Origin of the sequence: Pseudomonas helmanticensis, from assembly GCF_900182985.1 — a bacterium.
In the GTDB taxonomy this organism is placed as follows: domain Bacteria; phylum Pseudomonadota; class Gammaproteobacteria; order Pseudomonadales; family Pseudomonadaceae; genus Aquipseudomonas; species Aquipseudomonas helmanticensis.
In genome coordinates, this window is the sequence record NZ_FXUY01000001.1 from 914,100 (window position 1) to 1,375,472 (window position 461,373).

Sequence of the window (461,373 nt, forward strand, 5' to 3'; positions counted from 1 at the left end):
CGACCCGGAAAACCGCTACAACCAGATCTTCAAGATCCAGGTCGAGTTGCCGGCCGACATTTCCGACAAGGATCGCCAAGGCATCCTTCGCTCGATCGACCGCTGCACGGTGAAGAAGGTCGTGCAGACCGGCCCGGAATTCATCATCGAAGAAGTCGACAACCTCGACGCCGATGCGCAGGCTTTGTTGATGCCGGCCTCCGGCTCCGATGCGGGCACTTATATTGCCGGCAAGGACCTGCCGCTAGAGCAGACCATCGCCAACATGTCGGGGATTCTCGCCGACCTGGGCATGAAGATTGAAATCGCCTCGTGGCGCAACATCGTACCCAACGTCTGGTCGCTGCACATTCGCGACGCGCATTCGCCGATGTGTTTCACCAACGGCAAGGGCGCGACCAAAGAGGGCGCACTGGCCTCGGCACTGGGCGAATTCATCGAGCGCCTGAACTGCAACTTCTTCTACAACGACCAGTTCTGGGGCGAAGAGATCGCCAACGCCGAGTTCGTCCATTACCCGGACGAACAATGGTTCAAGCCTGGCCCGAAAGACGAGTTGCCGACTGAAATTCTCGACGAGTACACACTGAAGATTTACAACCGCGACGGCGAGCTGCGCGGCTCGAACCTGTTCGACACCAACTCCGGCAACACTCAGCGCGGCATCTGCTCGCTGCCGTTTGTGCGCCAGTCGGACAATGAAGTGGTGTACTTCCCGTCCAACCTCATCGAAAACCTCTACCTGAGCAACGGCATGAGCGCCGGCAATACCTTGGCCGAAGCGCAGGTGCAGTGCCTGTCGGAAATCTTCGAACGCGCGGTCAAACGCGAAATCCTCGAAGGCGAAATGGCCTTGCCGGATGTGCCGCAAGCAGTGCTGGAGAAATACCCGAGCATCCTCGCCGGCATCAAAGGCCTGGAAGAGCAGGGCTTCCCGGTGCTGGTCAAGGACGCGTCGCTGGGCGGCGAATTCCCGGTAATGTGCGTGACCCTGATGAACCCGCGCACCGGCGGCGTGTTCGCCTCGTTCGGCGCGCACCCGAGCCTGGAAGTGGCGCTGGAACGCAGCCTCACCGAATTGCTTCAGGGCCGCAGTTTCGAAGGCCTCAACGACTTGCCGCAGCCGACCTTCTCCGGTCAGGCCGTCACCGAGCCGAACAACTTTGTCGAGCACTTCATCGACTCCAGCGGTGTGGTGTCGTGGCGTTTCTTCAGCGACAAGGCGGATTTCGAATTCGTCGAGTGGGACTTCTCAGGCGAGGGCGAAAACTCCAACGCCGAAGAGGCCGCGACCCTGTTTGGCATCCTTGAAGACATGGGCAAGGAAGTCTACATGGCGGTCTACGAGCACATCGGTGCCAAGGCCTGCCGGATTCTGGTGCCGGACTACTCGGAGATCTACCCGGTCGAAGACCTGATCTGGGACAACACCAACAAAGCCCTGCAATTTCGTGCCGACATCCTCAATCTGCACACCCTGAGCAAGGTCGGCCTGCGCAACCTCGCCCAAGGCCTGGAAAACAGCGAGCAGGACGACTACACCGAAATCACCACGCTGATCGGCATCGAGTTCGACGACAACACGCCGTGGGGCAAGCTGACCATTCTCGAACTGCGCCTGCTGATCTGTCTGGCCCTGCAAAAGTACGAGCAGGCCAAGGATCTGGTCGAAGCCTTCCTGCAATACAACGACAACACCGTCGAGCGCGGCTTGTTCTATCAAGCGGTCAACGTGGTGCTGGAGATGGAGCTGGACGAGGATCTGCAGCTGGAAGACTACGAAGCCAACTTCCGCCGCATGTTCGGCAACGAGCGCATGGACGCGGCGATTGGCTCGGTGAACGGCAGCGTACGCTTCTACGGCCTGACGCCGACCAGCCTGAAGCTGGAAGGTCTGGACCGGCATCTGCGCCTGATCGAGAGCTACAAGAAGCTGCACACGGCGCGGGCCGGTTTTACCGCCCGATAAAATCAAAACCCGTGGTGAAGAATGTCTTCATCACGGGTTTTGCGTTTACTGCAACGGCACGTAGATATCCGTTTGCCATTGCTCTTGCGGCGTCTCGGGATAGACGCTCAGGTAATGGAAAAACAGTGGCTGATCCCTGAGTTCCTCGCCACTGGCGGGTAACCAGTCACGGTAGATCGGATAGATCGATTCGCCGATGTGATCCGGTGAACCAGTGTGTCGCACCACCACGTAACGTCCTGCGGCGATGACGCGTTCGTGTACACCGAATTCGTTGGGCGCTACCGCCTCGTCAATTTCGCCGCACACGGCAAAACGGAAATCCTGCGCAGGCGTGGTGTCCGGGTTGCCATAGGGAATCCCGAACGTCCGGCTCGTCGCCACCGGTGATTGGCCGCTGTGCATTCGCCACTCGATGAATGTGCGCACGCTTTCGTTGACCAGTCCTGGTGGGCCGTGGTGTTCCAGCGCGGCGACTCTGACGCTGGCGAAGTCGACGATTCTTGTTTGCATGATGACGCTCCTGGAAAAATGAGGAATAGCGAACACCGCATTCCAGTGCTGCCAGTTGGCGGCCTTCCTGAACGTACTCGGCGCCATGCCAAAGTCGCGCTTGAACGCTCGGCTGAAAGACTCCGGGCTGTCGAAACCGGCGTCGGCTGCGGCATCCAGTATCGAATATGGCCCCCTCGCACTCAGCCGGTGCGCCGCCCGGCGCAAGCGCATCAACTGCACGTAACGCGAAACCGGTACGCCGACAAAGGCACTGAACTGCCGATGGAAGTGAAACGCCGAAAAGTTCGCCACCTGACTCAATGCGTGGATCGACAAGTCACCTTCCAGATGGGCCTCGATATAGGCAAGTACCGCGTTGAATCGCTGGGTGTAGGCGACTGGGGTCGGCAGTTCGGACACTGGCTGATGTCTCCTTGGAATGCGGTCTGCAAAGCATCGGCGAAAGCGCCGGGATGGCGCCTAGCCGGGTTTGCTCAAATGTGGCATAAGTCCCGGCCAGCGCACATCAGCGTGCACCGCGTTTGCATGGAATAACCATTACGTCATGGAGATACCCGGATGGCGGAAAAAATCGTCAAGTCCAAACTGGTCAACTTTCTGGTGGCCGACGTTGAAGTCAATTACGAAGAGGTCGGCAATTTCTACGACAGCGTCGGCGCCGGCAATGTGAACGTGCTGGCTGGAGTGATGGAAGCGTTCCAGCAAGCCTACGGCGGCCTGTGGGTCGGCGGCAGCATGCAATTGACCAAAACCGCGTTGCACCTCAACGCCAATGCCATGAACCGCTTGGTGCAGGACGGCACGCTGGACATCGAGATTCCGCTCGGCATGATCAAAAGCGTGTGCATCGACGGCGGTTTCATCACCCGGATCATCCGCCTGGATACCGATGCCGGGTGCGTGATGTTTCGTTGTTTTGGCGCTAAGGAAGTGGTCGCCCTGATCGAGAAGATGATCGTGCCGCGTGTTTCGTTGGCGGTGCTCAAGCGGGTTTTGTAAGTTTGATTTGACGCGGTTCATGGCGCTCGAATCGCGTTTCAGGGTAGGTGATCGAATGGCAGGCGAAGGACTCGAAGACATCCTCGCAGAGAATCTCGCAGTGGTTTTCTGCGGGATCAACCCGGGGCTGCTGGCGGCGGCTCAGGGGCATCACTTTGTCGGGCGTGGTAATCGCTTCTGGCGCACTTTGCATCTGGCCGGGTTTACCCCGCATGAAGTGGCGGCGAAGCAGGATCGTTCGATCCTGCAATACGGTTGTGGCCTGACGGCGGTGGTCGACCGGCCAACCGCGCGCGCGGATCAGTTGTCGCTGGCGGAATTCAGCGCGGCGGCGGAAGCTTTCGAGGACAAGATCCGCCAGCATGGGCCACGCTACGTGGCGTTTCTCGGCAAGGTGGCGTATGCCGCGCTGTCGGGCCAGAAGCACGTCGCGTGGGGGTTGCAGACGCACACCTTCGGTAACGCGGCGGTTTGGGTGCTGCCCAACCCGAGCGGGCGCAATCTTGCGTTTACGCAGGAGCAATTGGTGGCGGCGTACCGGCAACTGCGGCTGGCCAGTTCCGCTGTGCAGTGACCTGGCCCTGGGCGCGGCAATTTTTTCTCACCAGCCAGAATTGATGCAGTCGACGCTGCGCCGCAGGTCGCTACCATCCAGGCAGCGGTGGCGCTCAATACAGCGCAATGAGTGGCTGATTTCGCCACCATCGAGCCGACAAAATGGCCCCGGGAACGGCTTTACGTTCCCGAAAAATAATAACTGGCTGTTTTAAAACAAATTTTTTTTCATTCAGGGCTTCACAGATGGAAGGAATGTTGGTAAATTGCCGCGCATTCGCACACAGACAGATACACAGTGTGAGATACAGGGGCGTCGCCAAGCGGTAAGGCAGCAGGTTTTGATCCTGCCATGCGTTGGTTCAAATCCAGCCGCCCCTGCCATATTCAAGAAAACGCCAGTTCGCGAGAACTGGCGTTTTTTTATGCCTGCGATTTGTACGATGCTGAATCTACCGTCGTGATCGCGAGCACGGCTCACTCCTGCATGAGGACGCGTTCCAACTGCAGGAGTGAGCCTGCTCGCGATAGCTCCAGCCCATTCACCGTCGATTCAACCCACCAACTCGACTTCCTGCCCCCGCGCCCAATCCGCCACCAGCCGCGCCGGTGTCCCGCACACCTCGCGCTTGTAGACGAAGTGGTGGCATTTCTCGGCAAACCCGCTGCGGTTGTAGAGCATGTCTTCCTGCATCTCTTGCAGCTCACTGTCGCGGCACTGCTGAATCAGCACTTGATCAGTCCGCGACTTGCGCTCGCGCACGGCGGCGTAGGTCGGATCGCTAAGCACGGCGTTGGCGCGTTGCAGCAGCCACAGGGCAAACTCATCCGGGCAGCGCGGGCCGATTTCCTGAACCATGCCCAATTGCAGTGCCTGGTGGGCGCTGACCGGCAGGCACGCCTGGGTCAATTGCTCGGCCATTGCCGGGCCAACTGCGCGGGGCAGGCTGTACGTCCAGTATTCCGAGCCATACAAACCCATGCTCTTGTAGTGCGGGTTGAGCACGATGTCGGCCCGGGCGAAGACAATATCGGCGGCCAACGCCAGCATCACACCGCCAGCGCCGGCACTGCCGGTTACGCCGCTGACCACCAGTTGCCGCGCACTCAACAGCTCTGCACAGACATCGTCGATCGCCTGAATATTCGCCCAGGCCTCGGCGCCGGGATCTTGAGCTGCCTGAATCACATTCAGATGCACGCCGTTGGAAAAACTGCCGCGTCCGCCCCTGATCAGCAGTACCCGCGTGTCGCGCGACTTGGCCCAACGCAACGCTTCGACCATGCGCTGGCACTGCTCGGTGCTCATCGCGCCGTTGTAGAACTCGAAGGTCAGCTCGCCGACATGCCCCGACTCACGATAGCGCAGCGGTTGATACGCCTCGTCGCTGAACGGCTGGCTGGCGATCGACCAGTCCAGTGTCGGCACATTGGCCAATTGCCCGGCGAGCACATGCCGCGCCGGTTGCTTGAAGGTTTCTTCGCCTGGTTGCGGTTTGCGCCGTAGCGAACCGAGCCACACGCTCTGATCACCCGCTGCGACCAGCACCGCATCATCGTGCACGGCGAGAATCTCACCGGGCAGACCGCTGCGCGAATCCACATGCGCGTCGTAAACGTAGTACTGGCCGCCGGCGAGGCTCGCCAACACACCCGGTTGGCCATCGGCGGCATCGATGCAACGTTTGATGAAACGCGCGCAGTCGTGCCAGCTGAAGCTGCGATCCACCTGTTTCATGTTCGGTTGCAGGCGGCCGCGGACGGTCGGATTGGCGTAATCCAGCGGTATCGGCACAAAGCCGTCGACGAATTTCTCCACCACCTCGCGAATGCAACGAATCGCCGCATCGCTGACCCGACCGTTGTACAGCTCGGATTTGCGCAGCCCCGACGGCAGATTGAATTCGCACGTCGCCCAGACCGGGCCAGCGTCCATTTCCTCCACGGCTTGCAGGGCGGTGACGCCCCAGCGCGACAGTTCGTTGCTGATCGCCCAGTCCAGCGCGCTGGCCCCACGATCGCCGACGATGCCTGGATGAATGATCACCACCGGACGTTGCGTGTTGCTCCATAACGCTTGCGGTACGCGGTCCTTGAGGAATGGGCAGATCACCAGATCCGCGCCGCTGTGTTCAATCTGTTCGCACACCGAAGTTTCGTCGGTGAACAGCACGACGCTGGGCGAGTGCCCGGCCTGACGCAATTCCAGCCAGGCGCGTTGCGTCAGGCCGTTGAACGCCGACGACAGCAGGATGATGTTGAGTGGTCGCATGAATGTTCTTCCTTGAATGGGATCAGCCGCGGGCTCCCGGTGAGCCGTCCCTGGCCTTCGATGGAGCCGGAAGATTAATCAGTGTCCAGGCGTGCACTCGTGACCAGGGTCAACGTTGTGTTGGCCAATGTTTCTGCGGCGATGAAGGGTCTTATGCAAAATTGTTTGTTTATGATTATTTTTTATTCCTTCAAATGTTTTCGACGCTATTGCACAGTCGCGCCTGATCAGAGCCGGACGATCCCGGCAGAACGATGGTTTTTCGCAGCGGGTGGACCCCGTTTCAGGGAGCAAGGCATGGGTGGGCATAACCCGCATTACCAGATCATTGGGCAAATGTTCCAAAAGGACTATCGCTGGCTGTGCGCTGCCGTCGGCCGCACGCTGGGTTGCCCGCACGGCGCGCAGGACATCGCATCGGAAACGTTTCTGCGGGTTCTGGCGCTGCCGGATCCAACGGCCATCCGTGAGCCGCGCGCACTGTTGACCACCATTGCCCGGCGCTTGGTCTATGAAGGCTGGCGTCGTCAGGATCTCGAACGTGCCTATCTGGAAAGCCTGGCGCTGGTGCCGCAACCGGTGCATCCATCGCCAGAAGAGCGCGCGCTGGTGATCGAGGCGTTGCTGGCGGTGGATCGCCTGCTTAACGGTCTGTCGGCCAAAGCCAAAGCGGCGTTTCTCTATCACCAGCTCGACGGTTTGACTTACAGCGAGATCGGCCAGCGCCTCGGCGTGTCGACCAGTCGCGTGCAGCAATACATGGTTGAAGCGTTCAAGCGTTGCTACCAGGCGATGCAGGCATGAGGCCCGACGAAACGCTGGTCGATGAGGCGGCGCAATGGATGGCGTTGTTGCAGTCGGGCGACGTCAGCCTCGGCGAGCGGGCGGCGTTCGATGCCTGGCGCGCGGCCGATCCACGGCATCAGCAGATCATCGAGCAAATGGGCGGCGGTTTGAATCTGCTGCGCAATCCGAGCCTGAGTGGATTGCCACGCAACAGCCTGCTGCACAGCCTGAATGCGCCGTCGAGTCGTCGGCGTTTTATCAGCGGCAGTTTGAGCGTGCTCGCTGTTGCCGTGTTGGCCGGTTTGCTCGGGCGGCGTTATGGCTGGCTGCCCGAAGCGGGTGAACTGTCGACCGGCACCGGAGAACGACGCGATTTCACTCTGCAGGATGGCAGCGCGTTGACCCTCAATGCGCGCAGCCGGGTGGTGCCTTTGTTCGACAGCACTCAGCGCTTGCTGGCACTGCGCAGTGGTGAGTTGCTGGTCGACGTCGCCAAGGATCCGTCGCGACCGTTTGTGGTCGAGACCGAACACGGTCGCATGCGCGCGTTGGGGACGAAGTTTCTGGTGCAGCAGGGCGACGATTCCACGCGTTTGGTGATGCTCCATTCGCAGGTCGAAGTGCTCACGGCGGGTGGCGCGCGGCAGGTGGTCGGGGCGGGTGAGAGTCTGACTTTCAACGCCGCTGGCGTGCTGTCCATGGAGCGCAGCAGAGGCCACGAAGGCGCCTGGACGCAAGGACGGCTGGAGGTACGCGACCGTCCGCTGAGTGAAGTCATCGACAGCCTGCGTCGCTATCGGCGGGGCATTTTGCATGTCAGTCCGGAGGTCGCCGATCTGCGCCTGAGCGGTCTCTATCCGCTGGATGACAGTGACCGCACGCTGCAATTGCTCGAGCGTTCGCTGCCGATCCGCGTGACTTGGCACAACCCCTATTGGGTCTCCATCGCCCCCCGCACCAACCCCCTGTAGGAGCCGCCGAAGGCTGCGATCTTTTGATGTTGTTTTTTAAGATCAAAAGATCGCAGCCTGCGGCAGCTTCTACGGGAAGCAAGGATCGAGATTTGCGGCAGCGCGGTGCGTTCTATTCGGTTATAGGGATATGACTTCTTGGCCTAAATGCCGGCCTATAAAAAGCGCCGGCCCGCTGCTCATTCCCTGCAGATGCCTTCAACAGGGAAGCCCCTCGATGTTCTCATTCAAACAACAATTACCTCGACTGACCCTCGCCGCTGCGCTGGCCATGGGCATTGCGCCGTTGCCAGCGCTGGCGCAGGAAGCCGCTGCGGCGGTATTCACGTTCGACATTGCCAGCGGCCCGCTCGACGAAGTGCTGCTGGATATCTCGCGGCAGGCCGGCGTGCCGATTTCCTTCAGTCAGGACCTCGTGCAAGGCAAGCGCAGCGCGGCCGTGCGAGGTGCTTTGGGCGGCCGGCAAGCGGTAGAAAAGGCCTTGCTCGGCAGCGGCCTGCAAGTCGAGCAAAGCAATCAGGGTTTGAGCATTCGTGAAGCTGACGCTGCCGCACCAGTGCCAGCCAAAGTCACTGTGGTGGCGCCCGTCACCAATGCCGATTACCGCATGGAAAAAGTCACCGTCACCGGCTCGCGCATCGCCCGTGCACAGAGCGACGGCGCGACGCCGGTCAACGTCATCACCCATGAAGAAATGGAAGCGCGCGGCTACAAGAACGTCTACGACGCCTTGGCCACCCAGACGCAAAACACCGGCATGACCCAAGGCGAAGACTACGGCAACACCTGGCAACCGGCCGCCAGCGCGCTGAACCTGCGCGGCCTCGGCCCCAACCATACGCTGGTGCTGATCAACGGCCGGCGTGTGGCGGATTACCCCACGCCGTACGACGGCAAGGTCAATTTCACCAACCTGGCGAACATTCCTTCAGCGGTGATCGAACGCATCGAAATTCTCAGCAGCGGCGCCTCGGCGATCTACGGTTCGGATGCCATCGCCGGGGTGGTCAACATCATCCTCAAAGACAAGATCAACGGTGTCGACGTCAACCTCAAGGGCGGCACCAGCGAGCGCGGTGGCGGCGATAACCAGCGCTTGCAGATCAGCGGCGGCGGCAGTTGGGGGGATTTCGACGGCTTGTTCGGACTCGAACTGACCAACCGTGACCCGATCTGGGCCGATGACCGTGGCTTCATGCAAAGCGGCCCGTTGGCGGATGTCGGCTACCGCCGCGATCTGAGCAACAGTCGCTATCTCGGCCCGGGTTGCGGCGCCTATCAGGGCACCTTCGACAACAAGCTGTTCAACAGTGGCGGGCGTTGCCGCACCGATCAGATGTACAACGATTACTGGACCGTGCAGACCCAGAAGGAAAACTACGACGGCTACACCCGGGGCACCTGGCATTTCAGCGACAGCGGCCAGGTCTTCGCCGACTTGATGTACGGCCTCGACCACATCCAGAACAACACCCGTGGCCCGACCTTCACCTCGCCGGATTTCATCAACCAGAACAGCGGCAACCTGGAGCGCTGGTATCGTCGATTCGGTGAAGAAGAAATTGGCGGGCGCACCAGCAATAACAGCAAGTGGCGCGACACGTCGTGGACCGGCACCCTCGGTCTCTCCGACAAGATCGCCGACACCGGCTGGAGTTACGACCTGGCGGCCAATCGCTCGGAATATCGCAGCGTCAGAACCACCCGTTACACGCCGCTTTCATCAATCCAGGATTTTTACCTCGGCCCCCAGTTGGGCGTGAGCGGCGGTTATCCGGTGTTCGCCCCGGATGCATCGCGTCTTGATCGGCCACTGACGCCGCAGGAATGGCAGCAGTTTCGCGGCAACCTGACCCAGAGCAGCAAGTCGGTGTCGACCAGCTACAACGCCTCGGTCAATGGCGATCTGTTTGATCTGCCGGCCGGCCCGGTAGGGTTCGCCGGTGTGATCGAGGCGGGCAAGCAGGAATACCGCGTCGACCCGGATGACGGCCTCAACGACGGCAGTTTCTACGGCGTCAGCCCGGCGCAAAGCTCCGGTGGCTCGCGCAAGCGTTATGCCGCGGGCGGCGAGTTCAGCATTCCGGTCACCGACACCGTGCTGGCCACGGCGGCGGGGCGTTGGGATCAGTACAAGTTCAGCGGTCGCACCGAGCAACAGAAAACCTACAACCTCGGTCTGGAGTGGCGTCCGGTGACCAGCCTGTTGCTGCGCGGCAGTTACGGCACCAGTTTCCGCGCGCCGGACCTCAACTACATCTATCAATCCGACAGCAACGGTTACTACCCGGCGCAGATCGACTACTACGGTTGCAGCCAGGGCGTGGAGGGCGCCTGTGATCGCGGGCGGGTCGATTACACCCAGAGCGGCACTGCGAATCTGGAGTCTGAACGGGGTAAATCCTGGACGTACGGGTTTGTCTGGTCGCCGTCGCGCAACTTCGATTTTTCTACTGATTTCTGGCGTGTCGAGATCGACGACTTGCTGACCACCGTCGACGAAAACCGTTTGTTGCAAGAAGAAAACGAATGTCGCAATGGCACCCAGGACATCAACTCGGCCAATTGCCAATCGACCTTGGCACGCATCGATCGCAACGCCGGCAATGCGGCCATCGATCCTAACCAGTTACAGCGCGTGCGAGTGAACGCCATCAATGCCGCCAGCGAACGTGTCAGTGGCCTGGACTTCAAGAGCAACATCCGCTGGGGCGCCGGGCAATACGGCGCCTTCAGTTCGGCGCTGGGTTACACACTGGTGCTGTCGCATTACTACAAGGAGTCGGACGAAGCGCCGACCCAGGATTGGCGTACCTCGCGCACCAACTACGACTGGCGCAGCAAGGTCAACGCCAGCCTGACCTGGGATTATCAGAAAGCCACGGCGACGCTGATGGGCATTCGCTACGGTTCGGTCACCAATGGCGCGGGGGACGGGCGTTTGTCGCCCTGGACGGTGTTCAACGCCAGCGCACGTTACAAACTCAATGATCGGGCGAGTGTCGGGCTGACCGTGAACAACCTGCTCAATCAGGTTAAACACGATGATTCGGCAGGCTGGCCGTACTACCCGACCGGCAACTATGACCCGTACGGGCGGCAGTGGTGGCTGGATGTGAGCTATCACTTCGGCGGCTGATTGCGCGATTTTTTCTCGATGGCGTCCTACGAAAAACGGCGTTTTTTGCGGCAAGCAGGGAATTTTTCCGACGACTTTTTCAGGTTGGTCGTCGGACGCGGGATCTATAGCATCGGTCGTGACATTGAAGTCGCTGAGCGGTTTGAGCGCTCAGAGCCCAGACAAAGGATGGATTATGCGTACCCAACACATCGAGCATGAAACGCCTGCTTATTCCCCTCGCCATCTTTGGCGCGACGATCGCGCCAGATGCCCCATTGAGGATGCCGTGATGCCCGTAACGAAAGCGCCCAGGCTTACGGGGCTGAAGAAGGTCGAGGGCAAACCTGTCGAGCTGCTCGTGCATGGCCAGAACATGGGTGACGATGCGATGCTGATCGTTCAGCTGACGAACGATGGTTTTGAGCTGAGTGACGTCGTCAACATGCTTTCAACCTCGCAAATGTACCTGCAAGGTGACATGGTCAAACGGATCACCGGCAAGTCTGTCAGAACCGTGCGCCGGCTTATGAAGCAAGGTGATCCGGTTCGGCTTGATCCCCGGCAGAGCGTCATCGCCTATCAATATGCGTTGGTACTTGAGCTGGCCATTCGTGCATTTGCGGGACTGTCCCGGGCCGAGGAGTGGATGCAGAAGCCGAGCCCTTATCTGAACGGTCACGTGCCATTGGAATTGACCCTTCATCCACTGGGTTTTCAGATGGTCGAGCAATACCTGAATCAGATCTTGTATGGCGGCTACCCATGAATCCTTTGCCTTGGGACGAGCAATGGTACGCCTGGCGGCTGGACCGGGAGGCATACGGAGGTACGTGGGACAGCGGGGTTGGTTCAAAGCTGAAGGGTGGTCGATGGAATGCGCCCGGTCGGCGAGTCGTTTACGCGTCGGTCGATCCGTCTTCGGCCATTCTCGAGGTGGCAGCCAATCGCAGTTTTGATGCGCTGGACAGCGAGCCGCATGTACTCACGTGCTTTGAGGTCATCAGTGATGCAAGGGTCAGAATCGTACAGCCAGAAGAAGTGCCGAATCCTTACTGGTTGAACCCCTCACGACCGTCACCCAATCAACAGCTGTTTGTCGACGCATTATTGGCCGAGCATCCATTTGTGCTGATCCCCTCGGTGGCAACCCGTCATTCGTGGAATCTGCTGGTGAGCTGCGAACTGGCAGAGGGGCAGTTCAAGATGGTCTCTCAGGAGCGATTTGGCCTGGATACCCGGCTGTTGAAGGAGATGGCATCGACCTGATGTGTGAGCATTGTTTTTTTGCATAACCTCATCACCCAACGGTCTAACCCGCGCTCTATAAATCCCTCTGCGTCGTCGCACATCCCTGCATAAACCAAAACGCAGGGATGGCTGTTCATGATTCAGTTTTCACCCGTTAAATCGCCTTTGAGCCTGGCCTTGCTGCTGGCTATCAACACGTTGCCGGCGATCGCCGCTGATAGCTCGGCAAATGAACCCGTTACCCAACTGCAACGGGTGGAAGTCACCGGCACGGCAATCCGCCGCGTCGATGCCGAAACCGCAGTGCCGGTGACCATCCTGCGTGTCGAAGAACTGCGTGAGCAGGGCGTTTCCACCACTGAAGAGCTGGTCAGTCGTATTTCCGCCAACCAGTCCTCAGTCGGCTCGGGCCGTTCGGTGGGCTCGAGCAGCGGCGGGGCGTCTTATGCGGACTTGCGCGGGATTGGCCCGAACAAGACGCTGGTGCTGCTCAATGGGCGTCGCCTGAGCAACAACGCCACCAACGCAATCAATGGCTCCGGGGTAGACCTCAACACAATTCCGTTCGCTGCCATCGACCGGGTTGAAGTATTGCGCGATGGTGCTTCGGCGCTGTACGGCACCGATGCCATCGGCGGCGTGATCAACTTCATCACCAAGACCAGCCTCACCGAAGGGCAGATCAGCAGCAACTACGACACGCCAACGCATTCCGGCGGTGGTGAAAGCCGCAATTTCAGCGGCAGCTGGGGTTTTGGTGATTTGCAGAATGACCGCTTCAACGTTTTCGGCGTGGTCAGCTACGACAAACAACAACGCCTGGCGGCGGATGATCGTGGCTACACCTACAACTATCAGCCCGGTCGTGGTCTTGATTACACCTCGGGTACAGCCTCGCCGGCGAACTGGAGTCAGGGGCGCAACGCGACGAATCCGCTGGCGGGGTCTGGCTGCAACGCCCCGGGCTTGCTCTCGCGCAACGGCATCTGCCGCCAGAGCCTGTGGAATTATCTCGATCTGGTGCCGGAAACCGAAAAGACCTCGGCCTTCGCCAAAGCCACCGGCAAGCTTTCGGATGACCACAACGTCAGTCTCGAGTATTTCTGGGCGCGCAACGAGAACCGCACACAGATCGGCCCCGGCACGTTGATGGGCAATCAGGTCAATCCGGGCTCCGCGTTCTACCCGGGCAACGGCATTACTCCTGGCCCGAGTGGCGTTGCGCTTGACCCGACGCAGCCAGTGGATGTGAACTGGCGTGAAAGCGCTGTCGGCGCACGGCAGCATGAGGACGACAACACCGGTCAGCGCTTACTCCTGAGCTTCGACGGCACGCTCGTCGGCTGGGACTACAACCTCGGTGCCTCGTACAACCAGAACAAAGTGATCAATAGTATTGAAGCCGGCTACGTCAACGACCATGCGGTCAGCGCCGGCATTGCCAACGGTGTGATCAACCCTTTTGGCCCGCAGACAGCAGCAGGTTCGGCGCTGTTGGCAGCCAACGCGGTGGACGGCGATTACGCCACGGCGGTAGGGCGGGTGAAGGCCATCGACGGGCGTATCAGTCGCGAGATCGGTGACTGGTTCGGTGCCGGGCCTTCGGCATTGGCGTTGGGCGGCGAATACCGCAAGGAAGACTTCCATCAGGACTTCGCGCAGTTTGCCGGGGATGTGCAAAGCCTTGGCGTCGACCCCAACGGTAGCGTTGCCGGGGATCGCAGCGTCTCGGCCGAATACGCCGAGGTCAACGTGCCGGTACTCGATAGCCTCGAACTGTCTGCGGCGGTGCGTCACGACAAATACAGCGATTTTGGCAGCACCACCAACCCGAAATATTCGTTCCGCTTTCAGCCGTTCAAGGAACTGGTGGTGCGTGGCGCTTACAGCGAAGGTTTCCGCGCGCCGTCGCTGTATGAACTGTACAACCCGAATTTCACCAGTTTCACCAATGCCAACTACAACGACCCGCGTCTGTGCCCCGGCGGCAATCCGAGCAACGGCGGCATCGCCAACCGTGACTGTGCGCAACAGTTCAACCGCAGCACCGGGGGCAACACCGAGCTGAGCCCGGAAACGGCGCGCAACGTCACCGTCGGGTTTGTCTATCAGCCGTTCGACCGCCTGACCACCAGTCTGGATTTCTGGTGGATCGACATTGCCAACCAGATCGCCGAGTTCCCCGAGTCGGCGGTTTTCGAGAACCCGGAGCTATACCCGGATCGCTTGATCCGCAAGCCTGACGGTTCCATTGATCATGTCGTCACCGGTCTGGCCAACCTCGGCAAGATCAAGACCAACGGGGTCGATGTCAGCTTCGACTATCGCTTGCCGAGCACGCCGTACGGCAATTTCGGCATCGGTCTGCAAGGCACTTACGTCACGCGTTATGACTACCAGCAACAGCTCAAGGGCGACTATATCGACAAGCTCGGCGACTTCCGTGGCGGCGACTTCGCTTCGGCGGGCGCAGTGGCGCGCTGGCGTCACAGCCTGACGGGTAGCTGGAACTACGGCCCGTTCGGCGCAAGCCTGACCAACCGCTACACCAGCGGTTATCACGACTCGGATCGCGAGGCGCACGACTACGTCGGTTCCTACAACGTCTGGGACCTGGCCGGCACCTACACCTGGCGCAAGACCCTCAGCGTGACCCTCGGCGCGAAAAACCTGTTCGACCGTGAGCCGCCATTCAGCAACCAGACCTACACGTTCCAGAGCGGTTACGACCCGAAATACGGCGATCCGTTCGGGCGGACGCTGTACACCCGGGTCGCCTACAAATTCTGAATGCCCCCCTGTAGGAGCTGCCGCAGGCTGCGATCTTTTGCTTTTTCAAGAGCAACAGATCGCAGCCTGCGGCAGCTCCTGCAGGGGCACGGTTGGCCTGCTGAAAAATTTCTGGTGACTGATCGGACGCCTTCGCGGGCCAGTAACAGCACCACGTAAAAAGGATCTGCCAAATGTTCGCCAGACACCCCATTCTGAGCCTTTGCCTGCTGTTCAGCCCAATGGCATGGGCGGCGCCGCAACCGTTCCTGACGGTTTACGGCGAAAGCCCAAAATACGCCGCTGACTTCCAGCACCTCGCCTATGCCAACCCCGACGCACCCAAGGGCGGCAGCCTGCGCCGCTCCTCACTGGAAAGCGGCCCCTTCGATCACCTGATTCCCTACACCGACAAAGGCACCGGCGTTGCCGACATTGACGGTTGGCTTTACGCGCCGTTGGCCTATCGCAGCAAGGACGAGCCTTACAGCGTCTACGGTCTGGTCGCGCAGCAGATGGAGCTTGATCCCGATCGCCGCTGGTTGCGTTTCTACCTGAACCCCAACGCACGTTTCGACGACGGCACGCCGATCACCGCTGAAGACGTGCGTTACACCTTCGAATTGTTCACCAGCCAAGGCAGCCTCAAGTACCGCCAGCAATTTCGCGATGTCGCAGAAGTAGTCGTCGAGTCGCCGACGCAAGTGCGCTTCAACTTCAAGAACAATGACAGCCGTACCTTGCCCCTGGACCTGGCGACATTACCGGTGCTGCCCGAACATTGGTGGCGCAGCCGCAACTTCGCGGAGGGTGCAGGTTTCGAGATTCCGCCAGGCAGCGGCCCCTATCGAGTCAGCGCCGTGGATACCGGGCGCAGCGTCAAATTTCAACGGGTACAGGACTGGTGGGCCAAGGATCTGCCGATCACTCGTGGGCTGTACAATTTCGAACAGTTGAGTGTGGAGTTTTTCGCCGATACCGACGTTTCGCGTCAGGTGCTGAAGGCTGGCGGCTTCGATTACAACCGCGAATTCTCGGCCACCAGTTACACCATCGGCTATGCCGGCGCGGCGCTGGAACAAGGCAAACTGCTGCGTGAACATCTGGCGCCGGGGGCGGCGCAAGGTGCACAGGGTTTCGTCTTCAATTTGCAGAAAGCGCAATTTCAGGATCGCCGCGTGCGCCAGGCGATCGCCATGCTCTGGGATTTCGAATGGAGCAACCGGCAGATGATGCGCAGCATGTACCTGCGCCAGCGCAGCTACTTCTCTCACAGCGCCTTGTCGGCCACCGAGTTGCCCGACGCCGAGGAGCTGAAAATCCTTGAACCGTTGCGCGGACAAATACCGGACGAGGTGTTCACGCAAGTGTTTCAGGCGCCGAAAACCGACGGCAGCGGCAACGTTCGCGCCGAACAATTACAGGCGCTGAAGTTACTGGAAGCGGCGGGTTGGACGCCGCGCGGCGATCAATTGGTCAATGCTGCCGGTGAACCGCTGCACTTCACCTTCCTCAACGGCCAGAAGGGTTTCGAACGGCTGCTGTTGCCGTTCAAGCGCAACCTTGCGCAGATCGGCATCGGCTTCGATATCCGCCAGGTCGACACCGCGCAATACACCAACCGCGTACGTAACCGCGACTACGACATGATCGTCGCCGGTTACCCGGTGAGTCAGGCGCCGGGGCGCGAGATGTTCAATTATTTCGGTGCTGACGGCGCCGCTGATCCCGGTTCGAACAACTACATGGTCTTGCGGGATCCGGCGGTCGACGCGCTGCTCGAAGGACTGGCGCAAGCCGACAGTCGCGAGAGCCTGCTGCGTCACGCGCGTGCTCTGGATCGGGTGTTGCAGTGGGGTTATTACTGGGTTCCCAACTATTACCCGCCAGGTATTTCCACGGTCTGGTGGAACCGGTTCGGCCGCCCGCAAACTGCGCCGCTGTATGACGCCGGTCTCGACACCTGGTGGGAAATCAGCCCCAGCGCATTGACCCACGCGCAGATGCAGCAACAGCCAAAGGAGTACGCCCATGTGGGGTTATAGCCTGCGGCGTCTGCTGCTGATCGTGCCAACCCTGCTCGCCATTTTGCTGGTCAACTTCGTCATCGTCCAGGCTGCACCCGGAGGCCCGGTGGAGCAGGCCATCGCGCGTTTGCAGGGCATCGGCGTCGGTGCGGCAGTGGGCGCCAGCCATGTCGAAACGATGGGTGGCGAATCCCGAGCGACGCGCGGGCTGGACCCGAAACTGGTGGCGGACATCGAGCGTCAGTACGGCTTCGACAAACCTGCCAGCGAACGCCTGTGGCTGATGCTCAAGAGCTATGCGCAACTGGATTTCGGCCAGAGTTTCTTTCGCGGCGCCAGCGTCACCGAACTGATCTGGCAAAAACTCCCGGTGACCTTGTCGCTGGGATTGTGGGCGACGCTGATCACTTATCTGGTGTCGATTCCGCTGGGCATTCGTAAAGCCTTGCACAACGGCTCGGCGTTCGATGTCTGGAGCAGCGCGGCAATCATCATCGGCTATGCGATGCCGGGCTTTCTGTTCGCGCTGTTGCTGATTGTGGTGTTTGCCGGCGGCACTGCGCTGGACTGGTTTCCGGTGCGCGGGCTGATCTCGGAAAACTTCGCCGAACTGTCGCTGTGGGGCAAGGTCGCCGACTATTTCTGGCACCTGGTGCTACCGGTGACGGCGTTGGTGATCGGCGGTTTCGCCACGCTGACGATCCTCACCAAGAACAGTTTTCTCAATGAGATTTCACGGCTGTACGTGGTGACAGCGCGCGCCAAAGGCCTGAGCGAAAGGCAGGTGCTGTACGGCCATGTGTTTCGCAACGCCATGTTGCTGGTGGTCGCCGGGTTACCGCAGGCGTTGGTGACAGTGTTTTTTGGCGGCTCGCTGCTGATCGAAGTGATCTTCTCCCTCGATGGCCTCGGTCGCCTCAGCTATGAAGCGGCGGTGTCACGCGATTACCCGGTGGTATTCGGCTCACTGTTCATCTTCACCTTGTTCGGCCTCTTGATAAAACTGCTCGGCGACCTCTGTTACACGCTGGTCGACCCGCGTATCGACTTCACCGTGAGGGCTGCCTGATGCTGACGTTATCTCCAATCGGCCAGCGCCGTTGGGCGCGTTTCATAGACCATCGGCGTGGCTGGTGGTCGCTGTGGCTGTTCCTCGCACTGTTCGGCCTGAGCCTCGGCGGCGAGTTGATCGCCAATGACAAACCGTTGCTGGTCACGTATCAGGGCGAATGGTTCTTCCCGGCATTCAAGCGTTACACCGAAGAGGATTTCGGCGGAGAACTGCCGTTCCAGCCGGATTACCGCAGTGCACAAGTACGCGATCTGATCGAGAGGCGGGGCGGGCGCTTGTGGTTTGCGCCGATCCCGTTCGCGTTCGATACGGTGAATTACGACCTGACGGAACCGGCGCCGAGTCCACCGACCGGCGAAAACTGGCTGGGCACCGATGATCAGGCGCGGGATGTCCTGGCGCGGGTGATTTTCGGCGCGCGGGTGTCGCTGCTGTTCGCGTTGGCGCTGACTGCGGTGAGCGCGTTGATCGGTATTGCTGCCGGGGCTTTGCAAGGCTATTACGGCGGCTGGATCGACCTGCTCGGTCAGCGTTTGCTGGAGGTCTGGTCGGGGCTGCCGGTTCTGTATCTGCTGATCATTTTGTCCGGGTTCGTCGAACCGAACTTCTGGTGGCTGCTGGGGATCATGGCGTTGTTTTCCTGGCTGAGTCTGGTCGACGTGGTGCGTGCCGAGTTTTTGCGCAGTCGTGGCCTGGAGTACGTGAAAGCTGCGCGCGCCCTGGGCGTTGGCGATGCACAGGTGATCGTCCGGCACATTCTGCCCAACGCCATGAGTGCGACCCTGACGTATCTGCCGTTCATTCTGACCGGCGCAATTGCGACCCTGTCGGCGCTGGATTTTCTCGGTTTCGGCATGCCCGCCGGCAGTGCTTCGCTGGGCGAGCTGATCGGCCAGGGCAAGAACAATCTGCAAGCACCCTGGTTGGGGCTGACCGCGTTTTTCGTCTTGGCAGTGATCCTTTCCCTGCTGGTATTCATCGGCGAAGCCTGCCGCGATGCGTTTGATCCGAGGACTTGATATGCATGAACATCTGATCGAAATACGCGACTTGCGGGTAGCGTTCAATGGCCAGCCCGTGGTGCGCGGCATCGACCTCGACATTCGCCCCGGTGAGTGCCTCGCGCTGGTGGGTGAGTCGGGCTCCGGCAAGTCGGTGACCGCGCACAGCATCTTGCAGTTGCTCGACCCGAACATCAGCCAAATCGACGGGAGCATCCGTTATGCCGGCGAAGAACTGCTTGGCGTGCACCCGCGCTATCTGCGGCAACTGCGCGGCAACCGCATTGCGATGATTTTTCAGGAGCCGATGAGCTCTCTGAATCCCTTGCACACGATCGAGCGGCAACTGGGCGAAAGCCTTGTTTTGCACAAAGGGCTGGCGGGTGCGGCGGCGCGCAAACGCATTGTCGAACTACTGGAGCTGGTCGGTATTCAACGCCCGCGTGAGCGGCTCAAGGCCTATCCGCACCAACTTTCAGGTGGCCAGCGTCAACGGGTGATGATTGCCATGGCGCTGGCCTGCGAGCCGCAATTGTTGATCGCTGACGAACCGACCACGGCGCTGGACGTCACCGTACAACGCAAGATTCTGCTGCTGCTCAAGGAACTACAGGAGCGCCTGGGCATGGCGTTGCTGATCATCAGCCATGACCTGAATCTGGTGCGCAACATCGCCCAGCGCGTGGCCGTGATGCGCGCCGGGTTGATCGTTGAACAGGCGTCCTGCGAGCAATTGTTCAGTGCGCCGCAACATCCTTACAGCATCGAACTGCTCAATGCCGAACCGGGTGGGGAGGCGTTGTGTCGCGATGCTGCGGAGGATTTGCTTGAGGTGCGCGACCTCAAGGTTCACTTTCGTCTGAGCGGTGGCTGGTTGCGAGCCAAGTCGTATCTGAAAGCCGTCAACGGCATTGATCTGAACCTGCAGCGCGGCAAGACCCTCGGCATCGTCGGTGAGTCCGGCTCCGGCAAGTCCACGCTGGGGCAGGCGATCCTGCGTTTGATCGATGCCGAGGGCAGCATTCGCTTTCAGGGCGAGGCACTTGAGCAACTCAGCGGCAGGCAGCTACGACCTTTGCGCAAACGCCTGCAAGTGGTGTTTCAAGATCCGTTCGGCAGCCTCAGCCCGCGCCTGTGCGTGGAGCAGATCATCGCCGAGGGCTTGCAGGTGCACAGCGATCTCAATGCTCGCGAGCGCGAGCAGGCAGTGATCGATGTGTTGCGCGAAGTGGGCCTCGACCCGGCAACGCGGCATCGCTATCCACATGAATTTTCCGGTGGCCAGCGCCAACGTATCGCGATTGCCCGGGCGCTGATCCTAAAGCCGGATCTGATCTTGCTGGATGAGCCGACGTCGGCGCTGGATCGCACGGTGCAGAAACAGATTGTCACGCTGCTGCGGCGCTTGCAGGCGGAGCATGGCCTCACGTATCTGTTCATCAGCCATGATCTGGCGGTCGTGCGCGCGCTGGCGCATGACTTGATTGTGATGAAAGATGGCGAAGTGCTGGAGCGTGGGGAAACTTCGCAGTTGTTCCATTCGGCGCAACATCCGTATACCCGCGAATTGCTCGCAGCGTCCTTCAGCGGTTGATCCTGTAGATACTCTGTTCACGCTGCAATCTTTTGCTCCTGATATTTGCAAACAGGATCAAAAGATCGCAGCGTGCCGCAGCTCCTACATGGGCTGAAACGCAAAAATCCCGCCACAGGGGCGGGATTTTTTGTGTCACTGAACAGCGCTATTACGCTGGGAACAGCTCGGACAGTTTCATCGACAACATCATGTCGCCTTCAACGCGCAGCTTGCCGCCCATGAAAGCCTGCATGCCGTCGGTTTCGCCGCTGACGATACCTTTCAGGGTTTCGCTGTCCAGCACCAGCGTGCAGTTGGCGTCCGGGTTTTCACCTTCCTGGATGTCGCAAGTGCCGTCTTTGACGATCAGCGAGTACTGCTTGTCTTCGTCGGTGATGTTGAAACCGAAGACCAGATCCAGACCGGCAGCAGCGGCTGGGTTGAACTTGGCTTGCATTGCTTTTACGGCATCAGCTACGGAGGTCATGGTTCGATCCTTTCTTGGGTAATAGGAGCTGAGTGATTACAGCAAGGGTCACAGTTATCCGGACTCAGCGAAAAGTGATGAGTTCCGGAGCCTTCAGCAGCTGCAGGTGTGCATGACTGTTGAAGGAAGCCAGAGCCACCTCGCGACCGCGAAACTTCAGCTGGTTGAGCGAGGTGTTGACGATTTGCCAATTCAATTCAAAAGCCTGTTTGGCAGGCATTTGGGTAATCAGGTGGAGCAGGGCGGTGATAGTGCCGCCGGAAGTAAACACGGCGATTTTCTGTTTATCGCCGGCCTGTTCAAGAATTCGCTGCAGCCCGGCCTGGACGCGTTCGACGAAGCCCAGCCAGCTTTCAAGGCCCGGCGTGTCGTAGGTGCCGGCCAGCCAGCGCTCGATGATCAGGGCAAAAATGCGCTGGAACTCGGCACGGTTTTGCGCGGCATTGCGCAGAACATCGAGGGCTTCCGGTTCGTCTTCCAGCATGGCCGGGAGCAAGGCGCGGATCACCGCGTCGGCGTCGAATTCGTTGAATGCGCAATCGGTTTCGAGAATTGGAACCGGCAGGCCCTTGGCAGTGAATTGCTCCAGTGCGCTGGTAGCGGTGTGTTGCTGGCGACGCAGGTCACCTGCAAGGCAGCGATCGAAGCGGATGCCCAGTTCAGCGAGGTGCTGACCGAGTACTTCTGCCTGGCGCACACCAGTCGGCGACAGGACGTCATAGTCGTCTGCACCAAAGGAGGCCTGGCCATGTCGAATCAAATAGATGCTGCCCACGTCCGCGTCATCCCGGTACGTTGAAGGTTTGGCGAGGTTATGAGGATGCCGCCGAGCTGTCAATGAAAAAACATACGCTTGTTTGAAATGCCCGTTACAGGGGTGTTGCCAGAGGTTTCACGGCTGGCCGACGAGCCGGCGCATGGGTATGCTGGACTTATCCCGAGCGTGTGTTTTGCACTCGCGCATTGTTTTAAGGAGTCGCTGTGGAGTTTTTCACCGAGTACGCCAGTTTTCTGGCCAAGACCGTCACCCTGGTGATCGCCATTCTGGTGGTGCTCGCCAGTTTTGCCGCATTGCGCAGCAAAGGCCGGCGCAAGTCGGCGGGGCAGTTGCAGGTCAGCAAGCTCAATGATTTCTACAAAGGCCTGCGTGAGCGGCTGGAGCAGACCTTGCTCGACAAGGACCAGCTCAAGGCTTTGCGCAAAGGCCAGGCGAAAACCGAAAAGAGCGAGAAAAAGCAGAAGAACAAACCCGAGGTCAAATCGCGGGTGTTTGTGCTGGATTTCGACGGTGACATCAAGGCCTCGGCTACCGAGAGCCTGCGTCACGAAATCACTGCACTGCTGACCCTCGCCACCCCGAAAGACGAAGTCGTGCTGCGTCTCGAAAGCGGCGGCGGTATGGTCCACAGCTATGGCCTGGCGTCATCGCAATTGGCGCGGATCCGTGAAGCCGGCGTGCCGTTGACGGTCTGCATCGACAAGGTCGCGGCCAGTGGCGGCTACATGATGGCCTGCATCGGTGAGAAGATCATCAGTGCGCCGTTTGCGATTCTCGGCTCGATCGGTGTCGTTGCGCAGTTGCCCAACGTCAACCGCCTGCTGAAAAAACACGACATCGATTTTGAGGTGCTGACCGCCGGTGAATACAAGCGCACCCTGACCGTATTTGGCGAAAACACCGAGAAAGGTCGCGAGAAGTTCCAGGAAGACCTGGACATCACCCATCAACTGTTCAAGAACTTCGTGGCGCGTTACCGGCCACAACTGGCGATCGATGACGTCGCTACCGGTGAAGTCTGGCTCGGCGTCGCGGCGCTCGACAAGCAACTGGTGGACGAGCTCAAGACCAGTGACGAGTACCTCGCAGACCGGGCGAAGAAGGCCGAGGTCTATCACTTGCACTATGCCGAGCGCAAAAGCCTGCAGGAGCGCATCGGCATGGCCGCCAGCGGTTCTGTCGACCGCGTGCTGTTGAGCTGGTGGAGCCGTTTGACCCAGCAACGTTTCTGGTAAACCGCAGGCATAAAAAAACGCCGGTCAAATGACCGGCGTTTTTTTGTATCGCGTAAACCTGCGGGCTTAGCGGCGACGGAACAGCGGCAGCGGTTCGTCAGTGGCAGCCTGATAGGTCACCGAGAAATCCTTCAGACCTTCCAGGGCTTCGTACGGGTCTTTATCCGGGCGCACGGCAAAGGCATCAAAACCGCAGCGATGCATGTAGAACAGCTGATCGCGCAGCACATCGCCAATCGCCCGCAGCTCGCCTTTGAAACCATAACGGTCGCGCAGCAGGCGAGCATTGGAGTAGTTGCGGCCGTCGGTGAACGCCGGGAAATTCAGCGCGATCACCTGAAACTCAGCCACGTCTTCACCGATTTCTTCGGCTTCTTCGTCGGCGTCCAGCCAGATACCCAGGCCACCGTCGCGAGCCTTGAGCATGCGGCTGTGTTCGCGCCACAACTGCAGTGGAACGATCAAGTCGTCACAGTTGCTGATCTCGTCGATGTTGAAATCCTTTGGCAGCAAGTGCCAGGTTTCGTCGACAACCGCGTTGTTCTTAATGATTCGCTGCATAGACGCGTTCCTTGAAGAGGTCGATGCCAATACGCTGATAAGTGTCGATGAAGCGCTCGTCTTCGGTACGTTGTTCAACGTACACGTCGATCAGCTTCGAGATCACGTCAGGCATGACTTCCTGGGCGAAGGACGGGCCGAGGATCTTGCCCAGGCTGGCGTCACGGCTGGCACTGCCGCCGAGGGAAACCTGGTAGAACTCTTCGCCTTTCTTGTCCACCCCGAGGATGCCGATGTGGCCGACGTGGTGGTGGCCGCAAGCGTTCATGCAACCGGAGATGTTCAGGTCGAGTTCGCCGATGTCGAACAGGTAGTCGAGATCGTCGAAACGGCGCTGGATCGATTCGGCGATCGGAATCGACTTGGCGTTGGCCAGCGAGCAGAAATCTCCGCCAGGGCAGCAGATGATGTCGGTCAGCAGGCCGATGTTCGGCGTGGCGAAACCACCTTCACGCAACTCGCCCCACAAGGTGAACAGTTGGCTTTGCTCGACGTCGGCCAGAATGATGTTCTGCTCGTGGGATGTGCGCAGTTGACCGAAGCTGTAGCGGTCGGCCAGATCGGCAACGGCATCCAGTTGCTTGTCGGTGATATCGCCCGGAGCAACGCCGGTCGGTTTCAGCGACAGGGTCACGGCAACATACCCCGGCTTCTTGTGTGCCAGGGTGTTGCGGGTGCGCCAGCGAGCGAAACCCGGGTGCTCTTTGTCCAGATCGGCCAGTTGCACGGTCTGGTTGTCCAGCGCCTTGTAGTCCGGATCGACGAAATGCTTGGCCACACGCTGCAGTTCGGCCTCGGTCAGTGTGGTCTGGCCACCGCGCAGGTGCTCCATTTCCGCATCGACTTTCTGCGCAAACACTTCTGGCGTGAGTGCCTTGACGAGGATCTTGATCCGCGCCTTGTATTTGTTGTCGCGACGACCGTAGCGGTTGTAGACCCGCAGGATGGCGTCGAGGTAGCTCAACAGGTCCTGCCATGGCAGGAACTCATTGATGAACGCACCCACCACCGGCGTACGACCGAGACCGCCGCCGACCAGCACGCGGAAACCCAGTTCGCCAGCGGCGTTGTGCACCGGCTCGAGGCCGATGTCGTGGACTTCGATAGCGGCACGGTCAGCGGTCGAACCGTTGACGGCGATCTTGAATTTGCGCGGCAGGTAGGCGAATTCCGGGTGGAACGTCGTCCACTGACGGACGATTTCGCACCATGGGCGCGGATCGATCACTTCGTCGGCGGCAACACCGGCGAACTGGTCAGTGGTGACGTTGCGCAGGCAGTTGCCGCTGGTCTGGATCGCGTGCATCTGCACGGTCGCCAATTCAGCCAGAATGTCCGGGATGTCTTCCACCGCCGGCCAGTTGAACTGCACGTTCTGCCGCGTACTGATGTGGGCGTAGCCCTTGTCGTAGTCGCGGGCAATCTTGGCCATCATGCGCATCTGACGCGAAGTCAGCTGGCCGTAAGGCACCGCCACACGCAACATCGGCGCAAAGCGCTGGATGTAGAGGCCATTTTGCAGGCGCAGGGGGCGGAATTCTTCTTCGCTCAGCTCACCTGCCAGATAGCGTCGGGTCTGATCACGGAACTGCTTGACGCGGTCCTCGATGATCCGCTGATCGTACTCGTCATATACGTACATATAAGTCCTGTTCTCAGGCTTGGGCCATTCGGATTAGCACTGCGTTTTCGCTTGCCGGAGTCCGATTGTGCCTCTGCAATTCTGCGCGCACGGCCGCGCACTCCCTAGAGGAGCCGGGGCAATATACCCGTTTGCAGTTATGCGCAAAAGTGATGTTTGAGTATATGTAAAGAACCAAATCGCCTAACGAGAATGGCTGTCAACTAACCCACATTTGTCGTGCGGACAATCATCGTCTTAACTGTGGTCGAGTCTTTCTGCAATCACCGATAAAACCGATAAGAGGCGATGCAATGAGCAATCCGACCAAGGCAAGAAAAAGCGATAGCAGTGTCGATGCATGGGCCATTTTGTTCCTGATCATTCTGGTTGTGGGAACAGCGGTATTCTGGGTCAGTCATCAGTAAACGACCCATCCGGGCCCGGGTCCGACGATTGTCGGACAAAAAACGGGATCAAGCGTCAATAGCCGGTTGATCGATGGCTATAATGCGCGGCCATATTTCCTTGGGCCCGGATGCTTCATGTTCAAGTTTCTCCATATCGGACTTCTCGTGTTCGGCGCAGCCTTCGGCATCAGCGCGCGGGCGGAATCGGTGCTGTTCCTCAATCCGGGCTCGACCGAAGAAGCGTTCTGGATCAGTTATTCGCAGTTCATGCAGTCGGCCGCGCGTAATCTGGGCATTGATCTGCAGATCCTCTATTCCCAGCGCCAACCTGAACTCACCCTGGCCCAGGCCAGAATTGCCTTGCAGGGCCCCAGTCGCCCCGATTACCTGGTGTTCGTCAACGAGCAGTACATCGCGCCGCAGATTCTGCGACTGGCGCAGGGCAGCGGCGTGAAGCTGTTCATGGTCAACGCGGCATTGACGCCCAACCAGCAAGCGCTGTTGGGTGAGCGAGCGGACCGCATCGGCAGTCTGGTGCCGAATGACGAGGAGGGCGGCTATATGATGATGAAGGAGCTGATTCGTCTGCACCCTCCCGTAGCCAGCGACCGGCAGATCGAAGTGCTGGCGTTTTCCGGTCTGAAAATTACACCGTCGGCGCAGTTGCGCGAGCACGGCATGCAGCGTGCCTTGGCCGAACATCCGCAGGTGCGCTTGCGACAACTGGTTTACAGCGGCTGGACTCAGCAACGCGCCTATGAGCAGGCCAGACAACTGGTCAAGCGTTATCCCGAGGTTTCGCTGGTGTGGTCGGCCAACGATGAAATGGCCTTCGGTGCCATGCGCGCTTTTGTCGAGACCGGCAAAACCCCCGGCAAAGATGTGCTGTTCAGCGCAGTCAACACCTCACCCGCCGCGTTGCAGGCTGTCGTCGATGGGCGATTGAGTGCGCTGGTGGGTGGCCATTTCACCTTGGGAGGCTGGGCGTTGGTCGAGCTGCATGACCATGAACTTGGTGTCGACCTCGATCAGTACGGCGGTCGTGACCGGCAGATTCCATTACTGCAATTGGTCGACAAGGCCCACGCCCGACAAATGCTCGCCATGGGTAAAGCGCCGAACTACGACGTGAATTTCCGCCAACTTTCGGCGAAGGGCCGTCCGGCCTCGTATCGCTATCCGTTCGATCTGCAAACCCTGATGCACTGAAGGGCTTCAGACCCCGGCGAAATGCAGTACGACTTTGACGATGACCAACAGCGTCAAGGCAAATACCGCCGTGAACAGAATGCCCAGAATCACGAAATGGCTGGGTTTGCCATGGGTGAAATCCCTGGCCCGGTTTTTCCCGCTCTGCACCCCGAACGCCGCGGCCATGACGCTGTGCAGCATCTGCCAGAAGCTGGGTGGCTTGTTGTCGACTGGATCGTCCATAAATCCCCCGTCTGTGTGTGTCCCAGACAGCATAGTCAATTCACCGAAGAGTGCCCTTGCCGTGGGCTGCTCAGCTGAAGCGATTGGTAACAACTCATCGCCGATGCGATAACTATGTACCGCAGTTCGCCCCGGCAGGAATGGTGTCCTGTCGTTCCACTTTTCAGGAGCGACAGAATGACCATTCATCCCCCGACGCTGCCCGCAGCTGCGCAGTCTTCCAACCCTCCGTTGAGCCTCGATAAGCAGACGCTGGCCAGCGCCAGTCTTCACGGCAAGCGTATCGAGCAGATGGTCCCCGATTGGTTGATCGACGCCAGCCCCGAGCGCCGCGCTCATATTAAAAACGCCGGCACGCAATTACCCGACTGGTATCAGCAGCTGTCCGTCGAGCAACGGCGCAACTTGCAAGCGCATACCACCGAAGGCTTTCTTGCCCAGTCACGACTGGACAAGAGCATGGCCGCGCTTGAAAGCATCGAGGTTTTTGCCGAGGCTCAACTGAAAAAGGCGCTTAAAAGCCAATTCAACATTGAACTCGACGTCAATAAAACCCTGCTATGCCTCAGGCGCCCTCTGCAAGTCAGCGTGCTGGAAATCGAAGTGTCGACCTTCGAAGTGCTGAAGCTGCCCATGCTGCAAGCGGCTCTGCATAACTTCGAAGCGGCGGAATGTGAGGAAGGGGCCTTTCATCGCGAATCCGGATTTTTCGTCGCTGCTTCGACCGCCGATACGTTCCAGGCGGTGACACTCGATATCACCGTCAGAGAGTTTCTCTCGCTGTGTCGAACACTGGATATTGGCGCGCTCTATCAGACGCGTGTGAAAGCGTTTTTCCAGTCGAGCGGAACATTGCGTGAGCAATTCATCAGCAGTCAGAAAACCGCGATGCGCGCAGCCGCCGAACTGGCGTTGCTGAAGAAGGACATCGAGCCAGACGACTACCGAATGCTCCTGTCGGTCGTCGATGGCGAAGTCCATCCGCGCCTGGGCAAGAAATCCGTCTGGTTTCGCGACCTCAGCCTGATGAAACACCGGATGACCGGCTGCGTAGTGTTCAGCATCAGCGAACAGTATCGCTACACCAACGATTTCATCGTCTACATCCCCCATGACCCGGAACATCCGCTCAAACGCTACACCTCAGCGCAGATGCGCGAAGTCTTCAAACGCAAGTTCACTGCACGGGACGCTTCGCCGTCGAGTGAGCCGGCAACGGCCTACCAGCGTTTTTTCAGTCAGTTCTTCACCTATGCCGACCGTCCTTATTACTTCAGTCAATTCACCCGGCCTGCGGCAGATGCACCGACAGACCCGTTGCGTTCGATCTGGGTAAAAGTCGTCCAGATGATCCCGCCGGTCTCGGTTTTCACGCAGATCAAGGAACTGCCGCCCGAGCACCAGGGCAAGCGTGAACCAGAGGAGGATCCTTACCTCGATCCGTTCGGTATCGTGCGCAACGGCGTGGCAGGCATTTGGGCGGCCAATACCGATCTGTGGCAGTACCTCTTTGAACAGCATTGCGACAAATTCATCGCCGATGCGCGTGCCCGCGCCGTACCGACGGCGGATGTCGACGCGAACGTGCGGGCGAAACGGCTCAATCACTTGCTGGAATTCGGCATGCTCGCGTTGAACATGGTGTCGATGTTCGTACCGGTGCTGGGCGAGATCATGATGACGGTAATGGCCGGTCAATTGCTGTATGAGTCGTTCGAGGGCGCTATCGAATGGACTGAGGGTGATCGCCAGGCGGCCAAGGGACACTTGGTCGATGTTGCAGAAAACCTCGCGCTGATCGGAGTAATGGCAGGTGCAGGCAAGGGCCTGGGCAGATTGAGTGCGGCCAAATCGGTGCCGGTGATCGAGAAGGCCGAGCCCATTGAACGCCTCGACGGCAAACCACGTTTGTGGGCACCTGATCTTGCGCCTTATGAAAGCACTGACGGTCCGTTCGCCGCGTCTGTCCCTGATGCGCAAGGCCTGCATCGACTGAATGGCAAGACCTACATTCGTCAGCAGGGCAAGGTGTATCAAACGGCTTTTGATGAACAACTGAAACAATGGCGCATTCTCCATCCGACCGATGCGTCAGCCTATCGGCCCATCCTCGAACACAACCGGCTGGGCGCCTGGCGACATACCTTCGAGCGACCGCTGACCTGGGATCGATTGACTCTGCTGCGGCGCATCGGCCATTGCACCGAAGCCTTTTCCGATGAGCAATTGCTCAACATCGCGGATCTCAGCGGGGTCAGTGATGACGCTCTGCGCCAGATGCATCTGGACCATTCGCCTGCGCCACTGGCGTTGGCCGATACATTGCGCCTGTTCGAGGCTGACCAGGCCGTGAGCCGGATCATCGAGAACATTGAGGACGGTTCCACCGTTGAGGAACCTTTCCTGCTGGCAATGTCATTGCTGCCGCAAATGCCTCGATGGCCCACCGGACGCGTGCTTGAGGTTTTCGACGGCCCGGGTTTGTCAGGCGCGAGTGTCAAGCATGGTGACGCGTCACTTTTTCCAGGTGGCGCTCTCAAGGCACCGATTCAGATCGCCCGCGCCGATGTGCTGACTGCCGAAATGCCCGCCATCCTTCTTGAGGCGCTGGACGAGCAGGAAATAGTCCGCCTGCTGGGATCTGAAGCGGCCCGCGTCAGCGCAAACCGGCCCGTCGAGTTCAGAGCGCAGTTGGTGGACTTCCTCAAAACCCGTCAACCGACAATGTTCGAGCAGCTCTATGCCGAACCGGCATTGCAGGCCCCGTGGATCAGCCGGCTACAAAAGGCCACGCCCGGGCTCGGCAGTTCTGCAGCGATCAGGGTATGCATGCAGGCCAATGCCGAAGAACTCGCGCGATTGGAAACAGGCGGGCGGTTGCCGTTGCGGTTGCTTGAAGAATCGCGCAGGTACGCTCAAGGCAGGCGCTTCGATCATGCGGTCGTCGGGTTACACATGGATAACCTGGCCGCATCCGGGAGTCAGTGGCTCGCTTTGCGCGTACTCGAAAGACTGCCTGGCTGGTCAGACGATGTGCGTCTCGAAGTGCGCGAGGGCAGCACTCACGGACCGTTGATTGATAGTGTCGGCAGCGAATCTTCGCGGCAACTGAAATACCTGGTCAAGCAGGGGCCCTCCTATCAGGCCTTCAACGAACATGCAGAGGCACTCAATGGCATTCCTCGGCAAGGCGATAATTTTTTTGCCTCGGTCATGCATGCCTTGCCCGACAAATCCCGTCAGGCCTTGGGGCTTGCTGACGTCAATCAGAGTCCGTCCCTGCGTCGTCTGGTGATTGATCACGTGCATCATTATCGCGCTGAACTGGCCCGCTTGGCCGGCACGCGTCATGGCACCGGCAAGCGCTTCAAACCGGCGCTGCGCGTGCCGGGTCATGGCCTCGGTTACTACGCCAGTGGACGCGGGCAGGGCGTCAATCCACTGCTGGTGACACGGGTGCAGAATGTTTATCCGGGCCTCACCGATCAACAAGCGGGCGGCTTCATTCTTCAGCAGTTGGCGTCGGGAAAGACTGACATGCAGATCTACGAGCTTCTGCAAAGGCGCACGCGTGAATGGCGAGAGCTCGACTCGACACTCGCCGAATGGGAGGGCGAGTCGACGCCGGAACTCTCGCTGCAATCGTTGATCGGTGGCAGAGCGAGCGTCGTGCGCAATATCAAACAGAGTTGGCGCGAGTCACCGCTGGCGCAGGACCATCCGCGTTATGCACAGCTGGAATTGATCTGTGATGAGCCGTTGCCAGCCTTGACTGCGGACTTTTCGCACGTGCGAGAGTTGAGCGTACGCGGCCGCTGCATCACGGATGCGAATGCCGACTCACTGTTGGCTGTTTTCCCGAACCTGGAAAAGTTGCGCATCAATGCGACGAGCGAACTGTTCAGCAATGTGCCGCAAATCTTGCAGGGGATGCCGGCGTTGAAAAGACTGACGCTTTACAGCGCCGTCCCGTTTGCCGCTGACATGCCCGCACGGTTGGGCATGCTGGTGCGGATTGAAGAACTGACCGTGTGTTCTGCAAGCTATCAGCCGATCACATTCGACGTCAGCCACCTGCAAAAGCTGCGCAAGCTGGAGATCGTCGCCTACTCCTTGCTGGAATGGCCGACCGGCGTGCTTGAACTCCCGGAGCTCCAACGACTGAGCCTCAAGGATACCGGGATCAGTAACTTGCCTGAGGGGTTGCTTAAGGGGCACGAAAAGTTATGGTCCGGTTTGTCACTGGACTGGTCGAGATTTTCCCGCGAAAACTTCAAGGTCGCCTACGAGTACGCCAGGACACTCCCCGTGCACCTGATAGACCGCGAAGCGATGATCCGCGATTACTGCAAAGGCGAGTTGCAGCGTTTGGACGAAGGCCTGAGCCAGGCGCCGCAAAGTATCTTCGAGCGGTTTTTCCAGCAATGGCCTGATGAACAACAGCGCTACGCCGCAATCGAAGCCCTGAGCGAGCAGTTTGCAACGCTCGACAAACAGCTTGTCGAGTGGCTGCAAAAGGCCATGGCCTCTCAGGAAACGCTCAGGGAAATAATCGGGCGATCCAACGCCATCCATGCCATCAGGACCAATTGGCGCAAAGGGCTTTTCAAGCGATACGGTTCGACGGTTTCCGCTTCGACCCTTGATTTATCGGGATTGATGCTGAGCGAGCTGCCGAAATTGCCTGCCGATGCGTTTTCTCACGTGCGTACCTTGCTTCTGTTGGGCCAGCGCGTCGATGCCTTGCAACTGCGCGATTTCGTCAGCGCCTTTCAAGAAGTGCAAACGCTCAACCTGAGTGACAACGCTCTGCACGCGTTGCCGATCGAACCGGGCAGCCTGGCAAGGCTGAACCGGCTGGACCTTTCCGACAATCTGTTGGTGAACACTCAGCAGTTGCAGTCAAGCCTGGAGGCGTTCCCGGCGCTTGAACAGCTGGACCTGCATAACAACCCGTTAACTGGGTTGAACGTCGGTGGCCTGTCGCGCTTGAAAGCGCTCAATCTGCGAAATGCCGATCTGCAAGCGTGGCCTGCGGGAGCTGAAGATCTGGCTCAACTGACCTGGATGGATGTGCGCAATAACAACATCGCCACGCTGCCACAGACCCTGCTGGACAGCCATGCGCTGATCAACAGCAATCTGTCCGGTAATCCTTTGACGCCAGCAACGACGGTTGCGCTGCGAGCTGCGCAACAGCGTATCGAGTTTGAAATCGGACTGCCCCAAGGAGCGCTGCAAGCATTTGCCGAAGAACCGGTCCCGCTGACCTTTCCACCAGCAGAGAGCGGAATCTCCATCGCCAGGCAATTGCTGCCACTTCCCCAGGCGGCAGTTGGCGAAGGTGAAACGCTGATGATCAATATTTTTCAGCGTATGCAACCGGCCTTTACTGCCGAACAGGCGTCGCAGTTGATTGGCCAGATGCGCAGTAGCGGAGCGACGGAAATCGAAACAGGTGCTCGTATCGACGCTTGGAACCAGACTTTCGAAACGCTGGTGCGGCAACTCAATGGCTGGCTCTACACCCGCGAAATTCGCGGTGCGGACTGGGTTATCTCTTCGCAAACCCGCAGTCTGGCGGCCTGGAGAATTCTCACCTGTTGGCGGGCAAGGTTGCCCAACATGGAAGGGGTGACGCAAGCGGTGCTGAACCTGAACGGTTTGCAACTGGGAGACATACCGGCACTACCGGAAGATTTTGCGCATGTCCGCACGCTCAACCTGACGGGCACAAGGGTGACTGTCGATGGCGCCAACGGTTTTCTCGGTGCCTTTACCGAGCTACGGACTCTGGAGCTTGGCGGCAATGAACTGGAAGCGTTGCCGCAGTCGATCCGGAACATGTCTGCGCTGGAGCGTCTGGAACTGTCGAGCAACCGTCTCTACGATCCCGAACTCTTGTACGAGTCGCTTTCCGGGCTTGAACACCTGACCTGGCTGGATGTGAGCTACAACAACCTCGAGTCGTTCGATGTCAACTATTTCGGGCGGCTGGAAGCCCTCGATTTGCGCAACAACAATCTGTACGCATGGCCGGAAGGTGCGCTGGAGTCGGAGCACCTGCGCATGCTCAATCTGAGCCGTAACGACATCACCACGCTGCCCGTGGACGCACTTGACGGTAGTCACGAGCAATTGATGAACGGTACGGACTTGACCGACAACTACAACTTGTCCGAAGAAAGCCTCGAGCGGCTCAGGGCCTATCAGGCGGAAGGTGAGCGCCATCGGGTGTTGGGTTTTTCACGCACGGATCTCGAAGAGATGGTTGACGACGCCGCCGGCGGCTTGACCGAAACGACCGACAGCATTGAATCCGACGAAACCCTACCTATCGATCCGTCGCAGGCGCAATACAAAGCCCCATGGCTTGCCAATCTGCCTCCTGAACAACTGGCGGCTCGGGATACGCTCTGGGAGCAACTGGCTGCTGAACCGGACAGCGCGGCGTTCTTTCATCTGCTTGAGCGATTGCAGGACAGCCGAGAGTTCAGGGTCGCCAACGCGGATCTGACGCGACGGGTATGGACCGTCATGGAAGCGGCCGCAGCTGACACCGAACTCAGGGAAGTGATTTTCGCCGGCGCTACCACCCACGGGACCTGCGTCGATGGACGCATCCTTACCTTCAGCGGGCTGGAAACCAAGGTGTTTACCCATAACGCGTTGCGGGATTTACCGTCAGGTCGATCAGACGCAAAAGGTGGGGTGTTGTTGAGTCTGTCGCGACGACTGTTTCGCCTGGACAAAGTCGACGAATTGGCAAAGGCGGCGGCAGCACGCAGTGGTTTCGATGAGGCCGAGGTGCGCCTGGGTTATCGAATCGGTTTGACCGACGGCTGGGAGGATGGCCTGGAGTTGCCGGGGCAGCCGAAAAACATGACCTATGCTTCGGGCGTCAGCCCGCAACAACTGGTGGAGGCGCGAACCGAAGTCAGCAATGCCGAGCGGTCCGATAAATTTATCGAAGATCTGATTCAGCGCGATTACTGGGTGGAATACCTTCAGGAGAAGTTCCCCGAGGACTTCAGGAAACTGGAAGAGCTGGACTTGCTTGGTGACGCCGAAGATGACGTTCTGAGCGCTGACGATCCAGAGTACTTGAGCCGGTTGTTCGACCGTACGGCCAAACGCAACGTGAAGATGATCGAGCTTTCGCAGCAGGAGATCGATGCAATCAATGCTGCAAAAACGCCTGTTGCCGGCTCTTCAAGTCATCTGGCCAACGCATAGAACAGCAAGCGCAGTTGCCGACGCCGGTAAATCCGGCGTCGGCAATAACCCCTGTAATCAGTTGTCGTAGCCGAGGTTCGGTGCCAGCCAGCGCTCGGTTACGCTCAGATCCTGGCCTTTGCGCGAGGTGTAGCTTTGTACTTGATCCTTGTCGACCTTGCCCACGGCGAAGTACTGCGCTTGCGGGTGGGCGAAGTACCAGCCACTGACCGCAGCTGCCGGGAACATCGCGTAGTGTTCGGTGAGGAACACGCCGCTGCGTCCGGCGCGCATTTCTTCAGCTTCCGGGTCGAGCAGCGCAAACAACGCAGCTTTCTCGGTGTGATCCGGGCAGGCCGGATATCCCGGAGCAGGGCGGATGCCGCTGTACTGCTCTTTGATCAGCGCTTCGTTGTCGAGGGTTTCGTCCTTGGCATAACCCCAGTGCTCTTTACGCACTTGCTGGTGCAGCCATTCGGCGCAAGCCTCGGCCAGACGGTCGGCGAGGGCTTTGACCATGATCGAGTTGTAATCGTCGCCAGCGTCCTGATAAGCCTTGGCCACCTCTTCGGCGCCGATGCCGGCGGTGGTGATGAAACCACCGACGTAGTCGGTCACTTCGCTGTCCTTCGGCGCCACAAAGTCGGCAAGGGAGAAGTTCGGCTTGCCGTCGGTCTTGATGATCTGCTGGCGCAGATGATGCAGTTTGGCCAATGGCTGGCCGTCATCGCCGTACAGCTCGATATCGTCGTCATGCACCTGGTTGGCCGGCCAGAAGCCAAATACCGCACGGGCGCTGATCAGCTTCTCGTCGATCAGCTTGGCGAGCATCTCTTGCGCGTCTTTGTACAGCGATGTAGCGGCCTCACCGACCACTTCGTCTTCGAGGATGCGCGGGAACTTGCCGGCCAGGTCCCAGGAGATGAAGAACGGTGTCCAGTCGATGTATTCGGCCAGGACTTTGAGGTCGATGTTGTCGAGCACCTTGCTGCCGGTGAAGGTCGGCTTGACCGGCTGGTAAGTCGCCCAGTCGAACTGCGGCTTCTTGGCGATGGCGGCGGCATAGCTCAGGCGTTCGGTGCGGGCACTGCGGTTGGCGGTACGTTCGCGCACCTCAACGTATTCGGCGCGGGTTCTTTCGACGAAACCGGCCTTCAGTTCCTTGGACAGCAACTGCGTCGCCACGCCGACCGCACGCGAGGCATCGGTCACGTAAACCACCGCATCGTTGCTGTACTTCGGCTCGATTTTCACCGCCGTGTGCGCTTTGGAGGTGGTCGCGCCACCGATCATCAGCGGCAGATGGAAATCCTGGCGCTGCATTTCGCGAGCAACGTGAACCATTTCATCCAGCGAAGGCGTGATCAGACCGGACAAACCGATGATGTCGCACTTCTGCTCTTTGGCCACCTGCAGGATCTTCTCTGCCGGCACCATCACGCCGAGGTCGACGATGTCGTAGCCATTGCAACCGAGGACCACGCCAACAATGTTCTTGCCGATGTCGTGCACGTCACCTTTAACGGTGGCCATGAGGATCTTGCCCTTGGCTTCCGGTTTGTCGCCTTTTTCCAGCTCGATGAACGGGATCAGGTGCGCCACGGCCTGCTTCATCACACGGGCGGATTTCACCACCTGTGGCAGGAACATTTTGCCGGCGCCGAACAGGTCGCCGACGATGTTCATGCCGGACATCAGCGGACCTTCGATCACTTCGATCGGGCGCGCGAACGACTGGCGCGACTCTTCGGTGTCTTCAACGATGTGCGTGGTGATGCCTTTGACCAGAGCGTGCTCGAGGCGCTTGTTGACCTCCCAGCTGCGCCACTCTTCGGTCTCGGCTTCCTTGACGCTGCCGTCGCCCTTGTATTTGTCGGCAATGGCGAGGAGGGCGTCAGTGCCGTTTGGCGTGCGGTTGAGCACCACGTCTTCAACGGCGTCGCGCAACTCGACCGGGATCTGGTCGTAGATCTCCAGTTGACCGGCGTTAACGATGCCCATGGTCAGGCCGTTGCGGATCGCGTACAGCAGGAACACCGAGTGAATGGCTTCACGCACCGGGTTGTTGCCACGGAACGAGAACGACACGTTGGACACGCCGCCCGACGTCAGCGCATACGGCAGCTCATCGCGAATGTAGGCACAGGCGTTGATGAAGTCCACAGCGTAGTTGTTGTGTTCTTCGATACCGGTGGCAACCGCGAAGATATTCGGGTCGAAGATGATGTCTTCCGGCGGGAAGCCGACTTCGTTGACCAGAATGTCGTAGGAGCGTTTGCAGATTTCTTTCTTGCGCGCTTCGGTGTCGGCCTGACCGGCTTCGTCGAACGCCATTACCACCACGGCGGCGCCATAGCGCTTGCACAGTTTGGCGTGATGGATGAACTGCTCGACGCCTTCTTTCATGCTGATCGAGTTGACGATGCCCTTGCCCTGAATGCACTTCAGCCCGGCTTCGATGACTTCCCATTTCGACGAGTCGATCATGATCGGCACGCGGGAGATGTCCGGCTCACCGGCGATCAGATTGAGGAAGGTCACCATGGCCTTCTTCGAATCGAGCATCCCTTCGTCCATGTTGATGTCAATCACCTGGGCGCCGGCCTCGACCTGCTGCAGGGCGACTTCCAGCGCTTCGGTGTAATTGTCTTCACGGATCAGCCGGGCGAATTTCGCCGAGCCGGTGATGTTGGTGCGCTCGCCAACGTTAACGAACAGCGAGCTGCGATCGATGGTGAACGGCTCCAGACCCGAGAGGCGGCAAGCCTTGGGAATGTCCGGAATCTGCCGCGGTGCGTATCCGGCGACGGCTTTGGCGATGGCTTCGATGTGGCCCGGCGTGGTACCGCAGCAACCGCCGACGATGTTGAGGAAGCCGCTCTGGGCAAATTCTTCGATGACCTTGGCGGTTTCCGACGGCAGTTCGTCGTACTCGCCGAACTCGTTCGGCAGGCCGGCGTTCGGGTGCGCGGAAACGTGGGTGCTGGCCTTGTTCGACAGCTCTTCCAGGTACGGACGCAATTCGCTGGCACCAAGCGCGCAGTTGAGGCCGACCGAGATCGGTTTGGCGTGCGCGACGGAGTTCCAGAATGCCTCAGTGGTCTGGCCCGACAGGGTGCGGCCGGAGGCATCGGTGATGGTGCCGGAAATCATGATCGGCAGTTCGATGTGCAACGCTTCGAACACACCTTGCACGGCGAAGATCGCCGCTTTGGCGTTGAGGGTGTCGAAAATGGTTTCGATCAGGATCAGGTCGGCGCCGCCCTCGATCAGGCCTTTGGTGGCTTCGGTGTAGTTTTCCACCAGCTCGTCAAAGGTCACGTTGCGGTAGCCCGGGTTGTTGACGTCCGGCGACAGCGAGCAGGTTCGGCTGGTCGGGCCGAGTACGCCAGCGACGAAGCGCGGTTTTTCCGGGTTTTCAGCGGTCTTGGCGTCGGCAATCTTGCGCGCCAGTCGTGCGCCTTCTACGTTTAACTCGTAGGCCAGTTCTTCCATGCCGTAGTCGGCCATGGAAATGCGCGTGGCGTTGAAGGTGTTGGTTTCCAGAATGTCGGCGCCGGCATCCAGATAGGCTTTCTCGATGCCACCGATCACATCGGGGCGGGTGATCACCAACAGGTCGTTGTTGCCCTTGACGTCACTTGGCCAGTCAGCGAAGCGTTTGCCGCGATAATCCTGCTCTTCGAGCTTGTAGCTCTGGATCATCGTGCCCATACCGCCGTCGAGTATCAGGATGCGCTCTTTGAGAGCTTGCTTGAGAGCTTGAAGGCGGACGCTGCGATCGGACATTTGGACTACTCGGAAAGACCATTACGAAGGAGCGGGATCATAACAAACCTGTGCGCTTTTAGAGCATGTGGCGCTTTTGCATGAATATCGCTCATGTTGGTGCGAGCGTCATACTGTAGAATCGCGGCGTTTTTTACAGGATCGGGATCACCGGCATGTCGTACCGCGTCGTCAGCATTGTCTTGCTGTTTTTAAGCTGGGGCGCCGTTGCGCAAGAGCCCGTGATCTCTCCTGCCATTTCGTATAGCCGTGATATCCAGCCGATTTTTACCGAGAAATGCGTGGCCTGCCATGCGTGCTATGACTCCGCCTGCCAGCTCAACCTGGGCAGTGGCGAGGGCGCGGCCCGGGGCGCCAGCAAGATGCCGGTGTATGACGGCGAGCGCACGCAGGCGGCGCCGACCACCCGGCTGTTCTACGACGCCTTCGGCAAACGTGCCTGGCAGCAAAAAGATTTCTATTCCGTACTCGACGCGCAGGGCAGTCAGGCGGCGCTGATGGCGCGCATGCTCGAACTCGGGCACAAGACGCCTTTGACGCCGAACGCCAAGTTGCCGGAAGACATCGTGCTGGGTCTGAACCGCGAAAACATGTGCGCGCTGCCGGCCGAGTTTGAAGGCTATGCCGGTGCCCATCCGAAAGAAGGCATGCCGCTGGCGGTGACCGGGCTGACCGATCAGCAATATCAGACTTTGCAACGCTGGCTTGCCTCCGGCGCGCCGATTGACGAGCAAGGCCTGGCGCCAAATGCGCAAGAAGCACTGCAAATCGCCCAGTGGGAAAACCTGCTCAACATGCCCGGCGCTCGTGGCACTCTGGTCGGGCGCTGGCTTTACGAACACTGGTTCCTCGCGCACATCTATTTCAAGGACGGCGAGCCGGGGCATTTCTTCCAGTGGGTGCGGTCGCGTACACCAAGCGGCCAGCCGATCGACCTGATCGCCACCCGCCGTCCGAATGACGATCCGGGCACGCAGGTGTATTACCGCTTGTGGCCGGTGCAAGGGGTGATCGTACATAAAACCCACATCACCTATCCGCTGAGCGCGGCGAAGATGGCGCGGGTCAAAAGTCTGTTTTACAGCGGTAATTGGCAGGTCAACGCCTTGCCGGGTTATGGCCCGAATAGCCGCGCCAACCCGTTCGCCACCTTCGAGGCGATCCCGGCGCAGGCGCGGTATCAGTTCATGCTCGATAACGCCGAGTACTTCGTCCGCACCTTTATTCGCGGGCCAGTATGCCGTGGGCAGATCGCGACTGACGTAATCCGCGACAACTTCTGGGCGCTGTTCCAGGCGCCGGAACACGACCTGTACATCACCGACCCGAACTATCGCGGCCAGGCCACGCCGTTGCTGGCGATGCCGGGGCAGAACGACGATGTCGGCAGCGTGCTGACCCTGTGGCACAACTACCGCGACAAACGTAATGAATACGAAGCGCTGCGTCGCGACAGTTACGCCGATCAACCGGCGCCGAGTTGGTCGACGCTGTGGGCCGGCAATGACAACGCGCTGCTGAGCATTTTCCGCCACTTCGACAGCGCTTCGGTGACCAAGGGTTTGATCGGCGAAGTGCCGCAGACGATGTGGCTGTTCGACTATCCGTTGCTTGAGCGGACGTATTATCAGTTGGCGGTCAACTTCGATGTATTCGGCAACGTTTCCCACCAGGCGCAGACCCGCCTGTACTTCGACCTGATCCGCAACGGTGCCGAGCAGAACTTCCTGCGCCTGATGCCCGCCGATTCGCGTGAGGATTACCTCGACGATTGGTACCAGAGCAGCGGCCAGTTCAAGATGTGGCTCGATTACGAATCCATCGACGACGACAAGCCGAGCGCGCTGAAGCTTGACGAGAAAGACCCGAAATACGACTTCGCCATGCAACTGTTGTCGCGCTATGGCGACCTCAATGCGCGACCGGATCCGATCAACCGCTGCGCTGGCGCCTATTGCTCGCGGCCGAATATCGCCCCGGCGCTGCAAAACGCCGAGCAGGCGCTGAGCCGACTGACTTCGCGCCCGGCGGCGGGGCTGAAAGTGATCGATCAACTGCCGGAAGCGACCATGCTGCGCATCGAGACCGCCGATGGCAAACGCGAGGTGTACAGCCTGTTGCGCAACCGCGCGCACAGCAACGTCGCGTTTCTTACCGGCGAATCGCTGCGTTATCAGCCAGGGCTGGACACGTTGACCATTTACCCGGGCGTGCTCAGCAGTTACCCGAATTTCATGTTCAACATTCCGGCCGATCAGGTGCCTGCGTTCGTCGATGCACTGGAAAACGCCAAGGACGCCAACCGTTTCGAGAAAATCGTCGAGCGTTGGGGGATTCGTCGCAGCCATCCGCAGTTCTGGTTCTATTTCCATGACCTGAGCCAGTACCTGCACGAAACCGACCCGGTGGAAGAGGGCGTGCTGGACATGAACCGCTACGAGAATCTTTGATCTTTTGCCACCCACCCGCTGTCCCATTTATCAGCACCAACACAAATCCCCCGTGTAGGAGCTGTCGAGTGAAACGAGGCTGCGATCTTTTGATCTTGAAAACCAACAATCAAAAGATCGCAGCGTGCCGCAGCTCCTATAGGGGTTAGTCGAGACCGGGAGAGCGGGCGATGTTGATTTCAGTGCAGGCCCTGCGTGCGCTTGCGGCGTGGACGGTGGTCTGCCACCACTTCATGCAGATTTTCTTCGACTTCCAGGCACGTGGGCCGATTGGCCAGCTGTTTATCGACAAAGGTGCGGTGGGCGTCGATATTTTCTTCGTCATCAGCGGCCTGGTGATTTTCCTTTCCACCGAGAACAAGCCGCTGCCACCGGCGCGGTTTCTGCTCTACCGATTGTTTCGCATCGTTCCGGCGTACTGGCTGTACACGCTGTTGATGGCGCTGCTGGTGGTGTTTGCCCAGCCGTTGCTGCCGGACCAGACTGTGGACTGGGCGCATCTGCTGCTGTCATTGCTGTTCATTCCCACCGAGAATCCCGGCGGATACGGGTTCTACCCGACACTGAATGTCGGCTGGACACTCAATTACGAAATGCTCTTCTACGTGCTGTTTGCCTGGGCGCTGCTGTTTCGCTTGCAGGTGCGGCTGTTGGTGGTTGCGGCGTTGCTGTTTGCCGTTTCGCAAGCCTGGACCGGGTTTGGCTGGATCAGCGAGTTCTATCGATCGGACATTGTTTACGAGTTCTTGCTGGGGATCGGCATCGGCATGCTTTATCGCCGGGGCTGGATCGGCGCCGGCCTGTGGTTGCCGCTGCTGGCGATTGGCGCGGCACTGCTGACGATCTACCACTTGGCACCGGCACCAAGGCTGTTCAACTGGGGCGTGCCGAGCGCCGTGCTGGTAATGGCGTGCATTTCACTTGAGCGTTATGTCGAGCGCAGCCGGGTGCTGAAACTACTCGGTGAATGCTCCTATTCGGTGTATCTGATGCACGTTCTGGTGCTGTCAGCGGGTGGGTTCATTGCGCAGCGCTACGCCATCAACCCGTATCTGATGTTTGTTGTGTGTGCGCTGGCGATTGGCGTTGGCTCGTGGCTGAGCTACGAATGGGTGGAAAAGCGCAGTTATCGCTGGCTCAAGGCGCGGGTCGATGGCACGCCCGACGAGAATCTTTCCCGACAAAAATACTAGGACTTTGTCCGGCGCAACGATTGGCGTAAACTGCGCCCAAGCCTGCGAGGAGTTTCCATGACCGCTATTACCATTACCGACGCCGCCCACGATTACCTGGCTGATCTGCTCTCCAAGCAGAACACCCCGGGCATCGGCATCCGCGTCTTCATCACCCAGCCTGGCACCCAGTACGCCGAAACCTGCATTGCCTACTGCAAGCCGGGCGAAGAAAAACCTGAAGACACCGCGCTGGGGCTGAAAAGCTTCACCGCCTATATCGATCACTTCAGCGAAGCGTTTCTCGACGATGCCGTTGTCGATTACGCCACTGACCGCATGGGCGGCCAACTGACCATCAAGGCGCCAAACGCCAAAGTACCGATGGTCAACGCCGACAGCCCGGTCAACGAGCGCATCAACTACTACCTGCAAACCGAAATCAACCCGGGGCTCGCTAGCCACGGCGGTCAGGTCAGCCTGATCGATGTGGTTGAAGACGGCATCGCCGTTCTGCAGTTCGGTGGCGGTTGCCAGGGCTGCGGCCAGGCGGACGTCACGCTGAAGGAAGGCATCGAGCGCACGTTGCTTGAGCGCATCCCGGAGTTGAAGGGCGTTCGCGACGTGACCGACCACACGCAGAAAGAAAACGCCTACTACTGAGTAAGGTGTTCACTGCGGACATGAAAAACGGCGCCCCGTGAGCGCCGTTTTTTTATGGGTGAAATGTACCGACGCCTTCGCGAGCAGGCTCGCTCCCACCTTTGGTATGCAATTTTGATCGTTCCCACGCTCTGCGTGGGAATGCAGCCCGGGACGCTCCGTGTTTCAATTCAGGGCCTGTAAAGGTGCGCATGCCCGGCGCGATACAACGATGACTCGCTGAACACTTCACTGCCCAGCACGCGCCCAACCAGAATTAACGCCGTACGCCGAAACCCTTTGGCTTCAACCTTCCCGGCAATATCCGCCAGTGTCCCCACCACCCAATCCTGATCCGGCCATGTCGCCCGGTGAATCACCGCAATCGGGCAATCCGCGCCGTAATGCGGCAACAGCTCTACCAGAATCTTCTGCAGGTGGTTCACGCCCAAATGAATCGCCATGGTCGCGCCGTGCTGCGCCAGGCTGGCGAGTTCTTCGCCGGCCGGCATCGCGGTTTTATCCGCATAGCGGGTCAGGATCACGCTTTGCGAAACATCCGGGAGGGTCAGTTCGGCACCCAGTAACGCCGCACACGCCGCCGTCGCGGTTACCCCGGGAATGATTTCGAACGGGATGCTCAGCTCGCGCAAATAGCGAATCTGCTCGCCAATCGCGCCATACAGACTCGGATCGCCGGAATGCACCCGGGCCACGTCCTGGCCTTTTTCATGGGCAGACTTGATCAGGTCGATGATCTGTTCCAGATGCAGTTCGGCGCTATTGACCAGCGTTTCCGCCTGATGACCGTCCAGCACCGCTGCTGGCACCAGCGAGCCTGCATAGATGATCACCGGGCAGCTGCGGATCAAACGCTGGCCTTTGACGGTGATCAATTCCGGGTCGCCGGGGCCGGCGCCGATGAAGTAGACGGTCATGAAGAAATCCTGTGAAAAACGGGGCAGGGCAATGCTTCAGATGAAGATTGCTCATGATCAAACGGCGAGATTATCGGGATTTTACGCTGCACCGGCCAATGCCAACGTGGCCTGAGCGTATTTTTGCCGGGAAATCAGCAGTTTTGCCGGCGCCTGGATCAGCTGTTCAGCGAGTGCCAACGCCGCGCTTTCTGCCACACCGTAACAACCGGTGCGCTCGTAGGCGATTTGCGAATGGTGGCTGAGTTGCTGCTGATAACTGGCCAGTTCTGCACTGCTGAAGTACAGCAGCGGCAGCGCCAGTTGTGCGGCGAGTTCCTGCAAACCCGGCTCATCGCGTTTCAAGTCGATACTGGCCAGGGCTTTGACCGCTTGCAGTTCAATGCGATGGGCTTGCAACGCCTGGTCAAGCAACGCGCGCAGCGTGCTGGCGGGGCAGCCGCGCTGGCAGCCCAGGCCGACCACCAGGGTCGGCGCTGTGCTGGCAGTCGTCATGCGTGGTATTGACCATCGCTTTTGCGGCGGAACAACCAGGCACTGATCAGGCCCAAGGCCAGCCAGAACGCCACGTTGGTCAACTGCGAAGCGATTTTGAACTGTGCTTCCAATACTTCGGGAGCGAGCATCGAATGGACTTCCGGCTGCGGAGCGCCGATCACGTGCGGCACGGCCAGAATGGCCACGCCGAGGATTTTCATCAGCCAGTGACGACTGAACACGATCAGCGACAGGCCGACAGCCGTAGACGCGGCAGTGCCGATCCACCACATCTGGCGCGATGCCAGATCAGCGGCAGCGGTGCCCGGCAATTCAGGCGGCAGGCCCAGGGTTGGCGCGAGGACGAAGGTGGCATAACCGGCCAGACCCCAGAGCAGGCCTTGCGAGGTTTTGGTCGGCGCGCGCAGGGTGTAGAGGCCCGCGAGCATCAGGGCGAAACCCACCGCAACCACCAGATTGCCGCCTGTGGTCGAAACCACGCGCTGCCAGCCGTCTTCCGGCTCCCAGGCTTCGGCATCGTGGGTGTGCGCAGCTACGCCAGCGGCGTGTTCGTGAACCGCCACCGGCTCGGACTTCTCAAAGGTTTCCGCCTGCAGAATCAGCGGCGAAACCCAAAAGCTTTGCAGCAGGGTGAGGAGCAGGGCGGCCAGCAGGCCGGTGAAACCTGCGGTTTGCGCAATACGCTTGATCATGTCGGCAGGTCTCAGTGGCACGGGAACGCGGCGCTGTGGCGGGTATCGTGGGCGGCGTTGTGTACCGCTTCGATGTGCGAGAAACCGGCGAAGTAGACCAGGCTGGCGCCGAGAATCGACGCGAAGATCGCGGCGGTGAGGCGTTGGCTCAGGGTGGTGGTGCTGGCGATTTTGTCCGTGTTGCTGCCGGTGCTGCTGATGATCGACATGGCGCTTCCCTCTGGAGTGTCAGCGGGTGAATAGAGCGCATGAAAACCCCTGCGGGTCAGGCTCGCAGAGGTTCGAACAGCGCCCGCCCACCGCGGGTTTGTTATGTTCAGCACCGCACAAATGCGGGCTGTGTGTTGCGGGCCGGTCTCCGGGCTCACGAGGGGTTGGCGTCAGGCCGACCTGCAAGCGTCACCTTCCCATGCCGTATCGGCACAGTGGATCTGACGCTTCGCTCGCTTACCGTTGCGGGGGCAGCACCGGACTGACATGGCTTTGAGTAAAGCACATGATTCACCGGTTTCCCGTTTCACCCTGTGAAGGGCACCCGTAACAAGTTGTGTAGGAGAGCATGAGGGGGGATTTGAGTCAATTGGATGGGGGGCATATCCGTTGCTGCGGTAACGGCGGCTTAGGGTTTCGCCCTTACGGCGAGTCACCTTTTCCAAACGCCGAAAAGGTAACCGAAAAGGCTTTGCCCTGACGTTCGGCCCTCGCTAAGGCTCGGGTTCCTTCGCTCCGGGATTGATCCGGGGTTCATCGCCTACGGTTTGCTTCGCTGCACCTCCTCTCGCTGTGTTTGGCTGCGCCAAACGGTCGCTGCGCTCCCACCCCGGATCAATCCCTCCGCTCAGCCTGCCGACGGGCTCCGAGATCAAGATCAAGAGCAGGCGAGCTGACACTCGGCCTATCGAGTGGTGAGGAGCGCGGGTGTTCGGCTTTTGATTTGCGTTGTTGCTGCCCCTCACCCCAGCCCTCTCCCGAGGGAGAGGGAGCCGATTTGTGGGCTTTTCAGAATCTGAGCTCAACGCGGTATCGCACGTCGGCGTATCTCTCGCAATCACCTCGGTCAGTCCCCTCTCCCTCCGGGAGAGGGCTAGGGTGAGGGGCTCTTGATCTGGCTTTTGATCTGGCTTTTTTGCCCCTTCGGCAGGCCGAGCGGAGGTGTTCATCCGGGGGGATAGGCGCGCAGCGCCGTTCGACGAAGTCGAACACATCGAGAGGAGGTGCAGCGAAGCAAACCGTAGGCGATGCCCCCGGATGGACACCGTAGCGAGGGAACACTGAGCCTCAGCGAAGTGCCGTACGCCGGGGCAAAGCCTTTTGGGTTACCTTTTCGGCGTTTGGAAAAGGTGACTCGCTGTAAGAGCGAAACCGCCAGCGGCCGCACCCGCAGCAACGGATATGCTCCCAATCCAAAAAAACCCAAACATTGACCCATAAGCAAGCCATGCGTAGCCTTGCGCTTTCGAGGTTCTTCGGCCGTTGCCGAAGCTAAGAAGGGAACGCGGTCAATGCCGCGGCTGCCCCCGCAACTGTGAACGGCGATGTTCGCTGCCACGCCACTGCCAGCTCAATTGATGAGCCCGCGGGAAGGCGCAGCAAACGCCAGGCCCTGCGCCTGAACGCCGTCAGCCAGGAGACCTGCCTCGTCACAGATTCTCAATTCAACCGGGCGGGGTGATCCGGTGGCGAACTCTCCGGGCACGCATGCGCGTTGCCGGTTCTCGTCCCGTATGCCCGCCGCTTGCCAAAGGGCATACCGATGAAAACACTGGCCAAACTCCCCGTCACTATCGTTACCGGCTTCCTCGGCTCGGGCAAAACCACGCTGCTGCGGCACATGCTCGACAACGCTCAGGGGCGTCGCATCGCGGTGATCGTCAACGAGTTTGGCGAGTTGGGCATCGACGGTGAAATCCTCAAGCAATGCACCATCGGCTGCAGCGAAGAAGAAGCGGTTGGCCGCGTTTATGAACTGGCCAACGGCTGCCTGTGCTGCACCGTTCAGGAAGAATTCTTCCCGGTGATGCGCGAATTGGTCGCGCGTCGCGGCGACCTCGACCACATCCTTATCGAAACCTCGGGCCTGGCCCTGCCAAAACCTTTGGTACAAGCCTTCCAGTGGCCGGAAATTCGCAGCGCCTGCACCGTTGATGCAGTGATTACCGTGGTCGACAGCCCGGCCGTGGCCGCTGGTACCTTCGCCGCGTTCCCGGATCAGGTCGATGCCCAGCGCAAACTTGACCCGAACCTCGATCACGAGTCGCCGCTGCACGAACTGTTCGCCGACCAACTGGCCAGCGCCGACCTGGTGATCCTCAACAAGGCCGACCAGACCAGCCCGGAAGACCTCGCTCGCGTGCGCGCAGAAGTCGCCGAAGAGCTGCCGCCAGCGGTGAAAATCATCGAAGCCAGCAACGGTCGTGTGCCACTCGACGTACTGATCGGTCTCGGCGCCAGTTCCGAAGAACACATCGACAGCCGCCACAGCCATCACGATCACCACCATGGTGAAGGCGATGACGACCACGATGACCACGATCACGACGCCTTCGATTCGATCTCCATCGAACTGCCGCAAGCCGACGAAAGCCTGCTGCTCGACGCGCTGACGCAACTGGTGGTCAAGCACGGCATCCTGCGCGTGAAGGGCTTCGCAGCCATTCCGAACAAGCCAATGCGCCTGCTGATCCAGGGCGTCGGCACACGTTTCGACAAGCATTTTGATCGTCAGTGGGGCGCCGATGAAGCGCGCGTCACGCGTCTGGTGTTGATCGGTCAGCAACTCGACGCGGTGCAACTCGAAGCGCAACTGCGCGCCGCGCTCAGCGTTTAAGCCATGCACCTGCTCAGGACCCAGCCCGGCGGATTCGTCTCGGATGACAACATTGCCGACCTTGGACAAACCCCCGCCGAGCTGGTGATCCTGTGCAGTGGCGATTCCAGCCTGGCGCTGCTCGCCGAAGCCGCGCAGCAATTGCCCGAGGATTACCCGAGCCTGCGTCTGGCCAATCCGATGCAGGTGCAGAATCACGCGTCGGTCGACTTGTACGTCGACGAAGTGCTACGCCACGCCAAGGTGATTTTGATTTCGCTGCACGGCGGCATTGCTTATTGGCGTTACGGCGTCGAGCGTCTGGTCGAGTTGGCCGAGCGCGGCGTGCAGGTGATTCTGGTGCCGGGCGATGACCGTCCCGATCCGGAGCTCAGCGACTTGAGCACCGTCAACGCTGAGGATCGCGACCGGCTCTGGCAGTTTTTGCGTCAGGGCGGCATGACCAACGCGCTGGATTTTTTCCGCTGTCTGGCCAGCCGTTGGCTCGCGCGTGATTACCCGTGGGACGAGCCGCAAACCCTGCCACGCACCGCGATTTATCACCCGAACAAAACCTCCGCTGCACTGAGTGACTGGCAAGCCGAATGGCTGCCCGAAAATCCGCTCGCGGCGGTGCTGTTTTACCGCTCGCACCTGCAAGCGGCGAACACCGCATTCATCGATGTTTTCTGCCAGCGCTTGCAGGCGGCGGGGCTTAACCCGTTGCCAATCGCCGTGGCCAGCCTGAAAGAACCCGGCTGCCTGGCGGTGGTCGAGGACTGGCTGGACGAAGTCGAGGCCGGGGTCATTCTCAACACCACCGGTTTCGCCCAATCCAGCCCGGAAGCACCCCATCTGCGGCCGTTTCGCCGCAATATCCCGGTGATTCAGGCGATTTGCGCGCAGGACAACGAACCCGGCTGGCGCGCCAGCGAACAGGGCCTCGGTCCACGCGATCTGGCGATGCACATTGCCTTGCCGGAACTTGACGGGCGCATCATCAGCCGGCCGATCAGCTTCAAGGATCTGGCCTGGCGCAGCGAGCGCAGTCAGTCCGATGTGGTCTGCTATCGCGCGCAACCCGAGCGTATGGATTTCGTCGCCGAACTCGCGCGGCGCTGGATCGAACTGGCACGTGTGCCCAACGCTGAAAAGCGTATCGCGCTGATCCTCGCCAACTACCCGACCCGCGACGGACGTATCGGCAACGGCGTCGGCCTCGATACGCCGGCGGCGGCGTTGAATATCCTGCGGGCCTTGCAGCAACAGGGTTATCCGTTACCGGCCGAACTGCCGGACAGCGGCACCGCGTTGATCGAGCAATTACTCGGTGGCGTCAGCAATGACCTCGACACGATTGACCTGCGCCCGTGCCAGCAAAGCCTGGCAATGGACGATTACCTGACGATGTTCAATGCACTGCCGCCAGCCAATCGTGACGCCGTGTTCGAGCGTTGGGGCGCGCCGCAAAACGACCCGATGTATCGCGACGGGCGAATGATGATCGCCGGGCTGCGATTCGGTCTGACTTTCGTCGGGATTCAGCCTGCGCGCGGTTATCAGGTGGATCCGAGCGCGGTCTATCACGACCCGGATCTGGTGCCGCCGCACGCTTATCTGGCGTTTTATTTCTGGTTGCGCAACACCTACGGCGCCCACGGCGTGATCCATGTCGGCAAGCACGGCAACCTCGAGTGGCTGCCGGGTAAAGGCGTCGGACTGTCGGAGAATTGCTGGCCGGACGCGCTGCTCGGGCCGCTGCCGAACATCTATCCGTTTATCGTCAACGACCCGGGCGAGGGCGCTCAAGCCAAGCGACGTACGCAAGCGGTGATCATCGATCACTTGATGCCGCCGCTGACCCGCGCCGAGACCTACGGCCCGCTGCGTAATCTGGAATTGCTCGCCGACGAATATTACGAAGCGCAACTGCTCGATCCGCGTCGTGCCCGCGAGTTACAGCGCGATATTCTGCAATTGGTGCGAGACACGCAGATCGACCGTGAACTGCAACTCGATGCCGGCCTGGACAGTGACGCCGATGCGGCGATCTGGCTGCCGCGTCTGGATACGTATCTGTGTGATCTGAAGGAATCGCAGATTCGCGATGGTTTGCACATTTTCGGTGAATCGCCAACCGGGCGCTTGCGCATTGATACCTTGCTGGCGCTGCTACGCATTCCGCGTGGTGATGGCAAAGGCGCGCAATCGAGTGTGCTGCGAGCCTTGGCCAAAGCGTTCGCACTCGGCTTCGATCCGCTTGACTGCGTGCTGGCCGAACCCTGGACTGGCCCGCGCCCGGTTGCACTGCAATCGCAAAGCGAGGAAGCCTGGCGCACCGCCGGCGACACCCGCGAACGCCTCGAACTGTTCGCCACCGAACTGATCTCCCAGTCATTGCAATCCCCTTGTAGGAGTGAGCCTGCTCGCGATAGCGGAAAGTCAGCCAACATTGATTTAACTGACACACTGCCATCGCGAGCAGGCTCACTCCTACAAGGACCGCAGTGGGCGGAGGTCAATGCGATCATCGACAATCTGCGCGACGTCGTCGCTCCACGCCTGGACGCCTGCGGCCCAGCGGAAATGCGCGGTTTGCTCGATGCCCTCAGCGGCCGTTTCGTCCCCGCCGGCCCCAGTGGCGCACCCAGTCGCGGCCGCCTCGACGTGCTGCCGACCGGGCGCAATTTCTACTCGGTGGACGTGCGCAATCTGCCGACCACCACCGCCTGGCGCATCGGTTTCCAGTCGGCGACGCTGATTCTTGAGCGGCACTTGCAGGATCACGGCGATCACCTGCGCCAGCTCGGGCTGTCCGTCTGGGGCACGGCGACCATGCGCACCGGCGGCGACGATATTGCGCAGGCCATGGCCCTGATGGGCGTGCGCCCGGTGTGGGCGACGGGCAGTCAGCGTGTCGATGATTTCGAGATTCTGCCGCTGAGTCTGCTCGACCGTCCGCGCGTCGATGTCACGCTGCGAGTCTCGGGATTCTTCCGCGATGCCTTCGCCAACCTGATTCGCCTGTTCGATGCCGCCGTGCAAGCGGTCGCCGCGCTGGACGAGCCGGACGATCTCAATCCGCTCGCCGCGAAAGTGCGCGCCGAGCGAGAGGCGCTGCTGCAATCGGGCCTCGACGAAGACACTGCGCGGCGTCAGGCCGGCTGGCGGATCTTCGGCGCCAAACCCGGTGCTTACGGCGCGGGCGTGCAGGGCGCGATTGATGGACGTCTATGGCAAACCCGCGAAGACCTCGCCGAGGTGTATCTGAACTGGGGCGCCTACGCCTATGGCGGTGCCGACGAGGGCACCGCCGCCCGCGAGCAATTCGTCCAGCGCCTGAGTCAGGTGCAGGCCGTTCTGCAGAATCAGGACAATCGCGAACACGACTTGCTCGATTCCAACGACTATTACCAATTCCAGGGCGGCATGCTCGCCGCCGTGGAAAGCCTGCGTGGAGAGGCCGCCGCCAGTTATCACGGCGATCACAGCCAGCCTGATCTGCCAAGGATTCGCACGCTCAAAGAAGAACTGAATCGGGTGATCCGCTCGCGGGCGGCGAATCCGAAATGGATCGACGGGGTCAAACGCCACGGCTATAAAGGCGCATTCGAGTTGGCGGCGACGGTCGATAACCTGTTCGCATTCGATGCGACCACGCAGTTGATCGACGATCATCAATACGCGCTGCTTGCCGATGCGTATCTGCTCGACCCGGCGACGCGCGAGTTTGTCCGCGAACATAACCCGCATGCCTTGCGCGACATGACCGAGCGCATGCTTGAAGCGCAGCAACGCGGCATGTGGCAGGAACCGGGTGCCTATAAAGAGGCACTGGAAAATCTCCTGCTGGACATAGAAGAAGACAGCTGACACAACCCGCTTCCACCGTTTGAAAATATTTCACCGACCATGATTGAGTATCGCAAATGACCGACACCCCGCATTTCCCGCTTTCCGCCGTGGTCGGCGCCGATGACCTTAAACTCGCCCTGTGCCTGACCGCCATCGACCCGAAAATTGGCGGCGTGCTGATCGAAGGCCCGCGCGGTATGGCCAAATCCACGCTGGCCCGAGGTTTGGCGGATCTGCTCGCCAGCGGCCAATTCGTCACGTTGCCATTGGGCGCGACCGAAGAACGTCTGGTCGGCACCCTCGACCTCGATGCGGCGCTGAGCGAGGGACGTGCGCAGTTCTCGCCTGGGGTGTTGGCCAAGGCCGACGGCGGCGTGCTCTACGTCGACGAGGTCAATTTGCTGCCCGATCACCTGGTGGATCTGCTGCTCGATGTCGCCGCCAGCGGCACCAACCTGATCGAGCGCGACGGCATTTCCCATCGCCATTCGGCGAAGTTCGTCCTGATCGGCACGATGAACCCGGAAGAGGGCGAATTGCGTCCGCAGTTGCTCGACCGATTTGGTTTGAACGTCGCCCTCAGCGGCAACACTGCACCCACCGAGCGCGGGCAGATCATCCGTCGTCGACTGGATTTCGACAGCGATCCGCAAGCTTTCTGTGCGCAATGGGACACGCAGCAGCACGCCCTGCGCGAACGCTGTGAGAGTGCGCGCATTGCCTTGGCCAGTATTCCGCTGGACGATGCCGCGCTGGCGCAAATCACTGAGCGCTGCTTTGCTGCCGGGGTCGACGGTTTGCGTGCCGATCTGGTCTGGTTGCGTGCGGCTCGCGCGCATGCCGCCTGGCGCGGCGCCGAGGTGATTGGCGCGGAAGACATCGACGCGGTGGCCGAATTTGCCCTGCGGCATCGGCGCCGCGAGCAGCCGGCCGGCAGTCCTCAGCCGCCTGCGCAAGCGCCGGCCAACGCTCAGGGCAACCCGAGCGAAGGGCAGGGCCAATGGGGCGACATGCCGGCGCCGGCACTCACCAGCGGCGTCCGCCGCGAAGTGCCGGTCTGGCCAAAAAAGCCCTAGGCATTCGCCCCCGATCCGACGCGGGGGCGAATGCCAGACCCCGCGCCGGAAAACTCGATCATGGCCGCCAAGGCAAGCGTCATGCTGCCCGCAACGGCGCGCTGAACTGGGCGGGTACTTTGCTCAACGGTCGCCCTCGGACCCGCGCCGACCTGTTGTTCCAGCAACGCACACGTTCGCCGCATGAACTGTGGCTGGTGATCGTCGATGCCTCGGCGTCGACTCGCCGGCATCAAGCCCTCAGCGATGCCAAAGGCCTGCTCGCGCAATTGTTCGATGACGCCTATCGACAGCGTGCACGTCTGGCATTGTTGACCGCCAGCGGGACGACGCCGCAATGGCAGGTGCAAGGTTTGAAAGCGTCCAGCGGTTTGCGCGTCTGGCTCGATGCGTTAGGAGCGGGCGGCGGCACGCCGTTGCTCGCGGCGCTAGAGCAGGCGCAGCAATGGCTGGCGTTGCGGCGTAAACGTTTTCCGGCCGAGCAGCAGCGCATGCTGCTGGTGACGGATGGGCGTTTGAAGGATTTGTCTGGATCGCCGTGGCTGGAATGCCCAGGGCTGTTGATCGACATCGAACGCGGGCCGATTCGGCTGGGGCGGGCGCGGGAGTTGGCCAGCGCGCTGGATCTGCAGTATCGGCACATCGATGATGTCGCTGTGGTCTGATCGGACCTCATCGCGGGCTAGCCTTCTCCTGCACCCGCAAACCTGCGGAAGCGTCGCTTGCCCGCGATGGCATCGACTCGGTGCGGATACCGCACAAGATAATCCGCAGCACTGCACTATGCTGTTGCGCAGCCCAATCACAAGGAGTGAGCGATGCGCATCCTGGTCAAAAACCCTCAAGACGATTTCCGCGTCAAGGCCTACGCCGGCACCAACGGCGTGCTGCTCGCCATCGATCTTGCCGCATCGCGGCGCAAAGGCCTGCTCGGGTTTGCCATCGAAAAGCAGCAGGGCGACAAACCCTGGCTGTTCCTCTTCAACAGCCTGACCTTTCCCGGCAAAGCTCACACCTTCGCGCAATTCCACGCCACGCCGAGCGATAAGGCGCCGCTGCAGAAATTCCGTTGGGCCGATTACGCGGTCAATCCGGGGATGACCCTTCAATACCGTGTTCATTTGGCCTACGGCACCGCCGACGCGCCGGAGTTGGGCGAATCACTGCAACTGACCATCACCTCTGACGACGGGCGTCCGTCTGATCAAAGCGTGATTTTCAATCGCGCCGTGGCCGCCAGTCAGGCCTTTCAGCGCAAGTTTCCCGACCTCGACGCGCAGATCAGCGCCAACAAGAACATGCCCATCGAGGCCTGGCCCGATGCTGCACGGCAATGGCTGGAAAACGGTCTGCTCGGGCGATTGCTGGGGTTTATCGAGCGTGCGGTCGACGGCCAGTGGGCGCTGGATATCGCGATCTACGAGTATCAGTTGCAGGCGATTGTCGATGCGGTCAACGCGGCGTTCGAACGCGGGGTCAAGGTTCGGGTGCTGTATCACGCGCGAGCGGATGACGAAGACACCGCCATCAATCAGGCGAGCCTGGCCAAACTGCCGACCGCCAGCAAGTGCGGGCGTGTTACCCACAACATTTTTCACAACAAGTTTATTGTTCTCAGCCGCCTCGATACGGCTGGCCAGCGTCAGCCGCTAGCAGTGTTGTGTGGCAGTACCAACTTCACTGCCAACGGTGTTTACCGGCAGGCCAACGTCGTGCACGTTCTCGATGATGGCGCGGTCAGCAGCCGCTATCTGCAAACCTTTGAAGAAATCTGGGCGACGCCGGCCGACGTCGGCGCAACTCGCGCCTGGATCAGCGAACACAACCCGATGGATCCGACCCAAACACTGTTCGCCGGCTTCTCGCCACGCAGCGGCGGCGCGGATTTGCGCGAGTTCGTCGAGATCATCGAGGCTGCTAAAAAAGACGTGTTGTTTGTCACCGCATTCAGCCTGCCCGACGCCATTCTCAACGCGCTGCTCGGCCAGCCGCACGACGACATCCTGCGTTTCGGCCTGCAAAACACTGCCAGCCGCATCACCGGATACCACGCCGATCGCAGCGCCGAATTTGCCGCCACCGCGCTGCTCAACACCGGTCTGGAAGGCTGGCTGCGCGAGAACATGAAAGGCCAGAAAGGCAATCTGCTGGTGCACACCAAAGCGGTGGTCACCGACTTCACCACCGACGCGCCGACCATCATCAGCGGCAGCCACAACCTCAGCACCTCGGCCAGCAACGGCAACGACGAGAACTACCTGATCATTCGCGGTGATACCGATCTGGCCGACCGCTATGGCTTGGAGTTGCTGCGCTTCTACGAGCACTACCGCTTTCGCTATTTCGCGAAGAAGCTGGCGTTGAAGCAGGTGCAGCCGTTGGCCGTGGATGACAGTTGGACTCACGATTATTACGTTGACGGGGATTTGCGACAGTTGTCTCGTTTGCGTTTTGCCGGACGTTAAACACCCATCGCCTGGCGATACTGCCGCGCTCGTCGACCTAGATATAACTGGTCCCGTATCAACGCCCAAAGCGCCGACACTCTTGGCTGCGGCTGGCGACCGCGGCTGAGACGATCGATCTGAAAACGCACCACCGCCATGTTCGCCAAAGACGCCAGCGCTTTGCGTTTCCAGCGAATCGGCGGCAGTTGTGGATTGCGTTCCAGGCCTTCGCGCCAGTGTTTGACCAGATGCGGTTCAAGGGTCAGCGCGGTGGCGATCCCGGCCATGGCGATGCCGCTGTCGAGCACTTGTTCGACCACGGCGAGACGACGAATGCCGCCAGTGACCATTACCGGCATGCGCGCGACACTGGCCAGTTCGCCGGCCATATCCAGAAAGTACGCTTCACGCGCCAGCGTCCGCCCGTCGCGGGCCTCGCCCTGCATCGCCGGTGCCTCATAGCTGCCGCCGGAGAGTTCGAGCAGGTCGATCGGGTATTGGTTGAGCCATTCGATCACCTGGCGCGCATCGTCGGTGTCGAAACCGCCGCGCTGGAAGTCCGCCGAATTGAGCTTCACCGCCACGCAAAACTGCGGCGAAACCGCCTGGCGCACCGCCTCGATCACCGACAGCAGCAGGCGCGCACGGTTTTCCAGCGAGCCGCCCCAGCGGTCGGTACGCCGATTGGTCAACGGAGACAAAAACTGACTGAGCAGATAGCCATGCGCAGCGTGAATCTGCACCCCGGTAAAACCGGCTTTCTCGGCGAGCGCCGCACTGTTGGCAAAGCGCTGAATGACTTCTTCGATGTCGCTTTCGCTCATCGGTTTGGGCTCGGCAAACATCTTCGAGAACTTGCCCAGGTCCAGCGCAACCGCCGACGGTGCCAACGCTTGCTGTCCAAGGTTGGCCATGGTCTGCCGCCCCGGGTGGTTGAGCTGCACCCAAAAGTGCGCGCCGCCACTGCGACCGATGCTGGCCCACTGGCGGAATTGCTGCAGGTGGCGTTCGTCTTCGAGCACTACGCCACCGGGGCCGGTCATGGCGCGTCGATCAATCATCACGTTGCCGGTCAGCAACAGCCCGGCGCCGCCTTCAGCCCAGGCTTGATACAAGCGGAATAGTTCGCCAGAAGGCGCCTGTTCGCGGTCGGCAAGGTTTTCTTCCATGGCCGCTTTGGCGATACGGTTATCGAGCGACTGACCGTTGGGCAGATTGAGTATTTGAAAGGGCGACATGCTTGACTCCTCATCAGTAATGGAGCGAGGCTAAGCTTAAAGTTAACTTTAATGTCAAGCGGGCAAACGGGGTTGCAATGAAAATTGGTGAATTGGCGCAGATGAGTGGGCTGAGCGCTTCGCGCATTCGCTTTTATGAAGCGCAGGGCCTGATCCCCAAGGTCGAGCGGCAGGGCAACGGTTATCGGCGCTATCCGCCGCAAGTGCTGCAAACCCTGAACATCATTCAGCGTGCACAACAGGCGGGTTTCAGTCTCGATGAGCTTAAATTGCTGCTGCCAGACCCGCTGACCGGGGAGTTCAATGAAGACGACCTGGTGTCGAGCCTGAGCCGCAAAGTCGAGCAGATCGAGGCGATGCAGTTGCATCTGGCACAAAGCAGAGAGCAACTATTGGCGGTGATCGACGACATTCGCAGCCGACCGGACGGTATGGGCTGTAACGCCAATGCGGAAAGGGTATTGAAGTCTTTCAAGCACTGACTTCGGGTTGTAGTACAGATTTTGAAATGATTTGTTGCTGTAGGAAAAGTGGCCTGAGCCTGTAGGCTTCAAGGCCATTTTTCATTCAGGAATTACATGAACACCCTCTCGGAGCCTCCCCCGTCTCTGCCACAGAGAACCTCCTTTTCGCGCCATGGCGCGGTCTTGACGCACTCGCAGCATCCAGTTTTCCGACACCCGACTATCGTTGATAACGCGGCTCCTGAGCCTTCGCGTTGCGCTTTGCCGTGTCCGGCAGCCTGAATTCACTGAAGAGAGATCGAGACGTTTTATGGAATGGTTAGCGGATCCCACGGCCTGGTTAGGCTTGTTGACTCTGATCGTGCTGGAACTGGTGCTGGGCATCGACAACCTGGTGTTCATCGCAATCCTCGCCGACAAACTGCCGCCGCATCAACGTGATCGCGCGCGCATCATCGGCCTGTCTTTGGCGCTGATCATGCGCCTGGGCCTGTTGGCGAGTATTTCCTGGCTGGTCACCCTCACGCAGCCGTTGTTCGAAATCTTCGACAAGAGCTTCTCCGGCCGTGACCTGATCATGCTGTTCGGTGGCGTGTTCCTGTTGTTCAAAGCGACCATGGAGCTGCATGAGCGCCTTGAAGGGCATGTCGGCGAGCGCTCGAGCAATACCGCTTATGCGTTGTTCTGGCCGATTGTCGCGCAGATCGTCGTGCTCGACGCGGTGTTCTCGCTGGACGCAGTGATTACCGCTGTGGGCATGGTTGATGAGCTCGCGGTGATGATGATCGCGGTGATCATTTCCATCGGCCTGATGATCGTCGCCAGCAAGCCGTTGACGCGCTTCGTCAATGCGCACCCGACGGTGATCATGCTGTGCCTGGGCTTTTTGATGATGATCGGTTTTGCCCTGACGGCTGAAGGTCTGGGGTTCCACATTCCGAAAGGCTACTTGTACGCGGCGATCGGTTTCTCGATCCTGATCGAGGTGTTCAACCAGATCGCCCGCGCCCGTCGCAAGCGTTCGATGCAAGGCCTGCGTCCGATGCGTGAACGCACGGCACACGCGGTAATGCGTCTGCTCGGTGGTCGCAAACTGGCGGTGGAAGAGGTCGGTGAGGAAATTTCCGATCTGCTCGACAACGGTGAAGCGCCGAATGCGGAGCTGTTCGACCGCCGCGAGCGGGTGATGATCAGCGGTGTACTGCAACTGGCCGAACGACCGATTCGCAACCTGATGACAGTACGCGCCGATGTCGACTGGATTGATCTGGCCGACGACGCTGAGACAATTCGTACGAAGCTGATGCATTCGTCGTACTCGCGTCTGCCGTTGATTCGTGACGGTGCGGTGGATGAGCCGTTGGGTTTCGTGCACAAGAAGGAGTTGCTCAAGGAGTATCTGGCCGGCACCGAGCCGAACCTGGAACATCTGGCGCGCAAGACCATCAACCTGCTCGACAGCTATTCGATCCTCAACGCGCTGGAACAGATGCGCGCGGCCTCGACGCACATTGCCTTTGTGGTCAACGAGTTTGGCGATTTTGTCGGTGTATTGACCATGACCGACATTCTCGAATCGATCGCCGGCGAGTTGCCTGATGCCAGCGAAATCGAAGGCCCGGATGTCGTCGAGGAGCAGGGCGGGTTTCTGGTCAGCGGCGCGTTGAACCTGGCGCGGGTTCGTCAGCGCACCGGGTTTGGCGCCGAGCCGACCGAGGATTATCAAACCATGGCCGGGCTGGTCATGAGCCTGCTGGATCGTTTGCCGGTGATTGGCGATCGACTGGTGCACGAAGGCTGGCGGATGACTGTGAAAGCGGTTGAAGAGCGACGCGTGACGCGGGTGTTGTTGGAGCGTGATACCGCATAAAGATCACGGCGCCTGTTCCGGCCCTATCGCGGGCAAGCCAGCTCCCACAGGTTTATCGGGTGCTCATCGATTTTGGGTACACCATCAATCTTGTGGGAGCAGCTCCCACATGTTCCGGGTGAGATCATTGAAAGTGTGTACGCCTGAATACGCTGTGGCAGCTGGCTTGCCAGCGATGGCAATCCATCTGCCGATACACAGTTTACTTGTGAAAAGTGTAGCGATCCTTGCCCGTATGCTTTGACTCATACAACGCCGCATCTGCCTTGACCAGCGCCTGCGTCAGCGAATCGTCGTCTTCCACCCGGGTCACGCCGATACTGATCGTCACCGGATACCGGGTCGGTTGCTCCCGCACCACGCGGCACAATTCGCCCGCCAGCGCTGCAACCTCCTCGCGCTGCACTCCCGCCAGATAAATTGCAAACTCCTCGCCACCCAGGCGTGCGTAATCGAACTGCTGCATGACCTTTTTGATATCGGCAGCGATGCGTTTCAGCACCTCATCGCCGATGTCGTGGCCATAGGTATCGTTGACCTTCTTGAAGTTGTCGATGTCGATCATCAACAGGTAGTGGTCATGCACGCGAGGCTCTGCCCGCAGGTGTTTTTCCGCGAGGGTCATGAACGATCGACGATTGGGGATTTCCGTCAGCGTGTCGTTGTAGGCCTGATCCAGCAGCAGCCTGGACATGATGTAGTTGTACAGTTTGGCTTCGCGCAGCTTGAGGAACGTGTAAATCGTCAACGCACAGAGAAACACGCTGTAGCAGGCGGTCAGTACGCCCCTGAGTTCAAGCAGGCTGGTGGTGGTGTTGATAAACGGGTTGAGCAGCAGCCAGATCAGGAACTGCACGATAAAGAATGCCCGGCGACTCAGCGGCAGTACCGAGAAACTGTAGAGCATGGCGGCCGCAGCGAGCACCAGCCAGGAGCTGTGTACGGCCGGGGGCAAGCCGCTGACGATCAATCGAATACCCACGGTCAGGCCCACTACCAGCAACACCGCCAGAACATCGAAATGTCGGGCCTGGCGGGTAAACCACAACACCATGGTCAGCACAGAGAAAAACGCCACGAATAGCATTGATCGCCAGGTGAATCCCTGACCGCCAAGGAGACTGACGATCAAGTCGAAGATCAGCCACATGGCGATGCTGACGATAAAGATCAACAGGCTGAAGGAATGCAGGCGCTCGAATTCGTGCTGGACAAACTCGGCCCGCAATTCAGCGGGCGCGGTTTTTTTCAGGACCTCGTCTTCAATGATTTTGTACATTGCCGGCCTTGCGCTGGTTGTCGAGAATCACCCGGCCCCACGGGCGATAGCGCAGAGAAAACACCGCGCTGGCGTGACAACCGCTCGACGTCACATCCGGGGCGGCAGGCTCGGCGTGGAACGGCTGGCCGTCACCACTGACCTGGCGGAACGCTTCTCGCACGATACCGACGGAGCAGGGCAGTTCGCTGGCATAGCTGCTGCGCACCACGGGCGACAAGCGGCCGGTACCGGCGCCATCCTGCCACCAGACCTGAACGCCCGCAGCGCTCAACTCGCCCAGCCATTGCGCGTTGATGTTCGGCGCGAGCTTGCCGGCGCTGAATGCACTGACGTGCAGCGGTGCGTCGAGTTTGCCGGCGAGGCCTTTGAGCTGACGTTGCAGCGTTGCCCGGCGATCCGCCGCGAGGAAGTGCAAGTCATCCAGCTCCAGCGGCAGATACCAGCCACTCACCGGCAGCTTCCAGTCCTCGCGCAGCTTCTGCTGCTGCGCCAGCGATTGGCCCAGTTGCGCTTGCCAGTATTTAGCGAGACCGGCGCTGTCCAGTTCGTCGATACGCTGGTAATAGGCCGGATCCATCTTCAACCCGAGTACCAGTTGCAGTCCTTGTTGTTGTGCCAGTTGCAGACTGTTGGCGAGCCAGCCGCTAGCGCCGCCGAAGTCTGAGTCGCCGTAAGCGGTCCACTGTACGATCAGCGTACGCGTGCCTTGTTTCGCCGTGTCTTGCCATATCCGTAGCCACTGCGCCTGAGTGAGACCCGCATCGACATTCAACGGTTGATAGAACACGCGCTCATCGCCTCGCGCGACCACAGTGCCCAGCAGCAGGCAGACAAACAGCATCCATCGAGCCATCAGAAATTCCACTCCACGCCCAGCAGCACACCATTGCCACCTTCATACAGATTGCCGCCCAGCGCCTGTTGATACTCGGTTCGCACTGTCAGCTTCGAGCGGTAGGCGTTATAGCGGTCATCGTCGTACCACCATTGCCAGCGCAAACCGACCCCGGTGCGCAGATCCTGCCGCCAGTCGTTGCTTGGATCCTGGCTGGCAAACTCAAGAAAGCCATACGGCATGATCGTCTGCGCACCGTTGAACGGCAGCTTCCATGTATGCCCTTGCTGGAACCGCGACAGCCACTGATGATCGCCGGCCTTGGTCCACCATGCGGCATCGAGGTAGAGGAAGCGTTCATCCCAGTCGCTTTCGTCGACGCGCCAGTCGTTGCGGTATTTGCCCTGATCGAGAAACGATGCGGTGGCGCGCAACAGGTAGTCGGTGGTGGTGTGTCCGTCCTGACGATGATCGTCGAGTTGATCCGAGAGCTTGTCCGGATTGATCAACTGGCCAAGGCTGAGGCCATGATTGTCCTGGTCATCGAACTGGCTCTGTTTGTAGATCTCGCCATAGAAGTTGATGTTCTGCGTGCCCCACGGCTTGTAGCGCAGACCGACGCCCGCCGCGACGGATTCGGCGTAACTGGAGCGGCTCTGACCACCCAGCAGCACACGGCCGTAGACCGACAACGAACTGCCGGCGCGACTCGGTTCTTCACCGAGGGCGTGATCCCACATCGCAACCTGGACGTTTTGCGAGTTCGGGCTGCGATTCGAGCCTTGGCTTTTGTCATTGCGCAGGAAGTCGTTGGTCGATACGCCGGCCGGTGACCAGGTGCTGGCGATGGTGAAGTTGTCCCGGCGAGACAAGGCTTCATGGGCGCGCCGCTGACGATAACGCCGGGCTTCCATGCTGCCATCTTCATCGTCGGCAGCCACCGGGTTCTGTTCGAGATCGATGACGCGGCGCAGTTCTTTGCGCGCCGAAGCGCTGTCCTCTACCTCGTCATAACGCCAGGCGAGGGTTTCGCCGAGGTGATAATCCTCGGGGAAGTCGCGGGTAGCCTGCTGCAGATAAGGGATGGCTGTGGCGCGTTGTTCACGGGTGGCGGCGCCCGCAAGGCGCATGCCGTAATCGGCGCGATAACGCGGATTGCCCGGCTCACGCCGCACGGCTTCGGCCAGCCATGCATTGCTTTGCGCAAGATCGCCGGCTTTCTGTGCCGTGACCGAGGCCGCGTAGAAATGCCCGGCATCCGGGGCTGTTTGCAGGGCCTGACGTTGTCGTTGCAACGCTTGTGCATGGTCGCCGCGAGCATCGGCGACTGCCGCACCCAATGCCCATTCATTGGCGCCGCGTGTGCTGCTTTGCTGCCAGAACCGTTCGGCAGCTTGATTGTCGCCCGCGTTCAGCGCGCTGCGACTCGCGGTCAGGCGGGCGTTGTCGCTGAGTTGCGCCGCGGGAATGCTGCGCCAGATGGCCAATGCAGCGGTGGAATCGCCAGCGGCTTCCAGCGCGTAGGCCAACGGCAAACGACTGCTGCGGTCACCGAGCTTTTCTGCCTGCTGGTAATAAACCACGGCTTCGCCCGGACGATCGGGCATCGCACAGCGGCCAAGGGCGCGATAGTCGCCGATGGCTTGCGGGTGGTCGCCGACGGCTTGTTGCACGACATCGCACTGGCCTTTTTCCGCGAGCTGCGCGAGCAGTTGACCGCGAGTGGCGCCGTCGACATGCCCGAGCAGCGACGTCATACGCCGTTGTTGCTGTGCCGTGATATCGCTGGATGAAGCATACAGACCGGCCAGCCGTTGCAGCGCGGCGCCGGGCAGACGTCCGTCATGGCGGTCATAAGCGGTTTCCAGCAGTTGCTGTGCGTGTTGGCGGTCGCCGCTATTGAGTGCGAGGAAACTCGCCTGATTCAGCGACGCCAGGTTGCCGGTCTGACGGTAATGGTATTCCCACAGGGTTTGCTCTTCGGTGCGCCGGCCCATGGTCTGCGCCAGTTCGGCGCGGCGTTTGACCACGGCGGGCGTTTGCGTCTGGCCGGCCAGCCAGACCATGACTTTGCTGCTGTCGCCCTGTTCCTGCCAGACATCCACCAACTGCGCCTGACGACGGCTGTCCCACGGCTCCGGCAAACGAGTGTTTTGCAACAGATCGGTGGCTTGCAGGCGCTGGGCAAGCACCAGCCATTTTTGTGGATCATCCGTTGGCTGGCAGCCGCGCAATTGCGTCAGCGCGGCTTCCGGGTCGTGACGCGACAGCCAATCGGCAGTTTCCAGGCAAGGTCGCTGCAAATCGTTGCTCAGGCGTTGCACGGTGGGTACATCATCGGTCTGCCGTGCCAGTTCCCAAAGACGCTGGCGTTGCGCCGGATCGGCCAGATCGGAGGCGGGCAACGATTGCAACCAGCGTTGTGCCTGCTGATCGTGACCCATGGCGATGGCGCGATCGACCATCGCCAGACGCGCTTGGCGCGCGGCTTCCGGTGTCGGCGCCTGTTGCAGCAATTGTTGCAAGGGTTTTTCGTCGAGGCGTTGAACATAAGCGTTGGCCAGGCGTTGCCAGCCTTCGGCATCCAGTTGTTTTTTCGCCGCCAGCGGCGCCAATTGTTCGATGGTGCCCGTCCAGTCGCGCAGTTGCTCTGACCAATTGGCACGCGCCAGGCGCAGGATGTTGTCGTCCCCTCGGGGCGCCAGTTGGGCGAGCCAGTCGTGCGCCTTGGCCGCGCCGCCGAACTTGGCCAGACTCAAGCTATAGGCCTGCCACAGACGTATGCGGTCATTCAGGTCGCTGGTGGCCATCCATTGTTCGACCTGGGTGCTGCTCGGCGGATCCTGTTCGATCCAGGTCAGGCGCAAATCGAGCACGGCTGCGCTGTCATTGTTCGGCAGCGCCTGGACGGCGTCGCCATAGCGCCGTTGTCTGGCCAGCGATTCCACCAGCAGGGCGCGTGCCTCGTCATTTTTCGGGACTTTTTCCAGCAAGTGCCGCATCAGTCGTTCGACTTCTTTCCAGTTGCCCTTTTTTGCTTCGCGGTAGCTGCGATCCATGTAGGGGTAACTGCGGAACTGTTCGAAATCGCTCAGCGGCGCGGCGTGCAGCGGATACGCCGTACTCATGCCGAGCAGCAGGCTACCTATCAACAGGGTGTGACGGTGCACAGGCTTCATGCAGCCTCCCGAACGATGCGGTAGGCGGCTTGTTGTTCGCTGGCCTGATCTGCAAGGGCCTGATCGAGTACTTCCTGGGTGATCATGCCGCGGGAAATCAGATGTTCGCCGAGTGACATGTTTTCGGCGTCGAAATCGATCAATGCCTGATTGAACAGGGTGGGTGGCACCATCCCGCGTACCTGCAGCAAATTGCCCAGCAACACCTGATGGCGGCTGACGCGTTCCAGCAAGGCTTCATCGTCCTGATGACGCTCAAGCACTTCAAGCATATGACGCACTTCCTCATTCTGTCGGTGACTGGCGTACCAGTGACGAATCCCCAAAGTCACACGGCCCTGCGGTGCCAGTCGGCAGCGTACTGGGCGTTTCAATTGACGGCTGATCGCACCGAGCGATACCTGACTGACCGGACCTTCCGACGCCAGCACCAGGGTTTCACCATCTTCAGCCACCGGCAGCACGCCATAATGCGATGCCACACGGCGCGGCACGGCGTCGATCAGGCGTTTGTCGAGTTTGAATGGGTTGAGCGGCGCCCACTCCAGATCAAGTTGTTCGGCCAGTGCCTGCACCAGTTGCGTGCTGTCGATGTATTCGCGCAACAACAATTCACGTCCCAGACGTCGACGTACCGGACTGGTGATCGCCGCTTCCAGTTGTTCCTCGGTCAGCAGGCCTTTTTCCACCAGACGATGGCCCAGCGGTGTGCGTTGGGCTTTGGTCAGGGCGGGGAATTCATGGGTGGTCTTGTCCCACGCCACGCGCCGGGAGTCGCCCATCTCCATGACTTGTTTCAGCGCGCGCAGATTGGCGAAGAAGTTGACGAAGTTGCTCCACATCATTCGTGGTGCCGACAGCAGGCCCTCGCCCAGTCCGTAATAACGGGTGACGAACCAGCCGCGCTGAAACAGCCGGTTGAGCAGCATGAAGCCGTTCAGCCAAAGCAATATCGGCAGCAGAGAGCTGTCGGAAAGAATTGACGGATAGCGCCACGACTCGGGAGAAATCACCGTCACCAGCCACATCACCATCAAGACCACGAACAGCAGGTTGACGAGGAAGCTCAGCATGTAGGCGATCAGGCCGCGCCGGTCGCGCCAGAGGAAATAGTTGAGCAGACCCTTGCGGCTCCAGCCGAGGTTCTTGGTGCCCTGAAACACGATGCCGACAATCCAACGCGATTTCTGCCGGATCGCATGCTGCAAATCCCGAGGGAAATGCTCACGGACACAGATCACTTGGGAGAACTCGCGGTTCATGCCGAACACCCACGGTTGCTCCAGCGCCAGTTTCGGATCGCTGACCGAGTAGCGGGCGAAAATGCACTTCATGCCTTTTTGCTTGAGACGGAAACCGATGTCGTAGTCCTCGGTGAGACTCTGCACATCGAAAGCGATACCGTCGCCGTCTTCGAGCAGGGCGCTGATGGCCTTGCGGCTGAAGCAGGTGCCGACGCCAGCGCTGGGCACCTGACCGGTCAAGGCCTCGCGGACGATGACGTCCTTGCCGTGGTTCTCGGCGAACTCATCGACATAGTGGCCGGCAGTGAAGCCTTTCCACTCCGGCGCGTATGGGTAGACCGGGATCTGGATCAGGTCCTTGTTCGGCAGCAGATAGTTGAACAGGCGCAATTCCATCGGTGAAATCACGTCTTCGGCGTCGTGCAGGATGAACCCGGCGAACTGGATTTTCGCCTCGCTTTCAAAGCGCAGGATCGCGTCGATGATGTTGTTCAGGCAGTCGGCCTTGCTGGTCGGGCCGGGGCGCGCGCAGACCACTTTGTGCACGTTGGGGTAGTGCTGGCAGACCGCATCGACGTCCGCTTGAGTTTCGGCGTCGTTGGGATAGGTGCCGACAAAAATCTGGTAGTTCTCATAGTCGATGGTCGAGGCGGCCAGGCGCGCCATTTCGCCGACCACACCGACTTCATTCCATGCCGGCACCATGATCGCCAGTGGTTTTTCCGGGATCGCGTACAGGCGCTCTTCATCGGCGCGGTCGAATTTTTCGTAGATCCGCCAGCGCCGGATCAGCTTGCGGGACCAGTACACGAGGTCGATGAACAGATCATCGAGACCGAGGACGAACATCAGCAGGGCGAGGGCAATCGCCACATATTTGAGACCGAACAGCACATACGCAAAAAAGTCGACCCAACCCAGACTCATACCCCTTCACCCGCCGCCGAGCGAGTGCTCAGCCAGGCGTGGAGGCGGGTGGCAATCAATTCGCTGGCGTGGCCATCGCCATAAGGGAAATGCACACGGCTCATGCGCGTATAGGTCTCTTCGTCGTCGAGCAGTTGTGCGGCTTCCTTGACGATGCGGGTCTTGTCGGTGCCGACCAGCAGCATGGTGCCGCTTTCCAGCACCGATGGCCGTTCAGTGACATCGCGCAGCACCAGCAGGGGTTTGCCGATCGCCGGCGCTTCTTCCTGTACACCGCCGGAATCGGTGAGGATGAAGTGCGCACGGCCCATCAGCCAGACGAAATTCGGGTAGTCCTGCGGCGCAACCAGATAGATGTTCGGTTTATTGGCAAGCATGCCGTACACCACTTCCTGCACCAGCGGATTGAGGTGTACCGGATAAACGAATTGCACCTGCGGATAGCGCTCGGCCAGTTCGGCCAGCGCCTCACAGATGTTGCGGAAACCGTCGCCGAGGTTTTCCCGTCGATGGCTGGTGATGAGAATCATCTTGCGCTGATCATCGAGTACGGCCAACGGCGAATCCGCTGCCGGGTGCCAACCGGTTTGCTGCTGTTGCGCGCGCATCCACAGCAAGGCATCAATGACGGTGTTACCGGTGATTTCAATGTTGTCCTCAGGCACGCCTTCGCGCAGCAGGTTGGCGGCGGATTTCGAGGTCGGCGGAAAGTGCAGGTCAGCGATGACGCCGGTCAGGCGCCGATTGGCTTCCTCCGGCCAGGGCGCGCGCAGATTGCCGGTACGCAGGCCTGCTTCAACGTGACCGATGGGCAGTTGCCGATTGAAGGCGGCGAGGGCGGCAATGAAGCTGGTGGTGGTGTCGCCGTGGACAAGCACGATGTCGGGCTTGACCCGTGCATAGGCTTGATCCAGTTGCGCCAGCAGATTTTGCGAAAGACCGTTGAGGGTCTGGCCCTGAGTCATCACTTGCAGGTCTTCGTCGACCGAAAGTTCGAAGGCATCGAGCACTTGCGTGAGCATCTCGCGATGCTGGCCGGTAGAACAGATGTTCAGTTGGATGTCCGGCCACTGACGCAGAACCCGAGCGAGCGGGGCCATTTTGATGGCCTCCGGACGAGTACCGAAAACCATCATGACTTTGAAAGACATTGACCCCTCCTGGGACATGGCAACGCCAGGGCAAAAGCGCCTTTGACGTGTGTTCTCTTGCTGAGAAATAAAGGAAAGCAGCCGGATGGGAGCTTGTCCAATCCGGCCTCAGGCTAGTTTGTTACCGATGATTTGGAACGAAAGTGCCATCGGTTGATGGCTCTTAGGTGGCACTTTCAGGAAAAGTTCCATCGATGTGCACGCGGGACGGTGCACAGGGAACGAAAAGTGCGGCGCAACCAGCTCAGATCATGCTTTGGTTTGCGCGGGGAGGTCGGTGCTTTGGTTTTGCCGATGTGCAGGGCGAAATCCCGCGCGAGAGTATCTTCGGTGCCGATGCCTTTGAGCTTTTTCAGCAGCTTGCCGTTTTTGTAGAACAGCACCGTGGGAGTGCCGGTGACCAGCGGGTGGCGCGGCGATTGGCTGGTGTCGAGCATGTAGATATTGGCGCGATGCCGATAGGGCTCAGCTGTTTGGCGAAATACCGGCCCCGCCCATTCGCACGCCGGGCAGTGCTCATTGGCGAAATACAGGATCACCGGGCGCCAGGTTTTCAGGGCCTTGCGATAGACCGGAGCCAGATCTTCACTCGGAATGACGACGCTCATTGAACTCTCCTTTTCAACAACCTCGGGGGTTGGATGACGCTAAAGGAGGACGCGGGGTGGGTCTACTGTCAGAAATTACAGGTGTCGTTGGCAGGTGCGGGTTTTTTCCTACCAAAATGCGCGAGCGGGCTGACAGGTAATGCAGAACTGCTGATGGATATCGCGTGATACCTTCAATCGATTGAAGCCGTGAGCTTCTTGAGATGCTATTTTTAGCGCTACTTAAAGCACTTTAAAGAGCACTCTTATGGTCCATATCGTTCTTTCTGATGTAGTCGCGAGTATTTCTGAATTGAAAAAAAATCCAATGGGGACGGTGGCTGCCGGTGGCGGGAGGTCGGTAGCGATTCTTAATCGAAATGAACCCGCGTTTTATTGCGTACCTGCAAAGGAATACGAGGCAATGATGGCGCGCATTGAAGATCTGGAGCTGATTGCGCTTTGCAAGGAGCGAGAAAACGACCCGACCATAAGGGTGTCATTAGATGACCTATGAGCTGGAGTTTTCAGAAAAGGCTTGGAAAGAATGGGCTAAGTTGGGCTCAGGTCTGAAGGAGCAGTTCAAAAAAAAGCTCTCGGAGCGGCTGCTCAATCCCCATGTCTCTGCGGATCGCCTCAAAGGCTTGGGCAATGCATACAAAATCAAGCTTCGGAGTGCCGGTTATCGAATGGTTTACCGGGTAAAGGATGAAGTGTTGATTGTCACAGTGATAGCCATCGGTAAGAGAGAGGGAGGCGATATTTATGAAAACGCAGCAAGCGTTGAACAATCAGTCCTTAACCTAGGTCGCACCAAATCGACGCGCAATGACCCAATTGGGAACCTGCTACCCGCGTTCTGTTGCCAACGGTAGCGCCTGGCAGCGGCCACGCCCGGTGATACCTCGCCGCCTATCTTACGTATCTCGTTGATTCAAAAATCATTTCATTGCAGTGCAGATTCCTCGCGAATCCTGTGGCACACTTTCTGCTGTCTATTCCGTAGTAACAAACCGTGTTCCGGTATAGCGGAATAAAACAACCCTGGAGTGCTTGCCATGCATCGCCGACCTTCCTTGTTCAAAGCGTGTGTTTTTGTTCTCGCGGCTTCTTCCGCTGTCATGGGCATGTCCGCCCAGGCGGCTGACAGCAAGCTCGACAGTGTGCTGGCCCGGGGCAAATTGATTGTCGGCACCGGCAGCACCAATGCGCCGTGGCACTTCCAGGGCGCGGATGGCAAGTTGCAGGGTTTTGATATCGACATCGCGCGGATCGTCGCCAAAGGTCTGTTCAACGACCCGAGCAAGGTCGAGTTCGTAGTGCAGTCGTCCGATGCGCGAATTCCCAACCTGCTCACCGACAAGGTCGACATGAGCTGCCAGTTCATCACCGTGACCGCCAGCCGTGCGCAGCAAGTCGCGTTCACGCTGCCGTACTACCGCGAAGGCGTTGGCCTGTTGTTGCCGAACAACAGCAAGTACAAGGAAATCGAAGACCTGCAAGCCGCTGGCGACGGCGTGACCGTGGCGGTGCTGCAAAACGTGTATGCCGAAGAACTGGTGCATCAGGCACTACCCAAGGCCAAGGTCGATCAGTACGACAGCGTTGACCTGATGTATCAGGCAGTGAACTCCGGCCGCGCCGATGCCGCCGCCACCGATCAGTCTTCGGTGAAATACCTGATGGTGCAGAACCCTGGCCGCTACCGCAGCCCGACCTATGCGTGGAGCCCGCAAACCTACGCATGTGCGGTGAAACGCGGCGATCAGGACTGGCTGAACTTCGTCAACACCGCGCTGCATGAAGCCATGACTGGCGTCGAGTTCCCGACCTACGCCGCCTCCTTCAAGCAATGGTTCGGTGTAGATCTGCCTTCCCCAGCCATCGGTTTCCCAGTCGAATTCAAATGATCCCGTGAGAGTGGGGCGATTGTCGTCGCCCCGCTCAAGGTACTGCTGACCATGAACTATCAGTTGAATTTTGCCGCCGTGTGGCGCGATTTCGACACCTTGCTGGCGGGGCTCGGTCTGGGCCTCGAATTGGCACTGGTGTCGATCGCCATCGGCTGCGTGATCGGCCTGCTGATGGCGTTTGCCTTGCTCTCAAAGCATCGCGCCTTGCGGGTGCTGGCCTCGGTGTACGTCACGGTGGTGCGTAACACGCCGATTCTGGTGTTGATTCTGTTGATCTACTTTGCACTGCCGAGCCTGGGGATCCGTCTGGACAAGATCCCCTCGTTCATCATTACGTTGTCGCTGTATGCCGGCGCGTACCTGACCGAAGTGTTCCGTGGCGGTTTGCTGAGCATTCCCAAAGGTCAGCGCGAAGCCGGGCTGGCGATCGGTCTCGGCGAATGGCAGGTCAAGGCCTACGTCACTGTGCCGGTGATGCTGCGCAACGTGCTGCCGGCGCTGTCGAACAACTTCATTTCACTGTTCAAGGACACTTCGCTGGCCGCTGCGATTGCGGTGCCGGAGCTGACCTATTACGCGCGCAAGATCAACGTCGAGAGCTACCGGGTGATCGAAACCTGGCTAGTGACCACGGCGCTGTATGTCGCGGCTTGTTACCTCATCGCCTTGCTGCTGCGTTACCTCGAGCAGCGTCTGGCAATTCGCCGATAGGAGCCTGCGATGTACGAATCTCCCAGTTGGTTACATGAATTGTGGGTCGCGCGCGAGCCGCTGTGGCAGGGTTTCCTGACCAGCGTGCAAGTGTCGGCCCTGGCGATTCTGCTCGGCACGATGGTTGGCGTGGTCGCCGGTCTGGTGCTGACTTACGGCAAGTTCTGGATGCGCGCGCCGTTCCGCTTTTACGTTGATCTGATTCGCGGCACTCCGGTGTTTGTGCTGGTGCTGGCCTGCTTCTATATGGCCCCGGCGCTGGGTTGGCAGATCAGTGCGTTTCAGGCGGGCGCCTTGGGGCTGACACTGTTCTGCGGCTCGCACGTCGCGGAAATTGTCCGTGGTGCGTTGCAAGCGCTGCCGCGCGGGCAGATGGAAGCGGGCAAAGCCATCGGCCTGACGTTTTATCAATCCCTCGGCTACGTGCTGTTGCCTCAGGCGCTGCGGCAGATCCTGCCGACCTGGGTCAACTCGTCCACCGAAATCGTTAAGGCCTCGACTTTGCTTTCGGTGATCGGCGTCGCCGAATTGCTGCTCAGCACTCAACAGATCATCGCCCGGAACTTCATGACCCTGCAGTTCTACCTGTTCGCCGGTTTTCTGTTCTTCGTCATCAACTACGGCATCGAATTACTCGGCCGGCACATTGAAAAACGGGTGGCCTTGCCATGACTGAAGCTCAAGTTTCCAACGTTGAAAACGTCCAGCCCCTGCTGGATATCCGTGGCCTGCACAAACAGTACGGCGCGGTCGAAGTACTCAAAGGTGTCGACCTGAGCATGCAGCGCGGCAACGTGGTGACGCTGATCGGTTCCAGCGGTTCGGGCAAGACCACGCTGCTGCGTTGCGTGAACATGCTCGAAGAGTTCCAGGGCGGGCAGATTCTGCTCGACGGCGAATCCATCGGCTATGACGAGACCAACGGCAAGCGTGTGCGTCATGCGGAAAAAGTCATCGCTCGGCATCGCGCGATGACGGGCATGGCTTTCCAGCAATTCAATCTGTTTCCGCATCTGACCGCGTTGCAGAACGTCACCCTCGGCTTGCTCAAGGTGAAGAAGATGCACAAGGACGAAGCCGTAGTGCTCGCCGAGAAATGGCTGGAGCGCGTCGGCCTGCTGGAGCGGCGCAATCACTTTCCCGGCCAGTTGTCCGGTGGTCAGCAACAGCGCGTGGCGATTGCCCGGGCGATCGCGATGAATCCGAGCCTGATGCTTTTCGATGAGGTCACTTCGGCGCTCGACCCGGAGCTGGTCGGCGAAGTGCTCAACGTGATCAAGGGTCTGGCCGAAGACGGCATGACCATGTTGCTGGTCACCCACGAGATGCGGTTCGCCTTCGAGGTTTCCGACAAGATCGTTTTCATGAATCAGGGGCGGATCGAAGAGCAGGGGCCTCCCAAGGACTTGTTCGAACGCCCGCAATCGCCGCGTCTGGCTGAGTTTCTGAAAAGCACGCGGTTCTGACTTTTCACTTTTGTAATCAGGAGAAATACCCATGAGCATTACTCGTTACGGCACCGGCAGCACCGCCGCTGGCGGCCAGCCACGTCCCTTCGCGCGCGCTGTTGAAGCGGATGGCTGGCTGCACGTTTCCGGGCAGGTGCCGGCGGTTGATGGCGAGATTATCGTTGGCGGCATCGTCGAGCAGACCCACCAGACCATGAAGAACCTGATCGCGATTCTCGAAGAGGCCGGTTATGGCCTGGAAGATGTCGTGCGTGCCGGCGTGTGGCTGGACGATCCACGGGATTTCAGCAGTTTCAACAAAGTGTTTGGTGAGTACTTCAAACCGGAACACGCACCGGCGCGGGCCTGTGTGCAGGCGAGCATGATGGTCGACTGCAAGGTCGAGATCGACTGCATCGCGTACAAGAAAAAGGCTTGAAAATTGCTGCGTAGCTTAGGCCGCAGCCCCTCACCCTAACCCTCTCCCAAGGGAGAGGGGACTGATCTGCATCGATGCAGGTTTTGGCGGCTGATCACAACATGTGCATCGATACAGTCAGGCTCCCTCTCCCTCTGGGAGAGGGCGGGGGGTGAGGGCAGCAATCCAACTGACACAACCTCACGGGCCAGTTACCATCCGGCGACTTTGAATGGGAACCAATGAAATGACCGAAGACACCATCAAGCGCCGGGCACGCGGTCTGGACCGGGCGTTCGATATTCTCGATTTCCTCAAGGAGATCGGCCAGCCGTTGCGTCCGAACGATATCGCCAACGGCATCGGCAGCCCGAAATCCACGGTCTACGAACTGGTTGCCTCGTTGCTGGAACGACGGATTCTCGAGCCGGTGGGCAAGGACGGTCATGTCTATCTGGGGCGCCAGTTGTACTTCCTCGGTCAGGCGCATTTGCGTCATTTCGACCTCAGTCGCGAGGCCGATCACGCCTTGCAGGAAATCGTCAGCCAGACCCATGAAACCGCGCAAATGTGCCTGCTCAACGGGCGCAAATACACGGTGGCGTTGATGAAGGAGGGCGAGCGGCATTTCCGCATTTCCTCTGATATCGGTGAAAACGCGCCGATTCCGTGGACCGCTTCCGGGCGCTTGCTGCTGGCGCACTTGAGCGATCAACAGATCATCGACCTGATCGACGAAGGCGATTACATCCTGCCCGACGGCGAACGCCTGCCGCTGGAGCGCTTCCTGGCGGAAATCCGTCAGGCCGGCATCGACGGATTTTTCTCCTTCGACAGCGTCGCCGACACCTTTACCCATTGCTTCGCCGCCCCGGTCAAAGACCGTAACGGCGTGGCCATTTGCACCCTGTGCATCGTCGCTCCACGGGCCGATGCGAAGAACAATTACAACGACTATCGCCGGGTGCTGATCGAGAGCGCCAATAGCCTCGCCCGGCGCATCAACGAATAACCGCGGCTGCCTGCGGCCGCGAAAGTGAGGAGTTCGACCATGACGACTGCCATCAATACTGCCGGGGAAAAAGGCGAAGCTGCCATCGGCGCGCACCTGGCGCGCGACGTCAGCCTGCCGGCGCTGGTGCTGCATCGCGAAGCGCTGGAGCACAACATCCGCTGGATGCAGAAGTTTGTCAGTGACAGCGGCGCACAACTTGCGCCTCACGGCAAAACCAGCATGACCCCGGCGCTGTTCAAGCGTCAGCTCGACGCCGGCGCGTGGGGCATCACTCTGGCCAGCGCCACGCAGACCCGGGCGGCCTATGCCCACGGCGTGCGTCGGGTGCTGATGGCCAATCAACTGGTCGGCACGCCGAACATGGCGTTGATTGCCGATCTGCTGGCTGATCCGTCTTTCGATTTCTATTGCATGGTCGATCACCCGGACAACGTCGCCGATCTCGGGGCGTTCTTCGCTTCACGTGGGGTGAAGCTGAACGTGATGATCGAGTACGGCGTGGTCGGTGGCCGTTGCGGTTGCCGCAGCGAGGAGGAAGTCATCGAATTGGCCAAGGCGATCAACGCACAGCCGGCGCTGGCCCTGACCGGTATCGAAGGTTACGAAGGGGTGATTCACGGCGATCACGCGGTCAGCGGGATTCGGCAGTTTGCTGCGTCGCTGGTGCGTCTGGCGGTGCAGTTGCAGGACAGCGGCGCGTTTGCCATCGGCAAGCCGATCATTACCGCGTCGGGCTCGGCGTGGTACGACCTGATTGCCGAATCGTTCGAAGCGCAGAACGCCGGCGGGCGGTTCCTCAGCGTGTTGCGTCCGGGCAGTTATGTGGCGCACGACCACGGCATCTATAAAGAAGCGCAGTGCTGCGTGCTCGACCGCCGCAGTGATCTGCACGAAGGTTTACGCCCGGCGCTGGAAATCTGGGCGCATGTGCAGTCGCTGCCGGAAGCGGGCTTTGCGGTGATTGCACTGGGTAAGCGTGATGTCGCTTACGACGCTGGCTTGCCGGTGCCGTTGTTGCGCTACAAGGCGGGTGTGGTGCCGGCGGTGGGCGACGATGTCGGTGCCTGCAAGGTGACGGCGGTGATGGATCAGCATGCGTTCATGAGCGTGGCGCCGGGCGTTGAATTGCGGGTTGGCGACATCATTTCCTTTGGGACTTCGCACCCGTGCCTGACGTTTGACAAGTGGCGAGTGGGCTTGCTGGTGGATGAGCAGTTGTCGGTGATCGAAAGCATGGAAACCTGTTTCTAAGCCTTCAGACCGCATCGCGGCTAATCGCTGGCTTGCCAGCGATGAGGCCTGATCAGACACCTGCGAATCAACAGAGACACCACAAGATGAACACCCTCAGCCCCTTGGGCCCGAACACCCCGCGCATCGCCCTGATCGGCGAATGCATGATCGAACTCCAGCAGCGCGCCGACGGCAGCCTGCAACAGAGCTTCGGCGGCGACACGCTCAACACGGCGGTTTACCTGTCGCGCGCCATGGGCGACAAGGCGCAGGTCGATTACGTCACCGCGTTGGGCGATGACAGTTTCAGCGATGCCATGTGCGCGATCTGGACCAGCGAAGGCATCGGCCTCGAACGGGTGCAGCGCCTGCCCGGACGCTTGCCCGGCCTGTATTGCATTCAGACCGACGCCAATGGCGAGCGGCGTTTCCTTTACTGGCGCAACGAAGCGGCGGTGCGCGATTGCTTCACCACACCGGCCGCCGAGCCGATTCTGGCGGCATTGCCCGACTATGACGTGCTGTATTTCAGCGGCATCACCCTCGCGGTGCTGGGTGCGTTCGGTCGCGAGAAATTGATCCAGACGCTGATCGAAGCCCGGCAACGTGACGCCCGCATCGTCTTCGACAACAACTACCGGCCACGTCTGTGGGCCTCACGGGAAGACGCGCAGGCGGCTTATCGCAGTGTCTTGCCGTATGTCGATCTGGCGTTGCTGACGGTCGATGACGAGCAGGCATTGTTCGGTTATGTCGATGACGCTGCCGTGTTCGAGGCGTATGCGCAGATCGGCACGCCGGAAGTGGTCCTCAAGCGTGGCGCCGAGGCGTGTCTGATTCGTTGTGATGGACAGACGTTTGAGGTGCCGGCGCAGAAGGTTGCGAAGGTTGTCGACACAACGGCGGCGGGGGATTCGTTCAGTGCCGCGTATCTGGCCAGTCGTTTACTCGGCGGCAGCCCGGTCGAAGCTGCCGAGGCCGGGCATCAATTGGCCAGCCAAGTGATCCAGGTCCCCGGCGCCCTGATCCCCAAACAAGCGAAGCAATAACCCATGTAGGAGCTGCCGAAGGCTCGGGCCGCGATCGGACGATCTGTTGATGTTGATCCTGATTTTTAACAACAGGATCAACAGATCGTCCGATCGCGGCCCGAGCCTGCGGCAGCTCCTACATGGAGTTGTCAGTCGCGGTAGAACACTTGCACCAGGTGGTAACCGAACTTGCTCTTGATCGGCCCATGCACGGTGCGCAGCGGTTTTTTGAAAATCACCGCATCAATCGCGCCGACCATCTGCCCCGGCCGCACTTCACCCAGATCGCCGCCGCGTTTGCCGGACGGGCAGGTCGAAAATTTCTTGGCGAGGACATCGAACGCTTCACCCTTGGCGATGCGCTGTTTGAGCTGTTCGGCCTCTTCGGCGGTTTTCACCAGAATGTGGCGGGCTTGGGCTTTCATCTTGCGGTACCTGATAACGGGGTGACGGCGGGGCGCGGATTATGCCTCAAGTCACGGCTTTTGACTGATCATCGTGCGGATCTTGTTCGCCAGCAGCTCAATCGCAAACGGTTTGGCGACCATGTCCATGCCGTCTTCGAGAAAGCCCTGACGTTCGGCAGCCTTCTGCGCGTAACCGGTCATGAACAATATTTTCAGGCCTGGGCGATGCTGGCGGGCGATCTCCGCCAGTTGCCGGCCATTCATGCCCGGCAGACCGACATCCGTGACCAGCAGGTCGACGCGCAGATCCGACTCCAATAGCGGCAAAGCGCTTTTTGCGTCTACGGCTTCAAAGGCCTGATATCCCAATTCCCGGAGCAGGTCGAGCACCAGCATGCGCACCGCCGGATCGTCCTCGACCACCATCACGGTTTCACCGGTCGCCGACGGCACTGGCTGCCGGACCGGAGCAACGGCCGGTTGCTCCCGCTCCAGGCTATGCAGGCGCGGCAAGTACAGGCGCACGCAAGTGCCTTGCCCCGGCAGACTGTCGAGGCTCACATGCCCACCCGATTGCTGGGCAAATCCGTAAATCATCGACAAGCCAAGGCCGGTGCCCTGACCGATCGGTTTGGTGGTGAAGAACGGATCGAAGGCCTTGGCCCTGACCGACGGCGTCATGCCCGTGCCGTTATCGCTGACCGCGAGCATCAGGTAATCACCAGCCTTGACCGGCTCCAGCGTGGTGATGTCGCTGCCATCAAGGTAGACGTTGGCGGTTTCGATCAACAGCTCACCGCCCTCAGGCATCGCGTCACGCGCATTGATCACCAGGTTGAGCAGGGCGTTTTCCAACTGGCTGACGTCGGTGCTGACCGGCCAGAGGTCAGCGGCCAGACGCAACTTCAGTTCGATCGGATCGCCCTTGGTCCGGCGGATCAGATCTTCCAGGGAATGAATCAGTTCATTGACGTTGAGCTGCTTGCGATCCAGCGACTGGCGTCGTGAAAACGCCAGCAGACGGTGGGTCAGGGCCGCGGCACGATTGGCCGAGGACACCGCCGCTTCGGTAAAGCGGCCGATCTCGTCGGCGCGGCCATCGGCAATGTAGCGCTGCATCAAATCGAGGCTGCCGATGATTCCGGTGAGCATGTTGTTGAAGTCATGGGCGATGCCGCCGGTAAGTTGGCCGACCGCTTCCATTTTTTGCGCATGGCGCAAGGCATCCTCGGCGCGTTCGCGTTCGAACATTTCGTTCTGCAAACGCTGATTGGCCTGCGCCAGTTGCTCGGTGCGGGCGCTGACCCGTTCTTCGAGGGTTTCATTGAGGTTGCGCAGGGCTTCTTCGGTTTTCTTGCGCTCGGTTTCATCGATCACGAAGATGTAGAAACCATTGACCGCGCCGTCCGCGCCGTGGCGCGGCAAGTAGTTCATCAAGGCGTGACGATTGCTGCCGTCGCGGTGCGTGGTGTACAGGCTGAACGAACAGGATCTGCCGGCCAGCGCTTCGGCAATGTACGGCGCGCGCAGGAAGTAGGCTTCCTCGCCGATGACGTCGCGAATGGTTCGACCATAGAGTTCTTGCGGGGTCAGGCCGTACCAGTCCAGATAGGCTGCGTTGTTCAGCCGGAAGCGTTCTTCGCGGTCGACATAGCTGATCAGGATCGGCATCGCGTTGATGATCAGCTGCAATTCCGTCTGGCTCTGGCGCAACGCCTGCTCGGTGTGTTTGCGCTCGGTCAGGTCCAGCGCGGCGCCAAGAAAGCGCACTGGCCGGCCATGATGATCCTTGTAGCAGCGGCCTCGGGCAAATACCCAGCGCAACTCACCATCGGGCCTCAGCAGGCGATACTCCTCGGCGTACTCGGTGCCGTGGGTGATGCAGTGTTTGATGCTGCGCGCGATCATCGCGCGGTCTTCAGGGTGCACGCCTTGCAGATAGTCGCTGATTGGCAACTGATCGGCGAGTGCCGGATCGACACCGTGCAACTGCGCGAAGTGCGCATCAGCGATGAAACGGTCTTCGCCGATGTCCCAATCCCAAGTGCCGACTGCGTCAGTGGCGGCCAGCGCCAATTGCAGGCGTTCCTCGGATTCGCGCTGGGCCTTGAGGCTGTCTTCCGAACGTTGTTTCAGTTCGAGGGCGATCCGTCGCCGTTCATTGGTTTCGATGGCGGTGACCAGAATGCCGGCCACTTGCGCGGTTTCATCGCGGATCGGGCTGTAGGTCAAGTCCAGCCAGAAGTCGGATTCTTGCCCTTCACGTTGCAGGGTAAAGCGTCGCTCGCTGTAGGTGCGCACCTGACCTTGTAGGACGGCGCTGTATATCGGGTCGGTAAAGTCTCGAAGTTCAGGCCATACAAGGTGTGCCGGTTGTCCGAAAGCGTGCGGATGCTTGTTGCCGGCGAGCATGGCGAAGCCGTTGTTGTAGATCTGCGTGAGCTGCGGGCCCCAGAGCAACAGCATCGGCATTGGCGAGTGCAGCACGATGTCCACCGCGGTGCGCAGGCTTTGTGGCCAGGCACTGGCATCGCCCAGCGGGCTACGGCTCCAATCGGTGCGGGCGATCAGCGCCTGCGCATCGTCGTGGGTGGGTACGGCATTCATCACGTCTGTCCTGCGTGTCGTTCGTTAAGCGGCGTCTACTATCCTTCAGGACGGTAGACGCTCAATGTACTGCTGCGTCACGGCAGCAGGGCATGTCTGAATTCAGGAAGCTTCGCGGGTGCTTGTGGCCATGGAAATCGATGCACTGTTAACACGTTTTGCCGGGCAGCACGGCTCGGACCTGTTCTTGTCCACGGGAGCGCCGCCCAGTGCGCGTTTCCAGGGAGTACTGACGCCGCTGAGTGAGCAGCCGTTCAAACCCGGTGAGGTCGCGATCATCGCCAATTCACTGATGGACGCCGAGCAGCGCCAGGAGTTCGACCGCGATCTGGAAATGAACCTGGCGATCTCGCGCGCCGGCATCGGACGTTTTCGGGTCAACCTGTTCAAACAGCGCAATGACGTGTCGATTGTAATCCGCAATGTCAAACTCGACATTCCTCGTTTTGAGGAACTCAAGCTGCCGCCGGTGCTGCTCGATGCGGTGATGCTCAAGCAGGGGCTGATCCTGTTCGTCGGCGCCACCGATTCCGGCAAGTCGACGTCGCTGGCGGCGCTGATCGATCATCGCAATCGTCACAGCAGCGGGCATATCGTGACCATTGAAGACCCGATCGAGTACATCCACCGGCACCAGCGGTCGATCATCAACCAGCGTGAAGTCGGTGTCGACACGCGCAGTTTTCATGCAGCACTTAAAAACACCCTGCGTCAGGCGCCGGACGTGGTGCTGATCGGTGAAATCCGTGACCGCGACACCATGGAGCATGCACTGGCATTTGCCGAAACCGGTCATCTGGTGCTGTCGACCCTGCACGCGAACAACGCCAATCAGGCGCTCGAGCGAATCATCAACCTGTTTGCCGAGGAGCGCCGGCCGCAGTTGTTGCACGCCTTGGGCAACAACCTCAAAGCCTTTGTCTCCCAACGCCTGGTGCGCACGCTGGATGGCCAGCGGCGGGCTGCCGTCGAGGTGATGCTGGGCACACCGACCATCGGCGACCTGATCCGGCGCAATGAGTTGGGCGAACTCAAGGGCATCATGGAAAAATCCACCGAGCTCGGCATGCAGACGTTCGACGGCGCGCTGCACGCGTTGGTGCTGGAGGGCGCGATCAGCGAAGACGAGGCGCTCAAGCATGCCGACTCGGTGAACAACCTGCGCCTGCGCTTGAAATTGCAGGCCGATGCCGCCCCGGCGCCACCCACCTCGGGTGAGTGGGGCCTGATGGATTGAGTGGACTCAGTCGTTGAGTTCGGCACGCTGGCGAAACTGTTCCAGCGCCTCGGGATTGGCCAGCGCGTCGGTGTTCTTGACCTTCTCGCCGTGCACCACATTACGTACCGCCAGTTCGACGACTTTGCCGCTGATCGTGCGCGGAATGTCGCTGACCGCGACAATCTTCGCCGGCACATGCCGGGGCGTGGTGTTGGCGCGGATGACCTGACGAATCTGCTGTTGCAAGGCTTCGTCGAGGGTTACGCCGTCTGCCAGGCGCACGAACAACACCACGCGCACGTCATCCTGCCATTGCTGACCGATGGCCACGCTGTCCAGCACTTGCGGGACTTTGTCGACCTGACGATAGATCTCTGCGGTGCCGATGCGCACGCCGCCGGGGTTGAGCACGGCATCCGAGCGGCCGTGGATCATCATGCTGCCGTGATGCAATTGTTCGGCGTAATCGCCCTGCGCCCAGACCCCGGGAAACAGGCTGAAATAGGATTGCTGCAGTTTGCTGCCATCGGGGTCATTCCACAGACCGATCGGCATCGCCGGGAAATGCCGGGTGCAGACCAGTTCACCTTTCTCGCCAATCACCGGTTGGCCGGCGTCGTTCCAGACTTCAACGGCCATGCCCAGGCTTTTGCCCATGATTTCGCCACGACGCACCGCTGACAGCGGATTGCCATTGACGAAACACGAGACGATATCGGTGCCACCGGACATCGACGCCAGGCACACGTCGGCTTTGACGTCGCGGTAGACGAAGTCATAACTTTGCGGCGACAGCGCCGAACCGGTGCACAGCAGGGTTTTCAGGCTGCGCAGATCATGGCTGTCGCGCGGTTTGCTGCCGTGGCTTTCCAGGGTTGCGAGATACTTCGGACTGGTGCCGAACACGCTGATGCGTTCATCGTCGATCAGATCGAGCAGGCGTTGGTGATCCGGGTAGAACGGCGAGCCGTCGTACAGCACGATCGCGCTGCCGACCGCGAGGGCCGACACCAGCCAGTTCCACATCATCCAGCCACACGTGGTGTAGTAGAACAACCGCTCGCCGGGGCCAAGATCGCAATGCAGGCCGTGCTCCTTGACGTGTTGCAACAGCACGCCGCCGGTGCTGTGAACGATGCATTTCGGCACGCCGGTGGTACCACTCGAATACAGCACGTAAAGCGGATGATTGAACGCCACCGGGACGAAATCCGGATCGCCGCCGGGTTGATAAAAGTCATCCCACAGCGTCACTTCGGCGCGCGTCCGGTAATCCGCGATGTGCGCCTGCGGGCGGGCGTAAGGCACGACGATCAACTGCTGCAGCGTTGGCAGGCGTTGGAGAATTTCATTGAGCTTGCTGGTCTGGTCGATCTCCTTGCCGGCATAGCGATAGCCGGCGCAGGTGATCAGCACCTTCGGCTCGATCTGACCGAAACGGTCGATGACGCCATGCGTGCCAAAATCCGGCGAAGAACACGACCAGATCGCGCCGAGGCTGGTGGTCGCCAGCATGGCCACCAGTGTCTGCCAGGTATTCGGCATGCACGCGGCCACTCGATCGCCGAGGCTGACGCCGCAAGCCTGCAAACTGGCTTGGAAGCCGGCGACGTGTTCGGCCAACTCGGCCCAGCTCAGTTGTTCGCGCTGACCGTTTTCTGCCACAGAAATGACTGCCACGGCATCGTCACGCCGGCGCAGCAGGTGTTCAGCGAAGTTCAAGGTGGCGCCGGGAAACCATTCGGCGCTGGGCATTTGTGCGCCTTCACGCAATACCGCATCAGGTTGAGTGTGAAAGCGGATGTCGAAGAAATCGACGATGTCCTGCCAGAATTGCGCACGCTGCTCGATGCTCCATTGGTGCAGGGCAGGGTAGTCGTCGAGCTTCAGCGCATGACGCTGATTGACCGCGCGCCGGAACGTGTCCATGCGCGAGTGGGCGATGCGGTTGGCGTCGGGTTGCCAGAGGATGTCGGACATTGTGTGCCTCTTGTTTTAGCTTCAGATCCAGACACGGGCAGCCACACTCCACAGGTTGTCAGCAGGTCTTGATATCACCCTGTACCTGTGGGTGCGTGGCTTGCCCGCGATGAACGATAACGCGGTCTCTCAATGGACTACTGCGCCAACCACCCACCGTCAATGTTCCACGCCGCGCCCCGTACCTGGCTACCCGCCTCACTGCACAGAAACAACACCAACTCGCCCAAATGCTGCGGCGTGACGAACTCCAGCGACGGCTGCTTCTCAGCCAGCAGGTCATGCTGCGCCTGCTGCGGATCGATACCCTTGGCGGCGCGATCATCGATCTGCTTCTGCACCAGCGGCGTCAACACCCAGCCCGGGCAGATCGCGTTGCACGTGACATTGCTGGTCGCGGTTTCCAGGCCGACCACTTTGGTCAAACCGATCACCCCGTGTTTGGCCGCGACATACGCAGCCTTGCCGGTCGAACCGACCTGACCGTGCACGGAGGCAATGTTGATGATCCGCCCCCAACCTTTTGCGCGCATACCCGGCAGGCTCAAGCGCGTGCTGTGAAACACCGACGACAGGTTGATCGCAATGATCGAATCCCAGCGCTCGACCGGAAACTCTTCGACGGCGGCGACATGCTGAATGCCGGCGTTATTGACCAGAATATCGACGCCGCCGAACTCGCGCTCCGCGTAGGCGATCATCTCGGCAATCTGCGCCGGGTCGCTGACATCGGCCGGATGATGGCCGACCTTGCCGCCGAACTGGCCGACTTCGGCGATGACGCTCGACGCGTCGCCAAAACCGTTGAGGATCAGGTTGGCACCAGCCTTGGCCAGACTCAATGCGATACCCAGGCCGATGCCGCTGGTGGAGCCGGTAACCAGTGCGGTCTTGCCGGAAAGAGTGGTCATGAATACCTCACACAATGCCAGTGGCGTAGAAAGTGCCGATCACTACGAAAACCGCGAGGGTCTTGATCAGCGTAATACAGAAAATGTCTTTATAGGCTTCGCGGTGGGTCAGGCCGGTGACCGCGAGCAGAGTAATAACCGCGCCGTTATGCGGCAGGGTATCCATGCCGCCACTGGCCATCGCCGCGACACGGTGCAGCACTTCCAATGGAATGTTCGCGGCGTGCGCGGCGCTGATGAACTGCTCGGACATCGCCGCCAGCGCAATGCTCATGCCGCCCGATGCCGAACCGGTGATGCCGGCCAGCAGCGTCACGGTGATCGCTTCGTTGACCAGTGGATTGGGGATTTGCTTGAGCCAGTCAGCCAGTACCAGAAAGCCCGGCAGCGAAGCGATGACCGCCCCGAAACCATATTCCGAGGCCGTGTTCATTGCCGCCAGCAACGCACCGCTGACCGCACTTTTGCTGCCTTCGGCCAATTTGCTGCGAATCGCCTTGAAGCCAAACACCAGCACCATGAGGATGCCGATCAACAGCGCTGCCTGCACCGCCCAGATCGCTGTGAGTTTGGCGATTTCGGTGGTGACCGGCGTGGCCATGCCCGGCAACGCGAGGCTGTGGGTCTTGCCGTACCACTGCGCAATCCACTGGGTGAACAGCAGGTTCATGATGCCCACCGCCAGCAACGGCGAAAGGGCGATCCACGGGTTCGGCAGCTTGAGATCTTCAGCGGTTTCCGGCTCGTTGCGCAGTTCGGTTCCGTAGCCTTCGCCAGCACGCTGCGCCTTGTTGCGCTGGCGTTGCAGGAACAGCATGCCAGTGCAGAAGACGAAAATCGTGCCGATCACACCCAGCCACGGCGCCGCCCAGGCGGTGGTGTTGAAGAATGTGCTGGGGATGATGTTCTGGATCTGCGGAGTGCCGGGCAGGGCATCCATGGTGAACGAAAACGCACCGAGGGCGATGGTCGCCGGGATCAGGCGCTTGGGAATATTGCTCTGGCAGAACATCTCGGCGGCAAACGGATACACCGCAAACACCACGACAAACAGCGACACGCCACCGTAGGTGAGCAGGGCGCAAACCAGCACGATTACCAGCATCGCCTGTTTGGTGCCGAGCAGACGAATGGCCGCCGCAACAATCGAGCGCGAGAACCCCGACAGCTCAATGAGCTTGCCGAACACCGCACCGAGCAGGAATACCGGGAAATACAATTTGATGAAGCCGACCATTTTCTCCATGAACACCCCGGTGAAGGCGGGGGCGACGGCAGAAGGATCGGTCAGCAGCACGGCGCCGAGGGCGGCGATCGGAGCAAAGAGAATAACGCTGTAGCCACGGTAGGCCGCCAGCATCAGCAGCGCGAGGGCTGCCAAGGCAATGATCACACTCATGGTGTGTCTCTCCAGAGTTGTTATTTTTGTGGTTGAAACGGGTGTGGGGGAGGCTATAGCGAGATTTGTGCCAGAAGCTTAACGTGCTGATTTATATGAGTTTAGATAGATTTTTGTGAAGGTTGTTTTGATGATCTGTCTCCGTTTTGAGACTGTGGCTTCAGATCAAAAGATCGCAGCCTTCGGCAGCTCCTACATTGGGGTGTGTGAAGCCCTGTAGGAGCTGCCGAAGGCTGCGATCTTTTGATCCTGAAATGCTCAATCTCAAATCAGAGATCAGGTCTCGTTATTGAGACTCAGCAATCCCCAACGCAACCATTTTCTTATACAGCGTCGACCGCCCAAGCCCCAACCTCACCGCCGCTTCCGGCACTTTCCCCGCGCACTGCGCCAGCGTCGACTGGATCAACTGCCGATCAAAGCGCTCTCGCGCCTGTGCATAGGTTTCCACTGGCGCCGCTGCAATCACCGGCGTAGAGGTCCGCTCAACCTGAGTCAATGTGCCGATCGCCGCGCGAAGATCGCTCTCGGTCAGCATCAGGTCATCGCTGAGCAATGCCGCCCGTTCCAGTACATTGCGCAACTCGCGGATGTTCCCCGGCCAGGCATGCTGGCCGAGCAATGCCAGCGCGTCGCGGTGCAACTCGTGCTGGCTGCGCAGTTCTTCGAGGATCGCTTCGCTGAGCGCCGGCAGATCGTCGAGGCGCTCGCGCAACGGCGGCACCTGGATCGGTAGCACGTTGAGGCGGTAATACAGGTCAGCGCGGAATTCGCCGCGTTTAATCGCGGCTTGCAGATCAGTCGACGTCGCAGCAATCACGCGTACATCGCTCTGGATCACTTCGTTGGAGCCGACCGGTTCGAACTCTTTTTCCTGCAGTACGCGCAACAGTTTGCTTTGCAGCGGCAGCGGCATGTCGCCGATCTCGTCGAGAAACAACGTACCGCCCTGAGCAATCTGCAGTTTGCCGGTGCGGCCCTTGCGGTCGGCGCCGGTAAACGCGCCCGGTGCGGTGCCGAAGAACTCCGCTTCCAGCAATGCCTCGGGAATCGCCGCGCTGTTGATGCTGACGAAGGCTTTGTGCGCCCGTGGCGAAGCGCTGTGGATCGCTTGCGCGAGCAACTCCTTGCCAGTGCCGGTTTCTCCGAGCAGCAAAACCGGCGAATCGGCGCTGGCACTGCGCCGCGCCCGCCGTTTGACTTCGAGGCTGGCCGCACTGGTGCCGATGAAGTGCGCGAAGTTGTATTTGGTCTGGCGGGCGCGCAGCAGTGAACGGGTCGAGGCCAGTTCTTCCTGCATGCTCAGGTAGCGCTTGAGCATCGGCGACAGGGTGCGCAATTCATCGAACAGAGCAAAACCAATCGCGCCGATGACGCTGCCGGCATCGTCGTGGATCGGCAGGCGCATCACCACCAGCGGCTCTTTCGGCGTGTCCTGCATGTCCAGCAGAATCGGCCGTCCGGTGCGCACCACGTCACGCAGCAGGCTGCCGGGGATCACGCTTTCGCAGGGTTTGCCGATCGCCCCGGCAGCGGACTCGAGACCGAAGCGCCGGGCATAACGCTCGTTCATCCAGACGATATTGGCGTCACGATCGACAATCACCGTGCCTTCGCTCGATTGCTCGATGATCTCGAACAGCGAGCGGATCGCCAGGGTACGCACCCGTTGGTAGTCCTTGAGGCTTTCGGTGGTGTTCATGTGCAGGCAGGTCCGGAATTCGGGTTGTTTATGGGGGGCTCATCGCGGGCTTGCTCGCGAAGGCCGCGACTCGGTTCCAGGTCGAACAGCGATTATGCCTACCGCTGATGCGCCGCCGCCAACAGCTCTTGGGTATATGGATGCTGTGGCGCCTCGAACACCTCGTGACTGGCGCCGCGCTCGACCACTTTGCCGTCCTTGATCACGATCATGTCGTGGGCGAGGGCGCGTACCACCGCCAGGTCGTGGCTGATGAACAGATACGTCAGGCCATGCTTTTCCTGAAGATCACGAAGCAGGGCGACCACTTGTTTCTGCACGGTGCGATCGAGCGCCGAAGTCGGTTCGTCGAGCAGGATCAGCGCCGGTTTCAGCACCAGGGCGCGGGCGATTGCAATGCGTTGGCGCTGGCCGCCGGAAAATTCGTGCGGGTAGCGATGGCGGCTTTCCGGGTCGAGGCCGACTTCCTTGAGGACGCGGATCACTTGCGCATCACACTCATCGGCCGTCGATTCGCAATGCACTTCGAGGCCTTCGCTGATGATCTGCGCCACCGACATGCGCGGGCTGAGGCTGCCGAACGGGTCCTGAAACACCACCTGCATCTGTCGCCGCCAGGGCCGCAGTTGTTTCTGGTTCAAACCGTCGAGTGCGCTGCCCTGGAAACGGATACTGCCCTCGGAATCGAGCAGGCGCAGGATCGCCTGACCCAATGTCGATTTGCCCGAACCGGATTCACCGACGATGCCCAAGGTCTTGCCGCGCTGGATGCTCAGGCTGATGCCATCGACCGCACGCAGGTATTGCTTGCGCTGAAACAGCCCGCCACCGATGACAAACTCGACCTTAAGGTCATCGACTTGCAGGACATTCTCACGCTCATCGCGGGGCAACGCTTCACCCTCGGGCTCGGCATTGAGCAGCACGCAGCTGTAAGGGTGTTTCGGCTCGGTAAACAGCGTTTCGCACGGCGCCTGCTCGACAATCTGCCCGGCCTTCATCACGCACACCCGCTGAGCAATGCTGCGCACCAGATTGAGGTCGTGACTGATCAACAGCAGGGACATGCCTAAACGTTGTTGCAAGGATTTGAGCAGCAGCAGGATCTTGCGCTGCACCGTCACATCGAGTGCGGTGGTCGGCTCGTCGGCAATCAGCAGTTCCGGCTCGCAGGCCAACGCCATCGCGATCATCACGCGTTGCCGTTGCCCGCCGGACAGTTGATGCGGATACGCCTTGAGCCGCTCCTCGGGTTTCTGGATGCCGACCAGTCCGAGCAATTCAAGGATGCGCAGCTGCGCTGCTTTACCGCCGAGGCCACGGTGCAGCAGCAAGGTTTCGCCGATCTGTTTCTCGATGGTGTGCAGCGGGTTGAGTGAAGTCATCGGCTCTTGGAAGATCATCGCGATGCGGTTACCACGCAATTCACGCAACACTTTCGGATCGGCGCCGACCAGTTCCTGGCCGCGATAACGAATGCTGCCCGTGGTTTGCGCGTCGCTTTCGGGCAGCAATTGCAGGATCGAATGCGCAGTCACCGATTTGCCCGAACCTGATTCGCCGACCAGCGCGAGGCACTCGCCGGGGCGAATATCCAGGCACAGGTCGCGCACTACGTTCTGGCCATGGAAAGCGACATTGAGGTTACGAATTTCAATCAGGTTTTCAGTCATGGTCACGCTTCAGGATCGTGGGTCGAACGCGTCACGCAACGCTTCGCCGATGAACACCAGTAAGGAAAGGATCAGCGCCAGGGTGAAAAACGCGGTCAAGCCAAGCCAGGGTGCCTGCAGGTTCTGCTTGCCCTGACCGATCAGCTCGCCCAGCGAAGCGCTGCCGGCGGGCATGCCGAAACCAAGGAAATCCAGTGCCGTCAGGGTCGAGATCGCCCCCGTGAGGATGAACGGCAGATAACTCAGCGTTGCGTTCATGGCATTCGGCAGGATGTGCCGGACAATCACTTTGCGGTCAGTCAGGCCCAACGCGCGCGCGGCTTTGACGTATTCCAGGTTGCGCCCACGGAGGAATTCGGCACGCACCACATCGACCAGCGCCAACCAGGAAAACAGCGCCATGATCCCCAGCAGCCACCAGAAATTCGGCTCGACGAAGCCCGAGAGGATGATCAGCAGGTAGAGCACCGGCAAGCCTGACCAGACCTCGAGCAAACGTTGCCCGAGCAGGTCGACCCAGCCGCCGTAATAGCCCTGCAAAGCGCCGGCCGCAATGCCGATCAGCGCACTGACAAACGTCAGCATCAACGCGAACAGAATCGATACCCGCGCACCGAAAATCACCCGCGCCAACACGTCGCGCGCCTGATCGTCAGTGCCCAGCCAGTTGACGCCTGTGGGCGGGCTTGGCGCCGGCTTGTTGAGGTCGTAGTTCGGCGTGTCGTCACTGAACGGGATCGGCGGAAACAACAGCCAGCCGCCGTCCTTGCGAATCAGGTTCTGCACATAGTCGCTGCGGTAATCGGCCTGGAACGGCAGTTGCCCGCCGAATTCCTGTTCGGTGTGGCGCTTGAACACCGGGAAATACCACTGGCCCTGATAACTGACCATCAGCGGCTTGTCGTTGGCGATCAATTCGCCGCCCAGCGTCAGCAAGAACAAACCGATAAACAGCCACAACGACCACCAGCCTCTGCGGTTTTTCTTGAAGCGTTCAAAACGCCTGCGGCCCAACGGCGAGAGCTTGAACATCAGGCATTCCTCGCGGCGAAGTCGATACGCGGGTCGACGAAGGTGTAGCAGAGGTCGCCGATCAGTTTTATCAGCAGCCCGAACAGAGTGAAGATGAATAGCGAACCGAACACCACCGGGTAATCCCGCGATACCGCCGCCTCGTAACTCATGCGTCCGAGGCCGTCGAGCGAGAAGATCACTTCGATCAGCAACGAGCCGGCAAAGAACACGCTGATGAACGCCTGCGGAATGCCCGAGACCACCAGCAACATCGCGTTGCGAAACACATGGCCGTAGAGCACGCGGCGCTCGCTCAAGCCTTTGGCGCGCGCCGTGACCACATACTGGCGGGTGATTTCATTGAGGAACGAGTTTTTGGTGAGGATTGTCAGTGTCGCGAAACCGCCGATGACCAGCGCGGTCACCGGCAGCACCAGGTGCCAGAAGTAGTCGGCGATCTTGCCCAGGGTCGACAGCGAATCAAAGTTGTCCGAGACCAGTCCGCGCACCGGGAACCAGTTCAACGACGTACCGCCGGCAAACACCACGATAAGGAACATCGCAAACAGGAACGCCGGCATCGCGTAGCCGATGATGATCGCCGTACTGCTCCAGATGTCGAAATGGCTGCCGTGGTGCACGGCTTTGCGGATGCCCAGCGGGATCGACACCAGATACGTGATCAGCGTCGCCCAGAGCCCGAGGGAAATGGTCACCGGCATTTTTTCGAGGATCAGGTCGGTGACCGTGGCGCCTCTGAAGAAGCTTTTGCCGAAATCGAGTTGCGCGTAGTTTTTCAGCATCAGCCACAAGCGTTCGTGGGCCGGCTTGTCGAAACCGTACTGTTTTTCGATGTCCTTGATCAGTTGCGGATCGAGGCCACGGCTGGCGCGCGAAGTGCTGCTCATGGTTTCGCTTGACCCGCCGCCAACATTGCCACCGCCGATCCCTTGCAAGTGCGCAATCGCCTGTTCCACCGGGCCACCCGGCGCGGCCTGGATGATGACGAAATTGACCAGCAGGATAATCACCAGCGTCGGAACGATCAGCAGCAGGCGCCGCAGTATGTAACCCCACATCAGCGCGGCCCTCCGGGTCTGCTTCGACTGATTTTTTCAGCGGTCATCTGTTGATTGGTCAGCGCCGTGGGGCTGATTTCCCACCAGCTGTCGATGGCCTCGTCGTTGCTGGCTTGAACCGTCGGTATGCCGAACCGGTTCCACCAGACGGTCGACGTGCCCGGCGGGTAGTAATTGGGAATCCAGTAGTAATTCCATTGCAGCACCCGGTCGAGGGCATGCGCGTAATGCAGCATGTCCGATTGGGTCGAGGCGCGAATCAGACCATTGATCAACGTATCGACTGCCGGATTTTTCAGCACCATGTAGTTGTTGGCGCCCGGGTCGTTGGCGGACGCGGAGCCGAAATAGTTGAGCAACTCACCGCCCGGAGAGGTGGTGACCGGATAACCGGTGACGATCATGTCGTAGTCGCGGCTCATCATGCGGTTGACGTACTGCGAAGAATCGATCCGGCGGATGTTGAGGTCGATGCCGATCTGTTTCAGCGTGCGCTTGTACGGCAGCAGCAGGCGATCCATGCCGTTCTGGCTGACCAGAAACGTGAAACTCAGCGGTTCACCTTCGGCATTCACCAGTCGATCGCCATCCGGTTTCCAGCCGGCCTGCTCAAGCAATTCCAGGGCTTGCAGTTGCTTGTCACGGATAATGCCGCTGCCATCGGTTTTCGGCGCTTCGAAGACTTTCGTGAAGACTTCGTCGGGGATCTGCCCACGCAGCGGTTCAAGGATTTTCAACTCGGCGGCATCGGGTAACTCCCGCGCCGCAAGGTCGGTGTTGGAAAAGTAGCTTTGCTGGCGGATGTACAGGTTGCGCATCATCTGCCGGTTGCTCCACTCGAAATCCCAGAGCATGGCCAGCGCCTGACGCACACGACGGTCCTGGAACATCGGTTTCTGCAGATTGAATACAAAACCCTGGGCCGATTGCGGCGCTTCGGTGGCCAGGTGGGCTTTTTGCAAGCGCCCGTCACTCAACGCCGGGCTGTCGTAGCCGATCGAGTAACCGGTGGCGGAGAACTCGCGGTTGTAGTCATAGGCGCCGCCGCGCAGCACTTGGCGGGCGACGTCGGTGTCGCCGAAGTACTCGATGCTGAAGTGATCGAAGTTGTACAGGCCACGACTGACCGGCAGGTCCTTGCCCCACCAGTCGGCATTGCGTTCGAAGGTGATGCTGCGTCCGGAGTCGACCTTGCCGACGCGGTACGGTCCACTGCCCAGCGGCGGTTCATAACCACCCCCGCCGGCGAAGTCGCGACTCTTCCACCAGTGTTCGGGGAATACCGGCAGGGTCGCGATATCCAGCGGCAGGGTACGGTTTTCATTGTTCTTGAAGTCGAAACGCACGGTCAGCGGCGCTTCCACTTCGACGCCTTTGACGTCGGCAAACTGGGTGCGATAGCGCAGGCTGCCCTGTGTCATCAACAGATCGTAGGTGTAACGCACGTCTTCGGCGGTGATCGGTTTGCCGTCGGCGAAGCGTGCCTTGGGATTGATGAAGAAGCGCAGCGACAGTCCGTCGTCCGAACGCTCGATTTTCTGCGCCACCAGACCATAGACGGTGTAGGGCTCGTCCATCGAACGCTGGGCCAGCGGCGAGTACAGCAGGCCGTCGATCTGCGTGACGCCGATGCCTTTGTCGATATACGGCAGCAAATGGTCGAAGTGACCGATTTCAATCGCCGAACGGCGCATCGTCCCGCCTTTCGGCGCTTGCGGGTTGGTGTAGTCGAAATGGCTGAAACCGGCAGGGTATTTGGCGGGCTCGCCATATACGGTCAGCGCGTGTTGCGGTGCCGCGTTTACAACGCCGGCGCCCGACAACAGGGCGAGGGCGGTGAGCATCAATGTGGGGAAAACCAGTCGCATTGTCAGCCTTGGAACCGGGTAATCGATAAGCGCAAGTTGTACGCGAGAGGCGCGCCAGTCGCCAGCCGTATGTGTAACTGAAACACAACGGCCCACCAAAAGGCGGGCCGTTGCAGAGCAGTCGGACGACGAATCAGTCCTGACGGCTGGTGACTTCCAGCAGGTGATAACCGAACTGGGTCTTCACCGGGCCTTGCACGACGTTGATCGGTGCGCTGAAGACCACGGTGTCGAATTCCTTGACCATCTGGCCAGGACCGAACGAACCCAGGTCGCCGCCTTGACGGCTGGATGGGCAGGTGGAATTGGCCTTGGCGACTTCGGCGAAATCAGCGCCGCCTTCGATCTGGGTTTTGAGTTCGTTGCACTTGTCTTCGCTGGCAACCAGGATGTGGCGGGCAGTGGCTTTAGCCATGGGGAAAATCTCCGATCTATTTCAGTAAAGTGTGGAGCCTACCGGATTCAGTAGGTGAATTCTCGGCAAAGTTCCATTCAGTGGGTTCGCCTCGGTTCACAGGTGCACGGCCTGCAGACGCATGGCGTGCTCTATATAAAGGTCGACTGGATCAGGCGTGAGTGATCGCAATACCTTGGGCCTGCGCAGACTGTCGAGGTGATCGAAAGGATAGTCCGAGCGGATCACGCTGCCCAGATGCGAGCTGTAGCGGCCGACGAAACCGTCGTTTTGCCAGGCTTCGGTGGCAAAGTTTCCGGAGAGTGCACGGCACACCGCATGTAAAGCGTCGAACGGCCGAGGATTGGCCAGTGGGTCTTCCGGCAGCGTGCCGCTCCACGAGTAGTACCGAACGCCATCGACCTCTTCGGCACCCTGACCGCCCCACGTCGAAGGCAGACCTTGTGGGTATTTCCGATTGAAACGCGCAACACCTTCCGTGGTCAACGCGTTGAGTGCCGCAATGGCGTTCTGCGGCAAAGCGAACTGCCCGCTGAGCAAAGACAGGAAATTCGCGAACTGCGTGGCGATTTCTTCGGCCAGACGCTCCGGTATCTGCCCCGGAACCAGAGCCTTGCGCAATAGATCGGCCAGTTCCGAACCATGATTGGGGCCGCTGACCGAGGTGACAGACGCAACGCTGCACGGGGCCAGCGCCGCAGCGTAACGACACGCCAGGGCGCCCTGGCTGTGCCCGATCAAATTGACCTTGTCTGCTCCTGTGCCTTTCAACACCCGCGTGACCTGCATCAATAATTGCTGGCCACGTTCTTCGTTGTCATGGGTGGCCGATAGCTGCGGCACAAACACTCGGTTGCCTGCATCTTGCAATGCCTGCTTGACATCATGGAACAGCTCGAAACGGCCTATCCGCTCAAAGCCGAACAGACCGTGGACCAACAGGATGGGATGGCGAGTTGTTGCATTCCGTTGCATGTTTCTACCTCTTTTGCAGACGTTCATAGGTGATTCCAGCGGGTCACTGTAAATCACGTCGTCATGCAGCCGGTGTCTGAAAACACCGCAGTATTGAGGTGAAAAAGGACTAAAAGCTGTACGACTTTTCAGCCCTGTTTGCGGGCATGGTCGGAACATTCAGCAATCTTTTGCGCTGATTTGGCGAGTTCATTACCTAGGGCCTACGCAGTCAGGCGCATTTGCCTCCGCTATGCAGTTGCTATGGCTGACATCGGCTACTCAAACATTGCTATTCAATGGCTTTCATTCGACGTCGTTGTGATCAGCGACGTTTTATCCAGGGAATGGAGCCACGAATGACCATATATGACGCTAATATCGACACTTGTACGACGCTCGCAACGGACACATCGTTGCTGCCGGCCAATCCAGGCGCACACGCAAAGCTGAGTTTCCGGGTGCAAGGCGAGACACTTGAGTTCAGCTATCGACCCTGGCCTGTCTCGGAACCCGGGTCTTTAAAACATTTATCTGCGCCGGCACTCGAGGTTCTGGAGGGCGGGATGGTCGATCCCTCACTGAACAAAGCCTTTGTCCGGGTTGCGCCGTACCCGCAGATGAAATGTGGCGACAAGCTGGTCTTGAGTTGGTGCGGTCTCGATGCTGACGGGCTGTCCTACGACTATGTAACTTCGCGTTTTGTCAGTGCCGCGCAAGTGGGACAGGAGGTCGTGTTCGTCATCAAGGGCGTGCACATCGCCATGCTCGAGCGCGGCTCGGTGCAAATTCATTGGACGCTGTTCAGCGTCGATCTACCTGAGCCGCTTTCATCTGATTGCTTGCAGTTGAACGTAGGTGATCCCGAACCCCATCTGCTGGCACCGTTTATCGAAGAGACTGTGGGTGGGACACTGGACCCGGCGCGTGTCGAGAAAGGTACCAACGTGATTGTGCGACCGTATGCGCGGATGGCCGTCGGGGACCGGATCTCGCTTGGTTGGCAAGGTGCAAACAGTGAAGAGACGTTCAGTGACGAACTGACGGTTGAAGCTTTTGCCGTGCGCGAAGAGCTTTCCTTCTGGATTGCCCATGAACACATCGCCTCACACACCGGGCAAACGGTGAATCTCAGTTATCAGGTCAAATCAGCGGAGGGTGAATCGAGGCAGTCGGCGATTTCGAGAATCCTGATCGCACCACTGGTTCGCGGCGAACTGGCGGCACCGCAGGTCCTGGACGCGGAGGGTGGCGAGCTCGATGTCGCCGATTCGATTGATGGTGTGACGGTGGTCATCGTCGATGCCCAGGCAGAGGAGGGCGAGTTGGTGTACCTGCGCTGTGATGGTGAGTATTTCAATCATCGGGACGATCGCGACATTACCCGGGAGACCGCCGGGCAGCCGCTGGTATTCATCGTGCCGCACCGTTTCTGGCGAGAACACCGCGAAACGGTAGTACAGGTGTCGTATACGGTGGAGCGACTGGATGATGTCAGTCAGGCCTCCAGTGCTACCCGCGTACGTGTTCGTGCGTAATTTCCGTGCGGTGGACTGATTAGCCGTTCAGCCTTTGCGGGCGAGGTGTCCGCAAAGGCTGTTGACGAGGTCAGGCCTGAGGTTTCGCGCGAAGGCGTTCCGCGGCGTTCAGCAGCAACTGTTCCGTTGCGGCGAAACCCAGGCAACCGTCGGTAACCGATACACCGTAGCGCAAAGAGGCACTGAGAGGCTGACAACCTTCGAACAGGTGAGATTCGATCATCATGCCGATCAGCGAGCGGTCGCCCTGAAGCCGCTGCTCCAGCACTTCGTTGAATACTTCAGGCTGGCGCAGTGGGTCTTTACCGCTATTGGCGTGACTGCAATCGACCATGATTCGACTCGGAATTTTCAAACGGGTCAGATCGGCGTGTATCCGGGCGACGCTTGCACGGTCGAAGTTCGGCCCTTGATGGCCGCCACGCAGCACCAGGTGGGTATCAGGATTGCCGGTGGTCTGGATAACGGCCGGATGGCCCTGGCTATCAACGCCGAAGTGTCGGTGCGGATGGGAGGCGGAGCGCATCGCGTCGACCGCGACGGTGACGCCGCCATCGGTGCCGTTCTTGAAGCCGACCGGCATGCTCAGGCCGCTGGCCATCTCGCGGTGGATCTGCGACTCAGTCGTGCGCGCACCGATCGCGACCCAGCTGAGCAAATCGTCGAAGTACCCGGCCGCCATGGGTTGCAGTATTTCCGTGGCGATTGGCAGCCCGCGGCGGATCATTTCGATCATCAGCTCGCGGGACAGTGTCAGGCCTGCGGCCATGTCATCACTGCCATCCAGATGCGGATCGTAGGCGAGGCCTTTCCAGCCAACGGTGGTGCGCGGCTTTTCGACGTAGGCGCGCATGACCAGCAACATCTCATCGCTGACGTCGTCAGCGAGGCGTGCGAGTTTGTCCGCGTATTCAATGGCGGATTGCGGGTCGTGGATCGAACAAGGTCCGACGATCACCAGCAAGCGCTGGTCGTCGCCATCAAGAATGGCCTGCACCGCTTGGCGGTGGGCGGCAACCTGCTGACTCAGGGCGTTGGTCAGAGGCAATTGCTGTTTGAGTTGCAACGAGCTGGGCAGACGCAGGGTCAGTGCTTCGTTGGCAGAATCAAGAGTGGACAGTGGCAAAGCAGAAACGGACGAGTTCATGTTCAGTCTTCCTGGGCAGGCGGCGGGTGCTTCCCGCTCGCACGGCCCTATTGGGGTGTTCGACAGTTGGCCGTATTGGCTACGTGTGTGTGCTTGCCACCTGTAGGTGACCGATCGGAGGCGGCAGGCTGTCCCGAGCGGAGGCTGGTAAATCGCCAGGCGGAAAAACTGTCGTGACGGTAATAAGTGGCGTAGTTCATGTCTTAAATCCTCAAAGTGTCTGGTGTGTTGCTGGAAAATTTGTGCCTGAAAAAACAAAACCCCCGGTCGGGAGGCCGACCGGGGGTTGAGATTTCTCAGGTGGCGACCCGTTTTCATGGGCGCCGTGTAGGGTATCAGGCGCGCTAGTGGCTAAACCAATACCCAAAATAAAAGCTTGCAGGAGCGCAGGCGTCATTCACCCGGGCAGCCGCAACCGAGCGCGAGGCGCTTGCGGTACGTAGCTGAGTTGGGGTGTTGAACATGGTCTGTCTCCGATGAATGCGCCGAGCTTACTAGAGGCCGATACGCATCAGCAATCAGAAAATGCTATCGCGTGCAGATCAGAATGCCTATCGCTTGAGCGCTGCAACAGTTGTGACACACTCAGCGCTTTGCCTGAAACCAAGGATGAAACATGTCAACTCTGACCATCGCTGCTGCTCAATCGGTCTCCATTGCTGGTGACCTCGCCGCGAACATCGCCCGGCACATGGATTTCATCGAATTGGCGGCGCTACACGGTGTCGAGTTACTGGTGTTTCCCGAGTTGTCGCTGACCGGCTATGAGGGCGAAGTGGCGGCGGCATTGGCCATCGATCCGCAAGACGCCGTGCTTCAACCGTTAAGAAGGCTGGCGCACAAGCGCGGCATCACGGCTGTCGTCGGCATGCCGATTCGTCAGGAGGGCAGTTCGGCAGTATTGATTGGTGCTTTGGTGTTGGGCGCCGACGGTACGCTTGATGTGTACAGCAAACAGCACCTGCATGCAGGTGAAGAGCTTATTTATGCGGTCGGGAAGGGTGGTGCGACACTGCAAATCGGCGTGGACACAGTGGCCCTGGCAGTCTGTGCAGATTTTTCGCACGCCAGCCATGCTGCCGCTGCTGCCGAGTTGGGCGCTGGTGTGTACGCGGCGGGCGTATTGATCGGCGAGAGCGGTTATGAGCCTGACACCGCGTTGCTGCAGGGTTATGCCCGGCAACACGCGATGGTGGTGTTGATGGCCAACCATGGCGGTCTCACCGGTGGCTGGCAATCGGCCGGGCGCAGCGCGGTGTGGTCTGAAGAGGGTGCGTTGATCATTGCCGCCCCCGGTGCTGGCGATGAGTTGGTGATCGCTCGTCGTGATGCCGGCGCGTGGCAGGGGCAGGTCGTCAGCCTCGCGGGGGATAAATGACCTTTCAAATGCGCCGGGCCACACAGGATGACCTGGCATTTGTGCGAACTTTGACCTGCCAGAACATGCTGAGCTATTACATTCATTACGAGTTGTTGTGGCAGGATGAGGCGTTCGACGTTGCCTGGGCCGGACGTGAGAACTGGTTGATGATCGGTGATGAGGCGGCGTTGGGGTTTTTCAGCCTCAGTCGCGATGCGCGGGCGCTGTATATCCGCGAATTGCAGGTGGCGCAGGCGTTTCAGGGGCAGGGCGCGGGTTCCTGGGCGATTGATCAGGTTATTGCCATGGCTCGCTGCGACGGCAACCCTGCAGTGCGTCTAACGGTATTCAAAAATAATCTGGCGAAAAACTTGTATCTGAGAAAAGGCTTCGTCGTGCAGGGCGAGGACGAGTGTTTCCTGAGGATGCAGCTCGATATCAGTACATCTGTGCTCTGAAACCCACGGCCTGCAAGCCCTCAATGATGAATTGAAACTTTTTAAATGCTGCTTGCCGCTAGGTCTGTCTGGCAGTTTTTGCTAAGGTGTCCGGCATCCCAATAAGACCATATCGCGAGGTGTCTGCTTGATTAGGGGGCTAGTGGTCGATGACCATGATCTCGTTCGTACAGGCATTACACGGATGCTGGCCGATATCGATGGCTTGCAGGTGGTGGGGCAGGCCGAGTCAGGTGAAGAGTCCCTGATCAAGGCGCGAGAATTGAAACCGGACGTGGTCCTGATGGACGTCAAGATGCCCGGCATCGGCGGCCTGGAAGCCACGCGCAAAATGTTGCGCAGTCACCCGGACATCAAGGTGGTTGCCGTTACCGTGTGTGAAGAAGATCCTTTCCCTACACGGTTGTTGCAGGCTGGCGCCGCAGGTTACCTGACCAAGGGCGCAGGATTGCCGGAAATGGTTCAGGCCATTCGCCTGGTATTCGCCGGCCAGCGCTATATCAGCCCGCAGATCGCTCAGCAGTTGGCGATCAAATCCTTCCAGCCGACCAACGATTCGCCGTTCGATGCCTTGTCCGAACGGGAGATCCAGATTGCCTTGATGATTGTTGGCTGTCAGAAGGTACAGATCATTTCCGACAAGTTGTGTCTGTCGCCGAAGACCGTCAACACCTACCGTTATCGCATATTCGAGAAGCTCTCGATCAGCAGCGACGTCGAGTTGACGCTTCTGGCGGTGCGTCACGGCATGGTTGATGCCAGCGCCTGATCATGACTGAAGTATTCGATTCCGGCGCCTTTCTGTCGACCGTCAGCGGGCGCCCCGGCGTCTATCGTATGTTCGATAGCGACGCGCGCCTGCTGTATGTCGGCAAAGCCAAGAATCTCAAGAAGCGTCTCGCCAGCTATTTTCGCAAGACCGGGCTGGCGCCGAAGACCGCGGCACTCGTCGGGCGTATCGCTCAGGTCGAAACGACCATCACCGCCAACGAAACCGAAGCGCTGTTGCTTGAGCAGACGCTGATCAAGGAATGGCGACCGCCGTACAACATTCTGTTGCGCGACGATAAATCCTACCCTTACGTGTTTCTGTCCGACGGCCAATTCCCGCGTCTGAGTATCCATCGCGGCGCCAAGAAGGCCAAAGGCAAATACTTCGGCCCGTATCCGAGCGCTGGTGCCATTCGTGAAAGCCTGAGTCTGCTGCAAAAAACCTTTTTTGTCCGGCAGTGTGAAGACAGCTATTACAAGAACCGCACCCGCCCATGCCTGCAATATCAGATCAAGCGCTGCAAGGCCCCTTGTGTCGGGCTGGTCGAGCCTGAGGTGTATGCCGAGGATGTGCGTCACTCGGTGATGTTCCTTGAAGGGCGCAGTCATGCACTGACCAACGAGCTTTCAACGGCAATGGAAGAGGCGGCGATCAACCTTGAGTTCGAGCGCGCCGCTGAATTGCGTGACCAGATCGCACTGCTGCGCCGGGTGCAGGATCAACAGAGCATGGAAGGCGGCACCGGCGATATCGACGTCATCGCGGCGTTCGTTAACCCGGGCGGCGCCTGCGTTCATTTGATCAGCGTGCGCGGCGGACGCGTGCTGGGCAGCAAGAACTTCTTCCCGCAAGTGGGTATAGAAGAGGACGTCTCGGAAGTCATGGCGGCGTTTCTCGGCCAATACTTCATCAGCAGTCCGGAGCGCGACCTGCCAAGCGAGTTGATCGTCAACGTTGTCCACGAAGATTTCCCGACGCTGATCGAAGCGATTCACGGGTTGCGTGGCCGCGAGCTGGCGATCAGTCACCGGGTTCGCGGTACACGAGCGCGCTGGCAACAATTGGCTGTGACCAACGCCGAACAGGCACTGGGTGCGCGGCTGGCCAACCGTCAGCACACTGCGGCACGTTTCGAGGCTTTGGCAGAAGTGCTGAACCTGGATGAACCGCCACAGCGCCTTGAATGCTACGACATCAGTCACTCCAGCGGCGAAGCGACTGTCGCGTCCTGCGTGGTGTTCGGCCCGGAAGGGGCGATCAAGTCGGATTACCGTCGCTATAACATCGAAGGTGTAACAGCGGGCGACGATTACGCTGCCATGCATCAGGCCTTGACCCGGCGCTTCAGCAAACTGAAGGACGGCGAGGGCAAGTTGCCGGACATTCTGCTGGTGGACGGCGGCAAGGGCCAGTTGTCGATGGCCCGCGACGTGCTCAACGAACTGGCCGTGCCGGATCTGATCCTGCTCGGCGTGGCAAAGGGGGCGACGCGCAAGGCTGGCTTCGAAACTCTGTATCTGAATGATGCAGCGCACGAGTTCACCTTACGCGGCGACTCGCCGGCACTGCACCTGATTCAGCAGATCCGCGATGAAGCTCACCGTTTTGCAATTACCGGACACCGCGCGCGTCGTGGCAAAACCCGCCGTACGTCAACGCTGGAAGGCGTTGCGGGAGTAGGGCCGACCCGCCGACGCGATTTGTTGAAACATTTTGGTGGATTGCAGGAGCTGACTCGTGCAAGCATCGAAGAGATCGCCAAAGCCCCGGGGATCAGTAAAAAGCTCGCAGAGTCGATTTATGCAAACCTGCATAGCGAGTAGAATGCCCCTTCACCTCGTAGCCAGTTGTGCCGATGAATATCCCTAATCTGATTACCGTTCTACGCGTCCTGCTCATTCCGATCTTCATTTTGCTGTTCTATCTGCCTTACCAATGGAGTTACATGGCCTCCGCCTCGGTGTTTGCCTTCGCGGCAGCAACGGACTGGCTGGATGGTTATCTGGCTCGCCGACTGGAGCAAAGCACGCCGTTCGGAGCGTTTCTCGATCCGGTCGCCGACAAGCTGATGGTCGCCGTCGCACTGGTTCTGCTGGTGCAGGAACACGGCAATCTTTGGCTGACACTGCCAGCCGCTGTCATCATTGGTCGCGAGATCGTCGTTTCGGCCTTGCGTGAATGGATGGCCGAACTCGGCGCCCGTGCACATGTTGCCGTGTCGAACCTGGGCAAATGGAAAACCGCCGCGCAAATGCTCGCGCTGGTGATTCTGCTGGCCAATCCACGCGACTTCAGTTTCTGGGTTGTTCTCGGTTATGCCTTGCTGATGGTCTCCGCCGGCTTGACGCTTTGGTCGATGGTTCAGTACCTGCGCGCCGCCTGGCCGCATCTGAAGACCGATGTTGAAAAGAAATAAAACTTTTTTGAATCAAGGGGTTGACGGAGCTTCTTAATTCTATAGAATGCGCATCACCAAGCGGGAATAGCTCAGTTGGTAGAGCACGACCTTGCCAAGGTCGGGGTCGCGAGTTCGAGTCTCGTTTCCCGCTCCAAGTTAAAACGCGTTTGTTGTTGTGCTACTGATAACAGACGTTTTGAGGCCGAGTAGCAAAATGGTTATGCAGTGGATTGCAAATCCACCTACGCCGGTTCGATTCCGACCTCGGCCTCCACTATAAATAAGCTCCGTAGATCCATGATTTACGGAGCTTTTTTATTTTCAATGCGCTGCAAAATTTAGTCTTGAATTCAGCCATTGCGAACTTGCTTCACCGGGACGTGATGTATATATTTCCCGCTCGGCTGTTCAAGCCTGCATCCTCCCAGGATCGCGACTCAACAGCTGGAAAGTGCAACACCGCGCTACCGCCCGAATGGCGAAACTGGTAGACGCATGGGACTTAAAATCCCCCGCTCGTAAGGGCGTGCCGGTTCGATTCCGGCTTCGGGCACCATCTTAAATCAAGGGTTTGCGAGCGAAAGCTGATGCAAACCCTTGTTTGTTTCTGGTCCGCAATTTTGATGTTGGTCCGCAATTCACTTGGCGGGAGTAACCTTCTTGCCCATGCGATTGCAGATGTACCTCTCGTTCATCTGGATCGAAATTTTGCGCCGTTGAAGCAGGCGCAAATGTGAAGTTTTGAGCCGCTGGCATTTAAATCGGCAGACATTTTTCATGCCTGTCGGTGTGGCTCACTGAGGTCTGGAAGTTACCACTGTAAATGGATTGCCGAATGGGTCCTTTCCTTCGAGCACGATTCGTTGCCGTTCCTGGGTCACGATTTCGTACTCATCTGAACTGCCAGGAACATACTGTTTATTCAGGTCGGGCAGTGAGTAACCGCTCAGTTTCTCCAGAAGTGGAATCGGCATCTCTAGCTCGCCGCTTTTGAAACTCGTGGGTTCAGTGTGTAAGCCTGTCAGTGTAAAGGTCAGGAATTTATTGTCAGCCGTCCAGGTTCCTGACCCCTTTGTAAGCACTACAGCAGAAAACGGCTTGTCGGCAGCGCCACCCGAGAATTTCAGGGTTCCGTTCACGTTGTAGCGCCCGTTACGGAAGTATTCGGTAATACCGTTGAAGGCAACAGACCCGCCCGGGACAGGATGTTGGTAGTTGCTTTCCCAGCGCCCGAGAAAAGCTGGATTGTGTTCTGGGCCTGAGTCATGGAACGCAGCGTAAATTGTCGCGATGCCTGCGATAAGCGTGATTATCCCCCCGGCTCTGACGTAACCCTTACGAGTAAATTGTTTGATCGTTTCTAGCTTCATGTTGTGAGAACTACTCCATTAGTCGTTTTTGGCAGATCGGCATCATTCTACCTAGATCAGTACGCCGCGATTGAGGGTGTCGGCGAAGTAATTCGTATTGTTCACTCACATTCGGAAGCTTCTCGTAGCAACCCCTCAAACCTCAACGCCGCGCCATATGCTGCTGCGGCGCCAAAAACGCATCGTGAAAATAATTCCGAAACGCCTGCATCGCCGGGCTGAACTCCCGCTCCCGATGCCACGCCAAACCCACACTCATCGGCGTCACCTTGTCGGTGATCGTCAGCGTTTCAATACGTTTGCCTTCCAGCGACCACGGGCGATGCACGAGGTCTGACAGGATGGCCACGCCGCTGCCATTGGCGACCATGCTGCGCACCGCTTCCACGGAACTGGTGCGGACCCTCACGTTTGGCTGCTGGCGGGCGTTTTCCCAGTAGCGCATGGCGCTTTGTTCGGCCTCGTCGACGGTCAGCAGGATGAAGGGTTCTTTCGCCACGTCGGCAAGGCTGATGGCCGAGCGTTCGCACAGTGGATGGTGGCTGGGCAGCCATAGCCGGCGTTCGGAGTTGAACAGTGTTTCCGAGACGATGTCCGCATGGGTGAGATTGGCGGTGAGGACCACCGCCATGTCGAATCGACCTTCCAGCAGGCCTTGTTCGATGGCATGGCGTTCCTGTTCGTGGACTTCGATGGTGACGTCGGGGTGCCAGTGTTCCAGGCGCTGCAAATGGTGGGGCAGGAAATATCCGATCACCGTGTAGCTCGCCGCCAGGCGCAGCACGCCACTGGCGCGGATGTCCGGCAACGGACTGTTCAGCGCGTCATCGACGCTGCGCAAAATCACGTAGGCGCGATTGAGAAAGTGCCGGCCGGCATCGGTCAGGCTCATGCCTTGGGCCGAGCGCTGGAACAACAGCGTGCCGAGTATGCCTTCCAGTTCCTTGATCGCCGTGGTCACGGCCGATTGCGAAATATTCAAATGAATCGCCGCTTGGGAAATTTGCCCGATCTCCGCCGTGGCAACGAAATAACGGATTTGGCGCAAGGTCAGGGACATGCAGACTCCGGGCATTGAAGTATCTGTTTTTCAGAAGATAGCCCCTCTGATAATAGATCTTCCCAAGGGGATGGCAGGAATCTAACGTGGCCTGCATGAAGTCACAAGCGTCAGGAGCAAGCGTCATGCAAGCAGTAGATTTCAACTCGGACATGGGTGAAGGCTTCGGCCCATGGACCATCGGCGACGGTGTCGACAACGAGCTGATGGGCTTCATCAGTTCCGCCAACATCGCCACCGGTTTTCACGCCGGCGACCCCGGCTCCATGCGCCGTACCGTAGAGCACGCCAAGCGGCTGGGCGTGGCCATCGGCGCGCATCCAGGGTTTCGTGATCTGGTCGGTTTCGGTCGTCGCCACATCAACGCACCGGCGCAGGAACTGGTCGACGACATGCTTTACCAGTTGGGCGCGTTGCGTGAACTCGCCCGGGTTCAAGGTGTAGCCCTGCAACACATAAAACCCCACGGTGCGCTGTACATGCACCTGGCCCGAGACGAAGAGGCCGCCCGTTTGCTGGTGGAAAACCTGCAGCGTCTGGAACCGGAACTGTTGCTCTATTGCATGCCCGATTCGGTGATCTGGCGCGTTGCAACGGAACTCGGTCAACCGGTGATTCGCGAGTTCTACGCCGACCGCGAATACGACCTCAGCGGCTCCATCGTCTTCACCCGCAATGTGCGCGCCTACGACCCGGCGCAGGTCGCCGCGCGTGTACTGCGCGCCTGTCAGCAAGGCGTTGTGCGTACGGTTGAAGGTGAGGATTTGCCGATCGAGTTCGATTCGATTTGCCTGCACAGCGACACACCGGGCGCACTCGCGCTGGTCGAAGCCACGCGAAAAGCCCTCGATTACGCGGGGATCAACGTCCGCGCACCACGCCCATAACGCTTGGCGCACAGACGCCAGGGTTGTACCCACGATGGATTTTTTGCCTGCCTTTCTACAAATATTCCAAAAAGGAACAGACATGGCCGAACACACTGTAATCACCCCGTTGCCAGGGACCTTCTACCGCAAAGCCACACCGGAATCGGCGAATTACGTCGAGGTGGGCGCGCAAGTCAGCGCCGACACGGTGATCGGCCTGATCGAGGTCATGAAGCAGTTTTCCGAACTGACCGCCGGGATGGCCGGTCGTCTCAGTGCATTCCTGGTAGAAGACGGTGATCCGGTGGAGCCGGGTCAAGTCATCGCAACACTCGACGACGAGTGAGGGCGTGATCATGACTCAAGGCATTCATAAACTGTTGATCGCCAACCGTGGCGAGATCGCGGTGCGGATTATCCGTGCCGCCAAAGCGCTGGGGATTCCCACCGTTGCCGCGTGCAGCGAGGCGGACGTCGACTCGCAAGCGGCGCGCATGGCCGACGAGGTGCATGTTCTCGGCCCGGCTCGTGCTGATAAAAGTTACCTGAACGTCGAGGCGTTGCTCGGCGCCCTGAAATCCACGGGCGCCAACGCGGTGCATCCCGGTTACGGCTTTCTTTCGGAGAACGCTGATTTTGCCGAAGCGGTAGTTGCCGCCGGGGCGATTTTTGTCGGCCCGAGCGCAGAGACGATCCGGCGTATGGGCGATAAAGCCGAAGCCCGCCGCACCGCGCAGGCGGCCGGCGTGCCAGTGGTGCCGGGGTCGCCGGGTGAATTGTTTGACGTTGAATCGGCACTTAAGGCAGCTGAAACCGTTGGCTTCCCGCTATTGATCAAGGCCTCGGCGGGTGGTGGTGGACGCGGTATTCGCCTGGCAGAAAACGCGCAGCAATTAGCAGAAGAATTTCCTCGCTCGCAGCGTGAAGCCCAAGCCGCGTTCGGCAATGGCGCAGTCTATCTGGAGCGGTTTATCAGCCGGGCGCGGCACATTGAAGTGCAGGTTTTGGGTGACGGTGAGCACGCGGTGCATCTGTTTGAGCGCGAGTGTTCACTGCAGCGTCGCCGACAGAAAATCTTCGAAGAGGCGCCGTCGCCGGTCCTCAGCCAACAACAGCGGGAAACCCTCTGCGCCAGTGCCGTGCGCCTGACCGAGTCGTTGGGCTACAAGGGCGCCGGTACTCTCGAATATCTGTATGACGACGCCACCGGCGAGTTCTTCTTTATCGAGATGAACACGCGGATTCAGGTCGAGCACCCGGTCAGCGAGCTGATCACCGGCATCGATCTGGTGCAGGCGATGTTGCGCATCGCCGGCGGCGCGCCGCTGGGTCTCCAGCAGAGTGACATTCGCCTGAATGGCGCGGCCGTGCAAATGCGCCTGAACGCCGAAGACCCGCAGCGCGACTTCTTCCCAAGTCCAGGGCTGGTCGAGGAACTGATCTGGCCGCAAGGCGAGGGCATTCGCGTCGACACTCACCTGTATCAAGGCTACCGCGTGCCGCCTTACTATGACTCGCTGCTGGCCAAGCTGATCGTGCACGGTGCCGATCGGGCCGAAGCGTTGGCCCGGGCGCGGCTCGCGGTCGAGCAAACCACGCTGGGCGGCATGGCCAGCACCTTGGCGCTGCACGGAGAATTGCTCGCGCAACCTTGGCTGCACAGCGCCGATTTTCATACCGGCACCCTGGAAACCTGGCTGGCCGCGCGCCGTAGCGGAGGTGCCGCATGAGTACGCCGATCCGTTACAGCTTTGGTGCCGACGAGCATTTGTTTGCCGAAGTCAGCGACAGCATGTCCCTCGATGCGTTTTTCAAAGGCCTGGCCGTCACGCGCGCGGTGGAACGGCTGGCGCTGGATGGCGTGCTCGATGTGTGCCTGGCCAACGCTTCGTTCCAGATTCGTTTCGACCCGGATCGCATCGCCCCGCACACCTTGCTCGAAGCCGTGAAAGGTGCCGAGGCGCAAGCGGTAGCCGAGCGCACGTTGCACACGCGGATCATCGAGATTCCGGTGCTCTACAACGATCCGTGGACCCATGAAACCCTGATGCGTTTTCGCGACCGGCATCAAGATCCCAGCGCCACGGATCTGGAGTACGCCGCGCGGATCAACGGTCTGGCGGACGTCGACGCCTTCATTGCCGCACACAGCGGAGCACCGTGGTTTGTCTCGATGGTCGGCTTCGTCGCCGGGCTGCCCTTCATGTTCCAGATGGTCGAGCGCGAGCGTCAGTTGCAGGTGCCGAAATACCTGCGGCCACGCACCGATACGCCGAAGCTGACCCTCGGTCATGGCGGTTGCTTTGGCTGCATTTACTCGGTGCGCGGTGCCGGTGGTTATCAGATGTTCGGCGTCACGCCGGCGCCCATTTATGACCCGCAACAGAACCTCGCTTACCTGAAAGAACACATGGTGTTTTTCCGTCCGGGCGACATCGTGCAGTTCAAGCCGATGGACCGTGAAGCCTACGATCACGCCGTGGCTGAAGTGGAGGCAGGGCGCTTTGATCTACGGATTCGCCCGGTGGAGTTTTCGCTGGATGCGTTCCTCGCCGATCCGATCGGATATCCCAAGTCGCTGCAGGAGGTGCTGGCATGATCAAGGTACTCAAACCCGGTCTCGCCACCTCAGTACAGGATCTGGGTCGCGAAGGTTATTACCACTTGGGCATTCCACCTTCCGGGGCGCTTGATCAGTACGCGTTGAGTGCAGCCAATCAACTGGTTGGCAATCCCGCAGGGTTTGCCGCGCTGGAATGCACGCTGCTCGGGCCGGAGCTGGAATTTCAGCAGGACGCGCTGGTGGCGGTGTGCGGCGCGCACATGACGCCGCGGGTCGATGGCGTGGAAATGCACCACGACACGGCCTTCATGGTGAAGGCCGGGCAGGTGCTGCGTTTTGATTTCCCCAAGGCTGGCGCGCGGACTTATCTGGCGGTGGCGGGAGGAGTTGATGTGCCGCTGGTGCTCGGCAGTCGTTCAACCTACGCGCTGGGTGCACTCGGCGGTTTTCAAGGCCGGCGGCTGGTGGCGGGCGATGAATTGCCGATCGGCACGGCCACTGGCAAAGGTCGCGTTGGCGCCAGTTTGCCGATGGCGCTGCGGCAATCGCTGGGCGGTGAAATTACCCTGCGGGTGGTACCGGGCCTGTATTACGAGCGCCTGAGCGAAGCGGCGGCAAAAAGCTTTTTCGCCGAGCCGTGGACGGTCGGTTCGGAAGCCGACCGCATCGGCTATCGCTTCAAGGGCGGCAGCGCACTGACTTTTCAGCCGCGCGAACAGCCTTTCGGTGCCGGTTCCGATCCCTCGAACATCGTCGACAGTTGCTACCCGATCGGTTCGATCCAGGTGCCGGCCGGGCTCGAACCCATCGTCCTGCACCGCGATGCGGTGTCCGGTGGTGGCTACGCGATGATCGGCACAGTGATCAGCGCCGACCTCGATTTGATCGGCCAGATGCAACCCAACCAGAAGGCCCGCTTTGTCGCGGTGACCCTCGAAGAGGCGCTGGAAGCGCGACGTTCCTACAAGAAAAAACTCAGCTGCCTGAGCAAGCTGTTCCCTTCCTGATTCTGCCCGCCGCATCGCGCGGGCCATGCCAAACGGCGAGCCAACGCCGCACTTCGGTGCGGTGACGGCTGCCCGCGCTTCAACCTCTGACTGGTTCTGGAGTTCACGCATATGGCCGCTTTATCGCAATCGAGTCAAACCGGACAAGACCCGGCGCAGCATCCCGTACCCGCGCAAGCACGCATGGGCCGACTGTCGCTGACCATGGCCTGGTGGGCGGTGTGCAGTGCGATGTTCTACATCGTTGTCGGCGCTTCGCTGGCGTTGTCGTTCGGTGCGCGCAATGCGCTGATCGGCATGGTTCTGTCGGTGATCAGCTACGGCCTGGTCAACAGTGTGCTCAGTCGTTTCGCGATCCGCAGCGGCTTGTCGGTAGCGTTGTTTTCGCGACTGTTGTTTGGCCGCACGGGTGCGTGTCTGGCGACGTTGATCTTCTTTTCCACGGCGATCTATTACGCCGTGTTCGAAGGTTCGGTGATCGCCGTGGCGCTGCATCATCTGTATCCGCGGTTGGTCTATCCATTGGCCGCACTGGCGGTGGTGTTGTACAGCGTGCCGATGATCCTCGGCAGCGTGCAGCACTGGCTGGACAAGCTCAACGGCGTGTTGCTGCCGGTCTACCTCGGCGGTTTGCTGGTGGCGGTGGGGCTGTCGGTCAGTCGTTATGGCTACCAGCCGCAGTGGCTGGATTTCGGCCCGCAAACGCCTGACGCATTCGGCTGGTGGCATTGCTTTGTCGCCTATATGGGCGTCTGGGTGCTGATGCTGTTCACCTTCGATTACGCCCGTTTCGGCAAGGCTGAAGACGCTGAGTATCACGGCCGCTGGAACTTCGGCATGCCGTTCTACGCGGTGACGTTTCTGCTCAACGGCGCGGCGGGCATCTATCTGGTCAGCAGCATTCCCCACGAAGGTGCGTTGAACGAGGTGTCGGTGGTGATGGCGATCCTGCAGTTGATGGGCTTGTGGGGACTGCTGTTTGTCTGGGCGACACAAACCCGGATCAACACCGCCAATTACTACCTGGCGACGTTGAACATGCAGGCGTTCTTCGGGCGTTTTGGTGTGCGCGGTTCGTACTTGCTCTGGGCGCTGGTAGTCGGGGTAATCGTGTACGGCTTGATGCTTGCGGACGTGTTCGCCTACTTGCTCAAGGCGCTGGCCTATCAGGGGATTTTCGTCGTCGCCTGGGTCGGTGTGGCGCTGGCGCAGATTCTCTACGGACGCAACGACGTTACAACGCTCGATGAGGTGACGGCATTCAATCCGGCAGGTTTGAGCGCATGGTTTGGCGCTACGGCGCTGGGGCTTGCGTTGATGTTTGCCGGGGCCGGGCTGAGCAGTTTTTCTGCGCCGTCGACGGTGTTGGTCGCGTTTGCGTTACAAGCTGGGCTGTCCCGCCGCGGTCTGGCGCCAAGGATTGCGGTGTAAGCGGCTAATATTGCGCACCGACGGTACGCGGGTTGTTGGCGAATAAAAAAGGGTCGAAAAAAGCGACCCTTTTTTGTACGTTAAACGAAGCGTTGTTGAGCAAAGCCACGCGGTAAACGCTGGCGGCCGCCCATCGCAGAGAGGCGTTCCTGCCACTCGGTGCGCCAGTTCACCAGGCTATGGTTGGTTTTGGGCTGGCGCGACGCTCGGCGTGCGGCGTTGCGTTGATCCTTGCGGGCTTGTTTATACGCATCGGTATTGCGGCAGCTGCGGCACTTGACGCGGTTCAGTTCGCGGCTCGCCGTGAGATGTTGGCCCTTGTGACCACAGGCCAGATGTCCTTCAACACTGAAATGAATAACCATCAGACGCCTCCTTCGTGACGTGTATCTTTTTCGACCACGCACGACAGCAGGCGTTCAGCAAAATGAACCACCGGTAGAACACCCGCAAGCGACTCTGGTGCGTACAGCGCTTACCTGAACCGTGGCAGCGGCCGGTCGGCAGGCCTGAGCGTCGACAGCGTGTTGCGGATCAATGGCGCGTCTTTCTCGATGTCGTTCAGACGATCACGGATGCGCAGGGCGGTCGGGTGCCCGCCTTGGTGATCGACCCAGTCGGCGATCTCTTTGCAAGCGGCCGCGAGGCGCGCCTGCCGGGCGTCGAGCAGGGTGAGGAGGGTGGTGATGGACTCTTTTTCGGACATGGAACACCTCCGTTTTTCATGAAACCTGAGCTGCAGCAAAAAGCCCGCGAGTCGCGAGCCTTGTGCCGTTGGGGTGCTGCTCCGTCAGCTGGTTTCAGTATAGACCCGCTTTTGCACGGCATCAGCCGGAGGACTGGCGGGCCGGTAGTGGCGAACTGGCTGCGTTGAGGCGTTGGCATTCGCGCCGGGCATCCTCTTGCGCGTCATAGCCGTCGCCGATGAAACCGCCGGTACGCGTATCGCAGATGCGGAACCAGCTGTGGGCTTCGGCAGGATCATGCTGGCTTTCTCCGGCGCGTCGACCGTGAATGATGATCTTGTTGCAACGCTTCACGACGAAAATGTCTTCCATGGCGTCACCGCAGCTGATTCGTGTCACATCAACTATAGAAGGCCGCGGCAATCGTGCAAAAAATACCCGGCTCAGCTCGTCGGTTGCCACTGCCAGCCAGTCGGGTGCCAGCTCAGGACATGGCTGGGATTCAACGCCTTGAGAAATACCCTGTCGTGGGAAACCGCGACAATTGCTCCGGGAAAAGTCTGCAAGGCGTGTTCGAAAGCTTCCACCGATTTCAGGTCAAGGTGATTGCTCGGCTCATCGAGCAAGAGCAATTGCGCCGGTACCTGGCGCCACAACGCCAGGGCGAGCGCGGCTTTCAAGCGTTCGCCGCCACTCAGTGACGAGCAGGGCAGGGTCACCCGCCGGGCATCCAGTTGCAGATGGGCCAGGTAGCTGCGCAAGGTGCCTTCGTCCAACGGTGATCGCTGCGCCTGCAACTGTTCGACAATTGCAGTTCGTTCATCGAGCAGGCGCAATTGCTGATCGAGAAAAGCCAAAGGCACGTGGGTGGCGCATTCACCGCTCGCCGGGCGCAGTTCTCCAGCGAGCATCCGCAACAGGGTCGATTTGCCGCAACCGTTTGGCCCGCTGACGGCAATGCGCATCGGCCCATGAATGGCAAGATTCAGGCGGGATGTCGGCGCATCGCCAGGCAACCATGGCAGACAGGCATCGATCAACGTGCAGACCTGGCGGGTACTCGGCACCACGCTTCCCGGCAGGTTGATCAGCACGCCATCCTCAGGCAGTACTTTCGCGTAGGCCTCACGGACGCGCGCGTCCAGATCAGATTTGCGCGCCTGATGGCCGACTTTCACCTGCCCCATGATTTCTTTCGCGGCGGCTTTCAGCGCCGCTCGTTCGAAGCCGGAGACGTTTGCAGTTTCGGCGTTACGGCGACTGCCGGCAGCGTGGCGCTGGATCGTGTCGTGCTCGCGTTGCAGCCGTGCTCGCTCGCGCTGGCGCTCGTTGCGCGCCTGGTCGAGATGAGCCTGCGCCGCCGCTTGGTGGATTCGACGCTGCTCGACGAATTGCGCATAACTGCCGCTGAAAACGTTCGCGCCCAACGGCGTGAGTTCGACGATGCGCTGCATCTGTTCAAGCAACTGTCGATCATGGCTGACGACAATCAAGCCGCCGCGCCAGTGTTCAAGGCTGCGCATCAGCCATTCGCGACCGCTGCTGTCGAGGTGATTGCTCGGCTCATCCAGCACCAGCAATTGCGCGTCGCTCAACAACGCAGCGATCAGGGCGATTTTCGCCTGTTGACCGCCGCTTAGATGCTCGGCCAGATCGTTGGCGGCAATCTCGCGGAGGCCGGCGTCGTCGAGGCTTTGGCGCAAGCGATCCGGCAGATCCCAGCGCTCGCCGACAAGGTCAAAATCCTCGGCCGAGGCGCTGCCCTGATTGAGCCTGTGCAGCGCCGCCAGCACTGTGGCGGTGCCAGTCGCCTCGGCAACGGTTTGCCCGGCCGTGGCGATGAATGATTGCGCGACGTAATGCACGGTTGCACAGCGGGTGATCGTGCCGGTGGTAGGCTGCAAATGTCCGGCAATCAGGCGCGCGAGCACGCTTTTGCCGACACCGGTGCGGCCGACGATAGCGGTCGGCAAATGATCGAACTTTAGATTCAGGGCGTCGAAAATCGTCTCGCCATTGGCGAAATGAAAGCTCGATTGATTCAGGGAGACGAGTGCGGGCGTACGCGAGACGTGAGTCATCGGCACCTCCAGAAAAATGTCGTGAAAACCGACAAGCGCCAGAAACGGCGTGTCGCGAAGGCATTTTTAGAAGGCCGGGTTGTTCACTTCTGCGGTCGTCCTGAGAGGAGAAAGGTGGCTAGCCTAGTTCACGCTGAAACGATGATCAAGGTGCGTCGGTCATTTCGCTCATCTGTTCGAGGAACATCGCCAGCGCCACTTCCTCGGCACGCAGCCCTTTGCGCACGCGGGGTCGCGGCAGTTCGGCGAGGGCACCGAGCATGAATTTTTCCACCACGGCAGGGTGGATATAGCACTTGCGGCACACTGCCGGCGTGTTGCCCAACTGCTTGGCCACGCCTTTGACCGTCTCGACGACATGGCGCTTGGCTTCGGTTTCGGTTTCGTGGGTCAGTTGGCGCAGCACCGCCAAGGCCAGCGCGCTGCCGGCCCAGGTGCGGTAGTCCTTGGCGGTAAAGTCGGCGCCGGTCAGGGTTTGCAGGTAGGTGTTGACGTCGGAAGAGCTGACCGTGTGCCGCTCACCGTTTTCATCCAGGTACTGGAACAGGTTCTGCCCGGGAATTTCCAGGCAACGCTTGATGATGCGCGCCAGGCGTCGATCTTTGATGGTGATCTGGTGTTCGATGCCGCTCTTGCCCCGAAACTGGAACAGAATCGCGCTGCCGTTGATCTCGACATGGCGGCTGCGCAACGTGGTCAGGCCGTAGGAGCGATTGTCGCGGGCGTACTGCGTGTTACCGACCCGGATCAACGTCGCGTCGAGCAACGTGATCACCGTGGCCATGACCTTGTCCCGGCTGAAACCGGGTGCGGCCAAGAGTGCTTCCAGCTGTTTGCGCAGTTTCGGCAACGCCAGGCCAAATTCACGCAGGCGCGAATACTTGTCGGCATCGCGTACTTCGCGCCAGCGCGAGTGATAGCGATATTGCTTGCGACCGCGGGCGTCGCGGCCGGTGGCTTGCAGGTGACCGCGCGGGTCGGGGCAGATCCACACGTCGGTGTAGGCCGGCGGCACGGCGAGGGCGTTGATGCGTTTGATTTCATCGGGATCGCTGATGCGCTGGCCCGACGGCTCGAAATAGCTGAACTTGCCGCGCAGCTTCTTGCGGGTAATCCCCGGCTGGGTGTCGTCGACGTAATGCAGGTCGGATGGCAGTGCGTCAGTCAGCGCAGTGTCGGGCATGGCGGCTTCCTTCGGTGGCGCGGCGGTCTGTAAAACGATTGACCGCACGCCGTTGCCGTCGTGCCGAATGATTCAGGCGAGGACCGCGACTGCCTTGATCTGCGCCCAAAGCCGCTGCCCTGGATGCACGCCCAACTGATCCCGCGAGAACCGCGTGATCCGCGCCAGCAACGGTGTGCCGGCAGCGTCGAGACGGATCAGCACATGCGCAGCGTTGTCCGCTGCCTGCTCGCTGACCACCGTCACCGGCAGTCGATTGAGGATGCTGCTGAACTCATTGTTTTGCAGGGTCAGGCTGATGTCGCGTGCGTGCACCTTGCAGCGCAAGGCCTGACCCACCGCCATCGGTGCGTGCGTCACACGAATGGCAATTTCGGTGGCCGGCAGTTGCAGGCTGAGCAATTGATACTCGGTATCGTAGTCGCTGACCTGACCTTCAATGATCACCCCGGCGTCGTCGCCCAGCGCCATTGGCAAGTCGAGGCGCGCCAGGGTTTCGCCGATCGGTCCGCTGGCCAAGGCTTTGCCGTCGCTAAGCAGCACCAGGTGATCGGCAAGCCGTGCGACTTCGTCTTGCGCATGGCTGACGTACAACACCGGAATATCCAGTTCGTCATGCAGGCGTTGCAGGTATGGCAGGATTTCGTTTTTACGCTGGCTGTCGAGCGCGGCCAGCGGTTCATCCATCAGCAGCAGTTTCGGGCTGGTCAACAAGGCGCGGGCGATGCCGACCCGTTGGCGTTCACCACCGGAAAGGTGTTGCGGATGACGCTCCAGCAAATGGCCGATACCAAGCAGTTCGGTGGCTTGCGCCATGTCGACGCGGCGTTGCGACTTGGCGATACGCTTCAGACCGAATTGCAGATTGGCCAGCACTGACAGGTGCGGAAACAGGCTGGCTTCCTGAAACACGTAACCGAGCGCGCGTTTGTGCGGCGGGACAAAAATGCCGTTGTCGCTGTCCTGCCAGATTTCATCGTTGATCTGCACGAAGCCTTGTTCGGCACGTTCCAGCCCGGCGATGCAGCGCAGGCAAGTGGTTTTGCCCGAGCCGGAATGGCCGAACAACGCGCTGACTCCGCGACCCGGCAGATGTAGATCGATGTCGAGGCTGAAGCCTGAATAGGCGAGTTGCAAACGTGCATCAATCATCGATCAGCTCCAGCCTGCGCGGGTTTTGCGGCTGGAGTACAACGCCAGCAATACGAGGAACGAGAACACTAGCATCGCCCCGGCCAGCCAATGGGCCTGGGCGTATTCCATCGCTTCGACGTGGTCATAGATCTGCACCGAGACCACGCGGGTCTTGTCGGGAATGTTGCCGCCGATCATCAGTACCACGCCGAATTCACCGACGGTATGCGCGAATCCGAGGATCGCCGCGGTGACAAAACCGGGGCGCGCCAAAGGCAGAATCACGCTGAAAAAAGTGTCCCAGGGATTGGCGCGCAATGTTGCGGCCACTTCCAGTGGGCGGGTGCCGATTGCCGAGAACGCGTTTTGCAACGGTTGCACCACGAACGGCATGGAATAGATCACCGAACCGATCACCAGGCCGGTGAAACTGAAAGTCAGAGTGCCCAGCCCCAGCCATTGGGTGAATTGGCCGAGAAAACCGTGCGGGCCCATCATCAGCAACAGATAGAAACCAATGACGGTGGGAGGCAGCACGAGGGGCAGGGCGACGATCGCCCCGATCGGGCCGCGCAACCACGAACGGCTGCGCGACAACCACAGGGCAATCGGAGTGCCGACAACCAGCAGGATTGCGGTGGTCAGGGACGCCAGTTTCAGGGTCAGCCAGATCGCCGCGAAATCGGCACTCGTCAGCGACATTTAGAGCTGGTAGCCGTAGGACTTGATCACCGCAGCGGCTTTCGGGCCTTTGAGGTATTCAACCAGCGCTTTGGCGGCGGCGTTGTCCTTGCCTTTGTTGAGAATCACGGCGTCCTGTTTGATCGGGTCGTGCATGCTGGCAGGCACGATCCACGCCGAACCGCTGGTGACTTTGCCGTCCTTGTAAATCTGCGACAGCGCTACGAAGCCGAGTTCGGCGTTGCCGGTGGAAACGAACTGGTAGGCCTGAGTGATGTTCTGGCCTTCAACGATCTTGGCTTTGGTCGCTTCGGTCAGTTTGAGTTTTTCCAGCACCTGGGTGGCGGCCAGGCCATATGGCGCGGCTTTCGGGTTGGCGATGGACAGATGCTGGTATTCGTTCTTTTTCAGAACCTCGCCCTTGGCGTCGACATAACCTTCTTTTGCCGACCACAGTGCCAGGGTGCCGATGGCGTAGGTGAAGCGCGAGCCCTTAACGGTGTCGCCTTCTTTTTCGAGTTTTTCCGGGGTCGTGTCGTCAGCCGAGAGGAACACTTCGAACGGTGCGCCGTTCTTGATTTGGGTATAGAACTGACCAGTAGCGCCATAGGCTGCAACCAGTTTGTGCCCGGTGTCTTTTTCGAAATCGGCAGCGATCGCCTGGATCGGTGCAGTGAAGTTGGCGGCTACCGCTACCTGGACTTCATCTGCCTGGGCAGCGCCAATGGCGAAGGTCGCCAGCAAAGCGGCCAGGCAGGTAGGGGCAAAACGTGAGGCACGAATGGTCATGTAACAGCTCCGTTGTTGGCGTGTGCACTGGGCAGTTATTGTTGGAGGTGGACTGCGCCGATGCGAGGGGTGAATTCGCTATATAGCGAAATATATAGCGAAATGCCGCCAAACGGGAAGTACTGGTTCAAACAGGGGTGAGCGCCGCTGGACAGCGGCGCCGACTCAAGCCCGTCGCTACTTGAGTTTCGCCAAAGCCCCATCCGCCAATTGCCGGGTCAATTCAGCGCTGCCGAGCTCTTTGCCTAGCGTGAATGCCTGCCCGGCCCAGAGGTTGGCAAACTCTGCCTCACGCTTGGCTCGCAGCGGCATTAACGCACCACCGGCCAACGGAAATGCCGGGGCTTTCGACGACATCGGCCCCAGCTCACGCATAGCGCGGTTGAGAATACCCCGTGCCGGGCGTCCGGTGAAAATATTGGTGATCGCGGTTTCACTTTCCTTGGCGGTGCGCAATGCCTGGTGATGTGCGGCGCTGACTTTCGCCTCCGGTGTAAACAAGTAGGCGGTGCCGACCTGTACCGCCGCCGCGCCAAGCATCAACGCTGCGGCAACCCCCCGCGAATCGCCAATTGCGCCGGCAGCAATCACCGGCACGCTCACCGCATCGACAATCTGGGGCACCAGCGCAAACGTTCCGACCTGGCTGCTCAAGTCTTCGCTGAGAAACATCCCGCGATGGCCACCCGCTTCATAACCCATGGCGATGATCGCGTCGCAGCCGTTGTTTTCCAGCCAGATGGCTTCATCGACCGTGGTCGCAGACGAGAGGATCTTTGCCCCGGTGGCCTTGACCCGATTGAGCAGGGACTTTTCCGGTAGACCAAAATGGAAGCTCACCACCTCAGGACGAAACTCTTCCAGCACTTCACACGCAGCCGCATCGAACGGCGCCCGATTGGACACTGGTGTCGGTGCATCGAAATCGGCGCCCAGTTCGCGGTAATACGGCTCCAGCAAATTTTTCCACGCCTGTGCGCGTTGCTCATCGGCGGCCGGAGGCTGGTGGCAGAAGAAATTGACGTTGAACGGTTTGTCGGTGTGCTGACGAATGGTTTTCAGCTCTTCGCGCAATTGCTCGATGCTCAGCATGGCGGCCGGCATCGAACCGAGGCCCCCGGCATTGCACACGGCTATCACCATGGACGAGTTCGTCGCCCCGGCCATCGGGCCCTGGATGATCGGCAATTGAATGCCAAGCAGATCAAGAATGCGGGTGTCTGGCCATTGGCTCATTACAGCGGTTCTCCGAACAACGAAACGGAGGCAGTTTTTTAACAGCAAAACCGTCTCCGCAGCCAGTCTGAAATTCAGAACAGCCTGTGCAGTTTTTCAGCGTCGATGGAATCCACCACCGCCGCCCCCGAACGAATGGTTCATGAATTGCGACGAGTTATGAAAGTTGTTGGTGCGCTGATTGCCAACGTTGCGCGCGGCGGATTCGCGATTGAGGTTTTGCAGTTGTGCGTTGTTGTTGATCGGCGCCGTGCGCGTAGCGTTGCCGCCGACCATTGATTGCCAGCCACTGTCGGTGCGTTTGTAGACGTTGCCATCGTGGCCGGCGTAGACGTTGTCGCCAACGTGCGCGGCGCCACCGTTGCGCCCGTGAATGCCGCCGAACTGCGTGGTATTGCCGGTGTTGGGGTTATACACGGCGCCGCGATTGGCCGTGACCTGGCTGCCATTGCGGGTATTGCCGGCAGTGACCCGCCCGCCGGCAATGGCGCCACCGTTGGGGCCGACCACTTCGCCACTGCGCCCGGCGGCGTAGTTGCCGTTGTAGACATTGTGTACAGCGCCGCGTTGGCCGGCGGCGGCAACGCCGGTGCGAGAGTTATAGGACGAACCGACCTGGCCGGCCCAGCGATTGCCGGTCCAGGCGTTGTACCCGGCGCCAGAGCGGCTGACGGTCGCCCGATCGCCCCATTGATGATAGATATTGCCGGTCGTCCCGGCCCAGCCGCCGGGCCCCCACGCCACTGCGCCGCCGTGATAACCGTACGCGGCGCCGCCCCAGGCCAGTGGCGCCGGATACAAGTGCGGCCCCCAGGCGTAGCCCCAGCCGTAATTGCCCCACCACGGGTACGCGCCCCAGCCCCAGCCCATCGCGACAGTGCTGCCGCCCCAGCTCCAGCCGAAGCCGAAACCGAAGGTCCAGCCGGTCCAGGGTGTGTAACGGATGGCGACACCAAAACCGTAGGTGACTGGCGGGCCGTACCAGACACTGCCGACCCACGGCGTATACGGATAACCGGTGCCGTAGACCACGACGCCGGTCGCCGGATCGAGGTTCGAGCCCTGATAACCCGGGGTGTAACCGACAACCACGGTATCGCCGCTGGACTCATAGACTTTGACGTAAGTGAGGTAATGCATGGGCGAGCTCGGCGGAATCGAATAGATCACCGCCGGTACCGAGCTGGCCACGGCCCAAGGGCCATTCACTGTTGTCGCGCTGAACCAGATACCGTTCTCTACCGCCCACCAACTGTTGTTGTCGACCCGGATTATCGGCGTAGCGCTGTTGACCACATACTGCAGCGGCGTGCTGTCGATCGCCTTGAGTTGCGGTTCGCCGTCGAACTGCGGCGCGGTCATTTTGACCGCGCTTTTCTTGATCGCCGAGGTCTGCGGAATGCTCGCGGCAATCGCCGCTTCCTTGGCTTGCGGGGTGCCTGCCACGGACGCCTTGACGTTCTCTTTCGGGCTGTCATCGGGGATGTTGGCAAAATCTGCCGGCAATTTGTCCGCCGGGGTAAACGTCCACGGGCCGCTCATGTCGCTGGCGCGAAACCATCGACCGGAAATCAGCACATAGCTGTTCTGGTCGCCAATTTCCTTGAAGATGTGCCCGGTGGTATTGCTCACGTACAACAGGCCCGTGCCTTGAATCGGCGACCACTGCGGCGCGCCATCGGTGACCAACAACTCGGTGGGCGTGGTGGCGACAACGATCTTTGGTTGTGGCGGCTTGGCGAGGCTGGGGATCTTGTCTTTCGGATCACTCTGCCCGGTCAGCAGATCCACTTGCCGGCTCTTGATCGCGGCCTGTTTGGCCTTCTCCAGATCGGCCGGTGGCGAAGCCAGGCGCGTGTAATCGCCGTTCAACTGGTCAGCGACCATCCAGCCATCGAAGACGTGCAGGTAGTGCTTACCGTGTTCATCCTTCAGCAACAACGGGCGAGTATTGATCACGCGTTGCAGCGTGGTGCCGTCGACGGGGCGGTATGCGGCGTCGCCATCGATATAGACGAGCAGTGCCGGAATCTCGGAACTGAAGATCGTCGGCGGCGTGTTTTCGAGTGGCGCGCTGTCGGCTTTCTGTTCGGCCGAGAGTACGCCGACAGCGGCTTCCAGCTGATCGAGCGAAATGGTTTTCTTGCGGCTTTCGGCATCTTTTTGCAGCGCTGCGAGCCAGGCGTTGGCCTGACTGGCATCGGCGGGGAAATCCGCTTTGATGATCTTGTATTGATCGAGCGCAACCCAGCGTGTGGCTTTGTCGACCAGGGTGTGGGCGCTGAACTGGACGATGCCGTAAGTGGACTTGCCATCGGCACCGGTGGCTTCAACGGCCGCGCGGGCATTGAGGGTGTATCCATCCCAGCTGTCGAGTTGTGGTTGATACACCGTCAATTTGGCCTTGCCGCTGGTGATGACTTGCGGCCACGACGGCGCCGCCGGGGCCGTTTGCGCTGGCGTAGCGTCGGCGGCTGCGCACACCTTGCCAAACGCCAGCAGACACAGGATCAACATCACAAACAACGAACGCGGGTAAGACATCGTCAGCTCCATCGACAGGCCGATTTCAAAAGGAATAACGGCGAAAGTACGACCGTCGAAAAAGCATAGCCGCCCGCCATGGAAATACCCGGCGGATTGCTGGATTGGCGGAAAGTCGAGTGTGGCAACGTGTTGCGATGTGGTATTTCAAGGGACGAAATCTTCAAACCAGCCAAGTGAGGCCGTCATGTTCAACGCCATATTGATCGACAAAGACGACAGCGGTTACCGCGCCAGCCTGCAGCAGATCAACGAAGACCAATTGCCCGCAGGCGATGTCACCGTGCGGGTTGCCTACAGCACGCTGAACTTCAAGGATGGCCTGGCAATTACCGGCAGCAGCCCGGTGGTGCGCAAGTTTCCGATGGTGCCGGGGATCGATCTGGCGGGCACTGTCGAGGTCAGCTCGCACCCGGACTACAAGGTCGGTGATCAGGTGTTGCTCAATGGTTGGGGCGTGGGTGAAAACCATTGGGGGGGGCTGGCGCAAAAGGCTCGGCTCAACGGCGACTGGCTGATTCCATTGCCCAAAGTCTTTACGGCGGCGCAAGCCATGGCGATCGGTACGGCGGGCTACACGGCAATGCTGTGCATCCTCGCGCTGGAGCGCAACGGGGTGACGCCGGATCAGGGCGAAGTGCTGGTGACAGGCGCCAACGGCGGTGTCGGCAGTTTTGCCATCGCCTTGCTGAGCAAGCTTGGTTATCGCGTGGTCGCGTCCACGGGGCGGGTCTCCGAGCATGAATATCTGCAACAGTTGGGCGCTGTCGAAATCATCGATCGCGCGACGTTGTCCGAGCCGGGCAAGCCTCTGGCCAAAGAACGTTGGGCAGCGGTCGTCGATTCGGTCGGCAGTCACACGCTGGCGAATGCCTGCGCCAGCACCCGCTCGGAAGGCACGGTCGCAGCCTGTGGCCTGGCTCAGGGCATGGACTTTCCCGCGTCGGTGGCGCCGTTCATTTTGCGCGGTGTGACGCTGGCCGGGATCAACAGCGTGACCCAGCCCAAGGCGCGCCGTTTAGAGGCCTGGGATCGTCTGGCCAAGGATCTGGACTTCTCGTTACTGGCATTGATCAGTGACGAAATCGGCTTGAGCGAAGCCATCGAGGCGGCGCCAAAACTACTCGCCGGGAAGCTGCGGGGCAGGGTTGTGGTCGACGTCAATCGCTGACAGAGTAGGCGCCATTGCGGCGCTTACCCGCTGCACTTCAATTGACAGGGAGTGGCATTTTCGATGGATTTGAAACGACAGCAGATCGACTCGTTCACGGTTTCAGGCTTGCGTGTCCGCACCGGCAATGCTGCAGAGCATGTGGCCGAGACAGCAAAAATCGGTCCGATGTGGGGCGAGTTTTTCGCTCGCGGACTGGCTGACGACATGCCCGCCAAGCAAGTGAACTCTCCGGTCTACGGCGTGTACTCAGCTTACGAATCGGATGCTTCGGGTCAGTTCGACGTGACCGCCGGCGTTGCTGTCACTCAGCCTGCTGAAGGTTTCGATGCTGTGGTGGTTGAAGCTGGCGATTATCTGGTGTTCGAAGCACAGGGACCGTTGCCCGACGCGGTGATTGCGACCTGGGGGAAAATCTGGACGTTCTTCGAAGCCAATCCGCAGATTGAACGGCGTTACGCGACTGACTTCGAAGCCTATACCGGCCCCGAATCAGTCGCGGTCTACATCGGCATTCGTTAAGGCTGCATTTCGCGCTCGAGCAACTGCCGCTTGCGTTCGACGCCCCAGTGATAACCCGAGAGATTGCCATCGCTGCGAACCACGCGATGGCAAGGGATCGCCACGGCCAGCCGGTTGGCGCCGCAAGCCTGGGCCACCGCGCGCATCGAGGTGGGGGCGCCAATGCGTTGGGCGATGTCGGCGTAACTGGCCGTGCTACCCGCCGGGATTTCGCGCAGCGCTTGCCAGACGCGTTCCTGAAATGCCGTGCCTCTGACGTCCAGGGGCAGATCCAGGCCAATCGCCGGCGCTTCTATAAATCCCACAACCTTGGCGATCAATTGCTCAAAGCCGCTATCGGCACCGATCAGGTTGGCTTTGCGAAATTGATCCTGCAGATCACAGACCAGTTGGTGCGGGTCGTCACCCAACAGAATCGCGCACACCCCGCGTTGACTTTGCGCTACCAGAATCGCCCCGAGCGAGCACTGGCCAACGGCAAAACGAATATCGTTGTTCTGCCCGGCCGCGCGAAAATCACCGGGCTTCATGCCCAGCACCTGATCGGCTGATTCGTAGAAACGGCTATTGGAGTTGAAACCGGCATCGTATAGCGCGTCGGTGACCGAACCGCCATCTACCAGGCGCTCACGCACGCGACGTGAACGATGGGCGGCGGCATAGCCTTTTGGTGTCAGGCCGGTAGCGGCTTTGAAAACCCGATGAAAATGAAAAGGGCTCAAACCGGCGGTTTCGGCGAGTTCATTCAGCGCCGGTGGCGTGTCAGCGGCTTCAATCTGCCGACAGGCTGTTGCCACTGTGGCGGCGTGTTGCGCGCTGACCTCGGTTTGATCCTTGCTGGCGCGTTTGCTCGGCCGATAGCCGGCCGCTTCAGCCTGTTCGGCAGTCTCGAAAAACTCGACATTCTGCGGTTTCGGCAACCGCGCAAGGCTGCTTGGGCGGCAATAGATGCCTGTGGTTTTCACCGCATAGACAAACTGCCCGTCAGCTTGTGGGTCACGCGCAACCACGGCAGCCCAGCGTGGATCGTTTTCGATGTTGAGAGGCGCAAGCGTTTTCATGTGGATTCTTCCGTTGACCTGTTTGATTCAGGTTAACCAGAGTCAGCAAGCGCAACACTCCGGGCCTTGCGGTCAAACTTTTGGTATTTCGCCGGCGACGCGAAAAGTCAGGTTGATCCGTTGTTCGCCCAGACGTGGGTGTCGACCGTGCTTGATCGGCAAGACGCCGTGAAAGCGCAACCGATCAACGCCGCCCCAGACCACCATGTCGCCATGCAACAGCGCAATCCGCTGGCTTTTGTCACTGCGATTGAACCCACCGAAAAGAAACATCGCCGGCAACCCGAGCGACAGCGAAACAATCGGTGCAGCGTAGGAGTTTTCGTCTTTGTCCTGATGCAATGACATCTTCGCACCGGGGATATATTGGTTGATCAGGCAGGAATCTGCCGCGAAATGTGTAAACCCCGCTCGCGCTGCCGCCGAATGTGCCAGATCGGCAAACACCGCTGGCATCGCCGGCCACGGCAAGCCGCTGAGCGGATCGGCGCTTGCATAGCGATAACCGCTGCGATCGGTGATCCAACCCAGTTTTCCGCAGTTGCTGGTGCCCACCGACATGCTGAAGCCGCCGGGCGTCATCATATGGCGCAACGGTGCTGCGAGCAGAATCCTGTCCAGTTCCGGCAAAAGTTGATCGACCACCGGCAGGGCAAAACCGCGCAGCAGCCATGACTGTTCGCCAATCTGCTCGGCACGGGGTTGTTGTTCGGGTTCGTGGTCGGCGAACAAGTCGAAATTGCTCGGTTGCATGAGAGTCATGACGCGTCGTGAAAGATGATGCCTAGGGTATGCCGTTTTCCACTGTGCAGGCGACTGACGCCATGACGCATGGTCACCCGATAGTCGCCGCGCGTGCCTTTTACCGGGCGCTGGTTCACGGCAAAGATCAGCGCGTCACCTTTTTTCAGGTCCAGCACTTGCGGGCGTGTTTGCATGCGCGGGCGTTGCTCGGTCAAGACGAATTCACCGCCGGTAAAGTCCAGCCCCGGTTCTGACAGAAGGATCGCCACTTGCAGTGGAAACACTGATTCGCCGTACAGATCCTGATGCAGGCAATTGTAGTCCTGCGGGCCGTACTGCAATAACAGCGGAGTAGGGCGTAACTGGCCAGCCGCATGGCAGCGCTGCAAGAATTCGGCGTGCGTGGGCGGAAACTCGATGGGTAGATTCATTCGTTGGTACCAGCGATTCGCCAGTGGCGCCAGGCGCGGATACAGGGCGGTGCGCAGGCGCTCGACCGTTGCGGGCAGCGGATAGCGGAAGTACTTGTACTCGCCACGACCGAAACCGTGGCGGGCCATGATCACCTGCGCGCGAAACGGTTCGGTCTGCGGATACAGCGCACTCAAGCGATCACAGCTTTCACTCGACAGCAGCGCGCGAATGACCGCGCAACCGTGTTCATCCAGCTGTTGTTCCAGGTCTGCCCAATCGAGGGTGTCCAGCCGGGAAGGTGACATCGACATACTGACTCCTTGACGCAAGGTCGAGTCGATCAGTCTGAGCGAGGACAGGCGGCAGAACACTCCGCCGCTTGCGGTCAAATTGCTGTCGGTGTCTTACAGCGCTTTGCTGACAGCGATTTCGCTGATCAGGTCTTCCTTCCCGTGGATTTTGTCGAGCTCGGCCCGAGCTTCCGCTTCGGTGCCGTTTACCAGTTGCGCGAACTCGAAGCGGCGCTCACCGTTGAGTTTGTACTTGATGACGTATTTGGTCGTTTGGGCCACGGTCATGCATTCCTTTTGAATGGGCAGAGCGTCTCAGCTGAGTTTGGTGCTGGAGCGGCGGATGATCTTGATCGAATGGGTCAGGGTCGGCTTGCGCGTCACGCTGATTGGCCGACGGTTGACGGTGTCGATGGTGATGTTCCAGAAACCGGTGCTCGGCGCCGTGATACGTGCCGGGAAGGTGTCGAAAGCGCCGCCGTGATAGGTGTGACGACCGCCGTTCTTGAAGCTGCGGAAGTTGGCGTCGTTCATCAGACGGATGTTGCACATTTGCGAGCATTGGATGACGACGATGTCGTCTTCGTTGAGGTGTTCGCGCTGGTGAATGAATTTCATGGGCGCCTCCAGAAGGGCTTTTTCTACAAAATCAAAACGATAGCTTGTCGATTGGGCGCAGTTTATCAGCCCGCACGGGTTATTATCTGGCCGTCGGGCGTTGGTTTGACAATTTTGAACAGATATTCGCAATCGGATGCGGGTTAAATGCAGAAGGCCCCGGAGAAAAACGGCATTTGTGCTGTCGGACGGTCTTTAACGGAGGTTTTGTATGAAGTGGGGTGTGGTGTGTGTGCCGTTGGTTTTGGCTATGGCTGGTTGTGCGAATGTTTCCGAAATCAATGAAACATTGCCGACCATGAGCGTGATCTCCGGCAAGAAGCCCCATGAATATGCTCAATGCCTGGCCGAAAAACTCGCGGACAGCCGTGGTGCATTGCAGATGCAGCCGCACAAGGACGGCGTTCGTGTGATCGTTCCGGGGAAGTTTTCCTCAGGCCCGGCCGCCGTATTTGATATTGAAGATCGCTCCGGCGGCAGCAGCATCAAGCTGCATGAGCGCATGTCCAATGTGCCGGTACGTCCACGAGATGTGCGTAACGCGGCCAACGCGTGTATTTCCGGCTGATAGACTGTTCAGTCATCAGTATCGATGCCGTCACAGTGATGCTGTGGCGGCATTTTCATTTCTGGAGTCGCGATGAAGCGAGAGCAAGTACGGGAACGCCACGCAGAGGGCCTGATCTCTGCCACCCATGTAATCCAGAACCCGGCGAACCCGGGGGAGTGGATCGTGTTTTTCAAGAAAAGCGCCGGGCGCAGTTATTTCCTGGTGGATGACAACGATGAGGTCGAATCTTTCGGCCGGCTCGACGATTTGATCGAAGTGGTGCGCGGCCTCGGGATCAAGTTCGCCGAAATTCACATGTAAGGTTTACTTGCAGACCACCACCACGCTGCGATTTTTATAGTTGCCGACGTCGACGCCCAGGGTCTTGTCGCTCTCCTTGGGCTGTGGCGTGCCGTCGGTACCGACGATGCGATAACCGGTGCCTGCGCACGAAGCATCGGCTTTTTCATAGCAGGTGGCCCAGGAATTGGCTTCGCCGGAGCAATCGATGCTCAACCCCTGCTCGCCGTTGTTCAGGTACGTGGTTTCGGACGTGGCGCAGCCGCTCAGCGCCAATACCGCGAGAAGGGGCAGTAATCTGTTCATGTTCATGGTTATGTTCGTCTTCAGCGAGGGGGACTAGACGCTCTGACAGCGCCGGTATGAAAAGGTTATAGCGATTGGCCACGTGTTTTTGCGCAGCCACAAAAAAAGCCCTGCACACTGGCAGGGCTCTTTGTATCTCGGGACTGATCAGTCCTGAGTTTTGCCGCGTCGCTTTGGCGCGGGAGGGGTGTAATCGAGCACCGACGCTACTTCAATTGCCATCGCTTCGCTGGGTAGCGGCCCGGAGACATCTTCGCCATTGCTGGCGGTGATGTGCCACTGGCCATCTTTGCCTTTGTCGACCGTGTACCCGTTGATGATTTTTGCTTCGGCCATCTATCTGTCTCGTTCGCTGGTTCAAAGCCGTCATGATACCGGCAAATGCTCCCATTGGGGTGTGATGAGCGTATGGTTGTGCAGTTTGCCGGCGCCTTTGAGCTACGCTGTTCTGACTCTGCGCAGAAGCCGAGGGAACTATCGGCGAGAATATTTCTCTATGATGGCATCGGTTAGCCAGTGCGGGGCATTGTAAGGTGCACGCCGCCTGATTAGACTGCGCCGAAACTCGTACACACAGCCCTTTCAAGGACTTATATGATCAAGAAATGCTTGTTCCCAGCAGCCGGTTACGGTACTCGCTTCCTGCCAGCGACTAAAGCCATGCCTAAAGAAATGCTGCCGGTGGTAAACAAGCCACTGATCCAGTACGGCGTCGAAGAAGCACTGGACGCTGGCCTGACGCAAATCTCCATCGTTACCGGTCGTGGCAAGCGCGCTCTGGAAGACCACTTCGACATCAGCTACGAGCTGGAAAACCAGATCAAGGGTACCGACAAAGAGAAATACCTGGTCGGCATCCGCAAGCTGCTCGACGAGTGTTCGTTCTCTTACACCCGTCAGACCGAAATGAAAGGTCTGGGCCACGCGATCCTCACCGGCCGCCCGCTGATCGGTGACGAACCGTTCGCCGTGGTACTGGCGGATGACCTGTGCGTCAACCTCGAAGGCGACGGCGTACTGACCCAGATGGTCAAGCTGTACAAGCAGTTCCGCTGCTCGATCATCGCCATCCAGGAAGTCGATCCGCAGGAAACCAGCAAGTACGGCGTTATCGCTGGCGAAATGATCCGCGACGACATCTATCGCGTGCACAGCATGGTCGAGAAGCCAAAACCGGAAGACGCGCCGTCGAACCTGGCGATCATCGGTCGTTACATCCTGACCCCGGACATTTTCGACCTGATCGAACAAACCGAGCCAGGCAAGGGCGGCGAAATCCAGATCACCGACGCCCTGATGAAACAAGCCCAGAACGGCTGCGTGATGGCCTACAAATTCAAAGGCAAGCGTTTCGACTGCGGTGGTGCTGAAGGCTACATCGAAGCGACCAACTTCTGCTTCGAGAACTTCTACAAGACTGGCAAGGCTTACTAAGAGCGCTTGATTGGTCTGCATGAACAAGCCACCTTCGGGTGGCTTTTTCATTTTCCGCCCCTATATGGATAGCAGCGCTTGCCCAAAGGATGACTCCGGGTATGCTGATCCCCTGCCGAGGAGATAGAAATGGCCTACGATTTTGACCTTTATGTGATTGGTGCCGGTTCCGGCGGTGTACGGGCTGCGCGTTTTGCGGCCGGTTTCGGCGCGAAAGTGGCGGTGGCCGAGAGCCGTTATCTGGGCGGGACCTGTGTCAACGTCGGCTGTGTGCCGAAAAAACTGTTGGTGTACGGCGCGCATTTCGCTGAAGACTTCGAGCAGGCGTCCGGTTTCGGCTGGAACCTGGGCGAAGCGAATTTCGATTGGGCGACGCTGATCGCCAACAAGGATCGCGAGATCAATCGCCTCAACGGCATCTATCGCAATCTGCTGGTCAACAGCGGCGTGACCTTGCATGAAGCACACGCGAAAATCGTCGGCCCGCATGAAGTTGAGGTGAATGGCGAGCGCTTTACCGCGAAAAACATTCTGATCGCCACTGGCGGTTGGCCGCAGATTCCGGAGATTCCGGGGCGCGAGCACGCGATTGGTTCCAATGAAGCGTTCTTCCTCAAAGAGCTGCCAAAGCGTGTGCTGGTGGTGGGTGGCGGTTATATCGCGGTCGAGTTCGCCGGGATCTTCCACGGCCTCGGCGCGAACACCACGCTGCTGTATCGCGGTGATCTGTTCCTGCGCGGTTTCGACGGTTCGGTACGCAAGCACTTGCAGGAAGAACTGACCAAGCGTGGCCTGGATCTGCAATTCAATGCCGACATCGCGCGTATCGACAAGCAGGCCGACGGCAGTCTGAAAGCCACCCTCAAGGATGGTCGTGAGCTGGAGGCGGATTGCATTTTCTACGCCACCGGCCGCCGCCCGATGCTCGACAATCTCGGGCTGGAAAGCACCGATGTGCAGCTCACCGACAAAGGCTTCATCAAGGTCGACGAGCAATACCAGACCAGCGAGCCATCGATTCTGGCGTTGGGCGACGTCATCGGTCGTGTGCAATTGACGCCGGTAGCGCTGGCGGAAGGCATGGCAGTGGCACGACGCTTGTTCAAGCCGGAGCAATATCGTCCGGTAGATTACAAGATGATCCCGACCGCGGTGTTCAGCCTGCCAAACATCGGCACGGTGGGTTTGACCGAAGAAGAGGCGCGCGAAGCGGGTCACGATGTGGTGATTTTCGAAAGCCGCTTCCGCCCGATGAAGCTGACCTTGACCGAGTGTCAGGAGAAAACCCTGATGAAACTGGTGGTCGACGGCAAGACCGACAAAGTCCTCGGCTGTCACATGGTTGGCCCAGACGCCGGTGAAATCGTCCAGGGCCTGGCGATTGCCTTGAAGGCTGGTGCGACCAAGCGTGACTTCGACGACACGATCGGGGTGCACCCGACGGCCGCCGAAGAGTTTGTCACCATGCGTACGCCGGTCGGCGCTTAAGCGTCTTTCGATTTGGCCGAGTCTGGCGCTGCCGCTACGGTAGCTGCCAGACGCTGGCTTTCTTCCAGGCTCGCCTGAGCGTTGCTCAGTTCCTTTTTCAATGACTGATTCAGCAGCGTTTGCTCATCGACGCTCTGTTTGAGTGCCTGGCTTTCCAATCCTGCTACACGTAAACGTTCCTGGAGAAGGGTGCGTTCGCTATCGACACGGGCCGCTTGTTCAAGCAATTGATCCTGACGCTGATTGCTCTGCTTGAGCTGATCCTGCATTAGATTCAGTTCGCGCAGGGTGCCACGGTTTTCCGTGAGCAGGCGTTCGTTGTCACGGTGCAGTTGGGTGATTTCGTCCTGGCGAACCAGTGCACTTTGCTGTGCCTGACGCAGTTCGGCCTGAATTTGCTGCACCTGGCCTTCGTGACGGCTCTGTTCCTGCTCGCGCTGTTCTTTGCTGGCGTTGCGGTAATGTTCCAGCGCGTCGCGGGCGTGCAGGTGTTTTTCTTCCAGCGAGCGAATCTGCTCGTCCTTGTCCTGCAGGCGCAACTCAAAGTCGGCCAGTGCCTGATTCAAACCGGCATTACGGGTTTGCTCGGTCTGCAGCATTGAGCGCGTGCTATTCAGGGCTTCGGACTCGCGCTCCAGCGCTGCGCCTTGAATGTCGTGCGCCTGTTCAAGCTTTTCCAGCGCCTGGCGGATCTGCTTCAGCTCCGATTCCAGCGCCTCGCGCTGCTCCTCAAACTGCTCGCGAGCTTGCTCGATGGGCTCTTGCGCCTGCTCTTTGAGGCGCTGCGCGAGGCGTGAAACCAGAGCGGTCAGCTCATCGTCGATCGGTTCAGCCGAGGCTTCTACCGGTTGCGCGCCGTCATCCAGCTCTTTCAGATACCGATGGATCGTGGTCTTCGAGCCGGTGTTGCCCATTTCGATGCGTACTGCATCGATGCTTGGGTGTTCGCCGCGAGCAAGAATCGCCGTGCGCGCGATCTGCACCAGTGCTTTGGTAATGCCGCCACGGGCCATGTGAACTCCTACGATTACGTACTGTGGTACATGCCACTAAAGTACGCAGTGTACCATGCTGAAAATAAAGGTAAATGATTGCAGGACGAGAGGCGGGATATACTAGTATTACCCAGTGTCAGACGGCAAAATGCACATCTGCGCCGCCGCAGTAGTACGCCAACGAGAAAACAGCCCATGAGCGATCTGGATCGCTATCTGCAAGCCGCCACCCGTGACAACACGCGCCGAAGCTATCGCGCGGCCATCGAGCATTTCGAAGTGAAGTGGGGCGGGTTCCTGCCGGCCACGGCCGACAGCGTCGCGCGGTATCTGGTGGCACATGCCGGCGAGCTGTCGGTCAACACGCTGAAGCTGCGTCTGTCGGCGCTGGCGCAATGGCACAACAGCCAGGGCTTTGCCGATCCGACCAAGGCGCCGGTAGTGCGCAAGGTGTTCAAAGGCATTCGTGCTCTGCACCCGGCGCAGGAGAAGCAAGCCGAGCCATTGCAATTGCAGGATCTGCAGCGCGTCATCGATTGGCTGGAGCAAGAGGCGCAAACTGCGAGGGAGCAGCAGGATCGACCGTTACTGCTCAAGGCTTACCGTGATCGCGCACTGATTCTTCTAGGTTTCTGGCGTGGGTTCCGTAGCGACGAGTTGTGCCGCATGCAGATCGAACACGTGCAAGCGCACGCCGGCAAAGGCATCACCTTGTATTTGCCGCGCAGTAAAGGGGACCGGGAGAACCTCGGGCAGACCTATCAAGCCCCGGCACTGCTCAAGCTGTGCCCGGTGCAGGCCTACATCGACTGGATCAGCGAAGCGGCGCTGGTGCGTGGCCCGGTATTTCGCAGCATTGATCGCTGGGGCAATCTGAACGAGGAGGGCTTGCACGCCAACAGCATCATCCCGTTACTGCGTCAGGCGCTGGAGCGCGCCGGAATTGCCGCCGAAAACTACACCAGCCACTCGTTGCGACGCGGCTTCGCCACTTGGGCGCATCAGAGTGGCTGGGATCTGAAATCGCTGATGAGTTATGTCGGCTGGAAGGATATGAAGTCGGCGATGCGCTATGTTGAAGCCAGCCCATTTCAAGGGATGGCTCGGATTACGGATAACCCGGCTTCGTCGTAGATATCGTTTTCTTCTATTAATACAGTCCGCTAATAGCGAAAACAAATCAGCAGCATCAGGTTTGCCAATGAGCCATCCGTCGAACGAGTGGGTAGGATTCACCCATCGAATTCACAACCCTGACGGAGAGTCATCAATGCCTATCATCAACAGCCAAGTAAAACCGTTCAAAGCTACCGCGTTCAAAAACGGCGACTTCGTTCAAGTCTCGGACGCTGACCTGAAAGGCAAGTGGTCGGTCGTGTTCTTCTACCCAGCCGACTTCACCTTCGTTTGCCCAACCGAGCTGGAAGACCTGGCTGACAACTACGCTGCTTTCCAGAAACTCGGCGTAGAGATCTACAGCGTTTCCACCGATACCCACTTTGCCCACGCTGCCTGGCACAACACTTCGCCAGCCATCGGCAAAATCGAATACACCATGATCGGCGACCCGACCCACGCCATCTCCCGCAACTTCGACGTGCTGATTGAAGAAGTTGGTCTGGCTGACCGTGGCACCTTCGTGATCAACCCTGAAGGCCAGATCAAAATCGTTGAACTGAATGATGGCGGCGTTGGCCGTGACGCTTCCGAGCTGCTGCGCAAGATCAAAGCCGCTCAGTACGTTGCTGCTCACCCAGGCGAAGTTTGCCCGGCCAAGTGGAAAGAAGGCGAAGCCACTCTGGCTCCGTCCCTGGACCTGGTCGGCAAGATCTAAGTCTGTGACACGCAACTCAGGGCGGTACGCCGCACCTTCTTAAGTACGCTGCACCGCCCAAAAAAATGCCCGGGCGAGATTCGTTCGGGCTTTTTTTCGCCTCAAATAAAGGAAATCGCCCGTATGTTGGACGCCAATCTTAAAGCCCAGTTGAAATCGTACCTGGAACGGGTCACCCAGCCGATCGAGATCGTTGCTTCCCTCGACGACGGTGCGAAATCCCGTGAAATGCTGGAACTGCTGAAAGACGTTGCCAGTCTTTCGAGCCAGATTACTCTGATCGACAGCGGTGACGATGCCCGCAAGCCATCGTTCTCGATCAACCGCCCGGGCGCTGACATCAGTCTGCGTTTCGCCGGGATCCCGATGGGCCACGAATTCACTTCGCTGGTATTGGCCTTGCTGCAAGTCGGCGGCCACCCGTCGAAAGCCAGCGTTGAAGTGATCGAGCAAATTCGCTCGCTCAAAGGCGAGTTCAGCTTCGAGACTTACTTCTCGCTGTCCTGCCAGAACTGCCCGGACGTGGTCCAGGCGCTGAACCTGATGGCCGTGCTCAACCCGAACATCCGCCACGTCGCCATCGACGGCGCGCTGTTCCAGGACGAAGTCAACGATCGCAAGATCATGGCCGTGCCGAGCATCTACCTCAACGGTGAAAACTTCGGTCAGGGCCGCATGGGTCTGGAAGAAATTCTCGCCAAACTCGACACCGGCGCCATCGAGCGTCAGGCTGAAAAGATCAGCGCCAAACAAGCTTTTGACGTGCTGGTGGTCGGCGGTGGCCCGGCCGGTGCTTCGGCAGCGATTTACGCCGCACGCAAAGGCATTCGCACCGGCGTCGCCGCTGAACGTTTCGGCGGTCAGGTGCTCGATACCATGGCCATCGAGAACTTCATTTCCGTGCAGGAAACCGAAGGGCCGAAACTGGCCACGGCGCTGGAAGAACACGTCAAACAGTACGACGTCGACATCATGAACCTGCAACGTGCCGACAAGCTGATCCCGGGCAAGAACGGCGCGCTGCATGAGGTGCGCTTCGCCAGCGGCGCGACCCTCAAAGCCAAGAGCGTGATTCTGGCGACCGGTGCGCGCTGGCGTGAAATGAACGTGCCGGGTGAGCAGGATTACCGCAACAAAGGCGTGGCGTACTGCCCGCACTGCGATGGTCCACTGTTCAAGGGCAAGCGTGTCGCGGTGATTGGCGGCGGTAACTCCGGCGTTGAAGCGGCGATCGACCTGGCTGGCATCGTGTCGCACGTAACGCTGCTGGAGTTCGATGTGCAACTGCGGGCTGACGCTGTGCTGCAACGTAAACTGCACAGCCTCAAGAACGTTACTGTGATCACCAGTGCGCAAACCACTGAAGTGACTGGGGATGGGCAGAAGGTCAACGGTCTGCGCTACAAGGATCGCAATACTGACGAGCTGCGCACGGTCGAGCTGGAAGGGATTTTCGTGCAGATCGGTTTGCTGCCGAATACCGACTGGCTCAAAGGCACCATCGAGCTGTCACCGCGTGGCGAGATCATTGTCGATAACCGCGGCGAGACCTCGATCCCGGGGATCTTCGCGGCTGGCGACGTCACTACGGTGCCGTACAAGCAGATCGTGATTGCAGTGGGTGAGGGCGCCAAGGCTTCGTTGAGCGCGTTTGATCACTTGATTCGCACGTCCGCTCCGGCTTAAACGTCCTGGCAGAAATGAAAAAACCCGTGAGCGATCACGGGTTTTTTATGCCTGACGTAAAAGATCGCAGCCTGCGCCAGCTCCTACAGAGATTGTGTAGGAGCTGGCGAAGCCTGCGATCTTTTTACAGCGGCGCTGGCTGGATGATCTCGACCCAGTAACCGTCCGGATCCTTGATAAACGCCAGGCTCTTCATGCGGCCATCGCTCAGGCGCTTCTGGAAATCACAGCCCAGCTCTTCAAAACGTGCGCAGGCAGCGACGATGTCCGGCACCGAAATGCAGATGTGGCCAAAGCCACGCGGATCGGTATTACCGTTGTGATAGGCGAATTCCGCGTCGTTCTCGGTGCCGTGGTTGTGCGTCAGTTCGAGAATGCCCGGGATCGACTTCATCCACTGGGTGCGCGCAGCAGCGTCGGCCGGGATCTGCGCCTTGTCGACCAGTGCGAGGAAGTACAGGCTGAACTCGGCTTCGGCGAAATCACGTTTCTCGACCAGCGAGAAACCCAGCACGCGGGTGTAGAAGTCCAGGGACTTGGTGATGTCCTTCACACGCAACATGGTGTGGTTGAAGACAAATTGCTGGGTTGCGCTGTCTGGCGTGGCGGTGACGCCGGGGAAAGTGTTCAGTTCGTGCAGGCTCATGGGCCCTCCAATAACTATGGGCGAGTGAATGGGCGCAATGATACGCATGCCTGCCGGCATCGCCAAATGAAAGGCGGGCTTGCCCTGCGCGTGGGCGAGGCTCAGACTTTACGGCTCAATCCGCGAGTGCGCCCGGCAATGATCCGACTGTTCAAATCCCTGTTTGTTTTATCCGCTTTATCGCTTGCCGCAACTTGCGCGCTGGCGGACGCACCGGGCGTGACCTGGCCTGCTGGCTGGGAGGTTGAAGCGTTGCCGCAAACGTCACCGCAGGTATCCCGGCAACGAGCGGTAAAAAACGATACCGAGGGCAATCAGGTGATGGTGATGGAGTTGACCATGACGCAGGTCGAGACCGGCCATCAGGTCAACTTGCAGGGGGTGTTGCTGGAGATGCGCAAGTCCATTCAGAAGGATTTCTTCCAGGGTGGCTACCAGAGTGTCTGTAACAAAATTCATCCGGCAACGCTGGGTTCTTTGTCCGCGCTGGAGACCACTTGCACGATCACTGAAAACGGTCGACACGTGTTGTCGCAAACCCTGGTTGCTGCGGTCGAGGCGGACAAGGCTTATGTTCTTTCCTATGCAGGGCAGGCCGAGGTTTATAAGGCGAGTGCCGACGAAATAGTGGCGGTAAGAAACAGTCTGAAACTTTAGCCGTCTGTTCTATGCATGACGTGACTAGATACCCGAACGGATTAAGCACAAAGTTAAACGTTGATCGCGAATGGCAACATCCCGCAGCGAAATGTTTAGCAATCCGCTCACGAACGTTACAGACTATTCCTAACTTGTTCGATGAAATTCATTTCATTTGTTAGATATTGTCAATAAAAAAGCCCTGCATCGAGCAGGGCTTTTTTGTTGGCGTGAGATTAACCGCGCAACCAGGAATCAACGGTCGCAGCACCGTATTGTTCCTTCCAGGCTTTAAGGCCGCGGTGGTTGCCGCCCTTGGTCTCGATCAGTTCACCGGTGTGCGGGTTGTGATAAACCTTGACCACGCGTGCGCGGCGGGTTTTCGGTGCTGCCGAGGTTTGCAGAGCGGATTTTGCCGGATTCGGATCGAGAATGGAGATGATGTCTTTCAGGCCTTTGCCGTAGGTTTTCATCAGCCCCTGGAGCTTTTCTTCGAATTCGATTTCTTTCTTCAGCCCGGCATCGTTCTTCAGCGACTCCAGCTGCTTGAGCTGTTCCTGAAGGGCCTTTTCAGCTGCACGAAATTCAGCGAGTCTGGACAATATCTTTACTCCAATAGTGTGTTTGGCTGATACCAACCGCAAACAAAGCTATAAGCCAAGAGCCTTGAAGCGACTCGGTGATAAATGGCTCACCTGCGAATTTTTGCTCAGGTTGAAAAAATTGTAGTAGTTAATGCGCCAAGAGTAAATCCTGATCTTGTCTTCATGTAACAACAGCGGTGTTTTGTATCAGTTTGGTGCGCTTGGTCGGCGTTTCAAGCTTAACCCCGGCAAGTTAATGGTGACTTAATGCGCTGATGAAGTCCGCAGCCGGCATTGGTTTGCCGAAAAGATAGCCTTGCAGAAAGTTGACGTGATACGCGGTCAGATAATCGGCCTGTGCTTGAGTTTCGACACCTTCGGCAACAATCCCCAGATCAAGCTTGGCCGAGAGTTCGATAATCGTGTCGAGAATATGCCGCGACAGCGCGTCGATGCCGATCATGGCCACGAAACTCTGGTCGATCTTGAGGAAATCGACGTTGAACTTGCGCAAGTAACCGAGGCTTGAGTGGCCGGTACCGAAGTCGTCGATGGCAATCTTCACGCCCAGGGTGTGCAACTGCTCGAACAGTTGATGCGTGATGTCGGTGGGTTCAATCAATTCGCGCTCGGTCAGCTCGAGGATCAGGCTGACGCTGCCAGGGACGAATGCCGCGAGAAACTTGCGGCAGTCTTCAACCAGCTCCAGATCGCGACAATGACTCGCCGTGATGTTGATGCCGAGGTGAAAGGGCGTGGCGAAGGTTGATGACAGCGGCCCCAGTACGGCAGCGGTCTGCTGCATCAACGAACGGGTCATCGGCACGATCAATCCGGAGTGCTCGGCAAACGGAATGAACAGGTCCGGGCGCACCAGGCCTTCTTTCGGATGGTTCCAGCGCATCAGCACCTCGGCCCCTGACCATTTCTTGCTGTCGCCGTGCACGACTGGCTGGAAGTAGGGGATGAACTCGCCGGCTTCCAGCGCACGGAGCATTTCATGGCTGGGAGACGTCGAGCGTTTTTGCAGGACGTGACCGATCGCACCGGAGACCACGCCAAAGAACATCAACAGGCTGAACAGTGGCGGATATTCCTTCGCCATATAGCGCCATGTTTCGCCTTGCGGGTAACCGGCGGCGACACTGAAAGCATAGCGCGACGACTGCAGCATGCTTTGTGCAACTGGCGGCGCGGGCAGGGCGTCCTGATGCACTTTGCCGTCGGCGGACAACCAGTTGTCGCCGACCTGCAGCAACAACAAAGTTTGTCGGCCAATCAAGCGCAGAATGTTGCTCAAGTGATAACCGTCAAGCGTGGTCAGCGCACCGCCGCGACCGTCACTCAAACGGTACACCAGCAGCGCGGTGTCGGGCGTCACCGGGTTGCCGTTCATGAGCCACAACTTACCCTCGTGGTAATCGCCGGAATTGACCGCTTCCTTGTAGTCGCCGAACAGCGAACTGCAATAGAGATTGTTGTCCCAGACCAGATTGGTCGAGCGCACGAACGGCCGGCGGGTGACTTGCTCGCGCAACGCCAGTTTGACGTCTTCGCAGGTTTTTCCGGCCAGCGGCAGCAATTCCCTGGCCGCCTGCGCGGTGTTGTCGAGCATCAACTCGAACTGGCGCAACGCCTCGGTGGCAGTCTGCCCGGTGTTTTGCTGCAAAGTGCGCTCGGCCTGCATATAGAGAATCACACTCCCGAGCGCCACTGGCAGCAACCCGCTGAGCAAGGTCACTGCGATGCGCGTGCTGCGTTTGCGGCGAGGTCTGACGGTTAACGGCATGGGCGCATCCTGTCGCGATGAAGTGGGGCTGCGCAATGCAGGCCGGATAACGGCGCGCCGCTGAAAAACACTTGAGCCAGAGGGGAGGATAGATGGCAGATGCCGCTTGCGCCGCTCATGAATGATTCATCTGCGTGGCCAACTCGATAAAGGCCAGTGTGGCGGGTGAGGCCTGGCGCTGATCGAGGACTGCGAGGCCGACCTGACGCTTGACCTGTGGCGACAGCGCGACTTTCACATACTGCGGATTTTGCGCATGCGGCAGTGAGCTTTCGGCGACGACGGTGATCGCATCGCCACGACTGACCGTGTCGAGGGTGCTGAGCAGTTGCGAGCAGCGAAATCGAATGTTCGGTTGCAGCCGAGCCGCGCTGAACAGTCGCGACACCAGCTCGGAAGATCCCGCTTCGGTGAGCACGAACGGGTCGTTGCACAAATCCTTGAGGCTCAACGCCGAGCGTGTCGCCAAGGAATGGTTGATCGGCAGCAGGGCAAGCATCTGATCTTCAATCAAGGCAAAGGTGTCGAAGCGCTCTTCGGGAAGGACCACGAAACCGATATCGATCCGCCGCTCTTCCAGCCACTGGATCACCTGTCGATCCGGTCCTTCATCTATATGCACTTCGATGCCCGGATGCGCCTCGCGATAGCGCTGCAAAATCCCTGGCAACAGTTTGATCGATGAAGTCGGGCCGAACGAGCCGATGCGCAATGTGCCGCGCTTCATGCCACGGGCATCGGCAGCCTCCTGACGCAACGTATTGGCCAGACCGAGCATGGCCCGAGCGCGCAGCAATAGTTGTTCGCCGATATCGCTGAGTTCAACGGATGACTGATGTCGACGCAGCAGTTCGACGCCCAGTTCCTGCTCCAGCGATTTCAGCGCGTGAGACACCGCAGACTGGGAAATGCCCAAGCGATGGGCGGCGAGGGTGAATCCACGCAGCTCGGCCACCAGCGAGAAGATTTCCAGCTGTGTAAGGGTCATGAGTAATTGCTCATTTTACGATGATCAGGAATGAGGTGAATGATAAGCCATCCTCCAGTCATCCGGTCTCATGCCTTATGCATAATCTCGAGCAAACCCACACGACAGCCGCCGAGATGCCGGTCTATCTGACATTGGCGGCAGTCACCATGGTGTGGGGCGGAACCTTCGTCGCCGGGCGTTTTCTCGCCGGCAGCCTGAGCCCGATGTTCGCTGCCAGTCTACGATTCCTGCTCGCCAGTGCCGCGTTGCTCGGGTTCCTGTGGCTGGCGCGAATTCCCTTGGCACGGCCGACGCCACGGCAATGGCTGCAACTGGCAATGCTGGGGTTCTTCGGGATTTTCTTCTACAACCTGTGCTTCTTTTATGGCCTGCAATACATCAACGCCTCGCGCGCTTCATTGATTGTTGCGTTGAATCCGGCGGTGATCGGCCTCGCGTCGTGGTTGCTGTTCAAAGAACGTCTCGGCCGGGTGAAAGTCGCTGGCATCGCGGTGTGCATCGTCGGTGCAGGTGTGGTGATCGTCAGCCGCAATCCACAACTGTTGGCAGCAACGCCCGACGCCTGGTTCGGTGACGTGCTGATCCTCGGTTGCGTGCTGGGCTGGGGTGTTTATTCATTATTTTCCCGTGGCCTCAATCAGGCACTCGGCCCGGTGCAGACCGTGACGTATTCGATCCTGATCGGCACGCTGATGCTGTGGACGTTGGCGGCGGTGCGTGGCGAGCTGAGCTGGGCGGCATTGCTCAACCTCGGCACGCCACAGTGGTTGAGCCTTGTCTATTTAGGCGTACTCGGTTCGGCGCTGGCATACATCGGTTATTACGATGGCATTCGCAAAATCGGCGCGACGCGCTCAGGGGTATTTATCGCCTTGAACCCTTTGACGGCGGTGCTGCTGGGCGCGCTGCTGCTCGGTGAACAGCTGACGCTGACCATGGGCTTGGGCGGTGCATTGATCCTGACGGGCATTTATCTGTGCAACAAACCCCTTGCGCCGTCGGCAAAAAAGCGGATTTTATAGAGAGGGCAGACAAGCCTATTTACGCTGTGTAGAATCGGGTTACGCATACAATAATAATCGTCTTCTGGCAGCAGAAGCCTCGCCCGCAAGAGCCTTGGGTCGACAATGAAGATATTCGGGTTTCAACTGATCTACGGTGACTTCCTCGCCCGCAGTGTGCGTGGCATCTCCTGTGCGCCACCCACCGACCTCGCAGACTGACAAATAACCCTGGTTAATTTGATAAGAATGATGAGGCGTCACCATGACCGATCTATACGAAAACCCAATGGGCCTGATGGGCTTTGAATTCATCGAACTCGCGTCGCCGGTGCCTGGCACCCTGGAGCCGATCTTCGAGATCATGGGCTTCACCAAAGTCGCGACCCACCGCTCGAAGAACGTGCACCTGTACCGTCAGGGCGCGATCAACCTGATTCTCAACAACGAACCCAACAGCGTCGCTTCGTACTTCGCGGCCGAACACGGCCCGTCCGTTTGCGGCATGGCGTTCCGCGTCAAGGATTCGCAAAAGGCCTACAACCGCGCACTGGAACTCGGCGCGCAGCCGATCCACATCGAAACCGGTCCGATGGAGCTGAACCTGCCGGCGATCAAAGGCATTGGCGGCGCGCCGCTGTACCTGATCGACCGTTTCGGTGAAGGCAGTTCGATCTATGACATCGACTTCGTATTCATCGAAGGCGTCGATCGCAACCCGGTCGGTGCCGGCCTGAAAATCATCGACCACCTGACCCACAACGTCTATCGCGGTCGTATGGCTTACTGGGCAAACTTCTACGAGAAGCTGTTCAACTTCCGTGAAATCCGCTACTTCGACATCAAGGGCGAATACACCGGCCTGACCTCGAAAGCGATGACCGCACCGGACGGCATGATCCGTATCCCGCTGAACGAAGAATCGTCCAAGGGTGCCGGGCAGATCGAAGAGTTCCTGATGCAGTTCAACGGCGAGGGCATCCAGCACGTTGCGTTCCTCACCGACGACCTGATCAAGACCTGGGATCAGTTGAAGAAGATCGGCATGCGCTTCATGACCGCGCCACCGGAAACCTACTACGAAATGCTCGAAGGCCGCCTGCCGAACCACGGCGAGCCAGTTGATCAATTGCAATCGCGCGGCATTCTGCTCGACGGCGCATCGGATCAGGGCGACAAGCGTCTGCTGCTGCAGATTTTCTCGGAAACCCTGATGGGGCCGGTGTTCTTCGAATTCATCCAGCGCAAAGGCGATGATGGTTTCGGCGAGGGCAACTTCAAGGCGCTGTTCGAGTCGATCGAGCGCGATCAGGTGCGTCGTGGTGTACTTGCCACCGAGTAATCTGTTGCTGAAATGAAAAATCCCGGCCTGCAGTGATGCAGTGTCGGGATTTTTTTCAGGATCAAAAGATCGCAGCCTGCGGCAGCTCCTACAGGGGAATGCATTCCACGCTGCGATCTTTTGCGTTTATGGCCGGCGCTGGCGCATCAGGTGTTTGAAGCCTTCGAAGACCAGCACAATAACCGCCATCCAGATCGGAATATAAGTCAGCCATTCGCCGGACTTGATGCTCTCACCGAGCAGCAACGCGACCCCGAGCAACAACACCGGCTCAACGTAACTCAACAGCCCAAACAGACTGAACGGCAGCAAGCGGCTGGCAATGATGTACACCACCAACGCCGATGCACTGATCAGCCCGAGCAGCGGAATCAGCCACATCAGTCCCGGGTATTGATCGAACACGCCCAAGCCTTGCTCGCCACCGTGCACAAACCAGTAGGCGATCGGCAGCATCAGGGTCATGTCGACCCACAGCCCACCGAGGTGATCGGTTTTCAGGTATTTGCGCAGGACGAAGTACAGCGGGTAACCGATGACCACCACCAGTGTCGCCCAGGAAAAACCACCGACCTGATACAACTCGTTCAACACGCCGAGGCTGGCGAAGAACACCGCGACTTTTTGCAGGTACGACAGGCTCTCGCCGTAGGCAATGCGTCCGGTCAGCACCATCGCCAGCGGCAGCAGGAAATAGCCCAACGACACATCGAGGCTGTAGCCGTTGAGCGGCGCCCACATGAACAGCCACAACTGCACACCGAGCAATCCGGCCGAGACGATCAAGCCGGCGATCAGTTTTGGCTTTGCCGCCATCAGCCGAACCAGCTCCAGCACGCGTCGCCATTCGCCGGACACCAGCATGAACACGGTCATGCACGGTACCGTCAGCAGCATCCGCCAGCCGAAAATTTCCACGCCGCTCAAGGGTGTGAGCAGCGAGGTGTAGTAATACATGACGGCAAACAGCACCGAGGCTGAAACCGATAAAGCGATACCTTTAGACAAACTGTCCTCGCGGGTGGGTGATCAAACGGGGCGCGAAGGATACGTGGTTTTTGTGCTGAATATTGGCCGGATGCTCATTATTTCCCACACGTAGATACGCATAATTGTAGGAGCTGCCGCAGGCTGCGATCTTTTGATTTTAAAAAAACAGATCAAAAGATCGCAGCCTGCGGCAACTCCTACACGAGGGCGTCAGGCTGAGTGGGTTTTGCGGCCGGACACAAAATGACTGACATCGTTGAAGCCCGGTGTCGATGCATGCCCCGGTGTCACCAGCGAATCGATGAACGCTTCATCTTCAGCGGTGATCTTCACCGCCTGCGCCTTGGTGTAGGCATCCCACTGCGCTTCGGTACGCGGCCCGACAATTGCCGAGGTCACCGCGCTGTTGTTCAACACCCAGGCAATCGCGAACTCGACGATGCCGACGCCACGTTGCTCGGTGTACTGCTGAATCTGCTGGGCAATGCGCAGCGATTCCACGCGCCATTCGGTTTCCAGAATGCGCTTGTCCTGACGCCCGGCGCGGCTGTTGGCGTCCGGTGTCACGTCCGGCGCGTACTTGCCACTGAGCACGCCACGGGCCAATGGGCTGTAAGGCACCACGCCGAGGCCGTAGGTTTGCGCGGCGGTAATCTGCTCGGTCTCGGCCTGACGGTTGACGATGTTGTACAACGGCTGGCTGATCACCGGCCGATCGACACCGAGTTTATCGGCGATACGAATCACCTCGGCAATCCGCCAGCCGCGATAGTTCGACAAACCCCAATAACGGATCTTGCCCTGACGAATCAGATCGCCAATCGCTGAAATCGTGACGTCCAGTGGCGTGTTGTGGTCTTCGCGGTGCAGGTAATAGATGTCGAGGTAGTCGGTGCCCAACCGGGTCAGGCTGGCGTCCAGACCATTGAAGATATGCTTGCGGCTGAGGCCGCTGCGGTTTGGCACACCGTCCACCGGGCCGAAACCGACCTTGGTCGCCAGCACCCACTCATGCCGATTGCCGGCAATCGCTTCACCGACGATCTCTTCCGAACGACCGTTGGTGTAGACGTCGGCGGTGTCGATGAAGTTGATGCCCTGATCCCAGGCCTTGTCGATGATGCGCAACGACTCTTCGGTGCTGGTCTGCTCGCCGAACATCATTGTGCCGAGGGTGAGGGTAGACACTTGCAACCCCGATTGCCCCAGTGTGCGATAGCTCATGCCGAAATCCTTTTGTCGGTGGGAAACCCCAACAAATACCAGATGCGTAACGGGGCGCAAAGTGAATTATTGTGGCGTTTAAACGCAAAAAGATCGCAGCCTGCGGCAGCTCCTACAAGGAACACATTCCAAGGTAGGAGCTGCCGAAGGCTGCGATCTTTGCTATTAAGCGCGCAACGTCCGCGTCATCCGCAACGCCAACAGACTCCCGCCAACGATCACACCCGCCAGCAGATACAACGCCGCATCCGTCGAGCCAGTACTGTCCTTGACCCAACCAACCAGGTACGGACTAAGGAAACCCGCCATCTGCCCCATCGAGTTGATCAATGCCAGGCCACCGGCCGCAGCGCCTGCACTCAGCATCGCCGTTGGCACTGGCCAGAACATTGGCAGACCGGTCAGCGCACCCATGGTCGCAATGGTCAGGCCGAGAATCGCGATCGCCGGGTTGGCGGCGAAATTCACTGCGATCACCAGACCGATCGCGCCCATCAACATCGGTACCACCAGATGCCAGCGACGTTCCTTGCGCAAATCCGCCGAACGACCCACCAGCAGCATGAACACCGCTGCCAGCAGATAAGGGATCGCGCTCAACCAGCCAATCACCAGGTTGTCGCTGAAGCCGAGGTTCTTGATGATCGACGGCAGCCAGAAGTTGATCGCGTACACGCCACTCTGGATGCAGAAGTAGATCAGGCCGAACGCCCAGATTGCCGGGTTCTTGAATACCGCCAGCAGCGAGTCGGAAGTGGTTTTCGGTTTGTTCGCCAGGTCCTGTGCCTGATCGGCCTCAAGCACCGCGCGCTCGTGCGGCGTCAGCCACTTGGCGTTGGCGAAGCTGTCGCTCAGGAGGAAATAGGCGAGGGCGCCGAGGATCACCGTCGGAATGCCCTGCAGCAGGAACATCCACTGCCAGCCGGCCAGACCGCCCTGGCCTGCGGCGAAGTGATTGAGGATCCAGCCAGAGAACGGGCTGCCGAGCAGACCGGATACCGGGATCGCCGACATGAACAGCGCCATGATCCGGCCACGACGGAAGGTCGGGAACCACTGCGAGAGATACAGCACGACGCCCGGGAAGAACCCGGCTTCGGCCGCACCGGTAAACAGCCGCAGGGTATAGAACTCAGTCGGTGTGGTGACGAACAACAGGCAGGTCGACAGCGTGCCCCAGGTGATCATCATCACCGCAATCCAGCGCCGTGGACCGAACTTGGTCAACGCCAGGTTGCTTGGTACGCCGCACAGCACGTAGCCGATGAAGAAGATCCCGGCACCGAGGCCGTACACGGTTTCGCTGAACTTCAGTGCGTCGAGCATCTGCAGTTTGGCGAATCCAACGTTGACCCGGTCGAGGTAGTTGAACAAGTAGCAGATGAAGATGAAGGGGATCAAACGCAGGGTGATGCGTTTGTAAACGGCATTTTTATCGTCTTCGATGGTCTGGGTAGCTGCGGCGCTCTGCGACATAGCGGCTCTCTCTTTATTATGATTTTTTGCGATCCACAGGTTAACGTTGATCGTCCCGAGAGTCTCGGCCACCTTTGGCCGGATTGTCTTTGTGCCTGAGCACAGGGTTTGCCGCCAGACCCTGTGCGGGTGAACAACCGTCCGCGCGTGTTTTCAAGGATTTTGCCCTCTATGTTTGAACTCGATCACGACCTCGCCCAGGACATCGTCGACCGCGCCATGGCCATTTTGCCCTACAACGTCAACGTCATGGACAGCCAGGGATTGATCCTCGGCAGCGGCGAACCGGAGCGCATCAACACCCGCCACGAAGGCGCGCAACTGGTGCTGGCCAACGGTCGGGTGGTGGAAATCGACGCACAGACGGCGGTGCATCTGAAAGGCGTGCAGCCGGGAATCAACCTGCCGCTACTGCTCGATCAGCGCCTGATCGGTGTGCTCGGCATCACCGGCGAGCCTGAGCAATTGCGCACTTACGCCGAACTGGTGCGCATGACCGCCGAAATGCTCGTCGGCCAGCGCAATCAGCAGGCCGAGCAGCAATGGCGGCGTCAGCGTTGTGATGATCTGCTGGCCTTGCTGTTGAGCGAGGCCGGGGATTCCCCACGTCTGGTCGACGAGGCGCAGCAGCTTGGACTTAAACCGCAATTGACGCGGGTGCCGTATCTGTTCGAACTGGGCCTTGAACATGCGCCAGGGCAAACCGTCGAGGCACTGAGCGCCTGGCTGACGTCGCGCTACCCCGATAGCTGGTGCGTGAGTTCGGCGAAGTCGTCGCTGCTCTGGTGTCGGCCGGCGAGTCAGAACGTCGAGCATGATCGCCTGTTGGAGAAACTCGATGGCTTGGGTTGGAAGATCCTGCGCATTGCCGTCGGCGGTCAGGCGGACGGGCTGATCGGGTTGCGCCGTTGTTATCGACGGGTCGGCGATCTGCTCGCCTATGGCCGTGAGGTGTTGCCGCACTCGCGACTGCTGACGCTCAACCGATATCGCCTGCCGGTGATGTTGTGGCGCCATCGCAACGATGACGCGCTGGATGAATTGCTCAAGCCGTTGCGCAAAGTGATCGCCAAGGACGGCAACGGTCAGTTGCTGGCGACGTTGCGCAGTTGGTGCGAACACGACGGGCAGAGTCAGGCGTGCGCGGATGCGTTGGGGATCCATCGCAACAGCCTGCGTTATCGGATGGAGCGGATTGCCGAGCTGAGCGGGGTTGATCCGCTGCGGCTCGATGGGATGCTGGCGCTGTATCTTGGCGTGCAACTCCTGCCGCAAACCGAGCCCTGACCTCATCGCCCCTGTAGGAGCTGCCGAGTGCAACGAGGCTGCGATCTTTTGATTTTGTTTTTCAAGATCAAGAGATCGCAGCCTCGTTGCACTCGGCAGCTCCTACAGATGGAGTGTGGAGTAGTAAGTGTGTTGTTGGTGCAATCGATTTTGTGGAAATGAACAATAAACGCCTGCGCCGCTTGTGCAACGGACCGGCGTCAATGCGCATGCCGACTGGCAGCATGAGGAGCATTGGAACTGGAGAATTCGCATGAAAATCGTCATCGCCCCCGATTCGTTCAAGGACAGCCTGAGTGCCCAAGGCGTTGCCGAAGCCATTGCCCTGGGCCTGGCGCAAGTCTGGCCGCAGGCCGCTCTGGTCAAATGCCCGATGGCCGATGGTGGCGAAGGCACGGTCGAGTCGATTCTTGCAGCCTGTGAAGGAGAGCTGCGCCGCACCCGAGTGCGTGGCCCATTGGGCGCGCCGGTCGACGCCGCCTGGGGCTGGTTACCGCACAACCACACCGCGATCATCGAAATGGCCGAGGCCAGCGGCTTGCAACTGGTGCAGCCGGCGCAACGCGACGCCTGTATCAGCAGCACGTTCGGCACTGGCGAATTGATCCGCGCCGCGCTCGATGCTGGCGCACAACGGGTGATTCTGGCGATTGGCGGCAGCGCGACCAACGACGGCGGCGCCGGCGCGATGCAGGCCTTGGGGTTGAAGTTGCTCGATGCGCAGAGTCAGCCGTTAGTGCCGGGTGGCCTGGCTTTGGCGCAACTCGCGCGTCTGGACTTGAGCGAACTCGACCCGCGTCTGGCGCAGGTGCGTTTTGACATTGCCGCCGATGTGAACAATCCGTTGTGTGGCCCGCACGGTGCTTCGGCGATTTTCGGCCCGCAGAAAGGCGCGTCGCCAACCCAGGTTCAGCAGCTGGATCAAGCCTTGGGGCATTTCGCCGAACGGTGCGCGCAGGCATTGCACAAAGACGTTCGCGACGAGCCGGGCAGTGGCGCGGCCGGTGGCTTGGGTTTCGCTGCGAAGGCGTTTCTCGCTGCACAGTTTCAGGCCGGGGTTGAAGTGGTCGCCGAACTGGTCGGGCTCGCCGAAGCAGTCAAAGGCGCGGATCTGGTGATTACCGGCGAAGGGCGCTTCGATGCCCAGACCTTGCGTGGCAAAACCCCGTTTGGCGTGGCGCGGATTGCCAAGCAACATGGCGTGCCGGTGATCGTCATTGCCGGGACGCTGGGTGAGGGTTATCAGGCACTCTACGAGCATGGCATCGATGCCGCATTCGCCGTGACCAGCGGCCCGATGTCGCTGGAGCAGGCCTGCGCCGAAGCACCACGGCTGCTGCGCGAGCGTGCGACCGACATCGCCCGCGTCTGGCAACTCGCCGCCAGAGCATGACCCACCCCTGTAGGAGCTGCCGCAGGCTGCGATCTTTTGATCCTGTTTTTGTAAAGCAAGATCAAATGATCGCAGCCTTCGGCAGCTCCTACATGTGGGGTGAACACTGTTTCATTGTTGTAACAACTTGAAAAATAATTGCACTTGACCCGCAATCTTCCTAAAGCCTGGCCGATACAGCTAACAGGCGCGCACAAAACCTTCGCAAAACAGTGACGCCGGACTGAAGCCCAGCCCATGGGCCAGTGATCACGGCATGGACGCTCGTAGTTCTTATCATCCGAGAGTCCAACTATGTCCTTGCGTAACCTCAATATCGCGCCGCGTGCTTTCCTCGGTTTTGCCTTTATCGCCTTGCTGGTGATCGTGCTCGGCGTGTTCGCCGTCAATCGCATGTCGATCATTCGTCAGGCCTCCGTCGACATGGATTCGACGCAACTGCCCAGCGTGACCCAACTCAGCGTGGTGACGGAAAACGTCTTGCGTTTGCGCATCCTCTCGTTCCGCGTGCTGGTCAACCGTGAGCCGTCCGGTTTGCAGGAAGCGCAGACCCGCATCGCCGCCCTGGTCGACAAGGTCCGCAGCGCCCAGGCCAGTTATGCCGCATTGCCGGCCGGCGCTGAAGAGCGTGCTTTGTACCAGAGCTTCGCCACTACGCTGGACAACTACCTGCAAGCGCAGAACCAGATGATGGAGCTGTCGCGTCAGGACAAGCTCGATGACATGCGCACCCTGATCAACACGCGGATCAAGGACGGTACCGACCAGATGGGCGAACAGCTCAACAAACTGATCGCGATCAACGCCGCCGATGCCAAAGCTGCGTCGATTCAGGCTGGTGAACACTACGACAGCGCTATCACCGGCATCATCATTGTCGCCGTCATTGCCGCACTGGCCACCGTGCTGCTGGCCTGGTTGCTGACCCGCAGCATCGTCACGCCGCTCAACCGTGCAGTGGCCGCCGCGCGGACCATTGCCGATGGCAACCTGAGCAAAGTCATCGAAGTCGACGGCAACGACGAGCCGGCCCGTCTGCTCGAAGCCTTGGTCGCGATGCAGACCAACCTGCGCAAAACCATTGAACAGATCGCCGGTTCCGCCACGCAACTCGGCGCCGCTGCCGAAGAGCTCAGCGCCGTGACCGAAGAGGCTTCCCGTGGCCTGCAGCAGCAAAACAACGAGATTGAACAAGCCGCGACGGCAGTCAACGAAATGACCGCCGCTGTCGAGGAAGTCGCGCGCAATGCCGTGTCCACTTCCGAAGCGTCGAACCAGTCGACCCAGGCCGCGCGTTTAGGTCGCGATCAAGTGGTGAAAACCGTCGACGCGATCCAGACCATGACCCACGACGTGCAGAACACTGCGCAAATGATCGAAGGCCTGGCCGCGCAGGGGCGTGACATCGGCAAGGTGCTCGACGTGATCCGCGCCATCGCCGAACAGACCAACCTGCTCGCACTCAACGCCGCCATCGAAGCTGCGCGTGCCGGTGAGGCCGGTCGTGGTTTTGCCGTGGTCGCCGACGAAGTTCGCGCGCTGGCTCATCGCACCGCGCAGTCGACCCAGGAAATCGAAAAAATGGTCGCTGGCATTCAAAACGGCACCGGTGAAGCCGTTTCGTCGATGCAGCAGAGCAACCAGCGCACCCAGTCCACCCTGGAACTGGCCCGTGCGGCCGGCGTTGCGCTGGAGCAGATTACCCAGTCGATCCATCAGATCAACGAGCGCAATCTGGTCATCGCCAGTGCTTCCGAAGAGCAGGCGCAAGTGTCGCGTGAGGTTGACCGCAACCTGGTCAATATTCGCGATCTGGCCACGCAATCGGCTGCCGGGGCCAACCAGACCAGCGCCGCCACCCATGAACTGTCGCGTCTGGCGGTAGATTTGAATGCCATGGTGGCGCGTTTTGTGATTTGAGATAGGGTGAAGGCTGGAGACCGCGCAATCAGGAGACGTGCATGCGCTATTCAGCCTTGACCCAACGAATCGCCGGGGACGGAGCCGCAGCCTGGCAGATTCATGACCGAGCGCTGGAGTTGCGCGCTGAGGGTGTCGATATCCTGCTGCTGAGCGTTGGCGATCCGGATTTCGATACGCCGCTGCCGATTGTTCATGGCGCCATCGACAGCCTGTTGGCTGGCGATACGCATTACTCCGAAGTGCGCGGTCGCGCGGCGCTGCGCAAGCTGATTGCCGAACGGCATCGGCGCCACAGTGGCCATGCGGTCGATGCCGAGCATGTGATCGTTATGCCCGGCGCGCAATGCGCGGTGTATTCGGTGGCGCAATGCCTGCTCGATCCGGGCGATGAAGTGATCGTCGCCGAGCCGATGTATGTCACCTACGAAGGCGTGTTTGGCGCTTGCGGCGCGACGGTGGTGCCAGTGCCGGTGCGGCCGGAAAACGGTTTTCGCGTCGATCCCGCCGACGTCGCCGCGCGGATCACTGCGAAGACCCGCGCCATGCTCCTCAACAGTCCGAACAATCCTTGTGGCGCCAGCCTGTCGTTGTTGATCTGGCAGGAACTGGCGGCGCTGTGCGTGCGGCATGATCTGTGGCTGATCAGCGACGAGGTCTACAGCGAACTCCTCTATGAAGGCCAGCACATCAGCCCGGCGAGTCTGCCGGGCATGGCCGAGCGCACGGCGACGATCAACAGTCTGTCGAAATCCCACGCCATGACCGGCTGGCGCATCGGCTGGATGATCGGCCCCAAGCCGTTGGCGGAACACTTGGTCAATCTGTCGTTGAGCATGCTGTTTGGTCTGCCGGACTTCGTGCAGAAAGCCGCCGAGGTCGCGCTGGCCTCGGATCTGCCGGAAGTCACGCAGATGCGCGAGGAATACCGTTTGCGTCGGGATCTGGTGTGCGAACGTTTGCGTGGCTGCCCGGGGCTGTACCCGATCCGCCCGGATGGCGGCATGTTTGTCATGGTCGACGTGCGCGAGACCGGGTTGGGTGCGCAGGCGTTTGCCGAGCAGTTGCTGGAAGGTTACGGGGTTTCGGTGTTGGCCGGCGAGGCCTTCGGGCCGAGTGCGGCGGGGCATATTCGCATCGGCCTGGTGGTGGACCGGGTGAAACTGGCGGACGCTTGCGCGCGGATTGCGCTGTGTGCGGCGCAGCTGTTGCAGGCGCGTAGTGCCTGATAGATGTGTGTTGTTTTCACCGGCCTCTTCGCGAGCAAGCCCGCTCCCACATTTGAAATGCATTCCCATGTGGGAGCGGGCTTGCTCGCGAAGGCGGCCTTAAAAACGCTACAAAACCTCAGCCCTGCCAAGCCGACGGATTCACCGGATGTTGCAGGTGCGCAGTGCCTGATAGATGTGTGTTGTTTAATTCGGCCTCTTCGCGAGCAAGCCCGCTCCCACATTTGAAATGCATTCCCATGTGGGAGCGGGCTTGCTCGCGAAGGCGGCCTTAAAAACGCTACAAAACCTCAGCCCTGCCAAGCCGACGGATTCACCAGATTCGCCGGCTTCTGCCCAGCCAACGCCGCGAGCAGATTCTCCACCGCACAGCGCGCCATCGCCTCACGCGTTTCATACGTTGCCGAACCCATATGCGGCGTCGCCACAACATTATCGAGCTGCAACAACAACGAGTCATGATTCAGCGGTTCACGCTCGAACACATCCAGCCCGGCCGCGCGAATCCGTTTGTTGCGCAACGCATCGATCATCGCCGCCTCATCGACCACCTTGCCCCGCGAGATATTGATGAAGATGCTTTCCGGGCGCATCAATGCAAACTGCTCGGCACCGATCAAGCCTTCGGTCTGCACCGTCAGCGGCAAGGTCAGGCAGATGAAGTCGGCCTGCGAGAGCAAGTCCTCAAGACTGCGATATTGCGCAGCGAATCGCGCCTCGACCGCGGGTTTGCGCGACTGGCTGTGATAGAGCACCGGCATGCCGAAACCGAAATGCCCACGCTGCGCCAGTGCTTCACCGATCCGGCCCATGCCGATGATCCCCAGGGTCTTGCCGTGCACATCGGTGCCGAAATGTGCCGGGCCGATGTTGCGGCTCCATTGACCGCTACGCACCATGTTCGCCAGTTCCACGACACGGCGCGCAGTCGCGAGAATCAGCGCGAAACCGGTGTCGGCAGTGGTCTCGGTGAGCACGTCCGGGGTGTTGGTGAGGACGATTTGGCGCCGGCTCAGATAGTCGATGTCGTAGTTGTCGACGCCTACCGACACACTGGCAATCGCCTGCAGTTGCGGTGCGAGATCCAGCAACGCGGCATCGAGTTTCAGACTGGCGCCGAGCAAACCGTGGGCGCGGGGCAGGGCGTCACGCAATTGCATCAGGCCGTCGGCGTTTAGGCGTTCGATCAGCGTCACTTCGCACTGGTCTTGCAGACGCGCCATCAACGCTGGCGAGAGTTTCTTGTACAACACGACGTGTTTTTTCATGGCAAAAGTCTCTTCAGGAGTGCGCCGGCACGACACGCGTGGCAGCGGCTTTGGCCACGACACGATCACTGGCGCCGGGCTTGAGGAAAATCGTCAGCACCACCGAGAGCAGCAGTGCGCCGCTCATCAGCAGATACGAAGCGCCGGGCGAACCGGTGGAGCTGTTCAGGTAGCCGACCAGATACGAGCCGCCAAACGAACCGAGCGCGCCCATGCTGTTGATCAACGCCATGGCGCCGCCGGCGACGTTGGCCGGGAGGATCTCCGGGACGATCGCGAAGAACGGCCCGTAAGGTGCGTACATGCAGGCGCCGGCAATCACCAGCAACGTGTATGACCACCAGAAGTGTTCTGCACCCAAGGCGTAAGAGCCGTAGAACGCAATGGAGGCGATCAGCAGCGGCGGCCAGACGAAGCGTTTGCGTTTTTGCAGTTTGTCCGAGCCCCACGACACGCCGAGCATGCCGATCACCGCCGCCAGATACGGCAGCGCCGACAGCCAGCCAGCCTCGATCATGTCCATTTGCGCGCCGGCCTTGAGAATCGATGGCAGCCACAAGACAAAGCCATAGACGCCGATGCTCCAGCAGAAAAACTGCAGCGCAAGAATGATCACCTTCGGCGACCGGAATGCCTCGGCATAGTTCTTCACGGCTTTGATCCCGACCTGCTCGGCAGCCAGGGCACTTTCCAGATCGTGCTTTTCCTCATCGCTCAGCCACTTCGCCTGAGCTGGACGATCATCGGCCAGACGCCACCAGATAAACGCCCAGATCACCGCCGGCAAACCTTCGATGATGAACATCCAGCGCCAGCTGAAATGCTGCACCAGATACCCCGAAACCACCGACATCCACAGCATCGTTACCGGGTTGCCGAGGATCAGGAAGGTATTGGCCCGCGAGCGTTCGGCACGGGTAAACCAGTGGCACAGATACACCAGCATCGCTGGCATCACCGCCGCTTCGACCACGCCGAGCATGAAGCGAATGACGATCAGCCAATAGGCGTTGGAGACCACGCCGGTTAACGTCGCGAGCCCGCCCCAGAGGATCAGACTGACGAAAATCAGCTTTTTCACGCTGTGCTTTTGCGCGTAGATCGCACCGGGTACCTGGAAGAAAAAGTAACCGAGGAAGAACAGCGCACCGAGCAGGGACGACAGCCCCGGTGTGATCATCAGGTCGGCAGCCATGCCCGATGCGGCGGCGAAGCCGTAGTTGGCGCGATCGAGATACGCCAGGCTGTAGGTGATGAACACGATCGGCATGATGTACCACCAGCGACGGCTGGCGAGGGTTGCGGTTTTCATGGTTTTGCTCCTGAGCTTGTTGTTTTTGTCGCAGCAGGTTCAATTATTTGCGGTGCCTAGGCGGAGCTCTTCGCGAACAAACCCGATCCCACATTGAAATGCGATTCAACAGTGGGAGCGGGCTTGCTCGCGAAGGCGGCCTCAAATTCAACAGATAATTCCAGGCGAGTCGGCAAACCCTCCATATCCCCGCGACTCTGCACCGCGCGACTGCCAATCCAGTTCGCGCGCTGCACCGCCTCGGCAAAACTCCGATGTTCCAGCAGGGCACTGATCATCCCCACCGCAAAGCCGTCACCGGCACCAACCGTATCGACAACGCTGGCCACCGGCACGCCAGCGACAAAACCTTGATCGAGTTGTGTGCGGTAGTAAGCGCCTTGCGGCCCAAGCTTGATCGCCACCGCTTCGGCGCCTTGGTCGAGATAAAACGCGGCGATGTCTGCCGGGTCGTCGAAACCGGTCAGCAGACGGCCTTCGCTCAAACCCGGCAGCACCCAATGGGCGAGGCCGGCGAGACGGTTGATTTCAGTGATCATCTCGCGCTCGCTGGCCCACAGGCTCGGGCGCAAGTTGGGATCGAACGACACGCTGCGCCCGGCTTCGCGCATGCGCGTCATCAGCTCGAACGACATCTCCCGCGCCGAGGCCGAGAGTGCCGGTGGAATACCCGTGGCGTGCAGATGGCGAGCGCTCAGCAGGCTGGCGCTGATTGATTGCGGCGACAGATGACTGGCCGCCGAACCGCGCCGGAAATATTCGACCTGCGGATCGCTGCCATCGTCATTGCGGGATTTGAACTGGAACCCGGTCGGATGTTGTTTATCAACATCGACATGGCGGCAATCCAGACCTTCTTTGAGCAACGTCTCGACCACAAAGCGACCCAGCGAATCGTTGCCGACCCGGCTCAACCACGCGACGTTGAAACCCAGACGCGAAAGGCCGATCGCGACATTGCTGTCCGCCCCGGCAATACGTTTGTGAAATTGCTCGACGCTGGCCAGGTCACCGGTCTGCTCGGCCACCAGCATCGCCATGGTTTCGCCGAACGAGAGAATATCGATCTCAGACATGAGCAGGCTCCAGACGCGATTGACCCAGGCGGGCGAGGGCGGCGACGTGTTCGCGCGTCAGTTGCAGCAGGTCATCGCCCTGCAACGGATATTCCGCCGCGCGCATAACGCCTTGGGCCATGTGCCGCAACAGTTGTTCCCACAGATGCAGGTCACTCACCGCTGGCGGCACCGCGACCAGTTTGCCGTCCTCGCGGCGCGCCACGGCTTTGCAATGCACGTAGCCAACATGTCGACCGAGCAGGCGTGCGGCGCTGGCGGCGGACTGGTCCTGCCACTGCCAGTTGCCAATGTCGAAGGTCATTTTGATCGGCAGGTTGTGCTGCTCGACTGCCGCGAAAAAGCGCTGAAACGGTTCGATGCGTCCGCCGTGCACGGTCTGGTCGTTTTCTACCAGCAACTGCACCGGGCTGAGCTTCAAGCGTTCGGCCAAGGCCTGTAAATCATTGTTGTCGGTAAAGTACCCGAGAGAGACCTTCAGCCATTTCGAACCAAATGCCTCGGCCTGTTGCAGGGCAGTGATCAACTCGGGATTGGGCCGCGCCTGACCGGCGAGCCACAGTTCGGTCGGTGACGAATAGATACTTTGCAAGCCGTGGGATTGGCTGGCCTCAGCCAGTTGGGCGGGGTCTTCGCGCGTCAGCAGTTCTTCGCGCCATTCGATGCGATTCGCCCCGGCGCTCGCCAGGATTTCGATGAAAGAGCCTTGGCCGCGCTGGCGCACCAGGTCGGCGCCGTAGCTGGAAAGGCTGATGGAAACGGCGGGTTTATTCATTGTTATTGACCTCTGAAACCGGTTTCATTTTTGTTCAAAAAAATATTCGATGTTTCTGCGATGTTCTTGCCGGCCCTTTCGCGAGCAGGCTCGCTCCCACAATGGAATGCGATCACCCTGTGGGAGCGAGCCTGCTCGCGAAGGCGTCAGTTCAACCACCGACCCCAAGGGTCGACCCACGCTCAATCAGCACCGGCGCGAAATCCACCACCTGCGCCACCTCATTATTCCCACGCAAACGCCTGAGCAAACACTCAAACGCCCGCGCGCCAATCTCTTGCGTCGGCTGCGCCAGCGCGGTAATCCCGCTGCCCACCAACGGATACCAATCCAGATCATCCAGCGCGATCAGCCCGACATCCTCGAACAGCCGGCAGCCAATCTCGCGCAGCGCCAGAGTGCAGGCCAGCGCTGCCACGCCATTGGCGCAGAACAAGGCTTTCGAGCCCGAATCAGGTGTGTTCAAAAAGGTTTGAAGATCGTTCGCCAGGTTCGAACCGGTCTCCAGCACCGCCCCACGTATGTCTTCGCGCTGGCCAACCTGCCGCTGAAAACTGCTGACCCGCTCGATCCGCGAACTGGTGCCGTCATACGGCTCAGTCACCAACAGCACATCGCGATAGCCGCGTTGTTCAAGGTGCGTCAACGCCATCTCAACGGCTTGCGGGTTGTTCAGCCCGACCATGTCGCTGTCCAGCCCGTCGACCTTGCGATCCACCAGCACCAGCGGCATTTCCCGCTTCAGCTCATCCAACTCATCCCGGTGATGGCCCAGGGTGTTCACGATCAGCCCTTCGATGTTGTACGAGCGCAGCAGCGCCAGGTGCTGGCGCTCCTGCTCGTCATCGCGGTCGGTGTTGCACACCACCAGGCTGTAACCGTGCGCACGGCAGGCGGTTTCCACTCCGTGCATCACGGCAATCGAATAAGGGTTGCGGATATCGGCCACCAGCATGCCGATCAAGCGCGTGCGGCCGCGCTTCAGGCCGCGGGCCATCTGATTGGGACGGTAGCCAAGTTCGGCAATCGCCTGCTCGATGCGCCGGGCAATGGCATCGGAAAGCAGGGAGCGGTCATCGCCGATGAAGCGCGAGACGCTGGCCTTGGACACGCCGGCGTGTTCAGCGACGTCGAGCATGGTCACGCGGCTGCGCTGGGCGGCGGAAAAATCGTTCACGGTTGGGTCTTCTTATTGTCTGAAACCGGTTTCAGGAAACAGGATAATGACCACTCCCGTCAAGTTGAAAAACTTCTGGACAATGAGTAAATCCGACCGACGGTAGCGATACCTGTCAGATCTGACAGTGGGCGATATTCCTGTATGAGCGCTTAATAAACTTCTCGTTAAGTTGTATTTCCGTTGTAGAGGCGGCCCTCAATGTCCGAAAAAAAACCACCGGGTGATGGAAAAACTGTCGTCAGTCCTGCCCCAGCGGACCCCATCTCGACACTGGACTATGCACCTCCCGGTGTCGTGGAAGTTGATGCGAACTGGGTCATCCTCGATGTTGCCCATCAAAATGGATTGACTGTAATTGTTCCACGATGGGATTCACCTTCCCCGGACGAGTTGCCGAATGAACTATATCTGTATTTGAATGGCACGGAGGTTTTTCACGATACTTATATCAGTCCTCTGACTCAGCTAGAGTTCCGTCCGATCATTGATTCAAAGTACTTCTCGATCGATGGAACGTATCGACTAACGTATGAAACTGTTACCACCGGTAATCACGCCTATTCCGATCCGCGGGATCTTACTGTCAGGCGTTTGCCCGTGGTCTTGCTGCCTGAGCCCGTTTATCCGGCCGCTACACTGTGGGGGTATCTGAACTGTTTTACCCAGCCCCCAATTTGGGTGGTCGTGATCGTGCGCGTTCCGTTACCTACAAAAACAACCTGGCAGGTAGATGATGAACTGCATCTTTTTTGGGCAGGATATGAAACGCTGAATGGATCCGGTACTGCGCTTTTCTCGCATACGGTGATTAAAACACTGACAGCGCAGGATGTGATTGGTGATTATGAGTTTCGAATAACTGATTTCAAGAACTTTATAGAGCCGCTGGAAAAGGACGCCTCAGTCCGCGCGGTATATTCGATTTACCGCAAAGGTGTACTTGTTGCTGAGTCCAGTGCGGGACTAGTGAAGATTGATCGTGCCATCCCCGGGGAAAGTCATTTCTGTGGACCATGATCAATGGTGTGTGTGTTCGATGTTGGTTAATGAAATATGTTAGTGCGGGTATCACTACTTGACGAAAGGAACTGTCACATGACAATCGATATGAAATTGAATGCGGTTCAACAGGCTGCCGAAAACTCCCGAGTAGCACTCAGGCAAAAAAGTCTGAGTGCAGGCGGAGTACTGGCGGATTCACCGAAGCCCGTGATCGTCGGTGTGCCGAATGGGGGCACGGTTCCGGTCGCGTTGTTAAAAAGTACCGCAGCGCAAGCGGGAACCACGACAGCCGCTCGTCAGCCGGATCTGCCTGTAACATTGAGGGTTTCCGGCTGGGAGTTTCCGAATGACCGGGATATGGTGGTGATCGAGGGCTATCCATTTAAGCAAGGTGTGGATGATCCCGACAAGCCGGAGGATTGGGTTTGGGAAGTACTCCATACTGAACCGGCGCCTCCCGTTGCGGGCCGCCCGACCGAGTGGAACGTCACGATACCTGCAGGCAAATTGACGGACCTTCCAGCGACGGGATCAGTTTCGCCCACGCACTGGAAAATCCAGAGCTCCGGAGCCTTGGATGGCAACCCGCAATACTCTGAAATCGCGGATTATTTCGTCGATATTTTTGCTCCCTTTCACAACAAGGGCGATGTACGACTCGCCCCTCCAACTCGTCTCGACTTTCCGTTACCCCTCGGCGCCAAAATTGATACCGCTTATCTGGGAACCATCGCAACCACCGGGATGGAATTCACGCTCCCGGTCACTGACGCCAAGTGGGTCTACAAGGCGACGGATAAGGCCTTCATTTATCTGAGTTCGAACTTGCGGCCGTCACGCCAGCTTGTACCCACGCTGATTGTTGACCCGGTGCCTGCGGACGGAAAAGTCTCAATACCTGCTTCAGAGATCGGCAAACTGCAAAACGGAACCTGTTGGCTGATCATGGCCTATGAGGATGAAACCGGTAACCGCAGCCTCGATATGCTCGCCAACAGCCGAATCGTCGAGTTTGTGCCCCTGCCTGTGCCGGCGCCTCCTGTGGTTGATGCCGCTAGCCAGGCCGGAGATAACACGATCGATATCAAGGATGCCGAGGATGCCGAGCCAACCGGTATCACCGTCAGGGTCTTTCGACCGCTCAATACTCAAGATACGGATCAGGCTACGGTCTTCGTAGAAGGCTATGAAACTCTTGAGCTTGTTCCGCCGGTGGACGCATTTGGAACCAACAATGAGTTGGTGTTCAGAATGAAGTACACAGATCTCAAATTGATCTATGCCACTGAAACGGGCGGAGACCCGGATGCCCGGGAAATTCCTCTGAGTTTCAAATGGACCTGGGTACGAGGTATCCAGACCAAAGACTCCCCGCCCGCTACGCCGGATCTGGATTTGTCCTATCCAGGTGAGAATCCGGATGAACCCAGCTTGATCAACCGCAATTTCGCCAAGGTACAACTGCGTGGTGTCGACAATCTACTCAATATCCTTGGGCCTGGTGACCTGGTTACAGATCCGAAGGTCATCATCCCCATGCCGACCGGCAGCGCCAAATTACCTGCCAACGTTGTTTGTACCTGGTATTACAACGGGAAGCCGATCGCCGAATTTTCACCTGATGGATTGACTCAATTTGAAGGTGAGCTACCAGCTGCAGAGGTCGTCATCGGTGGTCCGGGGGAAAAGCTTACTTACTGGAGTTGTTCGTTTATCGGTGGCATCAATCCGCAACGCTCACTCGATGAAACGGTGACCGTGACAACGGTCAGGAAAACCGTACCCATTCCTGCGATTGATAGATTGTATCTCACCACAACGATCAACTGCCCGACCGTTGGATTTGTCAGGGGAAACAAACCTCCACTCCCTTCTCTCACATTCACGACAGCAGCAGACCCGGTTCTGGCAGGCTTGAGAAGCATCACTGCGCATTGGGTCGGAACAACTAACGCTGACGGGACGGGGCCCATCTCCGGCACGGACGAGGATGTTGACATTCCAGTGACGGGTAATGAAACCACGACGGGGATCGTTGGGTCGATTGCGGAGTATCTGACTAAAATCGTGCCTATCCAGACACGGCCGGAGCCTTTCCCTGCGCCCCCTCCACCCATTACTTATGCATCACTCAAGTATTCGGTGGAATGGACAGACGGTACTAAAGCCACTTCGGACGCCACCGTGAAAATGGTTTCAATTGTTAACGGCAATCGTGAGTTCTGTCACGAGGTGAGGTGACGCGTACGGAGTTCCATGAATGACAAGGAGGCATGAAAGTGCCTCCTTGCGTTATCTGTTACCGGATAGATCCGGACTTACCCTCCATGACTTGAGGATTAATCCTACATAAATGTAGGCGACTGGTCTGTAGTCTGGCGTGCGCTTTCGGGTCGGACTGCTCTGATGAGTGAGTCATCCTGGTCAACATTATGATACCTCCGAGTGGTTATTCTTATGGCTTCGCACATTGGTTCGACAGACGTACCTGTTTCTTGCAAAGATAAGTTGTGCCTTGTTGCATTTTCCCTTCTGGTTACATCTTTTGCCGAGGCTCGCCCCATTATTGTTGACGAGACTATCAACAACGGAGCGCTTGTTGAGGATTTCATTGTTGGTCAAGGTGCGACGTTAACGGTTAATGACGCCACCACTCTTAATATTTCTACGAATGCGGCAAAGTTGGTGGTCAATACTGGCACGTTGCAGGATATCAGAGCTAATAACGGTTCCACTGTCACGCTTGACAAAGCGACCGTCATTGCTCGAGCAAATCAGCCAGGGGTCACAATCACCAACTCGATGGCAACGATCAACAACAGCACCATCACAAGTGATGGTACTGGGCTACAAGTTGCTCGCGTGCCCAGTTCTCCGCTTACGACGGTGGTCTCGTTGTCCGGTAGCACTGTAATGGGGGGGGCAAGTGGAGCCGTGGTCAGCGCACAAACTACACTCAATATGAGTAACTCAGACCTGCTGTCTCAGAGCTCTACGGGCTACGGATTGCGTCTCGCGAGTGGAGATGTCTTCGCTAGAGGGGGGCGAATGGAAGGCGGGCTTAACGGCATACTTCTGAGTGGCGATAACTTTATCAGTCGGGCCAATACACTTGTACTGGATGGCACTAAGGTAATAGGGGGAAGTGGCGCGGCTATCTCCGTGGACCCCAGCGGACGCCCAATTGCGACCAATATCCATATACTCAATGGCGCGAGTTTGACCGGCGGTAATGGCAATTTTCTGGAAGTCGGTAACAGAGGAACAGTAAATCTTATTGCTGACAATGCCGTTCTGAAAGGCGATGTGGTCGTGACAGGCGGAGCAACTACCAATATTTCTTTGCAAAACGCAAGTTCGTTGACCGGCAATCTGAATAACGTAGCAGTGATCAGCTTGAATAATCAAAGCTCTCTCAAAGGGAATGTGGGCGGCGGCGTGGCCGGCGGTTCCTCAGTGCTGATCGATAATGGCTCTACAATAGACGGGAATATTGTTGATTCTTCGCGTGTAGATATCAGCAATGGCTCTCGGTGGACCATGGCAGATAATAACCAGCTCAATAGGTTGCACCTCAATGGCGGTAATGTTGTTCTGGGGAGTGGTGGCGATTTCAAAAAACTGGATATTGTCAACCTGTCTGGTAATGGTCTGTTTGATATAAGAGCCAATTTTGCTGCTGACAAGAGCGACGTCTTCAATGTGACCGGTACGGCGACAGGTAATCATCAACTGCGGGTAGCCGCGAGCGGAACTGAATTTGCAACAGGCAACGCGATAAAAGTCGGTAGCGTTAACACGGGAGACGCCGCATTCAGCCTGTATAACGGGCGACCGGTAGATGCAGGCGCTTTCACCTACAAACTATTGAGCGAAAATGGCGGGGTGTACCTGGCGCCAGACAAGGAAGTCGTCAGTACCGGTACCAATGCAGCTCTGGCGATTGCCGGCACCGCGCCGACTATCCTGTACTCGGAAATGACCACGTTGAATAGTCGTCTTGGTGACCGACGGTTGAGTGGTAGCGAGCCCAATACCTTGACGCGGGCCACTGGCGAATCCCCCTCCGGTGTATGGATCCGCAGCTATGAGAACCAGTACAACGTGGCTAACGCCTATGGTGACGGTTTCTCACAAAAACAGCGTGGGATATCAGTGGGAGCCGACACGCCATTTCCGTTTGGTGACGGACAGTGGCTTATAGGTGGATTCGGCGGCTACAGCAAGACTGATATGGATCTGAAGTGGGGGAGCACTGCTGCAATCGACAGTTACTATGCTGGTGGTTATTTGACTTGGTACGATCGTCAAAGTGGTTATTACGTCGACACGGTGAGCAAGATCAACCAGTTTGATAACAGTGCCAAAATCACCCTGAGCGACGGAACTCGCACCCAGGGACACTATAAAAACCTTGCTGTAAGCGGCTCTGTTGAAGTGGGTAAATATGTTGCGTTTGATAACGGAATTTTTATCGAACCTTTTACCCAGATTGCCGCTGCCGTTGCGCAGGGCAAGGACTACACGCTCGATAATGGCATGCGAGTTAGCACTGACCACGCACGCTCACTCGTAGGTAAGGTAGGGACATCGGTCGGGAGTCAAATTCGTCTGGATCGCGGCGGAGAACTGCAGCCTCGGCTAAAGGTAGCACTGGCGCATGAGTTTATAAAAAATAACGAGGTCAGTGTAAATGGCGCCGACTTTACTAATGATCTTTCGTCCACCAGCGTGGAGTTGGGCGCGGGCATTAACTGGGTGCCAGCGCGGAAAAGCTGGCAGGTATACTCCGAAGTCAGTACCAGCAAGGGGAAGACGGTCAACCAGGAATGGGGCGCAGGTGTAGGGTTGAGTTACAATTTCTAGAATAAAAAAAGGAAGCGATTGCTTCCTTTTTTGTTTTCAATGAAACGGGTCAAATGACTGATGTACTGTAAGCCAGATCCCCGGAGATCATGAATGACTGTCCATTCGTATCACTTACTGTGACGTCCAACTTGCCTGTTATGGTGCTCAGTTCATCTCTTTTATAGCCGAGCGTCAATATCACCGTGCCTTTCGTCGCGGTATGAATATACGGCTCTGGGTCGGAGGTGTCGGTATAGTCCATGTACAGTCCCTTCGGCTCGTCCGGAATAAAAAACTGGCCCGATTTTGATTCTTCTGGAAGGGCAAGGGTAATGGTTTTCTTGTCGACTCGATTCTCATCTACTTTTACGGTGTATTCGGCAGAAAACACCCAATAGTTTCCGCCCAGGTCCGGTAGATCTTTAAGCTCAAGAGTGAAATATTTCGCGTTGAAATCTTCCGTGTCTCCATTGCGAAGTACTTTTGCAGTGAATGAGTTGACGAGTCTGATTTGTGGTTTGACTAGCGCATTCATGAATGTTTCTCCAGAGTTAAGGGGGAGCTAATCCATAAGCCGGATCCAGCTTAAAGCATGGATGAACTATATAAGCGCGAGTGCTTTACTTTGTATACTGTCAGAGTTGACAGGTAGGCAGATGCAGGAAAGTGTGGATTGGTTTTTATACGTTCCCGCTATATCAAAAAGTAATTTTTGTGGCAGATTGGATGTGCGCCATCGACTGTGGAAGACAACTTTCATCAGCCGAACAAGCCAGCAGCAATATTAATTGAGAACCCCAGAATCGCCGTATTGAAAACAAACCCGATCAACGACTGCGCCAGCACGATCTTGCGCATCTCCCGCGTTGCCACGCCAACATCCGCCGTCTGCACCGCCACGCCGATGGTGAACGAGAAGTACAGAAAGTCCCAGTAATTGGGCGTTGTCAGGCCTTCGGCAAAGCGCAGCGCCGGTTCCTTGCCGTCCCAGGTGTAAAACAGCCTGGCGTAGTGGACGCAGAAAATCACCCCGATCAGCAGCCATGAGCCGATGACCGTCAGTGCGGTGAAGCCGTAGTGCATGAGTTTGCGGCTGGTCTCCAGATCCTTGCTGCCGGCCAGTTCCAGGGTGATGGTGGCCAGACTGGCCAGTGCGGCGATGCACACCACAAACAGCACCAGCCCGGCATTTTCATCTTCGACTTCGGCGATGCGTTTGACGTCTGGAGCCTTGGCGCGCACGGTCAGCCAGAACATCAGGACCAAATAAGTCCAGACGCCGGCGTTCCAGCCGATGAGGATTTTGCTGACGATCGAGTCAGCGGGAGCGAGCAGCCCGGTGGCGAGACCGACCAGCGCGGCGGCGGAGAGGCGAGGGTGGGTACGGGCGAGAAAGCGCATGGGGACTCACTTGGTGAACTGTCCCAGCACCATAGCTCACACACCCTTGCTTTTGTAGGAGCTGCCGCAGGCTGCGATCTTTTGATTTGTTTTGAAGATCAAAAGATCGCAGCCTGCGGCAGCTCCTACTTTTGCATCAGTGCCTGGTGAATCGTTGTACGAGCTTCATGACGACGACGAAGAAGACCGGGACGAAGATCACCGCCAGCGTCGCGGTGATCATTCCGCCGATCACGCCGGTGCCGATGGCTTGTTGGCTCGCGGAACTGGCGCCAGTGGCGATGGCCAGTGGCACTACGCCGAGAATGAACGCCAGTGACGTCATCACGATCGGACGCAGACGCAGACGCGCGGCCTGCAACGTCGCATCGATCAGGTCATGCCCTTCGTCATACAAGCTCTTGGCGAACTCGATGATCAGGATCGCGTTCTTCGCCGACAGACCAATGATGGTGATCAGGCCAACCTTGAAGAACACATCATTGGGCATCCCGCGCAGTGTCACCGCGAGTACCGCGCCGAGCACGCCCAATGGCACCACCAGCAACACCGAAGTTGGGATCGACCAACTCTCATACAGTGCCGCCAGGCAGAGAAATACGATCAGCAGCGACAACCCGAGCAGGATCGGCGCCTGACTGCCGGACAGGCGTTCCTGCAACGACAACCCGGTCCATTCCTGGCCCAGGCCTTTCGGGCCTTGGGCAACCAGACGTTCAATCTCGGCCATGGCTTCGCCCGTGCTGTGCCCCGGTGCCGGCTCGCCGGAAATGGCAATCGCCGGATAACCGTTGTAACGGGTCAACTGTGCCGGGCCCTGAATCCATTTGGCCTGCACAAATGCCGACAGCGGTACCATTTTTCCGTTGTTGTTGCGTACGTGCATCTTCAGCAGGTCATCGACCTGACTGCGCTGGCTGCCTTCGGCCTGTACGACCACGCGCTGCATCCGTCCCTGATTGGGGAAGTCATTGATGTAGCTCGAGCCGACGGCGGTGGACAGCACGCTGCCGATATCGGCAAACGACACGCCCAACGCATTGGCCTGTTTGCGGTCCACTTCGAGTTGCACTTGCGGTGCTTCGGCCAGTGCGCTTTCACGCACGTTCATCAGCACCGGGCTTTTCTCGGCGGCGGCTAGCAGTTCGGTGCGCGCCTGCATCAATGTTGCGTGGCCGAGGCCGCCGCGATCCTGCAAACGGAACTCGAAACCACTCGATGTGCCCAGGCCATCGACCGGCGGTGGCAGCACGGCGAAGGCCATGGCGTCCTTGATCTGGCTCAGGGCGATATTCGCGCGATCAGCAATCGAGCTTGCCGAGTCGTCGCTGCCGCGCTGCGACCAGTCCTTCAGTGTGCTGAACGCCAAGGCTGCGTTCTGCCCGCTGCCGGAGAAGCTGAAACCGAGAATCACCACGCTGTCGCTGATCCCCGGTTCGCCAGCGTTATGCGCCTCGAACTGTTCGGCCACCTGCACCGTACGGTTCTTGGTCGCGCCGGGTGGCAGCTGAATATCGGTGATGGTGTAACCCTGGTCTTCGACCGGCAGGAACGAGGAGGGCAGGCGCGCAAAAAGCAGACCCAGGCCGACCAGCAACACGCCGTAGATCAGCAGATAGCGACCGGTACGTTTCAGCGCATAACCGACCCAGCCCTGATAACGATCGGTCAGTTGCTCGAAGCGGCGGTTGAACCAGCCGAAGAACCCGCGTTTTTCGTGGTGTTCGCCTTTGGCGATCGGTTTGAGCAGCGTTGCGCACAGCGCCGGGGTCAAGGTCAGGGCGAGAAACGCCGAGAACAGAATCGAGGTGGCCATCGACAGCGAGAACTGCTGGTAGATCACCCCGACCGAGCCTTGCATGAACGCCATCGGAATGAACACCGCCACCAGCACCAGCGTGATGCCGATGATAGCGCCAGTGATCTGCGTCATCGCCTTGCGTGTGGCTTCCTTGGGCGACAAACCCTCGGTGGCCATGATCCGCTCGACGTTCTCGACCACGACAATCGCGTCGTCCACCAGAATGCCAATGGCCAGAACCATGCCGAACATGGTCAGCACGTTGATCGAGAAACCCAGCGCCAGCATGGTCGCGAACGTGCCCATCAATGCCACAGGCACCACCAGTGTCGGGATCAGCGTGTAACGCACGTTCTGCAGAAACAGGAACATCACCGCAAACACCAGCAACATCGCTTCGCCCAAGGTGTAGACCACTTTGGTAATCGAGACTTTGACGAACGGTGAAGTGTCGTACGGGATCTTGTATTCCACGCCCGCCGGGAAATAGCGCGCCAGCTCATCCATCTTCGCCCGCACCAGCGTCGCGGTGTTCAGCGCGTTGGCACCCGGCGACAGCTGCACGCCGACGGCGGTCGACGGTTTGCCGTTGAGGCGTGTACCGAACTGATATTCCTGACTGCCAACCTCGACCCGGGCGACGTCACCGATGCGCACGGTCGAACCGTCGGGATTGGCCTTGAGCACGATGTCGGCAAATTCTTCCGGCGTCGACAACTGGCCCTTGACCAGAATCGTCGCGGTGATTTCCTGGCTGGACGGGTTGGGCAAATCGCCAATGCTACCGGCGGAAACCTGGGCGTTCTGCGCGACGATGGCGGCGTTGACGTCAGCCGGCGTCAGGTTGAAACCGATGAGTTTCTGCGGATCGATCCAGATGCGCATCGCTCGCTCGGCGCCATACAGCTGCGCCTTGCCGACGCCATCCAGACGCTTGATCTCGTTCATCACGTTGCGCGCCAGATAATCGCTGAGCGCGACGTCATCGAGCTTGCCGTCACTGGACGTCAGGGTGATCAACAAAAGGAAACCGGAAGAGACCTTCTCCACCTGCAAGCCTTGCTGATTGACCGCTTGCGGCAGGCGTGACTCGACCACTTTCAGACGGTTTTGCACGTCAACCTGCGCCAGTTCCGGATTGGTGCCGGGCTGGAAGGTCGCTTTGATGGTCGCGCTGCCAAGGCTGCTCTGCGATTCGAAGTACAACAGGTGATCGGCGCCGTTGAGCTCTTCCTCGATCAGGCTGACCACGCTTTCATCGACGGTCTGCGCCGAGGCGCCCGGGTACACGGCATAGATTTCGATCTGCGGCGGCGCGACGTCGGGGTATTGCGCCACCGGCAATTGCGGGATGGCCAGCGCACCGGCCAACAGGATGAACAGCGCGACGACCCAGGCAAACACCGGGCGGTCGATAAAGAACTGCGGCATAGAAAAGCGTCCTGCTTACTGACCAGAAGTCTGGGCAAGTGGAAGAGGGGTGTCGTCGATCTGCACTTTTTCGCCGGCACGGGCGTGCTGCAGGCCTTCAATGACAATGCGGTCGCCGGGCTTGAGTCCGCCGGTGACGATCCAGCGATCGTTTTGCACCGCGCCCAGTTGCACCGGTTGCTGCGCCACACGCATTTGCGCGTCGACGGTCAGTACTTGCGCGATGCCGGCGCTGTCACGTTGAACGGCGCGTTGCGGCACGGTAATACCGTTCTGGATTTTCGCCTGTTCGATGCGCACACGGATGAAACTGCCCGGCAGCAGGTCGAGATCGGGGTTTGGAAATTCGCTGCGCAGGATGATCTGGCCGGTGCCCGGATCAACCGTGATATCGCTGAACAGCAGTTTGCCGGGCAACGCATAGAGACTGCCGTCATCCTGAATCAGCGTGACCTTGACCTGATCCTGACCGACCTCCTGCAACTGCCCGGAGCGGAACGCGCGACGCAGTTCGTTGAGCTCGCGGGTCGATTGCGTGACGTCGGCGTGAATCGGGTTCAGCTGTTGAATCAACGCCAGCGGCGTGGTTTCGTTCTGCCCGACCAGCGCGCCTTCGGTGACCAGTGCGCGACCGACACGCCCGGAAATCGGCGCGACGACGGTGGCGTAGCCGAGATTGAGTTTCGCCCGTTCGACGGCGGCTTTGTTCGCCGCGACATCGGCGGCGGTTTGCCGGGCATTGGCGCGCGCGTTGTCGTAGTCCTGAGCACTGATGGCTTTGTCGTCGATCAATTGCGCGTAGCGTTGTTCCTGCAATTTCGCCTGGAAGGCATTGGCTTCGGCTTTGCGCAGCGCGGCTTCGGCGCTGTCGAGGTCAGCCTTGAATGGCGCCGGATCGATGCGAAACAACACGTCGCCCTTTTTCACGTCGCTGCCTTCGCGAAAGGTCCGTTGCAGCACCACGCCGGCAACCCGTGCGCGCACTTCGGCAATGCGCGGCGCCGCGACGCGGCCGCTGAGTTCGCTGCTGATCGACAGGGGATGGGCCTCGATGGTTTCGATGCGCACGGTGGCCGGTGGCGCCTGTTCCTCGGCTTTCGAGGACGAGTCACAGGCACTCAGCGTCAGCGCCATTGCGATCAGGCCGAGCCCGGCCAACAGTTTGTTCGACATTTACCACCCCCAATATTGATGCGCGCATCCTACGGCCAGTCGCGCAGAGTAGCGGTGAAGCTTTGTAGGCGCTGTGTGAAATTGTGTAAGGGTTTTACTCAGGGACGGGTGAGGGCGTATATCCTTTAGCCCTTGAAATTTATTGCGACAGTTGCATCGCCATCGCGGGCAAGCCCGCTCCCACAGGGATCGGTTGTGGACACAAATCATGTGAACACCCGAAAACACTGTGGGAGCGGGCTTGCCCGCGATGAGGCCTTCAATGTCGCCACCGCACTTTCTGGAACACCTCCATGCCCAACATCCTCCTGGTCGAAGACGACACCGCGCTCGCCGAACTGATTTCCAGCTATCTGGAGCGCAATGGCTATTCCGTCAGCGTCATCGGCCGTGGCGATCACGTACGGGAGCGGGCGCGAGTCAATCCGCCGGATCTGGTGATTCTCGACCTGATGCTGCCGGGCCTCGACGGCTTGCAGGTGTGCCGCTTGCTGCGTGCCGACTCGGCGACGTTGCCGATCCTGATGCTCACCGCCCGCGATGACAGCCACGATCAGGTTCTGGGCCTGGAAATGGGCGCTGACGATTACGTCACCAAGCCTTGCGAGCCGCGTGTTTTGCTCGCGCGGGTGCGTACCTTGTTGCGCCGCAGCAGCCTCGGCGAGCCGTTGACGGTCAACGATCGCATCGTCATGGGCAACCTGTGCATTGATCTGTCCGAGCGCACCGTGACCTGGCGCGAGCAGTTGGTCGAACTGTCCAGCGGCGAGTACAACTTGCTGGTCGTGCTGGCCCGGCATGCCGGCGAAGTGCTGAGCCGTGACCAGATTCTGCAACGTTTGCGCGGCATTGAATTCAACGGCACCGACCGTTCGGTAGACGTCGCGATCTCCAAGCTGCGGCGCAAGTTCGACGACCACGCCGGCGAGGCACGCAAGATCAAGACCGTGTGGGGCAAGGGTTATCTGTTCAGCCGTTCCGAGTGGGAATGCTGAGCTGATGTTTCGCATCCTGTTTCGCCTGTATCTGGTGACGATTATCTCGTACAGCGCGGCGATCTATCTGGTACCGGACCTGGTGGTCATGGCCTTTCGTGATCGCTTCGTCACCTACAATCTCGATTATTCGCGCGGCCTGCAATCGCTGATCACCAAGCAGTTCCATGCTGCGCCGCACGATCAGTGGCCGGCGATTGCGGCGTCGATGGACAAGGATTTCCAGCCGTTGCATATCGTCCTCGCGCGTATCGACGACGCCGACTTCACCGCGATCGAGCAGCAACGGCTACGTCGTGGCGAGAACGTGGTGCGCATCGGTGACTGGGGCTGGCGCACGTTGGCGGTGACGCCGCTGAATGACGACATGGCGGTGCAAATGGTCGTGCCGCCGGACCCGATGGACGTCAATCTGTTGTACTGGAGCATCAACGTGCTGATCGGCGCGAGCCTGTTGGCGTGCCTGCTGCTGTGGTTGCGCCCGCACTGGCGCGATCTCGAACGCCTCAAGGGCACCGCCGAACGCTTCGGTAAAGGCCATTTGAGCGAACGCACAAAAATCGCCCAGAGTTCCAACATCGGCAGTCTGGCCAACGTCTTCGATACCATGGCCGGCGACATCGAAAACCTCCTGAATCAGCAGCGCGACCTTCTTAACGCTGTCTCCCATGAGCTGCGTACACCGCTGACGCGTCTCGATTTCGGCCTCGCGCTGGCGCTGTCTGACGACTTGCCGACCGCCAGCCGCGAGCGCTTGCAGGGTCTGGTCGCGCACATTCGTGAACTCGATGAGCTGGTGCTTGAGCTGCTGTCCTACAGCCGCTTGCAGAACCCGGCGCAATTGCCTGAGCAGGTTGAAGTCTCGCTGGACGAATTCATCGACAGCATTCTCGGCAGCGTCGATGAGGAACTGGAGTCGCCGGAAATCGTCATTGACGTGTTGCTGCATGGCCAGCTCGAACGCTTCTCGCTGGACCCGCGCCTGACCGCCCGCGCCATCCAGAACCTGCTGCGCAATGCCATGCGTTATTGTGAAAAACGCATCCAGATTGGCGTGCAGGTGAATGGCGAAGGGTGTGAGATCTGGGTCGACGACGACGGGATCGGCATCCCGGATGATGAGCGCGAACGGATTTTCGAGCCGTTCTACCGCCTGGACCGCAGCCGTGACCGAGCCACCGGTGGGTTTGGCCTGGGGCTGGCCATCAGCCGCCGGGCACTGGAAGCGCAGGGCGGCACGTTGACCGTTGAATCCTCCCCATTGGGCGGCGCCCGCTTCCGGCTATGGCTACCCACCCCCTGAAGCCCCTGTAGGAGCTGCCGCAGGCTGCGATCCGTTGATGTTGTTTTTAAGATCAAAGGATCGCAGCCTGCGGCAGCTCCTACATGGGTTAGATGAGGTCGCTTGACTGGATCAGGCCGACCCCGGCCAGTTGCATGCGCTCGGTCGCGGCTGCCAGCGAGCCCTGCAGATCGATCGCCCGACAGGCATCCAGCACGACAAATGCGTTGAAGCCCGCCGTGCGTGCATCCAGCGCGGAAAACATCACGCAGAAATCCAGCGCCAGTCCGACCATATAGACCGTGTCGATGCCACGCTCCTTGAGATAGCCGGCGAGCCCGGTGACCGTGGTGCGGTCGGCTTCGAGAAACGCCGAATAACTGTCGATGTCCGGGTTGCAGCCTTTGCGAATTACCAGTTGCGCGTGGGGCAGATCGAGTTCTGGGTGGAACTCGGCGCCGGGTGTTGCCCGTACGCAATGATCCGGCCATAGCGTCTGCGGGCCGTAGGGCAACTCAATCACATCGTAAGGCTTGCGCCCGGGATGGCTCGAGGCGAACGAAGCATGCCCGGCAGGGTGCCAGTCCTGCGCAATGATGACCTGCTTGAAAAGGCCGGCGAGACGGTTGATCAGCGGGACGATCTGATCGCCTTCAGGTACGGCCAACTGCCCGCCGGGGGTGAAGTCGTTCTGCACGTCGATGACCAGCAGCGCGCTGCGCGGGGAAATCTGCATCGGTATGTCCTCCTTGGATAATCACCCGCACAGAATAGTGGCAGCGGCCGTCATGCGCTCAGTCGTTCGATCAAATGCCTGGCCAGAACCTCTAGCTCCGGCGCCGGGTTATGCCCGATCAACATCCACGCGTGCTCGCGTTCGGTCCAGTACACCACGTTCATGGCGTGCCGGCGTTCGTGAGCCAGCGGCTGACTGCCGCTGTTGGAACGGGTGACGCATAAGGCCATGGGGCCATGCCTGGCATCGAGATAGGTTATTTGCGCGATCGGCACGCCATCGTATTCGAGCATTTGCGCGCGCTTGAACTCGGCGCCGGGCAGCCTCAGCGTGGCCGGTGCGAGGCTCAGGCCCAGTCGTGCGTCCACCGTACGCAACTGCGCGCGCTGACTCGCCTCGTCTGCCGGCAGATGATCAAGCGTCTGCGGGACATAAAGCGCCATGTAGTCGCCGACCAGTTCACGCCAGTTGTGGTCTTGCTGCGCTTGCCAGCCGAGCAACAGTCGATCGGCCAACACGCCGCCAGCCACCAGGGTGGCGGCCGCCGCGCCGATAAACCAGCGTCGGCTCAGCCCCGGATGTTCCGGTGACGCAATGCCGTCGAGCCGAGCCTGCAGGCGTTCCAGAGGCGCTTGCTGCGCCAGTTCATCGTAGGCCGCTTTGTACGGCAGACTGCTGCGGCTGAGCCATTGCACACGCAGGCTGAGCAGCGGATCGTCGGCGATCGCACTGTCGAGCTGGCTGCGCTGTTCGCGGTCGAGTTCATTGTCCAGGTAAGCGACCAGTTGTTCATCCGAAGGTGTGTTCATGACCGGTCTCCTTCGGTGGTTTTCGGCACCGCTTGCAGCGGCGGGTATTCGGCGAGTTTCAGGCGTGCGGTGGCCAGGCGGCTCATCACCGTGCCGATCGGCACTTGCAGGACATCGGCGACTTCGCGGTAGGACAAGCCTTCGACATAAGCCAGGTACACGGTTTCACGCTGGGTCTCGGGCAGGGCATCGACGCGGCGTATCACTTGCGCGGCCAGCACATGGGTTTGCGCGGCATATTCGCCATCGAACGCCAACTGGCCGTCGGCATCGACTTGGCCCGCGCCCTGACGCAAACGCCGCGCGCGTACTTCATTGAGCCAGATCGAATGCAGAATGCTTAGCAGCCAGCGGTCCATGCGCGTGCCGGCGATGTATTGAGCAGAACGTTCCAGCGCGCGCACACAGGTCGCCTGCACCAGATCCTCGGCGACATGCCGATTGCGCGACAGCAGCAAGCCGTAGCGCCACAATCGCGCCAGATGCTGTCCGAGTTCCGCTCTGAATGCCTGATCGCTGACGATGATGGCCTCCGCTATTGATGTCAGGTTTTCGATGAGTCGTTAATGGCTTGCGCCAGGTCCTGGTATTCCTCGCACGCCGTGCCGCAGATCGACCGGATCTGCTGCAACTGTTCTTGCGCGAGGTCGACGCGGCCTTTGATCACGTAGGCTTCGCCGAGGTATTCGCGCACTTGCGCGTACTGCGGATCGAGTTTTACCGATTGCAGGTAATAGCTGATGCCTTCGTCGGTACGCCCGAGTTTGCGCGTGGCGTAGCCGCGATAATTCAGCGCCTTGGCGGTGTTCGGCTGTTTCAGCGTGTCGAGCAACGCCAGTGCTTCCTCGTAGCGGCCAGCCTTGGCCAGACGATAGGCGTAATCGGTGCGGTCGGCATCGGGCAACAGGCTGCTGGTCTGCAAGACGCATTTTTGCGTTTTACTGTCCCAGACCTGGCCTTTCGGGCATTCAGGCTTCTGCACCGGCTCGTCGTCGTCACCATTGGCGAAGGCCAAATGACTGGACATGGCAGCCGCCAGTAGCAGCGGGGCGGCGAACATAACGGAACGGATAGTCATGGGCAAGGCTCCAGAGTGAAAGTGTCGTTTCAGTTGGAAACACGTCCCGGCAACATGCGCCGCAAGGTGTTGTCGCGCAGGCCGTAGTGATGCACCAGCGCGACGATCGCGTGCAAAGACGCGAGGATAATGATGGCCCACGCTACTTGTTCATGCAGGCCGCCAAACACCGACTTCATGCTTTTGTCGAAGGCAATCAGGGTTGGGACATCAAACAGCCCGAAGAAGTTGAAAGGTTCGGCCTGAGCCCAGCGCAAGAAAAACCCCAGCACGATCTGACTCAACAGCAGCGCGTACAGCGCCAGGTGTGCGGTTTTCGCCAGAATGTTCAGTGCGCCCTTGTTCGTCGGCGGCAAGCGCCGCCCCTTGAACAAACGCCAGAGCACCCGGCCGACAACAATGACGGCCAGCAAGATGCCAAAGGAGATGTGCAATGCCTGCAGCTCTTTGCGCAGCGGCGTGCCTTTGGGCAATTGCTCCCAAATCTGCGCGCAGGCAAACAGGCCGATCACCAGCGCGGCAGTCAGCCAGTGCAGAGTCATGGTCAGTCGGTCGTAACGGACGGGCATATCAGTGGTCGTAACGCTCATGGGTCATCCTCGTGGGCAATGTACGGTTAACACCCGAGGGTGAATTTTTATTCATTGCATTGTCAGTGACTGTTCAAGGTCGCGGTAAATTCAAGCGCTATGCTCGTGAACATCCGCCGTCGATCCGATGCTTCGCCATAAGGGGAAACTGCCATGAACGAACAGCTCCATCACTCCGCCGCCGGCTACAAGACCGCTGCCGACACTTATGTCAAAGGACGGCCGGATTATCCGCCGCAGGTCGCCGACTGGCTGACCGCGACGTTGGGGCTGGATGCTCACAAGACCGTGATTGATCTCGGCGCGGGCACCGGCAAATTCACCGGCCGACTCGTGGCGACGGGCGCGCAGGTGATTGCTGTCGAACCGGTGCCGCAGATGCTTGAGAAACTCTCCGAGGCATGGCCCGATGTGCTGGCCGTCAGCGGTACTGCGACGGATCTGCCCTTGCCGGACGCGTCGGTCGATGTGGTGGTTTGCGCTCAGGCGTTTCACTGGTTTGCCAGTCAGGCGGCGTTGACCGAGATCGCCCGGGTGCTCAAGCCCGGTGGCAAGCTTGGACTGATCTGGAACCTGCGTGATACGCAGGTGAGCTGGGTGCCGAAACTCGATGCCATCGTCAATGCGCTGGAGGGTGATACGCCGCGTTATTACACCGGCGAATGGCGCAAGGCGTTCCCCCATCCGCGCTTCGGCCCGTTGCAATTGCAGCAGTTCCACAACGGCCATACCGGCTCACCGGAGGACGTGATTTTCAATCGAGTGCGTTCGACCAGTTTCATTGCCGCACTGCCGGACGCACAACGGGCGAAGGTTGATGAGCAGATTCGCGCGTTGATCGCGTCCGAGCCGCAGCTGCGCGGCAGGGATGTGGTGACGGTGCCCTACGAAACCGCCGCCTTCGTCACGCAAAAACCCCTGTAGGAGCTGCCGCAGGCTGCGATCTTTTGATTGTGATTCTTAAAAGACCAGATCAAAAGATCGCAGCCTGCGGCAGCTCCTACAGGGGGCGGTGTGATAGTCCCGCATTTGGCTGAACCGCCACTGTGATGCCTTGTTATAGTTCGGGCCTCATTTTCAGCCCGGTAAAGGATCACTGCCATGACTCAATACTCCGCCTTCAGCGTCGAACTGGCCGATAACATCGCCCATGTGCAGATTAATCGCCCGGAAAAGATCAACTCGATGAACGCGGCGTTCTGGAGCGAGATCGTCGAGATTTTCCAGTGGATCGACGACACCGACGAAGTGCGTGTGGTGGTGCTCAGCGGCAACGGCAAACATTTCTCCTCGGGCATCGACCTGATGATGCTCGCCGGCGTCGCCAATGAACTGGGCAAGGACGTCGGCCGCAACGCGCGCCTGCTGCGCCGCAAGATTCTCACCCTGCAAGCCTCGTTCAACGCCGTCGACAACTGCCGCAAACCGGTGCTCGCGGCGATTCAGGGTTACTGCCTGGGCGGTGCGATCGATCTGATCGCGGCCTGCGACATGCGTTACGCCGCCGAAGACGCCCAATTCTCGATCAAGGAAATCGATATCGGCATGGCCGCCGATGTTGGCACTTTGCAACGGTTGCCACGGATCATCGGGGACGGCATGCTGCGTGAACTGGCTTACACCGGTCGCACCTTTGGCGCTGACGAAGCGCGCAGCATCGGCCTGGTCAATCGCGTCTACAGCGACAAGGACGCGTTGCTCGAAGGCGTGATCGACATCGCTCGCGAGATCGCTTCGAAGTCGCCGATCGCGATTACCGGCACCAAGGAAATGATCAGCTACATGCGCGACCATCGCATCGACGACGGCCTCGAATACGTTGCCACCTGGAACGCCGCCATGCTGCAATCCACCGATTTGCGCGTGGCCATGGCCGCCCACATGAGCAAACAGAAACCCGAATTTCTGGACTGAGAAACCATGACAGCTCGCTGGACCACTGCAGTACTCGACACCGATCAACCGGGCGGCTGGGCCGTGGCACGCAGCCCGGAAGGCTTTCTGTTTGATGACAACGGCGCGCTGTTCCCGCGCGAATGGCTTAAGCGTCAGGACTTGTCAGTCCTCGCCGAGCATGGCATTGGCCATCTCGATGGCGAGCCGGTGTACCTGCTGGAGTTGCGCAGTGCCAGCGAGGTACCGGGTTGCAGCTGGAAAGGCCTGCGGGCGTTCATGCTCGATGGCGATCAGACGATCTACAAAGTCCTCGGTTACGCCGCGCAGATCGGCACCTGGGCGCGTGAGCATCGTTTCTGCGGCAATTGCGGTCAGGCGATGACGCAAGTGCCGCGTGAGCGGGCGATGTATTGCCAGCCATGTGATTTGCGCAGTTATCCGCGGATTTCGCCGAGCATGATCGTGCTGATTACCCGTGGCGACGAGATCCTGTTGGCGCGCTCACCGCGTTTCGTCACCGGGGTCTACAGCACGCTGGCCGGATTCGCCGAACCTGGCGAGTCGGCCGAGGATTGCCTGATTCGCGAAGTGCGCGAGGAAGTGCAGATCGAGGTGCAGAACATTCAGTATCTGGGCAGCCAGTGCTGGCCTTTCCCGCATTCGATGATGCTCGGCTTCCATGCCGAGTACGCCGGTGGCGAGATTGTCTGTCAGGAAGACGAGATCGAAGACGCCCAGTGGTTCAACGTGCACGACCTGCCGCCGTTGCCGGCGTCCAAATCGATTGCCCGTTATCTGATCGACGTCTACGTGGCGCGGCGCTTAGGCCACGCTGAACCAGTGCTGCCAGGCTAGGCGCACGGTCAAACCCAGCACCACGGTGATGAACACCGGGCGAATGAACTTGGCGCCACCGCTGATCGCGGTGCGCGCGCCAAAGAACGCGCCGACCATCACCGACAGGCCCATGCTCAGGCCGATGATCCAGTCCACCTGCCCGGAAAACACGAACACCGACAGCGCCGCAATGTTGCTGACGAAGTTCATGCTGCGCGCCACGCCGCTGGCCTTGACCAGATCGATCGGGTAGAGCAGAAGGCTGCTCACTGTCCAGAACGCGCCGGTGCCGGGGCCGGCCACACCGTCATAGAAACCGAGGCTGAAGCCTTGGGTCGATTGCCATTTCTTCTTGATCGGTGCGTCGCTGTCCAGCGGCGCTTTTGGCGTACCGCCGAACAGCAAGTACAAACCGCAGGCGAAGACGATTACCGGGAGCATCTTGTTCAGCCATTCCGCCGGCAGGTAATGGGCGACGATGGCGCCGGTCAATGCCCCGACCAGCGTGCCGACAATCGCGTGCACCCACTGGCGTGGATGGAACAGCTTGCGTTTGTAGAAGGTGAAACTGGCGGTGGCCGAGCCGAACGTCGAGCTGAGTTTATTGGTGCCCAGCACCAGGTGCGGTGGCAGGCCGGCGGTCAGCAGCGCAGGCGTGGTCAACAGACCGCCACCGCCGGCGATGGCATCGATGAAACCGGCAATGAAAGCGACGATAGCCAGAATGGCCAGGGTGGTGAGGTCAACGCTGAGTTCGAAAGGCATGGAATCGGCTTATTCGGCAGGGCGCAGGTTTGGCTGCGGGGAGGGCGGTCATGTTACTCATTTCCAGCTGTTGCGGCGACCCGTAAGGCCCAATCGCGAGCAGGCTCACTCCTACAGGGGAGCGCATTTCAAATGTAGGAGTGAGCCTGCTCGCGATGACGCCAGTCCGGCCACCCCATCAATCTACTGTTGCCCACCCGACACCCAGCCAACAAATCCCCCCTCATAAGACACCCCCTCAATGCCAAAACCCGCCAAAATCGGGCATTTCAAGCCTGGCACGCTTGCTGCTCTATCACTCCCATCTCCCCCAAATGTCCCGAGGACACGCCAATGAGTCAGCAAGCCGTGAAATTTGCCTACTGGGTGCCGAACGTCAGCGGTGGGCTGGTGGTCAGCAAGATTGAACAGCGCACCGACTGGGGCATCGACTACAACCGCAAACTCGCGCAGATCGCCGAAGCCGCCGGGTTCGAATACGCGCTGACGCAGATCCGCTTCACCGCCGGTTACGGCGCCGAGTTCCAGCACGAGTCGGTAGCGTTCAGCCATGCCCTGCTGGTCGCAACGAGCAAACTCAAAGTGATCGCGGCGATTCTGCCCGGGCCGTGGCAACCGGCGCTGGCGGCGAAACAATTGGCGACCATCGATCAACTCACCCACGGGCGCATCGCGGTAAACATCGTCAGCGGCTGGTTCAAAGGTGAGTTCCAGGCCATCGGCGAACACTGGCTGGAGCACGACGAGCGCTACCGCCGTTCCGAGGAGTTCATTCGCTCGTTGCGCGGTGTCTGGAGTCAGGACAACTTCACCTTTCGTGGCGACTTCTACCGTTTCGACAATTACACCCTCAAGCCAAAACCACTGGGCCGTCCGGAAATCTTTCAGGGCGGCAGCTCGCGTGCGGCGCGGGACATGGCCGCAAGGGTTTCGGACTGGTATTTCACCAACGGCAATAGCGTTGAAGGGATCAAGGCGCAGGTTGACGATATTCGTGGCAAAGCGGCGGCGAATAACCATTCGGTGAAGATCGGCGTCAACGCGTTCGTCATTGCTCGCGACACCGAGGAAGAGGCGCGGGCAGTGCTGGCGCAGATCATCGATCAGGCCGATCCTGAAGCGGTGAATGCCTTTGGCGACGCAGCGAAACAGGCGGGCAGGGCGTCACCGGAGGGAGAGGGTAACTGGGCGAAATCGACGTTCGAGGATCTGGTGCAGTACAACGATGGTTTCAAGACCAACCTCATCGGTACACCGTTGCAGATTGCCGAGCGGATTGTCGCGCTGAAAGCAGTGGGGGTGGATCTGGTGTTGGCGGGCTTTCTGCATTTTCAGGAAGAGGTGGAATACTTCGGCCAGCGCGTGTTGCCACTGGTGCGCGAGCTTGAATCGGAAAAAACCGCAGCAGTAGCCTGATCGCAACACATCCCCTGTAGGAGCTGCCGAAGGCTGCGATCTTTTGATCTTGAAAACAACATCAAAAGATCGCAGCCTTCGGCAGCTCCTACAGGGGGTGAGGTCATAGGCCTAGGTCGGACAGGCCCGGGTGATCATCCGGGCGGCGGCCCAGTGGCCAGCGGAACTTGCGTTCGCTCTCTTTGATCGGCAGGTCGTTGATGCAGGCATAGCGCTGGAACATCAGGCCTTGCTCATCGAATTCCCAGTTTTCGTTGCCATAGGAACGGTACCAATTGCCCGAATCGTCGTGCCATTCATAGGCGTAGCGCACGGCGATTCGCGTGTCCGAATACGCCCAAAGCTCCTTGATCAAACGGTAATCCAGCTCTTTTGCCCATTTGCGCGTCAGGAAAGCCTTGGCTTCTTCGCGGTTGTTGGCGAACTCGGCGCGGTTGCGCCATTTTGTGTCGAGGGTGTAAGCCAGCGATACCTTTTCCGGATCGCGGGAGTTCCAGCCATCCTCGGCCAAACGAACTTTGTCGATGGCCGATTCACGGTTGAAGGGCGGCAATGGCGGACGTACCTGGGCTGCAGTAGACATGTCAGATCTCCCGATAAAATTTTCGATTCAACAACAAGTCCGGCTTATTCAGGCGTTACAGGTCCAATAACTTACGCGCCATGCATTGCGCATTATCGGCGGCACTGTGATCACCCATGACAAGCGCGACGGTAATGGCCCCGTCAATCAGAATCAGCAACTGTCTGGCTAACTGTTGCGGATCTTCGGCGCCATGTTCGGTACACAACTCGCACACGTAGTCGAGCAGCTTCTGTTTGTGTTCTTTGGCGACCCGCCGTACCGGGTTCTGTGGATCACCGGTCTCGCCGCTGGTGTTGATGAACGCGCAGCCACGGAAGCCTTCCGAGGCGAACCAGCTCTTGAGTACGGTAAACAGGTTGAGCAGGCGCCCGGCCGGGGTTTCGGCCTGATCGACAGCGTTTCTGTACCAGTGCATCCAGCGCTCGTCGCGGCGTTGCAGGGCGGCGACGGTCAGCGCGTCCTTGTCGGCGAAGTAGCGGTAAATGCTTTTTCTCGAGACGCCGGCGGTTTTCACCAGGAGATCCATGCTGGTGGCAGCGATGCCACTTTTGTAGATCAACTTTTCGGTGACGTCGAGGATGATGTCGCGGGTTTCTGTGTTGGTTGATTTGTTCATGCGCTCAACAGTAGAACGAGTGTTCTTCTTTGGCAATGGTTTTTTACGATCAAAGGATCGCAGCCTTCGGCAGCTCCTGCATTGGCCGGTGTAGGAGCTGCCGAAGGCTGCGATCTTTTGATCTGTTTACGGGCACTAACAAGACCCGAAGGATGTGATGGTGTAAGCTCTCGGGTTCTTCGGATTCGACCCATTGCGAGCCCTATGCCGTTGCTTTTCAAACGTTCCTTGCTGCCCAAACTGCGCAGCTTTCCGCTGACCGCCGAGGCCGTGACCATTCTGTCCGGCGCCGCCGAGTTTCGTCGTTGCCTGCTGGAGAAAATCGCCACGGCGACCCAGCGCATCTACATCGTCGCGCTGTATCTGCAGCAAGACGAAGCCGGTCAGGAAATCCTCGATGCCCTGCACGCTGCCAAGCTCAAGCGCCCCGAGCTGGAAATCGCCGTGGTCGTCGATTGGCTGCGCGCCCAGCGCGGCTTGATCGGTGCGGGCAAACAGCCGGGTAACGCGGCGTGGTATCAAGAGATTACCCGCACGCACCAGAGCGAAGTGCCGGTCTACGGCGTCCCGGTGCAAACCCGCGAACTGTTTGGCGTCCTGCACCTGAAAGGCTTCGTGATCGACGATTGTGTGGTCTACAGCGGTGCGAGCCTGAACAACGTCTACCTGCACAAGTTCGACAAGTATCGCTTCGACCGTTATCACCTTCTGCAAAGCCACGAGCTGGCGGACTCGATGCATCATCTGGTCAAGCATGGCCTGATCGAATCGAAAGCTGTGCATCGTCTCGACCTGCCGAACCTGCCGACCACGCGCAGCCTGCGCAATGACATCGGTGATCTGCGCAGTCGCCTCAAATACGCGACCTACGACACGGCCACTGGCAGCACCGCCAGAGATGGCTTGTCGGTTACGCCGTTGCTGGGTGTCGGCAAGAACAACCCGCTGAACCGCGCGATTATCGAACTGATCGCCAGCGCGCAAAAGCAGCTGACCATCTGCACGCCATATTTCAACCTGCCGTTGGGGGTGATCCGCGAGATCAACCGCGCGCTGGCTCGTGGCGTGAAGATCGACATCGTGGTCGGCGACAAGACCGCCAACGACTTCTACATCCCGCCAAGCGAGCCGTTCAAGGTGATCGCGGCGTTGCCGTATCTCTACGAAATCAGCCTGCGCCGGTTTGCCAAGCGGCATCAGCGCACGATCGACAGCGGGCAGTTGAACCTGCACCTGTGGCGTGATGGCGACAACACCTATCACCTCAAAGGCATGTGGATCGACCAGCGTTATACCCTGCTGACCGGCAACAACCTCAATCCCCGGGCGTTCCGTCTCGATCTGGAAAATGCCTTGCTGATCGATGATCCGAAAGGAGAATGGCTGGCGCCACGGGCGAAGGAGCTGGAAGAGATTTTCCGCCATACCACGCGGATCGACAGCTTTCAGAATCTGGAGACGCTGCCGGAGTACCCAGGCGCGGTGGCCAAGTTTCTCAAGCGCGTGAGCCGGGTGCGGATCGAGCGGTTGCTTTACCGGATTCTCTAAAATCAAAATGATCTAGTGCGGCTGATAAAGCCTTCGCGAGCAAGCCCGCTCCCACAGTTGGAATGCATTCCCATGTGGGAGCGGGCTTGCTCGCGAAGGGGCCAGACCAGGCGCTACAAAACGTTAATTCAGACCCAACTTCCCACGCAACGTGGACAGATCTTCCGCCAACGTATTCACCGGCCCAACCAGCGCTTTACGATCGTTATCCTTCACCTTGTCATACGTCTCGAACCCGCCATCCTTGGTCTTGTACTTGGCCAGAATCTTGTCGACGGTGGCAAAGTTCTTGTCGACCTTCGCTACGAAAGCCTTGTCCTGTTTTTCGATTTGCGGACGGAACAGATCGACGATTTTCTTCGCACCGTCGATGTTGCCCTGGAAGTCATACAGGTCAGTGTGGCTGTAGCGGTCTTCTTCACCGGAGATCTTGGTCGCGGCGACTTCTTCCAGCAGCGCAGCTGCGCCACCGACGACTTTCTCAGGCGGGAAAGTCAGGCCGGCGACGCGGGTCTGCAGGTCCTTGACGTCGCTGTTGAGCTTGTCCGCCAGCTCGTTCAGACCTTGAGTGCTTTTTTCCGAAAACAGGGTGTACTCGATGCGGTGGAAACCGGTGAAGTCGTCGGCCTTCACGCCTTTCTCGTGGTCGTCGACGCGGGAGTCGATGGACGCATCGAGGTCACTGAACAGCTCGGCAATCGGCTCGATCGACTCGTAGTAAACGCGGGTCGGTGCGTAGAGCTTTTGCGCGGTGGCCAGGTCGCCTTTCTTAACTGCGTCGGTGAACTGCTGGGTGTGGCTGCCCAGTTCATCGAGTTGTTCGGTGACGTAGATCTTGTAGTCCGAAACCGGCCCGACCAGATCCAGCGGTGCTGTGGCAGCGAATGCCGACAGCGGGGTGTTGAGCAAACCAAGGGTCAGCAATAACGCGAGTGGCGTCTTTTTCATGGGGGCGGCTCCAGTGTTGAATGTTGTTTTTATGCAGCGGTTTTCGGTTGTGTGGCGTTGAGCAGCGAGCGACCGATGAAATCCTTGTCGCCCGTGATACCCGGAAGGGTGAAGAAGTAGCCGCCGCCGACCGGTTTGAGGTATTCCTCAAGCGGTTCGCCGTTGAGGCGGGTCTGCACGGTGATGAAGCCTTTTTCCAGATCGGCCTGATAACAGATGAACAGCAGGCCCATGTCGAGTTGGCCGTTCTTGTTCACGCCATTCGAATAGTTGAACGGACGACGCAGGATCAGGTTGGCCTGGCTCGCGGCAGTGCGCGGGTTGGCCAGACGAATGTGCGCGTCGAGTCTGGTCAGCTTGCCTTCTGGATCTTTGTGGTAATCCGGGACCTCGGTTTCATGCTGGGCACCCATCGGCGCGCCGCTGGTTTTGACCCGGCCGATGATGCTTTCCTGTTCCTGCAACGGCGTGCGGTCCCAGCGTTCGACGAAGTTGCGGATGATCCGCACCGCTTGGTAACTGCCGTGAGCAGCCCAGGCCGGTTCATCGCTGCCCGGTTGCACCCAGACGATGCTGTCCATGGCTTTCGCGTCGTTGGAGTTCGGGTTGGCCGAGCCGTCGCGAAAACCGAGGAAGTTACGCGCCGATTGTGCCGGCACACCCGGTTTCGCCGGGGCTTGCGGCGGCACGCTGCCTTCCTGTTTCCAGCGCACCAGCAGCAGGTCAGGGAGGTTTTTGACGATGTCGCGCAGGGCGTGAATGTTGGTGTCGGTGGTGTTCGAGCAGAACTGCAAACTCAGGTCGCCATGGCAGCAATCGGCTTCCAGCGCATCGTTGGGGAAACCGACCATGCGGATCAGGCGCTTGGGCTTGGCGTCGGCCAGACCGAAACGCTCGTCGAACAGTGATTCGCCGACGGAAACGGTGATGGTCAGGTTGTCCGGCGTCACGTTCGGGCCGAGGATGCCGGAGTCCGGCGGCGGCAGTTTCGGGTCGATCTGCGCAACCGGGCCGCCCTTCATCAGGAAGGCGATGCGTTCGTTGAGGGTGCGGAACAGCCGCTCGAGGTCTTCGCGATCACTGGCCAGCACGTCGAATGAAACCAGCATGCCCGAGGCCGGACGCGGGGTGACGATGCCGGTCTGGTGCGTGCCGTGGAAGTCGTGGCGATCTTCGGTCTTGTCGCTGCTCGGTGCTTCAGTGACTTGTGCGGGCGCGGCGGCCATCGCCGGGCAGCTCAGCGCTGAACCTGCGAGGGCGACACCGGCGGCGCCCATGCCCATCAGGACACGGCGACGTTGCAGGTTGAGTGGTTCTGAATCGTTCATCGGTACTCGTCTTCTGCTTACAGGCCGGAGAGGCCGAGGGCGGGATCAATGCCATCAAGTGCGTCGGCCAGAGCCTGGGCCTTATCGGCGATCTGCTTGCGTTGTTCGCCGCTGACGGAGTCGTAGCTGGCGTAGCCGTCCTTGATCTTGTAGCTGTTGAGTTCTGTGTCGAAGTCCGCCAGTGCCTGATCGATTTTTGGCAGCAGCTCGGCGGCTGATTTGGTCAGCATCGGCCGCAGCAGATCGACGACTTTGTGCGCGGTTTGCGCGTTGCCGGCGAATCCGTTGAGATCGCTGTGGCTGTAGCGTTCTTCTTCACCGCTGGCGGCGCGCACGTCGGCCAGCGTGTTGAGGTTGCGCACGACGATATTGACCAGTTGCTCTGGCGGCAGGGTCTGGGCGAGCAATTGCTGCTTGAGTGTGGTGACGTCGCCCAGCAGGCGCTGGGAAACGGCGGCCAGGTCATCGAGTTTGCGTTGCTGGAACAACGCATATTCGATGCGGTGGAAACCGACAAAGGCCGGATCCTGCTCGCGCTTTTCGAAGTAATCGGCGCGGGCGTTGATATTGTTGTCCAGCTCGGCGAGACGTTGCGCCGCCGGAGCCAGACGCTGATAAGCCGCACGGGCTGGCAGGTAAAGGGCCTGCGCCTGGCTCAGGTCGCCGCTGGCAATTGCCTGATCGAGTGCGGTCACGGCTTTGATCAGTGCGCTGCTCTGGCTGGCCAGGTACACGCGAAATTCCGACAGCGGGCCGACGAAAGCGACCATCGACGGTTTGGCTTTGGCGGCGGCATCAGACGCCGCCGTCGCTGTGACGTGCAGAGTGCCGCGCGGGTTGCTGAGCAAGCCACAGGTGATTGCATAGTCGCCGGGCTGCAGGTTGGCGTTGATCACCTGGCTCAGGCCGGGGGCGATGTTTTCGCGTTCTTCGACGACCAGCACGCCGTCGAGGATTTCCCATTCCACCGCGCGCTCGGAGCGGTTGACGATGCGGAAACTGGCGCGACCGGCCGGCACCGTCAGCGCATTCGGCTCGCAACTGCCCGGATGGATATTCACCACAACTTCATCGTGATTGTGCTGACGCTTGGCCGCAGCCATTTTCGAGGCGTACCAGAACAGGCCTCCGGCGGCGATCATGATGACCACCGAACCGGCCACCGCCCAGCGCAAGGCGCGGGGAGGGGAGGCCTGAGGAGTATTAGGCTTTGACATGGAGGCCCTTATTGGCTGGAAGCTGAAGACGATTTGGCGGCGGCTTTGGTATTTGGGAGCGGAGCAGCCGGCGCGGCGGGATAGAAAAACATCACCAGCGCCACCACCAGATAGAGCAGATACGCGCCGAGGGTGCTGACGGTCGGCGTGTCCTGGTAACCGAACATGCCGGCCAACACCGAACCCAACGGGCCGTCCATCGGCAGCGTCGCGCTGAAATCGAAGAGTACGGTTTGCAGGTGATTCCACAGCCCGGCTTCATGCAGCGCCTGCACCGAGTTGGCGAGAATCCCCGCAGCCACCACCAGAATGAACAGCCCGGTCCACTTGAAGAAGGCGGAAAGATTGAGGCGCATGCTGCCGCTGTAGATCAGGAAACCGACGATGATTGCCAGAATCAGGCCGAGCAGGGCACCGATCGGCGCGCCCGGGCCTTCGCTTTGCTGGAACACCGCGAGCAGGAAGAACACCGTTTCCAGGCCTTCGCGGGCGACAGCGAAGAAGACCATGGCGATCAGCGCGATGACCTGATGTTTTGAAGAAGTCAGCGCGTGATCCAGCGAGGCTTGCAGCGAGTGTTTGATCGAACGCGCGACTTTGCGCATCCAGAACACCATGGAACTGAGAATGCCCACGGCCACCAGCCCGACCACGCCTTCGAACAGCTCCTGCTGCTTCTGCGGAAATTCGGCGCTGACCAGTTCCAGGCCACCGCCGACCAACAGCGCCAGGGCAGCCGCAAGGAATACGCCAATCCACACGGCAGGCATCCACTGGCCACGGCCGGTTTGCTGGAGGTAGCTGGCGATGATGCCAACGATCAGCGCGGCTTCGATGCCTTCGCGCAGCATGATCAGAAAAGGAACGAGCATTCGGTGTCCAGTAAGTCATTCGTAGAGGTTACAAGTTGTAACATAATGACAACCATTCTCACATGACATTCATTGATATGAACCTGAACGAAAGCTGAACAAGTTGAAGAACAACCATTCTCATACAGGTGACACCGGAACTTTGTAGGAGCTGCCGAAGGCTGCGATCTTTTGATCTTGGTTTTTAAAATCAAAAGATCGCAGCCTTCGGCAGCTCCTACACGGGTTTTGCGTTGGATGCGGTAAGATGCGGGCCACTCAAAAACAACAAGGTTCACCGCGTTCCATGTCGGAAAAAGACACCATCGCCGTTCAACTGGTGCGTGAAGCGCTGCTGCAAAGTTGTGCCCCGGGCGTGGCCACGGACGAAGTCCTGAACAAGATCGGGATCGATCCGGCGCTGCTGCAAACCGACAACGGTCGGGTGCCGGCCTCGCAGTACGCCAAGCTCTGGCGTTTGCTCGCGCGGCGTGGCGATGACGAGTTTTTCGGCATGGATCCGCGCCAGCTCAAGTCTGGAAGTCTGGAATTCCTCTGCCGCAGTGCGATGGCGCAACCGACGCTGGCAGCGGGTTTGAGCATGGGTTTGAGTTTTCTCTCGCTGATGCTGGAGCGCATGCCGGCGCAGTTGGTGCATCAGCAAAGCCTCGCGGAGATTGTTCTGCACGAGGATGACAACGATCCGCGTCGCGCCTTCACCTATTTCACCTATTGGATGATCGTCCACGGCGTCGCCTGCTGGCTGGCGGGGCGGCGGATTCCGATTCTGGCGATTGAACTGCGTTGCCCCGAGCCGGCGTTCACCGATGACTATCGGGTGATGTTTTCCGAGAACCTGCGTTTTGATCGACCGCGCACGCGGATGATCTTCTCTGCTGATTGCCTCGATCTGCCGATCAAGCGGTCTGCCGAAGAGCTGAAACGCTTTCTGGCCCATGCGCCGGCCAACATTCTGGTCAAGTACCGCGACCCGCAAAGTCTGGCCAGTCGGATCAAGCAGGATCTGCGGCAGTTGCCGGCTGAGCAGTGGCCGGAAACCGAGGCCCTGGCGCAGCAACTGTGCATGTCGGCTTCGACCTTGCGCCGACGTCTGGCGGAGGAAGGGCAGACCTATCAAGGCCTCAAGGACAGTGTGCGCAAGGAATTGGCGATTGTCTGGCTGGCGGAGCCTTCGATCAGTTTTGTCGAGATCGCCAGCCGTTTGGGTTTTGCCGATGCCAGTTCGTTTTACAAGGCGTTTCGCAAGTGGTCGGGATCGAATCCGGGCCACTACCGGACGCTGATTCTGAATGAGGTTGTCTGACCCGGCCCTATCGCGAGCAGGCTCACTCCTACATTTGGAAGGCATTCCTCTGTAGGAGCTGCCGAAGGCTCCGATCTTTTGATCTTGTTTTAAAAAGGTCAACGTCAAAAGATCGCAGCCTTCGGCAGCTCCTACAGGGGGGCGATGTTGAGCTGTCTTGGCCAAACCAGTCAGCCACTTTGATGGCTTTGACCATTGCTCCAAGCCCCGTACAGCGCGACTATCCCTCTGTTGTTTACGCTTCCCAGCCTAATAAAAACACAGAGGGATTCTGGCAATGCGCGATTACTTGTCTGCCACCACACAGTTCAACTATCAGCACACCGTGGAAGCCGCGCTCAGCGGTTCGCTTGAGGCACTCAACGCCTGCGTCGAATGCTGTGACCGTCACGCGTTGCCGGGGCGTATCGCGTTGTTCTGGGAAGGCCGCGACAGCGCCAGTGCGACATACACCTTCAGCGACCTGCAGGACAAAGCCGCGCGTTTCGCCAACTTCCTCCTCGCCCAAGGCGTGCAGAAGGGTGACAAGGTCGCCGGCCTGCTGCCGCGCAACATCGAATTGCTCATCACCGTGCTCGCCACCTGGCGCATCGGCGCGGTCTATCAGCCTCTGTTCACCGCATTCGGCCCCAAGGCTCTTGAACATCGGCTGAACAGCTCCGGCGCCAAAGTCGTGGTCACCGATGCGGTCAACCGGCCGAAACTCGCCGACGTCGCCGATTGCCCGACCCTCGTCACCGTCGGCGGCGCCAAAGGCCAGGGCATCGTCCGTGGCGATTTCAGTTTCTGGGCCGAACTGGCCAATTATTCCAACGTCTGCGAACCGGTGCTGCTGACCGGCGAAGACCCGTTCCTGCTGATGTTCACATCGGGCACTACCGGCCCGTCGAAAGCGCTGTCGGTACCGCTGAAAGCCATCGTCGCCTTTCAGAGCTACACCCGCGATGCCGTCGATCTGCGCCCGGAAGATGCGTTCTGGAACGTCGCCGATCCGGGTTGGGCTTATGGCATTTATTTCGGCGTTACCGGTCCGTTGTCGATGGGCCACCCGATCACCTTCTACGATGGCCCGTTCACCCTCGAAAGCACCTGCCGGGTGATCAACAAGTACGGCATCACCAACCTCACCGGTTCGCCGACGGCTTATCGCCTGCTGATCGCTGGCGGTGATGAGTTTGCCAAGGCAATCAAGGGCAAGCTGCGCATTGTCAGCAGCGCCGGCGAACCGTTGAACCCGGAAGTGATCCGCTGGTTCGCCGACAACCTCGGCGTGGTCATTCATGATCACTACGGCCAGACCGAACTGGGCATGGTGCTGTGCAACCACCACGGCCTCGAACACCCGGTACACATCGGTGCCGCCGGTTTCACCTCGCCGGGCCATCGCATTGTTGTGCTCGATGAGCATTACAACGAACTCGGCGTCGGCCAGCCGGGCATCCTCGCCATCGACCGCGCGCAATCGCCCATGTGCTGGTTCGGCGGCTACCAAGGCGCGCCAACCAAAGCCTTCGTCGGCGATTACTACTTGAGCGGCGACACCGTGGAATGGAACCCGGACGGCAGCATCAGCTTCGTCGGTCGCAGCGATGACGTGATCACCACTTCCGGCTACCGGGTCGGCCCGTTCGACGTGGAAAGCGCGCTGATCGAACACCCGGCGGTAGTCGAAGCGGCGGTCGTCGGCAAACCGGACCCGGAGCGCACGGAACTGGTCAAAGCCTTTGTCGTGCTCAGTGCGCAATACCGCGCGGCGCCGGAGCTGGCCGAAGAACTTCGTCAATACGTGCGCAAGCGTCTGGCCGCGCATTCGTACCCGCGTGAAATCGAATTTGTCAGCGAATTGCCCAAAACCCCGAGTGGCAAATTGCAGCGCTTTATCTTGCGCAACCAGGAAATCGCCAAGGCTCAAGAGGCCGCGGCGCATAACGTTTCAGCTTGAATCAGGAATTACAGTCATGCAGATCGAGAACAAGGTTTTTATCGTCACCGGCGGCGCCTCCGGCCTCGGTGCCGCCACCGCTGAATTGCTGGTGAATGCTGGCGCCAAAGTCATGCTGGTGGACATGAACGCCGAAGCCGTCGCCGGGCAGGCTCAGCGTCTCGGCGCGCACAGCGTGGTGGCCGACATCAGTAACGAAGCCGCTGCCGAAGCCGCCGTGCAGGCAACGGTTTCAGCGTTTGGCAGCCTCAATGGCCTGGTCAACTGCGCCGGCATCGTCCGTGGCGAGAAAATCCTCGGCAAGAACGGCCCGCATGCGCTGAGCAGTTTTGCCCAGGTGATCAACGTCAATCTGATCGGCAGCTTCAACATGCTGCGTCTGGCTGCTGCAGCGATTGCCGAGTCCGAAGCCAATGCTGATGGCGAGCGCGGCGTGATCATCAACACCGCTTCGGTGGCGGCGTTCGACGGCCAGATCGGTCAGGCGGCTTACGCTGCCTCCAAAGGCGCCATCGCCAGCCTGACCTTGCCCGCCGCGCGCGAACTGGCGCGCTTCGGTATCCGTGTGATGACCATCGCCCCGGGCATTTTCGAAACCCCGATGATGGCGGGCATGACCCCGGAAGTGCGCGACTCGCTGGCGGCCGGCGTGCCGTTCCCGCCGCGCTTGGGCAAGCCTGCCGAGTACGCTGCACTGGTTCGGCATATCATCGAAAACAGCATGCTCAACGGCGAGGTGATCCGTCTCGACGGTGCCTTGCGCATGGCCGCCAAGTAAGGAGGATTTGTCATGACTATTTCCAACGATCCGATTGTTATCGTCAGCGCCGTGCGCACGCCAATGGGCGGTTTTCAGGGCGAACTGAAAAGCCTCAGCGCACCGCAACTCGGTGCTGCCGCGATCAAGGCTGCGGTGGAACGCGCCGGTGTTGCCAGCGACGCGGTTGATGAAGTGTTGTTCGGTTGCGTGTTGCCGGCGGGGCTCGGTCAGGCACCGGCGCGTCAGGCTGCATTGGGCGCCGGGCTGGATAAATCGACCCGTTGCACCACCGTCAACAAGATGTGTGGTTCGGGCATGGAAACCACGATTCTCGCTCATGACATGTTGATCGCTGGCAGTGCCGATGTGGTGATTGCCGGCGGCATGGAAAGCATGTCCAACTCGCCGTATCTGCTCGATCGCGCCCGCGCCGGTTACCGCATGGGCCACGGCCGGGTGCTCGATTCGATGTTCCTCGATGGCCTCGAAGACGCCTACGACAAGGGCCGCTTGATGGGCACCTTCGCTGAGGATTGTGCCGAGACCAATCATTTCAGCCGCGAAGCTCAGGATGCCTTCGCCATCGCCTCGACCACCCGCGCGCAGCAGGCGATCAAGGACGGTAGCTTCAAGGACGAAATCGTCCCGCTGACCGTAACCGTTGGCAAAGAGCAGGTGCTGATCAGCCACGACGAGCAGCCGCCGAAAGCCAAGCTGGACAAGATTGCCTCGCTGAAACCAGCATTCCGCGAAGGCGGCACGGTGACGGCAGCGAACTCCAGTTCGATTTCTGACGGGGCGGCGGCGTTGGTGCTGATGCGTCAGTCGCAGGCACAGAAACTGGGGTTGAAACCGTTGGCTGTTATTCATGGCCATGCGGCGTTCGCTGATACCCCGGGCCTGTTTCCGGTGGCGCCGATTGGTGCGATCAAGAAGCTGATCAAGAAAACCGGTTGGTCGCTGGGTGACGTCGATCTGTTCGAGGTCAATGAAGCGTTCGCTGTGGTCGGCATGGCCGCGATGACCCATCTGGAAATCCCCCACGACAAGCTCAATGTGCATGGTGGCGCTTGTGCGCTGGGCCATCCGATCGGTGCTTCCGGTGCGCGGATTCTGGTGACGTTGCTTTCGGCGCTGCGCCAGCGCCAGCTCAAACGCGGCATCGCCGCGATCTGCATCGGCGGCGGCGAAGCCACGGCCATGGCCGTGGAATGCCTCTACTAAACACACCACCCCTGTAGGAGCTGCCGCAGGCTGCGATCCTTTGACTTTGCTTTTTAAGATCAAAAGATCGCAGCCTCGTTGCACTCGGCAGCTCCTACATGAGTTGACTTCTGTAGGAGCTGCCGCAGGCTGCGATCTTTTGACTTTGTTTTTTAGAAATCAAAAGCAAGATCAAAAGATCGCAGCCTCGTTGCACTCGGCAGCTCCTACAGGGGATTGTGGTAAACCGGATTTAAGGACTCAGCATGATTCCCAACGAAGACCAAACCCAGATCCGTGACATGGCCCGGCAGTTCGCCGAGGAGCGCCTCAAACCGTTCGCCGCCGAGTGGGATCGCGAGCACCGTTTTCCCAAGGAAGCCATCGGAGAGATGGCCGAGCTGGGCTTCTTCGGCATGCTCGTGCCGGAACAGTGGGGCGGTTGCGACACCGGCTATCTGGCTTACGCCATGGCCCTGGAAGAAATCGCCGCTGGCGATGGCGCCTGCTCGACGATCATGAGCGTGCACAACTCGGTCGGCTGCGTGCCGATCCTCAAGTTCGGCAACGACGACCAGCGTGAACGCTTCCTCAAACCGCTGGCCAGCGGCGCCATGCTCGGTGCGTTTGCACTGACTGAACCGCAAGCCGGCTCCGACGCCAGCAGCCTGAAAACCCGCGCACGCCTCGAAGGCGATCACTACGTGTTGAACGGCTGCAAACAGTTCATCACCTCCGGGCAAAACGCCGGGATTGTCATCGTCTTTGCGGTAACCGATCCCGGTGCCGGCAAGCGCGGCATCACGGCATTCATCGTGCCGACCGACTCACCGGGCTACAAAGTCGCACGGGTCGAAGACAAGCTCGGCCAGCACGCCTCCGATACCTGCCAGATCCTCTTCGAAGATGTGCAAGTGCCGGTGGCCAACCGTTTGGGCGAGGAGGGTGAGGGCTACAAGATCGCCTTGGCCAACCTTGAAGGCGGTCGCGTCGGCATCGCTTCGCAATCGGTGGGCATGGCCCGCGCCGCGTTCGAAGCCGCGCGTGATTATGCCCGTGAGCGCGACACCTTCGGCAAACCGATCATCGAGCATCAGGCCGTGGCCTTCCGTCTCGCCGACATGGCCACGCAGATTGCCGTTGCCCGGCAAATGGTCCACTACGCCGCAGCGCTGCGTGACAGCGGCCAACCGGCGCTGGTCGAGGCGTCGATGGCCAAGCTGTTCGCCTCTGAGATGGCTGAGAAGGTCTGTTCGATGGCGTTGCAAACCCTCGGCGGTTACGGTTACCTCAACGACTTCCCGCTGGAACGTATCTACCGCGACGTGCGCGTCTGCCAGATCTACGAAGGCACCAGCGACATTCAGCGCATGGTCATCTCCCGCAACCTGTAAACCCAACCCCCGTAGGAGCTGCCGCAGGCTGCGATCTGTTGACTTTGATTTTTTTGAAAGAAAGATCAACTGATCGCAGCCTGCGGCAGCTCCTACACGGGGCGAATTGAGGAGTTATGTATGAGTTATGAAACGATTCTGCTGGAAAACCATGGCCGTGTTGGCCTGATTACCCTGAACCGCCCACAGGCTCTGAACGCCCTGAACGCGCAACTGGTCAGCGAAGTGAACCAGGCGCTCGATGCGCTGGAAGCGGACGCCAACATCGGCTGCATCGTCATCACCGGATCGAAAAAAGCCTTCGCCGCCGGCGCCGATATCAAGGAAATGGCCGAGCTGACCTATCCGCAGATCTACATGGATGATCTGTTCAGCGACAGCGATCGCGTTGCCAACCGGCGCAAGCCGATCATCGCTGCGGTCAACGGTTTCGCCCTCGGCGGTGGCTGTGAACTGGCGCTGATGTGCGACTTCATTCTGGCCGGCGACAATGCCAGATTCGGTCAACCGGAAATCAATCTCGGCGTGTTGCCGGGCATGGGCGGCACCCAGCGTCTGACCCGCGCGGTGGGCAAGGCCAAGGCCATGGAAATGTGCCTGAGCGGGCGTTTGATTGATGCAGTTGAGGCTGAACGTTGCGGGATTGTCGCGCGCATTGTGCCGAGTGATGAGCTGCTCGATGAAGCGCTGAAAGTAGCAGCAGTGATTGCCAGCAAATCGTTGCCGATTGCGATGATGGTCAAGGAAAGCGTCAATCGTGCCTTCGAAGTGAACCTTACGGAAGGCGTGCGTTTTGAGCGCCGGGTATTCCATGCGGCGTTTGCCACCCAGGACCAGAAGGAGGGGATGGCGGCGTTTATTGCCAAGCGTGAGGCTGTGTTCCAAGGCAAGTAAGGCGTCTAGAGCGAAAAGCCCCTCACCCTAACCCTCTCCCGGAGGGAGAGGGGACTGATTGGGGGATATTGATGATCTGCGCCGACCTGAAAGAGCTTTACTGAATCCCTGATCGACCTGGTTTATCCAATCGATAATCGACTCGGTCTTTCAGGTCGATGTATAACGCCAGACACCTCGGTCAACCCCTCCGGTGGGAGAGGGGCTGATTGGGGAATGCTTCGCAGATACGCCGACCTGAACCTGATATAGCGAATCCATAATCGACCCGGTCTTTCAGGTCGATATATGACGCCAGACACCTCGGTCGGCCCCCTCTCCCTCTGGGAGAGGGCTGGGGTGAGGGAAAGGGGCCAACACCATTACATCTGGTAGTTCTTCAAGTCGCGGGCAATCACCATCCGCTGAATCTCGCTCGAGCCTTCATAGATCTGGGTAATCCGCGCATCGCGGTAATACTTCTCGACCGGATAATCTTCCAGATAGCCATAGCCGCCATGAATCTGGATCGCCGATGAGCAGACCTTCTCGGCCATTTCCGACGCAAACAACTTGGCCTGCGAAGCCTCCGATAAACACGGTTTACCCGCCGAACGCAGCCGCGCCGCATGCAGGATCATCAAGCGCGCCGCGTTGATCTGCATGTGCATATCGGCCAACAGGTTGGCGATGCTCTGGTGTTCGTTGATCGGTTTGCCGAACTGAATACGGTCGCGCGAATAAGCCAGCGCCGCTTCAAACGCCGCACGGGCAATGCCCAATGCTTGCGCGGCGATGCCGATGCGTCCGCCCTCGAGATTGGACAAGGCAATCGCCAGACCTTTGCCGCGCTCGCCAAGCAGATTGGCTTCGGGAATGCTGCAATTGTTCAACGTCACCGCGCAGGTGTCCGACGCACGAATACCCATCTTGTGTTCGGTACGATCAACGATAAAACCGGCGGTATCGGTTGGCACCAGAAACGCCGAAAGGCCTTTCTTGCCGAGATCCGGATCGGTCACGGCAAACACGATCGCCAGTTTCGCCCGTTTGCCGTTGCTGACGAATTGCTTGGCGCCGTTGATCACCCATTGGCCATCGCGCAGTTCGGCGCGGGTGCGCAGGTTGTGCGCTTCGGAGCCGGCCTGCGGTTCGGTCAGGCAGAAGCAACCGATGGCTTGGCCGCTGGCGAGATCTGCCAGCCAGGTCTGTTTCTGCGCTTCGCTGCCGTAATTGAGCACCGGGCCGCAGCCGACCGAGTTGTGAATACTCATGAACGCGCCAGTCGCGCCGTCGCCAGCGGAGATCTCCTCGACCGCCAAGGCATAGGCCACGTAGTCGACGTAGGTACCGCCCCATTCCTCGGGCACGACCATGCCGAGCAAACCCAGCTCGCCCATCTTCGCGACCAGCGCGTCGTCGATCCAGCCAGCCTTTTCCCAGGCCTGCGCATGGGGCGCGATTTCGCCTCGGGCAAAGTCCCGGGCCATGTCGCGGATCATCACTTGTTCTTCAGTCAGTTCGAGATCGTGCATGGCTCAGCTCCCGCTCTCTGCAAAACCGTGGAAGAAACTCGCGACATGCGCAGCGTCCAGCGCGGCGAGGGTCGGCGGGTTCCAGCGAGGTGTCTTGTCTTTGTCGATCAGCAGGGCGCGCACGCCTTCGATCAGGTCACCGCGCGCGAACCACTGGCGATCCAGATGCAGTTCCAGCGCGAAGCAATGTTCCAGGCTCAGGTGCCGGCCGCGACGGAGCATTTCCAGGGTCACGGCCATGGCCAGCGGCGAACGGGTTTCCAGCAAATCAGCGGTGGTGGTTGCCCACTCATGGCTGTCGGCAACGGTCACCGCGCGCAATTGCTCGACCATGCTCGGTACGTCGGGCAGGGCGAAGAAGTGGTCGATGGCCGGGCGCAACGCTTCAAGCGGCGCATCGGGCAGGGTTTGCACGGCGTGTTTGGCCAACAGGTTCTGCAAGGTCTTGAGCGGCGTGTCCTGCCATTCCATCGTGTCGAGTTTTTCATCGAGCAGCGCCAGTTTGCTGCTGTCCAGATACCAGTCGGCCAGCCCGCAATACAGCGCGTCCGCCGCGCGGATCTGCACGCCGCTGACGCCCAGGTAAATCCCCAGTTCGCCGGGGATCCGTGGCAGGAAATAGCTGCCACCGACATCCGGGAAGTAACCGATGGCCACTTCCGGCATCGCCAGACGGCTCTTTTCGGTAACCACGCGCAGATCCGCGCCTTGCACCAAGCCCATGCCGCCGCCAAGGACAAAACCGTCCATCAGCGCCAGCACCGGTTTGCGGTAGTGATGAATCGTCAGGTCGAGGGCATATTCCTCAACGAAGAAATCTTCGTGCAGCGTGTCGCCGCTTTTGAAGCTGTCGTACAGGGAACGAATATCGCCACCGGCGCAGAAGGCTTTTTCACCGGCACCGCGCAGCACCACGGCCTGCACATCGGCGTCAGTCGCCCAGGCATCGAGCTGCTGTTGCAGCAGGCGCACCATGTCGAGGGTTATGGCATTGAGACCGGCGGGGCGGTTAAGGGTCAGGTGACCGATGTGATTGCGAACCTCGGCCAGCACTTCGTTTTGCATGGCATCCATGGACGGTGTCCGCGGGGATGAAGCCTGAGCTGTCATCAGTAACTCCCTGCTTTTATTGTCTTTATTCGAGAAGCTCGCGCGCGAGCGTTACCGGATCGTAACAGTGCAAATTTGCCTTGTACAACGGGGATATCTGCAGGGCCTGTCTGCGTTTTTACCTTACCCAAAAATACACGCGGACTCATGTAGGAGCTGCCGCAGGCTGCGATCTTTTGACTTTGATTTTTAGAAATCAAAAGCAAGATCAAGATCGCAGCCTGCGGCAGCTCCTGCATAAGGGGTCAGGTGAAGGTGGCGGTAATGCTGCGGCGTTTGGCGTGCAGTTCGCTGGCGTGGATCAGTTGTTCGAGGTCTTCGGGGGTGATGTCGATGAAGGCTTGCATGTCCGCCAAGGCGAGTTTGAGGTCTTCGGCGGTGATCGCCTGAGTGTCGACGGGCGCCACCAGCGGCGCCGGTTCGGCCGGGCGTTTCGGGTAACGGATGCGCGTCAGGTTGTTGTAGGCGAGGGCACTGAGCAGCATGCACGCGGCGCCGAGCATCACCGGTGCCATGGCTTTCCAGTCGAGGGCGATGGTCGCGGGGTCGGCCAGCACCAGCGTCAGTGCCAACGCGCCAGCGGGTGGGTGCAGGCAACGCAGCCAGCACATCAGGATCAGCGCCATGCCCGCCGCCAGGCAAGCGCTGCCCAAGGTTCGGCCGAGTACGTGGGCCACGAGCAAGGCGACGACACCGGCAGACAAATAACCGCCGAGAATCGACCACGGCTGGGCGAGGGCGCCAGACGACACGGCAAACAGCAACACCGCCGAGGCGCCCAGCGGACCGATCAGGTGATAGGCGACTTCATGCCCGAACACCTGCGCGCAGAACCACACGCTGAACAGCGTGCCCAACGCCATGCCGATGGCGGCGCGGCTCCATTCGGAGGGGCGGGTATTGATGGCGGCGGGCAACCAGCGTGCGAGCATGTGAATCCAGTCCTTGCAACAAATTCGGGGCAAAAAAAAGGACTTGTCCGGCAATCCGGAAAGCCCTCGAAGTGTTCCAACATTGGGGGAGGAACACGCACAGTTTGCCGATCTATCTCGATGCTGACAAATTCATATTAATGCAGCTTCAGTGCATTATTTTTGCATTGAGGCGGCTCTTCGGCAGCTGACGAAGCACAAATACCCGCCCAATGCCGCCAATGCGCTCAAGGCATAGAACATGCTCGGTGCCGGTGTGTGCATCAACAGAAAGCCGCACATCACCGGGCTCACCGCGCCACCCAGTGCTGCCAGATTCTGCGCGCCGTAGTAGCTGCCGCGCAGTTCCTCCGGGGCTAGCGTGTCGACAAACAGAAAGTCTGCCGGGTAAATGATCATCTCGCCCAAGGTGAAAATGAACATCGCCACGCACCAGCCAACCAGGCTGTCGGCGACGCTGAAACCGATCAGCCCGCCGATGAACAGCGCGGTGCCGCCGGCAATCCAGTGGCGCAGATGTTCGCGCGTGAGGAAACGGCCGATCTGGTATTGCAACAGGATCACCGTGATCGCATTGCAGGCGAGCAGGGCGGCCATGGTGTCGAGCGTCTGTTGCTGGGTGTGGGTCACCAGCAGGTATTGCGACAGGTACAGGGTGAAGCGTCCGTGCACCAGCGTGCTGAGCAGGCAACCGAGGGTAAACAGGATCATCGTGCGGTCATTCTTGAGGATGACCAGGGTCTTCAGAAAGCTTTGCGGCTGACCAGGCGGCGCAATCGGCTTGGCGTCTTTGCCGGCCCCGAGCAGGAGAAAAATGCTGCCAATGGCAATCGCCCCGGCGACGATAAACGGCGCTGACGGCTGGATACCGGCAATCACCACGCCGATCATCGGGCCGACGGCATAGCCGATATTGGTCAGCGTGTAGTTCAGCGAAAACGCCTTGACCCGTTGGCCGACCGGTAGGTTTTCACTGAGGATCGCCTTGGAGCAGATCATGAACAGCGCCGAGGCGGTTTCGCTGATGATCAGCACCAGCGTCACCAGGTACAGGTTTTGCGCGAAGGTCAGCAGGATCAGGCCGATACCGCTGGAGAGCATGGTCAGGATTAGCAACTGGCGCTTGTCCAGCCGATCGATGATGTAGCCGCCGTACAGCGACAACAGCGTGGCGCTGAAGACCGCGATGCCCAGCAGCAGGCCGACGTCTTGCGGGTTTAGGTCGAGTTTGTTGCTGAGGAACAGGGTCAGCAGCGGGCCGATCAGGGCGCGGCTGACGACGACGGTCAGCGAGCTGATCATCAACCGGCGGATGAAGCGTGAGTAGGTGGCCACGAAGGGTCAATGTCCTTATTTGAAAATGCCTGGCGGGCGTACGCCATCCTCACCGCGCAGCCATTCCCGGTCAAACACAATCCGGTTGGCGCTGCTGCAGGCTGCGATCTTTTGATTTCGGAACGCGGAGCGTCCCCCGGCAGCATTCCCACGCCGAGCGTGGGAACGATCAGTCAAAAGATCACAGCCTGCGGCAGCGCCTAAAGGGGATTGGTGGGCAGGTGCATGGCGCAGCGGCGTTCTGCGGGAAAGTGGTGGGCGATTTCAGACTGTAGTGCGTCCTGTAGATGGCCAAAGGTGTGTGCGGGCGGCAACTCGATAAAACCCATGCGTTGATAGAACGGCGCATTCCACGGCAGGTCGCGAAACGTGGTCAATGTCACTGCCTGCAATTGTTGCTGGCGGGCCTTCTCAATGGCTGCCGTCACCAGTGCACGACCGATGCCCTGGCCCTGAAAGCCCTGACTGACGGACAGTTCTTCAATATGCAATTGTCCATCGATTTGCACCGCGCGAAGAAACCCGGCCAGTTGCCCCTCGGTGTTTTCAGCCACCCACACGTGTTTGTGCTGGATCGCCAATAAGTGCTGCGCGACATCCGGCACCTCGGCGTCAGCCAGCCAGGCCAGTGAGGGATCACGACGAAACAGTTCGGCAGCCGAACGTTCGATGGCGGGGAGGGCAACCGCGTCAGCGGGCCGTGCAAGACGAATGAGCATATTCATGTAGGCGCTGCCGCAGGCTGCGATCTTTTGATTTCGGGACCCGAAGCGTCCCCCGGCTGCATTCCCACGCCGCGCGTGGGAACGATCAAGGATCAAAAGATCGCAGCCTTCGGCAGCGCCTACAAGGGTTTCAGGTGCAGGAGGACGTAATCGTTTTTGTCGAAACGGCCGCTGAGCACCGGTTGCAGCTGTTCCAGCGGCGTGCCCTTGAGCGATTGCAAATCGCCGCGATCCATCATCAGCCACGCCGGCGCCTTGAGCGCTTCCAGTTGTTGCACCGATTCAGTGAACTGCGGTTGCAGGTCCTGCTCAAGATTGACCATGAACTTGATCGCCTTGGCGTCTTTGCCCATGCCGTGCAGTACCAGCGGCGCCGGTGCCTGCTCTACCTGCGCGAACACTGCGCGACTGAACGCCTGCGTGTCATACAGCCGCCGTTCCACCGGTTCGAACACGGCCGCATACACCGTCCACACTGCCAACACGGCACACAGCGCGAGCACTTCTGCACGCCAGCGCGGGATCAACAGACGCGAGAGTGCCGCCAGTTGCAACACACCCAGCGCGATCGCAACCAAGGTGATCTCACTCAATTGCTCGGGAAACCTGCGCCGCGCAATCAGCAGCGTGACCAGCAACAATCCCGGCGTCAGCAGCCACAGACCCAGGAGCAAACCGCGCAACCAGCGGAACACCCGCCCATGCATCACCTGAAACGGATACGCCGCGATGATCGCCGCCATGGGCAACATCGGCAGCAGATAGCGCGCCTTTTTCGCCTGCGGAATCGACAAGCCGAGCATCACGATCAAGCCGGCCGCCGCGCAATACTGCACCAGGCGCAATGCCGGGCCGCGCTGCTGTGGTTTGCTCAGCCAGGTCGCCGCCAACGCGAGCAATGCCAGCGGGTACGCCAGCGCATAGTTGCCCAGCGAGCTGGTGAAGTAATACAGCGAACCGCTGACGCCTTCGCTGCCGTCCATGCGTCCCATGAACTGCATGCGGATCACGTCCTGCACGAATGCCGGCCCGCCGCTGACCTGCGCCAGCCACAACAACAGGCCAATACAGGCGGCCAGCAACACCGAGGCGAGCACACCAAACACCAGCAACCGTGACCACTCTCGGTTGAGCAGGTAATAACTGCACAGCATGCCGGTCGGCACCACCAGGCCGATCGGCCCGCGAACACCGAAACCCAGCAACAGCAAAGCGAAAATCAACGGCCAGCGCCGCCCGCCGGCAAAATGCTCATGGGCATAACCCAGATAAAACACCGCAAGTGCCACTGCGGCGAGCATCAAGTCCTGCGACACCGCGCGCACTTCAGTGACAAAAGTGCTGGTGAGCAACAACAGCGCAATGCTGATCAACGCCCAGCGCCGCGAATAGGGTGCCAACAGCCGATACATCAACGTCACGATCACCGCGCCGGCAATTGCACTCGGCGCCCACGCGGCAAAGGCGTTGACCGTGCCGAAGGGCAACGACAACACCCAGATGAATACCGTCGACAGCGCTGAATAGTCAGCGTACGGCTGGCCATACGTTGTCGGAAACCAGGTCGGTCCATGACGCAGCATTTCTTGCGCGAACAACACAAAGCGCGAATCGAAACCGATCGGAGCCTGCCCGTAGACCCCGGCCATGAACAATAAAAACGCCAGCAGCCCGAGGATCAGCGACTGCCGGCGAATGTCAGGCGACAAGGTGATCAAGCGACGTCGGACGCATGCGGCCATTGTTGCAGCGGAATCGGCAGCTTGCGCGATTCGCCACGGCCCATCGGGAAGTAATGGAAGCCGTTACGCGCCAGGCGCTCGGCGTCGTAGAGGTTACGACCGTCGAAGATTACCGGGGTATTCAGGCGTTGCTTGATCAGCTCGAAATCCGGTGCCTTGAACTGCTGCCATTCGGTGCAGATGATCAATGCGTCGGCGCCGGGCAGTACCGATTCCGGGGTGCCCATCAGCATCAGTTTCGATTCGTCCGGGTAGAGGTTTTGCGTTTCCTGCATGGCCTCCGGGTCGAACGCGCGCACGCTAGCGCCGGCGGCCCACAACTCTTCCAGCAGGACGCGGCTTGGCGCGTCGCGCATGTCATCGGTGTTTGGCTTGAACGCCAGGCCCCAGAGGGCGAAGGTCTTGCCGCGCAGATCGCCTTTGTAGAACGCGTTGATACGCTCGAACAGCTTGTGTTTCTGCCGCTGATTGATCGCCTCGACCGCTTGCAGCAAGTCGCTGGAGCAATGCGCTTCTTCGGCACTGTGAATCAGTGCACGCATGTCTTTCGGGAAGCACGAGCCGCCGTAACCACAGCCCGGATAGATGAAGTGATAACCGATGCGCGTGTCGGCACCGATGCCCTGACGCACCGATTCGATATCGGCGCCGAGGTGTTCGGCCAGCTCGGCGATCTGGTTGATGAAGCTGATCTTGGTCGCCAGCATGCAGTTGGCGGCGTACTTGGTCAGCTCGGCGCTGCGCAGGTCCATGAACATGATGCGGTCGTGGTTGCGGTTGAACGGCGAATACAGATCACGCATCACGTCGCGCACCTCGTCACCTTCGCAGCCAATGACGATGCGGTCCGGACGCCGGCAGTCGGCAACCGCCGAACCTTCCTTGAGAAATTCCGGGTTGGAGACGATGTCGAACTGCAGCAAGCGACCGACCTTGATCAGGGCTTTTTCGATGTGCGTGCGCAAGGTATCGCCGGTGCCGACCGGCACGGTGGATTTCTCCACCAGAATCAGCGGCTGCTCACGATGGCGAGCGATGGCATCACCGACCGACAGCACGTAGCGCAAATCTGCCGAGCCGTCTTCACGCGATGGCGTCCCCACTGCAATAAAGGCCACGCGACCGTGCTGCACGGCGAGTTTTTCATCGGTGGTAAACAACAGACGTTTCGAATCGAGGCCTTCGCGCACCAGGCTGGCCAGCCCCGGTTCGAAGATGCTGACGTGACCCTGGCGCAACAGGTCGACCTTCTTCTGGTCGACGTCCATGCACACGACGTCATGACCGACCTCGGCCAATACGGCCGCTTGCACCAGACCGACGTAACCGCTGCCAAATACTGTGATTTTCATGGAGCACTCCTGAATTCGGGCGCACGAGCCGGACGAGTGTTAATGGTGATGACCCCGAGCATGACCAGCGCCACGCCCAGTGATTTAGTGAAACTGAAGGATTCGTTGAACAGCGGCAGACTGGCCGCCAACAGGTACACCAGCGCGTAGCTGATGCTCAGCAGTGAATAGGCGCGGCCCAACGGCAGGTCGCGCAGGGCGGCGAGCCAGCAGAGCATTGACAGGGCGTAGGCGAAAATCGCCGCAACCACCACGGCCAAGGCGCGCAGATCGAGGCTGTCGATGGCCAGCCATTGTTCCGGCGCGGGCAGGCGCGTCATGCTCCAGCGCATGCCCAGTTGCGCAGCACTGACCAACAACACGCTGCCCAAAGCGAAGGTGATGCCACGACGCTGATTCATGATTGTTGCCCCAACAACACCACGCCGCCGATCACCAACGCCACGCCGAGCCAATGCTGGCGATCGATGGGTTCGCGGAAGACGAAGCGGGCGATCAGCGTGATCAGGACGAAATTGAGGCTGAGCATCGGGTAGGCGATGCCGACTTCGAGGCGCTGCAACACCAGCAGCCAGACCAGCAGACCGGAGCCGAGAGCGAGCAGCGCCAGCCATAACCATGGCGAACGCAGTTTGTCGGCCCAGCCCGACACGACGCCGCGCCAACTTTCCACGGCGTATTTTTGTGCAACCTGGCCGAGACAGGTCAGCAGGCACGCGGCCAACAGCAGCAACAGGCTCATGACGCCTCCTTGGGCAGAATCATGATCACCAGGTTGCCCTGCTCATAACGGATGCCGTCCTTTGGCAGTCGGTCGATTTCGTCCAGTTCGTCCTGCCCCTTTACGCGCATCACCACGCCGACCGAACCGCTGCGGCGCGCCTCGCGCATCCACTGTTGCACTTGATCGGGATCGACCCGTTGCTGAATGCCGTCAGGATAGGCAAGGCCATATTTCAATTCGCCTATCGTGTTGTACAACGCCACTTGCGGGCGTTTGACCCGCCAGGCCAGGGCGGCGGCAGCGCCGAGATCGTTGCTCAACAGGTGTTCGGTCTGCGCCAGTTCGGTGATGTGATGCTTGATGAACTGATCAGGCATCTTGTTGGCGACCACCGATTTCGGCAGCGCCGCCGGTAGCACGGCAATCAGCAGCAGACTGCCGAACGCCGGGGCGGCCCAGCATTGCAGGGGCAGTAAGGCTTGCAGCAGGTTGGCGATGATCCAGCCGATCAGGGCAATGAACACCAGCACCATGCTGTGCAGCTCATGGTCATACACCGGTTTGGTCAATTGCAGGTACACCAACGCGATCAGCGTGACGATGCCCAGCGCCAGGTTGAGCAGACCGTTGACGCTCAGTGCCCGGCCTTGTTCCAGGTGCAGGCGGTCGGCCAGCGCGTTACCCAGCAGCAACGCCATCGGCAGCAGGCACGGGAGGATGTAAGTCGGCAGCTTGCCGTTGCTCAGGCTGAAAAACGCCAGTGGCATCAGCAGCCACAGCAACAGGAACAGCACTTTCGGTTGAGCACGGCTTTGCCAGGCCTGCTTGAAAGCGGTCGGCAGCAAACCGACCCACGGCAGACTGAACGCCACCAGCAGCGGCAGGTAAAACCACCACGGCGCGTTGTGTTGGGCATCGTCACCGGCGAAGCGGCGAATGTGCTCGTGCCAGAAGAAGAACCGCCAGTAGTCCGCTTCCTGCGCATGCACCGACAGCACCCACGGCAGGCTGACGATGATCGCCACGGCAATCGCCACCGGGCCGTATGTCAGCAGTTCACGCCAGCGCTTTTGCCAGAGCATCCACGGCAGGGCGATCAGCACCGGCAGCAGCCAGGCGAGAAAACCCTTGGTCATGAAACCCATGCCGCACGCCAGCCCGAGCAGCGCCCACGCGGCCATGCGCTTGCCGCTGGCGTGACTGTCGACGGCAAACCACAGCGCCACCAGACTCAGGTTGACCCAAAAGGTGAATTGCGGATCCAGGTTGGCGTAACCAGCCTGACCGGCAACAATCGTGAAGCTCATGTAGAGCAGGGCGCAGGCAAAGCTTTTGCGCGGCTGATTCCACAAACGCCGGGCCACCAGGTAGCACAGCAACACGCTCAACCCGGTGCTCAGTGCCGAGGCAAAGCGCACGCCGAACAGGTTCTGCCCGAACAATTCCTGACCCAGCGCAATCATCCAGTAGCCGGCAATCGGCTTCTCGAAATAGCGCAGGCTCATGAAATGCGGCGACACCCAGTTACCGCTCAGCAGCATGTCCTGGCTGATCTGCGCGTAGCGAGTTTCATCGGGAATCCACAAACCATGACTGCCCAACGGCAGCAGATAAGCCAGCAGGCAGATTCCCAATAACAAGAGCGGCAATGCCCAGCGTTTAGTCATGCGCCTTGCACTCCCAGCCAGCCTTCACGGCCGTCGAGGGCGCCGCGTTGTACGCGACCCACGGGCAAGGTGTTGAAGAATTCAGGCAACAAGTCGCCCAGCGGTGCGAAGTCGATGTTGCGCAGGCGCGCATCGGCCAGCAATTGACGAAAATCCTCAGCCATCAGAATCCCTTCTACCTCGGCATGAATGGTGTAGACGTTGAGCTGTTGCGGGCGAAAGTGATCAAGGATGAAACCGTTGAAATCCCGCGCTGCGACGATCGGGCCGACCACTTCATCGAAGGTCGGCAGGTCCACCGGGATCTGCGGCGTCCCCGGTGTGCCATCGGCGAGCAATGGACGAAACAGGCGCTGCCCCCGGCAATCGCTGTTGTAGCGAAAGCCGAAAGCCTGCTTGGCTTCGATCACGCGCTCGTCCGCGCGCCAGCCGGCGGCGGCTGAACAGGTGATCTTCTCGCCGAGAATGTCGCTCAAGGTGTCGACGCCCTGGCGGATCTGCTCGATCAGCTGTTCGTTGCTCCAGCGCCCGGCATTGGCTTGCCAGCCGTGGTGATCCCAGGCGTGCAAACCGACTTCATGACCGGCATCGCGGGCCTGACGCATCAGGTGCCCGAGGTCACGGCCAATCGGTTTGCCCGGCCAGGCAGTCCCGGCCAGCAGAATGTCCCAGCCATACAGGCCGGCCGCGTTGGAACGAAGCATCTTCCAGAGGAACTGCGGGCGGATCAGGCGCCACAGATGCCGGCCCATATTGTCGGGGCCGACACTGAAGAAAAACGTCGCCTTGATCTGCGCCTCGTCGAGTATTTCCAGCAAACGCGGCACACCTTCACGGGTGCCGCGAAAGGTGTCGACGTCGATGCGTAGACCCGCCTGCATTAGCGCTTGTCCGCTTGTTCGAGCATGGCTTCACGCAAAAAGAAGTCGAGCGTGTTGCCGATGGTCTCGCGCATTTCCACGGTTGGCGTCCAGTCGAGCAGGCGCTTGGCGTTGTCGATGCTTGGCTTGCGGTGCTCGACGTCCTGATAACCGGCGCCGTAGAACGCCTTGCTTTCAACGTCGCGGAAACCGGCGAACGGCGGGAAGTTGCTGCGCAGCGGATGCGCTTCGAACTGGCGCAGCAGCTCTTCGCCCAACTGACGGATGCTCGCCTCGTTGTCCGGGTTGCCGATGTTGATGATCTGGCCGTTGCAGACGTCGTTGTCGTTATCGATGATCCGCGCCAGTGCCTCGACGCCGTCAGCGATGTCGGTGAAGCAGCGTTTCTGCTCGCCGCCGTCGAACAGACGGATCGGTGTGCCCTCGACCAGGTTGAGGATCAACTGGGTGATGGCGCGGGAGCTGCCGATACGTGCCGAGTCCAGGCGATCGAGACGCGGGCCCATCCAGTTGAAAGGACGGAACAGGGTGAAATTCAGGCCTTTGGCGCCGTACGCCCAGATCACCCGGTCGAGCAGTTGCTTGGAGACGGAGTAGATCCAGCGCTGCTTGTTGATCGGGCCAACCACCAGGTTGGACGAGTCTTCGTCGAAATGCTTGTCCTGGCACATGCCGTAGACTTCCGAGGTCGACGGGAAGATCACGCGCTTGTTGTACTTGACGCAGTAACGCACCAGTTTGAGGTTTTCTTCGAAGTCGAGTTCGAACACGCGCAGCGGATTACGGGTGTATTCGATCGGCGTGGCGATGGCCACCAGCGGCAGGACCACATCGCACTTCTTGATGTGGTACTCGATCCACTCGGAGTGAATGCTGATGTCGCCTTCCACGTAATGGAAGTGCGGATGGCTGCGCAGACGGTCGATGGCGTCGGAACCGATGTCCAGGCCATAGACTTCGTAGCGGTCATCACGCAGCAGACGCTCGGACAAGTGATTGCCGATGAAGCCGTTGACGCCAAGAATCAGCACGCGAGTACGCCGTGGCGCACGACCGGACTCGGCACCGCGCAGCAGCGAGCCGTCGACCAGACCCAGCTCGTTGGCCAGTTGCGGGCCGCTGAGGAACAGGCCGTTGTCGTTGCGCTGGCCGGAGAGCACCACCAGCGAATCTTCACCGCAGGCAATGCGCAGCGGATCGACGCTGATCACGCGGCCCGGTGCCTGACCGTCGTTGCCTTTGACGACTGCAGCGCTCCAGACGATCAGTTTGTGTTCGCCCACGGCGCAGAAAGCACCCGGGTAGGGTTGGGTTACGGCACGCACCAGATTGAACAGTTGCTCGGCCGGTTGCGCCCAGACCAGTTTGCCGTCGGCGGCAGTGCGACGACCGAATACCGTGGCTTTCGATTCGTCCTGCGCGGTTTCGCTGATCTTGCCCTGGAGCATTGCTGGCAGGGTATCGCGCAGCAGGTCGGAGGCGGCGATGCGCAGTTTGCTGTGCAGGCTCAGCGCGGTGTCGCTGCGTTCAATGGCCACGCGTTGCTGGGCGACGATGGCGCCGGCGTCGGCACGCGTGACCATGCGGTGCAGGGTCACGCCGGTTTCGGTCTCGCCGTTGACCAGCACCCAGTTGGCCGGGGCGCGACCACGGTAGCTCGGCAGCAGCGAACCGTGCAGGTTGAACGCGCCTTTTTTGGCAGTGGCCAGCAGCGCTTCGCTCAGCAGGTTGCGGTAGTAGAACGAGAAGATGAACTCAGGGTCGAGCTTGGCAATGCGCTCGATCCACAGTGGGTGATTGACGTCTTCCGGGGCGTGCACCGGGATGCCTTTTTGCGCGCACAGTTGCGCAACCGAGGCATAGAACGCGGTTTCTTTCGGGTCATCGGCGTGAGTGAACACGGCAGCGATGTCGTAGCCGCTGTCGAGCAGGGCTTGAATGCCGGCGCAGCCAATGTCGTGGTAAGCGAAGACAACAGTTTTTGCACTCATGAGAGAACCTGACCGGAAGTAGAAGTGGAATTGGAAGTGGAAGAAAGACCGTCAACGGTGACCGCAGGCGCCGGGTGGGAGGCGTGGCTGCGCAAGACTTTTTCAATGAAGAAGCGCGGACGGGCACGCACGTCGCTGTACATGCGCCCAAGGTATTCGCCGAGCAGGCCCATGCCGATGAACTGGCCACCGGTGAACACGAACAACACGGCGAACAGCACAAACAAGCCATCGCCCGCCCAGCCGGCGCCGAGCGTCAGGCGCAGGACAATCAGCACGGCGGCAAACAACAAGCCGAGCCCGGCCATGGCGAAGCCGACGATGCTCAGCAAGCGCAACGGCGTGGTGGTCATGCAGGTGATCAGGTCGAACATCAGGTTGATCAAACGCATCGGGCTGTATTTCGAATCGCCGTGTTCACGCTCGGCGTGGGCGACGACGATTTCCGTGGTGTGGCGGGCGAAGCTGTTGGCCAGAATCGGGATGAAGGTGCTGCGTTCGCGGCAGGCAAGCATCGCGTCGATGATCGTCCGGCGGTAAGCGCGGAGCATGCAGCCGTAGTCGCTCATGGCGACGCCGGTGGAGCGTTGCACGGCGAGGTTGATCAGCTTCGACGGGTAGCGGCGCAGCGCCGAATCCTGGCGGTTGCCGCGCACGGTGCCGACCACGTCGTAACCCTTTTCGGCTTCGGCGACCAGGCGCGGGATTTCTTCCGGCGGGTTCTGCAGGTCGGCGTCGAGGGTGATGACCACGTCGCCCTTGCACTGTTCGAAACCGGCCATGATTGCCGCGTGCTGGCCGTAGTTGCGGTTGAGAATGACCGCGACGAACGGGCTGTCTTCGCGGGTCGCGGCTTCTTCGAGAAGGTTGGCGGATTCGTCACGGCTACCGTCGTCGACGAGGACGATTTCATAGTCGTGACGCAGCATCCGGCACGCCGCTTCGGTGCGGCGCAACAGTTCCGGCAGGCTGTCCTGTTCGTTGTAGACCGGGATGACGATCGACACACAGCGGATCGGATAGGGTTTCACAGGCGTTTGTCCATAAGAGTGGCGATGGCGCCGACCACGCGATCAAGGTCTTGATCGCTCATGTCGGGGAACAACGGAATCGAGCACAGCCGCGCCGAGTTCCATTCGGTGTTGGGCAGGTACAGGTCGGGATCACGCTGGCGATACCAGGTGTGCAGGTGGGTGGCGATGAAATGGATACCGGTGCCGATGCCCTGGTCCTGCAAGCCTTTCATGAAGGCTTCACGGTCCATGCCGCAGCGCTCGCTGTCGATGCGCAGGATGAACAGGTGCCAGGCGTGTTGCTGGGCGTAGGCGGGCAGGGCCAGCGGTTGCACCGGCAGGCCTTCGAGTTTTTGCCGGTAGGCGGTGGCCAGCTCGGTGCGGCGCGCGTTGATTGCATCCAGGCGCTCGAGCTGCACCAGCGCGATGGCAGCGTTGATGTCGGCCAGGTTGTATTTGAAACCCGGCTCCATCACCTGCGCCTGCGGCTTGCGGCCACCGGTCAGGCGGTCGTAGGCATCCACACCGAGGCCGTGGAATTTGAGCATGCGCACACGGCTGGCGAGGGCTTCGTCGTCGGTGACGAACATTGCGCCTTCTGCACAGGTCATGTTCTTGATCGCATGGAACGAGAAAATCGCCGTGCCTCGCGAGCCTACATGGCGGCCCTTGTAGCGGGTGCCGGCGGCATGGGCGGCGTCTTCGATCACTGCGATGCCGTGCTTGTCGGCCAGCGCGTACAGCGGATCGAGATCGAATGCGGCACCGGCGTAATGCACCGGGATGATCGCTTTGGTGCGTGGAGTGATTGCCGCTTCGATACGCGCAGCGTCGGTCATCAGGGTGTCGCGGTCGACGTCGACGAACACCGGTTTGGCGCCGAGCAGCGAGATCATGTTGGCGGTCGAGACCCAGGTTTGCGACGGGGTGATGACTTCGTCACCCGGGCCGATGCCCAAGGCGAGCAGCGCGATGTGCATGCCACCGGTTGCCGAGGAAAGTGCTACCGCATGCCGGCAACCAACGTAGTCTGCGAATTGTTCTTCGAGTGCCTGATTTTTAGGCCCGGTGGTAATCCAGCCGGAACGCAATACTTGCTCTACGGCTGCAATTTCTTCTTCGCCGATACTCGGGCGAGAAAAAGGGAGAAACGCCTGACTCATGGACACCTCATCACAAACAATCAGAAGAAAACCAACTCTTTAAATAGGATCCAATTTCCGCGTAGACGCAAAAATTACCTTTGCATCAATAAGTTGCTGAAACGGCTTCCGTCGGGGGCTGGTTGACTTTTGTGGCTTCGCGCGGCAGTTTGGACAGGGCCGACACGGGATCTGTTGGAATTAAGGTTATGCCCGTTTTTGTGAAAGGAACATGAAAAACCGGTCGGCGAATCGTTTATCTGGAACTCATACAGCCGCTGTTCAGACTTCTACCGTTTATCGTCATTTTTAGTAGAAAAGTCCTACAGAAGTGTTCCCCTTAGACGGGGAATGTTGCAGTTGTTAGTTGGTGTGTTGAATTGTTTTTACTCAAGGCCTTTACGTTTGATTGACTTGCCCGCTGTTCCGTTGGAAACCCGCCAAACCAATCCGATGACCGTGTATCTGGCACGCCTGGCACCTTCCAGCCAGCTGACCATGCGTTACGTTTTGCAGGACGCTGCCGATCGCCTCGGCTTTGCCGAGATGAATGTCGAAGATATTCCCTGGCACGCGTTACAACCTGAAGATGTTGTCGCGCTGGTGGCCGCTTTACGCGAAGACAACTACGCGCCGAACACTTCTTCGCTGTATGTCAATGCCATACGCGGTGTAATGAATGAAGCCTGGCGCATGAGCCTGATCAGCCAGGATCATCTTTTGAAGATGCGTTCGGTAAAAGGCATTGCCGGTACGCGACTGTCGCAGGGGCGCAATCTCAAGCGCACCTTGATTCACGAACTGATGGAAGTCTGCGCCGCCGACCCGCGCCCGCAGGGCCTGCGCGACGCGGCAGTGATCGCACTGTTGTATGGCACCGGCATGCGCAAGTCGGAATCAGTGGATCTGGATTTGAATCAGGTCGATTTCCGCGAACGCAGCCTGACCGTCACCGGCAAGGGCAACAAGCAACTGATCAAATATGCACCGACGTGGGCGTTCGACAAGCTCAATAAATGGCTGGAGTTCCGCCGCGAGCAGCTCAAGGAAGGCGAGAGCGACGATGCCTTTCTGTTCAACCGCATCCGCCGTGGCAGCCACATCACCCGTGAGCGCATCACCAAACACGCGATCTACTACATCGCACGTCAGCGTGGCACCCAGGTCGGGGTGAAGATCATGCCGCACGATTTCCGTCGCTCGTTCATCACCCGGGTGATCGAGGAGCACGATCTGTCGATTGCGCAGAAGCTCGCCCACCACAGCAATATCCAGACCACCGCCAACTACGATGTGCGCGATGACAACGAGCGGCGGCGTGCGGTGGATCGCTTCGATCTCTGATCAGAGCGCGGCGAACACGTGGGCTGCACCGAGCACCGACAATTGCACCGCGCTGCCGGCGGGTGGCGCGTGCATACCGGAGCTGCGCACCAGTAGCGAACGGCCCGGCGCATGACTGGCGGGGGAGCGCAGTTCGACCGTCAGCGTGCAGGTGTTGCCGGCGAAATCACGTTCGGTGACCACTGCATCGCAGCTCGGAGCGCCAATGACGGTGCCGCCGACCTGCAATTGTTCCGGTCGCAGCATGATTTGCGCATCGCCAATGAAGCCATTGCTGTTGACTGGCACCGGGCCGAGATCGCAGTGCGCCCAACCGGATTCGATGCGCGCCGGCATCACCACGGCTTCACCGAGAAAGTGCGCGGTCTGCTCATCTTCCGGATAACGATAGAGATCCATCGGATGCCCGGACTGCACCAGGCGACCGCCGCGCATCACCGCCAACTGGTCGGCAAATGACAGTGCTTCGCCCTGATCGTGGGTGACCAGGATGGTCGTCACGCCAGCATCCGCCAACAGTCGCGCGACCATTTTGCGCATGACGCTGCGCAGGCCGGTATCGAGCGCGGAGAACGGTTCGTCGAGCAGCATCAGGCGTGGTTGTTGGGCCAGCGCGCGCGCCAGTGAAACCCTTTGCTGCTGGCCACCGGACAACTCATGCGGCCAGCGCTGGGCCATGTTGGCGTCCAGCGCGACGCTGTCCATCAGTTGCGCGATGCGCTCGTGTCGCGCCGTGCCGGTGAGGGCCAGACCGAAGCCGATGTTGGCGCTCACCGTCATGTGCGGGAACAGCGCGCCGTCCTGCGGCACGTAGCCGATCTGGCGCTGATAAGCCGGAACCGCGTGGCTGCTGTCGACCAGTACCTGACCGTTAAGAGTCAGGCTGCCGGCGTCGGGGAATTCGAAACCGGCGATCATCCGCAACAGCGTGGTTTTACCGGAACCCGAAGGGCCGACAATCACCGTGCGGCTGCCGGTCGGTACGGACAGGCAGATGTCATCCAGCGCTTTCTGCGCGCCAAAGGCTTTGCTCAGGGAGATCAGTTCAAGTGCGTTCATCGGCCCGCGGTGCGCCTGGATTGGTGGTAGAGGATGGCCGTCAGTGGCAGCGATAACAGCACCATCAGCAGTGCGTAAGGCGCCGCAGCGGCGTAATCGATTTCGCTGGTCATGGCCCAGAATCCGGTCGCGAGGGTGCGCGTGCCGTTGGGCGCGAGCAGCAGGGTCGCGGTCAGTTCATTGGTAATCGCCAGAAACACCAGTGCTGCGCCGGCTGCCGCACCCGGTGCGGCGAGGCGCAGGGTGATCAGCCACAAGGCACGCAACGGTGAGCGGCCGAGGCTTTGCGCGATGTTTTCCAGCTCCACCGGCGCTTGGGCAAAACCGGCGCGCAGGCTGACCAGTGCGCGCGGCAGGAACATCAGCAGGTAGGCCAGCAACACGGTGATGGTGGTCTGGTAGATCGGTCGGGCGAAATGGATGGTCACGGTCACCAGCGCCAATGCGACGACAATCCCCGGCAACGAACTGGTGATGTAGTTGCAGCCTTCCAGCAAACGTTGCAGTTTGCCGGGCGCACGGATCGACAACCAGGCAATCGGTATCGCCGCGAGGCTGGTCAGCAACGCGCCGGCCACGCCGAACGACAGGGTTTGCAACAACGCGGGCAGCAATTCGTCGCCGCCCCAGACCTCCACACCTCCGGCGATCAACCAACGCCCCAAGGTCAGCAACGGTACGCCGAGAGCGAGCAGGCACGTCAGCACTTGCAGGCCCAGCCCGAGCGCTTTGGCGCCGCGACTCATCAACATGGTGCGTTGTTCGCGCGCACTGCCGGAACCCACGCGGGCATAACGCGCCTTGCCACGGGCGGCGGATTCGACCGTGAGCATCGCCAGACAGCACAGGGCCAGAACGCCGGCGAGCATGTTGGCTGCCGGGCCGTTGAAGGTCGATTTGAACTGATCGAAAATCGCCGTGGTGAACGTATCGAAACGGATCATCGCGTAGAGGCCGTACTCGGCCAGCAGATGCAAACCCACTAGCAGTGCACCGCCACAAATCGCCAGGCGCAACTGCGGCAGCACCACACGAAAAAACACCGCCCAAGGCTTGAGACCGAGGGATTCGGCAACGTCTTCTATCGCTGGATCGAGTCGCCGCAAGGTCGCCGCAACCGGCAGATAAAGGAACGGGAAATAGGCGATCACTGACACCAGCACTCCGGCCGGCAATCCATGGATCGATGGGATCAGGCTGACCCACGCATAGCTGTGCACGAACGCCGGTACCGCCAACGGCGCCACTGCAAGCAATGACCACAGGCGCCGGCCGGGCAGGTTGCTGCGCTCGGTCAGCCACGCCAGCGTCGTGCCGAGCACAATGCACAAGGGCAGGGTGATCAACACCAGCAGCACCGTGTTGATCAGCAGTTCGGCGACGCGTGGACGAAACACCAGGGCTTCGATTGTCGCCCAGCCTGTCGCCCACGACACGCCGATCACAAACGCAATCGGCAGCAACGACAACAGTGAAACCGTGATCGCCAAGGCAACCACCCACGATCCCCCGCGACCAGTGAGGGCGCGGGTTTTCAGTGGCAGGTGAGCGGAAGACGCCGCAGCGATTTCCGCCGGTAAAGGTTCCGGGATCACTTACAGGATTCCCGCCTGGGTCATCAGCTCGACGGCTTTCTTGCTGTCGAGTTTCGACGCATCGACTTTTGGCGCATCGAGCTCCTTCAACGGCGTCAGTTTCGAATTGGAAGGCGCGTCTTTGCCCACCGCGTACTCAAACGAGGTGCCGCTATGGAGGATTTCCTGGCCTTCCTTGCCGGTGATGTATTTGACGAACTTCTGCGCGTCTTCCTGGTGTTTGCTGGAGGCCAGCACGCCGGCGCCGGAGGTACTGACGAACGCGCCCGGGTCCTGATGTTTGAAATAGTAGAGCTTGGTGTTCTGGCTGTTTTCGCCGGTCTTGGACTGATCGACGAAGCTGTAATAGTGATAGATCACGCCGCTGTCGATCTGGCCGGCGTTGACTGCTTTGAGCACGGCGCTGTTGCCGCGATACACGGTGGCATTGGTTTTCATGCCTTTGAGCCAGTCGAGCGTGGCGGCTTCGCCTTTTTGCTCCAGCACCGCAGCGACGATGGCCTGAAAATCAGCACCGGCCGGGGAGGCGGCCCAGCGACCTTTCCAGTCCGGTTTGGCCAGGTCGAGCAGGGATTTCGGCAGGTCTTTTTCGGCAAGTTTCGCCGGGTTGTAGACGAATACCGTGGAGCGCGCAGCGATGCCGATCCACTGGCCGTGGGCCGGACGGTACGCCGCATCGACTTGTTCCAGCGTGGCGGGCGCGATCGGCGCGAACAATTTGGCGTTGTCGACCAGCACCATCGCCGGGGAGTTTTCGGTGAGGAACACATCCGCCGGAGAGGCCGCGCCTTCCTGTACCAGTTGATTGCCCATTTCGGTGTCATCGCCATTGCGAATGGTCACCGGAATGCCGGTCTCTTCGGTAAAGCCGGCGACCCAGGCCTTGGTCAGGCTTTCATGCTGCGCGTTGTAAACCAATAGACCGACGCCGTCGGCGGCGTAGGCCTGGCTGGCAGCGAGCAGGGCGGTGGCCAGCAACGCGCGTTTCAGGAAGGACGGAAACTGTGGATTCATGACGACAACGCTCCTGTTTTTTTTGACGTTATGGGCAGGCACTCGCGAGCGGACTTCAATGCGAATGATTTGCATATGTTGAGTCGCAGGCAATGTAGAGAGGCAAATGAGAAAAAAACGTCAAACAGACCGTTAATACATGTCATTTTCATTCAGATTAGCAGCGACTTGAAAACGCACGATTGCCGTGCGTCATTCAACGTCATGAGATTTCAGGAGGGATTGGGCAGGTAGGCGACGCTCTGGTCCTCGCGGCCATGGAAAAATTGCTCACCGCGTGTCGGCGTGGTGGTGATGATCCGGTGGTCGGCGCCGAGATAACCGAGCGGCACAGGCTCGCCCTGGCGGTACTGCGCAACGAAAATGGTGCGTTGCGGATTCCATGGCTGACCGCTGCTGCGTTCAAGCCAGGCGATCAGCGCCGCACTGTCGCCGCTGCGCGGAAAATCTGCGGTCTCGGCCACGTAATAGAACGGCGTTCCACCGGTTTGCAGGTACATCGGCACTTTGTTGTCGACCTCGACCATGACCACACGCCACTGATCAAGCGGCGCCTGCTGGCTGGCCTGTTCGCGCACGGTTTCGCCGAAACGGATCACACCGCCACCGCTGTTGGTCCACGGGTAGAGCACACCGAGTACGCCCACCAGCACCGCGGTGGCGACGCCGAAGCCGATTTTCAATCCACGACCTTCGATGTTGCGCGCCGCCATGCGCCGGGTGATCCACCAGGCGCCGAGCAGTTGTGCGAACGGCACCAATGGCAGCACGTAATAGCTGCGACGGCTGCCGCTGGCGGTGAAGAAGATCATCAGCAGCGCCAGCCCCTGAATCAGCCAGCGGGTGTCCGGCTCGATCTGCCGCCAGTGCCGCAGCGCCACCCACAATGCAATCAACCAGCAGGGTGCCCAAGGCAAGGTGTAGACCGGCAGATAGATAAGGTAGGTGTAGATCGGCCCGATGTTGTCGAACGGCTGGAAAAACCGCACGACGTTTTCCCGCAGCACCAGACCCAGGCCACTTTCGCCGTAGTTCGGCGCGCCATACAGATGCGAGAGCAGGAACGGCGCCATGTAGAATGTGCCGGCAATCAGCAACGCTGCGGCCAGACGTAGATTCAGGTGCAGCTTCCAGCGCTTGTCGCTCAGCAGATGCGGCAGCAGCACCAGCCCCGGCAGAATGAAGCCGATCAAGCCCTTGAACAGCGAGGTCAGCGCCAGCAAACCGAAAAACACCACGTATCGCCAGAGTTTTGTATCGTCCGGTCCGCGCCAGTACCACCACACGGCAGCGAGCACGCCGCACACGGTGAGGATGTCGGCGGTGGCGACGCGCGCCCAGAACACGAAATAGAACGTGGTGGCCAGCATCCATCCGGCAATCAGCCCGGTGCCTTTGCGAAACAACTGCTCACCCAGCAGGTACACCAGCCAGACACTCAACCACGCCGCGACAACCGACGACAAACGCAGTGACCAAGGCCCGAGGCTGCCGGTCAGCCAGGCGCTGGCGGTAATCAGCCAATACGACAGCAGCGGTTTGTCGTAGTACGGCCCGCCCTTGAGATACGGATCGAAATAGTCGCCGCTTTGCAGCATCTGCAGGGCGATGTTGGCCCAGCGGGTTTCCGCGCCCCACAGTTCGCGACTGCCGAGGCCGAAGAGCAGCATCAGCGCCGTGGCCGCGAGCAGCATCCATAAAGCCTTGCGGTCGTAGGCCGTCGAGGTCATGGCTGGCTCTTGGCGAAGATGTAGATTTGCAGATTGCCGCGCTGGTAGTGCTTGCCATCCGCCGGCAACAGGCCGATTTCCTGTTCGTCCTGGGTGCTGTTGACGCGCATCACCACCGCCACCGAGCCTTTTTTACGTGCTTGCGTCATCCATTCGCCGACGTCGGCCAGGCTGACTTTGCGCGACGCCATGGCCGGGTCTTCGAGACCGTATTTAAGTTCGCCGACGGTGTTGAGCAGGTCGACTTGCGGTCGCTGCAAACGCCACGACAGCGCCGACGCCGCGCCCAGGTCATTACTCAACAGTGACGCCGTTTCACTCAATGCCTGCTGATGTTCGGCAATAAACTGGTCAGGCATTTTGCTGTCGACGATCAGCGCGGGCATCGCCGCCGGCAGTAGCGCGATCAACAGGCCGATGCCCAGCGCCGGCATTGCCCACAGTGTCAGCGGACGCATGATCTGCAGGGCGTTGGCGATGATCCAGCCGATCAGCACGATAAACACCAGCGACAGGCTGAACATTTCGCTGTGGGTGTAGATATCTTTGCTGGTTTGCAGATAGATCAGCGCAATCAGGGCAACGCTCGCCAGTGCTGTGTTGATTACTCCATTGAGGCGCAGGATCCGGCTGTCGCGCTGCTGCAGCCAGTGCACCACGTTGTGCCCCATGAGCAAGGCCAAGGGCAGCAGACACGGCATGAGGTAAGTCGGCAACTTGCCGCTGCTCAGGCTGAAAAACGCTAATGGCAGGAGAAACCACAACGCGAGGAACGCGATTTTCGGCTGGCGTTTTTCGCGCCAGGTACGGATCAACGTCGACGGCAACAACATGGCCCATGGCAGCGTCGCGGCGAACAGCAACGGCAGGTAGAACCACCATGGCCGCGCGTGCTGGGCATCATCGCCGGCAGCAAAACGGCGAATGTGTTCATGCCAGAAGAAGAATCGCCAGAAATCCGGTTCGCGCGCCTGCACGGCCAATGCCCAAGGCACGCTGACGAGTGCGGCAACCAGCACCGCCACCAGCCCGTAACGCAGTAATTCAGCAAAGCGGCGTTGCCAGATCATGTAGGGCAGGGCGATCAGTACCGGCAGCAGCAGGGCGAGAAAGCCCTTGGTCATCAGGCCCATCCCGCAGGCGGCGCCCAACAACGCCCAACTGCCGAGGCGGGCCTTTACGCTGCGGCTATCAATGGCAAACCACACCGCGACCAGACTCAGATTGACCCACAAGGTGAACTGCGGATCGAGGTTGGCGTAGCCCGCCTGGCCGGCGATCAAACCAAAACTCATGTACAGCAACGCGCAGGCAGCGCTGATGCGCGGGCTGTTCCACAAACGCCGCGCCAGCACATAGGCCAGCCAGACGCTGGCGCCGCTGCTCAATGCCGAGGCGATGCGCACCCCGAACAGGTTGTCACCGAAAATCGCCTGACCGATGGCGATCATCCAGTAACCGGCAATCGGCTTCTCGAAGTAGCGGATGCCCATGAAATGCGGCGCGACCCAGTTGCCGCTGAGGAGCATTTCCTGGCTGATCTGGCCGTAGCGGGTTTCGTCGGGGATCCACAAGCCGTGGCTCATCAGTGGCAGCAGATAAAACAGCACGAAGGCGAAGATCAGCCCGGGAATCGCCCAGCGCTCAACCATCGAGGGGGCTTGTGATAAATGTCGGACAGCGTGGCGCAACGGTTTGTTATCAGACGTCATGATTGGACCTTGGCGCGGATAAAGTATGTGGGGCGAAAGTTCGGATGTTTGCGGGTTACTGGGCACTTGTTGTTTGCCAGAACGGGGTATTTACAATGCCCAGGACGCTAAGTTTCTGTTGATGGTTAATTCGCACCAGTAATACGCTGCCGTATTCGGCGGCAATTGCATGAGGAAAACCGCTCTGTTTTTCGAAGTCGCTGATACAACCGCTGTGGGTGACCAGAATCAGATTGTGCTGCGGTGTCTTGTTCGCGACGATTTCATCGCGCAGCGTCGGTCCGCAGGTGGCCAGCCAATCCTCAGTGCTGGCGTCGTGACCGAACATCGAGTGCGCGGTTTGTGCTGTCCGCGTCAACGGGCTGCCCAATACTTGCGTCTGCTGCATGCCGAGACGCACAAAGCCCTGACCGACGGCTGCCGCCGCGAGACTGCCCGCTTGGGTGATGCCGTCAGCCGGGCCGAGGCAAGTGTTGCTCGAGCGATCGCAGCGTTCGGTATGGCGGACCAATGCGACGATTTCGCCCGCTTGCCACGCCTTGACCCACTCGGCGGTGGTGGCGCGATCGGCGTGATCGAGGTCGACCGGCGAGCGTGGCCACCAGACAAAACCGCTGACCAGGATCGCTACAAACACAACGCAAGCAAGCGCGATCAACAGGCGCAGGCGCGGAGTACGCGGCGACTTTGATGTTGTTTCAGATTGAAATAATTGCGCCACAATATTGCCCCTTCTAACTCCTGATGTTTCATTCAGTGCAACGCAAGGCTCAGGCAGCGAGCAACTTTACGACTACTTGGTTGAATGCTGGCTGAACACTACGTTCGGGGTCGTAGGGGCGCGGTGAATAACATGTGAAAATATTGCGCAAAGTTGAAGCGCCTAACTAAAACGACTATTTGATAAATAAACTCAAACGCTGTTTTTGTTTGGCGCAGGTCTTAACAACGCGCAGGGGTTGCGGCGAAGCTCGGTTGTGGCGGACAACGGCGTTGCGCTGGTCTATTGTTGCCCTCACGCCAGACAACCCGATAGGAGCCGACTGAACGAATGGATCTCAAGCACAGCCTGACGACGCGGATCGTGATCGTGTTCGCCCTGATGAGTGCCTTCGTCGCCGGGGTATTTGCGTTGGGGATCGTCGCCACCGTGCATGTGGTCGAGCGAAAATTGACCACCACCACGTTGAGCGGTGGCCTGCACCGGCTGCTGGCGATGGAGGACATCAGCCACTGGAGCCACAAGCCGGAAAAGAGCGAGTTGTTTTTCGCTGAAGGCGCCAAGCCCCCGCTGACGCTGACCACGCAATTGGCGGCGCTGCCACTGGGCTTTCAGGAGATCAAGTTCCACGGCGAAGACTTCTACGCGATGGTCGAATCGGTGGCCGGGCGCAAGTATGTGCTGCTGCGTGATCAGGGCAGCCTCGAACAGCGTGAACATCTGTTGTTCATCGTGGTGATTGTCGGTTTCATCCTCAGCATTCTATTGGCGATTGTGCTCGGCCGGTTGCTGGCACGCCGGGTGATGGCGCCGGTGATCCGCTTGGCGCGACAGGTGCGCCACCGCGATCAGCTGATCGAACTGGCGCCACCCCTGCACCCGGATTACGCCGCTGATGAAGTCGGCGAACTGGCGTTGTCGTTCGATCAGACCCTAGGTCGCCTGCAAGCCACCCTGAGCCGCGAAAAACTCTTCACCAGCGACGTCAGCCATGAACTGCGCACACCGCTGATGGTGCTCGGCAGCTCTTGCGAACTGCTGCTGGCCAACCCGTCACTGGATGCGCGTTCAACGGCGCAGGTCAATCGCATTGCCCGCGCCAGCAGTGAAATGCGCCAGTTGGTTGAAACCTTCCTGATGCTCGCGCGAAAGCCTGATGAAGTCTCCGTGCAGTCGGCGGTAACGCTCAAGGAAGTGGCGGATGCTCAGGTAGAAGTCTGGGGGCGGTTGATCCGCGAAAAAGGCCTGGAGTTTATCTACGTTGAGCAGTTGGCCTGCACGACGCGCTACAACCTGACGTTTTTGCAGTCGGTGCTGGGCAATCTGTTGCGCAACGCCTGGCACTACACCGACCACGGCTTCGTTCGCTTGACCCTGCGTGACGACAGTTTTGTAGTCGAGGACAGTGGCATCGGCATTCCCGAGGAGCAACACCACGCGATGTTTCAGCCCTTCGTGCGCGGCGATGAACAACGTGGGGAAGGGCTTGGTCTCGGACTGTCGCTGGTGCAGCGAATCTGCAACCAGCAACAGTGGCGGGTACAACTGACGACCCGCGAGCCCAACGGTTGTATTTTTACCGTGACCCTGGCTCAGGAGGAGGGCGGGCAAGTGCGCGGATTACCGGCGGCCTGACTGATCAGCGCCGCGAGGCGTTTGACGTTGTTTTGCTGAGCCGTCACCAGTTCATCGATGCTCGGCCCCGACGGGGTCTGCAAGGTCGAACGGCACGTGACCAGTTCGCTGTCGGTATCGCCCAGCGGGCGCAGCCGCCATTTCGCATCGATCAGCGCGTACTGGCCGGGAATCGAGTCGAAGCGCTGGACGTCGATGCGCACCGAGACGTTGCCGCGACCGCTGCTGTTATTCAATTGATCGGTCAACGCACTGCGTAGTTCATCCGCCAGACTCGCGCCCCACCATTGGGTTTCAAGAATCGCCAGGCCACTGTTGCCCTGGCGAATGACGATTTGCGGGCGGTCGACCTGCGGCGGCACGCTGATACCTTCAATCGGGATTTGCACCCCGGCGCGAGTGCTGCCCAGTTGCACCGGGGTCAGCGTGTGAAAGCTGATCGGGTCGCTGCGGCAGGCGCCCAGCAACATGAACGCAGCGAGCACGGTGATCTTCAGCGGTAAAGCCATGGGGTAGCTCCTGTGCTCAATTGCGTGGCGGTCCTTTCAGGTCCAGTGGCGCCGCGTTGTCTGGCCGGCCGCGAATCAGCGATTCCGGATGGCGACCGAGGTAATCCGACAGTTCACGCAGCGAGCGCGACATGCGCCCGAGTTCGTCGAGGGTCTCGGTGAGTTTCTCGCGCTGCGGTGAATCTTCGGCCAGGGTCGAACTGGCGGATTGCAAGGTCTTGCTGACATCGGCGAGGGTGTTCTGCACGCCCGGCAAGGTCTTCGCGTTGAACTGGGTCAGGCCTTTGCGCAGTTCGACCAGATTGCTGTCGAGATTGCTGGCGATGCGATCCACCGGCAGCTTGTTGAGTTTGTCGACCACCGCCTCGAGTTTCTCCTGCAACTGTTCGAGGCTACCCGGCACCGTTGGAATGACCACCGGCCGAGCGGTCGGGTCGAAAGCGACTTTCTCGGCTTTCGGGAAAAAATCCAGGGCGACGTACAACTGCCCGGTCAGCAGGTTGCCACTGCGGGCCTGGGCGCGCAGACCGTTGTCGATGAAGGTGCCGATCAGGCGAATGCCGGCGGCTTCATCATTGGGATCATGTTTGAACGCCGTGAGCATCTTGCCGTACGCCATACCGAGGCGCTGCGGATAAATGACGATGCCGACATTGAGCGGGAAGCTGCGTTTTTTTGCGTCGAAATCCAGGTTGATCGCCACCACGCGGCCGATTTCCATGCCGAGAAATTCCACCGGTGCATCAACTTTCAACCCACGCAGCGATTGATCGAAACGCAGACTGAGGTATTGCGCCTTGCCGTTGGGCGGGGCGAGGGCGGTGGTCTGGTCAGCGAACAGGTCAAAGTCCTTGTCATCGGCGGCGGCAACGTCGTTGGGGCTGTAATCCGGGGCGCGGAAGGCGATGCCACCGATCAGTAACGTCGAGAGCGATTCGGTCTTCACCGCAAAACCGTTGGCGCCGACGTTGACGTCGATGCCGCTGGCGTTCCAGAAACGGGTGTTTTCCGTGACGAAGGCATCGTTCGGCGAATGGATGAACACTTCGATATTCACGCCTTTACCGTCCGGATCAAGGGCGTAGGTGACGACCTGGCCGACCGGAATCTTGCGATAGTAGACTGGCGAGCCGATGTCCAGCGAACCGAGGTCCGAGGCATGCAACATGAAGCGCTTGCCGGGTTCGCCGTAAGTGATCGGTGGCGGGTTTTCGAGGCCGTTGAAGTGTTTTGCGCGGCCATTCGCCTGGCCGATGTCCGCGCCAATGTAGTCACCGGAGAGCAGGGTATCGATACCGGAAACGCCACCAGCACCGATGCGCGGGCGCACAACCCAGAACTGCGAGTCTTCGCGGGTAAAGGTTTCTGCCTGCTTGGCCAGTTTGATCGTCGCGTTGACGCTTTTCTGGTCGTCGCTCAACTCAACGTCGGTGACCTGGCCCACCACGACGTTGCGGTATTTGACCTCGGTCTTGTTCGCCGTCAGACCGCTGCCGGTCTTGAACGTGACAACGATGGTCGGGCCTTCCTGGAGGATGTTGTGCACCACCAGCGAAATACCCACCAGCACGGCAATGATCGGCACGATCCACACGAGCGAAATGCCGAAACGGCGGGTTTTGACGGGGGCTTGGCCTGGTGCTTGCGGCTCGTCGGTGGCTGACGACTTCATCCATGTCCTCCTCGATTGATTGGGCACTGAGCGTCAGGAACGCAAAAGCACCTCATCAATATAGAAGTGCTTGGCGATAGAGCAAATCCGTATAGCGCATGCACCCCGATTTCCCTGTATTGATCGTTCCCACGCGGAGCGTTGATCGTTCCCACGCTCCGCGTGGGAATGCAGCCCGTGACGCTCCGCGTCACTGGACGCAGAGCGTCCCTTGAGGCATTCCCACGCGGAGCGTGGGAACGATCAGATTGGGCAGGAGGTTAGCCGAGGATTTCGCGCAGGCGATACCAGAACATGCCCAGTGCCAGCAGCGGCGAACGCAATGCCGGGCCGCCGGGGAAGGTCATGTGCGGCACACCGCTGAACACGTCCATGCCTTGGCTGTGCCCGGCATGAATCGCCTCCCCGAGGAGTTTTGCGCACCAGTGCGTGACGTTCAGGCCATGCCCGGAATAGCCCTGCGCGTAGAACACGTTCGGGAGTTGCTTGAGACGCCCGACCTGCGGGAAACGGTTGGCGGTGATGCCGATCTTGCCGCCCCACTGGTAATCGATGCGCACGTCCGCCAGTTGCGGGAAGACCTTGAGCATCTTCGGCCGCATATAAGCAGCGATGTCCGCAGGATCGCGCCCGGAATAATGGCAGGCACCGCCGAACAACAAGCGCCGGTCAGCCGAAAGCCGGTAATAATCGAGACCGACTTTCTGGTCGCACACCGCCAGATTCTGCGGGATCAGTTGCGCCGCGCGTTCCTCGGACAATGATTCAGTGGCAATGATGTAACTGCCGGCCGGCAGCACTTTGCCACTGAGTTGTTGTTCGAGTTCATCCAGATGCGCATTGCAGCCGAGCACCAGACTGCCGGCCCGCACCGTGCCATGGGCGCAACGCACCTGCACCGTCGCGCCGTGGATGATTTCCAGCACTTGGCTTTGCTCGAAAATCCGCACGCCAAGTGATGCCGCCAGCCGCGCTTCGCCTTGCACCAGATCCAGCGGGTGCAGATGACCGGAACCCATGTCCAGCAGCCCGCCGGCGTAGATGTCGGAGTTGACCACTTGCTGGCGGATCTGCTCCGGGCCAATCAGGCGGGTTGCGTGGGAATAACCGAGTTCGGCGAGATCGACCAGTTCATCCTTGAACGCATCGAACTGCGCGGTGGTGTTGGCCAGGTCGCAGAACCCCCAGCGCAGGTCGCACTCGATGCCGTTGTCGCCGATGCGCTGGCGCACCAGTTCCACCGAATCGATGCCGGCGCGCTGCAAATAACGCACCCCGTCCTGACCGACATACTTGGCGAAGCCGTCAACGTCATGGCCGATGCCACGAATCAACTGTCCGCCATTGCGCCCGCTGGCGCCCCAGCCGATGCGGCGGCCTTCGATCAAAATCACCGAGAGCCCGCGTTGCGCCAGTTCAATAGCCGTGTTGACCCCGGTGAACCCGCCGCCGATGACGCAGACATCGGCGCTCAGATCACCTTCCAGTCGCGGATAAGGTGTAGTCGCCCGAGCCGAAGCGGCGTAATAGGAACGGGCGTGTTCTTCGGTGTACTGATTCATTTGTTCGACTTCACTTTGCTCCAGGACCGGGTCATCAGACGCATGATCGCTTGAGGCGGGGTGGTAGAGATGTAGAGCTTGTCGAGGACTTCCTGCGGCGGATAAACCTCAGGATTGTTGACCAGCGCCTGATCCATGTATTGCTTGGCGGCCGGGTTCGGGTTGGCGTAACCCACCGAGGCGCTGACCTTGGCAATCACTTGCGGATCGAGCAGGTAATTAATGAAGGCGTGGGCTTCCTTGGTGTTGCTGGCATCGGCCGGAATTGCCAGCAGGTCGAACCAGAGGTTGGCGCCTTCCTTCGGAATGGCGTAGGCGATGTTCACGCCGTTCTTGGCTTCCTTGGCGCGGTTGGCGGCCTGGAACACGTCGCCGGAATAACCGAAGGCTACGCAGATGTCACCGTTGGCCAGATCGGAGACGTATTTCGACGAGTGGAAATAGGTGATGTACGGACGAATGCTCAGCAGTTTCGCTTCAGCTTTTTTGTAGTCTTCAGGGTTTTCGCTGCGTGGGTCCATGCCCATGTAGTTGAGGACGGCAGGGAAGACTTCATCGGCGGAGTCCATCATCGACACGCCGCACTGGGTGAGTTTTTTCAGGTTCTCCGGCTCGAACAGCACGGCCCAGGAATCGATGTGATCGATGCCCAGCACTTGCTTGACCTTGTCGACGTTGTAGCCGATGCCGTTGGTGCCCCACAGGTACGGCACCGAGTGCTCGTTACCCGGGTCGTTCTTTTCCAGCAGTTCGAGCAGTTTCGGGTCGAGGTTCTTGAAGTTCGGCAGTTGCGAGCGATCCAGTTTGAGGAACGCGCCGGCTTTTACCTGACGGGCGAGAAAGTGGTTGGACGGCACGACCACGTCATAGCCGGTGCGGCCGGCGAGAAGTTTGCCTTCGAGGGTTTCGTTGGAGTCGAAAACGTCGTAGATCACCTTGATTCCGGTTTTGGCCTGGAAGTCGGCGAGGGTGGTTTCGCCGATGTAGTCGGTCCAGTTGTAGACGCTGACTTGGGGCTGGGCGTGGGCTACTGCACTGAACAGCACGCTCAGGGCGACCGGGATTACGGATTTCAACAGACGCATATCGACACCTCTTCTTAGAATGATCGTTCCCACGCTCTGCGTGGGAATGCCTCAACGGACGCTCCGCGTTCGGCTTTGGATGGGACGCGGAGCGTCCCGGGCTGCATTCCCACGCAGAGCGTGGGAACGATCGACACAGGGGATCTTTTTAGGTTGGTCAGACGCTGAGCATCAGGAACTCACGCTCCCACGAGCTGATCACGCGCTTGAAGTTCTCATGCTCGGCACGCTTCACCGCGACATAGCCACGGACGAATTTGTCGCCAAGGTATTGCGCAACGGCTTCGCACTCTTCCATCTGCGTCAGCGCTTCTTCGATGGTGATCGGCAAACGCAGGTTGCGGCGCTCATAAGCGCGGCCTTGTACCGCAGCGCTTGGCTCGATGCCGTCAACCATGCCGATGTAACCGCAGAGCAGGCTCGCGGCAATCGCCAGATACGGGTTGGCATCGGCGCCCGGCAAGCGGTTTTCCACGCGCATGGCTTCCGGGCTGGAAGTCGGGACACGCAGGCCGACGGTACGGTTTTCTTCGCCCCATTCGACGTTGACCGGTGCCGAGGTGTCCGGCAGGAAGCGGCGGAACGAGTTGACGTTCGGCGCGAACATCGGCAGCACTTTCGGGATGTATTTCTGCAAACCGCCGATGTAATGCAGGAATAACTCGCTCATCTGCCCGTCGGCGTTGGCGAAGATCGGCTTGCCGGTGGCGATGTCCACCACGCTCTGGTGAATGTGCATGGCGCTGCCCGGTTCATCGCCGATCGGCTTGGCCATGAACGTCGCCGCAACGTTGTGCTTGAGCGCCGCCTCTCGCATGGTGCGTTTGAACACGGTGATCTGGTCGGCCAGATCCAGCGCGTCGCCGTGACGGAAGTTGATTTCCATCTGCGCCGGGCCGTCTTCGTGGATCAAGGTGTCGAGATCCAGACCTTGCAGTTCGCACCAGTCGTAGACGTCTTCGAACAGCGGATCGAATTCGTTGGCGGCATCGATGGAGAACGACTGCCGACCGCTTTCCGCGCGGCCCGAACGCCCCAGCGGTGCTTTGAGCGGCAAGTCCGGGTCTTCGCAACGTTGGGTCAGGTAGAACTCCATTTCCGGCGCCACAATCGGCTTCCAGCCTTTGTCGGTGTACAGCTGCAAGACTTTCTTCAGGACGTTGCGCGGCGACAGTTCGATCGGGTTGCCGAACTTGTCGAAGGTGTCGTGGATGACGATGGCGGTCGGTTCGATCGCCCAAGGAATCACGTAGACCGCGTCAGCCACTGGCTTGCAGACCATGTCGATGTCGGCAGGATCGAGCAGGTCGTAGTAGATGTCGTCGTCGACAAAATCCCCGGTTACCGTTTGCAGCAGCACACTTTCCGGCAGGCGCATGCCTCGCTCATGCAGGAACTTGTTGGTCGGTGCGATCTTGCCGCGGGCAATGCCGGTCAGGTCGCTGACCACACATTCGACTTCGGTAATCTTGTGATCTTTCAGCCACGTGAACAGCTGATCGAAAGGGGCATTCATAAAGACCTCGTTATTGGTTTTATAGACGCCGGGGAGGGCGGGTTTCATCTTCCGCCCCTTCCCCTGTGGCGCGTTGACGACTATCTTGGGCGAGCCTTGCAGTTCCATCTATCCACTTTAAGCAGCACCAAAGCGCACCAAAAGAGTGCGCAAGGTCACCCCATGACAACGTGCAATCCGCTCCAGGTTCAAGCGTTCAACACCGCCGATGTGGCTGAGCAAGTCCGTGTCACACCGGGCTGGGTCCAGCATTACCAGCAGATGTCGCCGGGGCATTTCGCCGGGCAGATCCGCTATCTGGACCTGCAGGGCGTCGAGGTTTACGAAGAGCAGATGAACACCCGGGTCGAGCAGAATTTCAGCGCGCCGTCGGGTGCTTTGGCGTTCTGTTTTGATCGCAGCGACAACGCGCTTTATCTGCTTAATGAAGAGAGCCGCAACATCTGGATCACCCCGGAGAACTACCAGGAAATCGCCGTGGTGTTCGGCGCCGAATTTGTCCGCCAGCAGGGTCTGGATGTGGCAAAGCTAGAAGGCTTGTTCATGACCCAGCTCAATTGCGGACAGAACGCCTTGTTCACTCGCTGGTTAAGCTCGACTCTCACAAAGTTGTCGCAAACCGTTGATCCACTTGATAAAGATGGTTTGACTCGACAGCTGCTGGACGACTGTCTGTTCATCCTCGACAACGCGCGCGTGTGCCTGGACGGCGGCGGGTTACAGCGCAGGACCGAGGAGCGCATCATCATGAAGCGCGTTGCTGAATGGGCGGCGGATTCGCCTGAAGAGACCGTCAATCTGATGGAGCTTTCGCACGTGGCGCGGGTGTCACTGCGGCAGTTACAGCAAGCGTTCAAGGCGTATACCGGCATGACGCCAAGCCACTGGTTGCGTCTGCGCCGATTGAACAGCGCACACCGCGAACTGCTCAAATGCCAGCCCACCGAAACCACCGTCGCCGAAGTGGCCATGCACTGGTCGTTCTGGCATCTGGGGCGGTTTTCCAGCAGCTACCGGGCGCTGTTCAACGAGTTGCCCAGCGAGACGTTGAAACGGTCGGTCATGAGCCGCCGATAGACGGGCGTTCGGGCAGGGCGAGGGGAGGCGGAGCTGGCGACGCACGTCCGTCAGATTGCTGTCGGGTCGGTGAGCGTGTCTGCGCCGAGCGCAGACTGGCGTGGATCTCAATGCGTTTCACTGCGGCGCAGGCTCGCCGCTCAGTGATCGACCATCGGCGGATTTGCCAAGAGCTGTTTGCTGTGGCGTTCGAACGCAGGGGAATCAACGTGTAGCGGATTGCCGGGTTCTACGTTTGCCCTTTAATCAAGGCACGGGATGGGGCATTGTTTGTGTGTTGAGGCGAGGCTGATTGCTAGCTCTACTAAATGACCGTTTAGTAGAGCTATCAATAATATTCAATAAAAACAATGGAGTAGGTCATGATTAAGGCTAAAGCCAACGCGCAGGACGTGATTACTGCGCTGAATCTTGAGCCTCATGTCGAAGGCGGCTATTTTCGCCGAACCTACCAATCCGACCATCGCGACAGCCTGGAAACCGCCGGCGGTCCACGCTACCTGATGACCTCGATTTATTACCTGCTGACAGAACAATCACCAGTGGGCCAATTCCATTTCAATCGCTCGGACATCCTGCATTATTTTCATTTGGGCGACGCCATCGAATACAACCTGATTCACGCTGACGGCTCATTGCAAACGTTGGTCATGGGCAGCGACGTCCTGGCTGGCCAACATTTGCAATTACACGTGCCTGGCGGAATCTGGAAAGCTTCGCGACTGCTGGACGGCTCAAATGGATTTGGATTGATCAGCGAGGCAGTTTCACCCGGTTTTGATTTTGCAGATATGGAGATGGGCGATCGAGAGAAACTCACGGCGCAGTTTCCACAGCATCGAGCGCTGATTGAAAAGTTGACGCGTGGTGATGGTTGAGGGGGATGGATTTGAAGGAAGCGCTTGGTGTTGGGAAAAGAGATTTAGGCGTGGCGCTGGAGATTGGAATGTTCTGAGGCACAGGGCCAATCTTGAAATACGTTGTTACGTGTAATGTATATTATGTTAAATCTTGTATTAAGCTACGCACGCTTACAACAACTCAGTCTCCATCTCGACAATCACCCAAGCACCTTATAGATCTCAGCAACCACCTGCGTCACTGCATCCTCAACCGTTCCCTCATTACGACACAACACCCACCCCTGATCGACAACCGCGCGCTCAAACATCTCGGTACACGCGACATGCTCAGCGTGCTTCTGAATCACCGTGCCGCCCAGTCCCCGCGAGCGTGCCGTTGCTCTCGCCCAAGAAATATCCGCAGCAGTAACAACGCCAACATGCAGATCTGGCACTTGCACGTTCCTGTCCAGGTTCAACTGAAGAATCTCCGCAAACGGCACCGTATGCCGAAACGCAGCATCCGACGGATACCAGCGATCGATCAGGATAATGCTGTCCAACGGCTGTTTAGGCAGAACGTTTCGCGAGATCCAGCTACGGCTATCAGCAAGTCGCTGACACACAGCCCACTCCAGATCCCGGGACGGATTTCTCGCGAGTTGGTTGACAAGGGCCATGGTTTCACCCCTGTAAGGATCGCTTTTTCTCTCGCAAAGTCGGATGACTTTCAGGTTTTCTGACCTTAATGCTGCGGTAACGGCTTCCAACAGTGTGGTTTTGCCGGTGCCTTTTGGCCCATCCAGAGAAACAAACAGCGGACGATTCATTGTTCACACAACGATGGAGAGATTGACGGGCACTCTATCTCATTTATGAAATTCAATGAGCGCATCCCTGCCCTTGCCTACACTTCCATCCCTCTGGTCTGTGCACCAGACATTTGATTGGCACGCACGCTGACCCGTGCCAGCAATCTTGTCATTTCCCAACGCTTAAGGCAGGGTCGATACCACTGACATCTCTGCCAAAGGAATCACGCCATGTCGAAGCTCTATCCCAGTATCGATCCCGAGGGGTTGGTCGAGTACTCCGTGGTCTACACTGATCGCTCGCTGAACCACATGTCGCAGTCCTTTCAAGCGGTGATGAAGAATATTTCCCAGACCCTGAAACAGGTCTACAACGCCGAGGCGGTTGCGGTGGTGCCGGGTAGCGGCACATTTGGCATGGAAGCGGTGGCGCGGCAGTTTGCGACCGGCCAGCAATGCCTGGTGATACGCAATGGCTGGTTCAGTTATCGCTGGAGCCAGATCCTTGAGATGGGCAACATCCCGGCGGCCACCACGGTGCTGAAAGCTCGCCCCGTCGACGCCGGTCACCAGGCTGCCTATGCCCCACCGCCGCTGGACGAAGTGCTGGCAGCCATCGCGGCGCATAAGCCGAAAATTGTCTTCGCGCCCCACGTTGAAACGTCCTCCGGGATTATCCTGCCCGACGAGTATTTGCGAGCCGTCGGCGACGCCGTGTATGCAGTGGGTGGCCTGTTCGTGCTGGACTGCATCGCCTCGGGCACGCTTTGGGTTGATATGCACAAATGCGCCGTCGACCTACTGATCAGCGCCCCGCAAAAAGGCTGGAGCGCCTCCCCTTGCTGCGCGCTGGTGATGTTCAGCCCTTTGGCCCTTGAGCGCATCGAGCACACGCAAAGCAGTAGCTTCGCCTGCGACTTGAAAAAATGGCTGCAAATCATGCAGGCCTACGAACAGGGCGGCCACGCCTACCACGCGACCATGCCCAGCGATTCCCTCGCGCGGTTTAACGAGGTGATGAAAGAAACGCAGGTCTACGGCTTCGACAAGATTCGCGACGAACAACAGGCGCTCGGCGATCAGGTGCGCGCCATGTTGACCGGCAAGGGCTTCAAAAGCGTGGCCGCTAAAGGCTTTCAGGCCCCAGGTGTGGTGGTGAGCTACACCGACGATGCCGACATCAAAAACGGCAAGAAATTTGCCAACCACGGTCTGCAGATCGCCGCCGGCGTGCCGTTGCAATGCGACGAACCGGCCGACTTCCAGACCTTCCGCATCGGCCTGTTTGGGCTGGAAAAACTGCACAATATCGAGCGCACGGTGAGCACGCTGGAGCAGGCGGTGGATGAGGTGATGGTTGGCTGAGACCTCAGCGGCCTCGCAAGTCAAAGCCATCGCAAAATAAGGATGCTGGAACGGCTCAGACGATCGAGGCCGCAAAGTTGAAGTACGGCGGTGTAGCAGGCCATGTCGAATGACCATGGGATTTTTAAAGGGACTTAATGATGAGCATTATTGATGATTTAAAGGCCAGGTACCCCGGAGCCATTGCGTGGCCGTTTGGAGATACTCCAGAAATGGCAGATAAGCTGGCAGAACTGGTCGCCAAAGGAGTAAAAACGGCGACATGCAGCTCCCTTTCGTCATTCAAACTTGAAAGTGAACCGCCCACTATCGGCGGTTACAACATTGTTCTAAATGGTAACGGCGAACCTGTCTGTGTCACTCGAGTTACTTCGATGCGCATCGTTCGGTACTGCGATGTGGATCAGAACCTTGCTAGAAAGGAAGGTGAAGGGGATCTCAGCCTCAGGTACTGGATGCAAGGTCATAAAGATTTTTTCCAAAGAGAGGGCTCGTTCAACGAGGCCATGGAACTTGTGGCAGAGGAATTTGAGTTGATCGAAATGTTGTAAAAAAGCCAGCGGCTGTCGTTTCCCCCCCGCGTAAGCATGAATGCCTGAGTACACATCCGGACGAACAATCGCTGCATTGCAGCGCCGAACCTTTCACCGCATACCGCCGTCCGAGCTAAGGCATCAATGCTTCCCGCTCGCCACGAGGTTTCCGTTTGAAAGCTGCCATCGTCAAAAAATACCGTCTGATCATCAAGACCCTGGGCTATGTCGGCTGGGCGTTGTTCTGGCTGTTGCTCTGGGACATCGCGGTCACGGTCGACTTCATGCTGTTTCTCAACGCCAAGCTGAATTTGCCGCTGATGCCCCTGACGTTATTGGGTTCGGCATTGATCGTGCTGATCAGTTTTCGTAACAGCAGCGCCTACAACCGCTGGTGGGAGGCGCGGACATTGTGGGGCTCGATGATCAACAGTTCGCGCAGCTTCGCCCGGCAGGTGCTGACGTTGCTGGATGACCCCGGCAGCGAGGTGAATCCGGTCAAGTCGACGTTGTTGCGCCGCCACGTTGCTTACGTCAATTGCCTCGCGGCGCATCTGCAAGGTTTGCCTTGTCCCGATGAAATCCGGGCGTTTATTCCCGCTGATGAATTCGCCCGCAGTGGCACGACCAATAATTTCGCCAACGACATTCTCACCGGCTCCGCTGCGCTCCTGGCGCGGGAATACAAGGCCGGGCGGCTGGACAGCATTCGTCTGGCACGGCTGGAGTCGACGCTGGTGGACCTTTCGAACAGTCAGGGCGGTATGGAGCGGATCGCCAATACGCCGCTGCCCTACCCTTATGTGTATTTTCCGCGCCTGTTTATTTCGCTGTTCTGCCTGATCGTGCCAGTGGGACTGGTGGAATCGTTGGGTTGGTTCACGCCGCTGGCCTCGACCGTGGTCGGTTTTATGCTGTTGGCCATCGAGCGCATTGGCACGGATCTGCAGAGTCCGTTTCGCCACAGCGAACATCAGATTCAGATGGAAGCGTTGTGCGAAACCATCGAGAAAAACCTGCAGTCGATGCAGCGTGATTCTTTGGACACTGAACGGCGCAGCGAAGCTTCCCCACAGCCTTTGTAGGAGCTGCGGCGCGCTGCGATTTTTTGATATTGATTGTTTAAAGATCAAAAGATCGCAGCGTGCCGCAGCTCCTACAAGGAATCGCTGGCTGTCATAACTTACGGTTTATTTGGCGAAAACGCTGTTTTTTGAGATTTCTCGAATTTATCCCGCCCGTTGAAGAGCGCGCTTCCCGTTGAAAGACAGACCATTCGGCAGTGATCTGCGCTTTACGCCGAATTGATGATTTAACTGGATAGTTAACTAACTATATAATGGCCATCTCATTTCAACGGGACACTCAACGTGAAGCAGAGTCAACGCCTCTCGGGCATATCAAAATTCATTCTGGTCGGGCTGGGCGTCGTCATCGTCCTGCTCGGCTTGGCGCTGGCTGCGGGCGGCGTGAAGTTGGTCAGCCTGGGAGGGTCGTGGTACTTCCTGGTGGGTGGCTTGGTCATGGCCGTTTCCGGTCTGCTGATCGCGCGCTTCAAACTGAGCGGTGCCTGGTTGTTTGCAGCGTTCCTGGTCGGGACGGCGATCTGGGCTGTCAGCGATGCCGGTCTGGTGTTCTGGCCAGTGTTCTCGCGCCTGTTCATGTTCAGTGTGATCGGCCTGGTCGTGGCGCTGGTTTATCCGCTACTCAAACGTGCCAACGGCGGCGTTGCGGGTCGCGGCACTTACGCCGTGGCTGCGGTGCTGGCGGTTGGCGTGGCTGTGGCGGCTGGCAACATGTTCGTCGCACATCCGACCGTTGCTGCCACCGGCACTGGCCCGGGCCTGACTCCGGTTGAACCGGACAAGGCGCAAAAAGATTGGGCGCACTACGGCAATACCGAAGGTGGCAGCCGCTTCGCAGCGCTGGACCAGATCAACCGCAACAACGTCGACAAGCTGAAAGTTGCCTGGACCTATCACACCGGTGACGTCGCCGAGAGCGATGGCAACGGTGCTGAAGATCAGCTGACCCCACTGCAAATCGGCAACAAAGTCTTCATCTGCACCCCGCACAACAATTTGATCGCACTCGATGCCGACACCGGCAAAGAACTGTGGAAGAACTCGATCAACGCGAAGTCGAAAGTCTGGCAGCGCTGCCGTGGCATGGCGTATTTCGATGCCACCGCTTCTATCGCCCAGCCAAGCAATTCGACGATCATCGAAGCCAAACCGGAGCCGGCCGCCAATTGCCGACGCCGTCTGCTGACCAACACCATCGATGCCCGCCTGATCGCGGTCGATGCTGACACCGGTGAGTTCTGTGAGAATTTCGGCACCAATGGCCAGGTTGATCTGAAGGCTGGCCTCGGCGATGTGCCGGACAGCTACTATCAGTTGTCTTCCGCGCCGTTGATGGCCGGCACCACCGTGGTGGTTGGCGGTCGCGTGGCGGACAACGTGCAGACCGACATGCCAGGTGGCGTGATCCGTGGTTTCGACGTGATCACAGGCGCCATGCGCTGGGCGTTCGACCCGGGCAACCCGCAAGATAAAAAGGCCCCGGCAGACGGCAGCACTTACGTGCGCAGCACGCCGAACAGCTGGGCACCGATGTCCTACGACCCGGCCACTAACACCGTATTCCTGCCGATGGGCAGTTCGTCCACCGACATCTATGGTGTCGAGCGCAGCAAACTGGATCACACTTACGGCGCCTCGATCCTCGCGCTGGACGCCACGACCGGCGCCGAGCGCTGGGTGTTCCAGACCGTGCACAACGATCTCTGGGACTTCGACCTGCCGATGCAGCCGAGCCTGATCGACTTCACCAAGGACGGCAAAACCGTTCCCGCACTGGTCATCGGCACCAAGGCCGGGCAGATCTACGTCCTCGACCGCGCCACCGGCAAACCACTGACTGACGTGAAAGAAGTGCCGGTCAAAGCGGCGAACATCCCGAACGAACCGTACTCCCCTACCCAGCCGAAATCGCTGGGAATGCCGCAGATCGGTGCGCAGCACCTGACCGAAGCGGACATGTGGGGCGCAACACCGTACGACCAGTTGCTCTGCCGCATCGACTTCAAAGGCATGCGTTACGACGGCCTGTACACCGCGCCGGGCATGGACAAATCGTTGAGCTTCCCGGGTTCGCTGGGCGGCATGAACTGGGGCAGCATCTCGACTGACCCGGTGCACGGTTTCATCTTCGTCAATGACATGCGCCTGGGTCTGTGGATTCAGATGATCCCGTCGCAGAACAAAGGCCAGGCCGCTGGCGGTGGCGAAGCGCTGAACACCGGCATGGGCGCCGTTCCGCTGAAAGGCACGCCTTACGCCGTGAACAAGAACCGCTTCCTGTCGGTGGCCGGCATTCCGTGTCAGGCGCCACCGTTCGGCACGCTGACCGCGATCGACATGAAAACCCAGAAAATCGCCTGGCAGGTTCCGGTCGGCACGGTTGAAGACACCGGTCCACTGGGCATCCGCATGCACCTGCCGATCAAGATCGGTCTGCCAACGCTCGGCGGCACCCTGTCGACCCAAGGTGGCTTGATCTTCATCGCCGGCACCCAGGACTTCTACCTGCGCGCATTCAACAGCGGCAACGGTGAAGAAATCTGGAAGGCACGTCTGCCCGTCGGCAGCCAGGGCGGCCCGATGACGTACGTTTCGCCGAAAACCGGCAAGCAGTACATCGTCATCACCGCCGGCGGCGCGCGCCAGTCGACGGATCGTGGCGATTACGTCATGGCCTACGCCTTGCCGTAACCCGTTGCTGCCACCGGCCCACGCGATTACTGCGTGGGCACATCGTAAAACGCGGTGCCTGAGGGCACCGCGCTTCGTTCTATTGCGCACATGTTTTCAGCAGGAAGATTCACATGGTTTTGGCTGTTGGTTTCTCTCGTTCCGACCTGTTCAAAGGCCTGTTGCTGGGCCTGACTTGCACCACCGCCCTCCCCGCGCTGGCCGCTGACGATTCCGATCTGTTGACCCGCAGCACCCTCACCGGTGACTGGGGTGGCTTGCGTCACCAAATGGATGAACAAGGCGTCAAGTTCACCGGCGACTACAGCGGCGAAACCGCCTACAACGCTGATGGTGGCTTGCATCGCTCGGCGCGCTACTCGCAGAACATCAAGCTCGGTGTGCAGTTCGACCTGAGCAAGTTGTACGGCTTCGACAACGCCGGCAAAGTCCAGCTGACCATCAACGACCGTCGTGGCAACAGCGCCTCGGAAGACCTGGTCGGCAACCGTCTGCCGATCCAGGAAAACTACGGTGGCCTGTACACGCGCCTGACCGAACTCAGTTACGAGCGCAGCCTGTTCACCCCCGCGCTCAACGTCAAACTCGGCTACATGGCCATGGGCAACGACCTCGGTGGCCTCGACAGCGGCATTCTCTGCAACTTCATGAACGCCGGTTTCTGCGGGCATCCGCTGAACATGTCCGGCGGCAGCGGCTGGACCAACTACCCCAATGCGCACTTGGGCGTGCGGGTGAAGTACGACCTGTCGTCGTCCTGGCAATTGCGCGTGGCGGCGTTCAACGTCGACCCGGAAAGTAACGGCAACTCCAGCCGCGCCTGGCACCTTGGCCCGAAACACACGACGGGCACCGTGGTGCCGATCGAGTTGGTGTACAAGCACGCCGGTGAGCTGCCCGGCGAATACAAGGTCGGTTACTACTACGACAGCTCCGACGTGAAACGCATCGGCAGCGACAAAGACGTGTCCGGTCGTGGCGGTCATTACCTGCTGGTCGATCAGGCCGTGTGGAGTTCACCCTCGTCTGTAGGCCGCAGTCTGCACGCTTTCGGTCAGTACTCGGCAGCTAGCGAAGCAGCCTCGCCGTTCAGCAAGTGGTACGGCACCGGCGTGGTTCTGTACAAACCGTTCGAGGGCCGCCCGCATGACACCGTCGCGCTGGGTTATGGCCGCGCCGTACCCAACCCGCGCAGCCGCGATGTGCAGCAAGACGCCGCGCTCGCCAATGGCGCCGCGTTCCCCAATCTGGACAGCGCTGAACAATTGATCGAACTCGGTTACGGCTATCAAGCCACACCTTGGCTGACCCTGCGCCCGAACGTGCAATACATCATCGAACCGGGCGCGTTCTCCGGACAAGACATCGACAACGCCCTGGTCGTGGGCCTGCAAGTAAAAGCCGCCCTCTAACCCCCAACCCTGTGTAGGAGCTGCCGCAGGCTGCGATCTTTTGATCTGAAAGAAAGATCAAAAGATCGCAGCCTTCGGCAGCTCCTACAGGGATTTCAGGATCTCAGTGGTTTCAGTGTTGCAGTGCATACCGGCGGCAATGCTCCAGATAGCCTTTCTCGTGACTGCCGACCAACTGCACAACGCTCGACCATAACCACGACGGCGCATCGAGGGTCTTTGAACGGCACGCCTGCAGATCGCGCATCCATGAAGCCCGCGTCGCCAGGTCCATTTGCCGTGCATGGGCGATCCCGACCACTCGCGCCAGATAACCCGCTGCCAGCATGGCATCGCGTTGGCTCAACTGATCGAGTTCCAGCTTCATGTCTTGCGGCAGCAATTCGCGGATAAAAAAACCGTGGTCGAGCACCCGTGTCGCAATCATTCGGTTACCCAATCCCGGCGATAGAAACCGCGCCCCTTCGACCACCCGTTTACCGTTGTCACGCGGCATCCGCGCCCTGGCCGCACGCGGTGCAGCAGCGGCCACTGCTTCCTTGATATCGAGCAGGCAGAAGTCCTGATCATCGTCGTCGCCCACGCCCAAAAGCACTGCGTAACGGTTCAAACCCAAAGAGCTGCAGCCTTTGACCCAGTACGCCGAGTCGAGCAATTTGACGCGGTCATCCTTCGACCGGCCTTTCAAAGCAGTCACCAAACCATGGATTTCATCGGTCGAGTACAGGGTCTTCAGCGCCGCACGTTCTGCGCGCGAAAGTGACCAGAAGTGTTTGCCCAAAGGAATCGTCGGTTGGGTGTTCTCGATGCGTTCCTGCGCCAGATGCTTCCAGGTGCGTTGCACGGCGTTGCGCATGCCCGCCTTCACTTGCGCCGGGCGCGGCGGTTCTTTATCGACATCGTCGACAAAGGCCTGCTCGTAGCCGCGCATCATTTCTTCGAGCATGCGCGCGGTGGCGACGCCGGGCAGATCGGAGCCACGCGCTGCCGTGGCCAGTGACAACGCCAGCCTGACGAGATCGTGCGCGGGGTTGCCAATGACGGTCTGATCCAGGTCACGAATGTGGATGTCGATCCGCCCTTTCAAATCGCCAGTGGGCCCGAGGTTACCGGCGTGACAATCGCCGCAGATCCACACCGCCGGTCCGTGCGGCAGGCGCCGGCCGGGCTGGCTGTGCAGCCATTCATAAAACTGCACGGTGCTGCCCCGAACATAAGCATGAGCCGACCTCGCCATCTTGAAGTTTCGCAGTTGCGAAAGGGTTTCCAGGCGTGCGGAGGGACGAGGTGTTTTCATGGGGACTTCTGGCAGGGGATGAACTCTGTTGACCCCTGCCTTCGGTCGAATGTTTCAAGATATTACAAGATCAATCACAAATACCACCGATACTCCCGCGCATTGATCTCCTGCATGAACGCCTGATGATCCTGGCGTTTGTTCTCGCAATAGACATCGACAAACTCGGCACCCAAGCCTTCACGCAACTGCGGCTGATGCTGCATTGCGCGCACGGCTTCAAACATCTCCTTGGGGAAATCAATGCCGCTGCTGCGATCCTCATTCAGCGGCGCAATCGGCTCTTTGCGTGCTTGCAGCCCATGTTCCATGCCCACCAGAATCGCTGCCAGCACCAGATACGGATTGGCATCCGCTCCGGCGAGGCGATATTCGATGCGCAGGTTCTTCGCGTCCGATTCAGGAATGCGCAAGCAGGCATCGCGATCCTCAAAACCCCAACTCGCCTGGGTCGCCGTATTGACCGTGCCGCCCAAACGGCGCATGGCATTCTGGTTCGGGGCGAAGATCGGCATGCTGTGCGGCAACAATTCCAGGCACCCCGCCACGGCATGGCGCAACGGCTGTTGCTGATTCGCCGCGAGCAGATTATTGCCCGCCGCGTCGTAAAGGCTGACATGCACATGCATGCCGCTGCCCGGGTGCTGCAAATAAGGTTTGGCCATGAAACTGGCGCGATAACCGTGTTTGAGGGCAACCCCGCGCGTACTGCGGCAGAACAACGCCGACCAATCGGCCGCACGCAAACCGTCATCGAGGTGGCCGAAATTGATTTCGAACTGACCCGGCCCAAGCTCCGCAGTGATCACCGTGGCATCGATACCTTGCGCCCGCGTCGCCTCGACCATGTCATCCAGCACCGGGGCAAACCGCGATAGGCGTTCAATGTGCATGTTCGGCTGATCATCAGCGTCGTCGCTCAGTTCGTCACGGGGGAATTGCGGCAGGCCGTCGCGCAGCTTTTTATCGAACAGATAAAACTCCAGCTCAAACGCCACCACCGGATGAATGCCTTTGCGCGCCAGCCGGTTCAGCACCTGCGCGAGGACTTCACGCGGTTCGAATTCAATCGGCTTTTCGGTGCCGTCCGAGGTGATCAACATCTGTCCCAGCGGCTGCGCTTCCCAGGTCACCGGTTTCAATGTGCCCGGCACCAACCGCCGCAGCGCATCCGGATCGCCGTCGTTGAAGCAGTAATCGCCAATCTTGAACAGCCCGCCCTGCACGCCCAGCAACACGCAGTTCTGCGGCAATTTGAGTGCACTGCCCGCCGCGACTTTTTCGAGCATGTCGACGGGATAGCGCTTGCCGTAAAAATGCCCGGGGATGTCCAGGGAAATCAGCTCGACATAACGCACTTCAGGGTGTTGTTGGCGAAACGCACGCACTTCAGCCAGCAGGTCGGCGCAGACAGCGTCCATCGTGTTCATCCTTTATTGTTCTCAGGTGTAGACCCACAGCACTCGCGTGAGCTGTTCGGTGAGATTGCCGTAGCGGCAACGGGTGTGGCTGTCGAACTGAAAGCTGTCGCCGGCCTTCAGCGTGGTCGGTTCCGGGTCATCGCCGAGCCACAGCGTCAGCTCGCCTTCGAGCACGTAACCGCCCTGCTCCGAGCTGTCCGTCAAATGCCGGTCGCCACTGCTGGCGCCTGCTTCCAGATGACTTTCGAGCATCGAAAACGAGGCGCGCATCTGTGGCGACACCAGAATGTCGGTAATGCCGTTGGCGTAATACAACGTGCGGCGCTCGTCCGGGCGCGTCACCCACGGCAGCTCTTTGGGTTTGGGCAGGCTGTAGAAGTAGGTGGTCGGCACGCCAAAGGTTTCGCTGATCGCGGTCAGGTCGGCGACGGTTGGCCGTGACAGGCCGCGCTCGACTTGCGAGAGAAAACCCACCGAGCGCCCGATCCTGTCGGCCAGTTCCTTAAGGGTGCACTTCTTGTGTTTGCGCAGGTCGTGGATGAGGATCGCCAGCGCGGCAATTTCTTCTTGCTTGTTCATGGTCGGGGTTCCAGAAAAGGCTCCGCAAAATGTCTCATCAGACGCTGTCGCGCAGTCGATACCAGGCTTTGCCGATGGCTTCCAGCGGCGCCGCGAAGTGTTTGCCGCCGGGGAAACGGCCGTTGCTCAGGCTTTGGTACAACGCCAACTCGTCGGCGTCGCCGAGAATCGCATCAGATACCGCGCGGGCGGCGGCCAGCGTCGGCAACACGCCGTGGCCGGAATAACCTTGCAGCCAGTACCGGTTGCCCTCGCGTCCGACATCAGGCGTGCGTTTGAGGGTCAGATCGATGTGCCCGCCCCAGGCGAATTCGACGTCGACGCCTTTCAGTTGCGGGAAGACCCACTGCAGAAATGGCCGGGTCGCCGCCGCAATATCCTTGGGCATACCGCCGAGATAGGTGCAGCCGCCGCCGAACAACAGACGGTGATCGGGGGTACGCCGGAAGTAATCGAGGACGAACTGGTTGTCGGTCACGCAGACGTTACTCGGCAGCAATGTGCAGGCTTGTTCGGCTGTCAGTGGCGCCGTGGCGACTTGATAAGTGCCCACCGGCAAGATGCAGCTGGACAGTTGCGGATCGAGTTCATCCAGATAAGCGTTGCAGGCGAGGATCAGCACATCGGCGCGAACCGAACCACGCTCGGTGTTGACCCGAAAACCACTGCCCTCCTCCTGATAATTGAGCGCTTTGCTTTGTTCATGAATCTGGCCGCCGGCACGCTCGATGGCGGCGGCGAGGCCGAGGGCCAGTTTCAAAGGATTGAGGTGCGCACCTTCCGGGTCGTACAGCCCGGCCTGATAACGATCACTGGCGACCCACGCCGGCAGCTCTTCACGAGGGATGAACTGCAAGGCGTCGTGGCCCCATTTGTGGCTGGCCTCGTGTTGCCATTCGCGCAGCAGGCTGACTCGACGCGGCATGACCGACGTCCACAAATGCCCGGGCCGATAATCGCAATCGAAACCATGGCGCGCCGGCAACGCCCGCAATTCCTCGGCAGCCCAGCGCATGCCATCCCACAGGCGCCTGGCCCGTTCATGGCCCAGCGCAGCTTCCAGCGGCGGCATGTCGCACGACCAGCCGAGAATCGCCTGCCCGCCATTGCGCCCCGAAGCAGCCCACGCCACCCGACTGGCCTCCAGCAAGGTCACGCGTTTACCGGCCAGCGCCAGGCGCAACGCTGTGTGCAGGCCACTGAAGCCTGCGCCGATGATCACAACGTCAGTCTGTTGTTCGCCTGCCAGCGCAGGTCGGGTGCACAGGATATCGGCGCAACTGTGGGCGTAATAGCTGTCGACGTGCTGCGTGGATTGCTGAAACATTCGCGACCTCGTGAAATTATCTTTTTATAATTTCATGAAAATCTACAGAATAAATTTCACGCGAGCAACCCGCTAAATTTACGACCGTGCATATGAAAAAGTCTCAGACGCTGCGAACCACGGGATCTCGCAGTTGATCGGCATTCACGCGCATCCACTGCGCCAAGGAGTCCAATGTCTCGCGCAGGGTCTGGCCCAGCGCCGTGATCCGGTACTCCACGCGCGGTGGCACCTGGGCGTACACCGTGCGCGTCACCAGCCCGCGCTGTTCGAACAGGCGCAGTTGCCGGGTCAGTTCTTTCTGGGTAATCGGCGCGACGGCGCGCTGCAATTCACTGAAACGCACCGGGCAATCGAGCACGATCAACCGATAAAGAATCGGAATCGCCCACTTGCCGGAGATCAGGCTGACGAAGTCCACCATCGGACAGCTCGGTATCGCAGTTTGCAGTGCTGATTGTTTGTTCATGAGGATCACATCCGTGCCTTGGTATGCAAAAGGTGCCTACTGGTCAAAGGATACTAACGCTCTGAGAATGGCCTCTCCAGCTCATTACAGGGATGCAGCACATGTCGAGACTGAAAAACAAATTCGCGTTGATCACCGGCGGCACGGCGGGCATTGGCCTGGAAACCGCGCGCCAGTTCCTCGAGGAAGGTGCAACCGTTGCGGTCACTGGACGCAGCGAAGAAGCCCTGGCGGCCGTCAGGGAAGAATTCGGCGAGCGTATCCTCGCCATTCGCAGCGATGCCGGTGATGTCGCAGGCCAGTTGGCATTGGCCCGACAGATTGGCGAACTGTGGTCGCGGCTGGACGTGTTGTTCATCAACGCCGGTGACGTCACGCACCGCTCGATCGAGGACTGGGACGAAGCGAGCTGGGATCAGCTCATGCAGACCAATCTCAAAGGCCCGTTCTTCCTGATCAAGGCACTGCTGCCGTTGCTGGCGAATCCATCGTCGGTGATTCTCTGTGGATCGGTCGCCGCCAGAATCGGCCTCGCCCAGAGCAACGCCTATGCCGCGAGCAAGGCTGGTCTGTTGTCCTTGGCGCGGACGCTTTCCGGCGAGCTGATCGGGCGCGGCATCCGCGTCAACGGACTCAGCCCCGGCCCTACTGAAACGGCGGCGCTGGACAAGCTTGGCTTGCCCGCCGCCGAGCAGGATGCGTTGCGTGAACGAATCCGCCAATTGGTGCCCATCGGCCGGATGGGCACTCCGTGGGAACTGGCGAAAGCTGCGGTTTACCTGGCCTCGGACGAATCGACGTACGTGGTGGGCAGCGAGCTGCTGGTCGACGGTGGCGTCGGCAACTTATAGCGTCGCCCGCTCAAAAATCATAACGCGCGGTCATGCCCAGCGTTCGCGGTGTGCCCAATACGCCGGTGTAGGCGCCGTTCGGTGAATTCCACAAGGTGGTGTAGTAAGTCTTGTCGAAGGCGTTTTTCAACCACAACGACACGTCCCACTGCCCCTTGCCCCAATCGCCGCGCACACCGGTCGAGAGGTTGACCAATGCATAACCGGGCAACTGCGCGTCACGTGAATCATCGATGGTGCCCACCGCATGCGAGCGCCACGCGTAGTTGCCGTTGACGTAGGGTTGCAGGCCGTTATCCAGATTCCATTGATAACTGGCGCTGGTGTTGTAGATCCATTTCGACGCGCCCACCACCGCGTGGCCACTCAGGTCGCAAGCGGCCGGTGCGCCCGGGCGCAAGGCGACTTCAGCGGGGCACGGCGCATCGTCATATGAAAGATACCGCACGTCGTTGAAGGAGCCGTTGATGTTGATCGTCAGGCCTTGAACCGGGCGCCAACTGCTGTCGAGTTCTACACCACGGCTGCGCACCGTGCCGGCGTTGGTCAGGTAACTGCTGAGGGTGACGTCATCGTAGGCATTGGTCTGATAGCCGTGCACCACTGTCCAGAACAGATTGGCGTTGAGCAACAGACGCTGATCGAGCAGCGTGGTCTTGATGCCCAGCTCGGCATCGTTGGCGCGCTCGCTGCCAATCAACAGCGAATCGGCACCTGCCACCGGCGCACTCGCCACGCTGAGATTGACGCCACCCGACTTCTCGCCGTGCGACAACGAGGCATACGCCAGCACCTGATCGTTGACGTGCCAGGCCAGACTGGCCAATGCCGAAGGGCTGAAACTGTAGAGGCTCAAACCGCCGGAGTCATAAGCGCCCACACGCCCTGCCCTGGCGGCAGCGGCTGATCCGCTGACGCTGGCACCGCCGACTGGCACGTTGCGCGTTACTTGCGCCAGTTTGCGTTCATAGGTCCCGCGCACGCCAAGGCTGAAATCCAGGCGCGGTGTCAGGTGCCAGGTGCCTTGGGCGAAGGTGGCGAAACTGTCGGTATCGACATCGCCATGGCCGATGCTGGTGACATTGTTCAATGCACCTTGCGGAGTGCCATTCCAGGTGTCGGCCAAGGGGCCGTAGTCGGTGAAGACCTTGTTGCTCATTTCCTGACGGAAGTAATACGCGCCCAGCACGTAGTCAAAATGTTCCCCGACCGGCGAAGCCAGGCGTATCTCTTGCGAATATTGCTTGTCGCGTGCCGATTGGCCGACGTTGTCCATCACGTCGACGTTGAGTTCATCATCGTTGCGTGGGGTGAAATCCCACCAGCGATAGGCGCTGATCGAGGTCAACGTGTAGCCACCGGCCAGATTCCAGTTGGCCTCCAGCGACGTGCCGCCCTGAAATACGGTGACGTTCTGATCGGCATCGAGATTGACCCGGCGCCCGTCCACCAGCGTCGCGCCGACCGCTGCTGCGCGCGCCTCATAACGGTTGATGCCGTTGATGGTCGGCCCGGTGCTGAACAACGAGCGCGTGCCAGCGCTGGAGTCCTCTTCGTGATAATCGGCTAGCCAGCGCAGATTGAAATCGTCGTTGGGCTGCAACAGCAGTTGCCCGCGCACGCCCTGACGCACGCCACCGCCAAGTTCATGGCCGTCAAACTGGTTTTTCACGTAGCCGTTTTCGTAAGTCTTATAGGCAGCAATGCGCCCGGTCAGCGAGTCATTCAAAGGCCCGGAAAAACTCGCCTGGTTTTGCGAATAGCCGTCCTCGCCCACTGAGCTGGCGAAGCTGCCTTGCGGCGTCGATGAAGGACGCCGTGTGGTGATGTTCAATACGCCGGCCGTGGTGTTCTTGCCGAACAAAGTGCCTTGCGGACCGCGCAGCAGTTCGATCTGCTCAACATCGAGCAAGTCGAAAACGGCCATGCCGGGGCGCCCCAGATAGACATTGTCCAGATAGATCCCGGCGCTGCCTTCGAGGCCATCGCTCGCCGGATTATTGCCCAGGCCGCGAATCGACAGGCTCGACTGCCGCGCGTGCATGAACGCGACGTTGACGCTCGGCATCGCCTGCTGCAAATCCTGCAGGCGATACAGGCGCTGCTCCTCAAGCGTCTGTGCGCCGAGCACGCTCATAGCGGTCGGCACTTGCTGAGCATCTTCGCTACGGTGGCGGGATTCGACCGTGATGGTTTGCAGCACATCGCTGTTGTCGGGTAAATCACTGGCGGTTGCTGGCAGCAACGGCATTAACGAACACAAACCCAGGGCGCCAGCGGAAAAGTTGCGCGAATAAAGAAGATTCATCGGTGGTTCCTGGAGCTGCACCGGGCAGCTCTTCGAGAGGAGTCGATACTTCGCTGCGCGTGGCCTGCGTGAGCGTGATCGTTGCGGTGGATGTCGCGGTGTACTCAGTCACGCAGCCATGCAAGGTCTGCGCGCTGATAACGGTGGGCACGGAAGATCGCGTTGTTCTCGCCCGGCAGATAACGTCGGGAGGCGGCATCGGGATAGGTCGCGAAGTGCGGATTGACGTATTCCCAGACCACTTCGCCGGCAGGCGTCACTTCGAACAGCCGACCGAAATTGGCTTCGGTGATCAGTGTGTTGCCGTTATGCAAACGCTGTGCACCGCCCATGAACGGGGTGAAAAACGCATAGCCCGGGGTGTCGGCGTATTGCCATTCGATGCGTTGGGTGTGCGGGTTGATTTCGACGATGCGCGAGTGCGGCATGCTCACGTGTGGGCGGAAGATGCCGTTGTCGAAGACCAGCACGTTGCCGTTTTCCAGCTCGCTGGGGCAATGTTGCTGGGCCACCAGATCGTGGCCCAGACGCCACAACACTTCTCCGCTGCCACGTTGCACGGCAATCACCGAAGACACGCTGCGCAGGCTGAGGATCACCTTGCCGTCGCGGCCCGGGGTAACGGCATTGGTCATTGGCCAGTGATGCCGTTCGAAAGCCGCGTGCAGCGGATAGTCTTCAGGTTGCAGGTGTTCCCAGCTGCGCCACTCCCAGACCACATTGCCTTGACGATCTATCTCCTTGACCACGTCGGCATAAATCACCCCGCCTGGCGCCTCGCTGCCGGGAATCCCGCCGACCACGCGTTTGGCCAGCTCTGCGCTCAACGGCTCGGCCGTGGTGTAGAGCAGATGGCCGTTATCCAGCCACTGCGCATCGTGGTGATGGAGCAGATCGGTGTGCTGCCAGACCACTTCGCCCTCGGGGGTAACTTCGCTGAAAGCACCGCCGTGCCACACCGACCAGCCCGGGAACAGGTCCGGCGAATCGGGATGATTGCCGTTGTAGCCAAGGTTGCCGTTGGCCAGAATCACCGCGTCACGACCGGGACGCTGCGGCAGTTTCCAGCGGTGCACGACTTCGCCGTCGAGGTCGATCAGGAACACATTGCCGTCCGCCGTTTGCGGGGCGAATAGCGTGTAACCGCCGGCACTGCGGGCATGATCGACAGCGATCAGACCGGTTTTGCGCCGCTTGAGGGTGGTGGTTTCGAGATTAGGCATGACTTTTCTCCAGGCGTGAAAATCCCCGCCGCATGCAACGCGGCAAGGTGAACTCAGTGGGTTATGGGTTGTTCGGCAGCAGCTTGTTGAAGCGGTCGTCGAAGATTTGCTCGACCTGTAGCGGTCGCGGAATCAGGTGTTCAGTGGCAAACAGGTCGGCCAGATGCTGCTGCGAGGCGATGACCGAGGATTCGATCGGCACATAGCGAAGATCCTGCTTCGCCAGCATTTCTTGCACCAGCGAAACTGGCAGGCGGGTGGTTTGCGCAAAAACCTCGGCCCACGCTTGCGGGTATGCGGTGGCCCAAGCCTGAGCGCGGGCGAGTCTTGCCAGCAGATCGCCCAACGGCCCTGCCCGTTGCGGATCTTCCAGTGTTTGCAGGCTGGCAACGGTGAAGTTCAGCCCGGTTTCCGGCCAGCCACTGCCGTCGACCAGTACCCGCGCGCCACGCGCCGTGGCTTGCCCCACAAACGGATACCACACCGCCCAGCCGTCGAGCTTGCCACTGGCGAACGCATTTTGTGCGTCCACCGGGCTGACGTAGGCGATGTTGACATCCCGTGGCGTGAGGCCGGCTTCACGTAACGCAGCCAACAACAAATAGTGGCCGCTGCTGCCCTTGGCCACGGCAATGCGCTGACCTTTCAGATCGGCGACTTGTTTGGCGGTCGAGCCTTCGGGCACCAGCAATGCATTGTTGTTCTGCGCGCCGCTGGCCACGCCGACAATGCGCACATCGAAGCCGCCGGCCTGAGCGAATACCGGTGGCGCATTACCGACGACACCGACATCGATCGCCCCGGCGCTCAACGCTTCAAGCAGCGTCGTTCCGGCCAGAAACGGATGCCATGACAGCGCATAGGCAATGTCCTTGTCCTCACCGGCGGCGTGCAACAACGCCTGAGTCAAACCGCTCTGGTCGCCGACCTTCAGCGTGGTCTCAGCGGCAGAAGCCTGCGCGCTCAGCAGCAACGTCGCGCAGCACACCAGCGCGTTCAGGCACAGGGCGACATGGCGGGTCAGCGAATACTTGGCAGCTAGAGGTTTTACCGGCATTGTCATGCCCTCGTTTTTTGCAGTGAACTCAGTATGTCGAGGCCCGCCGTGCCGCTCCATGCCAAACACCCCTCCTTTGCTGCCACGGCGGACATCGTGCCGCAACCGTTGCGCACCGTCGTGGTGTTGGCCTTCGATGACCTGTTGTTACTCAATGCGGCCGGGCCGCTGGAAGTCTTCGCGGCGATACCGCGCGTGTTGGGCGGCCACTTCAGCAGCCATCCGCCCTATCGGTTGCTGATGTCGTCGCCGCAGGGTGGCGCGGTCATGTCGATCTCGGGGATTACGGTGTCGACGTGCTCGCTTGAGCAGATCGACCAACTCGCCCCGGTGATCGACACCCTGATCGTCGCGGGCGGTCCGGGCATGGCCGCGCTGGAGGCCGATCAACAGGCCTGTGACTGGCTGCGCGTTCGCTCGGCGCATATTCGCCGGCTGTGCTCGATAGGCACCGGCACGTTTGCCCTGGCCGCCGCCGGGTTGCTCGATGGTCGGCAAGTGGTGACGCATTGGAAATTCGCCGCTGAACTGCAGGCGCGCTACCCGGCGGTGCGCTGTCAGACCGATGCGTTGTACCTGCACGACGACAATCTGTGGACGTGCGGCGGCGCCACCGCGGGCATCGACCTCGCTCTTGGCTTGGTGGAACAGGACCTCGGCGCGCAAGCAGCGCTGACATTGGCGCGGTATTTCACCGTATTTTTGTGGCGTGGCGCGGAACATCCGCAACTGAGCGCTTCACTCAACGCGCAATCCAACGCCTTGCGCACCGACCCAGACGTACGTCTGGCCCGTCTGCATGCATGGATTGCCGCTAACCTGAAGGGTGATTTGCGCGTCGAACGGCTGGCCGAGCAATTCGGCATGAGCCCGCGCCACTTCGCCCGTGCGTATGTTGCAGCCACTGGGCAGACACCCGCGCAAGCGGTCGAGCACGTGCGGCTGGAGGCGGCGGGTCGATTGCTGAAAAGCACCCATGAGCCGATCAAGCGCATTGCCGAAACCGTGGGTTTTGGCCGCGAAGAGCGCATGCGTCGGGCGTTTCAAAAGCATCTGGGGGTCAGCCCGAATGGTTATCGTCGGCAGATGGATGGCCAGACTGCGGTTCAGCCGACGGATCGCCGGCAGACGTCCAGAGTCGGGATTGCGTTGGAGTGGTTGGCGCAGTAAAGCCCGGGCGGCGTATACCGATTGATCGTTCCCACGCTCTGCGTGGGAATGCAGCCCGGGACGCTCCGCGCCCCAAGATCAAAAGATCGCAGCCTGCGGCAGCTCCTACGGGGAGATTTTGGGATGTTTGGGGAAAAATGCGCTGGGCAGTGAATTATTTCGTGTCCTCATGTATCTGAGCCAAAGAGCACGCGCCATCAAATCGATGGCATCTACGCGGCAAGATGGATCAGCAAAGAGAATACCCGGATGAAATCATGCAAGAAAACCGTCAAGCCAATCGGCCTGAACGACATCACCATTGTCGACGACGCCAAGATGCGCAAGGCGATCACCGCCGCCGCTCTGGGCAACGCCATGGAATGGTTCGACTTTGGTGTTTATGGCTTTGTCGCCTATGTGCTCGGCAAAGTATTTTTCCCCGGCGCCGATCCCGGCACCCAGATGATCGCCGCGCTCGCGACGTTCTCGGTGCCCTTCCTGATCCGGCCTTTGGGCGGCTTGTTCTTCGGCGCCCTGGGCGACAAGTACGGTCGGCAGAAAGTCCTCGCCGCAACCATCGTCATCATGTCGCTGAGCACCTTCGCCATCGGCCTGATTCCGTCGTATGCCTCGATTGGCATCTGGGCGCCAATCCTGTTGTTGCTGGCAAAAATGGCCCAGGGTTTCTCGGTGGGCGGTGAGTACACCGGTGCGTCGATCTTCGTCGCCGAATATGCGCCGGATCGCAAGCGCGGTTTCCTCGGCAGCTGGCTGGACTTCGGCTCGATCGCCGGCTTCGTCCTCGGTGCCGGGGTCGTGGTGCTGATCTCGACGACGCTGGGCGAAGCCAAGTTCGAAGAATGGGGCTGGCGCCTGCCGTTCTTCCTCGCCCTGCCCCTTGGCATGATCGGCCTCTACCTGCGTCACGCCCTCGAAGAAACCCCCGCTTTCCAGCAGCACGTTGAAAAGCTCGAGGAAGGTGACCGCGAAGGCCTCGCGCGTGGCCCGAAAGTGTCGTTCAAGGAGGTCGCGACCAAACACTGGCGCAGCTTGATGACCTGCATCGGCGTGGTGGCGGTGACCAACGTCACCTACTACATGCTGCTGACGTACATGCCGAGCTACCTGTCGCACAACCTGCATTACAGTGAAAACCGTGGCGTGCTGATCATCATCGCGATCATGGTCGGCATGCTGTTCGTGCAGCCAGCGATCGGTTTCATCAGCGACAAGATCGGCCGCAAACCTTTCATCGTGGTCGGCAGCATCGGCTTGTTCATTCTGGCAATTCCGGCGTTCATGCTGATCAACAGTGGCAAGATCGGCTTGATCTTCGCCGGTCTGCTGATGCTGGCGGTGTTGCTGAACTTCTTCATCGGCGTCATGGCGTCGACCCTGCCGGCAATGTTCCCCACGCACATCCGCTACAGCGCGCTGGCGGCGGCTTTCAACGTTTCGGTATTGATCGCCGGCCTGACCCCGACCATCGTCGCCTGGCTGGTCGAAAGCACCAACGATCTGTACATGCCGGCGTATTACCTGATGGTCATCGCCGTGGTCGGCCTGGTCACCGGCGTGACCATGAAGGAAACTGCCAACAAACCGCTGCGTGGCGCCGCCCCGGCGGCTTCCGATCTGGAAGAAGCCAAGGAACTGCTGCAAGAACACCACGACAACATCGAACAGAAAATCGAAGACATCGACGCCGAAATCGCCGCGCTCGAAGCCAAACGCAAGGAGTTGGTGCAGCAGCATCCGCGGATCAACTAAAACCCGGTACCGGTGGCCTCTGTACAGCGGCCATCGGCAGCCAGTCGTGCGGCTCGGCTTTTTTATCAGCTAGCCTTGAGTGCGGATCGCCCGTCACTCAAGGAGCCGTCATGTTCAAGTTCATCAAGACCACCGTCATCGGCGGGCTGTTATTCATCCTGCCGCTGATGCTGATTGTGGTGCTGATCGAAAAAGCCATCCACCTGCTGCGCGGGCCGGTCGAGAAGCTCTTGCCAATGTTCAAGGGCTTCGATGTCGCCGGCGTCACACTGGTGACGGTTGCCAGCTTGCTGGGCCTGATCGTCCTGTGTTTTCTCGCCGGATTGCTCGCGCGCACCTCGGCGGCGGCACGGGCGCTGGAAGCCACCGAAAACAAGCTGCTGAGCAATCTGCCGGGCTACCAGCTGTTCAAGGACACCACCGCGCGTTTTGCCGGGTTGGAAAACGAGGATGGTTCGAAGGTCGGCATGATCGCCGAGGGCGAAGGCTTTCGCCTCTGCCTGATCGTCGAAAGCGTGGATGACTGGCTGACGATTTTCATGCCGGACGGTGGGCCGGCGGGCGGCACCGCCGGTGAAGTGCGGCTGGTGCCGGCCGCCCATGTCATCGTCACCGAACTGTCGTGGCTGACCCTGGCCACCGGGTTGCGACGCGGCGGCCGTGGCATGCTCGCGCTGATGCAACCCTGGGTGCCGAAAGCCTGATCAAGGCGCGTTGACCACCACATACGTCACATCGCTGCCCTGATATTGCGGCTGGTACCAGGTCGAGCCGCATTGCATGTAGGCGACGTTGTAGCGGATTACCTGCACACAGCTGCTGGGCATTTGCGCCGGGGTCATGATCGAACCGACGACAGCGGCGGTAACCGCCACCGTTGCCGTCACCGCCGCCGCAGTCGCTATCGGGTGATAGTGATCGTCGTAACCGTAGCGACCATGCCCGTCGACATCGATGTCGACGTCGCGATGGTTATCGATATTGACGTTGCGATTGCTGTTGTTGACGTAGGTGCGGTTACCGACATTGTTGCCGGCATTTACGCGGTTGCCGGAATTGACCTGATTGCCGGCGTTTACCCGATTTCCCGCGTTTGCACGGTTTCCGGCGTTGACGTGATTGGTCCGTTGCGGCGCATTGATGCGTTGTGCCCGCTGCGCGTTGGGCGCCGGTGCGCGGTTGACGTTGGCGCGGGCATGGCCTTGCGCGCGCTGCGGCCTGGCGTCGGCTTCGGCGATCAGCCCGGCAGTCAGGAAGGTGGCGGTGGCCAGCGATAACAGCAGACTCCACGACATCGACTTGTTCATGTCACTGCCCTCCCTGATCACTGGCTTTTTTCAACGCAATCGCGACATCGCCCTTGGCCGGTTTGAAGGTGAAGAGCGTGTCCGGGATGGTTGGCTTGAGGTTCCACTGATACACCGCGCTGTACTCGGGAGAACTCTTTTCGTCGGTGGTGGTGATCACCAGTTTGCACGGCAAGGGCTTGTCCGAACGGGTCAGCCACAACTGCCAGTCGATGCCGTCCTGACGAAACGCCAGATGGTCGCAAAGCTTGCCCTTGATGATCGACGGGCCGACATAGAGCGCAGCCTTCAAGGCATCGATCTGCGCCTGATCGCTGCCGAACAGGAACAGATCCTCCATCGGCACTTGCACACCGTAGAAGTTCTCAACCATATGCAGGGTTTCCGCGACATTGGCCGGCGCATCGACGGTGGTGTAGTACTTCAGGTATGGCGAGTACTGAGTGAGCTTCTTGCCGTTGTAGAAAAATTCGCGGGTGCGCACATCGCCTTCGCTTTTTGCATACAGTCGATCGTGGCCAACCACTTTCAACGTATTGAACGACTCGGTCTTGATCTTCTGACCGGACTCCAGAACCGTGTCGCGCGACACTTCGGCATCGACCTGAAATTTCGCCAGGCTGCGCAGGTAATTGCCCATATCGATGAGTTTGTCGATCACTTGCGGGTTGACCAGCGGCGTGTCGTCCGCCGCGCTGGTCGTGGGCTGCGCAGCCGCTGCGGGCGGGTCTTCGGCGTAGGCTCCCGGCGCGAGAACCAACGTGAACATCAGGCAGAAAACACTGACTGGGGCTTTCATCGGTTGCGCTCCTGTCCCTGCGTGGGCGTTGCGCCCGGACGGGCGACTGATTGACCAGCCTAGACGCCAGTGTTGCTGTGCGCCAATTCGTACAAATCCCCCGTCACAGTGATAGCCAAAGGCTGCTGCGCCGCGCGTCTCCAAGCATCTGAAACTGCGGCCCATTCGGTGGCAAACCGTAAGAAACGGCCTACGCTGAATTTGTCCGTCGCCTGGCGTCGGCACTCACCGGAAGGATTCTGCGCGCAGTACGAGGGCCGATCATGCAAGGTTCACGAGGTGGTTTTTCTGCGGCACATTTGCGCCCGCAGCGTCAGTCACTGGCACTGGAACCCAGAATTCTGTTCGACGGCGCCGCCGCTTCGGCAGCTGCCGATCAACATCACAGCGATCCCGCTGCCCCGCCGACCGCTGTGGATGCTCAAGTCCCGCACGCCACGCCAACCGAAGGCCGCGCCGCCACCGAGCAGGCACCGTCGGCCGCGCGCAGCCTGTTGGTGATCGACAGCCGCATCGAAAACCGCGACCAGTTGCTCGCGCAGTTGCCGGGCAATGTCACTGCGATTGTGGTGAATGTCGGCGAAGATGGCCTCGCGGCGATCTCTGCGGCGCTCGCGCAACTGGGCAAGGTCGATTCGATCCAGATCATGTCCCACGGCGCCTCCGGGCAATTCACCCTGGGCAATCGCACGGTCAGCTCGGACAACATCGACTCGCTGGGCAAGACCCTCGAACAATGGCGCAACAATCTGACCCAAGGTGCCGACATTCAGCTGTACGGCTGCGATGTCGGCGCCGGTGCGGCCGGGCAAACCCTGGTCAGCGAACTCGCGCGCTGGACCGGCGCCGATGTCGGCGCTTCGAGTAATGACACCGGCAGCAGCAAGGCCGGCGGCGACTGGACGCTGGAAACCAGGGTCGGCAACATCGACAAAGCCCTCGCCATCAGCAGCCTGGCAATGGAGCACTTCGACGGTCTATTGGCCGATGCCGCGCCTACCGCCAGTGTTTCCAGCGCTGGCGGCGACGTACTGCTCGGCGACCGCTTCACCTTTACCGTGAATTTCAGCAATACCTCGACGCAGGTGGGTTATGCGCCGTTCATCAACCTGGCAATGCCGGCGACCGGCAAGGATGGCGACGACGGCGTCAATTTCATTTCCGCCACCTACCTGGGGCAAAACCTGATCAGCCACGTGGTGACGTTCGATGCCAACGGCAACGCTACGCACCCGCTGGCGAAAGACGCCAACGGCAACTTCCTGATCATCAACGCCGCCACCTACGGCATGCGCGCTGGCGACAAACTGGTGGTCATCGAGTTGCCCTTCGCCAGCGTCACCAATCAGCAACCGGTGATTGGCGTACAAATCACCGCCAGCCTGAGCAACCTGGCCGATACGGCGTTCTCCAATGGCACGCCTGACCTGACCATTCGCGCCAGTGGCGGCTTCGAGTTCGGCAATGATGCGCTGGACAACCCGACCAACGACCCAAGCCTGATTCAGGCCGGCACCGCAGCATTCGTCGTGCACCCGACGGTGATTACCGTCAGCGAAACCATCAATACTCCGGAAGGCGAAACCGCCACCGGCCCCAACTACGTGCGCACGCTGACGCTGTCGGCCACGCCGGCTCCCGGCCAGACGCTGACCAACGTGGTGATCACCCAACCGCTGCCGGACAATATCCAGGTCAACGCAATCACCCCCGGTCCCGGCGGCCGGGTCACCTCGATCACTCTGCACGACGGCACCGTGGTCACCAATGCCGCACAAATCGCCGTGTTGATTGCGGCCAACGACGTCTACATCAATTCGTTCACCGTCACCTACGACAGTCTCACCGGCAAGACCGATACCGTGGTCGCCTTCTACGTGCCGGAAGCCGACGCCAATGCTCAGCCGGTAATCAACCCGGTGACCGGCGATGCCGTCACCGTCACCCTCGGCCCGCCAACGGCTTCGGGACAGTGGGTGCCGCTTGATCCACGTGACCTTACCGCACCGAACACCACCATCGATTTCAGCGGCACCGGGCAAGGCACTCAGTTCATCGCCAAGTCCATCACCCTGCTGAAAACCGCGACGATGCAGAACGACATCGGCCACACCGGTATCAGCCCCGGCGACACGTTGCAGTACACGCTCAATCTGGCGATTTCCGATTACTTTGCCTTCGGTAAGGATTTCTTCAACGAAGGCCAGCTGGTGATTCGCGATCAGCTCAGCGACGGCCAGACATTGAGCGGCACACCGACGCTCACCGTGACCATCAACGGTGTTGCGCAGACCATCACCCTGGTCACCAGTGTGGTTAACAACGCCGACGGCACGACCTCAATGGTGTTCGACATTGCGCAGTCGCTGCGTAACGCGTTCGGCAATATTCGTGGCTGGCTCAACGGCGATCTGGCCTTTGACGACACCTTGCAAGGCGCGGTGGTCGCGGTTCTCAGTTACTCAGCCATCGTTGGCCAGACCTACAAACCACCATCAGGCAATCCGCAACCGGACATCAACGAAGGCGACGAACTGGGCAACACCGCGACGGTAGACGGCACGCTGCTGGTCGATCAGTTCAACCTCACCGGCGAGAGTGAAACCGACGGTTCCGCGACCACCAGTGTGATCCCCACCAGCAACGTCGATATCAGTCTGGTCGAGGTCAATAATGGCGCGCCACCAGGCAACGGCGAACTGCGCCCCGGCGATGAAGTGACCTTCGAACTGAGTTACGACCTGGTCACCGGCGACTACGAGCAATTCAAACTGACGGCTTATCTGCCGTTGCCGCTGTTCAATGTCACCGGGATTACCTGGGGTTCGGGCAGTGACATCGGCCAGTGGGAACTTGGCCCGGGCAATACCAACGCCGGCGGTGTGGTCAGTGTGATCAGCGCCAACGGCAACTCGGTGGTATTCGACTTCGGCAGTTTTGCCACCAATACCACCACCGGCAGTCGCATCGTCATTCGCTTCACCGTCAAAGTCGGCGATCAGCCGTTTGCCGATCAGCGCTCGCTGGACGTGCTCGCGCAATCGAGCCAGCAGACCACCCTCACCGACCGCACATTGATTTCTTCCGACGTGGTCGCGATCGTTTCCGTCGCCGAGCCGGTACTCAACATCAAACATGGCGTGGTCTCCGGCTCGAACGGCACGGTCACCGGCACCAGCGGTAGCTGGAACCCACCGGGCAGCACCGGCGTGCCGTTCAACGGCAGCGTCACCGATTTGTCTGCGGTCGATGGCAACATCAGCAACATCGACGGTGCCGACCGCTTGCGCCTGGTCACGGCGATCGAAAACAGCGGTGGCGGCGGCGCGTTTGACGTCAGCACCAGCATCACGCTGCCCTCGGGTTTGAGTTTTGTCGGCGGCAGTCTGGCGGCGGCCAATCTGCAGATTTATCGCGGTGACGGCACCTTGCTGGTGTTGGGGACTGATTACAGCGTTAGCGGCAACCAGATCAACTTCCTTGATGCGGGCGGTCAGGCCAGTCTGTTGGCCGGGCGCAGCGGCACGGCGGCCGATACCAGCGGCGCCAACGTCGTGGTGATCAGCTATGACGTGGTCGTCAGCGCCACCATCGAGGCCAGCCGCAGCCTGCAATCCACCGCGACCCTGAGCAACTACGCCAGCGTCAATGGCGGCACCGACTTCACCCCGACCGACCTCACCGATCTGGCTAACCAGCAAATTGCCGCCCCGGTGATCAGCAAAGTCTTCGCCGACGGCACGCTCGACGCCGGCGACTCCAGTGCCGCGCACACCACCGGCAGCGATCTGGTGATCGGCGAAAGCATGCGCTACGACATCGTCATCACCCTGCCCGAAGGCACCACGCAAAACCTGCGCATCGAAGACCTGATTCCACCGGGCATGCGTCTCGACACCAGTTTCAACGGTGGCCTCGGTTACCAGATCATCACCACCCGCGTCGGCAGTGGCGCACTCGGCGCCGATTTCGCCGGAAGCGTACTGGTCAGTGGTTTCACCGGGATTGGCGGCGCGTTGGGCGGCGATGGCGTGGACGGGCGCTGGACGTTCAGCGTTTCCAGCGTGTCGGCGGACAACCAGACCGGCAACAACACCTTCGTGATTCGCCTGCAACTGGTGGCCAACAACGTCATCGCCAACCAGGCTAACGTCTCACTGCAAAACAATGCGCAACTGATTTTCAGCGATCCGGACAGTGACACACCGAACGGCGCCGTCGCCGTGGATCGCACCGTCACCCTCTCGGGTGGCCAGCCGACCGTGACCGTGCGCGAACCGACCCTGCAGGTCAATCAGGTGATCACGTCCACCTCGGGCCTCGGCGGTTATGACCAGGGCGACACGGTGACTTTCAATATCACCATCACTAACGGCAATGGCAGCACCGATTTCAGTGCGTTCGACATCAGTTTCCTCGACACCCTGCCGACCCAACTCAGCAACGTCACGCTGGTCGGCGTGCTGTATCAGAACGGCGCCACCAACAATGGCGGGGTTGCCTTCGAAATCGTCGGCGGGCAGTTGCGCACCGCCAGCGGCGCCAATATCGACATCGCCAAGGGCGGCAGCATCGTTTTGCAACTGAGTGGCATCGTCAACGCCAGCGCCGCCGCACTATCAAACATCGCGAACGTCGCCAGCGTGCAATGGACCAGCCTCGACGGCGGCAATGCCGGCGAGCGTACCGGCGTCGACGGCGTGCTCAATGGCGGCACGCTCAACGATTATCGCAACCTGTCGACCTTGCTGATTCCGGTGGCTCAGGCCATCGAAATCTCCCGTGTCGGTGGCCTGCCGGACACGGCCGCGCCCAACCCAACCACCGCAACCGTCGAACAAGTCACCGTCGGCGAAGTGATCCGCTACCGAGTGGTGGTGCTGGTGCCCGAGGGCAACAACCCCAACTATCAGATACAGATCACCCTGGCCAACGGCTTGCAGTTCATTTCGCCGGATGCACTGGTCAATGCCCTGCGCATTGCTTTCATCTCCAACGGCGGTCTGACCAGCGACGCCAACCTGATCGTCGGCGGCACGCTGGACATCGACGGCAACGAAAACAGCCCCGAAGCCCTGCCGATTACCTCCGACCTGTCCGGGCTGGCGCCACAAGGCATCTTCGACCCGAGCCGTTTGACCATCGTCACCAATCCCGACGGCAGCCAGGTGGTGACGTTCAACCTCGGTAACGTGGTTAACGGCAATGGCAACGACGATGACCTCGAAGGCATCTCCATCGAATTCAATGTGCGTGTCACCAACATCGCCGCCAACATCGCCGGCGCGCAACTGGCGGTGACTGCGCAGGAAGTCGTCAATGGCGCGGGGCGTGCGGTCAGTGACACGGTGTTCGAGCGCGTGGTCGAGCCAAGCTTCAGCGGCCTCGATAAGCAGATCATCAACTTCAACCCCAACCCGAGCGGCACCGTTGGCAACGCCACGGTGCAACTGAGTTTCACCCAGAACGGCGGTCTGCCGGCGTTCGATGCGCGCGTCAGCGACGGCTTTGCTGGCGGCAGTAATTACACGTTGCTCAGCGTCAGCATCAACGGCGTGAGTTACGGCCCGGGCAATCTGCCGGCGGGCATCAGTTTCAGCACCAACGGCGGTTTGAGCGTCAATTTCGATCAACTGAATGTCGGCGCGCAGATTCAGGTGCGCTACTCGGTCGACCTGCCCAACTCGAGCATTGTCGCCAGCAGCAACGCGACACTGACCTGGAGCAGCCTGCCGGAAGACTTCACCAGTTGGGGCGGTAACAGCGTCGGCGTCGATGGCACCACCACCGGCGAGCGCGATGGCAGTGCCGTCGGCCCGAACCAGTACATCTTGCGCGACACAGCCGGGCTCGGCGTGATCACCGGCACCTTGTGGAACGACACCGCCACCCCGACTGCCAGCGCTACGCCGGATGGCGCCGGTCTGGCCGGACAAACCGTGACCCTGACCTGGGCCGGTGCCGACGGCCGCCTCGATACCACGGCCGACAACCTGCAATTCACCACCACCACGGATGCCAACGGCCAGTACCGCTTCGGCGTGTTGCCGCTGGGGGTGTTCCGTATCGACGTGCCGGCCGGGCTGGTCAGCTATCCGCAACCACTGGGTGATTTGCGCGTGCGCGTCGACAGCGATGCCGGCACCCTCGGCCAGATCACCATCACCTTGGGCGATGCCGACACGCAAAGCGCCAACGCCGGTTATGTCGAGCAGAACGACGCCCCGGTCAACACCCTCCCCGGCACGCAAAACGGCCTCGAAGACGTGGTGCTGAATATCGGCGGAATCAGCGTTACCGATATCGATGCCGACCGCGATCCGAACGTCAACGACCGGGCGATCAGCGTAATTCTCACGGTCACCCACGGCACACTGTTCCTCGGCGCGACCGTGCCCGGCGTCACCGTCAGCGGCGCCAACACCGCGAGCATGACCCTGACCGGCAACCTCGCCGACATCAACACCGCGCTGGCCAGCCTGCAATATCTGGGCAATGCCAACTTCAACGGCACCGACACCCTCACCGTGCTCAGCAATGACCGGGGCAACTACGGCGATGCCGACGGCGATGGGATTCCCGGCACCGCAGCCGATGCGCTGACCGACACCGACACCCTGCAAATCATCCTCGCCGCCGTTAATGACAACCCGGTCGGGGTCAACGACAGCGCCACGGCCGTTGAAGCCGGTGGCAACAACAATGGCTCGGCCGGTATCGACCCGCGCGGCAATGTGCTGAGCAACGACACCGACGTCGACATCGCCACCAACGCCGATCAACTGCACGTGGTGTCGGTCGGCCCGGGTGCCGGCATTCAGACGCCGGTGCTCGGCGTGACGGTAATCAATGGTCTTTACGGCCAATTGGTGATTGGCAGCAACGGTTCCTACCAATATGTCGTCGATAACAACAACGCCGCCGTGCAGGCCCTGCGCCTGTTAGGCCAGACCCTGCGCGACGACTTCAATTACGTGCTCGCTGACCTCGCCGGTGAAACCTCGACCGCTACATTGAGCGTGACCATTCAGGGCGCCAACGACACGCCGCAAGGCATCGACGACGACGGCGTGGCCATCGAGGCCGGCGGCGTCAACAACGGCACACCGGGCAGTGACGCCAGGGGCAACGTGTTGAGCAATGATCTGGACGTCGACAGCGCGGCCAACGGCGAAACCCGCACGGTGACCGGCATCCGCCCGGTAGCCGAGGCTGGCTCCGGCAATTTCACCGCCGTCAGCGGCGCCACGGCGATTGCCGGGCTCTATGGCACCTTGACCATCAACCCCGACGGCACTTACAGCTACGTGGTCAACAACAGCAACGCCACGGTTCAGCGCCTGAGTGCCGGGCAACAACTGGTCGAGTTCTTCAGCTATCGGCTGACCGATACCGGCGGGCTGGACGATGTCGCGCAATTGCGTATCGTCATCCAGGGCGCCAACGACAACCCGGTGGCCAGCGACGACGCCGCCTCTGCGCAAGCCGCGTCAACCAACGGCACGGCTTCAGAAAGCAATCCGAGTGGCAACGTGATTCAGTTCCCCAGCCGTCCGGGGCCGATCACTCAACCGGGTGGCAACGGCGTCGATCAGGACGTCGATGCCAACGATCAGCCGAGCAGTCAGTTGCTGGTCAACGGCGTGATCAACAAAAGCGAAGCCACCTACAACCCGGCCGTCGACGTGCTCAGCGGCGTCGCCACCGGCACCACCTCAGCCAATGGAACCTTGGTTGCAGGCCTTTACGGCACCTTGCGCATCGGCGCCGATGGCTCGTTCTTCTATGACGTCGACAGTACCAATGCGGCGGTCCAGGCCTTGGCGCCAGGGCAGACATTGACCGAGTTTTTCACCTACCGCGTGACCGACACCACTGGCCTCACCGACACCGCGCAACTGGTGATTACCGTCCACGGCGTCAACGATCCACCCGTGGCGCAAAACGTCATCGCCGTCGCTACCGAAGCGGGCGGGATCAACAACCTGACGCCGGGCGTCAACCCTTCGGGCGATGTCACGGTCAACGACACCGATCCCGATGGCGACCCACTGACGGTGACGCTGATCAAGTCCGGCGCGAGCGCGGATCCAGGCACGCCCATCGCGGTCAATCTCGGCGGTACGGTGATTGCCGGGCTGTACGGCACGCTGACGATTTTCCCCGATGGCAGCTACGTCTACGAAGTCGACAACAGCAACCCCGACGTCCAGGCCCTGCGCCGTAGCGCCGATCTGCTCTCGGAACGTTTCACCTACACCGTCAGCGATGGCGTTGGCGCGACCCCGCAAACCGACACGGCGGAAATCATCGTGTTGATTCGCGGGCAGAACGACAACCCGATTGCCAATGATGATGCCGGTGTGGCCATCGAGGCCGGTGGCCTCAACAACAGCCAGCCCGGACAAGACCCGAGCGGCAACGTGCTGGATAACGACACTGATGTCGATGGCGGCGAAGTCCCCGGCGATCTGCCCAATTACGACTATGGCGAAACACGCGCTGTGTCCTCGGTGCGCACCGGCCCAGAGGCAGGCACTGGCACGGCCGGCACATTGGGCATGGAACTGCGCGGCACTTATGGCTGGCTGACCCTGAACGCCGACGGCAGCTACAGCTATCGCCTCGACAACAGCATGGCGGCGGTGCAGGCCTTGCGCGCCGGTAACACGCTACTCGATGCGTTCAGCTACGAGGTCATCGACGCGGCCGGCGCCACTGATCGCGCGACGCTGAACATCAGTATTCAGGGGCGCAACGACACGCCAATCGCGCAGAACGACAGCAACACCGCTGTCGAGGCCGGTGGCCTGAACAACGCCACGCCGGGCAGCAATCCGAGCGGCAATGTGCTGAGCAATGACAGCGATGTCGATGGCAACGGTGAAGTGCTGAGTGTGATCGGCGTCAATCAAGGCTCTTCGGTCGGCCTGATCGGCAGCGCCTTCAATGGCACTTACGGTCGGTTGACCCTGAACGCCGATGGCAGCTACAGCTATCTGGTCGATAACCTCAACCCGCAGGTCCAGGCACTGCGCAGCAATGCCGACACCCTGACGGAAACCTTCACTTATCAGATCCGCGACCTGGCCGGCGCTACCAGTACCGCAACGCTGACCCTGACCATTCGCGGGGCCAACGACAATCCGCTGGCGAGTGATGACAGTGCCGTGGCCGTCGAGGCTGGCGGCACGTTCAACGGTACGCCTGGGGTGAATCCCGGCGGCAATGTGCTGAGCAACGACAACGATGTCGATGCCAACGACGCCAAAGTGCTCACCGGCATCCGCACCGGCATCGAAGCGGCGGGCGGCACCTTCACCAACGTTGGCGTCGCGCAAACCTTCAACGGTTTGTACGGCACACTGACAATCAATGCCGACGGCACTTACAGCTACGTGATCAATAACAATCTGGCCGCCGTGCAGGCCTTGAAAGTTGGCGACTCACTGGTGGAAACCTTCACCTACCGCATGCGCGACATTGCCGGTGCCACCGACACCGCGCAGTTGAGCATTCGCATCGACGGCGCCTGGGATGCGCCGGTCGCCGCCAATGACACCGCGCTCGCCGTGGCCGATAACGGCAACGGCAACGGCGTCAACCCGAGCGGCAACGTGCTGACCAATGACACTGACGTCGACCAGGGTGACAGCAAAACCGTCACCGGCATCCGTTTCGGCACTGAAGACGCCGGCGGCAGCCTGACCGGGGTCACCGCAGGCACCGACAACAGCAATGGCACGCTGATCAACGGCCTCTATGGGCAATTGATCATCGGCGCCGACGGCAGCTTCACCTACAACCTCGACTCCAGTAATCCGACCGTACTGGCCCTCGGGCCGCTGCAATTTCTCAACGAGCGCTTCACCTATCAGGTCACTGACCGTGGCGGACAGAACGATCTGGCGGAAATCCACATCATCATTCGCGGCCGCAACTCGGCACCGGTGGCCAATACCGATACCGCGACAGCGGTTGAGGCTGGCGGCAGCAACAACAATCAACCCGGCATCAACCCCGGCGGCAATGTCCTGAGCAACGACACCGATGCCGAAAGCGACCCGCTGTCGGTGATCGGCATTCACACCGGCACCGTCACTGACATCGGCACGGTGGGCAGCGTCGGCACTTCACTGCGCGGGTTGTATGGTGACCTGCTGATCAACGCCGACGGCAGCTACAGCTACACCGTCGACAACAACCTCGCTGCCGTACAAGCCTTGCGCCAGAGCGGTCAGACCCTCAACGAAGTGTTCAGCTACACCATCGTCGACCGCTGGGGCGACACCAGCACTGCCGAGCTGCGCATCACCGTCGATGGCCGCAACGATACGCCGGTTGCCGTCGATGACAGCGCCACGGCAGTCGAGGCCGGTGGCGTCAACAACGGCACGCCCGGCAGCAACGCCACTGGCAATGTGCTGGACAACGACACTGACGTCGACAGCGTGGCCAATGGCGAAAGCAAACAGGTGCAAAGCGTGAGCAATCAGGCCGGCCAGTCGACCGGCGCCGGGCAAGTGCTGATCGGGCTCTATGGGCAACTGACGCTGAACGCCGATGGCAGCTACACCTACGTCATCGACAACAACAATCCCGTGGTGCAGGCCTTGCGCACTGCCGGTGAAACCCTTAGCGAAACCTTTACCTACCGCATGGTCGATACTGCCGGCGCGACTGCGGATGCGCGCCTGACCGTGGTGATTCAGGGCGCCAACGACGCCCCGGTCGCGCAGAACGACAGCGGCTTTGCCAGCGATCAGGCGCCGGCGCCACAAACCACCGGCAACGTGCTGCCCAACGATGGCGATGTCGATCATAACGACAGTCTGGTGGTGGTCGGCATTCGCACCGGAGCGGAGGCTGATTCCGGAACGGCCGGGGTCATCGGTCAGCCCATCATTGGCCTGTACGGTACTTTGCTGCTGAACGCCGACGGCAGCTACACCTACACCATCGACCAGAACAACCCGGCAGTCCTTGCCGCCGCGGGCCTGGGGCAAATTCTGCGCGACGTGTTCACCTACACCATCAATGACCGCAACGGTGCCAGCGATCAGGCCGAACTGGCGATCACTCTCGATATCGCCACGCCGTTCATCCCGGCGCCAGGCGGCAACAACTTTGAGCGTGATCCCGATACCCTCAACCGCAACTTCCTGATCCCGGATCCGCAACCGGCGATCTTCGTCACGCCAGTGGTCGAGCGTGCGGCCGAAATCTCCGAGCTGTCGGCGTGGGGCGTCGATGGCAGCAATCTGCGCCTGGCAGCCGTCGGTGAGTTCACCAGTGAATCGGTGGGCAATGGTCTGGGTCTGGTGCCAGGGCAATTCGTCTCACAAGCCGTGCGCAGCAGCCGTCTGGAAAGTGAACTGGATCAGTTGTGGATTCAGGGGCGTCAGGGCCGTACCGGTTTGAGCGCCGATGGCTTGTTGAGCGATCCGTCTCTGTTCACGTTGAACCCGGTAGACCTGACGCACAGTCCGGCCCATGTTGAAAAACAACAGGAAAAACCGCGAGCCAAGGGTTTCAGCGCGCAATTGCGCGATGCAGCGCAACGGCGCGCGCCGCGATAAAGCGCTCGAACAGAACCAATTCCAAGAATACAAAGGAATGAACATGCGTATACATGCGACCCGGCTTCTCAGTACCGCCATCGCTTCTGCACTGTTGCTCAGTGCTTGCTCGTCAACGGAACCGAAACCTTCGACCGACGAAGAAAACCGCCAACGCATCATCGCTGATCAGTCACGCATGTATTCCGGCCAGGAGCCGGTCACCGCGCCGATCACCTTTTACGAAGCCGCCGCGCGGGCGCTGAAGTACAACCTCGACTACCGCCTCAAACTGATGGAAAGCGCGCTGGCCTCGGACCTGCGCGACGTCTCCAGCCATGAAATGCTCCCGCGCCTGGTGGCCTCGGCCGGTTACGCCGGGCGCGACAACGATTCCGGCGGCACCTCGATCGGCATCGAAGACCGTCAGGTCAGCTTGCGCCCATCGACGTCCGAAGAGCGTTATCGTGAAGTCTATGGCCTGGGTCTGAGCTGGAGCCTGCTGGATTTCGGCGTGGCCTATTACCGCACCCAGCAAAAATCCGACCAGATCCTGATGGCCGAAGAGCGTCGGCGCAAAGTCGCGCAGAACGTCTTGCAGGACGTGCGCAATGCCTACTGGCGGGCACTCGGCGCGCAGCGTCTGATGCCGGAAGTCGACAAGTTGCTGATGCGCACCCACACCGCCCTGACCTCAGCCCGCGAGGCAGAAACCCGTGGCCTGCTGCCGCGTCAGGAGATCCTTGCCTATCAGCGCGCCCTCCTCGACTCGATCTACCTGTTGACCGTGCGCCGCCAGGATCTGGAGTTCGCCCAGGCTGAACTGTCGGCGCTGATGTCGCTGCCGCCCGGCTCGAAAATGATCCTCGCCGACGCGCCCGACCCGGCACTGCCGGAAGTGCGCCAAAGCATGGCGCGGCTTGAACAGCTGTCGCTTGAGAACCGCCCGGAAATCATGGAAGAGTGGTACCGCAAACGCGTCAATCAAAAGGATCTGGAGATCGCCAAGGCGCAGCTGTGGCCGAACGTCAGCGTCGATTTCGGCTACAAATACGATTCCAACAAATACCTCTACAACAACGACTGGATGAGCACCGGCCTGCAAGTGTCGATGAACCTCATTCGTCTGCTGCAATTGCCGTCGTTGAACGCGGCGGAAAAATCCCAGAGCGAAACCGACGACACCCGTCGCGTGGCGCTGTCGATGGCGATTCTCACGCAAGTGCGGGTTGGCACCCTGCGCTATCAGCTGGCGCGCCAAGAGGTGGAATTCGCCGAGGACAGCCTGCGCGTCGATCGCAGTCTGCTCGACTATGCCCAGGCGGCGAAGACCGGCGCGTTAGGCTCGGAACTGGAAGTGATCCGCTCCGAAGGCCGCTATCTGCTCTCGCGTTATCAGCGCGAGGCGGCGTTCTCCAGTGCTCAGGCCGCGTGGGGGCGGATGTACAACTCGGTGGGCCTCGACGTGCTGCCCAAGGAAATCTCGCAACACGACATCAAGACCCTGGCCCGGGAAATCCAGCGCACCTTGAACGAACAAGAACAACAACGTCTGCTCGCCGCCACTTCGCAAGGAACGCCGAATGCGCAAAATCGCCCTTGAGCCCGGTTTCGCGGCTCTGCTGTTGGCCAGTCTGATCCTGTCCGTCCACGCTGAAGACAACCCGCAAGCCCCCGCACTGGAAAGTGCCAGTGCGATTCGTGTACTGCTCGCCGCCGAACTGGAAACCACGCTCTCCAGCCAGATGGCCGGCACCCTCGGTGAACTGAAAGCCGGGTTCGGCGAACAGGTCGGCAAGTCCGAACTGCTCGCTCGCTTCAACTGCAACGAAGCCGAAGCACGCTCGAAAGTCGCGGCGGCGGAACTGGCCATGGCCAAACAGAACCTGCAAGCCAAACAGCAGCTGCGTCAGCTCAATGCGGTCGGTGATATCGAAGTGTCGATGGCCAACACCGAAGTGCAAAAGGCTGATGGCGCACGGGCGATGGGCGCGGCGCAGAGCAGTTATTGCCAGGTTCTCGCGCCGTTTTCCGGGCGGGTGGCCAAGGTTTACGTCAAGCCTTATCAAACCGTGACCGCCGGTACGCCGCTGTTCGATCTGGTCAGCGACGGCGCGCTGAAAGTACGTTTGAACGTGCCGTCCAACCTGCTCAAGGACCTCAAGCCGGGGCTGCCGCTGCAAGTCAGCATCCATGAAACCGGCAAGACCTATCCGGCCCATGTCAGCGGCATCAACTCGCGGGTCGATGCGGTGGCGCAAACCGTTGAACTGGAAGCCCGTCTCGACAACAAATACCCCGACCTGATGGCGGGCATGAGCGGCACGGCGCAGTTCGATCAAGACGCGCGCCCATGACCATGAACGAGCAATTGCCCCACCCGCACCTACTGCTGGAACTTGACGCGCTGCGCGATAAAGCCATGGCCGCCGACTCGCTGAATGCCCTGGCGTTCAGCATGGCCAACGACTTGTACCCGCTGCTGCAGTTTCATCAGGCACTGGTGTTTGCCCAGCGTGAAAATTCGCTGGAGCTGTTGAATGTCTCGGGCCTGTCGCGGCCCAGCGAAGACTCGCCCTATCTGGTGTGGCTGCGCCGGGCCAGTCGTTGGGTCGCGGCGCAGGTGTCCGGCGACGAGCCCGTATGGTTGGCGCAGGACAACGCCGAGCCGCCGGCAGACATCGCCGAAGGCTGGAACGAATGGTGGCCGTCAGGGCTGTGGTGCGTGCCGGTGCAGGATCGTGACAATCAACGCCTCGGCGTGCTGATCATCTTGCTTGAGCAGGAACCGCCCGCCGTGTTGTGGCCGCACCTGAAAGGGCTGGTCGGCACGTGGGCGTATTGCTGGTCGGCGCTGACCCGGCGCAAGCGCTTCAGTCGTTGGCGGCCGAATCGCAAACAACTGCTGCTCGTGGCGCTCGTGATCGCTGCCCTGCTGTTGTTGCCCGTGCGGCAAACCGCGCTGGCACCGACCGAGATTGTCTCGCGGCAGGCGCAGATCATCAGTTCGCCCATCGATGGTGTGATCGAAAAGATCCAGGTTCGTCCCAATCAGCCGGTGGACGCCGGCACACCGCTGTTCTCGCTGGACGAAACCACCCTGCGCAGCCGCGCCGAAGTGCTCGGCAAGGAAGTCGCGGTGGCCGATGCCGAACTGCAAGCGGCCAGCCAGCGCGCCTTCGACAACCCACAGAGCAAGAGCGAGCTGACCTTGCTCGCCGGCCGTTCACAACAACGTCGCGCGGAACTGGCGGCGGTGCAGGCGCAGCTCAAGCGTACGCAAGTGTTGTCCCCGCGCGGCGGCGTTGCGGTGTTCAGCGACCCTAATGATTGGCTGGGCAAACCGGTGGTGACGGGTGAACGCATCATGCAGGTGGCCGACCCGACGCAACCGGCCATGCTGATTCAACTGGCGGTGGCCGATGCCATCGCGCTGGAACCGGGCGCCGAAGTCACGCTGTTCCTCACCGCTTATCCGCTGACACCGCTGAAGGGCAAGATCCTCGAAACCAGTTATCAGGCACGGCCGAGCGATGAAGGTGTGGTCGCCTATCGCTTGCTCGCCAGTGTCGACGATGCGCCGGAGCACGCGCGTCTTGGCCTGCACGGCACGGCGAAGATTTACGGCGGGCGAGTAATGCTCGGTTATTACCTGCTGCGCCGGCCGCTGGCGACGCTGCGTGCGTGGAGCGGTTGGTGATGCTCGACCCGGCCGATCTGCCCGTACCGCCACTGCGTGAAGACCTGCGCCTGAGCGAAGCGGCGCATGGTAGCGACGGTGAGCCGGCATGGGTGATTCAGGACACGGTAATCAACCGCTTCTACCGTATCGGCTGGCTGGAATTCGAATGCCTGCTGCGCTGGGGGCAATCGCCGCGCATCATCAGCGCGCAGATTGCCGAGGGCACCGCGCTGAAACCGGACGTCGAGCAGGTCCTCGATTTCCGCCAGTTTCTCGAACAGCACCAGTTATTGCGCGCCGGCCCCGCAGCCCTTGAGCGCTTGAAGAGTAAAAGCGAGGAAGGCAGTTGGCTGACCTGGCGCTGGTGGCTTCACCACTACCTGTTTTTCCGCATTCCACTGCTGCGCCCACAACAACCTTTGCAGTATCTGGCGCGGGCGCTGGGTTGGCTGTTTCATCCGCTGACCGGGATTATCGTGCTGAGCCTGAGCCTGCTCGGGATCATTCTGGTGTTGCAACAGTGGGACGTGTTCACCAGCGCGGTGGTCGAGTCGTTTTCCACCGAAGGCCTGTTCAGTTTTGCCCTGGCGCTGATCGTCGCGAAAACCCTGCATGAACTCGGGCACGCCTTGGTCGCCACCCGCCTGGGTTTGCGCGTCGGGCACATGGGCATTGCCTTTGTGGTGATGTGGCCGATGCTCTACACCGACACCGGCGAGAGCTGGAAGCTCAGTCGTTCGCGGCAACGCTTGGCGATTGCCTCGGCAGGCATCGTCACCGAGTTGTCGCTGGCCGGGCTGTCGACATTGGGCTGGGCGGTTTGCGATCCGGGTGCGTTGCGCAACGCGCTGCTGTATCTGGCGACCACCAGCTGGCTGCTCTCGCTGGCCCTGAATGCCAGCCCGTTCATGCGTTTCGACGGTTATTTCATTCTGTCCGACCTGCTGGATTTCCCTAACCTGCACGAGCGCGCCTCGGCGCTGGCGCGGGTGACGTTGCGGCGCAATCTGTTGGGTTTGCGCGAAGACTGGCCGGAGACGTTCCCGACCGGACAACGGCGTTTGCTGGTGACTTTCGCAATCATCACCTGGGTTTACCGCTTGGTGCTGTTTCTGGGGATCGCGCTGGCGGTCTATCTGTTCTTCTTCAAGGTCTTGGGGATCTTCCTGTTCATGGTCGAACTGTCGTGGTTTATCGCCCTGCCCGTGATGCGTGAGCTAGGCCACTGGTGGAAAAACCGCGCGGCCATTGCAAGCCGCCGCAAAGTCGCGTTCTACGCTGTATTGCTGGCGATCCTCGTCGCTCTGGCGATCCCGTGGCGCACGCAGATCGATGCGGTCGGCGTGGCCCGCGCCGAGCACCAATTGCGGGTGTATGCGCCCTACCCGGCGCGCCTGCAATCGATTCACCCGGATGGCCCGGTCAAGGCCGGCGAGACGTTGATCACCCTCGACGAACCGGACATCGCGTCGCGCCTGCACACCAGCGAAGCCAGCGCGCGCAGCTACGAAGCACGGCTGTCGGGGTTGATCGCCGATCCGGGCGGCCTGGCTGAAGATGCGGTGACTCGCCAGCGCCTCAACGTGCAATTCGAAGAAGCCCGCGCCGCTCGTTCGGAAATCGCCCGGTTGAACCTGCAAACGCCATTCGCGGGGATCTGGCTGGACGTCAAGACGGACTGGAAACCCGGGCAATGGGTCGGTCGCCAGGAATCGCTGGGCATGCTGATCGATCCGCGCAGTTGGCAAGTCGATGCGTATGTCGCGCAGGATCAAGTGCATCGTATGGCTGCCGGTGATCGCGTGCGTTTTTATCCCGACGGCCAGACCACACCGCGGTCCGGCCGGGTTTTACAGATCGGCAGCACCCGCGCCAGTCAGTTGTCGCATCGCATGCTGTCGTCACGTTTTGGTGGGCCGGTACCGACAACCAACGCTGAGCATTCGCTGATTCCGAGCAGTGCGTTGTTTCAGGTGTTGATTCAACTGGACGAGCCACTGCCGAGCCTGTGCGAGACACGTGGGCATTTGAAGATCGAAGGTGAACGCCGCAGCCTGCTTGGCGATGGCGCAACACACGTCCTCGCCGTACTGATGCGCGAAAGCGGTTTTTGACGCAAAGGTATGCACCTGAAACCCTGAAGAACCTGTGCCAGTGGAGAACCTGTGCCACAGAGGTTGTTGTATTTCGATACCTCAGCCAGCGACGACGAAGATGATGATCGGCCCGCACACGGCCAGCAGGACGTTGGAAATCGCATAGCACACGGTGAAACCGATTACCGGGGTGTTACTCCCCGATTGTTCGATGATCTTGTTCATCGACGCTGCTTCAGTCTGTGCCCCGGCCAGCGCGCCAAACAGGATCATCGGGTGTAGGCGCAGCACGTAGCGGCCGAAGTACAACGCCACCAACGGCGGCAAGATCGTCACCACCGCGCCGGACACCAACAGCGCCAGGCCCTGCTCCTTCATCGCGGCAAACGCTGCCGGCCCCGCCAGCAAACCGACCACCGCGCCGAATGCCGTCAAACCAAATTCGGAAAACGCCCATTGCGCGGCCGGTGGCAGCGCGCCGATTTCCGGGTGGCGCGAGTTGTACCAGCCGATTACCAGCGCCGCGACCAACACCCCGCCGCCAATGCCCAGCTCCACCGGTATCATGCCGATGTGCGTCGACAACAATCCCAGCAGCGAACCGAAAACCATGCCCAACGTGTGCATGGCGATATCACTCTTGTAGTTGTTTTTACGGATGCGCCCCAGACGTTTGGCCACCGCTTCAACGCTCGCGGTACGCCCGGTCAATGTCAACACATCACCGCGACGCAGCACCGTGTTGGGCAGCAACGGCAGCTCGTAACCCTGCCGCGAAATGGTATTGACGAAACATCCCAGGCGCCCGTCGCTCGCCAGTCGGGTCTTGGCCTGGTGAATGGTTTTGCCGGCAAACTCCGCCGAGGTCAGCACGATGTCCACCTCACGCGTCGGAAAGGACAAGGATTCCGGATGATCGATTTCCGGTCCGACCCAATGGCTCAACGTGCCGACCGCATCGCGCAAGGCATACACACCGACGACATCGCCGGCCATCAGCACGAAGTTTTCATCGCGCTCGATGACTTGCCCGGCGCGAACCACGCGTTCGACCGTCAACGAGTCATGCAGCTTTTCAAAATCGACGATGCGTTGGCCATCCGCCTGACCATTGCTCGCCACCTGATGCGCCCTGACGACAATGCGCGTATAGGGCACGGTGATCGCCTCTTCTTCCTTGGCGATACCCAGTTCCAGCTCCAGTTCCCGCGCCGATTCGCGCAAATTCACGCCGAGCAGTTTCGGCGCGATGCTGCCGACAAACACGATCAGGCCGATGGTGCCGAACAGGTAGGTAATCGCATAGGCGATCGCCATGTGGCTGTTGAGTTGCGCCTTGGCTGCCGCGGCGAGGCTCAATTGATTGATTGCACTGGTCGCGGTGCCCATGATCGCCGTGTCGGTCAGCGCGCCGGCGCCTAGCCCTGCGGTAAACCCGGCGTCGAAATCGAACACCGAATACATCAGCAGAATCGCCCCCAGCGCGGTGCCACAGAGCACCACCGAGAGCAGCACCAGTTTCAGCGTGCCGCGATTCAGACTGCCGAAAAACTCCGGCCCGCTCTTGAAGCCGACGGCATAGATGAACATCACGAAAAACACCGACTTCAATCCCGCCGGGACTTCCAGGCCGATCTGGCCGATCAGCAGCCCCATCAATAACGCGCCGGCCACCGAGCCCAGATGAAAGCTGCCGATATGAATGCGTCCGATGAAGACGCCCAGTGCGATCGCCAGGAACACCGCGATTTCCGGGTCAGTGCGTAGCGCGTGCAGAATGAAATCGAGCATGTCGCGGACTCCTTGCGGCGGCGGTCACTGGTCTTTCGGCGGTTGCGCGGGGGCGGTGTACCACTTGTCTTTCGGCACCCACTTCTCTTGCTGCGGATCGCCCAGGTAATGCGGCGACATGATCTGCACGCCGTACTCGTTGAACACGTCCTGAATGTTGGCGTGGAGCATGCTCAGCAGCACTGCACGCGGTCGCGGCTGGCTCGGAATAGCCTGCGCCACCAAGCGGTATTCGGGATAGAAATCCGATAACGCCGTCTGGAACACCTGCGCCGGCGGATCTTCGAGAACCCCCGGCGTGCGGTGCGCCGCCTCCAGCAACATCGCCTCGACCTGGCGCCACGGCGTGTCGTAACCGATGGTCACCACCGTATCGACCACGTAACCCGGGCCTTGCACGGTGCGCGAATAGTTTTTGGTGACGGTGCCGGTGATCATCGAATTGGGCAGCGTCAGCACTTCGCCCAACCCGGTGCGAATGCGCGTGGTGAACATGCCCAGCTCAGTCACGGTGCCCTCGTATTCGCCAATCTTGACGAACTCGCCGGGGCGCAAAGTACGCGTGTAAGTCAGGATCAAACCGGCGGCGGCCTGCCCGACCACACTGGTCGCACCGAGAGAAATCATCAGGCCGATCAGCACCGACAGGCCCTTGAACGCATCGGTGCCCGCCCCCGGCAGATACGGATAGGCCATCGCCAGGGCAAACAGCCAGATAGCCAGCGCCGTCAGGCGTTGCGTCGGTTGCAGGGTTTCGTGGTTCAGCCAACTGAATGTGCCCGGCATCGCCATGCGCCGCAAAATCCGCCGGGTAAACGCCGTCACGCCACGGGCAATAAAGAATATCGCCAGCGCCACGCCCAGCCCGGGAATCGCCCCGACAATGCCCTGCAGCAGGTAGCCGGCGAGTTCGAACAGATAGTTATTGAGGCTTTCACCCCATGGCCGCGTGTAGGGAAATCGCGACAGGACGAAGCCGAGCCATTCATAGGTCAGTAGCAAAATCACCAGCCAGCGCAGCAACAACAGAAAACGACTGACCAGCGGATAGAGAAAATTCGAATCGATCAGTTGCACGCGCCCGACTTTCAGCGCCTGGGTGTGGCGATCCATCAGCGCCGGCAGTTTGGCCAGCAACTTGCGCCGCAGATACGCCAGGCACCAGAGCAAGCTCAGATAGATCAGCGTGGCCACGGCCGCCAGCGCCAGCGAGCGCACGATCATTTGCAGGTTGCGCGCTTCACGGGTTTCGGTGACCACCTGACGCAGTTTTTCCGCCGCGCCCTCGGCCGCCTGTTGCACCGACGAGTACGCCAGGGCATCGACATCCTGCGGCGCGACGATGAACGCGCGCTTGTCACCGATCAGCACCATGTAGCTGTTCTGGATCGCATCCGTGGTGATCGCCAGCGAGGCGTCTTCATCCAGCGCCTCGCTGATGACCATCTTCGCCCGCTTGACCCGTGACGCCGGCGCCTCGCCCAGAATGCTTGCGCGAAACAGCATGATGCTGCGGTTCGCGACCTTCAGCTCTACCGCTTCATCCGCCGGTTTTGCCACGTCATCGGCCGCCCAGCCGAGCCCGTTCCAAAGCACTGCGAACACCACCATCGATACCGCCAGCAGCCTGCTTCGCATGCGCCTTGTTCCTTACGCCCAAGTGTCAGAGATGGATACGTAAGCCAGCGTAGTTGAGCGATAAACGGTTGTCAGATTACGGCAGGGTTTCTTCGTTGCCGTCGTCCAGCACCCGTGTGACCTCCGCTGGCTGATACACCCAGCCGATGAACAATTCGTAACCGACGGCGAGAATCACCGGGCCGGTGAACAAGCCGATGATCCCGCTGGTGACCATGCCACCGAGCGCACCGATCAACACCACCGGCATCGGCACCGCAACACCGCGCCCGAGCAGCATCGGTTTGAGGACGTTGTCGGAAAGCCCGGCAATGATGATCCAGACGGTGAAGATGATCGTGCCGGCACTGACGCCGTCCTGAGCGAACACATAGATCACCACGGGCACGGTGATCAGCAGAACTGGCAGTTGCATGATGCCCAGCAGCAGCACCATCAAAGCCAGAATGCCGGCGGCCGGAATGCCCATGATCACCAGCGCGACACCGATCAGCAACATCTGAATAAACGCGATCCCCACCACGCCTTGCGCCACGGCGCGAATGGTCGAGGTGCACAGTTCGGCGATCTGCGGGCCACGCACCGGGCCGGAAATCCGCGTGGTAATCGCCACCGCAGTGCGATGCCCGCGCTCACCATGGGTCATGATCACCCCGGCAACGATCAAGGCAATGACGAACACCACAATCCCGGCACCGACACCGGCGGCGTGATGCAGCAGCACCTTGCCCCAACTGGACAGGTGCGGCGCCAGTTCCTTGAACGCCCAGCTCAGGTCTTGCGAGGCGTGTTGCCAGATACCGAACAGTGGCGCGCCAATCAGCGGCCAGTTCTCGACGCTGGCCGGTGGCGGCGGGATCTCGAACTGTTGCGCTTCCATGGTGTGCATGCCGACTTTCACCGAATCGGCAACGGACGCCCCGAGCAGGCTCAGCGGCACCATCAGAATCAGCAGCCCCAGCAACACCAGAACGATGGCGGCCCAACCGTAGCGATTGCCGAGCCTGGCGCCGAGTTTCTGATTGAGTGGATACAAGGTGATCGCCAGGATCAGCGCCCACAGCATGACGTTGAGAAACGGATGGAAGATGTCGAAACAGAACAGCACTAGCGTGGTGATCAACCCGGCGCGAATCAGCACGTCCAGCAATGCTCTGGAGCTATTGAAGGTGAGCAGCGGTTTTTCTTCCATAGCGGTTCTCCTGACCAGGACTGTTCACTCGATGCCGTTGATTGACCGACTGGCTGAGCCTAGAACACATCTGCGGTATCAGCGGCATTTTGTCCCTGTTGTCAGAACCGGACTCGCAGAGCTGTCCGCAACAAACCCGACCATTGACTGGTGTACTGGCCAAAGCACGTCTAAAACTGATGCAGGTCCATCTATAAGGAAGTAACGGATGAAATCCACGCATTCGCTGATCATTCTTGCCTTGGCTGGCAGCGCCGGCCAAGTGTCGGCAGGCGGCATTCAACTGTATGAAGCCGGACAGGAAGGCGCAGGACTGGCCAACGCCGGCTCGGCGGCGCTGGCCACCGACCCTAGCGTATTGATGAGCAACCCCGCCGGTATTGCTGCGCTCAAGGGCACGCAGATCAGCCTGACCGGGCAAGCGGTGCTCGGTGGCTTGGGCTTCGATCGTGACAGCGACAATGATTATTCCGGCAACGAGGGCGGCAATCCGCTGCCGATACTGCCCGGCAGTAGTTTCTTCATCAGCCATGAGGTCAATGACCGCGCCAGCATCGGCTTCGGCCTGTACGGCAATTTCGGCCTGAGCGTGAAATACGACGACGATTGGGCCGGGCGTTATTTCACTCAGGAATCGACACTGATCGGCATCTCGATGCAGCCGACGTTCGCCTACAAGATCACTGACGACCTGTCGATGGGCATCGGCCCGCGCCTGGTCTACGGCTACTACTACACGAAACTGGCGGTCGACAATAACGCCTTCCTGCCGGGCACGCCGTTCCAGCAAGATGGCAACGTGCAATACAAGGACACCGACACCGGCGTGGGCATCAACCTCGGTCTGCGCTATCAGGTGGACCCGCGCACTACGCTCGGTTTCGCCTACACCAGCAAGGTCAAGCTTGAGTTCAAGGACTCACCCTCGGCCCACGGCATTCGCAATCCGCTGCTCAATCTGGCGCTGTCGCGGCTGGATGTCGACGAGCTGGAGATCGACATGAACATCCCCCAGAGCGCGACCCTGAGCATCGCCCATCAATTGAACGAGCAATGGACGCTGTTGAGTTCGGTGAACTGGCAGGACTGGAGCGATTTTGCCGACATCGGGGTGTCGGTGGATTCGGCAGCCGGTGACGTCTCCCGTTCGGTGGATCGCAAGTATCAGGACACCTGGCACCTGTCGATTGGTGCACAAAACCAGATCAGCCCAAAGCTGCGCTGGAACATGGGCATCGGCTATGACAGCTCCGCCGTCAAAGACAAGGACCGCACCGTCGACAATCCGATGAACGAGACCTGGCGGCTGGCGACAGGCATCAGCTACAAACTCGCCGAAGACACCGACCTCAACCTCAATTATACCCTGGTCTGGCTGGGCGACATGGATGTGCAGCAAAGTAAGCGTAATGGCCAGACGCTGTCGGGCAGCTACCCCAACAGTGCCCTGCACATCGTTGGCGGCGGCGTAACGTGGCGGTTTTGAGTCGGGTGCCATTTAGCGGATCGGGCAACGAGTAAAGTTCTTGAATGAATAACCAGGTGCAGTAGTCGTTATTTCACGTAAACATCAAAAACAATTAAACATGTCAACCCGGCCATGTGCCGGGTTGACGGCTTTAAACCGTCCGGAAACTGACGAGTCAAAGGCGAAACTACTGGGTGTTTGTTGCTCGTTGCACTTGCAAGACTAGCCAAGACAGATACCACAATAAATTCCATGAATAATTGCCCATGCAATTAATTGATGCGGCTCGATCATTTGCGTCAGAAAAATAATTTCAAAAAAAACAAAAACCGAAATCCAGCTCTGACTTTCCAGTTATCTATCATCTGCTTGTTTTTAAAAGATATTTTTATTGATGGCAATTTAATAACCCCCGATTTCGATGAAATTATTTTGGATCCAACGCGCTTGACAGGCATTTTTCGACTGGGCATAGTCCCGGCGGCTGCAAAGATTGTAACGACTCATTGCAATGTTGGAAGTGCAGGCTTTACCCCCGAAAGCCAATGGGTAAAGCAGTAATTATCATCAACTGGATGTTGGTGAAGAGACTCTGAAACTTTGCAGTTTCAGCAGTGCAAGGGTTGCCTTTAGTTCTCTAAACGATGGCTTGAATATGAATAACAAGAATTTACTGGTGGTCGGTGCTTCCAGCGAAATTGGCTCAGCCATTGTTCGCCAGGCAGAACAAAACAACTATCAGGTTATAGGGACCCAACGGTCCGGATCGATGCCCGGATTGTTCATGGACGTCACCTCGGATGAGAGCGTGAAGTCGGCCATCCAGCAGGCGCTTGCCGATTTTGGCAGGATCGATGCGGTGATCTACGCGCCGGCGCTGTCCAGCGACGGTCTGATCCACGCACTCGACGATAACGCCTGGAGCAACGCATTCGACGTCAACCTCTTCGGCGCCGTGCGTGTGGCCCGCCACCTCATTCCCCACTTCATCAAAGCGCGTCAGGGCGTTTTCCAGTTCGTCTCCTCGACCGCCGCCGTACGCGGTGCGACCGGGGCTGCGCCCTACGCCTGTTCGAAGGCCGCGCTCAACGCACTGGCGGTGAACATTGCGCATGATTACGGCCGATTCAACATCCGCGCCTACACGGTCATGCCGGGTTATGTCGACGGCGGCATGCTGGCCGACCTGCCGGTTGAAAAAAAGACCCTGCTGGCCCGGGAACCGTCGCTCAAACGCCTCGCCACTCCGGATAACGTGGCGCACTTTTGCATCGCCACGCTCGACTCGCCGTACCTGACCGGAACCGCGTTGACGCTCGATGGCGGGTTGTCCGGCTGAGCCGCGACCACCGCAAGGAAATCTCTGTCACAAGGAAGGCAAGACACAATGACAACCATGGAAAAACCCCCGGCCGACGCGCCGCATACGCTATCCGGCAATGCCAGGTCAGCGGCGAATCAACTCTACCGGGAGCGCATCGTTTCGCGAGACGATCCGTCGTCCCTGCCCTGGCTCAGCCAGTTGCTCAAACACGGAATGCTCGAGCTGGATCACATCGACAACCCGATGTACCTGACGCTGCTGGAAGGCAACATGTCATCCAGCGCCTTCGAATCTTTCTTGCGCCCGTACTACTGGGGCTCGAGCCAGGGTTTCAACAAAAAGGTGCTGCCGGCGGCACTGAAAGCCCACAGCAATGAAAACTGGCGCGGCTACATCAAAAGCATCATCCGCGAAGAAAACACGCCGAGCTGCCACTCCACGATGTTCAGCAATTTTGTCCAGAGCCTGGGTTATGAAGTGGGTGACCGCCCGGACACCGCTCAGCGCTTTGTCGACAAACTGATTGCCGGCTACAGCGCAACACTGGGATTCGCCCTGGGTTACGCACTGGGTGTGGAAACCGAAGCGGACTTTCAGATTGCGGTGATCCACAGCGCATTGCTCAAGCAATTCCCCAACGTCATCGCCCGTGATGAGTTTTTCACCATTCACATGGACGAGAGCGGGGAAGAAGCTCACGCCAAGGCCACCTGCGAATCCATCGAAGCGCTGATCGCCGACGGCACGATCGAGGCCAGTCAGGTCCGCGATGGCTTTAACGCGGCGGTGCTCGATACCCGTGACTTCGTCTGTGACATCCACGCTGAACTGACGCACTGACGCCCCCTCCTCCCGCTTATCCGATAAACACAAAAAGAGAGCCAGACCATGCCTGTTGATAGCCGTTTAGCAGAAATCCTCAGAACCGTTGCCGAACTGGATGCCAATCACCCCCTCGAGCTGACGCAGGAACTGCAGGCGCTGGGAATCGATTCGTTGAAGTTGATCGACGTGGTGATGTCCGTCGAGCGCGAGTTCGGCACCGAACTGGATGAAGATGCCCTGGTGCGCGCGCGGACGGTGGGCGAACTCTGGCAGGAAATCGAGGGTGCCAGCGCCTGAGTCATTCGTCTTCGGCTGCGCAATGCGCGCTGGCCATACAAGGACCGTAGAAGGCATCACCCGGCGCTGATCCCGCCGTGCTGATGCCCTCTCCAATCGAAATGCACGCACGCATTTCACGCTCGGAGCACCCCATGAATCCAGCGACTCTCGAGTTTTCCATCGAGCGCTACGCCGTCTATCCGTCGACCCCGTCAACCTCGGCAGAAGCCGATCTGCTGCCGGATGACTTCAACGAATGGGTGGACGCCAAAGGCGACCGTTTCCGCGATACGTTCAGCCGGATCTGTTTTTATCTGGCCGAACGCTACGTGAGCCCTGTCGACAACAGCCGCGAAGAAACCGTTATCGTCGGCACCGAATACGGCAATCTGCAAGCCATGCTGCGTTTCCAGCGCCAGGCCAAAGCCGATCACAAGGCCCTGTCGGCCCAGCAGTTTCCGTACGCGACCACCAGTTCTGCATCGACCTTCATCAATATCAGCCGGCACATCGGCGGCGGCAACGCAACGCTCAATGCCGGTGCGCAGACCCCGGCGCTGGCGTTATTGCATGCGTTGCTCCATGTGCACAGTCATCCGCGCGCCCGCAGCCACGTGTTCGTCGGCGATACCTATTGCGACGAAGCGCGAGACGACATTCGCAAACAGGCTCCCGCGGCCCGCAGCTCTTCAGGTATCTGCTATCTGGCGCTCACCGAAGGGCGCCAGTTCAGTGCCCGGGTCAGTTTTGAGTCGACGGCAGAACGTGCCTTGAAAAGCATCGCCACGGATGCCCGCGTTTACCTCGACAGCGGCAGTCGTGCGCAACTGGCTGCGCAGTGTCCGCCAGACGATAACGGCCAAGGCTTTGCCGCTGATGAACACAATCGGGCTTTCGTGTTCGCGGCATTCCTCCAGGGTGCCCTGGCCCTCAAGCCCGGTCAGCGTGCGGCGCTGTTACTGGCCGACGCGGACAGCGCCAGCAGCATCGAGATTGCGCGCCATCATGAATAGCCGCCGAAGTGCAGTGTTCGACCCTAGCCTTGAGGTGTTCAAGGTGCATTTCGACAATGACCCGATCGTGCCCGGCCTGTTGCTGGTGCTCAACGAGCTGCAACAGCGCTCCGCGCCAACCGATGCCAGCACCCGCGTCGAGCGGTTGCTGTTCAAGGCTTTTGTGCGTCCGGGCCAGACCGTCACTTATGTCAACGAAGCGGCGCAAACCCGCATCGATAACGAGTCCGGTATGTGCTGCTCGTTTGCATCCAGCATCGCTGGCGCTCTCGACGCACCTGAGTACATCGGGCAACCGTGTCTGAACCCAGTGCATGTCAGCCCCACGCGTGAGCCGCAGTACTGGTTTTTGCCGGAACAGGTCAACGTCAACGAAGACGGCAGCCACGCCAGCACCTGCATCGACCTTGCACAGGTGATCGCGCAGCACGGTTACCTCGCACAGATCGTTGATCCGGCCTTGCTGGTTGTCAGCGAAGCCCTGGGCAATCTGGCACTGGTCCTGCAACAACGCCACGCCGCTGGTACCCCGGCGAGTTATGTCTTCGCCAGATTCGACGCGCTGGAGATTGCCCTGAACCGTACAACCAGCGCTGCGCCCCTGCATTTACACACCCGCGTGCGACATTTCGGCTCGTTCCTCGCGTGGGACGCCTGCGCCTGGGATGCACAGGGCGTGCGGCTGGTGGTGCACAACGCTATTTCCGTGAAAAGGAAAACCCCTTGAACACAATCCATGTTTCCGGACTTGGGGCGGTCACGCCCATTGGCCTCGACGTCGACCATTTCTGGCAGGCATTGCTCCAGCGCCAGGCAAATTTCAGCGGCCAGGATCCGGTGTATCCGGGGATGAAACCGGGCTTCATGGCCGCGCGGATCGACGACGCCCACAAGGCGTTGCTCAAGCAGCGCGCGCCGCAGATCACCGGCCCCGATGTTCCTGATTCCTCGCTCTACGCCGTGGATGCCGCGATGCAGGCGATCAATGATGCCGGTCTGCCAGTCGGCTGCGCTGCACTGCGCAATGCGCTGGTGTGCGTTGGCAACAACGAAGCCGAAGCCGACATCCTCGACCTCAGCGTTGAGGGCAACGATGAGGCCTGGCGCAACAACACCTACTCCAGCCATGCGATTGCCCGCAATGTCGCGCGCGCCATTGGTTCGCAAGGCCCGGCATTGTGCTTTCACAACACCTGCGCCTCGACGAATGTAGCGCTGGAATTTGCCTTGCGCATGCTCCGCTCCGGGGCTGTCGACACGGCGGTTGTCGGTGGTGGCGATGCTTTTTCGAAAAAGGTCTGGTCGGGCTTCTACACCCTCAACGCGCTGGGCGAGCAACCGTGCAAACCGTTCTCGCGCGATCGGCGCTCGATCACCATCAGCGAAGGCGGAGCCTTTTTGGTCCTGCAACGTGCCGACGCTGTCGTCGCCACGCCTTACGCCGAACTTCTCGCCGTGGCCAGCAACAATGACGCCGCGCACCCGACCAATCCCGACCTGACCGGCGTTGCGGCCTGCCACCAGCGAGTACTGGAACAGGCAGGCCTGCAAGCCAGCGACATCTGCGCAATTTATGCCCATGGCACCGGCACCAAGGCCAACGACCTGACCGAAAGCACCATTTTCAACCGCACTTATGCCTCGGCAGCGGTAACGGCCATAAAAGGCACGGTCGGCCACATGATGGCAACGGCCGGCGCGATTGGTGCGGTCGCCAGTTGCCTGTCGCTGCGCAATCAATGGCTGCCGCCGACGCGGATTGACCCGGACAGCCTGGAATATGAGATCGACCTGGTAACCCAGCCGGGTGGCGTGTCGCGTGCGCTGCGTTACGTGCAGAACAACTCCTTCGGTTTTGGCGGCAACAACGCCATCTCAATCTTCAAGGCCATCGAACAATGATCATTCTTGGTATCAGCGGCTTACCCAACGCGCAAAGGGCCCGCCACGAGCGCTGTCCACAGGCCCTGGAAATCGATGAACGCATTTGCCAGGGCCTGGACAGCGCCGCCTGTCTTTTGGTCGACGGCAAAATAATTGCTGCTGCCGCCGAAGAGCGCTTCACTGGCGTCAAAGGCACCGGTGAACTGCCGGTCAATGCCATCGAATACTGCTTGCAGGTCGCACAGTTGCAGCCCAGCGATGTGCAGGTCATCGCGCACGGTTTTGACTACGATCGTTACCGGCGTTTTTTCCCTCAAGCGGGCGAATCGTTTGACCAGGTCTACAGCGGCAAAGCAATTATCGAGGGCCTCGAGCAAGCCGGCTGGAAAGATGTCGGCGCACGCTTCAAGGCCGTCGAGCACCACGTCGCCCACGCCGCTTCGGCCTATTTCGCCAGCGGTTTTGAGCGTGCGTTGTGTGTCGTTTCCGACGGCATGGGTGAAGTCGAGTCGTTGACGGTGTTCCAGGCTCAAGGGCGCACCCTGAAGAAATTGCATGGCCAACCGATCAAGACCTCGTTGGGCTTGCTCTACTCCATCTGCACGCGCTTTCTCGGTTTTGCCTTCAACAGTGACGAATACAAAGTGATGGGGCTGGCCGCTTATGGCAACGGCGCAGCCTACAGCGAAGCCTTCAATGAGCTGGCGCGGTTCGATCCGGCCACTGGCTCGATCAATATCCACTGGCCCGCCAACACCTTGACCGACGCAGAGGAAGGTTACCCGGCGGCGATGGAGTTTCTTCAGCGCACGTTCGGCATTCCTGCGCGGGCGGCGGAAGACGAACTTACCGATGTGCACGGCGACTTCGCTGCCGCATTGCAGGCAAAATTCGCCTCACTGCTGCAAGCGCTTGTCGCTCATTGGCTGGAGCGCACCGGTGAAACGGCGGTGTGCCTGGCGGGCGGCTCTTTCCTCAACTGCAAGGCCAATGAGGCGCTGTGCAACTTGCCCGCTGTCGAGCAGGCGTTCGTGCAGCCGGCAGCCGGCGACGACGGCACCGCGATGGGCGCCGCGCTCTATCACGCGGCGCAAGCGGGCGAGCCGCGCATCGACGGTTTTTCACCTTATCTGGGGCCGCAATACAGCGTTGAATGCATACGCGAGCATTTGCACGAGGCGGCGGCAGATGGCGGCCTGCAATGGCGTTATGTCGGCCTCACCGATGAATATTTCACTCAGGCCGCCCGCGATCTGGCGGACGACAAGATCATTGCCTGGTTCCACGGGCGCATGGAATTCGGCCCGCGCGCGCTGGGGAATCGTTCGATCCTCGGCCGTGCGAACGGGCAAGCGATCAAGGCCCGTATCAACGGTCTGGTGAAGTTCAGAGAACCCTTTCGCCCCTTTGCCCCGGCCGTGCTGGATATCGATTGCGATCGCCTGTTCGAATCGAAAAAACTCCAGCCCACCCGCTACATGCTGTGTACCGCGCGCGTGCGCGAAGAAACCATGGACGCGGTCAGCGGTGTCGCCCACGCCGACGCCAGTGCGCGGATCCAGGTGGTCAGCCGGGACGTCAACGAGAATTTCTGGCGCCTGTTGACCGAGGTGCGCAAGGTCTGTGGTTTCGGTTGTTCGATCAACACCTCGTTCAACGTCAAGGGGCAACCGCTGATCATGGCACCGGATGTCGCCCTCGCCACGTTCCGCAGCATCGCCCTCGACACGCTTTACATGGAAGGATTTATCGTATGGAAACCTTGATTGACGCTGATCTGGCCCAAGTGGTCGATGAAGTGCTGCAAACACTCGCCAGCGCCAAACGGGTCAGCCCGGATGCGCCGCTGGAGCAGATCGTGTTCGATTCGCTGGATCAGATGCGCCTGCTGGTAGCGATCGAAGATCGCCTGCAATTTGTCTTTGACGATGCGGCGCTGCAGCCGTTTTGCCTGGACAGCCGCGAAGCGCTGGTCAACAGCGTGGCCGCCATGATGAATCAACAGGGATGAACACCATGTTTGCGCTGCAAGACTTGCAGGCTCGTCGCCTGCTCTCGGTGGTCGTTTCGGGCAACGGCCTGATCGGCTATCGCTTTTGCGACACGCTGCTCCAGGCCTATGAAGCATTGGATCAAGCGCTGCAACAGAGCATGGCGCGGCATATCCGCGCCACGGCCCATTCGTGCACCACGCTGATTGAACGCCAGACCCTGGAAAAAATCGGCTTCTTCAACAAACTGCCGTGCATTCCCATGACGGCCAGTCCGCACGCATGCAGCGATCACCAGCACAAGGCTGGCGACGGCGACTGGGTGCTCAGCCCCTCTACCTGCTACCACACGTTTGCGCATTTGGCCGGCAGCACCGAACGCTGGGACCTCAAGTGTTTTACCGCGCTGGGCCACTGCCACCGCTACGAGCCGGTTCTCGACGAAGCCACGCGGCTGGGCAGTTTTACCATGCGTGAGTTTGTGCTGCTGGGTAGCCAGGCGCAGGTCGAACACATGTGCCAGGTGCTGTTTGACAGTGGCGTGGAACTGATTAAACGCTTGGTGCCGTCGACCTTTGTCGAGCGCGCCAGCGATGTATTTTATGGGGAAACCGCCGAGGTCACGCGTAAAGTGCAACTGGCCATGGGGGTGAAACTGGAAGTGCTGATTCCGTGGCCCGAGCGCAAGGTCAGCGTCGGTTCACGCAACTTGCATCGGGACCTCTTCACGCAAGCTTTCAAGATCGGCCCGCAAGCACCTGAACCGCTGATGCATTCGGCGTGCGTGGCCTTTGGCATGGAGCGTCTGTTGCTGTCATTGCTTGCGCAAATCGGTGAACCCGAAGCATTGCTCGCGCATCTGCAGGACGTCCTCGGGGATCAACCGGCCAGCCGCCACGCCAGGGAGTCTGAACATGCAGCCCTGGTTTGACACCGGCGTCGCAAAACGCATTGCCGTGGTGTCGTTCCCGTTGATGGGCACCATGGTCGGCAACCTGTTGATGATGCTGGTCGATCGCCTGTGCCTGGCGCACTACTCGCAAGATACCCTGGCAGCGTCGGGGCCGGCGGTGTTCACCAGCATGGCGATCATTGCGTTTTTCTGCAGTACCGTCGGCGTTTCGCGTTCGTTTATCGCGCAGGCCAATGGGCGTTCCGGCCTCAGTGAGGCCAGGCATGAGGCCGCATTGGGATTGTTCATCGGACTGGCGTGCGGCGTGCTGCTGTTCATCGGCGCGCCGCTGATGGCGATGATCCCGCAACTCAGCTCGCGTCCCGAGCAGATTGTCAGCCTCGAATCGCAGTACATGTTCTGGGCGGCGATGTTCGGCGGCGTCATGGCGATCAACACGGCGCTGTCATCATTTTTCAACGGCGTGGGACGCACCCGCGAAACGCTGCTGGTCGGCATCGTCGGGCAAGTGGTCGATTCGGTGTTTACCGTCGGCCTGGTGTTCGGCAAGTTCGGCCTGCCGGAAATGGGCATGGCTGGCGCGGCGATCGGCACTTTGATCGGTACGCTGTCGATGCTTGCGTGCTACGCGGTCATGCTGCCCGGCGAAGTCTGGCGCGAGCTCCTGAACATCTTCCTCGCCCGCAGTGAACGCCTGCTCTCGCGCTTGCTGTTTCGCTTGCGTCGGGGCGTGCCCAGCGGTTTGTCCGCTGGCGTTGATCAGTTGGGCAATACCGCGTTCATCTGGATCATTGCGGTGCTGGGCTCGAGTGCCCTGGCGGCAAACAACGTCAATCTGACGATCAATTACCTCGGCATCATTCCGATCATCGGCCTGGGAATCGGCTGCAGCATTCTCTGCGCGACCGCTGCGGGCAAACAACAATACGCCGAACTGGCCACCATCCTGCGGGTCACGGTGATCATCGAACTGGCTTACGTGCTGCTGGTCTCGACGGTGCAGATCACTATGCCGCAGGTGCTGCTCAAGGCCTTCGGTGACTTGGGACACAACCCGCAAACGCTGGCGTTGGCGATCGATACCCAGCGCGTCTTATGGACGTTTTCCGGGGCCTTCGTGTTTTCCATGACCGGTGCGGCCGTGCTCGAAAGCATCGGCATGGCGCGGTTTTCGCTGATCGTGCGGCTGGTGCTGATGTGGTTCATGAGCATCCCGTTGATCTACTACTTCGCTATGAACAACCGTGATGCGCCGTCGACGCTGGTGACGTGCTGGATCATCGGTTCGGTGTTCGAGTTTGCCATCGGCGGGATTTATTTCTGGCGGATCGCCAAGGCCGTTCGCGGTGCTGAAAACCGTTTGCACAACGATCATCAAACCGTCACGGAAGGTGCCGCATGAACCTCGATGAAGTCGTGCGTTTCGCACCGCTGGCCATCAACTGCTTCACCGGCAGCCTGGCACAACTGTACGCACGCAATGGCGCGCCGATTGATGAGGCGCAGCTGCTCGAAGCCGGTGACGGCTACCTGTACCGCGCCGGTCTCGATGAGTGGGGAATGCCCGAATACACCTTCGCCGTCGAAGAAGTCGGCCTGCTCGCCTGCCAGGCGCTGGGCGCCGATGTGCAGCGTTTGCCGTTCGCTGCGGATTGGCTGGAGCAACTGCGCACATTGCTGCAAACGCATCCCGGCGTCGTCGTCTGGGTCAACTCTGCCCACCTCGATTACGCGCCGGTCTACCGGAGCAAACCGGGTTATTTGCACGCGGTACTGGTCACCGGCATTCATGAGAGCGCCAGCCACGTGAAAATCTTCGACTCGCTGATCGTCGATCGCGAGCCGCACGGTTGTGAGGCATGGTTGTCGATCGAGGCATTCGCCACGGCCATTTGCGACCGTGTACGCACCGAAACCTACGATCACATGGGCCACTTCGTGGTGATGCGCCCTGCCCTGCAACCGGTCGCCTTCGATGTCCGTGAAAATCTCCTCCGCCAAGCCCGCAGCTATCGCGTGAACAAGCGCCATCGAGACGCTTTGCAGGTGTATCGCGAACTGTGCCTGGGGCGCTTTCGCGGCCCGGCCCAACCGGCGGCCATCGCGGCGCGGCGGTTGTTCGACCACATCGTGGTGCTGTACGTCATTCCAGGCCTCAGTTTGCTCGGGCAGTCATTGCAACGCGCCGGATGTGACGCGCGGTTGCAGGACATGAGCCAGACGCTGATCGATCATTGGCGGGCGTTGTCGCTGCTGGCGCTGAAATTCGAGGCGACTCACTCGCCACAGGTACTGGCGCGCCTGGAGCAACGTTTTGCGCTGATCGAGGCGCTGACATCGACGCTCTGGCTGGAGCTGCACCAGGCACTGCAAGACGCCTGACGGGCGCTGCGAACCAACGGTTAATTGACTGAACCCGCAAAGCGATCTGCGCGGGGGCAGTCCGACGATTTTGTTTTCAGGGATAGAACAACAATGAAAATTCTGGCGCTGGGCCGTGAGTGTGATTTACACGATTACGTGACGTACTGTCAGGGGTTGGGCAGAGACGTCGTGTGTTTTTCGCCGCCCGCTCTTCTACAAGACGAAAAGGCTCAATGGGCTTCGCAACTGACTGCCGCGCTCGACGCCGTCGCGCCGGGGCATACGTTCGCACACGTGGTCTCGTTCAATGACGGGTTTCAGGTTCAGGCTGATGTGTTCAAGCAAATCTTCGGCCTTGCCGCGCGTAACACCGACACGCTGTTCACCCTGACGGACAAGGCAGCGTTCAAGGCTGTACCGGCCACTGCAGATTTCATCAGCCGCTACCTGCGCCTGCCACAGCAGATCGACGCCGCGCAGGCGTGGCAGCAAGTCGAGCAAGCGTTGACCTTGCCGGTGGTGCTCAAGCCTTCCAACGGTTTCTACAGCGCCGGGGTTATCCGGGTTGACGACCGCGCCGCCTTCAACAAGGCCCTGACTCTGACCAAACGGGTCTGCGCGCTCATGACCCAACAACGCGGCGATTCGGAAATTCTGGTCGAGGAATACATCGACGGTGAAGAGTTTTCGGTCGACGGCTATGTGCTCGACGGCCAGGTCAAACCGCTGTTGCTGCACCACAAATACCCACGGCTGGAAGGCCCGACGTTTCATGAGAACGCGCAGATCTCGCGGCCATTCGATGAGCGCCTGGGCGAACCGTTCATGCTTGCGCTGCGCCAGATCATTGCCGCAGTCGGCCTCGACCAGTCGCCGTTCCATGCCGAGTTCCGCATTACGCCCGAGCAACGCGTCTACGTGCTCGAACTGGCGCCGAGAATCTCCGGTGGCGGCATCTCTTCGCGTTACCTGATGGACATCTGCCTGGGGCTGGACGTCTACGACGTCGACTTCAAACTCGCCTCGCCGTCGTTGCAACTTGCGCTGCCCCATCGGCGCATCGGCCTCGAGTACGACTTCAGTGTGAAAAAAAGCGGCGTCTTGAAATCCATCGAGAAAACTGTCGCGCAATGCCGGGAGATGGGCGCCAGCACCATCATCCAGCATCGCCACAATGGCGAGTTCGTCATGGCCCCGCCCGTGGCCATGGAGACGGTGTTGACGGCCTTTTTCAGCTGCGCCTCGAAAGAGCAGGCACTGCAAATCTTCGATTACCTGGAAACCTGTGAAGTCGAGACCCAAGCCTGATGAACACGATGCCATTGCCCGACCGCTCCTTGCCGTTGCTCGACACGCAGGTTGGCCTGTGGGTCAGCGAACAGGTCAATCAGGCCAGCACCTCGCATAACATCCACGTGCGCCTGGCGATTGGCGGCGCACTCGACGTCGCCGCGTTACAACAAGCGATCGACTGGCTGGTGCAACGCCACGATAACCTGCGAGCGCGCTTTGTCCTGGAGGGAGAAACACCACGCCAGATCATCAGCGCCGACCGGCACACGCCGCTCGAACAAGAACGGATCGATGCCGCTGATCTGCACGCGCGCACTGACGCCTTGCTGCTGCAGTCGATGGATATCACCGCAGGGCCGCTGTTTCGCAGCGTGTTGCTGCAATCCGGCGCAGAGCAACATGTGCTGCTGCTGATCATCCATCATCTGATATTCGACGGCGGCTCGATTGAGGTGTTGTTGCGCGATCTGCGCGAGGCTTATGTCGCGTTTTCACAAGGCACGCCTGCGGTGCCGGCAGCGCTGCCGTTCAGCTATGCCGGGTATGTCGAGCGTCAAGCGACTGTGCGCACACCAGCCGCCCTCGACTATTGGCTTAAAACCCTGGCTGATCGGCCGCCAGCCAAACGCTTTCCCTGTGCCCGGCTGGCCAGCGGAAAGACCGCACGCCGGGCCGCTGACGTCGTTACTCAGATGCAACCGGCAGCGGCGCAACAGCTGCGTGAATTGACCGGACCCGGCACGTTCACCCCGTTCATGGTGCACATGGCGATCTGCGCAATGTTGTTGCAACGCCAGACCGCCGTCGAAGACATGGTCTTCGGCATGCCGCTGTCGACCCGCGACGGCGCGGAAACGAACGACCTGACGGGGTTGTTCGTCAACGTCGTCGCGCTGCGCCTGCAATTGACCGCGCAGCGGACTTTCGCACAGCTGCTGCAACACGTTCGGGCACGTATTCTGCGGGCGATGATGCACCGCGATCTGCCGTACCACGAATTGGTCAGCCAGTTGCGCGCCGGGCGGGAAACCGGCGCGCTGTTTCATGTCTTTCTCAACCATGCGTCGGTGCTGCGCCGGCCCTTTCAGGCCGGGCGCTGCACGTTTGAACTGCTGCCGACGACAAACATCACCGCGGCGTTCGAAATGAACCTCGCCATTGTCGAAACCGACACCGGTTTTGACACGGTTTTCGAATTCGACGACATGCGCTTCGATCGCACCGACATCGGCGCGCTTGCCGAGCAGTATCACCATCTGCTGTCGGCGGTGCTGGCCAACCCGGACACCGAATGGCGGGATCTGCCCGCCGCGCCCGCCAGCAGTCGTCCGGTGCACCAATGGTTCGAAACCCAGGTCGAACAGACGCCGGACGCCATTGCCGTGGTGTTTGAGGACAGCCGCCTGAGTTACCGCGAGCTCAACGCCCGGGCCAATCAGGTCGCTCGCAGCCTGCGCGATGCCGGTGTCACGCCGGGCGTACTGGTCGGCCTGTGCATCGAGCGTGGCCCGCAGATGGTGGTCGGCATCCTTGCTGTACTCAAGGCCGGAGCAGCCTATCTGCCGATTGATCCGGACAATCCCGATGAGCGTATTCGCTTCATTGTGCAAGACACTGGCCTGGGCACCCTGCTTACTTCAAGCCATTTGCAGCCACGGTTTGCCGACTTTGCGTTGAACCTGATGTGCCTGGATAACCTTGCAGAATCCGCCGCGCACGACACGACTAACCTGAACTTGAGCGTCGCGTTGCAAGACCTCGCCTATTGCATCTATACCTCGGGCTCCACCGGGCAACCGAAAGGAGCGCTCAATACCCACGGCGGTTTCGCCAATCTGGTGCAGTGGTATGTGCGTGACGGCCTGCACATGCGCAACGACGATAGGGTGATGCTCGCCAGCTCGGTCGGTTTCGACCTCACGCAAAAAAACATCCTCGGGCCGCTGTGCGCCGGCGCGTGCCTGATGATCCCGCAGCACTCACCCGCGCACGCCATGGGTTTCATGAAGGCACTGACAGCGTACCGCCCGACCTGGCTGAACTGCGCACCGTCGGCGTTTCGCGCGTTCGCCGGCTCAGCGCGCACCGCAAGCCTGCGCATGCTGGTCCTTGGTGGCGAGCCAGTCGACGCCGCACTGCTGGAACAATTGCGCGGGCGCCCGCTGACCCTGGTCAACTCCTATGGCCCGACCGAGTGCTCCGACGTCGCGAGCTGGTGCAGTCAGGACATGCAAACACTGGCGCAGGCCGCTGAAATGCCGTTGGGCCAGGCGATACCCGGGGTTCAGGTGTTTGTGCTGGACGAAAACCTGCAACCCGTCGCGATCGGTGAAGCCGGCGAAATCCACATCGCCGGAACCGGAGTCGGCCAAGGCTATCTGCGGCGTGCCGCACTCAGCGCGCAAACCTTCATCCCCAACCCTTACGGCCCTGCCGGCAGCCGCATGTACAAGAGCGGCGACCTGGGCAGGTACCTGTCCGATGGCAGCCTCGCATTTATCGGTCGCATCGATTTTCAGGTGAAGGTGCGCGGTCACCGCATTGAACTGGGCGAAATCGAGAGTCGCTTGTCAGCCTGTGCAGCCATTCGTGAAGCGGTGGTCATGGCGCTCGAGGCCGGTGCGGGTGAAAAGCGCCTGGTCGCCTACCTCGTCGCCGGGGATGGCCACGTGATCGACGGCGAGCAACTGGCCAACACCTTGCGCGAGGACTTGCCCGACTACATGGTGCCGGACACCTGGATCGCGCTGCCGCAACTACCGCTGAATATCAACGGCAAGCTGGACCGCAAGGCATTGCCGCCACCCGCATGGCGGGTTCAGCAAAAGACTGCGGCTGACGGCCTGGCACTGACGCCGATCCTGCGCCAGCCACGCATCGATGTCCGCAGCCTGATTTCGTGATCAACCACGGCGCAACCGCACCCGACTTCTATCGTTTGCCAAGGAAATAGCCCATGTCCGAACAGACCTACACCGTTGTGAAAAACCGCGAAGAACAGTACTCGATCTGGCCCTCGCACCTTGCCTGTCCCCAAGGATGGGACGCGCTGCACATCAGCGGCAGCAAACAAGCCTGCCTGGCGTACATCGCCGAACACTGGACCGACATGCGGCCGCTGAGCCTGCGCTGAAGTCCTGCGCCATTCAGTTGGGCCGTTGCGGCCTCGGTGGCGAACCATTGATGACAAGGAAGTGCTGATGAACCGCAAACTCGCACCCGTCTACCGGTTTTGCGCCTCGACGGCCCAGCGTCGACTGTGGCAACGCCACCAACAAGATCCGCGCCTGGCGCCGGCACATTGCTCGGCGCTGATGCACGTGCACGGCCCACTGAACTGCGCAGGACTTGAACGCAGCCTGGCCGTCGTGGTGCAACGGCATGAGGCCCTGCGCACGGTTTTTTCCTGGGAAGACAACGAGCTGGTGCAATGGATTGATGAAGGGATGCAGATCCCGCTGGAGCTCATCGACCTCTCTTCATTGGCTGGATCGGCATTGCCGCGCGGTCTGCAAATGGCCCGTCAGCGCGCTGACGAACTGTTCGACCTGAGCCGTGGGCCGCTGCTGCGCGTCTGCCTGATACAGCTCGGCGAAGATCAGCATTTATTGCTACTGACGGCTCACCCCAGCGTCGCTGATCACCCATCAATGCGCATTCTTTGCCAGGAGTGGAGCCAGATCCATAATGCCGGTGGCCTGACTGCCGACGCGACACTGCCGCCGCTGGAAGTTCAGCTTGCCGATGTCTGTGTCTGGCAACATCAACGGATGCAAACTCCGGCAATACGCGATCTGCTGAACAGCGCCCGCGAGGATTATCGCGAGCGGCCATGGACGCTCGAGCTGCCCCGTACGGATGTCGCATCCACCGCAGCCTCTGCGCAAGTCGGTGTGGTGGAATGGCAGGCCGATCCGTCGATACTGACCTTGCTGGAACAGATCGCCACTCGCCACAACAGCAATCTTGACGGGGTGCTGACAGCGGCCTTCAACGCCGTGCTATATCGCTACAGCCAGCAGAATGAAATCTGCCTGGGGTTCGCCACGCCGAATCGCCGCCATGCCCAAACCCAAGGCCTGATCGGTGGTCTGGCCAACACCTTGATCATGCGCACGGTACTGAGCGACGGTGTCAGCCTTGAAGAGGCTGTATCGCTCACTCGCGAGGCCCGGCTCAAGGCTGAAGAGTTTCCTGATATCGACCTTGCGCACCTGCTCGCGGCTTCGGCCACTGAGGCTGACGGCACGCTGGAGAATGGTCTCAGCGCGACCTTCGAACGGCGTGATCCTGCGCGACTGGCTCTGACCGGCGTGGCCGTCGAAGGATTGCCGTTTGCCAGCCAGACCATCGATTGCGACCTGAAACTGGTCGTCTACAGCCACCCGACGCGTTTGGCAGGATGCTTTGAATATGCCGCAGAGCATTTCACTGACGTGACCCTGCAACGCATGGCGCGACACTTCGAAGCTGCGTTGCAGGCATTGGCGCTGACGCCGCACAGCCGCATCGAGCAGTGGCCCTTGGCGCCGGCAGGCTGCGCGTCGCTGTCGACCAACGAGGATCTGACAGCGTTCAGCGAACATCAGCAGTTGCCGGTGTTTCGGCGGTTTGCCGCGCAGGCGGCCAGGACGCCTGAGGCGATTGCGCTGATCTTTGAACAGCAGTCCTGCACCTATGCGCAACTCAACCGTCAGGCCAATCAACTCGCCGCACACTTGCACAGTCTCGGGGTTGGATCGCAGAGCGTGGTGGCGCTGCTGGTTGAGCGCGGTCCGCGCCTGGTCAGCAGTTTATTGGCGATCCTCAAGGTCGGCGCCGCTTACCTGCCGCTAGACGCCATGTACCCTGCCCAGCGCATCAGCAACATGTTCGAAGACGCCGGCGTCAGTTTGATCATCACCAGCGCAGCGCTGCTCGAACATCTGCCAGAAAGCCCATTACCACTGGTTTGCCTGGATCAACAGAATGAGCAACTGGCCCGCCAGCCGCTGAGCGATCCAGACATCGCAGTCAGCCCGCAACAGCTCGCTTATTGCCTGTTCACCTCCGGCTCGACGGGCCGTCCGAAAGGCGTGCAGATCGAACATCGGGCACTGAGTAACCTGCTCGCGGCGATGGAGGCTGCGCCCGGCCTTGGGCCTGACGATGTCTGGCTGAGCGTGACCTCGGCCGCTTTCGACATCTTCGCGGTAGAGGTTTATCTGCCGCTGATCACGGGCGCCACGCTGCTGCTGGCGAGCAAAGAAGAGGCTGCAGATCCGAGCGCTCTTGCACGCTTGGCACAGGTGCACGGAGCGACAGTGCTGCAAGCGACGCCCGCCACCTGGCGCATGCTGATCGACAGCCAGGTGAGCATGTCGCTGCGCACCGCCATGAGTGGCGGCGAAGCGATGGATACGGCCTTGGCTGAGGGCATGCGCAGCCTCGCCAAAACGGTGTGGAACCTCTATGGCCCCACGGAAACGACAATTTATTCAAGCCGCACAAAGATCCTCAGCGGGCACCTGCCGACTCTTGGCGGACCGGTCGAAAATACTCGTTTGTACGTGCTCGATCGCCACCTCAATCCGCTGCCGGTGGGTTGCACCGGAGAAATCCATATCGGCGGCGACGGCTTGGCCAGGGGTTACATCAATCGCCCCGACCTTACCGCCGAGCGCTTCCTGCCCGATCCGTTCGGTCCGCCAGGCAGCCGCATGTATCGTACCGGCGACCTCGCCCGGCAGTTGCCCAACGGCGATCTGGTTTACCTCGATCGTATCGATTTCCAGGTGAAAATTCGTGGTTTGCGCATCGAACTGGGCGAAATCGAGGCCGCGCTGCGAAGGATTGCGGACGTGCGCCAGGCCGTCGTCACCGCGCATGGCGAAGAAACTGCCAGCCGAAAACTGGTGGCTTATGTGGTGGCGCGCCCGGGGCACACGCTGGATCGCGAAGCACTCGCGCACGAACTGCAACAATCGGTGCCTGACTACATGGTGCCCGGCCTGTGGGTGTTCCTGGAAAAACTGCCGTTGAACGTCAGCGGAAAAATCGACCGCAGTCGCCTGCCCGCGCCGCCACGGACATCAGCCATCGATGCCCGGCCAAACCCTGAGGTATTGAGCGACAGCCAGGCACGTCTGGCGGCGATATGGGCGCAAACCCTGCAAATTGCGGATGTCGCCCTGCAGGACAACTTCTTCGCACTGGGTGGCAACTCGATGCTGGCGATCCGTTGCCTGGTACGGATCAACAGTGAGTTCGACAAACAGCTGTCACTGCGCACTTTTTTCGAACACCAGACGGTTGCAGCGCTAGATCTTCATCTGCAAATACAGGCGCAACCGAACGCTGTTGAACAAGTGCGGATGACTACCTGGTTCAGCCAGCCCGATTTGCCCGACGTTTACGGTTTTTCTGGCTGTGGCATGCACGGCGCGGCCTATTTTCCATTGGCGCGGGCTTTGGCCCCGGTGTGCAACTTTCACGCTCTGGAGCCTTTGGAGCCGGAATCACCCGACGGGCAACTGGTCACGGTGCAAGCGCTGGCCCAGCGATACGCCGAGGCAATCATCAGTCACCGTAAAACCACACCGATTACCTTGGTGGGGCATTCTTTCGGCGGTTCACTTGCCTTCGAAACCGCGCGGTTGCTTGAGCAGCGGTCACTCTCTGTGCGCCTGATCCTGCTCGACGCGACATTGGTCGACCCGTGCCTGCTCGAACGCGAGGCCGGTATTGCCGCGCCGGCGGATCGTTTGCCCGAATGGCTGGCGATTGCGCCAGAATTGCCTGGAGGGCAGATCGCCGAGGATGACCTGCTCGCCAGCGCCCGAACGCTGTACCTGCAACATTGCCGGATCTTCGCGGCTTACGTACCCAGCGGCATCCTGCGTGCACCGGTCACGGCACTGTTGGCGGAACAGGCGCTGCTCCTGCAAAAGCTGCGTGCGGGCTTTTTGCGCGTTTGTGCGCAGCGGTTGCTCGCGCCTCCCGTGTTGCACAGCGTTCCGGGTGACCACATGAGCATGCTCGCGCCGCCGCATGTCGAAGTCGTCGCGGCGCGTATCAGCCACGAACTGCACCAGCCGGCCACCGCGCCTGCCCGTGCGGCGATGGCACACGACAGCGCATGAGTGACTCACCGTTCGTTGCGCTGCTGCCGAAGCGATGCAGCGTCAAACAAGCCGATGAACCGCAGTGGTGGTCAGGCGGACTGTATGCCGAAGAGCGCTGGCATGCGCAAAAAATGCACGCATTGCGCCGCCGTGAATTCACCGCCGGGCGCAATTGTGCCCGGGCGGCATTGCGATCCTTGGGCTTGCCGGACGTTGCGATTGGCAAGGGTGCGCAGGGTGAACCGCTGTTTCCCTGCGCGGTGACCGGCAGCATCACTCACACGGGCGACTATTGCGCGGCGGCCGTGTGCCGAAAGCCAGGAATCAGCAGCATCGGCATCGATGCCCAGCAGAATGTCGACCTCGATCAATCACTGTATCGGCGAGTGCTCGGGCATCGCCCAGGCACAACCATTGCCAGCGATGGTCACTGCGAAGGTACGTTGGTGTTCAGTTTGAAAGAGGCGTTTTACAAAGCGCTGTATCCGGTTTGCCAACGCCCCGTGCCAGCAATGGCGTTGAAGGTGCACCTGCCGGCCTCCTTTGGGCCATGCATCATCGAGGTGCTGACGCCGGCCCTGAAAACAGTCGTCGAAGCGTTCAATGTCGACATCCGCTTCAGCTTCGATGAACAGCGTATTTATAGCGCCGTCACGTTATCGGAGCGGTCGTGACGGGCAGCTCCAGTATGCCGTGGCAGATCAGGCTCAGCACACTGCGCATATGCCGGGCATGCGCATCGCGGTCCGGTGTGGCTTCGGTCGCGAGGCGAATGAAGGCGACATTGGCATATTGATTGAACAGGGTCGCCGCGACGTCGATATCGATTGACTGGCGGATTTTGCCGTTGCGCTGAAAGTGCACCAGCAGCGCTTTGGTTTCTTCGATCACTGCACCGTTCCACGGCTCAAGTGCCCGGGCGAGCTCGCCGGTGAACAGAAATGGCGCCAACTCGCGCCACAACGATGCGGGCATCGCCTGCAGTTGGTAATGGGTCATCAGCCCTTCGAATTCGCACAACGCCTCCAGCGGATCGCTGTCATCGTCAAGATTGGCGCGCGCCTCACGCATCGCCTGTTCATCCGGTTGTTTGAGCAACGCCAGCAGAATCTCCTGCTTGCCGCCGAAGTAATTGACCACGGTCGGTGCGGACACCCCGGCCTGCACGGCGATCTGCTCCAGCGTGGTCGCGGCAAAACCCTGGGTCTTGAACAACGCGAGCGCCGCTTCGGCGATCACTTGTCTGCGCTGTTCCTTCTGCCGCTCTCTGAGTCCGCTCATGTTGCCTCTGATGATCCTTGCCAATGCGCTTCAGCCTACGGATATCTTTTTGCACCGACAAATATTTTCTTTACAAAAATATTTATAAATGCCAAATATTAGCCGTGCACCGCTGGAATGAACGCACGCCCTTGTCCATTTCCCTGGAGATCAGCCATGTCCGCCGAATTCGATTCGACCCGCAGCACCCGCGATTATCAGGACGCCGACGCCGCCCACCACATTCACGCGTTCGTCGATCAGAAAGCCCTCAACGAGGAAGGCCCGCGGGTGATGGTCAGCGGTGATCGCCTGGCGTTGTGGGACAACGATGGCAATCGTTACCTGGACGGCATGTCCGGCCTGTGGTGCACCAACCTCGGTTATGGGCGCAAGGATCTGGCTGGCGCTGCGACGAAGCAGCTGGAACAATTGCCCTACTACAACATGTTCTTCCACACCACTCACCCGGCGGTGATCGAACTGTCCGAGCTGCTCTTCAGCCTGTTGCCCAAGCACTACAGCCATGCGATCTACACCAACTCCGGTTCCGAAGCCAACGAAGTGCTGATCCGCACCGTGCGCAAGTTCTGGCAGGTGATGGGCCAGCCCGAGAAGAAAATCATGATCGGCCGCTGGAACGGCTATCACGGCTCGACCCTCGCGGCGACGGCGCTGGGCGGGATGAAGTTCATGCACGAAATGGGCGGCACCATTCCTGATGTCGCGCACATTGATGAGCCGTACTGGTTTGCCCACGAAGGCAATCTCAGCCCGGAAGAGTTTGGCCTGAAAGCCGCGCAGCAACTGGAAGAGAAAATTCTCGAACTGGGAGCCGACAAGGTCGCCGCGTTTGTTGCCGAACCGTTCCAGGGCGCAGGCGGCATGATCATTCCACCGGCGACTTACTGGCCGGAAATTCAACGCATCTGCCGCAAGTACGACGTGCTGCTGTGCGCTGACGAAGTCATTGGCGGGTTTGGCCGTACGGGTGAATGGTTTGCGCATCAGGCGCTCGGCTTCGAACCCGACACGCTGTCGATTGCCAAAGGCCTGACCTCCGGTTACATCCCCATGGGCGGGCTGATCCTGTCGCGGCGCATGGCTGAGGCATTGGTGGAAAAAGGTGGCGTGTTCGCGCACGGTCTCACCTATTCCGGCCACCCGGTCGCTGCCGCGGTGGCGATTGCCAACCTCAAGGCGCTGCGCGATGAAGGGGTAGTCACTCAGGTTAAAACCGACACTGGCCCGTATCTGCAAAACTGCCTGCGTGAGGTGTTTGGCAACCATCCGCTGGTGGGTGAGATTCAGGGTATCGGGCTGGTGGCCGCGTTGCAGTTCGCCGAAGACAAGGTAACGCGCAAGCGTTTCGCCAACGAAAACGACATCGCCTGGCGTTGCCGCACGATCGGTTTTGAAGAGGGTTTGATCATTCGTTCTACGCTGGGCCGGATGATCATGGCCCCGGCGTTGATCGCCACGCGCACCGAGTTGGACGAACTGATCGACAAGACCCGTATCGCCGTGGATCGCACGGCCCGCGAATACGGCATCCTGTAACCCGTCACTTATGTAGGAGTGAGCCTGCTCGCGATAGCAGTAATTCTGCGACATTGATGTTGCAGACCCACCGCCATCGCTGGCAGGCCAGCTCCCACAATGATTTGGGCTGCGCCCGAATTGTGTGAGCGACCCAAAACCCTGTGGGAGATTCTATGGTTGAGGGGAAGCCCTCAACCTCCCTTCGGCTGGTATTCGCTTTGCCCCTTCAGCAGCGCGAATACCACTCGCGCAAGCTTGCGAGCCAATATCACCAGCGCCTGTGTCGTACTGAACCCACGGTTTCTTTGCTCCTCGTAGAAGCTTTTCCAAGCCGGTGTACGGCTGGCCGACATGGCTGCGTTATGGAGCAGTCGCCGGGCCTCTGGGTCTCCGCGTTTGGTCAGGCTCCGGCGACCGTCCTTTTGTCCTGACTGCGACACGCGCAAATCCATCCCCAAAAACGCAATAAATGCATCCGCGTTTTTGAAGTCGCCCCGCTGAAATGTTGCGATCAAACGGGCTCCGGTCAAAAAACCAATACCTTCAACTTTTGTGCAGCGCTTCAGATCTGCGAGCAGCCCAGCCTCTTTTAATTGATCGTTGATCATCTTCTCGACCAATGTTTCGAGCCTCTGCATTGAGGCCACTTGCTCAGCAAACGCGCTTTTGAGCAGCGGTTCATTCGCCCAGCTTTGCACCAGACCAACCCGTGCCTGAACCAGCGCTGCACGACGGCGGAAAAGGCTCAGAAGGCGGCGATATAAAGGCGATGGCGGGATCCAAGGATGAAGCTCTTCGTATTCGTTTTTTAGATAACGAGCGAGCAGCTTGGCGTCCAGCGCATCGGTTTTGGCGCGAACTTTCACCCCTATTCGGTAATGACTCAACGCGTAGCCATCGACCATGTAAATCGTGCACCCGGCTTCATGGGCCAGATCGGCGAACGCCAGGTGATAGATGTTGGTCGATTCGATAGCCAAATCAACAGGTGCAGGCAAGGCTTTCAGCCATTTTTTGATGGCTGTCTTGTCATTGGAAATAGTCTCGAGCAGATCCAGCTCGGCCTGATAGATGACCAGTTCATTCTTGGCAACATCCACGCCCACAATAGGCTTTACGACAGAAACCGGCATTGCCATTGAACATCCCCCGAGATATGGTTTTGAACACTTGAAGGGGCTCACCCAGGGGCGCAGGCTTGTTCCTATCGTCGGTCCTGGCCAGATGCATTCTTTATCGGCGCTTGGGTGAAAGGAGGAGGGGCGAAATCTCCCACGGATCTGTACTGCGTCAACAGTCAGAATCTGGCTTTGTCCCTCCTCCTCCCTTCAAGTCCCAGCATACAAGCTGGCTTGCCAGCGATGGCGCCAGTGCAATTCAGCACATCGGCTCAATCTTGTTAGCGGATATCACTCGATCATTCAGCCCACTTAATTGCTGGCCACTGACCATGATCGACCGTGCCCCTTCGCGTCTCAGCCTGCTCACTTTGCTCTGCGGTCTACAGGCAACCGCCAGCGCCAGTGGTTTGCTCGACGATGCAAAAACCGACGTGCTCAGCCGCAACTTCTTCCTGAGCAACGACTACCGCTCGCCCTCGCCCACCGGCAAAAACTACAAGCAGGAATGGGCGCAAGGATTCATCGGCACATTTACGTCGGGCTTCACGCCGGGCAGTGTCGGTTTCGGTGTCGATGCCCATGCTTTTCTCGGTTTGAAACTGGATGGCGGCAAAGGCCATTCCGGCACCGGTTTACTGCCGGTCGACAGCAACGGTCGCAGCGAAGCGGATTATTCCGACGCGGGCGGAGCGTTCAAATTAAAGGTTTCAAGAACCACCTTGGCGTTCGGTGAAATGACCGTCGAAACCCCGGTTTTCGATACCTCGGACAAACGCCTGCAACCGGAATACGCCACTGGTTTTCTGTTAACCAGCCACGAGATCGACAACGTCAGTCTCACGGCGGGACACTTCACCGCCTTCAAGAATCAGGACAGTTCATCCAGCCACGGCGATTTTTTCGGCTATGGCGCCAACACCGAGGCAGGCGGGATCAGCTTCCTCGGCGCCGACCTGTTCGGCGACAGCCCCGTCGGCGGTTCCCTGTACGCCTCGGAACTCAGCGACACCTGGCAGCAGTACTACGGCAATCTGCACTTCAAGCAATCCGGTGTGCTGCTCGACGCTAACCTCTACCGCACCCGCAACACCGGCCAGGCACTGGCCGGCGCCATCGACAACACCGCGTTCAGCCTGTCCGGCAAATACACCTTCGGTGCCCACGGCGTGATGCTCGGCTGGCAACGGATCGATGGCGACACGCCGTTCGATTTCGTCGGTGGCGATTCGATTTATCTGGCCAACTCGATCAAATACGCCGACTTCAACGGCGCCGGCGAACGCTCCTGGCAAGCACGCTACGACCTCGACCTCGGCGCCTTCGGCATCCCGGGCCTGACTTTCATGAGCCGCTACGTAACCGGTGACCACATCGACGGCACCCACGCGCCCAAGGGCGGCGCGTACAACCCGTTTGATCCGGACAGCGGCGGGTATCAGCCGCAGCAAGGTGATGGCGGCAAACATTGGGAGCGGGATATCGATTTGAAATACGTGGTGCAGTCGGGGGCGGCGAAGGATCTGTCGGTGCAGGTCTCGCACGTTTCGCACCGGGCCAATGAGGCGCAGGCTGGGGATGATATCGACCGGGTTTATGTGGTGGTGCAGTATCCGCTGAGCTTCTGACCGAAACGCAATCCAGGTGTGGGAGCTAACTTGCCAGCCTTTTAAACGCAGGCGTTTAAAAGACACCTCCAGACACGCCTTCCAGGCTACACATCCTTGCGCCATTGCCTACAGCTACGCCAGAATCCGCCGGCTTGTGCGCCTTAGGGACGGGTTCTATTGTGGGACGGTCGCTGACGAATCAGCGATCGGGTTTCGCAGCCCGGATCAATCAAGGCGCACAGCGCTCCAGTTCATTGCCATCAACGATTTATGGCAATGGTGCTTCATGGCGGCTGTGCGCGGGATACCTTCGGGTATGCCGGGTACCTTGATTCCCGGTCTGCGAACCTGCGTACAGCTGCCACCTCCCTTCGTTTCGCAGCGAACCAGACAACGTTCTCCGCTTTTTGCTTTCGCGCACAGTCGACCATCCTCCGGAGGCCTGCTCATGGTAACCGTACGAAAAACCATCACCTTGACTGAGCAGCAAGGCCACTGGATCAGAGCCCAGATCGAAGCCGGTAATTACATCAACGACAGCGAATACATCCGCGATCTGATCCGCCGTGAACAGGAACGCAACGCTGAAATCGAAACTATTCGTGCAGCGCTTCGTGAGGGTGAGTCCAGGGGAAAACCGCGACCATTCGATCCTGTTGCATTCAAACAGAGAATGTTAATCACGCATGAGTGAATATCGTCTGACGCCCGCTGCCGAAGCTGACCTTGAGGCAATCTGGATTTACACCGTTCGCCGGTGGGGCGTGGATCCAGGCAATAGCTATATTGACGTCCTTATTTCTTCATTTGCACAGTTGGCAGTGCGCCCTAAAACAGCGCCGGCCTTCGACGATAGGCGATAGGCTACCGCCGCTGTCGGGTGGAGAGGCATATGATCTATTTTCGAATCACTGCGTACGGAATTGCGATCATCAGGGTTCTGCATGATCGAATGGATGCGCAGCGTAATCTCTGATTCGTCCTGGTTTACCTCCTGCTAAATCGGGTTTGAAAACCTCCATCGCGAGCAGGCGAAGGCCTGCAGGGGATTACAGATCGTTCCCACGCTCTGCGTGGGAATGCAGCCCGGGACGCTCCGCGTTCCTTCCGAAGCCGAACGCGGAGCGTCCGTTGAGGCATTCCCACGCGGAGCGTGGGAACGATCAACGATCAACACAGTTCGGTGTAGGAGCTGCCGAAGGCTGCGATCTTTTGCTTTTCGGAAACTGGCGGAAGGCAGCCGGAGTCGAACCTGCCCGGGAACGGATGCCGTCCCCAACCGGGTTTGAAGCCCGGCCGCGCCACCGGGCGCGATTGCCTTCCTTGAACTCAGTGTGTATCGGCGTGCGCCAGCGCGTTGTCGGGGCGGATCTGGCGGGATTCGCCGAGGCGTCGGGTCATGCCGATGCGGTCGAAGTATTCGAGGTACTGAATACTGCGTTTGCGTCCCAAGCCTAGCGCATCGCGGAAGGTTGTCACCTGGACCTGCGGATTTTCCTTGGCCAGTTGCAACAGCACCGCGGCCATTTGCCTGAGCACGGTGTCGCTGATGAACAGGTCGCGCACCACTTGATGCATCAACCCCAGGCGCGCCAGTTTGCGCAACAGCAGGCGCACCACGGCATCGTCCTGGGCGAGCGCTTTCGCCACATCGCGTACCCACGGCGGATCGAATCCAGCGTTTGCAAACAACGGTTGCATCTGCTTCCACAGGGTTTCGTCTTCGGTATTCAGGCGCACCTGATGATCGGGCAGATGCAGCCATGGGCCGCTGGCGGTGATCGCGCCGGCCTCGCGCAATTCATCGAGCAAACTGGCAAACGTCGAACGTTCCAGCGGCAGCGCACTGAAGCGTCTCAGGCGATCACGATCCGGACCCATCTGATCGGGCTCCAGTTCATGAAACTTCGCCAGTTGTTCCAGCAAGGTGAATTTCAGCTGCCCCCAGCGTTGCACGTTGAACAGCACCGGCCCTTGGCGGGTGTTGATCAGGCGCACATTCTCAGGCAGTGACCAGGTTGCGCGCGGCCGATTGAATTGGCGTTCCAGCCGTTGCGGGCCGAGGCCGCCAGCGCTGTGATCAAGCAACGCTGGCAACGCCTGCTCAAAACTTTCGCTGTCAGCCAACGCCTGCAACTGCGCCAACCGCTCAAGGCTGCGGCGCTGTCGGGTCGGGGCAAACGGATCCAGTACGCGCCCACCGCCAAGGGTGCGCTGAGCGCTGGAGTCACGCAGGATCAGCCGATCGCCCCTCACCGCATGCACCGGCGCGTTGATCAGCAGCTGCGCGAACATGCGCTCGCCAGCACTCAGCCGTGATCCTTCGAGCAGCGCCACCCGAGCGATCACGTCCTGCGTGCCGAGATGCACATGCACCGGATGAAAATGCTCGAAAGTCCGTTCGCCCGGCAGCAATCGAAATTCGATATCCACGCGCTGAGTCGGGGCGTGCAACCACTCCGACAACAGCCATTGCCCGCGATGAATCTGCGCCAGCTCAAGGCGTTCGCCGCTCAAATTCAGCGCCACCCGCTGCCCAGCGAAGGCTTGCTCGGCAGCCTGATTCTGTGCGTGCAATCCACGCACTTTCACCGATTTTCCGATTGGCCCGAGCGTGAGTTTATCGCCCACCGAAACCTCGCCCGACAGCGCGGTGCCGGTCACCACAATCCCCGCGCCGGCCACGCTGAACGCACGATCAATGGCCAGGCGAAAACCACCCTCGCGGCTGCGCTCCTGCACTTCACGCTGCGTGTGCAACAACGTCTCACGCAGCTCATCAACGCCCTGCCCGGTCACGCTCGACACAATCACAACCGGCGCCTCGGCAAACGGCCCGGCCTCCAGCAGATCGAGAATCTGCCGCTGCACCTCCTCCACCCTGCCCGTCTCGACCCGGTCGCATTTGCTGATCGCCACCAAGGCGCGGGGAATCCCGAGCAATTCGACAATCGCCAGATGCTCGCGGGTTTGCGGCATCACGCCGTCATCCGCCGCGACCACCAGCAACACCAGATCGATGCCTTGCGCCCCAGCGAGCATGTTGTGGGTGAATTTCTCGTGACCGGGCACGTCGATAAACCCGGTCAGCCCCGCGCCCGGTTCCAGTTCGGCGTAGAGATAGCCAAGGTCGATGGTCATCCCGCGTTCACGTTCCTGCGGGCGGCGGTCGCCGGTTTGCCCGGTCAGGGCTTGCAGCAGCGATGTCTTGCCGTGGTCGATGTGCCCTGCCGTGCCGACAATCACTGATTGACCTGCAAGTGCGGCAGCTGGGCGAGCCATGCTGGTTCGTCGTCGAGTTGGCGCAGATCGAGCCACAGCGCATCGTCGTCGATACGCCCGAGCACCGGGATCGGTAATGCACGTAGCGCCGCTTCCAGATTAAGCAGAAAACGACCGCGTAAACGCTTGGAGACTTGCGGGCGCATGCACAATGCCGCACTCGGCAAGCGTGCCACCGGTTGGCTGCCGCTGCCGATCATGCCCAAGGCCTCAACTGCACTGACTTGCCAGCTTTCGCCCAGCAGCTCAGCCACAAAGGGCTGCACCCGTGAAGCCTGCGCGAAGATGTCAGCCTGCGGGCGAGTCAGCAACCGCAAACTCGGCAGACGCTCAGCGAGTCGGTCCGGATCGCGATACAAACCCAGCACCGCTTCCAACGCCGCCAAAGTCAGTTTGTCCACGCGCAACGCGCGCTTCAGCGGGTTCTTCTTGATCTTCGCGATCAGTTCTTTGCGCCCGACAATCAACCCCGCCTGCGGTCCGCCAAGCAATTTGTCACCGCTGAAGGTGACGATGTCCGCGCCATCCAGCAATGCCTGGCGCACTGTTGGCTCGGCCGGCAAACCCCAGCGAGTCAAATCAAGCAGACTGCCGCTGCCCAGATCCTCCAGCAACGGCAAGCCATGCCGATGGGCCAATTCGGCCAACTCGGCGGTCTGCACCCGCGCGGTAAACCCTTCGATGCTGTAGTTGCTCGCATGCACGCGCATGATCAATCCGCTACGTGGACTGATCGCCGCTTCATAGTCGCGAGCGTGGGTCCGATTGGTCGTGCCGACCTCATGCAGGCGCACGCCGGCGCGGGCCATGATGTCGGGGATGCGAAAGGCGCCGCCGATTTCGATCAGCTCACCGCGCGAGATAATGCCCTCCTTGCGCGCGCCGAGACTGTTGAGCGTCAGCAGCACAGCGGCGGCATTATTGTTGACCACGGTGACGGCTTCGGCGCCGGTCAGTTCGCGAATCAGGCCTTCAATCAGATCGTCGCGATCCCCGCGCTTGCCGCTGGCCAGATCGAACTCCAGATTGAGCGGATAACGCGCGGCCATTTGCACGGCGTCGATGGCTTCGTCGGGTAGAAGCGCTCGACCGAGGTTGGTGTGCAGCACGGTGCCGGTGAGATTAAACACCCGGCGCACGTTGCTACGTTGCTGTCGTGCCAAGCGCTCACCGACGCGACCGGCCAACACTTCGGGACTGATTTCTACCGCAGACAATTGCCCGTTCAACACGCTGGAACGCAGTTCATCGAGCAACTGCCGCAAATTCGTCAGCAGCGACTCACGACCGTGGCGTTCGAGCAAAGGCACGCACGCCGGGTGACGCAACAAACCATCAATGGAAGGTAACCGCAGGGACATCAGCCACTCCTGGAGACAGATCACTGCGCAAGAGTGTAGACCCTGCTGTCACTCGTCTCCCGGTGCCAGCAACAGATTCGGTGCCAAGCGCTGATAGCCGTCCTGCGCCAGACGCATGTCCAGCAGCAGACTGCTCAAATCAGCCGACAGCGCCTCGGCGTCGGCATCGTTTTCCAGATACACCAGTTTCAGATAACTGTTGCAGCCTGGGCAGACTTCCGCCCGCAGCGGCGCCTGATTGGCGGCGTGGCGATCATCCTCAAGGCTAAAATAATCCAGACCTTTGCTCGACTCGCAGTACACGCACTTGACCCGCACCACATGCCATTCGCAGGCACACAGCGAACACACCAGATAACGCAAACCGTTGTGTTTGCCACGATGGCGGATGACCCCGGCCATGGCAGGCGAACCGCAGGCCGGGCATTGGCTGAGACTGTCGCCGGGTTTCAGTTGCAGATTCGGTGCGCTGAGCAACCAATGGCTCCACGCCGTTTGCAGCGCCGCGCCGAGAAACGGCACCAGTTGCGCCGGCACCATCGAATATTGACCACTGACCAACGCCACGCCCCACGAACGCAACTGTCCGGAACTGGCGACCCGCAGCGTCGTCAGCGCATCAACCACGGCGGGTTGCTCATCAGGGACATAACGTTGCAACAGAGCATCGAGATACGCCTGCCACGCGTCTTCGCGGATCAGCGTATCGGCGGCGAACGGCGGCAAACCATGCTGCTGACACACCTCGATCCGTTGCTGATCAAACGGCGCTACAAGCGGTGGATCATCGAACACCTGCTGCTGCACCCGACACAATCCGGCAATCAAGCGCAGATACTCGGCCAGCGCATGCCCCTCGGCCAGTTGCTCCAGCCGATCAGCACGCAGCGAAAACAGATTATGCGGCGGCAGATGCAAAAACGGCGGCGAACTCGCCGCCGCTTCGATTTCCCCAGGTTCCAGAATGGTTGGCAAAAGTCAGCCCTTTTTGGTGATCGGTCGCTCCGGCACGTCCGGGTTGCGTTCATCGCGGGTGATGTCGCGATACCACAGTTCATGGTGTTTCTTCGCCCAGGCGCGGCTGACCCAGCCGTGCATCATCGCGTCCACCGAGCCCTTGATCCACAGCCCGGCGTAGATGTGAATGATGATGCTCAGCACCAGCACAAACCCGGCCAGCGCATGCAGGAGCATCGCCCAGCGAATCACGCTGATGCCGAAATACGCACTGAAATAGGCGCGCCAGATCACCAGCCCGGTAAACAACAAACCGAGCATGCACAGCAGTAAAGTCCAGAACAGCATCTTCTGCCCGGCGTTGTACTTGCCTACCGGCGGCACGCTTTCTTCATCGTTGACCAACACCCGATCGATGCGGCGCATCCATTTCCAGTCATTGTCGATAAAGAAATTCGCACGCCAGAAACGAAACACCAGGCCGAGGAACAACACAAACATCGCCACACCCATGAACGGATGCAAAATCCGCGTCCACGGCCCGCCGCCGAACAGGTTGCTCAGCCAGAACAGCGACGGATGAAACAACGCCAGCCCGGACAGCCCGGCCATGAAAAACAGGATCGCCACCAGCCAGTGATTGGTGCGCTGGTTGGCGGTGTAACGCAGGATCGTCTTGTTGCTCATGGCCGGTCCTCCCCGCGTGGATCGAAGGTGTGCACCGCCGGATCGACGACATGCACCGAGGTATCGGGTGGCGTTGGATGCTCATCTTCTTCGACGCGATTCGGGCCGATGCGCACGTAATGGAAGAACCCGGCCAGCACCGCTGCGCCCATGGCCAACAGGCCCAAAGGTTTGCTGATGCCTTTCCACAGACCGACCAACGGACTGATCGCTGGATCCTGCGGTAAACCCGCATAGATTTTCGGCGTGTCCGCATGGTGCAGCACATACATCACGTGCGTGCCGCCAACACCGGCCGGGTCATACAGACCGGCATTCTCGAAACCACGGCTTTTCAGATCGACGATGCGCTCGGCAGCGTGTTCCTTCATGTCTTCCTTGGTGCCGAAGACGATGGCGCCGGTCGGGCAGGTTTTCACGCAGGCCGGCTCCAGGCCTACCGCCACGCGATCCGAACACAAGGTGCATTTGTAGGCCTTGTGATCTTTCTGCGAAATGCGCGGAATGTTGAACGGGCAACCGGTGATGCAATACCCGCAACCGATGCAGTGATCCTGATCGAAATCGACGATGCCGTTGGCGTGCTTGATGATCGCGCCGGGACTCGGGCACGCCGCCAGGCAACCGGGCTCGGCGCAGTGCATGCAGCCGTCCTTGCGGATCAGCCATTCGAGGTTGCCGGCGTCGGTTTCGTGCTCGGTGAAGCGCATCAACGTCCAGGTTTCAGCGCTCAAGTCCTGCGGATTGTCGTAGGTGCCGTGATTGTGACCGACCTCGTCGCGCAGCTCGTTCCATTCCGAGCACGCGACCTGGCAGGCCTTGCAGCCGATGCACTTGGTGGTGTCGATCAGCTTGGCCACTTCTTCCTGATTCCTCACCGACGGTGGCACAGTGGTGGTGGCCGAGCGGGCAATAATGTCTTGGCTGGCCATTTAGAGTTTCTCCACGTTGACCAGGAATGACTTGGATTCCGGGGTCTGTGTATTGCCATCGCCGAGGAACGGCACCAGGGTGTTGGTCAGGTAACCGTGACGCGTCAGGCCGGTAAAACCCCAGTGCAGCGGGATGCCGATCTGATGCACGACCTGGCCGTTGACCTGCAGCGGCCGGATCCTTTTCGTCACCACCGCCACCGCTTCGATAAAGCCGCGTTTGCAACTGACCCGCACGCGATCGCCGGCAGCTATACCCTTCTCTTTCGCCAGCACTTCGCCGATTTCCACGAACTGCTCGGGTTGAGCAATCGCGTTCAACTTGCAGTGCTTGCTCCAGAAGTGGAAATGCTCGGTCAGCCGGTAACTGGTGCCGGCGTACGGGAAGTCCTTGGCCTCGCCGAGGGTTTCCCAGACCGAATCGAAGATCCGCGCCGCCGGGTTGCTGGTGGCTTTCTTGTTTTGCGGGTGCAGCGGGTTGATGCCGATCGGCGTTTCGAACGGCTCGTAGTGCTCGGGGAATGGCCCTTCGTTCATCTTGTCGACGGCGAAGAACCGCGCGACGCCCTCGGGGTTCATGATGAACGGATTCATCCCGGCTTCCGGTGGCACGTCGGCCTTGTAGTCCGGGACGTCGGTGCCGCCCCAAGCCTTGCCGTTCCACCAGACCAGACGTTTTTTCGGATCCCACGGCTTGCCGGCGACATCCGCCGAAGCACGGTTGTAGAGAATCCGCCGGTTGGCCGGCCAGGCCCACGCCCAGCCCAAATGCTGGTGCATGCCGTAAGGATCGCTGTTGTCGCGGCGCGCCATCTGGTTGCCAGCCTCGGTCCAGCTACCGGCAAAGATCCAGCAACCCGACGCGGTGCTGCCGTCATCCTTGAGCAAGCCAAAGCCTGCCAGTTGCGAGCCAGCCTTGACCGCGACGCCGGTGGCATCGGTGAAATCCGCCACGGCGCTACCGTTGATTTCCTTGGCCAGTTCCTCCGGCGAAGGTTCGTCGGGGATCTTGTATGGCCACGTCAGTTTCAACAGCGGATCGGCGAATTTGCCACCCTCGGCCTGATAACGCTTGCGCAGGCGCAGGAACAGTTCGGCCATGATGCGAATGTCGGTCTGCGCTTCGCCCGGGCCATCGGCGCCTTTCCAGTGCCATTGCAGCCAGCGGCTGCTGTTGACCAGCGAGCCGTCCTCTTCGGCGAAACAAGTGGTGGGCAGGCGAATGACTTCGGTGTGGATTTCGTCGCTTTTCACATCGTTGTACGGCCCGACGTTGTGCCAGAACTCCGAGGTTTCGGTGGCCAGCGGATCCATCACCACCAGCCACTTCAACTTCGCCAATGCGCCCATCACGCGGTTTTTGTCCGGCAACGCGGCAATCGGGTTGAAGCCTTGGCAGAAGTAGCCGTTGACCTTGCCCTGGCTCATCAGGTCGAACATCTTCAAAACGTCGTAGTTGGGGATGTCGAGTTTTGGCAAATGGTCGTAGCACCAATTGTTCTCGAGCGTGGCGTTGGCGCCGTACCACGACTTCATCAGGCTGACGTGGAATTTGCTGTAGTTCTGCCAGTAGGACAATTGCCCCGGTCTGAGCGGAACCTGCGTGCGCTTGTGGATGAACTGACCGTAGTCCTGCTCGCTGTCGCTGGCCAATGTCAGATAGCCCGGCAGCGCATTTGAGAGCAAGCCGAGGTCGGTCAGCCCCTGAATATTGGAGTGTCCGCGCAAGGCATTGACCCCGCCACCCGGCATGCCGACGTTGCCCAGCAGCAGTTGCACCATCGCCGCGCTACGAATGATCTGCGCACCGATCGAGTGCTGCGTCCAGCCGAGGGCGTAGAGAATCGTCATGGTCTTGCCCGGCATCGAGCAGGTGGCGATTTCGTCCCAGATTTTCTGCATGGCGTCGACCGGCATGCCGCAGATCTGGCTCGCGAGGTCGATGGTGTAGCGGCTGTAATGCTGCTTCATCAATTGATAGACGCAGCGCGGGTGTTGCAGCGTCGGGTCGACTTTGGCAAAGCCGTCGTCGCCCATCTCGTAGCCCCAGCCGGACTTGTCGGTGTAGCTGCGCTTGGCGACGTCGTAGCCGCTGAAGATGCCGTCTTCGAAGCCATAGCCTTCTCTGACGATGAACGACACGTCGGTGTAATTGCGCACGTACTCGTGCTGGATCTTGTCCTCGGTCAGCAGGTAATTGATCAGCCCGCCCATGAAGGCGATGTCGGTGCCGGTGCGGATCGGCGCGTAATAGTCGGCCACGGACGCGGTACGGGTAAAACGCGGATCGACCACAATCAGCCGCGCAGCGTTGTGCGCTTTGGCTTCGGTCACCCATTTGAAGCCGCACGGATGCGCTTCTGCTGCGTTGCCACCCATCACCAGGATCAGATTCGCGTTGGCGATATCGGTCCAGGTATTGGTCATGGCACCACGGCCGTACGTCGGGGCAAGACTTGCCACCGTCGGGCCGTGTCAGACACGCGCCTGGTTATCGAACCCCAGCATGCCGAGGCTGCGAATCACCTTTTGGGTGATGTAACCGGCTTCGTTGGACGCTGCCGACGCGGCGAGGAACCCGGTGCTCAGCCAGCGATTCACCGTTTGCCCGTTGGCATTCTGTTCGATGAAGTTGGCGTCACGGTCGGTTTTCATCAGGTCGACAATGCGATCGAGCGCTTCGTCCCAACTGATCCGCGTCCATTCACTGCTGCCCGGTTTGCGCGTTTGCGGGTAGAGCAAACGGCCGGGGCTGTGAATGAAGTCGAGCAGGCCGGCGCCTTTCGGGCAGAGGGTGCCGCGGTTGACCGGATGGTCGGCGTCGCCCTCGATGTGAATGATGCTCTGCGCTACGTTCTTCGCTCCATCGCCCTGGCTGTACATGATCAACCCGCAGCCGACCGAGCAATACGGACAGGTGTTGCGGGTTTCATGGGTGTGGGCAAGCTTGAAGTGGCGCACCTGCTCGGCGAAGGCCAGCGTTGGGGCCATGCCCAACGCGCCCAGGCTCGAGCCTGCAAGGCCGATACCGGCGACCTTGAAGAACTGACGACGGCTGAGATCCATCGTGCACTCCTGATCAGGTGGAACCCGGTACTTGTGCCGGGTTTTGTCTGGACAAACACGGTTGCGGCAAACGTCTGCCGACCTTTTCACTGTAGACAATGACCACACGATCTGTGTGAAAACCGACCGTCGGAGGCTGTAGAGCCTTTGTAGGAGCTGCCGAAGGCTGCGATCTTTTGACTTTGCTTGTAAAAAACAAGATCAAAAGATCGCAGCCTTCGGCAGCTCCTACAGGGGTTGAGGGTTTATCATGGCCGGCAGAATCAACCCGCCTTCACGAGACCGCGCATGACTTTCGATTTTGATCAGGTATTCGACCGCCACGACACCGGCAGCACCAAATGGAGCCGCTATTCGGCCGATGTGTTGCCGATGTGGGTCGCTGATATGGATTTCGCCGCGCCACCGGTGATCATCGAGGCGTTGCAACAGCGCCTGCTGCACCCGCTGGTGGGTTACAGCGTCGCTCAGGACAACCTGCGCGAGGCCATCGTCGCCGACCTATGGGCCAAGTTTGCCTGGCAGGTCAAACCGCAAGAGCTGATCTTCCTGCCGGGCGTCGAGTCCGGTTTCAACATGGCTTTGAAAGCACTGGTGCAGCCGCAACAGAACGTCGTCGTGCAGGTGCCGAATTACCCGCCGCTACGCCATGCACCGGGGCATTGGGGCTTGAACAAAGTCGAGCTGGAATTCGACACTCAGGCAGACGGCACTTACCTGACGCCGCTGGACGCGTTGCGTGAGTCGTTGAACGGCGGCGGCGCGCTGCTGCTGAGCAATCCGCACAACCCGCTCGGCAAGGTCTTTGGCCGTGATGAGCTGCAAGCCGTGGCCGAGATCTGTGTGGCGCAGGACGCCTGGATCATCTCCGACGAGATCCACGCCGAATTGTGCTTCGACGGTCGCGTGCATATTCCCACCGCCTCGCTCAGCGCGGAAATCGCCCAACGTACCATCACACTGATGTCGGCGAGCAAGGCCTACAACATCGCCGGCCTGAAGACCTCGTTCATGATCATCCAGGACGCCGCCCTGCGCGAACGCGTCAACCACGCCCGTTGCGGCATGGTCGACAGCGTCAATCCGCTGGGCATGGAAGCGACGCGCGTGGCCTACAGTGAAGGCGCGCCGTGGCTGGCCGAGCTGAAAACCTATCTGCAAGGCAACCGTGACTGGCTGGTTGAAGCCGTGCGCAGCCGCTTGCCGGGCGTAACCATCAATGTGCCGCAGGGCACGTACCTTGCGTGGCTTGATTGCTCGGCGCTGGAGCTGGCCAACCCGCAGCAGTTCTTCCTCGAACAGGGCAAGATCGGCCTCAGCGCCGGCCTCGACTTCGGCGATCAGCACCAGCAATTCGTGCGCCTGAACTTCGGCTGCCCGCGCTCGCTGCTCGAAGAAGGCATCAGCCGCATGGAGCGCGCTCTGACTCCCCGCTAACACCTTTCCCCTGTAGGAGCTGCCGCAGGCTGCGATCTTTTGATCTTGTTTTTTAAGATCAAGATCAAGATCAAAAGATCGCAGCCTGCGGCAGCTCCTACATGAGGGGCGGAAATCCGATCGAACTCACGGCAAAAAATCCGGGTCAACCACCCATACCTGCCCTGAGACCTCGGAGACCCGCGATGACCGACTATCCAAAACCGCCCTTCCCTACACAAGCCCAGGCCGTGCCCGGTTCGCAACGCAAGATGGAGCCCTATCCCGATTGCGGCGAGCAAAGCTATGTCGGCTCCGGTCGGCTGGCCGGCAAGATTGCCCTGATCACCGGCGCCGACAGCGGTATCGGCCGCGCCGTGGCGATAGCCTTTGCCCGTGAAGGTGCCGACGTTGCCGGCGCCTATCTGAATGAACACGAAGACGCCAAGGAAACCGCGCGCTGGGTCGAACAGGCCGGTCGCCAGTGTTTACTGCTGCCCGGTGATATCGCACAGAAAGCCCATTGCCAGGCGTTGGTCGACAAGACGGTTGAGCGTTTCGGACGCATCGACGTCCTGGTCAACAACGCCGCGTTCCAGATGACCCACGAGACCTTCGAGGAAATCCCCGACGAGGAGTGGGTGATGACTTTCGACGTCAACATCACGGCGATTTTCCGGCTGTGCCAGGCCGCGATCAAACACATGCGCGCCGGGGCGTCGATCATCAACACCAGTTCGATCAACTCGGACATGCCCAAGCCGTCCCTGCTCGCCTACGCCACCACCAAAGGCGCCATCGCCAACTTCACCGGCGGCCTCGCGCAGATGCTCGGGCCGCGAGAGATCCGCGTGAACTGCGTCGCGCCGGGGCCGATCTGGACGCCTTTGATCGTCTCGACCATGCCCGACGAGGAAGTACAGAACTTCGGCGCACAAACCCCGCTCGGCCGTCCCGGGCAACCAGTGGAAGTGGCACCGATCTACGTGCTGCTGGCCTCGGATGAAGCGAGCTATATCACCGGCCAGCGCTATGGCGTGACCGGCGGTAAGCCGATGCTGTGAGTAATCGAACTGTAGGAGCTGCCGCAGGCTGCGATCTTTTGATGTGGATGCTAAAAACAAGGTCAAAGGATCGCAGCCTGCGGCAGCTCCTACAGGGGCGGCATCAGAAGCGAAAGGGTCTCTGCAGGCGGCCGTCATTAATCACTGAGGGCGGCACATCATGAGCTTTGTCGTGTGGGTGGCGGTCCTCGGCGCGGTGCTGCTGACCCTTGCACTGACCTCCTCGTACCTGCGCTGGATGCCCGTGACCACCTCGGCAGTCTGCCTGCTGCTGGGCATCGGCATCGGCCCCAGTGGTCTCGACTTGCTCGAATTGCCCTTGCAGGACGCTTCGCTGTGGATGGAGCACCTGACAGAAGTCGCCGTGCTGTTTTCGCTGTTTGTCTGCGGACTGAAGTTGCGCCTGCCCTTGCGCGACAAGCGCTGGCGGATCGCTTTCGGGCTGGCGGGGCCGGTGATGGTGCTGACCATCGCCGGGGTTTGCCTGTTGCTGCACTGGGCGTTGCAGTTGCCGTGGGGGCCGTCGCTGTTGATCGGGGCGATGTTGGCGCCGACCGATCCGGTACTCGCGGCGCTGGTCCAGGTCAATGATGCTCGGGATGTCGACAGCGTGCGTTTCGGCCTGTCCGGCGAGGCCGGGCTGAACGATGGCATCGCCTTCCCGTTCGTCATCCTCGGGCTGTTGCTGATTCATGGCGAAGGCAGTGCTGCTGAATGGCAGGGCTGGGTTTTGCGCAGTTTATTCTGGGCGGTGCCCGCGGGTCTGCTCACCGGTTACTGGATGGGGCGAGGCATTGGCCGGGTGACGCTGTCGCTGCGGATTCGCAATGACGACAGCACGCTGAGCCCGAATGATTATCTGGCGTTATCGCTGATCGCCCTAGCTTACGTCGTCGCCGATGCGATCGGCGGCTACGGCTTTTTGTCGGTGTTTGCCGCCGGTCTGGGCCTGCGCCAGGTCGAAGTGAAATCCACCGGCGCCAGCCAACCGCCCGCCGAACACTTGGTGCAGCCAGTGGTCGGGCATCAGAACATCGAGCCGCAGCATGCCGTGCATGGCAACACCGAGCAGATGGAGAGCGATCAGGTGGCGGCCGGCATCATGATGGGCGATATGTTGTCATTCGGCGGTCTGGTCGAACGCGCGATGGAAGTGTTTCTGGTGACCCTGCTCGGCGTGGTACTGATCGCGCATTGGGATTGGCGCGCGCTGTTGGTCGGCGGTGTGTTGTTCTGCCTGATTCGCCCGGCGTGTGTCGCGCTGATGCCGTGGGGAACCCTGCTCGACCGCCGCCAACGCGGGATGATCGGCTGGTTCGGCATTCGCGGGATCGGCAGCCTGTTCTATCTGTTCTACGCCTTGAACCATGGCTTGAGCGACACGCTGGCGACGGTGTGCACGGACCTCACGTTGTCGGTGGTGGCGTTGAGCATTTTGCTGCATGGCATCAGCACTCAGCCGATCCTCGCTCGCTACGAACAACACAAGCAGCGAAAAAACTGATTTTTATCGCGAAATTTTCTGGAGAAATTCATCGAATTTTCTTTTCAAAAAAAATGGATCGCGGCGTAACTCCCGACAGTCACAAGCATAACCCCCGCTGGATCGATTCGGTGGGGCCCGGCAGGTTCGGTTCCCCTGCGGCTTCATGCCTATGAAAAGGAATCCCGAAAAGTAAGGTTACGGTCATGAAAGAATGCTCGACTCCTGCGCAAATCAAAGCCTGCAGAGCACTGGCTCTGGAACGCAATCGCCAATTGTTCGAAAACGCCCATGCCCTCAACCGTGCGGCCAACGAAATGCTTGAAACAGACAATCTGGACTTCGAGCAATTCGAGCGTTATCGAGCCATGCGCAAACGAGCCGATCTGATGTTTGAAGATGCCATCGACCATCTGTGTGTGCTCAACGAAGATTTCCCGCCGATCCCGATGTCCTCGCACAACTCGGTACAGTTGCGTCGAGAGCTGGAAACCACGGCGTAATGATTCAGCTAAAGAAAAAGCCCGGCGCTGGTATGGCCGGGCTTTTTCTTTGCCTGTCGATCAGCCCCCGGGGTTAGTCACCTGGATGAACACTGAGTAACTGCCCAACATCATCCAGAACGCCGCAAAAATCCATGGGGTACGCACTGAGAACAGCAGCGACTTGCGATAACCCTTGTGGCTCGACTCCATCTCACTGAACAGCGGCGACTCGTCATACGCCAAACCCATGAGCGGCTCACTGTGAAGCAAATGACTCTGTTTGAAATGCCAGTGATCGATGATGTCGTACGCCGCGCGAATGCCCGGCCAGGCGTTCAACGAGCTGAGCAACCCAAGCAGCGCCAGAAAAGGTGGCACCACGAGGGTGAACAACTTGCCCCATTCCGGGTTGAGATTGGCCATGCACGAGGCGAAGGCAATCACCAGAAACGATTGCGCCGCCAGGTAAGCGTCAGTGCGATTGGCCAGAATGCTGGTTTCGTACTGGATCTCCCGACGATAGAAATCCAGCCTTTCCTTGGGTGAACCGAACATCTTGGCGTCGTGTTCGGTGAGGTTTTCTTCAGCGGTCGGCTGGGTCAGTATGCGAGACAAATGACGCACGCTCCGTGGCAGGTAAACCGTTTAGAAGCCCCCCGTTGCGCACTAGTTCAGGCGGATTTGCCGCGTTTTGTCATTTCATCGACTGGGCAATGATCTCCACCAGATTCAATTGAGTGAAGGGTTTTGGCAGTCGTGGCAACTGCGCAGCGAAGCCTTCAAGGCGTTCGGCGTAACCGGTGGCGAGGATGATCGGCAGATCGGGTTTCAACAGACGCACGGAATGCGCCAGTTGCGCGCCGCTCATCTGCGGCATGGCCATGTCGGTGATCATCAAATCGATAATTTCGTTCTGCTCGAGCAGTTTCAGCGCCTGTGCGCCGGACGTGGCACTGACCACCCGATGGCCGAGGTCTTCGAGCAGCAGGCTGGTGCTGGTCAAGACCAGCGAGTCGTCATCCACCACCAACACGCTGAGTCTGGGCACCGAAATCGGCTCGATCGCGGGATACAAGGGTTTCACCGTTGCGCCCGCCGCGGCCACCGGCAGCCAGAGTTCGGCGTGGGTGCCGCGGCCTTTTTCGCTCTTGAGAACAAAACGTCCGCCGAGTTGCTCGATGAACCCGTGCACCATCGACAACCCCAGCCCGGTGCCTTTGCCCAGGCCCTTGGTGGTGAAAAACGGGTCTCGGGCCGACGCCAGCGTGTGCTCGTCCATGCCCTCGCCACTGTCGATCAGGCTCAAGCACACATAGCGCCCGGCCGTCAGCGTTGCCTGGCTTTGTTCGAGTACCACTTGCGGTTGCGCGGTGATCAATACGCTGCCGCCGTCGGGCATGGCATCGCGGGCGTTGGTCGCCAGATTGAGAATGGCCAGTTCCAGTTGATTGGTATCGGCGAGCACCGCTTCCAGATCCTCGGGAAATTGCGTTTCGATCCGGATCCCCGGCCCCATCGAGCTGCGCAGCAGGCCCATGATGCCTTGCACCAGTTGCGCAATATTCACCGATTCGGTCTTGAGTTCCTGGCGACGCGCGAACGCCAGCATGCGCTGGGTCAGCGACACGCCACGCAGCGCCCCTTGGGTAGCGTTTTCGAGCAGACGGCCGATCTTCGGATCGTCGCCTGTGCGCTTTTGCAGAATCTCCAGATTGCCCAGAATCACCGTCAGCAGATTGTTGAAGTCATGGGCAATGCCGCCGCTGAGCTGACCGATGGCCTGCATTTTCTGCGCCTGAAACAACGCCTCGCGGGTTTTCTCCAGCGCCTCCTGTGCCTGATGGGCCTCGGTCACGTCACGGGTGATCTTGGCGAAACCGAGCAACGTGCCGGTGTCACCGCGAATCGCATCGACCACCACGTGGGCGAGAAAGCGTGTGCCGTCCTTGCGTACCCGCCAACTGCGGTTTTCGAAGCGACCCTCACGGGTGGCTATCTCCAGCGCGCGTGCCGGCTCACCGATCTCGCGGTCTTCGGGGGTGTAGAAAATCGAGAAATGCTGGCCGATGATTTCTTCCGGCAAATAACCTTTGATGCGTTGTGCGCCCTGGTTCCAGTTACTCACCCGACCTTCCGGGCTGAGCATGTAGATCGCGTAATCGGTCACGCCCTGCACCAGCAGGCGGAACTGCTGTTCGCTTTGCTTGAGGGTTTCTTCGGCCATCTTGCGGTCGGTCAGATCACGGGTGATCTTGGCGAAACCGAGCAACTGGCCATTCGGGTCGATGATCGGATCAATCACCACGTGCGACCAGAAGTTGGTGCCGTCCTTGCGTACCCGCCAGCCTTCGCCTTCGAAACGGCCCTCGCGGATCGCCGTATCGAGCGCGCGTTGCGGCAGCCCGGCGGCGCGATCGTCAGCGGTATAGAAACGTGAAAAATGCTCGCCGAGGATTTCCGCTTCTTCGTAACCCTTGAAGCGTTTGGCGCCCGAGTTCCAGCTGGTGATGATGCCGCCGGGGTCGATCATGTAGATCGCATAGTCGACGACCGCATCGATCAACAGCCTGAAACGCATTTCCTCGATCGCCGCGGCCTTGTTCTTTTCAATCATCACATTCACCGCACACAGTTATGTGCTGGAGTATGCGTCAATCCGCCAAATTGAAAAGCGTCCGCCTCGTTTTTGATTGACCACCAGCGCGGCAGCAGTTGCTGGATCCGACTCTCGGCAAAGCGATCGTCGATCAACATCACCACGCCACGATCTTCGCGCGTGCGGATCACCCGGCCGGCGGCCTGCACCACTTTCTGTACACCGGGATACAGGTAGGTGTAGTCATAGCCGGCGCCGAAGATCGCCGCCATGCGCCGTTTCAACTGTTCATTGACCGGATTGAGTTGTGCCAGCCCCAGCGTGGCAATGAATGCGCCGATCAGCCGTGCGCCGGGCAAGTCGATGCCTTCGCCGAACGCTCCGCCCAATACGGCAAACCCGACGCCCTGACTTTGCGTGGTGAACTGGTCGAGAAACGCCTGCCGCTGCCCTTCGAGCATGCCGCGCGATTGCTGCCACAAGGTGATGTGCGGATGCCGTTCGGCGAGCAGCGTTGCGACTTGTTGCAGATAGTCGAAGCTGCTGAAGAACGCCAGGTAATTGCCCGAACGCTCGGCGAACTGCCTGGCGATCAGCTCGACTATCGGCTCCAGCGACGCCTGACGGTGATTGAAGCGCGTCGAAATCCGGCTGATCACCTGCACCTGCAACTGCGCCGCGCTGAACGGCGATTCGACGTCGATCCACACCGTATCGGCCGGCGTGCCAAGCAAGTCGGCGTAATAGTTACGCGGGCTCAGCGTTGCGGAAAACAGCACGCTGCTGCGCGCCGCCTTCAGGCGCGGGCCAATAAAAGCCGCAGGCACGACGTTGCGCAGGCACAGTTGCGACAGCGGGCGCTTGCGGTCGAGGTCGCGTTTGCTGATATCGAACAGGTAATGCTCATCGAACAACTCCGCGACCCGGGCAAACTGCAGCAGCTCGAAATAGAAGCTTTGCAATGCGCTGTCGAGTCCCTGCGGATGGTCATTCAGGTAATCGCCGATGGCCGCGCAACACAGCGAGATTGCTTGCAGCAGTTTCTCCGGCGCCTTGTCGTAGGCCTGATACGCAGCCAGTTGCGGGGCATGCAGCGCGTTCCATTCACGGTTGAGGCGTTGCAGGGATTTCTTCAGCGCTTCGGGCGCGGTTTTGCGCACCGCACCGAGGGCGAACTGGTCGAGACTGGCGCTGTACATCTGCCGCCCGCGCTCGACGAGGTTGTGCGCCTCATCGGCGAGCACCGCGACTTTCCACTGATTGAGCTGCGCCAGACCGAACAGCAGCGCACTGAAATCGAAGTAATAGTTGTAGTCGGCGACCACCACGTCAGCCCAACGGGCCATTTCCTGGCTCAGGTAATACGGACACACCGCATGCTGCGTGGCGACGGCGCGCATGGCGGCCTGATCGAGCAGATTGACCCGGCTGGCCGCCTCACGAGCGGCCGGCAAGCGATCGTAGAAACCTTGCGCCAACGGGCAGGATTCGCCATGGCACGCTTTGTCCGGATGTTCGCAGGCCTTGTCCCGGGCGACCATTTCCAAGACCCGCAAAGGCAAGTTCGCCGATTGCTCGAACAGTACCTGACTGGCGTCCAGCGCCAGTTTGCGCCCCGGCGTCTTGGCGGTCAGGAAGAACACTTTGTCCAGCTGCTGCGGCGCCAGCGCCTTGAGCATCGGAAACAAGGTGCCGAGGGTTTTTCCGATGCCGGTCGGCGCTTGGGCCATCAGGCAACGCCCGGTGCTGATCGCCTTGAACACCGATTCCGCCAGATGCCGTTGCCCCGGACGAAACTCTGCGTGAGGAAAGCGCAGTTGCTGCGCCGCGAGATTACGCGCCTGGCGATGAGCCATTTCCTCTTCGGCCCAGTGCAGGAACAAGCCACACTGTTGCTCGAAAAACGCTTGCAGGGCCTCAGCGCTGAACGCTTCGACCAGACAGGTTTCCTTTTCGCTGACGATGTCGAAATACACCAGCGCCAGATTGATCTGCTGCAGATCGAGCTTGCGGCACATCAGCCAGCCGTAGATTTTCGCTTGCGCCCAGTGCAACTGACGGTGATTGGCCGGTTGCTTGCTCAGGTCGCCGCGGTAGGTTTTGACTTCTTCCAGACAGTTTTGCCCAGGATCGTAGCCGTCCGCCCTGCCCTTGATCTTCAACTGGCGAAACTCGCCCTCAAGGGCCACCTCGCTTTGGTATTTGTCGTTGCGCCGTGAGGCCACGGTGCGGTGGCCGGCGATGCCTTCGAGTGCCGTCGGCGACGGGGTGAAACGCAGGTCGAGGTCGCCGGTCTTGGCGGTGAACTCACACAGCGCCCGCACCGCAATGCTGTAGCTCACGCGCTCTGCTCCGCCCATTGCACGTAACACACAGCCACCGGCATCTGGTGTTCGTGGCAGAACTCCAGCCAGCGCAATTGGTTGTCCTGCAAGCGGTCGCCGGGGCCTTTGACTTCAATCATCCGATAGGTTTTGGCTTGCGGCCAGAACTGGATCAGGTCCGGCATGCCGGCGCGGTTGGCCTTGATGTCGAGCAACAAACGCTGGAACCAGTGCTTGAGGTGTTCAGCCGGCAGGCAGGCCAACGCCTGCTCCAGCAGCGGTTCACTGAGTGCGCCCCAGAACACGAATGGCGACTGAATGCCCCATTTCTCGGCAAACCGCTGGCGAATGGTCGAGGCGTAGCGGCCATCGTCGAGTTCATCGAGGCAGGCCTGGAACAGCGCAGCGCGACGTGGCTGGAAATCTTCATTGAGCAAATCGACCGGCCCGCGCTGGAACGGATGAAAGAATGCCCCCGGCAACGGCGCAAAGATCGCCGGCCAGCACAACAGGCCAAACAAGGAGTTGATCAGGCTGTTTTCCACGTAATGCACCGGGCCGTCGTCGTCATGCAGATGCGCCTGCACGTAAAACTCCACCGACAACTCAGGATCGCTGCGCAGCAATTGCAAATCGAGGCGCTCGACCGGTTTTGCCGCTGTGCGCTTGAGTGGCGGTCCACCGAGTTTGCGCCGCAAGCGCGGCATTATTCGCTGCAAGCCTTGCTGTTCGGCGGCACTTTCAGGCGCCTGTTCGGCCAGCGTACCGAGTTGCAGGCCAAGGGCGTATTCGCCGCAGCGTTCCAGCACGCGAATCATGCGCAATCGCGCGCCGGGGTAGGCGCATTCGCGGTAGATGCTCAAGGCCAGCGCAAACTCGCTGATGCGCTCGCAATACTGGCCGATCTGGAACAACACCTTGCCACGTCGACGTTGCAGCCACGGGTTATCGAAATGCACGGCGCTGACTTGCTCGACGATGCTGTCCAGCGGTTCACCGGCCTCGAAGCGCAACTGGCAGTTGTGCAGGAACAGGCAGGCGTCGACGTCTTCACGGCTGCGCAGGCCGCGCGAATCAGCGCAGAACTCGACTTTCTCGTAGGTAAAGATGCCCAGATCAGCGAGGACGAACTCCGACCAATCCTGATAAAGGTTGCCGAAGAACATCAGGCGCAGGCGATCACACAGGTCCATGATGGTCAGGCTGAATAGCCGCTCGGTCAGCTGCGGCGCCCAATCGCGCAGGCTGCGGGCGTCGCTGAACTGTTCGGCGAGCAGCGGCAGCCAATCGTCCTTGCGCCCCTTGGGTTGCTCGATGAATTCGCTGAATGCCTGGAGGATTTCGGCCTTGAGCAATACATCGAACAGTTCGGCCATTGCCAGCGGCGCGCATTCGTCGAGCCAGCCATGAGCCAGCAACGATTGTGCGGCGTGGGCGATGTCGCCGATTTCAGGGTAATTGAGCTTGCCGGCGCGAAAGTGCACGCCCTTGCGCATCACCATGCGCACCAAAAGGCCTTGCGAGGCTTTGGGCAACGCCTTGAAGTCGCGGATGAAGCCGTGCTCGGTTTCGCTCATCACGTCGGCATAGCGCAATTCAAGCCAATCAAGCACTTGCCGGAAGTTGTTGAGGTAATAGAACGGATCGTCGAGGGGATTGGCAGTCACGGGAATTCAGGGCCATGGCGAGCGAGTACTGGTTATGCGTACAGATACCAGCTCAGCCCTGCCCGGTGCAAACGGAAAAGGATCAATGGCATTTTTTAACCGGGTAATCGAACTTTTCCCGGCTGAGTGGCACCAACCGCGTTAGAGAACCGACAATGCTCGGGATCACATCGCATGAGGAATTAGAGGTGGGTATGAATATCAACAAACTGGGCATTCCCTTGGTAGTCGCCGCGCTGCTGGTGCTGGGCGGTTGCTCGACCCAGACGGTGGTGACCTTGCAGAACGGCACCCAGTATTTGACCAAGGACATGCCGAAGACCAAAACCAAGGACGGCTTCTATGAGTTCGAAGATATTTCCGGTGCCAAAGTGAAAGTCCGCTCCGACGAAGTGGCCACCGTGCGCAAAGAAGACTGACTCCGCTTCTGTAGGAGCTGCCGAAGGCTGCGATCTTTTGATCTTAAAACACAAGATCAACAGATCGCAGCCTTCGGCAGCTCCTACAGGTTATTCGAAGGCGGGCATGCCTGGCAGGCTGTTGTCGCAGCGCATGTAGGTGCCGCCACGACGAGCCACTTCACCCTGTAGACGCTGGCAACGTTCAAGGTCCTGTTGGGCCATGCGGTCGATGCTCAGGTTGCCGGTGGTTTGCGGCTGCTTGCCATCGCCCAGACGCAGGGTCACGAAGGGCTGTTCGGGCTGGATCTGAAAGCGGCTTTTCTCTTCAACCGGTTCAACCACTTCGGTTTTGGCTGGCGCCGGCAATTGTTCGGTGGTGATGCCGTAACGGCTCAGAATCGAGCTTTGAGGCAGGTCGGCCCAGGCATTGGCTGACAACAGTGCCAGCCCCAGCGTACCGACATACCCCTTGAAACCTTTCACGTGTGAATCTCCTGTACTCAATAACGGCTAGCTATAGAACGTGCGCGCACGTGCTGGCTTTAGGCCGTATCCGTTGTTTTCGCAAGGGTTTGAGTCAGTGAGTGGCTATCGAGTCACTTTAAATACCTTGTGGCGAGGGGGCTTGCCCCCGTTGGACTGCGAAGCAGGCCCCTATTGTCTGAAATGGAACGGGCCCGCTTATCCTCCCGACGGGAGCAAGCCCCCTCGCCACAGGTATTGGTCAGCACATCAATATCAGGCGATGACGATGCCGTCGGCACTCAGACTATTCAGCGCCACACCGACCAGCGTCACCGAATCATTGCCAAACGTCAGCACCGTATCGTGGCCGACCGTGGCGGCATGCGCGCGGAAGTCATCCGTGGGTAACACACCCTGCACGCCAAGGAAGATCAGTTTGTCATTCGCGGTGTAACCGACCACCCGATCCTGGCCGAATGCGCCGTTGAACAGGAACGTATCCGCCCCGCCACCCGACTCCATCAGGTCATTGCCGGCACCGCCGACAAACACATCGTTACCCGTGCTGCCGATCAAGTGATCGTTACCGTCGAGGCCGAACAGCCAATCGCCACCGGCATGCGCCTTGAGCGTATCGGCACCGCTGCCACCCTTCACGCTCGACTCGTACGCCGTGACATTGTTGCCGACCTTCAAGCCGCTGGCGGTGACGCTGTGAATCACGTCGTCCTTGAACAGACCCCAGAGGAACCCCGGCTCCTTGGTGACGATGCTGCCGATGTCGCGGGTGATGCTGATCCCGCCGCTGGCGTCGCGGATGTACAGATTGCCGGCGCCGTCGTTGGCGAAGTCGAACTTGCTCACCGCCTGCTGCAAGTCGAGGGTATTGCTGCCCTGCCCGCCAAGGATGATGTTGTAGCCGCCGCTGTCACGGAAGGTGTCGTTGCCGGCGCGGCCTTCCAGATAGTCGTTGCCGCTGCCGCCCTGGATCAGATCGTTGCCGTCGCTGCCGATGATGAACGTGCTGCCCTTGTGGGTTTCGGCGTTGCGGTTGAGATCCTGCACCCAGGTATTGGCGCGCGCCGGATCGGACAGGTTGGCGACGATGATCGTCGAGTCGCGGCTGGTCAGGTCGTAGAACTTCGAGTCGAGCACGCGGGTCATTCCGTCGCCATAACCGGTGGGCAGGTGTGAAATCCACGTCGGAATGTTGAGGATCGAGTACGGCAGCAGATTCCACGCGGTCGAGGCGTAGTGATCGTTGAAGCTGACGATGTTGTCAGTGGTCGAGGCATGCGGCGCGTCGTGCACGCCGACCGAGGCGCCGGTGAAGGTCGAGCCGTCGAGGGCACGAAACACCGGATCGTTTTCATAGCCGACGTTGAGCACTTTGTCGGTGCTGCTCTGGGTTGGCGACGCGTAGGCGATGTAGTTGGCGTCGGTGAAGAACCCACCCCACTTGCCGCCGCTCAGGTCGGCCATGCTGTTGACGGCCAAGCCGCCGAGGCTGTGGCCGCTGACCAGGATGTCCTTGCCGGTGAGGCCGTTGGCCTTGGCGAAGGCCATCACGTCATTGAGCAGATTGCCGAACGCCTCGCCGACGTAGTTTTTCGCGTAGTCCTTGGGACCGAAGGCCGCGAGCAGATCGTTGATCACGTCGCCGATCGAGTCGCCAATGAGGATTTCTCGTGGGCCGCTGGTGCCGCGAAAGGCAATTCCGAGTTCGGTGAGATGGCCTTGGGCGTCGTACTTGCCGAGGATTTCCACCTGAGCGCTGGTGTAGCCGGCCTTCTCGCCGAAAAAGGTTCCGCGCGCATCGGTCTTGCCGTCATAGCCCAGTTGCGAGGCAGTGATCGGCGTCCAGCCGGCCGCTTTTACCGCATCGAGAGCGAGTTTTTCCGAATCGGGATTCCATGGAATGCCGGGAATCACGCCTTGCGAATCGGTGCCGCCAATCAGCGCGGTGACCAGTGTGGCTGGCAGGCCGATGCCGAAACCGTTGTGCTGATAACCGGCGGCAAAGCCGTTATCGAGGTTGTGATAGGAATACAGCGTGATCGCCATGGCATCGCTGAACAGCGCCTTGGAATCCGCCGTACCGAAGTTCTTGTAGTCATACACACCCATTGCTATTGCCTCTCTCTTTGTTGGAATTGTTCAGAGATAGCTCACAGCCAGGGCGCCCCTCACAGAGCGCTCCGGAGCATTTCAAACACCACATGCAAATCCCCTGTAGGAGCTGTCGAGTGCAACGAGGCTGCGATCTGTTGATCTTTAAAAACACAATCAAAAGATCGCAGCCTGCGGCAGCTCCTACAGGGGCTGTTGGGGTCAGGCGAAAACGAACGATGAGTCAAATCCCCTGTAGGAGCTGTCGAGTGCAACGAGGCTGCGATCTGTTGATCTTTAAAACACATCAAAAGATCGCAGCCTGCGGCAGCTCCTACAGGGGCTGTTGGGGTCAGGCGAAAACAAACGACGAATCAAATCCCCTGTAGGAGCTGTCGAGTGCAACGAGGCTGCGATCTGTTGATCTTTAAAAACACAATCAAAAGATCGCAGCCTGCGGCAGCTCCTACAGGGCTGTTGTGGTTAGGCGAAAACGAACGATGAATCCGACAGGTTAGCCACTCCCACCCCGATCAGGGTCACGGCATAGTCGCCAATCTTCAGCACGGTATCGCCGCCGGTCTGCGCCACATGCTGCTTGTAGTCGTAGCCCTGCCCCGCGCCTTCGACGCCCATGAACACCAGCTTGTCGCTGCCCTGATAGCCATTGATCGCATCGAAGCCAAACGCGCCGCTGAACAGGAACGTGTTGTTGCCACCAATCGCCGTCATCACGTCGTTACCGGCGCCGCCAACGAAGGTCACGTGGCCCTTGTCGCTGATCAGCTTGTCATCGCCACCGAGACCGAACAGCCAGTCGCCATCAGCCGTCGCATGCAACGCGTTGCCGTAGCCATCACCGCTCAGCGAATGGTTGTACTGCGTCAGCTCGTTGCCATTGGTCAGCCCTTTGGCCGTCACACCCCAGGTGATTTCCTTGCTGCCCCACCACGAACCCGACTCCTTGCTCACCAGCGCACCGATGTCGCGGGTCATGCTGATGCCGCCGTAGGCGTCGCGCACATACAGCGTGCCGTCGCCGTCATTGGCGAAGCTAAAGTTCTGCAATGGCTTCTGCAGCTCGAAGGTGTTGTGGCCCTGGCCACCGAGGAGGATGTTGAAACCGCCGTCATCGCGGAAACGGTCATCGCCCGCGCGACCTTCAAGGAAGTCGTTGCCCGCGCCACCCTTGAGCCAATCGTTGCTGTCGGTGCCGATGATGAAGGTGCTGCCGGTGTGCGGCTCGCCACTGCGGCCGAGATCCTCGACCCAGGTCTTGCCACGGGACGACGCTTCCAGGTTGGAGACGATGATCGTCGAGTCCTTGCCGGTGAGGTTGTAGAACTTCGAATCGATCACCCGATTCAGGCCATCGGCATAGCCCAGCGAGCCGTGCGCCGACCAGCTCAGCGGATTGACGATGCTGAACGGCACGAGGTTCTGTGCGGTGGACGCGTAATTGTCGTTGAAGTTGACGATGTTGTCGGTAGTCGAATCATGCGGCTTGTCGTGCTTGCCCATCGACGCGGTGCTGAACGTGGTGCCATCGAGCACGCGAAACACCGGGTCGTTCTCGTAACCGATGTTCAGCACGTTGTTGCCGGTGCTGCTCTGGGTTGGCGAAGCGAACGCGATGTAGTTGGCGTCCTTGAAGAAACCACCCCAGTTGCTGCCACTCAGTTCGGCCACGCTGTTGACCCCGAGCCCGCCGAGGCTGTGGCCGCTGATCAACACGTCCTTGGCGGCGATGCCGTTGGCGATGGCAAACGCGGCGACTGCCTTGAGCAGATTGTCGAAGGCGTTTTTCGCGTAGTCACTGGCGTAATCCGACGGCCCGATCGCCGCCAGCAAGTTGTTTTTCATGTCGCCAAAGGTATCGCTGTAACTCAGCCCACCGGTGCCACGAAAGGCCACGCCAATGCCGATCAACTTGCCGGCAGCGTCGTATTTGCCCAGCACCTCGGCTTCGGCGCTGGTGAAGCCGTCCTTCTCACCGAAGAACGTGCCCTGCGGCCCGACCTTGCCTTGGTAAGCCAGCGCGGTCGCAGCCACCGGTGCCCAGCCCGTGGCCGGCAAAGGCTGGCCGGTTGGCGTGTAGGCATACAGCGTCAGTGCGATGGCGTCGCTGTACAACGCTTTGCCATCGGCATTTTTGTAATCTAACAATCCCATGTTGTGCTCTCTCTTCCTTTTAAAAAACGGCAGTTCCGTGGGGAACTGCCGGCGCTGCCTAGAACTGCCAGTCGAGCGTCAGGCCCACACCGTGGTCCTTCTCGTTCGAGCCGATCAGCCCGTTGTAATCAAGGTTGACCCGCACATCGCGGTTGAGCGCCAGACCTGCGCGCACGCCGACCACGGCGGCGTCGCGATCCATCGACACGCTCTGCACGGTGAACGCGCTGTTGCCATTGGCAAACGCCAGATGACTGTCAGCGTCGACATCGCTCAGGTTGTGCTGCCAGCCCAGGCTCGCACCCAGCTCCAGTTGATGCTGGTCCGACAGGGCAAAACTGCGCTTGGCGCGTACGCCGAGTGTCGACAACAGCACATCGCGGTTGTCTTCGCCACCTTTCAGCGCGGCGGCATCACCTTTTTCGGTGAAGCTCTCGGTGTTCAGGTGCACGTAGGACAGGTTGGCGAACGGCTCAAGGTTCATCGGTTGCAAGCCCAGATCGTAAGCGGCTTCGGTGAACAATTGCGCGGTGGTGGCGTCGCGTTTGGTCTTCTGCTTGCCGCTGACGTCGGCGAATTGCAGATCACGTTTCGCGTCGATGCGGTGCCAGCTATAAGCGCCGCCAACGGTCAGGCGCAGGGCATCGATCTGATGTCCCAGATACGCACCCAAGTGGTAGCTATCAACCGAGGCCGACGAATGCGTGCCGCTGCCCATGCTCAACGAACTGTCGCTATAACCAGTAACGAAACCCAGCCGGGTATCTTCAGCAATCAAGCCATCGACACCGGCCAGCAAACCACCGATGGAGCTGGTCGAATCGGCGTATTTATTGCCGCCATCGCTGGTGCCCCACGAACCCAATACCTTGACCCAGGCATTGCTGCGATCGTCAGTCGGTGCATCGGCGTTGAACAGATCACGCTCGCGCAGACGTTCGCCGACTGCCTCACGCAGGTAACGACTGTCGTTGATCAACAGCGTGCCGATCGCCGGATGAATCTCACCGGACAACTGCTGGAAGGCTTGTTGCGCCGTGGCCGCATTGGGCGACAGCAGCAGGGTTTCGAACAACGCATTGCCCGCGCCGAGACGCTCGGCAGCCGCACCGACCGCACGCTGGTTAGGCGTCAGACCGACACTGGCGAACGATGCACCGTTGCGCCCGACCTCCAATTGCACACCACTGGCCGAGTACGCCAGGGTGCCGCCAAGGAACGCGTAATTGGGCAGCACCTGACCGAATTGGCCGTCGATACCGCCTGCCGCTTGCAGGATATTGAACTGCGTACCGAGCAGGCTTTTCACTTCGGTGGTGGTCAGCAGCGTCGGGCTGTTTTCCAGCGACAGACTGACCGTGGCACCGTCAATCACCGCTTTGCCACCGGCGACAATCTTGTCGCTGGCGGTTGGCGAGACTTCTACCGCGTAGGTCGAACCCGGTTCGAAGGTCACATCCCCGGCAACATTCAACGTGCCAATGGAATTGCCCGGCGCAACCGTACCGCCGCTTTTTACCGACAACGCGCCGATGCGGCCATTACCGCCGAGGATGCCGCTGTCATTGACCGTGACCGCCGAGGTCAGCGAACCGTTGATTGCCAGGCGACCCTGATTGACCAGCGTCGGGCCGTTGTAGCTGTTGTTGCCGGTCATCACCAGCGTGCCGATGCCTTGCTTGGTCAAACCGCCATGGCCGGAGATGTCGTTGCGCCAGGTGTCGAGGCCGCAGGTGATGTCATTGCACACGCGCTCGGTCGGTTTGCCTTGATCGATGATCGCGCCAATGCCGGGCAAATCAGCAACAAACTGGCCGGAACCGTAGGCGCCCTGAATGCGGAATTCCTCGGGAATGTCCTTCTCGGTGACAAACATCGCCGGGCCATCGATGCCCTTGCGCAGGTTGATCATGCCCCAGCCGTACAAGGCGTCGATGCCCGGTGCGCCGAGGTCGGTGGCGGTGGTACGCAACACCGTGGCGACCTGATCGCCGGTCATGTATGGGAAGCGTTCCATCAACACCGCCATGGAGCCAGCGACGTGTGGCGCGGCCATCGAGGTGCCGTTGTAATTTTTGTAGCCGGTGGTCAGGTTATCGGCGTTGGTGCCTTCGATGATCGAGCTGAAGATTTTCGTTCCCGGCGCCGAGACGCAGAAGCTCGCGGTGTAACCGCATCGCGAGGAGAACGTGCTCATGATGTACGGGTTGGCGCTGGCCAGATCCGGGTTCTTCTGCAACGCGGCGACGGTGATCCAGTTCGGCGCGATCTCAGGCACAAAGTAGCCGAGGCCGGCGATGGCATCCGGGTTATTGAGGTTGTAGTCGTTGCCGGCGGCGAAGATTGTCACGATACCGCTGCGAGCGGCGGCGATAGCGCCGTCATAAGCGCCGCCGGGTTTGGTCCCGAGCAAGGTGCGGATTTCGTTGAACTGCAATTGGGCGTCGTTGACAGTGAAATGCGGGTAAGCCGGATCGCGGCCGCCGAGGTCGAAGCGGTCAGTGATGCCGATGCCCCAGCTGTTGTTGATGATCCGTGCGCCACTGGCAATCAGCGCATCCCAACCGGCCTTGTACACCGCGCCATCGTTACCGCGCACGATGCCGTCCTCCGGGCCCGGATCACCGTTGTCGGCGCTGATGATCTGCGCACCGAACGCGACGCCATGCATCGGCCCACCATCGCGACTGCCGGCGGCGATGCCACCGACGTGAGTACCGTGGGCGCCGAGCTTGCCGTCGGAGCCGACCGAGGGCGAGCCGTCATAACGGAAGGCGTCGCCGGCCTTCACCGGAATGTACGGGTCGGTGTATTCGCGGATACCGCTGGTGACCAGGGTGATGACTTTATTGCTGCCGGAAAACTCCGGGTGCGCGGCATACACCGGCTGATCGAAGATGCCCAGTTTCACGCCCTTGCCGGTGTAGCCCGCCGCGTAGGCGTGATCGGCACCGATGGCGCCCAGGCCCCAATCGGCCTGAAACTCGTTGCTGCGCCAACTTGAAGGATCACCGTTGCGCCCGTTTTCCACATAGCCAGCGGCATGTGCCGTGCCGATAGCGCACAGTACGGCGAACGTCAGGGTTTTGAGGGCAAAACGGCCACCCGTTTGCGCGGGGGTATTGTTGTTATTCATCCAGCGACCTTCCTTAGTGATGTTGCGAAAAATCCGTGTATCCAATTCATCCCCACATAACCTGTAGGAGCTGCCGCAGGCTGCGATCTTTTGCCTTTGATCCATCAAGGGCCAGATCAAAAGATCGCAGCCTGCGGCAGCTCCTACAGGGGGGGGGTAAGGGGTTAGAACTGCCAGTTCAGGCTCAAGCCGACGCCATGCAGCTTCTCGCGATTGGCCAGTTGTCCGTTGTAATCGAGGTTCACCCGTACGTCCTTGCTCAGGGCCAGGCTGGCTTGTACGCCAACCAGCGCGGCGTCGCGCACCAGTGCCGAACTCTCGACGCGGTACGGCGTACCGCCGCTGGCGAAGCGCAGGTGTTGTTCGGCATCGATATCGCTCAAGCTGTGCTGCCAGCCGAGGTGGCCGCTGACGTCGAGTGACTGCCGGTTCGACAAATTGAAAGTCTTGACCGCACGCACGCCGAGGGTGCTCAACACCGCGTCGCGTTGATCGCCAGAACTTTTCAATGCGGCAGCGTCGCCCTTCTCGGTAAACCCTTCTGTGTCGACATGCACATAGGCCAGATTGGCGAACGGCTCCAGCGCCAACGGTTGCAGCTGCAGTCGATAAGCCGCCTCACCGAACACTTGCGTGGTCGCGGCATCGACCTTGGCTTTCTGCTTGGCGCTGACCTCGCCGTATTGCAGATCGCGTTTCACATCCGCGCGATGCCAGCTGTAGGCCGCGCCGGTACTCAAGCGCCAGGCACCACTTTCGTGACCGGCGTAGGCACCGAGGTGGTAGCTGTCGACCTTGGCCGAAGAGTGCGTGCCCGACCCCATGCTCAACGAGCTGTCGCTGTAACCCGTGACCAGACCGATGCGTGTCTGCTCATCGAGCGCGCCGTCGACACCGGCCAGCAAGCCACCGAGCGAAGTGCTGTAACCCGCCGTGTCATGACCCGAATCGGTAGTGCCCCACGCGCCGAGGGCTTTGATCCAGCCGTTGTTTTGCGCAGCGTTGGCATCGTGCAGACGCTCGCCGACCGCATCACGCAACTGACGACTGTCGTTGATCAGCATCGTCCCCATGGCCGGGTAGATCTCACCGCTCAGTTGCTGGAACGCTTGTCGTGCCGATGTGGCTGAGGGCGACAACAACAGGCTTTCATAGACCGAATTGCCGGCACCGAGGCTTTCGACGGCCGCGCCTGCCGAGCGTTGATTCGGCGTCAGGCCAACGCTGGCGAATGACCTCGTGTTGCGCTTGATATTCAGTTGAATACCGTTGGCGGCGTAGTCGAGGCTGCCGCCGATAAACAGGTAATTCGGCAGCACGGCGCCGAACCGGCCCTGAATCCCGCCGGCCGCTTGCAAGATGTCGTATTGGTGACCGAGCAGGCTTTGCACTTCGACGGTGCTCAGCAGCGTCGGGCTGTTTTCCAGCGACAGGCTTACGGTGGCGCCACTGATGGTCGCTGTGCCGCCGGCGACAATACGGTCGCTGCTGGTCGGCGACAGTTCCACCGCGTAGGTCGAACCCGGCGCGAAGGTCACGTCGCCGGCCACATTCAAAGTGCCGATGGAATTACCCGGCGCCACGCGCGCGCCGCTGTTGGCGAGCAATGCGCCAATCCGCCCGGAGCCGCCGAGGGTGCCGCTGTCGTTGACGGTCACTGCCGAGGCCAGCGAACCATTGACCGTCAGCAGACCGCCATTGACCGTGGTCGGGCCGCGATAGCTGTTCTCCCCTGTCAGCAACAATTGGCCGTCACCGGACTTGATCAGGCTGCCTTGATAAACCCGCGTGGCGGCCGCGGCATCACGAGCCATGCCGACCGCATAGTCGGTCTGATCCTGCTGGCTGGCGCTGGCCGGAATACCGTTTTGCCAACCGTTGGCCAGCAGGGTTTGCTGCCAGGCGCTGTGCTCGGCGAGGTCTTCGCGCTGGCGCTGGATCAGCGCCTTGTCGGAGATGTCATTGCTCCAGACATCGCTCTGCCCGGCCGGCAGATTGGCGTCGAACGCGCCGAGCAGTTGCCCCGGCCCGCGCATCGCCCGATTGAGGTTGGCCACGCCCCAACCGACCTGCCCGTTCGGCGCATCGGTCACCGAGCCATCCAGTTGCGTGGCGGTGGTCAGCAGGGTTTCCAGCGCTTGCTGGTTGTTCATGTACGGGTAGCGTTCCATCACCAGCGCCAAGGCGCCGGTCGCGTGCGGTGCCGACATCGAGGTGCCGGACTTGACCGAGTAACCGCCGCCGGGGATGGTGCTGTCGATCTTCGCTCCCGGCGTGGTGATGCACCAATACTTGGCGATGCCACACTGGTTGTACTTCTGCTGATTGCTTTGATCGAGCCCGGACACCGCGAGCCAATGCCCTTCGAGATCCGGCTGAAAATACGGCAGCGCCGAGCGCACGCTAGCGTTCGGGTACCCACTGTTGCCGGCGCTGAACACATTGATCACGCCGCGCTGCGAGGACACCTCGGCTGCGGCATCGAGCCAGGTGCCCTGGTTCCAGTGCTGGGCGTAGGCAGCATGCAGATCGGCGAGAGTTCGATAGCTGACGTCCGGCGGCTGGCTGCCCCAGCTGTTGTTGATCGCACGTACACCGGCATCGGCCAAGGCGTTGTAGACCGCTTTGAAATAGCGCGGATCGGGCTTGGGACCGAACAGGAAGCTGTCGTTCTTGTTGGTGTTGCCGACGTAGATTTGCGCGTTGTAGGCGACGCCGTGCATACCGCTGCCATCACGCGATGCACCCATGGTGCCGACCACGTGAGTGCCGTGTGAATCGTTGTTGGGGTTGAGCGTGCCGTCGACGTTGAACAGCGAACCATCGACGTAAGTGCCCTTGGCCAATACCGGGTGATAGCGGTCGGCCGCGAACTCGGGATGGGCGGCATCGAATCCGGAGTCGAGGGCGCCGATTTTCACGCCTTTACCGGTGATGCCCGCCGCGTAAGCCTGATCGGCCTGCATACGACCGAGGCCCCAGTCACGGAGGAATTCGGCGCTGCGCCAACTGCCCGGATCGCCGGGTTTGCCGGTTTCCAGGTATTGCGCCTGGACCTGGGTTGTCGAAATCACAAGCAGCAGGGTACCGACCGAGATCGGCTTGATGCGTACGTCCATGTTCACCACTCACTTTCTTATTGTTGTGCAGTTCTGACTCATGCCGCGAACATCAAAAGATCGCAGCCTGCGGCAGCGCCTGCAGGGATGTGTTGTGCTACTCAAACCTCATCGTTGAAACCGTCATGCAGGAGTTGCCGAAGGCTGCGATCTGTTGATCCTGTTTTGAACAATCAAAGTCAAAAGATCGCAGCCTGCGGCAGCTCCTACCAAACCTCATGGTCAAACCGTCATGTAGGAGCTGCCGAAGGCTGCGATCCGTTGATCTTGCTTTGCATAGATCACAGCCATCAGGAGGTCGCTGTCATTGGGTTTTCGGCACCTGGCCAAACGCTTCGTCCACTCGGGCAAGGTCCTGTTCGCTCAAGGTTCCGGCGTAGTAATGCAATTTCGTCCAGGCCATCAAATAGTCGTACCGCGCCTGCGCCAGATCGCGGCGGGTAGTGAACAGCTGTTGCTCGGCGTTCAGCGCATCGAGGTTGGTCCGCTCGCCGCCAAGAATGCTCTGCTTGGTCGACACCACCAGCGCTTCGGCCGAGGTCAGCGCTTTCTGGTAAGCGCGCAGTTTATTGACCCCCGACAGGCAGGCACTGAACTGCCGACGCAGTTCGATCAAGGTCTCGCGAGTCTTGCCGTCGAGTTCGTACTCGGCCTGCTCCATGGTGCGGCTGGCCTGACGCGTCGAGGCCGAAACCCCACCACCGGCATACAGCGGCACGTTGATTTCAATGCCGATGGTGTTGGTGTCATAACGCTGGTTATAGGTGTTGCCGCTTTCCGACTCGTTCTGCCGCGCCGACGCGTAAGCATTGACCTTCGGCAGGTGCCCGGCTCGATTGCGCTCAACCTCGTAACGCGCCACTTCCACAGCCTGACGCTGCGACGCGAGGTTGGGGTTGTTGCTGATCGCCAGTTCGTGCCAGGTGTCGTAATTGGCCGGTTGCAGGGTGAACGTCTGGAAATCCTGATCCAGCGGCGCCAGATCCGTGATGTCCACCGCCGGCAGACCGACCAGCGCGCCCAGTTCACGTAATGCGGCGTCTTGCTCGTTGCGCGCCTCGATCTCCTCGGCGGTCGCCAGTTCATAGCGCGACTCGGCTTCGAGAATGTCGGTGCGGGTGCCCTCGCCCTGCTTGAACATGTGTTCGTTCTGCTGGAACTGCTGCTCGTAGGCCTTCTTCTTCGCCTGAGCGATGTCGATCTGATCCTGCGCAAACAAGGCCTTGGTGTAGTTGTCCAGCACGCGGACCAACAACTCCTGGCTCTTGCCACGGAAGTTCGCGTCGGCAAACAGCGACTGCGCCACACCCTTGCGATACGCCGCGTAGGCTTCGTAGTCGAGCAGCGGTTGCTGCACGGTCAGGGTCGAGCCGTAACTGCTGTAGTTACGTTCATCGGTACGATTGCGTGCACGCTCATCAAGGGACGTGGCTTTCGACGTGTTACGGCCCTTGTTGTAGTTGTAACCGATTTTCGGCAACAGCCCGGCGCGGCCAATCGCGCGGTTTTCCAGGCCGGCGTCACGCTCCTTGATCGCCCCGAGGAACACCGGGTCATTGCGCAACGCTTGTTCGTAGATATCGAACGGCCCCATGGCCGCCAGTGCACTGTTGCCCGCCAGCAGCGCAAGCGCCGCCGTAAGCATGGAAAGCTTATTCATACAGCCGAACATCCTTATTCCTCGGTCAACGCGGAGCCGGCCCGGTCGAGCAGCGGTTTGAACAGATAGTTGAGGAGTGAACGTTCACCGGTGCGCACGAACATTTCTGCCGGCATGCCGGGCTTGATCACCAGACCGTTGAGCTTCTCCATGGCCTGATCGCTGACGCTGCTGCGCAACACGTAGTACGGCACGCCGGTTTTCTCATCGACCATCTGGTCGGCGGAAATCAGGCTGACTTCGCCCGGTACACGCGGGGTTTTGCTTTGGTTGAACGCGGTAAACAGGATATCGACCGGCAAATGCGTGCCGACCTTGTCGATCAGGTTGATCGGCAGGTGCCCTTCCACTTCCAGCCTCGTACCTTGCGGAACGATCTCCAGCAGAGTCTCGCCCTGCCGCACCACCGCGCCCTCGGTGTGCACGCCAAGATTGACCGCGACGCCATCAGCGGTGGCGATGATTTCGCTGTGTTGCAGGTCGAAACCGGCCGAGGTCAGTTGCTCGGACAGGGTGACGCTTTTCAGTTGCGCGTCGGCCAGTTGCGTGCGGACTTCCTTCTGATACTCCTCGCCGTGCTGTTGCAGCTTCAGGCGCGATTCGAGGATGCCCTGCTCGACGCGGCCGCTTTCACCGGTGTTTTCCGCCAGTTGCTGCTGCACTTGCGACAGTTGGCGTTGGTATTCCATCAAGCGGTTACGCGGGATGTAGCCGTTGTCGGCCAGCGGTTGCAGGTTGCGCAATTGCTGCTGCAGGGAATCGGCCTGGGCATTCAGATCGGTACGTGCGCGGCGCATCCCCGACAGTTGCGCGGTGGCGCCTTCGATGCTCGCGCGCAATGCCGATTGCTCCCGATAGAACGCTTCGCGACGGCTGCTGAACAGCTGCCGCTGGCCTTCCAGAACCAGTGCCAGGCGCGGATCCGGGTCGGTGCTCAACTGCGCCGGAAACGTCACTTGCTTGAGGTTGTCGCGCTCAGCCTGCCAACGCGCGAGGCTGGCCCAGGCCATGCGGTACTGCGCTTGCAGCGACTGCACGTCGGCGGCGACTTGCGTCTGATCGAGGCGAAACAGAGGCTGGCCCTGTTTGACGATCTCGCCTTCGCGCACGAGGATCCGGCTGACCACGCCGCTGCTCATCGACTGTACGGCTTTGCGTTTACCCGAGACCACCACGGTGCCCTGCACCGGGATGCCTTGATCGAGTGGCGCCAATGCTGCCCAGGTGAAGAAACTGCCGGCGCCGACGATAGCCAGAATCCAGCCCATGCGCGCGAAGAACTTTGCATCGCGCTCCGGACGCTCGGTGATGTAGGCGTGTTCCATGCTCGCTTCGTTTTCAGTGTTCATGCTGGCGCTGCTCATACACCCGAATTCCTTGTCGTGGGCTGATACTGCCGGCTCATGCTGAGCCCGCCCGGTGCTTGCGCCGGTTTTTCACGTTGTTGTTCCTGCTGGCCGGAAAGCGCCTTGAGCACATCCTGACTCGGGCCGAACGCCTGCAAACGGCCGTCGTTGAGTACCAGCAACTTGTCCGCCTGAGCCAGTACCGAAGAACGGTGCGTTACCAGTACCACAGTGGTGCCCTGCGCTTTCAATTGCGCAATGGCACTGGCCAACGCAGCTTCGCCGACGGTATCGAGATTGGAATTCGGCTCATCCAGCACCACCAGGCTCGGCTTGCCATACATGGCGCGCGCCAGTGCCACGCGCTGCTTCTGGCCACCGGACAAACCGCTGCCGTCCTCGCCCAGTTGCGTGTCATAACCTTGCGGCAAACGCAGAATCATTTCGTGAACACCGGCCTGTTGCGCCGCGGCGACGACTTTCTGCGCATCGGTTTCGCTGAACCGGGCGATGTTCTCGGCGATGCTGCCGCTGAACAGTTCGATGTCCTGCGGCAGGTAACCGACATATGGGCCGAGCTGATCGCGGTTCCAGCGGTGAATATCAGCGCCATCCAGACGCACGGTGCCGCCGAGCGCCTGCCAGACACCGACCAGCACCCGCGCCAGGGTTGATTTGCCAGAGCCGGAGGCGCCGAGCACGCCAAGCACTTCACCCGCCCCCAGATTGAAATTGACCATATGCAGAGTCGCCGCACGCTGCCCCGGCGGGCCAGCGCTGACTTGTTCGAAGGTGATCTGGCCTTTCGGTGCCGGCAGCGCCATGGCGTCTTCGCTTGGCGGAAACGCTTGCAGCAAGGCGTCGAGACGGCGGTAAGCCAGCTTCGCCCCGCTCCACTGCTTCCACACGGCAATCAACTGATCGATCGGGCTCAGTACGCGGCCCATCAAGATCGACCCGGCGATCATCATCCCGGCGGTCATGTCGCCCTTTATCACCAACAGCGCGCCGAGGCCGAGCACCAGCGATTGCAGGCACAGACGCAAGGTTTTACTCAACGAGCTGATCACCGCGCCGGTGTCGCTGGCCTGATTCTGCAAACCAAGGAAACGCGAATGCACCTGGAACCAGCGCTTGCGCAACGAACCGAGCATGCCCATTGCCTGAATGGTTTCGGCGTTGTGCAGATGGCTGGTGGCCAACTGGCTGGATTTTTGCGAGAACCCGGCGGCTTCGCCCAGCGGCTTTTTGGTCATGTATTCGTTCAGGCAAGCCAGCGCGATCAGCAGCAGCGCGCCCGCCGTGGCGAGGACACCGAGCCAGACGTTGAACAGATAAATCACGAACAGATAGACCGGGAACCACGGCGCATCGAAGAACGCGAACAGCGCCGGCCCGGTAACGAATTGACGGATGTGGGTGAGATCGCCCAGCGACTGCCCGGCGTTGCCCTCGCCCTTGAACAGATTGCGTTCGAATGCAGCCTGATAGACGCGCAGATTGAAACGACGCTCCAACTGGCTGCCAATGCGGATCACGATAAAACTGCGGATCACCTCCAGCAGGCCAATGAAGGCGAAGAAACCAACGACCATCAGCGACAACATCGCCAAGGTGGTTTCATTCTGCGAGGACAGCACCCGGTCATAGACCTGAAGCATGTAGATGGAGGGCACCAGCATCAGCACGTTAATCAGTGCGGTAAAACAGCCGACGCTGATCAGGATGCTTTTATAGTCACCCAATGCCTTGAATAAGGGAGCGGTGGCTGGGGCCTTCGCCATCTTCATTGATTATTCCTGAAAGAGATCTCTCGCCAATCTTTGGCAAGACTTCAATTAATTGTTCGTGCCTGGCCACAACGCAATTAGCGAACGACCGATTACACTTTCATAACAACTTGCGTTGTTTATTGCGGTGCAGTTGCCATTCACTCGGCGACTTATAACCACATGCTACTGCCTTATACTGAAACTCTACGGCCAACTTGATCATTACGACTATTGCGCAGTGCGCTCCAGGGTAATCTTCAAGCCCGACTTCAAAGCCGCCAGATAAAGCCCGTCACGTTGTCGGCTGAAGAACTGGATTCTTGAGCCTTCCTTGCCGGTGATCGACAAGCCATCCGGATCGGGAAACCAGCCAATCGGCGTCTGCTCAAGCCATGCGCCTAGGCAGTCGGCGCCTTTGCCCAGGTTCTGATTGACCTGCAACTCGACGACGCAGGTATTCGAGGGTTTGTCCTGCAGCGCCTGTGCTTCAGGCGTGTCATCACGGCCGGACAATGTCGCCTGCCATGAGCCGGCGAATACTGCGGGTTCTTCAAGTCTGAGGCTGCTTGCCATAGTGGTTTCTCCTGAAATCGTGAAGAGCGCCGCCGTCAGCCACGCCATTGTCGTGTAGGTAAAAGCTTTACAGATCATGGGAATATTCGCTCCGGCGCGTAGCCTTGCCTAGAGGATCAGCCGATGCAAGTGAAGAAAGCGGCGCATTACACGCCGCTTTCCACTTCTACATCACGCCACGATGTCGCTGGTCGCCGCCTGGCCAACGGTGCTGACCTGGAAATCAGCCGCGCCGTGCCCGGAGAAGTCCACCGACAGCAGGCTGTTGCCGCCCGACGAAGTCAGCACTGCATCGCCCGCCGCACCGGTGAAGGCGCTGACGAAGTGCAGGCCGGCGCCTTTGGTGATGCCGGTCAGGTCGATTTTGTCCAGACCACTGACGAAATCGAGAATCTGATCGATCGCACCTGGCTTGGAGTCGGAGCTGGCCGCAAACACGAACGTGTCCGAACCCGCGCCGCCCCACAGCTTGTCGGCACCACCGGCGCCGAAGAGGATGTCGTTGCCGGCACCGCCCTTCAGTTCGTTGGCCACGCTGTTGCCGATCAGCAGGTCATTGCCGGAGCCGCCGATGGCGTTCTCGATGATGGCGCCCTTGGCGATGGACACGTTGCCCACCAGGCCGCCAACGTCGGAGAACGAGGCATCATTGAGGTTGATCTTCTGGTTCTGGGTGAAACCCGAGAAGTCCAGAGTATCCTTGCCGCCCGCATCCCACACCGAGAACACCAGCTTGTCGCTAGACGACGAGGCGCTGAGGAAATCCCGCCCGGCATTGGAGTTGAAGCCGTAGGTGGTATCACCGGTACGGGTGTTCATGTTGGCGCCGTAGAGCTTCTGGATGGCAGCGATATCGTCCATCAGCGGGCCGGACGAATAGGCTTCCACCCCGCCCTTGCTGAAGTTCTGGCTGGTGTTGCTCTCGCTCCAGTAACTCATGATGCTGTAACCGCGGGTGTCCTGGCCGTAGGACGCATCGTTGTAAGTCGGGTTGCCATTACCGGCGTTGTAGTCGCCAGGGTGAGCAAGGCCCAGGGAGTGGCCGATTTCGTGGGTCAGGGTCTGACGACCGTAGTTGTTCAGATCCGGGGTCTTGTTCGGCGTGTAGCTGCTGTTGGTCAGGTACCACGAAGTGCCGTCATAACCGGCGCCGGTGCCTGGCAGGTAGGCGAACGCTGCTGCGCCATCCTGGCCACCGCTGTAGTTACCGAAGGTCATGTGGCCGTCACCGCCCGAGGCTTTCTCGGTGAAGGTCACGTTGGCCACATCGGCCCAGGATTGCATGGCGAGCTTGGCCTGGGCTTGTTGTTGTGCGTTGAACTGGCTGAACCCGCTGATCCCGTGCTTGTTCATCGTGCTGGACGATGCCGAGGTCAGGAACGTGTAGGTGAGTTCGATCTTGCCGCTGCCATCCTTGTCCTGGTAGGCAGCGCCGTCGCGCAGCAACTGGGTTGCGGCCTGGTCGACGGAAAAGGAGGGTTTGCCATTGACCGTGAGGTTGCCGCCACGATCGTATTGGTGGCTGAAGCTATCGATCTGGTTAAACGCCGAGCTGGCTGCAGCCAGAGGTTGCGGCGCCGCGGACAGCAAAAAAGCCTGTTCGGCGGTATCAATAGCATTAGCTTTAACTTTCGACATAAACACACTTCCTTGTTTAGCAATGGAACAGTTTTTGTCCGATAGCGACAATCTCTGGCGAGATAGTCCTATCACTCGCCCAATGAAGGCATCGGAAACCTGACACAATTTGAAATCTGACGTAAAGCATTTTTTTGAGATCAAATTGAACTGTTTGGTGGAACTGCCGTAAACAAAGCGCGCGCTGACGAAAGAATGTTTTAAACGGTAGAGAACTGCCTAATTGTCTGACGATTTTCTATTTAATTATTAAATATGGGTAAGTTGTTTTTTGTTAGGCGCGTCTCACTTTGCTGCACTTTAATAGTGCGATGCCAGTGTATTGATATCAGCCACCACCCCACTCAAAACTGTAGGAGCTGACGAGTGCAACGAGGCTGCGATCTTTGATTTTGCGTTTAACGGCGGATCAACAGATCGCAGCCTGCGGCAGCTCCTACGGGGGGTCAGCTACCGGTGCGGATTTTGTTCCAGACGCGGGTGCGGATCCGGTCGATGTTCAGCGGCATTGCTTCCAGCGCGAACAATTTGCCCATCATTTCCGGGCTCGGATAAACCTTGGTGTCGTTCTTGATCGCCGGGTCGATCAGGCTGTCGGCCTGCTCGTTGCCGTTGGCGTAGTGCACGTAGTTGCTGACCCCAGCCATGACGTCCGGGCGCAGCAGGTAATTCATGAATGCATAACCGGCCTTCTCGTCCGGCGCATCCGCCGGCATCGCCACCATGTCGAACCAGATCGCGGCGCCTTCCTTGGGAATCGCGTAACCGATGTCGACGCCGTTCTTGGCTTCCTTGGCGCGATTTTCCGCTTGCAGGATGTCACCGGAGAAACCGACGGCCACGCAGATATCGCCGTTGGCGAGGTCGCTGGTGTACTTCGAAGAATGGAAATAGCTGACGTATGGCCGCACCTTCATCAGCAGCGCTTCAGCTTTCTTGTAGTCCTCAGGATTTTTGCTGTGCGGCGGCAAGCCCAGATAGTTGAGCGCCGCCGGAAGCAGTTCCGGGCCATTGTCGAGAATCGCCACGCCGCACTTCTGCAGCTTTTCCATGTACTCGGGCTTGAAGATCAAATCCCAGGAGTCCACCGGGGCGTTGTCGCCCAGCACCGCTTTGACTTTGGCGATGTTGTAGCCGATACCGGTGCTGCCCCACAGATACGGGAAACCATGCTCGTTGTTCGGGTCGTTGACCTGCAAGGCCTTGAGCAGCACCGGGTTGAGGTTCTTCCAGTTGGGCAACTGGCTCTTGTCGAGTTTCTTCAGCGCCCCGCCCTGAATTTGCCGGGCCATGAAATGGTTGGACGGAAAGACCACGTCGTAGCCGGATTTGCCGGTCATCAACTTGCCGTCGAGGGTTTCGTTGCTGTCATAGACGTCATACGTGACGCCGACGCCGGTTTCTTTCTGAAAATTCTTCGTGGTGTCTGGCGCGATGTAATCGGACCAGTTGTACACCTTGACCGTTTCCGCCGCGTGGGCGAGGGAAACGGCAAGCATCAGCGGTGCCAAAACAAGGGTTTTGCGGATCATGGGGCGATTCCTGTTGAGGTTTTTTTGTTGGCAGGCAATCAAAGGATCAAGCAATCAGAAAATCAGCACGTAGGTCTTGCGCACGGTCTCCTGGATATCCCAGATACCGAGCGAGTTGGCTGGCAACATCAGTGCGTCGCCACCTTGTATGTGCAGGGTTTCGCCGCCACCGTCCGGGGTGAAGGTGCAGCGCCCGGAAATGAAATGGCAAAATTCCTGGGCGGTGATCTGCCGGCGCCAGCGCCCGGGCGTGCATTCCCAGACGCCGGTTTCGACGCCGTCGTCGCGCTCGACGCTGGTGGTCGAGGCAACCGCGACCGGTTCGCCCAGCGGCACGGCCACCGGATTGGATTCGTCGAGTTTTAATGTCGCGGTGTTCTTGAACTGCGTAATGCTCATGGTCGGACCTGTCTATTCAATAAACGACGTTCAGTGCATGAAACCTTCCATGAAGCTCGCCACCTGGCTGGCAAGCTTGCGCCGCCATGGCGCGGTCGCCGGGTTGGCCAGGGTCTGGTCTTCGTGGACAAAACTTTTGATGATCGCGTTGTAACCGAGCCAGCGGCACGGCTCCGGCTCCCACGCGCGCAGCGCATGAATCCCGCCGTCGGGCAGCACCCATGGCTGCTGAGTCAGTTCGCTGTCGCGCTCCAGAATCAGATCCGCCAGGGTGCGACCGCCAAGATTGCTGGCGCCAACGCCCTCGCCGCCATAACCGCCGGACAACGCGATGCCGTTAGCGCGATCGCAGAGCATGTGCGGCTTGAAGTGCCGGGACATGCCGAGGTTGCCGCCCCAGGCGTGGGTGATCTGCACGGTTTTCAGTTGCGGGAACAGCTCGCCAAACAGATAACGGCGCAGCTCGACTTCATCGCGGGTCAGGTCAAAGTTGTGGCGCAGCTTGCCGGCGAACTGGTAGCCGCCACGGGCGCCGAAGATCAGGCGATTGTCGGCGCTGCGCTGGCCATAGGTGACCTGGCGGCTGAACTCGCTGAACGCTTGCCCGCGATTCAGCCCGATCTCGTCCCAGGTGGCGGCAGATAACGGCTCGGTGGCGACGATCAGGCTTTGCACCGGCAACTGATAGCGACCCAGCGGTGGCAAGGTCACCGAATAACCTTCGACCGCCGGCACAATCCAGCGACTGCGCACGCTGGCCTTGGCGGTGCGCAAGCTGCCCGCCTGCCAATGGGTGACCGGGCTGTTTTCGTAGATTTTCACGCCCATGTTCTGCACGGTCCGCGCCAGACCACGCACCAGTTTGGCCGGGTGGATGGTCGCCACGTGCGGCGCATAGATGCCGCCATAAGGCTTGGCCACGCGGATCTGCTGCGCCAGTTGCTCGGGGCTGAGCCAGCGGTAATCGTTGTCGGTCAGGCCTTGGGCGTGCAGTTTGCTCAGGTAGTCGCGCAGCGTGGCTTCCTGTTCCGGATAGCGCGCAGCACAGTAAAGAACACCGCCCTTGCGGTAGTCGCAGTCAATGCCTTCGCGCTCAAGGACCACCTCGACTTCATCGGGGATGCTGTGCAGCAGGTCGAACGAGGCGCGACGCCGTTCCGGCGACAGACCGGCCAACAGCCGATCCTCGCCGAGCAGATTGCCCATCAGCCAGCCGCCATTGCGACCGGAAGCACCGAAGCCGGCGGTTTGCGCCTCGACGATGGCGATATCCAGGCCAGGAGCCAGTTTCTTCAGGTAGTACGCCGTCCACAGCCCGGTGTAACCGGCGCCGATGATCGCCACGTCGACGTCCAGGTCCCGCTCAAGCTCAGGCCGCGCAAGCAACGGCTCATCGAGTTGATCCATCCACAAACTGATAGTGCGCCACGCCGGCATGCAAGACTCCGCCACTGAAAACCTTCGATGGCGTCGATCCTAGTGCGTGAGTTCAGCCGATGTCTTGCGCGCGTGTCCGCAAAGAAATTTGTTTGGCGTAAGCCTTCGGTGACTGGCCGGTGTGCTGACGGAAACAGCTGTAGAACGCTGATAACGAATTGAATCCGGCGGCGAACGCCAGCTCATCGATGCGCAACGGCGGCGCGGCATGGTCCAAAGAACGCAGCAAATGCTGCAGGCGCGCCTGATTGACGTAACGGTAGAAGCTTTGCCCCAGCACCTGATTGAGCAGGTAGGAAATCTGATTGCGACTGTAACCGCACTCCTTCGCCACCCGTTGCAGGTCGAGTTCGGGATCAAGGTAAGGCTGCTGTTTTTCGAAATACTGCTGCAGATCTTCGGCCATGAAGCTTAACTGGCGTGGCGACAAGCCCAGGCGACTGACTGCCGGGCGTTGGTTCGCCGCCGTGCTGCCACTGCTTTGCGTGCGCACCAGCGAAGCATATTCGTTGACGCGCCAGATCAGCCCGTCCTTGACCGTAATCGCTTCGCTGGAACGAAACGACACCAGGCCATCCCCGCCCCGCAGCGTGACTTCGTATTGAATGAACGCGGTGTTGCCGTCGACGCGAATGCGGTCGCAATGCTCAAGCAGCTCGTCGGATTCTCGCGGCATGCTGACGCGCACGTACTCGCGCAACTCATCGAGACCAAGTACACGGTTCTGGAAGAAATCGTTGTACTGAATGTCCCGATGATACAGCGCCATCACGCTGTCCAGGTCCCGATGCTTCCAGCTCAAGTGGTAGCGCATGACCGTGGCGGCCGTGGCTTCGGTCTGATCGGGGCCGTCGTCGTCGGCGTGCATAAAAGGCTCAGTGCAAAAGAATCGAGCTTGCCCAAGTTCGACACCGGCAGCAATGGCTAATCGATAGTGGCCATCTGGCGCTCTCGCCAACGAGCGTGACCTACATCAAAAAAATCAAAGCAATCGCCAAATGAACTGAAAATTCTCACAGGAATTTCACACCGGGATGCTACTTTTAATGGCAAGCACCGGTTGAGCCAATGAAGGCTCTTCCCACCTAACATGAGCAAACGGAAGCGCTCGATGAAGAAGGCGGGCAACACATGAATAAAGGGTCAAGCAAAGTCACGTTCCCCAACGCTTGCCAGCTGATGCGCTGGCATTTTCATCCCATGGGTTTCGAGGCGACGATGGATGCGCCGGGCAGCATGATTGCCCGCCTGTTCGATCGAGTCAGTGGCGAAACGATGATCGCCATCGCCGGCATACCGTGCGCCACGGTGATGAATGCCGCTGATGTCGAGCGAATTATTGAGGCTGTGGAGGACGAATTGGAGGCCTTTGTACCTCCAGAGTCTTTTAGGAGTTACGCATAAGCTACTGATTTACAATAAGAAAGCCCGCATTTATGCGGGCTTTTTTGTGGCTAGGCGGTGTGTTTTTCCGGTCGATGGTCGGCGAAGAACGCTTTGCCTTTGGCCACCCGGTCGGACGCCCGGGGCATGTTCACGGCTTGGGTTTCCTGCGGCTCGACGTACCAGTAGCAGTGACTGACGGCGCGGGTGATACCGACATAGGCCAGGCGCAGTATTTCGTCCTTCTGCGCGGTATCGTAGGGCTCGCTGTCGCCATTTTTGCCCAGCCCGGCCATGCGGTAGACCTGATTCTTGTAAGGCGAACTGGTCAGATGCTGACAATCGCCCAGCAGGAACACTGCATCAGCTTGCAGACCCTTGGCGCTGTGGTAAGTCAGTTGCTTGAGGCGGCGAGCGCCATACGGCAAGCTCGAATCAACATTAACTACAGCCTGAATATGCTCTTCAATCAATAGCTTATCGCTGCTTTTTCGATAGAGCATCAAGATTGAATGACCTTGGCGATAGTGTTCGGCCAAGCGCTGCCCCAAGGCCTGATCATCACGCTGCAGGATGTTGACCGGCTGCAACGATTTCGGCTCGCCGCTGGCCTTGGCCTTCTTGCCGGGAATCGCCGGTGCTGCGCGAACAATATGCTCGGCCGCATCGATGATGTGTTGATGGCTGCGATAGTTATCACTGAGCATCACGCGTGTGGTACTCGGCGAAGGGAACTCCTTGTTGAATTCCATGAAATACGTCGGCGAACTGCCCCGCCATCCATAGATCGACTGCCAGTCATCACCCACGCACAACAACGACGAACGCTGCGCTCCGCGACCGACGTGCATGGCCGGGCCACGGCTGCGGATTTCCGTGAGGCTGGCGCGGATCCACGAGACTATCTGGGGCGATACATCCTGAAATTCATCGATCATCAGGTGCGACAGTGGCCGTAGCAACTCATCACTCAACAGTTTGAGATTCTCTGGCGAATGTTCGCTGAACAGCGCGAACATGCGGTTGTAAGTCATCACCGGCGGTTTCTGGTCGAGCAAATGATCTTCGAACGCCCGCCAGAACAGACTCAGCGCCTCAAAGAAAAACCGGTCCGGGTCGTCCTTGGCAAAACTCATGCGCCCGACAGCGTCCGGAACATCCAGCCCAAGGTTCTCGATAAAGCCTGCAGCGGCGACAAAACAATCGAGTAAAGGCGCCGATGCCAACTCGCCTTTGACCTTGTAGTCGAACCCTGGCCCCGCACTGGCATCGCCCGCCAAGGTCGCCAAAACGCGCTTTGATGACTCGTAACTATCCAACCATATCAATGGCTTACGGCAGAAAGCTTGAAACAGGGTGCGCTTTACTGCCCACTCCGCCCGCACCGACAGCTTGGCGCTGGGTCGGCAAACCTGAGGGTTTTCACGGGGGTCGAAGCCAAGCACTACCCAGGCATCGAGACTCGGAATATAGCCGTGGCAATGGAAGGTCGAGCCATTGATATCAAAGGTCTGCCGCTTCGGCTCAATGCCTTTGATTGGCCAGGCACCGGCGCGCAACCACAGATCTTCGATCGCGTCGCACAGCTCGTCGTCGCGCTTCGCTGCCAGCTCGGTCACTGCCATGCGTTTTTGCACGTCAGGATGATCGCGCTCCAGCTCCTTGAGCTGCAAACCGGCACGCGACAGCGGTTGAATCAACTGGCGGAAACGCTCGTCCTCGCTGAACAAACGGTGATAGCAGGCGTTCAATTGTTGGCGTTGCGCATCGTTGATACGCAGGTCGAACGGATTGCTATCAACCTCTTCTTCGCCGCCCTGCGGCCGCAGGCTGAGGTTTTCAAATGCCTGCAAACGCTCGAACCCGGGCAGGCTGCGAACCATCGGCAAGATCCGCGAATGAAAGGTTCGCACCAGTTCGCGCGCCTGCTTCAGGCTGAGTGCCTGACCCCAGAGTGCGAACAGTTCGATCAACTTATTGATGAAATCCTTGCGCGACTCGCGGGTGAAGGTCACCACGGTCATCGAGTCCAGCTCGAATCCGAGGTAATGGCTCAGCAGCAGGATGCGCAACACCAGCGTGGTCGATTTGCCCGCGCCAGCGCCAGCGACCACGGAGGTCGACGGCGTATCGCTGAAGATCATCTTCCATTGCGCTGCGCTCGGCTGCGCATGCTCCGGCAACAAACGCCCGACATCGGCCTTCATGCGTTTTTTCAGCTCTGCCGTCAGCGGCAGGCGCCAATCGTCGAACAGGTGATTGTCGACACTGGGCGGACGATGCTCGGTGTTGCGGCTGTCGCGGATCAGCAGGACTTGCTGCCCCTCTTCCAGACCTTCGAGCTTGCCTTCTTTAAAGCCATATTCGACGCCAGCGGTGTGCCCGCTGCGAAAGCCATCCGCCTGACCGTGCAGCCACGATGCACGGTGCTGGGCACGCAATCGGGTCAAGCCGTGGCCGAAAAAGCGCGCGGCCAGACGTTTGAACCATGGCATCTCGGCCAGGGGGCGAAGTTCGGGAGGAAGATCGGGGGTGTGTTGCGCCACGCTGACGGGCTCCAGTGTGTGAGGCTGTTGCGGCTATGGTGTCTGTATTTGCCGTTGAGTTCTAGCGAAATGCTTACAGGTCATTGGTTTAGACGATCAATTGAAGGTAGGACAAGACGATTTTGATCGCCGCTCTCATCAGTCATTTAGATAATAACGCCGCACTTTTTACGCTTTTTATCGATGGTTAACTGATAGATGATCGCCGTCATAAACCAACGGTCTCGCGTCGGGTGCAAGCTTCGCGCCCCATGACGAACCTTTTGAGGAGACGATCATGCTTGAACTCAGACCTTTCAACTCGCTGGGCGGCGCCCATCACGGCTGGTTGGATGCCCATCACCATTTTTCGTTCGCCGAGTATTACGATCCGCAGCGCATGAGCTGGGGCAACCTGCGCGTGTGGAACGACGACATCATCGCCGCGGGTACCGGTTTTCCGCAGCATCCGCACCGCGACATGGAAATCATCACTTACGTCCGTGAAGGCGCGATTACTCACCAGGACAATCTCGGCAACAAGGGCCGTACTGAAGCGGGCGACGTGCAGGTAATGAGTGCCGGTACCGGCATTGCGCACAGCGAGTACAACCTGGAAGCGCATGACACCAAGATTTTCCAGATCTGGATTTTGCCCACCGAAACCGGCGCGCCGCCTTCGTGGGGTGCAAAACCGTTTCCAAAGGGCGAGCGGGAAGGCTTCGTGACATTGGCCAGCGGCAAGGACGGCGATGACCAGAGCCTGCGCATTCGGGCCGATGCACGTTTGGTCGCGGCGAATATCAAGGCTGGGGAAACCGCAGAGTATCGACTGGATGAAGGGCGTCGCGCCTATCTGGTGCCAGCAACCGGTGTGATTGAAGTCAATGGCTTGCGTGCACAAGCTCGAGACGGTGTCGCGGTAGCGCATGAGCAGGTGCTGACCGTCACGGCGATTGAAGACAGTGAAATCGTCTTGGTGGATCTGGCTTGATCGCTTGAACGCGAGCCACAAAAAAGGGGCAACCATGACGGTTGCCCCTTTTTTATCTTTGCTTTGCAAACTCCGTATTTTGGGGAGATTTATCCCCTCTCTACTGGGTTATCTGCAGGCTCGGATCATTTGGTCGAAATAGCGCCATCCACCAACGTCTGCGCTTCGGCCACCAGTTGCTTGAGGTGGTCGTCGCTGACGAAGCTTTCGGCGTAGATCTTGTAGATGTCTTCGGTGCCGGATGGACGCGCTGCGAACCAGCCGTTTTCGGTCATCACTTTCAAGCCACCAATCGCCTGATCGTTACCCGGTGCGTGGCTGAGGATGCTCTGGATCTTCTCGCCTGCCAGTTCAGTCGAAGTCACCTGCGCCGGCGACAGCTTGCTCAGCAGGGCTTTCTGCTCCGGGTTGGCCTTGGCGTCGACACGCACCGAGAACGGTTCGCCCAGTTCATCGGTCAGCGCGCGATAAGCCTGGCTTGGGTCACGGCCAGTGCGGGCGGTCATTTCAGCCGCGAGCAAGGCCGGAATCAGACCGTCCTTGTCAGTGCTCCAGACACCACCGTCCTTGCGCAGGAACGAAGCGCCGGCGCTCTCTTCCCCGCCAAAACCCAGCGAGCCGTCGAACAAACCCTCGGCAAACCATTTGAAACCAACCGGCACTTCGTACAAGCGACGGCCCAGACGCTTGGCTACGCGATCGATCAGACCGCTGCTGACCACGGTTTTACCCACGGCAGCGTCGGCACGCCATTGCGGGCGATTCTGGAACAGGTAATCAATCGACACGGCCAGGTAGTTGTTCGGTGCCAGCAAACCACCGGATGGCGTGACGATACCGTGGCGGTCGTGATCCGGATCGCAGGCAAACGCGACGTCGAAACGTTCTTTCAAGCCGATCAAGCCTTGCATGGCGTGGCTGGACGATGGGTCCATGCGAATCTGCCCATCCCAATCGACAGTCATGAAACGGAAAGTCGAATCGACCTCCTTGTTGACCACGTCCAGATCCAGACGGTAATGCTCGGCAATCGCCGACCAGTAGCGCACCCCTGCTCCGCCCAGCGGATCAACGCCCAGACGCAATTTGGCGTCACGGATGGCATCGAAATCGATGACGTTGATCAGGTCGGCAACGTAGGTGTTCAGGTAATCGTGACGATGGGTCGTGCTGGCCTTGAGCGCCTGCTCGTAGCTGATGCGCTTGACCCCGGCCAGCTTGTTGGCCAGCAGTTCGTTGGCCTTGGCTTCGATCCACTTGGTGATGTGGGTATCGGCCGGGCCACCGTTGGTGGGGTTGTATTTGTAGCCACCGCTTTGCGGCGGGTTGTGCGACGGAGTAATGACGATGCCGTCGGCCAGGCCCGAAGTACGGCCACGGTTGTAGCAAAGAATCGCGTGGGAAATGGCCGGCGTCGGGGTGTACTCGTCACCCTCGGCGATCATCACGGTTACACCGTTGGCCGCCAGCACTTCCAGCGCACTGGCACCGGCCGGGGTTGACAAGGCGTGGGTATCGATGCCGACGAACAATGGGCCGGTAATGCCCTGGGCTTCGCGGTACAGGCAGATGGCCTGGCTGATCGCCAGAACGTGCCATTCATTGAAACTCAAGTCGAAGGAACTGCCGCGGTGTCCGGAAGTGCCGAACGCCACTCGCTGAGTAGAAACAGATGCATCAGGCTGGCCCGTGTAATAGGCCGTTACCAGTCGCGGGATATCGACCAACAATTCTGCCGGTGCCGGTTTGCCCGCAAAAGGACTGAGTGTCATGCAAAACCTCTGAGATCGAGTGGTTCAGGAAATACAGCGCAGTTTACTGGCAGTTTGACCGCAGTGCGATGGGATGTATCCGGATCAACTCAGATGTTTTTTAACGTCAGTCTCCGGGAGCAAGTCGCAGCGCGTCAGCCACCCGTCCGACCACATCAGGCAGATCGAGATCACTGTGACTGATCGGGCTCAAGCGCAAGTGATGTGGATAATGGCCGTTGAGGCTGAACAGCTCGCCGGGAGCAATGACGATCTGTTGCCTGAGCAAGTGCTGGAACACTTCACTCATGTCGACCCGGCGAACCGAACGTAACCAGAGGGTTGCGCCACCTTGCGGCTCGACGATCTCCACCGCATCGCCCAGACGCTCACGCAGCAAATGATTCAACTGCGTTCGACGCTCCTTGAGCAGACGGCGCAATACCTGCAAATGCTGGTCGATGCGGCCACTGGTAAACAACCGTGCGAGGGCTTTCTGGCGCGTCGCCGACAATCGAAATGAACGCAGCAGAAAATGCCGTTGCAGCTCGGTGCGCCATTGCCGCGACAGGACGAAACCGTATGGCGCTTCAACACCGATGAGTCTGTCGAAAGCCGAAAATACCAGCAGCCGATCAGGATCGAGCCAGTCGCGCAGGCGCTGAACGCACGGCTCGTCAGCCAACTCGCTGCTGCAGTCATTCTCCAGCACCCAGGTGCCATGGTTGGCCAGCAGGTGCGCAATCAACTGCCGATTGGCGTCGGGTGCGAGACTGCCGTGGGGCAAACTCAATGCCGAAGACAGCAGGATCAATCCGACCCGCTCGGACTGAAGCAGCGTCAGCAGTTGCTGCGGATCGAGTTGGCCATCGGCCTGCAACGGCAATTCGATAACGCGTACCTCCGCCGCTTCCAGCAGTCGCAGGATCATCCAGTCGCAGGGTGATTCGACCAGCACCGTCACGCCGCGCAATTGCAGCACGGCGATCAGAATTTCCAGTACCGAACGCAGATCGGCGCCGACATAAACGTCATCCGCATGCCAGCAGTTAACCGGCGAAACGGTATATCGCGCGGCCAGCACCGTGCGCAGCTCCAGCTCACCACAGGGCTGGGCCAATAACTGCGGCTGCCGTGGATACTGGCGCAGCAGCTCGCGTTCGAGCATCAGCAAGGGACTGTCCAGCGACTGCAATGAAGCCGGCTCATCCGCACTCAATACACACATCCCTGGTCGTCGCGCGTTGCCATATACGGCCTCAAGCACATCACTGGCGTTACCGGATGGCACCATGAGCGCGGACGCCTGGGCGTAATAGCCGGACTTGGCGACCGAATAGACCCGCCCTTCTTTCTCCAGCAACGAATAGGCGTACTGAATAGTCGAGATCGAAACATTCAAACGCTCTGCCAGTTGCCTCAATGAAGGTAAACGCACTGCACAGCCACTGACAGAGGCGTTGATCAATACGGTCAGGTAGCGATAAACCGCCTGATAGGCGAAATCATTTTCCCGCTGGGGTTTCATGGGTGTGTTTGCGCGAGTCATTGCGCAGCGACTCTGGCAAAAATCACGTTCAACCTTCCGCCGACCGCTCATTGGCAACTGTTGGTGCTACGGCAGCCGCGGTTTTTTGCGGGTCTTGCGCCAGCGATTCCGGTATCTGGATTGCGCTCATGGCGTACAAACGGGCAATCAAATTCACCGGCAGCCCGCTGACATCGGTCATCCACTTCACCACCTGTTCCGGGGCATGCAAGCCTTGCATGGCCCGGTGCAAATCCGGCAATGCCACGAGCATGCCCGGATGACATTTGCGCAGAAACATTTCGAGCCCCGCACCGCTGTTGATAAAAGGCGCAAACAGCAGGCAAGTCAGCTGGTTTTCACTGAGATTGAAGGTTTCCTGCAAATGATTGGCCGCGTGTATTCGTCGCTGTTCAAGATCGAGCAGGTTGCCGAAGGTTGCCAGCAAATGCTCACAAACCGGCTCGGGCACTTGATTGCGGCGCAATGCTGCCAGGCTCTCTTGCAGGTAGTCAGCGACACCCTTTTCATAGGTTTGGCTTTCGATGACACTCGCCTGCAAGCCACGCAGGTGCGCGGCCACCAGTGGCTCGACGAACTCAAAGTCGCCTTGATACAGCGTCAGGTCGTCAGCCTGAAATCCGAGGAAGTCACTGAGCAATGGCCAGCGCTCTTCGAGCTTACCGACAATCATGTCGTTGATGTCGATGAAACTGGAACGACGACACGCCTCGAACTGCCCTTCCGGACGCCACGGCAATTGCTCGCCCTCGGTGTAGAAGTGCCGGTAGTAGTCGCTGCCGAGCCCGTCAAGCATCGGAAACAACATCTCGAAACCGCCATGATTCGCTGGCAGTCCACCAAGCCCCGCTTTGAGTGCGGCCCGATTGAGCCCTTCCAGAAACAGTTTCTGCCGACGCGGTGGCTCAGCGCCGATCATCGCGTCGACACCGTTGTTCCAGCGGGCGATCTGGCTGTAGAACTCCGCTGTCGCCAGGTAGGCGTCATCCCACAATTCGAGTGTTTCATTCGACGTTCGGCGATGCCCCGACATCAGCAGATTGATGCGATTCGCCTCGCGACTGGCTTCGCTGACCACCGACTGGAGATCGAAGGGGCCAACCTGGCGATGATCCACCATCAATAACTCGACCCGTGGATCGTCGTTAAGAAACAACGCGCCGTAGCTGCGGTGCATGTTTTGCAGCGCGCCATGGCTGGTGCCATTCAAGCGTAAGGAGGCAACGCGCAATTGAAAGGTCGCCGGCGCGCGACCCGCCAGGCTCAGTTGTGCGGCTCGCAGCAAGGCCAGCGTGTAACAACTGTCCCTTGAGCCTGACTGGATCACCAGCACCTTGAAGTTACCGATGTGCTCCATGCCGCCGGCCGCCACCAGCAAGCGCTGGATCAACAGCTGCAAAGCCGTCCGCTCTGCACGGGAGAAGAAACTCAGCAACCGTTGCAGAACTTGCTGGAAGACGTAATTCATTGCCTGATCATGGATCGTAGTCATCGGTATTTACCCGGTATCAATAGTTTCATGCCGCGCACACTGAGAGTGTCAGCGGCACAACAATTCATCAATAAGTAATAGACGCTCAAATGCTAACACTTACGCAATCGTAGTTATTTGAAACACATGAGCAATTAAAGACTGACCAGCACCCAGCCAAGGCTTTCAACGCATTGTTATAAAAGGATATTTTCCAGATGAAAAACGCCCTAGGAAACTTCCGACAACGTCCCACGACAATTGAGTACAAGAAAAACAGACGCTGCCTCGGAAACGCCCTACAACAATTAAACAGAAATTGCCGGAGCACACAGAAGTAGCCGTTTGATATTGCACAGGACAAATAGAATGCACAGACATGGCTCATTCCTTGAGATGAAAGTAATCATTCAATTATCAGGGCTTATATGATGATTAGAAGATACAGATAGAAAGCAAAAACCAGTTCAGTTGCTGAACGGTCGCGCAGGCGCTGCCTGAAAAGCTTTCATTTTTGGAGGGGGATAAACACAAAAGAGTCCGTGGGGCCACGGACTCTCTGTTCAGCAGGGTTTTACGCAGGTTCGACTTGCAGTGCGACCCGTTCGCGGCATGGGCATTCGTCCATGTAGCGGTGCGCTTCGACGAACTCGTTGAACGGAAACACCCGAGTCTTCAACGGCACCAGCACTCGATCGGCTGTCAGCTGGTTGATGTCACGCAGGGCGCGTTGCAGTGCGACGTGATCCTGAGTGATGCCCAGCTCCGGCTTGCCGGTGAAGTTACCGATGCAGTGGACGAAGAACTGAATGTTCTTCTGGAACGCTGCACACGCCGGGAATGGCGTCTGGTTACCACCTTGCAGGCCATACAGGACAAGACTGCCGCGCGGTGCCAGAACGTCGCCAAGCAACGACATCTGCGGGCCACCCAGACCGTCGAACACCACATCAACGCCACGGTTGTCGGTGATCTTGTTGACGCGCATCAGCAGATCTTCTTCCTCGGTGACGATGACTTTCTCGGCACCCAGGGACAGCAGATATTCACGCTCTTCGGCCGACTTGGTCGCGGCAATCACTCGTACACCCATGGCCTTGCCCAACTGGACAAAGGACGGGCCGGCGCAATGGCTGGCGTCAGTGACCAGAGCAAACTGTCCCGGCTTGACCCGTGCCAGATCGGCGTAGGCAAAGTAGGCGATCAGCAGTGGCGTGTAGTGCACGCTGGCTTCGATCGGGCTGAGCACGTCCGGATAGCGGGTCAGCGCGGTGCGTGGCAATACGATCTGCTCGCCGTAGACCGGGTAGTCGTTCGGGCTTTCAGCCGGAAAACTGGCGACCTTGTCACCTACGGACAAGTCCTCGACATCGGCACCGACTGCGGTGACGACACCGGCCATCTCATGGCCAAGGCCCGAAGGCAGACGAGCCTGAGACGAGGCCAGGTTCTGACGCCAAAGCGTGTCATACCAGCTGATGCCGATCGCTTCGACACGCACCTGCACTTCGCCAGGACCTGGCTGAGCGGCCGCATGCTCTTCGCATTTGAGCACCTCGGCGGGACCAAACTTGTGAAAACGGATCGTGCGGGACATCGCAAACCTCGTCAAAGTAACCTCTAATGCCATGAACTCTATCTGGGCTTTCGACCCAAGACTATCAGTGGCTATTAATAGTCGACATGCCTGTCATTGATTCCGCAGTATGGGCGGCATTGGCAAAATCCATGGAAAATCTGCTGTCACCGTTTCAGTAAAGCTGAATTTTCCGGTGCAGAGTACCAGCCTTTCCCCGTAATATTCATGCCGGTCATTGTTCTCATATGGCCGCTCTCGTCAAGCTTGATGACTCTGCCAGGACTCCAGATGAATCGTAATGACCTGCGTCGTGTCGACCTGAACCTGTTGATCGTATTCGAAACATTGATGCACGAACGCAGCGTGACCCGGGCAGCGGAAAAGCTGTTTCTCGGTCAGCCAGCGATCAGTGCGGCGCTCTCGCGCCTGCGTAGCCTGTTCGATGACCCGCTATTTGTACGCACCGGGCGCAGCATGGAACCGTCTGCCCGCGCGGTGGAAATCTTCGCCCTGCTCTCGCCGGCCCTTGACTCGATTTCCACGGCAGTCAGCCGTGCATCGGAATTCGATCCGGCTACCAGCACCTCGGTGTTTCGGATCGGTTTGTCCGACGACGTCGAGTTCGCCCTGCTGCCAATGCTGCTCAAACGCCTGCGCGCGGAATCGCCGGGAATTGTGTTGGTGGTGCGGCGAGTCAACTACATATTGATGCCTGGCCTGCTGGCTTCCGGCGAAATATCCATCGGTGTCAGCTACACCACCGACCTGCCGGCCAACGCCAAGCGTAAAGTCCTGCGCCGCAGCCAGCCGAAATTGCTCCGTGCCGATACCGTGCCAGGGCCGCTGAGCCTGGATGACTATTGCGCGCGTCCGCATGCGCTGGTGTCGTTTGCCGGGGATCTGAGTGGCTTTATTGATGAAGAGCTGGAGAAGTTGGGGCGCAAGCGACATGTGGTGCTGGCCGTGCCGCAATTCAACGGATTGAGTACGTTGCTGGCGGGCACCGACATTGTCGCGACCGTGCCGGATTACACGGCTGATGCGCTGACGGCGGCCGGCGGTGTGCGCGCGGAGGATCCGCCGTTGCCGACGCGTACGTTTGAGCTGCATATGGCTTGGCGTGGGTCGCAGGATAATGATCCGGGGGAGAGATGGTTGAGGTCGCGGATTCAGATGTTTTTTGGCGATCCGGATAGTCTTTAAAAGAGTTGACGCGCCTGACCTTGGCGCGTTTCTGCAGAGGTACTCCGGAGCCCCTTTCATCTCAAGCCAACTGTCACCACGTAAATGCACGAACAACAAAACGCTCATCAGAGACCCGCGTCGGCAGCTCTGAATTACGACCGCTTAAGGCTGCCGATCCTCGGACAGCCTTGGAGCTCTACGATATTGCTATCGATCACAACTGCCCGACCTGACCTCTTGAAACTTTCTGGTGACACTGGATCCGGTGGGTGCAGGATTTCTCGTATGGCTGGGTTCCGACATCTATTTTTCTCAGCCAACGCCTGTCGCTGAAACATGGATCAAAATCCGAGCCAACGCAAGCTCACCTGACCAATCTGACGGTGTCGCTGACTTCGGGGAGCGCTGGATGATCGAAGCCGGTCCGACCATCAATAAAGCCATTGATAGGCACCATGCTTCCGCGGACTGGATGTTTATCGAACCTGTGCAAGGCGCGAAGTCTGCCTGTGATCTGATTTTTGATTCATTCAACGGTATTTTCGGCCAATGAACAGATTCCGCAGTGTCATGTACTTGGCACTTCTTCTCTGCACCGGTTGTGTAAAAACGGCAAGCATTCCGCCCGCCGACCTCACCTTATCGTCCCCTCCACGGTTTCGCACGTTTTACTGCCATAGAGACACAGACCCAAAGGTGATATCTCTGGCAGTAACAACGTGCGGCTTTCAAAGCAAAACGGCACAACCCAGAGCTTCAAGTCATTCGAACTACTGAAGTCGAATACAGGCAAAGGTTGAGTAAATGACTCCGTCCACGGATAGATCAACACGACGCTGCCCGGGCTTTTTAAATAGATGTGTGCGTACGCGTGCAATTGGTAGAAGTCGCTTTGGCTGAGTTGGTACTTCTCACCACTGTTACCCTTGGCGCTATCCAGAAGCTTCCATTTCGTATCGAGCACCATGCAAGTTTGTGTGCCCTGCTCAATTAGCAAATCCGGTTTGAGACGGAACCAGTCTTGCTGCTTATGGCTCACTAAATGGTGCTTGCAGGTCTGGGTCCGTAGATTGAAACCCTGCCGGACCTGAGTCCCAAGGTGCTTCGCGACATAAGCTTCGAACACCGCCTCCATGGGAAACAACATGGAAGGTGCGTTGTGCTCGCCTGTACCAGTCACCGGGCTGTCGCCTTGCAGGATTAACTGTGCCCAAGCAAGCGCAGGTTCGTAATAGGTCATTCCCCGATCCAGCCGGATACGTTTGAGATCCCGGGCAATATCGGTGCAAATCGGCACATCGGCAAACACGAAACTCAACTCGCGCGCCAAGCGCTGATTGCCCGGTGCTTTGCACATCCCAAGCGTTTTTCGCAGTGCGGTATGAATGAGCCGGTTTTCTGCCCGATCTTGAGTAAACTCGTCGAACTCGCTGAAAAAACGGTCACGACGTACCACATTTTGCGAGAGATGAGGCGCTATCAACAATTTGCCACGCAGGCTCGACAGATTAGCCTGCCGAGTACTGTAGTCACTTCGAACACCTCGCTTTACCACATCCCTTGCTGACGCTAGAAACTGCTGGAGAAATACCTCAAGCAATGGCATCTGTTGCTTTTGAAGATCAGCATTGGCTGTCTTGATATGACGAAAGCTCCGCAGACACTTGAGCATTTCAATCAAATTATTACGTGCCGTTTTTACAGACGTATCGCGACCAATCTTGGGCAGAATCTCTATTTGATAGCCACAAGGAGCGCAGACCACGCCCACATAGTTGGTGAACTGAATGGCGCGCCGCCCCCGACGACTAGTCAGTTTCATCCAGACCGGCGCCAGCACGTCAGGGGTCAGGCATTGTTCTTCAAGCCAGGCAAATACCTTTGGGGGGACGGTGTTACCATTCACACCGTCAGCCTTGGGGAACACCGTGTCGAACTCGAAAATCTGCATGGACGTCATTAAACAAGCGTCGCGTAGATTTCGATAAAAGCTTTCGGTTCAAGCAGCGCACCCGCATTCAAACGGTACTGAGGCCGCAGCGAGTATTCATCCAGGCCGTGATTGGCGCCGAACAGGTCCTTGGGGAGACTGTCGGTTTTCAACTCCTGGACAAACTGAAGCATGTCCGCTGATTTCTGGTTATCACCCAGTACTAATCGAATTTTTTGCCAATCTTCGAAAAAATACTCTTCCAGCAATGGAATAATGCGCGTCTTGAAAATGCCGCCGAGCGCTTTGAAACGCTCCTCAATCGCGAGATTTTTCAACGACGTGAAATACGCGTGCCCAATGGCGTGTTCACGGTCATACAACGCTTCGATACGCCTGTTGAGTGCAGTCAGCAGTTGACCGAGAAAGATGGAATGCCCTCCTTCGGAAATCGCGATTTCAGCCAACACAGACGGTTCTGGCATCAACTCGATGAATTCGAAACGGCGACGCAACGCCGTATCAACCAATGCCAGTGATCGGTCGGCCGTGTTCATCGTCCCGATCAAATCAACATTTGAAGGAACGCTGAATGGCTTGCCTGAGTAGGGAAGTGTGAGGGTTACCTCATATTCGCCTCCCATACGTTTGTCGACTTCGATCAGCGTGATCAACTCGCCGAAAATCTTGCTGATATTGCCGCGATTGATTTCGTCAATCACCATCGCGTACTGCTGATCCGGATTTTTCAGCGCTTCTTCACACAGCCGCAGGAATGCACCCCTTTTGATCTCGTAACGGACATCCTTTGGACAATCTGCTTGTTCCTTTTCTTGAGTCAGGTATTCGGGATCCACAAGCACCGGACGCAGACCTTCGACGAACTCTTCGTAGCCGTAGGATTGGTGAAAGGTGACAAATTCATAGCGTTTTATCCCTTCGGCGGATGTGTAGCTCTCGCGAAGCAACTCCTGCAGCCTGCGGGTTTTGCCGGTGCCGGGAGGGCCAAAATAGATTTCATTGCGTGGAATGACAGCCGCATCAGTGGCCCTGATGCTATCCGGCTGTCCCCCCTCCTCCTCACTCGAACCTTCTTCGCTGCCGTAATCATCCGGCCAGAAACCTGCGCGACTGGATTGCTGATCTTGTTCAAGCCAGATGTTGGTATTTTGCGCCTTCAGCTCTTCAACCGATGCCACAAGCGCCTCACTCAGATCCTCGTTTACCGATATCGTCTTCAGACCACCGAATGATGCCCACCGGACCGAAACACGATTCGCTTGGACAAACAACACGCCCGTTGATGATCCCTTTAACGCATCTTTGCGCTTCCTGCCGAAGACCAACTGAGTATTAGTAGACTTCGTTGACCACCAGTCAAAACCGAGTTCGTGTATCGCAACGGCGAACCGGGCAAATAACTCCGTCATCTCGCGACTCCACTTTGGCTGCCGCAGTCTGAAGTCCTTGCTGATCTGGAAGTGTTCCAATAATTTGGACAAGGCGGGCGAAGTGTTCAATCCAAACTGTTCAGCCATATCGTCGTATCCGATTTCAAATTTTTCAATGGCCGCGGCACTCCAATCCACAATCCCCTGAAACCCGAGCGCCAATCCTTCTTCAGCGGACAAGGTCGCAACAATAGGTGAGGATTGATAAGGGCCGCGCAACTTGTCATAGCGCTCTCGCAACGTGATATCGGTGATCTTTTTATCGACCAGGTCAAGCTTGACGACAAAGCCCCAATTGGCATCGATACCGACGGTGTAGGCCAAGCCTTGAGGAGCGTCCGCACGAGGATAGATTCGCGCCCAGTTGTAGCCCAAAAATTTCTTGTTCCACTGGCCGATGGGCCTGCGAATGACTTGGGGGGCAATGCTGTTCGGAAATACACGCCGTTGCAATGCGTACGCCCATTGCTTGGTGACGTTATAAGCCTCGCGCAATTGGCTGTAGGCTTGCCGATGTGATGCGTCGTCTTTGTCAAAGACCTTGTCGTGCCATGCACTTAAACAATCGAATTGGTCGCTGGTAAAATAATCTGACGCCACGTGTTGTCATCCCATCCTTTGAAAGTGATTCCATGGTGCCATCACTTGTAAGGGACGGATAGAGCAACTCGAAATAGTCTTTCGTTTGTGCATGCCCCTTCAACGATGGGAACACCAATCGTCCACAATAGTAGGCTCCGAGATCATCCGGACTCGGTAGGCGCAAGAGTAAGTTTGCAGGCCGTGAATCGCCTCGGGCTCTCTAAACACCTTGCAAGCTCTTTTCGACTAAACTCGGCACCGCAGACATCTCCGGCCTTTGCTTTGAGCATAGGAGGAAGTCTATGAGCACCCAACGACTCACGCCGAAATTCAAGGCAGAAGCCGTCAGGCAAGTCATTGAGTGCGGATCTCAAGAGCGTAAGCAGCCGAGCACCATGGCGTTCGAGCCTCAGCCTCTATGCCCTGATTCGATGTCGTACAACCCTGTTGTTTTCTTCAAAGCCCCGTTCCAGGGGCTTTGTTGCATCAGAATAATCACGCGTATAGCGCCGCAGGAATAACTTAAAATACGCCGCCGCAAACCATTGCCTTATAGGGAGTCACAAGGACGGACTCAATGCTTTTTTCGCAACACGTCTACGCAATCCCCGTAGTGCGCGTCCTCCGCACTGGAAAGGCGCTCCGCGTGAAGGCTCGACCGTGCCTGACCTTCAGTGCTTTGGGGTAGATGCCAATGGCAAAGAACGCAAAGGACCACCATTGGGCGTCCTGAAAAACAGACAACTTCAAGGCCTGACGTTGCGATTGCAAGTCAGTGTGGTGGATGACGCTCCGCGGTCTTGAGGCCTCCAAACGAGCGTTGAACCACCTGCCACACCCTCTGCGCTGCAAAAATGCCATTAATGGCACAGTGCCTGATGACAAATTTGGTAATAAAGATTAACTTAGCGCCGCCTCGGCCTACGCAAGGTCGGGGATTTCGCACTCAGTTAAGGAAAACGATGGCAATGGTCTATTGTCGTGCTTGCGCCAAGGAGCTTCACGAAACGGCGCACACTTGCCCCCAGTGCGGGGCCAGCCAACAGGCCTTCGTGCCGCAAACGCAAGCCGAAGTACCCTGGCTAGCCATCGTTTCGATGATCCTCGGAATTATCTGCGCACTCACGCTCTTCGATGATTCCGAATGGGACGCTGAAACGATCCTCGGTGTTGGTTTTATCAGCATCGCCGGTCTCGCCTGCGGCATCATTTGCATCAACCAAAAACACTCAGGAAGAAACCTCGCGATCGCCGGCATCATTTTGTCTGGCCTTACCGCGTTGGTTTTGCTGTGTCTATCGATTGAATAATTTTAGGGAAAAAATATGAGCATGGTTTTCTGCCGCGGTTGCGCCAAGGAAATAAGCACTTTGGCCGTGGCTTGCCCACAGTGTGGGGCGCCTCAGGCAACCCAACAGTCCTATGCACAGGGCCCCGCCATTTCGACGGGCAATCCTTACCTTGAAGCATTGAAGAATTACGCGGTATTCAACGGTCGTGCTACGCGCCGTGAATACTGGTTGTTCTTCCTGATCAACATGGGTGTTGCGTTCGTTATGGGCTTCATTGACGGTTTTTTCACAACCGGCGGGGTTCTGCAAGCTCTCTATAATCTGGCGCTGCTGGTGCCGACCATTGCCGTTGGTGTACGTCGTATGCACGACACCGATCGCAGCGGCTGGTGGTTGCTGCTGCCAATCGTCAACCTGGTGTTCCTGGCGCAGGACAGCCAGCCGGGCCCGAACCGTTTCGGTTCGAACCGCAAAGGCATCAACTGATACACATCGGCATCTAGCTGATCGAGACGGCCTTCATGGCCGTCTCTTTGTTTCTGGCCTGCGGATTTGCACCGTGATTTGCGACGCAACGCATCATGAAACTTTCATCACGGACATTGATAGCACCCTAACGAAAGGTGCATGCTAGAGGGCTCGAATCGTTCTTATATCATTCCGAATGATAGTTACCTTTGCTTCATTCGATTCGTGCCATCACACCCCGCCGAGCATCATCCGCCCATCTTCAATACATTGGCGGATGCATCCATGGAACAGTCACTCAAACATTTGCGCTTCCCGTTGGCCTTGTTGGCCGTACTGGTGATGAGCGCCTGCGGCAAGACTCCGGAGACTGCCGCCACCGCGCCTGCTGCCAAAGTCAGCGTGGCCAAGGTGATCGAACAACCGGTCAACGAGTGGGACGAATTCACCGGGCGCCTGGAGGCGCCGGAAACCGTTGAAATCCGTCCACGGGTCTCCGGCCAGATCGACGAGGTCGCTTTCACTGAAGGCGCACTGGTCAAGAAAGGCGACCTGCTGTTCCAGATCGACCCGCGTCCATTCCAGGCTGAGGTCCGCCGCCTCGAAGCACTGGTAGCCCAGTCCCGCGCCAACGCCACCCGCAGTGAAAACGAAGCCGGTCGTGGTGAACGTCTGCGTGCCAGCAATGCGATTTCTGCAGAACTGGCCGACTCGCGTACCAGTGCCGCTCAAGAAGCCCGCGCCGCTGTCGGCGCCCTGCAAGCGCAGCTGGATCTGGCCAAACTGAACCTCAGCTTCACTCGCGTCACCGCACCGATCAGTGGCCGTGTCAGCCGTGCCGAGATCACCGCCGGCAACCTGGTGACTGCCGACACTACCGCGCTGACCAGCGTGGTTTCGACTGACCGCGTTTACGCCTACTTCGACGCTGACGAACGTGTCTTCCTCAAATACACCCAGTTGGCCCGCAACGGTCAGCGTGGCGCGACCACTCCGGTGTACATGGGCCTGTCGAACGAAGACGGTAACCCGCACCTCGGTCAGATGAACTTCGTCGACAACCAGGTCAACCCGAAAACCGGCACCATCCGTGGTCGCGCGGTATTCGACAACAGTGATGGCACCTACACCCCAGGCCTGTATGCACGACTGAAACTGGTCGGCAGCGGCACCTACAACGCCATGCTGATCAACGATGAAGCGGTCGGTACCGACCTCGGCAAGAAGTTCGTGCTGGTCATGGATGCCGACAACAAAACCGCTTACCGCGCCGTCGAACTGGGTCCGAAAATCGAAGGCCTGCGCATCGTCCGTACCGGCCTGAACAAGGACGACACGATCATCGTCAAGGGGCTGCAACGGGTTCGTCCTGGCTCGCCGGTCACGCCTGAAGTGGTGCCGATGGCCAGCGAAACGACCATCGCGGCACTCGCTCAACAACGTCAAGCGCTGGAAGCCAGCAACCTGCCCAAAGTCGCCCCTGCCAAGGGTGCGTCTGGTGCGGTTGTGAAGCTCGCGGCTGCGACCCCACGCGGTTAAGGGACGACAACTCCGATGAATTTTTCCCAATTCTTCATTTCACGGCCGATCTTCGCAGCGGTGCTGTCGCTGTTGATCCTGATCGCCGGTGCGATTTCGCTGTTCCAGTTGCCGATCAGCGAATACCCGGAAGTCGTGCCACCGACCGTGGTGGTGCGTGCCAACTTCCCGGGTGCCAACCCTAAAGTCATCGGTGAAACCGTGGCGGCTCCGCTGGAGCAAGCCATCACTGGCGTTGAGAACATGCTGTACATGTCCTCGCAGTCGACCGCTGACGGCAAGATCACCCTGACAATCACCTTCGCCCTGGGTACTGACCTGGACAACGCGCAGGTACAGGTGCAAAACCGGGTGACCCGTACCGAGCCGAAGCTTCCCGAGGAAGTGACGCGCATCGGTATCACTGTCGACAAGGCATCGCCCGACCTGACCATGGTTGTGCACTTGACCTCGCCGGACAAACGCTACGACATGCTTTACCTGTCCAACTACGCAATCCTCAACATCAAGGATGAGCTCGCTCGTCTCGGTGGTGTCGGTGACGTGCAGCTGTTCGGTATGGGCGACTACTCGCTGCGGGTCTGGCTCGATCCGAACAAGACTGCTTCGCGCAATCTGACCGCGACCGATGTGGTCACGGCGATTCGTGAACAGAACCGTCAGGTCGCCGCCGGTCAACTCGGTGCGCCGCCCGCTCCGAATGCGCAGAGCTTCCAGTTGTCGGTCAACACTCAGGGCCGTCTGGTGTCCGAGGAAGAGTTCGAGAACATCATCATTCGCGCAGGCGATAACGGTGAAATCACTCGCCTCAAGGATATTGCCCGCGTCGAACTCGGTTCCAGCCAATACGCCCTGCGTTCGTTGCTGAACAACCAGCCGGCCGTCGCGATCCCGATCTTCCAGCGTCCAGGCTCCAACGCCATCGAAATCTCGAACGAAGTCCGGGCGAAGATGGATGAGCTGAAGAAAAGCTTCCCGCAAGGCATGGACTACAGCATCGTTTATGACCCGACGATCTTCGTGCGTGGCTCGATCGAGGCGGTGGTTCACACCCTCTTCGAAGCACTGATTCTCGTGGTTCTGGTGGTGATCCTGTTCCTGCAGACCTGGCGCGCCTCGATCATTCCGTTGGTGGCGGTGCCGGTATCGTTGATCGGTACGTTTGCGGTCATGCACCTGTTCGGTTTCTCGCTCAACGCGCTGTCGCTGTTCGGTCTGGTACTGGCCATCGGTATCGTGGTCGACGACGCCATCGTGGTGGTGGAGAACGTCGAGCGCAACATTGAACTCGGATTGACGCCGGTCGAAGCGACCAAGCGGGCGATGCGTGAAGTGACCGGCCCGATCATTGCCACGGCACTGGTGCTGTGCGCGGTGTTCATCCCGGCCGCTTTCATCTCCGGCCTCACCGGGCAGTTCTACAAGCAGTTTGCACTGACCATCGCTATTTCGACGGTGATCTCGGCGTTCAACTCGCTGACCCTGTCGCCAGCGCTGGCCGCTGTGTTGCTGAAAAGCCACGACGCACCGAAAGACCGCTTCTCCAAGGTGCTCGACAAGATCTTCGGTGGCTGGCTGTTCCGTCCATTCAACCGCTTCTTTGATCGCGCCAGTCATGGTTACGTCGGCACGGTGGGCCGTGTTATCCGCAGCAGTGGCATCGCCCTTCTACTGTACGCAGGCCTGATGGTGCTGACCTTCTTCGGCTTCGCACACACCCCGACCGGTTTCGTACCCGGTCAGGACAAGCAATATCTGGTGGCCTTCGCGCAATTGCCGGACGCTTCGAGCCTGGATCGCACCGAAGACGTGATCAAGCGCATGTCCGACCTCGCGCTGAAACAGCCAGGCGTGGAAAGCGCCGTAGCGTTCCCGGGCCTGTCGATCAACGGCTTCACCAACAGCCCGAACGCCGGCATCGTGTTCGTGACCCTGAAACCGTTCGACGAACGTAAAGACCCGAGCATGTCCGCCGGTGCGATTGCCGGTGCCTTGAACGGCCAGTTCGCCAACATTCAGGAAGCGTACATGGCGATCTTCCCGCCACCGCCGGTACAAGGTCTGGGCACCATTGGTGGTTTCCGTCTGCAAATCGAAGACCGGGGGAACCTGGGCTACGACGAGCTGTACAAAGAAACCATGAACATCATCAACAAAAGCCACAACGTGCCGGAACTGGCTGGCCTGTTCACCAGTTACACAGTGAACGTGCCGCAGGTCGATGCCGCCATCGACCGTGAAAAAGCCAAGACCCACGGCGTGGCTGTCAGCGACATCTTCGACACCCTGCAGATTTACCTGGGTTCGCTGTATGCCAACGACTTCAACCGCTTCGGGCGCACCTATCAGGTCAACGTTCAGGCCGAGCAGCAGTTCCGCCTCGAATCCGATCAGATCGGTCAGCTGAAAGTGCGCAACAACAAAGGCGAAATGATCCCGCTGGCGACCTTCATCAAGGTCAGCGACACCTCGGGCCCGGATCGCGTGATGCACTACAACGGCTTCATCACCGCGGAAATCAACGGTGCCGCGGCTCCCGGCTACAGCTCTGGCCAGGCCGAAAAAGCCATCGAGAAACTGCTCAAGGATGAACTTCCGAACGGCATGACCTACGAATGGACCGACCTGACCTATCAGCAGATTCTGTCCGGCAACACTGCGTTGTTCGTGTTCCCGCTCTGCGTACTGCTGGCGTTCCTGGTGCTCGCGGCTCAATACGAAAGCTGGAGCCTGCCACTGGCAGTGATCCTGATCGTACCGATGACCCTGCTGTCGGCCATCACCGGCGTGATCATCTCGGGGGGTGACAACAACATCTTCACCCAGATCGGTTTGATCGTACTGGTGGGACTTGCCTGTAAGAACGCGATTCTGATCGTCGAATTCGCCAAGGATAAACAGGAAGAAGGCCTCAACCCGCTCGCTGCGGTACTGGAAGCTTGCCGTCTGCGTCTGCGGCCGATCCTGATGACCTCCTTCGCGTTCATCATGGGTGTGGTGCCACTGGTGTTCTCCAGCGGTGCCGGTGCCGAGATGCGTCATGCCATGGGTGTGGCGGTGTTCTCCGGGATGCTCGGGGTGACCTTCTTTGGTCTGTTGCTGACGCCAGTGTTCTACGTGCTGATCCGTAACTTTGTCGAACGCGGCGAAGCCCGCAAAGCGGCCAAAGCCCTGAAACTGGAGGCGCAACAATGAGTCTGAAAGTCTTCCTGCCGAGTCTGCTGGTACTGGCCCTCAGTGCCTGCGCCGTCGGCCCCGACTACAAGACCCCAGCCACGGAGGCGGCCAACATCACGGCCGTCACCGATGGCGCCGCCGGGCAAAAGAACTTCGACCGTTCGAAATTCGAAGGCATCTGGTGGCAGCAATTCGACGATCCGACCCTCAACCAGTTGGTGACCCAATCGCTGCAAGGCAACCGTGAACTGCGCGTGGCATTCGCCCGCTGGAAAGCCGCCCGGGCGATCCGCGACGACGTCAGCAACGACGCGATGCCAACTATCACCAGCCGCGCCAGCAGTGACCTGGCCAAGGGTCAAATCCCTGGCCAGACCACCAAGCGGGTCAACAGCGAACGCTATGACCTCGGTCTGGACATGGCCTGGGAGCTGGACCTGTTCGGGCGTATTCAGCGCAATCTGGAATCGGCCGATGCAGAACAGCAAGCTGTCGAGGCTGATCTGTACCAACTGCAAGTCACCATGATTGCCGAGCTGGTCGATGCTTACGGCCAACTACGTGGTGCGCAACTGCGCGAAAAGATCGCTGTGGCCAACCTGAACAACCAGGTGGAATCGCGCAAGATCACCATCAGCCTGCGTGATGCCGGTGTTGGCGATCAGCTCGATGTTGAACGTGCCGATGCACGCCTGGCCTCGGTCGAAGCCAGCGTGCCGCAATTGCAGGCGGAACAGGTTCGGCAGAAAAACCGTATCGCTACCCTGCTGGGCGAGCGTCCGGACAAGCTGACTGTCGATCTCAGCCCGAAAGACCTGCCGGCGATTGCCAAGGCCTTGCCGATCGGTGATCCGGGTGAACTGTTGCAGCGTCGCCCGGACATCCTCAGCGCTGAACGCAAACTGGCTTCGGCCACCGCGCGCATCGGTGTGGCGAAAGCCGATCTGTTCCCTCGGGTCAGCCTTAGCGGCTTCCTCGGCTGGACGGCCGGGCGTGGCTCGCAGATCGGTTCCTCGGCGGCCAACGCCTGGGCACTCGGTCCAAGCATCACTTGGGCTGCATTCGACCTTGGCAGTGTGCGAGCGCGTTTGCGCGGCGCCGATGCCGATGCCGAAGGCGCCTTGGCGACCTACGAGCAGCAAGTGCTGCTGGCACTGGAAGAATCGGAAAACGCCTTCAGTGATTACGGCAAACGTCAGCAACGCTTGATCTCGCTGATCCGTCAGAGTGAATCGAGCCGCAAGGCTGCTGACCTCGCCGAGATTCGCTACCGCGAAGGCACCACAGACTTCCTCGTGCTGCTCGATGCGCAGCGTGAACGTCTGAACGCCGAAGACAGTCAGGCCCAGGCCGAAGTCGATCTGTATCGCGGCATTGTCGCAATCTACAAAGCCCTTGGTGGCGGCTGGCAACCGGAGACGGTCGCCAGCAAGTAATCGATTGTTAAAGAGCTCCTTTGGTTGGCCGCAACCAACCAAATTCTTTGCCCCGCGTATCATTCGGTCGCGGGGCTTTTTTGTGCCTGCCTAATTTTCGAACCGTCCTCCTGTAGGAGCTGCCGCAGGCTGCGATCTTTTGATCTCGTTTTTTACAGTACAGATCAAAAGATCGCAGCCTGCGGCAGCTCCTACAGGAGGGGGTGTGCCAAGGGCCAGCGTTGTCGTGGTGTGTCAGGTGTTTCATGGGGCAGCGTTGTCATGGGTGTGTCAGGTGTTTCAGTGGGTTGCGTTGTCAGGGGTGTTGGACGGTGACTGTCGCGGTGGTGCCGGCGCGCAGGCGATTTTTTTCCGCGTAATCGGCATCGATGGCGATCCGTACCGGCACCCGTTGCGCCAGTTTCACCCAGGTATAACTGGGGTTGATGTTGGCCAGCAATCGGCTGCCCGGGGCGTTTTCCCGGTCGGCGATGGCAAAGGCGATGCTCTGCACAGTGCCGCCGAAGGTTTCACCGCTCATCAACTGGATCCGGACCCGATCACCCTCCTCGATCCGCGGCAGTTTGGTTTCTTCGAAATACCCGCTGACGTAGAAAGAGTCGCTGTCGACCAGCGCCAGGAGCGCGCCGCCCGCCACCGCGTAATCACCCTCGCGGGTCAGCAGATTGGTGATGTAGCCGCTGACCGGTGACTCGACGCGAGTGCGCTGCAGTTCGAGTTCGGCCTGAGTCTGCGCGGCAACTGCCAACTGCACATTGGCTTCAGCCAGGCCGAGATTGGCCTGATTACGCAACAGATCGGCCTGAGCCACGGCCACATCCGTGCTGGACTTTTCCCATTCCTCGCCCGAGATGGCGAAACCCTGCTTCAGCGTACGCCTGCGGCGTTCTTCGCTCTGGCGTTGCTTGAGCAACGCTTCACTGGAAATGATCGCCGCTTGCGACTGCCCCAGCGTGGCCTTCGCCACTTCCACCGAACGCCGTGCATGATCCACCGCCAGGCTGTAGCGCGCAGGATCGATCTCCATCAGCAACTGGCCCTTGTCGACATGCTGGTTGTCCTGCACCGCCAGGCGGACAATGCGCCCCGAGACATCTGCCGACAACGTCACCACGTCCGCCCTCACCCGTGCATCCCGCGTCCACGGTGCGCGGGTGTAATGCTCCCAGGCAAACCAGCCAAGCACGATGGCCAGAATCACCACTGCCACTGTCGTTAACCGCGCAACTAACACTTTCAAGGCATCAGGCTCCCATCAACAGAATCAGCGTGGCGCAGACGCAGGCATACAAGGCGCCTTCGAACAGGGCTTCATGCCAGACACGCCGCAATACGCCTATACGTCGCAAGAACCAGTCAAGCAGCATGAAAAACGGTATGGCCAGCAACAACGCCTGGGCAATGGGCGGCAAGTAGACGCCGCCAATCTCGAAATCAATGGGCAAGGGCCGGTGCTCCTTCCTCGACGTTTCGTTGCAAATGTTCACCATGACGCTGCAGAAACGCCTCGACGATCAGCAACGCCACGCGCATGCGAAACACCGACCATAAATGCTCGTGACTGGCCACGTGCAACTCGTCCAGTTGTTCGCCAAGGGTGTGCAGCGTGCCCAGCAACGGCGCCAGTTGCACGTCCGCACGCCCGGCAACAAACCGCCCGGTTTTGCGCAATGCCGAAGACAGCTGCTGGCTGAAGGCGTCGGTCAGCAAAGCATTGTTTTGTGCCTGTTGCCGCAATTGGTGGGTGGCCACCCCCAATGCGACGCAGGCCAGACTGATTTCATACAGTTGCTGCATCGCCCGGTCATTCACTGCTGGCAACAGCCCAAGCATGCTGGTCAGCCGATCGGTCATACGGCTCTCGAAGGCGAACTGTTGTTCATCCGTGGCGGGGGCCTTGCTCAGCTGATACACCTGCTCGCGCGCCTCGTTATATAAGCGGCGAATGCGCAACACCGGGCGAAACGGGAAAATCCACGCGTAGACAATCAAGGCAAGCATTGCGGCGCAGACATAGGCACCGGCAAACTCAAACCATTGAATCGCGGTGTTCTGCCCGGTACCGATGTTCTGCGGGCCGATCATCAGGAAGCTCGAAAGCCCCAGCCCCATGCCGATCCCCGCAGTTGCAGGACTCGCCAGCCCCACAGCGATGACATACAACAATGGCGCGAGCAGCAAGGCCAGGGGTTCGAAATCACTGACCGCCGGTACCAGCGCGAACTGATAGAGCGCCGACACCAGCAGTGCCAGCCCCAGCCCGCGTGCATAACTCTGTGCGGCCATCAGCGGACGCGGAAATGTGGCCATCAGCGAACACAGAATTCCTACCAGAATCATCCCGCCCCGAGCGCCGTCCCATGCGGTCTCGATCCAGATAAGCCCGGCCACCAGCAGCGCGGTAAAGGCCCGGATGGCGTTCATCGAGGCCAGGGTGAAATCCAGATGCAACGGGCTGGCCTGACCGCGATACATGCAACTGGCCTCGCGTCCCTCCTGGATGGCCTCGCTCAATTCGAGGATCTGCTCGAGTTGCCGCAAAAGCCGCGCCTGCTCCCAGCGCAGCGCCCACGCCAGCGAGCGCAGGGTCGCGCTCATGTCTTCGGTCAATTGTTCGGACTTGTATGCCAGCTGCTCGAATTGCTGCTGCAACGTGACGAACTGGTGCCGTGCTTCGGCCGGCAATGCGCGCCCCTGCTGCGCCAACTGGTCGAGCAGTGCCAGCTCTTCTGCGCGCAGACGCTGCACATCCAGTGGCAAATCCCCTTCCCAGCGCTCGGTCAACAACTGCCGTTGGTGACGCAGCGCCGTCAACCTTGAGGTCAGCAGCATCAGTTGATTACCCAGTAACAGCACCAGATTGTTCGCGCTACGCAGGCGCGGCGCGTCGAAATACAGATGCCGACGCAATCCTTCCAGTGCGCTGATTTCACCGAGCAACTGCATTTGCCGGCGCTGGAAGTCCGCTTCGCTTTCTTCGGTGCGAATGACCGCTGCCGCGTGGCTGGCGACCAGTTTGATCACCTGATCGACCTTGGTGAAATAGCCTTTGGCGACCGCTTCCGGCCGGGCCGTGAGCAGGCTCACCACGCAGACGCAGGCCACGGCGAGCAAGGTTTCGGTGACCCGGGTGACGGCCAGCAGAAACGTGCCGTCCTGATCCGGGATCGCCAGCAACGCTACGACTACTGCGGTATAACCGCTGAGGACGAACGCCTGGGAACTGGTGTAGCGCAACAACGTGCCACCCGCCGTACACACTGCCAGCCATAACGCCAACGTGGTAATGAAGGGCAGTGGCGCCTGCGGAAAGATCGCCATGAGCAATACCGCCACGGCGGCGCCGAGCGTGGTGCCGATGATCTGGCCAAAGCTGCGCGCCAAGGCCATTCCCGCCAAAGGCTGGCTGACGATGACCACGGCCATGATCGACCACTTGGGCTGGTCGAGGTCGAACAGAAACGCCAGATACAGCGTCAGTAACCCCGCCGCGATGGTGCGCAGGGCAAACAGCAATACGGCTTGACCGGGATGGATCACAGCCTTGAAGTAGTTGAGCAGGGCTTGCATGGGAACTCTCATCGAAGCGACTCCTGCAAGCGTAGTCACTGCATCGAGAGCCTGACGGGTAACTGAGTCGACGCGACTTGTAGGGCGATTCGCATGCACGGGGTTTGACTCGCGGCCCGAGCTGACCGAAGCTTGCCGCTCTGCTCAAGTACGCACGCTTCCGGAACCCTGCATGCCTCAGTCCCGCCGCTTTCTGCTCATCGGCCTTGGCCTCGTACTCGTCATCCTCGTCGGCTGGTTGTCCCTGCGCAGCACTGCACCGGTGGTGCCCGAAGCGATCAAACATGGCTATAGCGAAGCATTGGCCGCCGCCCGCGCCGGCCAGCCGGGCGCCGCACGTCAGTTGTATCAGCAATTGGGCCGACCGGATCTGTCGGTAAAACGCCGCGTCTGGTTGCATGCCGAACTGCCCAACTACCCAAGCCCGCAGGCGTTGAAACTGGCCGACGCGGACCTGCAGAACGAAGCGCCCGAAGTACGCTTGGCGGCGATCAGAAGTCTGGTTGGACTGATACCGGGTGGGCAACGCAGCCTGTTGCTCGGGCCGTTGCTCGATGATGAAGACCAAACCGTGCGATTTGCCGCGATCAACGCCCTGCTCGGCTTGTCTCCAGATGAGCTCGGCTTGTATTTTGCGCCGTTGCAACAGGCCATCGATGGCTGGGAGCAGGCGCTAAAGGATCAGCCGCCGAGCGCCGCCGCTTACGCGCAACTGGCGCGCCTCTACATACACAACGCCGAACTCAAGCAGGCGCAGGAAGCACTGGACAACACCTTGCGTATCGAACCGGGTAATTTTCCGGCACTGGTCATGCAGATCGATGTACTCGACCGCCAGGGCCAGAGCGATGCCGCCCGGCAATTGCTCGCGCAACAACTCAAGGCCCAGCCAGATTCGGCGTATCTGCAACATGCCTTGGGGCTGTGGCTGCTGCACCATAACCAACGCGAATACGCCTTGCTCGGTTTGTCCAAAGCGGTCGAACTCGAGCCCGACAACAAGGACTACCGCTACGACCTCGCCACGACCCTGCACAGCGCCGAAGAACTGGAAGCGGCGCAGAAGCAATTGCAGGACATCGTCCAGCGCCATCCGGCCGACCGCAAGGCGCGGGTGTTGCTGATCAATTACTGGAAGGAAAGCGGCCAACTGCAAAACGTGCAGATTCTGCTGGCGCAGCTCGAACAGCTGAATCCGGATGACCCGGCGTTGCAGCAAGGCCTCTGAACCACAAGCAACTGTTCTCCCGACACATTCCGCAAGAAAATGCGGAACTGCCATCACGGCAACGGGTCAAGTAATTCAGGCCGCGCTAATTTTTTCAGCGACCTCGATTCCCGTAGTCATGAGAGGGCATTTTTTGTCTACATCCAACGAGTTTATCAGTGCGAAAGCTGCCACCGGCATTGTAGGTCTGGACGATATCCTGGCCGGTGGATTGTCTCGCGGGCATGTGTTTTTGCTTGAGGGTGAACCCGGTACAGGCAAAACCACTGTCGCCTTGCACTTCCTCCGGGCGGGCTCCGTTGCCGGCGAACGCACCCTGTACATCACGCTGTCGGAAACCGAGCGTGAATTGCGCCAGGGCGCCGCATCGCATGGCTGGGAACTGGACGAGAATATCGAGATTTTCGAGCTGACGCCCCCGGAAAGCCTGCTCAACGCCGAGCATCAGCAGAGCTTGCTCTACTCTTCCGATCTGGAATTGGGTGAAGCGACCAAGCAGATTTTCGAGGCCGTCGAACGCGTCAAACCGACCCGCGTGGTTCTCGACAGCCTGTCGGAGATTCGCCTGCTGGCGCAAAGCTCATTGCGCTATCGCCGGCAGATTCTGGCGATCAAGCATTACTTCGTACGCTACAACGCCACGGTTCTGCTGCTCGACGACCTCACCACCGAATCACTCGACAAGACCGTGCACAGCGTCGCTCACGGGGTGATCCGCCTCGAAGAACTGACGCCCAACTACGGCGCCGAACGTCGGCGTGTGCGGGTTGTGAAATACCGTGGCCAGAAGTATCGCGGCGGTTTCCATGACTTCACCATCATGGGCGACGGCGTGCATGTGTTCCCACGTTTGGTGGCGGCGGAACATCGCGGCGACTACGCGCGCCTGCAATTGACCAGCGGCATCCCGGAAATGGATGCGCTGCTCGGCGGCGGCATCGAAACCGGTTCCAGCACGCTGATTCTCGGCCCTGCCGGTACCGGCAAGTCATTGATCTCGATGGTCTTCGCCGCTGCCGCCGTGCAACGCGGCGAAAAGGCTGCACTGTTTATTTTCGATGAAGAACTGGGCTTGCTGTTCGAGCGCATGAAGAACATCGGCATTGATCTCAAGGCCCTGCAAGACACCGGCAATCTGCTGATCGAGCAGGTCGACGCCGCCGAGCTTTCGCCCGGCGAGTTCTCGCATCGCGTGCGCCGCTGCGTCGATGAAGGCCAGATCAAAACCGTGGTGATCGACAGCATCAACGGTTATCAGGCAGCGATGCCGGAAGAAAACGCCCTCGTACTGCACATGCACGAACTGCTGCTGTACCTTAACCGCAAAGGCGCGGCGACTTTCATGACCGTCGCCCAGCATGGTCTGGTTGGCGACATGCAGGCGCCGGTCGACATTACTTACCTGGCCGACACGGTGATTCTGTTGCGTTATTTCGAAGCACTGGGCAAGGTTCGCCGGGCCATTTCCATCATCAAGAAACGCACCGGCAGCCACGAATCGACGATTCGCGAATACCGCATTTCGACGCAAGGCATGACCATCGGTGAACCATTGGAGGCCTTTCAGGGCGTGTTGCGCGGCGTACCGACCTACCTCGGCGCAAGCAAGCCGTTGCTTCAGGAAGAAACCTTGTGACGGTTTCGGTGCCGCTGGCCGAACGGGCGCTGATTCTGGCGCCCGTGGGTCGCGACAGCCAGATTGCGCTGATGATTCTCAACGAGGCCGGTTATGGCGGCCTGGTCACGCCAGGGCTGGACAGGTTGTGCACCGAGCTGGAACTCGGCGCAGGCTTGTTGCTGATCTCTGCCGAAGCCTTGCGCGGTCCGGAACTCGAAGCACTATTTATGCATCTGGAGCAGCAGCCGGCTTGGTCGGATCTGCCGATCGTGCTGCTCACCCATCACGGCGGACAGGAACAAGGTCCCTCCTCGCAACTGAGCAATCTGCTCGGCAACGTGACCTTTCTTGAACGCCCGTTTCACCCGGCGACACTGGTCAGCCTGGTCTCCGCCGCCTTGCGTGGGCGACGACGACAATACGAAGCCCGCGACCGTTTGATCGACCTCAGCGAAAGCGAACGACGTCTGCAATCGACGCTGGAAACCCTTGAGCAACAAGTCGAAGAACGCACCGCGCAATTGCGCCATAACGAAGAAGCATTGCGCCAGTCGCAGAAAATGGAAGCGGTCGGCCAGCTCACGGGCGGCATCGCACACGACTTCAACAACATGCTGACCGGGATTATCGGCAGCCTGGAATTGTTGCGCCGGCGTCTGGCTCGTGGGCGCACGGATGACCTCGATAGCCTGATCGACCTTGGCGTGACCTCAGCCAACCGCGCTGCCAGCCTGACCCACCGACTACTGGCGTTTTCCCGCCGGCAGTCGCTCGACTCCAAAGCCGTACAGATGAATACCCTGGTGCTGTCGATGGGCGAACTGCTGGAACGCAGTCTCAATGAAAGCATCCATCTGGACATGCGCCTGAACGATAAATTGTGGGTCGCCGAGGCCGATCCCAATCAACTGGAAAGCGCCCTGCTCAACCTCGTGATCAACGCCCGCGACGCCATGCCCGAGGGCGGCAAACTGGTGGTGGAAACCAGCAATCAGGTGCTGCAGAGCGAATTCACCGAGGCCTACAGCAACCTCGAACCGGGCGATTACGTGATGCTCAGCGTCACCGACAACGGCAGCGGCATGCCGCAAAGTGTGATCAATCGTGCCTTCGATCCATTTTTCACCACCAAGCCGATCGGCCAGGGCACGGGGTTGGGCCTGTCGATGATCTACGGTTTCAGCAAGCAGTCGCGCGGGCATGTGTCGATCGACAGCGAAATCGATCAGGGCACCACCGTCAGACTGTATCTGCCGCGTTTTCGCGGCGAAGAAGATGAGCAACCGGTCGCTGATAGCGGGCAAACCCCGTATGCAATGGATGGCGAAACCGTATTGATTGTCGAAGACGATCCTGCTGTGCGCGTGTTGGTCAGCGGCGTGCTCAGTGAGTTGGGCTATGCGTTTGTCGAAGCCAGTGATGCCGACGGCGCGGTGCCGATTCTCAACTCGACGCAACGGATTGATCTGCTGATCAGTGATGTCGGTCTGCCCGGCATGAACGGCCGGCAATTGGCCGAAGTCGGGCGCCAGTACCGGCCTGGTCTGAAGGTGTTATTCATCACCGGTTACGCCGAGCATGCGGCGGTACGCGGCGGCTTTCTCGACCCGGGCATGCAGATGATCACCAAGCCCTTCACTTTCGACCTTCTCACTGCGAAGGTCCGCGAAATGATCAAAAGCTAACCCCAGACAACCCTGTAGGAGCTGCCGCAGGCTGCGATCTTTTGATCTTGTCTTTTAAAAACAAAGTCAAAAGATCGCAGCCTGCGGCAGCTCCTACAGGTTGGGGTCAGGCCAGCAGTTCCTGGATTTTTTCCTGCAACACGTCCAGATCAAAGGGCTTTTCGAGGATCGGCGCCTTGAGGGTGATCGGGCTGCCGGTCTCGCGGATTTCCTGCGGATAACCGCTGATGAAAATCACCTTGAGATCAGGTCGCAACTTCACCGCAGGTTCGGCGATCTGCACGCCAGAGATGCCGCCAGGCAAACGGAAATCGGTGATCAACACGTCCAGATGCGGCTTGCTCGCCAGAATTTCGAAAGCCTGCTCGCCGCTTTCCGCCTGCAACACACGATAGCCCTGCCCTGACAAAAAATCGCTCAGGACCATCAAGATAACCGGTTCGTCCTCGACGACGAGTACTACATCTTGCGCATCTACGCTCATGGGAAGCCTTTGTTCGGTCAATAGCTGCTGATACGACCGTGCGGTCACTCAGAGGTTGCGTCGGATTTGCCGTTTTCCTGGATCGGCAGACAAACGCGAAACAGGGCGCCTTCGTTGATTTCACTCTCGACGACGATGGAGCCGCCATGGGCGGCGACGATCTGCTCGGAAATGAACAGACCCAGCCCGAGGCCGGCGACTACCGTCTTGGCGGAAACCCGTTCGAACTGTTGGAAAATACGTTTCTGGTTCTCGGCGCTGATGCCGATACCACGATCCTGCACCTCGACCCGCGCCTCGTTGCCTTCGCGATAAACCCGTACCTGGATCGGGCTCCGACCGCCATAGCGCAGGGCGTTGGTCAGCAAGTTGGAGATCACTTGCTCGATACGGAATTCGTCCCAATGACCTTCCACGGGCTCTGTCGCGGTAAAGGAGACTTCGGTTTCCGCCGCCTCGATCTGTTGCGCAAAGTTCTGCAGCAGATGGCTGACCAGTTGCACCAGATCGAAACGGCTCGGCCGGATCGACAGTTTGCCGGTGCGAATGCGGGAAACGTCGAGCATGTCTTCGATCAGACGGATCAGGCTTTTGATCTGACGCTCATCGCGATCGACCATGGCGTGCATCTTGTCGAGGGTGAACGCGGCGGCGTTATCCCGCGCCAGGTGCATCTTGCGCAATTGGGTTTCGAGTATCAGGCCGTTGAGCGGCGTGCGCACTTCGTGGGCGACGATTGACATGAAGTCGTCGCGCATACGTACCGCTTGCTCCAGCTCCAGCTGGGTGCTCTGCAATTGTTGCAGCAGCGCTTCCTGCTCGCGTCGGGCCTGCTCCAGTGCTTCGACCTGTTGCTTCATGGCCTTGCTCTGACGGAACAGATCGACAAAGACGTTGACCTTGCTCTTCACCGCGTGGATATCCAGCGGCTTGTGCAGGAAATCCACCGCGCCGCTTTCGTAACCCTTGAACGCGTAGTTCAGTTCACGGCCGGCGGCGCTGACGAAGATGATCGGGATGTTCTTGGTTTTCTCGGTGCCACGCATCAACTCGGCGAGTTCGAAGCCGTTCATGCCCGGCATCTGTACGTCGAGGATGGCCATGGCGAATTCGTGCTGCAACAGCAGCGACAGGGCTTCGTCCGCCGACAACGCCTTATAGACGGTGCGATCTTCGCGTTTGATCAGCGCTTCGAGCGCCAGCAGGTTCTCGGGCAGATCGTCGACGATCAGCAATTTGGCTTGAATATTACTCAGCATGCGATTCGTTCCAGCTCGACTAGCAGACGGCCGATGCCGTGAATGGGTAAGACATGATCCGGCTGCTGAACGTTCAGCGCCGCCAGAGGCATGGTGGCGACCTGGGCGTCGCCGGGATCCTGCACGATGGTCAACCCGCCAAAGTGTTTGACCTCTGCCAGACCGCGCGCACCATCCTGATTGGCACCGGTCAGCAAAATGGCCGCCAACGCTGATCCGTAAACGTGGGCAGCGGACTCAAACAGGAAATCGATTGAAGGCCGCGAATAATGCACGCGGTCTTCAAGGCTCAACGACAGGCTGCGATCCTGCTCTACCGACAGGTGATAACCGGGCGTGGCGAAATACACGGTGCCGGCTTCGATGTCCTGTTTATCCGAGGCTTCGGCCACCGGCAATGCCAGCCTGCGCGCGAACACTTCGGCCAACTGACTGCGGCGATCATCCGGCAAATGCAGAACGATAATGATCGGCAGCACAAAGCCCTGGCGCAACGGACTCAGCAGCGCCAACAAGGCCTCGACGCCACCGGCTGAGGCGCCCATCACAATGGCCTCGATTCGAGGCAATTCCGCAGTCTCGTTCATAATTTGCGGTAGATCCGTTCCTGTTTCACCAGCGGTTCGAACTGGTTGGCATAGCTGGAAAAATCCAGCGTCTCTTTGCTGCCAAGCACCAGAAAGCCGCGATGACACAGCGACTCATGAAACAGTCCGAAGGCGCGATCCTGAAGCTTTTTATTGAAGTAAATCAATACGTTACGACATGAAATTAAATTTGTTTCGGAGAATACACTGTCGGTCGCCAGACTGTGATCGGCGAACGTCACGTTCTCGCACAGGCTCTTGTCGAAAATCGCGTACCCATAAGCTGCTGTGTAGTAATCGGCGAACGAGCGCTGACCACCGGCCTGCTGGTAGTTGGCGGTGTAGGCCCGCACATTCTCCATCGAGAAAATCCCCTGTTTCGCCTTGTCCAGCGAACGCGGATTGATGTCGGTGGCGTAGATGATCGTGCGGTCGAGCAGGCCTTCTTCACGCAGCAGAATGGCCATCGAATAGACCTCCTCACCCGTGCTGCAACCAGCGATCCAGATCTTCAGCGATGGATACGTGCGCAGCAACGGCACCACTTCCTGGCGAATCGCGAGGAAGTGCGACGGATCGCGAAACATCTCGCTGACAGGGATCGTCAGCAATTGCAGGAGCTGCATGAACGCGGTCGGGTCATGCAGGACTTTCTCCTGCAATGCCGAAATCGTCGCGCACTCAAACTGCCCCAGCGCATGCTGCACCCGGCGCTTGATCGAGGCGCCGGAATAATCGCGAAAATCGTAGCTGTACTTGAGGTAGATAGCCTCGATCAGCAAGCGCAATTCGATTTCGGTATTTCGTTCAACGGGACTACTGCGTTCCACTAAATGCGTTCCATCTTCGGTAACCACACGCGAATCAGCGAGAACAGGCGATCCAGGTCGATGGGCTTGGCCAGGTAATCGTTGGCGCCCGCTTGCAAGCAGCGCTCCTGATCATCCTTCATGGCCTTGGCCGTCACCGCGATGATCGGCAGCTTGCGCCAGCGCGGATCCTTGCGGATTTCAATGGTGGCTTCGAAACCATCCATTTCCGGCATCATCACGTCCATCAGCACCAGGTCGATGTCCTCGACTTCATTGAGTTTTTCAATCGCCTCACGACCGTTCCGGCCGATCACCACGACTGCGCCCTTGGTCTCCAGTGCACTGGTCAGAGCGAAGATGTTGCGCACATCGTCGTCGACCAGCAGCACTTTGCGACCCTCGAAGACCTTGTCGCGGCTGCGCGCGGTCTTGAGCATCTTCTGCCGTTCATGGGACAACTGCGATTCGACTTTGTGCAGAAAGAGTGTGACCTCGTCCAGCAAACGCTCTGGCGAACGCGCGCCCTTGATGATGATCGAGCGCGAGTACTTGCGCAGATCGGTCTCTTCATCGCGGGTCAGGTTGCGCCCGGTGTAAACGATCACCGGCGGGAACGAGCAGATGTCTTCGGTAGACATGCGCTTGAGCAGATCGTTGCCGAGCATGTCAGGCAGTTTCAAGTCGATGATCATGCAGTCGTAAATCGTCGTGCGCAGCTTGTCCAGAGCATCCTGGGCGAGACCGACTGCGGTAATTTCAATGTCTTCGTCGCCGATCAGACGCGCGATGCTTTCGCGCTGCAAGTCGTCGTCTTCGACCAGCAGAATGCGTTTGACCTTCTGTGTCAGCTTGGCTTCGAGACGGGCGAACACATCCTTGAGCTCCTCGCGCGTCGTCGGTTTGACCGCGTAACCGATAGCGCCCATGTGCATGGCTGCTTCGACCCGATCTTCGACCGAAATCACGTGCACCGGGATGTGCCGGGTTTCAGCATGTTCTTTCAGGCGCTGCAACACAGTGAGACCGGAATGGTCGGGCAGGCGCATGTCGAGCAGGATCGCGTCAGGAATGAATTCCCGCGCGAGGTCATAACCTTCGTCCGCGCCATGGGCGACCAGGCATTGATAGCCGAGTTCATGCGCCAGATCGTAGAGGATGTGCGCAAAGTTCGGCTCATCTTCCACCACGAGGATGCAACGCGTGGCGAACGGGGCCTTGTCGCGGTCATCGGCGAAACGCGGGATGTGTACCGGGGCCAGCGGAGAAACCATCGCCGCAGGTACAACGGCCGCAGCCTGTGGCGGCGGGGTAAACGTCAACGGCGCAGTCGATACCTCACCGGATTCGTTGTACTGCTGCGGCATCAGCAACGTAAACACACTGCCCTGCCCCGGCGTGCTGGTGACGCTGATCGAGCCGCCCAGCAGTGTCGCCAGATCACGCGAGATCGACAGGCCCAGACCCGTTCCGCCGTATTTGCGATTGGTGGTGCCATCGGCCTGACGGAAGGCTTCGAAGATGCTTTCCTGTTGATCGGCGGCAATACCGATCCCGGAATCGCGCACGACGAACGCCACGCAGTCGTTCGGCTGGCCACTGATGGTCAGGCTGACGGTGCCTTGCTCGGTGAACTTCACCGCGTTGGACAACAGGTTCTTGATTACCTGCTCAAGGCGCTGGCGGTCAGTGAACATCGTCGCCGGTGTGCCCGGCAGCAAATCGACACTGAAAGTCAGGCGCTTGTCCGCCGCCATCGGTTCGAATACGCCGCGCAAGCCATCGGCAAGACGCGCCACGCTGGTGTTCTCGGCGATCACCTCAAGCTTGCCGGCCTCGACCTTGGAGATATCGAGAATGTCGTTGATCAGGTTGAGCAAATCATTACCGGCGGAATAAATCGACTCGGCAAACTTGACCTGCTCGGCGCTGAGGTTGTCCTGCGGGTTCTCGGCGAGCAGCTTGGCAAGAATCAACGAGCTGTTCAGCGGCGTGCGCAGCTCATGCGACATGTTGGCGAGGAATTCGGATTTGTACTTGCTCGAACGCTGCAACTCTTCGGCACGCTCCTCAAGTTGCACCTGAACCTGATTCAGTTCGGTGTTCTTCAGGTCCATGGCGTCGCGCTGTTCGGCCAGGGTTTGCGCCTGCTCGGCGAGTTGTTCGTTGGTCTGCTCCAGCTCGACTTGCTGGGTTTCCAGATGCGCCTGGGATTCCTTGAGAATCCGCGACTGTTCTTCCAGTTCTTCGTTGGCGGTTTTCAGCTCTTCCTGCTGCACCTGCAACTCTTCGTTGAGCTGCTGGGTTTCGGCGAGCACTTCCTGCAACCGCTGGCGGTAGCGCGCGGCTTCGATCGACGTGCCGATATTGCCGGCAATCAGTTCCAGCAGTTCGATATCGCGATCGCTGAGCGGGCGCAGGAAACCCAGTTCGATCACACCGTTGACCCGGTCGTCATCGCTGGTCGGCACCACCAACACACTGTGCGGCAGACCTTCGCCGAGACCGGAGCTGACTTTGAAATAATCCGCCGGAACCGCATCGAGGCGAATCAGACGTGCCTGCTGCGCGACCTGGCCGACGATGCCTTCACCGCTGTAGATCGACTGATCCTGTTCTTCCTGCTCGCGGGAGAACCCGTAAGTCGCTACACGTTTCAGACCACCGTGTTCTTCGCGCACGTACAACGCCGCGACAGCGGTGCCGAGGTATTGCGCGCAGAACTGCAGAATGTTGCGCCCCAACAGGTTCAGCGTCAGTTGCCCCAGCACTTGTTCGGCCAATTGAGTCTGACCGTTGCGCAACCAAGCCTGCTGCTCCAGACGCAGGGCGCTGGCGTCTTGTGCGGCGAGCGTTGCGCCGTAGCTTTGCGACAGGTTGACCAGATCGCGCCGGCCAATATAGGCGAGCAAACCGCTGATACCGGCAATGAACAGCAAGTACAGGCTGATGCTCCAGATCGTCGTGCGGCGTACATCTTCGTTACGCGTGGTGCGCAGCACTTGCTCGGTTTCGATGACATCTTCGAACTGTTTGCGGATTTCATCCGTCAGGCGCTTGCCACGCCCGGCCTTCACGGCAGCCTTGTAGTCACCGCTGGAGCGCTGCAGGTCGATCATCGACTGCGCGTAGTTCGCCCATTCGGTCTGCAATGCCTGCAGACGGCGCAGACGATCGGTTTGCACCGGGTTGTCGGCGGTCAGCTCAAGCAACGTATTGAGGGCTACGGTAATGCGTGGTTTGGCGGTTTCGTACGGGTCGAGAAAGTGCTCGTCACCGCTGAGCAGAAAACCGCGCATGCCGGTTTCCAGATCGACGGTGAGTTTCACTGCTTCATTGGCGTTATTGATCACCCGATCGGTGTGCTCGACCCATTGGATCACCGACAGCAAATAGGTAATCAGCGACACAAAGAACACGGCACTGAGCACGCCTACGCCCAAGGGCAGACTGATGTTGCGACTCAGGAGTTTACGAAACCGCTGTTCATCAACTGAAGACGAAGAGGACATGGGGCAGCCTTGTCGATCGGGTGAAAAACAGGGAGTTTGCCCCAAAATGGCGGCATGGATCCATTTTTCCTACAGATTTAGCAGGATTTTCCCACTTTTGCCTGCACCCCGGTACGTGCCAACAGTTATCCTTGCCCGCCCCAACTGCAGCTAAGCTTTTTTGTGTCAGTTCGGGAACTTGTGGCCATGCGCTACTTACTCATGCAAGAGCCCGGCACATTCGACCGGCCGAAACCCCGCGTTAATTTCTTGAGAGCCTTCAATATGTCCACCCCAGCGTTCACCATCCTTGTAGTAGAAGACGACGACATCGTGCGCATGCTCATCGTCGATGTGCTTGAGGAGCTGGAGTTCAAGGTGCTGGAGGCTGATGGCAGCGAGCAGGCATTAGAGGTGTTGCAGGACCACTCCATAACAATCGACCTGATGATGACCGATGTCGGTCTGCCCGGCATGGATGGCCGTGAACTGGCCACCGAGGCTCGAAAGCTGCGCCCAGCTCTGCCCGTCCTGTTCGCCAGCGGCTATGCCGAAACCATCGATGTGCCTGCGGACATGCACGTCATTGGCAAACCGTTTTCCATTGATCAACTGCGCGACAAGGTCAAAGGCATTCTCGCCAACTGATTTTTTTACCCAGACACCTCCAGATCATTAGCCGTTGCACGAGTCTGGATCGACTGGTCGATCTGCGGCTTGTGGTCTAATTGCGCGCCTGTTTTGCCCTGCCCGTTTTCAAGGAACATCTGCTCATGAACACATCCCCTGTCACCAAAGTCCTGGTCATCGGCTACGTCTGGCCCGAACCACGCTCTTCGGCAGCCAGTGGGCATGTCATGCAAATCCTCGAAACGTTTCTTGAGCAAGGCTGGAACATCACCGTCAGCAGCCCGGCAGGTCCCGGCGAACACAAGGCTGACCTGAGCGCTCTGGGCATTCGTGAAGTGCCGATCGAACTCAACAACAGCAGCTTCGACGCCTTCATCAGTGAACTGGCGCCGGGCATCGTGCTGTTCGATCAATTCATGATGGAAGAGCAGTTTGGCTGGCGGGTCGAGAAACACTGCCCGCAAGCCCTGCGCGTGCTGGAAACCTCCGATCTGCAAAGCCTGCGATTCGCTCGCCAGCAGCGCCTCAAGGAGCGCTTGAAGGACGATCCCGACAACCAGGATTTCACCGCGTTGTTCGCGCCGGCGTTGCGTGAGGAATTCGAATTGATGGCCGACAGCGACCTCGCCAAGCGTGAGATCGCCGCGCTGTATCGATGCGACCTCAACTTGATGATTTCGCAGGTCGAGATCCAACTGCTGGTCGAAGAGTTCGGCCTGCCGGGTGCGCTGCTGCATTGGTGCCCGTTGATGATCGACCTGCCGACAGCCGAGCCGCGCACTTTCGCCGAGCGCGCGCATTTCCTCAGCATCGGCAATTTCCGCCACGCACCTAACTGGGATGCGGTGCTCTGGATGAAAACCACGATCTGGCCGTTGATCCGCGCGCAACTGCCGCAAGCGCAGTTGCACATCTATGGCGCCTACACCCCGCCCAAGGCCACGGCCCTGCACAATCCGGCGCAAGGTTTTCATGTAATGAACTGGGCCGAAGATGCCTTGCAAGTCATGTCCGCCGCGCGGGTTTGCCTGGCGCCGCTGCGCTTTGGTGCCGGCATCAAGGGCAAGATTGTCGATGCCATGCTCTGCGCAACACCGTCCGTGACCACACCGATCGGTGCGGAAGCCATGCACGGCGGCCTGCCGTGGCCCGGTGCAATCAGCTGCAGCGCAGAGGACTTCGCCAATAATGCCGTGCAACTTTATCGGGATGAACAGCGCTGGGAAGAGGCCCGCCAGGCAGGTCAGTCGTTGTTGAGCGAGCGTTACCGCAAGTCAGTACATGGCCCGGCACTGATCGACAAGTTGCGGGACTGTCTGGAAAACCTGGCTCAGTCAAGAAAATCAAACTTCACTGGAAGCATGTTGCGCCACCACCATCACAAAAGTACTCAGTACATGGCGCAATGGATCGAAGCCAAGAATCGCAACACCCTGGATAAAGACTGACTGATAAGAAACTCCAGAATACATATATCCAGCATCAACTAATACATTGATTAACACCCCTGACTTCAATTAAAAACAAGTGACTTGCCTAATTAAATCGCAAGCCACTTATTTAATGATTATCACAGGGACGTTTATCATGAGCACCGCGACCAGCAGTAACTATTCACTCACTAACTGGATGAGTGCCAACAGCGCCATTGATGTTTTACCGTTATATAAACTGACCCTGCCTGGCACTCATAACGCCGGTTGCGACTGGAAGGCTTCGTATGCCCTGATTCCGGGAGCGCACTGGGTGGCGTGTCAGCACAGGTCGTTTTATGATCAGTTGACTAATGGCGCCAGAGCCCTGGATTTGCGGCTCACCTATCAAAACAGCGGTGTGGGACTTAACAAATTTCGCTTCCAGCACAATGGCTTCTTGTCTTCGCGCTCGCTTGTACAGCTGATCACCGATATTGAGCGTTTCCTCTCAGAGTACCCCGACGAGTTCATTGTTCTCGACTTCCATGAAATGAAAGACGGAGACCGCCCCTTTGACTTTGCATGGTTCAACGACATGTTCATTAAACTGCTGGGCAACAGGATCATCCCTACCAGCAATGACGGCCTGAACCTGCAACAATTAAAGAGCATAAGCCGCACACAAAGAATCCTGATTCACGCAACACAGCACAATGAACTGGACCGAAAATACTTCAACCCGAAGCTCCACCATCAATGGATTGGAACGCAAACTCCGAGTGCCAGCGACCTGCATAAATTCATCGCCGAAACAATGTCTTCTCCGCCCTTCCGATATGCACCATGGTCGCTGTCGGCGACCAGTTACGCGGCGTTGGGTGGCCCGGTCGACATTCATACCGAGCTGGATCGCTGGTTTGACCCCGCCAACAGTGACTGGCTGCAAAACTGCAATGTCGTCAACGTCGACTTCATCGAAGAGTCCCGACTGGTTGCGTTTTGCATCAGCGCAAACCTGAACAAAGTGCGACGCGGCTAAGTGTTACTGTCGAGTGCCATTCATTGGCTATTTTTTAGCAGATATTGCGGCGTCTGGTAATGTTCCTCGGTGTTTGTATGCTGTATTCGAGATTTCCCGACAATCGGTGAAACTGGACGGTGCCACCTGCGCGGTACCCGATATTTCAATGCATCGCCCAAGGATGGGGCGATAAATGACGACAAGGAGTTGTCACGATGAACAGCGCCACCGCAACACTCGACAAGCAGACCTGGATGAGCCACGTACTGGATATCGACCAGCTGAAACTGACCGATATTGTCTGGCCCGGCACGCATAACAGCGGCATGGATAAAAAGGCGCCCAACTACGAGGTGATTGTTGGCAACTGGACGACTTGCCAGAACGATTCATTCGCCTGGCAACTGGACAACGGCGCCCGCGCATTCGACATACGCCTCGGTTGCACTGCCGGGCCAGAGCGCCCGCTGTATTACTTTCATCACAATGGCTTCCAGTCTCATCGCGTCCTCGAGGAATTGGTCGAGGCGGTCGACGACTTCCTTGATCGAAACCCCGACGAATTCATCGTGCTGGACTTTCATCAATTGGGTGATGGAAACAAGCCTTTCGATCGGCAACGTCTGAGTGACTTTATGCTCAATCGCCTCGGTTCGCGGCTGATTCCCCATATGGATTCGATGAGTACGATAGGTCAGCTGAAACGCAGCAGTAAAAAGCGCCGCATCGTCATGGCCGCGCCCTACTCGCCAGTGCAGGACAGAAACTATTTCTGGTCGCAGATCCCGCACAAGTGGAACAAAAGAGTCTTTACCGACACCGCAGCGCTCGAACTGCATATCGGCAAATCGCTTGAGGGCACACCCCATGAAACGTTTATCTGGTCGTTGCCGGCCACCTGCTATTCGCTGCTGGGAGGCCCCAGCGGCATCAAGAAACAAATCAATGACTGGTTTCACTCGAGCCGAGGCTGGGTCACACGTTGCAGCATCATCAGCACCGACTTTTTTGATGAATCCGAGATCGTCCGCAACTGCTGGGTCGCCAACAGCATGAAGGCGGTTTATGGACGCGCTTTGTATCAAACGAGCTGAAACGCTTCCTCGAACGCTGGCACAGCGCGGGCAGAAAGGGGCATGATCGCCAGGCGATAACAATAAAAGCGTCCTGACATGAGCCGAACAGCCCGAGTAACCGATCCTTCTTACGAGTTGATGGATGACCATAACGGGTTATCCATCATCTACCGCCAGCACGGTTTCCCGTGCCCGCTGGTGCGCTGGCACTTCCATAAGGAGTACGAGCTGCACCTGATCGTCGCGAGTTCGGGCAAAGTGTTCATTGGCGATTACATCGGCAACTTCTATCCGGAAACGCTGTTTCTCACCGGCCCCAATCTGCCGCACAACTGGATCAGTCAGGTTGCCGGGGATGAGGTCGTCGAGAAACGCGACATGCTGGTCAATTTCACCGATGAACTGTTCGAGGGTGGCCATCAGGTCTTCGCCGAGCTGAAGTCCCTCGCACCGTTGCTGGAGCGTGCGCAGTACGGCATCGAGTTTCGCTGCAAACACACCATTCGCCAGGCCATGACGCTGATGCAGCGTATTGCCGACTCAAAAGGCATCACCCGGCTCGGGCATTTTTTCATCCTGATGGAGCTGCTCGCGGCCAGCGATGATTTTCAGCTTCTGTCCGGCGCGACCACTCCGCAGCTCGCCGACGAGCACAACATCGACCGGACCAACCGCGCGGTCGATTACATATTTAGCCATTACGCCCGCGACATATCGCTGGAGGAAGTTGCCGAGCACCTGGGCATGACGCCGACCTATTTCAGTCGCGTGTTCAAGCAAGCCACCGGGCGTAACTTCATCGAATTCGTCAATCGCCTGCGTATCAGCAAATCCTGCGAGCTTTTGGCCGATGGCGACAAACCGGTGACCGACGTGTGTTTCGAGTCGGGCTTCAACAATATTTCCAATTTCAACCGGCGCTTTCAGCAGCTCAAAGGCATGACGCCGTCGCACTATCGTCGCCTGGCGGTGCAGCGCCTGACCGAGCAAAACCACGGCTAACCCCGACTAACCTGTGGGAGCGAGCCTGCTCGCGAAAGCGGTGTGTCAGCGGTAGATTCGTCAACTGATCCCACCCTTTCGCGAGCAGGCTCGCTCCCACAAAGTACATTGCAACATCTGAAACCTGTACACATCCGATCGCCCAGCACCGCTGAAAACCCCTTCCCTGCGTTTACCCCGCCAAACCCCAGTGCAAAAAAGTATCGATAAAAGTGCTAGGGATGATTTGTCAGTCCTGCGATTGAAGGCTGTAATCAGTGCACATTCTTCCTGCACAGGAAGACACAAAAACAATAACTGTCCTTCTGCCTCTCACTGGGTGCAGAAAAGGAGTGCACGATGCAACCCACTGCAAAAGCTCTGCTCGCCCTCACCTGCATGACCCTCAGCAGCGTCAGCCTTGGCGCCCAGACCCTGACCATCGCCACCGTCAACAACAGCGACATGATTCGCATGCAAAAGCTCTCGAAAACCTTCGAGACCGAGCATCCGGACATCAAGCTCAATTGGGTGGTGCTCGAAGAAAACGTCCTGCGCCAACGCCTGACCACCGACATCGCCACTCAGGGCGGCCAGTTCGACGTGTTGACCATCGGCATGTACGAAGCGGCACTGTGGGGCGCCAAGGGCTGGCTGGAACCAATGAAGGATCTGCCGGCCAGTTACGCCCTCGACGACGTGTTTCCGTCGGTGCGTGAAGGCCTGTCGGTGAAAGGTTCGCTGTATGCGCTGCCGTTCTACGCGGAAAGCTCGATCACTTACTACCGCACCGACCTGTTCAAGGATGCCGGGCTGAGCATGCCGGAGCGTCCGACCTGGGAAGAAATCGCCGGGTTCGCAGAGAAACTTACCAACAAAGACAAAGAACAGTACGGCATCTGCCTGCGTGGCAAGGCGGGCTGGGGCGAAAACATGGCGCTGATCAGTACCGTCGCCAACGCCTACGGCGCGCGCTGGTTCGATGAAAAATGGCAGCCGGAATTCAACGGCCCCGAGTGGAAAAATGCGCTGAACTTCTACGTCGACACCATGAAGAAATCCGGCCCGCCGGGTGCATCGAGCAACGGTTTCAACGAAAACCTTGCGCTGTTCAACAGCGGCAAGTGCGCGATCTGGGTCGACGCCAGCGTCGCCGGCTCGTTCGTTACCGACAAGACTCAAAGCAAGGTTGCCGATCACGTCGGCTTCACTTTCGCGCCGCATCAGGTTACCGACAAAGGCTCGGCCTGGCTGTATTCGTGGGCGCTGGCGATTCCGACCAGCTCCAAGGCCAAAGACGCCGCCAAAGAGTTCAGTGCCTGGGCAACGTCCAAAGAATACGGCGAACTGGTGGCCAAGACCGACGGCATCGCCAACGTGCCACCGGGCACTCGCGCGTCGACCTACAGCGATGCGTACATGAAGGCGGCGCCGTTCGCCAAGGTCACGCTGGAATCGCTGAAAGCCGTTGACCCGAGCAAACCGACGCTGAAACCGGTGCCGTACATTGGCATTCAATTGGTGACCATTCCTGAGTTCCAGGCGGTTGGCACCCAGGTTGGCAAGCTGTTCTCGGCGGCGCTGATCGGCCAGACCACGGTGGATCAAGCCCTGGCCGCCGCGCAGCAGACCACCGAACGCGAGATGAAGCGCGCCGGTTATCCCAAGTAACCGCTGAACGACTTGCTCCTGCCTCCTGTGGGAGCGAGCCTGCTCGCGAAGGGTTCGTGCCAGCCAATACACATGGCACTGATCCAGCGCTTTCGCGAGCAAGCCCGCTCCCACATGGGATCTCCATAGGTCTGTATGACTCGGTTGTGATCGCCATGAATACTTCAACTGCCAAAGCCCACCTCGACCTGTCCCAGCCACAGCGCAAAAGCCGTGTGCGCAACCCCGGCTGGTTTCTGGTCAGCCCATCGGTCGCCCTGTTGCTGCTGTGGATGATCGTGCCGCTGGGCATGACCATCTACTTTTCGATGATCCGCTACAACCTGCTCTACCCTGGCGAAAACCAGTTCGTCGGGCTGGAGAACTTCACTTACTTCCTGACCGACTCGGGCTTCCTGCCCGGCGCCACCAATACATTGTTGCTGGTCGGCAGCGTGTTGCTGATCAGCGTGGTATTCGGCGTGTTGATCAGTGCGTTGCTGGAGGCCAGCGAGTTCCTCGGTCGCGGCATCGTGCGGGTCATGCTGATCTCGCCGTTCTTCATCATGCCGACCGTAGGCGCGCTGATCTGGAAGAACCTGATTTTCCATCCGGTCTCCGGAATCCTTGCCTACCTCTGGAAACTGTTCGGCGCGCAACCGGTGGACTGGCTCGCCCACTACCCGTTGCTGTCGATCATCATCATTGTTTCGTGGCAATGGCTGCCCTTCGCGATTCTGATCCTGATGACCGCCATGCAGTCGCTGGACCAGGAGCAAAAAGAAGCCGCACGCCTCGACGGTGCCGGCCCGATCGCGATTTTCTGGCACCTGACCCTGCCCCATCTGGCCAGGCCGATTGCCGTAGTGGTGATGATCGAAACGATCTTCCTGCTGTCGGTGTTCGCCGAGATTTTCACCACCACCAACGGTGGCCCCGGCTACGCCTCGACCAACCTCGCCTACCTGATCTACAACCAGGCGCTGGTGCAGTTCGACGTCGGCATGGCCTCGGCGGGCGGCTTGATTGCCGTGGTCATCGCCAACGTCGCCGCGATCATTCTGGTGCGGATGATCGGCAAAAACCTGACTGACAAAGCCTGAGGCCTGCCATGACTCTCCAACAATCCCGCCGGCTGCAAAGCCTGCTGCTCGGCACCTTGGCCTGGGCCATCGCGATCGTGATTTTCTTCCCGATCTTCTGGATGGTGATGACCAGTTTCAAGACCGAAATCGACGCGTTCGCCACACCCCCGCAATTCATCTTCACGCCGACGCTGGAGAACTACCTGCACATCAACGAGCGCAGCGACTACTTCAGTTTCGCCTGGAACTCGGTAGTGATTTCCTTCAGCGCCACCGCGCTGTGCCTGCTGATTGCGGTGCCGGCCGCCTACTCCATGGCGTTCTACGAAACCCAGCGCACCAAAGGCACGCTGCTGTGGATGCTCTCGACAAAAATGCTGCCACCGGTGGGCGTGCTGATGCCGATCTACCTGCTGGCGAAGAGTTTCGGTCTGCTCGATACGCGTATCGCGCTGATCGTGATCTACACGCTGATCAACCTGCCGATCGTGGTCTGGATGATTTACACCTACTTCAAGGACATCCCCAAGGACATCCTCGAAGCTGCCCGTCTCGACGGCGCCACGTTGTGGCAGGAAATGGTCCGCGTGCTGTTGCCGATCGCCAAGGGTGGCCTCGCCTCGACCGTACTGCTGTCGCTGATCCTGTGCTGGAACGAGGCCTTCTGGTCGCTGAACCTGACCTCGTCGAAAGCCGCGCCGCTGACCGCGTTGATCGCCTCCTACTCAAGTCCCGAAGGGTTGTTCTGGGCCAAGTTGTCGGCGGTCTCGACCCTGGCGTGTGCGCCGATCCTGATCTTCGGCTGGATCAGCCAGAAACAACTGGTGCGCGGCCTCTCGTTCGGCGCCGTGAAATGAATATTGAAAAGCAAAAGATCGCAGCCTTCGGCAGCTCCTACATAAAGCATGCCGTCCCCCTGTAGGAGCGCCGCAGGCTGGGATCTTTTGATCTTAAAAAAACAACAACGCGGAGGCCCATTCATCATGGCCAACCTGAAAATCAAGAATCTGCAAAAAGGCTTCGAAGGCTTCTCCATCATCAAAGGCATCGACCTTGAGGTGAACGACAAGGAATTCGTGGTCTTCGTCGGCCCGTCGGGCTGCGGCAAATCCACCCTGCTGCGGCTGATCGCCGGGCTCGAAGAAGTCAGTGGCGGCACCATCGAACTCGACGGTCGCGACATCACCGAGGTCAGCCCGGCCAAGCGCGATCTGGCGATGGTGTTCCAGACCTACGCGCTGTACCCGCACATGACCGTGAAAAAGAACATGTCGTTCGCCCTCGACCTGGCCGGCGTACCGAAAGCCGAGGTCGAAAAGAAAGTCGGCGAAGCCGCACGCATTCTCGAACTCGGGCCGATGCTTGAACGCAAACCAAAACAGCTCTCCGGTGGCCAGCGTCAGCGCGTGGCGATCGGCCGCGCGATCGTGCGCAATCCAAAAATTTTCCTGTTCGACGAACCGCTCTCTAACCTCGACGCCGCGCTGCGCGTGCAAATGCGTCTGGAACTGCTGCGCCTGCACAAAGACCTGCAAGCGACGATGATCTACGTGACCCACGATCAGGTCGAAGCAATGACCATGGCCGACAAAGTCGTGGTGCTCAACGGCGGCAAGATCGAACAGGTCGGCTCGCCACTGGATCTGTATCACCAACCGGCGAACCTGTTCGTCGCCGGCTTCCTCGGCACACCGAAAATGGGTTTTCTCAAGGGCAAGATTGCCCGCGTCGATGCCCAGAGCTGCGAAGTCTCGCTGGACGCCGGCACCCGCGTCACCCTACCGTTCAACGCAGCCAACCTCAGCATCGGCAGCGCTGTGACCCTGGGCATTCGCCCGGAACACCTGGAACTGGCGCAATCGGGCGACTGCACATTGCAAGTCACCGCCGACGTCAGCGAGCGCCTCGGCAGCGACACGTTCTGCCACGTCACCACCCATGCCGGCGAAGCCCTGACCATGCGCGTGCGCGGTGATCTGGCCAGCCGTTACGGCGAACAACTGAGCCTGCATCTGGACGCGGCCCACTGCCATTTATTCGATGCCGAAGGCGTGGCGCTGACGCGTCCACTGCGCGTTGCGGCCTGATTTCAAGAGACTTGCCCAATGAAACTCAATCAGCAAAATCTGCATGGCCTCGCGGCTGAAGTAAAACTGCCGGCGTACCGTCTCAGCGACACCCGTCAGGGCATCGCGCACATCGGCGTCGGCGGTTTTCACCGCGCGCATCAGGCGTATTACACCGATGCGCTGATGAACACCGGCGAAGCACTCGACTGGGCGATCTGCGGGGTCGGCCTGCGTGCCGAAGACCGCCGCGCCCGTGACGATCTCAAGGAGCAGGATTACCTGTTCACCCTGTTCGAACTTGGTGACAGCGATGACACCGAAGTCCGTGTGATCGGCGCGATTCGCGACATGCTGCTGGCGCAAGACAGTGCTCAGGCGCTGATCGATAAACTCGCCGATCCGCAGATTCGTATCGTTTCGCTGACCATCACCGAAGGCGGTTACTGCATCGACGACAGTAACGGCGAATTCATGGCGCACCTGCCGCAGATCCAGCACGATCTGGCCAACCCGCAGGCTCCGAAAACCGTCTTCGGCTTTTTGTGTGCGGCCCTGGAAAAACGCCGCGCGGCGGGCATCCCGGCCTTTACCGTGATGTCTTGCGATAACTTGCCGCACAACGGCGCGGTGACCCGCAAGGCGCTGCTGGCGTTTGCCACTTTGCGCAATAGCAATCTGTGCAGCTGGATCGACGCCAACGTCAGTTTCCCCAACGCCATGGTCGACCGCATCACGCCGATGACCAGCACCGCGCACCGCCTGCAACTGGCCGACAAACACGGCGTCGACGATGCCTGGCCGGTGGTGTGCGAACCGTTTGTGCAGTGGGTGCTGGAAGACAAGTTCGTCAACGGCCGGCCCGCCTGGGAAAAGGTCGGCGTGCAATTCACCGACGACGTTTCACCGTACGAAGAGATGAAAATCAAACTGCTCAACGGTAGCCATCTGGCGCTGACGTACCTGGGCTTTTTGAAGGGTTATCGGTTTGTCCACGAGACCATGAACGACCCGCTGTTCGTGCGCTACATGCGCGCCTATATGGACCTCGATGTCACGCCGCAACTGGCGCCGGTGCCGGGGATCGATTTGACCGAATACAAAGACACGCTGGTTGCGCGCTTCTCCAATCAGGCGATTGCCGATCAGCTTGAGCGGGTGTGTTCCGATGGTTCGTCGAAATTTCCAAAATTCACCATCCCGACGATCAATCGATTGATTGCCGATGGCCAGGAAACCAGGCGCGCGGCGCTGGTGGTGGCGGCCTGGGCGCTGTATTTGAAGGGGGTCGATGAGAATGGGGATACGTATTCGATTCCTGATCCACGGGCAGCGTTTTTTCAGGCGCTGGTGGCGGATGACGGTTTGATGACTGAGCGGTTGTTGGCGGTTGAGGAGATTTTTGGCACGGCGATACCGCGTTCGGCGGAGTTTGTGGCGGCGTTTGAGTGGTGCTGCAATAGCTTGCGCGAGGACGGTGTGACGCGGACTTTGCAGCGGATTCTGGATTGAAAAGCCCCTCACCCTAGCCCTCTCCCAGTGGGAGAGGGGACTGATCGAGTGGTTTGTGCAAGTTACATCGACCTGAACGTCCGGAGTCGAACTCAGGTATTGAATAGCCCCGGTTTGAGAGAACCGGAGTCGAACTCAAATTTTGAACAGCCCCTGATTGAGATATCCGCAGTCGAACTCAGGTTTTGAACAGCCCCCGATCGGCTCCCTTCCCCCTCGCCCCCTTGGGGGAGAGGGCTGGGGTGAGGGGGTAAGCTCTTGATCTTCACCACACCCGAGTGGTCCACACATGACAACACAACAACTCTTCCTCGGCATCGACTGCGGCACCCAAGGCACCAAGGCGATCATCCTCGACGCCGCCAGCGGTCAAGTCCTCGGCCAGGGCGCCGCCAATCACACGATGATCAGCGGCGCCAATGGCCGTCGCGAGCAAGACACTCAGCAATGGCTCGAAGCCTTCGCCCTCGCCACCCGCCGCGCGTTGCTGGCGGCGAATGTCGACGGCCAGTCGATCCTCGGCATCGGCGTCTCCGGTCAGCAACATGGTCTGGTATTGCTTGATGATCAAGGTCAGGTGCTGCGCCCGGCCAAGCTCTGGTGCGACACCGAATCCAGCGCCGAAAACGACCGTTTACTCAACCATCTGGGCGGCGAAAAAGGCTCGCTGGAACGCCTCGGCGTGGTCATCGCGCCGGGCTACACCGTGTCGAAACTGCTGTGGACCAAGGAGCAACATCCGGAGGTTTTCTCGCGCATCGCGAAAATCCTCCTGCCCCACGATTACCTGAATTTCTGGCTCACCGGACGCAGTTGCAGCGAGTACGGCGACGCCTCCGGCACCGGCTACTTCAACGTGCGCAGCCGCCAGTGGGACTTGCAGTTGCTGCGCGATATCGACGCCAGCGGGCGTCTGCAAGCCGCGTTGCCGGAACTGATCGACGCCCACGAAGCCGTCGGCACCATCCTGCCGTCGATTGCCGAACAACTGGGCATCAACCCCAACGCATTGGTGGCAAGCGGCGGCGGCGACAACATGATGGGCGCGATCGGCACCGGCAATATTCAGCCCGGCGCAATCACCATGAGCCTCGGTTCCTCCGGCACGGTGTACGCCTATTCCGAAGTGCCAAAAGTCAGCTCGGACGCCTCGGTCGCCACGTTCTGCTCCTCCAGCGGCGGCTGGCTGCCGTTGATCTGCACGATGAACCTGACCAACGCCACTGGCGCAATTCGTGACCTGTTCAAGCTCGACCTGGAACAGTTCAACGAACTCATCGCGCAAGCGCCGATTGGCGCCGAGGGCGTGTGCATGCTGCCGTTCTTCAATGGTGAACGCGTCCCCGCCCTGCCCCACGCGACCGGCAGCCTGCACGGCTTGACCCTCGACAACCTGACCGAGGCCAATCTGTGCCGCGCTGCCGTCGAGGGCACCACCTTCGGTTTGCGTTACGGACTGGATTTGCTGCGCCAGAATGGTTTACAAAGCCGCAGCATCTGCCTGATCGGCGGCGGTTCGAAAAGTGCGGTGTGGCGGCAGATCGTCGCCGACATCATGAACACCCCGGTGATCTGCACCGAACAAAGCGAAGCCGCTGCACTCGGCGCAGCGATTCAGGCGGCATGGTGCAAATCATGGTCGAACGGCCACGAAGACACCCTCGCCGATCTGTGCCAGCGCTGCGTCAAACTCGACCTGAGCAGTGAAACGCTGCCGGTTGCCAAGAATAGCGCGGCATTCCAGCAGGCTTATGAACGCTATCAACAGCATGTCGCAACCCTATAAAGAGCAAACAATTATGTATTTGGTGTGTGGCGAAGCCCTGTTTGATTTCTTCAGCGAAGACGATGCCAGCGGTTTGGCTTCGAAAGTGAATTTCAAGGCGATTGCCGGTGGTTCGCCGTTCAACGTCGCCGTGGGTTTGCGCCGTTTGGGCGTCGAATCGGCATTGTTCGGTGGACTGTCGACCGACTACCTCGGCCGGCGTTTGCAGCAAGTGTTGCAGGAAGAAGGCGTGCGCCCGGACTATCTGCAGGACTTCGCCGCGCCGACGACACTGGCGATGGTTGCGGTCGGTGCCAATGGCTCACCGCATTACAGCTTTCGCGGCGAGGGTTGCGCGGATCGCCAGTTGAGCCTGGCGCATTTGCCGACGCTGGATCCTGAGGTTCGTGGCTTGCACGTCGGCTCGTTTTCGCTGGTGGTGCAGCCGGTCGGCGACACCTTGCTCGCCCTGGTGCAACGTGAAAGCGGCAAGCGCCTGATCACCCTCGACCCCAACGTGCGCCTCAACCCCGAGCCGAATATTCAGCTGTGGCGCGAGCGCATCGCGACGCTGGTGCCGCTGGCAGATCTGATCAAGGTCAGCGACGAGGACTTGAGCCTGCTGTACCCCGAGCAGGATCCACAGCGAATCATCGAAGGCTGGCTCGAGCATCGCTGCCAGATCGTTTTCCTCACCCGTGGTGGCGACGGCGCTACTGTGTTCAGCCGCCAACACGGCACATGGTCAATCCCGGCCGCCTCGGTGAAGATCGCCGACACCGTCGGCGCTGGCGATACCTTTCAGGCCGCGCTGATCACCTGGCTGACCGAACACGGTCTGGATTCGGTGGAAGGCGTGCAACAACTCGCTCGCGAGCAAATCCACGGCATGCTCAAGTTCGCCGTACAAGCGGCGGCACTGACCTGCAGCAAGACCGGTCCGGATCTCCCCTATCGTCACCAATTGAGCTAAGCCGTAGACTGTCGGCTTTTTTGCGCACGACAGGATAACGGCTTTTGAAATACCGGCAGACGCTTGGACTACTGACACTGGCAACGCTGTTGACCGGCTGCGGCACTTCGCCGCCGCGCTCGCCGGAAGATATCTGCGAAATCTTCCGGGAAAAGAGCGATTGGTACGACGCCGCACAGGTCACGCAAAAGCGCTGGGGGGTACCGATTCAGGTGCCCTTCGCGATCATGTATCAGGAATCCGGCTATCGCTACGACGCCAAGACCCCACGCAAATACCTGCTTTGGGTGATTCCGTGGGGTCGGGTGACCACTGCATCGGGCTATGCCCAGGCGAAAGATGAAGTCTGGTCCGACTACCAGAAAAGCACCGGCAGACACGGCGCCGACCGCGAAGACTTCGACGACGCCATCGACTTCGTTGGCTGGTACATGGACAAGACCACCACCATCAACGGCGTCTACAAATACGACGCCTACAACCAGTACCTCAACTACCACGAAGGCTGGGGCGGCTTTCGCAACAAGACCTACGCCAGCAAAGCCTGGCTGATGCCAACGGCGCGCAAAGTGCAGAACCGCTCGGATGTGTATGCGCGGCAATATGCCGGCTGCAAGGAAGATTTGAATCGCGGCTTCTGGAGCCGGTTCTGGCACTGGTTGTAATAAATCCCCTGTAGGAGCTGCCGCAGGCTGCGATCTTTTGATCTGGTTTTTAACCATCAACGTCAAAAGATCGCAGCCTGCGGAAGCTCCTACAATGGGGGCCGTTACAAGACGGAGAAGTTGTAGCTGACGATCAACCGCGTCTCATCGACATCCCGGGCAAACTTCTCGTAGTTGGTCCGGTAAGTCGCATTACGCAAACGCAGACTGACATCCTTGAACGTCCCCGTCTGAATCACATACTTCAACTCACTGTCGCGTTCCCACTCTTTGCCGTCCTGATCACTGCCCAACACTTTGATGTGATCACCGTTCACATAACGGGTCAGGAAGCTCAAACCATTAATGCCAATGGCCTTGAAGTCATAGTCATAACGCAACTGCCAGGACCGTTCCTGCGCGGCGGCGAAGTCGTTGACCTGCACATAGTTGACCAGATACGGGTTGCTGCCATCGAGGTACGGCATCGAGTTATCGCCGTTCATGCGCTGCCATCCGGCGCTGAACGTGTGGCCGCTGATGCCGTATGAAAGCATGCCGCTCAAGGCGCGGTTATCGATGGAACCGGCTTTTGCGTCGCCGCTGTCGGCACTTTTCAGCAGGCGCAGATCGGCTTTCAACACGCCGCCAGCCAACGGTTGATTGGCCAGCAGGCCAACGAAGTGCTGACGGTAAACGTCTTCCAGTTCGGCGTAGTGGTACTGGCCGGTCAGGCGATCGTTGATCTTGTACTCGAAGCCGTACATGTCGAAATGATCGGAGGTGGTGTTGCACGCGTAACGCTTGTTCTTGCAATGCACGCGGATGTCTTGCGAATCGGTGGAATCACGCGCGGTGTACTTGTCCAGGCGCGCGGCCATGAAGGTCAGGTCCTTGAGCTCTTTAGAGGTCAGCATGGCACCGTTGAACATGGTCGGCAGCAGACGGCCGTCGTTGTACTTGAGCAGTGGCAGATCCGGAAGCAGCGCGCCGTATTTCAGCACGGTGTCCGAGACTTTGACTTTGGCGGTCAGGCCCATTTTCGCGTATTGGCCTTTCGAGCCGCGCGGATTCTCGCCACTCGATGGCAGCAAGCCGCTGTTGCTGCGGTCAGGGCTGGAATCGAGCTGAAAGCCAAGCATGCCCAGCGCATCGATGCCGAAGCCGACCGTGCCGTCGGTGTAGCCCGATTGCAGATTGAGAATAAAGCCCTGCGCCGACTCTTCACGCTTGGATGCGCCTTGATCGCTGGAGGTGTGCCCATCACGGAAGTCGCGGTTGAAATACACCGTGCGCGATTCGATTTTCGCCGTGGTGTCTTCCAGAAAACCGCTGGCCTGAACTTGCGCGGTAAAACCTGCGCACAGCACAAAGGCTCCGAAGCCAAGTGACCGGCGCGGGGTGATGAGAGGAAATGGGGGACGCATGAAAAACTCCAACAGTGCAGCGTTTGCGCAAGGGCGCAACAAACGAAAAATAGCTCCCGTCCCAGCTCATTAATAAGCCGGGAGGAAGAGAACCACGCGGGGGTGAACGGCAATGATGGCAGATGGCTTTGACGGGCCAAAGGCGACTTTAGTCTGAAACTGACTGACGATTCTTCAATCGCTACTCGTAGGAATTGTTGCCACTGGCGCCCGGCGAGCTTTATCAAATGCCCGTTTTCATTGGTCGAAACGCGCTATCTAAGGGTTTTCCCTATACCGCGTGTGGCCCATGCGTACGGCTTTTTCGCCTTGAACGAGGCGGCTTAATCCTCCATCATCCGCCCCTGCTTATTCAAAGGACGGAATTCAAGGCATGCTGGACGCCAACGCAACCCACATTACCCTCACGCTCGAAGGCGCCAACGCCGACCTGCAAGTCCTCAGTTTCACCGGTCGCGAAGCCCTGAATGAACCGTTCCGTTTCGACCTCGAACTGGTCAGCGCCCGCCCCGACCTGAAGCTCGAAGAACTCCTGCACAAGCCCGGCGTGCTGACCTTCGGCGCCACCGGCGAAGGCACGATTCATGGCTTGGTGTATCGCATCGAACAAGGCGATTCCGGCAAGACCCTGACCCGCTACAGCATCAGCCTGGTGCCGCAACTCGCCTACCTGCGACACAACCACGACCAGCAGATTTTCCAGCAATTGAGCGTGCCGAAAATCATCGCCCAAGTGCTTGAAGATCGCGGCATTCTCGCTGACGCCTACGATTTCCAGCTCAGCGCCGAGTACCCGCCGCGCGATTACTGCGTGCAGTACGACGAGTCCGACCTGCATTTCATCCAGCGCCTGTGTGAAGAAGAAGGCATTCACTTCCACTTCCAGCACAGCAGCAGCGGCCACAAGCTGGTGTTTGGCGACGACCAGACGGTATTCCGCAAACTCAAAGCCGTGAGCTACCAGCAAGACTCCGGCATGAGCGCCGACAAACCGGTGATCAAGCGCTTCAACCTGCGCCTGGAAACCCGTACCACCCGCGTATCGCGGCGCGACTACGACTTCGAAAAACCGAAGATCCTCCCCGAAGGCGCAGTCAAATCCGACTTCGCCCCGGATCTGGAGGACTACGACTATCCCGGCCGCTTCACCACCCGCGAGCGCGGCAAATTCCTCTCCACCCGCGCGCTGGAACGCCATCGCAGCGACTACAAACTCGCCGAAGGCAAAGGTGATGAACCGACCCTCACCAGCGGCCATTTCCTCACGCTCGCCGAACACCCGCGCGCCGAATGGAACGATCTGTGGTTGCTGCTGGAAGTCTTCCACGAAGGCAAACAACCGCAAGTGCTCGGCGAAAACGTCACCAGCGACGTCACCGACCACAAAAGCGATTTCCACCAGGGCTACCGCAACAGCTTCCTCGCCACGCCATGGGACGCGCACTACCGCCCTGCCCTTGAACACCCGAAACCGAAAGTGCTCGGCAGCCAGACCGCCGTCGTCACCGGGCCGGCCGGTGAAGAGATTCACTGCGATCAGTACGGCCGGATCAAGGTGCAATTCCACTGGGATCGCGAGGGCCAGTCCAACGACAAAACCACCTGCTGGATGCGCGTCGCCAGCGGCTGGGCTGGCGCAGCCTACGGCGGCATCGCCATCCCGCGCATCGGCATGGAAGTCCTCGTCACCTTCCTCGAAGGCGATCCAGACCAGCCGCTGGTGACCGGCTGCCTGTACCACAAGGAAAACGTCGTCCCTTACGACTTGCCGGCGAACAAGACCCGCAGCACCTTCAAGACCCTGAGTTCACCGGGCGGCAAGGGCTACAACGAGTTTCGCATTGAAGACAAGAAAGGCGTCGAGCAGATCTACATCCATGCCCAGCGCGATTGGGACGAGAACATTGAGCACGATCAGAAGATTCGCGTCGGCAATGAGCGGCATGACACGGTTGAAGCCAATACGCTGAGTGAGTTCAAGGTTGAAGAACACCGGATTACGCATCTGGATCGCAAGAGCGAGATGCGTGCGAATGATCACCTGACGGTGGGTGTGACGCAGCATTTGAAGGTCGGGACTGCGCAGTTTGTTGAGGCTGGCACCGAGATTCACTACCACGCTGGCGAGAAGGTGGTGGTAGAGGGCGCGATGGAGCTCACGGCCAAGGCTGGCGGGAGTTTTGTGAAGGTGGATGCGGGTGGGGTGACCATTAGTGGTGCCGAGGTGAAGACCAACTCGGGTGGCTCGCCGGGTGCGGGTACGGGGATCGCCATTCTCGAACCCGTCATTCCATGGGCTGCGGCGAAAGACAAAGCCGGCGCCCTGCTCGTCCCTGCCGTCGCGCAAATGGCCTTGGCCAAAGCGGCACGTGCCGCTGGCGACATCCGCTGCCCGATCTGCGAAGCCTGTCGTGAAGGCAAATGTGATCTGGGAGCTACCGCATGAGCGATGCACTCAACAGCTGGCTGGGAGAACAGTCGCGACTCAATCGCGTACTGATTCTGGTCGTCGACAGTCTCGCCGAGCCCAATCCGATCACGCCGCTATACAGCGCCGGCGTCATGCAACGCTCCGTGCAGCTCTACCGCCGTACCGAGTTCGCTCAGTTCGCTGCCATCAGCCCGTGGCTGGCCGAACTGCAGAATCCAGGCGATGAAGAGTTTCGCAAACTGCTGGACGATCCCCAGCGCAACTGGGGCTGGATCGGCAGTATGGACAAACCTGATCTCGACAGCCTCACGCAGCATTGGATCGCACGCATGGTCATCGAAGAAGATGGCGATCGCTCGCTGTTTCGCTTCCAGGATAACCGCGTCCTCGCCCGTTGCCTCGGCAATATGAAGGAAAGTGAATGGCCGCTGCTACTCGGGCCCATCAGCAGCGTGCTGTATTGGGATGAGGATCAATGGCAAAGCGCGGATAACAGCAAGCCAGGAATGTATGCGGTGCCGAATCCCGCACCGTGGTTACAAGTCCCCACCCCACCAGAACGCACCCGCGAAATCTTGAGCACTAACCTGAAACGCTGGTTGCTGGTGTATCACGCCGAAGCCGCCGCGAAGCTTTCGGAAACCCGCGGCATCCTCGAATGGCTCGAAGAACAGATTGACCTGCTCGAAGCTTGGCAATGGAGTATTCCGGAACAGCGGCAGTTCATGTTGACCCTGCGCCTAGACGCTCAGTGCGTACAGGATGTCGCTTGGGAGCCCCTGCCGGGAGAGACACCGGATCAGCATTACGGAAGATGCGAGCGTTTTTTCGCAACGCAATCAAACGAATTGGCTCGTGGTTGAGAGCAATCTTAATAGAGCGCGGCACGCTCGAAGCTTACGCCGGACAAGGAGTATCGAATGCGGTACCACAAAATTTTCACTGGATTTGTCCGTAGCCTGCTGATCGGTCTGGGGGCGATTAGTGTGACAGGCTGCTCAGTTGCGCAGCAGGAAAGTTTTACTCTCGTTACTGAGCTTCCTCCAGGATTCAAAATTAGAGGCGAGGCACAATATGTACCCCGGGCCGGAGAAACTTGCAGTGTTCCTGCAAAGAAAGGACGAGATCATCCAGGTTTCAAGTTCTTCAAGCAAGAGTTCAGCGAAAAGGCAGAGACTGCGCATTTTCAAGTCCCGTTGAGTAGCGTGGAAGGAGGCTGCCCTTTAGTTTTAGACAGCTTTGATTATGAAGTTGATGCCAAGTATGCATCCGGATTTGATCAAGTCGGAAGAGACCACACAGGAATCGCTTTTGAGGAGGGTGCGGCTGACAACCTGGAACTTCCTACGCCGACCACTCTGCAACGAGAGTGTGAATGGTTGTTTCGTACGATGGGGCCAGATCGGGTTATCGCCAAAATTCTCAAGTGCACCGCTAAGGCAACACCGGAACAGACTATTGGCGCTGTAGCAAAGGGACCTTTAAAACGATCCCAACTACATGGAAAGACGTTGAACGTTTCTTTCGTCGTCAAAGAAGAGGAACGTCCTTACATGGGTGATAACTGGGTCAAATTTCCACAAGGATGGAAGCGTTGCATGGGTAAAAGCTTGGACGACCCATATGCCTTCTGCAATGGCAATACTACTGACTTCAAGCCGTTCAAGATGCCCGACGGGCGGAGTTGCACCGTTTACCCGACCTGTAATGAATAAGGATATTTTTTGATGCCATTGCAGACACCTTGCGATCCCTTACTCAATGGAAAATCTGAAGCATGCCCTTTGCGTGGCGACTGGATTAGTTTTCAATTAGTCGACGAGAATGGCGATGGGAAACCTTATGCTGGCTTGTCTTACGCTCTTCAGGACAGTGCCCATCAAACATATTCCGGTGTACTCGGACCCGATGGTTCAGCGAAAGTCGTCAACCATTACCAAGGGCCTGTCGTCCTCACGATAGACGAACCGTACCAAGGGGCCGAAGCTTTTTATAAAGCTCTTACCCAGCGAGAAAGCTATCCGCTGCCAATTTCAGAGTTGCAAGTGAAAGCTGAAAACACGCGGTTTATTCGGAAGGATGGCGCGCGCGTAGAAAAAAATCCGGCCAAGGAAAAAGCTGATCAGTTTTTTCAAATTGAAGTCAGAGATCTGGTCAGCAAGTCAGCACACCTGCCGCCTTACTCCCCAAGAAAATATCCTCCCAATTTCAGCCTGCTCAAGATTATGGGAGATTTGGGCTTTGGTCCCGACGAGTCGCTGCTTCAAGGCATTGCGCTGCTACCGAACAAACATTCGGTTCTTGAAGTAAGACCTCTTCGAGCATTTCGACCGATGCTATCCAAAGACAACAAATTCAGCGCCTTGAACTTGTATCAATTGTCATTATTTGCAGCTCTTAGCTATCGAAATTTTGGCCAATCCCCCGATAAAAATCCAATCACCGACACAGTGTCTTTTCCTCTCGACGCCACCGTTGGAAATATGTTCGGAGAGGGTATGGCTTGTTATAAAGAATTAGGGAAAATCGACCCGCAACAGCCCACTGCTTATTATCCACTTTACGAAGACGTGCCGTACTCGAAACGTTTCGAAATACTGCCATTCGATCCGGCTCTATATGACCAAAACAAACCAGAACTCGGCACTAAACAGGAGCACCCTGCGAAGCTGCATTTCTTTGATGATACCGAAGAGGAAAGTGGAACCAACACTCAAGGTTTCATTACACATCACGACGAAATTATTCTTATATCTATACGCGGAACTTTAGAGGGGGTGGATTTTCTTCGGGACGCTGATGCAGAGCAAATTCCTGTCAAGGTTGGCGTCGGAAAAGCTCACCAAGGTTTCTACTTGGCCTACGAAGCAATCAATACTTTCATTCAAACTTACCTCAACAGATTCCATATTGATCAGAAAGTTATTATTTGCGGTCATAGCCTGGGAGGCGCCATTGCAACCTTGCTCGCCGAAGCGCTTAGACAAGGCACTAATAAATACGACGTCTTGCTCTACACCTACGGCTCCCCAAGAGCAGGCGATGCAGACTTCGTACAAGGCGCTGCTGCCTTAGCGCACCATCGTATGGTCAACGACAACGATCCGATTCCAAGCGTGCCAGCACCATGGATGAACACTCGAAAAAGTGTCTGGATGTCTGGTGTAGCCCTGAGCTTTATTACTGCACCGATAGGAGCTCTGATCTTTGCTTTGGGGCTAACACGTACGGGCGGGTCTCCCTACGAACACCAAGGTGCTTTGCACCATTTCATGCCGGTGCAATTCAAAGGTCGCGAACACTCGTCAATTCTCTGGAATCCAGGCTGCGAATCCATCGAAGAAGCAGCCTGTACAAGGGCTGTGAAAAAATTTGGAGATCTGCCTGACCGTGCCCTGTTTATTCAACAGCTGTTCCAAATGAAACATCACTTTATGATTGATTCGTATATTCCCAACGCTTGGGCTACGTTGCGCCGCTGGCAGCAAACCCAGGAAAGCGGTCGTACGGTTGTGACAAAAACTGAATACGATCAGATCTACTATGAGCTGCAGGAAATGCAGGATCGATTGAAGTCCAAAGAGATTGAGTTGAGCCAATCCTACCAATCCGACCGTCGAGAAGCTCAGCAGCAGGTAAATGTATTAAGGGCCGAAATCGGACGACTTGATACCTCTCGGCAGCGCCTTCACACGCTTACCTTTCTCAAACTCGCGCCAGAAGATATCTACGGTTCTTCCATCCAAGCGCCGGAACATGATCAGAATGTTGAGCGCTGGATGGCGAAGAAAGAAAACACTGTCGAGGTTCAAATTGCCATGATCCCTCAAGCGAACAGCGCTAAGTTGAGGACCGCGTAACATAGTACGAATGTGCCACCACTCAAGGGTACGGCACTCTGAATAGGGGGACGTCCAAATCGACGTCCCCTTTTGGCTAATTTGGACCAATATCCGTGTGAGCATGAAAGCGTATTTTTTGCGTAGGGTAGATCTAAATGCATAGATTTATACGCTTTACTCTCGCAGCCCTGTTGGCCATTAGCTGTGCCTCTGTCAATAGCGAACCGTTGCCTTATAAATCATGGCATCTGGGTTTTTCTGCCCCCGATTACATGGAAGTCTGGATAGAGACAGCGGATATAATCGATGTTCAAGGCCAAGTTTTCAGACGGGCAATGAGCGGAGTGGCCTCATTACAAACGCCCCCCAACAACTCCGGCGACCCACGCGGCTGGCCGAAGAGAATTGGTATTGGAAGCGGCAAATATGTGACCGGCGCAGACTTGCCGAAAAAAATCTTCGTACGGTGGCAGTCGTTGGTAGAGCCCCAGACCTACAAAATGGAAATTGATATATCTGAATCAACTCGAGAGCTGATGCGCAAAGAAGAAAAAGCATTTTGCGCAGCTGACGGAAAGTGGATCACTGGTTATCGTCAATCAATTGCCGTGCGGCTAGTACCTGGTGGTATCGTTAAAGTCTGGGTTGGTGGGCCTTGTATGACGCCAATCGAGATCGCAAGTATCAAGGCTGAAGTAGATCCCCGAGGTCCGTACGAAGGCAAATCCGATGGTCAGTACGATTCACTTTCAGATGTTTCCAAGGCTTATGTAGATAAATTTGGAGTGCCGTATGGCTCTTGGTGAGTAAAAAGGGGGAAGCTTGAGCTTCTTCCTTTTCATCAGATTCTGCGCCTTGAAGGCGGTAGCTTTATCCTGCAACATCCCCCCTGTTTATTCCGCAGGGGGGGTCGATGACAGGCACGGCTTGAACCTTGTCGAATCAATAAAAGAATTGGCGACCGAGGGCAGATTTATCTACCCTCGGCTTCACTAGCGACAAGAGACTTATATCAATCGTTCTCTTCGCAGGGCTGCCGGCAACCTGAAAAGATAAGTTCCGTCCGGCATTAGCTGATAAAGCAAGTGATTTTCGGGGAGATCCGTATGAAGGTATTATTTGCTAACGGCAATAAGTAGATTTACACGCTGCATTACTGCAGCCGTGCTAATTAGCAGTTGCACCTCTTCCAATAGCGGTTCTTTACCCTATGAAGCTTGGCATCTCGGATTCTTGGCGCCAAACTATATGGAGGTCTGGATCGAAACGGCGGATGTAATAGATTCAAAGGGGCAAGTCTACCGGAGGGCTATGAGTGGTGTCTCCGCAATCCAAACACCAGCTAACAATTCCGGCCAGCCAAGAGGTTGGCCAAAAAGACGGGCGAGGTAAGGGAAAATACATAACTGGCGCAGACCTTCCCAAAAAACTTTACGTTCGTTGGCAGTCCTTAGTTGAGCCACAGACTTACCAAGTCGCTATTGATGTGCCTGAATCAGTTCGTGAATTGATGCGTAAAGAGGAAACTGTTTACTGTGCATTCGACGGCAAAGAGATCTCAGAATATCGAGATGCACTTGCAATAGGACTTGCCCCGGGTGGAATAGTTAAAGTTTGGGTACTTGGTTCTTGTTTACCTCCTGTAGACGTTGCAAGAGTTCAAGCCGAAATCGACCCGCGTGGACCCTACGAGGGAAAATCCGATGGTCAGTATGATTCACTTTCAGATGTTTCCAAGGCTTATGTAGATAAATTTGGAGTGCCGTATGGCTCTTGGTGAGTAAAAATGGAGAAGCTTGAGTTTCTTCCTTTTCCTCAGATTTTGCGCCTTGAAGGCGGTAGCTGTATCCTGCAACATCCGCCCCCTGCTTATTCAAAGGACGGAATTCAAGGCATGCTGGACGCCAACGCAACCAACATTACCCTCACGCTCGAAGGCGCCAACGCCGACCTGCAAGTCCTCAGTTTCACCGGTCGCGAAGCCAGTACGGCCGCATCAAAGTACAATTCCACTGGGACCGCTAAGGGCTCGTGGAATCTAGGTATCAATATTGCCCTAGGACCAGATATTGCCAAAAAAATTGTGCACCTTGTCGCTAAAAACGAGCGTAGGTATAACTTTTCGTTAAACAGCGCAGGGGCCGCAGACATAATTCTGCCCGGCGTTCACTCTGATTTAGGGGGGGGTATCTACCAAAAGCTACTGAAAAAGTGCTGATTAGTAAGCCACGTCGAAGCGACGTCGAGCGGAGATCAATGGCGACCGAAGCTAATAGTTACAAACTCGCACAGCAGGATCTTCGCCGCATCCAAGATCAGATGGCTCAGTACGATTTGTCTCTCGAACTTCGGACGTGGGAGGTAAATTTTAACAGCGTGAACAGAGATGATCGAACCCCGAAAAAGCATGTCTATGCGGCAGTAAGCAGCCAACGCGAAGTGCGTAGTGAACTGTCATTGGTCTATCTGCGGATTATGCGTGAACTGGCTGTCGAGAATGACGTCCCGTTCGCGGAAATCTCTGATAACGATCCGAGACTTGCTCTACCAACGGAACTAGATGAGATTTCTGAAAAATTAATGGCATACGCATTGGGCATGACCAAAACAATTGGCCTGACCCTGCAACAAAACAACTATTGTTTCAGCGTTATGTTCATCTATCTGACAACTGGAATGCTGCGAAGGGATTAAACAACAGTGATCTTGGCATACTGTTCATTAATCGCCCTAATGACAACCTGCTTCGGACGGTTCATCCAAATGAGTAGTTTTACTCGCTTCCTGCTTGCCGCCATGTTGTTGGTGGGATCAACCTTTACAAACGCAGGTTCGTTGCCATATGACGCTTGGCGCTTAGGTTTTTCAGCTCCTGACTACATGGAAGTTTGGGTTGAAACTGCAGATGTCATCGATATGCAGGGGCAGGTATATCGACGGGCAATGAGCGGAGTTTCCGCTATTCAGACTCCTAAAAATAATGCGGGCAACCCAAAGGGCTGGCCAAAAAGATCGGGCTGGGGAAAAGGCAAGTACGTTACCGGTGCAGATTTACCAAAAAAGATTTTTGTACGTTGGCAATCATTGGCGGAGCCGCAGACTTACCAAGTCGGAATCGATATACCTGAATCAACCCAAGAAATTATGCGTACAGCTGAAAAAACTTATTGCGAAGCTACAGGTAAGTGGACGACGGGTTACAGAAAAGCAATTGCAATCGGTCTCGCGCCGGGTGGCATCGTAAAAGTGTGGGTGCTTGGCCCATGTCTGGCACCAATCGAGGTCACGCAAGTGAAGGCCGAGGTTGACCCACGTGGGCCATACGAAGGCAAATCGGGTGGTCGATACGATTCGCTCTCAAAGAATTCAAAAGAATACGTCGAGACGTTCGGCGTGCCGTATGGCTCTTGGTGATGTAAGAGCGCCGGCTTGATCTATAAATTAACGATGCTGTGGGCTAAAAGTACGATGGAACAAAGTCCTCGGCAGCCAGACCGCGATCGTCACCGGGCCTGCGGGTGAAGAAATCCACTGCGACCAATACGGCCGCATCAAGGTGCAATTCCACTGGGACCGCGACGGCCAGTCCAACGACAAAACCACCTGCTGGATGCGCGTCGCCAGCGGCTGGGCTGGCGCAGCCTACGGCGGCATCGCCATCCCGCGCATCGGCATGGAAGTCCTCGTCACCTTCCTCGAAGGCGATCCCGACCAGCCACTGGTCACCGGATGCCTGTACCACAAGGAAAACGTCGTTCCCTACGACCTGCCAGCGAACAAAACCCGCGGCACCTTCAAGACCCTGAGCTCACCGGGCGGCAAGGGCTACAACGAATTCCGCATCGAGGACAAGAAAGGCGTCGAGCAGATCTACATCCATGCCCAGCGCGATTGGGATGAGAACATTGAGCACGATCAGAAGATCCGGGTGGGCAATGAACGGCACGACACCGTTGAAGCCAATACGCTGAGCGAGTTCAAGGTTGAAGAGCACCGGATTACGCATCTGGATCGCAAGAGCGAGATGCGTGCGAATGATCACCTGACGGTTGCAGTGACCCAGCACCTTAAGGTCGGGACTGCGCAGTTTGTTGAGGCAGGCACCGAGATTCACTACCACGCTGGCGAGAAGCTGGTGGTAGAGGGCGCGATGGAGCTCACGGCCAAGGCTGGCGGGAGTTTTGTGAAGGTCGATGCGGGTGGGGTGACCATTAGTGGTGCCGAGGTGAAGACCAACTCGGGTGGCGCACCCGGCTCAGGCACCGGGATTGCAATCCTCGCCCCGCTCATTCCAGGTCTCGCGGCGATCGATAACGCCGGACGTCTGCTGCAAACCCGCGTCAATCAAATGATGCAGGCAGAGTCCCTCGCCGTGACGCCGAAACTCAAAGCACCTACCGGCATCTGCGTCGAATGTCTGAAGAAAGCCATGCGCGAAAAACTCGCCCTGCAATCGGGGGCCAATTGATGACAAAGAGTGACGCGGCGAAAGCCTGGAGCGAAGCGCAAAAGAATGCTCAGTCGATATTCGCGATCGTTGAAACCGGCCTGTTGCCGGACCAAGCTCGATTGCAGTTCGCCACGCTGAAAGACGGGGCGTTTCTCACTCCGTCCCGTGGCTGCGCCCTATCAATTTCTCATCAAACCTGCGCCTTCCAACTCAACATCTGCTGCTGTGCCACCTGCAGCAAATCATTGCCATCCTGCGTCAGCAGGTAAAGCGCATGGGTGATGTGTGGAATGTCTTGCACGTCGGCGTGTTTGAAGCATAGGCAATGCAGCGTTTCGAGCAGGTCGGCGGCGGCGCGGATACGCTGGACGGCGGCTTCGAGGATGTCTTTAGGGTTGGCTTGGGTGTCGATGAGCAGCGTAGGGGTTTCGGTGACGTTGCTGCTGAGGGGGAGATAGCGGTTTTGTAGCAGTTTGATTATTGGCATATTGATTACTCGATTGTTTCAAAAGTAACCGCCGACACCGTGACCAAACGATGGGAGGCGGACCGTGTACAGGCTTGGTCAACCGAGAACAATCAACTCAGCTCGCCCGAAGGCGTCCTGCACACGGCCGCCACAGCTATGCACTTCACGGTCAAAGAACTCCGCGGAGCAGATAATGGCACATATGCAATCGATTATTCCCGGGTGACCAAACCCGAACCACTGATTTTGCAGCGGCAACCGACAATAACCGCCCCGCTCCAGCCGCCGAAAGCAGACAAGGCACCAGCCTTTGTAGGAATTCGCCAAACCTCTCGAAGAAATTCGCCCACTCCCTGACAGCCGGCGTTCAGCTCGGTTAACCATCCCTTAACGCCGCGGTCAAAAACTCTACTGAACCGCACGCCCTCAGCCATTCTGGCTGTTGCCCAGTGCGGCAGGTTCGGGTGAATCACGCCGAACTCTAGAACCGCCACACGGGAGTCCTTTCATGAACATTCGCCCTTTATTGCTCACCGCTGCCCTCGCCTGCACCGCGTTCGCCGGGCTGGCCCAAGCCAATGACACGTCCGCCACATCCAAAGCCGTGCCGTATGAGTACGGCATGCCGCTGCATGTGGCCAAGGTGGTGTCGTTGACCGAAACGCCAACGCAAACCTGCAAGGTGGTCACGGCCGACATGAAGTACATCGACAACGCCGGTAAGCCTGAGGAAATCAGCTACCGGAAATTGTCTGACGCGTGCAACTTCCAGAACTGACAGAAAACTCTGATTTGCGGGTCGGCGGTAGGCGTGGGGTGGTTTCGGCAGGTATGCTCGCAACCCTCCTCACTGCCGCAAGGATTCGCCATGCAGTTGTCGTTTCGCACGTTGTCGATCATTACTTCATCCTTGTGTTTTGTGCTGACGCTGGCCTGGGGACTGTTCCCGGACATACTGCTGGCGATCTGGAGTATTGAATATTCCGAAGGCGCCGGGTTTGTCGCGCGGCGTGGCGCGGTGTTGTTTGCAGCGTTGGGGGTGATGTTTTATCTGGCGCGCAATGCGCCGCCGTCAGTGGCACGAAGTGCACTGAGCAACGGTTTTACCATCGGTTGTTTTGGTTTGGCGGTGCTGGGTTTCGGCGAATGGCTGAATGGCCATGCTGGCCCCGGGATTCTGCTCGCGGTGCTGGTCGAGTTCGCGCTGGGCCTTGGTTTTGTGCAGGCCCGGCGCGTGACGGTCGAACTGAGTGAAACAGTCGGTTAAATCGCCCGCGATCGCGGACTGTAGTGATGCTGAGTAGTTTGTCGGGTCAGATCCGATCGCAGCCCTGCAATCAGCTCGTTTATTTCACGACAGCCATTGAGGTGGCTGGCGTCGATGCCGCTGACCAGCAAATCGACCTGATCGGTCTGGTGATCGCCGAAAACCTTGACGGTCATCGACAAATCCGGCGACAGCGTGCACTGGCAGCGTTTCGGCAGAAAACTGCTTTCAATGATATTGCGTAGTTCCAAGGCAGACAGAAACATGGCGAAACCCTCTCCTTACTGTGAGATGCCAATCAAGTATTCACGCTGACCGTTGCGGCCCCTGCACGGGTGTGTCCCCGCTGTTTCCTTGGGTGTGGCAAGCGGTGGTACTGCGAAATGCCCATTGGAGTGTAGGCGCCCAAACCCTGTGCGCCGCACTGAAAAGACGCATAAAGCGTGCCTTTCATCGGGTCAATCTGACCTACTTGTAAATCATGGGCTTAGCCCGCTGGCCGGTATTGGGCCAGTTGCAAAATGCCAGAAACGCCTTTCTCTGCGTTGCATTTTGCAATCTCTTGCGGGTTTGCATTCAGCGCCCTTGGCAGTAAGAATGCTGGTTATCCACCCTACACCCGCAAGGAGGCTTCCATGGGTTCTTTACGCGCTCACGCGACCACCGGGCTGATCATCGCCAGCCTGTCCACCCTCGCCCACGCTGCCAAACTTGAAGACGTCGCGCCTTACCCGAAGGCTGAAGCCGGTTTCACCCGTCAGGTCATTCACCTGCCCAAGCAGGAGCAGGAAGAAAACTTCCAGGTAGAAATTCTCGCCGGCAAAACCCTGGAAGTGGATTGCAACCGCCAGCGTCTGGGCGGTGTGCTCGACGAGAAGAATCTCGAAGGCTGGGGATATCCGTTCTATCGGCTGGAAAAAGTCGTCGGTCCGATGAGCACGATGATGGCCTGCCCGCCAGGCTCGCAGAAAAAACGCGCCTTCGTGCCCGTCGTCGGTGATGGCTTCATGCTGCGCTATAACAGCAAATTGCCGGTCGTGGTATATGCCCCTGCGGATGTTGAGGTGCGTTATCGCATCTGGTCTGCGTCGGACAAAGTCGGTACAGCCCTTGCTGAATAACCTGAGCCAGGAGCGCAGCGCGTGATTACCTGCCACGTCAGATACGTCATCGATCCTTATCAACTGACCGAGTTCGAGGCCTACGCCAAGGCCTGGCTCGGCATTGTCGAGCGCTTGGGCGGCACGCATCACGGCTACTTTCTGCCGTCCGAAGGCGCGAGCAACATCGCTTATTGCCTGTTCAGTTTTCCTTCGCTGGCAGATTACGAAAGCTATCGACACATCGCGCTGACAGATCCGGAAAGCACAGCGCTGGTCGCTGGTCTGGTCGAGAAGAAATTCATCGTCAGTTACGAGCGCAGTTTCCTGCGCCCATTGCTGCCCTGATCCGCATTACGCCGGAGCGCCGTACACAGCGGCGCGCTCGGCGACGTGGCGCAGACTGTCGAAGTTGATATTGGCGCCCGAGTCGATGGCGACGAATGTCTGATCACGAGCGCGGGTTCGTGCGACGTATTGTTTGATTCCCGCAACCGCCAACGCGCCAGAAGGTTCGGTGATCGAGCGGGTATCGTCGTAGATGTTCTTGATCGCCGCACAGAGGTCATCGTTGCTGACCGTGATCACCTCGTCCACACAGAAGCGGCACACTTGAAATCCGTACTCGCCGATCTGCGCCACGGCTACGCCATCGGCGAAGGTGCCGACGTTGGGCAGCACCACACGGTGATCCGCGGTCATGGCTGCCTTCAGGCACGCCGAGTGCTCGGATTCAACGCCGATGATCCGGACTTCCGGCCGCAGGTATTTGATATAGGCCGCGATGCCGGCGATCAAGCCGCCACCGCCTACCGGGATAAAGATCGCGTCCAGCGCGCCCTGGTGCTGACGAAGGATTTCCATGGCCACCGTGCCCTGCCCGGCAATGACATCCGGGTCATCGAAAGGAGACACGAAGGTGCGCCCGGTTTGCTCGGCCAGTTGCAGCGCATGGGCTAGGGCAAACGGAAAACTTTCGCCATGCAGCAGCGCGTCGGCACCGCGACTGCGCACGCCGATGACTTTCAGCTCGGGAGTCGTGGACGGCATGACGATCGTGGCGGCGATGCCCAGCTCGCGCGCCGCCAGCGCTACACCTTGCGCATGATTGCCGGCAGATGCGGTGATCACTCCGCGCGCTTTCTGCTCTTCACTCAGCTGCACGAGTTTGTTGTAAGCGCCGCGAATCTTGAAGGAAAACGTCGGTTGCAAGTCTTCACGCTTAAGCAGAATCCGGTTACCCAACGTTTCGGACAGCGCTGGTGCCGCTTGCAGCGGCGTACGCACGGCAATGTCATACACCGGTGCAGCAAGGATCTTTTTCACGTAATGCTCAAGCAACGCTTGCTGGTCATCGGTGTATGTCATGTTCAGCTCCTTGATAGCGATTTCATTCACTTATGTAGGAGTTGCCGGAGGCTCCTACATGAGCGGTGTTTCGAAAACCCTGGAGACAGAAAGTAAAAACCCGCCTCTAGGGCGGGTTGGGTGCTGCAGTCGTGAGCTAGCCCGCCAAATGAGGAATGGCGGTAATAATGCTTGGCTGGCAGCGCAATACGGTGGAAGTCATGGGCAGAAATTAGCTTGAGCGTCGCCGGCAAGTCAATGGTCAATTTTGCCTGACATCTGTAGGCTGGCGATTCCGCTCATCAATTCAAGGAACGAATGCATGATGTCTGTCGCCCTGCCCCTCACGGCTTTGCTTGCGTTTACCGGCTACACCGTTTCGGTGATGCTCCAGGCTGAACAATCGTTGATCGACTTCGGTATCAGTCTGATGTCGCGCCCGGATACCGCGCAAGTGGTGATTGATTTGTACCTGCTGGCGACGTTGGCCGGGGTATGGATGGTCAAGGATGCGCGGTCTCGCGGGCAGGCGGTTTGGTCGGTGGTGCCCTATTTGTTGCTAACGGCGGTTTTTGTCTCGATCGGGCCGTTGTTGTATCTGGTGGTGCGCGGGATACGGGAACGGCGCAAAGGGCTGGATGTGGCGCAAGTGCGCTGATTCGGAGCATTTGGCGCTACGGATATTGCTATCGCGAGCAGGCTCACTCCTACAGGTGAGCATTCCAAATGTAGGAGTGAGCCTGCTCGTGATAGGGCATTCTGAGTCATCACATAATCATCTGGCCAACCGCCGCAGACCAAACAGCATCCCGCCCGCCCCAAGCAGCATCACCGTCAGAAACAACGGATACGACACCCACCACGGCGTCCCGGCCGTCATCATGCTGAATTCCGACATGCCACCGATGCTCGCAATCAGGTTCAACGGCAAAAACACTACGTTGATCAACGTCAGCTTGCGTAACAGGTTGTTCATGCTGTTGTTCATCAGATTGCCGCGCGCATCGATCAGCCCGGAAAACACCGTCGAATAGATTTCCGCCTGTTTGTAGCACTGGTTGTTCTCGATAATCAGATCGTCGATCAGGCCGATCGCTTCGCTGCTGAAAAGCTGTTTCTCGGCATGATTGCGCAGGCGTGTCAGCACGGCACCGTTGCTGTGCAGGGCGTTGATGTAATAGATCAGGCTTTCGCTGAGGTTGAACATCTGCACCAGATGCTGGTTCTGCATCGAGGCATTGAATTTCTGCTGCAACTCACGGGCGACCAGTTTGATCACCTTCAAATGGCCGAGGTAGTGATGGATGTTGTTGAACAGCAGATCGAGCAACACATCCAGCGGTGTGTTTAACGGCTGACGGGTGCCGAGGCCATGCAATGGCGTGTCATCGGTGGCAATCACCAGCAATTGCCCCGGCGAAAACAACAACCCGCAAGACGAAACCTCGAAAGCCAGACTGCCGCCACCGGAATAATTTTCCGGACGTTTCCAGATCAGGAACAGATGATCCGGGTGAAACTCGATCCGCGACACTTCGTCCGGGTCCAGCGCCGAGGCCAATGCGTGCTCGTCGACCTTGAAATGACTGTGAAGCAGATCACGCTCGGCCGCGTCAGGGTTGCTGAACAGCATCACCCCGGCGTCCAGTCGTTCGACCCGCTGCAACGCGCCGTGGCTCAGTGCAAAGCTGTTGATCATCGGCGGATCACCAGGCCTGGCCGCGACGCTTCAGCTCCAGCCGTCGCACAAACTCTTCCAGCACCAGTGAATACAAATCGTCCTGCAGGTAAGCGTCTTCGATGCCGGCGTCGAGGTTAGGATTGTCGTTGACCTCGATCACCACCACTTTGTTGCCCGCCTGTTTCAGGTCGACGCCGTAGAGACCATCGCCGATCAGATTGGCCGTCTTTACCGCCAGTTCGACCACTGCGCGCGGCGCTTCATGAACCGCCAAGGTGCGACATTCACCGTTGATGTCCTGCCCCTTGGCTTTGTGGTTGTAGATCTGCCAGTGGCCCTTGGACATGAAGTATTGGCAGGCAAAGATCGGCTTGCGGTTGAGGACGCCGATACGCCAGTCGTACTCGGTGTAGAAAAACTCCTGAGCCAGCAACAGCACCGAGTGCTCGAACAGTTCAGCGGTGGCTTCAAGCAGCGCCTGCTGGCTTTCGACCTTGATCACGCCGCGCGAAAAACAGCCGTCGGGGATCTTCAGTACCAGCGGAAAGCCCAGACGTTCGCCAACTCGCTCAAAGTCCTCGGGTCGCTCCTTGTAGAGAATTTCGGTGGCGGGCATGCCCAACTGATGGCTGTTGAGCAGGTCGGTCAGATAAACCTTGTTGGTACAACGCAAGATCGACGCTGGGTCGTCCATCACCACCAGCCCCTCGCTTTCAGCCTTTTTCGCAAAACGGTAGGTATGGTTGTCGACACTGGTGGTTTCGCGGATCAATAAACCGTCGTACTCGGCCAGACGCGCGTAGTCCTTGCGTTCGATCAGTTCGACATCGATGCCCATGCCCTTGCCCACCCGCACGAAGTTTTCCAGCGCCTTGCTGTTCGAAGGGGGTAATGCTTCTTGCGGATCATGCAGGATCGCCAGGTCATATCGGGCCACTTGCCGTGAACGCGGCACACGCCAGACTTTACGACTGAAACTGTCCAGAGCATTGGCAAACTGGTCTTCCTGATCATCGCGTAACTTGTGCAAGGCACCGGACTTTATGCCCTCTATGTGCCAACCATTGGTTCGACGAAACTCAACTAGCAGGATCGGACAGGGAAACACTTCAAATAACTGACGAGCGAGATCCTGCAAGGGTTCGATATGTGTCCGGCCAAAATAAAGTGTCAGCGTGAAGCCTTCTGTATCGCTATAGAGATGATGACTCAGGGCTTTTTCGAGAGTTTTATCCAGGTCGTCCAGGGCCAGGCCGTAGAGTGATTTTTTAGTCAGTTCACTGATCGTACGTACCGATGGAATAACCTTGTGGCCGCGAGCTTCAGCCAGCAGCGAGCAGTAGTAGCCGTGGCCCAGATACTTGTAACTGCGGCACAGATTGATCACCTGAACCCGCTTGCCCGCCTCGCCTTCACGGGTTTGCTCAAGGTATTCCTGCGCCGTGATGATGTCTTCGCTGGGGAAGTACGAAGCCCAGTCTTCCTTGCGCTCGACAATGATCAGCACCTGACTGGAAGTTCTAACCGTTGAATTTAAAAAAGTTGCCGTCGGCAAACTTTGCTCGGATACTTCGCGCCAATGACCCTGTACCGCTGACATAGAGATTGATCCGTTGGAGAACAAGACCATTTCTATTAAGCACGAAGTTTTTCGAAAGTCCCGTTTCGTTACGCAACTTTTACGGTGGTCATATGAGTGCTGTTTTTCGTTTGGCGGTAGTTGAAGATTTGCCGGCGTTGCTGGCATTGGAAATGCAATGCTTCACTACCGATCGGCTCACCAGTCGCAGCTTCCAGTGGATGATCACCCGGGCTAACGGACAGTTGCTGGTGGCAGAATCCAGCGGCCAGTTGCTGGGTTACGCACTGGTGTTGTTTCATCGCGGCACATCACTGGCGCGGTTGTACTCGATTGCCATTGCCGCCGAGTCGCGCGGCAGCGGATTGGGCAAACAACTGCTGCAACGGATCGAGGTCGTTGCCCTTGAGCATGATTGCGCCTACCTGAGGCTGGAAGTACGCACTGACAACCCGGCTGCGATTGCCCTGTACGAGCGCAACGGCTACCGGCGCTTCGCGGTGATTCACGATTACTACGAAGACCATGCCGATGCACTGCGCCTGGAAAAACGCATCCTCGAGCATCGCGACTCGCGCAGCATCAAAGTGCCCTACTACCCGCAAACCACCGAATTTACCTGCGGCCCGGCCTGCCTGCTGATGGCCATGGGTGCGTTACAGGCCCAGCGTTTACTGGAACGTCGCGAGGAACTGCAGATCTGGCGTGAAGCGACCACGGTGTTCATGACTTCCGGCCATGGCGGATGCAGCCCGCAAGGATTGGCGCTGGCCGCTTGGCGACGGGGTTTTAAGGTACGCCTGCAGTTGAGTCTGACCGGGGCGTTGTTTCTCGATGGCGTGCGCGATGCGCATAAAAAAGACGTCATGCGCTTGGTGCACGAGGAGTTCATGGCGCAATTGGCGGAGTGCGACGTCGAGCAGGTGATCGGTGTTGCCCTGGACCTCCCGCGGTTACTCGCGGCTGGGGGACAGCCGCTGGTGTTGATCAGCAGCTATCGGCTGACTCGTTCCAAGTCCCCGCACTGGGTGATGGTCACCGACTGTGATGAGGACTTTGTTTATCTGCATGATCCGGATGTCGATCACAGCCAGCATCGCCAGCCGATGGACTGCCAGCACGTGCCTGTCAGCCATGAAGAGTTCGAAAAAATGTGCCGATTTGGCCGGGAAAAGTTGCGTTCAGCAGTCGTCCTGTTCTCCCGCGAAACATAAGCCCCATCCGTATCTGTAGGAGCTGCCGAGTGCAACGAGGCTGCGATCTTTTGATCTTGTTTTTTAAAATCAAAAGATCGCAGCCTCGTTGCACTCGGCAGCTACAGGGGATGGCGGTCAAGGTGTGGGTTTGAGGCCTAGTTTGTAGAGGGAGCCGTTCGACTCATCCGTGAGTACATACAAGTAGCCGTCCGGGCCTTGGCGTACGTCGCGGATGCGCTGTTTGAGTTCGCCGAGCAAGCGCTCCTCATGCACAACCTTGTCGCCATCGAACTGCAAGCGGATCAGTTCCTGCGTCACCAGCGCGCCGATAAACGCATTGTGTTGCCACGGTTTGAAGCGGTCACCGTCGTAGAACGCCATACCGCTGACACCCGGTGACTTTTCCCAGACATGATGTGGCGCAACCGTGCCTTCGACGGTCTTGCCTTGCGCCTCAGGGATCGGCTGCATGGAATAATTGATGCCATGGGTCGCCAACGGCCAGCCGTAGTTCTTGCCGCGCTCGATGATGTTGACCTCGTCGCCACCGCGCGGGCCGTGTTCATTTTCCCAAAGCGTGCCGTTCCACGGATTCAGTGCTGCGCCTTGCGGGTTGCGGTGGCCGTAGGACCAGATCTCCGGACGCACGCCGGACTGACCGACAAACGGGTTGTCGTCTGGCACTCTGCCGTCGGGATAGATGCGCACGACCTTGCCTTGCAGTTTGTCGAGGTCCTGCGCGGTTGGCCGGTCGTTGTTTTCGCCGAGGGTGATGAACAGATAGCCGTCACGGTCGAACACCAGACGCGAACCAAAGTGATTGCCTACCGAAAGTTTCGGTTCCTGGCGGAAGATCACTTTGAAATCCTTGAGCGACTTCAGGTCATCCGACAGTCGCCCACGCCCCACCGCCGTGCCAGCCTTGTCGCCAGCACCGCCGCCCTCGGCGTAAGACAAGTACACCAGGCGATCCTGTCTGAAGTCCGGCGACAACACTACGTCGAGCAAACCACCCTGGCCCTTGGCCCAGACTTGCGGCACACCGCTGATCGGTGCTGACAGCTTGCCATCGACACCCACCACCCGCAGGTTGCCCGGGCGCTCAGTCACCAGCATGCCTTGGCGATCCGGCAGAAACGCCAAGGCCCATGGATGTTCAAGACCTTGGGTAATCGTGGTGACTTCAAGAGTGCCCTGTTCGCTTTGCAATTCTTTGGGCGCTGCGGCAAACGCTGGAGCACTGATCAGTGCGCCGACGCAAAGGCTGGCTAGAAGGGTTTTACGCAACATGCACGATTCCTTTTGTTCGTCTCAAGGCTGACAGGCTTCAGTCCTGTCGTTTAACGGGTAGTACCGGTGCTTCGTGAAGGTGGATTGGGGATGAAGGTTGGCGGTGTACTCGGCACCGAGCGGATTGGCTGACCATTGCCGATACCACGGTTTTCGAGGGTCGGCGGGCGCGGCGCCGGCACAGTGTTGGGGCCACGGATCGGCGGTGCACTGGGTTGAGTGCCCTGCATGCTGTTGGGGTTGGCCCGGCGGATCGGACTGTTGTAGGGATTGTTGCTGTTGCCGGTCGGACTTTGTGCCAGCAGCAGCGTGGAGGACGGCACGTCCGCATGAGCCCAGCCCGCACCGAGGCTGAGAAAAGCGATGACAAACAGAAATCGGTTCATGGGGCGGCCTCTCGATGCGCCAGGGATAGTGCGTTCGAGTCCACGCTACGCCCAGGGTTCGGATTTGTTAAGTCACAGCCTTTAAACAACATGTAACACGGCTTGACCAAGTCAGCGGCGGCCGCCGCAATCACTGGAAACTTTCGCCCAGCGTAACAGGTCACCTGATCATCACTCGGAGAACTCACCATGGCTCGGGCAATCTGGAAAGGCGCGATCAGTTTCGGACTGGTACACATCCCCGTCGCGCTGGTCTCGGCGACCTCGTCTCAAGGCGTCGATTTCGACTGGCTCGACAGCCGCAGCATGGATCCGGTGGGCTACAAACGCGTAAACAAAGTGACCGGCAAAGAAGTCACCAAAGAGCACATTGTCAAAGGCGTGGCCTACGAAAAGGGTCGCTATGTGGTGCTTAGCGAAGAAGAAATCCGTTCAGCGCACCCGGTCTCAACGCAAACCATTGATATCTTTTCCTTTGTCGATGCCGAGCAAATCCCCCTGCAAAACATCGACACACCTTATTACTTGGCACCCGACAAGCGCGGCGGCAAGGTGTATGCGCTGCTGCGTGAGACGCTGAGCAAAACCAACAAGGTTGCCCTCGCCCGTGTGGTTTTACATACCCGCCAGTATCTGGCGGCGTTGATGCCGCTGGAATCGGCGCTGGTGCTGGTAAAGCTGCGTTGGCCGCAGGAGGTGCGCAGCCTCGATGAACTGGCACTGGGCAGTGAGGTGACCAAGCCGCAACTGGCCAAAGGTGAGCTGGACATGGCCAAGCGACTGGTGCAGGACATGAGCGCAGACTGGAAACCCGAGGATTACAAGGACGAGTTTGAAGACAAGATCATGGCCCTCGTTGAGAAAAAGGCCCATGAAGGCAAGATCGAAGATGTCGAGACGGTGGGTGGCGAGGAAGAGCGCAAGTCTGCGGATGTGATTGATTTGACGGAACTGCTCAAGCGCAGTCTGGGCGGGAAAGCGGCGCCGAAGCCGAAAGCCAAGGCTGCGCCGGCGAAGAAAACGAAGAAAGCGTCAGGCAACTGACAGGTTGTTTTTGCGAGAGTCGTAGCACTCCGACGCGACGCAAACCCAATGCAGGAGCTGCGGCACGCTGCGATCTTTTGACTTTGATCTCTCTACTGCAAGATCAAAAGATCGCAGCCTCGTTGCACTCGACAGCTCCTACAGAAATCAAATGATCCGTCAGATCAGAATGAAGATCGCCAGCAAACTGCCGAAGATCGCCCACTTTTCCATGTAGTACAGCTTGCGATTGCGTTTTTTCAGCTCTTTGCCACGCAAACGAATCTTGTAGATTTTGGTGAAAAGGCGATTGATACCACCGGTGCGGTCACCGGCATCGTTCGGCGCACCCGCCGCCGACATCACGGTGCGACTGAACCAGCTGTTGAACGCCGCCGCCCAGCGGTACTTCAGCGGACGCTCGATGTCACAAAACAGGATGATCCGGTTCTGGTCGGTGGTGTTTTCCGCGTAATGAATGAAGGTCTCGTCGAACATCACCGCTTCGCCGTCGCGCCAGTGATAGTTCTCGCCGTCGACGTTGATGTAGCAACCGGCATCGTTCGGCGTTTCCAGGCCCAGGTGATAGCGGTAGGAGCCGGCATAGGGATCACGGTGGCGCACCAGTTTCGAACCCGGTGGCAACTCGGCAAACATCGCCGCCTTGATCGAACCGATGCTTTGCACCAGTTCAGTGGTGCGCGGGCACAGTTTCATGGCGGACGGATGGCTTTCGCCGTACCACTTCAGGTAGAAACGCTTCCAGCCGGTTTTGAAGAACGAGTTGAAGCCGACGTCATCGTACTGGTTCGAGCGCTTGATCTCGCCGGCGCGCAGCAAATTCTGGCCTTCTTCGCGAATCTCCTGCCAATGCGCCTGCAACGGGCTCAGATCAGGAAATTCCGCCGGATCGAGAAAAGGCTTGTTGGGCTTTTTCGAGAACAGGTAAAGGAAGCAGTTGATCGGCGCGAGAAACGTCGAGTGATCGCTGAGTTGGCGACCCAGTTTGTGACGCACACGGCCACGAAGATGAACGTATGCAATCGAAATGACATAAATAGCAGCAATGATGAGTTTCACGGAAATCGTCACACGTCAGAAGTGAACAAACTGCGCGCCTGGCGGCCTGAGGCCCAGCGTCTGATGCAGTGGTCTGATTACAAATGGCACATCCATGAGCCCGCGCCGTTCTGGGGCGCTGGGTGAATGGATGGCATTTTAGCCACACTTTGTAACCGATGGTGAGCCTTCATCTGTGAAAATCTGTCTCGCGAGCATGCCAATCGGCGATCGTGACGTCATCGCCCTATCGTTTAAAGAGCCAGACCAGTACAATCGCCGCCAAACTTTACGCGCCCCCCTTGGTTGATGACGGGTCTTTCCCGCTTCAGCGCACTTTGACTCGGGCCAAGCGCTCCAGCCGCACCCTCGCTACTCGAATGCTTCGCAGGAAAAACACTTGATCTCTACAGCTAACATCACGATGCAGTTCGGCGCCAAGCCGCTCTTCGAAAACGTTTCGGTAAAATTCGGCGCGGGCAACCGCTACGGCCTGATCGGCGCCAACGGTTGCGGCAAGTCGACCTTCATGAAAATCCTCGGTGGCGATCTTGATCCGACCGGCGGCCAGGTCATGCTCGAGCCGAACGTGCGTCTGGGTAAATTGCGCCAGGATCAGTTCGCCTACGAAGAATTCACCGTGATCGATACCGTGATCATGGGTCACGAAGAGCTGTGGAAGGTCAAGGCCGAGCGCGACCGCATCTACTCGCTGCCGGAAATGTCTGAAGAAGACGGCATGGCCGTGGCCGAGCTGGAAACCGAATTCGCTGAAATGGACGGTTACACCGCCGAATCCCGTGCCGGTGAGCTGTTGCTGGGCCTGGGCATCGGCATCGAGCAACACTTCGGTCCGATGAGCGAAGTTTCGCCAGGCTGGAAACTGCGTGTATTGCTGGCGCAGGCACTGTTTTCCGATCCGGAAGTGCTGTTGCTCGACGAACCGACCAACCACCTGGACATCAACACCATTCGCTGGCTGGAGAACATCCTGACCCAGCGTAGCAGCCTGATGATCATCATCTCTCACGACCGTCACTTCCTGAACAGCGTGTGCACGCACATGGCTGACCTGGATTACGGCGAGCTGCGCCTGTTCCCGGGCAACTACGACGAGTACATGACCGTGGCGACCCAGTCCCGCGAGCAACTGCTGTCGGACAACGCCAAGAAGAAAGCGCAGATTACCGAGCTGCAATCGTTCGTCAGCCGCTTCTCGGCCAACGCCTCGAAAGCCAAGCAGGCCACGTCCCGCGCCAAAGCGATCGACAAGATCCAGCTGGCCGAGGTCAAGCCTTCGAGCCGTGTCAGCCCGTTCATCCGTTTCGATCAGAACAAGAAGCTGCACCGCCAGGCTGTCATGGTCGAGAAGATGGCCAAAGGTTTCGACGGCAAGCCGCTGTTCAAGGACTTCAGCTTCCAGGTTGAAGCTGGCGAGCGCGTAGCGATCATCGGTCCGAACGGTATCGGCAAGACCACCCTGCTGCGCACCCTGGTCAATGAACTGACCCCGGACGCGGGTAGCATCAAGTGGACCGATGCCGCCGAGCTGGGCTACTACGCCCAGGATCACGCTCACGACTTCGAAGACGACGTCAGCCTGTTCGACTGGATGGGTCAATGGACTCAGGGCGAACAGATGATTCGCGGCACTTTGGGCCGCATGCTGTTCTCCAACGACGAGATCCTCAAGTCGGTCAAAGTGATTTCCGGTGGTGAGCAAGGTCGCATGCTGTTCGGCAAGCTGATCCTGCAAAAGCCGAACGTGCTGATCATGGACGAACCGACCAACCACTTGGACATGGAATCGATCGAGGCGCTGAACCTGGCGCTGGAAAACTACCCGGGCACGCTGATCTTCGTCAGCCACGACCGTGAGTTCGTATCGTCCCTGGCCACGCGCATCATCGAGCTGACGCCGGATGGCGTGACCGACTTCAGCGGCACCTACGATGACTACCTGCGTAGCCAGGGTGTGGTGTTCTAAAAAGCAGCTTCTAGTGTTGAGCTGTTAGCTTCAAGCTAAAGCCCTGTCCATGTGACGGGGCTTTTTGCATTTCAGGGTGAGGGATTTGCGGGTGCGGCTACCTTCGCGAGCAGGCTCGCTCCCACAGGTGAATGCACTCCAAAGGTGGGAGCGAGCCTGCTCGCGAAAGGGCCATCAGCAGCAACATCAACCCCCAGGAAAAATAGTTAGCCTGCTTCCTTTTATTTCACGCCCACGCCATGATGCGAACTCTCCCACCGCCGCCCGCGAACGAGTCCTCATGTCTGCGCAGCAACAGCCCCCACAAACCTCCATGGCGATCACCTTGCAGATCGTCTCCATCGTTTTCTACACGTTTGTCGCCTTCCTCTGCATCGGCCTGCCGATTGCGGTGTTGCCGGGTTACGTGCATGAACAACTGGGTTTCAGCGCGATCATCGCCGGGCTGGTGATCGGCTCGCAGTACCTTGCCACCCTGCTCAGCCGGCCGATGGCCGGGCGCATGTCGGACACCATCGGCACCAAACGGGCGATCATTTACGGTTTGTGGGGGATCGTGCTGAGTGGCGTGCTGACGCTGATTTCGACGTTGCTGCAAAGCTTTCCGCTCACGAGTCTGTTGATCCTGATTGTCGGTCGTCTACTGCTGGGTATCGCTCAGGGGCTGATCGGCGTCGGCACCATCAGTTGGTGCATGGGCCAGGTTGGTGTCGAACACACGGCGAAATCGATTGGCTGGAACGGCATTGCGTCTTACGGTGCGATTGCCATCGGCGCGCCACTGGGCGTGGTGATGGTTGCCGCTTACGGTTTCACCAGCCTCGGTATTGCGCTGTCGGTGCTGGCGGCGGGCGCGCTGCTGCTGATTCGCAACAAACCGTCGGTGCCGGTGATTCGCGGCGAACGGCTGCCGTTTTGGGCAGTGTTCGGGCGGATTGCACCGTTTGGCGCCAGCCTGACGCTGGCCTCGATCGGCTACGGCACGCTGACCACCTTCATCACCCTTTATTACCTCAATCGCGGCTGGACCGGCGCGGCGTACTGCCTGACGGTGTTTGGCGTGTGCTTCATCCTGTCGCGTCTGCTGTTTATCTCGGCGATCAGTCGCTTCGGCGGCTTCACCTCGGCCATCGCCTGCATGACCATCGAAACCGTAGGGCTGGTGATGCTGTGGCTGGCGCCTTCTACTGCTTTTGCCCTGGTCGGCGCCGGACTGGCGGGATTTGGCTTGTCGCTGGTGTATCCGGCGCTGGGTGTCGAGGCGATCAAGCAGGTGCCGAGTTCCAGCCGTGGCTCGGGACTGGGGGCGTATGCGGTGTTTTTTGATCTGGCGCTGGCGATTGCCGGGCCATTGATGGGCGCGGTGGCGTTGAATCTGGGGTATTCGTGGATATTCTTCTGTGCGGCGTTGTTGTCGGTGATCGGTTTGGGGCTGACTTTGCTGCTCAGGCGCCGAGCCTCTTCCTGAAGTTCGCCGCGATCCCCTGTAGGAGTGAGCCTGCTCGCGATAGCGGAGTGTCAGCGAAGTAAATGTCGACTGACACTCCGCTATCGCGAGCAGGCTCACTCCTACATTGGGTTAGCGGTGTTTACGAGGTCGGGTTATTGATCGGCGGTTTGCATGCCCGCCCGGGTCGGTTGGCCCAGCGCATGGGAGAAGAATCGTCCTGCCTCGGAGATGAGGTTGCGGTGAATGTCTTCGCGATCAACGCCATCGGCATCGGTACACAGCGCCGGCATGGCGAGAATCTGTGCTTCGGTGCACGGCGCCATGAACACGAAGTGCCCTGCCCCGGCCAATAACTTGAAGTCCGGTGCGGTCGGCAGTTTGCGCGCCAGTGCCGCCGCGTTTTTATCGAACGCGACGAGTTTGTCGCCATCGCCGCTATAAAGCAGCACCGGCACATGCACGTCGGCCAGCGTATGACGGCCGAATTTCAGGCTGAGCGGCGCCATCAACAGCAAGGCGTGCACGCGCGGATCGGCGACAGGTTGCAGGTCATCACGGTCAACGATGAGCTCGCCTTGGGTGTTGCAGGCGTCACGGTCGTCCGGACGTTCCTGGCAATAGCGCCGCAGACGATCGAGATCCGGCTGCGCCCCCGACAGAATCAGTGCCGTCTCACCGCCCGCCGAATATCCGATCACGCCAACCTGATCGGCATTGACGAAGGGTGCGAGCATACGGTCGCCCAGCGTCGCGGTAATCGCTTCGGAAATCTGGATCGGCCGTCCGTACAGATTGCTCAAGGTGCCGAGCCGACTGTGATCCTTGGAGTTGTCGCCAGGATGAATCACCGCCACCACGACAAAGCCTTTGCGCGCCAGCGAAGTCGCGAGATCGTGCAATGCCAGCGGTGTGCCGGTGTTGCCGTGGGACAGCATCAACATGGGGAAGCGGCCGATGGCGACTTTGGTGTCTTCGCCGGCTTCGACCGAATAACCTTCGAGCAGGCTCATGTGCTCGCGGTCGCTCGAGGGATAGAACGCGATGGCGCGCATCGGTTGCAGATCCAGCGGATCGAGGAACGTCATCTCGTGGTAGCCGACGCTCCAGACGGGATGGCGGCCGGGCGCGGCATGCACTGTGTTAAGGCTGCCGAGCAGGCAAATCAGTAACGTTGCACAAAGACGCATCATGGGATGCCCCACCCTGTTGTTACTCAATCGAAAGATCCATTGCGTTGCGGGCCTGAAACGCCGGGGATTCGGTGTTTCGGTACGACAATGCATTCAGACGCTGATTGTGTGACTGCATAACCCGGGCCAGATTATGTAACAGTCGGAAACAAAAAACTCCGTATTTGGCCCTTGCAGAACCAGAATACAGAGTTTTTTGGGTGTTACCTGAACCTCAGCTGTTCTTTACGCAAGCCTTACGCTGCGGCGAACAATTGCTCGCTGATCTTCGCTTGAGCAGCAGTCATGGCGTTGTTGCGCACTTCGTCGCCATACGCCAGGCCTTCAGCGCGGACGATTTCGATGTCGGTGATGCCGAGGAAGCCCAATACCAGTTTGAGATATTCCTCGTGAGCGATACCGCTGGCCTGACCGGCGTGAATGCCGCCCGACGTCGACACGATGACCACTTTCTTGCCACCGCACAGGCCTTCAGGGCCGGCTTCGGTGTAACGGAACGTCTGGCCAGCAACGGCAACGCGGTCGATCCAGGCCTTGAGTTGGGTCGGTACGGTGAAGTTGTACATTGGCGCGGCGATGACCACGGCGTCGGCAGCGATGAACTCAGCCAGGGTCGAAGCGCTCAGTTCAGCTTCGTGCTGTTGTGCAGCGTTGCGCAGTTCAGCGGTGGTGCCTGCGGCAACCAGGGTGGTCGACGAGAAGTGGCTGATGGCGTCAGCGGCGAGGTCGCGGTGGGTCACCACAGCGCTCGGCTCAGCGGCTTGCCAGGCTTTGACGACTTGGCTGCTCAACTGACGGGAAGCCGAGTTGTCGCCCAGAATGCTCGAATCGATATGCAGCAGTTTCATGTGAATCTCCTGGAATGAATCGCCGGTGGCGACGGAATGGAGACAATCCTACGCAAGAAACCAATGGATGATTAGCCGCCTGCAATGCGATAGTTTGTCCCATTGATAGAACAATCTGGATTCACTCATGCAAGATCTCAACGATCTCTACTATTTCGCCAAAGTCGTCGAGGCCGGTGGCTTTGCAGCGGCCGGGCGTTTGCTCGGCATTCCGAAGTCGCGATTGTCACGGCGCATTGCCGAACTCGAAGAGCGCCTCGGTGCACGTTTGCTGCAACGCACCACCCGCCAACTCAATCTCACGGCGGTCGGTGAACGCTATTTACGCCACTGCCAAGCGATGTTGCTGGAGGCGGAGATGGCCGACGAAGCCGTGGCCAGCATGTCCAGCGAACCGCGCGGCCGCTTGCGCGTGTCCTGCCCGACCGGTCTGGCCCACGAAATGCTGCCAATGGTCATCAGCGACTTTCTTGGCAAATTTCCGCAGGTACAGCTGGAAGTCGTCCTGCTTAATCGCCGGGTCGATCTGGTCACCGAAGGCATCGATGTTGCGCTGCGTGTGCGCGAGCTTGGTGATGAAGATCCCTTGCTGGTTACCCGGCGCTTGCGTCAGGCGCAAATGGTGGTGATCGCCAGCCCGGCGTTTCTTCAAGGCAAAGAGATCAATCATCCGCAGGATTTGAAGAATCTTCCCGCGCTGGGCGCGCTGGAAGCGGATCGCATGGTCCACGTTCGTTTGCTTGATCAAAAAGGCAAAAGCTTCGAACTGAGCATGGAAGCGCGGCTGGGCATCGACGACTTTATCGTGCGCAAGGCCTGCGTACTGGCCGGCCAAGGCTTCACGATGCTGCCGATGATGTATTGCGAAAGCGAATTGAAAAACGGCACGCTGGTGCAGATGCTACCGGAGTGGTCGCTGCCCGGCGGCTGGCTGCAAGCGGTGTATCCGCATCGGCGTGGAGTGATGCCGGCGGTGCGCGCGTGGATCGATCACCTGGTCGAATCGTTCAATGCCTGTGGGGAGCGCTTGTTATGAAAAAGGGAAAAATGAGCGAAGCGGATGTCGCCGCGTTCTGCCTGGCATTGCCCGGTGCGCGGGAAGACTACAAATGGGGTGGCGTGCGGGTGTTTTCGATTGCCGGCAACAAGATGTTCGCGTTGCAGGGTTTGCGTGGCGACTCACTGGCATTCAAGGTCGACAAGGATCTGTTTCTCGGTCATTGCGACCGCCCGGGCATTCACCCGGCACCGTATCTGGCGCGCGCGCAGTGGATCATCATGCACCCGCCCTACCCGCTGGGTGCTGAAGAGTTGCAGGGGTTGTTGCAGCGCTCGCACCAACTGGTGGTGAGCAAACTGCCAAAGAAAACCCAAATCGGCTTGTTGCTTTAACGCGCCCGTGTAGGAGCTGCCGAAGGCTGCGATCTTTTCTGCTTTTTAAAAGATCAAAGTCAAAAGATCGCAGCCTTCGGCAGCTCCTACAGGGGGGTTTAGAATCGTGACAGCAGGTTCGAGCCGAGGAATAGCTGGTCGATCCAGAACACCTGGTGCAACGCGACGATCACCCAGAACAGAATCTGGAACGACACCTTGCGCGTCTTGTGCCGGAACACCTGCTGGGCAATCAACGCACCCGGCCAGCCGCCGGCCAGTTCCACCGCGTGGAGGACGTTCTCCGGTGTGCGCCAGGCATCGGCGCGCGCCTTGCGCTTGTCTGCCCAATACATAAAGAACGCCAGCACGCTGACGATCGCGTAAGCGGCCAGCGGCACCGACGAAATTCCGCGCAGGCACATCGACAGTGAGCCGAACAACGGCAGCGCACAAACGATCAGCAGCACCAGCAGCTTCAACTTCAGATTCTGGATACTGCCCCCTGAAGGTCGCCCTTCAGGTCGGCGCGCGCGGGAATCACTCATGGCTTGGCCGCCGCCCAGTCGACCCAACCGAACTGCCAGGTGGCCAGAATCAGCAGACCGAACACGATCCGGTACCAGGCGAACGCCGCATAGCTGTGGCTGGCGATGAACTTGAGCAAGCCGCGCACGGCAATCATGGCGAAGATGAACGCGGTGACGAAACCGATCGCGAACACCGGGAAGTCCGCCGGCACGAACAGATGGCGGTACTTGAAGCCCGAATACACCGCCGCACCGACCATGGTCGGCATGGCGAGGAAGAACGAGAATTCGGTAGCCGTCTTGCGCGACAGGCCAAAGAGCAAGCCGCCAATGATCGTCGAGCCGGAACGTGAAGTCCCCGGAATCATCGCCAGGCACTGGGCGAAACCGACCTTCAAGGCGTCCTTCCAGGTGATCTCGTCGACGGTCTCGGCATGCACCTCATGCTGACGTTTTTCCGCCCACAACATGATGATGCCGCCAATCACCAGCGCGGTTGCCACGGTAATCGGATTGAACAGGTATTCGTGGATCAGATCGGCAAAGATCACGCCCAATACCAGCGCCGGCATAAAGGCGATCAGCAAGTTGGCGGTAAAGCGCCGTGCACTTGGCTGGGTCGGCAAACCGATGATTACATCGAAAATCTTGCGGCGAAACTCCCAGACCACCGCGAGGATCGCGCCGAGCTGGATAATGATATTGAACGCCATGGCCCGCTCACCACCGAAGTCGAGCAAGTCGGCAACGATGATCTGGTGTCCTGTACTTGAAATGGGCAAAAACTCCGTCAGCCCTTCTACAACTCCTAGTATCAGTGCCTGCAAGGCGGTCCAAAGATCCATCAATCCCCCAGAGAGCGATGCGCGGCGGCATGCCCCGATAGTATTTTTCTTACGTTCACTGCGATCAGCGTAGCCGTTTATTGCTGTACCGATTCCGCGCGTCAAGGATCCACAAAAAACGGTCAAAATTCCGTGAAATATCAACCTGGATTCAGGTTTTCCCGCGCGGGGCCGAAATCCTATCAGACAAGCCGTAATAGCGCTGCCGCGTTATACGACTTGGGTCGCGTATGCCCGATCACCTGAATGTGGTTGGATGCTGGCGTTGATTTATGACAAGAACAAGAAACCGGAGTGACAGCGTTATGAACAGCTTGCGCAGTGTGTCGATCAGCCGACGCTTGTGGCTCATCTTGATTGTGGCGGTGGTCATGTTGTTGACCTTGGGCGCGTTGATGCTCAAGCAGATCCACGATGATCTGTATCACGCCAAAGCGCAGAAAACCCAGCACGTGGTGCAGACCGCCAGCGGCCTGCTCAGCTATTACCACGACCTGGAAACCGCCGGCACCTTGAGCAAGGATGCCGCCCAGAAGCAGGCGCTGACGGCGATTCGCGGCCTGCGTTACGACCAGAGTGACTACTTCTGGATCAACGACCTCACGCCCGTGATGGTCATGCACCCGACCAACCCTAAACTCGAAGGCCAGAACCTCTCGGCGATCCGCGATCCGGACGGTTTTGCGGTGTTCAACGAGATGGTTGCGATTGCCAAAGCAAAAGGCGCCGGCATGGTCGACTACCGCTGGCCGAAACCCGGCGCCAGCGAGCCAGTGGCGAAGACGTCCTATGTGAAACTCTTCGAACCGTGGGGCTGGGTGATCGGCTCCGGCGTCTACATCGACGACGTCCAGGCTGAGTTTCAGGGCCAGGTGATCAAGGCCTCGGCCATCGGCCTGGTGATTGCGCTGATCATGGCGCTGCTGGTGATCCTGATCGCCCGCAGCATCGTCCGGCCGCTGCAGGAAACCGTCAACGCCATGGCCAATATTGCCAGCGGCGAAAGCGACCTGACCCGTAGTCTCGATACCCATGGCCAGGACGAAGTCACCGAGCTTGCTCATCACTTCAACGCGTTCACGGCGAAACTGCGCCGGGTGATCGGCGACCTGCAGGTTTCCGCCAGCGCCCTCGGGCAGTCTTCGAGTGAATTGGGCAACGATGCCACGCAAGCCCAGCAACGCAGCCAGCAGCAATCACAACAGATGGAGCTGGTGGCCACGGCAATCAACGAAGTGACCTATGGCGTGCAGGATGTGGCGAAGAATGCCGAGCATGCCGCCAGCGAAATGCGTGACGCCGAAGCACAGGCGCAACAGGGCCAGATCAATATCGACGGCAGCCTGCAACAGATCGACAAGCTCTCGGGCACCATTGATCAAGCCGTCGAAGTGATTCGCACGCTGGCGGCGGAAAGCACGCAGATCGGCAGCGTACTGGAAGTGATTCGCTCGATTGCCGAGCAGACCAATCTGCTCGCGCTCAACGCGGCTATCGAAGCGGCGCGGGCTGGCGAACAAGGGCGCGGTTTTGCCGTGGTCGCAGACGAAGTGCGTTTGCTTGCCCAGCGCACACAGAAGTCGACGGCGGAAATCCAGTCGATGATCGAGCGCCTGCAAAATCATTCCGAAGCCGCTGTGCGGGTGATTGGCGACAGCAGCAAGGCCTCGCAACTGACCATTGAACAGGCCGGATTGGCCGGTGCCAGCCTGAATGCCATCGGACAGGCCCTGCGTAATCTCAATGGCTTGAATGCATCGATTGCCAGCGCGACGTTGCAGCAGGCGCATGTGGTCGAGGACATCAACCAGAACGTCACGCAGGCGGCCGGACTTTCGCACAGCACCGCCATCGCTGCCGAACAGTCGAGTGCGGCCAGCCTGAAGCTCGGCCAACTGAGCGAACAACTGAACGGCCTGCTGCGCCAGTTCCGCGTCTGACACCCCCTGTAGGAGTGAGCCTGCTCGCGATCGCGTCCGTCAGCCAACATTTGCGTTGCTGACACACCGTTATCGCGAGCAGGCTCACTCCTACAGGTTTTTGGGTACAATCCGCTCCCTTCTTCGACTCCCTCCAGGAACCCACATGTCCGGGCTTGAACTGTTTGCCGCCGCTCTCGGTGTGATTGCCGTCTGGCTGACGGTCAAACAGAATCCATGGTGCTGGCCGATCGGGCTGGTCATGGTGCTGCTCTACAGCTGGATCTTCTTTGAAGTGAAGCTGTATTCGGACATGTTGTTGCAGGTGATTTACGCCGCTTTGCAGATCTACGGCTGGTGGCAATGGACCCGGGCCGGAACGATGCACGACGGCCGCGAGGTCACGCGGCTCGACCAGCGTTCGATTCTGCAGGGATTGAGCGCGGGTGCCGTCGGCAGTTTGCTGCTCGGTGCGGCCATGGCTCACTGGACCGATGCCGCACAACCGTGGCTCGATGCCGCGCTCACCGGTTTCAGTCTGGTCGCACAATTGTGGATGGCGCAGAAACGCCTGCAATGCTGGGCGTTGTGGTTCGTGCTCGATGTGATTTTCGTCGGCCTGTTCATCTATAAGGGGCTTTACCTCACTGCGGCCTTGTACGGCCTGTTCACCCTGCTCGCGGTGCAAGGCTGGCGCGAATGGCGCGCCGATCCGGCGTTACGGACATGAAGGTAGTTGTCCTTACCGGTCCCGAGTCAACCGGCAAAAGCTGGCTCGCGGCGGGCCTGCAGCAGCGCTTTGGTGGCTTGCGCGTGGATGAATACGTGCGTCGGTTCATCGAATTGAATCCGCGTGATACATGCCTGGCAGATATTCCCGAGATCGCTCGTGGTCAGTTGCAATGGGAAGATCAGGCGCGCGCGCAACAACCGCCGCTGCTGATTCTCGATACTCACCTGCTGAGCAATATGCTCTGGAGCCAAACGCTCTTCGGCGATTGCCCGCAATGGCTGGAAACCGAGTTGCTGGCGCGCCATTACGACCTGCACCTGCTGCTGTCGCCGGAACAGATCGACTGGACCGATGACGGCCAGCGTTGCCAACCGGATCTGGCTGAGCGCCTGGCGTTTTTCCACGCCACCCGCGACTGGCTGGTTCAGCATCAACAACCCTTCGAGATCATTCAGGGCAACTGGCTCGAACGCCAGCGCCAGGCATTCGACCGGGTTGCACGACTGCTGCTCGATTAACCTGGTTTTCGGGGCGCCTGCCCCATCGGTTGCCCCTGTTCTGGGGGTAAAGTGTCCGATCCTGATACACCCGCCCGCGTGCAAAGTGGCCGTTTAAGCGCTCTGCTGCGCTTTGTCATGCCACCTGTTACATCGCTGAAACACACCGGCGCAAACCCCCATTCCAGAGCATTGTTCAGGCAACAGACAGGTTAGCCGCAGCACCCGTGTTTCAAGATTGAAACAGCCTGTGTATCACCTGCGCGCTGGTTTCCTGTAACCCATTGAAATTCCGAAAGAACTCAAAAGCGGCACAGCTTTCGCTCTCTCCTTCACAACGCTGACAAGGGCCAGCCCACTGAAGAAGGAATTGCAGCCGTGGGGAACATCAAAAAAGGTTTGACCTGCCTTCTGCTGATCGGATCAGCAGCCAGCACATTCGTCAGTTTCAATGTGCAGGCGGAAGGCAACGGTGTGATCGTCCTCAATCGCGACGTTCAACCTATTCCCATCGGCCGCAGCGGCGGCAAAGACCCCTACCCGACTACCGTCAACGCCAACCCTTCGGCGCGCATCAACCAAGCGATGGCCAGCACCGAGCTGGATGACGGTGACTTTGCCGCGATCGCCAGTGGCTCGTCCATTCGCAGCACCATGTCGACGACGACCGGCAGCCTGCCGGGGACCAATGTCCTGACCAACCCTAACGGCCTGCCTGGCATGAGCTCCGGTCACGGCGGCGGCGGAGGCAGTTCGATCTCCAACACCGTCAACCGCGCAATGGGCGCCGGCCTTGCCCCGCTGACCCGCATGGCTGGAGGCCAATAAGATGAATCGCTCCCTGCTCCTGCTTGCCCTTTTCGGTTGCGCCAGCGCCATGGCGGCCGATCCCAGCTCAGTGAACAACGCGAACATTCAAGACACCGGCATCCAGTACCACGGCAACTACAACGTCAACCAGGCCGCCGGCGACCAGATGCAACAAACCAACACCAAGGCCATTGCCATCGGCACCTCGGCCAACGCCACCACAAGCGTGCGGCAACACATCGACACGCCGGCCAATCCGGCGACCAATGCCAGCGCAACCATTGGCGGCAGCTCTTTCAGTAATGGCAACGGGATCCTGGGCGTGAACCAGGGCGCCGGCGCCAACAACCAGATGGCCAACGTGACGCGTATCAGCATCAGTGCTGGGCCGCAAAGCGTTGACGACAGCGCCCTTTCGCAACAGAACGTGGCGTTTTTACCGAGCTCAGGAGCAACTGGTACCTCACCCGGCAGTCGCCAGGTCACGACAAGTGATCAGGCCTTCACCGGCAGCCGCGGGGTAATCCAGGTGAACCAGAGTGCCGGGGTGGGGAACCGTATGGCTAACACCCTGAGCATCCGGGTCGCTGACTGACCCAAACAACAAGAGCAGTGCAATTAGAAAGTACCAACACTTAACCAACTAATAAGCACGATGGAGAAACACCATGAAACCTACAATGGCTCTCAAACCACTGGTATTCGCACTTGCAGCGGTAATGGCAATGGCGGCTCAAGCAGGCGGCAATGATCATGGTAACAATGGCGGTCACGGCGGCCATAACCCTCCTCCTCCTCAAGGCCCAACCCTTGAAGAGTTGCTGCAAATCGGCGCAGGTGCCGGTGCCGCAGTACTCGACGTACAAAACAGCCAGGGCAACGTAGTCGGTAACCAAGGCACAAAAAATAGTGCAGGTATCGAAAACTCGGCGAATGGCTCGAACGGCAACGTGGGCATGAACAACACCGCTGGTGACGGCAACCAGCAAGATAACGCTGCTGCTCTGGCAACCGCTGACGAAAGCTTCATCTTCGGTTCGGCCGTTTCCGCTTCCAGCGCTACTCAGGTGAACTCCGGCAACGCTGTTGCCAACTACTCCACCACCAACACTGCTGGCATGAGCAATGTCGGCAACAGCGGTTCCGGCAACATTGGCGTCAACAACAGTGCCGGCAACTTCAACCAACAGAAAAACAACCTGGCAATCGCCGTATCCGGTGGCCGTGTGGCCCAGGCTGCTGCAGCTGCCAACCAAAGCTCTACCGGTCTTAACGTAGGCAACTACGGTACTCAGACCTACAAAACCAATACCCTCACTGGCACTGTTGCTGCCGTCGGCGTGTTCGGCGCCGTGGGAGAAGCTACCATCAAAGATGACGATCACGGTCACGGCGGTGGCGGTTATGGCAACAACGACAAAGGGCATGGCGGCAGTGGCGGTAGCAAAGATCAGAAAGCTACCTTCGAAGCCGTGGGTGTCTTCGGTCTGGCTGGCGTGACCACTCAACAAGTGATGACTCCAGACGGCTGGAAAAACCCTGTGACCAACAACGCTGCCATCAGCAATGTTGGCAACAACTTCTCCGGCAACGCTGGCTTCAACAACGCCGCAGGTGTTGGCAACCAACAAAGCAACTCGCTGTCCATCGCTGCAGGTTGCAAAGCCTGCATGTAATCGCGATCGAAACGAAAGCCCCGGAAACGGGGCTTTTCCTCAGTCCGCAAAGGCGTATCGATCATGCGTAAGACTGCCTTCATCGCCCTGCTTTGCCTGTCTGGCCTGACTCAGGCTGCCCAGATGCCAGTCGCTGCCCTTCCCGGCGGCGTACTCGTCTACAAGCACGTGCAAAGTATTCGTGAGCGCAAGTTTGCCGACATCGTCGAACAGAAAACCGATTTCAGCTGCGGCGCTGCCGCACTGGCCACGGTGTTACGCCAGGCCTATTGGCTCGACGTCGATGAAGAGCACATCATCAAAGGCATGTTGGTCAACGCTGACCAGGATCTTGTTCGTACTCAGGGTTTTTCCATGCTCGACATGAAGCGCTACATAGAAAGCATCGGCATGCGCGCCAGGGGTTACAAGATTCCGCCGGAGAAGCTCGACGCAGTAACGATTCCGGTGGTGGTACTGATGGAAATTCGCGGCTACAAGCATTTCGTGGTCTTGCAGCGTTCGGACAAGGATTGGGTTTACATCGGAGACCCGGTTCTCGGCCATAAGCGTTACAAACACGACGACTTTGTCAAAGGTTGGAATGGCATTGTCTTCGCCATCGTTGGCCCCGGATACGACAAGGCAAATGCCCTGCGTAGCCCTCCGGTGCCATTGACCGCCAAGAACAAGCTGGATGGCTTCAACCCTGTCAGAGATGCTGAATTGATGGACTTCGGGTTCATACAGAGCGACTTCTTTTAATCGCCGATTATAAAGAATGGGGCTGGATGTCCCGGGAGCAGCAGATGAAAACCTCATACTGGCTGGCCGCCGCCTGCCTGGCAGCGAGTGCGTCAGGCTATGCCAATGCAGGATTCAAACCTATAGAAATCCAGGACCAGGAACTGTCCCAACTACGTGGTCGTTATGTAATGCCGGGGCGAATCATCAGCTTCGGCATTGTCATGAGCAGCACCTGGCGCAATGCCAGCGGTGATTTGATCGGTGCAGCCACCTCGATGCAACTTCAGGCAGCAACGGTAAAACCAGAATTCTATGTTTCAACCATCAAGGAAACCGGCCACGGCAATCCTGTGCAGACAGGCAACGGCACCATCACCGGGGGCGCAGGGCTCAATAGCAGCCAGGGCGTGACCCAAAGCGTGCGCGCCGCCGGCGACAGCAACTCCGCCTACAACAACGTTGCGATCAACGTTTCCGAAGCCAATCAGGCCCCGGCAATCGTGCCCGCGCAAGGGCAGGCGCTAATGGCCGGGCAAACCATCGGTGGCAGTAATGCCGCCGGCAGCGTGGCGGTTTCAGCCACCAACGGCGGCGTCCAAATGGCCATTCAGGCCTCCGGCAATCAGGGCACAGCCCTGCAACAGGTCGCCCAGGGCGGTTTGCTGCAGAACACCCGTTTGCTCGGCAGCGCAAACGTGGTCAATAACATGACTCAACTCAACGTCGTACTGAACAATAACGGCATGAGTGCCGGCGCACTGGACTGCAACCTGACTCAACTCAGGGCACTACGCAATATTGGATATTGAACTACGCTGAGTCTCGATCATTGGGCTTAAAGGGACGGCTTATTCATGTATCGATCAGTATCACTGCGTGCGGCTATTTGTTTGAGTACCCTTCTACCGGCAGCCATGCTGCAAGCGGCACCGGACGCCGACGTAGAAGCCCTGAAACAGGAGCTTCTGGACCTTAAGCAACGATACGAAGTACAACAAAAAGCGCTGGCGGTACTTGAACAACGGGTCCGCCAGGTCGAAGATCAACCGGCGGCCCCGCAACCCAAGCGTCTGGCCAAGTCGCCAGCCGATATGAAAGGCAATCCAAAAGTGGCCACCGGTACCGGGGCTGCAGCGGCGTCGGGGGGCGCGGCCGGGGGCAGTGGCGCTTCCTACGGGCAATCGCTGGCCGACGACTCGCAACCGGCGCAGAGTGTGTCCAACCTGTACGACGAGGCCAGCGGCTTTTTCGGCGGGGGCAAGTTCAGTCTGGAAACCGGCATTACCTATTCGCGTTATGACACACGCCAGTTGATCCTCAACGGCTTTCTTGCGCTGGACTCGATCTTCCTCGGCAACATCAACCTTGACCGGATCAAGGCCGACACCTGGACGCTCGACCTGACGGGCCGCTACAACTTCGACAACCGCTGGCAGTTCGACCTGAACGTGCCCGTGGTGTACCGCGACTCTACGTATCAATCCGGCGGCGGCAACGGCGGCGCCTCCAACGTCACTACCGAACAGGACGTTGATCGCGATCCAACTATCGGCGACGTGAACTTCGGTATCGCCTACAAGTTCATGGACGAGTCGGTCAACACCCCGGATGCCGTGGTCACCTTGCGGGTCAAGGCGCCTACCGGCAAGGATCCGTTCGGGATCAAGCTGCGTCAGACCGATGCCAACTCGAACCTGTTCGTGCCTGACACGCTGCCAACCGGCAACGGCGTCTGGTCGGTCACTCCGGGTATCTCGCTGGTCAAGACGTTTGACCCGGCCGTGCTGTTCGGCAGCCTGTCCTACACCCACAACCTCGAGGAGTCGTTCGACGACATCAGCTCGACCGTCAACCAGAAAACCCCGGGCAAGGTACGCATCGGCGACAGCTTCCAGATCGGCGCCGGTATCGCCTTTGCGCTGAACGAGAAGATGAGTATGTCGTTCTCCGTCTCTGACCTGGTGCAACGCAAGAGCAAGCTGAAACAGGATGGCGGTGATTGGGAATCGGTGGTGTCCAGTGACGCCAACGCCGGTTACTTCAACGTCGGCATGACCATTGCGGCCACCGACAACCTGACCATCGTGCCCAACCTGTCCATCGGCATGACCGACGATGCCCCGGACTTTTCCTTCAGCCTGAAATTCCCGTACTACTTCTAAGCAAAGCAAAGGATCGCAGCCTGCGGCAGCTCCTACATGGGTAATCCTGTAGGAACTGGCGCAGGCTGCGATCTTTTGACCTTCTAGCGAATCTGATGCTTGTGCAGCAAACGGTAAAACGTCGGCCGTGAAACCCCAAGGACTTTGGCCGCAACACTCAGATTGTCACTGTGCCGATTCAGCACATCACACAACGCCTGACGCTCGGCGCGGGTTTTGTAATCTTCCAGCGTGCCCATCGGCGTGGCGATCGAGTGTTGGCTGATCAGCCCGAGATCACGCGCCTCGATCTGCCGGCCTTCCGCCAGAACCAGACCGCGACGCACGCGGTTGGCGAGTTCGCGCACATTGCCGGGCCAGTCATGCTTGCCCATGGCTATCAGCGCATCTTCACTGAAGCTGCGCGGGCGGCGGCCGGTTTCATGGCTGTAAAAGTGCGAAAAATGGTTGGCGAGCATCGACAGATCGCCATGGCGTTCACGCAACGGTGCCGTCACCACCTGCAAAACGTTGAGCCGATAGTACAAGTCTTCGCGAAAACGCTTTTTCTCGATGGCGGCTTCAAGATCAACGTGAGTCGCCGCCAATACCCGCACATCGACGGGAATCGGCTGACTGCCGCCGACCCGTTCAATGTGCTTTTCCTGGAGAAAGCGCAGCAGATTGGCTTGCAGTTCCAGCGGCAGATCGCCGATTTCATCGAGAAACAACGTGCCACCGTTGGCCGCTTCAATACGCCCGACCTTGCGTTGATGAGCGCCGGTGAAGGCGCCTTTCTCGTGACCGAATAACTCGGACTGGATCAGGTGTTCGGGGATCGCCCCGCAGTTGATCGCCACGAAAGGCTTGCTGTGACGCTGCGACTGCCGATGCAGCGTGCGCGCGACCAGCTCTTTACCGGTGCCGCTTTCACCACGAATCAGTACCGGCGACTCGGTAGGCGCCAGCTTGCTGAGCAATTTGCGCAGCTCGCGGATCGGTTTGCTGTCACCGAGCAATTCGTGTTCAGGCTGATCCACATGGATCGTGCCCTGCCCGCGCAGACGCGCCATGCCGAATGCGCGGCCGAGCGTGACCTGCACGCGCGACACATCGAACGGCAAGGTATGGAAATCAAAAAACCACTCGCAGACAAAGTCTCCGACGTTCTGCAAGCGCAGGACTTCCTGATTGAGTACCGCAATCCATTCGGTGCCGCTGCGGCTGATCAGTTCCTTGACGGCCTCGGGACGTTCCAGATGAAAAGGTTGCAGGCGCAGCAGGCCGACATCACAACTGCGGTCGGCGGCATTTTCCAGGGTGCAACTGTCGACATCCCAACCTACCGCACGTAATCCGGGTAATAGGCGATGGCAGTCGTCACACGGATCGACCACCAATAAACGTCTCAACGCAGGCGCTTCGCTCATGACTGTTCCTTGGCGCCAAATTTTAGGAAAAGGTTGTAAAAACAGTCATTTGGCAGACCTGGCTGTAACATTAGCAAGAATTTGACGGCAGCTTGTATCGATTGCTTATAGGTGTACAAGCTAAGTAGTTATAAGAGTGGGCTTTGTTAGTTAGCTATCGAGTGGCTTTCTTTCAATAACCTTTCAGAAACTGTCGAAACACTGAGCCAATGAAAGAAAGTTGAAATTTCTTTGTTGCGAGTGTGACCCGCCCCGGGGTTGCGTGCATCAGTACAAGTAACCAGCCGAACGGTAAGCCCAACCGACGGCAGATCACTTGATTGGGCACTATAGAGAGAAGACCCCATGACCGCCCCGCTCCGTATCAACGAAGCTCTTTTGATTGCCAACCACGCCTTCAAACCTTTTCAATGCGTGGCCTGGGCGCCACAAGACGGCAATGGTGAACTGAGCCTGACCGTCATCGACCGCACCAACTCGCACATTGGTCGCAAACAGATTCCAAGCAGTACCTATTCCGATCCGGCACAGCTGGAACAACTGCTGCAGCAGGCTCGCGCCGAGCTGAGCAACGAAGGCCACCTGTTGCAATCCTGGTCGATGCCGCACTAATAGCGGGACAATGCGGATGACTTCGTGTCATCCGCCCGCTTCTTGTTAGTTGCCATATCTATTTACCCTTCAGTACTTTTGTACAACTTTCAGCGTGCGCTTTTTGGCGTAACTGCTTGGCTCACTTGCTATTGGTTCAAAAAGACACTGTTCTGGCACAGTCTGACCCTCCGCCTGTTAGTTCTTACAGTTGTACTTCTCCCGGTTCAGGGATTGAATGTTCGGCTCATGCAGTAAACCGCCCAATTTAGGGTATTGGTCTACTCGCAAGGAGACGCGTGCATGTCTACCCAGAGCTCTTGCGCCCGATTGGAGCGAATCAACCAGGCCGGCCAACTGGATCCTGCTTTTGCCGGTAACGGCATCGCCCAAGTGTATTTTGCCGACAGTCTTTCCAGCATGACCCAGGGTGTCGCGGTTGACCGACAGGGTCGCGTGCTGGTCGCAGCGAAAGTCAAAATGCCCAACGGCAGTTGTTTTGGCCTGGCGCGTTTGCTGGCGGACGGTTCGGCCGATCTGAGTTTCGGTCATATGGGGAGCGTCATCGGTAAGTTCTCGTCCGGGTTCGGCAGCATGGCCGGCAACGTTCGCGTGCTGCCCGACGGAAGAATCCTGCTCGCCGGCCTGCACTACGAAACCGATCACTGCACCCTGCCCGGCCTCGCCCTCTTCGATGAGCAGGGTCGCCCGGCCCCGGAGTTCGGCGACAACGGTCACCTCGTGGTGCGCCTGCCCGGCGACCTGTCGATGGGCACGCTCGACGATTGGCTGCCACCGGGCATTCCGGGCGCCGAAGCCTGCGACATCGCGGTACAGGACGACGGCCATATCCTGTTGCTCGCCAATCACCACTTCGAATGCGCCGACCACGCGGGCATGCTGATTCGCCTGACCGCCAATGGCCAGCTCGACAAGACCTTCAATGGCCGTGGTTTTGTCATGGTTCGCCATCTATTGCTCAACACTTGGCTGAGCAGTCTGTCGTTGCAAGAGGACGGGCGGATTGTGGTCGGCGGCTCAATGAGCTTCCCTCAGGAAGGTCTGCTTGCGCGCTACCTGGCGGATGGCCGGCTCGACGAAACCTTCGCCATCGATGGCTTCATGGCCTTCACCGCCCTCGGGCACGGCGCGCTGGTCAATCAGGTGATCGAGTCGGCGGAGCATTTGCACTGCTTCGGCAGCAGCCGTGATCCGCTACGCTGCATGACCCTCAACCTGCATCACAATGGCCGTGCAGATCTGCGTTGTAACTCGGGTCTGCCGCAACTGCTGGACATCGGCCCCAGTGGTTGCCAGTGGAACGCCGCCCAGCGCCTGCAAGACGGGCGGATTATTGCTGTCGGCGCGACGATTGGCGGCTTCGAGGCGGACTTCGTCGTCGCACGCTATTTGCCTGACGGCTACCTCGATCACACGTTCGGTGATGGCCACGGCTGGCTGCGGACGCGTTTGGGCCGAAGCCTGGACACGGCCAATTCACTGGCCCTGCAAGCGGACGGTGGAATTCTGGTTGGCGGGTTTTCGCTGGATGGCAATTATCGGGCGATGGTCGCGCGGTATCTCAATGACTGACAAATACCCATTAACAACTTGAACTTGCGCGACACATCCGGCAACTTGCGCGCTTCTTAAGACAAGGAGCAACCGATGTCCGGTTCAATGGCTCAGGCGTTCGCGCAAAATTTTCTCGGGCACTCGCCACGCTGGTACAAGGCGACCATCGTCGGCTTCCTGATCCTCAATGCATTGGTGTTATGGACCGTCGGCCCAGTAGCCGCAGGCTGGCTGCTGGTCATCGAATTCATCTTTACCCTGGCCATGGCGCTCAAATGCTATCCGCTGATGCCCGGCGGTCTGTTGCTGGTCGAAGCGCTGCTGCTGAAGATGACCACGCCGCAGGCGCTTTATGACGAGCTGGTGCACAACTTTCCGGTGATCCTGCTGCTGATGTTCATGGTGGCCGGCATCTACTTCATGAAGGATCTGCTGCTGTACCTGTTCTCGCGCCTGTTGTTGGGCGTGCGCTCGAAAGCGATCCTGGCGCTGCTGTTCTGTTTTCTCTCGGCATTCCTCTCGGCGTTTCTCGATGCACTGACAGTGACGGCGGTGATTATCAGCGCCGCTGTCGGCTTCTACTCGGTCTACCACCGGGTGGCCTCGGGCAATGATCCGCGCCAGGACAGTGAGTTTGGCGACGATCAGAACCTGCCCAGACTGCATCACGATGATCTCGAACAATTCCGCGCGTTCCTGCGCAGCCTGCTGATGCACGGTGCGGTCGGCACGGCGCTGGGCGGTGTCTGCACGCTGGTCGGCGAGCCACAGAACCTGCTGATCGGCCATGAAATGGGCTGGCACTTCGGCGAGTTCTTCCAGAAAGTCGCACCGGTGTCGATGCCGGTGCTGGCAGCGGGTCTGGTGACCTGCGTACTGCTGGAGAAACTGCGCTGGTTCGGTTACGGCACGCTGTTACCGGACAACGTGCGCGCCGTACTGGCCAACTACGCCGCTGAAGACGACGCCGAACGCACGCCGCGCCAACGCGCTGCGCTGCTGGTGCAGGGCGCTGCCGCATTGATCCTGATTGGCTGCCTGGCCTTTCATGTGGCGGAAGTCGGCCTGATTGGTCTGATGGTGATTGTGTTGATCACCGCGTTTACCGGCATCACCGATGAGCATCGTCTGGGCAGCGCATTCAAGGACGCCATGCCGTTCACTGCGCTGTTGGTGGTGTTTTTTGCGGTGGTCGCGGTGATTCACGATCAGCAACTGTTCGCCCCGCTGATCCAATGGGTGCTGACATTGCCGACGGATCAGCAACCGGGCATGTTGTTCATTGCCAACGGCTTGCTCTCGGCGATCAGTGACAACGTGTTTGTCGCGACGATCTACATCACCGAGGTGAAGCAGGCATTCCTCTCCGGGCACATGAGCCGCGAGCATTTCGAAACACTGGCGATTGCGATCAACACCGGCACCAACCTGCCGAGCGTGGCGACACCGAATGGTCAGGCGGCGTTTCTGTTCCTGCTGACCTCGGCGATTGCACCGCTGGTGCGATTGTCGTACGGGCGGATGGTGTGGATGGCATTGCCCTATACCGTGGTGATGGGCCTGCTCGGCTGGTACGCCGTGAGCTACTGGCTCTAACCCCACAAAACTTTGTAGGAGCTGTCGAGTGAAACGAGGCTGCGATCTTTTGATCTTGCTTTATAAAAACGAGATCAAAAGATCGCAGCCTTCGGCAGCTCCTACAGGTGTTACGGGAGGATGTATTTTTCGATAGCCTCGGCGACGCCGTCTTCGGTGTTGGGGGCGGTGACCACGTCGGCTTGGCGTTTTACGGCGTCTTCCGCCTGGCCCATGGCAATCGATAATCCCGCACAGTGGAACATTGCCGGGTCGTTGCCGCCGTCACCAATCGCAGCGGTCTGTTCCAGCGCTATGCCCAGATGTTCGGCAATCGTCGTCAGTGCGGTGCCTTTGTTGGCTTCCAGCGCGGTCACGTCGAGGTACACCGGTTGCGAGCGGGAGACTTGCGCCATACCGTTGACCTTCGGAATCAGGCGCGCCTCCAGTTCGATCAGCAGCTCAGTGTTGTTGCTGGTCGCGACAATCTTGTCGATGCGCTCCAGATACGGCTCGAAACTCTCGACCACCACCGGCGGATAGCCGAGGCCATGCTGTTCGCGTGGCACCATTGGCCCGTGCGGATCCTTGAGCAACCAGTCGCCGCCGCTGAACACCCAGATTTCGACATCCGGCTGATCGGCAAAGGTGGCCAGCGTAATCAGCGCGGTGGTGGCCGGCAGGTAATGCGCCACCAGCAGACTGCCGTCCGGATTGACGATCGTGCCGCCGTTGAACGCCGCAGTCGGCAAGTCGACGCCCAAGGCTTCGATCTGCTGCAACATGGCTTTCGGCGGTCGCCCGGTGGCGAGACTGAACAGCACGCCCGCCTCACGCAAGGCGCGAACCGCATCAATGGTGCGCTGGCTCAGCGAGTGATCGGGCAGCAACAGCGTGCCGTCCATGTCGCTGAGCAGAAAACGGATGGGTTGTTTCGTCAGCTCACTCATCCGAGGCCATGCCAGACGCGACCATCGCGAGTCAGCAAATCTTCGGCGGCTTGCGGGCCGTCGTCGCCGGCGGCATAAGTCTGCACGCTCGCGTCCTGCTGCCAGGCGTCGAGGAATGGCTGCACGGCGCGCCAGCCATTCTCGATGTTGTCAGCGCGCTGGAACAGCGTCTGATCGCCGGTCAGGCAGTCGTAGATCAGGGTTTCGTACCCCGTCGACGGTTGCATCTCGAAGAAATCCTTGTAGGCAAAGCCCAGCTCGATGTTGGCCATGTTCAGCGCCGGCCCCGGCCGCTTGGCCAGCAGGTCGAACCACATGCCTTCGTTCGGCTGGATCTGGATGCGCAGATAAGTCGGCTGCAATTCGTCCACTTCGGTGTCACGGAACTGCGCATAGGGCGCCGGTTTGAAGCAGATGACGATCTCGGTGTCGCGCACGCTCATGCGTTTGCCGGTGCGCAGGTAGAACGGCACGCCGACCCAGCGCCAGTTGTCGATCATCACTTTCAGCGCGACGTAGGTTTCCGTGCTGCTGTCGGGGGCAACGTTGGCTTCCTGGCGATAACCGTTCAGCGCTTTGCCGTCGACCTCGCCAGCGCTGTACTGGCCGCGAACCGAATTGGCCCGCGCCTCTTCGATAGTCCACGGCCGGATCGCGCCGACCACCTTGGCCTTCTCGCCGCGCACCGCGTCAGCGCCAAATGCCGCCGGCGGTTCCATGGCAACCATGGCCAGCAACTGGAACAGGTGATTGGGCACCATGTCACGCAGCGCACCGGTGTGTTCGTAAAAACTGCCACGGGTTTCGACGCCGACGGTTTCCGCCGCCGTGATCTGCACGTGGTCGATGTAATGGTTGTTCCAGAAGGCTTCGAACAGGCTGTTGGAGAACCGGCTGACCAGAATGTTCTGCACGGTTTCCTTGCCCAGGTAATGGTCGATCCGATAGATCTGCTTCTCGGACATCACCTTGAGCAGGCAGGCGTTCAACGCTTCGGCGGTGTGCAGATCGGAGCCGAACGGCTTCTCGATCACCACCCTTCTGAAGGCTTCGGGGGTTTCTTCGAGCAAACCGGCGCTGCCGAGACGGCGCACCACTTCACTGAAGAAACGCGGCGCGGTGGCCAGGTAGAACACCGCATTGCCGGTGCCGCTGGCGGCGATTTTCGCCGCCAGCGCGGAATAGGTGCTGTCGTCCAGAAAGTCGCCCTGGACGTAGCTGATACCTTTGGCGAGCTTGGCCCACAAGGCCGGATCAAGCATCTGATCGCCCTTGCCGACTTTCGCCGCGACTTCGGTACGGATGAAGTCTTCGAGCTTCTGCGCGAAGGCCTCATCGGTAATGGCGTTGTGGTCAACGCCAACGATCCGCAGGTTTTCGTCAAGCAAGCCGTCGCGACTGAGGTTGTACAGCGCCGGCATCAGCAAGCGCTTGACCAGGTCGCCGTGGGCACCGAACAGAAACAGCGTGGTCGGTGGTGCGGGTTCTGCCTTGGATTTCCTGCGGATCGTATGGGTCATTTCTTCGGTGTCTCCACGTGGCCGCCGAAGCCGAAGCGCTGGGCCGAAAGAATCTTGTCGCCAAAGGTGCCCTGGCCGCGCGAGCGATAGCGCGAGAATAGCGAGTTCGACAGCACCGGAACCGGCACCGCTTGTTCCATGGCCGCTTCGATGGTCCATTGACCTTCGCCGCTGTCCGCAACAGAGCCGGAGAAGCCGTCGAGCTTCGGATCGCTGGCCAGTGCATCGGCGGTCAAGTCGAGCAACCACGACGACACCACGCTGCCACGACGCCAGACTTCGGCGATGTCAGCCACGTTGAGATCAAAACGCTGATCTTCCGGCAGACGCTCGCTGGATTTGGTCTTGAGGATGTCGAAGCCCTCAGCGAACGCGGCCATCATGCCGTATTCGATACCGTTGTGAATCATTTTCACAAAGTGACCGGCACCGGCAGGACCGGCGTGGATGTAGCCGTGCTCGGCGCGATGGTCGTCGGACTTGCGATCCTTGGTGCGCGGGATGTCACCCATGCCCGGTGCCAGTGCGGCGAACAGCGGGTCGAGGCGCTGCACGGTTTCGGCGTCGCCACCGATCATCATGCAATAGCCGCGCTCCAGGCCCCAGACGCCGCCGGAGGTGCCGACGTCGATGTAGTGCAGGCCTTTCTCGGCCAGGCTCTTGGCCCGACGGATATCATCCTTATAGTTGGTGTTGCCGCCGTCGATGATGGTATCGCCGGCCTCCAGCAGATTGCTCAAAGTGGCGATGGTGTCTTCAGTCGGCGCGCCGGCCGGCAGCATGACCCAGACCGCACGCGGTTTGGCCAGACCGGCAACCAGTGCCGGCAAGTCGGCGACGCCAGTGGAGCCCTCGGCGACCAGGGTGTCGATGAAAGCGGTATTGCGGTCGTAAACAACGGTGGTGTGACCGTTGAGCATCAGACGCCGCGCAATATTGCCGCCCATGCGGCCCAGTCCAATAATCCCGAGTTGCATGTGCTGATGCTCCTTACTACAAATAAATGTGTGTCATTGGTTATAGCCCAACGCTGCTGATGGAGGTTAGTCCAGAGCGTTGCGATGAAGTTTCCGGGCATTGTGCCCGATCCAGACTGATAACGCCCCGAATCCTGCCGAAGACACACCGACCATGAAAAATAAAAAAGTTCCAATCACAGGCAAAAGAAATCAAAATTGGCGCCGATAGTAAGTCAGCACCGCAAAAGCGCGGGCTATTTACAGTTGATGCACGCCATTTGCGAGGTGAGCAATGGGCACAGTACACACAGCAATGCCGCCACAAACCCTGTACGTGACAATCCGTCGCGATGAATTGCGCCAGTTGAAAGACGAGCGCGACCAACTCAAGCAGGAGCTGGCGCAATTGCGCGCGTTGACTCAGGGCGTTCAGCCCAAGCCTCTGCCGGTTGTCCAGCGCCACCCGCACGCCTGATTTCCCCGCCTGTTTCGGGGGCGACCTGTGTCGTTCCCGACATGATCCTGCCCTTTCGGTAACCCGCAACTAACAAAGTTTTCACATTCGCTTGGCGATACTCCGGCGCATTCTGGCCGGGCGTACGCGTTCGGCCTCCGTTCGTCGGTTTCATGGAAGCGTTCCGGCGGTGGTTGTGACGATCGAGCTGGAGTGCTGAATGGCATTGTTCAAACGCAGCAAAACGACTGCGACAGGTTTCGACTGGGCCGGTGTTCTCTGGCTGTTCGCTTTTTTCTGGTACTTCTCGGGTATTACCCAACTGCTGATCCAGCTGACCGGGACCTCCGGTTTCACCGGGTTCCGCCAGGCGTTCGTGATGAGCGCGATCTGGCTGGCACCGATGCTGCTGTTTCCCAAGCGCACCAAACTGCTCGCGGCGATCATCGGCGTGGTGTTGTGGGCCTGTTCCATGGCCAGCCTGGGTTATTTCTTCATCTATCAGCAGGAATTCTCTCAGAGCGTGATCTTCATCATGTTCGAGTCGAACATCTCTGAAGCCGGCGAGTACATGACCCAGTACTTTGCCTGGTGGATGGTGCCGGCGTTCCTCGCACACACGCTGTTCTCGTATTTCCTGTGGACTCGCCTGCGTCCGGTGTACATGCCCCGTGGCCGCGCGTTCGTGGCAGCGCTGGCCATCGTTATCGCGGTGGTCGGTTATCCGCTGGTCAAGCAAACGATGCGCACCGGCAGTTTCGCCGGCGGTTTCGAGAAGTTCGAAACCCGTATCGAACCGGCCGTGCCGTGGCAGATGGCCGTGGCCTATCACCGTTACCTCGACACCCTCGCCGAAATGCAGGGCATGCTGCACAGCGCGAGCAAGATCCCGCCGCTGCACAATCTCAAGGATGCCGGCGCCAATCAGCCTGCGACTTTGGTGCTGGTGATCGGTGAATCGACCAACCGCCAACGCATGAGCCTTTACGGTTATCCGCGCAAGACCACGCCGGAACTCGACAAGCTCAAGGATCAACTGGCGGTGTTCGACAACGTCATCACCCCGCGCCCGTATACGATCGAAGCGTTGCAGCAAGTGCTGACCTTTGCCGATGAAGAAAGTCCGGATCTGTACCTGTCGACGCCGTCGCTGGTCAGCATGATGAAACAGGCGGGTTACAAGACCTTCTGGATCACCAACCAGCAGACCATGACCAAGCGCAACACCATGCTCACGACGTTCTCCGAGCAGGCTGACGAGCAGGTCTACCTGAACAACAACCGCAACCAGAACGCCGCGCAGTACGACGGCGACGTGATCGAGCCGTTCAGCAAAGCCCTGGCCGATGCCGCGCCACGCAAGTTGATCGTCGTGCATCTGCTCGGCACGCACATGAGCTATCAGTACCGTTATCCGCCGAGCTTCGACAAGTTCCAGGACCGCGAAGGCGTACCGCCTGCCCTGCGCGATGATCAGGTGCCAACCTACAACAGCTACGACAACGCCGTGCTGTACAACGACTTCGTGGTGTCGAGCCTGATCAAGGATTACGCCAAGTCTGATCCGAACGGCTTCCTGCTGTACCTCTCGGATCACGGCGAAGACGTCTTCGATTCGGTTGGCCACAAAACCCTGGGGCGCAACGAAAACAAACCGACCGCGCCGATGTACACCATCCCGTTCATGGCCTGGGCATCGCCGAAGTGGAAGGAAAACCACAATTGGAACTTCGCCGGTGATCTGGGGCGGCCTTACAGCAGCTCGCACCTGATCCACACCTGGGCCGACATGGCCGGCCTCAGCTTCGATGAACTCGATCGCAGCAAGAGCCTGGTCAGCGACAGCTTCAAGCCGCGTCCATTGATGATCGGCAACCCTTACGAGCGTGAGCAAAGGGCATTGATCGACTTCAGCCTGATGAAGCCGAAAAAACCTGATCCGGCGGTCGCAGCCACCGCCGAGCAGTAAAACCAAGGGGCCAGTCACTGGCCCCTTTTTATTGCACACCGCCGACCGGTAGGAGCTGCCGCAGGCTGCGATCCTTTGATCTTGCCCCTGAAAAAACAGGATCAAAAGATCGCAGCCTGCGGCAGCTCCTACCGGTTCGGACACACCTTCAAATAATAATATTTCTCGTTTGATACTAAATCGCAGATTCTCGCTTCGTCTTTGAACAAACGGATTTTTTCCCTCGAAGACAAGGAGTCGGCTGCGATGTTCGCGCCCATCACCCGTTCCATGACCCTCACGCTTGGCCTGTGCAGCGCTGCTTTCAGCGCCGAACTGCTGGCTGAAAACACCGCTGAACAACCGCCCGAACCCGCCAGCTCCGCGCTGGAACTGGCTTCGACCAGCGTCACCGCGCAAGGCCTGGGCAACACCACTGAAAACACCGAGGCCTACACCACCGGCGCGATGAGCACCGCGACACGGATGAACCTGTCGATCAAGGAAACCCCGCAATCGGTGTCGGTGGTCACCCGCCAGCAGATGGATGATTTCAAACTCGGTACATTGTCCGAAGCCATGCGCCAGACCACCGGCATTGTCGTGCAACATCTCGATTCCGATCGGGTCGACTATTCCTCGCGCGGCTATTCGATCAACAATTTCCAGATTGACGGGATGCTCAACACCTTCGATCGGATGAAGTCCGATTCCGACACCATCATCTACGACCGCATCGAAGTGGTCCGCGGCGCGACGGGATTGACCACCGGTGCAGGTGACCCCTCGGCGACCATCAACATGGTGCGCAAACGACCAACCGCCCAGTTACAGGCGCTGGCCGGGGTCAGCGGCGGCAGCTACGACGATTACTACAGCTACGTCGACGTCGGTGGCCCGCTGGCCTTCGACGGCCGCTTGCGCGGGCGCACGGTGCTGGCTTACCGCGACAGCCAGTCGATCCGCGACAAGTACGCACTGCAACGCGAAGTCGGCTACGGCATTCTCGAAGCCGACCTGACCGAATCCACCGTGCTGGCCGTCGGTTACGACTATCAGGACAAACACGTGCAAGGCAGTTCCTGGGGCACCGTGCCGTACTGGAATGCCGATGGCAGCAAGGCCGGACTCGGTCGCTCGACCAACATGGCGACCTCATGGAGTTCCTGGCCGCTGCGCGACAAGACCGCTTTCGCCACGCTCGACCAGCAATTGGCGGCGGGCTGGCACTTGAAAGCCGCGTATACCCATCGCAACAGTGACAGCGACGGCAAGACTTACTACGGCGGTGGCGGCTTCCCCGAAGCTGATCGTAGCGGCATGAGCGCCTACATGGGCCACATGATCGGCGAACAGAGCATGAAGGCCTATGACTTCAACATCTCCGGCCCCTACTCGCTGCTCGGTCGCGAACACGAACTGATGTTTGGCTACGGCGAGGCCGAACGCCGCGCCGATTCGCCCTACGCCTACGACGGCCCGCGCGCAGCGGATTACGAAAACATCCGTGACTGGAAGTACATGGGCGACATCGGCAAATTCCCTGACACCGTCACTGGCCTGAGCGGCTCCAAGGGCAAGACCCGGCAAAAGGCTGGTTACCTGGCAACACGCCTGAATTTCACCGAGCAACTACATGCCGTGATCGGCAGCCGCTACGGCAGTTGGGAAGAATCCAGCCGCGACAGCTACTACGACAGTCAGCTGCAGTTGACCAAGGTTGATGCCACCAGCCAGAGCCAGAATGACGTATGGACACCTTACGCCGGCCTGCTCTACGACCTGACACCGGAATACACCGCGTACGTCAGCTACACCGATATCTTCAAACCGCAGAGCAATCGCGACAGCAGTCGCAACTACCTCGATCCGGTCGTGGGCAGCAATTACGAGTTGGGTCTCAAGGGCAGCTTGCTCGAGGAGCGTCTGAATCTGTCGACAGCATTGTTCTGGAGCAAACAGGACAACGTCGCCGAAGTCGACGATTCGGTCGCCCCGGATCCGGTTACCGGCGAGGAGTTCTACAAGAGCGGCGGCAAGGGCAACAAGGTCAACGGCTTCGAAGCCGAGGTCTCGGGCGAGATCCTCAATGGCTGGAACATGACCGCCGGTTACACCTACACCCACTCGGCCGATGGCGAAAAGCAACGCAGCAACACCAACCAGCCACTGAACATGTTGCGGTTGTCCACCGCCTATCGCTTGCCGGGCCACTGGAACGCCCTGACCGTGGGCGGTGCGGTGAATTGGCAAAGCGATGTCTACGGCACCGCCAACCGTCCGGTCGGGCGCGGCGCCAATGGCCGGATCCTCACCGAACGTACGCGAATCAATCAGGACGCCTACACCGTGGTCAACCTGATGTCGCGCTATGAATTCGACAAGCACCTGTCGGCGTCGCTGAACGTCGACAACCTGTTCGACAAGAAATATTACGACAACGTCGGCTTCTACAACGGCGTGTACTGGGGCGATCCACGCACGGTGACATTGAGCCTGGACTGGAAGCTCTGATCCCTTCAACACACCGCTAACCCTGTGGAGAGGGGCAAACCCCCTCACCACAAGGTGCACTTAACCCCGAGTTAATTACGCGAGGAGAAAATCTCCCCCGAGATCTGCTTCATGGACGAACGGCTCCGACTTGTTCAGTAGGAGGCACCATGAAAATCACTACCGCAATCCTTACCGCACTACTTGCCCTCGGCTCCGCCAGCGCTTTCGCTGAAGGCGGCGCCGAACGCATGCGTTATTACTACGACAACTTCCCGGTTCACCACGCGCAGAGCGAGCAAACGAGTGACGCTCAGGCGAAGGAAATCCGCGTACCCGCCGACCAGACGGCGCAAGTGACCGAGTCTTATCGCAACTGAGTTTATCGAGCAACCGATGCACCTTCCGTGGCTCCGCTCTGGCCCGGAAGAGACAGTTGGGCGCCCTGTCCGGGCGCCTTTTTTTATGCCTGCAGATTCTTGATCCAGAACAGCATCTGCCCGTGATCCGGGTTGAACATGCCCGGGGCGAAGCCGAATTTGCGGTAGGCGTTCTGTGCCACGTCGTTACCTTCGAGGACTTCCAGGGTGATCTTGCAGCAGCCGCGCTGACGGGCAATCTCCTCGACCTTACGGAGCATCTTCTGGCTCAGCCCAAGCCCGCGAAACTTGCTCACCACTGCCACGTCATGCACGTTGACCAGCGGCTTGCAGGCAAACGTCGAAAAACCTTCAAAGCAGTTCACCAGCCCCGCCGGTTCACCCCCCACGAATGCCAGCACGCTGAAGGCATACGGTCGGCGAGCCAGTTCTTCGGGCACCCGGCGCAGCAATTCAGGGTCGATCGGCTGGCCGCCCCCCATGGGATCTTCGGCATAGTGATTGAGCACCACGCCAATGGCCTCGGCGTGCACCGGATTGCTATAGCTGGCTTGAAGCACAAGAATCTCTGCGGAATCCATTTCCATCCCCGAACACACAAATACCCCGGCGCGCAAAGTGCGCACTGAAAGGCAGCTCGACCTTAGCGCGCCGCCAGCCGTGGCGACAACCCTGGAGGGGCAATTCCCATGCAGGAGCCGCCGAAGGCTGCGATCTCTTGATCTATCAATGCCCCCAGATCAACTCTTCCGTCCATCCCAATTCAGCGAAATCCGCAGCCCGCAACCCAGCCTCCCCCGCGCAGAAGAACTCGTCCAGTTGCGGCGGTTGCACCCGCGTATCACTGAGCATCGCGTGCACCTGGCCACGATGATGGATCTGGTGCTCGAACAGATGCGAGAGCATGCGCAGACGGCTGTCGTGTTGCGGCGTGTCGCGGGCGATGGTGACGATCCGTCCCAGGCTGTCATCGCGCAACTGCTCGCAATAGGCGATCAGCCGTCGATCGACATGGGCCTGCTCTGCGCGCAACGGACTGGCCTCGATGAACGGCTCGTCCAGATTGAAAAACACGTAGCAGTCAGGATGCGGTTCGTCACCACGCAGTTCCCGTTCCAGTGCGTCAACGTAGAACCAGTCGCAGGTCAGAACATGATTGAGGGTCAAGCGAATGCTGGGGAAGAAACTCACCCGTTGCGCTGCCAGCTCAGCGTCATCGAGCTGCGTCCAGGCCTTGGCCAGGCGATGATTGGCCCAGGCATTTTGATAGGCCATGGTCAGCAGATGATGGGATAGCGGCTGGGTCATGTCTGCGCCCTCTTCACTCAAGCTTCGGCAAAGCGCTGCAACTGCATCTCCTGCAAACGACTGAGGGTGCGGCGGAACGGGAATTCCAGATAACCCTCGGTATACAGCGCAGGCATCGGCACTTGTGCCTCGATGTACAGCGGCACCTTGCGGTCGTAGCACTCATCGACCAGCGCAATGAACCGGCGCACGCCATCGTCGTGCACTGACAACTGCGGCAGCTCGCGATCCCCGGCGATCACACGCTCAGCACCGTCTTCAGTGCCGCGAGCAATCCGCCCCTCGCGTTTCTGCGCGCTGAGATTGGGCACGTCGCTCATCAGGATAGCCCGGTAGGTATCGCACAGCGCGATGAAATCCATGGCGGCAAAGGGTTGTTCGCACAGATCAGCGTAGCGACACCACAGCACCGATTCACTGGCCCGCACCACGTTGAGTGTCCGATGGCCGACCGGCACTGGTTCGCAGCTGGAGGCCTGCCCTTGTGTCAGCGTCCGGAATACCTCATCCAGGGCGCTGGGCGAGTCCGGCGCGGCGACAAAGAAGCGTTGCTCGATGGCCCCCGGATGCAAACGATGATCCTCGGCGCCATTGACCGCAACAACTTGCATATGCGCCTTGATTGCCGCGATTGCCGGGGTAAAGCGGTCGCGATTGAAACCATCGGCGTACAGCTCGTCCGGCGGCAGATTCGAGGTGCAGACCACGACGACGCCTTCGTCGAACATCACCTGAAACAAGCGGCCAAGAATGATCGCGTCGCCGATGTCGTTGACGAACAGTTCATCGAAACACAGCACTCGCACTTCAGCCGCCAGCTCCTTGGCCAGCGCCCGCAATGGATCGGCGATGCCGGTCAACTGGAATGAGCGTTGGTGCACCCAGCCCATGAAATGATGAAAGTGTTGACGCCGCGCCGGCACCCGCAGGGTCTGATAGAACTGATCCATCAGCCAGGTCTTGCCGCGCCCGACCGGCCCCCACAAATACACACCGCTGACCGAGCGGGCACCGGCATGCAAGGCTTCGTGGCATTTTTGCAACGCCCAGACGGCGTGCTCCTGGGCTTCATCCTGGATGAAGCCCTTGTGCTCGATGGCATGCTGCCAGGCGCTGAGGGGAGAGTCGAAAGTCATGCGCGGCAGTATGCCACGATGCTCACCGGGAGGTATCCAGCCGCGCGATTTTCCCCCTGCTCGTTGGATCGGAATGTATAGCGCAACTGTGCCGAACTTCCGGGACTGACCGTTGAGCGACAAGCGTCTTGACAGTGAATATTACCAGCATCATATTGGCGTCATATTTCACTCGTAATTTTCAAACCGTTTTTCATCGAGGACGTCGCTATGCATTATAAGGTTTTTGGTCGTAAAACCGGCTTGCGCGTTTCGGAACTGGCGCTCGGCGCGGGCAACTTCGGCACCGGTTGGGGTCACGGCGCCGAGCGCGATGAAGCCAAGCGCATCTTTGATGGCTATCTCGAGGCCGGGGGCAACTTCATTGATACCGCTAATGGCTATCAGGGCGGGCAATCGGAATCGATGCTCAGCGAATTCATTGCCACGGAACGTGATCGTCTGGTGATCGCCACTAAATACAGCATGGGGACTACACCGGCAGACGGTATTTCACACACCGGCAACAGCCGTAAAAACATGGTGCGCGCCGTCGAAGAGAGTCTGAAACGCCTGAACACCGATCACATCGATCTGTTCTGGGCCCATATCAGCGATGGCGTGACGCCGATGGAAGAAATCCTGCGCGGCTTTGATGACCTGGTTCGTGCTGGGAAAATTCACTACGCCGGACTGTCGAATTTCCCGGCATGGCGCATAGCCCGCGCCGACCTGCTCGCGGAGATACGCGGGTTCGCGCCGATTGCCGCGATTCAGGTCGAATACAGCCTGGCCGAACGCAGCGCCGAGCGCGAGTTGCTGCCCATGGCGGAAGCTCTCGGTTTGGCGGCCACGCTCTGGTCACCACTGGGCGGCGGCTTCCTCACCGGAAAATATCGCAACAGCGACGACAACAACCGCGCGGCCAAACTGGGCATGCTGGTGCATGCCGAAAAGAGCGCCCGGGAAACCGCCCTCCTCGACACCCTGCTTGCTGTCGCAGTCGAACTCGACACCAGCCCGACCCACGTCGCCATTGCCTGGCTCCGGGAAAAAGCCAAACGTTCAAGCACCGCACTGATCCCGATCCTCGGCTCCCGCACCCGCGAACAATTCGATGCAACCCTGGGTGCACTCGATGTGCAGTTGAGCGACGCGCAACTGGCCCGGCTTGACGGCATCAGCAGCGTGCCGGCGGGTGTGCCGCACGAGACGATTGTCAGCTCGGCACCGCGTTATACCGCTTCTTCGATGCTGGATTTGCCAAAGATTCCAGTGGCGTGAGGCGGCAGAGATTTGCTCGCGAGGGCGACGGGTCAGTAGAACATGTGCTGGCTGATCCGGCGCTATCGCGAGCAGGCTCACTCCTACAGGGGTATGCGCTGAGTGTTAGAGGTCGACTTTGTGCCTGGCTGCATAAAGGCAGAGCATTTCCATGGCCAGGGTGGCGGCGGCCAGCGAGGTGACGTCGGCGTGATCGTAGGCCGGAGCGACTTCGACGACGTCCATGCCGACCAGGTTGATCCCACGCAAGCCACCGAGAATTTCCAGCGCCTGCACCGTGCTCAAGCCGCCGCATACCGGCGTACCGGTGCCAGGCGCAAAGGCCGGATCGAGGCAGTCGATATCGAAAGTCAGGTACACCGGGTTATCGCCGACCCGCGCGCGAATCGCTTCGACAATCGCCTCGCAGCCACGCCGGTGCACTTGTCGCGCATCGAGCACCTGAAAGCCCATGTGATCATCATTGGTGGTGCGCAGGCCGATCTGCACTGAGCGCGCCGGATCAACCAGCCCTTCCCGCGCGGCATGCCAGAACATGGTGCCGTGATCGACACGTTTGCCCTCCTCGTCCGGCCAGGTGTCGCTGTGCGCATCGAAATGGATCAGTGACAGCGTGCCATGTTTGCGCGCATGGGCCTTGAGCAGCGGGTAACTGATGAAGTGGTCGCCGCCAAAGGTGAGCATGGCGCTACCGGATTCAAGAATCCGCCCGGCATGCGCCTCGATGCTCTCCGGGATGGTCTGCGGCGAACCGTAATCGAAGTCGCAATCGCCGTAATCGACCACCGCCAGATGATCGAACGGATCGAACGCCCACGGCCAGTGGCGCTCCCAGGCAATCCCGGTGGACGCCGCGCGAATCCCGCGTGGCCCGAAGCGTGCACCCGGACGATTGCTGGTGGCGGTGTCGAACGGCACGCCGCTGACGGCCACGTCGACTCCGCGCAAATCGCGGCTGTAGCGACGGCGCATGAAACTGGTAATGCCGGCGTAGGTGCTTTCGGCGGCAGTGCCGTAGAGGCTGTCGCGCGTCATCGCCTGATCGTTTTGCATTGGCACGTCCATCTCGGCGCGCTCCTTTGGTTATTGATGGCTACGGAAAGTGGTCCACAGACGGGTGCGCTGACGCATGTCCTTGAGGCTCATGCTGCGGTCCGCGTAGAGCCGGTCGCGCACCTCGGCCGGTGGGTAGATGTCCGGATCGTTGCGCACCGCCTCATCCACCAGCGGTGTCGCGGCCTGGTTGGCGGTGGCAAAAAACAGCGTATTGGTCAGCTCGGCCACCGAATCGGCGCGCAACATGAATTCGATGAACGCCCGCGCGGCCTCGAGGTGTGGCGCGTCCTTGGGAATCGCCAGATTGTCCTGCCAGATCAGCGTGCCTTCCCTTGGAATGCGATACGCCACTTCGAACGGCTTGTTGGCCTTGCGCGCCTGATCGGCGGCCATGCTCGCGTCACCGTTGTAGGTCAGCGCCAGGCACACGTTGCCGCTGGCCAGATCATTGATCTGTCGCCCGGTGGCGACGTAGAGCACCGACGGCTGGAGTTTCTGCAACAACGCTTCGGCGGCGGCGAGATCGTTCTTGTCGGTGCTATAGGGATCTTTGCCGAGGTAGTGCAGCGCGAGGCCGATGACCTCTTGCGGCGAATCGAGAATCGCAATCCCGCAGTCCTTGAGCTTGCTGGCGTATTCGGGCTTGAACAGCAGATCAAGGCTGTTCAGCGGCACATCGGGCAGACGCTGCTTCACTGCTTCAACATTCATGCCCAGGCCCAAAGTGCCCCAGGTGTACGGCACGCCATAACGGTTGCCGGGATCGACGGCGGCGAGTTTTTCCAGCAAGTCCGGATCCAGATTGGCGTAGCCCTTGAGTCCCTCATGAGGGATTTCCTTCAAGGCCCCCGCCGCCAAACCGCGCGCCAGCACACTGGACGACGGCACCACCACGTCGTAACCGCTGCCGCCAGTGAGCAGTTTGGTTTCCAGTACCTCGGAGGTGTCAAAGGTGTCGTAACGCACGTGAATGCCGGTTTCCTGCTCGAAACGCTGCAAGGTTTGCGGCGGCACGTAATCGGCCCAGCTATAGAGATTGAGGGTTTTGTCCTCGGCCTGAGCATTGATGACCACGGACAACAACAGCGCGGGGAAACACAGCTTGAACACGGGAGCCATGACGAACACCTGACCGAAGGAAGTGGTGGCAGAATGCGCCGTCGCATACATTAGAAAAATAGCTGAATAATTATCCTGACTTTACCCCGGAGTAATGTGATGCTCGGTCAGCTCCACGATGTTGATTTGCAGTTGTTGCGCCTGTTTGTCCGCGTGGTCGAGTCCGGTGGCTTTAGTGCGGCGCAGGGTGATCTGGGCCTGAGCCAATCGAGCATCAGCCAGCAAATGGCCAAACTCGAAACCCGTCTCGGCTATCGTTTGTGCAGCCGTGGCAAGGCTGGTTTCAGCGTCACGCCGAAGGGCGAGCAGTTGCTGCTGGCGGCGCGCAGCCTGTTTGAATCGATCGAAATATTCCGCCATCAATCCAACGGCGTGGCCGGGCGTCTGATCGGCGAAGTGCGCCTGGGCATTTCCGAGGCGGTCGAGCCATCGGTATTGCAACGCGTCGCCGAGGCGATCCGGCGATTTCGCGAGCGTGACGAGTCGGTCCGTATCGAGTTGATCAGCGCGATGCCCGGCGAGATGGAGCGCCTGCTTCTGCAACAGCGACTCGACCTGGCCATCGGTTATTTTTCGCAGGTGCAAAGCGCGTTCGACTATCGCCAGTTGTTCAGTGAGACCCAGCATTTGTATTGCGCGCCGGGGCATCCACTGTTTACCGACGCAGCGCCCAGCGATGAAGCGTTGCAGGCGTGCGACCGGGTTGATCATCCGTATCGCTTCCTGCGCAGCGACGAGCCGTTTCAGGGCAAGCTGTGTTCGGCGCGCTCGGAGCAGGTCGAGGGCACGCTGGCGTTTATTCTCTCCGGCAGACACGTCGGCTACCTGCCTGATCACTATGCGCGCAGCTGGCAGGCGAAAGGTCTGCTGCGGCCGGTGCGTGAGGGTGAGTTGAGTTTCGAGGTGGCGTTTCATCTGGCCCGGCATCGGGCGCAGGTGCCGGGTGACGCGCAAAAAGCCTTCGAACAGGACTTATTGGCTGCCTTCAAACCTGTGTAGGAGCTGCCGGAGGCTGCGATCTTTTGATCTTGATCCAAAAAAACAAAATCAAAAGATCGCAGCCTTCGGCAGCTCCTACAGAATCGGTTCAGCTCCTCACCCCAATAAAACCTGACCTTTCAGGCAATTATTGCTCGTTGCCCTCGCTGCCCTCTTCCGGCATCCTGCGCCTCCATTTTCTGACCCGGCCCCGCCTCGCGGCGCGCAAATCACCATGACCGCCTCTGAAAAAGTCCCGCGCAACAACGATCTGATCTACGGCCTCAACGACCGTCCGCACCTGACTGCCACCGTGTTTGCCGCGCTGCAACACGTATTGGCCAGCTTCGTCGGCATCATCACCCCGACCCTGATCATGGGCGGCGCCCTCGGCCTGCACAGCGAAATCCCCTACCTGATCAGTATGGCGCTGTTCGTCTCCGGCCTCGGCACGTTCGTTCAGGCCAAACGTTTCGGCCCGGTCGGTTCGGGGTTGCTGTGCCTGCAAGGCACCAGTTTTTCCTTTATCAGCGTGATTCTCAGCGCCGGCTTCATGGTCAAGGCCCGTGGCGGCGGTACCGATGAGATTCTTTCGACAATCTTCGGTGTGTGCTTCTTCGCCGCCTTCATCGAAGTGGTGCTCAGCCAATTCATCGGCAAACTGCGCATGCTGATCACCCCGGTGGTGACCGGCACCATCATCACCTTGATGGGCCTGTCGCTGATCAAAGTGGCGATGACCGACATTGCCGGCGGTTTTGGCGCAGCGGATCTCGGTGCATCCGGTCATCTGTTTCTCGCCGCACTGGTGATTGGCACGATTGTGGTGCTGAACCGCGTCGACGTGCCGTTCCTGCGCCTGGGCGCAATCGTTATAGGCCTGACCCTCGGTTACGTGGTCGCCTGGATGATGGGCACCGTGGATTTCGCCTCGATGCCCGAGGTGCCGCTGGTCAGCGTGCCGGTGCCGTTCAAATACGGTTTCAATTTCGACTGGGTAGCCTTCGTCCCGGTTGCGGTGATTTTCCTCGTGTCGCCGCTGGAGGCTGCGGGCGACCTGACGGCCAACTCGATGATCTCGCGGCAACCGGTCAAAGGCCCGCTGTACATTCGCCGCATCAAGTCCGGCCTGCTTGCAGACGGTCTCAACTCGGCCATGGCGGCCGTGTTCAACAGCATGCCAATGGTGACCTTCGCGCAGAACAACGGCGTGATTCAGCTAACCGGTGTGGCCAGCCGCTACGTCGCCTTCTTCATCGCCGGCCTGTTGGTGCTGCTGGGCCTGTTCCCAATGATCGGTGCGGTGTTGCAACTGATGCCAAAACCGGTGCTCGGTGGCGCCGAACTGGTGATGTTCGGCACCGTCGCCGTCGCCGGTATCAAGATCCTCGCGGAGGCCGGTCTGCATCGACGCAACATGCTCATCGTCGCCATTTCGCTGGGCATGGGCCTGGGCATTGCGGCGGTACCGGAAGTCCTGCGTGAGCTGCCGCAAGCGCTACGCAACATTTTCGAATCGCCGATCACCGTCGGTGCGTTGTGCGCTATCGTGCTGAACATCTTCCTGCCGGAAGAATTCATCGAGCTGGAAGAAGACGATTTCGATCCGGAAGCTTCTATTCTTCAGGTCATGGAAAACCCGGAGATGCCGGCCAAAGCTGAACCTGCCCGACCGGCGGCTGTCGCACAGTTGAACCGTTAACGTCCAGCCTGTTTAGAAAGGGCTGCACCGGCAACGGTTCAGCCCTTTTTAGTTGAGAGACCGTTTATGCGCCGCCTCCACGCCGTCATTCTGTCAGTACTGCTGTTGTCGCTCAGCGCCTGCGCGCTGTTTCCCGATCGTGATCCGGTGAACATCAACGTAGTCGGGCTCGAACCCCTGCCGAGCCAGGATCTGGAAGTGCGTTTCGCGATCAAGATTCGTGTGCAGAACCCTAATGAAACCGCGATCGACTACACCGGCATTGCCCTGGATCTGGAGGTCAACGGTCATTCACTGGCATCCGGTGTCAGCGACCAGGGCGGCTCGATCGGGCGTTTCTCGGAAACCATCGTCAGCGTCCCGGTCAGCGTTTCGGCGTTCTCGGTACTGCGCCAGACACTCGGCCTGAGCCAGACGCAAACCCTCGATAACCTGCCATACGTGCTACGCGGCAAACTCGCCGGTGGCGTGTTCGGCACCATGCGTTTTGTCGACAGCGGCACCCTGAGCCTGCCCAAGGCGACTGCCGCGACCTGGTAAACATGCCGCAGTCTCCCCAAGAATGGCTGCATCGCCGCTAAACCCTACCCCTGCGGCTGCATCGCCGCTAAACCCTCACCCTGAGCTGCCGCAGGCTGCGATCTTTTGATCCTGTTTTTACAATCAAGATCAAAAGATCGCAGCCTGCGGCAGCTCCTACAGGGTGGTGCGGGTTGGCGATCAGGTGTTGAAGCGTACGCCGGGTTTCGCGCGCTCATCCACAGTTAACTCGAACACGTCCGGCCGCGCATAGTGCCCCACCACGTCGTAGTCATACCGCGCCCGCACCAGTTCATCGGTGTCGATCTCGGCGGTCAACAGTCCGGCCTCGCCGCGCAACGGTCCTGCCAGCACATCGCCCATCGGCCCGACGATCACGCTGCCGCCAGCAATCAATGGCCGATCCGCCGGCCAATTGGCTATCTCCAGCCCCAACTCGTTTGGCGATGCCTGCACCTGGCACGCACTGACCACAAAGCAGCGCCCTTCATGTGCAATGTGCCGCATGCTGACTTGCCACATCTCGCGCTCATCCACAGTCGGCGCACACCACACTTCAATACCTTTGGCGTACATCGCCGTGCGCAGCAACGGCATCATGTTTTCCCAGCAGACCACCGCGCCAAGTTTGCCGACCTGGCTGTCGAGCACCGGCAAGGTCGAGCCGTCGCCCTTGCCCCAGATCAGTCGTTCGGTGCCGGTTGGCATCAATTTGCGGTGTTTGCCGAGCAATCCGGCTTGCGGGTCGAAATACAGCACCGTGCAATACAAGGTGCTGCCTGCCCGCTCGATGACTCCGATCACCAGATTGGCGCCAGTGCGTGCGGACAAACCGGCCAGCGCTGCGGTTTCCGCGCCCGGCACATCGATGGCATTGGCGAAGTAACGCGCATAGGCCTCACGCCCCTCAGGCAGTCGATAGCCCAATTGCGTGCCGAAACTTTCGCCTTTCGGATAACCGCCGAGCACGGCTTCCGGCATCACCACCAGCGCCGCGCCGGCTTCGATGATTGCGTTTTCCCAAGCGAGAATTTGTTCCAGGGTTTCGCCTTTGCCGCCGGGCAAGGCGCCGATCTGCAGGGCAGCAACAATTGACTTGGGCATCGCGATCACTCCATCAGGTTCAGAGGTTGCTGATTCTCCGGCGCCAAGGGATCATGAATAAAGCCCCGATCACTGCTGAATGATATGAGCCAAATGAATATCGCCAACGTCGACCTCAATCTGCTGAAAGTCTTCGAAGCCCTGCACGAGGAATCGAGCGCAAGCCGCGCGGCCCTGCGTCTGAACGTGACTCAATCGGCGGTCAGCGCGGCGTTGCGTCGATTGCGCGAGGTCTATGGCGATCAGTTGTTCGTGCGTACCGGCCGTGGCTTGGCGCCGACACTCAAGGCCAATCAACTGAAACCGGTGGTCAGCGAGGCGCTGGACAAATGCCGGCAAAGCCTGGCCATGGTCGACCCGGCGGCCAATCAGTACGAAGGCCGTTCGGTGACGGTCGGCCTGTCGGATGATTTTGAAATTGCCTACGGCCGACGCTTGATCGAAGAAATCGCCCGCAGTGCGCCGAAACTGCGGCTGATCTTCCGGCAGACCCACAGCCAGATCGTCGCGCGGGCGCTGATGGAGCGCAGTATTGACCTGGCGATCACCGCTGGCGGCTTTGCCGAACGCCTGCTCAGTCGGCAGGTCTTGGGGGAAGGCGGTTATGCCTGTCTGGTCGATCCGGCAAGCCTTGCACCGGGCCAGCAGCACATTACGCTGGAGGAGTTTGTCGCGCGCGAACACCTGCTGGTGTCGTCCGGCGGCTTTATCGGCATCACCGATGAAGGCCTCGCGGCGCTGGGCCTAAGCCGCCGGGTATGCGCCTCGACCACGCATTTCGCGGCGTTGCCCTACCTGCTCATCGGCAGTCAGGCTGTGGCGACGATCCCGACGCACGCCGCCGAGCGTATCGCTGCGCTCAGCGGCCTGACACTGCTGCCCTGCCCGCTGGATTTGCCGCGCTACCCGATCGAACTGGGTTGGCGGACCAGTACGCAGATCGATCCTGTGGTGGTCAAAGTGCGTGAGGCGATCGCCGCCAGCTTCAGGTAAAAAACCTTACTTGTTCGCCGCCATCAGCCGGTTGACTTCACTGCGCACCATATTGGCAAACTCCGGCGGCGACATGCCGTCCAGCTCCGCACGCACCCACTCGGCCCACTTGCCTTTACGCTTGCCGCGCTCGCCGAACAACCGCGCAGCCTCACCTTTGGCTTTGCCCAGATTGTTCTGCCAGAGTTCGAACAGACGGGATTTCTCGTCT

Annotated in this window: 375 protein-coding genes, 5 tRNA genes, 3 pseudogenes and 2 riboswitches (2 of these 385 running past the window's edge); of the genes and pseudogenes, 198 read left to right on the forward strand and 185 right to left on the reverse strand. The window is 59.3% G+C overall.

The genetic code is table 11. The features are described from left to right. Window positions 1-1,969: the 3' portion of an OsmC domain/YcaO domain-containing protein gene (locus QOL84_RS04295; protein ID WP_283436317.1), read on the forward strand. It extends 230 nt beyond the left edge of the window; 1,969 of the gene's 2,199 nt are visible here — the last part of the coding sequence; its start codon lies off the left edge, out of view; its stop codon occupies window positions 1,967-1,969. Between the two features lie 45 nt (window positions 1,970-2,014). Here QOL84_RS04295 and QOL84_RS04300 read toward each other — a convergent pair whose 3' ends face one another. Continuing rightward, window positions 2,015-2,875, reverse strand: a complete 861-nt coding sequence (locus tag QOL84_RS04300; protein ID WP_430458725.1) for an AraC family transcriptional regulator — start codon at window positions 2,873-2,875, stop codon at window positions 2,015-2,017. Between the two features lie 168 nt (window positions 2,876-3,043). On the opposite strand from QOL84_RS04300, the gene QOL84_RS04305 reads away from it, so the two are divergent. From QOL84_RS04305 to QOL84_RS04315, 3 genes are all read left to right on the forward strand, one after another. Beyond that, entirely contained in the window at window positions 3,044-3,484 is a 441-nt protein-coding gene (locus tag QOL84_RS04305; protein ID WP_283436319.1) for a hypothetical protein, read from the forward strand. Window positions 3,485-3,539: 55 nt separating this feature from the next. Further along, on the forward strand, window positions 3,540-4,058 hold the full coding sequence (gene mug / locus QOL84_RS04310; RefSeq protein WP_283436320.1) for a G/U mismatch-specific DNA glycosylase: 519 nt from the start codon (window positions 3,540-3,542) through the stop codon (window positions 4,056-4,058). A 290-nt stretch (window positions 4,059-4,348) separates the two neighbouring features. Further along, a tRNA-Gln gene (locus QOL84_RS04315) sits at window positions 4,349-4,423 on the forward strand. A 169-nt stretch (window positions 4,424-4,592) separates the two neighbouring features. Here the strand turns inward: QOL84_RS04315 and QOL84_RS04320 are convergent. After that, a complete protein-coding gene (locus QOL84_RS04320; RefSeq protein WP_283436321.1) occupies window positions 4,593-6,311 on the reverse strand; it encodes a hydrogenase maturation protein in 1,719 nt (572 codons plus the stop codon). A gap of 297 nt (window positions 6,312-6,608) precedes the next feature. Between QOL84_RS04320 and QOL84_RS04325 the strand changes: the two genes are divergently transcribed. From QOL84_RS04325 to QOL84_RS04370, 10 genes are all read left to right on the forward strand, one after another. Continuing rightward, on the forward strand, window positions 6,609-7,115 hold the full coding sequence (locus QOL84_RS04325; protein WP_283436322.1) for a sigma-70 family RNA polymerase sigma factor: 507 nt from the start codon (window positions 6,609-6,611) through the stop codon (window positions 7,113-7,115). Then, window positions 7,112-8,068, forward strand: coding sequence for a FecR domain-containing protein (locus QOL84_RS04330; protein ID WP_283436323.1), 957 nt, complete (start codon window positions 7,112-7,114; stop codon window positions 8,066-8,068). Before QOL84_RS04325 ends, QOL84_RS04330 begins: the two co-directional genes overlap by 4 nt. Window positions 8,069-8,285: 217 nt before the next feature. Next, window positions 8,286-11,207 (forward strand): TonB-dependent receptor, encoded by a 2,922-nt coding sequence (locus QOL84_RS04335; RefSeq protein ID WP_283436324.1) that lies wholly within the window; start codon window positions 8,286-8,288, stop codon window positions 11,205-11,207. Between the two features lie 271 nt (window positions 11,208-11,478). Beyond that, window positions 11,479-11,955, forward strand: coding sequence for an MbcA/ParS/Xre antitoxin family protein (locus tag QOL84_RS04340; RefSeq protein WP_283438618.1), 477 nt, complete (start codon window positions 11,479-11,481; stop codon window positions 11,953-11,955). Beyond that, window positions 11,952-12,455 (forward strand): RES family NAD+ phosphorylase, encoded by a 504-nt coding sequence (locus QOL84_RS04345; RefSeq protein WP_283436325.1) that lies wholly within the window; start codon window positions 11,952-11,954, stop codon window positions 12,453-12,455. Before QOL84_RS04340 ends, QOL84_RS04345 begins: the two co-directional genes overlap by 4 nt. A 117-nt stretch (window positions 12,456-12,572) precedes the next feature. Beyond that, window positions 12,573-15,227 carry a TonB-dependent receptor gene (locus QOL84_RS04350; RefSeq protein WP_283436326.1) on the forward strand — a complete coding sequence of 885 codons (2,655 nt, stop codon included), beginning with the start codon at window positions 12,573-12,575 and terminating at the stop codon, window positions 15,225-15,227. 173 nt (window positions 15,228-15,400) lie between these two features. Continuing rightward, window positions 15,401-17,251, forward strand: coding sequence for an extracellular solute-binding protein (locus tag QOL84_RS04355; protein WP_283436327.1), 1,851 nt, complete (start codon window positions 15,401-15,403; stop codon window positions 17,249-17,251). Next, window positions 17,238-18,302, forward strand: coding sequence for a microcin C ABC transporter permease YejB (locus tag QOL84_RS04360; RefSeq protein ID WP_283436328.1), 1,065 nt, complete (start codon window positions 17,238-17,240; stop codon window positions 18,300-18,302). Before QOL84_RS04355 ends, QOL84_RS04360 begins: the two co-directional genes overlap by 14 nt. Then, a complete protein-coding gene (locus QOL84_RS04365) occupies window positions 18,302-19,324 on the forward strand; it encodes an ABC transporter permease (RefSeq protein ID WP_283436329.1) in 1,023 nt (340 codons plus the stop codon). Before QOL84_RS04360 ends, QOL84_RS04365 begins: the two co-directional genes overlap by 1 nt. A gap of 1 nt (window position 19,325) precedes the next feature. Then, on the forward strand, window positions 19,326-20,900 hold the full coding sequence (locus QOL84_RS04370; protein WP_283436330.1) for an ABC transporter ATP-binding protein: 1,575 nt from the start codon (window positions 19,326-19,328) through the stop codon (window positions 20,898-20,900). A gap of 151 nt (window positions 20,901-21,051) precedes the next feature. Here QOL84_RS04370 and QOL84_RS04375 read toward each other — a convergent pair whose 3' ends face one another. Beyond that, complete coding sequence (locus tag QOL84_RS04375) at window positions 21,052-21,369, reverse strand: SCP2 sterol-binding domain-containing protein (RefSeq protein WP_053120860.1); 318 nt, start codon at window positions 21,367-21,369, stop codon at window positions 21,052-21,054. A 64-nt stretch (window positions 21,370-21,433) separates the two neighbouring features. Next, the gene (locus QOL84_RS04380) at window positions 21,434-22,144 is read right to left on the reverse strand and encodes a histidine phosphatase family protein (RefSeq protein ID WP_129394155.1); all 711 of its coding nucleotides are present in this window, start codon (window positions 22,142-22,144) and stop codon (window positions 21,434-21,436) included. Between the two features lie 206 nt (window positions 22,145-22,350). Between QOL84_RS04380 and sohB the strand changes: the two genes are divergently transcribed. Then, window positions 22,351-23,382, forward strand: a complete 1,032-nt coding sequence (sohB, locus tag QOL84_RS04385; protein ID WP_129394154.1) for a protease SohB — start codon at window positions 22,351-22,353, stop codon at window positions 23,380-23,382. A gap of 66 nt (window positions 23,383-23,448) precedes the next feature. On the opposite strand, the gene QOL84_RS04390 is transcribed toward sohB, so the two are convergent. Together QOL84_RS04390 and QOL84_RS04395 are read right to left on the reverse strand one after the other, a co-directional pair. Then, the gene (locus QOL84_RS04390; RefSeq protein WP_129394153.1) at window positions 23,449-23,943 is read right to left on the reverse strand and encodes a DUF934 domain-containing protein; all 495 of its coding nucleotides are present in this window, start codon (window positions 23,941-23,943) and stop codon (window positions 23,449-23,451) included. Continuing rightward, window positions 23,927-25,585, reverse strand: coding sequence for a nitrite/sulfite reductase (locus QOL84_RS04395; RefSeq protein ID WP_129394152.1), 1,659 nt, complete (start codon window positions 25,583-25,585; stop codon window positions 23,927-23,929). The genes QOL84_RS04390 and QOL84_RS04395 overlap by 17 nt, the downstream gene beginning before the upstream one ends. 524 nt (window positions 25,586-26,109) lie before the next feature. Here QOL84_RS04395 and QOL84_RS04400 point away from each other — a divergent pair. After that, window positions 26,110-27,183 (forward strand): ABC transporter substrate-binding protein, encoded by a 1,074-nt coding sequence (locus QOL84_RS04400; RefSeq protein ID WP_283436331.1) that lies wholly within the window; start codon window positions 26,110-26,112, stop codon window positions 27,181-27,183. A 6-nt stretch (window positions 27,184-27,189) separates the two neighbouring features. Here QOL84_RS04400 and QOL84_RS04405 read toward each other — a convergent pair whose 3' ends face one another. Beyond that, window positions 27,190-27,408 (reverse strand): DUF2970 domain-containing protein, encoded by a 219-nt coding sequence (locus tag QOL84_RS04405; RefSeq protein ID WP_129394150.1) that lies wholly within the window; start codon window positions 27,406-27,408, stop codon window positions 27,190-27,192. Between the two features lie 177 nt (window positions 27,409-27,585). On the opposite strand from QOL84_RS04405, the gene QOL84_RS04410 reads away from it, so the two are divergent. Then, complete coding sequence (locus QOL84_RS04410) at window positions 27,586-34,644, forward strand: NEL-type E3 ubiquitin ligase domain-containing protein (protein WP_283436332.1); 7,059 nt, start codon at window positions 27,586-27,588, stop codon at window positions 34,642-34,644. Between the two features lie 57 nt (window positions 34,645-34,701). Here QOL84_RS04410 and metH read toward each other — a convergent pair whose 3' ends face one another. After that, complete coding sequence (metH, locus tag QOL84_RS04415) at window positions 34,702-38,412, reverse strand: methionine synthase (RefSeq protein WP_283436333.1); 3,711 nt, start codon at window positions 38,410-38,412, stop codon at window positions 34,702-34,704. Window positions 38,413-38,567: 155 nt separating this feature from the next. Between metH and QOL84_RS04420 the strand changes: the two genes are divergently transcribed. The 3 genes from QOL84_RS04420 (at window position 38,568) to nfuA (ending at window position 42,697) form a co-directional block, all read left to right on the forward strand. Further along, window positions 38,568-40,862 carry a fatty acid cis/trans isomerase gene (locus tag QOL84_RS04420; RefSeq protein ID WP_283436334.1) on the forward strand — a complete coding sequence of 765 codons (2,295 nt, stop codon included), beginning with the start codon at window positions 38,568-38,570 and terminating at the stop codon, window positions 40,860-40,862. Window positions 40,863-41,032: 170 nt separating this feature from the next. Continuing rightward, on the forward strand, window positions 41,033-42,055 hold the full coding sequence (locus QOL84_RS04425) for an acyltransferase family protein (RefSeq protein WP_283436335.1): 1,023 nt from the start codon (window positions 41,033-41,035) through the stop codon (window positions 42,053-42,055). A 57-nt stretch (window positions 42,056-42,112) separates the two neighbouring features. Next, the gene (gene nfuA / locus QOL84_RS04430; RefSeq protein ID WP_007912592.1) at window positions 42,113-42,697 is read left to right on the forward strand and encodes a Fe-S biogenesis protein NfuA; all 585 of its coding nucleotides are present in this window, start codon (window positions 42,113-42,115) and stop codon (window positions 42,695-42,697) included. A gap of 170 nt (window positions 42,698-42,867) precedes the next feature. Here the strand turns inward: nfuA and cobM are convergent, their stop codons facing one another. From cobM to QOL84_RS04450, 4 genes are all read right to left on the reverse strand, one after another. After that, window positions 42,868-43,614, reverse strand: coding sequence for a precorrin-4 C(11)-methyltransferase (gene cobM, locus QOL84_RS04435; protein WP_283436336.1), 747 nt, complete (start codon window positions 43,612-43,614; stop codon window positions 42,868-42,870). 81 nt (window positions 43,615-43,695) lie between these two features. After that, entirely contained in the window at window positions 43,696-44,109 is a 414-nt protein-coding gene (locus QOL84_RS04440; protein ID WP_283436337.1) for a cobalamin biosynthesis protein, read from the reverse strand. Then, window positions 44,106-44,804, reverse strand: a complete 699-nt coding sequence (locus QOL84_RS04445; RefSeq protein ID WP_283436338.1) for a CbtA family protein — start codon at window positions 44,802-44,804, stop codon at window positions 44,106-44,108. The genes QOL84_RS04440 and QOL84_RS04445 overlap by 4 nt, the downstream gene beginning before the upstream one ends. An 11-nt stretch (window positions 44,805-44,815) precedes the next feature. After that, the gene (locus tag QOL84_RS04450; protein WP_093430890.1) at window positions 44,816-45,013 is read right to left on the reverse strand and encodes a CbtB domain-containing protein; all 198 of its coding nucleotides are present in this window, start codon (window positions 45,011-45,013) and stop codon (window positions 44,816-44,818) included. 123 nt (window positions 45,014-45,136) lie between these two features. Further along, window positions 45,137-45,358: riboswitch (cobalamin riboswitch) on the reverse strand. Window positions 45,359-46,246: 888 nt separating this feature from the next. Next, window positions 46,247-46,458, forward strand: a riboswitch (cobalamin riboswitch). A 99-nt stretch (window positions 46,459-46,557) separates the two neighbouring features. Between QOL84_RS04450 and cobW the strand changes: the two genes are divergently transcribed. The 5 genes from cobW to QOL84_RS04475 all read left to right on the forward strand — a co-directional run bounded on the left by cobW (window position 46,558) and on the right by QOL84_RS04475 (window position 55,006). Then, window positions 46,558-47,631, forward strand: coding sequence for a cobalamin biosynthesis protein CobW (gene cobW / locus QOL84_RS04455; RefSeq protein WP_283436339.1), 1,074 nt, complete (start codon window positions 46,558-46,560; stop codon window positions 47,629-47,631). 3 nt (window positions 47,632-47,634) lie between these two features. Next, entirely contained in the window at window positions 47,635-51,483 is a 3,849-nt protein-coding gene (cobN, locus tag QOL84_RS04460) for a cobaltochelatase subunit CobN (RefSeq protein ID WP_283436340.1), read from the forward strand. Window positions 51,484-51,539: 56 nt separating this feature from the next. Further along, window positions 51,540-52,541: a magnesium chelatase ATPase subunit I gene (locus tag QOL84_RS04465; RefSeq protein WP_283436341.1), complete on the forward strand. Its 1,002-nt coding sequence runs from the start codon at window positions 51,540-51,542 to the stop codon at window positions 52,539-52,541. After that, window positions 52,466-53,206, forward strand: a complete 741-nt coding sequence (locus QOL84_RS04470; protein WP_283436342.1) for a vWA domain-containing protein — start codon at window positions 52,466-52,468, stop codon at window positions 53,204-53,206. Before QOL84_RS04465 ends, QOL84_RS04470 begins: the two co-directional genes overlap by 76 nt. A gap of 153 nt (window positions 53,207-53,359) precedes the next feature. Then, window positions 53,360-55,006 (forward strand): phospholipase D-like domain-containing protein, encoded by a 1,647-nt coding sequence (locus tag QOL84_RS04475; protein ID WP_283436343.1) that lies wholly within the window; start codon window positions 53,360-53,362, stop codon window positions 55,004-55,006. Here the strand turns inward: QOL84_RS04475 and QOL84_RS04480 are convergent. Further along, the gene (locus tag QOL84_RS04480) at window positions 55,003-56,226 is read right to left on the reverse strand and encodes an NADH:flavin oxidoreductase/NADH oxidase family protein (RefSeq protein ID WP_283436344.1); all 1,224 of its coding nucleotides are present in this window, start codon (window positions 56,224-56,226) and stop codon (window positions 55,003-55,005) included. The genes QOL84_RS04475 and QOL84_RS04480 overlap by 4 nt on opposite strands. A gap of 77 nt (window positions 56,227-56,303) precedes the next feature. Here QOL84_RS04480 and QOL84_RS04485 point away from each other — a divergent pair, with 77 nt between their 5' ends. Continuing rightward, window positions 56,304-56,708 (forward strand): MerR family transcriptional regulator, encoded by a 405-nt coding sequence (locus tag QOL84_RS04485; protein ID WP_283436345.1) that lies wholly within the window; start codon window positions 56,304-56,306, stop codon window positions 56,706-56,708. Between the two features lie 292 nt (window positions 56,709-57,000). After that, on the forward strand, window positions 57,001-58,560 hold the full coding sequence (locus tag QOL84_RS04490) for a TerC family protein (RefSeq protein WP_129394135.1): 1,560 nt from the start codon (window positions 57,001-57,003) through the stop codon (window positions 58,558-58,560). Between the two features lie 202 nt (window positions 58,561-58,762). Here QOL84_RS04490 and QOL84_RS04495 read toward each other — a convergent pair whose 3' ends face one another. The 6 genes from QOL84_RS04495 to QOL84_RS04520 form a co-directional block, all read right to left on the reverse strand. Next, on the reverse strand, window positions 58,763-59,839 hold the full coding sequence (locus tag QOL84_RS04495) for a GGDEF domain-containing protein (RefSeq protein ID WP_283436346.1): 1,077 nt from the start codon (window positions 59,837-59,839) through the stop codon (window positions 58,763-58,765). Then, on the reverse strand, window positions 59,823-60,695 hold the full coding sequence (locus tag QOL84_RS04500) for a DUF4434 family protein (RefSeq protein ID WP_283436347.1): 873 nt from the start codon (window positions 60,693-60,695) through the stop codon (window positions 59,823-59,825). The genes QOL84_RS04495 and QOL84_RS04500 overlap by 17 nt, the downstream gene beginning before the upstream one ends. Further along, the gene (locus QOL84_RS04505) at window positions 60,695-63,856 is read right to left on the reverse strand and encodes an NfrA family protein (RefSeq protein WP_283436348.1); all 3,162 of its coding nucleotides are present in this window, start codon (window positions 63,854-63,856) and stop codon (window positions 60,695-60,697) included. The genes QOL84_RS04500 and QOL84_RS04505 overlap by 1 nt, the downstream gene beginning before the upstream one ends. Beyond that, entirely contained in the window at window positions 63,853-66,027 is a 2,175-nt protein-coding gene (gene nfrB, locus QOL84_RS04510) for a cyclic di-3',5'-guanylate-activated glycosyltransferase NfrB (RefSeq protein ID WP_129394127.1), read from the reverse strand. The genes QOL84_RS04505 and nfrB overlap by 4 nt, the downstream gene beginning before the upstream one ends. Then, a complete protein-coding gene (wecB, locus tag QOL84_RS04515; protein WP_283436349.1) occupies window positions 66,024-67,178 on the reverse strand; it encodes a non-hydrolyzing UDP-N-acetylglucosamine 2-epimerase in 1,155 nt (384 codons plus the stop codon). The genes nfrB and wecB overlap by 4 nt, the downstream gene beginning before the upstream one ends. 176 nt (window positions 67,179-67,354) lie before the next feature. After that, window positions 67,355-67,786, reverse strand: a complete 432-nt coding sequence (locus QOL84_RS04520) for a thioredoxin domain-containing protein (RefSeq protein ID WP_283436350.1) — start codon at window positions 67,784-67,786, stop codon at window positions 67,355-67,357. A gap of 247 nt (window positions 67,787-68,033) precedes the next feature. Between QOL84_RS04520 and QOL84_RS04525 the strand changes: the two genes are divergently transcribed. The 10 genes and pseudogenes from QOL84_RS04525 to QOL84_RS04570 all read left to right on the forward strand — a co-directional run bounded on the left by QOL84_RS04525 (window position 68,034) and on the right by QOL84_RS04570 (window position 75,552). Next, window positions 68,034-68,282 (forward strand): type II toxin-antitoxin system Phd/YefM family antitoxin, encoded by a 249-nt coding sequence (locus tag QOL84_RS04525; protein ID WP_283436351.1) that lies wholly within the window; start codon window positions 68,034-68,036, stop codon window positions 68,280-68,282. After that, window positions 68,272-68,541, forward strand: a pseudogene (locus QOL84_RS04530) (type II toxin-antitoxin system RelE family toxin); the annotation flags it as partial. The gene QOL84_RS04525 and the pseudogene QOL84_RS04530, both read left to right, overlap by 11 nt. Window positions 68,542-68,823: 282 nt before the next feature. Further along, a complete protein-coding gene (locus QOL84_RS04535) occupies window positions 68,824-69,675 on the forward strand; it encodes a transporter substrate-binding protein (protein WP_283436352.1) in 852 nt (283 codons plus the stop codon). A gap of 51 nt (window positions 69,676-69,726) precedes the next feature. After that, window positions 69,727-70,389 (forward strand): amino acid ABC transporter permease, encoded by a 663-nt coding sequence (locus QOL84_RS04540; RefSeq protein ID WP_129394118.1) that lies wholly within the window; start codon window positions 69,727-69,729, stop codon window positions 70,387-70,389. A 9-nt stretch (window positions 70,390-70,398) separates the two neighbouring features. Continuing rightward, a complete protein-coding gene (locus tag QOL84_RS04545) occupies window positions 70,399-71,061 on the forward strand; it encodes an amino acid ABC transporter permease (RefSeq protein WP_129394116.1) in 663 nt (220 codons plus the stop codon). Next, window positions 71,058-71,855, forward strand: a complete 798-nt coding sequence (locus QOL84_RS04550; protein ID WP_283436353.1) for an amino acid ABC transporter ATP-binding protein — start codon at window positions 71,058-71,060, stop codon at window positions 71,853-71,855. Before QOL84_RS04545 ends, QOL84_RS04550 begins: the two co-directional genes overlap by 4 nt. A 31-nt stretch (window positions 71,856-71,886) precedes the next feature. Then, the gene (locus QOL84_RS04555) at window positions 71,887-72,276 is read left to right on the forward strand and encodes a RidA family protein (protein ID WP_007912330.1); all 390 of its coding nucleotides are present in this window, start codon (window positions 71,887-71,889) and stop codon (window positions 72,274-72,276) included. A gap of 226 nt (window positions 72,277-72,502) precedes the next feature. Further along, complete coding sequence (locus QOL84_RS04560) at window positions 72,503-73,267, forward strand: IclR family transcriptional regulator (RefSeq protein WP_129396138.1); 765 nt, start codon at window positions 72,503-72,505, stop codon at window positions 73,265-73,267. Between the two features lie 39 nt (window positions 73,268-73,306). After that, entirely contained in the window at window positions 73,307-74,521 is a 1,215-nt protein-coding gene (locus QOL84_RS04565; protein ID WP_283436354.1) for an amino acid deaminase, read from the forward strand. Between the two features lie 86 nt (window positions 74,522-74,607). Next, complete coding sequence (locus QOL84_RS04570) at window positions 74,608-75,552, forward strand: sugar kinase (RefSeq protein ID WP_283436355.1); 945 nt, start codon at window positions 74,608-74,610, stop codon at window positions 75,550-75,552. Between the two features lie 131 nt (window positions 75,553-75,683). Here QOL84_RS04570 and QOL84_RS04575 read toward each other — a convergent pair whose 3' ends face one another. Together QOL84_RS04575 and QOL84_RS04580 are read right to left on the reverse strand one after the other, a co-directional pair. Further along, a complete protein-coding gene (locus QOL84_RS04575) occupies window positions 75,684-75,959 on the reverse strand; it encodes a peptidylprolyl isomerase (protein WP_007912322.1) in 276 nt (91 codons plus the stop codon). 51 nt (window positions 75,960-76,010) lie between these two features. Continuing rightward, window positions 76,011-78,548 (reverse strand): PAS domain-containing hybrid sensor histidine kinase/response regulator, encoded by a 2,538-nt coding sequence (locus QOL84_RS04580; protein ID WP_283436356.1) that lies wholly within the window; start codon window positions 78,546-78,548, stop codon window positions 76,011-76,013. 130 nt (window positions 78,549-78,678) lie between these two features. On the opposite strand from QOL84_RS04580, the gene QOL84_RS04585 reads away from it, so the two are divergent. Next, a complete protein-coding gene (locus QOL84_RS04585; RefSeq protein WP_283436357.1) occupies window positions 78,679-79,785 on the forward strand; it encodes a PilT/PilU family type 4a pilus ATPase in 1,107 nt (368 codons plus the stop codon). Between the two features lie 6 nt (window positions 79,786-79,791). On the opposite strand, the gene QOL84_RS04590 is transcribed toward QOL84_RS04585, so the two are convergent. From QOL84_RS04590 to QOL84_RS04635, 10 genes are all read right to left on the reverse strand, one after another. Continuing rightward, window positions 79,792-81,747, reverse strand: coding sequence for an acetoacetate--CoA ligase (locus tag QOL84_RS04590; protein ID WP_283436358.1), 1,956 nt, complete (start codon window positions 81,745-81,747; stop codon window positions 79,792-79,794). 137 nt (window positions 81,748-81,884) lie between these two features. Then, window positions 81,885-82,658, reverse strand: a complete 774-nt coding sequence (gene hbdH / locus QOL84_RS04595; protein ID WP_283436359.1) for a 3-hydroxybutyrate dehydrogenase — start codon at window positions 82,656-82,658, stop codon at window positions 81,885-81,887. Window positions 82,659-82,665: 7 nt separating this feature from the next. Then, window positions 82,666-84,057 (reverse strand): GntP family permease, encoded by a 1,392-nt coding sequence (locus QOL84_RS04600; protein WP_283436360.1) that lies wholly within the window; start codon window positions 84,055-84,057, stop codon window positions 82,666-82,668. Between the two features lie 286 nt (window positions 84,058-84,343). Further along, entirely contained in the window at window positions 84,344-85,759 is a 1,416-nt protein-coding gene (locus QOL84_RS04605; protein WP_283436361.1) for a sigma-54 interaction domain-containing protein, read from the reverse strand. 98 nt (window positions 85,760-85,857) lie between these two features. Then, the gene (locus QOL84_RS04610) at window positions 85,858-87,432 is read right to left on the reverse strand and encodes an ABC transporter ATP-binding protein (RefSeq protein ID WP_283436362.1); all 1,575 of its coding nucleotides are present in this window, start codon (window positions 87,430-87,432) and stop codon (window positions 85,858-85,860) included. Between the two features lie 9 nt (window positions 87,433-87,441). Beyond that, entirely contained in the window at window positions 87,442-88,464 is a 1,023-nt protein-coding gene (locus tag QOL84_RS04615; protein ID WP_283436363.1) for an ABC transporter permease, read from the reverse strand. Continuing rightward, window positions 88,464-89,525, reverse strand: coding sequence for a microcin C ABC transporter permease YejB (locus tag QOL84_RS04620; RefSeq protein WP_129394092.1), 1,062 nt, complete (start codon window positions 89,523-89,525; stop codon window positions 88,464-88,466). Before QOL84_RS04620 ends, QOL84_RS04615 begins: the two co-directional genes overlap by 1 nt. After that, a complete protein-coding gene (locus QOL84_RS04625) occupies window positions 89,525-91,393 on the reverse strand; it encodes an extracellular solute-binding protein (RefSeq protein ID WP_283436364.1) in 1,869 nt (622 codons plus the stop codon). The genes QOL84_RS04620 and QOL84_RS04625 overlap by 1 nt, the downstream gene beginning before the upstream one ends. A gap of 133 nt (window positions 91,394-91,526) precedes the next feature. Further along, window positions 91,527-91,808: a peptidylprolyl isomerase gene (locus tag QOL84_RS04630; RefSeq protein WP_028622714.1), complete on the reverse strand. Its 282-nt coding sequence runs from the start codon at window positions 91,806-91,808 to the stop codon at window positions 91,527-91,529. 96 nt (window positions 91,809-91,904) lie between these two features. After that, window positions 91,905-92,783, reverse strand: a complete 879-nt coding sequence (locus QOL84_RS04635) for an esterase/lipase family protein (RefSeq protein WP_283436365.1) — start codon at window positions 92,781-92,783, stop codon at window positions 91,905-91,907. A gap of 338 nt (window positions 92,784-93,121) precedes the next feature. Here QOL84_RS04635 and QOL84_RS04640 point away from each other — a divergent pair, with 338 nt between their 5' ends. Then, window positions 93,122-94,300, forward strand: a complete 1,179-nt coding sequence (locus QOL84_RS04640; RefSeq protein ID WP_283436366.1) for a hypothetical protein — start codon at window positions 93,122-93,124, stop codon at window positions 94,298-94,300. Window positions 94,301-94,370: 70 nt separating this feature from the next. Here QOL84_RS04640 and QOL84_RS04645 read toward each other — a convergent pair whose 3' ends face one another. Beyond that, the gene (locus QOL84_RS04645) at window positions 94,371-95,447 is read right to left on the reverse strand and encodes a 3-deoxy-7-phosphoheptulonate synthase (protein ID WP_283436367.1); all 1,077 of its coding nucleotides are present in this window, start codon (window positions 95,445-95,447) and stop codon (window positions 94,371-94,373) included. Window positions 95,448-96,063: 616 nt separating this feature from the next. Here QOL84_RS04645 and QOL84_RS04650 point away from each other — a divergent pair. From QOL84_RS04650 to QOL84_RS04685, 8 genes are all read left to right on the forward strand, one after another. Continuing rightward, complete coding sequence (locus tag QOL84_RS04650) at window positions 96,064-96,825, forward strand: carbon-nitrogen hydrolase family protein (protein ID WP_283436368.1); 762 nt, start codon at window positions 96,064-96,066, stop codon at window positions 96,823-96,825. Continuing rightward, a complete protein-coding gene (locus QOL84_RS04655) occupies window positions 96,822-97,265 on the forward strand; it encodes a GNAT family N-acetyltransferase (protein WP_283436369.1) in 444 nt (147 codons plus the stop codon). Before QOL84_RS04650 ends, QOL84_RS04655 begins: the two co-directional genes overlap by 4 nt. 127 nt (window positions 97,266-97,392) lie before the next feature. Then, on the forward strand, window positions 97,393-98,034 hold the full coding sequence (gene gacA / locus QOL84_RS04660; protein ID WP_283436370.1) for a response regulator transcription factor GacA: 642 nt from the start codon (window positions 97,393-97,395) through the stop codon (window positions 98,032-98,034). Between the two features lie 2 nt (window positions 98,035-98,036). After that, window positions 98,037-99,860 (forward strand): excinuclease ABC subunit UvrC, encoded by a 1,824-nt coding sequence (uvrC, locus tag QOL84_RS04665; protein ID WP_129394079.1) that lies wholly within the window; start codon window positions 98,037-98,039, stop codon window positions 99,858-99,860. A 32-nt stretch (window positions 99,861-99,892) separates the two neighbouring features. Next, window positions 99,893-100,453, forward strand: coding sequence for a CDP-diacylglycerol--glycerol-3-phosphate 3-phosphatidyltransferase (pgsA, locus tag QOL84_RS04670; protein WP_008080159.1), 561 nt, complete (start codon window positions 99,893-99,895; stop codon window positions 100,451-100,453). 60 nt (window positions 100,454-100,513) lie between these two features. Then, window positions 100,514-100,589: transfer RNA gene (locus tag QOL84_RS04675), tRNA-Gly, on the forward strand. 46 nt (window positions 100,590-100,635) lie between these two features. Further along, a tRNA-Cys gene (locus tag QOL84_RS04680) sits at window positions 100,636-100,709 on the forward strand. A gap of 195 nt (window positions 100,710-100,904) precedes the next feature. Next, window positions 100,905-100,991, forward strand: a tRNA-Leu gene (locus QOL84_RS04685). 238 nt (window positions 100,992-101,229) lie between these two features. Here QOL84_RS04685 and QOL84_RS04690 read toward each other — a convergent pair. Together QOL84_RS04690 and QOL84_RS04695 are read right to left on the reverse strand one after the other, a co-directional pair. Continuing rightward, a complete protein-coding gene (locus tag QOL84_RS04690) occupies window positions 101,230-101,805 on the reverse strand; it encodes a hypothetical protein (protein ID WP_283436371.1) in 576 nt (191 codons plus the stop codon). Between the two features lie 142 nt (window positions 101,806-101,947). Continuing rightward, entirely contained in the window at window positions 101,948-102,865 is a 918-nt protein-coding gene (locus QOL84_RS04695) for a LysR family transcriptional regulator (RefSeq protein ID WP_129394075.1), read from the reverse strand. 125 nt (window positions 102,866-102,990) lie between these two features. Between QOL84_RS04695 and QOL84_RS04700 the strand changes: the two genes are divergently transcribed. The 6 genes from QOL84_RS04700 (at window position 102,991) to QOL84_RS04725 (ending at window position 108,735) form a co-directional block, all read left to right on the forward strand. Beyond that, the gene (locus QOL84_RS04700) at window positions 102,991-103,752 is read left to right on the forward strand and encodes a 5-oxoprolinase subunit PxpA (RefSeq protein WP_283436372.1); all 762 of its coding nucleotides are present in this window, start codon (window positions 102,991-102,993) and stop codon (window positions 103,750-103,752) included. Between the two features lie 82 nt (window positions 103,753-103,834). Beyond that, window positions 103,835-104,080 (forward strand): acetyl-CoA carboxylase, encoded by a 246-nt coding sequence (locus QOL84_RS04705; RefSeq protein ID WP_283436373.1) that lies wholly within the window; start codon window positions 103,835-103,837, stop codon window positions 104,078-104,080. A 10-nt stretch (window positions 104,081-104,090) separates the two neighbouring features. Then, window positions 104,091-105,464 carry an acetyl-CoA carboxylase biotin carboxylase subunit gene (locus QOL84_RS04710; RefSeq protein WP_283436374.1) on the forward strand — a complete coding sequence of 458 codons (1,374 nt, stop codon included), beginning with the start codon at window positions 104,091-104,093 and terminating at the stop codon, window positions 105,462-105,464. Next, on the forward strand, window positions 105,461-106,333 hold the full coding sequence (locus tag QOL84_RS04715; RefSeq protein WP_129394067.1) for a 5-oxoprolinase subunit B family protein: 873 nt from the start codon (window positions 105,461-105,463) through the stop codon (window positions 106,331-106,333). The genes QOL84_RS04710 and QOL84_RS04715 overlap by 4 nt, the downstream gene beginning before the upstream one ends. Next, entirely contained in the window at window positions 106,330-107,304 is a 975-nt protein-coding gene (locus QOL84_RS04720; protein WP_283436375.1) for a 5-oxoprolinase subunit C family protein, read from the forward strand. The genes QOL84_RS04715 and QOL84_RS04720 overlap by 4 nt, the downstream gene beginning before the upstream one ends. Before the next feature lie 111 nt (window positions 107,305-107,415). After that, window positions 107,416-108,735 carry a purine-cytosine permease family protein gene (locus QOL84_RS04725; RefSeq protein ID WP_283436376.1) on the forward strand — a complete coding sequence of 440 codons (1,320 nt, stop codon included), beginning with the start codon at window positions 107,416-107,418 and terminating at the stop codon, window positions 108,733-108,735. Between the two features lie 80 nt (window positions 108,736-108,815). Here QOL84_RS04725 and QOL84_RS04730 read toward each other — a convergent pair whose 3' ends face one another. The 10 genes from QOL84_RS04730 to QOL84_RS04775 all read right to left on the reverse strand — a co-directional run bounded on the left by QOL84_RS04730 (window position 108,816) and on the right by QOL84_RS04775 (window position 119,069). Continuing rightward, the gene (locus QOL84_RS04730; protein ID WP_283436377.1) at window positions 108,816-109,100 is read right to left on the reverse strand and encodes a hypothetical protein; all 285 of its coding nucleotides are present in this window, start codon (window positions 109,098-109,100) and stop codon (window positions 108,816-108,818) included. 110 nt (window positions 109,101-109,210) lie between these two features. Continuing rightward, window positions 109,211-109,441: a hypothetical protein gene (locus QOL84_RS04735; protein ID WP_129394059.1), complete on the reverse strand. Its 231-nt coding sequence runs from the start codon at window positions 109,439-109,441 to the stop codon at window positions 109,211-109,213. Between the two features lie 121 nt (window positions 109,442-109,562). Further along, complete coding sequence (locus tag QOL84_RS04740) at window positions 109,563-109,793, reverse strand: hypothetical protein (protein ID WP_129394057.1); 231 nt, start codon at window positions 109,791-109,793, stop codon at window positions 109,563-109,565. 71 nt (window positions 109,794-109,864) lie between these two features. Continuing rightward, window positions 109,865-111,502, reverse strand: a complete 1,638-nt coding sequence (locus QOL84_RS04745; RefSeq protein WP_283436378.1) for an ABC-F family ATP-binding cassette domain-containing protein — start codon at window positions 111,500-111,502, stop codon at window positions 109,865-109,867. 145 nt (window positions 111,503-111,647) lie between these two features. Then, window positions 111,648-112,685, reverse strand: coding sequence for a DNA topoisomerase IB (locus tag QOL84_RS04750; protein WP_283436379.1), 1,038 nt, complete (start codon window positions 112,683-112,685; stop codon window positions 111,648-111,650). Window positions 112,686-112,757: 72 nt separating this feature from the next. Continuing rightward, entirely contained in the window at window positions 112,758-113,837 is a 1,080-nt protein-coding gene (gene modC / locus QOL84_RS04755) for a molybdenum ABC transporter ATP-binding protein (protein ID WP_283436380.1), read from the reverse strand. 3 nt (window positions 113,838-113,840) lie between these two features. Continuing rightward, entirely contained in the window at window positions 113,841-114,521 is a 681-nt protein-coding gene (gene modB / locus QOL84_RS04760; RefSeq protein ID WP_129394045.1) for a molybdate ABC transporter permease subunit, read from the reverse strand. Beyond that, entirely contained in the window at window positions 114,522-115,289 is a 768-nt protein-coding gene (gene modA / locus QOL84_RS04765) for a molybdate ABC transporter substrate-binding protein (protein WP_129394043.1), read from the reverse strand. Between the two features lie 177 nt (window positions 115,290-115,466). Beyond that, a complete protein-coding gene (locus QOL84_RS04770; protein WP_283436381.1) occupies window positions 115,467-116,525 on the reverse strand; it encodes an NAD(P)H-dependent flavin oxidoreductase in 1,059 nt (352 codons plus the stop codon). Window positions 116,526-116,621: 96 nt separating this feature from the next. Beyond that, on the reverse strand, window positions 116,622-119,069 hold the full coding sequence (locus QOL84_RS04775) for an autotransporter (protein ID WP_283436382.1): 2,448 nt from the start codon (window positions 119,067-119,069) through the stop codon (window positions 116,622-116,624). 187 nt (window positions 119,070-119,256) lie between these two features. Between QOL84_RS04775 and acuI the strand changes: the two genes are divergently transcribed. Together acuI and QOL84_RS04785 are read left to right on the forward strand one after the other, a co-directional pair. Further along, window positions 119,257-120,240, forward strand: a complete 984-nt coding sequence (acuI, locus tag QOL84_RS04780) for an acrylyl-CoA reductase (NADPH) (RefSeq protein ID WP_283436383.1) — start codon at window positions 119,257-119,259, stop codon at window positions 120,238-120,240. A 63-nt stretch (window positions 120,241-120,303) separates the two neighbouring features. Beyond that, window positions 120,304-120,762 (forward strand): GyrI-like domain-containing protein, encoded by a 459-nt coding sequence (locus QOL84_RS04785; protein ID WP_283436384.1) that lies wholly within the window; start codon window positions 120,304-120,306, stop codon window positions 120,760-120,762. Here the strand turns inward: QOL84_RS04785 and ada are convergent. From ada to QOL84_RS04810, 5 genes are all read right to left on the reverse strand, one after another. Then, window positions 120,759-121,823 carry a bifunctional DNA-binding transcriptional regulator/O6-methylguanine-DNA methyltransferase Ada gene (gene ada / locus QOL84_RS04790; RefSeq protein ID WP_283436385.1) on the reverse strand — a complete coding sequence of 355 codons (1,065 nt, stop codon included), beginning with the start codon at window positions 121,821-121,823 and terminating at the stop codon, window positions 120,759-120,761. The two genes, QOL84_RS04785 and ada, sit on opposite strands and share 4 nt — an antisense overlap. A gap of 72 nt (window positions 121,824-121,895) precedes the next feature. Next, window positions 121,896-122,576 carry a DNA oxidative demethylase AlkB gene (alkB, locus tag QOL84_RS04795; protein WP_283438619.1) on the reverse strand — a complete coding sequence of 227 codons (681 nt, stop codon included), beginning with the start codon at window positions 122,574-122,576 and terminating at the stop codon, window positions 121,896-121,898. A 5-nt stretch (window positions 122,577-122,581) separates the two neighbouring features. Beyond that, window positions 122,582-123,292: a 2OG-Fe(II) oxygenase gene (locus QOL84_RS04800; protein WP_283436386.1), complete on the reverse strand. Its 711-nt coding sequence runs from the start codon at window positions 123,290-123,292 to the stop codon at window positions 122,582-122,584. 93 nt (window positions 123,293-123,385) lie between these two features. Continuing rightward, on the reverse strand, window positions 123,386-123,559 hold the full coding sequence (locus tag QOL84_RS04805; protein WP_164979434.1) for a hypothetical protein: 174 nt from the start codon (window positions 123,557-123,559) through the stop codon (window positions 123,386-123,388). A gap of 27 nt (window positions 123,560-123,586) precedes the next feature. After that, window positions 123,587-123,889 carry a DUF1883 domain-containing protein gene (locus QOL84_RS04810; protein ID WP_016984992.1) on the reverse strand — a complete coding sequence of 101 codons (303 nt, stop codon included), beginning with the start codon at window positions 123,887-123,889 and terminating at the stop codon, window positions 123,587-123,589. Window positions 123,890-124,100: 211 nt separating this feature from the next. On the opposite strand from QOL84_RS04810, the gene QOL84_RS04815 reads away from it, so the two are divergent. After that, window positions 124,101-124,457, forward strand: coding sequence for a hypothetical protein (locus QOL84_RS04815; RefSeq protein ID WP_129394030.1), 357 nt, complete (start codon window positions 124,101-124,103; stop codon window positions 124,455-124,457). Between the two features lie 72 nt (window positions 124,458-124,529). Beyond that, window positions 124,530-124,760 carry a hypothetical protein gene (locus QOL84_RS04820; RefSeq protein ID WP_064390226.1) on the forward strand — a complete coding sequence of 77 codons (231 nt, stop codon included), beginning with the start codon at window positions 124,530-124,532 and terminating at the stop codon, window positions 124,758-124,760. A gap of 3 nt (window positions 124,761-124,763) precedes the next feature. On the opposite strand, the gene QOL84_RS04825 is transcribed toward QOL84_RS04820, so the two are convergent. Next, entirely contained in the window at window positions 124,764-125,045 is a 282-nt protein-coding gene (locus tag QOL84_RS04825; protein ID WP_174823971.1) for a hypothetical protein, read from the reverse strand. A gap of 147 nt (window positions 125,046-125,192) precedes the next feature. After that, window positions 125,193-125,381: a hypothetical protein gene (locus QOL84_RS04830; protein ID WP_283436387.1), complete on the reverse strand. Its 189-nt coding sequence runs from the start codon at window positions 125,379-125,381 to the stop codon at window positions 125,193-125,195. Between the two features lie 258 nt (window positions 125,382-125,639). Between QOL84_RS04830 and galU the strand changes: the two genes are divergently transcribed. Then, window positions 125,640-126,479: a UTP--glucose-1-phosphate uridylyltransferase GalU gene (gene galU, locus QOL84_RS04835; RefSeq protein WP_129394025.1), complete on the forward strand. Its 840-nt coding sequence runs from the start codon at window positions 125,640-125,642 to the stop codon at window positions 126,477-126,479. A gap of 129 nt (window positions 126,480-126,608) precedes the next feature. Next, a complete protein-coding gene (gene gorA, locus QOL84_RS04840) occupies window positions 126,609-127,967 on the forward strand; it encodes a glutathione-disulfide reductase (RefSeq protein WP_283436388.1) in 1,359 nt (452 codons plus the stop codon). Here the strand turns inward: gorA and QOL84_RS04845 are convergent. Further along, window positions 127,964-128,980 (reverse strand): DNA-binding protein, encoded by a 1,017-nt coding sequence (locus tag QOL84_RS04845; protein ID WP_283436389.1) that lies wholly within the window; start codon window positions 128,978-128,980, stop codon window positions 127,964-127,966. The genes gorA and QOL84_RS04845 overlap by 4 nt on opposite strands. Window positions 128,981-129,157: 177 nt before the next feature. Here QOL84_RS04845 and QOL84_RS04850 point away from each other — a divergent pair, with 177 nt between their 5' ends. From QOL84_RS04850 to ahpF, 3 genes are all read left to right on the forward strand, one after another. Continuing rightward, complete coding sequence (locus QOL84_RS04850; RefSeq protein WP_283436390.1) at window positions 129,158-130,096, forward strand: site-specific integrase; 939 nt, start codon at window positions 129,158-129,160, stop codon at window positions 130,094-130,096. A 136-nt stretch (window positions 130,097-130,232) separates the two neighbouring features. Next, the gene (gene ahpC / locus QOL84_RS04855) at window positions 130,233-130,796 is read left to right on the forward strand and encodes an alkyl hydroperoxide reductase subunit C (RefSeq protein WP_007912224.1); all 564 of its coding nucleotides are present in this window, start codon (window positions 130,233-130,235) and stop codon (window positions 130,794-130,796) included. Window positions 130,797-130,919: 123 nt separating this feature from the next. Beyond that, entirely contained in the window at window positions 130,920-132,482 is a 1,563-nt protein-coding gene (gene ahpF, locus QOL84_RS04860) for an alkyl hydroperoxide reductase subunit F (RefSeq protein ID WP_283436391.1), read from the forward strand. A gap of 124 nt (window positions 132,483-132,606) precedes the next feature. Here the strand turns inward: ahpF and gloA are convergent, their stop codons facing one another. Next, complete coding sequence (gloA, locus tag QOL84_RS04865; RefSeq protein ID WP_129394014.1) at window positions 132,607-133,128, reverse strand: lactoylglutathione lyase; 522 nt, start codon at window positions 133,126-133,128, stop codon at window positions 132,607-132,609. Between the two features lie 138 nt (window positions 133,129-133,266). On the opposite strand from gloA, the gene QOL84_RS04870 reads away from it, so the two are divergent. Next, window positions 133,267-133,785, forward strand: a complete 519-nt coding sequence (locus QOL84_RS04870) for a DUF4946 domain-containing protein (protein WP_129396135.1) — start codon at window positions 133,267-133,269, stop codon at window positions 133,783-133,785. A gap of 218 nt (window positions 133,786-134,003) precedes the next feature. Here the strand turns inward: QOL84_RS04870 and QOL84_RS04875 are convergent, their stop codons facing one another. The 3 genes from QOL84_RS04875 to QOL84_RS04885 form a co-directional block, all read right to left on the reverse strand. Next, window positions 134,004-134,369: a histone-like nucleoid-structuring protein, MvaT/MvaU family gene (locus QOL84_RS04875; RefSeq protein WP_105706642.1), complete on the reverse strand. Its 366-nt coding sequence runs from the start codon at window positions 134,367-134,369 to the stop codon at window positions 134,004-134,006. A gap of 235 nt (window positions 134,370-134,604) precedes the next feature. Continuing rightward, window positions 134,605-136,140: an EAL domain-containing protein gene (locus tag QOL84_RS04880; protein WP_283436392.1), complete on the reverse strand. Its 1,536-nt coding sequence runs from the start codon at window positions 136,138-136,140 to the stop codon at window positions 134,605-134,607. A gap of 115 nt (window positions 136,141-136,255) precedes the next feature. Next, the gene (locus QOL84_RS04885) at window positions 136,256-137,128 is read right to left on the reverse strand and encodes a LysR family transcriptional regulator (protein ID WP_283436393.1); all 873 of its coding nucleotides are present in this window, start codon (window positions 137,126-137,128) and stop codon (window positions 136,256-136,258) included. 77 nt (window positions 137,129-137,205) lie between these two features. Between QOL84_RS04885 and QOL84_RS04890 the strand changes: the two genes are divergently transcribed. After that, window positions 137,206-138,153: a DMT family transporter gene (locus QOL84_RS04890; protein ID WP_283436394.1), complete on the forward strand. Its 948-nt coding sequence runs from the start codon at window positions 137,206-137,208 to the stop codon at window positions 138,151-138,153. A gap of 244 nt (window positions 138,154-138,397) precedes the next feature. Next, window positions 138,398-139,474, forward strand: coding sequence for a 4-hydroxyphenylpyruvate dioxygenase (gene hppD / locus QOL84_RS04895; protein WP_129394006.1), 1,077 nt, complete (start codon window positions 138,398-138,400; stop codon window positions 139,472-139,474). A 126-nt stretch (window positions 139,475-139,600) separates the two neighbouring features. On the opposite strand, the gene rarD is transcribed toward hppD, so the two are convergent. The 3 genes from rarD to QOL84_RS04910 all read right to left on the reverse strand — a co-directional run bounded on the left by rarD (window position 139,601) and on the right by QOL84_RS04910 (window position 143,164). Further along, the gene (gene rarD / locus QOL84_RS04900) at window positions 139,601-140,482 is read right to left on the reverse strand and encodes an EamA family transporter RarD (RefSeq protein WP_283436395.1); all 882 of its coding nucleotides are present in this window, start codon (window positions 140,480-140,482) and stop codon (window positions 139,601-139,603) included. 192 nt (window positions 140,483-140,674) lie between these two features. Beyond that, window positions 140,675-141,688: an aldo/keto reductase gene (locus tag QOL84_RS04905; RefSeq protein WP_283436396.1), complete on the reverse strand. Its 1,014-nt coding sequence runs from the start codon at window positions 141,686-141,688 to the stop codon at window positions 140,675-140,677. A 165-nt stretch (window positions 141,689-141,853) separates the two neighbouring features. Continuing rightward, entirely contained in the window at window positions 141,854-143,164 is a 1,311-nt protein-coding gene (locus tag QOL84_RS04910) for an MFS transporter (protein WP_283436397.1), read from the reverse strand. A gap of 171 nt (window positions 143,165-143,335) precedes the next feature. Between QOL84_RS04910 and QOL84_RS04915 the strand changes: the two genes are divergently transcribed. From QOL84_RS04915 to QOL84_RS04930, 4 genes are all read left to right on the forward strand, one after another. After that, on the forward strand, window positions 143,336-144,451 hold the full coding sequence (locus QOL84_RS04915; RefSeq protein ID WP_283436398.1) for a sugar diacid recognition domain-containing protein: 1,116 nt from the start codon (window positions 143,336-143,338) through the stop codon (window positions 144,449-144,451). Window positions 144,452-144,704: 253 nt separating this feature from the next. Further along, a complete protein-coding gene (locus QOL84_RS04920) occupies window positions 144,705-145,844 on the forward strand; it encodes a glycerate kinase (protein WP_283436399.1) in 1,140 nt (379 codons plus the stop codon). 294 nt (window positions 145,845-146,138) lie between these two features. Continuing rightward, window positions 146,139-147,764: a methyl-accepting chemotaxis protein gene (locus QOL84_RS04925; protein ID WP_283436400.1), complete on the forward strand. Its 1,626-nt coding sequence runs from the start codon at window positions 146,139-146,141 to the stop codon at window positions 147,762-147,764. A 41-nt stretch (window positions 147,765-147,805) separates the two neighbouring features. Continuing rightward, on the forward strand, window positions 147,806-148,993 hold the full coding sequence (locus QOL84_RS04930) for a pyridoxal phosphate-dependent aminotransferase (RefSeq protein ID WP_129393991.1): 1,188 nt from the start codon (window positions 147,806-147,808) through the stop codon (window positions 148,991-148,993). Window positions 148,994-149,283: 290 nt separating this feature from the next. Here QOL84_RS04930 and QOL84_RS04935 read toward each other — a convergent pair whose 3' ends face one another. The 5 genes from QOL84_RS04935 to QOL84_RS04955 all read right to left on the reverse strand — a co-directional run bounded on the left by QOL84_RS04935 (window position 149,284) and on the right by QOL84_RS04955 (window position 154,601). Next, on the reverse strand, window positions 149,284-150,261 hold the full coding sequence (locus tag QOL84_RS04935; protein WP_283436401.1) for a 2-hydroxyacid dehydrogenase: 978 nt from the start codon (window positions 150,259-150,261) through the stop codon (window positions 149,284-149,286). A gap of 13 nt (window positions 150,262-150,274) precedes the next feature. After that, entirely contained in the window at window positions 150,275-151,573 is a 1,299-nt protein-coding gene (locus QOL84_RS04940) for an MFS transporter (protein ID WP_283436402.1), read from the reverse strand. A gap of 56 nt (window positions 151,574-151,629) precedes the next feature. After that, on the reverse strand, window positions 151,630-152,649 hold the full coding sequence (locus QOL84_RS04945) for a sugar kinase (protein WP_283436403.1): 1,020 nt from the start codon (window positions 152,647-152,649) through the stop codon (window positions 151,630-151,632). Continuing rightward, window positions 152,642-153,424 carry a sugar phosphate isomerase/epimerase family protein gene (locus QOL84_RS04950; RefSeq protein ID WP_283436404.1) on the reverse strand — a complete coding sequence of 261 codons (783 nt, stop codon included), beginning with the start codon at window positions 153,422-153,424 and terminating at the stop codon, window positions 152,642-152,644. Before QOL84_RS04950 ends, QOL84_RS04945 begins: the two co-directional genes overlap by 8 nt. Before the next feature lie 151 nt (window positions 153,425-153,575). Then, window positions 153,576-154,601, reverse strand: coding sequence for a LacI family DNA-binding transcriptional regulator (locus QOL84_RS04955; protein WP_283436405.1), 1,026 nt, complete (start codon window positions 154,599-154,601; stop codon window positions 153,576-153,578). A 201-nt stretch (window positions 154,602-154,802) separates the two neighbouring features. Between QOL84_RS04955 and QOL84_RS04960 the strand changes: the two genes are divergently transcribed. The 3 genes from QOL84_RS04960 (at window position 154,803) to QOL84_RS04970 (ending at window position 160,472) form a co-directional block, all read left to right on the forward strand. Next, on the forward strand, window positions 154,803-155,621 hold the full coding sequence (locus tag QOL84_RS04960) for a hypothetical protein (protein WP_283436406.1): 819 nt from the start codon (window positions 154,803-154,805) through the stop codon (window positions 155,619-155,621). Between the two features lie 78 nt (window positions 155,622-155,699). Next, the gene (locus QOL84_RS04965) at window positions 155,700-157,847 is read left to right on the forward strand and encodes a hypothetical protein (RefSeq protein ID WP_283436407.1); all 2,148 of its coding nucleotides are present in this window, start codon (window positions 155,700-155,702) and stop codon (window positions 157,845-157,847) included. Between the two features lie 216 nt (window positions 157,848-158,063). Then, window positions 158,064-160,472, forward strand: coding sequence for an autotransporter outer membrane beta-barrel domain-containing protein (locus QOL84_RS04970; RefSeq protein ID WP_283436408.1), 2,409 nt, complete (start codon window positions 158,064-158,066; stop codon window positions 160,470-160,472). A 49-nt stretch (window positions 160,473-160,521) separates the two neighbouring features. Here the strand turns inward: QOL84_RS04970 and QOL84_RS04975 are convergent, their stop codons facing one another. From QOL84_RS04975 to QOL84_RS04990, 4 genes are all read right to left on the reverse strand, one after another. After that, window positions 160,522-160,989 carry a hypothetical protein gene (locus QOL84_RS04975; RefSeq protein WP_283436409.1) on the reverse strand — a complete coding sequence of 156 codons (468 nt, stop codon included), beginning with the start codon at window positions 160,987-160,989 and terminating at the stop codon, window positions 160,522-160,524. Between the two features lie 224 nt (window positions 160,990-161,213). Further along, window positions 161,214-161,855 carry a DUF1345 domain-containing protein gene (locus QOL84_RS04980; protein ID WP_283436410.1) on the reverse strand — a complete coding sequence of 214 codons (642 nt, stop codon included), beginning with the start codon at window positions 161,853-161,855 and terminating at the stop codon, window positions 161,214-161,216. Window positions 161,856-161,991: 136 nt separating this feature from the next. Then, complete coding sequence (locus tag QOL84_RS04985) at window positions 161,992-165,087, reverse strand: efflux RND transporter permease subunit (protein ID WP_283436411.1); 3,096 nt, start codon at window positions 165,085-165,087, stop codon at window positions 161,992-161,994. A gap of 15 nt (window positions 165,088-165,102) precedes the next feature. Beyond that, window positions 165,103-166,260 (reverse strand): efflux RND transporter periplasmic adaptor subunit, encoded by a 1,158-nt coding sequence (locus QOL84_RS04990; RefSeq protein WP_129393966.1) that lies wholly within the window; start codon window positions 166,258-166,260, stop codon window positions 165,103-165,105. A gap of 293 nt (window positions 166,261-166,553) precedes the next feature. On the opposite strand from QOL84_RS04990, the gene QOL84_RS04995 reads away from it, so the two are divergent. Next, window positions 166,554-167,255, forward strand: a complete 702-nt coding sequence (locus QOL84_RS04995; protein WP_129393964.1) for a response regulator — start codon at window positions 166,554-166,556, stop codon at window positions 167,253-167,255. Window positions 167,256-167,259: 4 nt separating this feature from the next. Beyond that, a complete protein-coding gene (locus QOL84_RS05000) occupies window positions 167,260-168,558 on the forward strand; it encodes an ATP-binding protein (protein ID WP_283436412.1) in 1,299 nt (432 codons plus the stop codon). An 88-nt stretch (window positions 168,559-168,646) separates the two neighbouring features. On the opposite strand, the gene pncA is transcribed toward QOL84_RS05000, so the two are convergent. The 5 genes from pncA to QOL84_RS05025 form a co-directional block, all read right to left on the reverse strand. Then, entirely contained in the window at window positions 168,647-169,273 is a 627-nt protein-coding gene (gene pncA / locus QOL84_RS05005; protein ID WP_283436413.1) for a bifunctional nicotinamidase/pyrazinamidase, read from the reverse strand. A gap of 50 nt (window positions 169,274-169,323) precedes the next feature. Then, window positions 169,324-170,082, reverse strand: coding sequence for an anti-sigma factor family protein (locus QOL84_RS05010; protein ID WP_283436414.1), 759 nt, complete (start codon window positions 170,080-170,082; stop codon window positions 169,324-169,326). After that, complete coding sequence (locus QOL84_RS05015; protein WP_430458726.1) at window positions 170,079-170,564, reverse strand: sigma-70 family RNA polymerase sigma factor; 486 nt, start codon at window positions 170,562-170,564, stop codon at window positions 170,079-170,081. The genes QOL84_RS05010 and QOL84_RS05015 overlap by 4 nt, the downstream gene beginning before the upstream one ends. Before the next feature lie 62 nt (window positions 170,565-170,626). Continuing rightward, window positions 170,627-171,160 carry a tetratricopeptide repeat protein gene (locus tag QOL84_RS05020; protein WP_129393958.1) on the reverse strand — a complete coding sequence of 178 codons (534 nt, stop codon included), beginning with the start codon at window positions 171,158-171,160 and terminating at the stop codon, window positions 170,627-170,629. A gap of 29 nt (window positions 171,161-171,189) precedes the next feature. Beyond that, window positions 171,190-171,750: a cytochrome b gene (locus QOL84_RS05025; RefSeq protein ID WP_283436415.1), complete on the reverse strand. Its 561-nt coding sequence runs from the start codon at window positions 171,748-171,750 to the stop codon at window positions 171,190-171,192. A gap of 153 nt (window positions 171,751-171,903) precedes the next feature. Between QOL84_RS05025 and QOL84_RS05030 the strand changes: the two genes are divergently transcribed. The 3 genes from QOL84_RS05030 (at window position 171,904) to nudC (ending at window position 174,501) form a co-directional block, all read left to right on the forward strand. Beyond that, window positions 171,904-172,674: a class I SAM-dependent methyltransferase gene (locus tag QOL84_RS05030; RefSeq protein ID WP_283436416.1), complete on the forward strand. Its 771-nt coding sequence runs from the start codon at window positions 171,904-171,906 to the stop codon at window positions 172,672-172,674. A 177-nt stretch (window positions 172,675-172,851) separates the two neighbouring features. Then, window positions 172,852-173,664, forward strand: coding sequence for a crotonase/enoyl-CoA hydratase family protein (locus QOL84_RS05035; protein ID WP_283436417.1), 813 nt, complete (start codon window positions 172,852-172,854; stop codon window positions 173,662-173,664). A 6-nt stretch (window positions 173,665-173,670) separates the two neighbouring features. Continuing rightward, window positions 173,671-174,501, forward strand: a complete 831-nt coding sequence (nudC, locus tag QOL84_RS05040) for an NAD(+) diphosphatase (RefSeq protein WP_283436418.1) — start codon at window positions 173,671-173,673, stop codon at window positions 174,499-174,501. Here nudC and QOL84_RS05045 read toward each other — a convergent pair. Beyond that, window positions 174,469-175,248: a TSUP family transporter gene (locus QOL84_RS05045; RefSeq protein ID WP_129393949.1), complete on the reverse strand. Its 780-nt coding sequence runs from the start codon at window positions 175,246-175,248 to the stop codon at window positions 174,469-174,471. The genes nudC and QOL84_RS05045 overlap by 33 nt on opposite strands. Window positions 175,249-175,581: 333 nt before the next feature. Here QOL84_RS05045 and sfnG point away from each other — a divergent pair, with 333 nt between their 5' ends. Continuing rightward, window positions 175,582-176,664 (forward strand): dimethylsulfone monooxygenase SfnG, encoded by a 1,083-nt coding sequence (gene sfnG / locus QOL84_RS05050; protein WP_283436419.1) that lies wholly within the window; start codon window positions 175,582-175,584, stop codon window positions 176,662-176,664. 103 nt (window positions 176,665-176,767) lie between these two features. On the opposite strand, the gene QOL84_RS05055 is transcribed toward sfnG, so the two are convergent. Beyond that, a complete protein-coding gene (locus QOL84_RS05055) occupies window positions 176,768-177,247 on the reverse strand; it encodes a nuclear transport factor 2 family protein (RefSeq protein WP_283436420.1) in 480 nt (159 codons plus the stop codon). Between the two features lie 55 nt (window positions 177,248-177,302). Then, a complete protein-coding gene (locus tag QOL84_RS05060; RefSeq protein WP_283436421.1) occupies window positions 177,303-177,866 on the reverse strand; it encodes a TetR/AcrR family transcriptional regulator in 564 nt (187 codons plus the stop codon). A gap of 204 nt (window positions 177,867-178,070) precedes the next feature. Between QOL84_RS05060 and pssA the strand changes: the two genes are divergently transcribed. After that, window positions 178,071-179,414, forward strand: a complete 1,344-nt coding sequence (pssA, locus tag QOL84_RS05065; protein ID WP_283436422.1) for a CDP-diacylglycerol--serine O-phosphatidyltransferase — start codon at window positions 178,071-178,073, stop codon at window positions 179,412-179,414. A gap of 123 nt (window positions 179,415-179,537) precedes the next feature. Here pssA and efeO (QOL84_RS05070) read toward each other — a convergent pair whose 3' ends face one another. The 4 genes from efeO (QOL84_RS05070) to efeU are packed head-to-tail and all read right to left on the reverse strand — an operon-like array spanning window position 179,538 to window position 183,779. Further along, window positions 179,538-180,362 carry an iron uptake system protein EfeO gene (gene efeO, locus QOL84_RS05070; RefSeq protein WP_277757771.1) on the reverse strand — a complete coding sequence of 275 codons (825 nt, stop codon included), beginning with the start codon at window positions 180,360-180,362 and terminating at the stop codon, window positions 179,538-179,540. A gap of 29 nt (window positions 180,363-180,391) precedes the next feature. Continuing rightward, on the reverse strand, window positions 180,392-181,690 hold the full coding sequence (gene efeB / locus QOL84_RS05075) for an iron uptake transporter deferrochelatase/peroxidase subunit (protein WP_283436423.1): 1,299 nt from the start codon (window positions 181,688-181,690) through the stop codon (window positions 180,392-180,394). A 17-nt stretch (window positions 181,691-181,707) separates the two neighbouring features. Continuing rightward, a complete protein-coding gene (efeO, locus tag QOL84_RS05080; RefSeq protein WP_129393935.1) occupies window positions 181,708-182,907 on the reverse strand; it encodes an iron uptake system protein EfeO in 1,200 nt (399 codons plus the stop codon). A gap of 8 nt (window positions 182,908-182,915) precedes the next feature. Further along, window positions 182,916-183,779 carry an iron uptake transporter permease EfeU gene (efeU, locus tag QOL84_RS05085; protein ID WP_129393933.1) on the reverse strand — a complete coding sequence of 288 codons (864 nt, stop codon included), beginning with the start codon at window positions 183,777-183,779 and terminating at the stop codon, window positions 182,916-182,918. Window positions 183,780-184,065: 286 nt separating this feature from the next. Between efeU and QOL84_RS05090 the strand changes: the two genes are divergently transcribed. From QOL84_RS05090 to QOL84_RS05115, 6 genes are all read left to right on the forward strand, one after another. Then, entirely contained in the window at window positions 184,066-185,082 is a 1,017-nt protein-coding gene (locus tag QOL84_RS05090; RefSeq protein ID WP_283436424.1) for an AraC family transcriptional regulator, read from the forward strand. Between the two features lie 277 nt (window positions 185,083-185,359). Further along, window positions 185,360-187,024: an AMP-binding protein gene (locus tag QOL84_RS05095; protein ID WP_283436425.1), complete on the forward strand. Its 1,665-nt coding sequence runs from the start codon at window positions 185,360-185,362 to the stop codon at window positions 187,022-187,024. A 16-nt stretch (window positions 187,025-187,040) separates the two neighbouring features. Further along, window positions 187,041-187,802 carry an SDR family NAD(P)-dependent oxidoreductase gene (locus tag QOL84_RS05100; RefSeq protein WP_283436426.1) on the forward strand — a complete coding sequence of 254 codons (762 nt, stop codon included), beginning with the start codon at window positions 187,041-187,043 and terminating at the stop codon, window positions 187,800-187,802. Window positions 187,803-187,814: 12 nt separating this feature from the next. Continuing rightward, window positions 187,815-189,008 (forward strand): acetyl-CoA C-acyltransferase, encoded by a 1,194-nt coding sequence (locus QOL84_RS05105; protein WP_283436427.1) that lies wholly within the window; start codon window positions 187,815-187,817, stop codon window positions 189,006-189,008. Between the two features lie 245 nt (window positions 189,009-189,253). Then, window positions 189,254-190,381: an acyl-CoA dehydrogenase gene (locus tag QOL84_RS05110; RefSeq protein WP_283436428.1), complete on the forward strand. Its 1,128-nt coding sequence runs from the start codon at window positions 189,254-189,256 to the stop codon at window positions 190,379-190,381. A 120-nt stretch (window positions 190,382-190,501) separates the two neighbouring features. Next, window positions 190,502-191,275 (forward strand): enoyl-CoA hydratase, encoded by a 774-nt coding sequence (locus QOL84_RS05115; protein WP_283436429.1) that lies wholly within the window; start codon window positions 190,502-190,504, stop codon window positions 191,273-191,275. A 362-nt stretch (window positions 191,276-191,637) separates the two neighbouring features. Here QOL84_RS05115 and QOL84_RS05120 read toward each other — a convergent pair whose 3' ends face one another. From QOL84_RS05120 to QOL84_RS05135, 4 genes are all read right to left on the reverse strand, one after another. Further along, window positions 191,638-192,789, reverse strand: coding sequence for an acyl-CoA dehydrogenase family protein (locus QOL84_RS05120; RefSeq protein WP_283436430.1), 1,152 nt, complete (start codon window positions 192,787-192,789; stop codon window positions 191,638-191,640). A gap of 3 nt (window positions 192,790-192,792) precedes the next feature. Further along, window positions 192,793-193,899, reverse strand: a complete 1,107-nt coding sequence (locus QOL84_RS05125) for an enoyl-CoA hydratase/isomerase family protein (protein ID WP_283436431.1) — start codon at window positions 193,897-193,899, stop codon at window positions 192,793-192,795. A gap of 245 nt (window positions 193,900-194,144) precedes the next feature. Beyond that, on the reverse strand, window positions 194,145-194,831 hold the full coding sequence (locus tag QOL84_RS05130; RefSeq protein ID WP_283436432.1) for an HPP family protein: 687 nt from the start codon (window positions 194,829-194,831) through the stop codon (window positions 194,145-194,147). A 156-nt stretch (window positions 194,832-194,987) separates the two neighbouring features. Then, on the reverse strand, window positions 194,988-196,166 hold the full coding sequence (locus tag QOL84_RS05135) for an MFS transporter (RefSeq protein WP_283436433.1): 1,179 nt from the start codon (window positions 196,164-196,166) through the stop codon (window positions 194,988-194,990). A 9-nt stretch (window positions 196,167-196,175) separates the two neighbouring features. Here QOL84_RS05135 and QOL84_RS05140 point away from each other — a divergent pair, with 9 nt between their 5' ends. Next, window positions 196,176-196,370 carry a hypothetical protein gene (locus QOL84_RS05140; protein WP_283436434.1) on the forward strand — a complete coding sequence of 65 codons (195 nt, stop codon included), beginning with the start codon at window positions 196,176-196,178 and terminating at the stop codon, window positions 196,368-196,370. Here the strand turns inward: QOL84_RS05140 and QOL84_RS05145 are convergent. The 10 genes from QOL84_RS05145 to arnB all read right to left on the reverse strand — a co-directional run bounded on the left by QOL84_RS05145 (window position 196,367) and on the right by arnB (window position 207,424). After that, window positions 196,367-196,891 (reverse strand): GNAT family N-acetyltransferase, encoded by a 525-nt coding sequence (locus tag QOL84_RS05145; protein WP_283436435.1) that lies wholly within the window; start codon window positions 196,889-196,891, stop codon window positions 196,367-196,369. The two genes, QOL84_RS05140 and QOL84_RS05145, sit on opposite strands and share 4 nt — an antisense overlap. Window positions 196,892-197,010: 119 nt before the next feature. Further along, on the reverse strand, window positions 197,011-198,633 hold the full coding sequence (locus QOL84_RS05150) for an ArnT family glycosyltransferase (RefSeq protein ID WP_283436436.1): 1,623 nt from the start codon (window positions 198,631-198,633) through the stop codon (window positions 197,011-197,013). Then, on the reverse strand, window positions 198,606-199,985 hold the full coding sequence (locus tag QOL84_RS05155) for a UDP-glucose dehydrogenase family protein (protein ID WP_129393906.1): 1,380 nt from the start codon (window positions 199,983-199,985) through the stop codon (window positions 198,606-198,608). The genes QOL84_RS05150 and QOL84_RS05155 overlap by 28 nt, the downstream gene beginning before the upstream one ends. Then, window positions 199,982-200,386, reverse strand: a complete 405-nt coding sequence (arnF, locus tag QOL84_RS05160) for a 4-amino-4-deoxy-L-arabinose-phosphoundecaprenol flippase subunit ArnF (RefSeq protein WP_129393904.1) — start codon at window positions 200,384-200,386, stop codon at window positions 199,982-199,984. The genes QOL84_RS05155 and arnF overlap by 4 nt, the downstream gene beginning before the upstream one ends. Then, window positions 200,383-200,727, reverse strand: a complete 345-nt coding sequence (arnE, locus tag QOL84_RS05165; RefSeq protein WP_283436437.1) for a 4-amino-4-deoxy-L-arabinose-phosphoundecaprenol flippase subunit ArnE — start codon at window positions 200,725-200,727, stop codon at window positions 200,383-200,385. The genes arnF and arnE overlap by 4 nt, the downstream gene beginning before the upstream one ends. Next, window positions 200,724-202,376 (reverse strand): lipid IV(A) 4-amino-4-deoxy-L-arabinosyltransferase, encoded by a 1,653-nt coding sequence (arnT, locus tag QOL84_RS05170; protein ID WP_283436438.1) that lies wholly within the window; start codon window positions 202,374-202,376, stop codon window positions 200,724-200,726. The genes arnE and arnT (QOL84_RS05170) overlap by 4 nt, the downstream gene beginning before the upstream one ends. Next, on the reverse strand, window positions 202,373-203,257 hold the full coding sequence (gene arnD, locus QOL84_RS05175) for a 4-deoxy-4-formamido-L-arabinose-phosphoundecaprenol deformylase (protein WP_283436439.1): 885 nt from the start codon (window positions 203,255-203,257) through the stop codon (window positions 202,373-202,375). Before arnD ends, arnT (QOL84_RS05170) begins: the two co-directional genes overlap by 4 nt. After that, entirely contained in the window at window positions 203,257-205,248 is a 1,992-nt protein-coding gene (gene arnA, locus QOL84_RS05180) for a bifunctional UDP-4-amino-4-deoxy-L-arabinose formyltransferase/UDP-glucuronic acid oxidase ArnA (protein ID WP_283436440.1), read from the reverse strand. Before arnA ends, arnD begins: the two co-directional genes overlap by 1 nt. After that, window positions 205,245-206,279, reverse strand: a complete 1,035-nt coding sequence (arnC, locus tag QOL84_RS05185; protein WP_283436441.1) for an undecaprenyl-phosphate 4-deoxy-4-formamido-L-arabinose transferase — start codon at window positions 206,277-206,279, stop codon at window positions 205,245-205,247. The genes arnA and arnC overlap by 4 nt, the downstream gene beginning before the upstream one ends. Beyond that, window positions 206,276-207,424 (reverse strand): UDP-4-amino-4-deoxy-L-arabinose aminotransferase, encoded by a 1,149-nt coding sequence (arnB, locus tag QOL84_RS05190; RefSeq protein WP_283436442.1) that lies wholly within the window; start codon window positions 207,422-207,424, stop codon window positions 206,276-206,278. The genes arnC and arnB overlap by 4 nt, the downstream gene beginning before the upstream one ends. Before the next feature lie 432 nt (window positions 207,425-207,856). Between arnB and QOL84_RS05195 the strand changes: the two genes are divergently transcribed. Further along, window positions 207,857-208,747, forward strand: coding sequence for a site-specific integrase (locus QOL84_RS05195; protein WP_283438621.1), 891 nt, complete (start codon window positions 207,857-207,859; stop codon window positions 208,745-208,747). On the opposite strand, the gene QOL84_RS05200 is transcribed toward QOL84_RS05195, so the two are convergent. The 6 genes from QOL84_RS05200 to pmrG all read right to left on the reverse strand — a co-directional run bounded on the left by QOL84_RS05200 (window position 208,748) and on the right by pmrG (window position 216,494). Further along, window positions 208,748-209,806: an ABC transporter ATP-binding protein gene (locus QOL84_RS05200; protein ID WP_283436443.1), complete on the reverse strand. Its 1,059-nt coding sequence runs from the start codon at window positions 209,804-209,806 to the stop codon at window positions 208,748-208,750. It lies immediately after the preceding gene. Continuing rightward, window positions 209,803-211,398: an ABC transporter permease gene (locus QOL84_RS05205; RefSeq protein WP_283438622.1), complete on the reverse strand. Its 1,596-nt coding sequence runs from the start codon at window positions 211,396-211,398 to the stop codon at window positions 209,803-209,805. Before QOL84_RS05205 ends, QOL84_RS05200 begins: the two co-directional genes overlap by 4 nt. Window positions 211,399-211,401: 3 nt before the next feature. Next, a complete protein-coding gene (locus QOL84_RS05210; protein ID WP_129393889.1) occupies window positions 211,402-212,415 on the reverse strand; it encodes an iron ABC transporter substrate-binding protein in 1,014 nt (337 codons plus the stop codon). A gap of 212 nt (window positions 212,416-212,627) precedes the next feature. Next, complete coding sequence (locus QOL84_RS05215; protein ID WP_283436444.1) at window positions 212,628-214,145, reverse strand: ArnT family glycosyltransferase; 1,518 nt, start codon at window positions 214,143-214,145, stop codon at window positions 212,628-212,630. Then, window positions 214,142-215,857 (reverse strand): lipid IV(A) 4-amino-4-deoxy-L-arabinosyltransferase, encoded by a 1,716-nt coding sequence (gene arnT, locus QOL84_RS05220; RefSeq protein WP_283436445.1) that lies wholly within the window; start codon window positions 215,855-215,857, stop codon window positions 214,142-214,144. The genes QOL84_RS05215 and arnT (QOL84_RS05220) overlap by 4 nt, the downstream gene beginning before the upstream one ends. Before the next feature lie 55 nt (window positions 215,858-215,912). After that, window positions 215,913-216,494: a lipopolysaccharide core heptose(II)-phosphate phosphatase PmrG gene (pmrG, locus tag QOL84_RS05225; RefSeq protein ID WP_283436446.1), complete on the reverse strand. Its 582-nt coding sequence runs from the start codon at window positions 216,492-216,494 to the stop codon at window positions 215,913-215,915. A gap of 414 nt (window positions 216,495-216,908) precedes the next feature. On the opposite strand from pmrG, the gene QOL84_RS05230 reads away from it, so the two are divergent. After that, on the forward strand, window positions 216,909-218,213 hold the full coding sequence (locus QOL84_RS05230) for a sensor histidine kinase (RefSeq protein ID WP_283436447.1): 1,305 nt from the start codon (window positions 216,909-216,911) through the stop codon (window positions 218,211-218,213). On the opposite strand, the gene QOL84_RS05235 is transcribed toward QOL84_RS05230, so the two are convergent. From QOL84_RS05235 to QOL84_RS05255, 5 genes are all read right to left on the reverse strand, one after another. After that, on the reverse strand, window positions 218,171-218,722 hold the full coding sequence (locus QOL84_RS05235; RefSeq protein ID WP_283436448.1) for a PqiC family protein: 552 nt from the start codon (window positions 218,720-218,722) through the stop codon (window positions 218,171-218,173). The two genes, QOL84_RS05230 and QOL84_RS05235, sit on opposite strands and share 43 nt — an antisense overlap. Before the next feature lie 16 nt (window positions 218,723-218,738). Beyond that, the gene (locus tag QOL84_RS05240; protein ID WP_283436449.1) at window positions 218,739-220,394 is read right to left on the reverse strand and encodes a PqiB family protein; all 1,656 of its coding nucleotides are present in this window, start codon (window positions 220,392-220,394) and stop codon (window positions 218,739-218,741) included. A 260-nt stretch (window positions 220,395-220,654) separates the two neighbouring features. Continuing rightward, window positions 220,655-221,956, reverse strand: a complete 1,302-nt coding sequence (locus QOL84_RS05245; RefSeq protein WP_283436450.1) for an NAD(P)/FAD-dependent oxidoreductase — start codon at window positions 221,954-221,956, stop codon at window positions 220,655-220,657. Then, window positions 221,953-223,041: a polyamine ABC transporter substrate-binding protein gene (locus QOL84_RS05250; protein WP_129393875.1), complete on the reverse strand. Its 1,089-nt coding sequence runs from the start codon at window positions 223,039-223,041 to the stop codon at window positions 221,953-221,955. Before QOL84_RS05250 ends, QOL84_RS05245 begins: the two co-directional genes overlap by 4 nt. A gap of 157 nt (window positions 223,042-223,198) precedes the next feature. Further along, window positions 223,199-224,557 carry a glutamine synthetase family protein gene (locus QOL84_RS05255; RefSeq protein ID WP_283436451.1) on the reverse strand — a complete coding sequence of 453 codons (1,359 nt, stop codon included), beginning with the start codon at window positions 224,555-224,557 and terminating at the stop codon, window positions 223,199-223,201. A gap of 162 nt (window positions 224,558-224,719) precedes the next feature. Here QOL84_RS05255 and QOL84_RS05260 point away from each other — a divergent pair, with 162 nt between their 5' ends. Beyond that, window positions 224,720-225,634 carry a helix-turn-helix domain-containing protein gene (locus tag QOL84_RS05260; protein ID WP_283436452.1) on the forward strand — a complete coding sequence of 305 codons (915 nt, stop codon included), beginning with the start codon at window positions 224,720-224,722 and terminating at the stop codon, window positions 225,632-225,634. A 362-nt stretch (window positions 225,635-225,996) separates the two neighbouring features. After that, window positions 225,997-226,512 carry a cupin domain-containing protein gene (locus tag QOL84_RS05265; RefSeq protein ID WP_283436453.1) on the forward strand — a complete coding sequence of 172 codons (516 nt, stop codon included), beginning with the start codon at window positions 225,997-225,999 and terminating at the stop codon, window positions 226,510-226,512. 182 nt (window positions 226,513-226,694) lie between these two features. Here QOL84_RS05265 and QOL84_RS05270 read toward each other — a convergent pair whose 3' ends face one another. Continuing rightward, the gene (locus QOL84_RS05270; RefSeq protein WP_283436454.1) at window positions 226,695-227,306 is read right to left on the reverse strand and encodes a dTMP kinase; all 612 of its coding nucleotides are present in this window, start codon (window positions 227,304-227,306) and stop codon (window positions 226,695-226,697) included. A 213-nt stretch (window positions 227,307-227,519) separates the two neighbouring features. On the opposite strand from QOL84_RS05270, the gene QOL84_RS05275 reads away from it, so the two are divergent. From QOL84_RS05275 to QOL84_RS05295, 5 genes are all read left to right on the forward strand, one after another. Further along, on the forward strand, window positions 227,520-228,653 hold the full coding sequence (locus QOL84_RS05275; protein ID WP_283436455.1) for an aminotransferase class V-fold PLP-dependent enzyme: 1,134 nt from the start codon (window positions 227,520-227,522) through the stop codon (window positions 228,651-228,653). Window positions 228,654-228,793: 140 nt separating this feature from the next. Then, window positions 228,794-229,204: an ASCH domain-containing protein gene (locus QOL84_RS05280; protein WP_283436456.1), complete on the forward strand. Its 411-nt coding sequence runs from the start codon at window positions 228,794-228,796 to the stop codon at window positions 229,202-229,204. Window positions 229,205-229,359: 155 nt separating this feature from the next. Further along, entirely contained in the window at window positions 229,360-230,271 is a 912-nt protein-coding gene (locus tag QOL84_RS05285) for a bestrophin family protein (RefSeq protein WP_129393861.1), read from the forward strand. A gap of 285 nt (window positions 230,272-230,556) precedes the next feature. Next, window positions 230,557-232,962 (forward strand): glucose/quinate/shikimate family membrane-bound PQQ-dependent dehydrogenase, encoded by a 2,406-nt coding sequence (locus QOL84_RS05290; RefSeq protein WP_283436457.1) that lies wholly within the window; start codon window positions 230,557-230,559, stop codon window positions 232,960-232,962. Window positions 232,963-233,075: 113 nt separating this feature from the next. Beyond that, window positions 233,076-234,374, forward strand: coding sequence for a carbohydrate porin (locus tag QOL84_RS05295; RefSeq protein ID WP_283436458.1), 1,299 nt, complete (start codon window positions 233,076-233,078; stop codon window positions 234,372-234,374). Between the two features lie 112 nt (window positions 234,375-234,486). Here the strand turns inward: QOL84_RS05295 and QOL84_RS05300 are convergent, their stop codons facing one another. From QOL84_RS05300 to QOL84_RS05320, 5 genes are all read right to left on the reverse strand, one after another. Further along, a complete protein-coding gene (locus tag QOL84_RS05300) occupies window positions 234,487-235,671 on the reverse strand; it encodes a DUF2252 family protein (RefSeq protein WP_283436459.1) in 1,185 nt (394 codons plus the stop codon). Between the two features lie 74 nt (window positions 235,672-235,745). Next, window positions 235,746-237,092: a glutamine synthetase family protein gene (locus tag QOL84_RS05305; protein ID WP_129393853.1), complete on the reverse strand. Its 1,347-nt coding sequence runs from the start codon at window positions 237,090-237,092 to the stop codon at window positions 235,746-235,748. Between the two features lie 21 nt (window positions 237,093-237,113). Beyond that, a complete protein-coding gene (locus tag QOL84_RS05310) occupies window positions 237,114-237,671 on the reverse strand; it encodes a helix-turn-helix domain-containing protein (protein ID WP_129393851.1) in 558 nt (185 codons plus the stop codon). Window positions 237,672-237,708: 37 nt separating this feature from the next. After that, window positions 237,709-238,998: an NAD(P)/FAD-dependent oxidoreductase gene (locus QOL84_RS05315; protein WP_283436460.1), complete on the reverse strand. Its 1,290-nt coding sequence runs from the start codon at window positions 238,996-238,998 to the stop codon at window positions 237,709-237,711. 103 nt (window positions 238,999-239,101) lie between these two features. Beyond that, complete coding sequence (locus QOL84_RS05320) at window positions 239,102-239,467, reverse strand: winged helix-turn-helix transcriptional regulator (protein ID WP_129393846.1); 366 nt, start codon at window positions 239,465-239,467, stop codon at window positions 239,102-239,104. Between the two features lie 101 nt (window positions 239,468-239,568). On the opposite strand from QOL84_RS05320, the gene QOL84_RS05325 reads away from it, so the two are divergent. Further along, window positions 239,569-240,318, forward strand: coding sequence for an SDR family oxidoreductase (locus QOL84_RS05325; protein WP_283436461.1), 750 nt, complete (start codon window positions 239,569-239,571; stop codon window positions 240,316-240,318). Between the two features lie 10 nt (window positions 240,319-240,328). On the opposite strand, the gene QOL84_RS05330 is transcribed toward QOL84_RS05325, so the two are convergent. From QOL84_RS05330 to QOL84_RS05340, 3 genes are all read right to left on the reverse strand, one after another. Further along, on the reverse strand, window positions 240,329-242,626 hold the full coding sequence (locus QOL84_RS05330) for a TonB-dependent receptor (RefSeq protein WP_283436462.1): 2,298 nt from the start codon (window positions 242,624-242,626) through the stop codon (window positions 240,329-240,331). 104 nt (window positions 242,627-242,730) lie between these two features. Next, window positions 242,731-243,849, reverse strand: a complete 1,119-nt coding sequence (locus tag QOL84_RS05335; RefSeq protein ID WP_283436463.1) for an aryl-sulfate sulfotransferase — start codon at window positions 243,847-243,849, stop codon at window positions 242,731-242,733. A 61-nt stretch (window positions 243,850-243,910) separates the two neighbouring features. Continuing rightward, a complete protein-coding gene (locus tag QOL84_RS05340; RefSeq protein ID WP_283436464.1) occupies window positions 243,911-244,906 on the reverse strand; it encodes an ABC transporter substrate-binding protein in 996 nt (331 codons plus the stop codon). A 33-nt stretch (window positions 244,907-244,939) separates the two neighbouring features. Here QOL84_RS05340 and QOL84_RS05345 point away from each other — a divergent pair, with 33 nt between their 5' ends. From QOL84_RS05345 to QOL84_RS05355, 3 genes are all read left to right on the forward strand, one after another. Continuing rightward, window positions 244,940-246,076: a GlxA family transcriptional regulator gene (locus QOL84_RS05345; protein WP_283436465.1), complete on the forward strand. Its 1,137-nt coding sequence runs from the start codon at window positions 244,940-244,942 to the stop codon at window positions 246,074-246,076. A gap of 249 nt (window positions 246,077-246,325) precedes the next feature. Continuing rightward, a complete protein-coding gene (proP, locus tag QOL84_RS05350; RefSeq protein WP_283436466.1) occupies window positions 246,326-247,828 on the forward strand; it encodes a glycine betaine/L-proline transporter ProP in 1,503 nt (500 codons plus the stop codon). 110 nt (window positions 247,829-247,938) lie between these two features. Next, window positions 247,939-248,532: a DUF502 domain-containing protein gene (locus tag QOL84_RS05355; RefSeq protein WP_283436467.1), complete on the forward strand. Its 594-nt coding sequence runs from the start codon at window positions 247,939-247,941 to the stop codon at window positions 248,530-248,532. Here the strand turns inward: QOL84_RS05355 and QOL84_RS05360 are convergent, their stop codons facing one another. Then, window positions 248,533-249,135, reverse strand: coding sequence for a hypothetical protein (locus QOL84_RS05360; RefSeq protein ID WP_283436468.1), 603 nt, complete (start codon window positions 249,133-249,135; stop codon window positions 248,533-248,535). 1 nt (window position 249,136) lies between these two features. Further along, on the reverse strand, window positions 249,137-249,934 hold the full coding sequence (locus QOL84_RS05365; protein WP_283436469.1) for a DUF2092 domain-containing protein: 798 nt from the start codon (window positions 249,932-249,934) through the stop codon (window positions 249,137-249,139). A 263-nt stretch (window positions 249,935-250,197) separates the two neighbouring features. On the opposite strand from QOL84_RS05365, the gene QOL84_RS05370 reads away from it, so the two are divergent. Genes QOL84_RS05370 through QOL84_RS05390 form a run of 5 tightly spaced genes read left to right on the forward strand, consistent with a single transcriptional unit; the run spans window position 250,198 to window position 267,288 of the window. Continuing rightward, window positions 250,198-261,513 (forward strand): VCBS domain-containing protein, encoded by an 11,316-nt coding sequence (locus tag QOL84_RS05370; RefSeq protein ID WP_283436470.1) that lies wholly within the window; start codon window positions 250,198-250,200, stop codon window positions 261,511-261,513. A 43-nt stretch (window positions 261,514-261,556) separates the two neighbouring features. Next, complete coding sequence (locus QOL84_RS05375) at window positions 261,557-263,095, forward strand: TolC family protein (protein WP_129393830.1); 1,539 nt, start codon at window positions 261,557-261,559, stop codon at window positions 263,093-263,095. Further along, window positions 263,076-263,849, forward strand: coding sequence for an efflux RND transporter periplasmic adaptor subunit (locus tag QOL84_RS05380; RefSeq protein WP_129393828.1), 774 nt, complete (start codon window positions 263,076-263,078; stop codon window positions 263,847-263,849). The genes QOL84_RS05375 and QOL84_RS05380 overlap by 20 nt, the downstream gene beginning before the upstream one ends. Continuing rightward, window positions 263,846-265,192 carry an efflux RND transporter periplasmic adaptor subunit gene (locus QOL84_RS05385; RefSeq protein ID WP_283436471.1) on the forward strand — a complete coding sequence of 449 codons (1,347 nt, stop codon included), beginning with the start codon at window positions 263,846-263,848 and terminating at the stop codon, window positions 265,190-265,192. The genes QOL84_RS05380 and QOL84_RS05385 overlap by 4 nt, the downstream gene beginning before the upstream one ends. Further along, window positions 265,192-267,288, forward strand: a complete 2,097-nt coding sequence (locus QOL84_RS05390; RefSeq protein ID WP_283436472.1) for a site-2 protease family protein — start codon at window positions 265,192-265,194, stop codon at window positions 267,286-267,288. Before QOL84_RS05385 ends, QOL84_RS05390 begins: the two co-directional genes overlap by 1 nt. 81 nt (window positions 267,289-267,369) lie before the next feature. Here QOL84_RS05390 and aspT read toward each other — a convergent pair whose 3' ends face one another. From aspT to QOL84_RS05405, 3 genes are all read right to left on the reverse strand, one after another. Then, window positions 267,370-269,061, reverse strand: coding sequence for an aspartate-alanine antiporter (gene aspT, locus QOL84_RS05395; protein ID WP_283436473.1), 1,692 nt, complete (start codon window positions 269,059-269,061; stop codon window positions 267,370-267,372). Window positions 269,062-269,085: 24 nt separating this feature from the next. After that, window positions 269,086-270,699 (reverse strand): mechanosensitive ion channel family protein, encoded by a 1,614-nt coding sequence (locus tag QOL84_RS05400; RefSeq protein ID WP_283436474.1) that lies wholly within the window; start codon window positions 270,697-270,699, stop codon window positions 269,086-269,088. Window positions 270,700-270,775: 76 nt separating this feature from the next. Next, window positions 270,776-271,891, reverse strand: coding sequence for an AI-2E family transporter (locus QOL84_RS05405; protein WP_129393820.1), 1,116 nt, complete (start codon window positions 271,889-271,891; stop codon window positions 270,776-270,778). Between the two features lie 208 nt (window positions 271,892-272,099). On the opposite strand from QOL84_RS05405, the gene QOL84_RS05410 reads away from it, so the two are divergent. The 18 genes from QOL84_RS05410 to QOL84_RS05495 all read left to right on the forward strand — a co-directional run bounded on the left by QOL84_RS05410 (window position 272,100) and on the right by QOL84_RS05495 (window position 293,022). After that, complete coding sequence (locus QOL84_RS05410; RefSeq protein ID WP_283436475.1) at window positions 272,100-273,377, forward strand: OmpP1/FadL family transporter; 1,278 nt, start codon at window positions 272,100-272,102, stop codon at window positions 273,375-273,377. 261 nt (window positions 273,378-273,638) lie between these two features. Continuing rightward, window positions 273,639-273,920: a hypothetical protein gene (locus QOL84_RS05415; protein WP_283436476.1), complete on the forward strand. Its 282-nt coding sequence runs from the start codon at window positions 273,639-273,641 to the stop codon at window positions 273,918-273,920. 94 nt (window positions 273,921-274,014) lie between these two features. Then, window positions 274,015-274,698 carry an SDR family NAD(P)-dependent oxidoreductase gene (locus QOL84_RS05420; protein WP_283436477.1) on the forward strand — a complete coding sequence of 228 codons (684 nt, stop codon included), beginning with the start codon at window positions 274,015-274,017 and terminating at the stop codon, window positions 274,696-274,698. Window positions 274,699-274,746: 48 nt separating this feature from the next. Continuing rightward, window positions 274,747-275,523, forward strand: a complete 777-nt coding sequence (locus QOL84_RS05425) for a hypothetical protein (protein WP_283436478.1) — start codon at window positions 274,747-274,749, stop codon at window positions 275,521-275,523. 48 nt (window positions 275,524-275,571) lie between these two features. Next, the gene (locus tag QOL84_RS05430) at window positions 275,572-275,805 is read left to right on the forward strand and encodes an acyl carrier protein (RefSeq protein ID WP_283436479.1); all 234 of its coding nucleotides are present in this window, start codon (window positions 275,572-275,574) and stop codon (window positions 275,803-275,805) included. Window positions 275,806-275,939: 134 nt separating this feature from the next. Beyond that, entirely contained in the window at window positions 275,940-276,800 is an 861-nt protein-coding gene (locus QOL84_RS05435) for a hypothetical protein (protein ID WP_283436480.1), read from the forward strand. Then, window positions 276,793-277,527 carry an ApeI family dehydratase gene (locus tag QOL84_RS05440; protein WP_283436481.1) on the forward strand — a complete coding sequence of 245 codons (735 nt, stop codon included), beginning with the start codon at window positions 276,793-276,795 and terminating at the stop codon, window positions 277,525-277,527. Before QOL84_RS05435 ends, QOL84_RS05440 begins: the two co-directional genes overlap by 8 nt. Beyond that, window positions 277,524-278,702 (forward strand): beta-ketoacyl-[acyl-carrier-protein] synthase family protein, encoded by a 1,179-nt coding sequence (locus QOL84_RS05445; protein ID WP_283436482.1) that lies wholly within the window; start codon window positions 277,524-277,526, stop codon window positions 278,700-278,702. The genes QOL84_RS05440 and QOL84_RS05445 overlap by 4 nt, the downstream gene beginning before the upstream one ends. Then, window positions 278,699-280,450 (forward strand): carbamoyltransferase family protein, encoded by a 1,752-nt coding sequence (locus QOL84_RS05450; protein WP_283436483.1) that lies wholly within the window; start codon window positions 278,699-278,701, stop codon window positions 280,448-280,450. The genes QOL84_RS05445 and QOL84_RS05450 overlap by 4 nt, the downstream gene beginning before the upstream one ends. Beyond that, entirely contained in the window at window positions 280,438-280,695 is a 258-nt protein-coding gene (locus QOL84_RS05455) for a phosphopantetheine-binding protein (RefSeq protein WP_283436484.1), read from the forward strand. Before QOL84_RS05450 ends, QOL84_RS05455 begins: the two co-directional genes overlap by 13 nt. Then, window positions 280,692-281,606, forward strand: coding sequence for a class-II aminoacyl-tRNA synthetase family protein (locus QOL84_RS05460; RefSeq protein WP_283436485.1), 915 nt, complete (start codon window positions 280,692-280,694; stop codon window positions 281,604-281,606). Before QOL84_RS05455 ends, QOL84_RS05460 begins: the two co-directional genes overlap by 4 nt. Further along, on the forward strand, window positions 281,590-282,990 hold the full coding sequence (locus QOL84_RS05465) for an MATE family efflux transporter (RefSeq protein WP_283436486.1): 1,401 nt from the start codon (window positions 281,590-281,592) through the stop codon (window positions 282,988-282,990). The genes QOL84_RS05460 and QOL84_RS05465 overlap by 17 nt, the downstream gene beginning before the upstream one ends. Continuing rightward, window positions 282,987-283,970 (forward strand): BtrH N-terminal domain-containing protein, encoded by a 984-nt coding sequence (locus QOL84_RS05470; RefSeq protein WP_283436487.1) that lies wholly within the window; start codon window positions 282,987-282,989, stop codon window positions 283,968-283,970. The genes QOL84_RS05465 and QOL84_RS05470 overlap by 4 nt, the downstream gene beginning before the upstream one ends. Before the next feature lie 93 nt (window positions 283,971-284,063). Next, window positions 284,064-285,260 (forward strand): ATP-grasp domain-containing protein, encoded by a 1,197-nt coding sequence (locus QOL84_RS05475; RefSeq protein ID WP_283436488.1) that lies wholly within the window; start codon window positions 284,064-284,066, stop codon window positions 285,258-285,260. Further along, the gene (locus tag QOL84_RS05480) at window positions 285,260-288,148 is read left to right on the forward strand and encodes a non-ribosomal peptide synthetase (RefSeq protein WP_283436489.1); all 2,889 of its coding nucleotides are present in this window, start codon (window positions 285,260-285,262) and stop codon (window positions 288,146-288,148) included. The genes QOL84_RS05475 and QOL84_RS05480 overlap by 1 nt, the downstream gene beginning before the upstream one ends. Before the next feature lie 53 nt (window positions 288,149-288,201). Continuing rightward, complete coding sequence (locus QOL84_RS05485) at window positions 288,202-288,378, forward strand: MbtH family protein (RefSeq protein WP_283436490.1); 177 nt, start codon at window positions 288,202-288,204, stop codon at window positions 288,376-288,378. Window positions 288,379-288,445: 67 nt separating this feature from the next. Then, on the forward strand, window positions 288,446-292,366 hold the full coding sequence (locus tag QOL84_RS05490) for a non-ribosomal peptide synthetase (protein WP_283436491.1): 3,921 nt from the start codon (window positions 288,446-288,448) through the stop codon (window positions 292,364-292,366). Further along, window positions 292,363-293,022, forward strand: a complete 660-nt coding sequence (locus QOL84_RS05495; RefSeq protein ID WP_283436492.1) for a 4'-phosphopantetheinyl transferase family protein — start codon at window positions 292,363-292,365, stop codon at window positions 293,020-293,022. Before QOL84_RS05490 ends, QOL84_RS05495 begins: the two co-directional genes overlap by 4 nt. On the opposite strand, the gene QOL84_RS05500 is transcribed toward QOL84_RS05495, so the two are convergent. After that, complete coding sequence (locus tag QOL84_RS05500; RefSeq protein WP_283436493.1) at window positions 293,000-293,629, reverse strand: TetR/AcrR family transcriptional regulator; 630 nt, start codon at window positions 293,627-293,629, stop codon at window positions 293,000-293,002. The genes QOL84_RS05495 and QOL84_RS05500 overlap by 23 nt on opposite strands. Before the next feature lie 156 nt (window positions 293,630-293,785). On the opposite strand from QOL84_RS05500, the gene QOL84_RS05505 reads away from it, so the two are divergent. Then, window positions 293,786-295,168, forward strand: a complete 1,383-nt coding sequence (locus QOL84_RS05505) for an aspartate aminotransferase family protein (RefSeq protein WP_283436494.1) — start codon at window positions 293,786-293,788, stop codon at window positions 295,166-295,168. 173 nt (window positions 295,169-295,341) lie between these two features. On the opposite strand, the gene QOL84_RS05510 is transcribed toward QOL84_RS05505, so the two are convergent. Next, entirely contained in the window at window positions 295,342-296,289 is a 948-nt protein-coding gene (locus QOL84_RS05510; RefSeq protein ID WP_129388636.1) for a transposase, read from the reverse strand. Between the two features lie 311 nt (window positions 296,290-296,600). Between QOL84_RS05510 and QOL84_RS05515 the strand changes: the two genes are divergently transcribed. From QOL84_RS05515 to QOL84_RS29415, 3 genes are all read left to right on the forward strand, one after another. Continuing rightward, window positions 296,601-297,896 carry an OprD family porin gene (locus tag QOL84_RS05515; protein WP_283436495.1) on the forward strand — a complete coding sequence of 432 codons (1,296 nt, stop codon included), beginning with the start codon at window positions 296,601-296,603 and terminating at the stop codon, window positions 297,894-297,896. Window positions 297,897-298,326: 430 nt separating this feature from the next. Beyond that, on the forward strand, window positions 298,327-298,572 hold the full coding sequence (locus QOL84_RS05520; RefSeq protein WP_283436496.1) for a type II toxin-antitoxin system ParD family antitoxin: 246 nt from the start codon (window positions 298,327-298,329) through the stop codon (window positions 298,570-298,572). After that, the gene (locus QOL84_RS29415) at window positions 298,565-298,741 is read left to right on the forward strand and encodes a type II toxin-antitoxin system RelE/ParE family toxin (protein ID WP_346772236.1); all 177 of its coding nucleotides are present in this window, start codon (window positions 298,565-298,567) and stop codon (window positions 298,739-298,741) included. Before QOL84_RS05520 ends, QOL84_RS29415 begins: the two co-directional genes overlap by 8 nt. Window positions 298,742-299,105: 364 nt before the next feature. Here QOL84_RS29415 and QOL84_RS05530 read toward each other — a convergent pair. The 7 genes from QOL84_RS05530 to fdnG form a co-directional block, all read right to left on the reverse strand. Next, window positions 299,106-299,201 (reverse strand) — tRNA-Sec (locus QOL84_RS05530). A gap of 6 nt (window positions 299,202-299,207) precedes the next feature. Beyond that, on the reverse strand, window positions 299,208-301,124 hold the full coding sequence (selB, locus tag QOL84_RS05535; RefSeq protein WP_283438623.1) for a selenocysteine-specific translation elongation factor: 1,917 nt from the start codon (window positions 301,122-301,124) through the stop codon (window positions 299,208-299,210). Then, window positions 301,121-302,524, reverse strand: a complete 1,404-nt coding sequence (gene selA / locus QOL84_RS05540) for an L-seryl-tRNA(Sec) selenium transferase (protein WP_283438624.1) — start codon at window positions 302,522-302,524, stop codon at window positions 301,121-301,123. The genes selB and selA overlap by 4 nt, the downstream gene beginning before the upstream one ends. Window positions 302,525-302,569: 45 nt before the next feature. Further along, on the reverse strand, window positions 302,570-303,496 hold the full coding sequence (gene fdhE, locus QOL84_RS05545) for a formate dehydrogenase accessory protein FdhE (RefSeq protein WP_283436497.1): 927 nt from the start codon (window positions 303,494-303,496) through the stop codon (window positions 302,570-302,572). 3 nt (window positions 303,497-303,499) lie between these two features. Then, window positions 303,500-304,165 carry a formate dehydrogenase subunit gamma gene (locus QOL84_RS05550; RefSeq protein WP_283436498.1) on the reverse strand — a complete coding sequence of 222 codons (666 nt, stop codon included), beginning with the start codon at window positions 304,163-304,165 and terminating at the stop codon, window positions 303,500-303,502. Further along, window positions 304,162-305,097 carry a formate dehydrogenase subunit beta gene (gene fdxH, locus QOL84_RS05555; RefSeq protein WP_283436499.1) on the reverse strand — a complete coding sequence of 312 codons (936 nt, stop codon included), beginning with the start codon at window positions 305,095-305,097 and terminating at the stop codon, window positions 304,162-304,164. Before fdxH ends, QOL84_RS05550 begins: the two co-directional genes overlap by 4 nt. Then, complete coding sequence (fdnG, locus tag QOL84_RS05560) at window positions 305,098-308,163, reverse strand: formate dehydrogenase-N subunit alpha (protein WP_283436500.1); 3,066 nt, start codon at window positions 308,161-308,163, stop codon at window positions 305,098-305,100. Window positions 308,164-308,451: 288 nt separating this feature from the next. Between fdnG and QOL84_RS05565 the strand changes: the two genes are divergently transcribed. From QOL84_RS05565 to QOL84_RS05580, 4 genes are all read left to right on the forward strand, one after another. After that, window positions 308,452-309,600: a MalY/PatB family protein gene (locus QOL84_RS05565; protein ID WP_283436501.1), complete on the forward strand. Its 1,149-nt coding sequence runs from the start codon at window positions 308,452-308,454 to the stop codon at window positions 309,598-309,600. Between the two features lie 185 nt (window positions 309,601-309,785). After that, a complete protein-coding gene (locus tag QOL84_RS05570; RefSeq protein WP_283436502.1) occupies window positions 309,786-310,643 on the forward strand; it encodes a glucose 1-dehydrogenase in 858 nt (285 codons plus the stop codon). Between the two features lie 160 nt (window positions 310,644-310,803). Further along, window positions 310,804-312,147 carry a cation:proton antiporter gene (locus tag QOL84_RS05575; protein WP_283436503.1) on the forward strand — a complete coding sequence of 448 codons (1,344 nt, stop codon included), beginning with the start codon at window positions 310,804-310,806 and terminating at the stop codon, window positions 312,145-312,147. Window positions 312,148-312,332: 185 nt separating this feature from the next. Continuing rightward, the gene (locus tag QOL84_RS05580; protein WP_129393789.1) at window positions 312,333-312,629 is read left to right on the forward strand and encodes a hypothetical protein; all 297 of its coding nucleotides are present in this window, start codon (window positions 312,333-312,335) and stop codon (window positions 312,627-312,629) included. Between the two features lie 60 nt (window positions 312,630-312,689). On the opposite strand, the gene QOL84_RS05585 is transcribed toward QOL84_RS05580, so the two are convergent. The 4 genes from QOL84_RS05585 to QOL84_RS05600 form a co-directional block, all read right to left on the reverse strand. Continuing rightward, complete coding sequence (locus QOL84_RS05585; RefSeq protein WP_129393787.1) at window positions 312,690-313,226, reverse strand: hypothetical protein; 537 nt, start codon at window positions 313,224-313,226, stop codon at window positions 312,690-312,692. 79 nt (window positions 313,227-313,305) lie between these two features. Continuing rightward, a complete protein-coding gene (locus QOL84_RS05590) occupies window positions 313,306-315,225 on the reverse strand; it encodes a hybrid sensor histidine kinase/response regulator (protein ID WP_283436504.1) in 1,920 nt (639 codons plus the stop codon). Between the two features lie 5 nt (window positions 315,226-315,230). Further along, entirely contained in the window at window positions 315,231-317,549 is a 2,319-nt protein-coding gene (locus tag QOL84_RS05595; protein WP_283436505.1) for an ATP-dependent DNA helicase, read from the reverse strand. Next, window positions 317,546-319,198, reverse strand: coding sequence for a VRR-NUC domain-containing protein (locus QOL84_RS05600; RefSeq protein WP_283436506.1), 1,653 nt, complete (start codon window positions 319,196-319,198; stop codon window positions 317,546-317,548). The genes QOL84_RS05595 and QOL84_RS05600 overlap by 4 nt, the downstream gene beginning before the upstream one ends. Window positions 319,199-319,392: 194 nt before the next feature. On the opposite strand from QOL84_RS05600, the gene QOL84_RS05605 reads away from it, so the two are divergent. Further along, complete coding sequence (locus QOL84_RS05605) at window positions 319,393-319,617, forward strand: YgdI/YgdR family lipoprotein (protein WP_129393779.1); 225 nt, start codon at window positions 319,393-319,395, stop codon at window positions 319,615-319,617. A gap of 90 nt (window positions 319,618-319,707) precedes the next feature. Here the strand turns inward: QOL84_RS05605 and QOL84_RS05610 are convergent, their stop codons facing one another. The 14 genes from QOL84_RS05610 to QOL84_RS05675 form a co-directional block, all read right to left on the reverse strand. Continuing rightward, complete coding sequence (locus QOL84_RS05610) at window positions 319,708-320,082, reverse strand: hypothetical protein (protein ID WP_283436507.1); 375 nt, start codon at window positions 320,080-320,082, stop codon at window positions 319,708-319,710. Between the two features lie 255 nt (window positions 320,083-320,337). Beyond that, complete coding sequence (locus QOL84_RS05615) at window positions 320,338-322,191, reverse strand: polyurethane esterase (protein WP_283436508.1); 1,854 nt, start codon at window positions 322,189-322,191, stop codon at window positions 320,338-320,340. Between the two features lie 465 nt (window positions 322,192-322,656). Further along, entirely contained in the window at window positions 322,657-324,345 is a 1,689-nt protein-coding gene (locus QOL84_RS05620; RefSeq protein ID WP_283436509.1) for a polyurethane esterase, read from the reverse strand. A 58-nt stretch (window positions 324,346-324,403) separates the two neighbouring features. Beyond that, a complete protein-coding gene (locus QOL84_RS05625) occupies window positions 324,404-327,481 on the reverse strand; it encodes an autotransporter serine protease (RefSeq protein ID WP_283436510.1) in 3,078 nt (1,025 codons plus the stop codon). A 164-nt stretch (window positions 327,482-327,645) separates the two neighbouring features. Next, window positions 327,646-330,600: an autotransporter serine peptidase EprS gene (gene eprS, locus QOL84_RS05630; RefSeq protein ID WP_283436511.1), complete on the reverse strand. Its 2,955-nt coding sequence runs from the start codon at window positions 330,598-330,600 to the stop codon at window positions 327,646-327,648. A gap of 304 nt (window positions 330,601-330,904) precedes the next feature. Next, window positions 330,905-332,272 (reverse strand): TolC family outer membrane protein, encoded by a 1,368-nt coding sequence (locus tag QOL84_RS05635; RefSeq protein ID WP_283436512.1) that lies wholly within the window; start codon window positions 332,270-332,272, stop codon window positions 330,905-330,907. Window positions 332,273-332,274: 2 nt separating this feature from the next. Next, a complete protein-coding gene (locus QOL84_RS05640) occupies window positions 332,275-333,624 on the reverse strand; it encodes an HlyD family type I secretion periplasmic adaptor subunit (RefSeq protein WP_283436513.1) in 1,350 nt (449 codons plus the stop codon). Then, complete coding sequence (locus QOL84_RS05645) at window positions 333,621-335,396, reverse strand: type I secretion system permease/ATPase (protein ID WP_283436514.1); 1,776 nt, start codon at window positions 335,394-335,396, stop codon at window positions 333,621-333,623. Before QOL84_RS05645 ends, QOL84_RS05640 begins: the two co-directional genes overlap by 4 nt. 210 nt (window positions 335,397-335,606) lie before the next feature. Next, window positions 335,607-336,029 carry an AprI/Inh family metalloprotease inhibitor gene (locus QOL84_RS05650; protein WP_283436515.1) on the reverse strand — a complete coding sequence of 141 codons (423 nt, stop codon included), beginning with the start codon at window positions 336,027-336,029 and terminating at the stop codon, window positions 335,607-335,609. Between the two features lie 93 nt (window positions 336,030-336,122). Further along, window positions 336,123-337,589: a serralysin family metalloprotease gene (locus tag QOL84_RS05655; protein WP_283436516.1), complete on the reverse strand. Its 1,467-nt coding sequence runs from the start codon at window positions 337,587-337,589 to the stop codon at window positions 336,123-336,125. A gap of 446 nt (window positions 337,590-338,035) precedes the next feature. After that, a complete protein-coding gene (locus QOL84_RS05660; protein WP_283436517.1) occupies window positions 338,036-339,121 on the reverse strand; it encodes a polyamine ABC transporter substrate-binding protein in 1,086 nt (361 codons plus the stop codon). Between the two features lie 54 nt (window positions 339,122-339,175). After that, window positions 339,176-339,520: a cupin domain-containing protein gene (locus tag QOL84_RS05665; RefSeq protein ID WP_129393755.1), complete on the reverse strand. Its 345-nt coding sequence runs from the start codon at window positions 339,518-339,520 to the stop codon at window positions 339,176-339,178. Between the two features lie 30 nt (window positions 339,521-339,550). After that, window positions 339,551-340,957: an NAD(P)/FAD-dependent oxidoreductase gene (locus QOL84_RS05670; RefSeq protein ID WP_129393753.1), complete on the reverse strand. Its 1,407-nt coding sequence runs from the start codon at window positions 340,955-340,957 to the stop codon at window positions 339,551-339,553. A 52-nt stretch (window positions 340,958-341,009) separates the two neighbouring features. Then, window positions 341,010-341,825, reverse strand: coding sequence for a helix-turn-helix transcriptional regulator (locus tag QOL84_RS05675; RefSeq protein ID WP_129393751.1), 816 nt, complete (start codon window positions 341,823-341,825; stop codon window positions 341,010-341,012). A gap of 263 nt (window positions 341,826-342,088) precedes the next feature. On the opposite strand from QOL84_RS05675, the gene QOL84_RS05680 reads away from it, so the two are divergent. Further along, window positions 342,089-342,361 carry a DUF1652 domain-containing protein gene (locus tag QOL84_RS05680; protein WP_283436518.1) on the forward strand — a complete coding sequence of 91 codons (273 nt, stop codon included), beginning with the start codon at window positions 342,089-342,091 and terminating at the stop codon, window positions 342,359-342,361. A 50-nt stretch (window positions 342,362-342,411) separates the two neighbouring features. On the opposite strand, the gene QOL84_RS05685 is transcribed toward QOL84_RS05680, so the two are convergent. Beyond that, entirely contained in the window at window positions 342,412-344,886 is a 2,475-nt protein-coding gene (locus QOL84_RS05685; RefSeq protein WP_283436519.1) for a UvrD-helicase domain-containing protein, read from the reverse strand. A gap of 277 nt (window positions 344,887-345,163) precedes the next feature. Here QOL84_RS05685 and QOL84_RS05690 point away from each other — a divergent pair, with 277 nt between their 5' ends. Continuing rightward, window positions 345,164-345,859 (forward strand): pirin family protein, encoded by a 696-nt coding sequence (locus QOL84_RS05690; RefSeq protein ID WP_129393744.1) that lies wholly within the window; start codon window positions 345,164-345,166, stop codon window positions 345,857-345,859. Between the two features lie 125 nt (window positions 345,860-345,984). Here the strand turns inward: QOL84_RS05690 and pgm are convergent, their stop codons facing one another. The 4 genes from pgm to QOL84_RS05710 form a co-directional block, all read right to left on the reverse strand. Then, window positions 345,985-347,631: a phosphoglucomutase (alpha-D-glucose-1,6-bisphosphate-dependent) gene (gene pgm, locus QOL84_RS05695; protein ID WP_283436520.1), complete on the reverse strand. Its 1,647-nt coding sequence runs from the start codon at window positions 347,629-347,631 to the stop codon at window positions 345,985-345,987. A gap of 106 nt (window positions 347,632-347,737) precedes the next feature. Next, window positions 347,738-349,138 (reverse strand): aminotransferase-like domain-containing protein, encoded by a 1,401-nt coding sequence (locus tag QOL84_RS05700; RefSeq protein WP_283438625.1) that lies wholly within the window; start codon window positions 349,136-349,138, stop codon window positions 347,738-347,740. Between the two features lie 49 nt (window positions 349,139-349,187). Beyond that, window positions 349,188-350,651 carry a hypothetical protein gene (locus QOL84_RS05705; RefSeq protein ID WP_283436521.1) on the reverse strand — a complete coding sequence of 488 codons (1,464 nt, stop codon included), beginning with the start codon at window positions 350,649-350,651 and terminating at the stop codon, window positions 349,188-349,190. Window positions 350,652-351,204: 553 nt separating this feature from the next. Next, window positions 351,205-352,227: a zinc-dependent alcohol dehydrogenase family protein gene (locus QOL84_RS05710; RefSeq protein WP_129393736.1), complete on the reverse strand. Its 1,023-nt coding sequence runs from the start codon at window positions 352,225-352,227 to the stop codon at window positions 351,205-351,207. 270 nt (window positions 352,228-352,497) lie between these two features. Here QOL84_RS05710 and QOL84_RS05715 point away from each other — a divergent pair, with 270 nt between their 5' ends. Together QOL84_RS05715 and QOL84_RS05720 are read left to right on the forward strand one after the other, a co-directional pair. After that, window positions 352,498-353,412 (forward strand): LysR family transcriptional regulator, encoded by a 915-nt coding sequence (locus tag QOL84_RS05715; protein WP_129393734.1) that lies wholly within the window; start codon window positions 352,498-352,500, stop codon window positions 353,410-353,412. Between the two features lie 232 nt (window positions 353,413-353,644). Then, window positions 353,645-353,947, forward strand: a complete 303-nt coding sequence (locus QOL84_RS05720; RefSeq protein WP_283436522.1) for a hypothetical protein — start codon at window positions 353,645-353,647, stop codon at window positions 353,945-353,947. 81 nt (window positions 353,948-354,028) lie between these two features. On the opposite strand, the gene QOL84_RS05725 is transcribed toward QOL84_RS05720, so the two are convergent. Next, a complete protein-coding gene (locus tag QOL84_RS05725) occupies window positions 354,029-355,345 on the reverse strand; it encodes an McrC family protein (protein WP_283436523.1) in 1,317 nt (438 codons plus the stop codon). Window positions 355,346-355,353: 8 nt separating this feature from the next. Further along, window positions 355,354-357,375, reverse strand: coding sequence for an McrB family protein (locus tag QOL84_RS05730; RefSeq protein ID WP_283436524.1), 2,022 nt, complete (start codon window positions 357,373-357,375; stop codon window positions 355,354-355,356). A 944-nt stretch (window positions 357,376-358,319) separates the two neighbouring features. Between QOL84_RS05730 and QOL84_RS05735 the strand changes: the two genes are divergently transcribed. From QOL84_RS05735 to QOL84_RS05755, 5 genes are all read left to right on the forward strand, one after another. Then, window positions 358,320-358,667, forward strand: coding sequence for a DUF4190 domain-containing protein (locus QOL84_RS05735; RefSeq protein ID WP_283436525.1), 348 nt, complete (start codon window positions 358,320-358,322; stop codon window positions 358,665-358,667). A gap of 15 nt (window positions 358,668-358,682) precedes the next feature. Then, a complete protein-coding gene (locus QOL84_RS05740) occupies window positions 358,683-359,135 on the forward strand; it encodes a DUF805 domain-containing protein (protein WP_283436526.1) in 453 nt (150 codons plus the stop codon). A 267-nt stretch (window positions 359,136-359,402) separates the two neighbouring features. Further along, window positions 359,403-360,656 (forward strand): multidrug efflux RND transporter periplasmic adaptor subunit MexE, encoded by a 1,254-nt coding sequence (gene mexE, locus QOL84_RS05745; protein ID WP_129393721.1) that lies wholly within the window; start codon window positions 359,403-359,405, stop codon window positions 360,654-360,656. A gap of 15 nt (window positions 360,657-360,671) precedes the next feature. Continuing rightward, window positions 360,672-363,851, forward strand: coding sequence for an efflux RND transporter permease subunit (locus QOL84_RS05750; protein WP_283436527.1), 3,180 nt, complete (start codon window positions 360,672-360,674; stop codon window positions 363,849-363,851). Next, the gene (locus QOL84_RS05755) at window positions 363,848-365,269 is read left to right on the forward strand and encodes an efflux transporter outer membrane subunit (RefSeq protein WP_129393717.1); all 1,422 of its coding nucleotides are present in this window, start codon (window positions 363,848-363,850) and stop codon (window positions 365,267-365,269) included. The genes QOL84_RS05750 and QOL84_RS05755 overlap by 4 nt, the downstream gene beginning before the upstream one ends. 295 nt (window positions 365,270-365,564) lie before the next feature. On the opposite strand, the gene QOL84_RS05760 is transcribed toward QOL84_RS05755, so the two are convergent. Genes QOL84_RS05760 through QOL84_RS05770 form a run of 3 tightly spaced genes read right to left on the reverse strand, consistent with a single transcriptional unit; the run spans window position 365,565 to window position 368,839 of the window. Further along, complete coding sequence (locus QOL84_RS05760; RefSeq protein ID WP_283436528.1) at window positions 365,565-366,509, reverse strand: HlyD family secretion protein; 945 nt, start codon at window positions 366,507-366,509, stop codon at window positions 365,565-365,567. A 4-nt stretch (window positions 366,510-366,513) separates the two neighbouring features. Continuing rightward, a complete protein-coding gene (locus QOL84_RS05765) occupies window positions 366,514-366,714 on the reverse strand; it encodes a DUF1656 domain-containing protein (protein ID WP_283436529.1) in 201 nt (66 codons plus the stop codon). Next, window positions 366,704-368,839, reverse strand: a complete 2,136-nt coding sequence (locus QOL84_RS05770) for an FUSC family protein (RefSeq protein WP_283438626.1) — start codon at window positions 368,837-368,839, stop codon at window positions 366,704-366,706. The genes QOL84_RS05765 and QOL84_RS05770 overlap by 11 nt, the downstream gene beginning before the upstream one ends. A 172-nt stretch (window positions 368,840-369,011) precedes the next feature. On the opposite strand from QOL84_RS05770, the gene QOL84_RS05775 reads away from it, so the two are divergent. The 3 genes from QOL84_RS05775 to QOL84_RS05785 all read left to right on the forward strand — a co-directional run bounded on the left by QOL84_RS05775 (window position 369,012) and on the right by QOL84_RS05785 (window position 373,370). Then, a complete protein-coding gene (locus QOL84_RS05775) occupies window positions 369,012-370,067 on the forward strand; it encodes a tetratricopeptide repeat protein (RefSeq protein WP_283436530.1) in 1,056 nt (351 codons plus the stop codon). A gap of 133 nt (window positions 370,068-370,200) precedes the next feature. Further along, complete coding sequence (locus QOL84_RS05780) at window positions 370,201-371,703, forward strand: ATPase domain-containing protein (RefSeq protein WP_283436531.1); 1,503 nt, start codon at window positions 370,201-370,203, stop codon at window positions 371,701-371,703. Then, window positions 371,700-373,370 (forward strand): ATP-binding protein, encoded by a 1,671-nt coding sequence (locus QOL84_RS05785; protein ID WP_283436532.1) that lies wholly within the window; start codon window positions 371,700-371,702, stop codon window positions 373,368-373,370. The genes QOL84_RS05780 and QOL84_RS05785 overlap by 4 nt, the downstream gene beginning before the upstream one ends. Before the next feature lie 106 nt (window positions 373,371-373,476). Here QOL84_RS05785 and QOL84_RS05790 read toward each other — a convergent pair whose 3' ends face one another. From QOL84_RS05790 to QOL84_RS05810, 5 genes are read right to left on the reverse strand one after another with little or no spacing between them, the layout of a single operon-like run. Continuing rightward, entirely contained in the window at window positions 373,477-373,854 is a 378-nt protein-coding gene (locus tag QOL84_RS05790) for a response regulator (RefSeq protein WP_283436533.1), read from the reverse strand. A gap of 44 nt (window positions 373,855-373,898) precedes the next feature. After that, entirely contained in the window at window positions 373,899-375,113 is a 1,215-nt protein-coding gene (locus tag QOL84_RS05795; RefSeq protein ID WP_129393703.1) for a hybrid sensor histidine kinase/response regulator, read from the reverse strand. Then, on the reverse strand, window positions 375,107-375,700 hold the full coding sequence (locus QOL84_RS05800; RefSeq protein WP_129393701.1) for a chemotaxis protein CheB: 594 nt from the start codon (window positions 375,698-375,700) through the stop codon (window positions 375,107-375,109). The genes QOL84_RS05795 and QOL84_RS05800 overlap by 7 nt, the downstream gene beginning before the upstream one ends. Continuing rightward, entirely contained in the window at window positions 375,697-376,530 is an 834-nt protein-coding gene (locus tag QOL84_RS05805) for a CheR family methyltransferase (RefSeq protein ID WP_129393699.1), read from the reverse strand. The genes QOL84_RS05800 and QOL84_RS05805 overlap by 4 nt, the downstream gene beginning before the upstream one ends. Then, window positions 376,530-380,021, reverse strand: a complete 3,492-nt coding sequence (locus QOL84_RS05810; RefSeq protein WP_283436534.1) for a response regulator — start codon at window positions 380,019-380,021, stop codon at window positions 376,530-376,532. The genes QOL84_RS05805 and QOL84_RS05810 overlap by 1 nt, the downstream gene beginning before the upstream one ends. 264 nt (window positions 380,022-380,285) lie before the next feature. On the opposite strand from QOL84_RS05810, the gene QOL84_RS05815 reads away from it, so the two are divergent. The 13 genes from QOL84_RS05815 (at window position 380,286) to QOL84_RS05875 (ending at window position 394,839) form a co-directional block, all read left to right on the forward strand. After that, the gene (locus QOL84_RS05815) at window positions 380,286-380,648 is read left to right on the forward strand and encodes a response regulator (RefSeq protein ID WP_283438627.1); all 363 of its coding nucleotides are present in this window, start codon (window positions 380,286-380,288) and stop codon (window positions 380,646-380,648) included. Between the two features lie 125 nt (window positions 380,649-380,773). Beyond that, window positions 380,774-382,078, forward strand: coding sequence for a glycosyltransferase (locus QOL84_RS05820; RefSeq protein WP_283436535.1), 1,305 nt, complete (start codon window positions 380,774-380,776; stop codon window positions 382,076-382,078). A gap of 139 nt (window positions 382,079-382,217) precedes the next feature. Beyond that, window positions 382,218-383,084, forward strand: coding sequence for a phosphatidylinositol-specific phospholipase C domain-containing protein (locus tag QOL84_RS05825; RefSeq protein WP_283436536.1), 867 nt, complete (start codon window positions 382,218-382,220; stop codon window positions 383,082-383,084). Between the two features lie 197 nt (window positions 383,085-383,281). Then, a complete protein-coding gene (locus tag QOL84_RS05830; protein ID WP_129393691.1) occupies window positions 383,282-384,160 on the forward strand; it encodes a phosphatidylinositol-specific phospholipase C domain-containing protein in 879 nt (292 codons plus the stop codon). A 78-nt stretch (window positions 384,161-384,238) separates the two neighbouring features. Continuing rightward, on the forward strand, window positions 384,239-385,144 hold the full coding sequence (locus QOL84_RS05835) for an AraC family transcriptional regulator (protein WP_283436537.1): 906 nt from the start codon (window positions 384,239-384,241) through the stop codon (window positions 385,142-385,144). 339 nt (window positions 385,145-385,483) lie between these two features. Beyond that, entirely contained in the window at window positions 385,484-386,794 is a 1,311-nt protein-coding gene (locus QOL84_RS05840; RefSeq protein WP_129393686.1) for an ABC transporter substrate-binding protein, read from the forward strand. A gap of 155 nt (window positions 386,795-386,949) precedes the next feature. After that, window positions 386,950-387,876: a carbohydrate ABC transporter permease gene (locus tag QOL84_RS05845; protein WP_129393684.1), complete on the forward strand. Its 927-nt coding sequence runs from the start codon at window positions 386,950-386,952 to the stop codon at window positions 387,874-387,876. Between the two features lie 8 nt (window positions 387,877-387,884). Continuing rightward, window positions 387,885-388,715 carry a carbohydrate ABC transporter permease gene (locus QOL84_RS05850; RefSeq protein ID WP_003225143.1) on the forward strand — a complete coding sequence of 277 codons (831 nt, stop codon included), beginning with the start codon at window positions 387,885-387,887 and terminating at the stop codon, window positions 388,713-388,715. A gap of 126 nt (window positions 388,716-388,841) precedes the next feature. Then, entirely contained in the window at window positions 388,842-389,945 is a 1,104-nt protein-coding gene (locus tag QOL84_RS05855; RefSeq protein WP_283436538.1) for an ABC transporter ATP-binding protein, read from the forward strand. A gap of 18 nt (window positions 389,946-389,963) precedes the next feature. Then, window positions 389,964-391,436 (forward strand): mannitol dehydrogenase family protein, encoded by a 1,473-nt coding sequence (locus QOL84_RS05860; protein ID WP_129393680.1) that lies wholly within the window; start codon window positions 389,964-389,966, stop codon window positions 391,434-391,436. A gap of 289 nt (window positions 391,437-391,725) precedes the next feature. After that, on the forward strand, window positions 391,726-393,222 hold the full coding sequence (xylB, locus tag QOL84_RS05865; RefSeq protein WP_283436539.1) for a xylulokinase: 1,497 nt from the start codon (window positions 391,726-391,728) through the stop codon (window positions 393,220-393,222). A 13-nt stretch (window positions 393,223-393,235) separates the two neighbouring features. Further along, window positions 393,236-394,174: a carbohydrate kinase family protein gene (locus QOL84_RS05870; RefSeq protein WP_283436540.1), complete on the forward strand. Its 939-nt coding sequence runs from the start codon at window positions 393,236-393,238 to the stop codon at window positions 394,172-394,174. Window positions 394,175-394,218: 44 nt separating this feature from the next. Beyond that, window positions 394,219-394,839 (forward strand): transglycosylase SLT domain-containing protein, encoded by a 621-nt coding sequence (locus QOL84_RS05875; RefSeq protein WP_283436541.1) that lies wholly within the window; start codon window positions 394,219-394,221, stop codon window positions 394,837-394,839. A gap of 104 nt (window positions 394,840-394,943) precedes the next feature. Here the strand turns inward: QOL84_RS05875 and QOL84_RS05880 are convergent, their stop codons facing one another. Beyond that, window positions 394,944-396,245, reverse strand: a complete 1,302-nt coding sequence (locus QOL84_RS05880; RefSeq protein WP_283436542.1) for an OprD family porin — start codon at window positions 396,243-396,245, stop codon at window positions 394,944-394,946. 373 nt (window positions 396,246-396,618) lie between these two features. Between QOL84_RS05880 and QOL84_RS05885 the strand changes: the two genes are divergently transcribed. From QOL84_RS05885 to tssI, 10 genes and pseudogenes are all read left to right on the forward strand, one after another. Then, a complete protein-coding gene (locus tag QOL84_RS05885) occupies window positions 396,619-398,691 on the forward strand; it encodes a type VI secretion system Vgr family protein (RefSeq protein ID WP_283436543.1) in 2,073 nt (690 codons plus the stop codon). Beyond that, on the forward strand, window positions 398,688-399,539 hold the full coding sequence (locus tag QOL84_RS05890; RefSeq protein WP_283436544.1) for a DUF4123 domain-containing protein: 852 nt from the start codon (window positions 398,688-398,690) through the stop codon (window positions 399,537-399,539). Before QOL84_RS05885 ends, QOL84_RS05890 begins: the two co-directional genes overlap by 4 nt. A 57-nt stretch (window positions 399,540-399,596) precedes the next feature. Then, window positions 399,597-400,391 (forward strand): hypothetical protein, encoded by a 795-nt coding sequence (locus QOL84_RS05895; RefSeq protein WP_283436545.1) that lies wholly within the window; start codon window positions 399,597-399,599, stop codon window positions 400,389-400,391. 12 nt (window positions 400,392-400,403) lie between these two features. Then, window positions 400,404-402,536, forward strand: a complete 2,133-nt coding sequence (locus tag QOL84_RS05900; RefSeq protein WP_283436546.1) for a lipase family protein — start codon at window positions 400,404-400,406, stop codon at window positions 402,534-402,536. Window positions 402,537-402,673: 137 nt separating this feature from the next. Next, entirely contained in the window at window positions 402,674-403,324 is a 651-nt protein-coding gene (locus QOL84_RS05905) for a DUF2931 family protein (RefSeq protein WP_283436547.1), read from the forward strand. A gap of 512 nt (window positions 403,325-403,836) precedes the next feature. After that, window positions 403,837-404,298, forward strand: a complete 462-nt coding sequence (locus QOL84_RS05910; RefSeq protein ID WP_346772237.1) for a DUF2931 family protein — start codon at window positions 403,837-403,839, stop codon at window positions 404,296-404,298. 6 nt (window positions 404,299-404,304) lie between these two features. Next, window positions 404,305-404,736, forward strand: a complete 432-nt coding sequence (locus QOL84_RS05915) for a hypothetical protein (RefSeq protein WP_283436548.1) — start codon at window positions 404,305-404,307, stop codon at window positions 404,734-404,736. Between the two features lie 38 nt (window positions 404,737-404,774). Next, on the forward strand, window positions 404,775-405,212 hold the full coding sequence (locus tag QOL84_RS05920; protein WP_283436549.1) for a hypothetical protein: 438 nt from the start codon (window positions 404,775-404,777) through the stop codon (window positions 405,210-405,212). 69 nt (window positions 405,213-405,281) lie between these two features. After that, window positions 405,282-405,932, forward strand: a complete 651-nt coding sequence (locus tag QOL84_RS05925; RefSeq protein WP_283436550.1) for a DUF2931 family protein — start codon at window positions 405,282-405,284, stop codon at window positions 405,930-405,932. A gap of 61 nt (window positions 405,933-405,993) precedes the next feature. Beyond that, window positions 405,994-406,986 (forward strand): annotated as a pseudogene (gene tssI, locus QOL84_RS05930) (type VI secretion system tip protein TssI/VgrG); the annotation flags it as partial. Between the two features lie 172 nt (window positions 406,987-407,158). On the opposite strand, the gene QOL84_RS05935 reads toward tssI, so the two are convergent. Continuing rightward, window positions 407,159-407,455 (reverse strand): hypothetical protein, encoded by a 297-nt coding sequence (locus tag QOL84_RS05935; RefSeq protein ID WP_283436551.1) that lies wholly within the window; start codon window positions 407,453-407,455, stop codon window positions 407,159-407,161. A 490-nt stretch (window positions 407,456-407,945) separates the two neighbouring features. On the opposite strand from QOL84_RS05935, the gene QOL84_RS05940 reads away from it, so the two are divergent. Continuing rightward, on the forward strand, window positions 407,946-408,215 hold the full coding sequence (locus QOL84_RS05940) for a DUF2790 domain-containing protein (protein WP_129393657.1): 270 nt from the start codon (window positions 407,946-407,948) through the stop codon (window positions 408,213-408,215). 90 nt (window positions 408,216-408,305) lie between these two features. After that, the gene (locus QOL84_RS05945; protein ID WP_283436552.1) at window positions 408,306-408,704 is read left to right on the forward strand and encodes a hypothetical protein; all 399 of its coding nucleotides are present in this window, start codon (window positions 408,306-408,308) and stop codon (window positions 408,702-408,704) included. Here the strand turns inward: QOL84_RS05945 and QOL84_RS05950 are convergent. Beyond that, window positions 408,701-408,970, reverse strand: a complete 270-nt coding sequence (locus QOL84_RS05950) for a DUF1652 domain-containing protein (protein ID WP_129396125.1) — start codon at window positions 408,968-408,970, stop codon at window positions 408,701-408,703. The two genes, QOL84_RS05945 and QOL84_RS05950, sit on opposite strands and share 4 nt — an antisense overlap. 369 nt (window positions 408,971-409,339) lie before the next feature. On the opposite strand from QOL84_RS05950, the gene eco reads away from it, so the two are divergent. Both eco and QOL84_RS05960 read left to right on the forward strand, forming a co-directional pair. Beyond that, a complete protein-coding gene (gene eco, locus QOL84_RS05955) occupies window positions 409,340-409,825 on the forward strand; it encodes a serine protease inhibitor ecotin (protein WP_283436553.1) in 486 nt (161 codons plus the stop codon). 21 nt (window positions 409,826-409,846) lie between these two features. Continuing rightward, window positions 409,847-410,152: an NIPSNAP family protein gene (locus QOL84_RS05960; protein ID WP_129393651.1), complete on the forward strand. Its 306-nt coding sequence runs from the start codon at window positions 409,847-409,849 to the stop codon at window positions 410,150-410,152. A 30-nt stretch (window positions 410,153-410,182) separates the two neighbouring features. On the opposite strand, the pseudogene ilvA reads toward QOL84_RS05960, so the two are convergent. Continuing rightward, window positions 410,183-411,172 (reverse strand): annotated as a pseudogene (gene ilvA / locus QOL84_RS05965) (threonine ammonia-lyase, biosynthetic); the annotation flags it as partial. Window positions 411,173-411,473: 301 nt separating this feature from the next. Here ilvA and QOL84_RS05970 point away from each other — a divergent pair. Further along, window positions 411,474-411,809 (forward strand): DUF2834 domain-containing protein, encoded by a 336-nt coding sequence (locus QOL84_RS05970; RefSeq protein WP_283436555.1) that lies wholly within the window; start codon window positions 411,474-411,476, stop codon window positions 411,807-411,809. 117 nt (window positions 411,810-411,926) lie between these two features. Here the strand turns inward: QOL84_RS05970 and QOL84_RS05975 are convergent, their stop codons facing one another. Further along, window positions 411,927-412,850, reverse strand: coding sequence for a magnesium transporter CorA family protein (locus QOL84_RS05975; protein WP_283436556.1), 924 nt, complete (start codon window positions 412,848-412,850; stop codon window positions 411,927-411,929). Between the two features lie 7 nt (window positions 412,851-412,857). Further along, window positions 412,858-414,432 carry a RimK family ATP-grasp domain-containing protein gene (locus tag QOL84_RS05980; RefSeq protein WP_283436557.1) on the reverse strand — a complete coding sequence of 525 codons (1,575 nt, stop codon included), beginning with the start codon at window positions 414,430-414,432 and terminating at the stop codon, window positions 412,858-412,860. 92 nt (window positions 414,433-414,524) lie between these two features. Between QOL84_RS05980 and QOL84_RS05985 the strand changes: the two genes are divergently transcribed. Further along, a complete protein-coding gene (locus QOL84_RS05985) occupies window positions 414,525-415,625 on the forward strand; it encodes a peptidase C39 family protein (protein ID WP_283436558.1) in 1,101 nt (366 codons plus the stop codon). Window positions 415,626-415,742: 117 nt separating this feature from the next. Here the strand turns inward: QOL84_RS05985 and QOL84_RS05990 are convergent, their stop codons facing one another. Then, window positions 415,743-416,897: a PQQ-dependent sugar dehydrogenase gene (locus QOL84_RS05990; RefSeq protein ID WP_283436559.1), complete on the reverse strand. Its 1,155-nt coding sequence runs from the start codon at window positions 416,895-416,897 to the stop codon at window positions 415,743-415,745. A 50-nt stretch (window positions 416,898-416,947) separates the two neighbouring features. Continuing rightward, entirely contained in the window at window positions 416,948-417,283 is a 336-nt protein-coding gene (locus tag QOL84_RS05995) for a hypothetical protein (protein WP_129393637.1), read from the reverse strand. Window positions 417,284-417,472: 189 nt separating this feature from the next. Here QOL84_RS05995 and ku point away from each other — a divergent pair, with 189 nt between their 5' ends. Beyond that, window positions 417,473-418,327, forward strand: coding sequence for a non-homologous end joining protein Ku (gene ku / locus QOL84_RS06000; RefSeq protein ID WP_122855156.1), 855 nt, complete (start codon window positions 417,473-417,475; stop codon window positions 418,325-418,327). 159 nt (window positions 418,328-418,486) lie between these two features. Here ku and lpxO read toward each other — a convergent pair whose 3' ends face one another. Continuing rightward, on the reverse strand, window positions 418,487-419,386 hold the full coding sequence (lpxO, locus tag QOL84_RS06005) for a lipid A hydroxylase LpxO (RefSeq protein ID WP_129393635.1): 900 nt from the start codon (window positions 419,384-419,386) through the stop codon (window positions 418,487-418,489). Window positions 419,387-419,765: 379 nt separating this feature from the next. Here lpxO and QOL84_RS06010 point away from each other — a divergent pair, with 379 nt between their 5' ends. After that, entirely contained in the window at window positions 419,766-421,352 is a 1,587-nt protein-coding gene (locus QOL84_RS06010) for an ABC-F family ATPase (RefSeq protein ID WP_129393633.1), read from the forward strand. 280 nt (window positions 421,353-421,632) lie between these two features. Continuing rightward, window positions 421,633-422,820, forward strand: coding sequence for an MFS transporter (locus tag QOL84_RS06015; RefSeq protein ID WP_283436560.1), 1,188 nt, complete (start codon window positions 421,633-421,635; stop codon window positions 422,818-422,820). Window positions 422,821-422,954: 134 nt separating this feature from the next. Here QOL84_RS06015 and QOL84_RS06020 read toward each other — a convergent pair whose 3' ends face one another. Both QOL84_RS06020 and QOL84_RS06025 read right to left on the reverse strand, forming a co-directional pair. Then, on the reverse strand, window positions 422,955-423,992 hold the full coding sequence (locus QOL84_RS06020; protein WP_129393630.1) for an alpha/beta hydrolase family protein: 1,038 nt from the start codon (window positions 423,990-423,992) through the stop codon (window positions 422,955-422,957). Window positions 423,993-424,228: 236 nt separating this feature from the next. Beyond that, on the reverse strand, window positions 424,229-424,840 hold the full coding sequence (locus QOL84_RS06025; RefSeq protein ID WP_283436561.1) for an FMN-dependent NADH-azoreductase: 612 nt from the start codon (window positions 424,838-424,840) through the stop codon (window positions 424,229-424,231). 127 nt (window positions 424,841-424,967) lie between these two features. Between QOL84_RS06025 and QOL84_RS06030 the strand changes: the two genes are divergently transcribed. Further along, window positions 424,968-425,876: a LysR substrate-binding domain-containing protein gene (locus tag QOL84_RS06030; RefSeq protein ID WP_283436562.1), complete on the forward strand. Its 909-nt coding sequence runs from the start codon at window positions 424,968-424,970 to the stop codon at window positions 425,874-425,876. Then, on the forward strand, window positions 425,873-426,232 hold the full coding sequence (locus tag QOL84_RS06035) for an MmcQ/YjbR family DNA-binding protein (RefSeq protein WP_283436563.1): 360 nt from the start codon (window positions 425,873-425,875) through the stop codon (window positions 426,230-426,232). The genes QOL84_RS06030 and QOL84_RS06035 overlap by 4 nt, the downstream gene beginning before the upstream one ends. Window positions 426,233-426,330: 98 nt before the next feature. Here the strand turns inward: QOL84_RS06035 and QOL84_RS06040 are convergent, their stop codons facing one another. Further along, window positions 426,331-426,759 (reverse strand): DUF1294 domain-containing protein, encoded by a 429-nt coding sequence (locus QOL84_RS06040; protein ID WP_283436564.1) that lies wholly within the window; start codon window positions 426,757-426,759, stop codon window positions 426,331-426,333. Beyond that, window positions 426,756-427,586: an undecaprenyl-diphosphate phosphatase gene (locus QOL84_RS06045; RefSeq protein ID WP_283436565.1), complete on the reverse strand. Its 831-nt coding sequence runs from the start codon at window positions 427,584-427,586 to the stop codon at window positions 426,756-426,758. The genes QOL84_RS06040 and QOL84_RS06045 overlap by 4 nt, the downstream gene beginning before the upstream one ends. A gap of 305 nt (window positions 427,587-427,891) precedes the next feature. Between QOL84_RS06045 and QOL84_RS06050 the strand changes: the two genes are divergently transcribed. The 9 genes from QOL84_RS06050 (at window position 427,892) to QOL84_RS06090 (ending at window position 436,109) form a co-directional block, all read left to right on the forward strand. Continuing rightward, window positions 427,892-429,526 (forward strand): methyl-accepting chemotaxis protein, encoded by a 1,635-nt coding sequence (locus tag QOL84_RS06050; protein WP_283436566.1) that lies wholly within the window; start codon window positions 427,892-427,894, stop codon window positions 429,524-429,526. Between the two features lie 145 nt (window positions 429,527-429,671). After that, the gene (pnuC, locus tag QOL84_RS06055) at window positions 429,672-430,235 is read left to right on the forward strand and encodes a nicotinamide riboside transporter PnuC (protein WP_283436567.1); all 564 of its coding nucleotides are present in this window, start codon (window positions 429,672-429,674) and stop codon (window positions 430,233-430,235) included. Next, window positions 430,232-430,756 (forward strand): AAA family ATPase, encoded by a 525-nt coding sequence (locus QOL84_RS06060; protein WP_283436568.1) that lies wholly within the window; start codon window positions 430,232-430,234, stop codon window positions 430,754-430,756. Before pnuC ends, QOL84_RS06060 begins: the two co-directional genes overlap by 4 nt. Window positions 430,757-431,113: 357 nt before the next feature. Beyond that, window positions 431,114-431,563: a hypothetical protein gene (locus QOL84_RS06065; protein WP_283436569.1), complete on the forward strand. Its 450-nt coding sequence runs from the start codon at window positions 431,114-431,116 to the stop codon at window positions 431,561-431,563. Window position 431,564: 1 nt separating this feature from the next. Then, complete coding sequence (locus QOL84_RS06070; RefSeq protein WP_283436570.1) at window positions 431,565-432,140, forward strand: adhesin; 576 nt, start codon at window positions 431,565-431,567, stop codon at window positions 432,138-432,140. Between the two features lie 73 nt (window positions 432,141-432,213). Then, complete coding sequence (locus tag QOL84_RS06075; protein ID WP_283436571.1) at window positions 432,214-433,221, forward strand: heme utilization protein; 1,008 nt, start codon at window positions 432,214-432,216, stop codon at window positions 433,219-433,221. 63 nt (window positions 433,222-433,284) lie between these two features. Then, entirely contained in the window at window positions 433,285-433,965 is a 681-nt protein-coding gene (locus QOL84_RS06080) for a C39 family peptidase (RefSeq protein ID WP_129393606.1), read from the forward strand. Between the two features lie 44 nt (window positions 433,966-434,009). Beyond that, window positions 434,010-434,756 carry a hypothetical protein gene (locus QOL84_RS06085; protein WP_283436572.1) on the forward strand — a complete coding sequence of 249 codons (747 nt, stop codon included), beginning with the start codon at window positions 434,010-434,012 and terminating at the stop codon, window positions 434,754-434,756. 45 nt (window positions 434,757-434,801) lie between these two features. Then, a complete protein-coding gene (locus QOL84_RS06090; protein ID WP_283436573.1) occupies window positions 434,802-436,109 on the forward strand; it encodes a hypothetical protein in 1,308 nt (435 codons plus the stop codon). An 83-nt stretch (window positions 436,110-436,192) separates the two neighbouring features. On the opposite strand, the gene QOL84_RS06095 is transcribed toward QOL84_RS06090, so the two are convergent. Beyond that, on the reverse strand, window positions 436,193-437,518 hold the full coding sequence (locus QOL84_RS06095) for a sigma-54 dependent transcriptional regulator (RefSeq protein ID WP_016983762.1): 1,326 nt from the start codon (window positions 437,516-437,518) through the stop codon (window positions 436,193-436,195). A 345-nt stretch (window positions 437,519-437,863) separates the two neighbouring features. Between QOL84_RS06095 and QOL84_RS06100 the strand changes: the two genes are divergently transcribed. The 3 genes from QOL84_RS06100 (at window position 437,864) to nhaB (ending at window position 441,280) form a co-directional block, all read left to right on the forward strand. Continuing rightward, on the forward strand, window positions 437,864-438,130 hold the full coding sequence (locus tag QOL84_RS06100; RefSeq protein ID WP_283436574.1) for a hypothetical protein: 267 nt from the start codon (window positions 437,864-437,866) through the stop codon (window positions 438,128-438,130). 282 nt (window positions 438,131-438,412) lie between these two features. Next, window positions 438,413-439,702, forward strand: a complete 1,290-nt coding sequence (locus tag QOL84_RS06105) for a hypothetical protein (RefSeq protein WP_283436575.1) — start codon at window positions 438,413-438,415, stop codon at window positions 439,700-439,702. A gap of 75 nt (window positions 439,703-439,777) precedes the next feature. Then, window positions 439,778-441,280 carry a sodium/proton antiporter NhaB gene (gene nhaB / locus QOL84_RS06110; protein ID WP_283436576.1) on the forward strand — a complete coding sequence of 501 codons (1,503 nt, stop codon included), beginning with the start codon at window positions 439,778-439,780 and terminating at the stop codon, window positions 441,278-441,280. A 110-nt stretch (window positions 441,281-441,390) separates the two neighbouring features. On the opposite strand, the gene QOL84_RS06115 is transcribed toward nhaB, so the two are convergent. Genes QOL84_RS06115 through gnd form a run of 3 tightly spaced genes read right to left on the reverse strand, consistent with a single transcriptional unit; the run spans window position 441,391 to window position 444,706 of the window. After that, window positions 441,391-442,209 carry an HAD family hydrolase gene (locus QOL84_RS06115; protein WP_283436577.1) on the reverse strand — a complete coding sequence of 273 codons (819 nt, stop codon included), beginning with the start codon at window positions 442,207-442,209 and terminating at the stop codon, window positions 441,391-441,393. Further along, window positions 442,206-443,729 (reverse strand): glucose-6-phosphate dehydrogenase, encoded by a 1,524-nt coding sequence (gene zwf / locus QOL84_RS06120; protein WP_129393592.1) that lies wholly within the window; start codon window positions 443,727-443,729, stop codon window positions 442,206-442,208. Before zwf ends, QOL84_RS06115 begins: the two co-directional genes overlap by 4 nt. Continuing rightward, window positions 443,726-444,706: a phosphogluconate dehydrogenase (NAD(+)-dependent, decarboxylating) gene (gene gnd, locus QOL84_RS06125; protein WP_129393590.1), complete on the reverse strand. Its 981-nt coding sequence runs from the start codon at window positions 444,704-444,706 to the stop codon at window positions 443,726-443,728. Before gnd ends, zwf begins: the two co-directional genes overlap by 4 nt. Before the next feature lie 274 nt (window positions 444,707-444,980). On the opposite strand from gnd, the gene QOL84_RS06130 reads away from it, so the two are divergent. The 4 genes from QOL84_RS06130 (at window position 444,981) to QOL84_RS06145 (ending at window position 449,963) form a co-directional block, all read left to right on the forward strand. After that, window positions 444,981-445,163: a DUF6026 family protein gene (locus tag QOL84_RS06130; protein WP_283436578.1), complete on the forward strand. Its 183-nt coding sequence runs from the start codon at window positions 444,981-444,983 to the stop codon at window positions 445,161-445,163. Window positions 445,164-445,362: 199 nt separating this feature from the next. Then, window positions 445,363-447,111, forward strand: coding sequence for a phosphoethanolamine transferase CptA (locus QOL84_RS06135; RefSeq protein ID WP_129393586.1), 1,749 nt, complete (start codon window positions 445,363-445,365; stop codon window positions 447,109-447,111). Window positions 447,112-447,357: 246 nt separating this feature from the next. Continuing rightward, the gene (locus tag QOL84_RS06140; RefSeq protein ID WP_129393584.1) at window positions 447,358-449,604 is read left to right on the forward strand and encodes a TonB-dependent siderophore receptor; all 2,247 of its coding nucleotides are present in this window, start codon (window positions 447,358-447,360) and stop codon (window positions 449,602-449,604) included. A 149-nt stretch (window positions 449,605-449,753) separates the two neighbouring features. After that, a complete protein-coding gene (locus QOL84_RS06145) occupies window positions 449,754-449,963 on the forward strand; it encodes a hypothetical protein (RefSeq protein ID WP_129393582.1) in 210 nt (69 codons plus the stop codon). 83 nt (window positions 449,964-450,046) lie between these two features. Here QOL84_RS06145 and QOL84_RS06150 read toward each other — a convergent pair whose 3' ends face one another. The 3 genes from QOL84_RS06150 to zapE all read right to left on the reverse strand — a co-directional run bounded on the left by QOL84_RS06150 (window position 450,047) and on the right by zapE (window position 452,407). After that, on the reverse strand, window positions 450,047-450,544 hold the full coding sequence (locus QOL84_RS06150) for a GNAT family N-acetyltransferase (protein ID WP_129393580.1): 498 nt from the start codon (window positions 450,542-450,544) through the stop codon (window positions 450,047-450,049). A gap of 145 nt (window positions 450,545-450,689) precedes the next feature. Continuing rightward, complete coding sequence (locus QOL84_RS06155; protein ID WP_283436579.1) at window positions 450,690-451,271, reverse strand: DinB family protein; 582 nt, start codon at window positions 451,269-451,271, stop codon at window positions 450,690-450,692. Between the two features lie 17 nt (window positions 451,272-451,288). Next, window positions 451,289-452,407 (reverse strand): cell division protein ZapE, encoded by a 1,119-nt coding sequence (zapE, locus tag QOL84_RS06160; RefSeq protein WP_283436580.1) that lies wholly within the window; start codon window positions 452,405-452,407, stop codon window positions 451,289-451,291. Window positions 452,408-452,617: 210 nt separating this feature from the next. Here zapE and QOL84_RS06165 point away from each other — a divergent pair, with 210 nt between their 5' ends. After that, window positions 452,618-453,670, forward strand: coding sequence for an aldo/keto reductase (locus tag QOL84_RS06165; RefSeq protein ID WP_283436581.1), 1,053 nt, complete (start codon window positions 452,618-452,620; stop codon window positions 453,668-453,670). 105 nt (window positions 453,671-453,775) lie between these two features. Here the strand turns inward: QOL84_RS06165 and speB are convergent, their stop codons facing one another. Both speB and QOL84_RS06175 read right to left on the reverse strand, forming a co-directional pair. Continuing rightward, on the reverse strand, window positions 453,776-454,735 hold the full coding sequence (gene speB / locus QOL84_RS06170; RefSeq protein ID WP_283436582.1) for an agmatinase: 960 nt from the start codon (window positions 454,733-454,735) through the stop codon (window positions 453,776-453,778). An 18-nt stretch (window positions 454,736-454,753) separates the two neighbouring features. After that, a complete protein-coding gene (locus QOL84_RS06175; protein WP_283436583.1) occupies window positions 454,754-455,845 on the reverse strand; it encodes a polyamine ABC transporter substrate-binding protein in 1,092 nt (363 codons plus the stop codon). Window positions 455,846-455,944: 99 nt separating this feature from the next. Here QOL84_RS06175 and QOL84_RS06180 point away from each other — a divergent pair, with 99 nt between their 5' ends. From QOL84_RS06180 to QOL84_RS06190, 3 genes are all read left to right on the forward strand, one after another. Beyond that, window positions 455,945-456,844 carry a LysR family transcriptional regulator gene (locus QOL84_RS06180; RefSeq protein ID WP_283436584.1) on the forward strand — a complete coding sequence of 300 codons (900 nt, stop codon included), beginning with the start codon at window positions 455,945-455,947 and terminating at the stop codon, window positions 456,842-456,844. A 214-nt stretch (window positions 456,845-457,058) separates the two neighbouring features. Further along, on the forward strand, window positions 457,059-458,525 hold the full coding sequence (locus tag QOL84_RS06185) for a nucleobase:cation symporter-2 family protein (protein WP_283436585.1): 1,467 nt from the start codon (window positions 457,059-457,061) through the stop codon (window positions 458,523-458,525). Between the two features lie 66 nt (window positions 458,526-458,591). After that, complete coding sequence (locus tag QOL84_RS06190; protein ID WP_129393566.1) at window positions 458,592-459,065, forward strand: LEA/WHy family protein; 474 nt, start codon at window positions 458,592-458,594, stop codon at window positions 459,063-459,065. 180 nt (window positions 459,066-459,245) lie between these two features. Here the strand turns inward: QOL84_RS06190 and QOL84_RS06195 are convergent, their stop codons facing one another. Beyond that, a complete protein-coding gene (locus tag QOL84_RS06195; protein ID WP_283436586.1) occupies window positions 459,246-460,169 on the reverse strand; it encodes a carbon-nitrogen hydrolase family protein in 924 nt (307 codons plus the stop codon). Window positions 460,170-460,253: 84 nt separating this feature from the next. Here QOL84_RS06195 and QOL84_RS06200 point away from each other — a divergent pair, with 84 nt between their 5' ends. After that, the gene (locus QOL84_RS06200) at window positions 460,254-461,162 is read left to right on the forward strand and encodes a LysR family transcriptional regulator (protein ID WP_283436587.1); all 909 of its coding nucleotides are present in this window, start codon (window positions 460,254-460,256) and stop codon (window positions 461,160-461,162) included. Window positions 461,163-461,168: 6 nt separating this feature from the next. On the opposite strand, the gene QOL84_RS06205 is transcribed toward QOL84_RS06200, so the two are convergent. Then, a protein-coding gene (locus QOL84_RS06205) for a hypothetical protein (protein WP_007917411.1) crosses the window boundary here: on the reverse strand, window positions 461,169-461,373 show its 3' portion. 50 nt of this gene lie beyond the right edge of the window; 205 of the gene's 255 nt are visible here — the last part of the coding sequence; its start codon lies off the right edge, out of view — the gene reads right to left on this strand; the stop codon is at window positions 461,169-461,171.

Excerpts from the sequence above, each read along its gene's own strand:
- QOL84_RS04305 (WP_283436319.1), top strand. The coding sequence starts at position 3,044 with ATGGCGGAAAAAATCGTCAAGTCCAAACTGGTCAACTTTCTGGTGGCC.
- mug (WP_283436320.1), top strand. The coding sequence starts at position 3,540 with ATGGCAGGCGAAGGACTCGAAGACATCCTCGCAGAGAATCTCGCAGTG.
- QOL84_RS04320 (WP_283436321.1), bottom strand. The coding sequence starts at position 6,311 with ATGCGACCACTCAACATCATCCTGCTGTCGTCGGCGTTCAACGGCCTG.
- QOL84_RS04325 (WP_283436322.1), top strand. The coding sequence starts at position 6,609 with ATGGGTGGGCATAACCCGCATTACCAGATCATTGGGCAAATGTTCCAA.
- QOL84_RS04330 (WP_283436323.1), top strand. The coding sequence starts at position 7,112 with ATGAGGCCCGACGAAACGCTGGTCGATGAGGCGGCGCAATGGATGGCG.
- QOL84_RS04335 (WP_283436324.1), top strand. The coding sequence starts at position 8,286 with ATGTTCTCATTCAAACAACAATTACCTCGACTGACCCTCGCCGCTGCG.
- QOL84_RS04340 (WP_283438618.1), top strand. The coding sequence starts at position 11,479 with ATGCCCGTAACGAAAGCGCCCAGGCTTACGGGGCTGAAGAAGGTCGAG.
- QOL84_RS04345 (WP_283436325.1), top strand. The coding sequence starts at position 11,952 with ATGAATCCTTTGCCTTGGGACGAGCAATGGTACGCCTGGCGGCTGGAC.
- QOL84_RS04350 (WP_283436326.1), top strand. The coding sequence starts at position 12,573 with ATGATTCAGTTTTCACCCGTTAAATCGCCTTTGAGCCTGGCCTTGCTG.
- QOL84_RS04355 (WP_283436327.1), top strand. The coding sequence starts at position 15,401 with ATGTTCGCCAGACACCCCATTCTGAGCCTTTGCCTGCTGTTCAGCCCA.
- QOL84_RS04360 (WP_283436328.1), top strand. The coding sequence starts at position 17,238 with ATGTGGGGTTATAGCCTGCGGCGTCTGCTGCTGATCGTGCCAACCCTG.
- QOL84_RS04365 (WP_283436329.1), top strand. The coding sequence starts at position 18,302 with ATGCTGACGTTATCTCCAATCGGCCAGCGCCGTTGGGCGCGTTTCATA.
- QOL84_RS04370 (WP_283436330.1), top strand. The coding sequence starts at position 19,326 with ATGCATGAACATCTGATCGAAATACGCGACTTGCGGGTAGCGTTCAAT.
- QOL84_RS04375 (WP_053120860.1), bottom strand. The coding sequence starts at position 21,369 with ATGACCTCCGTAGCTGATGCCGTAAAAGCAATGCAAGCCAAGTTCAAC.
- QOL84_RS04390 (WP_129394153.1), bottom strand. The coding sequence starts at position 23,943 with ATGCAGCGAATCATTAAGAACAACGCGGTTGTCGACGAAACCTGGCAC.
- QOL84_RS04395 (WP_129394152.1), bottom strand. The coding sequence starts at position 25,585 with ATGTACGTATATGACGAGTACGATCAGCGGATCATCGAGGACCGCGTC.
- QOL84_RS04400 (WP_283436331.1), top strand. The coding sequence starts at position 26,110 with ATGTTCAAGTTTCTCCATATCGGACTTCTCGTGTTCGGCGCAGCCTTC.
- QOL84_RS04405 (WP_129394150.1), bottom strand. The coding sequence starts at position 27,408 with ATGGACGATCCAGTCGACAACAAGCCACCCAGCTTCTGGCAGATGCTG.
- QOL84_RS04410 (WP_283436332.1), top strand. The coding sequence starts at position 27,586 with ATGACCATTCATCCCCCGACGCTGCCCGCAGCTGCGCAGTCTTCCAAC.
- metH (WP_283436333.1), bottom strand. The coding sequence starts at position 38,412 with ATGTCCGATCGCAGCGTCCGCCTTCAAGCTCTCAAGCAAGCTCTCAAA.
- QOL84_RS04420 (WP_283436334.1), top strand. The coding sequence starts at position 38,568 with ATGTCGTACCGCGTCGTCAGCATTGTCTTGCTGTTTTTAAGCTGGGGC.
- QOL84_RS04425 (WP_283436335.1), top strand. The coding sequence starts at position 41,033 with ATGTTGATTTCAGTGCAGGCCCTGCGTGCGCTTGCGGCGTGGACGGTG.
- nfuA (WP_007912592.1), top strand. The coding sequence starts at position 42,113 with ATGACCGCTATTACCATTACCGACGCCGCCCACGATTACCTGGCTGAT.
- cobM (WP_283436336.1), bottom strand. The coding sequence starts at position 43,614 with ATGACCGTCTACTTCATCGGCGCCGGCCCCGGCGACCCGGAATTGATC.
- QOL84_RS04440 (WP_283436337.1), bottom strand. The coding sequence starts at position 44,109 with ATGACGACTGCCAGCACAGCGCCGACCCTGGTGGTCGGCCTGGGCTGC.
- QOL84_RS04445 (WP_283436338.1), bottom strand. The coding sequence starts at position 44,804 with ATGATCAAGCGTATTGCGCAAACCGCAGGTTTCACCGGCCTGCTGGCC.
- QOL84_RS04450 (WP_093430890.1), bottom strand. The coding sequence starts at position 45,013 with ATGTCGATCATCAGCAGCACCGGCAGCAACACGGACAAAATCGCCAGC.
- cobW (WP_283436339.1), top strand. The coding sequence starts at position 46,558 with ATGAAAACACTGGCCAAACTCCCCGTCACTATCGTTACCGGCTTCCTC.
- cobN (WP_283436340.1), top strand. The coding sequence starts at position 47,635 with ATGCACCTGCTCAGGACCCAGCCCGGCGGATTCGTCTCGGATGACAAC.
- QOL84_RS04465 (WP_283436341.1), top strand. The coding sequence starts at position 51,540 with ATGACCGACACCCCGCATTTCCCGCTTTCCGCCGTGGTCGGCGCCGAT.
- QOL84_RS04470 (WP_283436342.1), top strand. The coding sequence starts at position 52,466 with ATGGGGCGACATGCCGGCGCCGGCACTCACCAGCGGCGTCCGCCGCGA.
- QOL84_RS04475 (WP_283436343.1), top strand. The coding sequence starts at position 53,360 with ATGCGCATCCTGGTCAAAAACCCTCAAGACGATTTCCGCGTCAAGGCC.
- QOL84_RS04480 (WP_283436344.1), bottom strand. The coding sequence starts at position 56,226 with ATGTCGCCCTTTCAAATACTCAATCTGCCCAACGGTCAGTCGCTCGAT.
- QOL84_RS04485 (WP_283436345.1), top strand. The coding sequence starts at position 56,304 with ATGAAAATTGGTGAATTGGCGCAGATGAGTGGGCTGAGCGCTTCGCGC.
- QOL84_RS04490 (WP_129394135.1), top strand. The coding sequence starts at position 57,001 with ATGGAATGGTTAGCGGATCCCACGGCCTGGTTAGGCTTGTTGACTCTG.
- QOL84_RS04495 (WP_283436346.1), bottom strand. The coding sequence starts at position 59,839 with ATGTACAAAATCATTGAAGACGAGGTCCTGAAAAAAACCGCGCCCGCT.
- QOL84_RS04500 (WP_283436347.1), bottom strand. The coding sequence starts at position 60,695 with ATGGCTCGATGGATGCTGTTTGTCTGCCTGCTGCTGGGCACTGTGGTC.
- QOL84_RS04505 (WP_283436348.1), bottom strand. The coding sequence starts at position 63,856 with ATGAAGCCTGTGCACCGTCACACCCTGTTGATAGGTAGCCTGCTGCTC.
- nfrB (WP_129394127.1), bottom strand. The coding sequence starts at position 66,027 with ATGAGTCTGGGTTGGGTCGACTTTTTTGCGTATGTGCTGTTCGGTCTC.
- wecB (WP_283436349.1), bottom strand. The coding sequence starts at position 67,178 with ATGTCTTTCAAAGTCATGATGGTTTTCGGTACTCGTCCGGAGGCCATC.
- QOL84_RS04520 (WP_283436350.1), bottom strand. The coding sequence starts at position 67,786 with ATGAGCGTCGTCATTCCGAGTGAAGATCTGGCTCCGGTCTATCGCAAG.
- QOL84_RS04525 (WP_283436351.1), top strand. The coding sequence starts at position 68,034 with ATGGTCCATATCGTTCTTTCTGATGTAGTCGCGAGTATTTCTGAATTG.
- QOL84_RS04535 (WP_283436352.1), top strand. The coding sequence starts at position 68,824 with ATGCATCGCCGACCTTCCTTGTTCAAAGCGTGTGTTTTTGTTCTCGCG.
- QOL84_RS04540 (WP_129394118.1), top strand. The coding sequence starts at position 69,727 with ATGAACTATCAGTTGAATTTTGCCGCCGTGTGGCGCGATTTCGACACC.
- QOL84_RS04545 (WP_129394116.1), top strand. The coding sequence starts at position 70,399 with ATGTACGAATCTCCCAGTTGGTTACATGAATTGTGGGTCGCGCGCGAG.
- QOL84_RS04550 (WP_283436353.1), top strand. The coding sequence starts at position 71,058 with ATGACTGAAGCTCAAGTTTCCAACGTTGAAAACGTCCAGCCCCTGCTG.
- QOL84_RS04555 (WP_007912330.1), top strand. The coding sequence starts at position 71,887 with ATGAGCATTACTCGTTACGGCACCGGCAGCACCGCCGCTGGCGGCCAG.
- QOL84_RS04560 (WP_129396138.1), top strand. The coding sequence starts at position 72,503 with ATGACCGAAGACACCATCAAGCGCCGGGCACGCGGTCTGGACCGGGCG.
- QOL84_RS04565 (WP_283436354.1), top strand. The coding sequence starts at position 73,307 with ATGACGACTGCCATCAATACTGCCGGGGAAAAAGGCGAAGCTGCCATC.
- QOL84_RS04570 (WP_283436355.1), top strand. The coding sequence starts at position 74,608 with ATGAACACCCTCAGCCCCTTGGGCCCGAACACCCCGCGCATCGCCCTG.
- QOL84_RS04575 (WP_007912322.1), bottom strand. The coding sequence starts at position 75,959 with ATGAAAGCCCAAGCCCGCCACATTCTGGTGAAAACCGCCGAAGAGGCC.
- QOL84_RS04580 (WP_283436356.1), bottom strand. The coding sequence starts at position 78,548 with ATGAATGCCGTACCCACCCACGACGATGCGCAGGCGCTGATCGCCCGC.
- QOL84_RS04585 (WP_283436357.1), top strand. The coding sequence starts at position 78,679 with ATGGAAATCGATGCACTGTTAACACGTTTTGCCGGGCAGCACGGCTCG.
- QOL84_RS04590 (WP_283436358.1), bottom strand. The coding sequence starts at position 81,747 with ATGTCCGACATCCTCTGGCAACCCGACGCCAACCGCATCGCCCACTCG.
- hbdH (WP_283436359.1), bottom strand. The coding sequence starts at position 82,658 with ATGACCACTCTTTCCGGCAAGACCGCACTGGTTACCGGCTCCACCAGC.
- QOL84_RS04600 (WP_283436360.1), bottom strand. The coding sequence starts at position 84,057 with ATGAGTGTGATCATTGCCTTGGCAGCCCTCGCGCTGCTGATGCTGGCG.
- QOL84_RS04605 (WP_283436361.1), bottom strand. The coding sequence starts at position 85,759 with ATGAACACCACCGAAAGCCTCAAGGACTACCAACGGGTGCGTACCCTG.
- QOL84_RS04610 (WP_283436362.1), bottom strand. The coding sequence starts at position 87,432 with ATGACTGAAAACCTGATTGAAATTCGTAACCTCAATGTCGCTTTCCAT.
- QOL84_RS04615 (WP_283436363.1), bottom strand. The coding sequence starts at position 88,464 with ATGTTCAAGCTCTCGCCGTTGGGCCGCAGGCGTTTTGAACGCTTCAAG.
- QOL84_RS04620 (WP_129394092.1), bottom strand. The coding sequence starts at position 89,525 with ATGTGGGGTTACATACTGCGGCGCCTGCTGCTGATCGTTCCGACGCTG.
- QOL84_RS04625 (WP_283436364.1), bottom strand. The coding sequence starts at position 91,393 with ATGCGACTGGTTTTCCCCACATTGATGCTCACCGCCCTCGCCCTGTTG.
- QOL84_RS04630 (WP_028622714.1), bottom strand. The coding sequence starts at position 91,808 with ATGGCTAAAGCCACTGCCCGCCACATCCTGGTTGCCAGCGAAGACAAG.
- QOL84_RS04635 (WP_283436365.1), bottom strand. The coding sequence starts at position 92,783 with ATGCAACGGAATGCAACAACTCGCCATCCCATCCTGTTGGTCCACGGT.
- QOL84_RS04640 (WP_283436366.1), top strand. The coding sequence starts at position 93,122 with ATGACCATATATGACGCTAATATCGACACTTGTACGACGCTCGCAACG.
- QOL84_RS04645 (WP_283436367.1), bottom strand. The coding sequence starts at position 95,447 with ATGAACTCGTCCGTTTCTGCTTTGCCACTGTCCACTCTTGATTCTGCC.
- QOL84_RS04650 (WP_283436368.1), top strand. The coding sequence starts at position 96,064 with ATGTCAACTCTGACCATCGCTGCTGCTCAATCGGTCTCCATTGCTGGT.
- QOL84_RS04655 (WP_283436369.1), top strand. The coding sequence starts at position 96,822 with ATGACCTTTCAAATGCGCCGGGCCACACAGGATGACCTGGCATTTGTG.
- uvrC (WP_129394079.1), top strand. The coding sequence starts at position 98,037 with ATGACTGAAGTATTCGATTCCGGCGCCTTTCTGTCGACCGTCAGCGGG.
- pgsA (WP_008080159.1), top strand. The coding sequence starts at position 99,893 with ATGAATATCCCTAATCTGATTACCGTTCTACGCGTCCTGCTCATTCCG.
- QOL84_RS04690 (WP_283436371.1), bottom strand. The coding sequence starts at position 101,805 with ATGAAGCTAGAAACGATCAAACAATTTACTCGTAAGGGTTACGTCAGA.
- QOL84_RS04695 (WP_129394075.1), bottom strand. The coding sequence starts at position 102,865 with ATGTCCCTGACCTTGCGCCAAATCCGTTATTTCGTTGCCACGGCGGAG.
- QOL84_RS04700 (WP_283436372.1), top strand. The coding sequence starts at position 102,991 with ATGCAAGCAGTAGATTTCAACTCGGACATGGGTGAAGGCTTCGGCCCA.
- QOL84_RS04705 (WP_283436373.1), top strand. The coding sequence starts at position 103,835 with ATGGCCGAACACACTGTAATCACCCCGTTGCCAGGGACCTTCTACCGC.
- QOL84_RS04710 (WP_283436374.1), top strand. The coding sequence starts at position 104,091 with ATGACTCAAGGCATTCATAAACTGTTGATCGCCAACCGTGGCGAGATC.
- QOL84_RS04715 (WP_129394067.1), top strand. The coding sequence starts at position 105,461 with ATGAGTACGCCGATCCGTTACAGCTTTGGTGCCGACGAGCATTTGTTT.
- QOL84_RS04720 (WP_283436375.1), top strand. The coding sequence starts at position 106,330 with ATGATCAAGGTACTCAAACCCGGTCTCGCCACCTCAGTACAGGATCTG.
- QOL84_RS04725 (WP_283436376.1), top strand. The coding sequence starts at position 107,416 with ATGGCCGCTTTATCGCAATCGAGTCAAACCGGACAAGACCCGGCGCAG.
- QOL84_RS04730 (WP_283436377.1), bottom strand. The coding sequence starts at position 109,100 with ATGGTTATTCATTTCAGTGTTGAAGGACATCTGGCCTGTGGTCACAAG.
- QOL84_RS04735 (WP_129394059.1), bottom strand. The coding sequence starts at position 109,441 with ATGTCCGAAAAAGAGTCCATCACCACCCTCCTCACCCTGCTCGACGCC.
- QOL84_RS04740 (WP_129394057.1), bottom strand. The coding sequence starts at position 109,793 with ATGGAAGACATTTTCGTCGTGAAGCGTTGCAACAAGATCATCATTCAC.
- QOL84_RS04745 (WP_283436378.1), bottom strand. The coding sequence starts at position 111,502 with ATGACTCACGTCTCGCGTACGCCCGCACTCGTCTCCCTGAATCAATCG.
- QOL84_RS04750 (WP_283436379.1), bottom strand. The coding sequence starts at position 112,685 with ATGCCCGACACTGCGCTGACTGACGCACTGCCATCCGACCTGCATTAC.
- modC (WP_283436380.1), bottom strand. The coding sequence starts at position 113,837 with ATGATTGATGCACGTTTGCAACTCGCCTATTCAGGCTTCAGCCTCGAC.
- modB (WP_129394045.1), bottom strand. The coding sequence starts at position 114,521 with ATGTCGCTGACGAGTGCCGATTTCGCGGCGATCTGGCTGACCCTGAAA.
- modA (WP_129394043.1), bottom strand. The coding sequence starts at position 115,289 with ATGACCATTCGTGCCTCACGTTTTGCCCCTACCTGCCTGGCCGCTTTG.
- QOL84_RS04770 (WP_283436381.1), bottom strand. The coding sequence starts at position 116,525 with ATGAGCCAATGGCCAGACACCCGCATTCTTGATCTGCTTGGCATTCAA.
- QOL84_RS04775 (WP_283436382.1), bottom strand. The coding sequence starts at position 119,069 with ATGTCTTACCCGCGTTCGTTGTTTGTGATGTTGATCCTGTGTCTGCTG.
- acuI (WP_283436383.1), top strand. The coding sequence starts at position 119,257 with ATGTTCAACGCCATATTGATCGACAAAGACGACAGCGGTTACCGCGCC.
- QOL84_RS04785 (WP_283436384.1), top strand. The coding sequence starts at position 120,304 with ATGGATTTGAAACGACAGCAGATCGACTCGTTCACGGTTTCAGGCTTG.
- ada (WP_283436385.1), bottom strand. The coding sequence starts at position 121,823 with ATGAAAACGCTTGCGCCTCTCAACATCGAAAACGATCCACGCTGGGCT.
- alkB (WP_283438619.1), bottom strand. The coding sequence starts at position 122,576 with ATGCAACCGAGCAATTTCGACTTGTTCGCCGACCACGAACCCGAACAA.
- QOL84_RS04800 (WP_283436386.1), bottom strand. The coding sequence starts at position 123,292 with ATGTCGATGTCACCTTCCCGGCTGGACACCCTCGATTGGGCAGACCTG.
- QOL84_RS04805 (WP_164979434.1), bottom strand. The coding sequence starts at position 123,559 with ATGACCGTGGCCCAAACGACCAAATACGTCATCAAGTACAAACTCAAC.
- QOL84_RS04810 (WP_016984992.1), bottom strand. The coding sequence starts at position 123,889 with ATGAAATTCATTCACCAGCGCGAACACCTCAACGAAGACGACATCGTC.
- QOL84_RS04815 (WP_129394030.1), top strand. The coding sequence starts at position 124,101 with ATGAAGTGGGGTGTGGTGTGTGTGCCGTTGGTTTTGGCTATGGCTGGT.
- QOL84_RS04820 (WP_064390226.1), top strand. The coding sequence starts at position 124,530 with ATGAAGCGAGAGCAAGTACGGGAACGCCACGCAGAGGGCCTGATCTCT.
- QOL84_RS04825 (WP_174823971.1), bottom strand. The coding sequence starts at position 125,045 with ATGAACAGATTACTGCCCCTTCTCGCGGTATTGGCGCTGAGCGGCTGC.
- QOL84_RS04830 (WP_283436387.1), bottom strand. The coding sequence starts at position 125,381 with ATGGCCGAAGCAAAAATCATCAACGGGTACACGGTCGACAAAGGCAAA.
- galU (WP_129394025.1), top strand. The coding sequence starts at position 125,640 with ATGATCAAGAAATGCTTGTTCCCAGCAGCCGGTTACGGTACTCGCTTC.
- gorA (WP_283436388.1), top strand. The coding sequence starts at position 126,609 with ATGGCCTACGATTTTGACCTTTATGTGATTGGTGCCGGTTCCGGCGGT.
- QOL84_RS04845 (WP_283436389.1), bottom strand. The coding sequence starts at position 128,980 with ATGGCCCGTGGCGGCATTACCAAAGCACTGGTGCAGATCGCGCGCACG.
- QOL84_RS04850 (WP_283436390.1), top strand. The coding sequence starts at position 129,158 with ATGAGCGATCTGGATCGCTATCTGCAAGCCGCCACCCGTGACAACACG.
- ahpC (WP_007912224.1), top strand. The coding sequence starts at position 130,233 with ATGCCTATCATCAACAGCCAAGTAAAACCGTTCAAAGCTACCGCGTTC.
- ahpF (WP_283436391.1), top strand. The coding sequence starts at position 130,920 with ATGTTGGACGCCAATCTTAAAGCCCAGTTGAAATCGTACCTGGAACGG.
- gloA (WP_129394014.1), bottom strand. The coding sequence starts at position 133,128 with ATGAGCCTGCACGAACTGAACACTTTCCCCGGCGTCACCGCCACGCCA.
- QOL84_RS04870 (WP_129396135.1), top strand. The coding sequence starts at position 133,267 with ATGATCCGACTGTTCAAATCCCTGTTTGTTTTATCCGCTTTATCGCTT.
- QOL84_RS04880 (WP_283436392.1), bottom strand. The coding sequence starts at position 136,140 with ATGCCGTTAACCGTCAGACCTCGCCGCAAACGCAGCACGCGCATCGCA.
- QOL84_RS04885 (WP_283436393.1), bottom strand. The coding sequence starts at position 137,128 with ATGACCCTTACACAGCTGGAAATCTTCTCGCTGGTGGCCGAGCTGCGT.
- QOL84_RS04890 (WP_283436394.1), top strand. The coding sequence starts at position 137,206 with ATGCATAATCTCGAGCAAACCCACACGACAGCCGCCGAGATGCCGGTC.
- hppD (WP_129394006.1), top strand. The coding sequence starts at position 138,398 with ATGACCGATCTATACGAAAACCCAATGGGCCTGATGGGCTTTGAATTC.
- QOL84_RS04905 (WP_283436396.1), bottom strand. The coding sequence starts at position 141,688 with ATGAGCTATCGCACACTGGGGCAATCGGGGTTGCAAGTGTCTACCCTC.
- QOL84_RS04910 (WP_283436397.1), bottom strand. The coding sequence starts at position 143,164 with ATGTCGCAGAGCGCCGCAGCTACCCAGACCATCGAAGACGATAAAAAT.
- QOL84_RS04915 (WP_283436398.1), top strand. The coding sequence starts at position 143,336 with ATGTTTGAACTCGATCACGACCTCGCCCAGGACATCGTCGACCGCGCC.
- QOL84_RS04920 (WP_283436399.1), top strand. The coding sequence starts at position 144,705 with ATGAAAATCGTCATCGCCCCCGATTCGTTCAAGGACAGCCTGAGTGCC.
- QOL84_RS04925 (WP_283436400.1), top strand. The coding sequence starts at position 146,139 with ATGTCCTTGCGTAACCTCAATATCGCGCCGCGTGCTTTCCTCGGTTTT.
- QOL84_RS04930 (WP_129393991.1), top strand. The coding sequence starts at position 147,806 with ATGCGCTATTCAGCCTTGACCCAACGAATCGCCGGGGACGGAGCCGCA.
- QOL84_RS04935 (WP_283436401.1), bottom strand. The coding sequence starts at position 150,261 with ATGAAAAAACACGTCGTGTTGTACAAGAAACTCTCGCCAGCGTTGATG.
- QOL84_RS04940 (WP_283436402.1), bottom strand. The coding sequence starts at position 151,573 with ATGAAAACCGCAACCCTCGCCAGCCGTCGCTGGTGGTACATCATGCCG.
- QOL84_RS04945 (WP_283436403.1), bottom strand. The coding sequence starts at position 152,649 with ATGTCTGAGATCGATATTCTCTCGTTCGGCGAAACCATGGCGATGCTG.
- QOL84_RS04950 (WP_283436404.1), bottom strand. The coding sequence starts at position 153,424 with ATGAATAAACCCGCCGTTTCCATCAGCCTTTCCAGCTACGGCGCCGAC.
- QOL84_RS04960 (WP_283436406.1), top strand. The coding sequence starts at position 154,803 with ATGTCCGAAAAAAAACCACCGGGTGATGGAAAAACTGTCGTCAGTCCT.
- QOL84_RS04965 (WP_283436407.1), top strand. The coding sequence starts at position 155,700 with ATGACAATCGATATGAAATTGAATGCGGTTCAACAGGCTGCCGAAAAC.
- QOL84_RS04970 (WP_283436408.1), top strand. The coding sequence starts at position 158,064 with ATGGCTTCGCACATTGGTTCGACAGACGTACCTGTTTCTTGCAAAGAT.
- QOL84_RS04975 (WP_283436409.1), bottom strand. The coding sequence starts at position 160,989 with ATGAATGCGCTAGTCAAACCACAAATCAGACTCGTCAACTCATTCACT.
- QOL84_RS04980 (WP_283436410.1), bottom strand. The coding sequence starts at position 161,855 with ATGCGCTTTCTCGCCCGTACCCACCCTCGCCTCTCCGCCGCCGCGCTG.
- QOL84_RS04985 (WP_283436411.1), bottom strand. The coding sequence starts at position 165,087 with ATGCCGCAGTTCTTTATCGACCGCCCGGTGTTTGCCTGGGTCGTCGCG.
- QOL84_RS04990 (WP_129393966.1), bottom strand. The coding sequence starts at position 166,260 with ATGTCGAACAAACTGTTGGCCGGGCTCGGCCTGATCGCAATGGCGCTG.
- QOL84_RS04995 (WP_129393964.1), top strand. The coding sequence starts at position 166,554 with ATGCCCAACATCCTCCTGGTCGAAGACGACACCGCGCTCGCCGAACTG.
- QOL84_RS05000 (WP_283436412.1), top strand. The coding sequence starts at position 167,260 with ATGTTTCGCATCCTGTTTCGCCTGTATCTGGTGACGATTATCTCGTAC.
- pncA (WP_283436413.1), bottom strand. The coding sequence starts at position 169,273 with ATGCAGATTTCCCCGCGCAGCGCGCTGCTGGTCATCGACGTGCAGAAC.
- QOL84_RS05010 (WP_283436414.1), bottom strand. The coding sequence starts at position 170,082 with ATGAACACACCTTCGGATGAACAACTGGTCGCTTACCTGGACAATGAA.
- QOL84_RS05020 (WP_129393958.1), bottom strand. The coding sequence starts at position 171,160 with ATGACTATCCGTTCCGTTATGTTCGCCGCCCCGCTGCTACTGGCGGCT.
- QOL84_RS05025 (WP_283436415.1), bottom strand. The coding sequence starts at position 171,750 with ATGAGCGTTACGACCACTGATATGCCCGTCCGTTACGACCGACTGACC.
- QOL84_RS05030 (WP_283436416.1), top strand. The coding sequence starts at position 171,904 with ATGAACGAACAGCTCCATCACTCCGCCGCCGGCTACAAGACCGCTGCC.
- QOL84_RS05035 (WP_283436417.1), top strand. The coding sequence starts at position 172,852 with ATGACTCAATACTCCGCCTTCAGCGTCGAACTGGCCGATAACATCGCC.
- nudC (WP_283436418.1), top strand. The coding sequence starts at position 173,671 with ATGACAGCTCGCTGGACCACTGCAGTACTCGACACCGATCAACCGGGC.
- QOL84_RS05045 (WP_129393949.1), bottom strand. The coding sequence starts at position 175,248 with ATGCCTTTCGAACTCAGCGTTGACCTCACCACCCTGGCCATTCTGGCT.
- sfnG (WP_283436419.1), top strand. The coding sequence starts at position 175,582 with ATGAGTCAGCAAGCCGTGAAATTTGCCTACTGGGTGCCGAACGTCAGC.
- QOL84_RS05055 (WP_283436420.1), bottom strand. The coding sequence starts at position 177,247 with ATGTCTACTGCAGCCCAGGTACGTCCGCCATTGCCGCCCTTCAACCGT.
- QOL84_RS05060 (WP_283436421.1), bottom strand. The coding sequence starts at position 177,866 with ATGAACAAATCAACCAACACAGAAACCCGCGACATCATCCTCGACGTC.
- pssA (WP_283436422.1), top strand. The coding sequence starts at position 178,071 with ATGCCGTTGCTTTTCAAACGTTCCTTGCTGCCCAAACTGCGCAGCTTT.
- efeO (WP_277757771.1), bottom strand. The coding sequence starts at position 180,362 with ATGAAAAAGACGCCACTCGCGTTATTGCTGACCCTTGGTTTGCTCAAC.
- efeB (WP_283436423.1), bottom strand. The coding sequence starts at position 181,690 with ATGAACGATTCAGAACCACTCAACCTGCAACGTCGCCGTGTCCTGATG.
- efeO (WP_129393935.1), bottom strand. The coding sequence starts at position 182,907 with ATGTCAAAGCCTAATACTCCTCAGGCCTCCCCTCCCCGCGCCTTGCGC.
- efeU (WP_129393933.1), bottom strand. The coding sequence starts at position 183,779 with ATGCTCGTTCCTTTTCTGATCATGCTGCGCGAAGGCATCGAAGCCGCG.
- QOL84_RS05090 (WP_283436424.1), top strand. The coding sequence starts at position 184,066 with ATGTCGGAAAAAGACACCATCGCCGTTCAACTGGTGCGTGAAGCGCTG.
- QOL84_RS05095 (WP_283436425.1), top strand. The coding sequence starts at position 185,360 with ATGCGCGATTACTTGTCTGCCACCACACAGTTCAACTATCAGCACACC.
- QOL84_RS05100 (WP_283436426.1), top strand. The coding sequence starts at position 187,041 with ATGCAGATCGAGAACAAGGTTTTTATCGTCACCGGCGGCGCCTCCGGC.
- QOL84_RS05105 (WP_283436427.1), top strand. The coding sequence starts at position 187,815 with ATGACTATTTCCAACGATCCGATTGTTATCGTCAGCGCCGTGCGCACG.
- QOL84_RS05110 (WP_283436428.1), top strand. The coding sequence starts at position 189,254 with ATGATTCCCAACGAAGACCAAACCCAGATCCGTGACATGGCCCGGCAG.
- QOL84_RS05115 (WP_283436429.1), top strand. The coding sequence starts at position 190,502 with ATGAGTTATGAAACGATTCTGCTGGAAAACCATGGCCGTGTTGGCCTG.
- QOL84_RS05120 (WP_283436430.1), bottom strand. The coding sequence starts at position 192,789 with ATGCACGATCTCGAACTGACTGAAGAACAAGTGATGATCCGCGACATG.
- QOL84_RS05125 (WP_283436431.1), bottom strand. The coding sequence starts at position 193,899 with ATGACAGCTCAGGCTTCATCCCCGCGGACACCGTCCATGGATGCCATG.
- QOL84_RS05130 (WP_283436432.1), bottom strand. The coding sequence starts at position 194,831 with ATGCTCGCACGCTGGTTGCCCGCCGCCATCAATACCCGCCCCTCCGAA.
- QOL84_RS05140 (WP_283436434.1), top strand. The coding sequence starts at position 196,176 with ATGTCCTTATTTGAAAATGCCTGGCGGGCGTACGCCATCCTCACCGCG.
- QOL84_RS05145 (WP_283436435.1), bottom strand. The coding sequence starts at position 196,891 with ATGAATATGCTCATTCGTCTTGCACGGCCCGCTGACGCGGTTGCCCTC.
- QOL84_RS05150 (WP_283436436.1), bottom strand. The coding sequence starts at position 198,633 with ATGGCCGCATGCGTCCGACGTCGCTTGATCACCTTGTCGCCTGACATT.
- QOL84_RS05155 (WP_129393906.1), bottom strand. The coding sequence starts at position 199,985 with ATGAAAATCACAGTATTTGGCAGCGGTTACGTCGGTCTGGTGCAAGCG.
- arnF (WP_129393904.1), bottom strand. The coding sequence starts at position 200,386 with ATGAATCAGCGTCGTGGCATCACCTTCGCTTTGGGCAGCGTGTTGTTG.
- arnE (WP_283436437.1), bottom strand. The coding sequence starts at position 200,727 with ATGAGCCTGTTGCTGCTGTTGGCCGCGTGCCTGCTGACCTGTCTCGGC.
- arnT (WP_283436438.1), bottom strand. The coding sequence starts at position 202,376 with ATGACTAAACGCTGGGCATTGCCGCTCTTGTTATTGGGAATCTGCCTG.
- arnD (WP_283436439.1), bottom strand. The coding sequence starts at position 203,257 with ATGCAGGCGGGTCTACGCATCGACGTCGACACCTTTCGCGGCACCCGT.
- arnA (WP_283436440.1), bottom strand. The coding sequence starts at position 205,248 with ATGAGTGCAAAAACTGTTGTCTTCGCTTACCACGACATTGGCTGCGCC.
- arnB (WP_283436442.1), bottom strand. The coding sequence starts at position 207,424 with ATGAGTCAGGCGTTTCTCCCTTTTTCTCGCCCGAGTATCGGCGAAGAA.
- QOL84_RS05195 (WP_283438621.1), top strand. The coding sequence starts at position 207,857 with ATGACCGTGTATCTGGCACGCCTGGCACCTTCCAGCCAGCTGACCATG.
- QOL84_RS05200 (WP_283436443.1), bottom strand. The coding sequence starts at position 209,806 with ATGAACGCACTTGAACTGATCTCCCTGAGCAAAGCCTTTGGCGCGCAG.
- QOL84_RS05210 (WP_129393889.1), bottom strand. The coding sequence starts at position 212,415 with ATGAATCCACAGTTTCCGTCCTTCCTGAAACGCGCGTTGCTGGCCACC.
- QOL84_RS05215 (WP_283436444.1), bottom strand. The coding sequence starts at position 214,145 with ATGACCTCGACGGCCTACGACCGCAAGGCTTTATGGATGCTGCTCGCG.
- arnT (WP_283436445.1), bottom strand. The coding sequence starts at position 215,857 with ATGACGTCTGATAACAAACCGTTGCGCCACGCTGTCCGACATTTATCA.
- QOL84_RS05230 (WP_283436447.1), top strand. The coding sequence starts at position 216,909 with ATGGATCTCAAGCACAGCCTGACGACGCGGATCGTGATCGTGTTCGCC.
- QOL84_RS05235 (WP_283436448.1), bottom strand. The coding sequence starts at position 218,722 with ATGGCTTTACCGCTGAAGATCACCGTGCTCGCTGCGTTCATGTTGCTG.
- QOL84_RS05240 (WP_283436449.1), bottom strand. The coding sequence starts at position 220,394 with ATGAAGTCGTCAGCCACCGACGAGCCGCAAGCACCAGGCCAAGCCCCC.
- QOL84_RS05245 (WP_283436450.1), bottom strand. The coding sequence starts at position 221,956 with ATGAATCAGTACACCGAAGAACACGCCCGTTCCTATTACGCCGCTTCG.
- QOL84_RS05250 (WP_129393875.1), bottom strand. The coding sequence starts at position 223,041 with ATGCGTCTGTTGAAATCCGTAATCCCGGTCGCCCTGAGCGTGCTGTTC.
- QOL84_RS05255 (WP_283436451.1), bottom strand. The coding sequence starts at position 224,557 with ATGAATGCCCCTTTCGATCAGCTGTTCACGTGGCTGAAAGATCACAAG.
- QOL84_RS05260 (WP_283436452.1), top strand. The coding sequence starts at position 224,720 with ATGACAACGTGCAATCCGCTCCAGGTTCAAGCGTTCAACACCGCCGAT.
- QOL84_RS05265 (WP_283436453.1), top strand. The coding sequence starts at position 225,997 with ATGATTAAGGCTAAAGCCAACGCGCAGGACGTGATTACTGCGCTGAAT.
- QOL84_RS05270 (WP_283436454.1), bottom strand. The coding sequence starts at position 227,306 with ATGAATCGTCCGCTGTTTGTTTCTCTGGATGGGCCAAAAGGCACCGGC.
- QOL84_RS05275 (WP_283436455.1), top strand. The coding sequence starts at position 227,520 with ATGTCGAAGCTCTATCCCAGTATCGATCCCGAGGGGTTGGTCGAGTAC.
- QOL84_RS05280 (WP_283436456.1), top strand. The coding sequence starts at position 228,794 with ATGAGCATTATTGATGATTTAAAGGCCAGGTACCCCGGAGCCATTGCG.
- QOL84_RS05295 (WP_283436458.1), top strand. The coding sequence starts at position 233,076 with ATGGTTTTGGCTGTTGGTTTCTCTCGTTCCGACCTGTTCAAAGGCCTG.
- QOL84_RS05300 (WP_283436459.1), bottom strand. The coding sequence starts at position 235,671 with ATGAAAACACCTCGTCCCTCCGCACGCCTGGAAACCCTTTCGCAACTG.
- QOL84_RS05305 (WP_129393853.1), bottom strand. The coding sequence starts at position 237,092 with ATGGACGCTGTCTGCGCCGACCTGCTGGCTGAAGTGCGTGCGTTTCGC.
- QOL84_RS05310 (WP_129393851.1), bottom strand. The coding sequence starts at position 237,671 with ATGAACAAGCAAGAAGAAATTGCCGCGCTGGCGATCCTCATCCACGAC.
- QOL84_RS05315 (WP_283436460.1), bottom strand. The coding sequence starts at position 238,998 with ATGTTTCAGCAATCCACGCAGCACGTCGACAGCTATTACGCCCACAGT.
- QOL84_RS05320 (WP_129393846.1), bottom strand. The coding sequence starts at position 239,467 with ATGAACAAACAATCAGCACTGCAAACTGCGATACCGAGCTGTCCGATG.
- QOL84_RS05325 (WP_283436461.1), top strand. The coding sequence starts at position 239,569 with ATGTCGAGACTGAAAAACAAATTCGCGTTGATCACCGGCGGCACGGCG.
- QOL84_RS05330 (WP_283436462.1), bottom strand. The coding sequence starts at position 242,626 with ATGAATCTTCTTTATTCGCGCAACTTTTCCGCTGGCGCCCTGGGTTTG.
- QOL84_RS05335 (WP_283436463.1), bottom strand. The coding sequence starts at position 243,849 with ATGCCTAATCTCGAAACCACCACCCTCAAGCGGCGCAAAACCGGTCTG.
- QOL84_RS05340 (WP_283436464.1), bottom strand. The coding sequence starts at position 244,906 with ATGCCGGTAAAACCTCTAGCTGCCAAGTATTCGCTGACCCGCCATGTC.
- QOL84_RS05345 (WP_283436465.1), top strand. The coding sequence starts at position 244,940 with ATGTCGAGGCCCGCCGTGCCGCTCCATGCCAAACACCCCTCCTTTGCT.
- proP (WP_283436466.1), top strand. The coding sequence starts at position 246,326 with ATGAAATCATGCAAGAAAACCGTCAAGCCAATCGGCCTGAACGACATC.
- QOL84_RS05355 (WP_283436467.1), top strand. The coding sequence starts at position 247,939 with ATGTTCAAGTTCATCAAGACCACCGTCATCGGCGGGCTGTTATTCATC.
- QOL84_RS05360 (WP_283436468.1), bottom strand. The coding sequence starts at position 249,135 with ATGAACAAGTCGATGTCGTGGAGTCTGCTGTTATCGCTGGCCACCGCC.
- QOL84_RS05365 (WP_283436469.1), bottom strand. The coding sequence starts at position 249,934 with ATGAAAGCCCCAGTCAGTGTTTTCTGCCTGATGTTCACGTTGGTTCTC.
- QOL84_RS05370 (WP_283436470.1), top strand. The coding sequence starts at position 250,198 with ATGCAAGGTTCACGAGGTGGTTTTTCTGCGGCACATTTGCGCCCGCAG.
- QOL84_RS05375 (WP_129393830.1), top strand. The coding sequence starts at position 261,557 with ATGCGTATACATGCGACCCGGCTTCTCAGTACCGCCATCGCTTCTGCA.
- QOL84_RS05380 (WP_129393828.1), top strand. The coding sequence starts at position 263,076 with ATGCGCAAAATCGCCCTTGAGCCCGGTTTCGCGGCTCTGCTGTTGGCC.
- QOL84_RS05385 (WP_283436471.1), top strand. The coding sequence starts at position 263,846 with ATGACCATGAACGAGCAATTGCCCCACCCGCACCTACTGCTGGAACTT.
- QOL84_RS05390 (WP_283436472.1), top strand. The coding sequence starts at position 265,192 with ATGCTCGACCCGGCCGATCTGCCCGTACCGCCACTGCGTGAAGACCTG.
- aspT (WP_283436473.1), bottom strand. The coding sequence starts at position 269,061 with ATGCTCGATTTCATTCTGCACGCGCTACGCACTGACCCGGAAATCGCG.
- QOL84_RS05400 (WP_283436474.1), bottom strand. The coding sequence starts at position 270,699 with ATGCGAAGCAGGCTGCTGGCGGTATCGATGGTGGTGTTCGCAGTGCTT.
- QOL84_RS05405 (WP_129393820.1), bottom strand. The coding sequence starts at position 271,891 with ATGGAAGAAAAACCGCTGCTCACCTTCAATAGCTCCAGAGCATTGCTG.
- QOL84_RS05410 (WP_283436475.1), top strand. The coding sequence starts at position 272,100 with ATGAAATCCACGCATTCGCTGATCATTCTTGCCTTGGCTGGCAGCGCC.
- QOL84_RS05415 (WP_283436476.1), top strand. The coding sequence starts at position 273,639 with ATGCGGCTCGATCATTTGCGTCAGAAAAATAATTTCAAAAAAAACAAA.
- QOL84_RS05420 (WP_283436477.1), top strand. The coding sequence starts at position 274,015 with ATGAATAACAAGAATTTACTGGTGGTCGGTGCTTCCAGCGAAATTGGC.
- QOL84_RS05425 (WP_283436478.1), top strand. The coding sequence starts at position 274,747 with ATGACAACCATGGAAAAACCCCCGGCCGACGCGCCGCATACGCTATCC.
- QOL84_RS05430 (WP_283436479.1), top strand. The coding sequence starts at position 275,572 with ATGCCTGTTGATAGCCGTTTAGCAGAAATCCTCAGAACCGTTGCCGAA.
- QOL84_RS05435 (WP_283436480.1), top strand. The coding sequence starts at position 275,940 with ATGAATCCAGCGACTCTCGAGTTTTCCATCGAGCGCTACGCCGTCTAT.
- QOL84_RS05440 (WP_283436481.1), top strand. The coding sequence starts at position 276,793 with ATGAATAGCCGCCGAAGTGCAGTGTTCGACCCTAGCCTTGAGGTGTTC.
- QOL84_RS05450 (WP_283436483.1), top strand. The coding sequence starts at position 278,699 with ATGATCATTCTTGGTATCAGCGGCTTACCCAACGCGCAAAGGGCCCGC.
- QOL84_RS05455 (WP_283436484.1), top strand. The coding sequence starts at position 280,438 with ATGGAAACCTTGATTGACGCTGATCTGGCCCAAGTGGTCGATGAAGTG.
- QOL84_RS05460 (WP_283436485.1), top strand. The coding sequence starts at position 280,692 with ATGAACACCATGTTTGCGCTGCAAGACTTGCAGGCTCGTCGCCTGCTC.
- QOL84_RS05465 (WP_283436486.1), top strand. The coding sequence starts at position 281,590 with ATGCAGCCCTGGTTTGACACCGGCGTCGCAAAACGCATTGCCGTGGTG.
- QOL84_RS05470 (WP_283436487.1), top strand. The coding sequence starts at position 282,987 with ATGAACCTCGATGAAGTCGTGCGTTTCGCACCGCTGGCCATCAACTGC.
- QOL84_RS05475 (WP_283436488.1), top strand. The coding sequence starts at position 284,064 with ATGAAAATTCTGGCGCTGGGCCGTGAGTGTGATTTACACGATTACGTG.
- QOL84_RS05480 (WP_283436489.1), top strand. The coding sequence starts at position 285,260 with ATGAACACGATGCCATTGCCCGACCGCTCCTTGCCGTTGCTCGACACG.
- QOL84_RS05485 (WP_283436490.1), top strand. The coding sequence starts at position 288,202 with ATGTCCGAACAGACCTACACCGTTGTGAAAAACCGCGAAGAACAGTAC.
- QOL84_RS05490 (WP_283436491.1), top strand. The coding sequence starts at position 288,446 with ATGAACCGCAAACTCGCACCCGTCTACCGGTTTTGCGCCTCGACGGCC.
- QOL84_RS05495 (WP_283436492.1), top strand. The coding sequence starts at position 292,363 with ATGAGTGACTCACCGTTCGTTGCGCTGCTGCCGAAGCGATGCAGCGTC.
- QOL84_RS05500 (WP_283436493.1), bottom strand. The coding sequence starts at position 293,629 with ATGAGCGGACTCAGAGAGCGGCAGAAGGAACAGCGCAGACAAGTGATC.
- QOL84_RS05505 (WP_283436494.1), top strand. The coding sequence starts at position 293,786 with ATGTCCGCCGAATTCGATTCGACCCGCAGCACCCGCGATTATCAGGAC.
- QOL84_RS05510 (WP_129388636.1), bottom strand. The coding sequence starts at position 296,289 with ATGGCAATGCCGGTTTCTGTCGTAAAGCCTATTGTGGGCGTGGATGTT.
- QOL84_RS05515 (WP_283436495.1), top strand. The coding sequence starts at position 296,601 with ATGATCGACCGTGCCCCTTCGCGTCTCAGCCTGCTCACTTTGCTCTGC.
- QOL84_RS05520 (WP_283436496.1), top strand. The coding sequence starts at position 298,327 with ATGGTAACCGTACGAAAAACCATCACCTTGACTGAGCAGCAAGGCCAC.
- QOL84_RS29415 (WP_346772236.1), top strand. The coding sequence starts at position 298,565 with ATGAGTGAATATCGTCTGACGCCCGCTGCCGAAGCTGACCTTGAGGCA.
- QOL84_RS05550 (WP_283436498.1), bottom strand. The coding sequence starts at position 304,165 with ATGAGCAACAAGACGATCCTGCGTTACACCGCCAACCAGCGCACCAAT.
- fdxH (WP_283436499.1), bottom strand. The coding sequence starts at position 305,097 with ATGGCCAGCCAAGACATTATTGCCCGCTCGGCCACCACCACTGTGCCA.
- QOL84_RS05565 (WP_283436501.1), top strand. The coding sequence starts at position 308,452 with ATGACTTTCGATTTTGATCAGGTATTCGACCGCCACGACACCGGCAGC.
- QOL84_RS05570 (WP_283436502.1), top strand. The coding sequence starts at position 309,786 with ATGACCGACTATCCAAAACCGCCCTTCCCTACACAAGCCCAGGCCGTG.
- QOL84_RS05575 (WP_283436503.1), top strand. The coding sequence starts at position 310,804 with ATGAGCTTTGTCGTGTGGGTGGCGGTCCTCGGCGCGGTGCTGCTGACC.
- QOL84_RS05580 (WP_129393789.1), top strand. The coding sequence starts at position 312,333 with ATGAAAGAATGCTCGACTCCTGCGCAAATCAAAGCCTGCAGAGCACTG.
- QOL84_RS05590 (WP_283436504.1), bottom strand. The coding sequence starts at position 315,225 with ATGATTGAAAAGAACAAGGCCGCGGCGATCGAGGAAATGCGTTTCAGG.
- QOL84_RS05605 (WP_129393779.1), top strand. The coding sequence starts at position 319,393 with ATGAATATCAACAAACTGGGCATTCCCTTGGTAGTCGCCGCGCTGCTG.
- QOL84_RS05615 (WP_283436508.1), bottom strand. The coding sequence starts at position 322,191 with ATGGGTGTGTATGACTACAAGAACTTCGGTACGGCGGATTCCAAGGCG.
- QOL84_RS05620 (WP_283436509.1), bottom strand. The coding sequence starts at position 324,345 with ATGGGATTGTTAGATTACAAAAATGCCGATGGCAAAGCGTTGTACAGC.
- QOL84_RS05625 (WP_283436510.1), bottom strand. The coding sequence starts at position 327,481 with ATGAATAACAACAATACCCCCGCGCAAACGGGTGGCCGTTTTGCCCTC.
- eprS (WP_283436511.1), bottom strand. The coding sequence starts at position 330,600 with ATGGACGTACGCATCAAGCCGATCTCGGTCGGTACCCTGCTGCTTGTG.
- QOL84_RS05635 (WP_283436512.1), bottom strand. The coding sequence starts at position 332,272 with ATGTTCGGCTGTATGAATAAGCTTTCCATGCTTACGGCGGCGCTTGCG.
- QOL84_RS05640 (WP_283436513.1), bottom strand. The coding sequence starts at position 333,624 with ATGAGCAGCGCCAGCATGAACACTGAAAACGAAGCGAGCATGGAACAC.
- QOL84_RS05645 (WP_283436514.1), bottom strand. The coding sequence starts at position 335,396 with ATGAAGATGGCGAAGGCCCCAGCCACCGCTCCCTTATTCAAGGCATTG.
- QOL84_RS05650 (WP_283436515.1), bottom strand. The coding sequence starts at position 336,029 with ATGATCTGTAAAGCTTTTACCTACACGACAATGGCGTGGCTGACGGCG.
- QOL84_RS05655 (WP_283436516.1), bottom strand. The coding sequence starts at position 337,589 with ATGTCGAAAGTTAAAGCTAATGCTATTGATACCGCCGAACAGGCTTTT.
- QOL84_RS05660 (WP_283436517.1), bottom strand. The coding sequence starts at position 339,121 with ATGATCCGCAAAACCCTTGTTTTGGCACCGCTGATGCTTGCCGTTTCC.
- QOL84_RS05665 (WP_129393755.1), bottom strand. The coding sequence starts at position 339,520 with ATGAGCATTACGCAGTTCAAGAACACCGCGACATTAAAACTCGACGAA.
- QOL84_RS05670 (WP_129393753.1), bottom strand. The coding sequence starts at position 340,957 with ATGCCGGCGTGGCGCACTATCAGTTTGTGGATGGATCAACTCGATGAG.
- QOL84_RS05675 (WP_129393751.1), bottom strand. The coding sequence starts at position 341,825 with ATGCACGCCGACGACGACGGCCCCGATCAGACCGAAGCCACGGCCGCC.
- QOL84_RS05680 (WP_283436518.1), top strand. The coding sequence starts at position 342,089 with ATGAATAAAGGGTCAAGCAAAGTCACGTTCCCCAACGCTTGCCAGCTG.
- QOL84_RS05690 (WP_129393744.1), top strand. The coding sequence starts at position 345,164 with ATGCTTGAACTCAGACCTTTCAACTCGCTGGGCGGCGCCCATCACGGC.
- pgm (WP_283436520.1), bottom strand. The coding sequence starts at position 347,631 with ATGACACTCAGTCCTTTTGCGGGCAAACCGGCACCGGCAGAATTGTTG.
- QOL84_RS05700 (WP_283438625.1), bottom strand. The coding sequence starts at position 349,138 with ATGAAACCCCAGCGGGAAAATGATTTCGCCTATCAGGCGGTTTATCGC.
- QOL84_RS05705 (WP_283436521.1), bottom strand. The coding sequence starts at position 350,651 with ATGACTACGATCCATGATCAGGCAATGAATTACGTCTTCCAGCAAGTT.
- QOL84_RS05710 (WP_129393736.1), bottom strand. The coding sequence starts at position 352,227 with ATGTCCCGCACGATCCGTTTTCACAAGTTTGGTCCCGCCGAGGTGCTC.
- QOL84_RS05715 (WP_129393734.1), top strand. The coding sequence starts at position 352,498 with ATGAATCGTAATGACCTGCGTCGTGTCGACCTGAACCTGTTGATCGTA.
- QOL84_RS05725 (WP_283436523.1), bottom strand. The coding sequence starts at position 355,345 with ATGCAGATTTTCGAGTTCGACACGGTGTTCCCCAAGGCTGACGGTGTG.
- QOL84_RS05735 (WP_283436525.1), top strand. The coding sequence starts at position 358,320 with ATGGCAATGGTCTATTGTCGTGCTTGCGCCAAGGAGCTTCACGAAACG.
- QOL84_RS05740 (WP_283436526.1), top strand. The coding sequence starts at position 358,683 with ATGAGCATGGTTTTCTGCCGCGGTTGCGCCAAGGAAATAAGCACTTTG.
- mexE (WP_129393721.1), top strand. The coding sequence starts at position 359,403 with ATGGAACAGTCACTCAAACATTTGCGCTTCCCGTTGGCCTTGTTGGCC.
- QOL84_RS05750 (WP_283436527.1), top strand. The coding sequence starts at position 360,672 with ATGAATTTTTCCCAATTCTTCATTTCACGGCCGATCTTCGCAGCGGTG.
- QOL84_RS05755 (WP_129393717.1), top strand. The coding sequence starts at position 363,848 with ATGAGTCTGAAAGTCTTCCTGCCGAGTCTGCTGGTACTGGCCCTCAGT.
- QOL84_RS05770 (WP_283438626.1), bottom strand. The coding sequence starts at position 368,839 with ATGCAAGCCCTGCTCAACTACTTCAAGGCTGTGATCCATCCCGGTCAA.
- QOL84_RS05775 (WP_283436530.1), top strand. The coding sequence starts at position 369,012 with ATGCCTCAGTCCCGCCGCTTTCTGCTCATCGGCCTTGGCCTCGTACTC.
- QOL84_RS05790 (WP_283436533.1), bottom strand. The coding sequence starts at position 373,854 with ATGAGCGTAGATGCGCAAGATGTAGTACTCGTCGTCGAGGACGAACCG.
- QOL84_RS05795 (WP_129393703.1), bottom strand. The coding sequence starts at position 375,113 with ATGCTGAGTAATATTCAAGCCAAATTGCTGATCGTCGACGATCTGCCC.
- QOL84_RS05800 (WP_129393701.1), bottom strand. The coding sequence starts at position 375,700 with ATGAACGAGACTGCGGAATTGCCTCGAATCGAGGCCATTGTGATGGGC.
- QOL84_RS05810 (WP_283436534.1), bottom strand. The coding sequence starts at position 380,021 with ATGTCCTCTTCGTCTTCAGTTGATGAACAGCGGTTTCGTAAACTCCTG.
- QOL84_RS05815 (WP_283438627.1), top strand. The coding sequence starts at position 380,286 with ATGTCCACCCCAGCGTTCACCATCCTTGTAGTAGAAGACGACGACATC.
- QOL84_RS05820 (WP_283436535.1), top strand. The coding sequence starts at position 380,774 with ATGAACACATCCCCTGTCACCAAAGTCCTGGTCATCGGCTACGTCTGG.
- QOL84_RS05825 (WP_283436536.1), top strand. The coding sequence starts at position 382,218 with ATGAGCACCGCGACCAGCAGTAACTATTCACTCACTAACTGGATGAGT.
- QOL84_RS05830 (WP_129393691.1), top strand. The coding sequence starts at position 383,282 with ATGAACAGCGCCACCGCAACACTCGACAAGCAGACCTGGATGAGCCAC.
- QOL84_RS05835 (WP_283436537.1), top strand. The coding sequence starts at position 384,239 with ATGAGCCGAACAGCCCGAGTAACCGATCCTTCTTACGAGTTGATGGAT.
- QOL84_RS05840 (WP_129393686.1), top strand. The coding sequence starts at position 385,484 with ATGCAACCCACTGCAAAAGCTCTGCTCGCCCTCACCTGCATGACCCTC.
- QOL84_RS05845 (WP_129393684.1), top strand. The coding sequence starts at position 386,950 with ATGAATACTTCAACTGCCAAAGCCCACCTCGACCTGTCCCAGCCACAG.
- QOL84_RS05850 (WP_003225143.1), top strand. The coding sequence starts at position 387,885 with ATGACTCTCCAACAATCCCGCCGGCTGCAAAGCCTGCTGCTCGGCACC.
- QOL84_RS05855 (WP_283436538.1), top strand. The coding sequence starts at position 388,842 with ATGGCCAACCTGAAAATCAAGAATCTGCAAAAAGGCTTCGAAGGCTTC.
- QOL84_RS05860 (WP_129393680.1), top strand. The coding sequence starts at position 389,964 with ATGAAACTCAATCAGCAAAATCTGCATGGCCTCGCGGCTGAAGTAAAA.
- xylB (WP_283436539.1), top strand. The coding sequence starts at position 391,726 with ATGACAACACAACAACTCTTCCTCGGCATCGACTGCGGCACCCAAGGC.
- QOL84_RS05870 (WP_283436540.1), top strand. The coding sequence starts at position 393,236 with ATGTATTTGGTGTGTGGCGAAGCCCTGTTTGATTTCTTCAGCGAAGAC.
- QOL84_RS05880 (WP_283436542.1), bottom strand. The coding sequence starts at position 396,245 with ATGCGTCCCCCATTTCCTCTCATCACCCCGCGCCGGTCACTTGGCTTC.
- QOL84_RS05885 (WP_283436543.1), top strand. The coding sequence starts at position 396,619 with ATGCTGGACGCCAACGCAACCCACATTACCCTCACGCTCGAAGGCGCC.
- QOL84_RS05890 (WP_283436544.1), top strand. The coding sequence starts at position 398,688 with ATGAGCGATGCACTCAACAGCTGGCTGGGAGAACAGTCGCGACTCAAT.
- QOL84_RS05895 (WP_283436545.1), top strand. The coding sequence starts at position 399,597 with ATGCGGTACCACAAAATTTTCACTGGATTTGTCCGTAGCCTGCTGATC.
- QOL84_RS05900 (WP_283436546.1), top strand. The coding sequence starts at position 400,404 with ATGCCATTGCAGACACCTTGCGATCCCTTACTCAATGGAAAATCTGAA.
- QOL84_RS05905 (WP_283436547.1), top strand. The coding sequence starts at position 402,674 with ATGCATAGATTTATACGCTTTACTCTCGCAGCCCTGTTGGCCATTAGC.
- QOL84_RS05915 (WP_283436548.1), top strand. The coding sequence starts at position 404,305 with ATGGAGAAGCTTGAGTTTCTTCCTTTTCCTCAGATTTTGCGCCTTGAA.
- QOL84_RS05920 (WP_283436549.1), top strand. The coding sequence starts at position 404,775 with ATGGCGACCGAAGCTAATAGTTACAAACTCGCACAGCAGGATCTTCGC.
- QOL84_RS05925 (WP_283436550.1), top strand. The coding sequence starts at position 405,282 with ATGAGTAGTTTTACTCGCTTCCTGCTTGCCGCCATGTTGTTGGTGGGA.
- QOL84_RS05935 (WP_283436551.1), bottom strand. The coding sequence starts at position 407,455 with ATGCCAATAATCAAACTGCTACAAAACCGCTATCTCCCCCTCAGCAGC.
- QOL84_RS05940 (WP_129393657.1), top strand. The coding sequence starts at position 407,946 with ATGAACATTCGCCCTTTATTGCTCACCGCTGCCCTCGCCTGCACCGCG.
- QOL84_RS05945 (WP_283436552.1), top strand. The coding sequence starts at position 408,306 with ATGCAGTTGTCGTTTCGCACGTTGTCGATCATTACTTCATCCTTGTGT.
- QOL84_RS05950 (WP_129396125.1), bottom strand. The coding sequence starts at position 408,970 with ATGTTTCTGTCTGCCTTGGAACTACGCAATATCATTGAAAGCAGTTTT.
- eco (WP_283436553.1), top strand. The coding sequence starts at position 409,340 with ATGGGTTCTTTACGCGCTCACGCGACCACCGGGCTGATCATCGCCAGC.
- QOL84_RS05970 (WP_283436555.1), top strand. The coding sequence starts at position 411,474 with ATGATGTCTGTCGCCCTGCCCCTCACGGCTTTGCTTGCGTTTACCGGC.
- QOL84_RS05975 (WP_283436556.1), bottom strand. The coding sequence starts at position 412,850 with ATGATCAACAGCTTTGCACTGAGCCACGGCGCGTTGCAGCGGGTCGAA.
- QOL84_RS05980 (WP_283436557.1), bottom strand. The coding sequence starts at position 414,432 with ATGTCAGCGGTACAGGGTCATTGGCGCGAAGTATCCGAGCAAAGTTTG.
- QOL84_RS05985 (WP_283436558.1), top strand. The coding sequence starts at position 414,525 with ATGAGTGCTGTTTTTCGTTTGGCGGTAGTTGAAGATTTGCCGGCGTTG.
- QOL84_RS05990 (WP_283436559.1), bottom strand. The coding sequence starts at position 416,897 with ATGTTGCGTAAAACCCTTCTAGCCAGCCTTTGCGTCGGCGCACTGATC.
- QOL84_RS05995 (WP_129393637.1), bottom strand. The coding sequence starts at position 417,283 with ATGAACCGATTTCTGTTTGTCATCGCTTTTCTCAGCCTCGGTGCGGGC.
- ku (WP_122855156.1), top strand. The coding sequence starts at position 417,473 with ATGGCTCGGGCAATCTGGAAAGGCGCGATCAGTTTCGGACTGGTACAC.
- QOL84_RS06015 (WP_283436560.1), top strand. The coding sequence starts at position 421,633 with ATGTCTGCGCAGCAACAGCCCCCACAAACCTCCATGGCGATCACCTTG.
- QOL84_RS06020 (WP_129393630.1), bottom strand. The coding sequence starts at position 423,992 with ATGATGCGTCTTTGTGCAACGTTACTGATTTGCCTGCTCGGCAGCCTT.
- QOL84_RS06025 (WP_283436561.1), bottom strand. The coding sequence starts at position 424,840 with ATGAAACTGCTGCATATCGATTCGAGCATTCTGGGCGACAACTCGGCT.
- QOL84_RS06030 (WP_283436562.1), top strand. The coding sequence starts at position 424,968 with ATGCAAGATCTCAACGATCTCTACTATTTCGCCAAAGTCGTCGAGGCC.
- QOL84_RS06035 (WP_283436563.1), top strand. The coding sequence starts at position 425,873 with ATGAAAAAGGGAAAAATGAGCGAAGCGGATGTCGCCGCGTTCTGCCTG.
- QOL84_RS06040 (WP_283436564.1), bottom strand. The coding sequence starts at position 426,759 with ATGAGTGATTCCCGCGCGCGCCGACCTGAAGGGCGACCTTCAGGGGGC.
- QOL84_RS06045 (WP_283436565.1), bottom strand. The coding sequence starts at position 427,586 with ATGGATCTTTGGACCGCCTTGCAGGCACTGATACTAGGAGTTGTAGAA.
- QOL84_RS06050 (WP_283436566.1), top strand. The coding sequence starts at position 427,892 with ATGAACAGCTTGCGCAGTGTGTCGATCAGCCGACGCTTGTGGCTCATC.
- pnuC (WP_283436567.1), top strand. The coding sequence starts at position 429,672 with ATGTCCGGGCTTGAACTGTTTGCCGCCGCTCTCGGTGTGATTGCCGTC.
- QOL84_RS06060 (WP_283436568.1), top strand. The coding sequence starts at position 430,232 with ATGAAGGTAGTTGTCCTTACCGGTCCCGAGTCAACCGGCAAAAGCTGG.
- QOL84_RS06070 (WP_283436570.1), top strand. The coding sequence starts at position 431,565 with ATGAATCGCTCCCTGCTCCTGCTTGCCCTTTTCGGTTGCGCCAGCGCC.
- QOL84_RS06075 (WP_283436571.1), top strand. The coding sequence starts at position 432,214 with ATGAAACCTACAATGGCTCTCAAACCACTGGTATTCGCACTTGCAGCG.
- QOL84_RS06080 (WP_129393606.1), top strand. The coding sequence starts at position 433,285 with ATGCGTAAGACTGCCTTCATCGCCCTGCTTTGCCTGTCTGGCCTGACT.
- QOL84_RS06085 (WP_283436572.1), top strand. The coding sequence starts at position 434,010 with ATGAAAACCTCATACTGGCTGGCCGCCGCCTGCCTGGCAGCGAGTGCG.
- QOL84_RS06090 (WP_283436573.1), top strand. The coding sequence starts at position 434,802 with ATGTATCGATCAGTATCACTGCGTGCGGCTATTTGTTTGAGTACCCTT.
- QOL84_RS06095 (WP_016983762.1), bottom strand. The coding sequence starts at position 437,518 with ATGAGCGAAGCGCCTGCGTTGAGACGTTTATTGGTGGTCGATCCGTGT.
- QOL84_RS06100 (WP_283436574.1), top strand. The coding sequence starts at position 437,864 with ATGACCGCCCCGCTCCGTATCAACGAAGCTCTTTTGATTGCCAACCAC.
- QOL84_RS06105 (WP_283436575.1), top strand. The coding sequence starts at position 438,413 with ATGTCTACCCAGAGCTCTTGCGCCCGATTGGAGCGAATCAACCAGGCC.
- nhaB (WP_283436576.1), top strand. The coding sequence starts at position 439,778 with ATGTCCGGTTCAATGGCTCAGGCGTTCGCGCAAAATTTTCTCGGGCAC.
- QOL84_RS06115 (WP_283436577.1), bottom strand. The coding sequence starts at position 442,209 with ATGAGTGAGCTGACGAAACAACCCATCCGTTTTCTGCTCAGCGACATG.
- zwf (WP_129393592.1), bottom strand. The coding sequence starts at position 443,729 with ATGACCCATACGATCCGCAGGAAATCCAAGGCAGAACCCGCACCACCG.
- gnd (WP_129393590.1), bottom strand. The coding sequence starts at position 444,706 with ATGCAACTCGGGATTATTGGACTGGGCCGCATGGGCGGCAATATTGCG.
- QOL84_RS06130 (WP_283436578.1), top strand. The coding sequence starts at position 444,981 with ATGGGCACAGTACACACAGCAATGCCGCCACAAACCCTGTACGTGACA.
- QOL84_RS06135 (WP_129393586.1), top strand. The coding sequence starts at position 445,363 with ATGGCATTGTTCAAACGCAGCAAAACGACTGCGACAGGTTTCGACTGG.
- QOL84_RS06140 (WP_129393584.1), top strand. The coding sequence starts at position 447,358 with ATGTTCGCGCCCATCACCCGTTCCATGACCCTCACGCTTGGCCTGTGC.
- QOL84_RS06145 (WP_129393582.1), top strand. The coding sequence starts at position 449,754 with ATGAAAATCACTACCGCAATCCTTACCGCACTACTTGCCCTCGGCTCC.
- QOL84_RS06150 (WP_129393580.1), bottom strand. The coding sequence starts at position 450,544 with ATGGATTCCGCAGAGATTCTTGTGCTTCAAGCCAGCTATAGCAATCCG.
- QOL84_RS06155 (WP_283436579.1), bottom strand. The coding sequence starts at position 451,271 with ATGACCCAGCCGCTATCCCATCATCTGCTGACCATGGCCTATCAAAAT.
- zapE (WP_283436580.1), bottom strand. The coding sequence starts at position 452,407 with ATGACTTTCGACTCTCCCCTCAGCGCCTGGCAGCATGCCATCGAGCAC.
- QOL84_RS06165 (WP_283436581.1), top strand. The coding sequence starts at position 452,618 with ATGCATTATAAGGTTTTTGGTCGTAAAACCGGCTTGCGCGTTTCGGAA.
- speB (WP_283436582.1), bottom strand. The coding sequence starts at position 454,735 with ATGGACGTGCCAATGCAAAACGATCAGGCGATGACGCGCGACAGCCTC.
- QOL84_RS06175 (WP_283436583.1), bottom strand. The coding sequence starts at position 455,845 with ATGGCTCCCGTGTTCAAGCTGTGTTTCCCCGCGCTGTTGTTGTCCGTG.
- QOL84_RS06180 (WP_283436584.1), top strand. The coding sequence starts at position 455,945 with ATGCTCGGTCAGCTCCACGATGTTGATTTGCAGTTGTTGCGCCTGTTT.
- QOL84_RS06185 (WP_283436585.1), top strand. The coding sequence starts at position 457,059 with ATGACCGCCTCTGAAAAAGTCCCGCGCAACAACGATCTGATCTACGGC.
- QOL84_RS06190 (WP_129393566.1), top strand. The coding sequence starts at position 458,592 with ATGCGCCGCCTCCACGCCGTCATTCTGTCAGTACTGCTGTTGTCGCTC.
- QOL84_RS06195 (WP_283436586.1), bottom strand. The coding sequence starts at position 460,169 with ATGCCCAAGTCAATTGTTGCTGCCCTGCAGATCGGCGCCTTGCCCGGC.
- QOL84_RS06200 (WP_283436587.1), top strand. The coding sequence starts at position 460,254 with ATGAGCCAAATGAATATCGCCAACGTCGACCTCAATCTGCTGAAAGTC.